The sequence below is a fragment of the Pelagibius sp. genome (assembly GCF_965227505.1).
Classification (GTDB): Bacteria; Pseudomonadota; Alphaproteobacteria; order Kiloniellales; family Kiloniellaceae; genus Pelagibius.
Genome location: NZ_OZ245757.1, coordinates 1232923 through 1687635, shown reverse-complemented (window position 1 = coordinate 1687635; position 454713 = coordinate 1232923). Strand labels below are relative to the sequence as shown.

Sequence of the window (454713 nt, the reverse complement as noted above, 5' to 3'; positions counted from 1 at the left end):
GCGCCGCTTTCTGGCCATCGCTGCGACCTGCCTCGCTGCCGGGCCGGTCCGGGCGAAGACCGCGACGCGCTGGCGCGGCCTGGCGCTCGGTGCCGAAGCGGAGATCACACTGCACGGGCCCGAGGACGCAGCCGGCCGCGCCCTTCGGGCTGCCAGGGATGAGTTGCAGCGCATCGAACGGCTGTTCAGTCTCTACGATCCGGACTCGGACCTCTCGCGCCTCAACCGCGACGGCCGGCTCGACGATCTCTTGCCCGACTTCTACGCCTTGCTGGACATCTGCAGCTTGGTCCATACGGCAACCGGCGGCCTTTTCGACCCGAGCGTCCAGCCGCTCTGGCGGGCCCTGGCCGCCCACCGCGGTGCGCCGCCGCCCGGCGTTCTGGAGCACGCGCAGGCGCGGGTCGGCTGGGACGGCGTGGCCTATGACCGCACCGCGGCGCGCCTGACCCGCCCTGGGATGGCGCTCACCTTCAACGGGATCGCCCAGGGCTTCGCGACGGACCGGGTCGCAGAGGCACTCGCCCGCTTCGGCTTCGAAGAAACCCTGGTGAACATCGGGGAGTTTCGCGCCGGGGCCGGGACCTGGCGGATCGGCATCGCCGACCCGGATCAGGGCCTTGTCGCGACCCGCACCCTGGAACGGGGCGCCATGGCCACGTCGAGCCCCTCGGCCCTGCTGTTCGGCGCCGGCGGTCGGGGACACATCCTCGATCCGGGCTTTCCCCTGCGCGACGCGCCCTGGTCGACGGTCAGTGTCGAGGCCAAAAGCGCCGCAGTGGCCGACGGGTTCTCCACTGCGCTCTGCTTGCTCGACGCCCCGGCTGTCCAAACTGTCCTGGCGGCGAACGCGGCGCTGAAGCGGATCGTGCTTGTGGATCGCAACGGCGACGTGGCGACGCTGGTGTAGGCAACCTCCGCGAGGCCGTCCGGCCTACCACTCCGCCGGTGTGTAGGAGAGGCCGTAGTCTTCGAAGACCGCCTGCAGGCGCCCGTCCTCGAAGGCCGCGCGCACGGCGTCGTCCACGGCATAGGCCAGTGGGCGGTAGCGGTGATTGACGGCGACCCCAAGCGTCCATTCGCTGGTCGAAAAGCCTAGGAGTGGCGGCATGTGGATGTCCAACTCCGGCGTCAGCCCGTGCTCCAGTTGCGACTTCGGTCCCATCACCGCCTTCACCTCGCCCTGCGCCAAGGCTGCCATGGCCTCTTCCGGTGTCGTATAGCGCCGCACGTTGGCCCGCAGTTGCCCACCGGCAAAGCTTGAGAGATAGAAGTCGGCAATGGTGTCGTTTTCCACGCCGACAAGGTCGAAGCGGAAGTAGGCCGGGACCGGCGGGTCCTCGGGATAGGCATCGCGGCGGAAGGCGATGGCGATCTTCTCGTTGAAGTACTGGCCGGTCAACACGACCTGCTCGGTGCGGCAGCCCATGTCGCTGTCGTAGGGTACATGGAGCATCACGTTGCTGACCCGCCCGCCAACGATCGGACCCTTCCAGACGTAGTTGCGCAGGTCGGCATCCACGTTTTCGCCTGCAGCGACGAAGTTGAAGCGTGGTTTCACCTCCAGCGTCTCGGCGATGATGCGCCCGAGTTCGATGTCGACGCCGCGGGGCCGGCCTTTCTCCTCCCACGAATAGGGCGGGAAGTCCTCATAGACCGCGAACTCGATGAAGCCGCGCTCCTGAATCTGATCGAGATCCTGGCCGACGATGTCCCGGCTGGCGTTCTGCGGCTTCGGCCCGGGCACGAAGCCTTCGCAACGGGCTTGGGCGGTTGCGCTCGCGGCCAGCAGGGCCAGCACCGCAGCGCAAAGGCCGGCGGCGGACTTGATCATTTACTGCGCAGCCGAGAGACCGATGGTGAGCGTCTCCGCGGCCGTTTTGAAGCTCTCCGACGAACCGTCGAGGATCCGGGCCGCGCGAAAGGCCACACTGTCGGCGACCGGGGCGCCCGAACCGGTCTCCACTTCCGAAGCGATCTCCGAGAGTTCCTGCCGCACGGCATCTATAGCGCCCGGATCGCTCTTTTCTTCCGCCGCCCAGGTCTGGAGCTGGTCTCGGATCTCCTTCAGCCGGCCGCTGAAGGCGTCGAGCGCCCCTTCGTCCGGCCGGGTCTCGATATAGGTGCGAATGGCCCAGGCCGCCTTCTGGCCGAGCAGGTCGCCGAAAGCCGGCATCTTGGTGATGCCGTTCTGGGTGTAGCCGTTACGGAACCGCTCCATGTACCACTCGTCGCCGTACTCCTCGGCCTCCAGATAGCGCAGGTCCGGGGCCAGGCCGCCTGAGACGGCGCCGAGGCCGTGGCAGCGCGCGCAGTTCTGGTTGTATCCGGAGGCGCCGATGTCGATCGCCGCCTGCCAGACCTCCTTCTCGACGTTGCGGTAAGGGTTCTCGATCAGCCACTCCTCGCCGACATCAGGCAGAGCGTCGGTGTTGACCGGTTGCGGCGCGACGTCGCCGTGCGCGTAAACCATGGTCGCCGCGGCCAGTGTCGAGAGGCCGAGAAGGGTTCCCTTGATCCAGCGTCGTGATGGCAAAGATGGCATGTCCATGCTCCCAGAGCTTTCCTGCTTTTGGTGAGTCGTAGCACAGCCTTTGAACCGCCCCATATTGGACTTTCGGTCTAAAGCGGCATGGGCATCGGGAATCTATGCGGCTCGTCCTACACAGTCCGGGCGTAAGACCATCGTCTTATTCGAGGCCCAGGGGTCTGCTGGTAACGTTTCGAAAAAAGGGAGGAAATCGATGCAGAGGCGTTTCCGTTCCGCACTGCTTGCGGTCACAGCCTTTGCAGTCCTGGCGACTGTGGCCCCGGCTTCGGGACAGAACAAGGTAGCGGTCAAGATCGCTTACCTGGAGCAGCAGGTCGATCTGCCGCCCACCTTGTCGAACCTCGATCCCCTGCCGGAGGACCTGGGCCTGGCCGGTGCCGAACTTGGTGTTAAAGACAACGCCACGACCGGAAGCTTTCTCGGTCACGACTACAGCCTGACCGTTGTCACCGTTCCGCCTGGGGAGGACTTTCTTGCTGCGGGCCGGGCCGCCCTTGCGGAAAGCAGCCTTTTGGTCGTGAAGGCACCGGCCGAGAGTCTCACCGCCCTGGCCGACCTGCCGGAGGCGGCTAGCGCCCTTGTGTTCAACGCCTCGGCCCAGGACGGTCGCCTGCGCGACGCGGACTGCCGGCCCAACCTGTTCCACACCATCGTCAGCTATGGCATGCGCGCCGATGCATTGGCGCAGCTCATGAGCAAGAAACGCTGGAGCGACTGGGCGCTGGTCGAAGGCAGCTACCCCGGCGACACCGCTTTTGCCGAAGCCCTGAGGACTTCGGCGCAGAAGTTCGGCCTTTCGATCAGCAGCGAGCGGCAATGGGTCTTCGATGCCGACATGCGCCGCAATGCTGCACAGGAAGTGCCGCTCTTCACGCAGACTCTGGGCGACCATGATGTGCTGGTGGTGGCCGACGAACTGGGCGACTTCGGCCGCTACATTCTCTACAACACCTGGGAGCCGCGGCCGGTCGCGGGGTCCGAAGGCGTTGCGCCGCGCGCATGGTCTTCTGTCGTCGAACAGTGGGGGGCCGCTCAGCTTCAGAACCGCTTCGAAGACCTGGCCGAACGCCGGATGTTCTCCGAGGACTACGCCGCCTGGGCGGCGGTGCGCAGCATCGGCGAGGCCGTGACCCGCACCGGCGTGGCGGAAGCAGACGCTCTGCGCGATTACATTCTGTCCGATGCCTTCGAGCTTGCCGGCTTCAAGGGCCGCCCGATGAGCTTTCGCGCCTGGAACGGCCAGCTGCGCCAGCCGGTGCCGCTGGTTCATCCCCGCGCCCTCGTCGCGCTGGCGCCGCTGGAAGGTTTTCTGCATCAACGCAGCGAGCTGGATACCCTCGGCCTCGACGCGCCGGAATCCGCCTGCCGTGCTTTTGGGGAGTGACCGCAATGATGAGAACGATCCTGGCAGCCACCTTTTTGACCCTCGCCGCGCCTGCCGGCGCCGCTGAAATCTGGGTCAGCAACGAAAAGGACGACACAATCAGCGTCATCGACGTGGAGACGCTGGAAGTCGTGCGTACCATTCCCACCGGGGAGCGCCCGCGCGGCATCACTTTTTCCAAGGACTACAGCCGGCTCTACATCTGCGCTTCCGACAGCGACACGGTGCAGGTGATGGATCCGGAGACCGGCGAGATCCTGCATGAACTGCCGTCTGGTGAGGACCCGGAGCAGTTCGTCCTCCATCCCAACGACCGGCATCTCTACATCGCCAATGAAGACGATGCGGTGACCACTGTGGTCGACACCGAAACGCGCAAGGTGATCGCGCAGATCAACGTCGGCATCGAACCGGAAGGCATGGCCGTCTCGCCGGACGGCAAGATCGTCATCACCACCTCCGAGACCACCAACATGGCGCATTGGATCGATACCGAAAGCAAGTCGATCTTCGCCAACACGCTGGTGGACTCGCGCCCGCGCCATGCCGAATTCATCAAGGAGGGGGGCGAGCTCTGGGTGAGCGCGGAAATCGGCGGTACGATCTCGGTCTTCAATGTTGCCGATCAGTCGGAAGTCACGAAGATCCGCTTCGAGGTGCAGGGCGTCCATGAGGACCGCGTGCAGCCGGTCGGCTTCGAGTTCACCGCGGACGAGAAGCGCGCCTTCGTCGCCCTCGGTCCCTCGAACCATGTGGCGGTGGTCAACGCCGAGACCTACGAGGTAGAGAAGTACATTCTGGTCGGCCGGCGTGTCTGGCACATGGACTTCTCGCCCGACCGGTCACTGCTGTTCACGACCAACGGTGTCTCCGGCGATGTCACGGTCATCGACGTTGCCGCCCTGGAGCCCATCAAGACCATAAAAGTCGGCCGCTTCCCCTGGGGCGCGGCGGCAAGACCCTGAGGGAGGAAAACACGATGAGGGGAATTCTAGTCGCACTGGGCATGGCCGTTGCACTGCCATCGGCCGCTCTTGCGGATCAGCACGGCAGCGAGGAGAACAGGTTCGGTCTGGCGGGGCTGTTGTCCGGCTCCAACAAGGAGGATCTGCCGAGCCTGACCCTGGCGGCGGGCGAACCCATCGCCGAAGCGCCGCTGATGCTGAAGTCCGGCACCTATTATGAGATCGAGATCGAAGCCGACGGCTCGGCCGAACTGGCCCTGGCCGGGGCCGGGTTCTTCCGCGCGATCTGGATCGACGAGATCGTCATCGAAGGGCTGGAAATCCGTCCGCTCGGGCTCGACAGCGTGGAGTTCGACGAGGCCGGCACCATGGAGATCGGCTTCGTCGCCATCAAGCCCGGCCGCTACGAGTTGAAGATCCCCGGATCGACCGGCGAGAACCAACGGGTCGACATCATCATCCAGTGACGCCGGATGGCGGCAGCGGGCTGACGGTTTCCCATGTCAGCTATGCCTACGGCAGCAAGGAGGCGCTGAAGGACGTCAGCTTCTCCGTTGCCCGGCGCCGCTTCTGTGCCCTGCTGGGGCCGAACGGCGCCGGCAAGTCGACGCTCTTCGCCCTGCTGACCCGGCTCTTCGTCAGCCCCGACGGACGTATCGAAGTTGCCGGAATCGATCTGGCCAGGACTCCGCGGGCGGCGCTGGCGCGGATCGGCATCGTCTTTCAGCAACCGACCCTCGATCTCGAACTGACCGTGCGGCGGAACCTGACCTACTTCGCCGCCCTGCATGGTCTTTCCGGGCGCGCCGCGGCCCAGCGGATCGAGGCTGCCCTGGATCGCCTCGACATGCGCGAACGCGCCGATGAGCGCGCGCGGGAACTGAACGGCGGCCACCGGCGGCGCACGGAGATCGCGCGCTGCCTGGTTCATAACCCGGAAGTCATTCTGCTGGATGAGCCGACGGTGGGCCTGGATGCGGCCAGCCGCCGGGCGATCACCGACTATGTGCACCGGCTCTGCGCAGAAGACGGCCTGACGGTGCTCTGGGCGACCCATCTCGTCGACGAGGTGAAGCCAGAGGACCAGCTTCTCGTTCTGCATCGCGGGCGCATTCTGGCGGAGGGCCTTGCCGCCGAGGTCGCAGGGGACAGGCCCCTGGCCGATGCCTTTCTCTCGATGACCGCGGCGGAAGCCTCGTGAGCGCCTACCTCATCTGCCTCTATGCCATCCTGGAGCGCGAGTCGCTGCGCTTCGTCGGCCAGCGTGGCCGCTTCATCGCGGCCCTGGTGCGCCCGCTGGTCTGGCTGCTGGTCTTCGCTGCCGGCTTTCGCGCCGCCCTGGGGCTCTCGATCACGCCGCCCTACGAGACCTACATCACCTACGAGGTCTACATCGTGCCGGGGCTCTGCGGCATGATCCAGCTCTTCAACGGCATGCAGAGCTCCCTCAGCCTGGTCTACGACCGCGAGATGGGATCGATGCGGCTGCTGCTGACCAGCCCCATGCCGCGCTGGTGGCTGCTGCTCTGCAAGCTGCTGGCGGGCGTGACCATCTCCATCTTCCAGGTCTATGCTTTTCTCGCCATTGCCGCGGCTTTCGGCATCGTTCTGCCCTGGGCCGGCTACCTGCTGGCGCTGCCGGCGTTGGTTATCAGCGGGCTCACACTGGGGGCGCTGGGCCTAGCGCTTTCCTCCATCATCCGCCAGCTGGAGAACTTCGCCGGGGTGATGAACTTCGTCATCTTTCCCATGTTCTTTCTGTCTTCGGCGCTCTATCCGCTCTGGCGCATGGCGGAGAGCTCCGTGCTGCTTCGCGACATCTGCGCCGTGAATCCCTTTACGCATGCGGTCGAATTGATTCGCTTTGCCCTCTACGCTGAGGTGAACGGCCCGGCCCTGGGCTGGACGCTGCTCGCGCTCACCATCTTCATGGCCCTTGCGCTCTGGGGCTACGACCCGGCGCGGGGACTTATCCGACGAAAGGGCTAGGGTAGCGCGGTCGCTCTCTCCGTCGGTTCGCGCTATACTGCCTGGCAGCGAGAGGAGCAGGCGCTATGAGAAAGCTGCTGCTGATAGGGTGTCTCTGTCTGCTGCCGGGCCTGGCGCAGGCCGAGGACGAGACCCTCGAACACGGGACCCTGAACCCGGAAGAAATGTCCCTCAACACCGTGATGCAAAAAGCGCTGCGGGGTGAGGTCGACATGGTGACCTGCGCCCAGGGTTACTTCATCACCAAGTCCGGGCGCCACGCCATGGCGCGACAGCTCTTCGAGCGCTGCGCCGAAGCGGGCTACACGGGCGCCATGACCTGGATGGCGCAGCTTGACGACAACGGCCTCGGCGCGCCGGAAAACCCGGAGGCTGCGGCCGCCTGGGACCGGCGCGCGGCCGAGGCGGGGGACCCGGTGGGACAGTTCAACTACGGCCTGGATCTGATGCGCGGGCGCGGCGTCGCCCAGGACATGGCCCTCGGCCGCAGCTACGTCGATCAGGCGGCAGCAGCCGGCCTGCAGGTGGCAAAGCGCCTTCAGGATGCGGGCTATGACCTCGACGAGGTCACGCCGGATGCCGACAACTGGAAGTATCAGGTTCTGTTCTGATCCCTGACCCGGCTCTGATCCCTGACCCGGCGACGGGGCCCGTTCGGGGCATCCTCCACGATCCTGGCGGGCGTACCTTCCAGTCGGACGACCCGGCTGGCGAGGTGCGCGGCCTCCATGTGGGAATGGGTGACGAAGATCGTGGCGGTCCGCCGCGTTGCCAGCAGACGTTTGGTCAACTCCAGCATTTCGCCGGTCAGAGCCGGGTCCAGCGAGACGAAGGGCTCGTCCATCAGCAGCAGATCCGGCTCCGCCGCGAAGGCGCGGGCCAAAGCCAGACGCCGTTGCTGGCCGAGCGAGAGCTGGGTGGGAAAACGGTCGCCCATCCCCGCCAGGCCCACTTCGGCAAGCAGGGCGTCCGCCTTTTCGGGCCCGGCGCCGGTGGTCAGGCAGATGTTGTCGCGCGCCGAGCGCCAGGGCAGCAGCGTCGGTTCCTGAAAGACCATGGCCAGCTGTTCGGGCCTGCGGACCCGGCCCTCGAAATCCTCGTCGAGGCCGGCGACGATCCGCAACAGGGTGGTTTTGCCGATGCCGGAGGGTCCGGTCACGGCCAGGGTTTCCTGCGCCTCCAGATCGAAGGCGATCGGCCCCAGCACGGCGGTGCCGGGATAGCGCTTCTCGGTGATCGCGACAGAGATCATGTTCCGGTCATACCCGCCGCCAGCGGGCCGCTCGGGCTTCCCAGGGGCGCAGCACGAAGGTTTCGATCGCCAGCATGACGGCGATGAAGCTGAGCGCATAGACCAGAATCATCCCGACGTCGAAAAGCTGAAAGTAGAGGTGGATCTGGAAGCCGATGCCGTTGCTGCGTCCCAGAAACTCCACCACCAGAACGATCTTCCAGATGAGCGATATGCCGGATCGGCCGGCAGAGGCGAAGAAAGGCGCAAGCTGCGGGACGATGACGTGCCTGAGCCGGGCCCCGCGATCCATGCGGAACACCCGCGCCATGTCCTCCAGCGCCGGGTCGAGCGCCCGCGCGCCCTCGCGGATCGTCACGACCACCGTCGGAATCTTGTTCAGCGCCACCGCCAGGATCGCGGCGGCCTCGTTGAGCCCGATCCAAAGGTAGCAGAGCACGATCGTGACCAGGGCCGGCAGGTTCAGAAAGAAGATGAGCCAGGGGTCCAGCCAGCGGTCGGCGCGGCGGCTGCGGCCCATGATCATGCCGATGGCGCTGCCGATGGACATGGCGACGACGAAGGCCAAGACCACGCGCGCCAGGGTCGCGCTCAGGTGCCGCAGCAGTTCGCCGGAGGCCAGCTCCTGAACCGCCAGCGGCGCGATCTGCCAGGGTGCCGGCAGCAGTTCAGGGTCGCCGCCGGCCAGGGCCAGGACCGACCAGCCCGTCAGCAGCCCGGCCAGCGAGAGCAGGGGAACCCAGGGTTGCCGGGCGTCAGCTCCCGGCTTCGACAAAGAGCCCATCGGGAAGATCGCTGGCCAGCCCCACGAGGTCGCTGCCGCCCAGACGCGCCATCAGCGCCAGCAGGGCGGCCGCCGAGTCCTCGTCGACCGGGCCCGGTGCCGGGATGCCGGCGCGGAAGCCGGCCTTCAGAGCCGCGAACTCGGCGTCGGAGGCCGCTTTCATGCGGGGGCGCAGGCGCTCCCACTCTGCATCGTCTTCGGCGAGCAGGGCCTTGGCGCTGCGCGATGCCGCCGCGAGACCGGACACCAGCTGCGGCTTGTCACGCAGCATCTCACCCTTCACCACGTAGCCGAGCAGCGGCGTTTCCGGGTCGAGCCCCAGGTCTTCCGCGGCCTCGGCCACCGAAATCAGGCGCCGCATGCCGGCCGCCTCCATCTTGGCCATGAAGTGCCAGTAGTTGATGGCCCCGCCCAGCTCGCCGCCGAGCGCGGATTTGAAGATCAGCGGCGGCGCGCCGAAGACCTGCTCCGTCTCCTTTGCCAGGTCGATGCCGTGGGCCTGCTCTGCCAGGGCGCGCAGGATGATCCAGCTCTTGTCCAGGGGGCCGCCGGCCACCCCGATCTTCTGTCCTTTGAGATCGGCGAGAGTCCGGGCCGTGCTGTCGGCGGACACCACGATGCCGCCCACGGCCTTGGAATAGGGGATGAAGACATAGTCCTTGCCGGCGGCGCGCTGGCGGGCGACCCAGATCCAGTCCGAGACGATGACATCGGCTTCGCCGCCCTGGAACGCCACCTTGGCGGCCGCCCCGCCGGCCATGCCCTGCACCTGCAGTTCGAAGCCGTTGGCCCGGTCCAGGCCGTGATGCGCGATGGTGTCCAATTCCCAGTTGACCGTTCCGAACTTCAGAACGGAGACCCGCAGGACCGGCGTCTCGGCCAGCGCAGCGGCAGCGGCCAGGAACACCGCCAGCGCCCCGATCAACGCCCCGGCCAGCGCAATCGCCAACTGCCGGCTTCGACGTCCTCCGGTGAGCCTCATGGCGCAGCCTCCCTAGTTTACTGCCTTTTTTGCCTGTTATGGCTTCAGACTACAGCTTCCGCGGAAACTTGGAATACGACCAAGGCAGCACATCGTTTTGTTCCGGGTTTTGTTCCGGGTTTTGTTCCGGGTTTTGCTCCGGGTTTTGTTCCGGCCGTTTCGGCTACGACCATGGTGCAATTTTCAAGCCGCCGCCGGCCAAGGGATACTCCAGACTGCACGGAAGGCCGGCCGCAGCCGGCGACTTCGGAATCGGCCGTGGCGAACGCGGCGAGGGAGGAAAGACATGCATCGGTTCTTGCTTGTAGCGACCGCCGGCGTCCTTGCGTCCGGCGTGGCGCAGGCGCAGGTGACGGAAGACGACCTGCAAAACGACCAGTCCGTTACGACCCAGATCGTCACCAACGGCATGGGGCGCCACCTTCAGCGCTACAGCCCGCTGGACATCATCAACACCTCCAACGTCAAGAACCTGGTGCCTGCCTGGGCCTTTTCCTTTGGTGGGGAGAAGCAGCGCGGCCAGGAAAGCCAGCCGCTGATCTACGACGGTGTCATGTATGTGACCGGTTCGTATTCCCGGCTCTACGCCATCGACGTCAAGACCGGAGAGGAGATCTGGCAGTACGACGCCCGCCTGCCGGAAGGCATCCTGCCCTGCTGCGACGTGGTCAACCGCGGCGCCGCGATCTATGGCGACAAGGTTTACTTCGGAACGCTGGACGCCCGCATCGTCGCCCTCGACCGCAAGACCGGCGACGTCGTCTGGCGCAAGAAGATCGCCGACTACAAGGCGGGATACTCCTACACCGCCGCACCGCTGATCGTGAACGGCCTGATCATCACCGGCAATTCCGGCGGCGAGTTCGGGGTCGTCGGCGAGGTGCAGGCGCGCGATGCCGAGACCGGCGACATGGTCTGGACGCGCCCGGTCATCGAAGGGCACATGGGCACCTTCAAGGGCGAAGAGTCGACCATGACCGGCACCCTCAACGCGACCTGGCCGGGCGACATGTGGAAGACCGGCGGCGGGGCCACCTGGCTCGGCGGCAGCTACGATGCCGAAACCGACACCCTGGTTTTCGGCACCGGCAACCCGGCGCCCTGGAACAGCCACCTGCGCAACGCGGGCGAGCCCAGGCCCGACAATTCCGGCGACAACCTCTATGCCGCTTCGCGCCTGGGGATCGACCCTGCCAACGGCGAGATCAAGTGGCACTTTCAGACCACGCCGCGCGAAGGCTGGGACTTCGACGGCGTCAACGAGGTGATTCCCTTCGAAGACGCCAACGGCAACAAGCGCTACGCAACCGCGGACCGCAACGGCTTCTTCTATGTGCTGAACCGCGAGGACGGCGCCTTCGTCGACGCTTTCCCCTTTGTGAAAGACATCACCTGGGCAGAGGGCATCGACGAGAACGGCCGTCCTGTCTTCGTGGAAGACAACCGCCCCGGCGATCCGGCGGCTGCGGCCGACGGCGCGAAAGGCGAGAACGTCTTCTCGATTCCCTCCTTCCTCGGCGGCAAGAACTGGATGCCCATGGCCTACAGCCAGAAGACCGGGCTGTTCTATATTCCTTCGAACGAGTGGGGCATGGACATCTGGAACGAGCCGATCTCCTACAAGAAGGGCGCGGCCTATCTCGGCGCCGGCTTTACCATCAAGCCGCTATTCGAGGATTACATCGGCTCGTTGAAGGCCTTCGATCCCCTCACCGGCGAGGTGAAGTGGGAGTACAAGAACAACGCGCCGCTGTGGAGCGGGGTGATGACGACCGCGGGCGGCCTGGTCTTCGCCGGCACGCCGGAAGGCCATCTGAAGGCCTTCAACGACGAGACCGGCGAGGAGCTCTGGTCCTTCCAGACCGGCTCCGGCGTTGTCGGCCAGCCCATCACCTGGGAGATGGACGGCGAGCAGTACGTTGCCGTGCTTTCCGGCTGGGGCGGCGCGGTCCCGCTGTGGGGCGGCGAGGTGGCCAAAAAGGTGAACTATCTCAACCAGGGCGGCCTCGTCTGGGTCTTCAAGGTGCCGAAGCAGCTGGCTTCGTCCGACTAAGGAACGCTAGGTTTCCGCGGGAGGCGCAGCCGTCAGGCTGCGCCTCTTCGTTTTGCAGCAGGGAGCGGTCTAGGTCTTTAGTCGGGTATCGCGCCCCGGCGCCATGCGCTACCCTGAAAAACAAGACAAGGTGAGGGCGGACAGCGGGAGCCAGAGACAGGATGCCGGCCATGTCAACCACGCGCGCAGAGCAGCCAGAGGTCATCAGCCTCACGACGGCGCTGGTTGTCGACGATCATCCGCTGTTTTGCGAGGCGCTCTCCATGACCTTGAAGTCGGCCATCAAGGTCGGCAAGGTTGTCACCGCGGAACGTCTGGAAGAGGCCATCGCTCTCATCCGCAACGGGCTCGTGCCCGATGTGGTGCTGCTCGACCTGAACCTTCCCGACGTCAACGGGCTGGACGGACTGGTGCGCGTGAAGACCGCCGCTGCCGAAGTGCCCATCATCGTTGTCTCCTCGCTGGCGGAAAACCGCATCGTGAATTCGGCCATTCAGGCCGGCGCGTCGGGTTTCGTTCCCAAGCACAGCCAGCGCGACGTCTTTCTGCGTGCCTTTTCGGAGATCTGGTCTGGCGGGGTCTATCTGCCGGAGGGCTTCGTGCCCGTGGAGCGCGATGCGGCGGCGCCGCTTTCGGCCGAGGAAGACGCGATCCGGCGCCTGACCCAGTTGACGCCGCAGCAAGCCCGCATCCTTCAATGCGTCTGTGAGGGAAAGCTAAACAAGCAAATTGCCTTCGATCTTTCGATCGCCGAGACGACGGTGAAGGCGCATGTGACCGCCATCCTACGCAAGCTGGGCGTCCAAAGCCGGACGCAGGCGGTTCTGTTGGCACAGAACGCCCATTTCGCAAAAATCTTGCAGGACAGCGACAAGGTCCCCTAACTTACCCCAAAAGAAACGAAGAACGCGTGTTGGGGAGGTCATATGGACGCACCGGTCTTGTCGCCGGCGGCCGCGACGCTTGCGCCAAGCGTCGTCAAGACCGCCCATGCGCCGGCCCAGGATCCTCGCGAAGGACTGGAAAGCCTTGCCCGCGCATTCGGCGGCGAAGAGATGAGTCTGGTGGTCCTCTTCGTCTCGCCCAGCGGCGATCTGTCGGCCATCGCCGCGCAGGCGGCGTCGGTTTTCGGTGATACGCCGGTCATCGGCTGCTCCACCGCCGGCGAGATCTCGCCACGTGGCTATACCGAGGACGAAATCGTCGCCGTCGGCTTCTCCAAGGATCACTTCGTCGCGCTCATCCAGTTCATCGCCGACCTCAAGGGCATGGTGCGCAACGATGTCGTGCGGTCCACGGTAAAGCTGCGGGGCGAACTTGCCCGCCTGGCGCCGCAGTGGACGTCCGAGTTTGCCTTTCTCATGGTCGACGGCCTTTCCCTGCTGGAGGATCAACTGGTTTCCGCGCTCAGCACTGCGCTGGGCCCGACCCCCCTGTTCGGCGGTTCCGCCGGCGACGGCCTGGATTTCAAGCAGACCTTCGTCATTCACGAGGGCCGGGTGCATCGCGATGCGGCGGTCTTGGCGCTGATCAGAACCGACTGCGCCATCAAGGTCTTCAACTTCGATCATCTGACGCCGACCGAGCGCAAGATGGTCGTGACCGAGGCGGACCCGGATCGCCGCGTCGTTCGGGAAATCAACGGTGAACCGGCGGCGCGCGAGTATGCCCGACTGGTCGGCATGGACCCCGAACAACTCTCGCCCTTCATCTTCGCAGCCCATCCCGTGGTCGTGAAGGTGGGCGGGAAGCACCACGTGCGCGCAATCCAGAAGGTCGAGCCCAATGGTGATCTGACGTTCTTTTCCGCCATCGACGAAGGCCTGGTGCTGACCCTAGCCGAGCCGCGGGATATCGCGGGCGACCTGGATTCCGCGCTCGGCAATCTCGCCCTGCGCAGCCGACCCGAAGCCATCATCGCCTGCGACTGCATTCTGCGGCGCGTCGAAGCGGCGCAGAAACAGTCCATCCGCGCACTGTCGGCCATCCTCTCGGCCAACAGAGTGGTCGGCTTCAGCACCTACGGCGAGCAGCTCAACTCCGTGCATGTCAATCAGACCATGACGGGCATCGCCATCTACCCGCCGCCTGCGGGATGATGCCGTGACCGCGCCATTCATCGACCCTGCCGACAGCCTGGAACGGCAAAACAGAAAGCTGCTGAAGATCACCTCGGTCCTGATGCGGCGGGTCGAGCAGGCGATGGACGACAGCGGCGCGGCCTACGCCCATTTCCAGCGCGCGCTGATGCTGGAAGAAGAGGTCCAGGCGCGGACCTGGGACCTGGAGCAGACCCTGGGGCTGCTCAATCAGTCGAATGCGGAACTCTCCCGCGCCAACAGGGCGGCGGAGCGCGCCCGTGCCGATCTGTCGAATGCGCTTGAGGCCGTGCAGGAGGGCTTTGCCCTCTTCAACGCGGACGACGTGATGGTCATGTGCAACAGCCGCTTCGGTATGCATATGCCCGATATCCGCGCCCAGCTTGCGCCGGGCCTTACCTTTCAGCGCTATGTCCAGCTTGTCAGCCAGAGCGCTCACCTGGCCCTGCCGGAAGGTGAGACGGCCGAAAGCTGGGCCGAGAAGCGCAAGCAGAAGCACAAAGAAAACCACGTGAACTTCAACGTGCGGATCACCGGTGACCGCTGGGTGCAGGTGAGCGAGCACCGCACCCCGGATCAGGGTACGGCGATCCTGCAGACCGACGTGACGGACATGATCCGGCTGGAGCGGCAGGAACGCGAAAAGCTGCTGGACGACCAGGCCCGTCTGATTCGCGCGACGCTGGAACACATCAACCAGGGCATCTGCATTTTCGACGACCAGCACCGACTCGTCGGCTGGAACCGGCGTCTTGCCGCGCTGTTGAACCCGCCGATGCATCTGCTGCGCGTGGGCACCAGCTTCGACCGCCTGCTCGAGCATTTCGGCCGCGACCTGACCTTCGCCAAGGGACAGTCCCTGCGTGGGGTTCGGGACTGGGTGCACCAGGAGAGCAGCCGACAGCCGCTGTCGCTGGAGGTGACGCGGCAAGGCAAAACGCATCTGGATGTCTTCGGCCAGGAGATGCCCGACAAAGGCTTCGTCATCAGCTTTACCGACGTGACCGGGGAGCGCGAGGCGATCGCAGCCCTCTCCGCGGTGAACGAGACCCTGGAGCAGCGCGTTCTTGACCGGACCCTGGCTCTGAAAGATGCGTTGGAAGTGGCCGAGCGGGCCAATGCCTCCAAGTCCCGCTTCGTCGCAGCCGCCAGCCACGACCTGCTGCAGCCGCTGTCCGCGGCCAAGCTGTTCCTCTCCTCGCTCGCCAGCATGGATCTCAGCGAGGAGCCGCTGGTCGTGACCCAACGAATCGAGAGCGCGCTCAACAGCGTCGAGTCGATCCTGGCCGCCTTGCTGGACATTTCCAAACTGGACTCCGGACGGGCCTCGGTCGAGCTTTCGACCTTTCCGATGAACCAGGTTCTGGCACCACTGCGCGACGAGTTTCAGCCGCTTGCCCGCAAAAAAGGCCTGGACCTGCGGGTGGTCGGCTGCGATGCCGTTGTGAAGAGCGACCCTTCCTATCTGCGCAGGATCCTGCAGAACCTGATTGCCAACGCAATCCGCTACACAGGCTCCGGGAAGGTTGTCGTCGGCGCGCGCCATCGGGACGACACCCTCAGCGTCGAGGTCTGGGACACGGGCCCCGGTATCCCGGAGGACAAGCGGGAGACGATTTTCAAGGAGTTCCAGCGCCTCGAAACCGCAGGTCCGTCCGGCGAGGGCGTAGGATTGGGGCTCGCCATTGTCGAGCGTGCCTGCGCACTGCTGAACCACCCCTTGCGCCTTCATTCGCAGGTCGGCGCCGGTACCGGGTTCATGGTGTCGCTGCCCAGGAGCCGAGGACCGGTCCGACCGGAAGCTGCGCATGTCCCCGAGGCGGCAGGCGATAAGGCCGGGGCCCATGTGATCGCCCTGGTGATCGAGAACGACAAGGACGTGCGCTGGGCAATGGCGACCCTGTTGGAGACCTGGGGCGTCAGCGTCTTCGACGTTCGTGACCAGGCTGAGGCGCTGGCGCTGTTGCGGGAGGTCGGCGTGGCGCCGGACATTCTGCTTGTCGACTACCAACTGGATCGTGGGGAGAACGGGCTCGACGCAATTGACGCCCTGCGCGCCGAGTACGGCCGGCTGCCGGCGGCGCTCATCACCGCGAACCGCTCCCAGGACCTCCGCAAGAGCTGTGACACAAAGGGGATCGGCTATCTCAACAAGCCGATCAAGCCGGCGGAACTGCGCCAGCTTCTCCAGGCCCTGGGGCCGCATCCGGTTCCGGCCTTGCGGGGCGACCCCGGTCAGAACGCAGCGGAATAGGCGGCAAGCGCCAATTTGATCTCGCTCATTCCCTGCGACGCCGGGCCATGCGATGAAACGGGTGCAGCCTGCCAAACCGCTGAGAGGAGTGACGGCTTTGGACCGCGCCGCCCCCGAACCTGCCGATCGATCCATCGTGATCCCCGCCGAGAGTCTCGGCGATCTGATCGCTGCTCTGAAGAGCGAGGGCTATCAGGTCTGGGGGGCGCAGGAACGCGACGGGGCGCTGGGCCTCGCGCCGCTCGCCGGGGCCGCGGACTTGCCGCGTGGCCGGGTCGAGGCCGCCCAGCCCGGCACGGTGACGCTGGTGGACGGGCCGCGCGCGGCCTTTTTCGACCATACCCTGCCCATGCAGGGGCTGAAGCGCGTGGTCTATCCGGCGCAGGAACGCCTCTGCGCCGCGACGGACGCCATGACGCTGGAAGAAGACCCGGTCGAAGCGCCACCCCTTGCGGTGATTGGCGTCCGCCCCTGCGATCTGGCCGCTCTCAACACCCTGACCGCCGTCTTTGAGGCGGGCCCTTTCGTCGACGGCCGTTTCCGGCAGCGGCGCGAGGCCCTGTTTCTGGTGGCTGTCAACTGCATGCGGCCGGCGACTACCTGCTTCTGCGCCTCGATGAACACCGGCCCGCGGGCGGAAGCGGGATTCGATCTCGTCCTTGACGAAATCATCGATGCGGACCGCCATGACTTCATCGTCACTGCCGGCAGTCCGCGGGGGCACGCCGTTCTTGACGCATTGTCCGGCGAAAACGCGGCAGAGGCGGACCTCGAAACCGCTCGTGCGGGCTCGCGGGCCTGCGCCGAAGCGCAGTCGCGGGGTATGCCGGAGAGAATCGAGGTCCTGCTGAAGGAAAGCTACGAGCATCCGCATTGGTCCGAAGTGGCGGAGCGCTGCCTGAGTTGCGCCAACTGCACGCTGGTCTGCCCGACCTGCTTCTGCTCGACCGTGGAAGATCGTTCCTCGCTTGATGGTGCGCAGGCGGAGCGATGGCGGCGCTGGGACAGCTGCTTCGGGCTCGACTTCAGCTATCTGCACGGCGGCGCCGTGCGCACGGAAACCGCCTCGCGCTACCGCCAGTGGATGACCCACAAGCTCTCGCACTGGCATGACCAGTTCGGCATGTCCGGCTGTGTGGGCTGCGGGCGCTGCATCGGCTGGTGCCCCGTGGGGATCGACATCACGGCGGAGGCGCGGGTCCTCGAGGCATCGGAGCAGGCCGCCTGAGCTTAGTGGAGAGTTACCCATGGCCGACAGCAATATCCACTCCATAGCCGAAATCCTGGCTGCCCACCCCTGTTTCGCCGGCCTCGATCCGGCGATCACCGATCTCCTGGGCGGCTGCGCAGGGAATGTCCACTTCGCCGACGGCCGTTATCTCTTCAAGGCCGAGGAGCCGGCGGACACCTTTTATCTGCTGCGCGGTGGCGATGTGGCGTTGGAGTTGCGCATGCCGGGGCGTGGGCGGCTGACGGTGCAGACGCTTCATCCCGGCCAGGTCGTAGGCGCTTCCTGGATCCTGCCCCCCTATCGCTGGCGCTTCGATGCGCGGGCGGTGGGCGATGTCCGCGCCACCGGCATCGATGCCGCCTGCCTGCGCGGGAAATGCGACGACGACCCCTCGATGGGCTATCAGGTTATGCAACGCTTCCTGCCGATTGTGGCCGAGCGGCTGCAGACGACACGGCTGCGGCTGATCGATCTCTACGCGCCTCCGGCGGAGGTGGGGAACGCTCTATGAACGATGTCCAGATCCTGGACCGCCCGCAGGCGGTGCAAGGCAGCGGCATGCTGCCCAGCATCTACGAGGTGCGCACGCGCCGCCGCGAGCTTGCCGACTGTGTCACCCTGGAGATGGCGCCGCTGGAAGGCCCAGCGTTGTCCTTCGCCCCTGGCCAGTTCACCATGCTCTACGTGCACGGGGTCGGCGAGATTGCCGTCAGCATCTCCGGCAACCCGGCCAACGGTGAGGCGCTGGTCCAGACAGTGCGCGCCGTGGGCGCGGTGTCCAAGGCTGTCTGCGGTCTGAAGGAAGGGCAGAGACTTGGCGTGCGCGGGCCTTTGGGTGTTCCCTGGCCCGTCGAGCAGGCCTTTGGCAAGCACCTTGTGGTGGTCGCCGGCGGACTGGGCCTGGCGCCGACGCGCCCCATCATCTATTGGGCGCTCGCCAACCGCGAACGCCTGAAGAGCATCGCCGTCGTCTACGGTACCCGCACGCCCGACCAGATCCTCTACGCACCGCAGCTCTTGGGGTGGTCGAACACGGAGGGGCTGCAGGTCGGCATCACCGTCGACCGCGCCGGCGAAGATTGGGCCGGGCGTGTCGGCGTCGTCACCGAGCTGATTGCGCCGATGCTGCATGACCCCGAAGAGACCGTGGCCATGCTCTGCGGGCCCGAGATCATGATGCGTTTTGCTGCCGACGCGCTGGCCGACGCCGGCGTCGCGCAGGATGACGTCTATCTGTCGCTCGAGCGCAATATGAAGTGCGGCATCGGCTGGTGCGGTCACTGCCAAATGGGCCCGCACCTGCTGTGCCGCGACGGTCCCGTCTTCGCCTATCCCGCGGTGCGCGATCTGATGACGGTGTGGGAGCTCTGACGATGAAGCCCAGACTGGCGGTTTGGAAGTTCTCGAGCTGCGACGGCTGCCAGCTCACGCTGCTCGACTGCGAGGACGAGTTGCTCGAGATCGCCGAAGCCGTGGAGATCGCCTACTTCCTTGAGGCGACGCGCACGATGCGCGCCGGGCCTTACGATGTGTCGCTGGTCGAAGGGTCGATTTCGACGGCGCACGAGGTCGAGCGCATCCAGCAGATCCGCCGCGACAGCCGCATCCTCATCACCATCGGTGCCTGCGCCACGGCCGGCGGCATCCAGGCGCTGCGTAATACCCGCGATCACGACGCTCTGAGCGCTTCGGTCTATCCCAGCCCGCAGTTCATCGAAGCCCTGGCGACGTCGACCCCCATCGCCGATCACGTCGCGGTCGACTACGAACTGCGCGGCTGCCCCATCGACAAGGGTCAGCTTCTTGAGGCTATCACCGCTCTCCTTAAGGGCCGCAAGCCCGTGATTCCCGACTACAGCCAATGCACCGAGTGCAAGCTGGCGGGAACGGCCTGTGTCATGGTCACCAAGGGCATTCCCTGCCTCGGTCCTGTGACACAGGGCGGCTGCGGCAATCTCTGCCCTCAGGTGGGGCGGGGCTGCTACGGCTGCTTCGGCCCCAAGGAGAATGCCAACACTCAGGCGCTGGTCGCGGAGATGCAGGCCTTGGGGGCCGAGCCGCGTACCATCCGCGATCTTTTTGGCGGCTTCACCGCCGGCGCCCCGGCTTTTGCGGCGGAGAGGGAACGCCATGACCGATAAGGCGACGGAAGGCACCAGGACCATCCAGGTCGAGGCCCTGGCCCGCGTGGAGGGGGAGGGGCGTTTCAAGGTCCGCATCGAAGGCGGCAAGGTGGTGCAGTCGGAGTTCAGCATCTTCGAGCCGCCACGGTACTTCGAGGGGCTGTTGCGCGGGCGTTCCTTCCAGGATGCCCCGGACGTCACCTCGCGGATCTGCGGTATCTGCCCCATTGCCTATATCATGGGGGCCAGCAAGGCCATGGAGGATGCGCTCGGCTGGGAAGTCACGCAGCCGGTCGCCGACCTGCGCCGGCTGATCTACTGCGGCGAGTGGATTCAGAGCCACGTGCTGCACACCCATCTGCTGCATGCCCCGGACTTCCTGGGTCTGCAGGATTCTCTGGAGCTTGCACAGTCCAACCGCAGTCTGGTCGAGAACGGTCTCCAGGCGAAGAAGGTCGGTAACCGCCTTATGGAGGTGATCGGCGGGCGCAGTGTCCACCCGGTCAACACCCGGGTCGGCGGCTTCTACAGCGCCCCCGCGACGGAAGCGATCCAGGGGCTGGTGCCGGAGCTTGAAGCCGCCGAGGCAATGTCGGTGGCTGCCCTCGATGCCTTTTCCGGTTTTGACTTTCCGGACCTGGAGGTGGACTACCTCTTCGTCGCCCTCCGGCACGCCAGCGACTACCCCATCACCGAAGGGCGTATCGTCTCCTCCGAGGGTCTCGACATCGACGTTGCCGACTTTCCGAACCACTTCGAAGAGCATCAGGTCGCCCACTCCAACGCCCTGCAGGGTGCGACCATCGACGGACGGCCCTATCTCGTCGGCCCGCTTGCCCGCTTCAACCTCAACGCCGACCGCCTGCCGCCCGACATCCTGGCGCTGGCCGAGCGCGCCGGGCTGAGGCCGGGCTGCCGCAACCCCTTCAAGAGCCTGCTCGCCCGCCAGGTGGAGACGATCTACGCTTTCCGCGAGGCCGCACGCCTGGCCAGGGCCTATCAGCCGCCGCAGCCGAGCTTCGTCGAGGCGCCACTGCGGGCCGGGACCGGCCACGGGATTACCGAGGCGCCGCGCGGCATCTGTTACCACCGCTACGAGGTTGCCGAGGATGGCGCCATCGTATCGGCCACCATCGTGCCGCCGACCTCGCAGAACCAGCGCCAGATCGAGCTTGACCTGATCGGTACGGTGGAGCGCTTTCACACTCTGGACGACGACGATCTGCAGTGGCGCTGCGAGCAGACCATCCGCAACTACGATCCCTGCATTTCCTGCGCAACCCACTTCCTGAAGCTGGATGTCGAGCGCGGCTGATCGCAGTTCCTTCGAGGGGCTGCTCATCGGCCTGGGCCACGCCGAGCGGCAGGACGACGGGGTCGGCCCTTTCGTTGCAGAGGCCCTCCGGCGCCGCGGCTTTCCCGCTGTCGTCCATGGTGGTGACGGCACCGCGCTTCTGGATGCCTGGGACAACCAGCCGGTCTGCGTGGTGGTCGACGCCATGGCCGCGCCCGATAGCGAGCCCGGCACCCTTCGGGTCTTCACGGAGTTCCAGGATCCCGAGTTTCAACGGGCGGGCTTCGTGCACTCGACCCACCGCCTCGGCCTGCCCGAAGCGGTTGCGCTGGGCCGTGCGCTGGGGCGGCTTCCGGGCCGTCTTGTCGTGATCGGCATTGCCGGGGCCGCCTTTGACTTCGGACCCTGTCTCTCCCCGGCGGTCGCGGCAACCGCCGCGCAGCTGGTCGAGCGGCTCGCTGACCGCGGTTTCTCTTTCGATCCTGACGCGCTTTAGGCGCTCGACTTGCGCCGGGCCTCTGTCGCCTTCAGCTTGCGCACGATGTCACGGACCGCCATGGTGCTGCTGCGCGGCGCGACCAGGACAGCGTCCTGAGTGGAGATCACCACCATGTCCGCAAGGCCGATGGCGGCCACCAGGCGGCCGTCTTCGCTGCGCAGATAGCTGCCCTGCACGTCCTGGGTCAGGCAATTGCCGAGCACGGCGTTCGCATCCTCATCCTTCTCGGCAATCTCCCAGAGGGCGTTCCAGGCGCCGACGTCGCTCCAACCGATGTCGGCGGGAACGACGACGACCTGACCGGCCTTCTCCATGACCGCATAGTCGATGGACTCGGAGGGGCAGGTCTCGAAGGCCGAGGCCTCCAGGCGGATGAAGTCCTGATCGCGCGTTCCGTCCTCGAGCGCCTTGCGGCAGGCGGCCAGAATGTCCGGCCGTTGGCGCCCGAGTTCCTCCAGATAGCGCCCAGCCGAAAAGACGAAGATCCCGCTGTTCCAAAGGTACCGACCTGTGGCCAGATAAGCCTCGGCGGTGGCCAGGTCAGGCTTTTCGACAAAGGCCTCGACCTGGAAGGTCCCCGCGGCCCCTGGCAGCGGCGCGCCCTGCCGGATGTAACCGTAACCGGTTTCCGGCCGCGTAGGACGGACGCCGAAGGTCACGAAGCCATGCGCGGCGGCGTCCCGCGCCACGTCCAGTGCGTCCTCGAAGGCCGCCCGGTCCCGCACAGCGTGGTCGGCGGGCATCAGGACCATGACGGCATCGGGGTCGTCCGCGGCAAGGATGAGGGCGGCGACGGCGGCGGCGGGGGCGGTGTTTCGCCCGCAGGGTTCCAGCACGATCTTTTTGGAGGTGAGGCCGAGCTGTTGCAGTTGCTCGGCGACGAGAAAGCGGTGATCGGCGCTGGCAACCACCAGCGGGGCCGCGCAATCGCCGACCCCTGCAATGCGCTCGGCGGTTTCCTGCAGCATGCTGCGTTCCGAGATCAGCGACAGCAGCTGCTTGGGATGCTGCGGGCGGGACAGAGGCCACAGGCGCTCGCCTGATCCGCCGGAGAGGATGACCGGGTGAAGCGTGCTAGCGATGACCGGAACCCCCGTGTGCGCCAGGTAGACCCTTCGGGTCAGGAGACTTCCCGGCGCGTGCTGAACGGCCCGGATAAGCCCAGAGCCTCTCAAACTTCACACACGGGATGCATGTCATTCCTATGTCAAGGCGCCCGGATGTGGGGGCCATCTGCGGGGCCATGTGCGGGGTCGCTGCGGCCTTGGGCGGGGCGCCGGCTTACTGATCGCTGGCCTACTGGTCGCCGGACTACTGGTCGCCGGACTATTGGGCGCTGCTGACGGTTTGGGTGCCGGGCCGATCCGTTGGCCTGGCCTCTGAGGCGGCCTCGAACCGATAGCCGAAGCGATCGATGTCCCGTTTGTAGAGTTCGGCCACCAGGTCCCGCGTTGTGGCGTCGTAGTAGTCCTGATAGCGGCTGAAAGTCGGATAGTCCTCGGTGTTCCGTCCACGCCAGATTTTCCTGAGTTCCCCGCGGACGGACTTCTTCGGTTGATCCTGCGACGCCTTGGCCTTGGGCACGGACAGATTGACATGGGGAACGTCGATCGGGGGCAGACCGATGTGGCCGCAGACCCGTTTGAAGTCGCCGCTCAGGTTCTCGAAGCGGCCGAGAAAATCAACCTTGAGTTTTCCGTCTTCGTCGCAGACGAAATCGACCTGCGGGCCGACAAACCACTGCTTCTCGCGCCACATCCAGTCACCGAGGTTCTTTTCGACGAACTCTCCGTAGCTGCACTTCTTGTGGAACTTGTAGTACTTGTAGATCGACACCGCGCGGTCCCAGGGGTTTCGCACAAAGGCAAACTTGAAGTAGGCGTCGAACTGCTCCTGGGGCATGTACTTGCAGCCCACGTACTCGTGCCACTTGAGGTGGGCAAGGCGCGGCGGGCCGAGCTCCGGTTTATCGTTGGGCATCATCAACAGCGGCGCCCTTGTCTCGTAGGTCAAGCCCAGGAGATCGAAGAAGACGTGCTCGATGCTCTGGCCCGCGTTCTTGGGAATATGGATGAAGACGCATTTGTGATGATGAGAGATCATGCCTCTATCCGTGTATGACCTGCACAATGGGGTGCCGGGTGCGGCGGCGTCTGGTGGGGCGACTTCCTCTCAGCATCAGGTCCGCCCCTGCTGAGGCTTGCCGCGGCCGAACGCCGCTTTGCTGCTGCGTAGTTCCGGCCGTTCATAGGCGGCGGCGGTCAGCGCCCCCATCCGGGGCCAGGTCCGCTTTTCGGCCTCGGTGAGGTTGAAGTCGGCCATTGCCGCCAGATCGGCGTGCCGCGCGGCCTCCAATGCCCCCGCCAGTCCGCCCTCGGCGAAATACAGGGCGCCGCGGTCACCCGGGAAGTCGTAAACCCGTGCCGCATCGGGCAGGATCAGCGGCTTGCCGAAGGACATGGCCAGCAGCGCCGAACCCGACGTCAGGGTTTGAGCGAAGGGCAGCACGACGACGGAGGCCAGTTCCAGGTAGACCGGAAGCGCCTCGTCGGGCACGTATCCGACCCGCAGGGCGATCCGGTCGTCGCCGGCTACCTTGGCGCGCAGCCAGTCCTCCATCCGGGGGTCGAGAACCGATCCGACGATGGCAAGCCGGGCGTTCCGCGCCGGCAGGGCGCTGAAGGCCTCGATCAGCCTGTCGATCCCCTTGTAGCGGCGAATTGCGCCGAGGAAGAGGTAAACGAAATCGCCTTCATCGAGACCCAATTCATGGCGCACCAATGTCACAGCCTCGGGCTCTGCCGAAGGGTATTGTCCGACATAGCTCGCGTGCGGAACCACTCTCGTCTTGGCGGCTAACGGAACACCATAACTTTGTTCGAGTACCCCCACTGCGCTCCGGCTGTGTACGAGGCAGACATCCACTTGCCGCGCGATGGCGCGGCGCAGGCGCAGCTCCCAGGCACTGTCCTCGCTCTCATGGGAGACGAGGTTATGGATCGTCCAGACGGTCCTTACACCCAGCAGACGGCAGAGCCTGAGATCGAGACTCAGAAGGAACAGCTTGGCAAGGCGCTTGAGCGGGTTGGTGGTCCAGAAGTGCGGCTTTATCCAGGGGGTTATCCAGTGCAGGTGCAGAACGCCGGTATCAGGGTGCTGTCTCAGCAGGCGCAGCAGCGGAAGGCGCGCCTTGGGATAGTCGCAGAGCGTCGCCGCGTAGCCTTGCCGTGCAAGCGCAGCGGCAAGAAGCGTCTGATAGGGGTTGGCTTTCCCCCAGTTGGGCAAAAAGAGAACTCTGCGTTTGTCACGAGCCATACGCGTCGGAACCGGAGCCTGTGGAAACTGGAAAACCGGCGATTGCACGCGGTTTTCAGGTCTCTACACCAAGAGCGCCGGACCGGCGAAGTGACATTCTTGGGCAGCCTATGACCGAAGGCATGAAATCAGCGCGCCTGACGCGCGGTAGAAGCGGCTGAGATCGGCGGCCTTGTCGATCCGCAGATCTATCGGCTGGACCTTCAGCGAACAGACCTTTCAGTTCGGTCTGCAGTTTGCCGCGTCGGTCATCATTGCCCGCCTTCTGACGCCCGACGAGATGGGGATCTTCGTCCTGGCCATGTCGGCGTCTGCGGTTCTGACTTCGCTGCGCACCTTCGGCGTGGGCAACTACCTCATCCGCGAAGCTGAACTGAACCTGGTCAAGATCCGTTCGGCCTTCGGCGTCATGCTGGTGATCTCCTGGTCTTTGGGCCTGCTGCTGTTCCTTGGCCGGCATGGGATTGCGGGCCTCTACGAGCGGGGCGGCATCGCCGAGGTCATGGTGGTCCTGGCGGTGAGCTTCGTCGTCGCGCCCTTCGGCGCCCCCGCCACTGCTTTGCTGACGCGGGAGATGCGCTTCCGCACGCTCCACAACATCGGGCTGGTCGCGACGCTTTGCGGGTCGTCGCTCAGTGTCGCCCTTGCCTTTGCCGGCCACAGTTTCATGGCTCTTGCCTGGGGAACGCTCCTGACCGCGTTCCTCTCGTCCTTGCTGCCGATGCTGGTGATGCCGCGCTACGCTTTGCTGCTGCCGTCTTTCGTCCATTGGCGCGCCATCACCCGCTTCGGCGGCCTCCTCTCGCTGGCGCATCTGATCGGCACGCTGAACACTCAGGGTACGCGGTTCATCCTCGGCGGCTTCACCTCGCCTGCCATGGTCGCGCAGTTCACCCGTGCAGCCCAGTTGCCGAACCTCTATCGGCAGGGGGTCTTCGGCCCGGTGGCCAGAGTCCTCACACCGGCCTGGATGCGGAGCATCCGTGACGGGCAGTCCATTGCCAGGGGCCTCGAAAAGCTGATCGCGCTGAACACGGTTCTCATGTGGCCCGTGTTTCTGGCGCTGGGGCTTATCGCCGTTCCCTTCATCACGCTTGTCTTCGGTGAGAACTGGCGCCCGGCCGGCGAGATCTTCGCCTGGATCCTTCTCGGCCAGGCCATTATCGCAGTCCTGCCGCAGCCCGAGCAGGTGCTGGTGCCCCACGGCGAGGTTGCGCGCCTGTTGCGCATGCGCTGCCTGACTGCCGCGTTCTCCTTGGCAACAGCCACTTTCGGCGCCTCCCTCGGTCTTGAAGCCTTCGCCATTTCCCGGGTCGTAGCGGCGGTTTTCTTCATCAGCGTCACCTTCATCGGGATCCGCGAGTTCATCGACTTCCGGCCGGGGAAGTATGCCGCGATTTACCTGCGGTCCGCGGGGGTGGCGGCCGTCGCGGCGCTGCCGGCCGCGGCCATTCGCTTTGGCGGAGAGGAGAGGATGAACCTGATCGAGCTCCTGATCGTGATCGCTGGATGTGCTTTGCTCTGGGTCGCCGGCACGGCTGCGGCCAGGCATCTGGTCTGGTTTGAGGGTATCGCGGTCCTGCGCCGGTTTCGGGCGCAAAAGGGGATCTCAGGATGAAGTCGATCGGGCGCGCACTGCTCGGCCCGCGCCGCAGCCGGGCAACGTCGCGCGACGCGCGGGATCATGCGGCAAGACTCGATCGGCAACTTGAGGCCTTCGACAGCCGGTTTCAGGCCGGCCTGGCCCCGGAGGCACCCAGGGGGCCGCTTTGCGAAGAGCCTGTCTTCATCCTCTCCGCCGGCTGGCGTTCGGGGTCCACCTTGCTGCAGCGTATGGTCATGGCCAACAACCCCTCGATCATCGTCTGGGGGGAGCCCTATGACATCGCTTCGCCGATCCAGACGCTGGCGGACCAGCTGCGGCCCTTCTCGGCGGAATGGCCGCGCAGCGGGTACTTCGTCGAGCCGAGAGGATCCAATCTCTCGAACGAATGGGTGGCCAATCTCTATCCCCCGGCGCAGGCGTTTCGCACCGCCCACCTGGCCTACCTCGAAACCCTCTTCGCCGCACCCGCAGAGGCCCTGGGCCGCAGCCATTGGGGGCTGAAGGAGGTCCGCCTGGGATCCGACCATGTGCGCTATCTGCGTTGGCTCTATCCCAGGGCGAAGTTCGTTTTCCTGATCCGCAACCCCTTGAACGCCTACAGGTCCTACCGGAACAGGCTGACGTGGTTTGCCGATTGGCCCAACAAAATGGTGGCGACGCCCTACAGCTTCGGCCGCCACTGGCGCCGCCTCTGCGGCGAGTTCCTGGAGATGCGGGCGCAAGGCGTCGGCGTGCTGCTGCATTACGAGTCTCTGGGCGACGATGCCGCGGTGTCCGGCCTGGGCGACTATCTCGGGTGGGCTGTGCCCCGGCTTCAGGAAATGGCAAAGCTGAAGGGCTGGAACGGCGACGCGAAGAGTCCTTTGGGTGCGATAGAAAAAGTCATGCTGCGCCGGGCCGTCGGCAGCATGGCAGGCGATCTCGGCTACTGATCAGAACGGCCTCTCCAGTCAGCAGGATGTCGATGGATGGTTAACCGCTCCGTGAAAAACCTGGCAAAGGCGGTCCTGCCGAAAAGGGTCGTCAGGCGTTTGTCTCAGAATGGCGCCGACCGGCAGGAGGGCCTGCCGCGTTTCTCAGCGCCGATGAACGGATCAGCGGAGACGCTGGCCTGTTGCATTGCCTACACCGACAGCGGCGGCTTCTGCGTCCCGCTGTCGTCCCGTCACCGGCCGGCAGCGCGGCGCATACTCGAAGGTTCTGTCTACGAACCCGATACCATCGCCTTCCTGGCAGAGCACTGCGGGCAGGGGGATATCGTTCATGCCGGCACCTACTTCGGCGATTTTCTGCCTGCGCTGTCGCGCGCCTGCGCCGGCCACGCGACGATCTGGGCGTTTGAACCGAACCCTGAAAACTTCCGCTGCGCAAGCGTGACCTGCGCGATCAACGCCCTGGGCAATGTCCGGCTCGCAAACTGCGGCCTGGGCGCGGGCGGGGGCAGTGCGATGATGCAGGTCAGGTCGCCGGACGGCAGGGCCCTGGGCGGCGGCAGCCAACTGCAGGCAGGCGCCGAGGTTTTGCCCGGCAACCTGACGGTCGAAGTCGATGTTGTCGCCCTGGACGATGTGATCCCGCCGGACCGGGCGGTTTCCATCGTCCAGCTCGATGTCGAGGGGTTTGAGCAGCAAGCCCTGGCGGGAGCGATCGGGACCGTGTCTCGCTGTCGGCCGATCCTGGTTCTGGAGACCCTTCCGGAAGAGTCCTGGTTTGCCGAGAACATCCTCGGTCTGGGATACAGGATCGATAGGGAGATCCACGGCAACAAGGTTCTCTTGCCGTCCCCGTAGCGCCCCGCCTTCAAGAGGCCTGGAAAGAGGACGCGCGGTCTGCTGGTGTGTTCCGCTGTGTCTCAGAGTCTGTAACGCAGCAGTCTCCGAAGCCGCCAGGGCAGCCGCCCGCGGGCATCATGCAGGCGCTGGCGTGCCGCGGAGAATCTGGCTCCGCTCCGGTCACTGGGCAGGTCGTATCCAAGCCTGGCCGAGAGCCCGTGGCTCAGATGGTCGAAGCGTCTGATGGCATGGGCCGGCCAGTGCGCAGCGCGGTCCAGCGGGTTGAAGTCGGCTTCCTTGGTGGCCGGCTGCCAGTTGACGTTTTCCTGCTGCGAGCTTCCGTAGACCGGGAAGGCCTTGAGGCGACCGCGGTCAAAGCCGGAGCGGTCGAGCCCGACCTGAAGGGCGACATGTTCCAGGACGGTCGCGCTGTCGCCGGCGAGATCCTCGTAGCGCACAAGCGTGAAAGGGCGCAGTCCCTTTTCCTTACGCCGTTCCGCCGCAGCAAGGACCGTGTTCACGGCCCGTGCCCAACGCCTGCAGGCGGATTCGAAATCCCAGCCGAAGGAACGCATCCCCGATTCGATCGTCGCAGGCCCCTGACGCAGGACGATGACCACATCGGCCTGGGGCAGGTAGTGCTCTATGCGATCTATTCCCCTGACCGAGGGAGTCTTGAACACCGGCCGTTTGCCCGGGGTTCTGACGTCGTCCTCGAGAAATGTCATCAGTGCCCCGCCCAACCTACCGCGAAGTTCGTCGAGGCGGCCATGGCACGGCCAGTGCTTCCGCCAACTCATGGCGATGCTTTCGACGTAGTCGTCCAGGTCCGGCAGACTGTGGAGAAGGAAGTCTTCGTAAAGCGTCTTCGCGGTCGTGCAGTCGCGATGAGTTCTCAGCATGCGGCCGAGATAGTTCGTGCCGGTTCTCGGCATCAAGCCCAGCACAAAGATGGGTCGGTCCGCAGCGGAAGCGTCGCCTTCTTCAGGCGTCTCGGGCGTATGAGGCTCCGCAGGTCGATCCAAGGCTGTCACGTGTCGGCGCCCCTTGTCACTCGTCGAAGAACGACCGCCACGGCGTCGCGGCGAAGGCCGACTTCAGGCTGTCGTAGTTTGTCACCAGGGCCCTCAGGCTCTCGGGATTCTGCCGGCGCAGATTGGTTTCGAGAGGAAGGGCCGGTAGTCCGAGGAAGGTGAGAACCCGCTCGAAGCTGGCGTCGCGGTTGGCGACCAGGTCCTCGTAGTGAACGGAGATCAGGGGGTGCCGCTCAAAGGCGCGGTCTGCCGCTTCCTCCCACGCCCGCGTCTGCTGAAAGCCCTCTTCCAACTCGTCAGCGCTGAAGCTGACCGACTTGCGGGTGCCTTTGTCCACGGCCTTGGTGCGATCGACGGCCCAAAGGCCCTGCAGGCCCGCGATCTTTCTGGAGATCAATGTGCGCAGGATGTTGCGGCGTTTCAGATGAATGACGCAGAGATCTTCCTGACTGCGCAGATGGCCCAGAACCTCGTCCGGTTGCCCGTCGAGAGGATGGTAGTAGAAGATCTTGAATCCCTTGGCCTTCACGAAGATCGGTTGCCTGGCGTAGACCTCGGCAAGGACCTGCCTGTAATCCCGTCCGTTGAGTTTGCTGAAGACTTCGCCGTCGGCGCGGGCATTGGGGTGGGAGTTGAGGAAAGACATGAGCATGTTGGAGCCGGTGCGCGAGCGCGTCAAAACCATGAAACGCTTGAAGCTGCGGTGCTTGAACCGCTTCAGCACTCTGCGCCGCAGAGAGCCCGGGGCGCCGTAGGACTGTTCGAGGTGCTTTGAGAGAAAACTCATAGCGCGCGCTGAGGTGTCTGCTTTCCATGCAATCTGGGTGCGCCGGTCCCTGGGTGAGACCCAGGGCCTGCACTGTCGGAGGCATGGTCGGGCATGACAAGAGACAACGGTTGGGCACGAAGCGGTGCCGGTTGCGGCATTTTTGGGGCTCAGCGCGTCCGCGCCAGGCCGGTCGGCGGCCTTAGCGGCCCGCGGCGTAGCCCTGCATGAAGCGCGGGTTGGCTGCGGCTTTCAACATCCCGCTGTCCCTGGACGCGGCGGTGACCCGACCCAGACTCCAGGGTTCGGCGACATCCAGGTCGTGGCCGCGCCGCCGCAGTTCATTCAGCGTGGCCTCCGGAAAGCGGCTCTCGACTCTCAGCCTGCCGGGTTCGCATTCGCGTGGATGAAAAGAGCTGGGGAAATGCAGGCTGTTGAACTCCGGCGCGTCGATCGCCTCCTGCAGGTTGAGCCCGAAGTGGGCGTGGCGCAGAAAGACGTGCAGCGACCACTGGTCCTGCTGGTCCCCGCCGGGGGTGCCGAAAGCCATGTAGGGTTTGCCGTCGCGCAGGGCGAAGGACGGCGAGAGCGTGGTGCGCGGACGCTTGCCGGGCGCCAGGCTCGCGGGCAGCCCTTCCTGCAGCCAGAACATCTGCGCCCGCGTGCCCAGACAGAAGCCCAGCTCCGGGATCGCCGGCGAACTCTGCAGCCATCCGCCGCTGGGCGTGGCCGAAACCATGTTGCCCCAGCGATCGATGACGTCGAGGTGGCAGGTGTCACCGAGGCTGGTATCCGCCAGCCGGTCGTCGTCCCACCTGAGGTTCGCCGTCGTCGGCTCACCGCTTCCGGCGGACCCGCCGGCCTTGTCGCCGGTCGCGACGCGCACCACCGGTTCGGCGCCGAAACCGGGGATGCTGCCGGGGTGCAGCTCGAAGGAGGCCTGCTCGCCGATCAGCGCCCGCCGCTCTGCGGCGTAGCCCTCGGAAAGCAGGACGTCGGTGGGCACAGCGACGAAGTCCGGGTCGCCGTAAAAGGCCTCGCGGTCGGCGAAGGCCAGCTTCTGGCTTTCGACAATCAGGTGAACGAAGTCCGGGCTTTCGGACTCCAGGCTGTCGAGATCGAAGCCGTCGAGCAGGGCCAGGGACTGGAGCATGACCGGGCCTTGCCCCCAGGGCCCTGTCTTGCAGAGGGTGTAGCCCCGATAGTCATACGTCAGGGGCGCTTCGGAGGTTGCCGACCATGCGGCCAGATCGTCGCCGGTGAGCAACCCTTTGTGCGCCCGCCCGCTGGAGTCCATGACCGCGTTCTCAGCGCAGAAGCGGTCGATGGCCTCGGCCACGAAACCGCGATACCAGGCATCGCGGGCCGCCTCGATGCGCGCCTCGCGGGTCTTCGCCCCGGCGCTTTCCTGCACGACGCGGCGGTATGTCTGGGCCATTGCGGGATTGCGGAACAGACTGCCCGGCTTGGGTACGCCGTTTGCCAGATAGAGCGCGGCCGAGCTTGGCCAGTCGTTCTCGAAAACCTCCTGGACGTTCTCGATGGCCGCGCAGATGTTCGCGATCAGAGGGTATCCGTTTTCCGCATAGGAGATGGCAGGCGCCAGAACATCCGCCAGTTCCATGGTGCCGTGGTCGCGCAGCATCACCATCCAGGCATCGAAGGCACCGGGCACGACCGCGGCCAGCAGGCCGGTGCCGGGAACGAGATCGAGGCCGAGGTCTTGGAAAGCCGCAATGGAGGCGCCAGCAGGGGCGACGCCCTGGCCGCAGATCACTTCCACAGTATCGCGCCGGCCGCTGTAGAGGATGATCGGCATATCCCCGGCAGGGCCATTGAGGTGCGGCTCGACCACCTGCAGCGTGAAGCCGGCAGCCGCGGCGGCATCGAAGGCGTTGCCGCCGCGTTCCAGGATCGACATGCCGACGGCTGTCGCGATCCAGTGGGTAGAGGTGACGACACCGAAGGTGCCTGCGATCTCGGGGCGGGTGGTAAAGGCGGTCACAAGGTCATCCTTATCGTCAATCCCCGGGCGGTGACGGGCAGGGTTGAAGGTTGGCGGTTTCGGCAAAGGGCGGAGGGATCCGCACCTTGGTAGCCTGTTCGAAGGCGAAGGCAAAGCGGATCAGCGCCGCCTCCTCATAGGCCCTGGCGATGAAGGAAAGACCGATCGGCAGTCCGAAGAGATAACCCGCCGGCACCGTAATGCTCGGGTAGCCGGAAACCGCCGCAAGATAGGCGCTGCTGCCGGAACGGTTGTCGCCGTTCACCCAGTCGATGAGCCAGGGCGCACAGGTGGTGGGAACCACCAGCGCGTCGAGTTCTCGCTCGGCCATGACCCGGTCGATCCCCTCCTCGCGGATCAGCCGCAGGCAGTCGCGCCGCGCGTTGCAGTAGATGGAGTCGTCCAGGCCCGCTGTTGCCTCTGCCTTCTCCAAGAGGTCCTGCGGGAAGTAGGGCATGACCTGCTCACGACGGGCTTCGTTGAAGGCGATCAGCGCCGTCAGGTCCTTCGGTGCCACATCAGCGGCAAACTCGGCCAGATAGGCATTCAGGCCGGCTTTGAACTCCGTGATCATGACCTGGAACTCCAAGGGCCGCACCGCTTCTGCTTCGGGCAGTGCGATGCCTTCAACAACTTCCGCCCCAGCCTCGCGGATGGCCCGCAGGTTGCCGTCCAGGATGGCGGCGGCGCCTGCATGGATTGCCGCAAGGCCGGGTAGACAGCCGATCCTCGCGCCCTTGAGGCCGCCGGGGTCGAGGCTGGCCGTGTAATCCCGCTTTCCGCGCCGGTCCGCCTCTGCCGTTGCGGGGTCGCCCGCGTCGCTGCCGGCCAGCACGCCCAGCACCAGCGCCGCGTCGGCCACGCTGCGCGCCATCGGGCCGGCCGTGTCCTGGCTGTGGGTGACCGGGATGATGCCGCGGCGGCTGATCAGCCCGACGGTGGGCTTGATGCCGACGATCCCGTTCATCGCAGCGGGGCTGACGATGGAGCCGTCGGTTTCGGTGCCGATTGCCGCGGCGCAGTATCCGGCGGCGACCGCGACGCCGGAGCCGGAGCTGGAGCCGCCCGGTGTGCGGTCCAGGGCGTAGGGGTTGCGCGTCTGGCCGCCGCGGCTGCTCCAGCCGCTGGACGAGCGTGCGGAGCGGAAGTTGGCCCATTCGCTGAGGTTCGTCTTGCCGAGGATGACCGCACCGGCGGCGCGTAGCCGGGCCACGACGGTGGCGTCCTCCTTGACGGTGAGCCCCTCCAGTGCCAGCGAGCCGGCGGTGGTGGTCATCGGCGCCGCGGTATTGAGGTTGTCTTTCACCATCACCGGGATGCCGTGCAGCGGGCCCTTGACGGCGCCATGGCTCAGGTCCGCGTCCAGTGCTTCGGCATCGTCCAGTGCCCGCGGGTTGAGTTCGATAACGGCCTTGGTTTTGTGATCGAGATCCTCGATGCGGGCGATGTAGCTCTCCGCCAGCGCGCGGGCGGTCAGGGCGCCGCTGTCGAGGGCGCGGCGCAAGCCGGCGAGACTTCTGTCGCTTTCGCTGAGCATTGCCGGTGCGCGTCAGTGATCGCGGCTTTCGCGCACGTCGAGGAAATCGCGCAGCGCGTCACCGAGGAAATTGATCGAGAGCACCGTCAGCATGATGGCCAAGCCCGGAAAGATGCCGAGCCACCAGGCCCGCGAGATGAAGCTGCGGGACTCGGAGAGGATCAGGCCCCAGGTCGGTGTCGAGGCCTCGACGCCCAGGCCGAGGAACGACAGACTGGCCTCGCCGAGAATGGCGTAAGACACGCTGACAGTGGCCTGGACGATGATGGGCGCCGTCGCGTTGGGCAGGATGTGGCGCCACATGATACGGAAATCGGAGGCCCCCACCGTGCGGGCGGCGGCGACGTACTGCTCCTCCTTGATGGAGAGCACCATCCCGCGGGCGATGCGGGCGAAGTCGTCGACGAAGGCAAGGGAGATGGCGACGATCACGTTGACCAGCCCCGTGCCCAGCACCGCGACCAGGTAGACGGCGATGATGAAATTCGGGAAGGCCCACTGCAGGTCGATGTAGCGCATCACCACATGGTCGACCCAGCCGCCGAAATAGCCGGCCAGCACCCCCAGGGTGACGCCGATCACCAGGGCGAGGGCCACCGTCGAGATGCCGACGAAGAGCGACACCTGGGTTCCGACGATGAGCCGGCTCAAGAGGTCGCGCCCCAGATCGTCGGTGCCCAGCGGGTGGGCGAGGGAGGGCCCCAGGATCATGTCGAAGGCCATGTCATTGGGGTCGTAGGGGGAGATCAAGGGGCCGAAGACCGCGGCGAATACAAAGATCGACAGCAGGACCAGGCCGACCAGCGCCTTCTTGTCGGCCATCACCAGCCGCCCAAAGCGCCCCCAGCCGGTGATGCGGCGCGGCATGAACTCCTCTGCCGGAATGCTGGCGTGCTGGGTCATGTGTCGTACCGGATGCGCGGGTCGATGACGGAATAGAGCATGTCGACCAGAAGGTTGCTGAACACGAAGATGGCCGAGACCACCAGGATCGCGCCCTGGACCACCGGATAGTCGCGGTTGAGGATGCCTTGGATCAGCAGACGGCCGAGCCCCTTGATGGAGAAGACGTTCTCCACCACCACGGCCCCGGACATGAGCAGAGCAAAGGCGATGCCGATCACCGTCACCACCGGGATCAGGGCGTTGGGCAGCGCGTGGCGCAGGATCAGCGCCGACTGCCGCAGGCCCTTGGCCTGCGCCACCCGCATGTAGTCGGTCTTCAGGACCTCCAGCATCGACGAGCGGATCATGCGGGCGATGATGGCGGAAAAGCCGGTGCCGACGGCGATCGCCGGCAGGATCAGGTGGGAAAGCCAGGGCCAGAAGCCGGCAGAGAGCGGCTCGTATCCGATCGCCGGCAGCCAGGAGATGTTCACCGCGAGGAAGACGATGAGCAGAATCGCGAGCCAGAAGTCCGGCATGCTGAGACCGAGAAAAGCGAAGACCGTCACGCCGTGGTCCCAGGCCGTGTTGCGCCGCGTCGCGGCGATCAGGCCGGCAGGCACCGCGATCACCAGAGCGATGATGAAGGAAAGGCTGGCGAGGGAGAGGGTGCGCGGCAGGGCTTCCAGCAGCAGTTGCTGCACCGGCACCCGGGCGCCGTAGATCGAAGTGCCGAAGTCGCCCTGCAGGGCGTTGGCGAACCACTTCACGTACTGCACGTACATCGGCTGATCGAGGCCGAACTTGCGGCGCAAGGCCTCCACCGCCTCCATGTCGCCGGCATCGGCCAGCATGGCGGCGAAAGGATCACCGGGCACGATCCGCAGCATGAAAAACACCAGCGTCGCCACCGCCCACATGACGATGACGGCGCCGAGGCTGCGTCTCAGGAGATAGCCGTACATTCCTTACGTTCCGCGACGGCGGGCGACGGGTGGCGACTGGCGGCCACCCGTCGCAGCCCGCCGGTTAAGACAGGGTTACGCGATCCAGGTCCACAAGGCCGGGGATCCGGCTGATCGCCGGATAGCTCACCGACTTGTGGTGGACCAGGATGTTGGCCGGATGGAACAGGAAAGCGCAGGCCACCTTGTCGGAGGTGATCTTGTTGGCCTTCTGCACCAGCTCGCGGCGCTTCTCGATGTCGGCCGTGGCGCTCTGCTCGTCGATCAGGGCATCGGCTTCCTTCTCGGAGAAGTATCCGAAGGGATACTTGCTCTCGTCGCGCTTGCGTCCGTTGAATTTGGAGCCGGACTGCATCCAGTCCACCAGACCGTCGTCGGGGTCGTAGTCGCCGCCGCTGCCGGCCCGGCGCAGGTCCCAGTTCATGGTGTCGAAGTCCTCGATCCCGACCGAGAACTCCTTGGTCAGCAGCTCGACGTCGATGTTGAGATTGCGCTTGAGGATCGAGGCGACGACCTGAGACTCGCGCCGGTTCGACGGTGTGGTGATCAGCTTCAGGGTCGGGAAGCCATCCCCATCTGGATAACCGGCATCGGCCATCAGGCGTCGTGCCTCTTCGAGATCGAAGCGCTGGGCGCTGGTCTCCGCGAGCGCCTCGTCGAAGTAGTAGCCCATGGCCGGGTTGATGGTGCCGTAGGCTGCAGTCCCGCGCCCGAACTGCGCCTGCTTCAGGTAGCGGTCGCGGTCCAGCGCCTTGGCGATGGCGAGGCGGACCTTGAAGCCCTTTTCCTTCATCAGCTCTTCCAGGGGCTTGTTGAAGTCCGTCACCTTCATGTGCTCGTGCCACGGGTTCATCCACAGCGATTGGAAGCCGGGTGCGGGCTTTTCGTCGACCACCAGGTCTGGATTTTCGAGGAAGCGGTCGATCAGCTCCGGCGCGATGGGGTTGCCGCCGATGAGCTGGATGTCGCCGGCCTCCATGGCCGCCGCCAGGGGCTCCGCCGCCGAGATCGGCTTGATGATGACCTTGTCGAGTTTCGGCCGCTCCGGGTCGTAGTAGTTGTCGAAGCGTTCCAGAACGACGCCCTGGCCAAGCTCGTGGAAGGTCACGCGGAAGGGGCCGGTGCCGACCGGCATGAGGCCGTACTGAGACGGCGACATGCTCTCCAGCGCGCCGCGGCTGACGATGGTCATGGCGCGGCCGCTGGAACGCTCCAGCGCCTTGGTCAGGAAGGAGGCCTGGGCCTGCTTCAGCTTGAAGCGCACGGTGTAGGCATCGACCTTCTCCAGTGCCGCCACATTGTTCAGCACGCGGGCGTGGATCGACTGGTTCGGGTCCTTGGAGCGCTGGTAGGTGAAAAGCACGTCGTCGGCATCGAAGCTGTCGCCGTTGTGGAAAGTGATGCCTTCGCGCAGCTTCATCGTGTACTCGGTGCCGTCGTCCGAGACCGACCAGCTTTCCGCCAGATCGCCCTCGGCCACCAGGTCGGCGTTGATGTGCATGAGGCCGCCGAGAACGTTGGAGGAGATCTGGAACTGCAGCACCTGGTTGATCTGCGCCGGATCGAGCGTCTGGATCTCGGCAACGCCGGACCAGCCGCAGGTGAGGGTGCCGCCGCCGTGACCTGCGGCGGCTGCCGGCTTGACAGCACCCATGCCGGGCAGCAGCTGGGCTGCCGTCAGAGTGCCGGAGGCCGCCATCAGCCGCAGCACCGTGCGGCGGTTGAGACGCGGGCCCGACATCTGTTCGCGGCTGAGGCCGAACAGCGGGTCACGGGGGTCGAAGTCGTAAGCCGCAGCAAGGTCGGCGTCGATCTGCGCTCTTTGCCGATCGGTCAAGGGTGTCGTTTTTTTCTTCATTGTCACCTTCTCCTGTCTGTATTCCCTGTTCTCTCTGGGTAACCGCGCCCTTCTGGCTTTTTGCCTTCTAGGGAGGGGCGGCAGGCGGATCGCCGGCCTTCAGGCAGGCCGCCTTGTGGTCATCCCCGAGGTCACGCAGCTCCGGTACTGTTTCGGTGCAGGCCTGGTCCGCCAACGGGCAGCGCGGATGAAAGACGCAGCCGCTGGGGGGATTGCTGGGGCTCGGGACTTCGCCCTTCAGGACCTGGTGATCGCGGTGCTCCTCGATCTCCGGGTCCGGTACCGGCACCGCCGACAGCAGCGCCTGGGTATAGGGGTGCTGGGGATCGGCAAAGAGACGTTCGCTCTCGCTGATCTCGACCAGCTTGCCCAGATACATGACGGCGACCCGGTGGCAGATATGGCGCACCACGCTGAGATCGTGGCCGATGAAGAGATAGGTGAGGTCGAATTCCTCGCGCAGGTCCTCCAGCAGCCTGATGATCTGCGCCTGAATGGACACGTCCAGCGCGGACACGGCTTCATCGCAGACGATCAGATCCGGGCGCAGCGCAAGCGCCCGGGCGATACCGACGCGCTGGCGCTGGCCGCCGCTCATCTCGTGCGGATAACGGTCGGCGAGACGCGGGGAGAGGCCACAGACATCCAGCAGCGCGCGGACCCGCGCGTCCAGCGCGTTGCGGTCCGGCTCCATCTTGTGAACGATCAAGGGTTCACCGACGATCTCGGCCACCTTCATCCGCGGGTTCAGGGAGGAGAAGGGGTCCTGAAAAATCGCCTGGACGCGGCGCCGGAAGCCCGCGGTCTGCGGGCCGTCGAAAGCGGCGATGTCAGCCCCGTCAAAGTGAACGGAGCCCGCCGTCGGCGTCTCCAGCTTCAGAATGCAGCGGCCGATGGTTGACTTGCCGCAGCCGGACTCCCCGACCAGGCCCAGGGTCTCGCCGCGCCTGATGGTCAGGCTGACGTTGTCGACGGCTTTGACCGCGCCGACGGTGCGCGGGATCAACGCACCGCGGCGGATGGGAAAGTGCTTGCTGAGGCCGCGCAGCTCGAGCAGCGGGCCGTCCGCCTGCGGTTTCGCTTCGGGTCCCTTGGCGGTGGGCCTGTCCATGTCTGCCGCGATGGTCATCGCACCAGTTCTCCGGCAACGCGCTGGGACTCGAAGCAGGCGCTCCAATGCTCCGCGGCAACGGGCGAGAGGGCAGGCGGTTCCGCCCGGCAGCGCGCCGTTGCCATATGGCAGCGGGGCTGGAAGGCGCAGCCCGCCGGCAGGCTGGCCAAGTCGGGCGGACTGCCTGGGATCGGCTCCAAGGGGGCGCCGCGCGGCCGGTCGAGGCGTGGGACCGAGTTCATCAGGCCGACGGTGTAGGGATGGCTCGGCCGGCGGTAGATCTCGCGGGCCTGGCCGCGCTCGACGACCGAACCCGCGTACATGACGTTCACCCGGTCGGCATAGCGCGCCACCACTGCCAGATTGTGGGTGATGATGACCAGGGCGACGCCGAGGCGCCGGCAGAGATCGCGCATCAACTCCAGGATCTGGGCCTGGATGGTGACGTCGAGGGCGGTGGTCGGCTCGTCGGCGATGATCAGTGGCGGATTGCAGCTCAGCGCCATGGCGATCATCACCCGCTGGCGCATGCCGCCACTCAGGTGATGGGGATAGGCCTTCAGGCGGCTTTCCGGATCGGCGATGCCGACCATCGTCAAGAGCTCGGCAGCGCGGTCCCGCGCTGCTGCAGCGCTCAGGCCCAGATGCAGGCGCATGGCTTCAGTCATCTGACGGCCAATCGACAGGACCGGATTGAGGGAGGTCATCGGTTCCTGGAACACCATGCCGATCTGTCCGCCGCGCACCCGGCGGATCGCCTCGTCGTCAAGCGCGAGCAGATCGTTTCCCTTAAACAGGATCTTGCCGCTGACAATGCGTCCGGGCGGCTGGGGGACAAGGCGCAGCACGGAGAGGGCGGTGACCGACTTGCCGCTGCCGGACTCGCCGACCACCGCGACGATCTCGCCGGGCTCCACATCGTAGGAAACGGCGTTGACAGCGCGCAGCACGCCGCCGCCGGTCGAGAACTCGACGACCAGATCTCTGATCTCGAGCAGTGCGGTCATGACCGCACCCAGGCTCCGGCAGCCTCCGGCCCTGCAGTGAGGTGTCGCGGCGCGATGCCTCCACGGTATCCGCATGCCCTGGCGCCAAAGGCCAAGGGACTGCCTTGCTGCATCAAGAAACGTCCGCCTCTCCACCCCCTGCTGCGTGCGGGAGGTGCTTGTGCCCTGAGTTCATAGGTATTATCATTATTGATATTGATAATCTTAGACAGCCACGGGCGCCTGTCAACCAATGACGGAAATTGCTCAGATCCTGTACGACAATGCCGGGCCGTTTGGCCGCGCACGCAAGGCCGATGCGGTCTATCACGCGGTCAAACGGGCCATCCTGCTGCGCTCCCTGAAGGCCGGCGACGCCCTGATCGAGCAACAGATCGCAGCGGCGGCCGGCTGTAGCCAGGGCCCGGTGCGCGAAGCCCTGCTGCGCCTGGAGCAGGACGGCCTGGTGGCGCGGCGCGGTTATCAGGGCACGCTCGTTTCCGCCACCACGGCCGCCGAGGCGGCGAAGATGGCGCAGATCCGCATCGAGATCGAGACGACCGGTGTGCGGATGGCGACGCCGTCCATCACAAAGGCCAAGCTGGACGAACTGGCACGGCTGCTCGACGATCTGGAGGACGCTGAGGATCGCCTGGATGCCTACGCCAAGAGCGACCTCGACCGCGCCTTTCATCTGGGAATCTTTCGCGCCTCCGGCATGCAGGCCCTGGAGCCGATTCTTGTGCGCTGCTGCCTGCACATGCACCGCTTTACCTTCGGCAACGAAAGCCGCGAAAGCGGACCCGCGGCAAACGACGACCTGCGCGGGCCCAGCCGCGACCAGCACCGCGAGATCTTCGAGGCGATCGCCGCCGGCCGGGCCGAAGAGGCGGCGGAAACGCTCAGGCAGCACATCGAGGCGGTGATCGCATACTGGGCGCCGGACCTTCAGTCCGCCATGCTGGCCAGCCCGAAGTAGCGGCCGCACTTGGCGTCCTTCCACCCTCAATAGGCGCGCTTTGATTGCATGGCGCCCCGGGCGCCTGATGGTGCGCGGCCGCAGCGACGCTCCCAGGCCGACCTGCAGGACCCCAGAAAACCTAAATGTTCTTGTTTTGTTCCAACTATCGCGCGATACTGCCCGTGCTATGCAACTCGCCCTTCAACTGGATGGGCGGCAGGAGCGTTTCGCAGAGGTCGACCGGCGGTTGCGGCTGCACTACGGACCCCAGGGTCCGTGGCTCAGGCTGGATCCCGTCAGCCAACTGGTGTTGGGCATGGTGGGCGGGCGCACCTACGAAGCGGACTCGCGGCGCGCTTTCTTGGCCCTGCGGGCGCGCTATCGAACATGGGAATGCTTGCGCGATGCCCCTTTGGCCGATCTGCAGGAGACAATCCAGGGTGTGACCTATGCCGAGGTCAAGGCCGGCCGCCTGAAGGCCGCGCTGGCTGCAGTGACGCAGAGGCGGGGTGCGCTGACGCTCGACTTCCTGGCGGCATGGGGCGTCGGGGCCGCGCTCGCCTGGCTGGAAAGCCTGCCCGGGGTTGGCCGCAAGACCGCGGCGGCGACGTTGAACTTCAGCACCCTCGAGATGCCTGCCCTGGTGATCGATACCCACCATCTGCGGGTCCTGCGCAGGCTCCGACTTGTCGGTCAGCGTACGACACTGCCGGAAGCCTATGACCGTACCGTGCCCTATCTGCCGGTGCATTGGTGCGCCAACGACCTCGATGCACACCACCAGCGCATCAAGACCCTGGGGCAGGATGTATGCCGCCATGCAGAGCCCGCCTGCGGACTCTGCGTCCTCCATGATCTCTGTCCCTCCGCTGCCTTGATCGGGAAAACTGATTGAAGGCATTCCGGAATCGGAATTCACCTCCTTCGCTCCGCTTCTTATTTCCTCTTAATCACGCTCGTGAATTCGACGGGGTGCGGTTTTGTGACCATTCCAAGACATTGACCTGCATCAGCGCTGCGGGGCGATGGTCATGGCATGGTCCATGTCAAGCAACGGAACCTGCATGAATGAAACGGAGCGGCAGCCGATGGCGGCTGTGCGGCCGAGAGGGAGGAAGATAGCAATGCCGGCAAAGTCCTACGTGTCCTGGTTCGCCGACCTCAGTCTCGATGATGTTCCTTTGGTTGGCGGTAAGAATGCGTCGTTGGGGGAGCTCTACAGGGAGCTGACGCCGCTCGGCGTGCGGGTGCCGAACGGCTTTGCCATAACGGCGGAGGCCTTTCGCGATGCCCTGAGCGCCGCCGGCGCCTGGGATGAACTCCACTCCCTGCTCGACGATCTCGACAAGACCGACGTCAAGGCGCTTGCCGCCGCCGGCCATAGAGCGCGGGAGATCGTTTACGCCGCCGGCCTGACACCGGAAATGCGCGAACAGATTGTCGCCGCTTACCGGCAGCTCGAGGAGGAGTACGGGCCGGACCTCAGCGTTGCCGTGCGCAGCTCGGCGACCGCCGAAGACCTGCCGACGGCCAGCTTTGCCGGCCAGCACGACACCTATCTGAACATCCGCGGGGAAGAGCTGCTGATCGACGCCGTCAAGCGCTGCAACGCCTCGCTCTTTACCGACCGCGCCATCTCCTATCGCATCGACCAGGGCTTCGACCACTTCAAGGTGGCACTCTCGGCCTGCGTCATGAAGATGGTGCGCTCGGACCTGGAGTCCAGCGGCGTGATGTTTTCCATCGACACCGAGACCGGGTTTCGTGACGCCGTTTTCATCACCGGTGCTTACGGCCTCGGCGAGAACGTGGTGCAGGGCGCCGTCGATCCGGACGAGTTCTACGTCCACAAGCCGACCTTCCGGCTGGGCCATCGCGCCGTGCTGCGCCGGGTGCTCGGCGACAAACAGGTGATGATGGTCTACGCTCCCGGGCGCACCCGCGAACCGGTGGTGAACAAGCCGACGCCCAAGCCGGCGCGCGAGCGCTTCTGCCTCAGCGACGACGAGGTGCTGGTGCTGACCGACTATGCCATCAAGATCGAGGACCACTACAGCGAGCGCGCCGGCGAACCGCGGCCGATGGATATCGAATGGGCGAAGGACGGCGTCGATGGTGCGCTCTACATCGTGCAGGCCCGGCCTGAAACCGTGGCCTCCCAGCAGGCTGCGACCAACCTGGAGTCCTATGTGCTGCAGGAGACCGGACCCGTGCTGGCAACGGGCCGGGCTGTGGGCACCAGGATCGGCAGCGGCCCGGTCCGCGTCGTGGTCGACTCCCATCACCTGCCGGACTTCAAGCCGGGCGAAGTGCTGGTGGCCGATACCACCACGCCGGACTGGGAGCCGGTTATGAAGACGGCCGCTGCGATCGTCACCAACCGCGGCGGGCGCACCTGCCACGCCGCCATCGTAGCGCGAGAGCTTGGCATTCCTGCCGTCGTGGGCGCCGAGCACGCCAGCGAGATTCTGAAGAACGGCCGGGAGGTCACGATCTCCTGTGCCGAAGGCGACGTCGGACGCATTTACGACGGCAAGCTGCCCTACGAGGTGGAGAAGACCGATCTCAGCACCTTTGAGCGACCGGCCACCCACATGATGCTGAACCTCGGCAACCCGGAGCTGGCCTTCAAGACCAGCTTCCTGCCCAACGATGGCGTCGGTCTGGCCCGCATGGAGTTCATCATCAACGAGTACATCAAGGCCCACCCCATGGCCTTGCTGCATCCCGAGCGCATCGCGGATGAGCGCGAGCGCGAACAGATCGAAGCCATGGTGAAGCACTATCCGTCGCCGGCCGAGTTCTTCGTTCAGAAGCTGTCCGAGGGCGTTGGCATGATCGCCGCGGCCTTCTATCCCAAGCCGGTGATCGTGCGCCTGTCCGACTTCAAGACCAACGAGTATGCGGCGCTCATCGGCGGGGCGGCCTTCGAGCCGGAGGAAGCCAACCCGATGCTCGGCTTCCGTGGCGCCTCGCGCTATGTCCATCCGGCTTACGAGGAAGGCTTCGCCCTGGAATGCGCCGCCATGAAGCGGGTGCGCGACGATATGGGTCTGACCAACCTGAAGCTCATGGTGCCCTTCTGCCGCCGGATCGAGGAAGCGCGGAAGGTGATCGATGTGATGGCCAAGAACGGGCTGACACGCGGGGAGAACGGGCTCGAGGTCTATGTCATGTGCGAGATCCCGAACAATGTCATCCTGATCGATGCCTTCGCCGAGCTCTTCGACGGCTTCTCCATCGGCTCCAACGACCTTACGCAGCTCTGCCTCGGTGTCGACCGCGACTCCGAAAAGGTCGCCTTCGAGTTCGACGAGCGCGACCCTGGCATGTTCGAGATGCTGCGTCTCGCCGTGGAGGGCGCCAAGCGCAACAACCGCCACTCGGGAATCTGCGGGCAGGCGCCCTCGGACTATCCCGAGGTTGCCCAGTACCTGGTGCGAATGGGGATCGACTCGGTCAGCCTGACCCCCGACAGCCTGCTGCGCACCATGATCGCGGTGCGGGAGATCGAGCGCGAGCTCGGCCGGGAACCGCGGGCCGAAGCGGCGGAATAGGGCTGCTGCCGGAGCGCACGGCAATCCTGGAGCAGTGGAAGCGTTTGTCTGTACGCGAAGTGGGCGATCCGGCGCCGGGTGCGGGCGGATGCGGAGAGGATGATCACGATGCTTGGTTGGCCCAGCCAGGACCGTCCCGAGGGCCGCCCATCGCGAGAGCCGCGACGCCCGTGACGGTTACGACGCCGGGTTTGATCTGACAGAAGCTTTTTTTTGGAGTGCTGCTGGCTGCAACGGGAAGGCGTTGTTCGCAGACCGCTGCGTTGCGCCAGGCTTTCGCTCATTTATGCCTTTGCGCCGTGAGAAGCCCGGCTATCGGTTGTAGCGGCGATCGAAAATGTCCACTGCCATCTTCGCGGCAAAGAGCGTCGGCAGTGCGATCACCGCAAAAGTGGGGATGCCGGCCGTGTTCCAGCCGGTTACTTGACTGCCGAGGTACATCAGCACAACGGTAATCGGCCACGCGATCGCCGTCCATATCAGCGTGCGTTTGATCCTGTCTCGCATCGATCTCCCTTCCGGTTTCCGATTGTGCCCGGGGCAGGTTGTGTGCGGGGCAGGGCGCTCAGCGTCCGGTGGACGCGCCAGCCTTCGTCGGCGCTGCTAAAACGGACTACGCCCTGGAGGTCTTCGTCATGGGGCTTGACCGCCGCGTTCCCCGTTCCGTCATCAGAAACAGTCGATGACGGAGGGCGCCATGCACGGTCAACAGGGTCTTCACAGGACCGGATCCTACCGATCGCGCGTTTCCCTGGTAACGATCATTTTTCTGTCAAGGCTGTGAGGCGCGGTCTCGTCGTGGCCTGCCGAGGCAGGGACACCATGATCCCCAATGCCTTATCTCTTATGTAAGTGCTGACGTTGGGCATTCATTTCTTCGGATTCAGAGCCCGCTGCCGCGGGGTGCGCTCAGAGAATGTCGTCGCGGATGCAGGCTGTGCGGTGGCCCGGTGCCACTTCGCGCAGCGGCGGCGGCGTCTCGGCGCAGGCCGGCAGAGCATAGGGGCAGCGGGTGCGGAACACACAGCCCGAGGGCGGGTCCATCGGGCTCGGCAGATCGCCTTCCAGGATGATCCGCTTACGCTCCACGTCCGGCTCCGGCACAGGCGCGGCGGAAAGCAGTGCCTCGGTATAGGGATGGCGCGGCGCCGTGTAGAGCGCGCGGGCCGGGGCCACCTCCATAATCCGCCCGAGGTACATCACCATGACCCGGTCGGAGATGTACTCGACAACGCTGAGGTCGTGGGAGATGAACAGCAGCGCCAGGTTGAGGTCGCGCTGCAGTTCGGCCATCAGGTTGATGATCTGGGCCTGGACGGAAACGTCGAGGGCCGAGACCGGCTCGTCGGCGACGATAAAGCGCGGCTCCACCGCCAGCGCGCGGGCGATGCCCAGGCGCTGCCGCTGCCCGCCGGAGAACTCGTGCGGGAAGCGGTTCAGGTGGTCCGCCGAGAGGCCGACCCGCTCCAGCAGGGCGACGGTGCGCTCGCGCCGCTCCCGGCGGCTATAGAGCCTGTGGATGGCAAAGGCCTCGCCGATCAGCGCGGCCACTGACTTGCGCGGATCGAGGCTGCTGTAGGGGTCCTGAAAGATGATCTGCATGCGCCGGCGCAGGGGGCGCAGCCGGCCCTGGCTCCAGCGGGTGATGTCCTCGCCATCGAAGCTGATGTGGCCCCGGGTCGGCTCGATGAGACGCAGGATCAGCCGGCCGAGGGTGCTCTTGCCGGAGCCGGACTCACCCACCAGGCCCACCACCTCGCCGGGCGCCAGGGTGAGATCCACCTGCTCCACCGCCTGCACCTGGGCGCGCCGGCCCCAGCCGCCGCCGCGCACGCGGAAGTGTTTGGTAAGGGCGCGGGCCTCGATGAGAGCCTTCATGATCCCGCCTCCCGGCCCAGCGAGCGATCCGGCTCCGGTGACGGCGCCGGGGCAAACGCGTCGCCCGGTTTACCCTCCAGTTCATTCCACCGAAGGCAGCGGGTGCTGCGGCCCGGTGCGAAGGCGATGTCCGCGGGGTCCTCGGCGGTGCAGCGCGGCTGGGCGTAACCGCAGCGCGGCGCGAAGGCGCAGCCGCGGCTGCGCTCGCCCGGCCCTGGCACGGTGCCCGGAATTGCCGTCAGCGGCATCCTTTCGCCGGTCGCCGGGTTGACCCGCGGGATGGAAGACAGCAGGCCGCGGGTGTAGGGATGGCGCGGGTCGCGGAAGACTTCGCGGACCGGCCCCTGTTCGACAATGCGCCCGCAGTACATCACCAGCACCCGGTCGGCGATCTCCGCGACCACGCCGAGGTTGTGCGTGATGAACATCAGTCCGAGGTCGCTGTCGCCTTCGTCGCGCAGGTGCTGGAAGAGGTCGAGGATCTGGGCCTGCACGGTGACGTCCAGGGCCGTGGTCGGCTCGTCCGCCACCACCAATGCCGGCGTGCAGCTCAGCGCGATGGCGATCATGACCCGCTGGCGCATGCCGCCGGACATCTGGTGCGGATAGTCCCGCGCCCTCTGTGCCGCGTCGGGAATGCCAACCCGTTCCAGGAGTTCGACCGCCTTGGCCATGGCCTCGCGGCGGCTCAGGTCCTTGTGGTGTCGCAGGGCCTCTGCGATCTGCTCGCCGACCGGATAGACCGGGTTGAGGCTGGTCATGGGTTCCTGGAACACCATGGCGACCTCGCGCCCGCGCACCGCCTCCAACTCCGCCTCGTCAAGCTGCTCCATCGGCAGGACATCGCCTCCCTTGGTGCGCAGGGCGATGCCGCCGCCGGCGATGGCGCCGTGCGGGCCGGGAACGAGCCGCAGGATGGAAAGGCCGATCATGGTCTTGCCGGAGCCGGACTCGCCCACCACCGCCACGGTCTCGCCTTTGCCGACGGTCAGCGACACACCGTCCACCGCGGCGAAGGGGCCCTGCTGGGTGGCAAACTCGATACGCAGGTCGGAGACTGCGACCTGTGCATCCTCCTTCTCGCCCGGGGCCGGCTGGGCCTGCGCCGCCCTGCCGGTGCCGGCGACGGGGAAACGCACCAGCGAGCGGGCGGCCTGCAGCAGTCCGCCTTCGCGCGCTGCCTTGGGGTCGTAGACGTCGCGCAGCGCATCGCAGAGCGCGTTGACCGCCAGGACGGTCACGGTCAACGCCAGACAGGGCCAGAGCAGCGGCAGCGGGCTGTAGACCATGTAGCCGCGCGCGGCGCGGATCATCAGGCCCCAGCTCGGGTCCGGCGGCACCACGCCGAGGCCGAGAAAGCTGAGGCCCGACTCGATGAGGATGGCCGAGGCGACCGTCAGCGAGAACTGCACGATGATGGGGCCGGAGATGTTGGGCAGGATGGTGCGGAACAGGATGCGTCCGACCGGCGCGCCCAGCGCGCGCGACGCCTCGACATACTCCACCGAGCGTGCCGACAGCACTTCGCCATAGGTCACTCTGGCAAAGCCCGGGACAAAGAGGATGGTAAGCACCAGGGTGAGGGTCTCCGCCCCCGGACCCAGAACCGTGACGATCAGCAGCGCCAGCAGCATCGGCGGGAAAGACAGCACGATGTCGGTGAGACGCACAGTGAAGAGCTCGGCAATGCCGCCGAAGTAGCCGCCGACGAGGCCGATGGTGACACCGATGACGGCGGCTGCGGCGGCCGCGATCAGAGCGACGGCAAGCGAGACCCGCGCGCCGTAGAGCAGCCGCGCGAGAATGTCGCGGCCGTATTCGTCCTGACCGAGATAGTGATCGGCCGAGGGCGGCTGCAGGCGCTCGGCGATGTTCATCTGCACCGGATCCTGGCTGGTGAGCAGTGGCGCAAAGAGCGCCAGGCCGAGAATCAGTCCGACGAAAAGCAGCCGAGGCAGGATGCGGCGCAGCTTCGGGCTCATGACCGGCTCCGCCCGTTCATTCCAGACGGATCCGCGGGTCGAGCACCGAATAGAGCAGGTCGACCACGAGGTTCAGCAGGATGAAAAGAAAGGAGATCACCAGCACGATGCCCTGCACCTCCGGATAGTCGCGGGTTTCCACCGCCACCACCAGAAAGCCGCTGAGCCCCGGCCAGTTGAAGACGTACTCCACCAGCACGGTGCCGCCGAGAAGAGTGCCCATGTGCAGGCCAAGCACCGTCAGCACCGGCCCCAGCGCGTTGCGCACCACGTGGCGCAGCAGCACGGTGCGTCCGGAGAGCCCCTTGGCCCGCGCCGTGCGCACCCACTCCTGCTGCAGGGTTTCCAGCACCGTTGTGCGCATCATGCGGAAGATCACGGCCGAGAGGCCGAGGGCAATGGTCACCGCCGGCATCAGCAGGTGGATGAGATGGCGCAGCGGGTCACGTGACCATTCGACGAAGCCGCCGGCCGGTACCCACTGCAGCTTCTGTGCGAAGACCAGCACCATCAGGGTGCCCACCACGAAGACCGGCACCGACAGCATCAGTCCGGCAAGCAGGGAGAGCGCGCGGTCGGTGACACCGCCGCGACGCAGGGCGGCCAGGGTTCCCAGCGGCAGCCCGGTCAGCACCGAAAGGAAGGCGGCAGCCAGGATCAGCTCGATGGTGCGCGGCAGGCGCTTGGCGATCTCCGCGGCGACGGGGTGGTCGTCCTGGAAGGAATTGCCGAGGTCGCCTTGCAGCAGGCCGCCGATGTAACTGAGGTACTGGGTGAAGATCGGCTGATCGAGGCCGAGCTTGCGCCTGAGTTCGGCCACCGCCTCCGCCGAGGGGTCGACCCCGCCGCCGCTCAGAAGCAGCATCGCGGGGTCGCCCGGAATGAGGTGCAGCACCATAAAGACAATGGTGGTGACGATGAACACGAGGCCCAGCGCGATCAACACACGCCGGGCCACGTAGGTCGTCAGGCCGCTGCCGCCCATGTCTGTCCGCTCTCCGATCCTCCTATTCGACGGCCGTGTTCTCGATGGTGTAGCCGGAATAGAAGGTCAGGAAGCCGGGCATGTTCTTGAAGCCGGAGACATGGGCCTGGGTGGCATAGCCCTGGGCGCGCCAGTTGATGGGAACGATGGGCGCCAGCTCCAGCGCCCGGGTGTGGACCCTGTCGTAGATCGCCTTGCGCTTGGCCGGGTCGAGTTCCTGGCGCCCCTCGGCCAGAAGGGCGTTGATTTCCTGATCGGCAAAGCCCAGCGAACGGACATAGGAGTTACCGCGGCTGCCGTCGAGGAAATTGGTGAGCGCGTCGGGATCGTTGAAGTCGCCGGCCGAGCCCATCACCGCGAAGTCGTATTGGCCGCGGTTGCCCAGGGAGACGCGGGTCGCCCAGTCCGGCAGGTTCAGCTTCACCTGGATACCGGCATCGGCAAGGTTCTGCTGCACCACCTCGGCCGTGTCCTTGTGCATGCCGTACTGTGCCGTGGACAGCAGCGTTGCCTGAAAGCCGTTCGGATAACCGGCCTCCGCCATAAGGGCCTTGGCCTTTTCGAGGTCGCGCTTCCAGTGCCCTTCGAACTTCGGCTCATAGAACTCGGAGCCCTTGGGGATCGGCATCGCGCCCAGCAGGTTGCCGCGGCCGAAAAAGGCGGCGGCGATGACATCCTGGCGCTGCACCGCATAGGCCACCGCTTGGCGCAGGCGGGGGTCGGTGAAGGGTCCGGCCTCGGTGTTGAACAGCAGATACATGAAGGGCCCGTCGACCACGTCCAGGTTCAGCTTCTCATTCGCGCCGATGGCATCCATGCTTTGCCAGGGCACGTACTCGATGACGTCGACGTCGCCCGCCTCCAATGCTGCAACGCGCAGGTTTTCGTCCTTGTAGGCATCGAAGCGCAGGTTCTTGGTCTTCGGCAGGCCTTCTTTGTAGTACCTGTCGAAGGCTTCCAGTTCCATGCGGGTGCCGCGCTCGACCTCGACCATGCGATAGGGGCCGGCGCCGACGAAGTTGTCGGGGTCCTTGGCCAGTTCCTTGGCCGAGACGATGTGTGAATGGACGCTGGCAAGCAGATAGATGAAGGTGACCTGGGGCTCCTTCAGGGTGATCTTGACCGTCTTGGGGTCGAAGACCTCGATGGACTCGACGATGCCGAAACGCGACCGCAGGTGGGCCGTGGAGTCCTCTGCTGCGATGGCTTCCAGAGAGACCTTCACGTCCTCGGCGGTCACCGGATCGCCGTTGTGGAAGTAGGCGTTGTCGCGGAGCTTGATGATGTAAGTTCGGGCGTCCGGGATTTCCCAGGACTCGGCCAGCTCCGGCTGTAGACGCCCGTCAGGGCCGTAGCCCAGCAGGCCGCGGAAGACCTGCAGCTTGACCGTGTTGCTGGCGGTGCCCTTGTTCTCCCAGGGCTTGATGCCCGGAGGATAGGACGACAAGCCGAACACCAGGGTGCCCGGCGTCTTGGCCCGGGCGCGTCCGATCAAGGCCGGCCCCGCCAATTCCGCGCCGGCGAGGGCCGCGCCGCCGAGGGCGGCCATGCCACCGAGCAGATGGCGGCGGCTGAGGTTATCGAAGATCTTTTTTTGCTTATCGCTCATTTTCCCTAACCTCCCGTTCGTGTTGTTGTGACTCAGCGGCCAGCCTTGGCGACCGCTTCGCTATCCTCCCTCCAAACAAGGCCGTAGGCCTGGCGCGCGGTCTCCGGAGAGATCCGGTCTTCTGCCAGGTCACGGCGCACCAACTCCGGCTCCCGCCGTTCCGGGGGGCCGTAGCCGCCCGCCCCCGGCGTCACCACTGCGATCGACTGGCCGGGTGCCAACTCGCCGACGCCGCTCACCAGCGGCGCCACGCCCTCGCCGCGCTCGACCCGGTAGCGCCCGCCCTCGAGCCCGCCGAAGAGCCCCCAGGGCGCGGAGATCTCCCGGGTTCCGTAGATGAACATGCGGCAGCGGTGGTCGACGGCGCGGATCTGGCGGCGGATACCCATGCCTCCGCGCCACTGCCCCGGGCCGCCGGAATCGCGCACCAACTCGTAGCGCTCGACGATCAGGGGATACTCCGGTTCCAGGCCTTCCACCGGCAGGTTGCTGGTGTTGGTGACGTGAACCTGAACGCCGTCCAGCCCGTCCTTGGTGGCGCGCGCACCGAAGCCGCCACCCAGGGTCTCCAGGTAGACGTAGAAAGCACCGCTGCGCGGATCTGTACCGGTGAAGGTGGCCGAGGTAACAGCGCCGTTGCAGGCCGCCACCAGCCGCTCGGGCACCGCCTGGGCGAGGGCGCCGTGCACCAGATCCACCACCCGCTGACAGGTGTTGGTGCGTCCGTTCACCGCTCCCGGAGGGGCGGCGTTGAGAATCGAGCCGTAGGGCGCCGACACGGTGATGGGCCTGAAGAGGCCGGCATTGGGCGGCGCGTGTGGGTCGACCACGGTCTTCACGGCGTAGTAGGCCGTGGCCAGCAGGGCGGTCTCCACCAGGTTCAGGCCGGCGCGTACCTGCGGTGGGGCCTCCTGGAAATCGAGGTCCATTTCCTCGCCGCGGACCGTGAGGCGCAGGCGGAAGCTGAGCGCCTCTTCCAGTTCGTCGCTGTCGAAGCTGTCCGCAAACTCGTAGACGCCGTCGGGGATTTCGGCGATGCCGGCACGCATGCGCCGCTCGGCATAGTCCAGCAGCTCGTCGAAGACCTGGTTCAGGAAATCGCTGCCATAGCGCGCGCAGAGCGCCTGAAAACGGTCGATGCCGAAGCGGTTGGCGGCCAGCTGCGCGCGCAGGTCGTTCAGGCGCTCCCGCGGCACCTGGCAGTTCAGCAGGATCAGGTCGATCACGTCCTGCTGCAGTTCGCCGGCCCGCTGCAGGCGGATCGGCGGGATGCGCAGGCCCTCCTGATAGATGTGGGCATGGCCGCGGTCGACGAAGTCGGCGTGATGCGCCAGGTTGGTGGCCCAGCCCACCAGCGCGCCCTCGTGATAGATGGGCGAGGCCAGCACGATGTCCGGCAGGTGGGTGCCGCCGCCGGTGTAGGCGTCGTTGCCGATGAAGACGTCGCCCTCGCAGATCTGGTCGGCGGGATAGCGCTCCAGAATCGCTTCCACGACGCCCATCAGCGAACCCAGGTGGATGGGGATGTGCTCGGCCTGGTAGAGGGTGCGTCCGCGTGCGTCGAACAGGACGGTGGAGCAGTCCCGCCGCTCCTTGATGTTGGTGGAATAGGAGGCGCGAATGAGGGTTTCGCCCATCTCCTCGGCGATCGAGGAGATGGCGTTGCCGATGACCTCGACGGTGACGGGGTCGACTGCCCAATTCCCGGCCCTGCTCCCGGTCCTATTTCCGGCCCCGACTTCGGCCCCGTTGACGGATTTGCGCTGCTCGCTCATGCCGCAGTCCGGGATTCGAGGATCAGGTTGAGATGCGGGTCGACCGTCGCGTCCTGCTCCGGCAGCACCAGGGTGGTGGAGTCCATCTGCTCGATGACCGCCGGCCCGGCGATGCGGTTGCCCGGCGCCAGCCGCTCCCGGTCGTAGACTGGGCAGGCGACGAAGCCTTCGCATTCGGGCAGATAGACCTCGCGCTCCCCGATGCGTGCAGCCGCCGCGTCCGGTCCGGCCTGCGGCGCCGCGCCGAGCTTCGGCTTGTCCACCAGGCCATAGGCCTCGATGCGGAAGGTCATGACCTCGATGGGTTCTTCCGGCGCGGTGTAGCCGTAGAGCCTCTGGTGGGCCGCCTCGAAGCCGGCGCGCAGGACGTCGGTCAGCGGTACCTCTCCGTCGGTCTTCTGCAGCGGCACGTTGAGTTCATAGTTCTGGCCGGCGTAGCGCATGTCGGCGGAGGCCACCAAGCGGCGCCGCTCAGCCGGGACGCCTTCGCGCGCAAACCACGCCGCAGCGTCCTGGCTCAGGCCCGCGAAAGCGTCGCTCACCGCGTCCTGCGCGTCGTCGTCCAGGCGCAGGCGGCGGGTCACCGAGAGATCGTGGCGCAGGTCGGTGAGCAGCAGGCCCAGTGCGCAGAGGATGCCGGGATTGCGCGGCACAAGAACCCTGGGGATCTCCAATTCGCGGGCCAGGCGGCTGGCATGCAGGGGACCGGCGCCGCCGAAGGCGACGAGGCAGTAGTCGCGCGGGTCGTGGCCGCGTTGCACCGATATCACCCGGATCGCCCGTGCCATGCTGGCGGTCACCACCCGCACGATGCCGGCGGCGGTCTCCAGGGCGTCGAGACCGAGCCGCGCGGCGAGGCGCTCGATGGCCGCCACCGCCTTGTCGCGGTCGATGATCATACGGCCGCCCAGCAGTTCGCGCGGGTTGAGAACCTGCATGACGACGTTGGCGTCGGTCACCGTCGGCTCCTCGTTGCCGAGGCCGTAGCAGACCGGGCCGGGCGCCGCCCCGGCGCTGCGCGGGCCGACCTTCAGCAGCCCCCCGGCGTCGACATCGGCGATGGAGCCGCCGCCGGCCCCGACGGTGTGGATGTCGATCATCGGCACCTTCAGCGGATAGCCGTGCACCTCCGCTTCGGTGGTGGTGCGCGGCCGGCCGGCCTCGACCAGCGAAACATCGGTCGAGGTGCCGCCCATGTCGAAGGTGATGATGTTCTCGATCGCCGCAGCGCGGGCGGTCTCGAGGGCGCCGATGACTCCGGTGCTGGGGCCGGACAGCACCGTGCGCACCGGCAACTCGGCCGCCGTTTCGAAGGAGATCGTGCCGCCGTTCGACTGGGTGATGTGGGGTTCAACCTGGATTCCGGCGTCGGCGAGGCGCGGGGCCAGCTGCGAGAGGTAGCTTTTGATCACCGGGCCAAGGAAGGCGTTGACCACGGTGGTGCTGAGACGCTCGAACTCACGGAACTCCGGACAGACGGCGGAGGAGCAGGTGACGAAGGCATCACCCAGCTGCCGCTCCGCGATCTCCGCCACCAGCCGTTCGTGGGTGGGGTCGCGGAAGCTGTAGAGGAAACAGATCGCCAAGGCGTCGATACCCATGGCGGCGAGACGGCGGGCGGCCTCTTCGATCACCTCCGGGCTCGGGCGCGAAAGCACCGCGCCGTCATGCAGGATGCGCTCGGGCACCTCCAGCCGGCGGTCCCGCGGCACCAGCAATTCCGGCTTGTCGGCCTGCAGGTCGTAGAGGTCCGGCCGGCGCTGGCGGCCGATCTCCAGAAGGTCGCGGAACCCCTCGCTGGTGATCAGGCCGATGCGCGCGCCGCGGCGCTGGATCAGGGCGTTGGTCGCCACAGTGGTGCCATGGCCGAAGAAAACCACCAGGGCCGAGTCACCGGCGAAGCGGTCCAGCGCCTCGCGCGCGCCGCCGGAGATCGCAACCGAGGGGTCTTCGGGCGTGCTCGGCACTTTCCACACCGCCAGCCGCCCGCTCTCCTCCTCCAGCAGGCAGACATCGGTGAAGGTGCCGCCGGAATCGACGCCGACCCGCCAGCTGCCCATGGCTAGCCTCCCACCGCCTGCGCGTCGGCGGCACCGGCGGCAACAGCACCGCGCGCGGCCTCGCGCAGAAGGGTCACGTCGTTGGCGTTGGTGACGAAGTGGTAGCCGCGCTCGAACTGCTTGGCCGGGCTGTCGCCGGGCAGGGTCACGGCGCCCAGCCACTTGCCGCCTTCAAGGATGCGGCGCTCCGCTTCCGCCATGAGTTCCTTGAACTCCGGCGCGTCGAAGTCGCGCGCCCGGCCGATGCTGCCGCTGAGGTCGGTCGGCCCGATGAACAGCATGTCGACCTCCGGCAGTTCGCACATCTCGGGAATCGCGGCGACACCCTTGTCGGACTCGATCAGCAGTGCCAGCAGGAAGTTCTGCTCCCAGGTCCGGTAGTATTCGGATGGCGGCAGGAAGCCCCAGTCGGAAGCGCGCGAAGCCCCCGTCTGGTGGCCGCGTATGCCCTGGGGCGGATAGCGGCAGGCGGCGACGGCGGCCTCCGCCGCTTCGCCGCTTTCGACGTTGGCGACCAAGAGACCTTCGGCTCCTGCGTCCAGGTTCTGCTTGAAGTACATCGGCTGGTTGTCGGCAACGCGCACCAGCGCGGTGGTGGGCGTCGTCTGGATCGCGCGCATCTGGTGGATGCCGGTTTCGAGGCCGCCGGGGGCGTGTTCGTGATCGACGATCAGCGCATCGAAGCCGGCGTGGGCGAGCAGTTCGCTGACCACCGGGCTGCCCATGAACAGCCAGCAGCCAAGCGTCGGTTCCCCCGATCGCAGTCGCGCCTTCAGTCGGCTTTCGCGATACACGTGGCTCCCCTCCGTCAGAACCACGGCGCACGGCGCGATGGCAGGGACGAAACGTCCCCGCACGGCGGATAGACCGCGGCATCGCACCGGCCGCGCCAGGGTTTGATGTTCCGCCGGCCAACGGCATAATGCAAATTACAAAAGTTCCGAAAATCATTCCGAAATGGAATAGCCATGATTTCCAGCCGGCATCTGCAGGTTCTTGCGGCGGTGATCCGCCAAGGCTCCGCAACCGGGGCGGCCGCGGAGCTGAACCTTTCCCAACCGACGGTCAGCAAGGCGGTGAAGCGCCTCGAGGACGTTGCCGGCATGCGTCTCTTCGAACGCATCGAAGGGCGGCTGCGCCCGACCGCCGAAGCGGTGATCCTGGCCCGCGAGGCGGAACGCCTGAGCGAGGAGATGACCGCCTTTCAGAGCCTGGTGACCGACATCCGCAATCGCGGCGGCGGCCCCTTTCGCCTGGCAACCGCGCCGGCCTTTTCCGCGACCATCGTGCCGCGGGCCGTTGTCGCGATGGCGGCGGCCAATCCGGATCTGAGGATTCTCGTGAACGTCGAGGCGCCGCCTCTGATCCTGGAGAATGCCGCGTCCGGGCGCATCGACCTGGGCGTCGTGCACTACACGGAGGAGGAGCCGCTGGCGGCAACGGTGCCGCTGAGCAGCGGGCGCATCATCGCCATCATGCGGCCCGATCACGAACTGGCGGCGAAGGCGGTTCTGCAGCGCGAGGACCTGAAGGGCCGCGCACTGATCGCTTACCGCGGCAACCTGCCTTTCGCCCGCAGCATTCGTGAGCGTCTGATCCCGGATGACCCGGCGCCGACGATTTCCATCGAGGCGGAACCGACAACCCTGCTGCGCGACCTCGTGCGGCTTGGCTCCGGCATCGCTCTGGTGGACGAGTTCAGTCTTTGGTTCGAACAATGGTCGGACCTCGCCGTCCGGCCCATCAAGCCGGCGGTGGAGGTGATGATGGCGGTGGTGCATGTGCGCGGACGTCCGCTGACGACGGCGGCCAGTACCTTCATCACTCATCTGGAAGAGGTCATTGCGCGCGGCCGTAAATCCGGCCTGTCGATGCGGCGTTGACGAACCGTTTTCCCGCAGCCTCCTGACCCCTTGTTTGGCATGACGCTTGGCAGCCGGCTTTTCTCCGCGCTAGGTTCGAAGGGTGTCGGCTCGAAAACCGAGCGCAGGATTCCGCTTTCGAAAGAGGCCCAGAGTGACCCTCGACTTCGCGCATACCGCCGAACGCCCGCTGCCCAAACGCGCCGGCGTGGTGGTCATCGGCGGCGGCGTCGCCGGCGTGACGGCAGCACTGACGCTGGCGGACTGGGGCGTCCCGGTGGTGCTCTGCGAGAAGGGACGCATTGCCGGCGAGCAGTCCTCGCGCAACTGGGGTTGGATCCGAAAACAGGGCCGCGATCTGCGCGAACTGCCTCTGATGATCGAGAGCCAGAAGCTCTGGCGGCAGATCGATGCACGGCTGGAAACCGACATCGGTCTGCGCGAAGGCGGCTCCACCTACCTGGCCGAAAGCGAGGCGGAACTCGCCCGGCACGCGGCCTGGCTGGAGCAGGCGAAGGACTTCCAGATCGACACCCGGCTGATGACCGGCGCCGAGGTCGATGCCATGCTGGGGCGGAATGGCGGGCCTTTCGTCGGCGCCCTGCACACGCCCAGCGACATCTACGCCGAGCCATCCCGCGCCGTGCCGGCGGTGGCGCAGCTCGCCGCGGCGGCGGGGGCGGAGATCTTTGAGGGCACGGCGGTCCGCAGCATCGAAACCGCCGGCGGCAGGGTCGCCCAGGTGGTCACCGAACATGGCGCGATCGCCTGCGATGCCGTGGTGCTGGCCGGCGGTGTCTGGTCGCGTCCATTCCTGGAGAATCTCGGCCTGCCGCTGCCGCAGCTTGCGGTCCAGTCCTCGGCCCAGCGCACCTCGGCGGCGCCGCTGATCTCCAACAGCACCCTCGGCGCCAACGGAGCCTCTGTCCGCCGGCGTGTCGACGGCGGCTACACCGTCGCCCGCTCCGGGGCCGCCCGCTTCGATATCATTCCGGCGGCCTTCAGGCACTTCCTAGCCTTTACGCCGATCCTGAAGGACCGCTGGCACATCATGAAGCTGCGCCTGGGCAGCGCCTTCTTCGGCCCCCTGGGGAGTCACCGCTGGCAGGCGGACGAGGTGACGCCCTTTGAGGCGCTGCGGGTCTTCGATCCGGCGCCCGACCATCAGCTTCTCGACAGGGTGATGCGGTCTGCAAGGACCATCTTTCCGCAGCTTGCCGAGGCGCAGCCGGTGGAACGCTGGGGCGGCATGATCGACGTCATGCCGGACGAGATCCCGGTCATCGGCGAGGTCGGGAAGCTGCCGGGCCTGGTCCTGGCGACCGGCCTTTCGGGGCACGGATTTGGCCTCGGCCCCGGGGTCGGTCAGCTGGCCGCACAGCTCGCCTCGGGACGCGATCCGGTGGTCGATCCCCATGCCTTTCGCTATGAGCGATTCGCCCAATGAGAATAGTCCCGTGACACTGCCCGACGTCGCCATCGTGGGCGCCGGAATCACCGGCTGCAGTGCCGCTTATCGCCTTGCCAAGGCGGGCGCCAAGGTCACCGTTGTGGACAGCTTCGGCCCGGCGGCGATGGCTTCCGGCTGGACGCTGGCCGGCGTGCGGCAGTCCGGGCGGCACCCGGCGGAGCTTCCCCTGGCGCGGCGGGCCGTGGCGCTTTGGGCGGATCTCGATGCGGAACTCGACGCAGCGACGCAGTATCGCCAGGACGGAAACCTGCGCCTGGCGCGCAATCCGTCGGAAGTGGAGACCATCCGCACGCTCGTCGCAGAGCAAAGCGCGCTTGGCCTCGATCTCGCGTTCCTTGAGGACGGTCCGCCGCTGCGCGCCATCGCGCCGGCAGTGTCCGAGGACGTTCTCGCCGCCTCCTTCTGTCCAACCGACGGCCATGCCGATCCCGTGGCGAGTGTCGGCGCCTTCGTTGCGGCGGCGCGGCGCCACGGCGCGGACTTCCGTTTCGGTGAGAGGGTCGAGGCGATCGAGGTCGCAGCGGGGCGCTTCTGCGCTCTGCGCACCTCCGCCGGGTTGCTCGCTGCGGGCCGTTGCATCCTTGCCGGCGGGATCGGCGCTAATGCCCTTCTAGAGCCGCTCGGGCTCGCCATTCCCCTGCGCATTCCGATGGTGACGGTGATCCAGACTGCGCCCCTGCCGTCATTGCTGGCGCCGGTGTTGGGTGTCGCCAATGCCGACTGCGCCGCGCGGCAGCAGACGGACGGCTGCCTGCGGGTCACCAGCGGCGTGCAGGACTGGCACGGCGAGATGACGGAAAGCGGGGATGGCTGGCCGAAAGTCGAACCCACGGCCGCCAGCGTCAGGCGCACCATCGATCTCGTCGGCGCCGTGCTGCCGCGCTTTCGGGAAGCGCGGGTGCGCAGGATCTGGGCCGGTCTGCTCGACCTCACGCCCGATGCCCTGCCGGTGATCGACTTGGCGCCAGGCGTCGACGGCCTGATCCTCGCCGCCGGGTTTTCGGGGCATGGTTTCGGCATCGGCCCGGCCACCGGCGAAATCCTGCGCGACCTCGCTCTTGGCCATGAGCCGGAGCTTCCGATCCCGGCCTTTGCCTATGACCGGACGGCCTTGCGGGGGAGCGCCGGCGAGCCCGCCGCGCTCACGCTGCATGGGTGAAGGCACCATGGCGCAGACCCGAGCGGAAACGCATGAGATCGCCATCGTCGGCGGCGGGCTTGTCGGTTCGGCGCTGGCCTACGGCCTGGCGCGGGCCGGGGCCGAGGTGCTGCTGCTCGATGCCGGCGACGACAGCTTCCATGCCTCCGCCGGCAACTTCGGCCTGGTCTGGGTGCAGGGCAAGGGGCTGGGTCTGGCCGAATACGCCGCGCTCAGCCGCCGATCCGCCGACCTCTGGAGCGGTCTTGCCGCGGGGTTGGCAGAGGACAGCGGCATTGACTGCGGCTACCGCCGGACCGGCGGCACAAAGCTCGCACTCAGTGAGGAGGAACTGGCGCGCTTCGAGACGGCGCTGAAGCGTATGCACAATCAGGCGGCGCCCGGCGACAACGATACCCGCATCGTCGACCGCGGGGAACTGATGGACCTCGCTCCGGCGATCGGCCCGGCGGTGGTGGGCGGCACCTACTGTCCCCATGACGGCTTTGCCGATCCGCTGGCGACGCTTGCGGCGCTGCGCCGCGCCCTGCTGCGCCGGCCGAAAGTCCGGATCGTGACGGGCAAGGTGACCGGGTTGAGCGGCGAGCGCGGCGGCGGCTTCACGCTGTCGACCGCTTCGCAGCGCTTCCGCGCCGGAACGGTGGTGCTGGCGGCCGGCCTGGGCAACGCCGCTTTGGCGCCGGCGCTGGGCCTGGCCGCGCCGCTGCGCCCGCAACGTGGGCAGATCCTGGTAACCGAACGCCTGCCGCGCTTTCTCGATCTTGCCTGCCATACCGTCCGACAGACAGGGGAAGGGACGGTGCTGCTGGGTGACAGCCATGAAGATGTGGGCTTTGACCGTGGCACCAGCCAGGCGGTTGCCCGCGCCGTCGTCGACCGCGCGGTGAAAACCTTTCCGTGTCTGGCGGACGCGCGGCTGGTACGTCAGTGGGGCGCCCTCCGCGTGCTCTCGCCCGACGGCTTTCCCATCTACCAGGAATCCGAACGCTTCCCCGGCGCCTTTCTCATGACCTGTCACAGCGGCGTCACCCTGGCCGCGGTGCATGCGCTGGAGCTGGCCGATGATCTTCTCGCAGGCCGGCTTGCGGAGCGCTACCCGGCCTTCTCCGCGGCGCGCTTCGATGAGGCTGTGGCATGAGAGCCTTCCTTCGCAGTGGCGAGGGCGGGGACCGCCTCCGTCTTATCGTTGACGGCAAGGCGGTCGAAGCGCGCCCCGGGGAAAGCGTCGCCACGGCCATGCTGGCGGCCGGTTACCGCAGCTTTGCGCGCAACCCGGCGACGGGGTCGGCCAACGCCCCCTATTGCCTTATCGGCCAGTGTTTCGGCTGTCTCTGCACCATCGACGGCCGCCCCCAGAGCCAGGCCTGTCTGACGCCGGTGGCCGAGGGCATGGTTGTCGAAACAGCCACCGAGACTGCCACCGAGACTGCCACCGAGACTGCCGATGACGGTCCATGAGCGGCCCATGAACGACAGCGCCGATCTTGCCGTCATTGGTGCCGGTCCCGCTGGTCTCGCCGCCGGGGCCACCGCGGCCGGGCTGGGCTTGAAGGTCCTGCTGCTGGACGAACAGGCCGAGCCCGGCGGCCAGGTCTGGCGTCAGGCCGAGCGCATCCTGGCCGGCCCGGACACAGGCAACCTCGCGGCGAGCTATGGCGGCGCGGAGGACGCGGTCACCGCGCTCCGCCGCTCCGACCTCGATTACCGCCCCGGCGCGGCGGTTTTCGATGTCTCCCCGGAGCTGCACGTGAGTTGGCTGGAGCGGGAGGCGGAGGCGAGGCCGCCGCGCTATCGCATTCGGGAGGGGCGGGCGAAGACGCTGATCCTCGCGACCGGCGCCATGGAGCGGCCCCTGCCGTTCCCCGGCTGGACTCTGCCCGGCGTGATGGGTGTCGGCGCCCTGCAGACGGCTCTCAAGGTGGGCGGCCTGCGGCCGGCCCCGGACTCCTTGGTGTTGGCGGGGCAGGGGCCGTTGATGCTGCTCTATCTGGCGCAGGTTTTGGCGCTGGGTGTGCGACCGGCGGCGATCCTGGATCTCGCTCCGCCGGGGCGTCTTGCGGACGCGCTGTCTTCCCTGCCAGGGGCGCTCCTGGGCGATCCGCGGCTGATGGCCCGCGGCATCGGCCTGCTGCTGCGCCGGGCTCTGTCGCGTATTCCGGTTTACCGCAGAGTCACCCATTTGCAGGCCGTTGGCGGTGCGGATCTGCAGTCCGTGCGTTTCGAGAGCCGTGGTCGTTCGCAGGAGATTCCCTGCAGCCTGCTGGGCGTCCACGACGGCGTCATCCCGGCGACCCAGCTGTCGCGCCTGCTGCGCCTCGAGCACCGCTGGCGCGACGGCCAGGGATGCTTCGAGCCCGTCACCGATGACGACGGCGGGAGTTCCGACGAACGAATCTGGATCGCCGGTGACGGCGGCGGGATCGAAGGCGTCGCGCTGGCCGGCCTGCGCGGCCGGCTGGCGGCACTGAAGGCGGCCGAGCGTCTGGGCCGCCTTTCCACGGCGGATTGCGAACGGCATGCAGCGCCGCTGCGCGCGCGCCGCGCGCGCCAGGCCCGCGCCCGGCGATTCCTGGACCGGTTCTACGCGCCGGTGCCGCTGGAGAGTCACATAGACGAGATGACGCCGGTCTGCCGCTGTGAGGGCGTGACCCTGGGGACGATCCGCGCGGCGGTCGCCCAGGGTGCGGACGGCCCCAACCGGGTGAAGACCTTCACGCGCTGCGGCATGGGGCCCTGCCAGGGCCGCTTCTGCGGGCCGAGCCTGGTGCGGGTCATCGCTGCCGAGACCGGCCGGGCGCCGGCGGAGATCGGCGCCTTGCGTATCCGCCCGCCCCTGAAGCCCATTCTGCTGGGCGACTACCTGGACGAGGAGGCCGGTGCGTGAAGGCGTCGCAGGCGGACATTGTGGTGATCGGCGGCGGTCTGATCGGCTTGTCGTCGGCGCTGGCCGCCGCCCGTGCCGGGCTCTCGGTCACGCTGCTGGAGGCGGCGGTCTGCGGGCGTTTCGCCTCCAGCGCTTCGGCCGGCGGCGTGCGGAGTCTGAACCGCCACCCGGCCGAGATCCCTCTGGCCCGCGCGGCGCTGGACCTCTGGCGCCGGCTGCCGGAACTCGTGGGCGATGACGGCGGGTTTTCCGCGGCCGGTCAGATCCGCATCGCCGAGGACGCGGACAGCCTGGCCGCCCTGGAACGCCGTCACGCCATGGTGAAGGCGCTGGGCTACGATCACGAACGCCTCATCGGGCCGCAGGAGTTGAAACGCCGCCTGCCGGATCTCGCTGCCGACTGCAAAGGCGCGCTTGTGGTGGACGATGACGGCTTCGCCGATCCGCTGCGTTGTATACACGCATTCCGCCGCGCCGCCGCAGACGCGGGCGTCATGCTCCGCGAAAACTGCCCCGTGACGGCAATTGAGCGCGGCGGGGACAGGCTGCACGTTGTCACCGCAGAGGGCGTGGTGGCTGCCGGCCAGGTGGTCAACGCCGCCGGTGCCTGGGGCGGCAAGCTGGCAGCGGCGGTCGGCGAGCCGGTGCCGCTGCGCCCGGCGGCCCTGCAGATGCTGGTGACCGAGCGTCTGCCGCCTTTCGCCGAGGCGGTGATCGGCAGCGAAGGGCACAAGCTGTCGCTGAAGCAGTCCAGCGAGGGGACGGTTATCATCGGCGGCGGCTATGAAGGAATGGTCGATCCGGACAGTGGCACGACAGGTCTCTGCCAGTCCAAGGTGCGCGCCAGTCTCGCCACCGCCGTGCGGCTCTTTCCCGGTCTGCGCGGTGCCGCGCTGGTGCGAAGCTGGGCGGGGATCGAAGGCATGGTGGAGGACGGTCTGCCGGTGCTTGGCGCCAGCGCCACGACGCCGGGCCTTGTTCACGCCTTCGGTTTCAGCGCCCACGGCTTTGCGTTGGCGCCGCTGGTGGGCCGCCTGGTGCGGGACCTTTGCCTCGGGCAATCGAACAACGTCGCGCTGTCGCCCTTTGCGGTCGGCCGTTTCGCGGAGACGGCAGAGCAGCCCGGCATCAACTAGGGAGAAAGAGATGCTGGATCCCAAGGGAAGGGTGATCATGATCTCCGGCGCCAGCCGCGGCATCGGCCGGGCTATCGCCGAAAACCTTTACGACAAGGGTTATGCCCTGAGCCTGGGCGCGCGTGACCCCGGCGAGCTGCGGCGGGCCCTGTCCGGCTGGGCGGAGGATCGCCTGCTCTGCTGCCGCTACGTCGCCGAAGAGCGCGCGTCGCACGAGGCCTGGCTGGCTGAGACCCTGGAGCGCTATGGGCGGCTCGACGGTCTGATCAACAACGCCGGCACCACGCTGCCTTTCAGCATTGAAGAAGGAGAGGAAGGGGAGCTTGACCGGCTCTGGGCGATCAACGTGAAGGCACCGCTCTTCATGACGCGGCTCTGCCTGCCGCAGTTGAAAGCTTCGGGCAGCGGGCGCATTGTCAACGTCTCCTCGCTCTCCGGCAAGCGCGTGCGTAACGAGAATGTGGCTTACAACATGACCAAGTACGCGCTGATGGCGTTGACCCACGGCAGCCGCCGTCTGGGCTGGGACGCGGGTGTGCGGGTCACGGCGCTCTGCCCCAGCTTCGTGCGCACCGATCTGACGGCGGACGCCACCAAGATCGGACGCACCGAAATGATCGACCCCGATGATCTGGCGGAGCTGGCCGCCACGGTGATCGCCCTGCCCAACACCGCCGCCGTCGCCGAACTGCTGGTGAACTGCCGCCTGGAAGACACGCTCTAGCTGCGGAGCCTTTGCGCAGCCGCTGCACCAACAACCGTTTTCTTGCTTGGTTGTAGACAGCGATTTCGGCAGGTGCGACAGTCGGCTCCGAAAAACACAGGGGACAAAAAAACCAAGAGCAAGAACGGAAGCCAGAAAAGAAGGAAGAGGAGGAGGACATGAGAACAAGCATTCTGACGTCGGTGACAAGCGCCTTGCTGCTGACGTCATCGCTGGCCTACGCGGACGGCACCACCTTGAACATCGGCATGGCGTCGGCGGACGCCGGCAAGCTGGATCCGCACGTCGCCACCACCACGCCGGACAAGGGCTTGCTGCACTGGATGTTCAACGGCCTGGTGCGGATCAAGCCGGGACAGGCGAGCCCGGCCTTCATCGAGGCCGATCTGGCCGAGAGCTGGACAGCCTCCGAAGACGGCTTGGTCTGGACCTTCCAGCTGCGCCAGGGCGTGGACTGCCACGGCGAGTTCGGCGAGTTGGACGCCAACGACGTCGTGTTCTCGCTGAACCGCGCAGCGAACAAGGAAACCTCTGGATTTGCCAACGATTTCAAGGCCGTATCCTCGATCGAGGCGACCGGTGAATACGAGGTGAAGATCACCCTTTCCGAGCCGGTGCCCAGCCTGCTCGGTCTTCTGGTGCCCTATCACGGCGGCAACATCGTTTGCCAGGACGCGGTCGAGGCCTTGGGCGATCAGTTCCAGCGCCGACCCATCGGCACCGGCCCCTTCATGTTCGCGGAGTACCAGCCGCAGCAGTACGTCAAGCTGGTCGCCAATGAGGACTATTTCCGCGGCGCCCCGAAGATCAAGGAGATCTACTACCGCTACATTCCCTCCGACGCCAGCCGCGACCTCGCCTTTCAGTCGGGCGAGATCGACATGATCTACGGCAAGCAGGACCAGACCTGGGTGGAGCGCATCCGGCAGGTCCCGGACACCACGGTGACGGTGATGGAACCGGGCGAGATGTCGGTCATCCACCTGAACATGACCATGCCGCCCCTCGACAACAAGCTGGTGCGCCAGGCCGTCGCCCATGCCATCGACCGCAGCGCGATGGTGCAGTTCAAAGGCGAAGCGGTCACCCGCGGCGCCGTCTCCCCGGTGCCGGAGGGCTACCTCGGCTTCACCGACGACGTGATGGTCTATGATCATGACGTCGAGAAATCAAAGGCCCTGCTGGCTGAAGCGGGCTTTCCCGACGGCGTGACGCTGAAGACGATCCACACGACGTTGCCGGGTATGCTCACCACAATCGAGGCGGTGCAGGCGCTGCTGAAGCAGGCCAACATCAACCTTGAGATCGAGCCGGTGGAGCACGCTACCTTCCATCAGCGCATTCGCGAAGATGCATCCCAGGTGGTGCACTACTCGGCGGCCCGCTTTCCGATCGCCGACGTGTACCTGACCCAGTTCTATCACTCCGGGTCGATCGTCTCGACGCCAACGGCGATCACCAACTTCTCCCACTGTGCGGTCGCCGACAAGGAGATCGAGGCCGCGCGGGTCGAGCAGAACCCGGACGAGCAGATGCTGCTCTGGGCACAGGCTCAGCAGAAGATCACGGAGGAGGTCTGCTCTGTGCCGATCTACCAGAACCTTCAGCTCTGGGCCTGGAAAGACAGCCTCGACCTCGGTGTCGAAGTGAAAGGCTCGCTCAATCTGAGCCCGCCGATCACGGAGCTTGCCAGCTTCACGAACTAGCTGTCTGCGGCGCGTCGGCCTGGGCCGGCGCGCCGCTCCACCTTTCCCCGCCCCGCAGCCTTCGCAAGCGAGCGCGCGTCAATGAGCAGCTTCATCCTCAAGCGTCTCGGCTTTGCCGTGGTGACCCTGTTCTCGGTTCTGACCATCGTCTTTTTCATCGTCCGCATCCTGCCGGGCGATCCGGCGCTGGTTATTCTGGGAGATCAGGCAAGCATGGAGGCCATCGAGGCCCTGCGCGCACGCCTCGGCCTCGACCGCCCCCTGATCGTTCAGTACTTCGGCTTCCTCTCCGGCGTCGTCTTCGGCGACTGGGGCGTCTCCATGGTTTCGGGCCGCCCGGTTATCGAGGAGATCCTGAAGGTCCTGCCGGCGACCGTTGAGCTCACCGTCGTCTCTCTGATCCTGGGCGCTGCCCTCGGCATTCCGCTCGGCATCTGGTCGGCGATCCGCCGCAACAGCCTGCCCGATTACGTGACGCGCCTCGCCTCTCTGCTGGGGCTGTCCTTTCCGGCCTTCGTCTCCGCCATCCTGCTGCTCCTGGTCTTCGCCATTCAACTGCGCTGGTTTCCGGTGATCAGCTCCAGCCAGGGCGAGACTTTCGGCGACCGCCTGCGGGACCTCGCGCTGCCGGCGATCAATCTGGGCATCATCATGGCCGCCTACATCACCCGCGTCGCCCGTTCGGCCATGCTGGAGGTCCTGAACCAGGACTACGTGCGCACCGCCCACGCCAAGGGCATAGACTTCGCCAGCGTGATCCTGCGGCACTGCCTGCGCAACACGATGATCCCGGTGGTCACGGTGGTCGGGCTCTACCTGGGCATCCTCATCGGAAACTCGGTGCTGACCGAGATCGTCTTCAACCGACCGGGCCTCGGCAAACTCATCGTCGGCGCGCTGAACCAGCGCGACTACACCATGCTGCAGGGCATGATGGTGATCTACACCCTGATCGTGGTGGCGGTGAACCTGATCACCGACCTCACCTACGGGTTCATCGACCCGAGGATCAAGTACCGATGAGCGTGGCGGCGAACGGCCGGCGCGCCTCCTACCTGCGCCTCACCCTGGCCGCGGCAGCCCGCGGCCTCGTTAAGGCCTTCAACACCAACAAGACCTCCTGGGTGGGGCTGGTGGTGTTTCTCATCGTCTGTCTTCTGGCGATCCTGGCGCCGCTGATCGCGCCGCACGATCCGCTGGAGCAGAACATCCTTTATCGACTGAAGGCGCCCTCCGGCGAGCACTGGATGGGCACCGACTACTACGGCCGCGATATCTTCTCGCGCCTGCTCTACGGTGCGCAGATCTCCCTTGTGATCGGCCTGCTTGCCATCGGGGTGGCGATGGTCATCGGCTCGCTGATCGGCCTCTACGCCGGCTACCGCGGCGGGCGCACCGACATCATCCTGATGCAGACCATGGATGTGCTGCTGGCCTTTCCCTCGCTGATCCTCGGCCTCATCGTCGTCGCCATGCTGGGCCCCAGCATCACCAACCTGGTGATCGCCATCGCCTTGACCGCCATTCCACCCTTCGCCCGCATTGCCCGTGCCCCGACCATCGCGGTGAAGGAACGCGAGTTCGTGGAAGCGGGGCGGGCGCTCGGTTACTCCGATACGCGGCTGATGCTGGGGCACATCCTGCCCAACATCCTGCCGGAAATCCTGGTGATGGGGTCGCTCTGGCTGGCCACGGCGATTCGTGTCGAAGCCTCGCTCGCCTTCATCGGCCTCGGCGTCGCGCCGCCGACGGCCACCTGGGGCGGCATGATCCGCGAGGGCTTCGAGAACATTCTCGACAGCTTCTGGCTCGCGCTCTTCCCCTCTTTCGCCATTCTCATCGTCGTCTTCGCCCTGAACCTTCTGGGCGACGGTCTGCGCGACGCCATCGACCCCAAGCTCAGGGGCGAGCAGTGAACGACGCCGCGACGCCGGTTCTGAGCATCCGCAGCCTCACCACCTCCTTTCGCGTCGAGGGTGAGTGGAAGGCGGTGGTGCGCGACGTCAGCTTCGACATCAAGGCGCGCGAAACCGTGGCGGTGGTCGGCGAGTCCGGTTCCGGCAAGAGCGTTACGGCGCTCTCCATCATGCGCCTCATCCCGACCGCAAACGGCCGCATCGCCGGCGAGATCGCGCTCGAGGGCCGCACGCTGACCGACCTTCCTGAAGAGGCCATGCGCGATGTCCGCGGCGGCGATATCGGCATGATCTTTCAGGAGCCCATGACCTCCCTCAACCCGGTGCTGACGGTGGGGTTTCAGGTCTCTGAGGCCCTGCGGCGGCATCGCGGATTGGGCAGCGCGGAGGCGGACCGCGAGGCTCTGCGCCTTTTCGACCTCGTGCGGATCCCCGATGCCAAGCACCGCTTCACCGAATATCCGCATACCTTCTCCGGCGGCATGCGCCAGCGCGTGATGATTGCCATGGCACTGGCCTGCCGCCCCAAGCTCCTGATCGCCGACGAGCCGACGACCGCGCTCGACGTCACCATCCAGGCCCAGATCCTGGAACTGATCCGCGAGTTGCAGGTTGAGATCGGCATGTCGGTGATGTTCATAACCCACGACATGGGCGTTGTCGCAGAGATCGCCGATCGGGTCGTGGTCATGCTGGAGGGCGAGAAGGTGGAGGAGGACAGCGTGGCGCCGCTTTTCGCGGCGCCGCGGCACGCCTACACCCAGCGTCTGCTGGCGGCCGTCCCGAAGCTGGGCTCGCTGACGGGCAGCACCCTGCCGAAGCGGTTTCCGACCGGCCGGCAGGAGGCTGTCTCCGAGGAGCCCGACCGGCGTGGCGAGCCGATCCTGCAGGTCATGGACCTTACGACACGCTTTCCGGTGCGTGGCGGGTTCCTGGGCCGTGTCACCGGCAATGTGCACGCCGTCGAAGGCGTTTCCTTCAGCCTGCGTGGCGGCGAGACCCTTTCCCTGGTGGGAGAAAGCGGCTGCGGCAAGTCCACCACCGGACGCTCGATCCTGCGGCTGGTCGAGCCCGTCGCCGGCAGTATCCGCTTCGAGGGCAAGGATGTCATGCAGGCCGACAAGGCCGGACTGCGCGACATCCGCAAGCGCCTGCAGATGATTTTCCAGGACCCCTACGGCTCCCTCAATCCGCGCAAGACCGTCGGGTCGGCGATCCGCGAACCCATGCTGGTCCACGGCCTCTGCAGCCGCGAGGAGGCGGACGAGCGGGTCGAAAAGCTGCTGCTGCAGGTCGGCCTGGAGCCGGCCCACGCGCTGCGCTTCCCGCACGAGTTCTCGGGCGGCCAGCGCCAGCGTCTCTGCATCGCCCGCTCGCTGGGCCTGGAGCCGCGGGTGATCGTCGCCGACGAGTCGGTCTCCGCGCTCGACGTCTCCATAAAGGCGCAGGTCATCAACCTGATGCTCGATCTGCAGGCCGATCTCGGCCTTGCCTACCTGTTCATCAGCCACGACATCGCCATCGTCGAACGGGTCAGCCACCGCATCGCGGTCATGCTGCTGGGCGAGGTGGTGGAGATCGGTCCGCGCGCGGCCGTGTTGGACGATCCGCGCCATCCCTACACCCAAAAACTCATTCGGGCGGTGCCGCGGCCGGACCCGGCGCTGCGCCGCGGCCGCGCCGGGCTCGACACGGAAGAGATCATGAGCCCGGTCCGGCCGGTCAGCTATGAGGTCGCCCAACGCCCGATGATCGAGGTCGGGCCCGACCACTTCGTGCGTGCCTTTGACTAAAGCGGGCAAGCGGGCGGCCCAGCAAGCCGCCAACCCGCAGGCCGCGCTGCCGGCCTGACGGGCAGGGACTCTCCTGACCCAAACACACGCCCGGGCAGGGATCGCAGACCTGGCGACGGATATCGCCGTGCGGACCGAGGCCTCCTGACGGTGGGACCGAAGGCGGGCCTGACAGGGCTTGACTTGGCCCGCGAACAGATATTACCTACTAGTTGGTAACAAAGAGCGGATTCTAACTGCTCACAACCGGGAGGAAAGAATGACCCTTAAGCATCTTGCCGGGGCGGCGCTTTTCGCCGCGATCTCTTTGCCGGGCACCGCGGCGCTCGCAGACTGGCAGCCGGAGAAGCCGATCAACATCATCGTTCCCTGGTCGGCGGGCGGATCCACCGATCAGGTGACGCGCGTCGTCGCGCCGCTTCTGGAGGAGGCCCTCGGCACGAAGATCGTCGTCGTCAACCAGCCGGGCGCGTCGGGCTCCATCGGCACCAAGGCGGCGCTGGATGCGCCGCGTGACGGCTATACCTGGACCGCCAATGCAATCGCCAACAATGCGACCTATGCCGTGACGGGATTGATCGAGAACACTTCGATCGACGACTATGAAATCTATCTCCACGTGGCCAACGTACCGGTCGTCAGTGTGAATGCGGATTCGCCCTATGCGGACTTCGGCGCCCTTCTGGAGGCGATGAAGGGCGACAAGGTGACAGTCGGCACTGCCGGTGTGAATTCCTCCGGCGGCATGGCGCTGGCGGCGATCAAGGAAGAGGTCAAGGAGGGCTTCAACGCCCGCATGGTGACCTATGACGGCGGCAATCCGGCGGTTCTGGCGGCGGCCAGCGGTGAAGTGGTGGCCACCACGCAGCTGGCGGTCGAGCAGACAGAGATGATCCGGGCCGGGCGCCTGCGCGGTCTTGCCGTTCTCTCCGACCAGCCGCTGGTGGTCGAGGGGATACCTCCGATTCCGCCGATCACGCAGTGGCTGCCCGAGATGCCCATTGCGGCCGACTACTTCGGCGTCTTCATTCCCACGGGCGCACCGCAGGAGGTCTACGACACGGTGGCGAAGGTCTGGCAGGAAAAAGTCATGACCTCGCCGGAACTGCAGGCCTATGCCTCGGAACGCGGCGCTGTTTTCGCTCCGAGCTACGGTGACAAGGCACGCGAGGTCGCGATGCCGGTGGTGATCGCCGAGGCCTGCGCCCGGGTGACCCGCGGCGAAGCCGTTGTCGATCCATCGGAAATCGGCATCGAGTGCAAGACCGAATAGCGGCACAGCGGCCGGAGGCGCCGTCGCCCGAAAGACGGTCGTCTCCGGCCGCAGGTCGCTTTGACCGCAACCGTTTTCGCTGAACGGGTACCGCGATATGGGTTTCGACACTGCCCTGGCAGATCGGATCACAGCCGTCGTGCTGTTTGCGCTGGGCATCGCCATGCTCGTCGGGGGCTACACGATGGACCGGCTGGAAATCCGCGCCATACATCCGGCGAGCATTCCGGGCCTCGTGCCGATGATCCTGGGCGGGGTGCTGGCGTTTTGTGCAGCCCTGCTGTTTTTCAGGTCCGCTTCCCCTGCGCAGACCGCGCCGCGACAAAGCGCAGAAGAGCCCTCCGGGGAAGCTGCCTTGCCGGCGGAACTGCCGCCGCAATCCTGGCAGAATCTGCTGGCAACTGCAGCCTGGAGCATCGTCTACGCCGTTCTTCTTGTCGGCTGGCTGCCGTTCTTTGCCGCCACGGCGATCTATGTCGCCGGTTTCATCGTGATCTTTGGCCGATCGCGCGAGCGGGCTCCGGGCGCAAGGCTGAAGCGCCTGCTCTTCACGGCGGTCTTCGCCTTGCTGGCCTCTGCGGCCATCGCCGTGCTCTTCCGCGACGCCTTTCTGGTGAGGCTTCCGTGAGCGCGGGTCAGCCGTAGTGGAGGGACTCTGGGCACTGAACGACGCTTTCGTGCGGATGACCTCGCTCGAATCGTTGCTCCATGTCGCCTGGGCGACCCTTCTGGGAATCTTCGTTGGCAGCCTTCCGGGGCTGACCGCCACCATGGGCGTCGCGTTGTTGACGACTCTGACCTATTCGCTCGACCGTGACACGGCGATCCTGGTGTTGATCTGTATGTACGTCGGCGCAATCTACGGCGGATCGCGCAGTGCGATTCTGCTGAACATTCCGGGCACGCCGGCCAGTGCCGCGACGGCGCTCGACGGATTTCCCCTGGCGCAGAGCGGCAATGCCAGCTACGCGATGGGCCTGGCGACCGCCGGCTCCGCCCTCGGCACCCTGGTCGGCATCGGCCTGCTTGTCGTCTTCGCCCCGCCTTTGGCCGAGGCCGCCCTCAAGTTCGGCTCCTTCGAGTTTTTCTGGCTGGCGCTCTTCGGCATCGTCATCTCAGGCCAGATCACCGGCAACAGCGACCCGCTCAAGGGCTACATCGCCGGCATTCTTGGGCTGATGGTGGCGATGATCGGCAGCGATGGCCTGCACGCGCATATCCGCTTCAACCTCGGCGTCGACGCCTTGAACGGGGGGATCGGGCTGATCCCGGCGATGGTCGGGGCCTTCGGCTTCGCCGAGGTGCTGACCGTGATGTGGCAGCGCAAGGCAAAGCTGGCGGCCCGGCACGGCGAGGGCGGCCGCGTGCTGCCGCGCCTGCTGGATCTGTGGCGCTACAAGTTCACCATCGGCCGCTCCGGCGTGATCGGCACGATGGTCGGGATCATCCCCGGCGTCGGAGAGGACATCGGTGCCTGGGCCTCCTACGCGGTGGCGCGACGCAGCAGCCGCGAACGGGCGCGGTTCGGCAAGGGGTCGACCGAGGGGCTGACGGCCGCAGAGACGGGCAACAGCGCCGTGGTCCCCGGCGCCCTGATCCCCGCGCTGACCCTTGCCGTACCCGGCTCCGCGCCGGCGGCCGTGCTGATCGCCGCGCTTTTCATCCACGGCATCCGGCCCGGCCCGATGATCATGATCGAGCAGCCCGACTTCATCTACTCCGTTGCCGTGATGCTGGTCTTCGCCACCACCGCCATCGCCGTCTTCGGTCTGTCGCTGACGCGGCTTTTCGTTCTGGTCCTCAGGATCCCGCGCGAGTACCTGATGCCCATCGTCTTCGTCCTCTGTGTGATCGGCCCCTATGCCCTGACCCAGAGGATCTTCGACATCTGGGTCATGGTGGCTTTCGGCCTCATTGGCTTCGTGCTGCGGCAGATGAACTATCCGATTGCTCCGCTGGTTCTGGGGATCATTCTGGGTGATCTTCTGGACAAGAGCCTGCGCCGCGGGCTGACGTTGAGCGACGGCGAACTTGCGCCCTTTTTCACCCGGCCGATCTCGGCTGCCTTTGCAATGATCATTGCGATCAGCATCCTGGTGAGTTTTCCTGCCGTGCGGCGTGCGCTCGGGCGTTTCAATCCTTTTGGGCGGGGCGCTGCGCCCGCAAACCCGGAAGGAGACAATTCATGACCCGCGCCGCCCCGGCCAAGGCCAAGCCGGCCCGTAAAAGAGACGCCGAAAGGTCCAAGCGCGCGATTCTGCAGGCCGCGCTGGTCGAGTTCTCCGAACAGGGCTACGCAGGCGCACGCATCGACACCATCGCCGAGCGCTCGGGCATCAGCAAACCGATGATCTACAGCTACTTCGGCGACAAGGACGACCTCTACGCCGCGGCGTTGCGCGAGGCCTATGTGCAGATCCGCGAGGGCGAACGCGATCTGCATCTCGATGACCTGGCGCCCGAGGAGGCAATCCGTGCCCTGGTCAGTTTCACGCTGAGTCACTTCCGTTCGAAGCCCTGGTTCATCTCGATGCTGAACACGGAAAACCTCAGAGGCGGGACCACGGTGCGGCGGATCAGCGACGTGACCGCCATTCAGTCACGGCTGCTTGAACAGCTTCGCGAAGTGCTGGAGCGTGGGGCCAGAGAGAAGGTCTTTCGCTCCGGCATCGACCCGGTGGACTTTTACATCACCATTGCATCGATCTGTTACTTCCCGATCTCCAACGCCCACACGCTGCAGGTCGTCTTTAAGTGCCCGATGGACGAAGCCTGGATGGAGCAGCGCCGCCGCGATGCCGAAGAAATCGCCATCCGCTTCCTGCGGCCCGGTCCTGAGGACGGCGATGCTTAAAGTCGCGCTCTGCAATGAACTTCTGGCAGCAGAGGGAAAGTCCTTTGCTGAGCAGTGCCGGATCGCCGCCGCGCTGGGGTACATGGGCCTCGAGCTGGCGCCGGGAACCCTGGGCGACAGGCCTCACGCGCTCGGCGATGCGGCGATCTCCGAAATCCGGGGGACTGCGGAAAGCCATGGGCTGGCCGTAACGGGACTGCACTGGCTGCTGGCGCCCTATCCAGACCTTTCCATCACCGATCCCGCTGCCGCGGCAGAGACGCAGGATGTGCTGTGCAGCCTGATCGATCTCTGCGCCCGCCTTGGCGGGACGGTGCTGGTGCACGGGTCTCCGGCCCAGCGCGAACCTCTTCCCGGCGACAGCGCGGCGGAGACCCGGGACCGCGTGATCGCGCTTTTCCAACCCATCGCCGCGGCTGCCGAGGCTGCGGGCGTAACCTACTGCCTGGAACCGCTGTCGCCGGCAGAGACCCCCTTCATCAACACGGTGGAAGAGGCCGTGGCGGTGGTCGAGGCTGTCGGCTCGCCGAACTTCCGGACGATGATCGACACCAGCGCTGCCGGTCAGGCCGAGGCGATCCCGGTGGCCGCGTTGATCCGCAGGTGGGTGCCCAGCGGTCTGATCGGTCATATTCAGGTGAACGATACCAACCGCGGCGCGCCCGGGACCGGTAGCGACCCTTTCGGTGAGATCCTGAAGGCACTGCGCGACAGCGGATGGGACCGGCCCGTCGCGGTCGAACCTTTCGTGGTTCAGGGCGATGCCACCCGAACCTTCGCCATCGGCCTTGAAACCGTGACCGAGGCCTGGGAGGCGGCGGCATGATGCCGGTCTACCGCATAAAGGCCTTTGAACTGGCCGAGCGCCCGGTGCGCCTGCGCCTGCCGTTCCGTTTCGGCGATACCGTCGTGACCGAAACCGCGGAGGCCTATCTGCGGGTCACGGTCGAGGGGGCAAGCGGCGTCGTTCAAGGGGTCTCGGCCCAGTTGATGGTGCCGCGCTGGTTCGACAAGCGTCCCGAACTGACCAACGACGACACGGTGAACGGTCTGCGTCTTTCGCTGCAGAGCGCACGGAAGGCGGCTATGGGTGACCGGGGCAGCGTGGCCCGCCTGGCGGCGGAAGTCCGACGGAGGGTCGTTTCCGAGCTTTCGGAGATCCCGCGGCTGGCCGCGGGCTTCGGCCCGGCCCTGCTTGAAATGGCGCTGATCGATGCCGCCTGCCGGGACCAGGCGCTGACCTTTCCCGAGGCTGCGCGCCGCGATCTCTTCGGGCTGGCCGACCTTGCTCCGCCGGACCTGCCGGCCCGAGCCCTGCAGCGCCGCCTGGCCGCCATCGCCCCCAACTGGTCGATCGGCGTTCGCCACACCGTGGGCTACGATGCGCCGCTGACCGATACAGAAGCCGGCGCGGCAGTGCAGGACGGATTGCCGGTGTCTTTGGAAGCAGTGATTGCTGCAAGCGGCATCAGCTGTTTCAAAATCAAGCTGAAGGGCGATCCGGCGGCAGACCTCGGCCGGCTGAGAGAGATCGGGTCAATTCTCGATCGTCTGCCGGCCTACCGCGTGACGCTGGACGCCAACGAGCAGTATGAGGCAGAGCCCTTTGAGGCCTTTCTCGTGCAGCTCTTGAGCGACCGGGTTCTATCCCGGCTGGCGGCGGCTACCGCCTTTGTCGAGCAGCCGTTTTCCCGCGAGACCGCCCTGGCCGAGGACGGCCCGGTGCCGCCGGCGGCTATGCCGATCGTCATCGACGAAAGCGACGACAGCGACGATGCCTTCCCGTGTGCACTGGCGCGCGGCTGGTCCGGCGTGTCGGTCAAGAGCTGCAAAGGCGTGCTGCGGGCATTGCTCAACGCAGCGCGAGTGGCGGAGGCGCGGGCGGCCGGGCGGCGCGCCGTCCTGACGGCGGAGGACCTGACCTGCCAGCCCGGGCTCTGCTGGCAGCAGGACACGCTGATGGCCGCGACGCTCGGCGTCAGCGATATCGAACGCAACGGTCATCACTTTGCCGGCGGGATGCAGGGGGCCGACGCGAAGGAAAAGGCTGCCTTCCTGGAGGCGCACCCCGATCTCTACCGGGCCGGTCCGCAGGGTCCGACGCTGCGCATCGAAGAGGGACAGGTTCGCATCGCCTCCCTCAACACTCCGGGGTTCGGGTCACGGCCAGAGCCGGCCTTTACGGACAATACGCTTTTGGAAGAAGGGGAAGACGCTCGATGAAGCAACACCGCCTCGGGATCATCATGCACGGCGTCACCGGCCGTATGGGCATGAACCAGCACCTCATCCGCTCGGTTCTGGCGATCCGCGCCGAGGGCGGCGTCGCTCTGAGCGACGGCAGCCGATTGCTGCCCGACCCGATCATCGTCGGGCGCAACCCCGACAAGATCGAGGCGCTGGCCAAGGCCCAGGGCGTCGAGCGCTGGACGACGGATCTGGATGCCGCGCTCGCCAATGAGGAGGACACGCTGTTCTTCGATGCCGCATCCACCAAGCTGCGCCCGGAGCTTTTGAAAAAAGCCATCGACGCCGGCAAGCATATCTACTGCGAGAAGCCGGTTTCCGAGAGTCTTGAAGCGGCCAGGGAGATTGCCTTTTATGCGCGCGACAAGGGTGTCAAGAACGGCATCGTCCACGACAAGCTGGATCTGCCGGGGCTGATAAAGCTGAAACGTCTGCGCGACAGCGGGTTTTTCGGCCGCATCCTCTCGGTCCGCGGGGAGTTCGGCTACTGGGTCTTCGAAGGCGATTGGATGCCGGCCCAGCGCCCCAGCTGGAACTACCGGCGCAAGGACGGCGGCGGCATCATCTCGGACATGCTCTGTCATTGGCGCTACGTGCTGGACAACGTGGTGGCGCCGGTGAAGGCGGTGTCCTGCACCGCTGCGGTTCACCTGCCGGAACGCTGGGACGAAAACGGCGAGCGCTACGATGCCGATGCGGACGATGCCGCCTACGCGACCTTCGAACTGGAAGGCGGGATCATCGCGCACATCAATTCCAGCTGGTGCGTCAGGGTCCGGCGCGACGATCTGGTCACCTTTCAGGTCGACGGGACATTGGGTTCTGCCGTGGCCGGGCTGCACCGCTGCTACAGCCAGCACCGCGTCAACACGCCCAAGCCGGTCTGGAACCCCGATCAGCCGCAGACGATGAACTTCTTCGACGACTGGAAGGAGGTGCCCGACAACACCGTCTTCGACAACGGCTTCAAGGTCCAGTGGGAGCAGTTTCTGCGCCACCTGGCAGAGGACGCCCCCTGGCACTACACGCTGATGGAGGGCGCCAAGGGGGTGCAGCTGGCCGAACTGGGTTACCAGAGCTGGCGTGAGCGACGCTGGATCGACGTACCGGCGCTGGAGGGCTAGGAGGTGGCCGTCACGCTCACTCTTCCTGCCGCTGGCGGCGGGCTGACCCCGCTGACCCTTGCTGCCGGACCTGCGCCGACGCCGGCAGCCGGCGGTTGGAATCGGGTTGCCTATGCCGCCGCCCATGTCGTCGCCGACCCGCTGACGGACAACGACCCCTGGCTGGATGCCGCGATCGACTGGGAGCGGACCCTGGCCTACCGGGATTACCTCTGGAGCCTCGGCCTCGGCGTGGCGGAGGCGATGGATACGGCCCAGCGCGGTATGGGCCTCGACTGGGACAGCTCCCTGGCGCTCATTCGCCACAGCGTCGCCCAGGCCAGGGCAGGCGGGCACCTGATCGCCTGTGGGGCCGGGACCGACCACCTGGCGTCCGGTCCGGCGGTGAGCATCGACGATGTCATCGCCGCCTACGAGATGCAGTGCGAGGCGGTGGAAGCGACCGGCGGCCGGGTGATCCTCATGGCCTCCCGCGCTCTGGCTGTGGCGGCGAGGGGGCCGGAGGACTATGCAAGGGTCTATGCCCGCGTTCTGGGCGGTCTGTCGCAGCCGGCGATTCTGCACTGGCTGGGGGAGATGTTCGACCCGGCACTTGCCGGATACTGGGGTGCTGCGGACCACGGAGCGGCGATGGAAACCTGCCTTGCGATCCTGGCCGACAACGCGGACAAGGTAGAGGGCATCAAGATCTCGTTGCTGTCGGCGGAAAAGGAGATCGCCATGCGGCGGCGCCTTCCCGAAGGAATCAAGATGTACACCGGCGACGACTTCAACTACCCGGCGCTCATCGAGGGCGACGAGGAGGGTTACTCTCACGCGCTGTTGGGCATTTTCGATCCTATCGCCGGTGCCGCGGCGCGGGCACTTTCCGCTCTTGGTGAAAATGATCGCGGCGGCTACCACGATGCCTTCGATCCGACGGTGCCGTTGTCACGCCATATCTTCAAGGCGCCGACGCGGTTCTACAAAACCGGTGTCGTCTTCATGGCCTACCTGAACGGTCATCAGGATCACTTCACCATGGTCGGCGGGCAGGAGAGTACAAGGTCGACGCTGCATCTGGCGGAACTGATACGCCTGGCCAACGATGCCGGGCTGTTCACCGACCCAGAAGCCGCCGCCGCCCGGGCTCGCCCGGTTTTCGCCGCGCGCGGGGTGGAGGTCTGAGCATGCTCACTCCTGAGAGACTGTCGCTGAACACCGCGACCGTGAGCAAGCAGTGGAACCTGCGCCAGTGCGTGGAAGGCTGTCAGCGTCACGGCTTCGGCGGTATCGCGCCGTGGCGCGACAAGCTGCAGGAGGCCGGCGTCGACGAAGGCGCCCGCATGATAAGGGATGCGGGCCTGACGGTCACCGGGCTCTGCCGCGGCGGCTGGTACACGGCGGAAGGGTCGCTGACCCCGGCGGTGCTGGACGACAACAAACGGGCGGTGGACGAAGCCGTTGCCATCGGCGCCGCCTGTCTGGTCATGGTCGTGGGCGGGCTGCCGCCGGGCTCGCGTGACCTCGCCGCAGCGCGGGGTCTGGTTGCGGAAGGATTGGCGCGAACGCTGGACTATGCGCGCGCTCAGGCCATGCCGATTGCCATCGAACCGCTGCACCCCATGTATGCAGCCGACCGGGCCTGTGTGAACAGCCTGTCGCAGGCGCTCGATCTCTGTGACCAGCTGGGCGCGGGAATCGGAGTCGCCGTGGACGTCTACCATGTCTGGTGGGATCCGGACCTGGCAGGCCAGATCGCCCGTGCCGGCAGCGACCGCTTGCTGGCATTTCACATCTGTGACTGGTTGGTGCCTACGCGCGATCTGCTGACCGACCGGGGCATGATGGGCGATGGCGTGATCGATCTGCCCGCCATCCGCGCGATGCTCGAGGCGGGCGGCTTCAATGGCCTGAACGAGGTCGAGATCTTCTCCGCCGAGAACTGGTGGAAGCGCGATGCAGATGAAGTCCTGGCCGAAATCGTCGCGCGGGGACGGACCAGCTGCTGACACGCCGGTTTGCCCGCTTGCCGCCACATTGTGCAATTCCGGAAAGCCGGGCTGGAACGCAGAATCCAGCCAGCGCCCGCCTGCTGTAGTCTGATCCTGTATTGGAGCATCATCAACAGACTACGTGTGTCCGTTCGCGGCGCGCGCCCAAACAGACCAGGAGAAGAAGTGACGTGAAACCGGCAGGAGTCCTGGGTGCATTGGCTTTTCTGGTCTCTGCGAGCGCCGCCGGAGGCGAAGCGCTGCCGCCTTTGCCCGATCCGGAGTTCGAGGTGGTTGCAACCCTGGAACAAGGCCCGGGCAACATCGCAGTGACGCCGCAGGGAAGGATCTTCATCAGCCAGCACCAGTTCTACAATCCCGAGTACCGGGTCCTGGAACTTCTCCCCGATGGCTCGACGGTGCCCTGGCCGTCTGAAGCCTGGAGCCGTGCGCCGGGCCCGGACGGCCTTGGCCTGAACGCCGTACTGGGCCTGCGTTCAGATCCCCGCGGTGTGGTCTGGCTTCTGGACAACGGCGGCGATGTCCCGAGAGTCGTGGCCTGGGATTCCGTGGCTGACCGGTTGGAGCGCGTGATCCATGTTCCAGCGCCGGCAACCCGGCCCGGCTCGTTGCACAACGACCTGGCCGTCGATGTCATCAACGATGCGCTCTATCTTGCCGATGTCGGCGGAGACAACGGTCCGGCCATCGTCGTCGTTGACCTGAAGACCGGGCTGTCGCGGCGGGTTCTCGAAGGGCACCCGAGCGTTCAAGCCGAGGATATCGCGATGATCGTCGAGGGCCGCGAGGTTCGGTTGGGCGAAGGTGCGGAGGCCGCGCCGGCGCGCATTGGGCTGAATCCGATTACGATCGATCCGAGCTATACGTGGGTCTACTTCGGCGCCATGCACGGCGACGATATATGGAGGGTCAGAGCGCGCGATCTCGCCAATCCGGATCTCTCTGCCGACGAATTGGGCCGCCGCGTCGAACGCTATGGAGAGAAACCGGTCAGTGACGGTATCTCGATGGACGCCGGAGGTCATGTCTACATTACCGACGTTTCCAACACAGCGATCGGCGTGACCGGTCCGAGCGGTCAGTACCGCGTTTACATCCAAGACGCCGAAAGGCTTGTCTGGGCGGACGGTATCAGCGGCGGGCCTGGGGGCTGGATGTATGCTACCGTGAACAAGCTGAACCGCTCGGCCGTTTTGAACGGCGGTGAAGATGTTTCCGAGGCGCCGTACTATGTCGTTCGCTTTCGCGCTATATCAGAGGCGGTGCCCGGGCGCTAGAGGGGCTTTCTGTCAGCCAGATGCGCCGCTTGACGGCTGGATGACACAGTTGCCGCGCTTGCGGTTCGCTCCAGTGGACTGCGGTGGCTGCCTTCACCCCTCCGCAGCCGTTGGAGTCCTATAGTCAAGATCCGTTTCGGAGACGGAATGAGTGAGCAGCCATACCGGTCCTTTGCCGAGTTTCATGCCCGCACCGACCTGTCGAAGTTTCCCAGAATCCACCGCTCTTGCGGCTCAGAGCAAATCCAACTGATCAAAACCGAACGATCGGCGGGTGAAGTTCGCTTCCCGGCGGTTCCAGAGCTTGTGGTCGGGGTGGTCCTGGAAGGAGAGCTGCCGTTCCGCTTCGATCTTGGCGATGGCTGGTCGGCGGAGCACAGGCTGCGGAAAGGCGACATTCGCCTTTGTCTGCCGAATACGGAAGCCCGATACGAGTGCGGCGACCGCTACAGTCTGTTGCTGATCTGCCTTCCTGCGCCAATGACTGAGGATCTTCTTCAGCGGGAACCGCAGACAGACTTCAATGCCTTCGAACCGCTTCATGCGCAATCCGCCTTTCGCGATGATCTCGTTCAGGCGCTCGCACAACGGATCTGGGCTGAGAGCGGGAAGGAAGCGACTGCCTCTGATCTGATGGTCGATGGCCTTGCGCTGTCGCTGGTCGCTCAACTGCTGAGACGCGCCGACACCACGTTCGGGGATATGCGGAATGCGGCACACGACTGGCCGCTGTCGCTTGACCGTTCGGCGCGGTTGGTCGGGCAGGTCAAGCGCGCCCGCGACTATATCGAATCGAACCTTGCCCAGTCTTTGTCGATTGCCGATCTGGCAGCTGTTTGTGCAATGAGCCCAAGCCACTTCTCCCGGTCCTTTAAGGCCGTCACAGGCGAGCCCGCTTGGGCCTACGTCCAGCGCAGACGTTGTGAGCGGGCGCGCGACATGCTGCAGTTCACCGGTGATCCGATCGCGTCTGTCGCGCTCAGGTGCGGCTTTGCCAGCCAGGCCCATCTCACTTCGAGCTTCAAACGTGCCTATGGTCTGACACCAGCGGTTTTCAGGGAGCGGCAGGGCCGCGCCTCGTCCGTCCAGTTGGTCGGATTCTGAAAAAGCTTGGGCCGATCACGAAATAACGGCTCTCGCATCCTCACAATCTCTTCACCCGTAGGGTGCCTCCCGCCGGCGGGTCAGCTGTCCTGACAGCTGCGCCAGGGCGCCCTCGTGTGTCGGGGAAAAGAGGGTGCTTGAAATGACTGGCAGCATGAATGGGAAGGTTGCACTTGTCACCGGGGCGAGTTCCGGTATCGGACAGGCGATAGCGGCAGCACTCGCCAAGGAAGGTGTGAAGACCGTCATCAGCGGGCGAAGTGTCCAAGGGCTCTCGGAAACCGCTTCCCGGGTGAAAGCCGCCGGTGGGGAGGTTCACGCCATTGAAGCTGATCTGATGGACCCTGCCTCCGTCGAACTCCTCGTAACCGATGGCGCCGCCGCCTTTGATCGACTCGATTATGTCGTCAACAACGCCGGCACTCAGGGTGAGGTCAATGTAGTCGCGGACCAGCGCCTGGAAAGCTATGAAGAAGTTTTCGCGACCAACGTCCGCGCACCGTTCCTCATCATGAAGTACGCCATTCCGCATCTTCTGAGACAAGGCGGCGGCGCCATCGTCAACCTCGCGTCCGGCGGCGGTCTTGTTGGCGTTCCCGGTGCGTCGGTCTATTGCGCCTCCAAACACGCCGTCATGGGGCTGACCAAGGTTGCGGCGATCGACTACGCCAAGCAGGGAATCCGCGTAAACGCCGTCAATCCCGGCGGTGTCGACACCCCTATGCTGCGCAAGTTCTTCGAGTCCATTCCGGGTGACGACGCCCGCGCCGCCGCCCGCGCTGCCTTCGAAGCAACGCATCCGATCGGAAGGCTCGCCACTGCGGAAGAGATCGCCGATGCCGTGGTCTTCCTCTGCTCGCCCAAGGCTTCCAACATTGTCGGTATCGCTCTGTCGGTGGACGGAGGCTACGTCGCCAACTGACGCAGGCTGCTGGCTGATTGAAGGAGACAGGGCAATGACCGTCACTGAACTGATTATCACGGACCTTCTGGAAGCTGTGCCGGGCAAGGAAGAGGAGGTGCGCAAGAAGCTCCTCGCTGTCACCGATGGAGAGCGCAGGGCCGGCCCCGACTTCGGGATGACCCGCTTCGACCTGCACCGCAACAAGGCCAAGCCCTCACAGTTTCTGCTCTACGAAACCTGGACGACGCAAGACGGGTTCGAGGAATATCATCGCGCACATCGTCCCCCGGAGCTGTCTGATTTCCTGGCGGAGGCAAGTGACCTCCTGATCGAGGCGCCCGAAGACGTATCGCAGCAATGGGAACTGGTGAGCGCACCCGCGGGCAATCATGCGGCCCTCGCCGCCAACGCCTTTCTCGACGCCCTGGCCGTGTCGGATGCCGACGCCATCGCGGATATGTGGACCGAGGACGCGGTTCTGGAGTTTCCCTTCGCTCCCGACGGGTTTCCTGAGAGCGTCGAAGGCCAGCCGGCTATCGAAGAGTATTTTCGCAGTGCTTTGGCGGTGGTGACGCCAATCGCCTACCCGGGTCGCGTCATCACGCCGCTGGCTGACCCGAGCGCCTGCGTCATCGAATTCGGTAGCGAACTGACGGTCGGCGACGATCCGACGGTCCGGGACAATAAATACATCACCATCGTCCGGGTTCGCGGGGGGAGGATCGCACACTTCAAGGAGCACTATGACTCTGTGAAGCGGGTCGAGGGCTTTCCGTCTGCATCGGAGGTCGCCGGAGACGCCAGGCCGCCCCACGCGGTAACCGTGAGCCTGCGCGCCCGCGACGAGACCGCCGAGGAACTTGCCGCGCTGATGCGCGATGTCAGCGAGCGCGCGGCCCGCGATCCGGGCTGTCGCTTGTACCAGGTGTTGCGATCACACGATGATCCCGCTGTCTTCACCGTTTTCGAAGCCTGGGACGCCGAAGCGGACTTCAACCGGCACTTGGCCAATGCCTGGGTCGCTGACGTCAACGCGAAGATCACCCCTCTGCTGCACGGCCCGATCGTCTCCCAGTCCCACGCGCAGCTTTAGAGTCGTCCGTCACGACGGCCGCGTCCGGGGCGTTCCACTCCGTTCGTGCCATCCACGTTTGGCACTCTCAGGTCTTACAATCAAGGAGATAGCCCATGTCCGAAGGCTTCAGCGGCAAGACCGCGCTCATAACCGGTGCCACGACGGGAATGGGCCGCGCCGTCGCCATCGCGCTCGCCCGGAAGGGGGCAGATGTTGTCGTCGCGGCGCGGCGGGAGAAGGAGGGCGCGGAGGCCGTGAAGGACATCGATGCGGCCGGCGGGCGCGGCCTCTTCGTGCGTACGGACGTCACCAAGGAAGCGGAAGCGAACGCCATGGTCGAGCAAACCCTGGAGCGCTTCGGACGTCTCGACTTCGTCTTCAACAACGCCGGATCCGGTGTAAACGCGCCGATCACCGAGATGACGACGGCAGAGTGGAACCAGGACATCGCCGTCAACCTTACGGGCACCTTCTACGGCCTGAAGGCCCAGATGAAGGTGATGGAAGCCCAAGGCGGCTCGATCGTCAACATGAGCTCTCAGACTGCGAGCTTCGCGTCCCCCGGCTACGGCGCCTATGCGGCGGCGAAGGCGGGGGTCGAAGCGTTGACGCGGGTCGCCGCCATCGAAGGAGCGGCCAAGAACATCCGGGTCAACACCGTCGCACCGGGCGTGATCAATACGGACATTCTGAGAACCGTGCCGCCGCACCTGCTCGATACGTTGAAGTCGCGTATTCCGATGAAGCGCCCGGGCGAGATCGACGAGGTCGCGAACCTGGTGATCTTCCTGATGTCGCCCGCGTCCAGTTTCATCACGGGCCAGAACATCCTCATCGATGGCGGTTTCACCAAGGGGTTGAGCTTCTAGGCGGCGAGCGGATGCGGCCTTGCTTCACTTGAAAGGACGGAGATTCCAGTGACCACAGCGGACCTCGCGCAGCGCTTCCTCGACGCCCTGACGACGCGCGATATCGAACAGGTCATGCCCCTCTGGCATGACGACGGCGTAATGGAGTTTCCCTACGTGCCCGAAGGCTCGCCCAGCACATTTGAAGGTGCCGATGCAATCCGCACCACGCTTGCGAGCGCTTTTGTCCAGCGCAAGACAATGGAGTTCCTCGACGTCAGGGCCTATCAGGCTGCCGATCCCGATCTCGCTTTCGTCGAGTTCAACGGCAAAATGACGCTCCAAAGCGGCGCCCCCTACAACAACACCTATATCGCCAAGGTGGTGGCCAGGGGCGGTAAGCTTCTGCATTTCAAGGAGTTCTTCAATCCGCTCGTCGACCTCGCCGCCGGCAATCCGCGTGAGGCGGAAAACCGCTGACCGGAAACGCAGCCGCGCGCGGGACAGTCAATCAACTGTGGTCGGGCGAAGGGTAGCTTGCCGAAACGCTGAACCCGGCATCGCCAAGGCCCGTCCAACAGGCGAGGTGAGCGTTTAACGGATCGGCCAGCTTTCAGTCCTGCTCGGCCGCCGGCCTGGGCGCCGGCTGAGAGCGCGAGCTTCGGCACCAGAGGCCTCCATCATCCCGCCTCTTTCCCGGCTGCGCCCTTATCAACGGTTGTCTTCAGGTGGTCTGCCGGTTAATTGGAAATGGCCCTTAATCATGCCACGCGATGCGGAGAGACTGGAGGCTGTGGGGTGGAACTGAATTCTGTGAACTGCGGTGTCCGACGTCTTTACCTCTGACTGCAAACTGACCCCTTACTGGTGGGAACGCAGTCCAAGGCCCGAGCTGTCTGAGGCTCCGCTTCCGCCAAGCGTGGACGTGGCCATCGTTGGCTCGGGCTATACGGGCCTCTGCGCGGCCCTGGCCGTTGCCCGCGCCGGGCGATCCACCCTCGTCCTCGATGCCGGAGATGCCGGCTGGGGCTGCAGCACCCGCAACGGCGGCCAGATCAGCACCTCGATAAAGCCGGACTACGAAACCCTGGCCCGCCGCCATGGTGAGGAAGCCGCCTTCGCGATCCTTCGCGAAGGGCAGAAGGCCCTGGCCTGGATCGGTGACTTCATCGCGCAGGAGGGGATTGACTGCGATTTCAGGGTCCCCGGCCGCTTTCATGCGGCGCATTCTCCGCGGCATTATGAGCGGCTCGCGCGGGCCATCGCCAGCCAGCCGAAGGGGCTGGCGGTGCCGGCGCATGCCGTGCCCCGCGGCGACCAGCGGCGGGAAATCGGCAGCGATGCCTACTTCGGCGGCGTCGTCTTCGAGAAGCACGCCTGCCTGGACCCGGGCCGCTTTCACCAGGGCCTGCTTGAACGCGTCCTCGGCGCCGGGGCGGTGGTTGTCCCGCACTGTGCGGTCACAGCCATCCAAAGCGATGGCGATGGCCACCGCCTTGTCACCGGGCGCGGCACAGTGCTGGCCCGTGAAGTGATCGTCGCGACCAACGGTTACACAGGCAGGCTGACGCCCTGGCAGCGCCGCCGCGTTATCCCGATCGGCAGCTACATGATCGCGACCGAGCCGCTGACAAGAGAGGTCGTGGACCGCGTCATGCCGACGGACCGCATCGTCAGCGACAGCCGGCGCGTGGTCTATTACTACCGGCCGTCCCCGGACCGGACCCGCATTCTCTTCGGTGGCCGGGTCACCAGCGGCGAGACGGACCCTCTGCGCAGTGGCGCCTTGCTGCACCGGGACCTGGTGCGGCTGTTTCCCGAACTCTCAAAGACCAAGGTCAGCCACTCCTGGATGGGCTTCGTCGCCTACACCTTCGATACCCTGGCGCATCTCGGGCGTCACCAGGGCATCCACTACGCCATGGGGTATTGCGGCTCCGGTGTTTCCATGGCCGCCTACCTCGGGACCCGGGTGGGGCAGAAGGTGCTCGGCCTGGCCGAGGGGCGCACGGCGCTGGACGACGTAGCGTTCCAGACCCGTCCGCTTTACAACGGCAGACCCTGGTTTCTGGCGGCGCCGGTCGCGTTCTACCGCTGGTGCGACAGGCTTGGCCTTTGATCCGGATTGGTCGCCGCTAACTGCTGCCCCGCAGGATCAGGTCGCTGGCTTTTTCGCCGGTCATGATGGCCGGTGCGTTGATGTTGCCCGACGTCAAAGTCGGGAAGATCGAGGCGTCGGCGATGCGCAGACCCTCGGCCCCGTGCACCCGCAATGCAGGGTCGACAACCGAGGTCGCGCTGTCCGGACCCATGCGGCAGGTGCCGGCGGGATGGAAAACGGTGACGCCCTGCTCGCGGGCATAGGCGAGCAGGCTGGCGTCACTGTCGTCCCGGGGGTTCGGCGGCACTTCCGCCGTGATCAAACGCTGCATGGCTGAGGTCCTGGCCAGCCCCAGCAGGAAGCGGAGACCCTCCACGACTTCCTGCTGGTCGTGTTCGGTCGCAAGGTAGTTGGGCTGGATCTCCAGTGTCTCGGCCGGGTCGGGCGACCTGAGGCGCAGGAAGCCGCGGCTGGTCGGCCGGCAGGGCGAAACGCTGATGTGAAAGGCGGCATAGGGGTCCGGGTTCATCAGCGGGCGCGTGCCCGGTGGCGCCTTCAGATAGCTGAGGGGCGAGAAGTAGAGCTGCAGGTTGGGGCGGTCGAGTTCGGGCCGGCTGCGGATGAAGGCGCCGGCGTGGTTCAGGCTGAGGGCGAGGGGGCCGCGTCGCCTAGTCACGTACTTCATACCCGCCCAAAGTTTGCCCCACCAGGGATGGAGCTGATTGTTCAGGGTCGGCACCCGGCAGCGATAGATGAGCCCGACGTCCAGGTGGTCCTGGAGGTGCTGGCCGACAGCGGGACTGTCCAGCACCGGGTTAATGCCAAGGGCTTTCAGATCTTCCGCCGGTCCGACGCCGGAGAGTTGAAGCAGCTTCGGCGTGTTCACGGCGCCGGCGGAGAGGATAACCTCGGCGGTGGCTCGGGCGGTACGGCGGCGACCCTTGCGCAGGTACTCGATGCCGACGGCGCGCCGCCCCTCGAAGAGGACGCGCCGGGCTTCCGCCTCGGTCTCGATGCGCAGGTTTGCGCGCCGGCGGGCCGGCCAGAGATAGGCCCGCGCCGCCGACATGCGTATCCCGTTCTTGACGGTGATGTGGTAGGTGCCGACGCCTTCCTGCCGGGCACCGTTGAAGTCGGCGTTGCGCGGCACGCCAGCCTCCTCGCAGGCGCTCAGGAAGTCCTCGCAGGTCGGATGCAGATCGCGCGACGGCGACATGACGTGCAAGGGGCCGGCGCCGCCGTGCTGATCGCTCTCGCCCCCGGCGTGGCACTCCATGCGCTTGTACAGCGGCAGGACATCCTGCCATCCCCAACCGGGATTTCCGGCGGCCCGCCAGTCCTCGTAGTCTTCGGCCTGGCCGCGGATGAAGACCATGGCATTGATCGAACTGGAACCGCCGAGCACTTTGCCGCGGGGCCAGTAGCTCGCACGGTCCCCAAGGCCGGGAACCGGCTCGGTCGTATACATCCAGTTGACCTGCGGATCGTAGAAAGACCGGCCGTATCCGATCGGCACCTGGACCCAGAACCGGCGGTCGTCGGGTCCTGCTTCCAGCAGCAGGACCCTGTGCCGGCCGCTTTCGCTCAGACGGGCTGCAAGCGCGCAGCCCGCCGACCCCGCGCCGACAACGATGTAGTCGTAGCTCTCCGTTTCCCGGCTTGTCATCTGCGTACGTTATCCGCCCGGCTTGTCCCGCTGAACCAGGATCGAGAGTAGGGCGAGCAGCCCCGAGCCGACCATCAGAAAGAACGAAACGGCGTTCAGCACCGGGGTCGAGCCGACCTTCGCCATGCGGTCGAACATGGTGATCGTCAGGGGCGCTTCCGAGCCGACCAGGAACAGGGTCGTGTTGAAGTTCTCGAAGGAAACGAGAAAAGCCACGATCCCGCCGGCGATCATCGCCGGGCGCAGGAACGGCAGGGTGATCGTCATCAGAACCCGCGCCCGGCTGGCGCCCAGGTTGAGCGCGGCTTCTTCCATGGCCGCATCGAACTTCTTCAGCCGGGCGATGATGACAAGGGAGGCAATGGTGGTGATGAAGGAGAACTGGCCCAGAACCACGAGCAGAATGCCCGGGCGCAGGAACTCCAGCTCCAGGCCGTAGCGGTCCTCCAGCCCGTTGGCGACGGAGCTTGCAAGCACGAGGATCGAGATGCCGAGGATGACACCCGGAATGACCAGGGGGACAATCATGACGATGTAGAGGAAATTCTTTGCGGGGAACTCCCGGCGCACGAAAAGAAACGCGTTGCAGGTGCCGGCAAAGACCGAGAGGGCGGCGACCGCGATGGCGATGATGAAGGAGTAATAGAGGCCCCGCAGGAGGCGCCTGTCGTGGAACATCCCGAGCTTCGGTTCGGTGTCGTTGAAGAACCAGTCCAGGGTGAAACCCTGCCAGGGCAGCGCCGGGAAGAGCGAGTCGTTGAACGCGAAGGTGCCGGCGGAAACCAGGGGAGCGGCCAGAAAGAGGAAGAAGGCCAGGACGTAGGCCCGGTAGCCGAGCAGGAAGGCCCAGTTATTTCCGTTTCTCGCCATAGCGCCGCTCCCTCAGCTCCGTGCAATCGTGCCGGCGAGAGTCTGACGCGAGAGCTTGAGGCCAAGCCAGACGACGAACGACGTGAAGGCGAGCAGCAGGAAGCCGAAGGCCGCACCGGACTCCCAGTTGTAACGCGTGATGAACTGCTCGTAGATGGTCTCCGTGAACCAGCTGGAGTTCTTGCCGCCCAGCAGGATGGGGGTGAGGTAACTCCCGGCGGTCAGCATGAAGACGATGATGCAGCCGGAGACGATGCCGGGCATTGCGTAGGGAACGATGATGCGACGCAGCACCGTCCAGCCGTTGCCGCCGAGGTTATAGCCCGCCTCGATCATCGCATCGTCCATGCCGTCGAGGGTCGAGACCAGCGGTACGATCATGAAGAGGATGACCGTGTAGACGAGCCCGATGATGACGGTTACGTCGTTGTAGAGCAGCTCAATCGGCGCGTCGAGGATCCCGATGCCTTGTAGGAAAGACGAAATCACGCCGGTCTCCCTCAGCAGCAGGATCCAGCCGAAGGCACGGATCAGGTCGCTGACCCAGAGCGGGACGAGACAAAGCAGGAAGAGGGCGCCGCGTGTGCGCCAGCCGGCGATCTTGGCGATGTAGTAGGCGATGGGGAAGCCGGCCAGCAGGGCCAGGGCGGTCACCAGCAGCGACATGGAGCCGGTGCGCAGGAGAGTGTTCCAGTAAATCGGCTCCTGCAGGAACTCGATGAAGTTGCCGAGGCCGAACTCGTAGACCCGAGGGGCCACCTTCTCCCGCAGCGCCAGCACGCCCATGCCGATATGCGGCAGGACGATGAGCAGTGTGATCCAGAGCACAAAGGGCATGAACAGCAGAATCAGCGAGAGCCGCTTGATGTCGCTCTGCTTCATGACGGGTCCGCTTGGGAGGCAAAGCAGAGGGTTTGATCCGCCGACCAGCTCATCACCACCGTCTCGCCGGGTTTCACATCGTCGCTGCCGCCGGTCAGGGTGACGTCGGCCTCGATCAACTCGCCCTTGCCTGTCCGGACCAGGACCCGGCTGTTGGCACCGTTGAAGAGCAGGCTGTCGACAACGCCCTCGAGGTGATTGTGACCCGCGGTGGGCGCCGCCTCGCGCCGGCCCGTACGGATGAACTCCGGGCGCACGAAGACCTCGACAAAGTCGCCGTTCTGAAGCTTCTGCCCACTGCCCGCGGTGCACCCCAGGCCGAGGCCGGCGGCGGTCTCGACCCTGATGCCGCCGTTTGCGGCTTCCAGCACCCGGCCGTTCCAGCGGTTGGCGTCACCGACGAAGCCGGCGACGAAAGCGCTGGCCGGGCTGTGATAGAGTTGCTGGGGCGAACCGATCTGCTCGAACCTGCCTTGGTTCATCACGGCCACGTTGTCGGACATCACCAGCGCCTCCGACTGGTCGTGGGTGATGTAGACGAAGGTGGTGTTGAACTGGTGCTGGAGCAGTTTCAGTTCGATCTTCATGGCTTCGCGCAACTTCAGGTCGAGGGCGCCCAGCGGCTCGTCCAGAAGCAGCACGTCGGGATCGAGTACCATGCAGCGGGCGATGGCGATCCGCTGTTTCTGGCCGCCGGAGAGCTGGTGGATCTCGCGTTCTCCCACGTCCGGCAGGGCGATACGCTCGAGCACCCGCTTGACCTTCTGCTCGATTTCGGCCTTTCCGGCACCGTTGCAGCGCAGGCCATAGGCGATGTTCTCGTAAACGTTCATCATCGGGAACAGCGCCAGATGCTGGAAGACCATCTTCACGTTGCGCTTGTTCGGCGGCGTGTTGAGGACAGAGGCCCCCTTGATCTTCACATCACCGGCCGTCGGGTCTTCGAAGCCGGCAATCATGCGCATCAAGGTCGTTTTGCCGCAGCCCGAGGGACCCAGGATCGAGAAAAAGGAACCGCTGGGGATCTTGAAGGAAACTTCATCGACGGCGCGCAGACGCCCGAAGGTCTTGGAGACGTCGGTGCATTCAAGATCGTAGTCGAAGGAGGAATTCATGCGATCGCCCTGCGGGGGATAAGGGGCCCCGGGAACAAGAGACGCTGCCCCTGGTTTATGCCGCAGGGGTTTCTAACCAGGAGGCAGCGTCTCTGCAAACGGGACTGCCGGATCAGCCGCCGGTGGCGGCCTTGATCTTCTCGAGAGCCTTGCCTTCCATGTCCTCCACACCCGGCGGGATGTTGGCGAAGAACTGCAGGTTCGCGATGTCCTCGTCGGAGAAGGCGGCAGCAAAGGCTGCCTTCTTGTCGTCCGGCAGCAGATCGCTGCCGCCCTTGATCGCGGCGGCACTGCCGGTGCTGGCCGACATCAGCTTGACGATTTCAGGCTGCAGGACGAAGTTGATCCACTTGTAGGCCGCATCGTCAGCCTTGCCCTTGCGGGGCAGGGTGAAGGTGTCGATCCAGGCCAGAGCGCCGGTCTCGGGCGGCACGAAGACGATGTTGGGGTTCTGGTTGTAGATCCGGTACGCCGTCGAGTCCCAGGTCTCGGACGCAATCACTTCGCCGGAGAGCATCAGGGCGGAGAGGTCGTCTCCGCCTTTCCAGTAGGCCTTGATGTTGTCCTTGCAGGCGATCAGCTTGTCGACGGCCTTGTCGAGAATGGCCTGGTACTTGTCCAGATCGGCGTAGGCAGCGAACGGATCCTCGCCCATCGCAAAGGCAGTGCCCAGCAGAATGGTGCGCTTCAGGCGCATCGAGGTCTTGCCCTTGTACTGTGGGTCGCAGAGGTCGGCCCAGCTCTTGATATCAGGCGCTTTCGTCTTGTCGGCCATCAGGCCGGAGGTGCCCCACTGATGGGGTACGGAGTAGACCTCGCCGTCGATCGTGGTATTGGCCTTCACGCCATCCAGCAGCTTGGGCTGCATGACCGAGGTGTCGATCTTCGAAAGGTCCATGGGCTTGTAGATGTTGTATTCGAGCTGCGCTGCGTAGATGCGGTCGTGACTTGGCTGTGCCAGGTCAAAGCCGGCGCCGCCGGTCGCCCGCAGCTTGGCGATCATCTCCTCGTTGTTGGAAAAGGTGACCTCGACATCGATGTCCGGGTACTTTTCCTCGAACAGCCTGACCACTTCCTCCGGCGCGTAGGACCCCCAGGTCAGGAGCCGAAGCGTCTCCGCCTGAGCCGTCGTCGCCGTCGTGAGGGCCCCGGTGAGAATGGTGGCAGCCATCAAGGCGGCGGACAGTTTTCTGCTTGTCATTCAAGCCTCCCTTATTGGCCGATCGCCCAAGCAGACGAACCGGCAAATCAAATGCCAAAGCCTAGTGCGATAATGGACTGCAAAATATATCCATTACCGATTTGAGATCAGACCAATTATGGCGCCAGCTCCGGCAGAGAACGCAGTCTGTCGACGCCGCGGCGGATTTCTTCCGGCGTGACCCCGCCGAAACCCAGGACGAGGCCCTTGCGGTCGATGGGCGCAGCGCTGTAGCGCGACAGGGCTGCCACCACGATCCCCTGCTGTCTGGCGCCGGCGACGATGCCGTCCTCATCTGCATCATCGGGCAAGAGGCCGACGGTATGGAACCCGCTGGAGGTGGGGCGGACATCAATTCTCTCGGAAAGGCCCGCCGTTGCCTCGATCAGGGCGTCGTGCCGGGCCTTGTAGGCCTGTCGCATGAGCCGGATGTGGGTCGAGAAGAGCCCCTCGTTCATGAAGTCCGCCACGATGGCCTGGGTTGCCGTCGGAACGCCGCTGAGCCAGGCCGCGCTGATCTCGGCAAAGGCCTCCTCCAGGCCGCGCGGCGCCAGAACGAAGCCAAGCCGAAGGGACGGAAAGAGCGACTTGGAGAAGGTGCCGACATAGATCACCCGCTCCTGGGTATCGATGCTCTTCAGCGGCGGCTGCGGCTGGTCTCCGTAGTAGAACTCTCCGTCGTAGTCATCCTCGACGATCAGGGCATCCGCATCCTCGGCCGCACCCAGAAGGGCGAGCCGCCGGGAAAGGCTCATGACCTGGCCCAAGGGCTGCTGGTGTGACGGCGTCACGAAGGCGAGGCGGAAGTGCGGTGCCTTGCGCAGCCCGTCGGCAATGCTCAGCCCTTCGTCATCGACCTCTACGGCGACGATGTCGGCGCCGCCGGCGACGAAGGCGTTGCGCGCCCCGATAGCTCCGGGGTTTTCGAACCAGACATGGTCGCCGGGGTTCAGCAGAAGCGAGGCGATCAGAAAGAAGGCCTGCTGAGCGCCGGACACGATAAAGATCTGCTGCGGATCGCACTTGATGCCGCGGGCGGCGTTCAGGTGGGTTGAGATTGCTTCCCTCAGGGGCTGGTAGCCGGAGGGATGGCCGTAGCCCATCACGTCCTCCCTGCCCGCCCGCCAGTGCCGCGCCGACAGGCGCGCCCAGTGCGCCATGGGAAAGAGATCGAGGGCCGGCAGCGCGGTGATGAAGGCCTGCGACTTGTGGGGCAGCCAGGCCCTCGGGGCGAGGAAGCGCTGGGCGTGGCGCGCCGCGCGAGAGAGATGGTGGTCGGCGGGCTTGCTGGCCACCGGGCGCGCCGCTGCGACAGCCGCCCGCTGGCCGGCAAGCGCTTCGCTGACGAAGGTGCCGGCCCCCACCCTTGCTTCCAGGAGGCCTTCAGCGGTGAGCCTGTCCACGGCATCGATGACGGTTGTCCGCGAGACGCCGATCTCCTTTGCCAGGGTACGCGTCGCCGGCAGCCGTTCGCCTGGATTAACGCCGCCGCTCAGCAGGATCTCCTTCAGGCCCATATAGAGCTGGACGCTGATCTTTCGCCGCGCGTTCCGGTCGATCCGGATCGATGACAGCAGCGCCCCGGCGTTTGTCTTCATGCCTGTTCCCTCGAAGATTGGCCTATAGAACGAACGAAAATGGACCTTAAATCAAGGCCAATTCAGTTTATCGTGGCGAACCGACGATGCCTTTTGGGAGCCAACCGGACAGTTATGGAAATTGCGAGCGTCGAAACCTTCACGGACGAGTTCGTCTGCTTCGTGCGGGTCCGGACCGGGAACGGCGAAGAGGGCTGGGGCCAGGTCGCTCCCTACAATGCGGACATCACGGCGCAGGTCGTGCATCGCCAGGTAGCCCCCTACGCCCTTGGCCAGAGCGCGCTCAACATCGATTACCTCGTCGACATCATTCCGGAGCGCGAGCACAAGTTCCCTGGGGCCTACCTGCGGCGCGCCATCGGCGGACTGGACACCGCACTCTGGGACCTGCGCGGTAAGCTGGAAGGCAAGGCCGTCTGCGAGTTGATCGGTGGAACGCCCGGGTCGCTGCGCGCCTATGGCTCCTCGATGAAACGGGACATCACGCCGCAGCGGGAGGCAGAGCGCCTGAAGGACCTGCGCGACCGTCTCGGGTTCGATGCCTTCAAGTTCCGCATCGGTGCCGAATGCGGCCGGGACGTTGACGAGTGGCCCGGCCGCACGGAAGAGATCGTGCCGACCATGCGGCGGGAAATGGGTGACGGCGTTGCCCTGCTGGTCGATGCCAATTCCGGTTTCTCGCCGGCAAGGGCCATCGAGGTCGGTCACCTGCTGCAGGACAACGGCATCTCGCACTATGAAGAGCCCTGTCCCTACTGGGAATACGAGCAGACCAAACAGGTGACAGAGGCTTTGGACATCGATGTCACAGGGGGCGAGCAGGACTGCTCTATGGTGGATTGGCGGCGCATGATCAACGGCCATGTGGTCGATATCGTCCAGCCCGACGTCTGCTATCTGGGGGGGCTTACGCGCACGCTGCGGGTCGCGAAGATGGCTGAAAAGGCGGGGCTCCCGGTCACGCCCCACAGCGCCAACCTGTCGATGGTGACGCTTTTCACCATGCATCTGCTGCGCGCCATCCCCAATGCCGGCAAGTACCTGGAACTCTCGATCGAGGGTGCGGACTACTATCCCTGGCAGCAGAACCTTTTCGTCGAAACCCCCTATGATATCCAGGACGGCAAGGTCACGGTGAGCGATCGGCCGGGTTGGGGCGTGACGGTGAATCCGGACTGGCTCGCCAGGTCCGTCTACTGCATCAGCGCGTTGGAAAGGTGATCCGATGAAGACCCAAAAGCAGTTCATCGATGACGCGCTGTCCAGCGGAACGATTCCCGGCCTGCCGCAAGGCCACTTCATCGACGGAGCGTATTCGGTGGCGGCCTCCGGCCGCGTGATGCAGAGCCTGGACCCGGGCCGTGCCGAGGCCTTTGCCGAGTTCGCCCGCGGGGATGCCGCCGATGTGGATGCCGCCGTGGCCTCTGCGCGGCGGGCCTTTGAGACCGTCTGGCGGGATACGCCCGCCGCCGAACGCGGACGCATACTCTATCGTGCCGCCGAGCTGATCCGTGAGAATGCGGCGGGTCTGGCGGTGATCGAGTGCCTCGACAGCGGCAAGCCCATCGGCGAGGCGCAGGGCGACGTGCAGGGCGCCGCCCGCGCCTTCGAATACTATGGCGGCGCCTGCGACAAACTGCAGGGCGATACCTTTCCCCTCGGCCCTGCATACCTCGGCTACAGCCTGCACGAGCCGGTCGGCGTGGCGGCGCAGATCATTCCCTGGAACTTCCCGATCTCCACGGCGGCCAGGGGCATCGCCCCGGCGCTGGCCGCCGGCTGCGCAGTGGTTGCCAAGCCCGCCGAGCAGACCCCCTTCACCGCGTTGAGGCTGGCGGAGATCCTGACGCAGGCCGGCCTGCCCGCCGGTGTTTGCAACGTGGTGACCGGAACCGGCGCCGAGGCCGGGGCGCCGCTGGCGGCCCACGGAGGGGTCGATCACATCACCTTCACCGGCTCGGTCGCAAGCGGCACGGCCGTCATGAAGGCGGCGGCGGACAACGTGACCCGTGTCGTGCTGGAACTCGGCGGCAAGTCCCCGGTGGTCGTCCTGGGCGACTGCGACCGTGAAGCCGCGCTCGGCGGCGTGATGGGGGCGATCTTCGAAAACGCCGGACAGATCTGCTCTGCCGGTTCCCGCCTCATTGTCGAGCGCAGTCTGCACGACAGCTTCGTCGAGGAGCTTTGCCGGCGCGCCGAGAAGCTGACGCTCGGGCACGGCCTCAGAAACCCCCAGCTCGGTCCGGTAAACTCGGCCGAACAGCTCGCCCGCATTTCGGGCTTTGTCGGGCGCGCCCGGGAGCGGGGGGTTGAAGTGGCCACCGGCGGCGCCGAGACGGTGGACCCGGAGACCGGCAAAGGATGGTTCTTTCAGCCGACCATCGTCGGCGCCCGCGACCCGGACGACGAGCTGGTGCAGGAGGAGATCTTCGGCCCTGTCCTGACGGTGCAGATTGCCGAGGACGCGGACCACGCCCTCGATCTCGCCAACAACAGCCAGTACGCGCTGGTGGCCGGTGTCTACACCGCCAACTTCGCGCTCGCGCACCGCATGGCTCGGCGCCTGGATGCGGGGCAGGTCTACATCAACGAGTACTTCGCGGGAGGCATCGAGGTGCCCTTCGGCGGAAACAAGAAGTCCGGGTTCGGCCGGGAAAAGGGCCTCGAGGGTCTGCTGAGCTATTGCCGGACCAAGGGCGTCGCCGCACGCATTTAGGGCGGCCGTTGTCGGACGGCGAGGTGCCGGTGCTGTTCAGATCAGCTCGGCTCCTCTGGCCGGCCCGTGGCGCGCTCTCATGTCAGCGTCAGCTTCATGCCCTCGTGACTGGCCTGGAAGCCGAGGCCTTCGTAGAAACGCAGCGCCTCCGGGCGGGTCTTGTCGGTGGTGAGCTGGACGAGGCCGCAACCGCGTCGGCGGCATTCGTCGATGGCCCATTCGAACATCCGCCGGCCGATGCCCCCGCCGCGCTGCGCAGCGGCTATGCGCACGCTTTCGATCTGGCCGCGCCACATGCCGAGGCGGGACAGGCCGGGGATGAAGCTGAGCTGCAGGCAGCCGATGATGGTCTCGCCCGCCGCAGCCACGGCGAGGTACTGGTTCGGGTCGTCGTCGATGGCCTCGAAGGCTTCGAGATAACGCGGGTTGGGCGGCTGGGCCGGGTCTTCGCGGCCGCTGCCCAGCGCGTCGTCGCTCAAAAGTGCGATGATTGCCGGCAGATCCGCGCGGACGGCGCGGCGGAACGATAACTCTGTCATGGGGGCATTCCTGGGAGATCTTGCGTGGCGGTGCTGTTGGACCTGTCGAACGGGCAACAGGGGACCAGACAACAGTCATGCAAACCCAAGACGCCGTCAACGTGGAGTGATCGGGCCTGGCTGATCGAAATGGCCGAGGGCAGGGGATACCGGGCGATACCCTTTCGGGGCGCCATGCGCGCCGGGGCGCTGCACTGGAACATGACGGATGCGGCCTGCCCGCGGATGGTGTCTGCACCATGACCCCTGTGCCGTGCACACTGTCGTGCCCGCACAAGGGCTAGAGGCTGTGATCACGCCAACTTCGGAGAGCATTGCCAGACCAGAATCCGGTCCTTCTCGATGGTGAGCTTGGTCCCGAGAGCAGCAGATCGCTCCAGGATTTCGTTTACCGCCTTGGGCTCCTCAGCGGGCTCACGGAGAACAGTCTCGTTTTTCTCCGTGCGTCGAACCAATTGAATGGAGACCTCATAGGGTGTTCTTTCCCTCAAGTGAACCTTTACAAAATAGCCAATCCAATTGGTGAGCTGTGTGTGGTGTCCAACGTCGAAAGAAAAGCAACCAGTGCCGTACACAACCGGTCGGTCCTTGTAGATTTCAATTCCAAGTGGCTGATGAGGGCCGTGCCCGAGCACAATATCCGCTCCTGAATCTATAGCAGCGTGTGCTATTTCGATCTGATAGTCCAGGACGGTCCTGCCAACACCCCAGTGGTGGGAAGCAATCAAGAAGTCAACCTCGCGCGATAACGCGGCCAATTCCATTCTATAGGCGGCTAGTTGCGCCGAATCAGTCCATGTGACTACTTTGGGCGGATATCCGGGCCGGTTTGCGGCGTAGTCGTCAACCTGATAGGCGGTGTGTCCCTTGATGACGGCAACGCCCGGTGCGTTCGACGACGCTTCGTGGTTTCGGGGCCAATAGATGGATGTTCGCTGTAAGAAGCCGTACTTGGTTCCTGCCCTGCTGACGATGGCCGGGCGAGAGGCTTCAATACGATTGCACCCGGCGCCTGTGTGGGCGATCCCCAACTCGTCCAGTTTTGTCAAGGACGCGACGATCGCCTTTTCCCCATAGGTCACGTTATTCGCCGTACCGACAACGTCAAAGCCAGCGAGCACGAGAGCTTTGGCGACATCGGGGTGGGCATAGAAGCCCTCGCGTTCGGACGGGTTATGGGCAGAAGCCTCGTAGAAGCAACACTCAAGGTTTCCAAAGAGTAGGTCAGCCGATCGCGTGAGGTCAGATATTCGGGCGAAGACCACGTTTGGGTCCGTAACGCCCTGCAGATTGACGTCGCCGGTCAAGATGAGCGTTTGATCCATCCGTGCGCCTCCAACGTCGCCTGACTCAGAAGGGCTATTCGATTTGCAGGCTCTCGTGAAGCTGGCCAGGCACGATTCTGTGGCCGGGCGTCAATCGGGGTTCTGGCGATGGAGAGACCTGGACTGGTGTCAGAAAATGCGTCTTCCTGCTTGTCAATGGCACCGACACGGAAACAGAATTATAGAAAACCGGGGGAGACACCAAAGAATAAAAGGCGATATTCGGTACCATATATTCTCCAGATACTGAGTATAGATTGCGCTGCTTTCTCCCGAAGCAGAAGTGCACAGGCAGGTTGCCACCATCAAATGATCAGCAAGTTCTGCAGTGAGATCCGAAGTCCGGAAAGCTCAGACCAGGGTCTTTGTGAAGGAGCGGGCTCTTCAGGTCGCTTCTGGACATGGAGGGCGAGGTGACAGCATCAGAGATAGTAGGAGATCTCTCAATTCCATCCGGCTATGTCGAACAGCTGCTTCGATCGATCGGAATGTTTGAGCAGGTCGCGCACAAGCCAAAGCTTAGCGACCGCTCGATGGACCTGTTTTCCAGTCGTGAGCTTGAATTCGATTGGGTGCATATGGGTAACTCCGAGGTCCGGATAGGCTCCCTAGTCGATACTCTACGCCAATGCCCGTTTCTGTATCCTCCGCGAACCGGTCACATCGGCAATTGGGCCAATATGGTTCACGGGCGTGCAGGTGCGCGTGATTACAATCATATTGCCTTTGGTCCCAAGCGTCTGGGTTACCCACTTGTTTTCGACTTCAATCAGACCGAAGCAGAGGCCTGCGGGTACGGTGACTGGAGCTATTTGCCCGGCTCCTTGGTAGATCGTGCAGAGCGAGAGATCTTACCGTTGTTCACCTGGGATGGAACCGGCTTTTGTCCGAGGGACCGAGGTCGCCCGCTGTTCACGCCATTCACGCTAACTTCCAGGGACGGTCAGCTCCTGCCCCTCACTCGGTTGCATCGAGACGCTCTTCGTAAGCTTGCCGAGTTTCACTTTGAATCGACCCTTTTTGCCAGCCACGACCGTCTCGTGCGGAGAATCCTTCGCGTGTTGCTCGAGGATGCCCGAGTTCAGGGTCGGCCGGAAAGCATGCTCGGGCGCATCCTTGATCGCTGTGTGACTCTGGATGGCGATGTTACGCGGTGTGCGCTCAGAGTCAGCGGCAGAGGTTTTGAAATGAACTCTGTCCACTATTCCGGTGTCGAGGAAGTCATAGATCACGCCTGGCTGCCGATCTCAATGGCTGCACAGCCTGAGCGCCTGTTGGAACAAATCGGAGATCTTCCGGCGCAGATGCCGCTTCTCGCCAACTCACTTGTCCAACTGCTCAAGTCAGTCCTGTACAGCCACTATCCCACGATTGGCGAAGTGCCACGCGAGCTGTCCCGACCCTGCAATCCTCATCTGCATTGGGGCGGGATTCCCATGGCGGGCTATCCGCCCCGTGCACGTGGGTACTTCAGCAGCCTCACCAAGTACCTCCGCAAGCTCTTTCGCCCCGTGATTCGAGAGCTGCCGGAAGTAGCACCGGTGTTCAACGTGCTGCTGCCGGCGGCTGTCTTCAACCTTTGCCCGCAACGGTCCTTACCGGGCGACGTCGACTGCCTGGCCCGTCTTATGAGCCGGGTTCGCGATGAGACCACCACTCTGATCGGTAGACCCGAGATAATGAGGCAGCGCATTGAGCAGATTGTTGAAGACTGGAGACCGAAGGCTGAGAAGACCCTGTCGGACTACATGATCGATCATTTCGCTCCGCGACCTGGTGTCGCGAGTTCTCTGCCGGAGCCGGTCGAGGGTGAGCCGGTCATGCTGGAGAGCTTCTGCGACCTGACTGTTCAACAGGCATCGATGCTCATGGGTGCATTGAGTGCGGCGCAGTGGCCGAGGAACAGCCAAAGGGGTGTCGTATTGAGCGCAAGCTCTTTATCTTGCCTTTAACAGACCCGCCCTTGGTGCCGGCTTTCCTATCAGGCTTGCCTAGATCCCTGAGACTTTGCGAACCGCTCAGATAGAGCCCGGATTGCCCTGGGTCCCGTGTCCACTGGCGTTTATGGATAGCCTGCGTTCAATGCGCCATGTCATTAGCCCGCTTTGGCCTCACTTGGGTGGACGTTCCCCCGCCGCTATCTACGTGTGAGAACTGAGCGTCAGGCGTTTTCGCCTTGTTGAGCCGATAGCGCCACAGCACCAAAGCGACGGCCGACACAGCGAGAAATCCGGCGAAGACCATGTAGGCCAAGCGAACAGAGTGACCTTCATAGAGACTTGGCAACAGATAGACCAAGATACCCATGGTGCCGATTGCGGCCTGGATGTTGTTGCGAACACGACCCACCATCCCGCTCTCGACTGTTTTGAGAATGTAGGTGTCATACACGATGCGGTTCGCTGCGAAGGCCATGCCCATAAGACCATGCAGCACCAACGCTGACCAAAGCTCACCGGCAGCCGAGAAACAGGCCGTTGCGCCCGCGAGGAATAGCAAGCCGAAGCGTCGCAGATATCGTTCTGGAAGATGGTGCGATAGCCTTACCATAAGAAAACCGGCAATGATCGCTCCAACGCCCCACATAGCGTCGATCCAGCCATACGCGTCGGCCCCCAGGCCAAGTTCAAATCGCGTGAAGGCAGCCAGCAGAACCGTAGACATCTGTGCGGCAGACCAAAGCAATGCAATCGCAAGGCAAGCGATCAGAAGCTGCTGGTCGCGGAAGACAAGGCGGACCCCATCCATGACAGCGGTGGAATAGGACGGTGCCTCATCACTTGAAAGGAGATCTCCGTCGCGGTGTAGCGGTGCAGCGAATGCCATAGCGGCAAGGCAGCAAGTGGCGACAATTGACAAGGCGGCTTCAAAGCCAAGAAGAGCCACGGTGAGCCCCCCCAACGCGGCGCCGGAGATGCTCCCGAATTGGTGAACGGACGCTCCGAGTGCAACGATGCGCGTCAATGATTCTCTTCCGACTGCCTGGAGCAGTCCCTGGGTCGCCGGCAGCGAGAAGAGAGACCCAAGTGATACCATGCAGGCGGTCAGGTGGAGCGCAACCATTGAGATCCCTTCGTCGGCCTCACTTGGCGGACCAAAGGAACTGGCAAGGAGGAGTCCGACAATCGCACCAAGTCTCAACCCCTCGCCAAGAATGAAGAGATTGCAGCGATTGAAGCGATCGATGACGGCGCCCATGAGCGGGCCAAGTGTCAGGCTGAGAAGTGGCCACCAGACGAGCACAAGACCGACAGAGGCGACGTCGCCGGTAATGTGCAACGCGAGCCACGATACGATGACGAAGTACATACTGCGGCCACACTTTGTGGCAAGAATCATCAGACAGATGAGAAGTACCCGCCAGCCGCTGCCATGGATGATCTGTTTTGATTTCATCGCCTCCTCGCCGGCTTTGTGACCGGCGCGCCGCGCCGGCCGGTTTCTTCAAGGAAGCTGCCGAAGTCAGCACCGTATCCGATAGCGCCCTGCCAGGGTCCGCGCGTCCCCATGGCAGGTCCGGGGTTACAGAGGACGCTATGACAGGCGCTGCCGGGTCTTGAACTGCTGTGTATGTCTCCCTTGTCTCAGGCAGTAGGCGCAGCCACAGTTTCAGCCAAAGGGCGCTTCTGCTTATGATCGCCCAGCGGTATCCGTATCAGGTTGCAAGCCTTTTGCAGTGCCATTGCAGTTCGCTCCGGGCTGGGCGAGGCTGCGACCACATAGCCAAGGTGGTCGCGCGTATCGCCCTGCCGGGCTACGTAGTCTCCTTCACTCGCGGAAACAACTATCTCCACAATGTCAGGCACCTTCAGTGCCTTCTCGATTCCTTCAATCCGACCCAGAACACCTTCCCTGTCTGCCATTAGGTAGCGGACTGCTGCGGTATGTGACCTGATTCTGCGAAGAACCGCGGCACGGCCGGTGGCGATCTTGATTGCCTCAGCGACGATGTCCAGTCCGCTGGCGAGCTTGATGAGATCAGGGACTACGGAACCTGACATGCGCGGATTGACTTCGATGATGACAGGCCCGTCTTTCGATATACGAAGTTCTGTGTTGACCGGCCCCCAGCCAAGGTTCAGGGCTTGCAGTGCCCGCTCAACCACTGCGACGGCGGATTTCTCGTCTTTGCTGGGAAGCTCGGCTGGGAAGTTGAAGGCGCTGTATGTAAAGTAGGGAAGCTCGCAAAAGTCGCCGCCTGTAACGCCGACTGACTGGCCGTTGAGGGTCTCTACATCGCAAAAGGGTCCGATCACAAACTCTTCAATCAATACCTTTGGCGGAGAGGGCCGGTATTGATTGCCGGCGAGCAGGAAGTTGGTCTGCTCAATCACCTCATCAGTGTCACGACAAAGCCGCACACCGGAACTACCGCGCCCGGTAACCGGCTTGACTATGACCGGTAGTCCGATTTCCCTGGCGAACTTGGCAGCAAGCTTCACGTCGGTCGCCAGGCGGTACGCCGGCGTTGCAATGCCCGCCTGTGCCAGCCGCTCACGCTGAATGAACTTGTCTGTGCAACGTGTAACGGCGCTGTGGTCTGGGCCCGGAAGACCGAGATGGTGGCAGACTGCTGCGACCGTGGCAACGTGAGGCTCGGAGGTTGTCGTAACGCCCGCAATTGTGTCGCTGGAAGTCAGCTGTGTGCAGGCATGAAGAACCGCTTGAGTGTCGCCGGTATCAACGACGACCGCGTCGACTTCACCGGCTGTAACGTAATTCAGTCGACTCGGATTGCGCGCCAGCAAAACGGGATGAAGGCCGAGGCGTCGGGCTTCGCGAACGAACCTGGGCCCTGACCGTATGCCGGTCTCAATCAGAACGAGCAGGTCTCTTGACATCTATCCATCTCCTTGCCGAAGAGCGCAACGCGGTCGGGCGGTGGCAGGAAGGTCCGCCGGTTCCATGCGGCGCACTTGCCACATGCCCTGGCTTCTTCGTTTTGACCGGACCGAGGTTGCCTGCGACTGCATCTGAAGCCGGTTTGCCGACGGCCAACAACGCTGACGGGCAAAGCAACGGAGACTTGGAGGGAGTGTTTGTCGCTGGAAACGTTCCCCACCGCCTTGCATCGTAAGATGGCCAGCGATAGTTAAGTGCGCAGCCTACCTATTTCATAGTCAATAGTCGGGCATATTGCGCGGCGTATTTTGATGTGTCGCTCTGGCCGCGTTGGACCGCGAAGGTATCAATGTGCAAGGTAATCCCTTCATTCGGGCAAGACGCCGGTTCTGTCGAGAGGCAAGCCCGCCAGCGGTCGGTCGAAAACAATAAGGCTTGGCCCTCAAGGCGACGTACGCAGTGCCAGGTTTCTCATGTCCTATCACGCACGGTTGCAGCCTTGAAGCTGTGGCAAGGGCGCCTGCTGTAAGGCAAGCCTTCGCTGATTGGATTAATCTGCGTGCGGGTTTCGTATCCGGTCCTTGGTGGCGACCCGAGCACCGCGGAGGTCCCTGGCAGCAGCCTCAGTAGGTTGAGCCGTTTGCGTTGTTGAGGTCATGTCGCTCGTTGCCGACCAGCGCTGGGCGAAACACGCAGATGAGCCGGAGGTCCGTTGTTGCTCTCAGGTAGTGTTTTTCGTTTCCATCGAGAGCGTACATGCAGCCGGGTGTGATCTTGTAAACATCATCGTTGATCTGGACCTCGCCTTCACCCTCGATGCAGTAACAGGCCTCAAGATGGTTTGAGTACTCCAGTAGAGATTCGGTACCAGCCCAAACAATGGTGTCTGTCAATGAGTAGCCGAGATTGTCGGATTGGATGAGGAACCGTCGGCTCTGCCCGTTGCCCCAGGGCACGTCACGTCCACTGCCCATGAGCTCATCCAACTTCCTATAGATCATCAAAGCCTCCTTTTCATAGCTTGCTGGTCTTTGTCGCTGGCTGATCGGTGAGCGGCCATTTCCGAAAGGCCGATCATTCAAGCAAACGGGTTTGCACTCTTTGCTGCGTTGGGTGGAGCGTTTGAGTGGTTTCCACAGGTGCGCGGAACTGGTGTGCGCCTGTCCAGATGCCGCGCCAGCTCGGCAACGGACGTTCTTTTGCCCTCGTAGGTATTAATCTTTCAAAGTCCATCGCTCGCCGCATCTACAGGAAGTAATAACCACTCTTCGGACGATTGGCTTTCTTAACTACACGATGTAATAGAAAATGTTTTGTATTAACATCAATATTGATGAGAAAATAATTTGGATTATATCGATCTGTACCAAGTGTACTGGCGGAACGTAGTCCGGCGCTTTGTGGGCGAAGGAAGGCTCTCCAACACTCGCCTCTTTCCTCGCTGCTGAAGCCTACGCTTCTGAGGACCCTAACGCCGGGAAACGACCAAAGATCCGCTTTTCCAACCCGCAAACGTGCTACAGATTTTGAGCCTTGATTTCCTCAGTGGTACGGACGATTGCAGCAGCATTTTTGGGTTCCCTGAAGCTGTGACCGGCGAGGGCGAACGACAGCTTCACGGTACCCAAGCGTTGTGCGAGATCGTAGGCATTGTCCGGGGTACAGACCAGGTCGCAGCTGCCATGGGAGAGGAAAGCCGGTAGATGTGCGAGTGTTCCGAGACTCGCAAGAAACCAGTCGACCTCCAGGAAGTGGCCATTGATCAGGTAGTGTGCCCCAATCCGCGCCATCCCCAGGATCTGCTCATCCGACTTCCCGCTTGCCTTGCTCAGCTTCATCGGGCTCAGGCTTGACGTTCCGGCCTCGTAGGTGATCCAGGATACGGCTGCGGGCATGTGCACTGCTGGAGCGTCATGCATGAGGCGCTCATAGTAGGCTCTCAGCAAGTCGCCCCGCTCTGCCTCGGGGATGAACTCTGCGAATGCCTGCCATTGCTCTGGAGCGAAGCGGCGCAGACCGCGGGTCCACCATTCGATTTTGTCTTTGCGCGGCAGGGAGATGCCATGGAGCGCAAGTCCCAGGCATGCTTCCGGATGCGTTATGGCATAGGTCAGACCGAGCGTTGACCCCCAGGATGTCCCGAACACCCACCACTTCTCAATTCCCAGATGTCTCCGCAAAGACTCGATGTCACCTACCAGGTGCTTGGTGGTATTGTCCTCCAACCTGCCAATGGGCTTGGAGCGGCCGGCGCCCCGCTGGTCAAAGACGAAAATGCGGTAGTAGAGAGGGTCGAAGAATCGGGGATGAATGGCTGTCGCGCCCGTTCCAGGGCCGCCGTGGAGCACGATAACTGGCTGCCCTCGGGTGTTGCCGTACTCCTCATAGTAAAGACTATATCCGTCGGATACAGGCATGAATCCAGAGCGATGCGGCGTTGTAGCGGGAAACAGGACCGCTTCACGCTCGCGTTCGATCGCTTCCATCTGCGCCAGAACCTTGTCGCGCGGTGTGTTGCTTGGCAAGCGAACGGGCTCCGTTGCATGAACCATGGCTAACGGTTCCTCTCCGTGATCTTGGGCTCTCCATCGGGCGCCCAGGTCATACGCAATCTCTTGGTACAGCGTGATCCCAGTTATCGGTGTGAACACGCTGGTCGCTTTCGAAGCAGTCCAATGCCGCGTGAAGCCGGAAGCTGTTGCGCTCGGCCTTCATGGTTGCTGTGGACTCGATGCGCACACTCCAGTCGCCGCGGCCGAAGGTTATGATCTGTCTGACAAGCACCTGGGCAGAGAGCGGATCGTCGGGTACGACACTGTATTCTAGTTTGAGCTTCTTGCCGAACTCCCAGCCGTGATCCAGTCGGGTCAGGCCGGAGTCGGTTACCCGCCGATGAACCAACCGTCCGCTTTCCAGTTCACGCGTCACGGTCCAGTCGGAACTTGGCTTGGAAACAACCTCGGCGGTGCTTGGTGGACCGACCTCAGGAGCAGGAAGAGGAGTGAGATCCTCATCGCAGGGTTTTGGGTCACGTACCGGCAACGACAGATGGGATGTGTTCGGTCTCAGTCGCAGCACCACAGGCGTTGGTGACGGCCATACGGTCGGCCAAAAACTGGTGGATATGGCGAGGCGAATGCGGTTGCCTGCTGCGAAGCGGTGCGCAATCTCGTTCAGCCTCAAGTCGACACTGTAGTGTTTGCCAGGCTCCAACTCCTTGGGCGCTTCATCGCTGTCATGGTGTGTGAGATTGAAGACGCCGTAGGTGATCAGAGTTGCGGAGCCGTCCGGGAATACTTCTGACAGGACACCAGCCACCAGCGCATTCCGGCTGTCTGAGGCGATGTCGAGGCGGGCGATCGACGCGCCAAGGATTTCAACCGGCTCGCCCAGAACATCGCTGTCGAATGCTGTGACATGACCGAGTTCATAGCGCTGATCGCCCGGCAGATCCGGATCGATGCCATGGGGGCACCACGCTCCCATCGTATGGCCGGCCGTTTGCGGTGAGGATATCTCGATTTCGGGTTCAAGCGGGTCATTTTCCGTTGTCAGCCGGCCTGGCCGGAAAAACCACTGGCTGCTTGCTGAATCTGCCGCCGGCCACTTCGTTTCCGCGACCCAGCGTCCGCGCCACTTGTCGAGACGCCGTCGGGGGCGCTCGGCGTCCCGCATCCATACGCGAAGCATCGGCTCTTCCATGATGCCGGTATCGCGTCCCTTCAGCCAATGGTCCCACCAGCGGATTGCTTCCTGGAGAAAACCAATCTGCGGCCCAGGCTTTGCGCGGTATGGATACTTGTGCGGCCAGGGACCAATCAGGGCTTTCCGGGGGCACCGCAAGCGCTCTGCCATTCTGAAGATCGTGTTTGAGTAGGCATCCAGCCATCCGCCGACCAGATAAGTCGGACATTCGATGGCGCTGTAATCCTCGCTGATTGACCCATGTTTGTAGAATCCGTCGCGCCGTTGGTGCTCGTGCCACTCCGCGACCCAGAGGCCGTTGTTCCTAAGACGCTCGAGCCACATGTCACGCCACTTGTCACCAACGACTGCCGGGTCTGGCGGTGACATGTAGCGTGCTAGCATAGAGGCGCCCCAGGTCAGTTTGTCTGTCAACAAACATCCCCCCATCATGTGAACGTCGTCGGCGTAGCGGTCGTCGGACGAGCAGGCAGAGATGATTGCCTTCAGTGCGGGAGGGCGGCGGGCTGCGACTTGCAGGGAGTTAAAGCCGGACCAGGAAAGCCCGTACATGCCGACCTGTCCGCTGCACCAGGGTTGGCGGGCCAGCCAAGCAATAACTTCGACAGCGTCATCCAACTCATGATCCAGATACTCGCCGCGCAGGACGCCTTCCGAATCTCCTGAACCGCGCATGTCCACGCGAACGCCTGCATAGCCATGCCCCGCAAGATAGGTCTGAGACAGCGCATCGGCTGCCGTCGTGAAGTCTCTCTTGCGATAAGGCTTGTAGTTCAAGAGCGCCGGAACCGGATTGCGATCCGCGTCGTCCGGCAGCCAGATTCTCGCGGCAAGATGCACGCCATCAGGCATGGGAATGAAGACGTCACGGGGTGCGGCGAGTCTTCTCGGAAACTCAGTCCTTACCTTCACGCAGAATTCCCTTTTTTCATCAACCTGCTCCTATTGCCCTTTCCTGAGTTTCAAACCGGACTCGGGTGTTTGCGCATGGCCTTGGACTCTGTGGAGCGGCCTTCATTCGACGAGGGGGAAGTGACAGCGCACGCGGCGGCCGGCGGAAATCGGTCGCAGTGGCGGCGCCTCAGTTCGGCAACGGCTTTGTACGTACGGGCAGCGAGAGTGAAACTCGCACCCGGAAGGGCGGTTTGCGAGGCTGGGAACCTCGCCTTCGATCGATACAAGCCGGCGGCGCTTTGAAGGATCGGGCTGTGGTACGCCATTGATCAATGCCGCCGTATAGGGATGAGCCGGCTGTGTGAAGATGGCTTCGTTCCCGCCCTGCTCGACTATGCGGCCGAAATACATGATGGCAAGATGGTCGCTGATGTGGCGGACCACTGGAAGGTTGTGCGTAATGATGATGAAGGCGAGACCGTGATCGCGCTGGAGCCTAGTCATCAGATTGAGCACATCGCCCTGGACGGAGACGTCAAGCCCCGCCGTTGGTTCATCGGCGATGATGAGGCGCGGCTCCAAGGCGAGGGCCCTGGCTACGCCGACACGACGCGCTTGTCCGCCTGAGAGCTCATGGGGATAGCGGCCCAGCAGATCCAGTGGAAGGCCGACCATTCGGCAGAGCCGTTCGGCCTCTGCTTGTCGGTTCCTGCCATCGAAACCGTGTATGTCGAAGGGCTCAACGATCAGGCTTCGCACGGTCTTGCGCGGGCTCAGCGAACCCACCGGGTCCTGAAACATCATCGCCATGTCGCTGCGCAGGGACATAAGTTCCGACTTCGATATCTCGGCGAGCGAGCGCCCATCGAAGGTCACCGAACCCGAATGAGCTTCGATCAACCCAAGGATCGCACGGCCAAGCGTTGTCTTTCCCGAGCCGCTTTCACCGACAATACCAAGTGTCTCGCCTGGACGGAGCGCAAGAGAGACGTCAAGCACCGCTTCGACGTAAGGGAAGGTCTCGCCGGAGAGAAAAGCGCCTATGGTGCCCATTGTGCGGAACCGCACACCCAGGGCCTCCACCTCAAGAAGACTGTCAGTTGGCGGCGTTAAGGACGGTGGCGCAGGGGTTTCGGTCGTGAGAGGCGGTTCATTCACCTTTGCCGCTGCGTTCGCATTCGCGAAGGAGCTGAGTCCGTTGTGATCCGGCCGCAGAAGATGGCAGCGTGCGCCCTGACCTGTCTCAGTTTCGATGTATTGCGGACTTTCCTTGCTACACAACGCGAACGCCTTCGGGCATCGGGGCGCAAACATACAGGCTTTGGGGGCTTCAGAAAGGTCGGGCACCTCGCCGGGGATGGCGGGTAGGGTGCGCGTGCGCCTCGCCACGCGTGCCGGGTCGCACTCTAGGAGCGCACGTGTATAGGGGTGTTGCGGATCGCCGAATATCTGATGTACGTCGCCATGTTCGACCACTTCACCTGCATACATGACCACGACCTCATCGCACAGCTCGGCAATCAGGCCCAGGTTGTGGGAGACAACGATCAAGGTAGACCCGGTCTCTTCCTTGAGCATGTGCATCAGATGAATGATCTGTGCCTCCATGGTCACGTCAAGCGCCGTTGTCGGCTCATCGGCGATGAGTAAGGAGGGGTTCATCAGGAGCGCCATGGCGATGCTCGCACGTTGGCGCATTCCGCCGCTGAACTGGTGCGGGTACTGGTCGACCCGCCTTTCCGGATCGGGAATTCCGACCCGTCGCATCATGTTGATGGCGAGTTGTCTCTTTTCAGCTGCGCTGAAGGCCTTGCGCCGGTACTGAATATCGCTCATCTGGCGACCGTAGGTCATGACCGGGATCTGCGAGGTCATTGGATCCTGGAACACAACCGAGACCTGCTCCCCCCTGTAAAGCTCCAGCTCTCGCTGGCTGAAGGCGAGTATGTCTTCGCCCTTGAAGCGGACCTCGCCGCTTTTGACGACGGCATTGCCGGCCAGCAGGCGCAGAGCTGCCCAGATGACGGTGCTCTTGCCGGAGCCACTTTCGCCGACGACACCAAGAGCCTTTTTCTCGGGCACATCGATACTGACAGACCGGAGCGCCCGAACACTCTTTTGAGCCGTATGAAACTCGACACTGAGGTCCCGGATTTCCATCAGGTTCGCCACGTTACCGTCTCTTACCCAGCTTTGGGTCGAAGACGTCGCGCAACGCCTCCCCCAGGAACGTGAAGCCGAGGGTCGTGAGGATCAGTGGAACGCTGCCACCGATCACCAGCCAAGGTGTCTCGCGGATGAGCAGATAGCCTTCCCTGAGGGTTGCCCCCCAACTCGCTGTCGGAGGCAAGACGCCAAGGCCAAGAAAGCTGAGGCCAGCTTCGATGGTAATCACCACGGGCACCTCCATGGCGGCCAGAATAAGAAGAGGACCAACCACATTCGGCATGATGTGATGCCAGAGGATACGGGCGGTCCCTGCCCCCAGCGAGCGTTCTGCGATAATGAACTCGGTGTTCTTCAGGGCGAGCGTGCTGGTACGCGTCAAGCGGGCGAAGCTGGGTGTCACGAGGACCACCACGATCACCGTCACCATGGTTAGGCTCGGACCGGTGAGTGCCACCATCGTCAATGCGAGGATCTTGGACGGAAACGCGCGCAACGTGTCGAATAGCATGACCAGGGCACTGTCGAGCCAACGGGGACCGTACCCGGCCAGCATGCCAAGGAGGATACCGAGGGTCAGAGATAGGAAGATGCCGTAAGCTGCAATCTTGAGTGCGACGCGCCCGCCGAAAAGAACGCGCGAGAAGGTGTCGCGGCCCAACTCGTCCGTTCCCAGCAAGTGTTCGGGGGAGGGGCCAAGAAGGCGCTCCTGAACGTTGATCTGGTTTGGATCGTAGGGCGCCAATAAAGGAGCAAAGATCGCTCCGGCAAAGAATACAACGACGACAATGAGGCCAAGCACGCCCATGGGATTTGCAAGAAAGGTCGCTAGCTTCCCGTTTGACAGACGGCGCTGAGTCCTCCTTTCGAGGCCCTGCTGCCTGTTTGCCTGGGACCTAGGCAGCCTTTCACTGCCTGTGCCGAATCGGGAGTTGATGTTTACCATCTCATAGAGACTCCCGTACGCGGGGGTCCAGCCATGCGATGACAAGATCGGTCGTCAGCATCGTTAAGACATAAAGCCCCGCTACCACCAGCAGCGTTCCTTGAACAACCGGGAAGTTGCGGGCCAGAACGGCTTCATAGGCAAGAGTGCCTAACCCTGGCCGAGTAAAGATGATCTCGGCGAAGACTGCTCCGTTCAGCATGCCTCCGAATCCTAGGCCGATCAGTGTGATGATCGGGAGGATGGCGACCTTGAGAGCATAGCGGTAGATCACCGTGCGTGTTGGCAGGCCGAAGGCGCGCGCTGCTTTGATGTAGTTTTCGCCCAGTACCTCCAGCATCGAGGCCCGGACCATGCGTGCGAGATACCCGACCCATCCGAGTCCGACGGCGAAGGCCGGAAGTATGAGGTGCCTCAGTTGATCGGTCAGATTGCCCGGCTCGCCTGCGCCGATCACAGGCAGCCACTTCAACGCGATTGCAAAAATAAGGAGTGACCAGATGGCAACGAGAAAGGATGGAATCGTGCTCGTTCCAACTGCCAGGACGCCAGTTATCCTGTCAGCCCAGCTGTTCGGCCACACCGCCGAGAGACAGCCTAGCGGCACGCCCACAGCGACAGCCCAGCCAAGTCCCGCCAGGGCCAACGCTAGGGTGTAGGGAAACTCTTCGAGAACCATCAAGGTCACATCGCGTCCGGACAGGATGTCCTGTCCCAGGTCGCCTTGCAGGGCATTGCCGATGAAGATCAGAAACTGGACGACCACCGGGTCGTCCAGTCCCATTTTTTCGGTGTAGCGGGCCACCGCTTCGGGTGATGCCTTCGGCCCCAGGGCGAGCGTTACCGCATCTCCCGGGATGAACTGTACTCCAACAAAAAGAAGGAACAGAGCCGAGAGAACGATCAAAACCGCCAAGCCGACACGCTTAAGAGCATATACGCCCACTCGCTACAAACTCCTGCCAGCAAAGCAGCCAATCCGGCCAGTCAACCTAGTCACCTTCCCGACCTCAGGAACTGTCACGTCCGCTCAAAGTGCTTGAATCTCATTTTCCCGGCGACTGATAGGTATGGTTCGACCCAATCGCGAAGTACAAATGCATCCTCCTCGTGAGCGAGCCACACATAGGCACCGGTTTCCTCCATGATCTCCTGCATCCGAACATAGATCCTGTCGCGTTCGTCCAGGTCAGCTTCGGCGAGGCCTCTTTCGTAGAGTTGTTCGAACTCGTCGCTAGACCAGCGCTCCCAATTCCAAACGCCTATCTGATCGCGGCGGAACCACTGGGCTGCGTTGAAAGGATCAGGGTCCGCCCTGAAGCGTTGTATCCAGAGCTGCGAGTCCTTGTAGTCATCGCCCTTGGACTCTTGACCCAGATTGCTGAACTGGCCGCGGTCCATCGGGATCACCTTGACCGTGATCCCCACTGCGGCCAGGTTAGCCTGGACAATCTGGGCTGCCAGGACCCGTGCATGTTCGTTCCGGGTCCTGAGTTCGAGTTGGAGCCCCGAAACGCCCGCCTCGGCAAGCAGGGCCCTGGATTTCTCAGGGTCGTAGTTGATCTTTGTGACGTTTCGCTTGCCGACGAGCCCGGCCGGAACAATGCCGTAGGCGCGTTGGGCGCCGGGATAGGCTCCTCCATTGACGGCATCCACGTCCACCGCGTGCTGAATGGCCTTGCGCACGCGTATATCCTTGAGTTTCGGGTGCTCGGTGTTCATTCCCAACCATGCGTATCGCATAGCGCCCGCTACGTGGATCTTCGAGTTCGGTAGCGGGGACTCCCGCAGGCGTGCCAGGGTAGAGCCGGTGATCTTGGAGATGTCCGTCTCCCCTGCTTCAAAGGCGAGGTCAGCCGCTTTGCTCTCCTTGATCAGAAGATAGTTTATCCGATCGAAGTACGGCCTCGGCCCCGCCCAGGTTGGATTGGGGGTAAAGGAAACTCGGCGGCCCCGCTCCCACTGAAAGAGGTACGGACCACAAGTTGCGGGTATCTCGGTAGTGTACTTGCCGCCAACCGACTCGGTCGCCTTCATGGAAACCAGAGTGGCCGTATCGTCCGTCAGCGTGATCGACCAGAAAGGCTTGAAGGGATGCTTCAGAACGAGGGTGCCGCTATACTTGTCCTTGATGTCCACGCGGTCCAGCACATCCCATGCGCCCTTGTTGTCGCTGATCTTCATGCGCTCGTAAGAGTACTTTACATCCTCTGCCGTCAGCTCGCCGAAGCCGTTCGTCCACTGAAATCCCGGCTTGAGAGTGAAGCCGATGTGAGTTGGGTCTGCTTCGGCGATTTGGCTTACATAGTTCGTCGGCTTCCAAATCAGTCGGCCGTTTTCAAAGCCGAAGTCGACAAGCCGGGGCATAACGGCGTTCAAGGTCTCGCTTTCCGGACCCAGCATGTAGCCTGGATCCAGGATGGCGATGTCGGCACGCGCGCGAGCATTCAAGACGCGGCCTTCCTGTGCGCGTGCCGCCGTTCCGAGAGGCCCGCCCAGGCCATATGCGCCAAGGGCGGCGGATGCCGCAAGGAACCGGCGCCTGTTCAAACCATAAGCTGTCATGTCGCTCTCCCCGCTGTTTGCAGGCAACGCATTCGTTGCGTCTTGTTGGACCTTGTTCGAGTTCCCGAGTTTTGCCTTTCGGCCAAGAACTGCGCGCAAGCAACTCTGCCTCTGCCGAGGTCGGCAACGCAGCATTGTGCCGGCTGAACCGTAAATGCCCGCACCGATCGTTTCACGGTGTGGCATCCGGCAGTTCGATTTCTCTCTGCAAGCTCAACCCCCGACCTGTCGCTTCTCTCTGCGATCTTTCAATTCGGTATACTGTATACGACAATTTTCCGGAGTGTCCAACTAAAAGCCGAAGAGGGAGTGGTCTTCCCTGGAAAGCGCAACCGCTGGCATCCGGTCTCGCCGCTTAAGTCGTTCAAACCGCTTGATTCTCAGTGCCCGCCCAGCTGCTCCGGACCGCAGTGCGGTGATCCTTCTGCGGGGGCAGCCTGCCCAAGGCGATGCCGCCCTGGACAGTTCGGCGATAGAGGGCAGGCCTTGGGCCTTTGCAGGCAGGAGAGTTCAGGCTCGGCCTTTGAGGAACAGTCAACAACATCAAAGGCAAAGCAAAAAGCAGCTCGGTTGTGCCGATAAAGGCGCAGCCTCGCCAGGAGCCCGTTAGGACAGTGGGGAGTCTTGGTGGTGTGAAAAGGCTAGGGGCGCCGCCCAGTCTATCCTCGTTGTCGGCTGCCCGACCGAAGCGAACCCGCTCTATGGTGTTCCCGCTGGCACTGGGCGAGCCTACGGCGACTCTTCGGGCAGGTCTTGAAGTATCTGCCTCAGCTTTCCAGCTCCATGTGTTGAGCTGTGCTCAGAAGGTGACTCTGCATCAGGCTGGCAGCTTTCTCCCCGTCGTTGGTCGACAATGCTGCGATGATCGCCCGATGCTCTTCTTGTTTGGTCATCAGGCGCTCGACATAGTCAGGCTCCCGACTGCTGTCCGACTTGACTCGATTGAGCAAGGCTGTTCGATAGAACAAAGTCAGCTTACGGATCGTCTCGCACAGGCCGACGAGATGAGTATTGCCGCTTTGCTCCACGAGATCCTGATGAAACTGGCTGTTGAGCTCCAGCACTCGGTCCAGATCCTTGGCGTCAATTGCCTTGTCGGTGGCGCGCACCAGGGCACCGAAGCGCTTTGCATGCTTTGGCAGGAAACTCTCTGCTGCTTCTCGAACCGCCTGAACCTCTAGCGCACAGCGGCATCGATAGAGGCCATGAAGGTCCGTCATGGATGCGGGCCGCACTTCGTAGCCACCCATGCTGAGAGGAATCAGAATCCCCTCCTGATGCATCTTCCGCATCGCTTCGCGTACCGGAGTGCGACTCACGCCGAGTTTCCTCGCCCACTCGGCGTCCTTCAGACGCTGTGTGGGCTCGATCTCTCCACTGAGGATCTTGCTCCAAAGGATGTCGTGAATCTGTTCAAACAGATGAGAGGAACGGGCAGGGGCATCCATTGTGCTTGGCTCGGTCTAGAGTCGGAGAGGCTTCGGGCGCGTACTATCTGATATGCTTGTCAAAAAAGTCGATACTTCATCTCTGACGCACCATACCGACGCCTCCTGATCAGAAAATGCAAGGCCCAATCGGCTTCGAGAGGTCGGAACAGGCATGGTTTTGAGACAACAGGCGCGATTACCAGCAGGCATAACTGAATAGTATTTTGCGCGACCCTCTGTCGGCCTCGAGGAGACAACAAGCCAGAATGGAAACCAAACAGTACCTTCACCTGATCACGAATACAGTATTCCGCAGACGCAAGAAACTCCTAAATTCGGCTACATTCATGGTTCGGATAACGTCATGGCAAGCAGGTCGGGCCCCAGGCTCCTGTGCCGGTTATGGATCTTGATCTTAGAACTTGATCTTAGAAGACGTCTTCAGGGGGCGCCCCGGCGATTCCCTGAGTAATCGCGGATACTGGCCGAAGAGCGAAAGGAGTTTCGGTTCCAAGAGTGCGGCTGCCTCAAGATCGCCTCTCGGTCTAAGGCCCTGCCTCAAGAGTAGCAGAGCAAGGCCCGGTTTCGTTTCAGGGGTTTGTCTTGGCGACAAAGCGCGATCTGCGCAGGCGTCCTACATCGGTAGCATTCAACGGCCCACACGCGCTCTACGCTGGCAAGCTGCTTGACCTTGCTGGTTTGAAAAACGGTTTCTCTGATCGTTAACTGGGCCGTGGCGCAGCCGGGGTGAGAGCAGGGTGGTCGGGTTACCTCTCCTCTACAGGCAAAAAAGACCTGTCCTGTTCGCCGACATAGAGCAGCAGCGGCCTTATCAGGATGTTGTTCTCTTTCTGCTCCAGGATCTGCGCCGCCCAGCCCGGCATGCGGCTGACGGCGAAGACGGCGCCGAAGAAGTCATCCGGGATGCCGAGCAGCGCATAGGAAACCGCCGCGTAGAAGTCGACGTTCACGTTCACCCCGTGGCGCATGTAGGGTTTCATCTCTTCGGCCACGCGATCCAGAATCTCCAGCCAGGTCTCGTTACCCTGCATGCGGCTCAGGGTCTCTGCGTGCCCGCGCAGGTACTTGGCCCTCGGGTCGGCGGTGCGATAGACTCGGTGGCCGAACCCCATGACGGGATCGCGGCGGCGGTGGCGGTCTGCAATGTAGGTTTTGGTCCGCTCGGGGTCGCCGATCTCCCGGACCATCTGCATCACGCCCTCGACCGCGCCGCCATGGGATGCCCCGGCGAAGCAGCCGATGGCCGCGGTGATGCTGGCGTGGAAGTCGGCGCCGGCGCTGGCCACGACCCTGGCGGTAAAGGCGGAGGCGTTGGAACCGTGCTCGGCATGGACGATCATGTCCTGATCGAAGAGCAGGCCCAGATCCGGGTCCGGAGCCTCGCCACGGAGCATGGACAGGAAACTGGCCGCGTGGTTCAGGTGTCTGTTCGATACCGGCGCGTTGCGGCCTTGCCTGAACGCAAGGTGAGTGGCAACCGCGGTGGCGCTCTGCGCGATGAGCCGCACGGTCTTGCGCTTGATCGCCTCGGCGGATTCGTCCTCGCGATCCGGATCCGATGCCGCCAAAGCCGAGACCGTGCTGCGGAGGACATCCATCGGATGGGAGGACCGCATCGAAGAGATAAGATCGATAATGCCCTCCGGCAGGGTTCTCGCCGAGACCAGGTCCTTCTTGAACCGTTCCAACTCCGGCTGGGAGGGGAGCCAACCGTTGACGAGTAGAAAGGAGGTTTCGTCGAAGGAGGTGTTCTCGACCAGGTCCTCAATCGAGTAGCCCCGATAGCTCAGGACACCGTTCTTGCCGTCGATCATGGAAACCTGTGAGCGGTCAATGTAGACGCCTGCCAGGCCGCGGTGAATTTTCGGGGCCTGCACTTGTTTCTGTGCTGTCATCTCATCCTCCTCCCCGGGGCGGTTATCTGGTCGATCTGTCTCTGTCGCACCGCCGTTGAGCGTCAATATCCTGGAAACCGTATGACCTCAGGTGCCGACCGCCTGCATCCGTCTTTGCTCCGTCATCTGCGCGAGGGTTTCGATGCGGGCTACATTGATGGCTGCCGCAATGCGCTGTGGGTCGTTGCCGAACTGCTGGGCCAGCGCGTGCATCCAGCGCTCGATGCCGAAAGCGACGCAACCGGTGCTGGCGGGCCGGCCATCTATGGAGATGTCGCAGCGTTTGCCGAAGAAGCGGCGATGATAGTTGATCGAGCCGATTGCCAGGTTGCCGTCATAGACGAGTTCTTCCTTCGTCGGAAAGATCCGCTCGGCTCGCGCTGCGGCACTGCTCTTGTCGAAGAACGGGTCCGTTGCGTGTTCGAATGCCACCGGGAGTCCCAGGTTGTCCATGAAGATCCCGAGCAGCTCGCGATAGTCACCGAGATGAGTCTTCACATCCTCGGCCGTGCCCACGCACACGATCTCGCGCATGGAAAACCCGCGCAGCCGCTCAAGCCCCCGGAAGTGAGACTCGCTGCGGAAGCAGTTCGCTGTTGTGGTGAAGTACTGCGTCCTGTTCAGGGTGCTACCCTGCAGATCAAGGTAGATGCTGTAGCAGGCGGCTGGCGGCAGGCAGTACTCGGGATCACGCAGGTCCGCTGAGGGAATTGCCTCCACAGCGTTTCCATCGTGCCCTTGGCTGTAGCGGTCGTGAACGCCGCCATGGAGCGTGCAGGCGCACATCACGAGCTGCGGGAAGTTCTGAAAGTAGTTGAGCCGATCGAGATCTTGAACCCGGATGAGGGACGGATAGCGAACCTCCTGCGCATTACAGCGGGTCGCCCAAATGAGAAAGAGGTCTTCCAGGCTGTTGAAGACCGCGACGCCGGTAGGCGTGATGGTCGCCATGCCTTGGGTGCTGGAGAAGAACTCTGTGCTCATCGATCACTCCTGACGAGAAAGGTTGCAGGGAACACTCGTAACTGAGAGCTACGCCGACTGCGGGAGCGGTGCGTCAACGCGCTGATCGCTCCCGCACTTGCCCTCCAGCGCCGTCAGCATGAGTGGAAGCAGACCGCCGGCCCGGAAGATCTCGAGCTCTCCCGCCGTGTCGATCCGGCATCGGAGCGGAACCTGCTCGATGGCCGTCGTGTCCCGTCTGATCGAGAGCTTGACAATGGCTTGTGGAGAGAACCCGCCCTCTGCAGTGATCGACAGGAGTTCCGGGCCCTCGAGCGCCAGGGATCGCCGCGACATACCGTCATCGAATTGGAGGGGCAGGATGCCGAGCGCAATCAGGTTCGACCGATGGATGCGCTCAAAGCTTTCCGCGATAACTGCTTTCACGCCCAGCAGGGCGGTCCCCTTTGCCGCCCAGTCCCGGCTGGAACCTCCGCCGTAGTCCTTTCCGGCAACAATGACGAGGGGCGTCTTGGTCCGGCGGTAGCGCTTGGCCGCGTCGAAGACGCTCATCTCATGGTCTTCCGGAAAGACACGGGTGAACCCCCCCAGCCTCTCCGGCAGCATCTCGTTGCGCAGCCGTGGATTTGCAAAGGCGCCGCGAATCATCACTTCATGATTTCCCCGCCGTGCGCCGAAGGCGTTGAAATCGTCCGTGCCCACCCCCCGGTTCGTGAGATACTCAGCAGCGGGCCCTTCGCCGGATATGGGGCCGGCCGGCGAGATGTGGTCCGTCGTCACGCCGTCACCGAGCAACAAAAGAATGCGGGCGGCGTCGATGCGCTCCGGTACATCGGCGCGGGCGCCCGCGAGGTTCAGAAAAGGTGGGCAACGGACGTAGGTCGAATCGTCGTCCCAGTCATAGGTTGCGCCGGCAGGAACGGGCAGGGCTTTCCAATCGGGCGGCCCTTCGAACAGCCGCTTGTAGCGGGCCCGAAACATCGTCGGCCGGATTGCATCGGTCATCGCGGCGTCGATGGTCGTCCGGCTCGGCCAGATGTCCCGCAGGAACACCGGTTCCGCGTTTTCATCCATGTCGATCGGATCCCGCAGGAGATCGAGCCGGAGGCTGCCGGCCAGCGCATAAGCGACGACCAGCGCGGGGGAGGCAAGGTAGTTCGCCTTGATCAAGGGATTGATCCGGGCTTCGAAGTTTCGGTTTCCCGACAGCACGGCGGCGACCGCCAGGTCGTTGTCGGCAACAGTCTTCGCAAGATCCGCGGCCAGCGGAGCCGTGTTGCCCACACAGGCGGCGCAGCCGTAGGCGGCCACGTCAAACCCAAGCCTGTTCAGGCTGTCCTGAAGTCCGAGGCGCTGCAGGTAGTCGCTGACGACCGTGCTGCCAGGGGCGAAGGACGTCATCACCCAGGGCTTGGTCTTGAGGCCCCGCCTGACCGCCTTCTGGGCCAACAGGCCGGCGGCAATCATCGAGGCTGGGTTGGAGGTGTTCGTGCAGCTCGTTATGGCCGCAAGCACAATGCTGCCGTCGCCGACCGCATAGGGCTCTTGCGCGACCGCGAAGCGGCGTACCCCAAGGTCTGCGATCCCGAAAGCGCTTTCGAACGAGTCTTCAAGATCGCTGACCGCGGTCCGGTCCTGCGGGCGTCTCGGACCGGCGAGGCAGGGCTCGACCTCGCCCAGGTCGAGGTCGACCACCCGCGAATAACTCGGTTCCGGAGTGTTTCCATCGCGCCACAGCCGCTGAGCCCTGGCATAGGCTTCTACCATGGCGACCTGTGTCTCTTCCCGGCCGGTTGAGGCAAGGTATCGCAGGGTCTCCCCGTCGATCGGAAAGTAGGCGCAGGTTGCTCCGTACTCGGGCGCCATGTTGGCCAGGGTTGCGCGGTCCGGGAGGGAGAGGAGATCCAGGCCGTGTCCAAGGAACTCGACGAAGCTGCCGACCACGCCTTCCTTGCGCAGTCTCTGGGTCAGCATGAGAACAAGATCCGTTGCGCTGGTGCCCTCTGCGGGTCGGCCGTGCAGCCGTACGCCGACCACGTCAGGAAGCTGCACCTCCAACGCACGGCCAAGCATCGCCGCTTCGGCTTCCAATCCGCCCACCCCCCAACCGAGGACGCCGAGGGCGTTGACCATCGTGGTGTGACTGTCGGTGCCCACCAGGCTGTCGGGATAGAGCAAGGGTATTGCAGCTGAGCCCATGGCCGGGCCGTCGTTCGAGACGACAGTTGCAAGGTGCTCCAGGTTGACCTGGTGGCAGATGCCACTGCCGGGTGGCACGATCCGAAGATTCTCGAAAGCACCTTGGGCCCAGCGCAGAAAGCGATAACGTTCCCCGTTCCGTTCGAACTCCCTGGCCATATTGCGCCGAAGCGCGTCGGGAACGCCGACATGTTCGATAATGACGGAGTGGTCGATCACCAGGTCGACGGGAACTTGCGGTTCAACCCGGGAGGCGTCTTCTCCCCTGGCGGCAACGGCATCGCGCAGCGCGGCGAGATCGACGAGCGCAGGGACGCCGGTGAAGTCCTGCATGAGAATCCGCGTCGGGCGGAAACGGACCGCCTGCCGCCGCTGCTGTCTCGGTCGCCATCCGGCCAGGGCATGAACATCGTCGAAGTCGGCCTGACCGAGGGCATGGGCGCGCAGGGCGTTTTCGACCAGCACCCTGATGGCATAGGGGAGCCGCTCAAGCTGGGTATAGCCAAGGGCGCCGAGCGTATGCAACGCATAGTAGGCGTAGGGGCGGCTTTTGGCTTGAAGAACCCGGAGAGAGTCGAAGGCGGTGCAAGGGGAGGGCATATGACGTGGCTTCCGCTCGAACAGGCAGGGCGACAGTAAAGAGCGCGAAGCAGCTATTTGATAATCAATAGTAAGGCTTATAACCGGAGATATTTTCTGGTCGGCATACGATGAGGGGCCCCGAGGCGGCGGCGGGAGCAGGGGGCGATGTCCGTTCCCATCGGCGGCCTGTGCATTCTGAATCCGGCATTACGCGGAGTGAATACCGTATGTTGAAAAATGACATTCTGTGACCGAGGGTTGTGTTCCATTGCGTTCGTCGGTTGCGGCAGGTTGAATACTCTTTCACGGCCACTCTTGGAACTGGCGCTGCGTTTTCTCCGCGTGAGCCCGTGGGGAACGGCGGTGCGAAGAACCTGCCGAAAGGAACGCTCCGACATGCAACACAGTCATACAGAGCCGGATGATCGATCGGTCTACGAGCAGATTAAGGAGTTGCTGGTCACCTATGCCTTCCTGCCGGGTGACAGACTTCATGTGCCCGAGCTGGCGGATCAGCTCCGGGTGAGTGCCACGCCAGTGCGCGAGGCTCTCAACCGCTTCTGTGCCGAAAGCCTGCTGACGGCCGTGCCCCATCGCGGCTTCTTCGTGAAGAGGCTCGATCAAGCCGAGATCGCCGATCTGTTCGGCATGAAGTACATGATGCTTGACTACGCCGCCAGCGGCACCATCGCGGGCCTCCGGCTGGATGACGGCGAACGTCGCGCCTTGGCGACCATTGCCGGGCTTGATAAAGAGGACGAGGATTTGCCGGAGCGGCTCAGGGTTTACGAGCGATACGCGGTTCCCATGACTCTGCTCATCGCGTCGCTGTCACAGAACGCCGCACTGCTGGAGTGTCTGAGAAACGTCCTGGACAGGCTCCACTTTGTCAGGCTGACGGAGATTGCGATGGAAGATCGCGCGGAGACGATCCTGAAAGAGGCGGCCGCGATTTCGCAGGGCCTGCTTGCAGGAAGTGAAGCTGCGGTCAAGCGGGGGCTCGAGGAGCAGCATCTGCGCGAGCAAAGGATGCTGCCGGAGCTTATGAAGGAATGCGTGAACCGGCTCTACCTGCGTTGCAGACCGGCCCCGCAATCGAGCGAACGCTCCGCCCGGCTTGTCATGGTGACGGCCTGACCGGTGGGTCTTGCGCTGACCGGAAGTAAAGGCCGCAGCGCAACTAGGGTGCGTCGGGTGCCCGCTTGTCGAGCATTGTGCAGACCAGCGCGCCGGTCTGGTGTACATGCTGATGGATCAGCCGGCCGGCTTCTCCCGCATCGCGGTCTTCGATCGCCGTCATGATCCCCTTGTGCTCGTCGACGGATTCATCCCAGCGTGCGGCGTGATGAAGTGCGGCGAAGCGGGCGCGGGTTGCGCCGACAATCAGCTTGGCGTGGAAGGTAATCAGCCTTGTGTTGCCGCTCAGCTTTACGATGGCGCGGTGGATGCGGTCATTGAGCTCGAAGTAGCGCTCCCGGTCTTTCTCAGCGTGGAAGGCATACATCTCATCGTGAAGCGCCTGCAGTTTGCGGAGCTCGACGGCCCCGAGGCGACGAACGGCAAGTTCTCCGCAGATGCGCTCGATCCCGGCCAGGGCCTCGAACAGCTCCGCCGTTTCTTCGACGGTGATCTCGGAGACGTAGGTGCCCCTGTGGAGTTCCGTGAGAATCAGGCCTTCGCCCTGCAGGGTCTTTAGGGCTTCGCGCAGGGGCGTTCGGGAAACGTCCATTGAATGCGCAAGGGCATTCTCATTGATGCGTTCGCCAGGCTTCAGGCGACCGTCCATGATCATCGCGCGCAGCCGGGCGGTCACCGCCGCGTGCAGGGGCTTACGCAAGACGGATACTGCATCTGATGACGTCATCGCTTTCCTAGACCTCCTGTTCTCGCATCTCCGCGTTCAGCTGTCCCGACAGCGCACCATTGACTGGAATTCTGTATACCGTATTATGTCTTTTTACGATTATGTAAGGGCAATAAAAAACAGTTATAGTTGCATATCCCGCCACATGCCATAGACTTTCGCGCTTCATACGCGGTGCTTTGCGAAACCTGGTCTAAGCGGTTTAGGGGCCCCGCGGCGCAGAGGGGCGGTCGACGGATGGAACGTGAAGCGGGGAGAAACAGCGGCGCACGTCTCAGTCTGAGCAAGCCTGTTCTCGCGGGTCCTTCCCGCAGCCATTCAGAAGCCCTGGAGAAGCAGCAAGTCGGTCGTAACGTCCTTTGTGGCCGCGCTGTCGCCCCTGGTTCCCCTGGTCGTCGAAGGAGAAGCGTGCAGCGATGTCCGGGGCCGGGAAGCTTTGAGCACGCGTTTTGGGAGGAACCGGTTTCCGAACGGCGCTGCCATCTGGGCAGCCGGTAACGAAGCCGCCTGATAAGAAGGAAAACTGACATGAGGTTTAGACTGATCCGAGTTCTTGGCATGGCCGTCCTGGCGGCTCCGCTGCTCTTCGCGGGGGCCGGGCCCTCGGTCGCCGAGACGGTCCGCATCGCCGGCAACTTTGCCGTCGACCATTCCAGCAGCAAGGCCATGGAGGTTTTCAAGCAGGAACTGGCGGAACACAGCGGCGGTGCATTGACGGCCGATATTTTCCCGGCCATGCAGCTTGGCGGCGCCCAGGAGAACGTCGACCAGGTCCGCTCGGGCACGGTCTTCGCCACCTGGATCGGCATCGCCTATCTGTCTCGCACTGTGCCCGAACTCGAAGCCGTCAGCCTGCCCTTCGCATTTTCTGACCGCGACGCCGCCTTTCGAGTAATCGACGGCAAGGTGGGCGATCTGCTGGACGAGAAGTTGGCGGAGAAGGGATTTCTTTCCCTTGGCTACATGGAACTGGGCTCGCGCAACGTCACCAACAACGTCCGCCCCTTGAGGACCATGGCCGACTTTGCGGACTTGAAGATCCGCCTGCAGCCGAACGAGACCCATCTCGCCAGCTTCAAGGCCATCGGCGCGAACCCCGTGGCCATGGGCATCAAGGAGGTCTACTCCGCCCTGCAACAGAATGTGCTCGACGGTCAGGAAAACCCCTATAGCATTATCGCGACCCGGCGCTTCGACGAGGTTCAGAAGTATGTCTCCGACAGCGGTCACTTCTTCGACTTCATCATTCTCGTCGCCAACAAGGACCGTTTCGACGCGCTTCCGGCAGAACAGCAGCAGGCCCTGCGCGATGCGGCGGCTGGCGCGGTGGCCTGGCAGCGGGCCAAGGCCGCCGAGGAAGATGCGGCCGCGCGGGTCGAACTGGTGAAGCGCGGCATGCGGTTCGACCCCCTGCCGCCGGAAACCCGCGCCGCCTTGCAGGACGCGACCGCCGGCGTCGTCGATGAACTGAAGGCCAAGATCGGCAGCGAGATCATCGACGCGGTTCTCGCCGAGGCCGAGGGGTGAGTTCAGGGAACGGGGCGCCGGCGCCTTCCGGCGCCCTGTTCCTCTCCGCCCGCACGGCTCTTGCCTGGGCTGACCGCTTTTCCTATGGCGCCATCGTCGCCGTCATGGCCTTGATGGCGCTGATCGTCGCGGTTCAGGTCTTCTTCCGCTACGTCCTGGCGTCCTCGATCGACTCGGCCGATGAGCTGGCGCGGCTGTTCTTTGTCTGGGCCATGTTCCTGGCCATTCCCCATGGGGTGCGCCGTGGCGTCCATGTCGGCGTCGAAGCCTTCGTCGCCTTGATGCCCGCCGGCAGGCGAGCGGCGCTGTTCCGTCTGAACAGTGCCCTTGCAGCAGCACTGATGGCCCTGATCTTCGCCACTGCTTTGCCGGTCATCACCGGCAAGTGGGAAGAGCGCATGCCGACGCTGGAGATCACCGCCGCGGTCTACTACATCGCCGTGCTGATCGCCGCCGGCCACGCCTGCCTGCATCTTCTGCTGCTGGCCTGGGGCGGGCCGCGGTGCTGGGAGGGCTTCGGCGTGCAGGTGGCCCGCCCCCTGGGCGGGGACGAGCCAAGCGGAGACGAGCCAAGCGGAGACCGGCCGGCATGAGCCTCGCCGTCGTCCTCGTTTTCCTGGCGCTGGCGCTTATCGGTATGCCGCTCGCCTTCGCGCTGGGCATCGCTTCCCTGGGCGGCCTGCACCTGGCCGGGGTGGATTTCACCATCCTGCCGCAGCGCATGCTGCACGCGGTCGACAACTTCCCGCTGATGGCGATCCCGCTGTTCATGCTGGCCGGCGAACTGATGGTGAAGGCCGGCATCGTGCGCCGCCTCGTTGACTTTGCCGACAGCTTGGTGGGCCACGTCCATGGCGGCCTCGCCCACATCACCATCGTCTCCGGTACGCTGTTCGGCGCGGTCAGCGGGGCTGCGGTCGCCAGCGCCAGCGCCCTCGGCAGTACCCTTGTGCCGGCGTTGCGCAAGTCCTATCCGGTGGACTACAGCTCTGCCGTGGTGGCCGCCGCCGCCAACCTCGGCCCGATCATTCCGCCCAGCAACGCGATGATCGTCTATGCGCTGATGGCCGGGGCCAGCGTCTCCGTCGGCGATCTTTTTATGGCGGGGGTGGTGCCGGGCCTGATCCTTGCCGCCGGTTTCATGGTGCTGGCTAGCGTGCAGGCGCGGCGCCGCGGCTATCCGCTGTCCGGGCGGGCCTTCAGCCTGCGCCGTCTGGCCAGGGAGACGCGCCGCGCCCTGGTCATCCTGCTGATGCCCGTGGTGGTGGTCGGCGGCATCGTCGGCGGTGTCTTCACCGCCACCGAGGGGGCGGCCATCGCCGTGGTCTACGCCCTCTTCATCGGCTTCGCAGTGACCCGCAGCCTGACCCTGGCCGACCTGCCGGACGCGCTCTTTCGCGCCGCCGTCACATCGGCCATGGTGGCCGCGCTGATCGCCTTTGCCGCCACGGTCACCTTCGTCTTCACCATCGACCTGCTGCCGCTGCGCCTCTCCGGTTCTCTGCAGGCTCTCACCGCCGATCCTGCGGTCTTCATCCTCATCGTCATGGTGCTGCTGATCGTCGTCGGCATGTTCATCGAGTCCAATGCCGCCTACATCATGCTGGTGCCGCTGCTGGCGCCGATCGCGCTCTCATACGGTATCGATCCCCTGGTCTTCGGGTTCCTCTTCGTCCTCAACCTCGTGGCCGGCATGATGACGCCGCCGGTGGGGGTGCTGCTTTTCGTCATGTGCGGGGTCTCGAAGATCTCCCTGGGCGCCCTGGTGCGCCACGCCTGGCCCTTCGTCGTGCTGCAGTACGCCGTATTGCTGCTCTGCCTCGCCGTCCCGGCGCTGATCACCTGGCTGCCGAACGCGCTGCGGTAAGGGAAGCGAGAAGTCAGACGGGGTCAGCGTGGAAGGCGAGCGCCGGTCCTGCGCATCCGGGAAAGTGCAACGCGTGTGCCTTCCTTCTGATACCTACTGACAAGGCCGGGATACGGCGGGTGGTGCACGCGCCGTCATCACCACGCCGGTCGAGGCGGAGCGCTGACGGCGCCGGCGCCATCCGTTCACCGGCCCGAACTTCACCGTAAACGGCTGCGGGTAGAGACTCTCCGCCCTTCGCGGGCCAGCAGGTTGCGGCAGAAAAAGTCTCCTGTTTCGCGCACGTGGTGCTCGATCAGCGCGCCGGCCCGGTCGGCATCGCGCGCGGCGATGGCTGCCAGGATCTCCGCGTGCTCTGTCACAGAGGCGTCCCAACGCTCCTGAGCCTGCAGCGCCTGGAAGCGCACGCGCCGGGCGGCGACGAGCCATTGCTCGTGCGCCTGGATCAGGTGCCTGTTGCCGGTCAGCTGAACGAAGCGGCGATGGATCTCGTCGTTCACCGCGGAATAGTCTTCACGCGCGCGCTCCCGGTGGAGTGCGTAAAGGCGTTCGTGGAGGCCGGTGAGATCGCGGAGTTCCTGATCGGTGATCCAGCGCGCGGCGATCCTGCCGGCACTGCTTTCGACCACGGCAATCGCCTGGAAGGTCTCCGCCGTGTCGTCCGCAGTGATGAAGGTGACGTAGGTTCCGCAGCGCGGCCGGCTCTGCACCAGTCCTTCCCGCTTTAGGACGGCCAGGGCCTCACGCAGTGGTGTGCGTGAAACGCCAAGTTTTTCGGCCAGCGCAACCTCGCTGATCCGTTCGCCCTCCTGCAGATGGTTGAGGACGATGCGCTCGCGCAGATTTTCCGCCACCCACCGCCACAAAAGCGAAGAGGGTGCGACCCTTGTCCCTCCTTTCACGCGTCCTGCCGTTGGGCCCGGTGCAGAGCCGGGGGCGGATCCCATTTCGGAGTCTTGCAGGTCGCGCCGCCTCGCAGGTGCGTTCCCAGCGGCGGCATCTTCGATATGGTCCGCCGCGACATCGTCTGCGGGCGGCGGGGACCTGCGGTCCGGCTTGCGTCCAGTCATGGCGTGCGGTTCCTCATGGCGGTGGATCATCCTCGTGCGCCTGCTTGGTTGGAGCCACGCCATCCGCCCAACGTTTCCTTCCGGCGCGCTGATCTGGACCGGCGGCGACGACCCTGCAGCCACTGGCCAGCGCGGGAAGGTCGATCAACGTTCCGCGTAAAAGAGACTAACGGAACTCGGGTGATTTGGGTCCCGAATACGGTATACCTAGAGCTGCAAAAAAGGATTGCAAGCGCGCCTCGTTCGGGCGGTGGCGGTCCGGCACACTTTCTGCGCGAGCCTTCTGGGGAAACCCATGCATGACTGAATCGGCCGGTCGTATGCCAGGCCGTGCCTGTGGAACGACCGCCTTGCGGACTGCGCTCACGCCGGAGACGCCCGCCCGCTGCATCAGGCTCGGAGGTCTGGACGGTCGTGCACGGGCGCGACGGCAGGTTGAAGCGCTTGCGCCGGGGGACCGGGCTGCGTGATGAACCTGATGCCGGGTTTCCTGGCGTCTATGGCGCCGTGGGCGTGCAGCGGCGTGCCGTGGCAGGTCCGGGCGCCAGTGGAAGACCCGGTGGGGAAAGGGCACCGCGCTCCGACGCCCCAACTCTCTTTCACGCCGGTGCCGCTTGGCGACTGGCTTTTCGGTCTGCCGCTGTACGGAACGGCTGTTCCGGCCTTACCGGATCAACAGCGATGGACCTGCGGCCTTGCCTGCGGAGGCTGCCGGTCAGCCAGCGAAGCCGGGCCGCCGATCATAGACGCGGCTTCGGCGCGGGCGCGGGCCCTTTGTCTCCGACTCACGCAGGTGGGCGCAAACGAAAGCCGCGGTCCGGCGGACATGCTGCTCGATCAGCTGGCCGACCCTTTCCGCCTCGCGCGCTTCCATCGCAACCAAGATCTCCCGATGCTCGGCCACCGACTCTTCCCAGCGTTCGCTGGCGCGGATCGCGGCGACACGCACGCGTCTGGCGGCAACGATCAGGTTCTCATGGGTTGCGGCTAACATCTTGTTTCCACTAAGAGAAACGAAGGAGCGATGAATCCGGTCATTCAGTTCGGAATACTCCGACTGCTTCCCCTCGTCGTGAAAGGCGAACATCTGTCGATGCAACTCGGCGAACCAGCGCAGCTGATCGTCGGTGATCTTTCGGGTGGTCAGTTCGCCGCCGACTCGTTCGATGAGGGCCATTGCCTCGAACCTGTCTTCCGTCTCTGCGACCGTGATCTGCGACACGAAAGTCCCCTTGTGCGGTTCTATACGGATGAGGCCTTCGGACTGCAAAACCTTGAGAGCGTCGCGCAGCGGCGTGCGCGAGCAGCCGAGGTACTCCGCCAGGTCGTTTTCATTGATACGCTCGCCCTCGTGCAACTTGCCGTCGATGATGAGACTGCGCACCTGTTCGGCGACGGCGACGTGCATCGGTGCCCGCGATACGCTGCGCATCTTCTTGGTCGAAGGGACATTGGAGAAATCGGATGGGAACGGCTGGAGGCCGCCCGGAGCCTGCCAATCATTCATGGGGCCAGTTCCTTCTGTGAAACGCCTCGATCACACAACTTTTAAGTGATTTATTGATCGTATAACAAGTAGAATATCGGCCCAAGCAGTCTTCCAGTCTAGGGGAAAAAAAGTGGCAGCTAGTCGCTGGCAACTCCGGCCTTGCAAAAAGAAGATGTGGATACAGTATCCATATATGTGTCAGGTTACGAGAATGAGAGGCTTGTAAGGTAAATTTTTGATTGTGTTAAGAATTAAACCATAGCGAGTGTTTGCTGTTTCGTCGCGATATATAGATGGATCGATTAGGGGTGTGACGCCGCGCATACAGTCGCATCTGGAGATACGATGACGATGACGGATCCAGGGCCGGTTTTGCCGGACCACGAAGGTGTAAAGACAACGCGCCGGGTGCTTTTGGGGATGCTGACGCCATCGTCGAACACGGTGGTGGAACCGGTGACCACGGCGATGGTGGCGGACCTGCCGGAGGTCTCGGTCCACTTCAGCCGCTTTCCGGTTACCGAGATCACCCTGAGCGACGAGGCTCTGGCCCAGTTCGAACCGGGCCGCATTCTCGCAGCCGCCAAGCTGCTCGCCCAGGCCAGGGTCGCGGTTATCACCTGGAACGGCACCTCGGCGGCCTGGAAAGGTTTTGCCAGCGATGACGACCTCTGCCGGCAGATCACCGCGGAAACAGGAATCCCAGCCGCCTCTTCGGTGCTGGCGATGAACGAGATCTTCGCCGCGACCGGCGTGCGGCGCATCGGGCTGGTGACGCCCTACTTGGAGGCGGTGCAGGAGCGCATCATCGCGAGTTACACGGCCGCGGGCTATCACTGCGTTGCCGAGCGTCACGAGAACGACCCCGGCAATTTCTCCTATTCCGAAATCGGGGAGGACCTGATCGCCCAACGCATCCGAGAGGTTGCGACCGCGCAGCCTGATGCCATCGCCGTGGTCTGCACCAACCTTTTTGGAGCCCGCGTGGCGGCTGTGATGGAGGCGGAAACCGGCATACCGGTCTATGACACCGTCGCCACCGGCCTCTGGAAATCCCTCGTTCTCGCCGGTATCGATACAGCGCGTGTCACAGGCTGGGGAACGCTGTTCAAAACACGGCTGAACAACCTGCCTTCCGCATAGCAGGCCGGACCGACCGACATGCCAAGCCGACCAACCCGCGAAGTGTGGGGCGGTAGCAAGGCAGTCTTACTGGATCCGTGAACCGTGGCTGTTGTCCGGAACCCGGGCGATACCGTCTCGGGACCTGGCTGTTGGCTCCCAACCGGATGCCGGATACCACGTGCCGGAGCGCGGGGCCGGGCGCCCGTTGCCCGCCCTGTCCGCCTCGACCCTTGATAGCGGAGAACAAAATGGAATACGGTATACTGTTTAGGAAAGGCCCTGTAAGTGGGCCGGTGCGGTGATCGTTGGAGGGAGGGACGCAGTCGTGCCCATGCAGAACGGACTCTACAAGCTGCAGTTTCACACGGCTATCGGGGCGGGCTCCGGTGTCGTCATGCTGCAGGACGGGCAGCTTTGGGGCGGCGATTCCGGCCTTTACTACGTCGGCTCCTACGAGGTGCGCGGCAACGCGCTTTCGGCCCGATTGAGGACCGACAGACATTCCAATCTCGGCCAGGTCCAGTCCGTCCTGGGGATCGACCAGGCCACGATCGCACTCGAAGGCGACGCCCGGGACAATGCCGCCGCCATGACGGGGACCGCCAGAGAGGTCCCGGGCGTCACGCTGCAAGCCCATCTCTCCAGAATCTGCAGCTAGCCGTCGCTTCGTGACGGTTTCGGTCCCGCCAGAAAAGCCTCGATCACCGCCCGGAGGTTGGGGCCCAGCGCGTCGCTGACATAGCCGCCTTCCTGCACGACCACACAGGGCAGCCGCAGTTCTGCAATGCGCATGGCGATCCGGCTGAAGCCCTTTGTCGTGATGGCAAGACCCTGCACCGGGTCGTCCTCGTGGGCGTCCAGACCCAGGGCGATCACCAGCGCGCCCGGTGCGAAGTCGGTGATCTGGCTCAGCGCCCGCTCCAGCGCGGCAAGGTAACCATCGTCTCCGGTGCCCCGGGCAAGGGGGATGTTCAGGTTGCAGCTTTCGCCGGCGCCGGTGCCCGTCTCGTCGGCATAGCCCCAAAAGAAGGGATAGAAACGCAGGGGGTCGGCGTGGAGGGAGACGGTCAGCACGTCAGCGCGCTGGTAGAAGATCTGCTGGGTGCCATTGCCATGGTGGACGTCGACATCGAGGACGGCGACTCTGGGATACCGGCTGCGCAGCCGTTCTGCCGCGATCGCTGCGTTGTTGAGGAAGCAGAACCCGCCTGCCAGGTCGCGCGCGGCATGATGTCCCGGCGGCCGGCAGAGGGCATAGACGAGCGCCTCGCCACTGAGAACAAGATCTGCGGCATGAACGGCGCTTTGCGCGCTGGCGTAGGCGCTGCGCCAGGTCTCTGCGTTGATGGGGGCGGCGCCGTCCATGATGTGGTAGCCGACCTGACCCACGGCAGAGGCCGGATAGCCGCCTGGGGCCTCGCCGGCCCGTGAAACGGGATGGAGGTTGGGTATTACTTCTTCCGGCGCGCCGGCAATCCGCCGCCAGCGCGGCAGAATGGTCTGCAGGAAGGTGAGGTAGCGGTCGTCGTGCACCGCTGCAAGGGCGGACGATCCACTGTCCGGCGGCAGCACCGGGACGATGCCGAGGTCCCCGAGGGCACCGAGAAAGGTCTGCGCGCGCTCCGGGGTTTCCAGGGCTGGGGCGAAAGTGCCGTTGGCCATGATACGCCCGGGACGGTAGGCGCTCTGCGCCGGATCGAAGATGGCTTTCATACGCTGCACCGCGTTGGTGCCCTCACGCCCGGTGGCGCGCCGTGCTGGAGGAACCGGCAGTGCCGCCCAGCCAGCCCTCCCTGATGAGTTCGTCTGTACAGTCGGCCAGGGTCCGGCGCAGCGCCGCCGAGACTTCGTCGATCACGGCCCTGCTGCTGTTGAGCGGCGGCGAGATCATCACCCACTCGCCATACTTGCCGTGGCTGGTTCGGCGGGCGTAGACGATGAGGCCGTTCTGCATCGCCAGGCGGGAGACCCGCCGGGTGATCTCCACCTCCAGGGGGAAGGGCTGCTTTGTCGCCTTGTCCATGACCAGCTCGATTGCCATCAGCAGCCCTTTGCCGCGCACGTCGCCCAGAATCGGCGAGTCGTGCAGCAGGGCGCGCAGCTTGCGATCAAGATAGGGGCCAAGTTCCGCCGCTTTCTCGGTCAAGCCCTGACGTTCCACTTCATCCAGGACCGCGAGACCGGCAGCGCAGGTCAGCGGATTTGCGACATAGGTGTGACCGTGGAGAAACCCGCCGCCCTCGGCGAGCAGGTCCACAAGGCTGCGCGGCGCCATCATAGCGCCCAGCGGCGTGTAGCCGGCGCCCAGGCCCTTGGCGAGCACGACCAGATCCGGCCGTCCCTGCGGCCAGTGGTGGGCGGAGAGGAAACGGCCGGTCCGCCCGGCGCCGCTCATCACCTCGTCGTAGATGAGCAGTAAACCGTGCCGCGAGCATATCTCGCGCACGGCCGCGTAGTAGCTGTCCGCCGCCACCAGGGCACCGGTTGCAAGCCCGCCGACCGGCTCCATGACGAAGGCCAGGCAGGTCTCCGCGCCCTCACGCAGAATGGTCTCTTCCAGCGCCGCGGCTGCGGCGGCCTGCCAGCTTTCCGGGCTGTGCCCCGCGGGAATGCGGTAGGTGAAGGGTGCGGGGATCTTTGGCATTCTGACCATCATCGGGCCGAAAACCTCGTCCGCTTCCTCGTCGCCGGTGATGGAAAGCGCCCCCAGGGTGGAGCCGTGATAGGAGGGGTCGCGGGCGATCACCTTCCAGCGCTTGCCTTCGCCGCGCAGCCAGGCAATCTGGCGGGCGAACTTCAGGGCGGCTTCGATGGCCTCCGATCCACCCGATGTAAAAAAGGCGCGGTCGAACCCCTCGCCGCAGAGGTCGGCCAGGCGTTCGCCCAGGGCCTCGTTGGCCTCGTTCACGAAGGCGGTCCGCGAGGCGAAAGCACAGTTGGCGGCCTGACGGGCAATGGCTTCGACGACGTGAGGGTTGCCGTGGCCGATGTTGGTGACCACCGGCCCGCTGGCCGCGTCGACGTAGCGCCGGCCCTCCTGATCCCAGAGGTAGGGGCCCTCGGCCCGTGCAAGGCGTGGCAGCCCGCGGCTGGAAGCGGCGGCGTAGAACGCTTGAATGGCTAACTCCCCACTCACCGCCTGTCCTCCGCCAGTTGGTGAAAGGCTTCGTCGGCGGCCTGACAGATGGTTTCGTCGCGGCGCGGCTCGAGGCCGACGGCCTCATAGAAGGTGAGCGCCGCTTCGTTGCCAGGGTCGACAGAGAGTCGCAGATGGGTGCAGCCATCGGCGCGGCCACGGCGTGCCGCGTCTGCCAGGAGCCTGCGGCCGAGTCCCTGCCCGCGGAAACGCTCGACGACATGCAGGTCCTGCACGTAAACCCCGAGGCAGCCGCGCCAGGTCGAATAAGTATAGAAGTAAAGCACCAATCCCGCCGGCGTGCCTTCGGCCTCGGCGATCAGGGCCTCAAACTGACGTTTGTCGCCAAAACCATGATGCCGAATGGTTTCGACGGTGCTGCCGCAGGGTGGCGCGTTTCTTAAGGTGCGCACCAGGTCGTCCAGCAGATCGCAGACGATCTGAGCGTCACCTTTGGCCGCCTGGCGGATACTCACGGCTGTCTTTGCCACGGTCAGGTCAGAAGCCAACTTGGTCTCCTCCCTTAAGAACCAGTGTTGAGCGTGCTTCGTCGGGGCTCGCGACTTCGAAGCCGAGTTCCTCGACGATCCGGCGGATCTTCGCAACCTGGTCCGCATTGCTCTCGGCAAGCTGACCGCGGCCGATGGTCAGGCTGTCTTCCAGGCCGACGCGCACGTTGCCGCCGAGAATTGCTCCCATGGTGGCCAGAGGCATCTGATGACGACCTGCTGCAAGGACGGAAAACCGGTAATCGGTGCCAAGCAGCCGGTCCGCAGTCTGCTTCAGGTGCATGAGCTGCTCTGGATGAGCGTCGATGCCGCCTAGGACCCCGAGAACGAACTGGACGAAAACGGGCGGCTTGATGGTGCCCTTGTTCAGGTAGAAGGCGAGGGTCTGCAGATGTCCGGTGTCGTAGCACTCGAACTCGAAGCGGGTGCCGGCGCCTTCACCCAACTGCTCGAGAACCGCCTCGATATCAGCGAAGGTGTTCTTGAAAACGAAGTCGCGGGTCGCCTCCAGAAAGCCCTGCTCCCAGTCGTGCTGCCACTGATCGTAGCGGCGGGCGAGAGGAAAGATGCCGAAGTTCATGGACCCCATGTTCAGCGAACACATCTCAGGGCGGGCCCGCAGCGGCGCGGCCAGACGGTCTTCCAGGGTCATGTTGGCGCCGCCGCCGGTGGTGATGTTCAAGACCGCGTCGGTGGCCTGCTTGATACGCGGCAGGAAATCCATGAAGACGTCCGGGTCGGCCGTCGGCAGTCCGCTGTCCGGGGTGCGGGCGTGCAGATGCAGGATTGCCGCGCCGGCCTCCGCCGCAGCGACTGCCTGCTCGGCGATCTCCGACGGCGTGACCGGCAGATGCGGTGACATGGTGGGTGTGTGGATCGAGCCCGTCACGGCGCAGGTGATGATAACCTTGTTGTCGGCCACAACGGGCCCTCCTTGGTTGGTGGTCCGGGCGCCCCTCCGCCGCCCGGTGGCGCCGGAGGGCCCGCCTCAGGGTGCACCTATTTCAGGAGTCTGGTCCAGACCTGGTCCTGAAGTTTGATCGATCTCTCCGAGCAGGCCGGTACGAAGATGAACTTTCGGTCGGCAGGAGCGACGATTTCCGGTGCCGTTTTCAGCTCGTCGGCCATGAAGGCATCGCTGCCCGCTACCGCGTTGGAGTAGCGCGCGAAGTTCGACTGGATGGCGACGTTCTCCGGTTGCAGCATGAAGGACAGGAACTTCAGCGCGTTGTCCTTGTTCTTGGCCCCGGTGGGCACGACCATCACATCCATCCAGGTCAGCACGCCCTCCCTGGGGTAGGAGTAGGCAAACTTCGCGTCCTTGCTGCGCAGCTTCAGCGAACTGCCGTTCCAGTTGGAGTGGGCCTTGACCTCACCGGCCAGCATGCGCTCGCGCAGGCCCTCGGACTGATACATCTTCACGTGCTGCTTCTGCGCTTGAAGGACGTCGAAGGCCGCCTGGAAGTGCGCCGGGTCCTCGGTGCAGAGGTCGTTGCCCAGATAGGCGTGGACCATCTTTACGACCTCGTCCGCGGAATTGAACATGCCGATCTCGCCCTGCAGTTCCGGCGGGGGGTTGAACAGCACTTCGTAGGTGTGAATGTCGCCGCCGTAAGCCGAGGTGTCGACGGTGAAGCCCGTGGTCCCCCAAAGCCAGGGGATGGAGTACTCGTTTGTCGGGTCCCAGGGGGGCGACTGCCAGCGGCTCTCCAGGTTCTCGAAGCCGGGCAGGGACTTGACGTCAACGTTCTGGATCAGGCCTTCGGAGATCATGCCGGCGACGAAGTTGTTGCCGGGAACCGCGACATCGTAATCGGCGCCGCCGGTCTGAAGCTTGGCAAGAAGGGTTTCGCTGGAATCGTAGGTGTCCAGCACCACCTTGATGCCGGTTTCGTCTTCGAACTTCTCGAGCAACTCAGGCGAGGTGTATTCGGCCCAGTTGGCAAAGTTCAGCACGCCTTCGGCGCCGGCGCCCGTGGCGATCAGGGTGAGGGGGACGGCCACTGCGGCCAACCTTAAAGTCTTGTGCATTGTGCGTCTCCACTGTTCGGTTTTTTTGGTTTCTGTTGCAGGGACAATCACGGCGAAGCCTCCGAACGCCGTGCGATCAGCCAGGCAAGGCTGACGAAGATGAAGGAGATCAGCAGCACCAGGGTCGAGATCGCGTTGATCTGCGGCGTGATGCCGATGCGGATCAGGCTGTAGATGTAGATCGGCAGGGTCGTTGTGCCGGCGCTGCCGACCATCAGGCTGATGATGAAGTCATCGACCGAGGTGATGAAGGCGAGCATCAGCCCGGCCAGAATGCCGGGCGCCAGCAAGGGGAAAGTCACGTGCCAGAAGGTGCGCCAGTTGTCGGCGTAGAGATCCTGCGCGGCCTCCTCGTAGACCGGGCTCAGGCTGTCCAGGCGGGCGCGGATCGGCAGGTAGGCGAAGGGAATGCAGAACACCGTGTGGGCGATGATGAGGTTGCCCAGGCCCAGGCTGAGACCGATGCCGGTGAAGAAGATCACCATGGCGATGGCGATCACGATCTCCGGCACGATCAGCGGCAGCAGCAGCGTGCTGAGCGCAAGCTGCTGGCCCCGGAAGGGGCTGCCGCGCACCATCGCCAGGGCGGCGAAGGTGGCGAGCGCGGTCGCCAGGATGGAGGCGACGCCGGCAACGATGAGGGAATTCAGGGCCGCCCGCTGGATATCGCTGTTGGCCGCGACCTTGACGTACCAGTCGAGGCTGAAGTGCGACCAGATGGTCGCAGAGTTGCTGCCGTTGAAGGAAAAGACGACGAGCAGGACGATCGGCGCATAGAGAAACAGAAAGAAAGCCCAGGTCGCCGCCCCGAAGCCCGGAATGCGGCCGACCGTAAAGCGCCGGGCTCCACGGTTCGCTGCGGCTCCCTGCGCGGGGCTCATGCGGACGGTCTCGCTCATGGCTGCCAGGCCCCGCTGCGCCGCCGCTGCGCCTGCCAGAGCAGGACGGCCAGAACGGCGGCCAGAAGAATCAGCGACATCGCCGAGCCGAAGGGCCAGTTGCGGGAAGCGCCGAACTGTGCCTGGATCAGGTTGCCGATCATCAGATGTTTACCGCCGCCGAGCAGCGCCGGGGCAATGAACGAGCCCAATGCCGGAACGAAGACCAGGATCGCACCGGCGGCGATGCCCGGCCGGGCCAGCGGCAGGACGACATGGCGCAGCATGGCGCGGCGATTGGCGTAGAGGTCGTGCGCTGCCTCGATAAGGCGGCGGTCGATGCGCTCGATCGCCGCATAGATCGGCAGCACCATGAACGGCAGGAAAGTGTAGACGAGGCCGATTGCGATGGCGCCGTTGGTATAAAGCAGACGCAAAGGTTCCTCGATCACCCCGGCTGCTTCCAGTCCGTTGTTGATGAGGCCCTCGTCGCGCAGGATCATGATCCAGGAGTAGGTGCGGATCAGCAGATTAGTCCAGAACGGTACGGTGACCAGCAGCAGCAGGATCCCCTGACGCGACTTGGGCTGAAGGGCGATCACGTAAGCCACCGGAAAGCCGGCCAGCAGGCAGAGCGCTGTGGTCAGCGCGGCCAGCGCCAGCGAACGCAGGACGATGCGCGGATAGGCGTCGTTGAAGATCAGTTCGCCGGTAAAGTCCTCTTCGAAGAAAACCTGGATGTAGGCCTCCACGGAGAAGGCCGGGCGCACGCCGCCCCAGGGGTTGGCTTCCATGAAGGACGCGATCGGTACCAGCAGCAGCGGTACAACGAGAAAGAGGCCAACAACGACGAGCGCGGGCCCGAGAGCGAGTGCGATCCCACCGCGGGAGAGGCGGGCGGGGCCGGTCATGGCTCCAGCACCCAGAGTGCCGCAGCGGGCAGGCTGACCCGCACCGTCTCGCCCTCGCGCGGAGGCACTGCACCGCCCTCTGTGTTGCGCAGCCGCACGGTGATGCTTGCGCCGAGAGCCTCGACATCGACCAGCACACAGGTGTCGGCGCCGAGATACTCGATCTCCCGCACCCGGCCGTCGAACACGTTCGCAAGGTCGTCGTAGGCTGCGCCGTTGACGAGGCGGCAGCTTTCGGGGCGGATGGCCACCGAGAGCGCATGGTCCCGTCCGTCGGTCGGCAGGACCGCCGCGGCGAAACGCAGTTCTGCCGCGCCGCCAAGAACCAGTCTCTCGGCGTCCTTCGGGTGTCCGAGAATGATGTTGGTGTCGCCGATGAAATCGGCGACGAAGCGGCTGCGGGGGCGTCGGTAGATCTCTTCCGGGGGGCCGAGCTGCAAGACCCGGCCTTCGGACAGGACGGCGACACGGTCCGACATGATCAGGGCTTCCTCCTGATCGTGCGTCACGAAGATAAAGGTGATGCCCGTCGCCTTTTGCAGGCGTTTCAGCTCCAGGCGCATCTGCTTGCGAAGCTTGAGGTCGAGCGCAGAGAGCGGTTCGTCGAGCAACAGGATCTTGGGCTCGTTGGCGAGCGCCCGCGCCAGGGCGACGCGCTGCTGCTGACCGCCGGAGAGCTGTGCGGGCCGCCGCTCCGCCAGACCCTCGAGCCGCACCAGAGCCAGAACCTCGTCGACCTTGCGCGCGATGATGGCACTGTCCAAGCCGCGCATCTTGAGGCCGAAGGCGATGTTCTCACCCACCGACATGTGGGGGAAGAGCGCATAGCTCTGGAACACGGTGTTGATGGGACGGCGGTAGGGCGGCAGGTCCTGGAGCGGTTCGCCGTCCAGCAGAACCTCGCCGGCGGTAGGCTGCTCCAGACCGGCGATCATGCGCAGCAGTGTGGTCTTGCCGCAGCCCGAGGGTCCCAGCAACGTGAAGAACTCGTTCTGCCCGATCTCCAGGCTGAGGTCGTCGACGGCCCGCACGTCAGTGCTGCCGGCAGCGTCGAAGACCTTGGTCACCCGGCGTATGGCAAGCCCCGTCCCGGAGACAGTCCCGGTGGGACCTGCACGCTCTCCCGTCATCGTCCTCCCAACTCCCATCCCCAAGGAAGTGCCGAGAAATGATCTTAGGGAGCGCCCCTGCTTTGATCTAATCTATTCGAAGAATGCACAACATTGATGAAATCTATGTCTCGGCGATCTCCTTTAGACGGTCCAGAGGGATGGCGTGAGAGGTGCGGCCCTCTCGCCCGGTAATGGTTTCCGCAGCGCAGAGGGCGTTCCAGATGCTTTCCTCGGTCGCTTCGATAACCGCCTGGAACAGTCCGGCAAGCGCCATGTCCGGCAGGAAGCGCGCGCTGTGGAGTTGCTTGTCGTCGGCTGCGGAGTGAACGTTTCCGGTGGAAAAGGCGAGGAAGATGTCGCCGCTGGCCGGCGCGGCGATGCCGCCGGTGCGGGCCACGCCCATACCGGCGCGTTGCGCCAACCGCCGGCATTGGTGCGGCAGGAGCGGGGCATCGGTGGCGACGACGGCGATGATGGAGCCTTCATCGCGGGCCACGGGCCAGGGGCTTGGAACATCACTGGTCGGGATCGCCGCGCCGATTGCCCCGCCGTCCAGGCGAAGCTGATGCCGCCGGCCGTAGTTCGCCTGGACAAGTACGCCAAGGGTCCAGCCTTCGCTGGCGACTTCGACCAGCCGCGACGCAGTACCGATGCCGGCCTTGAACTCATGCGTGTTCATGCCGGTCCCGCCGCCGACGTTCCCTTCGGCCACCGGCCCGCCTTTGGCCGCCTTGAGGGCGGCGTGCACGTGTTCGGGCCGCACCGCAAGGGCCGAAGGGTCGCTGAGCCAGCCATCGAAGGTCTCCGCCACCAGGGGCAGGCAGAAATCGAAGGCAAAGCCGCCGGCCAGCTCGTAGCTCACCAGGCCCTCGTGGACCGCGCCGATCGAGTGGGTGCCGGTGATGGCCAGGGGGCCGCACATCAGGCCGAACTCCTGCAGGAACGAGAGACCTGTCATCTCTCCGTTGCCGTTCAGGACATGGGCATCGGCAAAAAGATGCCGCTGCCAGATCTCACCCTCCTCGGGGACGATCACCGTGACGCCGGACCGTACGGTCGTCGGCGAGTCCCTGACGATCGTTTCATGTCCGACCCGCAGGCCGGCGACATCGGTTATGGCGTTGAGCGGACCCGGCGGCAGGCTGCCGACGGAAAGCCCGAGGTCCCGCAGTCGCGCTCTGTTCATGATCAGCCTCTCCCCTTGTTGCGGACGCGCTGGACATTGATACCATCTGTGTGAAAGCATCGTGGCATTCAAATGGTCAATGCTGGGGATTGACGCATGACCGATTACCGGGCGCGCGATGGCCTGGCCGATCTTGACTGGAACCTGCTGCGCACCTTCGTCGTCATTGTCGAAGAGGGCAGCATAACCCGTGGGGCCAGCCGGCTGATGCGCACCCAGCCGACGATCAGCAGTGCTCTCAGGCGCCTGGAAGAACAGGTCGGCCGCCGCCTCGTCGACCGTGGCGGCGGTCGCTTTGCCCTGACCCAGCACGGCGAGGTCCTTTACCGCGAGAGCCGGAAGGTGCTCGACGCGCTCGGTCAACTGGGCGGCCTGCTCAGCGATGCGGACCAGGAGGTGACCGGTGCGATCCGCATCGCCATGGCAAGCTACGTCGTGTTTCCGCCGTTCGACCAGCTTCTGGGCCGCTTTCACAGGCGTTACCCGGCGGTGACCTTCACCCTCGATGTAATGCCCAGCGTGGACGTGCTTCGCACCGTAAGAGACGGCCTCTGTTCCTTCGGAATCTGCCTGCTCTCCCATCAGCGCCGCCGGCTCACGACGGAGATGCTGTTCCGCGAGCAGTTCGGATTCTTCTGCGGGGCGGGCCACCCCTTGTTTGGGCGCGAGGACGTTTCGGCGGAGGAGATGCGCGACAGCACCTATGTGTCCTTCAAGACCGACCAGCTCACCGACGCCTTGCATCCCGTGGCCGAACTCCGTCGCAGCCTGCAGCTGGGCGAGGAGCCGACCGGCACCTCCTCACACCTGGAAGAGGTACGCCGGATGATCATGGCGGGCATGGGCATCGGTTCGCTGCCGGTCCACGCCATGGCGCGCGACGTTCGCGATGGCCGTCTCTGGCAACTGCCGCCTTACGAGGACCTGCCGGCAGTCGACGTTCATATGGTGACCAACGAACGCACACGCCTAGACCGCGGCGAACAGATCCTCATCACGATGCTCCGGGAGTACATCGCATCCACCGATCCGGCGGAGCGCTCCTACCCCCTGGTGACCTGAATCCGCACTTCAACGGCAGACTGCGGACGGCACCGGCGGGGTGCGGAAGGCGAAGGCGCAAGCTCGTGTTCGAAGAAGGCACTCTGCCGCTCTGCAGCAAGTCGCGCTTGATTGGGATTGCGACGGATCAAAACCCTGCATTCCAACGGAGGCGAGAAGCAGTGGGTTCCGATTTCATGCCAAGGCAACACGCTCCTGACGACGGTCAGGCCATGCGTGTGTCGTGGTTTCCAATTCTTGCTGGGTCAGGGTGACAGGATTGCGCCTTAGTCATCAGTGTCTCCCGGAAAGGGCGGCGCCAGCCCGCAGTCGGCGGCCAGCGTGTTCAGGTCGCGGCGAAGGGCCGGGTTGAGCGCCAACCCGTCGCGGCGGCGTGTTTCGGCAGCGGCTGTTTTGCCGTCGCCCGGCAAGCGCACCGGATCGTGACCGGGCAGGGGGGGCGAAGCGCGCATCTCGGCAAAGGCCCGAGCCGCGGCCTCGGCAAAGTCGTCGCCCATGCCAAAAGCGGCCGGATCGAGCGCCATGACGAACTGCCCGGTATTGGTGGGCGAAGTCGTGTCGGAGGTGAAATCGACCACGTCAGACCCGAAGGCCGCGCCGTTCAGAACCCCGGCCACAAGGCCGATGGCGACCGACAGGCCGAACCCCTTTGGTCCGCCGATGGGCAGAAGAAATCCTTCGGATTTGCGGGCCGGGTCGGTCAGCGGCTGGCCGTCGCGCCCGACCATCCAACCCTCGGGCATCGGCTGCCCCTGCTGCAGGAGGGTCTTGATCTTCCCCATCGCGGCCACGGTCGTAGCCATGTCGAAAACGAAGGGGTCGGGTCCGGCGGCAGGGGCGGAGAAGGCGATCGGATTGGTGCCGAGCAGCAGGTCCGTGCCGCCGTATGGCGGCACATGGTTGGCGCTGCCCACGGCGGCGGCTATGCCCAGCATCCCGGCCTCGGCCTGCGGTCGGACATAGAGCGCGAGCGGCCCCGCATGGTTGCCCCGCCGCACGCCGACCCAGCCGATCCCGGCCGCGCGCGCCTTCTCGATAGCCAGGTCGCGGGCGGCGGCCATGGCGAGGTGGCCGAGGCCGTTGTCGCCGTCGATCAGCGCGGTGGCGACGGTCTCGTGGGCCACTGTGATGGCCGGTCCGGGGTTGCAGCCGCCCCCGGCAAGGCGCGCCAGGTATTGACGCAGGCGAAAGACGCCATGCGTGCCGTGGCCGTAGATGTCGGCCTCGACCATAAGCGACGCGACCTTGGCCGCGTCGGTCTCCGGCACTCCACGCGATTGCAGTGCATGCGCCACGAAATCGCGCAGGGTATCGACGGCAATGGCGGCCCCGTCAGCCATCGTAGGCGCCCACGCGCTCCTTGTGCCAGAACACCACCTTGCGCTGGGTCCAGGTCACCAGCACGTAGAGCGCCAGCCCCACGAGGCTGAGATAGAGGATCAGCGAAAAGACGCGCGGCGTGTTGAGTTGCGAGGCGGCGACCCGGATCAGTTCGCCGAAGCCCTTGCCGCCGCCCAGAAATTCGCCCGTGATCGCACCCGCCATGACGCCGACGGCTCCGATCTTGAGTCCGGTGAAGACCTGCGGCAGGCCGCTGGGCAGCTTCATCTTGATCAGCGTCTGCATTCGGCTCGCGCCCATCGTCTTGAACAGCATCCGGGCGTTTTCATCGGCCGAATGGAGCCCGGCGGCGGTGCCCACCACGATGGGGAAGGTCGCGATGAAGGCCGCGAGAGCCACTTTCGACTCGATCCCGAAGCCCAGCCACGCGACGAACAGCGGCGCGAAGGCGACCTTCGGCATGGTATCGATGGCGACGAGATAGGGCATCACGGCCTTCTCGCCGAAGGCCGTTTCGCCCACGAGCACGCCCAGCGAGAACCCGATCGCGATGGCCAGCGCAAAGCCGTAGATCACCTCCTTTATGGTAATCCAGAGCGACCCGAGCATGTAGCCGCCGGTCAGAAGGTTCTGGCCGACGAAGATCATGTCGTTGAGCGTTTCCAAAGGGGTAGGCAGGATGATCGGCGAGACAAGGCCGAGGCTTGTCACCAATTGCCACGAGCCGATGAAAACCAGGAACACGAAGCTCATGGCGATCCAGCGCGGAACGGCGTCGATAAAAGCAACTTCCTGAACCCAGACGGTGTCCTGCGTTTCTTTGGCTGAAGAGGGATGTACCTGAGCGTCGCTCACATGTCTTCTCCCTTGTCCAGAAGGCCACGGATATGGTCGACAATTGCGCCGAACTTCGGCGTGGTCATCATGTGGAGCGTCCGCGGCCGCGGCAGATCGACCTCCACGATCTCGGCCAGCCGGCCGGGGCGCGGCTTCATCACGACGATCTCGTCGGACAGAATCACGGCTTCCTGAATTGAGTGCGTGACGAGGAAAGCCGTCGCATGCTGTTCACGGCAGATCCGCTGCAGTTCCATGTTCATCATGTCACGCGACAGCTCGTCGAGCGCGCTGAAGGGCTCATCCAACAGCAGCACGGCCGGTTCCGTGATCAGCATCCGGCAGATCGAGGCACGCTGCGCCATGCCGCCTGAGAGCTCGTTTGGATAGACGTTCTCAAATCCCTTCAGGCCCACGATCTCCAGAAGCTCGTGCGCCTTGTCCCTGGCTTTCTTGGCGGCCGCCTTGCCGTCTCGGATCTCGATCGGCAGAACGATGTTTTCCACTGCCGTCTTCCATGGAAAGAGCGTCGCCTGCTGAAACATCATTCCGATGTCCCGGCGAGGGCCGGTGACAGGATTGCCTTGCAGCACCACCCGCCCTTTGCTGGGCGGGATCAGGCCTGCCATGATCTTGAGCAGCGTCGATTTTCCGCATCCGCTCGATCCGATGACAGAGGTGAAGCTTCCCTTCCGCAGGGTAAGACTGACGTCCTCCAGCGCCACCACTTTGTTGCGGGCGTAGGTCTTGCTGACATTGGTCAACTCGTAGACCGGCGCGCCAAGGGGCGCGCCGGAATAGTCCTGCGCCACGGCTACAATCATCCGTCGATGGCCTTGTTCCCGATGGCGGCGAACTCGTTGGTCCAGGCCGCCCCCAGATCGTCGAGCGGTCCCGAGATCTCGCCCCCGGCGACAAGTGCGTCCTGCCATTCCTGCCAAACCGCCGCCGGGTACCAGCCCAGGCCGTTGCTCATGTCGGTCGGAATGGTCTTGGAGCGCACCGCGTCGAACAGCGCGGACTGGAACTCCTTGTCTTCGCCCTCCTGCGGGTTGCCAGCGGCCAGATGCGCGAGCACGGCGTCGCGGTTGGCATCGTCCAGCGCGAACGCGTGGCCGCGGGCGAAGGCGCGGCTCCAGCCTTCGACGAGCTCGCGATCTTCGCGGATGGTGTCGGCCATTGTCGCAATTCCGTTGCCGAAGAAGCGCGCGAAGTCGGCGGGCGTGATGTCTCGCACCGCCATGCCGCGCTGGTTCAAGATCGCCGCATCCGCGGTCGACGAGGAGTAGGCGTCGATTTCACCATTGAGGAAGGCCGCGGTCGCCGGGCCGCCGTCGCCGACGGTCAGGAACTCGTAGTCTTCGCCTTCTCTCATTCCGGCGCCGGTCATCACGTTGCGGGCAAAACCCACTTCTGCGCCATCGGCAGTGCCTGTGCCGATCACCTTGCCGCGCAGCCCTTCGATGTCCTGAACATCGGAGTCTTCCTGCACCACGATGCCAAAGTTGCTGCGGGCGGCAACGTTATAGATGTGGACCGCGTCCACGCCGCGCGAGCGCGCGGCAATCAGGGGGCCGGGGCCGGGGCGGCCGAAGTGCGCCTGTCCCGCCGAAAGCGCCTGAAGCACCGCGCCCGATCCGTTGATCGCCTCGACCCGTACGTTCAGGCCTTCTTCCTTGAAAAAGCCTTCGCCGATGGCGACGAAGACGGGGAAGGAGTTGATGGCTGAGGGGCTCGGCTGCACAAAAGTGATGTCGCGCATGCTCTGCGCAAAGCCCTTTGTTCCCAGCAGGCCTGCGGCCGGAATCGCTGATAGCAATGTGGCGGTGAATGTTCTTCTGTTCATCATGATTGTTTCTCCTCCCTTTTGTGTTTTGCCTCTGCGCCACACTGTTCTGCGGTGGAGGCCTTTCAGACGGCGCGCACGGGGTTCCTGAGCGTGCCGATCTCGGAAACTTCGCAAACCACCGTGTCGCCGTGCTTCAGGAAGCGCGGCGGTTCCATCGCGTAGCCGACGCCCGATGGGGTGCCGGTCGCGATCAGGTCACCGGGTTCCAGGGTCAGGCCTTCGGACACGGAAGCGATCAGGGTCGGAATGTCGAAAATCATGTCCGAGGTGTTGCCGTTCTGGCGCTGCTCGCCATTGACCGAAAGGCCAATCGACAGGGCGTGCGGATCGCTGATCGCGTCGGCGGTCACGATACTCGGGCCGAGTGGGCACGACCCATCCAAACCCTTGCCTTTGAAATACTGCCCGCCGTGGCGCCGCTGGATGTCCCGGGCTGTGATGTCATTCAGGATGGTGTAGCCGAAGACGTGATCGTAGGCATCGGCTTTGGCGATGTTGCGCCCTGACTTGCCGATCACAACCGCCAGTTCGACCTCGTAGTCGACGGCCTCGGAGACCGAGGGAAAAATCAGCACGTCGCCATCGGGCGGTACGATCGAGGTGGGTGGCTTGGTGAAGAACACCGGGTACTCGGTCACGCCGACGTTCTGCTTCTGCGCCCGGTCGCCCTCTGCGATATGCGCTGCATAGTTGCGTCCCACACAGAACACGTTCTTGCGCGGGACGGGTATCGGTGCCAGCAGCGGTGCGTTCGCGGGGGCCATTGCGTCTGCATGTTTGCCTGCCTCGGCCTCCGCCACGAGGCCGCGCAGCGCTTCCAATGAGCGCGCGCCGCCCTCAATCAGATGCTGCATCGAACCGGCGCGCAGCGCGTCACCCTCGGGGCCGCGCAGATCCTGTGCGGCCCGCGCGATGTTCAGCATCATGCCGTCGTTCAGGATTGCGACGCAAACGGCGCGACCGTCCACGGAAATGGTTGCCAGTTGCACCCGGCGCTCCTCCCTTTGTGCTTTGCGGCGGTCGTAGCGTTCCAACCCGTGGGCTCGCTGCGACCTCGCCCTTTTCATTGATTTTTTGCCGACTTATTGCTTCGATCAATCAACCAATCACCAAATTGGGTGAACCTATGGACGAAACGAGCGACCTCGCGCAAAGACTGCGCGATCTGATCGACAACGCCGGATACCGGCACAATGACCGTGTGCCGCCCGAACGCGAACTGTGCAAAGTGCTTGGCACCACGCGCAACCATCTGCGCGGGGCCTTGGCCGAACTCGAGGCGCAGGGGCGTATCTGGCGGCACGTGGGGCGCGGCACGTTTGTCGGGTCGCGTCCGGTGCTTAATCTGAAGGACGTCACCTACCTGCGCGACCAGATCAAACCCGCCCAAGTGGTGGCGGTCCGCTTCACCATCGAACCGGAACTGGGTCGTCTGGCTGCGCGCCACGCGACCCGCTCGGACCGCGAGCAGATGAAGCTCTGCGCCAACCGCTGCCGGTCTGCCGAAGACTGGCGTACCTACGAGGCATGGGACAACAACCTGCATCACGCCATCGCGCGCGCCACGCGCAATCAGCTTTTCCTGTATTTTTTCGAGACGCTGAACTCGGTCCGGCGATCCATCGTCTGGGGACAGCCGCGCGAGACCCGCAAGCCGGCGCGTGATCACTCCAGTTTCAGCGAACACGATGCCATCGTGGCGGCTATCGCCGCGGGAGACGGCGATCTCGCCGCGCGCGCGATGATCGGTCACTTGAAATCGGTCTATTCGCGTCTCTTGCCGGAGAGCATTCCGGCCGACGTCTGACGTCGCGCCGCACCTCGACCAATTCCGGAAATGGTTGGGGTCGAATGAGACCGAATCTCTTGCAAATCAAGAGAAAAGATCGCGATTACTCTCACGGCAGCTGTGTCCGGCCATGAGGGGCGCGGCAGGGGGCGCAATGAGACCGACCGCTCCAAAACCAGACCCTTGGCAGTCAAGCGCTCAGGAGGAGAGCAATGTCCGATCATGTCATCCCGGCACCGCAGGTGCATGTCATCCCCACTGGCGGGGGCGGCACATTCCCTGTACGTCGGGTTTATTGCATCGGCCGCAACTTCGCGGCGCACGCCGTGGAAATGGGCCACGACCCCAACCGCGAGCCGCCGTTTTTCTTTCAGAAGAATCCCGATAACCTTGATGCCTCGGGCGAATTTCCCTACCCGCCGCATTCCACGGACGTGCACCACGAAGTGGAACTGCTCGTTGGCCTGAAATCCGGCGGCACGAACATTCCGTTGGACAAGGCGCTCGACCATGTCTGGGGCTATGGCGTTTCGCTCGACATGACCCGCCGCGACCTGCAAGGCGAGGCGAAGAAGATGGGCCGTCCCTGGGAGATCGGCAAGGCATTCGAGCGCTCGGGTCCGGTCGGGCGGCTGCTGCCTGTCTCCGAAGTCGGTCACCCCGACCATGGGCGCATCGCGCTGGTTGTGAACGGCGATCTGCGCCAAGAGGGCGACCTGAACCAGATGATCTGGAAGGTCCCCGAGATGATATCTTACCTTTCGGAGTATTTTGAGCTTCGTGCCGGCGACGTGATAATGGCCGGCACTCCGTCGGGCGTGAATGCCGTGCAGCGGGGTGACACCATGGAGGCGACCATTGAGGGGGTCGGGGCGCTGACTGTCAAAGTCGTCTGATCCAAACGGGAGATCGGACCGGGTCGATGCTGCAAGCACCGCTCCGGCCACGTCATTCGAATTGATGTTGCGGTTGGGCTCAGCGGGCGCATCTGACTCGCGCTGAAGGCATGGGATTTGTCTCTTGTGTGCGGTCGTGTCGGCCGGCTCTCCCGCACTCCCAGGTGTGCGGGGGTAGGTTCGCCTGCCCAGGTGCCGCGAAGGTTGCTTGGGTCATACTGGCGAATTGAAGCTGGCAAGATCCAAGCACCAGGAATATCTTCGCCAGGTGACTCTCACGAAAGAACGACTGTCCCGAGGCGGCGGACTACTCTCTGTGGCGCCCATGATGGACTGGACGGACCGCCACGAGCGGGCCTTCCTGCGTACCATCAGCCGGCGCACGCTGCTCTATACGGAGATGGTGACCACCGGCGCCATCCTGCACGGCGACCGCGACCGCCTTCTGGCCTTCGGCGACAGTGAGCATCCGGTGGCGCTTCAGCTCGGCGGGTCGGAGCCCGCCGACCTTGCCGCCTGTGCCCGGGAAGGTGCGGCGCGGGGCTACGACGAAATCAACCTCAACCTTGGTTGCCCCAGCGACCGTGTGCAGCGCGGGCGCTTCGGCGCCTGCCTGATGACGGAGCCGGCGCTGGTGGCCGACTGTGTTGCCGCCATGATCGATGCGGTCGACGTGCCGGTGACCGTCAAGACCCGCATCGGCGTCGACGAACAGGATTCCTACGCCGCGCTCACGGCCTTCGTGGCCCGGGTGGCGGCGGCCGGCTGCCGCAGCTTCACGATCCATGCCCGCAAGGCCTGGCTGAGCGGGCTCAGCCCCAAGCAGAACCGGGAGGTGCCGCCGCTGCGCTATGAGGTGGTCTACGCCCTGAAGCGGGACTTGCCGGAACTGGAGATCGTCCTCAACGGCGGTGTGATGACCCTGGACGAGGCAGAGGCGCATCTGGCCGAGGTCGACGGCGTGATGATCGGCCGTGCCGCCTATCAGTCTCCCTACATACTCGCGGAGGCCGACCGGCGTTTCTTCGGCGAAGCGGGCGGGCCCTTGAGTCGCGAGGAGATCGTCGAAGCCTACCTTCCCTATGTGGAGGCGCGCCTTTGCGAGGGGGTGCCGCTGAAATCGATTGCCCGTCATATGCTGGGCCTGTTCAACGGCCTGCCCGGCGCGCGCGCCTGGCGGCGCCACCTCTCGGAGGCCGCGCATCAGCCTGACGCAGGCCCCGAGGTTCTGCTGGCGGCCCTGGACCGTCGTCGCGGCTCCGCCGAGGGGCGGCGCGCGGCCTAGCCCGGGGTGATCAAGGGCCCGGCCAGATGCTTCCTTTCAAACGGCGCCCCGCCTCAGTCGGTCAGGGTCCTCTTGCGGTCCTGCCAGAGTTCCAAGAGGGCCAGAGCGGCCACAGCACCGCCAAGCACAATATGCACGGTGCGAAGCGCGCCGCCGTAGTCGAGCACGAAGGGGGCCGCAACAATCCAGAGGCCGCAGACAAGCTCAACGGCCTCTTCCCATCGCTGCAACGACATGACTTCCAGCAGGGCCACCATAGTGATGAGCACGCCGACGAGGCCGGTGCTGATTGCGACGGCCGTGTTGGCTTCGGTTCCGACAAGAATGGGCGAGAGGACGATCAACAGGCCCAGGCCGGCCGAGCAGAAATCCTCCCAGCCGCGATGCTCGGTGATCCATCGTCTCTTGACCGAGGTGTTCATGACAACTCCTCCTTCCAAGCTGCTAGGGAGCAGCCTGGGCGCCCATGAGGAGTCTGCGTTTACAGTGCCGCAAGACCCCCCGATCGGGCGCCCGGGCACCTGTTTCCAGAGAGTCTAGCTGGGCCGAAGCCCGCCAACAAGCCTGACATCAGCGCGCAGCTCGGCTTGATGGTGCGCTGCAGCGCCCGAGTCGGCCGGCTGTCTGTACCTTGGTCCAGCGACGCAGGGGTCCTGCATCAGAAGAACCAGGAGAGCCTGATTTCGAGGAAGCTGTCCTTCTCGAAGCCGCTCAAGAGGCCGTTTTCGTCGATGTTGTCGAAGAGCTGACCTTCGATCTCGAGATTCAGACTGTCGCTGAGGCGCCGTTCGAACTCGACGCTGAAGATTCGCTCTTCCTGATCGGCATCCAGGATCACCCCGGCCAGCAGTTCGGTGTCCTCGACGTCGTTCAATGCCAGGCGGGCGCCGAGAAAGAGATCGTCTTCGAAAGGCGTTGCTGGGGTTTCGTCGTCGCGGCCGTCGTGCAGGTATTCGGCCAGCAGGCCGAGATCTGCGGCGCTTTCAAAGATACCGAAGAGGGTGTACTCGAACCCTCCGACGGCGGCGAAGAAGCGGTCGCCGTCATGGCCGTCGCGGGTGAGCGCCTCCAGCTTCAGCAGCCAGGGGCCGGTCGTGTACTGGGCATCCAGACTGGTCTGGTGGATCAGGTCGTAGCGCTGTCGGAAGGAGAGGTTGCCGTCGCCATCGGCCCGCGGGATCAGCCGTGGCTCGCGGCTGGTGCCGTAGAAGTGTGCGAGGCCGATGTCCCAACCCCCGAAGGTCTGGGAGTAGCGCAGGGCGAAGTCGACGTTCCATTCCTCCAGGCCGGATTCGTAGGAGACATCGTCGTCGTCGATCGGCAGGGGGCCACGCAGGCGCGCGTCGTCGTCGGGGAAAGTGCGCTCACGAAAACCTGGCAGGACGAAGAAGCTGAGCGTGCCCCAGTCCCGCAGCAGGTTCAGGTTAAGCATCGGCTGGCCCAGCTTGTCTTCCTGATCGGGGCTTTCCACCAGGTCTGTCTGGTTGACGATGTCGACCAGGTGGCGGGATTCGACGACGCCCCAGAAGACCTTGCTGATACCGACCACCGTGTCCCAGTCATCCTCGGCGTGATACCAGCTCAGCTCGCGGATGTCGGCGTGGGTGCGGTTGTCGTCGTCGGCGTCGATCCGCAGGAAGGGGATGAAGGTGATGCGGTCGTCCCGGCGGTTCCAGCGATAGCGCAGCTCCGGCTGCAGGACCAGAGAGGGGGAGATGTGGCTGTCGTCCTGGTCCGGAAACTTGGCACCCTCCGGAAAGGCGCGAACTTCCCCGGCCACGAAGCCGGAGAAGTCGAAGTCCTGGCCTGAAGCGGACTGCGGAAGTGCAAACCCAAGCACGAAAGAGGCGGCGAGAAGGCTCACCGCCCCCGGTCTTCCCAGACGCGGCATGCTCAGCGCAGCCGCTTCAGGCGGTTGGGGTTGAAGTCGCGCTCATTCACGCCGACCCGGAACTCCCACTCATCGAAGGTCAGCCGCGTCGTTTTTCCGGTCTGGTGGTTCACCATGTGCTGGTCGTCCGCCCGCCAGTACTGGTCGAGATACTGGTTGTACTGGCTGAGGCTGAGGGTCTTCAGCAAGGAGTCCTTGCGGTCGTAGAAGTCGATCCTGATCGGCCGGTATTCCTGCTGATCGATCCAGGTCACCTGGCGCGTATAGCCGGAGTTCTCATAGCGTGGAAAGCGCTCGATGACGAAGCAGTCCAGGCCTTGCGCCGCTTCGCCACAGGGCTCGTCGCGCAGCCAGCGGTAGCTGTACTTGTCGACCTCTTGCGACAGCAGGTCTTCGTAGGCGAACTCGCTGCCGACGAAGGGTCCGGACTTGTTGGCCGAGGAGATGCGCTTTACCCGCTTCAGAGCCGGCAGGTAGAGCCATTGGTCGTCGGGATCGAGGATCTTGGTGAAGCTGAGGAAAGCCGTGCCTTCGATATCGCGGGGATGGTCGAAGACGACCAGCGATTTGTCACCCTCAGAGCGCTCGGGGACCTCCAGGGTCTGGATGCGCAGCTCGCGGGTGCTGCTCTGGCCCTGCTTGTTGGTCAGCACCATCTTCAGGGTGGAAGCGGAGTCGCCGAAACCGAGGTCGCGGCGGTCCACCTCCTCGGCGATGGCGAGGCCCTTTTCCTCGGGCGTCTCGGCGAGAGCGGCCGCTGCGCCCAACGGGAGGACGGCCAGCGCTGCAGCCAGCGCCCGGCTATTCACCGACTTGAGGAAGGGCTTTGGGGTGTTGGGCATGCTTCTTCTCCTTGTCGATCGCAAGCAAGAGAGGGGGCAGGAGCAGGAAGTCGGCGACCAGCGCGGCAAAGATCGCCAGCGCCGTCAGCAGGCCGAGGCTCTGGTTCAGCTGGAAGGCTGAAAGCGCGAGCACGGCAAAGCCGGCAACCAGGACCGCGGAGGTCACCACGAGGGCGCGCCCGACTGTGGCGAAAGCGTAGCGCACGGCATCCTCCGGGCTGGCGCCCTTCTCCCGCCGGGCGCGCAGGTACTTGCTGAGGAAATGGACGCAGTCGTCGACGATGATGCCCAGGCTGGTTGCCGCGACCACCGAGGACGCAAGGCCGATCTCGCCCACCAGAAGCCCCCAGATCCCGAAGGCCATGACCGCCGGGATGACGTTGGGCACGATACTGAGCGTGCCGATCCTGAGACTGCGCAGAGCGACGATCAGCGACAGCGAGATCAGGACCAGCGCCAGGCCGGTGCCGAAGAGCATGGACTGGATGTTGCGCTCGGAGATATAGGCGAACATCACGAAGGGACTGGTCGCCTCGGTCGCCGAGGCCGGAATGTTGTCGGCGATCCAGGCTTCCGAGTTCTGCTTCAGGACCCGCGCTTCGCGGGTGGTGATGTTCTCCAGCGTGGCCAGGAACCGCATGGAGGACTTGTCGACGTTGATCTGGTTGTTGAGATCAAGGCCGTAGGGCAGCGACATTTCGAAGAGCAGCAGGTACTGCGCCGCGAGGTCCCGCTCGTCGGGCAGACGGTACCAGTCCGGATCGTCGGCGTGCATGTTCTTGTTCAGTCGCCGGAAGATGTCGGTGATGGTCTGGACGTGCACCACGCCCGGCTGTTCGCGCAACCACTGTGAGAACGCATCGACCTTCGCCAGATACTCCGGCTCGCTGATGCCGCCTTCCGCGGCGGCCGGCAGCGAAAACTCGATCTGGTAGATGCCGGAAAGATTCTCCATCGCGAAGTCGGTGTCGGCGCGGAACTGGATGCTGGGATCGAAGTAGTTCACGAACTGATCGTTCAGCTCGATCCGCGGGATCCAGACCGCCAGGGCGATCACCAGGGCCGACATGCCGTAGAGCAGCACCTGCCGGCGGCGCAGCACGAACTCGGCCAGCTTCTGCATCAGATCGCTGCGTGCTTCCGTCTGCTGCTTGACGCGCAGTGGCACCACCGCAAGGAAGGCGGGCAAAAAGGTGACGGAGTAGATCCAGGCCGCCATAACGCCGATGGCGGTGATATTGCCGAGATCGCGGAAGGGGGGCGCATCGCTGAAGTTCAGCGAGAGGAATCCGATGGCGGTGGTCAGCGAGGTCAGGAAGACCGGATGGAAGTTCACCCGCAGGGACTCGACGATGGCCTCCTGCTTGCTGGCGCCATGACGCATGGCGTGAAGCAGGGTCACCAGAACGTGGATGCTGTCCGCCACCGCGAGGGTGAGGATTATGGTCGGCGCCGTGGAGGAGGGGGGCGTCAGGTTGATTCCCAGCCAGCCGGTCAGGCCCATCGCGGTCCCGGCGGAAAGGCCGATGACCAGAACCGTCACCACCGTACCGGCCACCGAGCGCAGGAAGATCAGGAGGCCGGCGACGATAATGCCGTACATGATGGGAATCAGGGTCGAGAGGTCGACGAAGCTTGCCTCGCTGAAGGCGTTGTTCAGCGCCACCAGTCCGGTGGTGGCCACGATGATCTCCGGGTTCGCCGCCTCGAAAGCGGCAATCATCTCGCGCGCCGCCGCCATTGCGGTCGGTACTTCGGCCTCGCTTTCGCCCGGCAAGGTGAGCGTGACGTTGACGCCCGTCGTGCGCGCGTCCGGGGAGATCAGACGGTTCACCAGAAGCGGCTCGCTCAGGGCCACGGAGCGGATTGCCGCAATGCGCTCCGGGGTCAGCGCCTCGCGGCGGGGCACCAGATCCTCCACGGTCAGATCGTCGCCCTCGGCGTAGCTGTGCTGGAAGTTCGTGATCGAATCGACACGGCGCGAGTAGGGCAGTTGCCAGGACTGCTCCGTCAGGTCCTGGATCGCCCGCAGGGTCTTCTCGGTGAAGACCTCCCCCTCCTTGGGCTGCAGGACGAAGAGGATGTTGTCGTCCTTCGTGTAGACCTGCTGCATCGCCTCAAAGGCGGTGAGTTGGGGGTTTTCCTTGCTGAAAAAGACCCGGTAGTCGGTGGAGAAGCCTAGAAACTGGCCGCCGCTGGCGAAGCCGGCTGCGGCGGCAAGGCACAGCAGAATGACCAGCCAGCGGTAGCGGATCATCAGCCAGGCATAGGGGACGATCCAACCGGCCCGCGCGCTTTCTGGACCGTTGGGCCCCCCGGGCGATGCGGGTCCGGAGCCCGACGGGTCGCCGCTCTCGGCCTTGGTTTTCCTGGAATCTGCCATGATTGCCGTCCTGTGGTCGCCCGCCTGCCTGCGATTGTGCTAGCGTCGGGGAGATGCTATAGAGGTAAACTACACCGTGCAGTTTACCTCGACAGTTTACAGAGGAATCTGAACCCAAAGTCAAGCCGCCGGTTATGTCGCAATCGATTACTGATGACAGCCTCCTGACGGAACACCCGGGAGAGGCCCCCCGAAAAAAGGCCGAAGAACCGCTATCGCCCAAACAGCAGGCGATTGTCTTGGCGGCGGCCGAGCTGTTCCTGCATCAGGGTTATGGCGCGGTCTCGATGGACGCCATCGCCGCCAAGGCGGAGGTCTCGAAACGGACGGTCTACAGTCATTTTCCGGGCAAGGACGCGCTCTTTGCCGCGGTCATGATGGGTCACTGCGACAGTGTTGCCGGCATCGGCCACCTGCACCTGGACCCGGATCTTGAGCCCGAAGAGGTGCTCTCAGATCTGGGCCGCCGCTTCCTGCCGCTGGTGACCTCTCCGGAAGCCGTTTCCCTCTTTCGCATCGTGGTTGCCGAGGCGGGGCGCTTCCCGGAGCTGGGTCAGACCTTCTTCGACTGCGGGCCGCTCCGCTGGGTCGCCACGGTGGCGCCTTACTTTGAGGAGCAGCACCGCTGCGGCCGGCTCCACCTGCCGGATCCCGAAGGCGCCGCCGTCCAGTTCATGACCATGCTGAAAGACCCGCTGCACATGCGGGCCATCCTGGGCGTGCAGCAGCAAGTGACCGAAGCGGAAATCGAGGCGCATGTGAAGCGCTCGGTGGAGAGCTTCCTGAAGCTCCACCAACCGGTGTGAGCCCGCTACTTGACGATCTCGGACTCCGGCCGGAAAGCGTGAAAGACGAAGGCGAAGGTAACGTCATAGGCGACGTCGATCATCCCCTCCGCCGCTGAGCGCTGCACGGTCACGTTGCCGACGTCCCGGCCCTCGTCGATGGCGCGGGTGTCGAGGGCTGAGGCTTGCCCAGGCTCCCAATTCAGGACCAGGTCGCCGTCTTCGATTGTGCCCTTCTCGCGCAGCAAGGCCAGACTCCAGGCCTTGTCGCCGACAGCGACGACCCGCTGCATCGGCGCGATTCCCTCCGGCATTTCGCCGTCATAAAGGAAAGGCTCGAAGGCGCTGTCATAGCCGACATAGGGGTTGGCGCCATAGGGGCGCAGGCCGGGATTGTTGGGGATCAGCACCTGGCCTTCGGGGAAGCGCGCGGCAAAGCGTTCCCAGGATTCCAGGCGCGCCGGAATGATCGTCAGGCGGGTGCCCGTGCGCGCCCCGACGATGGCTTCGCCGAGGAACTGTTGCCACCAGCTCTCGGTCGCGCGGTCGTACATGACGAGGTCGGAATTGCGCAGCTTGCCGGTGGTGCCGAACTCGGTTACTTCGCCCGCCACGGTGCGCTCGAAGACGACAGCCGAGTTGCAGAGCGGGCAGTAGGTCACGGAAACCGGTACGCCGCCGACGGTATCGTTGACGATTTCGTGCCAGGTGAGGATGCGCAGGGGATAGGCCCGTGCATCGCCGTTGATCGAAAGGCCGATAACCGGTTCGGTGGCGCTGAGGTCCGTGACCTCGGCGACAGCCTTGAAGACCGGTTTGTCGATGGAGGGAATGCCGTCTTTCGGCGGCCCGCCGCTGCGGATTTCGTCAAAGCCGACGGAGGCTGTGGCGAAGTCGGTTTGCGGCCACTCCCGTGACCAGCGGTCCGGGTTGGCCGAAGCGCCGCCGCCGTCAAACGCGGGGGTGCTGGCGAAAAGCACCGCGGCGAGGCCCAGGACAGTCAGGCGGCGCCGGGTCGGTGAGGCGGCTGGCGTGGACATAGCCTCGATCATGGCGGCGTGAGCGCCATGGGGGCCAATCAATTTTCTTTGATGAACCGAGGCGGGAAGCCGTTAGCGTGGGGCGGCCGCCCGATCCAAAGCCGGGGCCAGAGCCGCGACCACGCGGTCGAGGACACCGGCCTGAGCGTCGGCGTAGGCCGTAGCGGCGGCCGCCAGGGCCCGCCGTGCCGCCGGGTCTGTCAGCAGGGCGTCCACGGCCGCCTCCAGCTCCGCCTTGTCCGCGACCCGGCGCAGCGCGCCGGCGGCCAGCATTTCTTCGGCCAGTTGGCTGAAGTTGGCGGTGTGGGGGCCGGTTAGAACGGCACAGCCAAGTCTGGCCGGCTCCAGAAGATTGTGTCCGCCGGTTGGCACCAGCGAACCGCCCAGAAACACCACCGCGCTCAGCTGGAGCCAGAGGCCCATCTCGCCCATCGTGTCGGCCAGATAGACGTCCGTTGCCGCCGTGACGGCTTCGCCGCGGCTGCGCTGCGCCACACTCAGACCCTGGGCCTGCAGGACGCTGCGCACGGCGGCGGCGCGGTTGGGGTGGCGCGGCACCAGCAGGGTCAGAAGACCCCTATGCCGGTCGCTCAAGGCCTTGTGTACCGCACCAGCGATTTCGTCCTCGCCTGCGTGAGTGGAGCCGGCGAGCCAGACCGGCCGCTCGCCGATGGCGGTGCGCATAGCCGCCAGCGATGCGGGCTCGGCGGACAGCGGCGGAGCGGCGGCCTTCAGGTCTCCGGGACAAGAGGCGTTGATGGCGCCCAGGTCCTGCAGATGGGCCAGGTCGCGCGGCGAGCGTGCCATAACGATGCTGAAATGGCGCAGGAGCTCGGCAATCAAAGGGCGGACACGCCGCCAGGAGCGGTGGGAGGCTGGCGAGACCCTGCCGTTCAGCAGCACCAGTTCGGTGCCGGCAGCGGCTGACATGTGGATCAGGTTGGGCCAGAACTCGGACTCCACCATCAGGCCGAGGGCCGGTCGCCAGTGATCGAGGAAACGGTGGACGGCGGCGGGCAGGTCGACCGGCACGAACTGGTGGATCACCCCCGTCGGCAAGCGATCCCGCATCAGCCTGGCCGAGGTGACCGTGCCGCTGGTCATCAGGAGGTTGAGGTCCGGCCGGTCCGTCCGCAGCCGCTCGATCAAGGGCAGCAGCGAGACCGCCTCACCGACGCTCGCGGCATGCAGCCAGACCACTCGGCCTTCCGGCCGCGCAAGCCCCGCCCGACCGAGGCGTTCGCCGATACGCAGCGGATCTTCCCGCCCCCGCGCCACCCGGCGCCGCAGGAGCGCCTGCACCAGCGGCGTGGCCAGGGTACCCAGGAGCGCGTAGCCACCGTAGGCTGCACGGGCGCCAAGCGATCCCAGGCCGCCGCCGGTCTCTTTCCTCCCGTTCGGCCCGGGGCCGTTCTCCACGTCCTGTGTCCCCACAACGATGTCCGTACCTTCCGCTTCTAGCGTTCAGGCTCTTGCGGCGTCGCTGCCAGGCTTGCCGCCAGGGCTTCATCTACACCGAAGGGGGGTGTCCAACCAAGGGCCTCGCAGGTGGGCCGGTTATCGATGGCGAGGGATTCGGTGAGGGCGGCAACGGCTGTGCGGCGATTCAGCAGGGCCCCGGCGAAGCGAAGCAGGACGGGCGGGCAGGGCCAAAGACGCACGCGCTGCCCCATGGCCCGGCCCATGGCGCGCAGCAGAGCGGGGGTGGAGAAATCGGCGCCGTCGCAGAGCGCCAAGGGCGCGGCGGGCGGGTGCTCGGCGGTGAGTGCAGCCTCAATGGCGCTCGTCAGGTTGCCGAGGTAGATCAGGCTGCGCCGGTTGTCGATCCCGGCCAACGGCAGGGGGAAGCCCCTTGCCAGCAGCTTTGCGAGGCGGGGGAAGTTTCCCGGTGCCCCGGGTCCGTAAACCAGCGGTGGGCGCAGGATGACCAGGGTCATGGGGCTGTCGGCGGTGATTTCCTGAAGGGCGGCCTCGGCGTCCAGCTTGCTTTGCTGGTAGGACGTTGCCGCGGCGGGGTCAACGGCGGCCTGTGCCGCCCCGATCGAACTCAGGAAGATCAGCCGCTCCACGCCCGATCCCAGGGCCTGACGGGCCAGGGCGGCGCTCCCCTCCACATTGACGCGGTGAAAGGCCGCGCTGGGGTCTGCCGCGCCTTCGCGGAACACGTGCACGCGCGCGGCGCAGTGAACCACGGCCTGGCTTCCCGCCAGTGCCCTGGTCCAGTCAGTCCGGCTGTCCAGATCACCGACCACGGCCGGCTCCACGCCGGCCGGCAGTTTAGCCTGCGGCCGTCGGATAGCGCCCCGGACCTCCCAGCCCGCGGCCAGCAGATGCCGGCTGAGCGCCGCGCCGATAAAGCCGTTGGCTCCGGTGACGAGAACCCGCGGCACCGCTTAAAAGACCAAGCGCTTCAGCACCGCCCGGGTGCCGTAGTGGAGCATGCACCAGCTCGCGTAGAGAACCCCGAGCTTCTCGACGTTGCGGTAGACAGACCAGGTCCAGGCGGCAGAGCGCTTCGGTTTGCTGGAAAGAGAACCGCGCACGACGCGGTATCTGGCCAGATCCTCCTGCAGGCCGTAGGCCACGAAGCCGCGTTTCAGGATCGACAGCCAGAGGATCAAGTCGTCACGGCGCGCCTCGGTCATGCGGATCGGGCCGGTACGGTCCGTGTCGACCATGCCGGTCAGGGTGGCGATCGCTGTGTTCTTCAGAAGCTGCGTATAGGTCAGGCGCTCCGGCACGGTCATCAGGCGGCCCAGCTGCTGCCCGTCCTCGTTCACGCGCCGAAAAGCGGTGTAGGAGACGGCACAGTCCCTTTGGCGCATGAAGGCAATCTGCCGTTCGAGTTTCTTTGGCAGCCAGAGATCGTCGCTGTCGAGAAAGGCGATGAAGCGGCCCCTTGCCCTGTCGAGCGCAGCGTTGCGGGCTGCCGCAACGCCCCCGTTCTGCGCCAGGGCGATTGGTTTGATGCGGGCGTCGCTGGCAGCACAGTCCCGCACGATGGCCGCCGTGCTGTCGCTGGATGCGTCATCGGCCACCAGCATCTCCCAATCCTCCAGTGTCTGGTGCTGGACTGAGGCGATGGTTTCGCCGATGAAGTCTTCTGCGTTGAAGGCCGCAGTAATGACCGAGACCAGCGGCCTGGCGGTTGACGCCGACGTTTCCCGGTCTTCTGTCACTGCAGCCCTTCCTGCAGGCGTGTTCTCTGCTCGGACTGGGGCCCGTTCTGCCCCAGACCTTTCGGTTTTGCGGTTCTGGCGATCGCCTGCCAGATCGCCAGCCGCTCTTGCGTGACGGTGTCGACGTTGAAGGTATGACACACGTGTTCCTGGGCGGCTTTCACGATGGCTTCGGCTTCCTGCCGCTTGGAAAACACTTCGGTGATTCGTGCAGCAGCGGCAGAGACATCGCCCTGCGGGACTATGAAGCCGCTGACCCCATCGGTGATCAGCTCCTCAATGCCGTGTGTCTCGGTGGAAACGCAAACGCAGCGCCGGATCATCGCTTCTTTAATCGTGTTTGGAAGATGGTCCGTATCCGACATGGACAGGAACACCGCGCTTTCCGAGAGATGTTGGAACACTTCATCGTGGCTGACATGCCCCTTGAAACGAACGTGTTTGTCGACGTCAAGCTCGCGTGCCCGGGCCTCCAGGTCGGTGCGCAGCGGCCCGTCGCCGAGGACTGTCAGAGAAACCTCGGGGTGAACCTCCCGCACGGCGGCAAGAACCTGCAGGCAGCGGTCCATTCTCTTCAGCGGGATCAGCCTTCCGATGGTGATGAGCGCAAAGGGATTCTTGCTTGGTTTCGGCAGCGGATCCGGAACCTCAATGCCGCGATAGGAAAGATGGACCTGCTCGGGATCGACGCCGAGGCGCAGAATATGGGGACGATTCGCATGGACATGGGTCAGTATCGCCTTTGCATAGGGCGCGAGGGCGCCACTCAGCGGCGAAGCCAGCCGCAGATCATAGGCCCCGAGGAATGCCGTGACAGGCGGAGCGTCGGGTGTCCTTCCCAGAAGGATTCCGAGCAAGCTCGGGTAGTGGCCCCAGAAGAGATGAACAAGATCCGGCTTGAACGCCGCTATCGATTCGCAGAGGCTCAGCGTTCGCGGTATGAGAGCGAGAGCAACCAACAACTCTCTCGGTCGCGCCCAACATGACCTGATGACGGTGGCCGCAAGCCGGAGAGGTCTGAGTGGGGACCGAAGAGCCAGCCGACACCCGCGGAGCGTTGCGGCGGCAGACCCGTGGTCAACGTGCATTCCGGAGAGCCCGTGCTGCTTCAACAGTTCATCGGCGCCCTCTCGGCGTGCCTTGTAGGCGAATACGGCCACCTCGACATCTGCGCGCCTCAGGGCCCGAAGCTCGACCGCGGCAAAGGCCTCTGAAGGGACCGGGAACTGCATCGTGACGTAGGCGATCTTCAGGCCAGCCGGGTCTCCGGACTCCGCATTCGAGGTCGCCGGTGACACCCGCGCGGCTGACTCTTGATACAGTTCTGGCATGAATAGCTGGCTTCCGCGGATTTGGAGGCAAGACAGGCCGCAAGTCAGACCATGAATTCCCACAATAACAAGACTTCCACGCCGGCTGCTTGTCAATCTTCCGGTGGCCGAAGAAAGGACCAGTCCGAGGCAAATCTCCGAAAGGCGGGATCGCCATCGCTCACGGTCGCGACCGCCGCCTTCTCAGGCGGCCTCTCCGGGTGCTTTCGCCAAGCGGGCCTTGCGGAGTCGCGGCGAAAGCCGGTCAGTCGGCCGGATTCGCTCTAGAGAGCGACGTTCGGTGTCAGGACCTGACGGGCCACAGAAAACGCCTCCGCCGCGTCAACGCCAACACTGGCACCGCGAAAACCGGCCAGGTGCGCGACGCTCTCCATTGAGCGCGCATGTGGAAAGGCCCGCATCTCCTGCCGGTAGCAGGTTAGGGCCTGTTGCTTCCTGGCCATCTGTGCGCTGATATCGATGAAGTGGTTCGGCACGAAGGGAGCGCCGATTTCAGGGGTCCCCCACTCGCTGCTCGACAAGGTCTCGAAGCAGTATACGGCCCTGACCGGGCTGCCGGGGAGCGGCCGGCATGCCGTCAACACGGCCTGATGGGTGATGCGGTGATCGAGGTTCAGGTCGCCGCCATGATGCGTATAGACAATGGACGGCGAGATCCGCCGCACCGCCTCTTCCACCACCTTGATCACATCGAGCAGGTCGATCTGATCCATACGATTATCCGGGAGGCCTGCGAATTCCGGCGGTTCCGACCCCAGATACTCGGCTGCTGCCCCTGCGGCTGCTCTCAGAGCATCGATCGAGTCGCTGTGCTCGGCGACATTCCTGTGGTCGCCTCTCGATGTAGAGCCTTCCGCCAGGATCAGGCTATGAACACGGTCTCCCTGGTCGACGTGCCGCGCCACGGTGCCGCCTGCCCCCAGCACCTCGTCATCGGGATGGGCCGCCACCACGAGTACTGCAGCGTTGGTGATCACGACACTGACCTCTCAGCGGCGGCCGCCGCAGTCTCCGCGGCCTTTCGCTCCGGCTTCACGAGACTGTGCGGGCTGCGCAGGATTTGCAGGGATCCTGTGCCATGATTGAACAGAAGATCGAGCGTTGACATGTAGGGTTCGAAACCGTCGAAGCTCTGATTGTACTGCGGATGATCGTAGTCGTGAATCAGCAGTTCGACACCGGCCGCTTCGAAATCGACCGGATTGAGATAGTCCCGCCCGAAGGGCCCCGAGAGATAGGTCGTCGCCCCGACCTTCCGGCAGAGCTCCAGGATCAGCTTGTCCTTGGTCTCCCGGCAATCCATCTCCGAACTCGAAAGGACGGTCTTGTTCAAGGTCAAGGCCTCCATGAAGATCTTGAGCCCGGCCGCGTTGAGGTCAGCGAGATGGGTCCAGCGGGTCTCGAGCAGCGTCCGGAAGGGGGCCGCGTAGTCCGCGAAGTAGGGCGCGCGCCGGTAGTTGAGTTCGATCGCGCGCCAGTGCTTGCCCGGCCAGTTCGTCTCGTTGTTCACTTCGATTTCGTTGAGCCGCAGTTCCCCGTGCTTGCCCTTGCTGCGGATCGGCACGGTCAGCCAGCTCCACCCCTGCGCCGTGCGGACGCGGTTGCGGTTGGCGAACTTCGTCTTGCTGTTGCGGTCGATTTCGACATGGTCCAGCAGGATGAAGATATCGCTGGCGGCGATCCGGTCGAAGAACCCGAGCCACGGCAGGTAGGCGGGCTGCATGATCGAGACGATCATGAGATCTGCGCCTCCTTACGCAGGTAGACCGTGAAGTCGCCGGGGTGGTAGTCGTGGCGCAGCGCGACCCGGGGTGAAACACTGCGGCAGAACTCCAGGCATCTGGCAGGGGCTTCGCGGTATTCATCGCTGGCATCGCCCGCCTTGTCTCCCCAAAGGCTCAGGCAGTTGAAGGCGATCCCTTTGCTGCAGAGTTCGAACATTCGCCGGACGGAGGCCTGCAGATGCTCGAAAGGCCGCTCGCGGCGCAGATAGAAGATCCCGCTCGCCACGACATAGTCGACCCTCTGCAGGGGCGGGTCGAGTGTGCCCAGCAGGCTGCCTTGCCTGAACTCTGCGGCGGGAAAGCGCTGCCGTGCCTCCGCCACCATGTCCGGCGTGATGTCCAGACCGGTGTAGCTCACCGCGATGCCGCGCCTCTTCAGGTAGTCGTAGAGGTCGCCGAGACCGCAGCCGACGTCGAGGATACTGTCGCCCGCGCTGAGGCCGATCTCGCTGAGCACGCGAAAGCGGTTCTCCTGCCCGGCCTTGCTGCCCCAGTTGAGTGCTCGAAAGTCCCGCCCGTGCTGACGCAGGCTGTCCGAGAAAACCGCGACGGTATGGCGATCATCGCGCTGCGCCGTCATGGCGTCTTCTCGGCGATGACGCGCCATTCGGCATGGACACCGCCCTCCGGAGCCAGCATGTCCGTCAGTTCCAGACGCTGGAGCTGATGCAGGGCCCAGCCCTCGGCGAGGATGTCGCAGAGCTGCTGGCGGCCGACGAAGAGAATCTGGCCGACCCCTGTCAGAGTGCCGGCGGCAATGTCGCAGGTCAGCCCGTCGCCGGCGGGTCTGCCGGCACGGGCGCTGCTATGGCTGTCGGCATAGGGATTGAAGAAAAAGCTTCCCCCGGGCCGAAGAACCCGGTGTACCTCCTTTACCGCCTTGCGCAGGGCAGTGAAGCCGCAGCAGGTGAGGGCGCCGCGATCGATGACGCAGTCAAAGCTGCCGTCCGCGAAATCCAGCGCGGTGAAGTCTCCTACCCTGAGGTCCCCCTCCAGCCCGTCCTCGGCGAAGCGCTGCTTGGCGTAGTCGACAGCACTTGCGCTGCCGTCGATCCCGGCGACGGCAAAGCCTTCCCGGGCGGCGAACCAGAGGTTGCTGGCGGTGCCGCAGCCGACCTCCAGAATGCGCACGTCCCGGCGCGGCCGGTCGCGCGGCGCATGGCGGAAGACAAAGCTGACCACGACATCCCAGGGGTAGCGTTGGGCATGGCCGGCGGCGTACTTTTCTTCCCAGATTCGGTCAAAGGTAGCGGGTTCGGTCATAGCAGGTCTTCCGGCGTCAGAACATGGCCCTTCGGCAGGGCCCCTTTGATGCTGCGGCCGACAAGCCAGTCCGCGCCTTTCGGCGGCAGGCCGGTACCCGGCCGGTTGAAGGCGATGTCGCTGCGTGCCAGCTGGTGCCGGGCGTCCAGATCCCGGGCTGCGACGCAGGAAAGGCGCCATCCCTGGCGCGCGTCTTCCTCGCTTTCGGTCGGACCGAGTTGCGCCGACCCAAGCGCCAGTTCAGCGATGCGGACACCTTCGGCCATGGTCCTGAACTCCTCCGGATCGGCGGAGAAACGGTGATCGGGGCCCGGCAGGGTCTTGTCGAGCGTGAAGTGCTTTTCGATCCAGCAGGCATCAAGGCCGACCGCCAGGGCGGCGGCAAAGGCCCCTTCGCTGTGATCGCTCAGGCCGACCGGGCAGTTGAAGCAGTCTCTCAGCGTCGCGATGCGCCGCAGGTTCAGGTCCTTGGGGTCGCAGGGGTAGTTCGACACGCAATGCAGGAGAATCAGGCTGTCGTTACCGGTCTGACGGAAGGCCCGGACGGCATCGTCGATTTCGCCGAGAGTCGCCATGCCGGTGGAGAGCACGGTCGGCAGGCCGGCCTCGCCCATGGCACGGACCAGATCGAGATTGGTCAGGTAGTCGGACCCGTTCTTGAGCACCCCGACACCGAGGTCGGCGAGAAGACGCACGCCCTGTGGATTGGTGGGCGTGGAATGGAAGCCGATTCCGTTCTCTGCGCAATAGGCGGCGAGCGCGGCCACATCATCGTCGCTCAGCTCGCAGGCCTTGAACATGTCGTATTGTGATGCCACGACAGTCTTGCCGTTCTCGATGTATTCGTGGGTCAGGTTGCGGTCGGAGATGAAGTCTTCCGTGACATAGTTCTGGAACTTGACCGCATCGGCACCGCTTTTCTTGGCGGCATCAATCGTCGTCCGCGCCAGGTCAAGGTTACCATTGAAATTCAGGCCGATTTCGGCGACCAGATAGCAGGGTTGCCGAGGTCCGATCTGCTGCTTGTCGATCGTGATCGTCATGCTGTCCTTGCGCGCAGGTGTCCGGGTCATGGCTAGGCGGCCGTGCTGTGCAGCAGATTGCCCTTCAGTGCGCGGTATCCGGCCGTGCGAAACAGGGCTATCGAAGGGTCGTTGTTTGGCAGCGTCTCGGCCCGAAACTCGGCGGTGGGCATCCACGCGCGGATCTGCCGGAGCGCGGCAAGGCCGACGCCGGCGCCGCGGTGTTCTTCATCGACGACGATGGAGACCTCGAAGACTTCGTTTTGGTCCCCCACATGCAGCCGGTCCAGCCGCAGCATGCCGGCAACCTTGCGGCCGTGTTCGATCATGGTGATGAAGCTGCTTTCGGAACGCATACGGCCCGCGAACCAAATGCGATGTTCCGCTTCGGTCGGGATCGCCGGGTTTCTTGCCAGGGCACGTATGGACGGTTGCCGCTGCCAATGCAGCAGTATTGCCTCGTCGCGCGCCTCGGCGAGCCGCAAATGCATGCCGAGGCCGTCCTTGGTCGCCTGGTCCGGCAGCAGTGCAAGCCTGGCCCTCAGGGACCCCTGACCGTCACAGATCGCGGCGGCCCGCTTCGACATTTCATGAAGCCGGTCGCGATCGCCATGAAGGTCGCGCAGAACCGCGGCAATGGCGTCAGCCATGTCGTTGCCGTCCCCTTCAACCACTGCGGCCGCGCCGGAAATCGACAACTGTCGCGCGTTTTCCAATTGGTTGTCCGCCAGAACCAGCATGACAGTCGGCAACCCAAGGCAGCAGCGCTCCCAGGACGTTGTTCCGGCAGCGCCGATTGCCAGGTCGGCCGCGGACATCAGCGCGCCTATGTTGTCCGGGGCAACGTGAAGCTGAAAGCCGGAGAGACCTTCGAGGCGGCCGCGCAGTCTTGTCAGAGCCGCAAACCCGTAACCTGCGATCACGTCCACCTGCATCTGGGCGCCACAGCGTTGGACTGCGTCGATGCAGATTTCGGTCATGTTTTCGGGATCGGTCCCGCCGAGCGTTATCAGCAGTCGGAACGGTGCCTGCCTTGTCTGCGCCGCCGCCGTATCGCGCTGCCGCATCGCACGGAACTCCGGGCGCAGCAGGGCGTAGCGGGTGCCCAGCAGCAGCCGGCAGTCCGACGGCACAAGGGCCGTATAGTCTTCGGCTCCACGGCCCAGCGTCTGATCCAGAAGCAGATCGCAATCATGCGGGCGGTCGGCGAGATCGTCGAGAACCATGATGTTCCGCGCCCAAGGGCGGCAGGCGGCCTCGAAGCGGCGGTCCCGACGATAGTGGTCGACCACCAGCCACTCGACGCCGGCTTGCCAGTGACTGCTCATCGCCGCCGCCTCGTCACCGTTACCCCCCTCGAGGGTGAGCAACTCATGGCCCGACTGGTCGAGCGCCGGCACGACCTCCCGGCTTTCGGAACGCAGTGCGAAGGCGCAGTCCCAACCGATCGTAGACAGCGCATCGGCAAGCGTCAGACAGCGCATGACATGCCCGCTTCCGATTTCGCGTGAGGCGTCGGCTCTGAAGACCGCGCGCATTCAGGTCTCCGCGCCTTGGGCAAGGCTTGTCTGCTCGTGCAGCAGAAAGGCCGCCTCTCTCAGGTCTGAGTCGGTGTCGATGTCGATTGAGCGGTCACGCGGCATAACATAGCCGACCAGCGGGTCCGCGAAGTAGTTTTGCGCTGCCCGAAACCGCCGGACGTCAAGCACATGGACCGCGCCGTTGGGCCGGAAAGCCTTCGGCATGGTCTGCGAGCGGCGGTCGAGGTATTCGGGAAAGACGGGCTCGAGGCCGCTTTCTTCGGTCATTCGCAAGGCGGCAAAGGGCGTGTGCGTGTATTCGGCGACGCTCATCAAAAAGGGGCGATCACGCTCGACGAAGAGGTCATAGGCGCCACGGATGTCCGCCCCGGTCCGGAAGGGACAGGTCGGCAGCATGATGATCAGTGTGTCATAGCTCCGGCCGGCGTCTTCCAGCACGTCGAGCGCATGCAGCGCGACTTCGACGACACCAGCCGGATCGCGCGCCAGCTCCGGCGGTCTCATGAAAGGCACCTCGATGCCCAGGTCACGCGCCGTGGCGGCAACCGTGCTGTCCTCAGTGGAAAGGATCAGATGGTCGATAACACCGCTTGCGCGCGCAGCCTCGGCAGCCCAGGCGATCAGGGGCTTGCCGCCCAGAAGCCGGACGTTCTTCATCGCCAGGCGTGTGGAGCCGCCCTTTGCAGGAATCAGCCCGAGTGTCGCATTTGCCGTCATGCCAAGCCGCCTCCACCGGCCGCCCTCGTCCCGACCTAGGGTTCCTTGGAGAACAGCCACCAGTTGGAATTGTCGCTGTTGTCCAAGGGCTTCCAGAAAAAGCCGTAGTCACGGACCTGCAACTGCGGGTGCCGCTCGAGGTAGTAGCTGCCGAAGTCGCGCTTGAAGAGAAAGCCCTCCATGCCGCGGTAGGGGATTTCCACGGGCGCCGGGGAGAAGTACTCGACGCAAACGACATAACGCCTGGAGACCCGCACGATCTCGTCGACCACCTTTGCAAGGTTGTCCGGTGCCACGTGAATCAGGACGCCGGCGGTGAACACCAGGTCGATGCTGTCGTCATCAAAGGGCAGGTCGCCGCCGTGACCGCAGCGGATATCGGCCTGGCGGAGCCGCGGTTGGCTGCGGGCGAGCTCGCAGACCCGACCGTTCGGCTCGATGCCGTGCAACTCGCTGACAAGGTTGCTCAGCGCAACCAGATTCTGGCCGATATTGCAGCCGACCTCGAGCACGCTTTGCGGCGCCGGGGAGATCGCGGTCTGCAGGATACGCGCCCAGTTCCGCACTGTTGCGCGGAGGCTTTCTTCGGAAATCCGATTGCTGTCGCGCTGGGCATAGTCGAAGCCAAAATCAGAGGCCCAGAGATCAACCTGCATGTTCGCCATCAATTTGTTCCTTACGGTCCGTCTTTCGCTTCCGTTCCAGAGGCTGCCGCCGCGCGCCTTGGCTCTAAGCCGCCGTGTCGGACCAGCTTAGCGCCTTGCCGGCGGTCACGGGGTGGGCCAGGGACTTTCCGATAAGGCGTTCCGCCTCACTGGGCGGCAATCCGAAGCCGGGCCGCCGATAATCGACGTCCTCCGGCTGCAACACATGGCCTGCCGGAAGATCGCGGCGCACGTGTACGCTGCGGCGCAGGGCCATGCGCTTTTCCGCCTCGACAGGCGTCATCATGCGCCGGTTCGCGCCCATGGCGGTCTCCAGATCGCGGATGGATTGCATGAAGGCCTGCATCTCCGCCGGCTCAATGGACATAATGTGTTCGACGCTGCGGGTTGTACGGTCCTCGGTGATGGTCTTCTCAACCAGGTTGGCGCCCAAAGCAATGGCGGCGATGTCCATTTCCCATCCCGGCGAATGGTCGGAGTAGGCGATCGGGTAGGGGAACATCTGTTTCAGCGTGGGGATCACCCTCAGATTGATGCTTTCAAGCCGCGCCGGATAACCCGAGGGGCAGTGATGGATGATGATGTTCTCGTTGCCCTCGCTTCGGATCAGATCGACGGCGACTTCGATCTCGCCGATTGTCGCATTGCCGGTGTCGAGCTGCAGGCAAAGCCCGCTCTTTGCCGCCCGCTTGATCAAGGGAAAATGATTCACGTCCGCCGAGGCGATCTTGATGGAGTGGCAGCCGAGGTCTTCCAGAAAGTCCACCTCATCGTCGAAGGCAACTGTGGCGAAGAAAGCCAGGCCCAGGGAATCCGAGTAGGTCTTCAACGCGCGCCACTCTTCTTCCGTCAGGCAGCGCCGACAAAGAATGTCGTAAAGCGGCTCGGTGACCGTCTCCCTCCTGTCGCTGTCTCGGTCGATCAGGACCTCGTAGGTGAAGGGCTGCTTGCGGTCCGCGACAAGGCGGTCGGGATCGAAGATCTGGAACTTGACGGCGTCGGCCTTGGCCTTGGCGGCGTGGGCGACCAGACGTTTTGCAGAGTCCAGACTGTCGTGCGTCGGGCCAGCTTCGAATGTGATGAAGCAGGGCTGGTCATCGCCAAGCTTGCGTGATCCGAATGTGACCATACCTCTGATCTCTCCTTCCGGAGCCCTTCCGCACAACCGCGGAGGCGGGCTCTATCCTTTCAAATGACGCTTCAGCGCCGCTACGACACGGTCGACGTCCTCGTCGGCCATAGCTGCGAAGAGAGGCAGGCTGAGGGTTCTGGCGTAGTAGCGCTCGCTGCCGGGCAGCTCTGTCTCTCCGTAGCGCCTCTGATAGTAAGGCTGCCGGTGGACGGGATTGTAGTGAACCTGGGTGCCGATGCCGTCTTCCCTCAGCCGGTTCACAAGGTCGGCGCGGGTTAGGCCCGCAGCCTCGAAGTCAATCAGGACAGCATAGAGATGCCAGGCCGCCTGGCAGTGCTGCGACTGCGTCAAGGGCCGCAGGACCGGAGTCAGGTCCTCCAGCAACCTGTCGTAGCGCGCCGCCAGGGCGCGCCGCCGTGCCACAAAGCGGTCGAGCTTGCGGAGCTGGCTGTGGCCGAGGGCGCACTGGATGTCTGTGACCCTGTAGTTCAGGCCGATCTCCGGCATTTCATAGTACCAGGGGTTCGGCCGGCCCGCGCCGTCGTAGGCCATGTCGTGCCGATGCACCTCGGCGAAGTCTCGGGTCATTCCGTGAGACCGGAGCTGGCGCAGCCGCTGCGCCAGCGCGTCGTCGCTGGTGGTTACGGCGCCGCCTTCGCCCATCGCGATCGTCTTCACCGGATGAAAGGAGAAAGTGGTCATCCGGGAAAGGCGGCCATCGCCGATGGTACCAGTCTCGCCGCTGCGCAGGCGGTAGCGGCTGCCGATGGCATGGGCGGCATCGTCAATCACCGCGACATCGTGGCGGTGCGCCAGATCGCGGATCGCCGCGAGGTCGCCGCATTGCCCGGCCAGATGCACGGGAAACGCCGCCTTGACGGGGCCGCCGGCCCGTGCCAGGGCCTCCGCAAGGTGCTCTGCCTCCATCAGCCCGCTGTCAGGATCGCAGTCGGCAAAGACGACCTCGGCGCCGGCCAGGCGCACCGCATTGGCGGTGGCGAGAAAGGTGATACTGGGCACGATCGCGATGTCACCGGGCCCCAGACCCAGGGCCAGGGCGGCAATGTGGAGCGCTGCCGTGCCGTTGGCGCAGGCCACGGCATGGCGGGCGCCGGTGGCCTCACAGAGGGCCGTCTCGAAGGCTGCGATGGCGGGTCCTGTGGTCAGGAAGTCGCTGCGCAGAACCTCGACGACCGCGGCAATGTCGTCTTCCTCGATCAGTTGACGGCCATAGGGCAGCGGTGCTGGCGATGACAATGCTACTTCTCGCATTCCGCAATCATCTTTGAGAGCCGCTTGGCGCAGAGCCAGTCGTCGTTGATGTTGCTGGCAAAGCGGAAGCCCGACGAAACCGGCCGTGCACCTGAGTTCGGAAACTTCCTCTGCATGCGCTCCCAGAACTCGGGAAGGATCATGTAGCGGTCCGAGAGTTCGTAGGTGCTGCGGGCATCGTCTTCGGTGATGAGGACTTCGTGTATCTTCTCGCCCGGCCGGATGCCGACGATACGGTGCGGAAGGTCGGGTGCCAGAAACTCTGCCAGCTCCGTGATTCTCATGCTGGGGATCTTGGGAACGAAGATCTCACCGCCCTTCATGAGCGAAAGGGACGACAGGACGAAATCGACGCCCTGCTGCAGGGTGATCCAGAACCGGGTCATCTCCGCATCTGTGATCGGAAGGCTCTCCGCGCCTTCGTCGATCAGCTTGCGAAAGAAGGGAACGACGCTGCCGCGCGAACCCAGGACGTTGCCGTAACGCACCACGGAGAAGCGGGTTCCGATGGAGCCGCTCAGATTGTTGGCCGCCACGAAGATCTTGTCGGAGGCAAGCTTGCTTGCCCCATAGAGATTAACCGGGCTGGCCGCCTTGTCCGTCGAGAGCGCGATGACGCGCTTGACGCCGCACTTCAGCGATGAGCGGACAACATTCTCCGCCCCGATAACGTTGGTCTGGATACACTCGAAGGGATTGTATTCGGCGGCCGGAACCTGTTTCAGGGCGGCGGCGTGGACCACCACATCGACCTCGCGCAGGGCCATCTCCAAGCGGTTCGGGTCGCGCACATCGCCGATGAAGTAACGCAGCTGCGGGTGCCGGTCGACGGGCAGTTGCAGGCCCATCTCGTACTGCTTGAGTTCATCGCGCGAGAAGACGATCACCCGGCGCGGGCTGTACCTCTCAAGCACGGTGTGGACGAACTTCTTCCCGAACGAGCCTGTTCCGCCGGTCACCAGAACCGATTTCCCGTTCAAGTCGAAGCAATCGCCGTTTGCAAACTTGTTTTCTTCCGACGTCATGATGTCGTCGGTTATGCCCGGGGAATCGTTAACAATTAGTATGAATCGAGGATTAATGCCGCAGCGGGACCCTTGCTATTCTGCGGATCTCCGTCTCTTGATGGTCCCCAGATGGCGCACGGTGAGACGCCCGGTCCGCTTGCTGATCCACCGACGGTGGCGGCCACCGGGCGGGCCAGGCTTCGCATGGGCGGCATGCGATCGCTGCTTGCCCGCGACCTTTGTTCAGGCTCCTGCGGCGACGACGTTCAGAGGGGCCTGGACGCGGACCTGGCGACCGAGGAGACTGAGCAACAGAATCACCCGGTTCTTGTCTGCCATCCGCTCAAAGAGCCCGCGGCAGTTCGAGAGGGATCCAGAGACGATTTGCAGCGCCTCGCCCTGGTGGAAGGGGCGGGGTTCCAGAGCGATGAGCCCGCTTTCGTCCATGCGGGCTACGATCTCCTCCACCACACCCTCGGGGACCGCTGCCGGCCGGTCGCCATAGCAGATCAGATGGTTGACGCCGAAGGTTCCGTTGATCGAACGCCAGCGGGCCGTATCAAGGTCGAAACGGACAAACACATAGCCGGGAAAAAGGGGGGCCTTGACCAACTCGCGGCGGCGGGCATGGCGCCGCTCGCGCTGGTACCGCGGCAGATAGGTCTCGAAACCCTGACGTTCCAGATTGATTTGGGCTCTGTCTTCCGCGCGCACCTGCGTCTGTGCGACATACCAGCGCTTCATCGTGTTGCGGTTCCCTTACCGGTCAGGTTGCCGCTTGCGCGTTGTGCCGCGGACTGGCGCCTGGAGAGCCGCAGCAGGCTCGGAAACAAGACCTTTTCGGCACCGAAGCGAGCGACCATGCGCTCGTAGGCGGCCTGGGGGTCGCGCATGTCCGTGATGATCACGGCATCGATCCCGGCAAGATCCGCCAGATCGCGCACCACCGGCGTACCGGCCACGACCCGGCGGTTCGTCGATTCGTCAAAGATGGCGGAGACCTTGAGCTCTCCGTCAAGCGCAGCGAGAATCGCGATCTCACAGAGATCCCCGGCGCCGATTAGTGCAACCGATTGATATCCCTTGGCTTTGCAGCTTGAGAAGAGGTCCAGGCAGTCTTCGCGTGCATGCCGGAAGAAGCTCAGAGAGCGGGTGAGAAACTTCGCGGTCAAGCGGGCCTTTTCGCTGAACCCTTTCGTGGTGAGATAGTAAGCATAGCGCCGGGCGGGCGCTTTGCGCACCTTGATCAGTCCCTTGCTGATGCAGCGCTTCAGGTAGATGTTGGTGAGGCCCAGGGCGATCCCCAACTCCGCGGCGAGCCCGCGTTGGGTCACCCGGTCACTGGAGTCGATCGCATCCAGCATCAGCCGGGTCGAATCGGCCTCCTGGTCGCTTTCCACAGGTGCGCGGGCTTGTGGCGGCAAGATCGGCTCCAAAGCATGGTGCAGGGCAGACGGCGGCCCGGACTGTTGAGCCTGTCTAGCCCCGGGGCAAAGGCGGTGTCAAGTGTTCATGCCATGAACAACTTTGCCAATGTTTCAGTAATTTCATTGATTTGATTGATTAACTCTGTCTTAATCCGCCGCCATCGGTTTGTGTGGGAACTTGGGGGTGGCGTCCGGACCGGCGCCAGAGTTGATGTGATGGATCCGCGCTGCCTCGTCTTCGATCCCGAGGCTGCCTCTTGGCCGCGGGGTCGCGAACGGGCGCCTTCTATCGCTGGGCGGCTGCGCAAGGGGGCTTTACTCTCGCCGCCTCGGGCGACTATGACGGCAAGCAGCTTGGGCGCGATTGCCGCAAGCGCGGGATCGACAATCCGTTCGAGGCCGTTTGCTACGTGAACGTCAAGAAGCAGATTGCCAGATACCTGGGGTTTCCCCGGGGCATTGGGCTTGGCGGGGCGTTGAAGAGGCTCGGCCTGCAACCCGAAGGCACCCCTCATCGTGCCTTGGACGCTGGGCGGTCGGTGGCTCGGATGCTGCGGGCCGGGGTTTTGGAGGTGCTGCGAGATGACCGCAGGCAGACTTGTGGCCGGGTTGACCGACGACGATACCATTTCGGGTTGCGGGTCCTCCCGCGCCCTGTGAGGACCGCCAAACCGTGACTTTTCCTGAATCGCCCTCAATTGCCGTGGTCGGCCTCGGCTACGTCGGCTTGCCTCTCGCGGTCGCCCTGGCCGAATGCTTCAAGGTCGTCGGCTTCGATGTCGACAGGCAACGTGTGGAGGAACTGCGCGGCGGCTGGGACCGGACCCGTGAGGTGACCGAAGAGGACCTGCGTGCGGTACCGCTGTCGCTGACGGCCGAACCCGCCGAAATGGCCGGCTGCGATGTCTTCATCGTCACCGTGCCCACCCCGGTCGACCATGAGAACCGACCCGACCTGAAGGCCGTGATCGCCGCCAGCCGAACGGTTGGGGCTGCCATGACCAAAGGTGCCGTCGTTGTTTATGAATCGACCGTCTATCCCGGCGTTACGGAGGATCTTTGCGGCAGCATCCTTTCCGAGGTGTCCGGCCTCGAGCCGGGGGCCGACTTCTTTCTCGGCTATTCGCCGGAGCGCATAAACCCTGGCGACACCCGGCACGGCCTCGCCAAGATCGTCAAGGTGGTTGCGGGCGAGACGCCGGAGGTGACGGACTATCTGGCACGGATCTACGGTCGAGTGATCGAAGCGGGAGTCTTTCGGGCGGCCAGCATCAAAACCGCAGAGGCCGCCAAGGTCATCGAGAATGCCCAGCGCGATATCAATATCGCCTTCGTCAACGAAGTGACGAAGATCTTCAATCGTTTGGATCTCTCCATTCACGATGTCCTGGACGCGGCGCGGACCAAATGGAACTTCCTCGATTTTCGCCCGGGTATGGTGGGGGGCCATTGCATCGGCGTCGACCCCTATTATCTGGCTCACTGCAGCGAGGCGCTGGGCCTCCACCCCCAGGTTATCCTCGCCGGGCGGCGCACGAACGATTCCATGGGAACCTATTTCGCCGGCATGGTGGCAGAAGCCCTGCGCGACCGCGCCGGCAGGCGCGTGCTCGTGCTGGGCCTCACCTTCAAGGAGAACGTGCCTGACCTGCGCAACAGCAAGGTCGTGGACCTGATCTCGGCCCTTGGCCAGCGGGGTTTCCAGGTTGCTGTCCACGACCCTCTTGCCGACCCGCAGGAGGCCCTCGATGACTACGGTCTGGAAATCATCGGCGATCCGCGGGCGCAGGCGCCCTTCGACTGTGTGGTCGGCGCCGTGGCGCATCAGCCTTATCGTGAGTTCGCCAGGCAGGACTTCGAGGCATTGCTGGTTTCGGATGGATTGGTGTTTGATCTGAAGAACATCTGGGCGGATATCGAACTGCCTGGGGGGCGGCAACGCCGGACCATCTAATGCTGGGCCCTCCGCGCCGGACTTGCGCCGGTTGCGGGTTCGGCCGGAAGAGGACGAGATGTCAGTGATCGTGACCGGCGTGGCCGGGTTTATCGGGTCCTACGTGGCCGAGCAGTTGATCAAACAGGGCCGAACGGTCGTTGGGATCGACAACCTCAACGACTACTATGATCCGGCTTTGAAGCGGGCGCGGCTGGACCGCCTGACCGGTCACAACGGCTTTACCTTTCGGCAGCTGGACATTTCGGATCGGGAGCCGATCCTGGCTTTGGCGGGGGAGTTTCCGGAGACCACGGAGATCGTGCATCTGGCCGCACAGGCCGGCGTGCGCTACTCCCTGGAGAACCCCTTCGCCTACGTCCAGACCAACCTGATGGGCCATCTCTGCATGATGGAGCTGGGGCGCAGCCTGGGCAGGCTCCGCCATTTCGTCTACGCCTCGTCTTCCTCGGTCTACGGCGGTAACAAGGAGCTGCCGTTTTCTGTCGAGCAGCGGGTCGACAAGCCGGTCTCGCTTTACGCGGCGACCAAGCGCGCCGATGAATTGATGACCCATTGCTACGCCCATCTCTTCGATCTGCCGAGCACGGGCTTGCGGTTCTTTACGGTCTACGGGCCGTGGGGGCGGCCCGACATGTCAGCTTTTATCTTTACCAAGGCCATTCTTGAGGGGCGGCCGATCCGCATCTTCAATCACGGCGACATGCGCCGTGATTTCACCTACATCGACGATATCGTCGCCGGGGTGCTGGCGGTCATCGACCGGCCGCCGCAGCGTGCCCTTTCGGACGCGCAAGGCGAGGCGCCCAACCGGGTCTACAATCTGGGCAACCATCGCTCCGAGCCGCTGTTGCGCTTCGTCGAACTGATCGAGCAGGCTTGCGGCCGCGAAGCCATTCGCGAGTTCGCGGAGATGCAGCCGGGCGATGTGAAGGAGACCTATGCCGATATCGCTCCGGCGCAGCGTGACCTGGGATTCGAGCCGCGCGTCTCGATCGACGAAGGCATTCCCCGCTTCGTTCAATGGTATCGCGACCATTACTCGATCTAATATATTGATTTATCTAAATAAATAGAGCCCAAGAGTTCTTTGCGGGCGCTTTTTGTGACAAGGGTAGGGCTTGCCGGAATCCCAGGGATGCTCCTTGATTCGCTTCCCTAAAGTCGCTAAGTCCTTTCGCACCTGCAGCATTTTTTCATGAGGATTGGTGCCACCATGGACCGCCTGGACGCATTGGAAGCGCAATCCGTCTACATCCTGCGTGAGGCCTACAACCGGATCGAGCCCCTGGCGATGCTCTGGTCGCTTGGCAAGGATTCCAACGTCATGCTCTGGCTGGCGCGAAAGGCCTTCCTCGGGCATGTCCCCTTTCCCGTCGTGCATGTCGATACGGGTAAGAAATTCAAAGAGATGTACGAGTTCCGCGACCGCTACGCGAAGGAGTGGGGCCTGGACTTCGTACGCGAGGAATGTCCGCCCATCGACGCGGTCGACCAGAGCCTGCCGCCGGCCGCCCGCTCGGCCGCGCGCAAGACCGAAGGGCTGCGCCGCGCCATCGATCGCTACGGCTTCAAGGGCCTGATCGCCGGCATCCGCCGCGATGAGCAGGCGACCCGCGCCAAGGAGCGTGTCTTCAGCCCGCGCGGCGAGAGCGGTGAGTGGGATTTCCGCGACCAGCCACCGGAGTTCTGGGACCAGTACAAGACCGACTTTCCGCCGGGTGCGCATCTGCGCATCCATCCTCTGCTGCATTGGACCGAACTCGACATCTGGCTGTACACTCAGCGCGAGGGGATCCCGATCATCCCGCTGTATCTGTCCAAGAACGGCAAGCGCTATCGCTCGCTCGGCGATCAGGACATTACACATCCGGTGGAATCCGATGCCGCCACGATTGAGGAGATCATTGCCGAGTTGCAGACCACCCGGACGGCCGAGCGGGCCGGACGGGCCATGGACCACGAGCGCGAGGACGCCTTCGAGCGCCTGCGTGCCAGCGGCTACATGTGATCGGGAGCGGAACGGCCATGACCTCGGACACGACACCTATTGCAGCCCAGGACCGTACCACCTTGCCTGAAGACGCCACGCAGAGCGGCGCGTACCCCGACGATGCCGAGCACGCAGGCGAACGCTCCCTGCACCGTATCGTCATCGTCGGCCACGTCGATCACGGCAAATCCTCGCTGATCGGCCGCCTGCTGCACGACACCGGCTCTTTGCCGCCGGGCAAGGTAGAGGAACTGGAGAAAATCTCCGCACGTCGCGGCATGGAGATCGAATGGTCTTTCGTGCTCGACGCCTTTCAGGCCGAGCGCGATCAGGCGGTGACCATCGACACGACGCAGATCTGGTTCAAGACCGGCCTGCGTGACTACGTGATCATCGATGCCCCTGGCCACCGCGAGTTCCTGAAGAACATGGTCAGCGGCGCTGCCAGCGCCGATGCGGCCATCATGGTGGTCGACGCCGAAGAAGGGGTGCGCGAGCAGTCGCGCCGCCACGCCTATCTGCTGCATCTCCTGGGGGTTCGCCAGGTCGCGGTGGTGATCAACAAGATGGACCTCGTCGATTTCAGCCAGACGCGCTTCGACGAGGTTTCCAGGGAGATCACCGACTATCTCCGCTCGATCGGCGCCGCGCCGATGATGGTGGTACCGATTTCAGCGCGCGGCGGCGACAACATTGCCACCCGTTCGGCGCGGACCCCCTGGTATGACGGACCGACGGTCATCTCCGCCCTGGACGGCTTTCACGGCCACCCCGGCGTCGGTGCTCAGCCCCTGCGGCTGCCGGTGCAGGACGTCTACAAGTTCGATGCCCGGCGCATCGTCGCCGGACGGATTGAATCCGGCGCGGTTACGGTCGGCGATACGGTGCTCTTCTCGCCGTCAAACAAGACAGCGCGCGTGCGTTCGATCGAGGCCTGGCCCGCCGAGCAGGGCCCGGAGACCGCTGCAGCCGGCGAGTCGGTCGGGATCACACTGGACGAACAGCTCTTCGTCGAGCGCGGCGAGATCGTCAGCCATGCTGAGAATCCGCCGAAGCTGAGCACGGTCTTTCACGCCCGCCTGTTCTGGCTTGGCCACAATCCTCTCAAGGTGGGATCGCGCTACAAGTTGAAGCTGCTGACCCAGGAGGCCGAGGTCACCGTGCGCTCGATCGAGCGCATCGTCGACACACAGACCCTGGAAAACGCCGCCGGCGACATTGTGGAGCGCAACGCCGTGGCCGAGGTGACGCTGTTCAGCCGCCAGGTCCTGGGAATCGACGACTACGGCGATCTGCCCAAGACCGGCCGCTTCGTGCTGATCGAGGACTACGACACCGTCGGCGGTGGGGTGATCTCCATGGAGGGCCTGCCGGATCAGCGCCAGGCCATCACGGTCAAGTCCACCAACGTGATCTCCGTCGAGCACCGGCTCACCGCCGACTCCCGCGCCGCCCGCAATGGCCACCGCGGCGGCGTGCTCTGGTTCACCGGCCTTTCGGGCGCCGGCAAGTCGACGCTGGCCATGGAGGTCGAGCAGCGGCTCTTCGCCAAGGGCTATCAGGTCTATGTGCTCGATGGCGACAACGTCCGCCGCGGTCTCAACGCCAATCTCGGGTTCTCGCCGGAAGACCGGACGGAGAACATCCGCCGCGTCGGCGAGGCGGCGTCACTCTTTGCCGACTCCGGCATCATCTGCATCACCGCCTTCATCTCACCCTATCGGGTTGACCGGGACCGCGCGCGCGCCTCGGCGCCGGGCCGTTTCCACGAAATCTACATCAAGGCGGATGTGGAGACCTGCGAACGGCGTGACCCCAAGGGGCTCTACAAGAAAGCGCGCGCAGGGGAAATCGCCCAGTTCACCGGCGTTTCCGCGCCTTACGAGCCGCCGGAGGCAGCCGACCTGGTAGTCGACACAGGGGCCGAGAGCGTTTCTGAATCGGTCGAGCGGATCATCCGCTACATTGAGACGGAGTTCACGCTCAGCCGCGACTAGGATCTGTCTGGCCGGCCCGCCGGTCGGCGGGCTTCCTTCCCGGCGCGCGCTATCTGTCCGGACCGCCACCGCCGTTGAGGCCGGTGCCGTCGGTTGGGGCGCGTAGTGCGGCGGGCTTGGTTGCCGAGCTTTGTTCGTTCTTTGTTCCGGCTGCCGAATCCGCCGGCGACGTATACCTTCTCGACGATGCGCATCGCTTATCTGTCGGCCTCACGGGTTCCGTCGCGAACCGCAAACGGCGTACACGTCATGAGAATGTGCGAGGCCTTCCGAACCCTTGGGCACGACGTCACGCTGATGGCTATTCCCGGCGATGAGCCGGCCGATGGGGTCATGGAGTTTTACGGCGTCGAGAAGCCGTTCGCGGTCAGCTTCCCGAAACACTTCGATGCGCCTCGGTTTCCCGGCAACCTGCCGCTGCGCCTGCTGGTCCGGTCGTGGGACCTGATCGCGGGCTATCTCCTGGCGGACCCTGGACGGTTCGATCTGCTCTACGGCCGCAACCTTCTCTGGCTTGGCGGTGCGTCTTTCAGGGGACTGCCGTTCTTCGTGGAATTGCACTCCGCGCCCAAGTCGGCCCTGCGCCGCTGGTATCTAGGCTTTCTCACCCGCCGCCCAGGCTTCTGCGGCTTGATCGTCATTTCAGCTGCACTGCGCGATTTATGCCGGAAACTGCTTCCGGCCCTTCCGCGGGACGCAGTCTTTGTCGCGCATGACGGTGCCAGTCTGCCACCGCGGGGCGCACCGAGGGAGTCTGCGGCCCCGGTCCCCGGGATGGCGCCATTGAAGTCGCCTTCGGCGGTGACGGTCGGGTATGTGGGTCATCTTTACCGGGGGCGCGGCATCGAGATCATCATCGCCTTGGCGGAGCGCTTCAAGGAACTCCGCTTCCTCGTTGTCGGGGGTCAGGAGGAGGATCTCGCGCGGTATCGTTCGGCCAACAGGTTGCCCAACCTTGAATTCTGCGGGTTTGTCCCCCCTGGCAGGTTGGCGGCCTATTACGAGGCCATGGACATTGTTCTGGCGCCCTACCAGCGCGACCTGCGGACGCATGGCGGCGACAACACCGTCGATTACATGTCTCCCTTGAAGATCTTCGAGTACATGGCCTGGGGTAAGGCCATCCTCGCTTCCGATTTTCCGGTGATCCGCGAGGTCCTGGAAGACGGGGTGAATGCCCTGTTGGTCCAGCCGGAGGATGTCGATGCCTGGGCGGAGCGACTGGCCTTGCTTGTCGACAACCCCGAGCAGCGGCGTGCGCTTTCGGAACGCGCCTCCCGCAGCCTGGTAGAACGCTACACATGGTCAGCGAGGGCGGAGACGATCATGGCCTTTGTTGCAGAAGCCGCCGGCCGAAAGGGCCTGCACTTTGCCGGGATGCCCGACGCGGGGGCTGCGCGAGAGGTCTGACGGTCATGCTGGAGGGACCGGGACGGAAGACCTTCGGGCACTTGGAACCTAGCCTCGTTCCGCTGAAAAGCGGCCGCGAGATGCCCCGGCGGAAGGGCGGGCGGCGGGCCCAGACGGGCGTGCAGGACAACCGGCGCCGTGGACCCTCTTCAGACTTGGCAAGCCTGGCCCGATCGGATAAGAAGTGCGAATCGCAGCGTATCGAATAATCGGTTCTGCTGTGCATTCGTCGGGTCTCAGGCTTCCTGAGGGCAGGCGTCCACGAAAAGCAGGCTGGGTGGCAAGCGATTCACCCGGTCTGCAGTAGCATGAGTTAATGCCGGAAATCCGCGATCTGAACTGCCTGTCTGGTTGTGGGCGAAGGGACTGAGCGGCGTGGGCTGCTCATCTCGTCGATATGGGTTCTTCGGCTCTCGCGCTGTCTTGACACTTTTGTGTGCCGTTTGATGCTGGCGAAAGCAGCCTGCCCTCGTCGCCGCCAGGGGGCTCGGTCGCCGGTAGGGCGCTGGGCAAGGGCGCAAAGCCGTGTTTGGGATCCGGCAGTAGTTGGCAGTTTGTGCCTGGATTGTGAGTCGCCGACTCGCTCCGCAACGTTTTGCCGGAGCGTCCTGGGAACGAGTGGACCGGTCGGCGGTTGGCTCGCGACTAAGTCTTGACCCCAATGCAGGGCAAAAGCGCAAAGCAAGAAGCTGCTCCGTCGATGGAAAACGCTCAACTCTCAGATCGCCATACCCAGATCAGCCAATCCGCTGCCCTTCGAATACTCTGGCGACACCTATCGCCGCTTCGCAGAAGACAGCTTCTCGCTTTGTTTGTCTTGATGCTCACGTCCGCGTCGCTTGAAGCTGTTAGCCTCGGCGCTGTCTTGCCGTTCCTCAGTGTGCTCGCTATCCCTGAGCAGGTCCTGAGCTATCCCATGGTAGGTCAGATTGCACAGTCCCTGGGAACGGCCAGCCCTGACGAACTCGTTCTTCCGTTGACGATTGCCTTTTGCGTGGCTGCGATTGCGGCGGGGTCGTCTCGGCTTCTCCTTCTATGGGCAAATGCTCGACTGTCGCATGCGATCGGTCATGACGTCACAGTCGAGATCTATAGGCGGACGCTCTTCCAGCCCTATCGTGTTCACGCCTTGCGTAACAGCAGCGAGATCATAAGCGTTGTCGCAAAGACCAAAGCGGCCATCGCGACGTTGAACGCAATCCTGAACATGGCGAGTTTCGGGTTGATCGGCCTTTTCGTGATGACTGCGCTCTTCTTGATCGACCCGGGGCTCATTCTGGTTTGCCTTCTTGGGCTCGGTTCGATCTATCTGATCGCAAGCGCAATCGTTCGCAACCGCTTGCGCCGTTACGGAGGACAAGAGGCCGTCCAGCAGACGGTTCGCATGAAGGCCCTCCAGGAAGGCTTGGGTGGCATTCGTGATGTCCTTCTGGATGGATCTCAGGCCGTCTTCACTGCAGTGTTCCGCCGCGCAAACCTCACACTGAATCGAGCGCAAAGCCGCATCCTGTTCCTTTCCCAAAGCCCGCTCTACATCGTAGAGACCATCGGTATGGTCCTGATTGCTGGCCTTGCTTATGTCCTCAGCGAGCAGACAACGGGGTTCGTTGGATCGATTCCGATGCTTGGGGCCCTTGCAATGGCTGCCCAGCGATTGTTGCCGGCGCTTCAGCAGATTTATCGCGGTTGGGCGACAGTCAGGTCGCGCCATGCTTCGCTGGTCGACGTCATCCTGCATCTGGAGCAGCCCATCGGCGAAGAACACGCAGTGGCCAAGCCCCAGGGCCTCAATTTCGAGGAGTCGATTGAGTTCCGCAAGGTAGCCTTCAGCTACCATCACGATGGTCCGATGATACTCCGCGACGTGGACTTTAGAATTCCAAAGGGCGCCAGTGTCGGGATCGTCGGGGTGACGGGCAGTGGCAAGAGCACAGTGCTCGATCTCATGATGGGGCTCCTAGAGCCCTCGGAGGGGGATATTCTGATTGATGATCAGCGCCTTGTTGCGGGCAATCGCCGCGCTTGGCAAAACCTGATCGGGCACGTGCCGCAGTCCGTCTATCTGGCCGATGCCACACTTGCGGAGAATATCGCATTCGGCGTGCCACCGGGCGCTATCGACATTGAACGGGTTCGCGAAGCCGCGCTCTTGGCCCAGATTGCCGAACTCGCAGACTCTAGCCCGGACGGCTACCAGCTGATCATTGGAGAACGAGGGACTCGCCTGTCCGGCGGGCAGAGACAGAGGATCGGGATTGCGCGTGCTTTGTACAAGCAGTCCAAGGTGCTGATATTCGATGAGGCAACCAGCGCGCTTGATACGGTCACGGAGCAGATGGTGATGGACTCAGTTCGGAGCCTCGACCGAACGAAAACCAGCATCCTCATTACGCATCGCCTGGGTACGGTGCGAAACTGCGACCCCATTTTCCTGCTGGAGGGGGGCCGGATCGCTGCCTCCGGCAGTTATGACGAGCTCCTGAAAACAAGCCCAAGATTTCGTTTGATGGCTATGGAGAGCGTCGGGTCAAGAGACCCGAGTAGAGTGGCCGACGGAGGACAGAGCTAGTCTTTTGCGCTGAAAAGGTCTAGCGCCGCTGCGGGATGTATCTAGTCGAAACTATAACCGAACTCCTTGATCTCTTTTTCGTAGAGCCGACCAATCTGCGCGGCTGACTCTGAGTCGTAAAAGTCTTGGTGCCTCTTTTTGGAAACGCCTTCTCTGGTTTGTCTGGACTTCGCATTTGGAAGCCACCCATCCCAGGGAATGGAGAGAGAATCACACAACTGGGCGAACTCGCTCTTCAGTTCTTCGTATCTGATCACGCAATCCACCGCCAGCCTGTTGTCAATTGTGTACATCTCCCAGTTGGAGTGTTGCTTCGGTACGATGCCTGACAGGGACCCTCCTTGAGATAGCGCTTGCACGTACTGGAGGAAGCTCGGTGGGTCACTGATACCTCTCGTTCTCCAGAAATAGTCCGACACAGTCTTCTCCCAAGGGTTTCTCACAACACAGAACTTTGCATAACTGCGCCATTCCGTCGGAAATGCTCTTGAGATCGACAAGGCGGTTGGATGCTGCGGTTTTTCGCCGAGCTTTCGCGAATAGGCCTTCTTGATGGAGCGAGCGACCAACTTTGCATGAAGTTGCCCGCTCAGAAACCTTGACAGAGGAAGGATCAACCCAGATTCCGCCTGCGCTTCAGCATAAATCCGCGCCGTCAGTGGAATTCCATGTGCGACAGTCTCCTGAATCGCGCTGAGTTGAAGGTCGTTGGGGCCAAGGTATTTTGCCAGCGCGACGGCTACGGAACTCCCGCCCGTCTTTCGGCAATGAATGAAGATGAACTTTCTCTTGTTGCTTACGATCATGCCAGTCCTTCGCGCCGTCGCTGATAGCTTCGCAAAGGTTTGCCGGAATGCCCCGGCGGAACCGAGTTGCACATCATCATCGGCTATTACCTCAGCCCGCTCAAGATCGTCGAGGCGGTTTGCCCCGCTGTCCTCTTGGCCGGACCGCCTTTCTGTTCGACTATGACGACGAGTGGGTCCGGGGTGCTACCAAGCGTGCTGATTCCCGGCGCGCAGAAGTGTGGCTCGACGGCATTGGCGCACTATCTTGCGCAGCACCCCGGCTGCACGATTTCCAAACCAAAGGAGCCGAGTTTCTTCTCGAGACTTGGGAACCTCGACGACATGGAAGCCTATTCCGCTTGCTTTCGCGACGCGCAACCTGGAACGGTGTCGTTTGAGGCAAGTACAGGTTACCTCTTTGAACCCTATGTGCCTCCGCGGATTGCGCGTGGTCTCCTGCCGCTCCAACCCAATCTGAAGATTGTTGTTGTGTTGCGTCGTCCCGTCGATCGGGCAATTTCCGCATTTCTCCATCTTCGCAAGCGAATGGATGATCGGCGAGGCATGACGGAGGCACTGGGCGGGTTTCCCAGCCAGCCGGACGATGTGTTTGCCGAGGAGAGCAGACGTCTCGCCGATGCTCTGGCCGTCGGTCTGATTGACGTCGAACGCTATCGACCACGCTATGACGACTATCTCTGGCAGTTTCGCTATGTCGGCAACAGCTGGTATGTCGAGTTCCTACGCCGATACATCGAACTCTTTGGTCGTGAGCGCCTTCACGTTGTCTTTCAGGAAGACCTGCGGGCGGATACAACAACTGCCATGCAGACCGTCGCCGCTTTCCTCGGACTGCCCCCTTACGAGGGCGGTGTTTTACAGGCAGAACAGATCAATCCGACTTTGCTGCTGCCCGGCACCAACGTTTTCAGAAGGTCACCTCGCGGTCCGGTTGGAGCCATTGTGAGGCGTTTTCCCTCTCACATTCTTCCTCGATTCGGACGGCAGGACGGTGGTGGCCTCGCCGACAACGCGGCGGCCCTGCGCGACATTAGGTCGTCCTTGGACGCGGCGCTGTCGCAGCAGTATGAGCAACTATCGGGAGTTATTGGCAGAGACGTGGCTGAGATCTGGAGCTAGCACATGGACAGGGCAGAGCGAACCGGACAATTGAGGAGTTGCCGATGGAGGAAAGCAACAAGCAAAGACGGGTTGGCAAAGAGGTCTGAAGGCTAATGACCGATACCGTCCGCTGAGAAACTCTGGTGTACTAGATCGACGCATGTGGGATCTTGCATCAGCTGCTGCCGTACAGCGCTTCGGCTTGGTTGTCGTCTACCATGGCGTCTTTGAGGAGCCGCCTGAAGAGCTTCGCGGCAATCTCCACAATGTCCCGCCTGAAGCCTTTGCCGCGCAGATAAGCTGGATCGATAAGCATTTTGAGATCGTGACACTCGACGATTTCATGGCGGCCGATTGGGTAGCAGGCAAGGCCGTAATCACATTCGATGATGCATATATCTGTGTGTTTGAGAACGCTGTGCCTCTTCTGAGGGCACGCGGCCTTCCGTTCACGGTCTTCATCAACGGGCGTACTCTCGAGGGACGCCCGTTCTGGCGCGACAAGATTCGCTGTCTCATCAACCACGGTCTTGTCAAGGACTTCATCGCTTTCCGTGAGCACTACAACGGTCTTTCTGATTCCGTTCAGGCATCGGGCTTCTACCGCAGCTCTAAGGCTCCGGGAGTGAACAGCCGCAGGCTCGATGAGGAATTAGATGCCTTTGTTGAGAGCAGAAAGGGCAGCCTCACCTTCGATGCCCTGTCGCACCATATTGCGCGGCCCAGCGACTTGATCGCTGAAGAGGGCGTCACCTATGGCAATCATGGCTACAGCCACTACGTCATGTCCTCCTTGGATCGAGCCGAGCAGAAAGAAGAGATTGAGCGTAACCAGGCTCTCCTAGCCTCTCTCAACCTGCCCTTGACACGAACTTTCGCCTTTCCCTTTGGAGGCGCGCGTGATTTCACCACGACGACGATTGAGCTGTTGCGCGCAACAGGCTATTCAGGGGGTCTTTACAGCCGTAACCGGTTGAACCAGGCGAGTCGGGAAGGCCAGTTCCTCGCCGAGCGGTTCATGCCATCGGCCGACATGGGGCAGTTTCACAAACGGCTGCTGATGGCTTTTTATAGGACACTAAGACCAAGTTCCATCGATGGATAGCACTGGATCAGCGCAGATGATCAAGATCGGCTCGCGGGCGGTCGGCGGCGGTGAAGGCCGCTTCGTTATCGCGGAGGTCGCACAAAGCCACGACGGTTCTCTTGGCTTTGCACATGCGTTCATCGATGCCGTTGCCGACGCAGGTGCGGACGCCGTTAAGTTCCAGACGCATATCGCGGCAGCGGCGTCAACCCAAGAAGATCCCTTCCGCGTCCGGTTTGCGGAGCAAGATGCCACCCGATTTGACTACTGGTGGCGTATGGAGTCACAGCGGAGAAGTGGAGGGGCCTGCGCAACCATACCGACGAGTGAGGTATGATATTCCCGTCCTCCGCCTTTTCGATTTAGGCTGTGGAGTTGGTTTTGACCATTGGCATGCCTACCTAGAAAGTCGGTTTGGGAGAGTTTCGCTCGACCGACTTGATCGCGGTAATGCTCGATACAGGCATCCCTATTCTGGTCAGTGCCGGCGTGGCGACCTGGCAGGAGATTGACGCAGCTTTTACGCCTTCGGAGCAAAGCCGCGGCGCACGCTCTCTTCCAGAGTACTAGCCGCTATCCAACCTAGCTGGAACGGGTCGGCCTCAACATCATCGACGACTTGAGTACCCGTTACAGTTGACAGGTAGGCCTGCCCGATCACAGTGGGCAGCCGCACCTGCGGCTGGCGGCGGTTGCGCGCGGCGCCGACCGGTTGGAGATTCATGTAACCTTCGATCGCCAGCCAACAAAAACGCGTAAGCCGAAGCGCTGACGGAGGTACACAGCGTTTTTCACACTCGATCGGCTCAGGGTGTCAAAGAAGTTCTCCTAGACTCTAGTGGTTGAAGCGGTTGTAGATCGCCGTGCAGGGGGCGCAGCCCGCTGGACAGTCACGCTAACGCGTCCCTATCTTAAGCATATCAGTGCCTCCAGGAAACCTTCAACTGTCGTCAACACGATGCACGCCACGTTGCCCGTGCGGCAAGTATCGTTCGATCCATCAGCAATCCTCATCTCTAAGCCAAACCAGCTACCTTGCAACCTAAGTCCCGGAAAGCTTGAAGCGCAACTCGGCCTTAAGCGAAATCCCCTAGTAGAGTACTGACACTAGACCACGAGTTGGACAAGGCAGGAATGATCCACGCGGTGATCTTCGTGCTGGCCATTGTCAACGACACCAACTCCGCCGAAGTGCCGATCTGCTGCGACTAGTGCGATCTGGCGCAACGCGGCGGATCATAGTCATGTCCGCGAACGCGCATTCAAGAGACGCGACGTGAGAGCTGGGCCAATGCGTAGGCCCAACAAACACCAATGCGTTCTGCAGCTCAGGATCCCCGCTCTGGCGGCGCAGCTTTCGATAGAAGGACGCTTGCTTACGACCATTGTGTAGGCGCTGGAACGCGAGCAGCGCCTCGCGCCCCGCACCTCAGCTGTACGATCTTGCAGAGCTCTGGAGCCTCTGGTCCGGTGCCAGCACGAGGCCGCCCATTCTCGGAGCAATCTCGGGCTACGGCAGGCGTGGGTCGGTCCAGAACAGCCTCAACTGTCTCTGGGGGCTCCGGCATCCTGTGAAGGATCTGGTGGCGTTGTGGCGGCAGTCTGCGGTCTGCCCGCCGCGCTGCGGGGCAGCACCACCACCGATGCCACAGCCGCGCCGCCGATCACGGCAAGCCAATGGCTCTGCCAGAGACCGTAGGCCGTCGCGGCGATGCAGAGGATCGTTATGCACATTCCCTGGCTGCAGACCCGCGCGGCGGTCGGCAGGTGGTCGATGCGGCGTCCGATCAGGTAAAGGATGGCGATCGTCAGCACGGCACCGACGGCGCCCAGTTCCAGCAGGATCTGCAGGGGGCCGTTGTGGGGATGCGATGGTATGACCTTGCGGCTGATGCCGGCCGACTCCGCACCCTCGGTCGGGATCGAGCCGGAAGAGTCGAATCCCCAGCCAATCAGCGGCCGTTCCACGATCCGGTCGGAGACAAAGCTCCAGATGTGCACACGGTAGCGCGCCGTGTTGCTGAGGTACTCGGCCTCATGGAGTCGGGCCTCCTTCATCAGCTTTGCCACCCCCGGGCTGGCCACCAGCGCCAGGACCACCGCTGCAGCCAGGACCAGACGCCCGACCGATCGCCCAAGCCCGGCCAGCGCCGCCGCTACGAGGCCGGCGAAGAGACCGAGAACCGCGGCCGAAGACTGAGAGGAAAGGGCCAACGCCAGTGCCGCCGGGGGCAAGGCGAAGGCAACCGTCCTGTGGCCGAACTGCCAGAAGAGGACGGCCAGCGGCCAGACGAGGATGGCGATGGTGGTGATGCCGCGGTTGAGGCGGGAGTAGGCGATGTAATCGCTCGTCGCCGGACCCTTGAGGACAGTGAAAAGCGGAAACCCGAAAGCGAATTCGATCAGCACAAGTCCGACGGCCAGCCCCAGACCCACCGCCAGGGCCAGGCCGGCTTTGCGGCTTTGCTCGGCACCCATCAGGCCCGCCGCGCCGCAGAGACCGATCATGATCAGAAGCAGAATCCCGACCCGTAGGGCGAGCCCTGCCGCTTCGCCCGGCAGCGGCGTCCAGAAGGAAGCCAGAAGGCACCAGCCGATGAAGAGGCAGACCGCAAGGGTGAGGGGACGGTCCACAAGCTGCCAGGGTCGCTTCTGCGGCCAGACCAGGGCGGCTGTGACGATGCCTGCAATCAGGCTCAGCGGCACCACGGCTTTGGGGGCCAGCAGTCCGAGCACGGGCAGCAGCAGGCAGAACGCCGCCAGAACGAGGCTCAGGCGGTTCAAACGCTGCTGTTCGCGGGGGCTGTCTTGCTTCGGCGTCGTCACAGGGGCCTTTTAGAGCAAAGGCGGCGCCATGAAAACTCCAGGCTTGCCCACAGTCTGCCGGTGCGGCCCGCCGCCTTCTCAGGGAGCAGCCTGGGCCGCCCGCTCCTCCATCTCCCGGCGCAGTTCCTGGCGCCGGGTGACCAGGGAGGCCGCCAGCACCCCGGTGGCGACCAGCCCCACCAGGATCGTGCAAACCGCGTTGATCTCCGGCGTTACGCCCAGGCGGACCTGGCTGTAGATCTTCATCGGCAGGGTGGTGGCGCCGGGACCTGTGGTGAAGCTGGCGATCACCAGATCGTCCAGCGAGAGGGTGAACGACAGCAGCCAGCCGGCGACCACCGCCGGGGCGATGACCGGCAGCGTGATCTGCAGGAAGGTGCGCCCCGGCGGGCAACCCAGGTCCATGGCCGCCTCTTCGATGGAGCGGTCGAAGCTCACCAGGCGCGACTGCACCACCACGGCGACGTAGCACATGGAAAAGGTGATATGGGCGATGGTGACGGTGACGAAGCCGCGGTCCAGCGAAATCGCCACGAACATCAGCAGCAAGGACAGGCCGGTGATGACCTCGGGCATGACCAGGGGGGCGTAGATCATGCCGGAAAAGAGGGTGCGGCCGCGGAATCCGCCGAAGCGCGCCATGATCAGCCCGGCAAGGGTGCCGAGAAAGGTGGCGAAAGTCGAAGCGACCACCGCGACCTTCAGGGTCACCCAGGCAGCGTTCATGAGGCCGTCGTTGCGCAGCATCTCGCCATACCACTTCGTCGAGAAGCCGGCCCAGACCGTGACCAGGCGCGACTCGTTGAAGCTGTAGATCACCAGCAGCGCGATCGGCAGGTAGAGAAAAAGAAAGCCGACCACCAGGGAGGCGATGTTGAACCAGCTCGCGCCCTGCTTCATCGCCTCAGCCCTCCGGCTTCGCCGTCTTTTCCTGCATGCGCTGGAACAGGACGATGGGAACCACCAGCACCAGCAGCAGGATGACGGCCACTGCCGAGGAAAGCGGCCAGTCGCGGTTGTTGAAGAACTCCGACCACAGGGTTTTGCCGATCATCAGCGTCTGCGAACCGCCCAGCAGGTCGGGAATGACGAACTCGCCCATGGCCGGGATGAACACCAGAAAGCTGCCGGCGATGATCCCGGGCAGGGACAGCGGGATAGTGATGACCCAGAAGGCCTTGATCGGCCGGCACCCCAGGTCTGCCGCCGCCTCCAGCAGGCTGAGATCCATCTTCTCAAGATTGGCGTAGAGCGGCAGCACCATAAAGGGCAGGTAGGAGTAGACGATGCCGATGTAGACGGCGATGTCCGTGTTGAGGATCGTCAGGGGTTCCGAAATCAGACCCAGTTGGATCAGGGCGAGGTTGAGAAGCCCTTCCTTCTTCAGGATGCCGATCCAGGCATAGACGCGGATCAGGAAGGACGTCCAGAACGGCAGGATCACCATCATGAGAAGCGCGAAGCGCCAGCGTTTGGGCGCGCGCACCATGCCGTAGGCGATGGGGTAGCCGACCAGCAGCGTCAGCAAGGTCGAGATCAGGGCGATGCGCAGGGACGAGACGTAGGACTTCCAGTAAAGGCTGTCCTCGAGCAGGAAGAGATAGTTTTCCAGGCTGGCCTGAATGGCGATGAAGCCGTCCTCGACGAAGACGAGGAGCGGGGTGTAAGGCGGCTGGGCGACCACAACCTCGGCGAGGCTGATCTTCAAAACGATCAGAAAGGGCGCCATGAAGAAAGCAAGCAGCCAGAGGTAAGGGATCGCGATGACGAGGTTGCGCCCGGAAAAGCCAAGCCGGCTCAGGACGGTCACCAGAATGCGGTAGGGCGGCAGCAGCAGCAGCCTTGCGTGCAGCCCGGAAAAGAAGCCGGTTGTGGCGCCGTCGCCGGGAAGATAGGCGACCTCCCGCCGGGGATCGGGCTTTTTCGCGGACCGCGCCATACCGGGCGGCTCAGCTCAGCAGGACCACGGCCGCGTCGGGAGACCAGGTGAGATAGACCCGGTCCTCCCAGGTGATCGGCCGTTCGATCAGGCGCGTCCGGTTGGCCTGGGTGGCGGTGACCATCTTTCCGCTGTCCAGCTTCACGTGATAGATCGAGAGATTGCCCAGATAGCCGATGTCCCAGACCTCGCCGGCCAGACAGTTGGTCGTCGTATCGGGCGGCGGGTCCGGCGCGATCTGAACCTTTTCCGGCCTGAGCGCAATCCAGACCTGCCGACCGGCCGGCTCGTCGGCGCTGGGGCCCGTCTTGATCATGCAGCCCGCCTCCTGGCTTTGCACCAGAAGGTGGTCGCCCTCGCGCGCACTCACCCGTCCTTCGAGAATGTTCACCTCGCCGATGAAGTCCGCCACATAGCGGGAATTCGGAAACTCGTAGAGCTCGGCCGGCGTTGAGACCTGGACGATCTTGCCGTGGTCCATGACGGCGATGCGGCTGGAAACGGTCATCGCCTCTTCCTGATCGTGGGTGACGATCACGAAGGTGATGCCGGTTTCCTCCTGGATGTTCATCAACTCGAACTGGGTCTGGGTTCTCAGGTTCTTGTCGAGCGCGCCCAGGGGCTCGTCGAGCAACAGCATCTTGGGCTTTTTCACCAGCGAGCGGGCCAGGGCCACGCGCTGACGCTGGCCGCCGGAGAGCTGGTGCGGCTTGCGCCGGGCAAAGGCGTTGAGCTGGACCATCTCGATGACTTCGGCCACCCGGCGCTCGATCTCCGGCTTGGGCACGCCGTCCTGACGCAGACCGAAGGCGATGTTCTTCTCGACATTCATATGGGGGAAGAGGGCGTAGGACTGGAACATCATGTTGACCGGCCGCTGGTAGGGCGGCACGCCGGACATATCCTCGCCCTCCAGCAGGATCTGACCCTCGCTGGGCAATTCGAAACCCGCCAGCATCCGCAGCAGGGTCGTCTTGCCGCAGCCGGAAGGGCCGAGCAGTGAGAAGAACTCCCGCTGATAGATGTTGAGGGAGATATCGTCGACGGCGACGAAGTCGCCGAAACGCTTGGTGACCTGAGAAATCTCGACGTGGGGGCGCTGGTTCGGGTCGTTCCAGGGTTCCCAGCGCTGGCGCGTGTGCGTCGCGCCCGTGCTCTTCGCCGCGCTCTTCGCCGTGCTCTTCACTGCACTTCCGGGTGATCCGGCATCACTCATATCAGAGCCCCCGCCCGCCGATGATCATAGGAAACCCGAGAAAAAGCGGTCCCGCCTCCCCTATGGCGGGACCGCCGGAAGCGTGTTACTGGCCGCTCTTGACCTTGGTCCAGAGCCGCGTCACCACGCGCTGCACCTTCGGTGCATAGGGGGTCGTCGTATAGAGGGTCGCGAGCGCATCGGGCGTCGGATAAATCGCCGGATCGTCGATCACGTCCTCCTCGAGGAACTGCTGCGATGCCTCGTTGCCGTTGGCGTAGTAGACGTAGTTCGACGCCTTGGCCATGACCTCCGGACTCATGATGTAGTTCAGGAAGGTGTGAGCCTCTTCCACGTTGCGGGCGTCAGAGGGGATCGCCATCTGGTCGAACCACATCAGCGCGCCCTCGTTCGGCGCCACGTAGTTGATGGTCACGCCGTTGTCGGCCTCGTCGGCGCGGTCGCGGGCCTGCAGCACGTCGCCGGACCAGCCGACCGCCATGCAGATGTCGCCGTTGGCCAGCGCGTTGATGTACTCGGAGTTATGGAACTTCTGGATGTAAGGCCGCACCGCCGCCAGCACTGCCTCGGCCTTGCGGATCACGTCTGGGTCCTGGCTGTCCGGATCCTCGCCGATGTAGTTCAGGGCGGCGGGGATCATCTCCGTCGGGGCGTCCAGCACGTGGATGCCGCAGTCGGCGAACTTGGAGGACACCTCCGGATCGAACAGCATGCGCCAGGAGTCCACCGGCGCGTCGGGCATCCGCTCCAGGATCTTCTCCTCGTTGTAGCCGATTCCGGTGGTGCCCCACATGTAGTTGATGGAGTAGGCATTGCCCGGGTCGTACTTTGCGGTGCGGTCGGTGACCACGCCCCACATGTTGGTCAGGTTCGGCAGCTTGTCGGTGTCAAGTTGCTGGAACACGCCGGCCTGAATCTGTCGCGCCAGGAAGGTTCCGCTCGGGACCACCACGTCGTAGCCGGTGCCGCCGGCCAGAAGCCTGGTCTCGAGAACCTCGTTGGAGTCGAACACGTCATAAACGACCTTGATCCCGGTTTCCTTCTCGAAATCCTCCAGGATCGACTCGTCGATGTAGTCCGACCAGTTAAAGACGTTGACGACTTTCTCCTGTGCCGCGAGCGGGCCCAGCGGCAGCGCCAGCGCGGCCACGGCGACCGCGGAAGCGAGAAAAGACTTTCTGTTCATGATGGGTTCCCTGTTTCTTGACTTCATGTCAGCACCTTCGGTGCCGTTTTGGGTCCGTTTCGACCAACCTCCCCGTGATATCAAGCCGCACGATAGCGCTTGTCAATGCTTCATCGCGGCGCTGCGCTACGGCCGGGCGCGGCTTCGGCATTCCGGTGGCGGGCGCCCGATCCGACAGGCGGCTGCGGCCAAAAAGAGGCTACAACCCGGAGATGTCATCCGGCTGCCTGACCTTTGCCCTAACTTCGCCGCCTTTCGCGGTCAAAGAACGGTGTTGAGGGTTGAAGTCCAAAGGCGATACGTTAACGCAATCAGATTTGGAAAGGGGTGGCGGCGCCCTGCAAGGACGCTCCTGTGATCCGTTGCGGGCCGAAATCGGACTTTATCGCGGCACCGCACAAATTTGTCACACTGCGAAGGATGCGTTTTAAATTAAGGGCTTGGCTGCCGATTTGGATAAATCTCGCTGCGCACGCGGCGGCGCTGCCCGCGAACGCCATCGCCTTAGGGTTTCGTTAAGATTTTGCGGTTCACGATTAACAGGGTTCCGGTACGGCCGGACGGAACGACGATCAGGAAAACGATAATGAGGCTCCGATACGGGGTCCTGGGGATGGCATTGCTGGGTCTTTCTGCGTGTGCCCAACTGGGGATTCAATTCCCGGCGGCGCAGGGACCGGCACAGGGCTCCGTGCGCCCTGTCTCCTCGGACAAAGCACTGAGCGATCAGGGCCGTTTTCCGACGCGTGCCGAACAGGAAAAGGTGGTCGAACTGAAACCCCCACCGCCCATCCCCAAGCGCAAGCCGGAGGTCACCCAGGCAATGCTGGAGACCATCCGGGAGCCGCAGGCCGACCCGGACGCCCTCGTCGGGCTCGACTTCGAGCGGACCTCGGCCTTGCTGGGCGATCCGGCCCTGTTGATCGAAGAACCGCCGGCGAAGATCTGGGCCTACAATGGCACCAACTGCGTTCTGCATATATTCTTCTATCCGAAGGTTGGCGGCAGCGACTTTCGAGTGCTGACGTACAAGGTCAAAGGCGGAACAGAGGGCGACACCGGCGGCGACGAGGCGCCGGACGAATTTGCCCGCCTTTGTTTGAGCGAGCTGCTGGCTCAGGCCGAGGCTGTACGCGGTGCGCAGGATGGCGCATCCGCGGTGCAGCCGGCGAATGGGACGGCCGGAGGCAGCTAGCGTTGCAAGGAGTGAAGAGCAGGCAACAGTAAGGGGGCGCCAAGAGCGCGAGAGAAATGATGGCTGTGCAGCCGGTCGTGACAGAGACAACTTTCAATCGTGTGTTCATCGTCGATGACGACGATCTTTTCCGGGAATCCCTCGGGCTGAATTTGGCCGAGGAAGGCTACGAGGTCGTGGACTTTGCCAATGGCGAAAGCGCCTTGGAGTTCATGATGTCGGGCGAGGAGGCGGAGGCGGTCCTTCTGGACTGGCGTATGCCCGGTCTGGACGGCCTTGCCGTCCTGCGCCGCATGCGCGAGTGCCGCATCCAGACGCCGGTGATTTTTCTCACCGTGCTCAGCGACGAAATCTATGAGGAAGCGGCGCTGAAGTGGGGGGCGGTCGACTTCATCGACAAATCACGCCGTCTGCCGATCATCCTGCAGCGGCTGAAACTGATCACCGAGGGTGTGAAGCCCTCGGCGGAGGGCGGCGGCCAGACGCCGGCTGTCATCCGCAACGGCCCCCTGGAGCTCAAGACGGATATCTCGCGGGCCTTTTGGGACAGCAAGCAGGTCGATCTGACGCTCACCGAGTTCGCCATCGTCCTCTTCCTGGTGACCCAGCAGGGCGGCGATGTGTCCTATCGGCAGATCTACGACATCGTCCGCGGCAAGGATTTCGTGGCCGGCTACGGGCCCGATGGCTACCGCGCCAATGTGCGGTCCTTCATCAAGCGGATTCGCAAGAAGTTCCGTGACGTCGATGATTCCTTCGACGGCATCGAGAACTACCCCGGTTTCGGTTACCGCTGGCGCGACCAGGCGGGCAAGGGCGGAGCCGCCTAAGGCCATGGTTGCGCGGGTGGAGGGGCCAATGCCGGCAGCGGCCGGCCGGGGTTTTGATCTCGGTCTGCCCTTCCGCTCTCTGGTCAGCAAGCTGGTTCTGCTGCTGATCATCTTCTGTGCCGTGCCGGTCATCCTCTACACCCAGTTCCGCGAGGCCGACGCGGAGAAGCGTTTTCTGCTGATGGAAAGCGTGCGCGAACAGGGCCGTGTGGTCGCCGAAAGCCTGCGGCCGCTCCTGGAACAGCAAGAGGTGTCTTCGCTGCCCCTGTTGAATGACGAGGTCGCGCGCTTCGCCAATCAGCAGACCGGCGTGAAGATCCTGTTCCGGCCGACCGGCGAGTACGGGGCCGAGAGCTTCTTCTTCGTGGCGTCCCAGCCCACCATCGCGCCGACCGAACTGGCCGAGGAGCGGGACCGGCTGGTCGAGCGGGGCGTCTTCGACAATCTTGCCCAGAGTTGCTGGGGCGAGTTGTCGATGGCTCTGCGCCACCGCCGGCCCTCGGGCGAAGAGGAACTGCTGACCTCGATCACGCCGATCAACACCGGCGCCGGCTGCTGGGCGGTGATCACCACCCACTCCACGGCGGAATTCCTCGGTACCTCGATCGATCAGCCGTACTGGAAGACCATCGAGGTGCGCATTGCCGCGGCGATCTACTTCGCCATGGCGATCTTCACCATCGGCCTCTTCGTGTCGATCTGGCGCGGCCTGATGCGGTTTCGCTACCTGGCGCGGAGCATCCGGACCGGCAAGTCGGGTCACGTCAGTTTCGGCAAGCAGAACAGGGTGCCGGAATTGGCCCCGGTCGCCGAGGAGTTCGACCGCATGACCCTGGCTCTGCAGGACTCGGCGGAGAGTATCCGGCTGGCGGCCGAGGACAACGCCCACGCCTTCAAGACGCCGATCGCGATCATGAGGCAGTCTCTGGAACCGTTGCGCCGTCTGGTCGCGCCGGAGGAAGTCCGCGGCCAGCGGGCCCTGGACGTCCTCGAGGTGTCGATCGACCGCCTCGACCATCTTGTGGCCTACGCAAGGCGCCTGGAGGAAACCACCGCCGAGCTTCTCGACCCGCCGCGCCAGCGCATCGTGCTCACCGAGATGGTCGAGCGGATGCTGGCTGCCTACGCGGACACCTTCGCCAGCCGCCGGCTCATCCTCGACGCGCGCCTGCAGGAGGGCGTGGCAGTGCTGGCCGGTGAGGACCTTCTGGAAACCGTGCTGGAAAACGTCATCGACAATGCGGTCGAGGTGTCGCCGCACGGCTCCAAGATCATCGTCGAGCTTCGCAAGGTAAACGACCGTGCCGAACTTTCCCTTCTCGACCGCGGACCCGGGGTGCCGCACGGCGAACTGACGCGGATTTTCGAGCGCTACGTGTCCTTGCGCTCAAAGCCGGCGGGCGATCCCGAGCAGGATGGCGGCGAAGGCAACCCGCATATGGGGATCGGGCTGTGGATCGTGCGTCGCAACTTACAGGCGATAGGCGGCAGTGTGCGCGCGGAAAATCGTCCTGACGGCGGTCTTGCGATGGTGATGCGCTTCCCTTTGGCGGGCTAACCGCACTGCGGTAAATGCCTCTAAAGATTGCGGAAATCTTGCAGTTTCGTCACCTTTTGGCCCGTTCCACGCCACAACTTTGACGCACCGTCTGGTTGTAAGAGCGGCTACTTTGTCCGTGATGCGGAGCAAACAAGGTTCTCATGGATCTGAAAGCGGTCCGGCGCCTTCCACTGTGGCGGCGCAATTGACCGGCCGCGGGAAGGACTATGAGCAGCCAAACAGGGGAAGCGTTCTGACGGCCCCTCCCTTCGGGTTCTCCCCCGAGCTTCCCCTGCGCCGGCCGGGTGGCCCGACAGCCCGGCCGGCACTCTCCGTGCCCGCGAGCATTCTCGACAGCCTGCGCCGCCTGCGCGGTCTTCACGTGCGGCTGTCGCTTTGCTGCGTAAGGTTGCGGCAGGGCTGCGACGGTCGCTTGGCGGTGATCGACGATCCCTATCTGATCGCCGGGCCGAGCCGCGACGGCGCGCTCCTCGTGGTGTTTATCCACCCGCCTGGCGTCAACGACGATGCCCTGGCCGAGCAGGTTCTCTCCCAGCGCCTGCTGGATGCTCTCAGCCGTCAGAAGCTGCCCCTTTGGGCCCTGCGCTACAGCTGCTGGCATTGCGACGCTGCTGCGGTCGACGAGGGAACCGGCAGTTTCGACCTTCTCCTCAGCCAGCCTCTTCAGCCGCTGCGGCCGGCAAAACTGGGCCGCACCGCCTAACCGTTTGGACGCGAACTCTCCCCAGGGCTTCCCGCACTGCGCTCCAGAGCCGGGTACCAGAGGGCAAGGGTGATGGCGCGCGCGGCCATATAGAGCGTGAAGCTCAGCCACAGCCCGTGGTTTCCGAGCCAGGGTACCAGGGCCCAGGACAGTGCCAGAAAGCAGCCGAGAGACAGGAATGCGGCATTGCGCATGGCCGCGGTCCGGGTGGCGCCGATGAAGATGCCGTCCAGCAGGAAACTCCAGACCGACACGAGCGGTGAAAGCACGATCCACCAAAGATAGGTTTCGGCGCTTTCCCGCACGCTGGCGATGTCGGTGAAAACGGCGACGATGGGCGTCCCGGCGGCGGCGAAGACAAGGCTCAGCAACAGCGCCGCGCCCAGGGCCCAGAGGCTGCAGACGACAATCACCTGACGGAAGGTGCGCCGGTTGCGGGCGCCATAGGCACTGCCGGCCAGGACTTCCAGGGCATGGGCCAGGCCGTCGAGCCCGTACGCGACAACGGTCTGCAGCTTCAGGAGGATCGCGTTGCCCGCCAATGTCACGTCGCCGAAGCCCGCGCTCTGGGCCGTGAAGGCGCCCGAGGCCAGCAGCAGGCACAGGGTCCTGAGGAAGATGTCGATGTTGACCCGGAACAGGGCGAGCATGCGGCTGCGCTCCAGCAGGCGCTCGAGATCCCCCCGCTCCAGGCGCCTGCCGAGATGCCGCCAGACCACCGCGAGCCCCAGGGCCGCCGCGCCGACCTCGGCGGCCAGGGTTGCCCAGGCAACGCCGGCCACGCCCCAACCAAACCCCAGCACGAAGACCAGATCGAGCACGATGTTGATCCCGTTCAGAACGATCTGCAGGACCAGCGCGGTCCGGGCGCGCTGCACCCCCAGCAGCCAACCGAAGAGCGTAAAGTTCACCAGGGCCGCCGGCGCGCTCCAGATGCGGATGTCGAAGTAGGTCGCCGCTTCGCCGCTCACCGCCGCGCTGGCGTCGATCGCCCAGAGTGCGAGGCCGCGCACGGGAACTTGCGTGGCGATGATCACCAGGCCGAAGACCAGCGCCAGCGCCAGGGGGCGTAGCAGTGCGGCGCGCAGTTCATCCCGGTCGCCGGCACCGTAGGCCTGGGCGGTGAAGCCGGTCGTCCCCATGCGCAGGAAACCGAAGCTCCAGAACAGGAAGCTGAAGATCAGGCTGCCGACCGCCACGCCGCCGATGAAGCGTGGATCGGGAAGATGGCCGACCACGGCGGTGTCGACGATGCCGAGCAGCGGCGTCGTCAGGTTGGCCAGCATGATGGGCGCCGCCAGCCGCCAGATCCGGCGGCTCCAGTCTCCCGAGTCATCGCCGGGTCTCGGCCCGGGGGCTTCGGTGTTTTGAGAGTGCCGAGGGTCCCTGGGGGCAGCCGGCTTGGGATCGGAGGGCTCGTCCATAGGGTTCCGCGGCTGCAAGGGGAAGGGCGGGGGAAGGCGCGACGCCGATGATAGGGCAGGGCCCGGCTGAACAAAACTCCGCCGGCCCCTTCCTCTTGCTGATGGCCGGCGGCCGGCACCGAGGGCATGGGACCGGGGTACCCGGCCGGTGGATTGAGCCGGGGGCATAGGACCCGAGGCTTCCGGGGTCGGGGGCGTCTGACGGGCGATTCCCCAGGCGCCCGGCTTGGCGCGCTGATCAGTTGTCCCTAAGATGCTGCGCCGCCGTATGGCGGTGTGCAATCAGCAAGAGGTCCAGGGGCAGATGGCGATTGAGCATCCGTATCTATTGTTTCTCGGCGACGCGCCGGATCAACTGGCGGCCAAGACCGCCCAGGGCATCGCCCACTGGCGCCCTGACTGGTGTGTCGGGCAGTTCCGCCTGGAGGGCTGTCAGGCGGATCTCGGACTGCCGGACCTCAGTTTGGAGGCTGCCAGGGAAGCAGGCGCGAAGACCCTGGTCATCGGCGTTGCCAATCGCGGCGGGGTGTTCTCCGAGGCCTGGGTATCGGTCCTCGAGCAGGCGTTGCTGCTGGGCTTCGACCTCGCGGCCGGGCTGCACAACCGCCTCGTCGACGTTCCGGTCCTGAAGGCAGCGGCAGAGCAGCACGGCCGCCGCCTGTTCGACGTGCGCCATCCCGACCGCGAGTTCGCGGTGGCCAGTGGCAGCAGGCGGCCGGGCAAGCGCCTGCTCGCCGTGGGTACGGATTGTTCGGTCGGGAAGATGTACACCACGCTTGCCATCGAAAAGGACATGAAGGCGCGGGGCTTGAAGGCTGATTTCCGCGCCACCGGCCAGACCGGCATCCTGATCGCCGGCGAGGGGGTCTCGATCGACGCCGTGGTCGCCGACTTCATCTCCGGAGCCGTGGAGTACCTTTCGCCGGCCAACGACGACGATCATTGGGATATCGTCGAAGGCCAGGGATCGCTGTTTCATGCCTCCTTCGCCGGCGTGTCCATGGGCCTGCTGCACGGCAGCCAGCCCGATGCCCTGGTGCTCTGTCACGAGCCAACCCGCCAGCACATGCGCGGCCTGCCGGACTTTGCCCTGCCCGGCCTGCAGGCCTGCATCGACGCCAACCTCGCCGCCGCCCGGCTGACCAATCCCGAGGTGCGCTTCATCGGCATTGCCGTCAACACCTCGCAGATGCCCAGCGAGTCAGTTGACGCCTACCTGCGGGATCTTGAGACGGAGTTCGGGTTGCCCGCTGTCGATCCGTTCCGTGACGGGGTGAAGCCCTTGGTCGACAGGCTTTAGCAGCTCGCGTTCGGGTGGCCCTCATGATCGATCTCAAGGTTTCCGCAGAGGCCTGGCCCATCCGCGGCAGCTTCACGATCTCGCGCGGCACCAAGACCTCGGCGGACGTGGTGCTGGTGGAACTCAGCGCAGGCGGCAAAACCGGGCGCGGCGAGGCGGTGCCCTATACCCGTTATGGCGAGACCATGGCGGACGTGATCGCTGACATAGAAGGACTGCGCCCGCGGCTGGCCCGGGGTCTCGACAGACTTGGCTTGCAGAAGATCCTGCCGCCGGGTGCGGCGCGCAATGCCGTCGACTGCGCCTTCTGGGACCTCGAGGCCAAGCAGGCCGGTCATCGCTACTGGGAACTGATCGGTGCCGCCGAGCCCGGCCCGGTGACCACGGCCTATACGCTCTCCCTCGATACGGTCGAGAACATGGCCAAGGCAGCGGCGGCCAACGCCGCGCGTCCGCTTCTGAAGCTGAAGCTGGCCGGCCCGGAGGACATGGCGCGGGTGGTGGCGGTCCGCGAGCAGGCGCCCGAAGCGCGCATCGTCGTTGACGCCAACGAAGGCTGGTCGGCGGCGGACTACGTCCAGCTGGCGCCGCAGCTGGCGGTGCTCGGCGTTGAGATGATCGAACAGCCGCTGCCGGCTGGCGAAGACCAGGCGCTTGGCGGCATGAAGCGCCCCGTGCCGGTCTGTGCCGACGAATCCTGCCACGACACCGCGACCCTGGCGCAGCTCCAGGGGCGCTACGACATGGTCAACATCAAGCTCGACAAGACCGGCGGCCTGACCGAGGCGCTGAAGCTGAAGGCCACCGCCGAGGCGGCGGGTTTCGGCATTATGGTGGGCTGCATGGTGGCAACCTCCCTGGCCATGGCGCCGGCGGTGATCCTGGCTCAGGGCGTGCCGGTGGTCGATCTCGACGGGCCGCTGCTGCTCGCCAAGGATCGCGATCCGGCGCTCAGGATTGTCGACAGCCAGGTCTTCCCGCCAGAGCCGTCTCTTTGGGGATGAACGCCGCCAGCAGCCAGGGTGCCGGCAATCTCCCTGGTGTGTTCTCGTTGCAGGCTGCCTCTGCCGGCCTTCTGGCTGCGGTGGTGGGCTTTGTCAGTTCTTTCGCGGTTGTCTTGCAGGGCCTCGACGGGATCGGCGCCAGCCCGGCCCAGGCGGCCTCCGGCCTGATGGCGCTTTCCCTCGCGATGGGGCTCTGCAGCATCCTGCTGAGCCTGAAGACAAGGTTGCCGGTCAGTGTCGCCTGGTCGACCCCGGGGGCGGCCCTGTTGGCGACCACGGGTCCGCAGGACGGCGGCTTCGCCACGGCGGTCGGTGCCTTCATGGTCTGCGGCGGCTTGATTGTTGCCGCCGGGCTTTGGAAGCCGCTGGCCCGCTGGATTTCAGCCATCCCGTCGCCGCTGGCGAACGCGATGCTGGCCGGTGTCCTCCTGACCTTCTGCCTGGCTCCGGTGCAGGCTGTCGTCGAGGGCCCGGCTCTTGCGCTGCCGGTGGTCCTGGCCTGGGCCCTGGTCTGGCGTCTCAACCGGCTCCTGGCCGTTCCTGTCGCTTTTCTGGTGGCGGTTGTCGTCATCCTCCTGACCAGCGATCTTCCGGATCTGCGGGCCGCGCAGTTCCTGCCGCAGCCTGTGCTGGTCGTTCCCGAATTCTCGCTGCCGGCCCTCATCGGCGTCGCCCTGCCGCTGTTCATCGTCACCATGGCGTCGCAGAACATCACCGGTGTTGCGGTGCTCAATGCCAATGGCTACCGGCCCGCGCCCGGTCCTCTGTTCGCGACGACCGGTTTCTTCAGCGTCTTGGCAGCTCCCTTTGGCGGGCACGCGGTGAACCTGGCAGCCATCACGGCCGCCCTCTGTGCCGGCCCCGACGCTCACGCTGATCCGCGAAGACGCTACTGGGCGGGTCTGGTGTCCGGCATGTTCTACGTGATCTTCGGGTGCCTGGCTGCTGCTATTGCGGCCTTCGTGTTGAGCCTGCCAACCTATCTGATCATGGCAGTCGCGGGCTTGGCGCTTCTCGGACCCTTCGCCGGAGCGTTGAGCGAGGCCCTTAAAGAGACTGAAGATCGCCTGGCCGCCATCGTGACCTTTGTGGTCACGGCTTCCGGGATTTCGGTCTTCGGCGTCGGCAGTGCATTCTGGGGCCTTCTCGCAGGCCTGGCGTTCTTCGGCCTGACCCGCTGGCGCGCCGGACCGGACGCGCGATAATCAGGCCGTCGGGCCGACGAAGGGCCAGGTCGGGCGCAGTGCAGCAAGATCTGGCGAGGCCGGATGGAAGATCCATATTGTAACGACCGTACTGTAGGATTGATTGTGGCTTTCTTTCAAAACTCTGTCTGATAGTGCATGCACCGTCATATCGACATCTACTGCGAACGGGTGGGAACGGCGTTTTGGGCGGAACCGCTCAATGCCGTCAGCAACCTGGCTTTTATCATTGCCGGGCTGCTGCTGGTTCAGGTGCTCAGGCGCGAGGATCCGGCGGTCCGGCGCGATCCCGCCGTTATCGCGCTCGTAGCCCTCGTTTTCGCTATCGGCATCGGCAGCGGCCTGTTTCACACCTTCGCCGTCGTCTGGGCGGCCCTGACCGATGTCATTCCCATCGCGCTCTTCATCCTTCTTTACATGTATGTGGCTCTGCGCCGCATGATTGCCCTGCCGTTTTGGACCTGCATCTTGAGCCTCCTCGGCGTTCTGGCGCTCGTCTCCGCCATGCCGATCCTCTTCGGCTTCAGCCTGCCCACCTATGGCGTGGCGCTCACGGCCATGGTCGTGGTGGGCGGATTCCTGCACTTCGTCCGCAGCAATCCGGCGGGCATGCCGATTCTCCTTACGGCCGGCATCTTCGCCGTTTCACTGACACTGCGCACCATCGACCTGCCGCTCTGCGACGTGCTGCCCATCGGCACTCACTACTTCTGGCACATCCTGAACGCTGTGGTCCTCTATCGCCTCGCCCGCATTGCGATGCGTCATGGCCGGGTCGGCTCCGCCGTGGTACCCGCAGGCCAGACGCCTTGAGTGCTTTGGCGCCCTAACCTGAGTGCTTGGGCGCCTAAACCGCCGAAGTGCTTTGCGGGGATTGCGGGAGACACAGTGTGAGCAGGCCGGAACTCATTACAGTAACGCCGGAGACCGTGGAGAAGACCGGCTTCTTCTGCAAGATGAGCGCCCGCAAGGAGGCTGGCTATCAGCGCAAGCTGGCCTGGCTGAAGGCGCGCTTTGACGAAGGCCTGCAGATGCGCCTGCTCGGCGACGGGGAGCGCGGCTTCATCGAGTTCATTCCCGGCGATTTCGCCTGGCGGGCCATCCGCAAGGCCGGCGACTACCTGGTGATTCACTGCCTCTGGGTGGTCGGCCGCAGCAAAGGCAAAGGCCACTCAACGGCGCTGATCGAAGAGGCGCTGGCGGTGGCGAAGGCTGGCGGCTTCAAAGGTGTCGCCGCCGTCACCAGCAGCGGCAACTGGCTGATCGACGCCGGCATTCTCGCCCGCCACGGTTTCGAGTCCGTTGCCAGCACAGCGCCCGGCTTCGACATCATGGTCCATAAGCTGGACCCCGAGGCGCCGGATCCGGTGTTTTGCGGCGGCTGGCGGAAGAAGCTGGAAGCACTGCCCGGCGGCGGCAGGGGCCTCACCGTGTTCCGCAGCGACCAGTGCCCCTATCTCGACAACGCCGTCCGGATTGTCGCGGACTATGCGGCGGACAATGGGCTGGCGTTGCGCGAGATCGAGATGACCAGCGCCAAGGAGGTCCGCCGGCTCTCGCCGACCCCTTACGGAGTCTTCGCCATCGTCAAGGACGGCGAACTCCTGGCCTATCACTACCTCTCGCCCAAGGAACTGGCGAAGCGCTGCGGGCAGTGACGGCGCTCAGCCGGCGGTCCGCAGGTATCTGTTATCGAAAGCGACCTGTTCTGCGCCGGTGAAGCGGCGCTGGCGTTCCAGTTCGGCCTCCAGCCGGTCCTGCCGGGCGCGCGACAGCTTGATCTTCGGTTCAAGCCAAAGCCCCTTGACCCGCAGGGTCGCGCTCTCGCGCTCGTGCTTCATGTCGATCCGCCCGATCAGCCGGTCGCCCTCCAGCAGCGGAAAGACGTAATAGCCGTAGCGCCGCTTGGCCGCGGGCACAAAGACCTCGATCCGGTAGTGAAAGCCGAACAGCCGCTCGCAGCGCTTGCGGTCGCGGATCAGCGGGTCGAAGGGGCTCAGGACCCGCAGGCGCTTCGGCGGTTCCGCCAGGTCCTGCAGCGGGTCCGCGGCGGCGCTGCAGTAGGCGGCGCGAGGGCGCCCGCCTTTGGCGTCCGCAATCAGAACCTCCTCCAGGTCGTTTCCGCTTAGCGCCCGGCACCAGGCCTTGGCCTCCTCGGCGCTCACCAGATCCCAGAAAGCGGCGATCTCGCCGGAGGTGGCGAGGCCCAGGCGCTCCAGCGCGCTGCGGCAGGCCCAGTCGATGATCTCCGCTTCAGAAGGCTCCGTGCTGCGGTGGGGTTCCGGGATCACCCGTTCCGTCAGGTCGTAGACCTTCTGAAAGCCGCTGCGGGCCGATACCGCCAGGCGGCCACTGTGCCACAGATACTCCAAGGCGGTCTTCGAGGGATGCCAGTCCCACCATCCGTTGCTGCCCTTCGGCCTCTTCACGTCCTCGCCCCCCAGGTCGCGGGCCATGGCCGGGCCGTGGTCCTCGATATGCCCGAGGACGGCCTCGAGTTCATCCTCGAAGTTACCGCGGCGGTTCTTGCCCCAGCGCGCGCGTAGTTGCTCGCTCCGCTGGGCGAAGCGCCGCCTCCAGTAGGGAAAATAGCGGCTGGGGATGAGGGAGGCGTCATGAGTCCAGTTTTCGAAGAGCGCGGCGTCCTTTTCCACCAGGCGGCTGAGCTGGCGGTGCCGGTAGGTCTGATTGCGTGCGAAGAGGATCATGTGGTGGGCGCGCTCGACGGTCTGGATGGAATCGACCTGTACAAAGCCAAGACGGTCGATCAGCGCCAAGAGATCCCCATGGTCGATCTTGCGATAGGGGGATTCGCAGAGGCCCTGACGCTGCAGCAAAAGCCGCCGGGCGGAACGGGTATCGATCAGTCGCGGAGCCATAGAGTGTCCGGTGTCACTTGCCTCTGTTGCGCCGCCAGCCGCCGCGCCGCGCCGGTTTGCAGAGGTGACGGGCCATGCGGTCGCCGGGGTAGAGCGCCGTTTCCTTCAGCATCTCGATCAGGCGTCCGCAGGCGCCGCCCGGCAAGGGCTCTTCTTCGAGCCGGTAGTCCGAGATCAGGCGCCGGGCGGCGCCGGCCGGGTCGCGGCCCTCGCCCAGGCGCAGCACCCAGGCCAGCATCAGATCCTCCGCCGGGCCGGGGAAGCTCTCCCCCATCTCCAGAACCTCGCGGATCATGCCGCCGGGGTCGTCCGGGGAATCATGTTTGGAGATATAGCGAATGGGCATCGGTTAGACCCGCTTGAGGAGGTTGAGACGGCTGGGTATTTCGAACCAGAAGGCACCGTCACGCTGTTCGCCCGCCGCCATAAAGCTCTGCCGCAGCGACTCCTCCCGGGCCTCGACCAGCGGGCGGCGTGCCGGGTCGACGGCGATCATGCCGTCGCGGAAGGCTTCGAAGCTCGCCTGGCGGTGGGGTGCCCGGTAGATGTACTGCTCCTCCTCGGTCAAGGTTTTGCCGTCCGCGGCCCGCTTCAGCGCCTCGAAGGCTCGGGCGCGTACTTCGGTCTCGTCCTCGATGGGTCGCACCATCTCGAAGAAGACACCTTCGGCCAGAGGTTCCTGGATGTAGAGGCACCCGCCCGGGCGCAGCACCCGCGCGGCCTCGGCCAGGGCGGCTTCTTGGTGCGCCACCGGGACATGGTGCAGGGCGTTGAAATAGACCACCACGTCCAGGCTGGCATCGCCCAGCGGCAGGGCCTGGCCTTGGGCCGCGCAGTAGCGCTCCGTTGCCGCCGCCGGGGCCGCCCGGGCGCGGTCCAGTTGATGGGGCTGCGGATCGATGCCGATGACCTCTGCGCCGGCGCGGGCCAGCGCCCGCACCAGACCGCCGTCGCCGCAGCCGATGTCGGCGACCCGGGCCCCGGCCAGAGAAAGGCGGTCGCGCAGGACGGCGGTGTGTTTTTCCAGTGGACCTTGAGTCATCGGCTTTCAAGTCGCTATGAGGACCGGCATTTTAGGCTGCGGGCACCGGGATTCGCCAGCACCTGCCCATAAGGCTGGTGCCAGCCCCCTGACAGCAGTCTGCCCGCCGGTGGCCGCTGGATGAGCGCCGCGGCCGGGCCCGGTCAGATCCGTCACCGGACGGCCATCTGGCTGTCATTTTCGACCGATAGCTTGAGAGTCCAACAGAACGGGAAAGAGAGGCCATGTTCTCCCTGAAAGGCAAGAAAGCGCTGGTGGTTGGCATTGCCAACGAATCGTCGATCGCCCATGGCTGTGCCAAGGCTTTCCGTGATCAGGGGGCCAGCCTCGCGATCACCTATCTGAACGAAAAGGCTAAGCCGCATGTGCAGCCACTTGCCGAGGCGCTGGGTGCGGAAATCTTCCTGCCGCTCGATGTCCGTGAGGACGGGCAGGTCTCCGCCCTGTTCGATGCGATCGGCAAGGTCTGGGGCAGCATCGATATCTGCCTGCACTCCATCGCTTACTGTCCGCGCGAGGATCTGCACAGCCGGGTTGTCGACTGCTCCCGCGATGGCTTCGTCACGGCGATGGACGTCTCGGTCCACTCCTTCATGCGCATGGTCCATCATGCCGAGCGGCTCATGCCGTCGGGGGGCACCTGTATGACCGTGTCCTTCTATGGCTCCGAAAAGGTGGTCGATTACTACAACGTCATGGGCCCGGTGAAGGCGGCCCTGGAGGCGGTCACGCGTTACATGGCGGCTGAGCTTGGACCCAAGAAGATCTCGGTCCATGCGCTCTCCCCCGGGCCGCTGAAGACCCGCGCGGCTTCGGGGCTCGACCGCTTCGACGAACTCCTTGAGCGCGCCGCCAAGCAGGCGCCGACCCGCGAACTGGTGAGCATCGAGGACGTTGGCGCCTATGCCGCCTTTCTGGCCAGCCCGGAGGCCGCCAACATCACCGGCTGCGTGCATTACATCGACGGCGGCTATCACATTCGCGGGTAACGGTCCTTCGCAGCCGGCATGACGCTGCCGCGCACGCGGCCTTGCGGCCTCCGCGCGATGCGCTAGGCTGGCGTCCGCAATGACCGAACCCGCAAAGACTGATGGCGAGAACTTTCCGGAGATCCGCGCCGGCCTGCGCGCCCTCTGTGCCGGCTTTCCCGGGTCCTACTGGCGGGACCTGGACGCCCGGCGCACCTATCCGGAGGACTTTGTCCGGGCCCTCACCGAAGCCGGCTATCTCGCCGCCCTGATCCCGGAGGCCTATGGCGGCAGCGGCCTTCCGCTCGCTGCCGGTGCCGCGATCCTGGAAGAGATCCACAAGGCCGGTTGCAACGGAGCGGCCTGCCACGCCCAGATGTACACCATGGGCACTCTGTTGAAGCACGGCAGCGAGGCACAGAAGCAGCGCTGGTTGCCGGGCATCGCTGAAGGCTCGCTCAGGCTCCAGGCTTTCGGCGTGACCGAGCCGACCAGCGGCAGCGACACCTTGAGCCTCGCCACCACGGCCAGGCGCGAGGGCGGTCGCGAGGGCGGTCGCTACGTCGTCAACGGCCAGAAAGTCTGGACCAGCCGCGCCGAACACAGCGATCTCATGCTGCTGCTGGCGCGCACGACGCCGAGGGACGAGGTCGCGAAGAAGGGCGAGGGGCTTTCGGTGTTTGTGGTCGACCTGCGCGCCGCGCTCGGGAAGGGCGTCACCGTCAAGCCGATCCGGGCGATGATGAACCACGCCACGACGGAGGTCTTCTTCGACAACCTAGAGGTGCCGGCGGAGAACCTGATCGGCACCGAGGGCCAGGGCTTCCGCTACATCCTCGACGGCATGAACGCCGAACGCATTCTCATCGCCGCCGAGTGCATCGGCGACGCCCGCTGGTTCATCGACAAGGCCAGCGCCTACGCCGGGGAGCGCAAGGTCTTCGACAGGCCTATCGGGCAGAACCAGGGCATCCAGTTTCCCATCGCCCGCGCCTACGCCCAGAGCGAGGCGGCGTCGCTGATGGTGGCCCGCGCTGCCGCCCTCTTCGATGCGGGGGAGCGCTGCGGCAAGGAAGCCAACATGGCCAAACTGCTCGCCTCCGAAGCGTCCTGGGCGGCGGCGGAGGCCTGCCTGCAGACCCACGGCGGCTTCGGCTTTGCCGAGGAGTACGATGTCGAGCGCAAGTATCGCGAAACCCGGCTCTATCAGGTAGCGCCGGTGTCCACCAACCTCATCCTCGCCTATCTGGCCGAGCACGTCCTCGGCCTTCCCCGCAGCTACTAGTTCCAGAATTCTAGAGGCCGTCGCATGAAACCCGTCCTTATGGGCCCGAGCTACAGCGTTTACGTCCGCATCGCCCGCCTTGCGCTGATCGAAAAGGGTGTCGACTATGACCATACCGAGTTCGACGTCTTCGACCGCAGCGACTGGCCGGCGGACTGGCTGGAGCGTCAGCCCTTCGGTCTGGTGCCGGCCTTCGAGCATGACGGCTTCCGCCTTTACGAGGCCCGCGCCATCACCCGTTACGTCGAGGAAGCCTTCGAGGGGCCACCGCTCGAGCCGAGCCGCGCGACGGAGCTCGCGCGCATGGAACAGGTGATCTCCGTGCTCGACGGTCAGGCTTACCGCCCCATGGTGCGCGCCGTCTTCGTTCAGACGCTGGAGCGTGCCCGCAAGCTGGACTACGACGCGGAGGCCATCGCTGAAGCCCTGCCCAGGACGGCACGCTGCCTGGCGGCGCTGGCCGAACTGCTCGGCGATCAGACCTACTTCGCAGGGGCCGCCTTCAGCCGTGCCGACGCGCAGGCCGTGCCGATGTTTCAGTACTTCCTCTTTGCCGAAGAGGGGCAGCAACAACTGCAGGCCCATCCGAACCTGGAGCGATGGTGGACACAGGTTTCGGCACGCTCCTCCGTCCAGTCCACCTACACCCCTCCGGCTGTTCCATGACCAGGCCCCTAGATGGCATTCTTGTGGTCAGCCTGGAACAGGCGGTGGCGGCGCCCTACTGTAGCTGCCGCCTGGCCGACGCCGGCGCCCGCGTCATCAAGCTGGAACGGCCGGAGGGCGATTTCGCCCGCGTCTACGACCGTGTCGCCAGGGGGGAAAGCGCCTACTTCGTCTGGCTGAACCGCGGCAAGGAATCCATCGCCGTCGACCTGAAGGCGCCCGGCGATCTGGCCCTGGTAAGGCGCATGATCGCGCAGGCCGACATCTTCATCCAGAACCTGGCCCCCGGGGCGGCCGGGCGTCTCGGCCTTGGGTCTGAGGACCTTCGGGCCGCCGATCCGCGGCTGATCACCTGCGACATCTCCGGCTACGGCGAAACCGGGCCCTACGCGCACATGAAGGCCTATGACCTGCTGGTGCAGGCGGAAAGCGGACTGGCCGCCATCACCGGGCGGCCGGAAGGGCCGGGTCGGGTGGGCGTATCGGTCTGCGACATCGCCTGCGGCATGTATGCCTACCAGGCTGTTCTGGAGGCGCTGCTGCGCCGCGGGCGGACCGGTGAGGGCGCGGCCCTCGCGACATCGCTGTTCAGCGCCATGGCCGACTGGATGACCGTGCCGCTGCTGCATCAGGACTATGGCCCCGGTGCGCCCCCGCGTGTCGGCCTCAACCATCCGAGCATCGCGCCTTACGGCGTCTATGCCTGCGCCGGCGGAGCCGAGATCGTGATCTGTATTCAGAACGAGCGGGAGTGGCAGCGCTTTGCCGCGCAGGTCCTGACGCTGCCCGGCCTCGCGGAGGATCCGCGTTTCTGCGACAACACTGCGCGGGTCGAAAACCGCCCGGCTCTCGACCGGGAGATCGAAACCTGCTTCGGCGCGCTCGACCGTGCCGACGTCGTTGTCCGACTGGAGGCGGCGCAGATCGCCTTCGGCGCGGTCAACAGCCCGGCCGATCTCGGCGCCCACCCGCAGCTCCGCCGTGTCTCCGTGGGGACGCCGGGCGGCCGCATCGACCTCGTGGCCCCGCCGGCCTGGGATCGCGGGCAGGATCTTCGGCTCGGACCCGTTCCCGCCCTTGACCAGCACGGCGCGGCCCTGCGTGCGGAGTTCGCGGCATGAGCGAGGCATTGCAGGACTGGACCGACTGGGTGGGGCGCCGCGAAGAGGCCGTGGACAGCCTCGACCTCAACCGGGCGCGGGCGCTGCAGGCGACCCTCGACGACCCGCAGGCTGCGCTGACCGCCGGCGATCCCCTGCCGCCGCTCTGGCATTGGGCCTACTTCTGGACCACGGCACCGACGGCGGCCCTCGGGCCCGACGGCCACGCGGCCCGCGGCGAATTCCTACCGCCCATCGATCTGCCGCGGCGCATGTGGGCCGGCAGCCGCGTGTCCTTTGCCAGGCTTCCGGCCATCGGCAGCGCGGTCACCCGCCGTTCCACCATCACATCGGTCGAGCACAAGACCGGGCGCAGCGGCGCGCTGGCCTTCGTTACAGTCGAGCACGTCATGGCTGATGCCGCCGGCGACTGCATCGTCGAGGAACACGACATCGTCTACCGCGCGGCGGCGGCGAAAGGTGCGGGCCTGCCGCCGGGGGAGCCGGCGCCGGCGGAGGCTGCTTGGGTCCATCGGGTGACGCCGGACCCGGTGCTGCTGTTCCGCTATTCGGCGCTCACCTTCAACGGCCACCGCATCCACTACGATCAGCCCTACACGACGGCGGAGGAGGGCTATCCCGGCCTCGTTGTTCATGGACCCCTGTTGGCCACGCTGATGGTCGGTCTTCTACGGCGTGAGCAGCCGGCGGCCGTGGCTACCGCCTTCCGCTTCCGCGCCCTGCGCCCCATCTTCGATACCAGGCCCTTCACGGTCTGCGGTGCGCCGGAGGGTTCGCACGCCGACCTCTGGGTGACTGACCCTGACGGCTTCCTCGCGATGTGCGGCGCCGTGGAGTGGCGTTGACCGATGCCCAGAAGAATGATCCCCCGTAACATCGAGCTCTATCGGGACCACAGCGAGTCCTACGAAACCGTCGATGTCGAAGGCCGGCCGCACGTGATCTGCCCGCAATGCCTGACGCCGGTACTGCTGTGTCAGTCGTTGTCGGACCGGCAGCGCCGGAAGGCTGCCAGGCTCAGGGAAACGGACTCAGTCGCGGCCATGAACTACCTCAAGAAAGCCGTGCCCTGCGGCGAGCGGGCGGCCAAGGCCGTTGTGCTGCACCTGCGCAAGAAGGACGAGGGCTGCCACTACTGCGGTCATCCCATGCCGCGCGGCGCGCTGCTCTGCGCGAACTGCATGTCGGTGAACCTGGACTGGAATTGACGCTTTGACCGTGGCTGCCTGGCGGCCACCCTTTCACAAACCACAGCAATCAAGAGGACGGATATGCTTTTGGACGTGCGCACGTACCGCGTGAAACCCAATACTATGAAGGCCCACTTCGATCTCTATGAGCAATATGGCAAGCCGGCGCAGACCCGTCACCTGGGCCAACCCCTGGCTTATCTGCGCACCGAGACCGGCGACCCCAACGAATACGTCCACATCTGGGTCTATAAGGACGCCGGCGACCGCGAGACCAAGCGCGCCGCCATGCAGGCCGACCCGGACTGGCAGGACTACCTGCGCCGTTCCGCCGAGCTGGGGGCGCTGATCTCCCAGTCCAACAAGCTGATGGCGCCCGTCGACTTCTTCGCCGAGCCGAAGCGGTAAGAGGCTGCTGGGATGCAGGCCACCGTGCTGGCACCCTTCGAGACGGCCTTTCAGGCCTCCTCAGGGTGAGGTGATGGAACGATTGACCTCATGCTGAGGAGGCCGCGCAGCGGCCGTCTCGAAGCATGGGGAGTCCCGCAAGGGCGTCTCGAAGCACGGGGTCAATCCGTCGCCGCCTGATTACCTGGTCTCAGCTTGCAGCGATGGCCTTCACCGCCGCTGCGAAGCGGTCGAGTTCTTCGTCGCTGTTGTAGTAGTGCACCGAGGCGCGCACGAGGTCGGGCAGGGCGCGCTTGGTGGCGTCCAGCAGGGTCGAGTTCGGGTCGGTCACGGAGGTATTGATAGCCTGCCGGCGCAGGCTTGATTTCACGTGTTCCGCCGTCTGGCCGGCGACCTCGAAAACGCAGAGGCCGCAGCGCCGCCGGCCGATATCCTGAACGGTGACACCGGGGATCTTGGCCAGCCGTTCGCGCAGGTCCGCGGCCAGCTCCGCCACCCGCGCCTCGATCGCCGGCAGGCCGATATCGCGCGCGTAGTCCACCGCGGTGCCCAGCCCCAGGACGGCCGCGTAGTTGTATTCCCAGTTCTCGAAGCGCTTGGCATCGGGCCGCAGCTCGTAGCGGTCCGCGGCCACCCACTTGGCGGCGCGGAGGTCGAGGGCCGGCGGCTCGACCCGGTCGAGGAAGCCACGCCGCACATAGAGGAAGCCGCTGCCGCGGGGGCCGCGGAGATACTTGCGCCCGGTGGCGGAGAGCAGGTCGCAGCCCAGTTTCTCGACATCCAGGTCGATCTGCCCGGCCGATTGGCAGGCATCCAGCAGAAAGGGGATGCCGTGGGCCCGCGCGACTCGGCCGATCTCCTCCGCTGGGTTCACCAGTCCGCCGTTGGTCGGCACATGGGTGACCGCGATCAGCTTTGCGCCGGGCTTGGCGCAGGCCGCTTCCAGATCGGGAATCGAGAGTTCGCCCTCGGGGGTGGAGGGGATCGCTTCGACCACCAGCCCTTTCGTGCGGGCGAGCTTAAGATAGTTGAGGTAGTTGCTGGCGTACTCCGCCTCGCCGGTCAGCAGGCGGTCGCCCGGCTGGAAGTCGAAGGAGAAGAACGCGGCGTTCCAGGCCAGGGTCGCGTTTTCCATCAGCGCGATCTCGCCCGGCGCGGCGTTCAGCAGTCCCGCGACGCTGCGGTAGACGCCGTCGATCTCTTCGGCTGCCCCCGCCGCTGCTTCGTAGCCGCCGATCTCGCCTTCGCGCCGGATATGCGCGACTTGGCGGGCGACCACGGCGTCCGGCATCAGCGCCGCCCCGGCATTGTTGAAATGCAGAACTCTTTCGCAGGCGCTGGTGTCGCGCCTTACCTTCGCCAGATCGATCACGTCTCCCCCCAACCCTTCCTGTCGCTTTTGCAGGCGCTAGTTAGCGGCGGGGCAGGTCCGAAGGCAAGGGCCGGTTAGGATTTTTTGCGTGCGGCTTCGCGCTCGGCCTGCAGGCGGGCGCGGCGTTCCCGGTTGGCGCGGTGGCGCTCCGCCCGCCAGGCCTTGAAGACCTTTGCCCGATAGGCGTTGGCCCTGAGAATGGTGCGGGAGTGATAGTGCCCGACGGCGCGGGTCCAGGAGCGCGCTTCGCTGCGCAGCTCCGCCAGGAAGCCGGCGGCATAGGCAGCGTTGCGCTGCGGATCGAAAGCGGCTTCCAGATCCTCGAAGGCATCGCTGTGATGATAGAGGTTCACCTGCATGCAGCCGACGTCGATGTTCTGCACGCCGCGCGCGCGCAATGCCTTCACCATATCAATCGCTGCCTGCTTGCTCGGCAGAAAACGCCCCTTGCCCTCGGCCATCACGGTCCAGGGCCAGGCAAGTCTTGCCGCCCGGTCCTCGTGCCAGCGCCCCGATTCGGTCTTGGCGATGGCCCCAAGCAGGAGCGGCGGAAGCTGGTGATCCCGCTCGGCAGCCGCGATGCCCTGACGGCAGAGATCCCAGGGATCCTCGGGCTTCTGGCCTGAGTCTCCAAGCGCGACGGCCGGTGCCGCCGCAACCCAGGTCAGGGCCAGCAGCAGCCCCGCAAGCCTGTTCCGGGCCCATCCCCGGTGCGATACGAACGCCTGTCTCATACCCGGGACGAAGCAACCTGCGTGCCAATGGCTGCAAGGGGGCCTAGGCTCTGCACGTAGATGGTGCGACGCAATATGATTAGCTAAACAGAGGTGGAACGGAAATGATGGTGGTGTGAAATTTATATGCAAATCAATGAATTGGTGAATTCTCTGTTGAAATCGTCCAGGCAGGGGCGCATATTGTGCACTGCGATATGCGGTCGCCTTCCGGCGGTCGGTATCGCAGTTCCATAGGGCATTTCCTCCCTAAACTTGGGCCGCGCGGTTGCGCGGCCCTTTTTTCTTGTTTCTGCGCCGAAGGCGCGCCGGGATCGACGGATTCTGAAGGGGGAGGCGGCGGTCTCGTCTCAGCCGTCGGGCGGGCTGTCGCCGCCCTTGCCGAGGGCGCGCTGCATCAGCACGGAATCGAGCCAGCGCCCATGCTTGAAGCCAATGGCCCGGAGAACACCGGCTTCACGAAAGCCATGGCGTTTGTGGAGGCCGATGGAAGCCAGGTTTTCGCTGTCGCCGATGACCGCCACGAGTTGACGAAAGCCCAAGGCTTCGCTGCGTTCGATCAGGGCCGGGAGCAGCAGGCTGCCGATTCCCCGGCCTTCCAGCCCGCGGCGGATGTAGACGGTGGTCTCCAGGGTGTAGCGGTAGGCCGGGCGCGTGCGATAGGGGCCGACCGCGGCGAATCCGAGGATGTCTCCGCCGGCCGGCGATGCCTCCGCCACCAGATAGGGCAGGGCGGCGCTCTGCACGGCCGCGACCCTGCGCTGGATTTCCGCAAGATCGGGCGGAGTCTCCTCGAAAGAGGCGACTCCGTGTAGCACATGGTCGGCATAGATCGCCTGAATTGCCGGGCAGTCGTCCTGCCGGGCGTCGCGCAGCTCTGCGGTCTGATGCAATGTGATGGCCTGGCTCACCGGCCGTTGGGTCGCAGCCGCCCCTGCTGGAGGCTGCCGAGGGCGGCGACGACATCGCGCATGTCCTGTGCCAGCGCACGCAGTGCCGGGCGGCGTTCCATCCGCGTCTCGTCCATGTAGATCTGACGGTTGATTTCGATCTGCAGGCTATGGATTCCGGTTTCCGGCTTGCCGTAATGGCGGGTCACGAAGCCGCCGGCATAGGGGCTGTTGCGCGCGACCTGATAGCCCTTGCGATGAAGGATTCGCTCCACCGTGTCAGTGACAACGGCCGCGCAGCTGCTGCCGTGGCAATCGCCCAGGACAAAGGCCGTGCGATTGACCGCCCCCCGGCCCTGTCCCAGTTTGCTGGCCGACGGCATGGAGTGGCAGTCGATCAGGATGCAGCAACCGAACTGTTCCTTGGTCTGCTGCACGAGCATCCGCAGCGACTCGTGATAGGGCCAATAGCAGGAGCGGATACGCTCCAGCCCCTCGGCGAGAGTGAGCTTGTCCTTATATATGTTGGCGCCGCTGGCAACGACGCGGGCAATGGTTCCCAGGCCCGCGGCCACGCGCGGCGAGCGCGTGTTGGCGTAGGGCGGCAGCTTGTCCTTGAAAACCGCTGGATCGAGCTCGTAGGGCTCGCGGTTCGGGTCGACGAAGGCCCGCGGAAAGAGCGCGTGGATCAGCGGTGCGCCCATCTCAGGCGCGCACCCGAAAATCTCGTTCACGAAGCTGTCTTCCGATTGGCGCAGGCTGAGCGGGTCGAGGCAGGAGGCCGCCAGGAACTCCGGAGAGTAGTCGCTGCCGCTGTGCGGCGAAGCGAAAACCAGCGGCAGGGTCTGCCGGGCCGGCCAGACAATCTCGTGGGGCCTGCCTGTCTGGGCGCTTGGGGCTAGGGCGTCCATATCTCCAAAGAGCCTGTTTCCTTTTAGTGTTCTAGGCCAAAGCGCCCGCGCTGTCATGCCCGATACGCACCCTCTGAGAGATTGGTCGCCCAATGGTGGCTTTCCACCCTGCCCGCGGCGCATTAAGCTCTCATTCGGCGCCGGCATGGTAGCCTGAGATATGATTGGCCGTTCCGCCTGCGGGCCCGCGGCCGGGTTAACCATCGCTTGGATGTGACGGCCAAACAGGATAATGGCGCAAATCCTCCTTGCAGAAGACGATGCCTCGATGCGGGAGTTTCTCGCAAAGGCCCTGCGCAAGGCCGGCCATCATGTCATGGCGGTCGGCGACGGCCTTGACGCGATTGCCGCCCTGGACGGCTTTCAGGCGGACCTGCTGCTGGCCGATGTGGTGATGCCGGGCCTCGACGGGATCGAACTGGCGCGCCGGGCCGCCAAGCTGCAGCCGGGTCTGCGGGTCATGTTCATCACCGGCTTTGCCGCCGTGGCGCTCAAGAACAGGGATCAGACCCCACGCGGGGCGCGCATTCTCTCCAAGCCCTTCCATCTCCGCCACTTGGTGGAGGAGGTGGAGTCCATGCTCACGGCCTGAAAACCGGGCTCGAAGCTCCTGAAGCCGGGGCTCTTGAAAAAGCCCGGCGATGATGCTACTCCGCGTCCTCCCAACGACACAGTCGGCCAGCGTCACGGCCGGTCGTGCCGGGCCTTCGCGGAACGGGGTTCCGCGGCCAGGCTGCCCCGGCGGCACAGGGGGGCGTATAGCTCAGCGGGAGAGCGCCTCGTTGACATCGAGGAGGTCCCTGGTTCAATCCCAGGTACGCCCACCATTCTTTTCAAGCACTTAGATGAGATTGCTCTCGCCGGCCCGCGGGGTTGGAGAGCGTGACTGCTCCCGGGCTTGACGAGCGCGACGGCGGTTCCATGGAGGCCTTGCCGCCACGAATGGGCCAGGATTCCTGACTGCCCTCAATCGGGGATCACTGGCTCCCCAAGCGCGCATGCCGATCCATGGGGATCTGAACGCTGCCATGCTTTCGGCGCGCGCGGATCGCGGTGCGACCTTGGTCGAATTGACCCGCTCTTGGGCGGTATCTACCTTTTCTGCTAAGCGAGCGGAAGTGTTGTCGGCATTCAGAACCTGCCGGCGTAGTTGCCAATACGATGGCAAGGTCGCGATAGGACCGGTTTTCCCGCGGCCGGAGAAGGGATACGGCGGATCCCGAGATGAAAGCGACGACGCAACAAGAGACGCGGCTCATAGATCCGGACGACCTGCCGATCTGGGTGCCGGGTCGGGTCCTCTGCGAAAGCAAGGGGCTCGGCTGGAACGGCGTGGCTCAGCGCACCTATCGCTATCATGGTCAGGACGTCGAAATCCCGCCCATGAATACCTTCATGATCGTGCAGTACCGCAAAGGCGATACGCCGATGGACCGGCAGTTCGACGGTCGCTGGACGCGCACGCGATGCGGCCCGGGCCATTTCTCCCTGCTCTCCCGCTCGATGCAATCGCACTGGAACTGGACCGAGGGGCTGGTGGTATCGCACCTGTACCTGACTGACGCGCTCATGACCCGTGTCGCGCGTGATGTTCAGGACAAGGATGTCGGGCAGGTCTGCCTGCACGACGTCCTGCAGGGCAGCGATCCGGTCGTCAGCCACATCGCCGATCAACTGACGATGGAGGCTGCCGACGACGGACCGGCCGGTAAACTCTATGCCGAGGCGCTTTCCGTGCAACTGGCCGTCCATCTTCTGCGCAACTACGCCTCGTTCGAAAGCCGGAAAGCGCCGGGTCCTTCCGGCCTGTCGCAGCGACAGCTCAATTTGCTGGAAGCCTACATCGACGCCCATCTCCACGAATCGCTCTCGCTCGATGAACTGGCGGGTGTGCTGGGAATGGGGGTCTGGACGTTCAACCGGCATCTGCGCGAGAGCGTCGGCCTGCCCGCCTATTCCTTTGTGCAGCACAAGCGGCTGGAACGCGCCCGCACGATGCTGCGCGAGCCCGGCCGCGCGCTCAAGGACGTTGCCGCCGCCTGCGGTTATTCCGACCAGGCGCACATGACCCGCAGCTTCCGCAAGGCCTTGGGTGTAACCCCTGGACAGTACCGCGCCGGGCTCTGACCGCTCCCCATCCACCCCCGGGCCTTGCCCGGATCGTTCAAAACTTCCCCACCGATCCTTCAAGACCGCCTGTCGGTGGCTTGGCAGGCTTCCCGCGTGACCCAGGAGACCGGGCCGAGAGGCCCCGCATCCGGGCATGTCAAGCGGCCGGCAGCAAATGGCCGCGACCAAACGGGAGGAAGTCATGTTGGACGCTACGCAAACCGCCGTTCCGGCGGATCGGAAGCCCGTGCCCGCGCAACTCGACGCACTGGTGATCGGAACGGGTGTGGCCGGGCTCTACTAATTGCACCAGTTGAGAGAGCTGGGCCTGAAGGCTCACGCCTGCGACACGGCGAGCGATGTCGGCGGCACCTGGTACTGGAACCGCTATCCAGGAGCCAAGTTCGACAGCGAGGCCTATATCTATCAGTACCTTTTCGATGAAGAGCTCTATAAGGGCTGGACTTGGAGCGAACGCTTCCCCGGCCAGCCGGAGATCGAGCGCTGGCTGCATTACATTGCCGATTCGCTGAACCTGCGCCGGGATATCTCGTTCTCGACCACCGTCACCAAAGCGACTTTCAACGAGGAAAGCGGCCGTTGGAAGGTCGAGACCGGCCAGGGCGATGTCATCGACACCCAGTTCGTGATCGGCTGCACCGGCATGCTCTCAGCGCCGCTCGAGGATCGTTTTCCGGGCCAATCCAGCTTCAAGGGCGCGATCGTGCATACCGGGCGTTATCCGAAGGCCGGGCTCGACCTGGAGGGCAAGCGTGTCGGCGTGATCGGCATCGGTGCGACCGGCATCCAGGTCATTCAGACCATCGCGTCGGAGGTCGATCACCTGACGGTCTTCGCGCGCACCCCCCAGTATGTACTGCCGATGAAGAACCCGAAGTACGGGCCTGACGAGGCGCGCTGGTACAAGGGGCGCTTCGAGGAGCTGAAGGAAAACCTGCCGCACACCTTCACCGGCTTCGAGTACGACTTCGAGAACAAGTGGGCCGACCTTACGCCCGAACAGCGCCGCGCGGTGCTGGAGGAGATCCACGCCGATGGCTCGCTGAAGCTGTGGCTCGCCTCCTTCGCCGAGATGTTCTTCGACGAGGAGGTAAGCGAGGAGATTTCGGAGTTCGTGCGCGAGAAGATGCGCGCGCGCCTCAAGGACCCTCGCCTGATCGACATCCTCGTGCCCAAACCCGGTGAATATGGCTTTGGCACCCATCGCGTGCCCCTCGAGACCAACTACCTGGAAGCTTTCCTGCGCGACAATGTCGAGGCGGTCAGCGTCCGCGATAACCCGATCGCCGAGATCGTCGCCGAAGGCTTGAAACTGGCGGACGGCACCGTTTACGAACTCGACGTCATCATCATGGCGGTGGGTTTTGATGCGGGCTCGGGCGCACTGTCCCGGATCGATATCGCCGGCCGTGACGGGCTGAAGCTCGCCGAGGAGTGGCGCAAGGATATCCGCACGACGCTGGGTATTCAGAAGTACGGCTTTCCGAACCTGTTCATGACCGGTGCGCCGCTTGCACCCTCGGCGGCGCTCTGCAACATGACCACCTGCCTGCAACAGCAGACCGAGTGGATTTCGGACTGCATCCGCCATATGCGCGAAACCGGCAACGACGTGATCGAGCCCACGCGCGAGGGCGAGGACTCCTGGGTCCGGCATCACGACGAGACCGCGAACGCCACGCTGATCGCCAAGACCAGTTCCTGGTACACCGGCTCGAACGTGCCGGGTAAGCCGCGGCGCGTTCTCTCCTACACCGGTGGCGTCGGCACCTATCGCGACAAGTGCGATGCGATAGCGAGGGAGGGCTATCCGCTCTTCTCACTCAGCAAGGCGGCCGCTCCGCAAGACGCCTGAGCCCGACCCTCTGACCCCCGCCCGGAAACGACTGCCTGTTCCGTCAAGAACCGGGGCAGGTGCGGAACCGGCTTCAGAAAATGGGAGGATTCCATGAGCCATGAATTCAATGCGGACGCCATCCTGAACGGTGTTGTCACCTCCGATCCACGTGTTCCCGGCGTCGTTGCAATGGTCACAGATCGCCAAAGGAACATCTACGAGGGTGCGGCGGGCCTGCGCCGCATCGACGGGGAAACGGCGATGACCACCGACGACGTCTTCGCCATCTTCTCGACCACCAAGGCAATCACCGGCACGGCAGTGCTGCAGCTGGTCGAAGAGGGTAAACTCGACCTCGATGCGCCGGCAAAGACCTACGCACCTGATATCGGAAAGCTTCAGGTGATCGAGGGCTTTGAGGCAAATGGTGAGCCAAGGCTGCGTGCGCCCAAGCGCGACATCACAACGCGGATGCTGATGCTGCACACCGCGGGTTTCGGTTACGATTTCTTCAGTGAGACCTATAACCGCCTGGCCCAGGAGCAGGGCCAACCCAGCGTTATCACCGCATCGAAGGCGGCGCTGATGACGCCGCTCCTCTTCGATCCCGACGAGAGCTGGGAGTATGGCACGAACATCGACTGGTGCGGGCAGGTCGTTGAGGGAATCACCAATCGGCGTCTCGGCGAAGTCTTCCAGTCGCGGATTTTCGAACCGCTTGGGATGACGAACACGACATTCGAACTGAATGATAGGCTTCGGCAAAACCTCGCCGGAATGCACGCGCGCGGAGAAGACGGCAGCCTGACGCCGATGGACTTCGAACTGCCGGACAAGCCCGAAGTCCACATGGGCGGCCACGGTCTTTATGGCACTGTCGGCGATTACATGCGCTTTATCCGCATGTGGTTGAACGACGGCGCTGGTGAAAACGGCCGTGTGCTTAAAGCGGACACGGTCCAAATGGCCGTGCAGAACCACCTGGGTGATCGCAAGATCACACCCTTCAAGGGCGTGATCCCGTCGTTGTCGAACGATGCGGAATTCTTCCCCGGTCTTTCAAAGTCATGGTCATTTAGTTTCATGGTGAATGATGAGCAGGCGCCGACGGGCCGGCCCGCCGGAGCAATCGGTTGGGCCGGTCTTGCCAATCTGTTCTATTGGATCGACCGCCGGAATGGCTTCGGCGGCTTCTGGGCAACGCAGATCCTGCCGTTCGGAGACCCGGTCTCCTTCACGGGCTATCTGGAACTCGAAACCGCCTTCTACGCTTCGCTGAGTGCGGCCGAGGCTGCCTGACCACTTGGTTCGACCGCCGACCATCGGCGATCGGAAGCGGTTCTTCGCAAGGCTCGAAGGCCGCCGGAGGCTGGCTCTCCAGGATCGGTGCGAAACCCCACCGCATCGAGCCTGGGAGCCCCCCGGGATCTCCGTGAGAACCGCCACAACGAGGTCTGCACGGGGAGGCGTGGCAGCGCTTGCCCGGCGGCGGTTTTTCTCAGGCCGTGGTTCGCGCTGTCGTGGGCTTCGCCGCGCCCTTTGCTTCTCCGTCACCGGGCCACCGCATCAAAGGAGTTGTGGCTGCCAGGTGCGCGTTTGGGGCTTTGCAGCCTTGCCGTCTCCCGGTGCTTGTGGCAAGGGCAGAGGGCAGGGGCGCTCCGCGCCCGATCCGCGATCCTCCGGAGACCAGACATGTCGGCGCGCCACGGTGGCCAGATCCTCGTAGACCAGCTTCGTATCCAGGGCGTGGAACGCGTCTTCTGCATTCCCGGCGAAAGCTTTCTTGCGGCATTGGACGGGCTGCATCAAAGCCAGATCCAGACCGTGGTCTGCCGCCAGGAAGGCGGCGCGGCAATGATGGCGGAGGCCCACGGCAAGCTGACCGGCAAGCCCGGCGTTGCCTTCGTGACCCGCGGGCCCGGGGCGACCAATGCCTCCGCCGGCATCCACATCGCCTTTCAGGACTCCACGCCGATGGTGCTCTTCGTGGGGCAGGTGGCCCGCGACCAGCGCGACCGCGAGGCCTTTCAGGAGGTGGACTACCGCCGCATGTTCGCCCCCCTTGCCAAGTGGGTGGCGGAGATCGAGGTCACCGAGCGCATTCCCGAATACGTCAGCCAGGCCTTCCACGTTGCCGCCTCCGGACGGCCAGGGCCGGTCGTCCTCGCCCTGCCGGAGGACATGCTTTCTGCGCAGGCTGTCACAGCGGACGCGCTTCCGGCGAGCCTGCCCGGCGGTGGCGCTTCCCAGGCCGATGTCGAAGCAGTTCTCGAGGCCCTGCAGGGCGCGCAGCGTCCGCTGGCAGTGGTTGGCGGCCCCGGCTGGTCGGCGACCGCGGCCGAGGCGCTGGGACGCTTTGCCGAGACTGCGGCACTGCCCATCGGTGCCGCCTTCCGTTGTCAGGACTACCTCGACAACCGGCATCCCTGCTACGTCGGCGATGTGGGCATCGGCATCAACCCCAAGCTGGCGGAACGGGTCAAGGCGGCGGACCTGCTGCTGGTTCTCGGCGCCCGGCTCGGCGAGATGACCACCAGCGGATACACCCTGGTGGATATCCCCAATCCGCGCCAGCGGCTGATCCACGTGTATCCCGACCCAAGCGAGCTCGGCCGCGTCTACCGGCCGGAGCGGGCGGTGGCGGCCGCTGCGGGTGTCTTCGTTCGGCAGTTAGCCGAGGCCGTGGAAGGGACTCGCGCGGAGGCGGGAGACTGGCTTGCGCAGGCTCGCGCAGACTACGAGGACTGGCAAGAGCCCCGGCAGACGCCTGGGGCTTTGAAGATGGAGCAGGTGATTGCCCATCTGGGCCGCGTTCTCCCCGACGATGCGATTCTCACCAACGGGGCCGGCAACTATTCTGCCTGGCTGCATCGCTACCATCGCTACAAGGTCTGGCGCAGCCAGCTCGCGCCGACCTCCGGATCGATGGGCTATGGCCTGCCGGCCGCAGTGGCGGCCAAGCTGCAGTACCCGGAGCGGGACGTGATCTGCCTTGCCGGCGATGGCTGCTTCCAGATGACCATGCAGGAACTGGGGACCGCCGCCCAATACGGGGCCGGAGTCCTGGTCTTGGTCTCCAACAACGGCCTCTACGGGACGATCCGGATGCACCAGGAGCGCAGCTATCCGGGCCGCCCATCGGCCACGGATATCGTCAACCCGGACTTTGCCGCCCTCGCGGCGGCCTACGGCGGCCACGGTGAGGTGGTGAGCCGCGATGACGAGTTCCCCGAGGCGCTGGCGCGCGCGCGGGAGGCGGCGCGGACGTCGCAGCGCCCGGCGCTGCTGGAACTCCGGGTCTCGCCGGCTGCGCTGACCCCGCGCTCAAGCGGCTGATCCTTTGCCCCGGTCCGCCGCGGCGGACCTCTTGCTCCGCTGGCGCTGGCCGGGGTCTTCGCCCCGTGCCAGTAAATGCGCGCCATGGTTGGGTGTCTTCTATGACTCGCCTGTTAAGACTCGGGACCCTGCGAAGCCTTGGGCTTAAGGGTGGATAAAGGATTTGTCGTTATTGCTTGTTAAGCATGGCAGCCATCCAGCCGAAGTCGTCGCGTCGAACCAACCGGATGGCTACCGCAAAAGTAGAGGAATCCCATGGTCGGCAGCGCCAAAGCGGCACCGCAGACGCCCAATAAGGTCCGCATTCCGTTTTGGATGCGGCTGAAGGCGTGGTGGGAAGGCTACGACCTTTCGATTCGCGAAAAGCAGGCGATTCCCTTCGAGACCGGCGACCTTTCCCAGGACGCCGTGCGCTACGAATCGCCGGAATGGCTGTCCAAGCGCCTGGAGATCATGCAGGAGATCTGGGGAAAGGGCATGGCCGGGCCGGGCGATGCCGCCTATATCCTGAAGCTTGTGAAGCCCCTGGCCCTCGATCCCGCTTACACGGTGATTGAGGTCGGCGCCGGGCTCGGCGGGGCGACCCGTGTGATCTCGGAGCACTTCGATATCTGGATGACCGGCCTGGAGGCCGACCGCGAGGTGGCCGATGCGGGCATGGAGCTCTCGACCATGGCCGGCATGGCGAAGAAGGCGCCGGTCCACTACTTCGACGTCGACCGCTACGAGTTCCGGGAATCGTCGATCGACTGCGTTTTTTCCAAGGAAGCCCTCTATCTCGTGGAGGACAAGAAGCGCTTGCTGGCGGAAATCATCAACATGATCAAGCCGCGCGGCCAGATTCTCTTCACCGACTATGTGGTCGCCGAGGACGCGGCCAAGAAGGACGTCCAGGCCTGGGTCAGCGGTGAGCCGGTCACCCCCCACCCCTGGACCCAGCGCCAGTATGAGCAGACACTGACCGAGGCAAGGCTCGATATCCGGATCAAGGAGGACATCACAGACGAGGTCTACCGGATCATCACCTCCGCCTGGGCCGATTTCCTGGCCAGCCTCAGGGGGCGCGAACTCGACCGCTCGACCTCCGATGCCATCAACGAGGCGGTCGATCTCTGGACCCGCCGGACCAAGGCGATCGAAAGCGGCGCCCTGCGCCTCTGCCGATTCCATGCCTTGAAGAAGGAGGGGGAGAAGATGCTCTCCGACTGGTAGGACGGGCGCCTGGGGCCCTGCGGCGCGCCAGGGCGGCTGCGCTTGACAGCCCCAGTTCCGGTGCCTATGGTCCCGGCGATTTTCGCCCCGGGACTGGACCCGGCGGCAGACGAGGGTAGAGAAATGAAGGTCGTTAACTCTTTGAAGACCGCCAAGCTGCGGGAGAAGGGCTGCCGCGTCGTCCGGCGCCGTGGCCGCGTTTATGTGATCAACAAGAAGAACCCGCGGTTCAAGGCCCGCCAGGGCTGAACACCGCCGCGGCCGCGTCCGGGTAGCCCGGGCGCCGGCGCGGAAGACAGCGATGACAGCAAGGCCGCGCCCTCTTGGGGCGCGGCCTTGCTTTTGGCCGCCGGCCGCGGCCACTCAGCGGTCTGAAAACCAGCCCGCTCGGGCGGATTCCGGGTGCTTTTTTGCCGTTTCGGCGGCCTCGGCCATTGACCCGCCATCGGCCCCACGCCATAGTCAAAGAAATTGGTAATACCAATTTTGCAGTCTCTGGCCCGTTAGCGGCCTGTGGAACGACCCAGGGCCGGTCCCGGTGCAAACCGTGACTGTCCGGACGGCGCAGCATCGAAGGGCAAGAAAGACCCGCGCCACCGCAGCACCCTGGGGACGCAATATCCCGCTCCAGTACGGCGGGATCCGGGGAGAGCGATGCCATGCAGATGCCCGAGCCAGATCAGGCAGTCATCGACGCCAAGCGCGACATCGTCGCCGCCCTTCAGGCCATCGTGCCGGGCGAGGGGGTGATCGTCGACGAGGATCAACTGAGGGCCTACGAGACCGACGGGCTGACCGCCTACAAGCAGCTTCCGCTCATCGTCGTACTGCCGGAGACGACGGAGCAGGTGAGCCGGGTGCTCAAGTGTTGCCGGGATCGCGGCGTGAAGGTGGTGCCGCGCGGCGCGGGCACCTCGCTCTCCGGCGGTGCGCTGCCCCTGGCCGACGGGATCATCCTGGGCCTGGGCAAATTCAACCGCGTGCTGGAGATCGACCTGGAGAACCGCTGCGCCGTGGTGCAGCCCGGCGTCACCAACCTTGGCGTCACCAAGGCTGTCGAGGCCGACGGTTTCTATTACGCGCCCGATCCCTCCAGCCAGATCGCCTGCACCATCGGCGGTAACGTGGCCGAGAATTCCGGCGGCGTGCACTGCCTGAAGTACGGTCTCACCACCAACAACCTTCTGGGCCTGGAGATGGTGCTGATGGACGGCACCATCCTGCGCGTCGGCGGCAAGCACCTGGATGCCGAGGGCTATGACCTGCTGGGCCTGATGACCGGATCGGAAGGCCTGCTGGGTGTGGTGACGGAGGTGACAGTGCGCCTCCTGCGCAAGCCCGAGACGGCACGGGCTGTCCTGCTGGGCTTCGAAACCGCCGAGCAGGCCGGCGATACGGTGGCCGCCATCATTGCCGCCGGCATCATTCCCGGCGGCATGGAGATGATGGACAAGCCCGCCATCCATGCCGCCGAGGACTTCGTCCAGGCCGGCTATCCCCTGGACGTAGAGGCCCTGCTCATCGTCGAACTGGACGGCCCGCAGGCCGAGGTCGACCATCTGCTGGCCGAAGTCTCGCGCATTGCCCAGGAGCACGGCGCCGTCACCAGTCGTGTCAGCGAAAGCGAAGAGGAGCGCCTGTCCTTCTGGGCCGGACGCAAGGCCGCTTTTCCGGCCGTGGGGCGCATCTCACCCGATTACTACTGCATGGACGGCACCATTCCCCGCGCGCGGCTGCCACTGGTTTTGCGGCGTATGCGGGAGATGAGCGAGAAGTACGGCCTGCGCGTAGCAAATGTCTTTCATGCTGGCGACGGCAACCTGCATCCGCTCATTCTCTACGATGCCAACAAGCCCGGCGAACTCGAAGCGGCGGAGGATTTCGGCTCGGACATTCTGAAGCTCTGCGTCGAGGTGGGCGGCGTGCTCACCGGCGAACACGGCGTCGGCGTCGAGAAGCGCGACCTGATGGGCGAGATGTTCAGCGAGACCGACCTTAAGCAGCAGCAGCGCGTGAAGTGCGCCTTCGATCCCGAGGCGCTGCTCAACCCCGGCAAGGTCTTCCCGCAGCTCCACCGCTGCGCGGAACTCGGGCGCATGCACATTAGCGGTGGCAAGCTGCCGTTCCCCGATCTGCCCCGCTTCTAGAAAAGGCCGGGTGCGATGCGATCGACTTTCTCCGTGGAGAACCGCGACCAGGTCGTCGAGGCCGTGGCCTGGGCCGCCGCCAAAGAGGAGCCGTTGGAGATCCTCGGCCGCGGCAGCAAGCGGGGTCTGGGCCGCCCGGTGCAGGCCGCCCACAGTCTGGACCTGTCAAAGCTGAGCGGCATCACGCTCTACGAGCCGGAGGAACTCGTCCTCTCCGCCCGCGCCGGCACACCACTCGCCGAGATCGAGGCTGCGCTGGACGCGGAGAACCAGATGATGGCGTTCGAGCCGGCGGACCTTGCGCCGCTGCTCGGTACCGAGACCGGCAATGGCTCCATCGGCGGCGTGCTCGCCTGCAACCTTTCCGGCCCGCGGCGTATCAAGTCCGGCGCGGCGCGCGATCACTTCCTGGGTGTCGAGTCGGCCTCGGGCCGCGGCGAGATCTTCAAGTCCGGCGGCCGGGTGGTGAAGAACGTCACCGGTTATGATCTCTGCAAGCTGCTCTGCGGGTCCTACGGCACCTTGGCGGTGATGACGGACGTGACGCTGAAGGTGCTGCCGCGGCCGCAGAAGACCTACACCGTGCTGATCCTCGGCCTCGACGATGCAACCGCGGTGAAGGCCATGAGCCGCGCGCTCGGATCGCCGCACGAGGTCGCCGGTGCTGCCCATCTGCCCGCGGCTCTGGCGGCGGGCTCGCAGGTATCCTATGTGGCCGGGGCAGGGGGCGCGGTCACCGCGCTGCGGCTTGAGGGGCCTGGCCCATCGGTCGAGTACCGCTGCGCCGCTCTGCGCCGGGAACTGGCCGACCTTGGCGAAACCGAGGAACTGCACAGCCAGAACTCGCTCACGCTCTGGCGCGAACTGCGCGATGTACGGCCGTTTTGGACAGACAACGACAGAGCCGTGTGGCGCCTTTCGGTGGCCCCCAGCCTGGGGCCGGAGGTGGTCGCCGGTATCGCCGAAGACGAGGCCTTTTACGATTGGGGCGGCGGGCTGGTGTGGCTGGCGCTCTCGGCTGATGGCGATGCTGGCGCGGCGCGCGTCCGCGACGTGCTTCAGCCGCTCGGTGGCCATGCGACGCTGATCCGCGCTCCGGCGGAGGTGCGCGCCGCAGAGGCCGTCTTCCACCCACAGGACCCGGCGATGGCGGCCCTGCAGGCGCGTGTGAAGGAAGGCTTCGATCCGCGCCGCATCCTGAACCCCGGCCGCATGTATGCAGGGCTCTAGGGCGAAAAGGGACCCCGATGCAGACGAATTTCTCTCTCGCCCAGCTGGCCGACCCGGACACGGCCGAATCCGAAAAGATCCTGCGCAACTGTGTGCACTGCGGCTTCTGCACCGCGACCTGTCCGACCTATACCCTGCTCGGCGACGAACTGGACAGTCCGCGCGGGCGCATTTACCTGCTTAAGGACATGCTGGAGAAGGGGAAGCCGGCCTCGGCGAAGGTGGTAAAGCACATCGACCGCTGCCTCTCCTGCCTTTCCTGCATGACGACCTGTCCCTCCGGCGTGCACTACATGCACCTGGTCGATCACGGCCGGAAATACATCGAGGAGACCTTTCGCCGACCCTTGCCGGAGCGCGCATTGCGCTGGCTGCTGGCCTTTGTGCTGCCAAGCCCTTTTCGCTTTCGCCTTGCGCTGCTCGGCGCCTTTTTTGCCAAGCCGCTGGCCCCGCTGATGCCCGGGCGTCTGAAGGGCCTTCTGGCCATGGCCCCGGCCGAGGTGCGCCCGCCCAGCACGGTGGACCGGCCGCAGGTCTTCCCCGCCGAAGGCAAACGCCGGGCGCGGGTCGCACTGATGACCGGCTGTGCGCAGAAGGTGCTGGCGCCGGAGATCAACGAGGCGACGGTGCGGCTGCTGACGCGCCTGGGGGTCGAGGTGGTGGTGGCGAAGGGTGCCGGCTGTTGCGGCGCGCTGGTGCATCACATGGGCAAGGAGGAGCCGGCCCTGGAAAGCGCCCGGGCCAACGTCGGCGCCTGGATGCGGGAGCTGGAGGGCGAAGGCCTGGACGCGGTCATCATCAACGCCTCGGGCTGTGGCACCACGGTAAAGGACTACGGCTTCATGCTGCGCGAAGACGCGGATTGGAAGGACAAGGCCGCCACCATCGCAGGGCTGACCAAGGACGTGACCGAATTCCTGGACAGCCTCGAGGTGATCGCGCCGCGGGAGGCGGCGGACCTCACCGTCGCCTATCATTCCGCCTGCTCCATGCAGCACGGCCAGCAGATCCGGCGTCAGCCGAAGGACCTCCTGACCAAGGCGGGCTTCGCTGTAAAAGACGTGCCGGAGGGGCATCTCTGCTGCGGCTCCGCCGGCACCTACAATCTGCTGCAGCCGGAGATCGCCACGCAGCTCAAGGAGCGAAAGGTGCGGAACATCGAGTCCACCCGGCCGGATATTATCGCGACCGGCAACATCGGCTGCATGACCCAGATCGGCGGGGGTACCGCGATCCCGGTCGTGCACACGGTTGAACTGCTGGACTGGGCCACCGGCGGCCCGAAACCGCCGGCGCTCGACCGTGCCGGGGTTGAACGGGCCAACTGACAGCCTTTATCCGACCGCTTCAGACTGCTTGCTGGTGAGCCCGGCGAGGGCGAGCCGCTGGGTTTCCACCGCGCGGTCCCAGACCATCTGCTTCCAGTCGTCGGCGTCCTGATAGAAGGCCTCGCGGATCTGGGCTTTGATGGCGCGGCCCTTGGCGGAGTCGACCTCGCCATGGAGGTGGAGCCAGTTGTCGGCCCTGAGCGCAAGCTTGACCTCCTCGGTCGGAAGGGTCCCGTACTCAAGCGCGATGGCCGTCACCTCGGCATGGGGTGCGGCGGCTTCCATGCCGATGACGTTATGGCCGCTGATCTCCGTCGAAGATGACGTGCCGAGCGCGGGGCAGGTGTGGTCGTCGCCGTACCAGGCCTCCACCCGGGCCAGGCCCGGGGACTGCGGCTCGGCCGCGCAGATGCGCTCGCCGTGCCCGCGCGGTCCCAGGCCGGTGTGATAGTCGATCACCGCGATCTGGCGGGCCTTGGCGAGGTCCTTGGAAAACAGCGCCTTGAGGGTCTCATGCGACCAGGTCGGCCTCTGGCCGCCGAAAAAGATGCCGTCGGGATGGCTGTACTGGCCGCCGGAGACGGCAGCCTGCAGGGCGGCGCGTCCGTGAGCCTCGACATAGGCCACCAGCACATCGCGGGTGGCGGTGATCGTGGCATCGTCCCAGGTCGGCGGGCAGAGCGCCTCGGCGAGCTCCTCGTAGCCGCTGTTGCGCGGCAGGGGCACCGAGAAATCGGCGAAGTTGCGGTTGAGATCGATGTTGTCCTCGGTCACGCGCCTCAGCCAGGCGAAGCCGTGCGGATTGATGGCGTGGATCGCCATGTAGGCCAGCCCTTCGGGCAGTTCCCCGGCCAGGCCGCTTTCGAACCAGCCGATCTGCACGCCGGAGCCGCAGAAGCCTTCCGCGCCATGGGTGCCGGAGATGCTCACAAGCACGCGTTCCGCGTCGCGCGGGCCCAGCCAGGCGACATCGGTCGAAAGCGTCTCGCCGCCGGGGCCGGTGCCGGGGTGACGGTGGCTCGCAAGCACGGCGCCGGCGCGCTCGCCCGCCTCGGCGAACCGGCGCCTGGCCTCGAAGTAGTCCTGCGAAAAATAGCTCGCCACGGTCATCACGCGGGTCCCTTCATGGATTTGTGATGGTTGCCGGCCAACCAAGTCCTTTGGCAGGCCGCCTCTTTCGGCCATACTCTATTCTATGAGAACGCTGGGTCTGAAGACGATTATTGTGTTGTTTAGCCTGCTGGCGGGGGGAGCCGTTTCGGCGGATCAGAAGGATGCCCGCCTGCATGATCTCTTTTCCCGGCTTCTCATCGCCCCGGGCCCTGCCGAGGCGCAGGTTATCGAGGGGGCCATCTGGCATATCTGGGTGCAGTCTGACGACGGCGCCGTTCGGGCTCTGATGGAAGACGGCGTGGCAGCCATGTCGCGGCGCGACTATCGCCGGGCGCTGTCCAGGTTCGATCAGATGGTGGCCATTGCGCCCGACTTCGCCGAAGGCTGGAACAAGCGCGCCACGGTGCACTACCTCATGGGCAACTACAGCGCTTCTCTGGGCGACATCGTTCGTACCCTGGAACTGGAACCCCGCCACTTCGGCGCCCTCTCGGGCCGCGGCCTTGTCTACGTCGCGCTGGAAGACGAGCAGCGCGCCCTGGAGGCCTTTGAGCAGGCGCTGGCCATTCATCCCAATCTGGTTTCGGCGGCGGTCAACGCCGAAGCGCTGCGCAAGAGCCTGCGCGAGAAACAGATCTAGGTACCGTCCAGCGGCTTGTGCTCGGTGCCGGCGCCGGCGGTCATGAACAGCATGCGCCCCGGTTCCACGACCTTGATCCGGTGCCAGCGTCCGCGCGGCACGATGGCGGTGCCGCCCTCCGCGACCTCGATTTCGCGCTCGCCCTCCGGCTCCTCGAGCACGACGATGGCCCGCCCGCTCATCAGCATCAGGATCTCGTCGCCTGCCGGGTGCATCTCCCAGTGTTGCATGTCGGCGAACATCCGGGTGGCCATGACCATGCGCCCGTCGATGCGGATGGCGCCGGATGCCAGGTCCTGCCAGAAGCTCTCGGTGACCTGGACTTCGGCCACCGTTCCATCGGGCCGCAGGTCCAGATAGGTCTCGGTCAGATCGAGGGATTCTTGCGACACCATGGCACGCGCGCTCCTTCCCGGCGGGAGACGTTTACTGCTCGATCTTGGCGATACGCAGCATGTTGGTCGTTCCCGGCGTTCTGAAGGGAACGCCGGCGGTGATCGCCAGGTTGTCGCCCAGGTTTGCGAAACCCTCCCGAACGGCGATGCGGCTGGCCTTTTCCACCATCTCCTGGGTGTTGGACACATCTTCGGTATGCACGCAGTGGGCGCCCCAGAGGACTGCCAGGCGGCGGGCCGTGCGGATTTCGTTCGTCAGCACCAGGATCGGCACATTGGGCCGCTGACGTGCCGCGCGCAGCGCAGTCGATCCGGACATCGTGTAATTGACGATGGCGGCGGTGGAGATGGTCGCGGAGACCTGGGCCGCCGCGGTGGAAATAGCGTCAGCGCCGGTTGCCTCCGTCTCGCCGTCGCGGGCATGGATGATGCCGCGGTAGGAAGGATCGATCTCCGTGCTCTGGATGATGCGGTCCATGATCGCCACCGCCTCGTTGGGGTACTGACCGGCAGCGGTTTCTGCCGAGAGCATAACGGCATCGGCGCCGTCGTAGACCGCGGTGGCGACGTCGGAGGCCTCGGCGCGGGTCGGCGCCGGCGCGGCGATCATCGACTCCAGCATCTGCGTGGCGACGACCACCGGCACTCCCGAGAGACGGCAGGCGTGGATGATCTGTTTCTGGCGGGCAGGAATGCTCTCCGGCGGCATTTCCACGCCCAGGTCGCCGCGCGCCACCATGACGGCATCCGACAACGCCACCAGCTGTGGCAGGCAGTCAAGCGCCGCCGGCTTTTCGATCTTGGTCATGATGGTGGCGCGCTCACCGATCAGCCGCCGGGCCTCGGTCAGGTCCTCGGGCCGCTGCACGAAGGAAAGGGCGACCCAGTCGGCGCCGAGGTCGAGGGCGAAGTCCAGATCCTTGCGGTCTTTGTCCGTCAGCGGCGAGATGGGCAGAATGACCCCGGGCAGGTTCACGCCCTTGCGGTCGCGCAGCGGCCCGCCGGTGACCACCTTGGTGATCGCGTAGTCCGGCGTGCTTTCCGCAACCTCCAGCCGCAGCTTGCCGTCGTCGATCAGCAGCACCGTGCCGGCCGAAATCGCCGCGAAGATTTCCGGATGCGGCAGCGGCGCGCGGCTTTCGTCCCCAATCTCCGGATCGAGGTCGAGCCGGTAGGTCTGACCCGCTTTCAGCTCAATGCTACCGTCCCTTACAGTGCCGATGCGCAGCTTGGGGCCCTGCATGTCGGCAAGAACGCCGATCGGCCGCTCGACCTCCCGCTCCACCTGCCGGATCGTATCGTAGCGGGCCTTGTGGTCGTCGTGACTGCCGTGGCTGAAGTTGAGCCGAAAGACGTCGGCTCCCGCAATGAAGAGATCGCGGATGGCTTCTTTCGTCGACGTCGCTGGACCCAGGGTCGCGACGATTTTTGCTTTTCGGCTACGGCGCATGGCAGGAAGGTTACCTTAAGTGAAGCTTTGTTTCGGCAGCGTGACGGCGGTCTGACGGTCTTTTGAAGAGCAGTTCCCCTAAAGAGCAGTCCCCCTGAAGACGGGCCCTGTGAAGAGCAGCCCCGCCGGCGCGGAAGCCCCCCGGTTATCAGCACGTCCTGTTATGAGGAGCCCAGCGTATAGACGCCTAGTCTATACGTTGGATCAGGATTGCGCGAAAGTCATTCACGTTGGTCCGTGTCGGGCCGGTTTTGACCAGCGCGCCGAGCTTGGAGAAGAACCCGTAGCCGTCGTTGTTGGCCAGCATGGCCTTGGCGTCCAGGCCCGCGGCGGCGGCGCGCGCGAGGGTTTCGGGCGTAAGGATGGCGCCGGCATTGTCTTCGCTGCCGTCAATCCCGTCGGTGTCGCAGGCAAGTGCGTAGACCCCGGGGAGCCCGTCAAGCGCGACCGTCAAGGCGAGCAGGAACTCGGCATTCCGTCCGCCGCGGCCGTCGCCGCGCACCGTCACCGTCGTTTCGCCGCCGGAGAGCAGCACGCAGGGAGCGGGCACCGGCTGTCCGTAACGGACCACCTGGCGTGCGATTCCGGCCATCACCTGGGCGACGTCGCGCGCCTCGCCCTCGATGGCATCGCCCAGGATGACCGGCGCGATGCCCGCATCGCGGGCAACCGCCGCGGCGGCCTCCAGGCAGGCTTGCGGCTTGGCGATGACATAGGTTTCCGCCCCGCTCAGGCGCTGGTCTCCGGGCTTCGGGGTCTCCTCCGCCTCCGCCCACAGCAGCTTGGCTACGCCCTCGGGCGCGGCGATGCCGTACTTCTCCAGGATCGCACGGGCGTCAGCGAAGGTCGTCGGATCGGCAACCGTGGGGCCGGAGGCGATGACGGAGGGATCGTCCCCTGGCACGTCGGAGATCAGCAGGCTGACCACCTTGGCCGGCGCGGCGGCTGCGGCAAGCCGCCCCCCCTTGATGGCCGACAGGTGCTTGCGCACGCAATTCATCTCGTCGATGGCCGCACCCGACTTCAGAAGAGCGCGATTGACCGCCTGCTTCTCTTCGAGCGTGATCCCCTCCGCCGGCAGGGCCAGGAGGGCGGAACCGCCGCCGGAAATCAGACAGAGGACGAGATCGTCGGGTTCCAGGCCCTCGACCATGGCGAGGATGCGCCCGGCGGCCTCGCGGCCCTTGCTGTCCGGCACCGGATGGGCTGCCTCGACAACCTCGATACGCCGGCAGTCGGCGCCATGGTCGTAGCGGGTAACCACGAGGCCCTCCAGCGGAGCGTCCCAGTGGTCCTCCACCGCCTTGGCCATGGCCGCCGCCGCCTTGCCGGCGCCGATCACGACGGTTCTGCCCTTCGGGCGGGCAGGCAGGAAATCCGGCACCGCCTTGGCCGGATCGGCAGCGGCCAGGGCGGCATCGAAGAGCCGGCGCACGAAGTCGGCGGGGTCTGCGTCTGATATCGCTGTCATCCTGCGCTGAGCCTCAGATGGAGGGGTTGGACGAGATCCGGCGGGGCGAGAGGCGGGCCTCAGCCCCCGGCGCTACCCTTGACCTCGTTCTGCGGACCGGCTTCCTCGGGTGGGATACTGCTCTCTTCATAACGCGAGAGGACAGTGCTCAGATGGTCCTGCATGGCGGCCGCGGCTGCATCGCCGTCGCGCGCCTTGATGGCCGACCAGATGGCACGGTGCTGCTGGGTGAAGCGCTGGTCGTCCGCCGGGGTGGCGTAGAGGCTGTAGCGGTGAAAGGTCAGCATCTGCTCCAGAATGTCGCCCAGGACCGACATCAGATGGAGATAGACCGCAGAGCCTGAAGCCTTGGCGATCGCCAGATGGAAGTTGAGATCGTCTTCCGCCTTGAAGCGCGACGGGCGACCTGCGGCGGTCATGGTGACAAAGGCGCGGTCGATTTCGGTGCGCTGTTCCGGCGTTGCCCGTTCCGCCGCGCGCCGTGCGGCCCAGACCTCCAGCTTGGAGCGGATCTCTGCCAGGTCGTGCAGGTTGTCGCGGTTGGAACGCACCAGGCGGGCGAGCGCGGAGTCGAGCTGGTCGGCCGCCGCCGTGATGCGCGTACCGCCGCCCTGGACGGCGGTGACGAAGCCCTGCGCCTTGAGCTGCTGCAGGGCGGCACGGATCGAAACCCGGCTCACGCCCATCATATCCGCAAGCTGACGTTCCCCCGGCAGCCGTTCTCCCGGCGCCAGCTCGCCGCTGGTGATCAGGCGCAGCAGCTCGTTGGCGATACGGTCGGCAACGCGCTCGCGCGGAATCTCTTGGAACCTCGGGTCCATGGTCTCTGACCGTGGGCTTGTCGCCACCGGCCCCCTTGGGTGCTCGCGCCGGCCCCGACCACCGCGGCTGGTCGGGGGTCGCACCCGGCCCGGTGGTCTGACTGGCATTTTGGTATCACCAATTTGAATGCCCCTTTATGCGGCGCACGAGCGGGCGCGTCAAGGCGATCCCGTCCGGGCGCCCTGACGGGATCGCCCTGTTAAGGCACCCCCGGCACGCGCCTCCACCGCACCGGCTGTCGGGGATCAGGCCAGGAGCGCGGCGCGGGCCACCCGCTCCACATCCGCGCAAAGCGGTTCCGGCAGATGATCCGGGCGCGCCCAGCAGAGCTCCAGGGCGTCGTCCGCCGCCGCGGCACGACCACCGACCCAGTCGAGCCTGAGGGCCAGCATCAGGTGGTGGACCGCGGCCGCCGGGCCGGACCGGCTATCGGCCGCTTCGGGTTCGATGAGGTCCACGGCGGCCAGGGCGCGCGGGTTTCCGCCGTCGAGCCCGGTCTCTTCGCGCAGTTCGCGAAGCGCGGCAGCGGCGGCCGTCTCGCCCAGTTCCACCTTGCCGCCGGGAAAGCCCCATGTCCCGGCCTGGGGCGGATTGGCGCGGCGGACCAGCAGGACCGCCCCGTCGTGCACCACGACGGCCAGCACCGACAGCAGGGGCGCGCCGGCGAAGGGCCGCTGCGGGCGTCGTGCGGTTGACTGCCTGTCGTTTGGCAACGTGCTCTCCATGAGGCCCGGCTCCCGTGAGGCCGGCTGGCGGCTACAGTCCGGCGCCGGCGGGCGACGAGACCTGCCCGGGGCCGATGACAGCGCCCAATGGCCATGCTAAGCCGAAAGGGCGGATCACTTCCAGGATGCGATCCACTTCAGCAGGCGACAGGGCAGGAGGTGTTGCGATGACCGTTGAATGGCAAGGCGTGTTTCCCGCCGTGACCACCCAGTTCACCACGGGCGAGGCCGTGGACATGGACGCGACCCGAGCGCATATCGACATGCTGATCCGTGCCGGTGTGCACGGTCTGGTCATGCTTGGGACGGTGGGCGAAAACTGCTCGCTCAGCGCCGATGAGAAGCGCGCAGTCATGCAGACGGCGGTGGAAATTACGGCCGGCCGGGTGCCTGTTCTGGCCGGCGTGGCGGAGACCACCACGGCCCAGGCCTGTCGCTTCGCCGCGGATGTCGAGTCGATCGGCGCCCAGGGGCTGATGGTGCTCCCGGCCATGGTTTACAAGTCCGATGCGCGGGAGACCATGGCCCATTACCGCGCCGTCGCCCAGGCTAGCGCGCTTCCCATCATGTGCTACAACAACCCGGTCACCTACGGCATCGACATCACGCCGGCGATGTTCGCGGAGTTGGGGGACGAGCCGACCCTCGTCGCGATCAAGGAATCCTCCGACGATCCGCGCCGGCTGACCGATCTGGTGAACGCCTGCGGCGAGCGCTACATCCTCTTCGGCGGCGTCGACGACCTGGTCATGGAGTCGGTGATGCTGGGCGCCCGGGGCACCGTCGCCGGCCTCGTCAACGCCTTTCCGGAAGAGACGCTGAGGCTCTGGTCCATGGCTGTGCAGGGCCGCTATGCGGAGGCGCTGGATCTCTACAGGTGGTTCATGCCGGTGCTTCACCTCGACTGCCATCCCAAGCTGGTGCAGTACATCAAGCTGGCGCAGGCCATGTGCGGCTACGGCAGCGAGACCTGCCGCGCGCCGCGCCTGTCCCTGGAGGGGGAGGAGCGCGCCCGGATTACCGCGGTAATCCAACAGGCCATCGACACCCGGCCCGGCGCCAAGGCGGCTTAGCCGCCGTTTCAGAAACACTGACCGGTTCAGGAGTCAAACCATGCTCGCCGTCCAACTGCAGCGCCATGCGCGCCCGGATCTCGCCTGTGCGTCGGTTGAGGTACCCGATCCCGGTGCGCCCGGGCCCGGCGAGGCGGTGGTCGCCATCCGTGCGGCGGCGATCAACCCGGCTGACCTGCTGATCTTCGAAGGGCGCTATCCCGGCCCCGAAGAACTGCCGGCCTTCGTCGGTATCGAGGGGGCGGGGGAAGTGCTGGCGGTGGGTGAGGGCGTCGATCTGGCGCCCGGCGATCATGTGCTCAGCCTGGGGCGGGCAAACTGGGCGGAGAGAGTGAAGGCCGAGGCGGGCCAGTTCATCCGCATCCCCAAGTCCCTGGCGTGGCGCGACGCGGCTCAGTTGAAGGCCAATCCGCCTTCCGCCCATCTGATGCTCAGCCAGTACGTCGACCTGCAGCCCGGGGATTGGGTTGTCCAGAACGCCGCCAACTCTGCCGTTGGCCGCCACATCATCCGCTTTGCCCGGGCCCGCGGGTTGAAGACCGCCAACATCGTGCGGCGCACGCCGCTGATCGAGGAACTCACGGCCCTGGGCGCCGACGTGGTGGTGATCGACGAGGGCGATATCGCAGCGAAAATCCGCGATGCCGCCGGCGCCGAGGCGCCGATCCGGCTCGGCATCGATGCTATCGGAGGCGCCGCCACATCGATCCTGGCGGACTGTCTGAGCGACGGCGGCACCGTGGTGAACTACGGCTTCATTTCCGGCGAGGCCTGCCGCATGACGCCCTATCATACCGTGATCCACGGCCTCACGCTCACCGGCTTCTGGCTGGTCGGCTACATGCGCTCCACCCCGCGCTTCGAGATCGAGGCAATGTATGCCGAAATGGCCCGCGCCTTCGAAGAGGGCGTGCTGGTCTCGCCGGTGGAGGCGGAGTACACGCTGGACAGGGCGACCGAGGCGCTGGCCCATGCCCATGCGGAGAGCCGCGGCGGCAAGATCCTGCTGACGCCGCATGGTGCGCTTTAGCGCGTCAGCCTGAAGCCCGGGCGCCGGCCGCCGGCTGTTTGCTGGCGGCAAAGGCATCCTTGTAGCGGTCCCGCAACAGGTTCTTCTGGACCTTGCCCATAGCGTTGCGGGGCAGTTCCGTTTCGAAATAGATGCGCTTGGGCTGCTTGAAGCGCGCCAGGTCATCCTTCAATGCCGCGGCGACCTGGTCTTCCGTCAAGCGCCCTTCGCCCTCGGGCACGATGACCGCGGCGACCCCTTCGCCGAAGTCGGGGTGGGGCAGGCCGATCACAGCCGACTCCCGCACCCCCGCCAGATCGTCGATGAGGGCTTCGATCTCCTTCGGATAAATGTTGTAGCCACCGGAGATGATGAGGTCCTTCGAGCGTCCGACAATGGCGATGTAGCCTTCGCCGTCGATGACACCGAGATCGCCGGTGATGAAGAAGCCGTCCTCGCGCATTTCTTCCGCCGTCTTTTCCGGCATGCGCCAGTAGCCTTTGAAGACGTTGGGGCCGCGCACCTCGATACCGCCGACCTTGCCCGGCGGCAGCACGGCGCCGTTTTCCGGGTCGGTGATCCGGATCTCGATGCCGGGCAGCGGGAACCCCACCGTGCCGGCACGCCGCTCCCCATCATAGGGGTTGGAGGTGTTCATGCCCGTCTCGGTCATGCCGTAGCGCTCCAGGATCGCGTGGCCGGTGCGCTCGGTCCACTGCCGGTGAGTCTCGGCGAGAAGCGGTGCTGAGCCGGAGATGAAGACCCGCATGCCCAGGGTAGCTTCGCGCCCGAGCCCCGGGCAGTCCAGCAGGCGGGTGTAGAAGGTCGGCACCCCCATCAGCGCGGTGGCGTTGGCCATATCGCCCAACACGGCCTCGGCGTCGAAACGGCTGCGGAAAATGAGCTTGGCGCCGCTCAGCAGAGTCACGTTGGTGGCGACGAACAGACCATGGGTGTGAAAGATCGGCAGGGCGTGGATCAGCACGTCCTCGGCGGTGAAGCGCCAGCTCTCCGTCAGAACTTCGGCATTGGAGGCGAGGTTGGCATGGGTCAGCATGGCACCCTTGGAGCGGCCGGTGGTCCCGGAGGTGTAGAGGATGGCCACCAGGTCCTCCGCATCGCGCGGCACCGACTCGAAGCCGGCGCCCTGGGCGGCAACGGCTTCGGTCAGGCTGCCGCTGCCGTCGGCGGCGAGCGTCAGAACGGCGCCGACCCCGGCCTGCGCCGCAATGGCGCTCAAGGCGTCCAGCTTCGTTGGATCGCAGACGAAGACGCGCGGCTCGGCATCGCCGAGGAAGTAGCTGACCTCCGCGGCCGTATAGGCGGTGTTGAGCGGCAGGAAGACGCCGCCGGCCAGAACGGTGCCGAGATAAAGCTCGATCGCCTCGATCGACTTCTCCACCTGCGCTGCCACCCGGTCCCCCGGCTGCAGGCCGGCGGCGACGAGGGCTTTCGCACAACGCTCCGCCGCCTCGAAAAGCGCGCCATAGGTGACGACAGGCCGGCCCGGCTGCTCTGCAAGCTCCGCAAAGACCGCGGCTTCGCGGCCCAGCGACGCGGAGCGCAGGTGGCTGGCAAGGTGGTTCCGGTCATACATGAGCACTGCTCCGCTTTCTGCTCTTGGCCAGGCGTTGGACCGCCGTCGACGCGGCGATGCTGCCGTCGTTGGCATAGGCCTCGTGATTCTTTTCGATGCTCTTCAGGTCGTAGAGGTAGTTCACCATCATGCCCCAGGCGTTGGCGCGCCCGCGCCCGCTGAGGTCGGCGGCGACGTTGATGCGTTCCAGCCGGGCGCCGTTGCCCAGATGAAAGCGCGCCACCGGGTCGAGGGCGCCGCCGCGCCGGCCCTTTGCGTGGAGCAGGTAAACGGCGGCCAGCGACAGCACCTCGTCGTCGGCGATCTCCGGATCGTCTCCGTTCAGCTTGGCCACCAGATCGCGCTGCTCGTTGGCCAGCAGGCCGTCTTCGGTCTCTGTTTCCTGCTCCGCCCAGCGCCGCAGGCCCGGCACCGGCGAGAGGGTGGCAAAAGTGGTCAGGCCGTCGAACTCCCGCCGCAGTTCCTCCACCACCTGCTTGATCAGGAAGTTGCCGAAGGAGATGTTGCGCAGCCCCTTCTGGCAGTTGGAGATGGAGTAGAAGGTCGCCGTGGTCGCTTTGTTGGGTTCCAGCGGTTCACGGTCTTCGGTCAGGATCGGCTGGATGGCGTCGGGAACCGCCGCCGTCAGGGCCACCTCGACGAAGATCAGGGGGTCGTCGACAAGGGCCGGATGGAAAAACCCGTAGAGGCGCCGGTCCGGCGCGGCGACCCGGCGTCGCAGATCCTCCCAGCCGGCGATTTCGTGCACGGCTTCGTAAGCGATGATCTTTTCCAGGATTGCGGCCGGCGTCGACCAGTCGATGCGCCGCAGTTCCAGGAAGCCCCGGTTGAACCAGGAGGCCAGCAGATGCTGGAAGTCGATGTCGAGCGGCTGCAGGGTCTCATCCTCCCTCACTGCATCGAGCAGGTCGGCGCGCATTCCCACCAGCGCCTTGGTGCCGCCGGGCGCGCGGTTCAGGCGGCGGATCAGCTCCTGGCTGCGCGGCTCGGACGCGAAGTGCAGGGCCCGGGCGGCACTGCTGCCTTCCGCGCGCCAGACCTCGACCGCCTTTTCGAGGGCCGCGTCGTCGACGCTGAACCGCTCTGAGATCTGACGGAAGAAGGTGCGCCGGCCCTCCGGGTCCAGCCCGCCGTAGGCATCGAAGACCTGCTCTGCAATGGCCAGCCCCGTCGCCTCACCCTTGCCGCTCAGCAGGTTCTCGCAGAGCGCCAGGGGGTCCCCGGCGGTGGCCTGCGTTCCCAGGGCCAGGCTCCGTCCCGCCTCGGCAATCCGCGCTACAAGGTCGTTGAAAATGCTGCTGCTGATCATTTCACCACCGGTCCCATCACGATATCCGGCAACCAGGTTACCAGACCCGGGAAGACCGAGAGGATGACAATGGCGAGAACCATGCAGGCAACAAAGGGTAAGGAGCCCTTGAGGATGGTTTTCAGCGAGATATCCGGCGCTATGCCGTTGATGACATAGAGGTTGAGGCCGACCGGCGGGGTAATCAGGCCGATTTCCATGTTGATGGTCAGAATCACCGCGAACCAGTAGGGGTCGAACCCGGCGGAGACGACGATGGGCAGCAGGATCGGCGCCGACATCAGAATGACCGCCACCGGCGGCAGGAAGAAGCCTGCCACCAGGAGGAAGATGTTGATGGCGATCATCAGGGTCCAGCGGTTGACGTCGAGGCCGGCAATCCACTCGGCGATGGCCTGGGTGACGAAGAGGCTGGAGAGCATATAGGAGAACACGCCCGCCGCGCCGATGATGAAGAGAATCATCACGCTCTCGCGGGTCGAGTCCCTGAGAACCGCCCAGAGCGAGCGCGGCGCGAAGAGCTTATAGATGATGACCGCGACGATGACGCAGAGCAGGGCGCCGACGGCGGCCGTTTCCGACGGGGTGGCGACGCCGCCATAGAGTGCGTAGAGCACGCCCAGGATAATGGCGATGAAGGGCAGGACCCGCGGCAGGATCTCCAGCTTCTCGACCCAGCTGTAGCGCAGACGGCCAAGGGCAACCTCGCCGCCGCCCTGGCGCCAGGTGTCGAAGATCGACCAGGCCATGAACAGCAGCACCAGCAGCAGGCCCGGGATCACCCCGGCGAGAAACAGCCGCCCGATGGAGGTCTCGGTGGAAATGCCGTAGACGATCATGGTGACCGAGGGCGGGATCAGAATGCCCAGCGTGCCGCCGGCGGCGATGGATCCCGCGGCGACGCCGTCGGGATAGCCGCGCTTGCGCATCTCCGGGATGCCCATCTTGCCGATGGCCGCACAGGTCGCGGGCGAGGAGCCGGACATGGCGGCGAAGAGGGCGCAGGCCCCCAGGTTGGAGACCACCAGTCCGCCGGGCACGCGGGTCAGCCAGCGCTCCAGCGCCTCGTAGAGGTCGGCCCCGGCCCGGGTGGAGGAAATCGCCGCGCCCATGATGATGAACATGGGGATCGACAGGAGGGCGAAGTTGTCCAGCTTGCCGAAGAAGATCTCCGGCAGCAGCTCCATGGAGCCGAAGCCGTCGAAGACGATGAGGAAACCGGCCGAGACGATCAGCAGGCCCGCGGCGACGGAGACGCCGGAGAACAGCACCAGGATCGTGAAGACGGCGACCAGGGCACCGAGAACGAGGGGGTCGTCCATCAGTCCTTGTCCCCCGGTGAGAGGTTCCCCGGTGCGACGTTCCCCGGTGCGGGCGGCGCGCCGGCATCCCCCCGGCCGGTGATCAACGCAATGAGATCGGCGCTCAGCTGCAACACGAACAGGCCGAAGCCGAGCGGGATGGCGATGTAGGGGATCCAGAGCGAGACGCCCCAGACGGTGTCGGACTTCCAGTTGCGCTCGAAGGCCAGATGGAAGAGTTCGAAGCCATAGAAGGCGACGACGCCGGCCACCGCGATGGTCAGACAGAGCGTGGCTGCGGTCAGCGCGCGGCGGGCCGGCGGCGGGAGGAGCATCGGCAAAAGGTCGACGTTCACATGCCCTCGCAGGCGCTGCACATAGGGCAGGCCGATCATGGTGGCGGCGATCATCAGATAGACCACCATCTCCGTCTGCCAGATGGTCGAGGCGTTCATGACGAAGCGCATCCAGATCATCTGGCAGGTGATGAGGACCGAGGCAAAGATCATGCTGGCGGCGGCGATGCCGCAGAGGGTGGAGAGCAGCCCCACCGTGCCGAAGAAAGACCGGGCAAAGGCGCTTTCGCGCGCTGCGGCGCGCTCCCTTGCGTGCTCTGTCATGGCATCGCTCCGGCGGGGCTTTGCGGCATTGGGGTCACGGGAGGGGAAGCCGGCGGCGCTCAGCCGCGGCGCCGGCTTCCCGAGAGTCCGTCTACTCGACCGAGAGGGCCAGGTCCAAGAGCTCCTGACCGCCGGGCGTCTGCTCGACGAAGGCCTTGTAGGAAGACGTCTTGGCGATTTCGCGCCAGGCCGTGAAGTCCTCGTTGCTCATGGAGGCGATCTCGACACCGGCCTTCTTGAAGGCCTCGACCGAGGCCGCGTCGGCCTTCTTGGCTTCATCCAGATAGTAGGCCTGGGCCTTCTCAGCGCCCGCCTTCAGGGCGGCCTGCTGCTCGGGGCTGAGGCTCTCGAAGGTGGTCTTGTTCATCAGCAGCGGCTGGTACATGAACCACAGCGCAACGTCGCCGGCCGGCGTGTAGCACTTGAGCTGCTCATAGAGCCGGAAGGAGACGAAACTGGAAGACGAGGTGTTGGCGGCCTCCAGAACGCCGGTCTGCATGGCGGAGTAGATCTCCGAGGACGGCATCGAAGTGATCGAGGCCCCGGCGGCGGCCAGCATCTGCTCGAAGGCCTTGCCCGCGGCACGGGTCTGCAGGCCTTTCACGTCGTCGGGTCCGGTGATGCAGCGGTCCTTGCCGCCGAAGCCGCCGGCCAGATAGCCGTGGACCAGCACCATCACGTCGTCGCCGGCCATGATCTCTTCGAGCTTGTTCATGAAGGGCGATTCGACAAGGCGCGCCCAGTGATCGTGGTTCTTCACCAAGCCCGGCATCAGGGTCAGGTTGTAGGCCGGCTGCTGGCCGCCGGCATAGGACAGCGGCAGCACCACCATGTCGAGCCGGCCGCGGGTCAGCGGGTTGTACTGTTCGCGCGGTTTGAACAGCGACTTGGAGGGATAGATCTTGATCTCCAGGTCGACGTTGGCGGCGGCGACTTCGTTGGCGACGATCTCCGCCACCTTGTGGCGCACGTCGCTGGTCGACCACTGATGGCTGAGCTTCAGTTCGGCCGCCTGCACGGCGCCGAAGGAAACAGCCGTGACGATCGCCGCCGCGGCGGCGAGGGACGTGGATTTCAGCATGGGGTTCCTCCCGGGTTTCTTGTTTCGAGCCCTTGGCCCGCTTGGTTCGGCGTTGAAGGACCGGAGCGGTCTTCATCGGACACTGGGATATCACCACATGAGTGCACGGTCAATCGTTATGTATACATGATGGCAATTGCGGTATTTATTGAATTGCATTATTGTATCCATGTCCGAATCGGAAGGGTTTGCGATGGAAAAGCGGGCCGAACGGCTGCGGGATGTTCTTGAGGAAGAAATCCTGACCGGCGTGCTGAGGCCGGGAGACCGGTTGGAGGAACTGTTGCTGGCCGAGCGCTTCGGTGTTTCCCGCACGCCGATCCGCGAAGCCCTGTTCCAGCTGTCGGCTGCCGGGCTGATCGAGCAGCGCCCGCGGCGCGGCACCTTCGTGGCCGAACTCGGCCCGCGGCGGCTCATGGAGATGTTCGACGTGATGGCGGAACTGGAGGCGATGTGCGCGCGTCTGGCCGCCCGCCGCGCGACGCCGGAGGATCTGGCGGGCCTGCGTCGTGCCCACGCCGGCTGCGAGGCGGCGGCGGAGCGCGGCGACTGCGACGGCTACTACTATGAAAACGAGGTCTTTCACGAAGCGGTCCGCGACGCGAGCCGCAACGAATTCCTGGTCGAACAGGCCAGCGCCCTGCAGAAGCGCCTGAAGGCCTATCGCCGCCTGCAGCTTCGCGCGCGCGACCGTGTGCGCGCCTCCTTTGCCGAGCACGAGGCCATCATCGCGGCCATCGAGGCCGGCGATGCCGAGGCCGCGGCGGAGGCCATGCGCGCCCACGTGACCGTGCAGGGCGAGCGTTTCGCCGATCTGCTGGCCTCCCTGGAGCGTCGGGAGGCGCAAAGCGCCTGACTTTGTCCGTCTGGCCGAAGAAAACAACGGAAATGGACGGGCGCAGGCGGAGCCCCGCTGCAGCGCTTTTGCGGCGGAAACGGTCAGGCAAGAGGGCACTGTCGCGGCAGCCTGATTGCCTGATTGCCTGGCTGTTTGATGCCGGTTCTGCGGGTTCTTCCTACCGGCTCCAGGAGACCGCGACCTTCCGGGCCAGTTCCTGATTGAACAGCCGTTCCATGGAGGTGCCGAGCGCCGGCGTGCGCTCGATCGCCTTGCGCAGGGTCTCGCGCGGCCAGGCGATGTATTCGGTTCCTGCCGCCGCCCGCACGGAGGCTGTCGCAGCGCCGCCGAGCAGGAAGGAGATTTCGCCGATGAAAACGCCGGGGCCGGAGGCAAAGCTAGCGCCGTCCTTTTCGATTTCGACCTGGCCGCTGGTCACGAAGTAGAGGCTGGGGACGGCTTCGCCTTCGCGGGTGAGTTCTACGGTCTGCTCGGCCGTGTGCCACTCCGCCATCTGCATCAGGCGCCGGAACTCGCCGGGAGTCAGCACCTTGCGGATGTTGAGAAACGATTCGCCGGTCCGGTCGCCGGGGCGCTGATGGCGGTCGTGAAGCAGGCGCAGGATGCCGATCAGGCCGGCCAGCGCGAGCACGGAAGACCAGAAGATCGCACCCAACAACGGGTCTTCCGGATGAAAGTAGTAGTAGGGAATGTAGAGCAGGTTCCCTGCCAGAACGAGACATCGCAGCGTCAACTGCCCACGGTTCAGAAAACCGAGCACTTGAAGCAGCGCCGCCGCATGGACCAGCAGCCCCGCATTCAGAGCAAGATCAAATTCCTGCATTCCCCACCCCTTCTTAAACCCCTTTGCCGCGCCATCCCGGCAGCCGAAAGGCTCTCCCAAGCCCTGCGACGAAGCGCTGCAGAACACTCCATCCGCCATGTCTAGACGATATGATTATATCTATCGGCTGCGGGCAGCCCTGTGGGGATTCTCACGCGCGAGGAGATCGGCGCCGGAATTGGCGTGCTGCCGTTTGAGGCGGGAGACGGCGACCTTGGGCGCCAATTCCTGATTGAACAGCTGCTCCAGGGAGGCGCCCAGGTTGGGAGGGCGCTTGCCGGAGGATGGACCGGCGGTGCTTTAGACCACTTGGAAGCCGTGGGCGTAGGGGTCACGGTCGTCGATGGTGATGGTGTTGAGGCCGGTCATGCGGGCCCAGCCCTCGATCGACGGGACGATGGCGGCATGGTTGCCGACCTTGGTTTCCCCTTCGATGCGCCCGGTGAAGAGGCTGCCGATGATGCTCTCGTGGACGAAGCGCTGGCCGGTTTTCAGGCGACCCTTGGCGTGCAGCTGGGCCATGCGGGCCGAGGTGCCGGTGCCGCAGGGGCTGCGGTCGATGGCCTTGTCGCCATAGAAGACCGCGTTGCGCGCATCAGCCTCCGTCTTGGTCGAGGCGCCGGTCCAGAGAATGTGGCTGACGCCGCGGATCGTCGGGTCCTCGGGGTGAACCAGTTCGACGGCGTCGTTGAGCGCGGTCCTCAGCAGCGGCGAGAGGCGCAGGATCTCGCCCGCGCCGAACTGCGCGAGATCCTCGTAGCCGGGCTGGGGCTCGACGATGGCATAGAAGTTGCCGCCGTAGGCGATGTCGACGGTGAGCGGCCCCAGGCCGGGGCAGTCCACCGTGACCGCCTCGGCGGCCAGGTAGGCGCCGACGTTAGTGAGGCGGACGGACTCGACATAGCCGTCCTGCAGGCTGTAGCGCGCTTCCACCGGGCCGGCCGGCGTATCGAGCAGCAGGCGGCCCGGCTCGCGCGGCTGAACCAGTCCGCGCTCGACCGCGAAGGTCACCGTGCCGATGGTGCCATGGCCGCACATCGGCAAGCAGCCGCTGGTCTCGATGTAGAGCACGCCGACGTCGCAGTCTTCGCGGGTCGGGGGATAGAGGATGGCGCCGGACATCATGTCGTGGCCGCGCGGCTCGAACATCAGGCCGGTGCGGATCCAGTCATAGCGGGCGAGAAAGTCCTGCCGCCGCGCGCTCATGCTGGCGCCCTCCAGGGCCGGGCCGCCGCCGGCGACCAACCGCACCGGGTTGCCGCAGGTGTGTCCGTCGATGCAGAAAAAGGTGTTTGGCCGGACCGGCCCGGTCTGCCCGCTCATAGGGCCGGAGTATCGGGCCCGATCCGGGCTTTGGCAATGCTCCCGCGGGCCGCGGCCCAGCGCCGCTAAGGGGCCGTGAGAGGGGGCTTTTTTTCGCCCCCTCCCGGCGGCTATAGTCGGCCTCTTATGTCGATCGCTGCCACGGACAGTCCCGAAATCGCCGCCGACCGCAAAGACCTGGATGAGGCTGGCGGCCAGCTTCTGGCCGAGGATGAGCCGCGCCCTTTTGAGCTTTTCAACCTTTCCGGCCGCACGCCGGTTCTGCTGATCTGCGATCACGCCACCCGCTTCATTCCCCGTTCGCTGAACGCCCTCGGGCTGGACGAGGCCTGCCTTTCCCGCCACATCGCCTGGGATATCGGCATCGCCGAGGTGACCCGTCGCCTTGCCGAGCGGTTGGAGGCGCCTGCTGTCCTTAGCCACTTTTCCCGCCTGATCGTCGACCCCAACCGGCAGGTGAACAACCCCACCTCGATCCCCGAGATCAGCGACGGCGTCATCGTTCCCGGCAACCGCGATCTCGACGCGCCGGCGGTCGCAGCCCGCCTGGAGGCCTTCTTCTATCCCTATCATGAGGCGATCGAGCGCCAGCTGGACCGCATGATGACGGCCGGCACCGCGCCGGCGCTGATTTCCATGCACAGTTTCACCCCGGTCATGAAGGGCCAGGAGCGGCCCTGGGAGATCGGCATCCTGTGGAACAAGGACCCGCGTCTGCCCAAGCCGCTGATGGACCGGCTGCGGGCTGACGGTCTCACCGTCGGGGACAACCTGCCGTACTCCGGCGCCGACGAGCACGGCTACAGCCAGCATGTCCACGGCGACCGCCGGGGCCTGGCCAATGCGCTGATCGAGGTCCGCCAGGACCTGATCGACACCCACCACGGTGCCGCCGACTGGGCGGAGCGCCTGGGCGACGTGCTGGAGGAGGTGCTCCGCGATCCGGAGCTCTACAGGGTGGAGCACTACGGCTGATGCGACGCGAGCCTTCCTTTACCGTCGGCATCGAAGAGGAATACCTGCTGGTCGACCGCGAGACACGGGACCTGGTGGTGGATCCGCCGGATGCCCTGATGAGCCGCTGCGAGGCGGAACTGGCTGAACGGGTCAGCCCGGAGTTCCTGCAATCACAGATCGAGGTTGGCACCTCGAAGCGGGAGACCGTGCGCGAGGCCGCCGAAGAGCTGGCAGAGCTGCGCCGCTGCATCGCCCGTGTCGCGGCAGACTACAACCTCGCCCCAATCGCCGCCTCGACGCATCCTTTCGCACAGTGGGATGAGCAGAAGCACACCCGCAAGGAACGCTACGACGAACTGGCCCGCGATATGCAGGCCGTCGTGCGCCGCCTCCTGATCTGCGGCATGCATGTCCATGTCGGGTTGGACGACGACGAACTGCGCATCGACCTCATGCAGCAGATCAGCTACTTCCTGCCGCATCTGCTGGCGCTGTCCACGTCGTCGCCGTTCTGGCGCGGTGAGACCACGGGTCTGAAGTGTTACCGCCTGTCCGTCTTCGAGGAACTGCCGCGCACCGGCCTGCCGGAGTCCTTCGACAGCTTCGGCGAGTATCAGCGCCATGTCGATGCCATGGTCAGCGCCGGGCTGATCGAGGATGCCACCAAGATCTGGTGGGATGTGCGGCCCTCGGCGCGCTTTCCGACCCTGGAGATGCGGGTTGCTGATGTCTGCACCCGGATCGAGGATGGGGTCACCGTGGCGGCGCTCTACGTCAGCCTGATGCGCATGCTCTATGCCCTGAAGCGGGACAACCAGCGCTGGCGCAAGTACAGCAACATGCTGATCCAGGAGAACCGCTGGCGGGCGCAGCGCTACGGCTTCGACGAGGGCCTCGTCGACTTCGGCAAGGGTGAAGTGGTCTCCTACGGGACGCTTCTGGAGGAGATTATCGGGCTGGTGACCGAACACGCCGGGGCCTTGAGCTGCCTGGAAGAGGTGGCGCACGCCCGCGACATCCTGAACCGCGGCACCTCGGCCCACCGCCAGATTGCCACCTACGACGCCGCAATCGCCGCCGGGGCCGACAAACGCGAGGCTCTGGCGCAGGTCGTCGACTTCCTGATCGAGGAGACCGTGCCCCGAGAGTCCGTTTGAAGGCCTGGACATCGGCGCAGAAGTTCCCAGATTCTATGAGAACATCCTAGAAAGAAGGCCCGGGAGAGGCAGAATGGACGACAAGACCCGCACCGAACTGGAGGCCGCGGCCTTTCGCACCCTGGTTTCCCATCTGCGCGAGCGTACCGATGTGCAGAACATCGATCTGATGAACCTGGCAGGGTTCTGCCGCAACTGCCTGTCCAAGTGGTACCGGGCCGCCGCCGAGGACAAGGGCATCGAGATGGACTACGATTCGGCGCGGGAGCTGATCTACGGCATGCCCTACGCGGAGTGGAAGGCCAAGTACCAGACCGAGGCGACGCCGGAGCAGAAGGCCGCCTTCGAGGCCAGCCACAAACACGGCTGACTGCTCACAAGCGCCTCCGAGCGGTTTCGTCGCGCAGTTGCCCCTGCCGGTATCGAGGGATTTCCCCCGTTATCCACAGGTTTCCCGCGTTGTCAGTCTTCCGGCCGCGGTCTAGTCTCGGCGCCCTTCACCAAGCCTGACCCAGGCGCATCTAAGGGAGTGTTCAAGTCTATGGCTGATGTCGGCGGCATCGGGGCGGATCGGCTGCGGTCTTTCGTTGAGCGGATCGAGCGCCTGGAGGAAGAAAAGGCGGCGCTGACCGCGGATATCCGCGAGGTCTATGCCGAGGCGAAGGGCGACGGCTTCGATACCAAGGTGATGCGCCAGGTGGTGCGCCTGCGCAAGATGGACTCCGGCGACCGCCAGGAACAGGAGGCCATCCTCGATCTCTACAAACAGGCCCTCGGCATGGTGGGTTAGGAGGGGTCAGGGTCTTCCCTGGCCGAATCTGCCTCGGGTCCGCCGTTCCGGAGGCAGGTCTTTTCTGTTGGCGCAGCCCGCGATGGCAACCACGGAGATGGCCAGCGGGCCGAGAAGGCAGGTCCGAAGCAGACGTCTACGGTCCTTCAGCGCAGGGCGGTCTTGCGACGAACAATCGGCTTTCTTGCCGGCGACGAGGTTGCGGTTCACGGCCATGGTCCGAAGCCTTGCGCTGCCAATGTGATGTCTCTGGTCGAGATATGAGTTGGGTCGCTGGCAAGGTCAACTGCACGGCCCTGCGCGTCATCAAGTTTCGGTGACCGGTGCAACGCGGACCCTCTGAAACGGCCTCCGCCATTGACCCCCGCCGTCCGGCTGCCCGATACTTTCCACCAGAGCAATCAAAGAAGACGGTGAGGCGATGCTGCGCAGACACCACGATATGGGCGGGCTGAAGGCCGGGCCCGTCGACCCTTTCGGTCCGGGGGCCGAGCACGACTACGCACCCTGGGAGAAGAAAGTCGACGCCATCCTGCGCCTGGTCAGCGACCAGAAGCGCCAGATCATGACGGTGGACGAACTGCGGCGCGGCATCGAAGAGTTGGGGCCCGGCGTTTACGACGAGCTCAGCTACTACGAGCGCTGGATCGCCTCGGTCACCAACATCCTCATCGAGAAGGGCGTCATCGAGATCGACGAACTGGGCCGGCGCATGGCGGAAATCACCGAGGCCTGGCCCGCCGGCGGTGTTGCCGAGGCGGAACCGAGAACATCCGGCGATCCGTCATGACTGCACGCTTCGACATCGGCGCCCGCGTTGCAGTCCGCGCCGCCTATCCGCCGGGCCATGTGCGCACGCCCTTTTTCATACGCGGCAAAACCGGCGTGGTGACCGAGATCCTTGGGCCCTACCGCAACCCGGAGGCCCTGGCCTACGGGCGCAGCGGCGATCCGGCGTTGCCGCTCTACCGCGTGCTGTTCCGGACCTCTGAGATCTGGGACGAATACGACGGCCCCACTGCCGACACCACGGTGGTGGACATCTACGAGAACTGGCTGGACCCGGCGGAGACCTGAAGGCATGGCGCACGAGCATTCCCATCCCCACCCGCATCAGCCCGACCTGGAAGAGACGCCGCTCACCCACTATCAGGCGATGACCGAGGCGGTAGGCCAGCTCCTGATCGAAAAGGGTATCATCTCGGGCGAAGAACTGCGCGCCGTGCTGGAGCAGATCGATTCCAAGAGCCCGGTCGCCGGCGCGCGCATGGTCGCCCGCGCCTGGCTGGATGACGACTTCAAGGCGCGCATGCTGGCGGACGTGAACAAGGCCGCGGAGGAGATGGGGATCGACGCCGGCACCATTCCCATCCGCGCGGTCGAGAACACCGTGGGCGTCCACAACGTCATCGTCTGCACGCTCTGCTCCTGCTATCCGCGCAACCTCATCGGTCTGCCGCCGGACTGGTACAAGGCGCGCAGCTACCGCAGCCGCACGGTGCGCGAGCCGCGCACCGTGCTGACGGAGTTCGGCACGGCCATCCCGGACGACGTGGAGGTCCGCGTGCACGACTCCACCGCCGACCTGCGCTACATGGTGCTGCCGGCCCGCCCGGCCGGCAGCGAGGGCCTGGACGAAGCGGCCCTGGCGGACCTCGTCACCCGCGACTGCATGATCGGCGTCACCCTGCCCAAGAGCCCGGGCGCCTGACCGCCGGCAGCAGGGCCGGGAGGCGGGAGCGCAAGGGATGACCGTCCGCGGCCTGCTGCTCGACCTCGAAGGGGTGCTTTACCAGGGCGATACGCCGATCCCCGGCGCTGTTGCCGCGCTGGAGGATTTGCGCGCACAGGGCCTCGCGGTCCGCTATCTCACCAACACCACCACGCGGCCGCGCCGGGCCATCGCGCAGCGGCTTGGGGAGATGGGGTTCGCGGTGGAAGCCGACGAACTCTTTACGCCACCCGCCGCCGCGGCGCGGCTGCTCTCCGCGATGTCCGTCACGCGCCTGCATCTCGCCGCCGAAACGGCGCTCGCCGAAGACTTCGCGGGTTTCGATTTCGTCGCTGTCGGGGACGCCGATGCCCTGGTGTTGGGGGACCTTTACAAGGACTTCACCTGGGACCGTCTGAACGCCCTCTTTCAGCGCATGGCCGCAGGCGTGCCGCTGATCGCACTCCACAAGAACCGTGTCTGCCGGCGGGAGGAGGGCATCGCCCTCGATCTCGGGCCCTTCGTCGCGGCGCTTGAATACGCTGCCGCGGCGGAGGCCCGGGTGGTCGGCAAGCCGTCGCCCGCGTTCTTCGACCTGGCACTCGACAGCCTCGGCCTGGCGCCGTCTGAGGTGCTCATGGTCGGTGACGACATCGAGGCCGACATCGGCGGCGCCCTGGCTGCGGGCCTCGCCGCGGTGCAGGTGAAGACCGGCAAGTACCGCCCGCGCGACGCGGATCATCCGAGCATCCTGCCGACGGGCAGGATCGGGTCCATTGCCGACCTGGCGGGCTGGCTCGCCGATCCGGGCTGATGCAGGCTTAAGCGCGCTCCCATCGGTAGCGGACGTCGGGCGTTTTTTCCTCGTTCCTCTGGCCGTCGGTGAAGGCGATCGCCTTGAAGCCATGGGCTTCATAGAAGCGCCGCCCCCCAATGTTTGCCTGGAAACACCAGAGCTCCAGGGCCTCGACGTCCTCCTGCTTGGCCGCTTCCAGCAGGCGCCCGCCGGCGCCGCGCCCAATGAAGTCCGGGTGCGTGTGGAGCAGGCGGACCTCCTGGCCGTCGCGGGCGAGGAACGAGACGATCCGGCCCTCAAGCTCCGCGACGCTCACTTCACAGTCCTTCAGGATGACGTCGGTGATGAAGCGGCGGTCTTCCTCGACGGTATGAAGGCGCGGCAGGAAAGTGAGAAGCCGGACGGAGGGGGAGAAGACGGCAGCGACGGCCGCCGCGTCGGCCGGTCCCGCGTGCCGCAGCGCAATCGCGCCGTGCCCCGACGCCGAGCTCACGTCACGGGTCCGTTATGGGGCCCGCTATGGGGCCTGTCATTGGGCTTCTGCCGGCATCGCGGCGTCGTCGAGGGCTGCCGCGCGTTTGAAGGCTTCCCGTGCGGTCAGCCTGGCCACGTAGTCGGCGAAGCCGGGCCGCTCTTCCATGGTGCCGAACTGTAGACCCCAGTTGATCTGGGACCCCAGAAAGACATCGGCGGCGGTGAAGCTGTCCCCGGCGACGTAGCTGCCGTTGGAAAGCGCCTGCTCCAGCACGTCCATCACCAGGGTGAAGGTGCCGTAGCCGACCATGCCTTCTTTTTCCGGTTCCGGCTGGAAGCCCATGGCCTTGTCCATCACGGCGGCCTCCAGGGGGCCGGCGGCGAAGAAAAGCCAGCGGTAGTAGCTGCCCCGCTCCCCCGGCGGCGGCGCCAGGCCGGCTTCGGGAAAGGCATCGGCCAGATGGGCGCAGATCGCGGCGCATTCGGTGATCACCGCTGCGCCGTGGCGGATCGCCGGCACCTTGCCCATGGGGTTGATGGCGCGGTAGCCGGGGCCTTTCATCTGTTCGCCGTAGGCGATGATCTCGGTCTGGTAGGGCGCGCCCACTTCCTCCAGCATCCAGCGGGCGATGCGGCCGCGCGAGCGGGGGTTTGTATAGAAGACAAGCTCTTTCGCCATGGCGCAGACCTCTGTTGACCGGATTGCGAAGATAGCCGGAAAGCGAAGCACGGTCATCCGCCAAGCCCGATTGCCGCACAGAAGCCACTGCTGTCGCGGCTCTCCGACCTATCCCTTCGCGTCCTGCCCATGAGCAACAAAGACTGCTAGGCTCGCGCTGCGTTGGAGAGCGCGCAGACGACCAAATCCAGGGGAAGACCAAGACATGGCGGTGACGATCTACTTTGCGACCAACCGCAAGGTCGTTAAGGGCGGCGAGGATGCGGAGATCGGGGAGGCGTTCCATCCCGACAACATCGACGAGCTGCGCTTCGGAAAGGTGGCCTTCTCCGGTGAGGACCTTTTCAAAAAAGATCTCGGCGCCTTTGTGGACAAGGCGAAGATCACCCTGGCGGCGGAGCGGCTGGATCGGGACGATGCCGGCAAGTCCAAGCTCGGCAGCGCGGCGATCTTCGATGCCGTGCGGCAGGACATGCTGAAGAAGGGCGATGCCCTGATCTTCGTGCATGGCTACGACCACACCTTTCGCGAGGCGGCGGGCCGCGCGGCGCAGCTCCAGCAGTGGCTGGCAGCCGGTGGCAAGGATATGACGCTGCTGCTGTTTTCCTGGCCCTCTGCCGGGGCGGGGGTGGGGCGGCGCACCTACGCCGACGACCGCAGGCGGGCCGAAGCCTCCGGCAGCGCGCTGGGCCGGGCCATCCTCAAGGCCACCGATTTCATCCGGAACACGCCGCGCGCCGAGCGCTGCGACGGGCGCATCCACCTGCTCTGCCACTCCATGGGCAACTGGGCGATCCGCGGCGCGGTCCAGGCCATGCGCACCTTCGTCGGCGACAACATTCCGCCGCTGCTGGATGAGGTCATCCTGACCGCCGCCGACGAGGACGACGACACGGTGCAGGCGCGCCACAAGATCGCCCCGTTGCTGCGCGGCTGCCGGCGCCTGACGGTCTACTACAATCACCAGGACCTGGCCTTGAAGGCGAGCGACTACGCCATGGGCAACCCGGACCGCCTGGGCCGCAGCGGGCCGCGCCGGAAAGCCGAACTCTCGGACAAGGTGGCCGTTGTGAACGTCGCGCCGAAGGTCATCTGGGAGTCGCGCGGCGCCAACGCCTGGGCCGCCGATCCCACCGGCCATCAGTACTTCCGCAACAACGCGCGGGTGCGCCAGGACATGGTCGAGGTGCTGAACGGCAAGCTCGACGAGGACTTCCTGGAAGACGAGGAGCGCCGCGAAAACGACATCGGCGGCTACTGGCGCCTAACGTAGAGCTCTTCGTGTCATCCTTCGAGACGGGCTTTCAGCCCTCCTCAGGATGAGGCCTTAGATCACGCCTCATGCTGAGCAGGCCCGCGAGGGCCGTCTCGAAGCATGCGGTAGGTCCCGCGTCTACTCCGCGGCGGTCTGGCGCTGGGCCGGATCGCGGAAGGCGGTCAGCAGGTCGGCTTCGCAGGCCTTGGCGGTCTTCACGTGGGCTTCCTTCACGTGGCCGTAGCCGCGGATCTTCTCCGGGATCGAAGCCAGCTCCACCGCCAGCGCGTGGTTGTCCGGCGTCAGTTTGCCCGCGATCTCCTCCATCAGCGTCTCATAGTCGCGGATCAGGCCGCGCTCCATCCTGCGCTCGTCGGAGTAGCCGAAGATATCGAGCGCCGTGCCGCGCAGACCCTTCAGCTTCGCCATTGTGCGCAGGACAGGCAGCATCCAGGCGCCGAACTCCTGTTTCTGCAGCTCTCCGGTGTCGGGATCGCGCTTGGCGAAGAGCGGCGGCGCCAGATGGAAGGAGAGCTTGAAGTCGCCTTCGAACTGTTCGTTCAGTTTCTGGGCGAACTCCGGGCCGGCATAGAGCCGTGCCACCTCGTACTCGTCCTTCACCGCCAGGAGCTTGAAGTAGTAGCGCGCCACCGCCTCGGCGAGGCCGGAGAAGCCCGGTGCCTTCTCGCCCTCCGCCTTTTTCAGGCGCTCGACCAGTGTCGTGTAGCGCTTTGCATAGGCGGCGTTCTGATAGCCGGTGAGGAAGTCGACGCGCCGCCGGATGATCTCTTCCAGGCTCTGGGAGAGATGGTGGCTCTGCGGCTCCTCGGCCGGGGTCACCGTGCGCTCCACCGCAGCCAGGTCGTGAGCCGCGCGCCGGCCCCAGCGGAAGGCCCGCTTGTTGGCTTCCACGGCCACTGCGTTCAGCTCGATCGCCTGATTGATCGCCTCGGCGCTCAAGGGCACCAGGCCCTTCTGCCAAGCGTAGCCCAGCATAAAGAGGTTGGTGGCGATGGAATCGCCCAAGAGGGCGGTGGCGATGCGCGTTGCGTCGATAAAGTCCGCCTGGCCGGGGCCGCTGGCCTCGGCAATCAGCCGTTCAAGCTCGCCGCCGGGGAAGGCGAGGTCCGGATTGCGGGTGAAGTCGCCGGTCATCACCTGGTGGCTGTTGATGACGGCGCGGGTTTCGCCCTGCTTGATCTTTGACAGCGCTTCGAAGCCGCTGGCGACCACCAGATCGCAACCGAGGATCAGCCCGGCGCCGCCGGCGGAGATGCGCACGGCGTGGATGTCTTCCGGCTGCGGGGCGAGCCGGATGTGGCTCACCACCGCGCCGCCTTTTTGCGCGAGACCCGCCATGTCGAGGACGGAGCAGCCGCGCCCTTCCAGGTGGGCGGCCATGCCGAGCAGCGCGCCGATGGTCACCACGCCGGTCCCGCCGACGCCGGTGACGACGATGCCGAAGGGGCTATCCAGGGCCGGGACCTGGGGGTCCGGCAGGTGCTCCCAGATGTCGGCGTCGCTCTTGGGTCCTTGCGACAGCGGCTTCATCTTGCGGATCTTGCCGCCGTGCACGGAGACGAAGCTGGGGCAGAAACCCTTCACGCAGGAGAAGTCTTTATTGCAGGACGACTGGTCGATGGCGCGCTTGCGGCCGAACTCGGTTTCCACCGGCACCACCGAGACGCAGTTGGACTTCACCGAGCAGTCGCCGCAGCCCTCGCAGACCAGATCGTTGATGAAGGCACGCTTGGGAGGGTCGGGAAAGAGGCCGCGCTTGCGGCGCCGACGCTTCTCCGCCGCACAGGTCTGATCGTAGAGCAGGATGGTGACGCCCTCGACCTCGCGCAGCTCCTTCTGGATCGCGTCCAGGCGGTCGCGGTGCTCCACCGTGACGCCGGGCGCCCAGTTGGTGCCGATGGGGTACTTGTCCGGCTCGTCGGTCACCACGACGATGCGCTGCACGCCCTCGGCGGCGACCTGCCGGGTGATCATGGCCGGATCGAGCGGGCCGTCGACCGCCTGGCCGCCGGTCATGGCCACCGCGTCGTTGTAGAGGATCTTGTAAGTGATGTTCACCCCGGCGCCGATGGCCGCGCGGATCGCCAGAATGCCGGAGTGGAAGTAGGTGCCGTCGCCCAGGTTCACGAAGACATGCCTGGTCTTGGAGAAGGGGGCCTGGCCGACCCAGGCCACGCCCTCGCCGCCCATCTGGGAGAAGGTGTCAGTGTTGCGGTCCATCCACTGGACCATGTAGTGGCAGCCGATCCCGGCGAGCGCGCGGCTGCCCTCGGGCACCTGGGTCGAGGTGTTGTGCGGGCAGCCGGAGCAGAAGTAGGGCACCCGGGTCATGGGCGTCTGCTCGCCCTTGAGGGACTCTTCCTTGTCCGCCAGGAAGCGCAGGCGCTGGTCGATGTCCTCGCTGGAATGGAAACGGGCGATGCGTTTGGCGATGGCCCGGGCGATGCGCGCCGGGGTCAGCTCGCCGATGGACGGCAGGATCCAGTCGCCGTTCTCGTCGAACTTGCCGACGACCCGCGGGCGCACGTCGGCGCGCCAGTTGTAGAGCTGCTCCTTCACCTGGTTTTCGATGATGGCGCGCTTCTCCTCCACCACCAGGATCTCTTCCAGCCCCTCGGCGAAGCGGCGGATGCCCTCGCGTTCCAGCGGCCAGGACATGCCGACCTTGTAGACGGCCAGACCGATCTCGGCGGCACGGGCCTCGTCGATGCCAAGGTCGTCGAGCGCCTGGCGCACGTCGAGGTAGGCCTTGCCGGCGGTGACGATGCCGAAGCGCGGCTTCTCGGCCCCGAGCACCGTCCGGTCCAGCTTGTTGGCGCGGGCGAAGGCCAGGGCGGCGTAAATCTTGTCGCGGTGCAGGCGTTCTTCCTGCTGCAGCGGCGTATCCGGCCAGCGGACCTGCAGGCCGCCCGCCGGAACCTCGAAATCCTCCGGCAGGAGGATCGGGTTGCGCGCCGGGTCGATGGAAACGCTGGCGGAGGAGTCCACCGTCTCGCCGATGGTCTTGAACCCCACCCAGCAGCCGGAGAAGCGGCTCATCGCCCAGCCGTAGAGGCCGAGGTCGAGGAATTCCTGCACACCAGCCGGGTTCAGCACCGGGATCATGAGATCCATGAAGGTGTATTCGCACTGGTGCGCGGTGGTGGAAGACTTGGCCGTATGGTCGTCGCCGGCCAGCAGCAGCACGCCGCCGTGACGCCCGGCGCCGGCCATGTTGCCGTGGCGCAGCACATCGCCGGAGCGGTCGACACCCGGGCCCTTGGCGTACCACATGGCGAAGACGCCGTCGTAGTTGCTGTCGCCGAAGAGTTCGCCCTGCTGGCTGCCCCAGACCGCCGTGGCGGCCAGGTCCTCGTTGACGCCTGCCTGGAAGTGGATGTGATGCCGTTTCAGGAACGGCGCCGCGCGGCCCATCTGCTGGTCGACGCCACCCAGCGGCGATCCGCGGTAACCGGTGACGAAGCCCGCCGTGTTCAGCCCGGCGGCGAGGTCGCGTTGCCGCTGCATCATCGGCAGGCGCACCAGCGCTTGCGTACCGGTTAGGAAAACCTGCCCGCGCTCAAGGGCGTATTTGTCGTCGAGGGATACCGCCTGCAAAGCCATGCCACAGATCCTGCTTGCTGTTACGGCGCCGTGAACCCGGAGGGCACTCCAAAAAAGGTAATATATACTGACCTAAATAACAATTTCAGGCGGCGGCCGCGGCGAAAGAAAGCAAGGAAAAACCGAATCTGAAAACCGCAGTGATCATATCGCAATGCGCCCTCCGCGACAGACGAAAGAAATGCCAAGACCGGAGTCTGCCGCTGCACATAATGCTGCTGTGCAGCATGAGCGCGACGCGCTTCGCTGCACGCGCAACCCATTCAATGCGCCCTCGGGCGCGCCTATATTGAGGGTATATTGATGGTTACATCCTGCCGGTCTAGTGGTGCCGGCAAAGAGTTGTCGCGCGCCGGATGATGATTGATCGCCGCTTGCGCTGCGACCGGGGAGCACAAAGAGAGAGACGAAAGGACCTGCCATGGCGGACCATTGGGAAAATCCGATGCAGACCGATGGCTTCGAGTTCATCGAGTTCACCTCGCCGGACCCGCCGGCCCTGGGCCAGCTGTTCGAGACCATGGGCTTCACCGCCATCGCCAAGCATCGATCCAAAGAGGTGACGCTCTATCGCCAGGGCGATGTGAACTTCATCCTGAATGCGGAGGGCGAGGGGTTTCCTCAGGCCTTCACCCTGCTGCACGGCCCCTCGGTCTGCGCGATCGCCTTCAGAGTCAGGGATGCGGCGGCGGCCTGTAAGCGCGCGGAGGACCTGGGCGCCTGGGTGGTCGAGTCGAGCGCCGGGCCGATGGAATTGAACATCCCCGCCATCAAGGGCATCGGCGACTCGCTGATCTACCTCGTCGACCGCTACGGCGACAACGGCTCCATCTACGATGTGGATTTCAAGCCACTGCCGGGCGTCGATCAGCATCCGCCGGGTGCGGGCCTCACCTACATCGACCACCTGACCCACAACGTCTATCGCGGCCGCATGAAGGAATGGGCGGAGTTCTACGAGCGCCTCTTTAACTTCCGCGAGATCCGCTACTTCGACATCGAAGGCAAGCTGACGGGCCTGAAGTCCAAGGCGATGACCAGCCCCTGCGGCAAGATCCGCATTCCCATCAACGAAAGCGCCGACGACAAGTCGCAGATTGCCGAGTACTTGGAAGAGTACAAGGGCGAGGGCATCCAGCACATCGCGCTGGGTACGGATGACATCTACGACTCGGTGGAGCGGCTGAGCGCCCAGGGTGTCGAGTTTCAGTCCGGCGTGCCGGACACCTACTACGAAAAGGTGGATGCCCGCCTGCCGGGCCATGGTGAGGATCTGGCCCGCCTCGCGGCCAACAAGATCCTCATCGACGGCGCGCCGACGGAAGACGGTGGTCGGCTGCTGCAGATCTTCACCCGCAACGTCATCGGCCCGGTGTTCTTCGAACTGATCCAGCGCAAGGGCGACGAAGGTTTCGGCGAGGGCAACTTTCAGGCGCTGTTCGATTCCATCGAGGAAGACCAGATCCGCCGCGGCGTCTTGAAGGCGGAGGCGTGAGGGGCGCGGGATCCGCTGGATTAACCTTTGGGTAACGACGCTGCTGTCAAGCTCATACATCAGGCAAGCTTCAGCGTCAGGTCGGTGCCCGCTTCGTTTGAACGACGCTTCCCGGGAACGGGAAGGAGGAAGGACCATGGCGAAATCGACCAGCTACGAATCCAAAATCCCGGACGAGAATGGGATCATCGCTTACAGCGCGGAGGAGAACACGGTCTGGCGCGATCTCTACGCGCGCCAGGAGGCGCTGCTGCCGGGCCGGGTCTGCAATGCATACCTGAAGGGACTGGAGGCGCTGGACCTGCCGCGCGACCGGGTGCCGCAGCTGAAGGACGTCAACGCCCGCCTGCAGGAGATCAGCGGCTTCGGCGTCGAGGCAGTGCCGGCGCTGATCTCGCCCAGGCGCTTCTTCACCCTGCTCGCCGAGCGCAAGTTTCCGGCGGCGACCTTCATCCGCCGGCGCGAGGAGTTCGACTACCTGCAGGAACCGGACGTCTTTCACGAGATCTTTGGCCACTGCCCGATGCTGACCCTGCCGACCTACGCCGACTTCCTGCAGAAGTACGGCGAGAAGGCGCTGGAGCTCGACAAGTCCTACATCTGGATGATGCAGCGGCTGTTCTGGTTCACGGTGGAGTTCGGTCTCATCCGCACGGAGGAGGGGGTGCGCATCTATGGCGCGGGGATCGCTTCCTCGGCCGGGGAGACGCCCTATGCAGTCGAAAGCCCGAAGCCGGAACGCCGGCCCTTCGATGCGCTGACCGTGTTCCGCACGCCCTACCGTATCGATATCTTCCAGAGCGTCTACTACGTGATCGAGTCTGCCCAGCAGCTCTACGACCTGGTGACCAGCGATCTCGTGCCGATCATGGACGAGGCCAAGCGCCTGAAGTCCCTGCCGCCGACCTTCCCGCCAAAGGAAGAAGCGGGCGCGGCGTAAAGGAAACCGCTTTGCCTGTGCGGATGCGACCTAGAAAATCGCGTCCAGTGGCAGGTGGTAGTAGAGGCTGAGGATCTCCGTGCCGGGGTTGTCGTCCTCGACGCTGGCGTTGGAGATGTGGCTGAAGCCCAGAGAGACCCGTGAGAGGTTCTCGAACTGGTAGCCCAGCTCGATCTGGCTGCGGATTTCGAAGGCGCTGCCGAGATCCTTGCCGTCGCCTTCCTCATAGAAGCCCGGCGCGATGCTGCCGGTTACGATGAAATCCTCAAAGAAGATGACATCCATCAGGACGCCGATGCCGGCCCAGACCGAGCCGTCGGTGGTGACTTCCACGCCGCCCCAGGGTTTCAGGAAGAAGAAATCCTCTCCATGGCGATACTCGAGGCGGAAGTCCACAGCCTGATCGTCGTCCTGGACGAGGTCGAACCAGCCGACGGCGGCGCTGATTACTGCCGGGGTTTCGTTAAGGGCGACCTGCGCGTTTGCACGTTGGTTGAAGCTGAAAGCGGCCAAACAGAACAGCGCGGCCACGAGCGCCAAGCGTCTCATCACCTTTGGAATCCCCCAATTCACAACGGTTCCCGACAGAGCCAAACCGTCCAACCTGCCGGAAGGGCGATTCGCCAAGTTCCCTTATGTCACAGCTTGTTCCCGCGATCCAGTATCCAAAAATCGCGCCGGCCGGCGGCGCGGAGACTGGCTTGTCATCTGGGGCCTGTCCTCTGGGGCCTGTCACCTGGCGGGCGTTGGTTCTCGGATGCGTGGACCCCGGTGGGGGTTTCACCCACCGCCTCTGCCGGCCACCCTACACCCGTTTCTCGTAGAGCCCCTCGAGCACCGGGCCGTAGGCTTCGCGGATCTTGTGGCGACGGATCTTCAGGGTCGGGGTCATCATGTGGTTCTCGACGGTGAAGGCCTCCGGCAGGATGGCGAAGCGGCGGATCTTCTCCAAGGGGGAAAGCTCGCCGTTGACCTTGTCGATCACCGCCCCGACTGCGGCGCGAAAGTCCGGGTCTTCGGCCAGGACTGCCTGGTCGGCCGTTTTCCCATGCTGTTTGGCCCAGCCGACCAGAAACTCCTCGTCGGGCACCAGCACGGCCACCAGGTTGGGGCGCTTGTCGCCATAGACCATGGCCTGGGTGATCTCCGTCTGCAGGGTCAGGATGCCCTCGACGCGCGCCGGCGAGACATTGTCGCCGCCGGAGAGGACGATGATGTCCTTCTTGCGGTCGGTGATGATGAGATAGCCATCGTCATCGATCTTGCCGATGTCGCCGGTGTGCAGCCAGCCGTCCTTCATGGCCAGCGCCGTTGCTTCTTCGTCGCGCCAATAGCCGTTCATCACCAGCTCGCCGCGGATCAGGATTTCGCCGTCTTCCGCGATCTTGGCTTCGACCCCCGTGAAAGGCGGCCCGACGGTGTGGAGCTTGACCTTCCACGGCGGGTTGGCCGAGACGACGGGGGCGGTCTCGGTCTGTCCGTAACCCTGCAGGATCGGCAGGCCCAGGGCCGTGAAGAACAGCCCGATGTCGAAGTTGAGGGCCGCACCGCCGGAAACGATGGCCTTGATCCGCCCGCCGAAACGCTCGCGGATCTTCTGGCGCACCAGCCGTTCCAGGAAAAAGTCCTGGATGCGGTCCAGCAGGGTCAACTTCTCCGGCGCGAGATAGCGCCGCCGCCCGAGTTCCTCGGCCTTGGCGAAGAGTTTGGCCTTGAAGCCGCCCTGCTTTTCGATGCCGCGGCGAATCCTCAGGTGCATGGACTCGTAGAGCCGGGGCACGGCAGTGAGGATTGTGGGCTTTGCCTCGCCCAGATTGCGCAGCAGGTGTTCGACCCCTTCCGAGTAATAAATCTCCGCGCCGATGGTCATGGGAAAGAACTGACCGGCGGTATGCTCGTAGGCGTGCGACAGCGGCAGAAAGCACAGGAAAACCTCGTGGCCGAGGCCGACCTTCACCAGCAGATCATAGGCGCCCATGCAGTTGCACAGCATGGCGCCGTGGCTGAGCATGACGCCGCGCGGCACGCCGCCGGTGCCGGAGGTATAGATGATGCAGGCGGTCTCTCCACGCTGGGCGACGGCGGCATAGTCTTCAACATCGTCCGGCTGGGCGCGCCCGCGCTCCGTGACCGCGTCCCAGTGATGCACCGCCTTGGGGCCCGCCTGGCCCTGGTGCAGGTCCTCCATGGCCACCACCCAGCGGCAGTCGGGCGCATCCAGGACGGCGGGCATCAGCTTCTTGGCCAGTGCCCGCGTGGAGACGATGGCGCCGACCGCGCCGCTGTTGCTGAGGATGTGCAGATGGTCGCCGGGCAGGTTGGTGGTGTAGGCGGGCACCGTGATGCCGCCGGCGGCCATAACGGCGACATCGGCGACCAGCCATTCCGGCCGGTTCTCCGCGACCAGAACCACCCGGTCGCCACGCTCCAGGCCCAGATCGCGCAGCCCCCGGCTCAGGTCCTTGACCTGGGCGCAGACCTCGCCCCAGGTCTGGGGACGGTAGGTGCCGTCAACCTTCGACCACAGAAAGTTCTTGTCGCCCCGCGCGGCCGCCTGCTCGAAGAACATCGCGGTCAGCGACGGCCAAGCCGTAAAATCCATGGTGTCTCCTTTGGGAAGCCTCGCCGCCCCTGCGCTGCGCCCTCGTCCTTGTGTTCGCGCCACCGTTCCGCCCTAATTCCAGCGCGGCGCCTTTATCCTTGGTTCCCCAGTATTTGCGATCTATATCGCAAGGGGTCAAGCTGTTGTGTCGGCCGGATTTAGTGGTGGGAACCCTCATGGTCAAGCGCTGGGGTGGTGACGTGGACGCAAAACCTGTAGTTGATGAGGCCCTGGGAGAGCTTCCCGCCTGGGATCTGAGCGATCTCTACGGCGGGCCGGAGTCCGACGAACTGGGCCGGGACCTGATGCGCAGCGAGGAGCGCGCCCAGGCCTTCAGGAAGCGCTACGCCGGCGGTCTGGCCGCGCTCGACGGGGAGGCCCTGGGCGCGGCGATCGCGGCCTATGAGGAGATCCAGGAGAGCCTCGGCCGCATTATGAGCTACGCGCAGCTGGTCTATTCCGGCGACATGACCGATCCGGAGGTTGCGCGCTTCTTTCAGAGTATGCAGGAGCGCTCCACGGCCATCTCCAGCGAACTCCTGTTTTTCAGCCTGGAACTCAACCGGCTGGACGAATCGGCGCTGGCGGAGAAGCTGAAGGCGCCGGGCCTGGCCCGCTACGCGCCCTGGCTGCGCGATCTGCGCGCCATGCGCCCGCACCAGCTTTCGGACGAGGCCGAGCGATTGCTGCACGAAAAGCATGTCGCCGGACGAGCCGCCTGGACGCGGCTCTTCGACGAGACCATGGCGGCCCTGAGGTTTCCCTTTCGCGACCAGACCCTGACCTCGGCGGAGGTGCTGAACCGCCTGACCGACCGCGAACCCGAGGCGCGCCGCGAGGCGGCCAAGTCCTTTGGCCGGGTGCTGGGCGAGAACATGCGCGTCTTCTCGCTGATCACCAACACCCTGGCCAAGGACAAGGAGATCGAGGACGGCTGGCGCAGCTTCGCGCGCCCGGTGTCGCCTCGCAACCTGGCGAACTTCGTCGAGGACGAGGTGGTCGATGCCCTGGTCGGGGCCGTTCACCGCGCCTATCCGCGCCTGTCGCACCGCTATTACGCGTTGAAGGCCAAGTGGTTCGGCGTCGAGGCCCTGCCGTACTGGGACCGCAACGCGCCGCTGCCGCAGGACGACGACCGGCTGATTCCCTGGCAGGACGCGCGGCAGCTTGTGCTCGACGCCTATGCCGAGTTCTCGCCGGCGCTGGCGGCCATCGGCAAGCGCTTCTTCGATCAGTCCTGGATCGATGCCCCGGTCCGTCCGGGCAAGGCGCCCGGGGCCTTCGCCCATCCCACGGTTCCCTCGGCCCACCCCTATCTGCTGCTGAACTATCAGGGCCGGGCCCGCGACGTGATGACCCTGGCGCACGAATTGGGGCACGGCGTGCATCAGGTCCTTGCTGCGCCGCAGGGCCATCTGATGGCGGATACTCCGCTGACCCTGGCCGAAACCGCCTCGGTCTTCGGCGAAATGCTGACCTTCCAGGCGATGCTGAAGGCCGAAAGCAGGCCCGAGCGCCGCAAGATCATGCTGGCCTCGAAGGTCGAGGACATGCTGAACACGGTGGTGCGGCAGATCGCCATGCACGAGTTCGAGACCCGCGTGCATGACGAACGACGCGCCGGCGAGCTGCTGCCCGACCGGCTGGGCGAAATCTGGCTGGAAACCCAGCGCACCAGCCTGGGCCCGGCCATCGCCTTCGATGACGACTACAGGCACTTCTGGGCCTACATCCCACACTTCATCCATGTGCCGTTCTACGTCTATGCCTATGCCTTCGGCGACTGTCTGGTGAACTCGCTCTATGCGGTCTATCAGGACGCCGAACAGGGCTTTGCCGAGAAGTACCTGGAGATGCTGGGCGCCGGCGGCAGCAAGCGTCATCGCGAGTTGCTGGCGCCTTTCGGGCTCGATGCCTCCGATCCGGCGTTCTGGGACCGCGGGCTGTCCCTCGTCGAAAGCTTCATCGATCAGCTGGAAGACATGGACTAGGCCTCTGCGCATCCCGGAGCCCCGGCTTCTGTCCGGCGGTCCGGGCTGATGTGGCTCAAAGCGTCTTCGTCGGGTTTGCGGTTAAATCGGGTCCGTAAGGTCGCGCCGCTCTCCGCCCTGCCGCTGGAGCGGTCCGCGACCGCAGCTCTGGCCGCTTGGAGGCTCCGGTGACTGCGACCCCTGATACGCCCGGCTCCGAAATACCCCGACTCGTCACCAAGGACGGCAAGGCCCTGTCGGCGCCCGATACGGCGACCGAAGCGCCGGACCCGGACCGCCTGCCGGACGTCGCCGGCCATCCGGTCGGCATCGCTTCCGCGGAGGACTTGGTTTCGCCAGCCGTACCGCTGGCGGGCCTCTTCGGCGGCGAGGCCATAGACCGCATGCTGCATGCCGGCCTGGCGCGCATGACCGCAGGGATTTCCCCCGCGGCACTGGGCTTGGCGTTCACCGACTGGTGGGCGCATCTCGCCCTGGCGCCCGGCAAACGGATCGAGCTTGCCGAAGCCGCCTGGTCCGCCACCCTGCGGTTTGCCGTGGCGGCGTCGCGCAGTCTGGCCGGTGCGTCCGGTCCGGCTCCCATTACCCCGGCGCGCGGCGACAAGCGGTTTCGTGATCCGGCCTGGAACCGGCTGCCATTTTCCCTCTACTGCCAGAGTTTCCTGCTGGCCCAGGAGTGGTGGCGGCAGGCGGCCAGTGGCGTGCGCGGCGTTTCCCGGCACCACGAAGCCGTGGTCTCCTTCACCCTGCGCCAGTTGCTGGACGTGCACGCGCCCTCCAACTACCTGGTGACCAATCCGCTGCTGCTGCAGGAAACCCTGGCCCAGGGCGGCGCCAACCTCTATCGGGGCTGGTTGAATGCGCTGGAGGATTGGGAGCGGCGCATCAGCGGCCACGGCCCGGCGGGGACGGAGGCTTTCAAACCGGGGCGCAATCTGGCGATCACGCCGGGCAAGGTCGTCTACCGCAACGACCTGATAGAATTGATTCAGTACAGCCCGGCGACAAAGGAGGTCCGTCCGGAGCCGGTTCTGATCCTGCCGGCCTGGATCATGAAGTACTACATTCTTGATCTCTCGCCGCAGAACTCGCTGATCCGCTACCTCGTGGGGGCCGGCCACACGGTCTTCGCCGTCTCCTGGAGAAACCCCGGCGCCGAAGACCGCGACCTGGATATGGAGGATTACCGCCGTCTCGGCGTCATGGCGGCGCTGGATGCGGTGACTGCCATCGTTCCCGACAGCAAGGTCCACGCGGTCGGCTACTGCCTGGGCGGAACCCTGCTGGCCATTGCGGCTGCGGCCATGGCGCGCGATGGCGATGATCGCCTGCAGTCGATGACCCTGCTGGCGGCCCAGACCGACTTCACCGAGGCCGGTGAGCTGATGCTCTTTATCGACGAGAGCCAGCTCACGTTCCTGGAGGACATCATGTGGTCGCAGGGCTATCTGGATACCAGCCAGATGGCCGGCGCCTTTCAACTGCTGCGCTCCAACGACCTCATCTGGTCGCGGATGGTGCACGACTACTACTTCGGCCAGCGCCGCGATCAGACCGACCTGATGGCCTGGAACGCGGATGCCACCCGCATGCCCTACCGCATGCACACCCAGTATCTGCGCCGCCTCTTCCTCAACAACGATCTGGCCCAGAACCGCTATCCGGTGGACGGCCACCCTGTGACCCTCGGCGACATCAAGGTGCCCGTCTTCGCCCTCGGCACCGCCAAGGACCATGTGGCGCCCTGGCGCTCGGTCTACAAGATCGTGCTGCTGACCGACAGCGAGGTCACCTTCCTGCTGACCAGCGGCGGCCACAACGCCGGCATCGTGACCCCGCCCGGCCATCCGCGGCGGATTTATCAGATCACCCGGATGCACGACCACGAGGGCTATATCGACCCCGAGCGCTGGCGCGCCTCGGCGCCTGTCCACAAGGGCTCTTGGTGGCCGGCCTGGCAGTCCTGGCTGGCCGAGCCCTCCGGGCCGCCCGGTCCGCCGCCGCCGCTGGGCCGGCCGGAGGCCGGCCTCCCGGCTCTGGAAGACGCACCGGGCCGCTACGTGCACGAGCGGTAAACAACGGCGGAAACCCTGGCTTCCGGCGCGGCGACGGGAGACTGTCACTGGACTTCTGGGCCCCTTGGGCCCAAGTTCATGGGCATGTCCGAGATTGACAACGAAAACCAAGAGCTTAACGAGGATGACCGGTCCCGCTTCTCAGGCCGCATGCGGCGCTACGCGCGGGTCGGCACCTCCGTCGGCGGCTTGGCGGCACAGGTGGTGGGCGCCCGCTACCTGGGCCTGGGCCTGGACCGGGGCAAGCACTCCTCGGAACTGAAAGCCGCGCTGGGCGGGCTCAAGGGCCCTCTGATGAAGGCGGCTCAGATCCTCGCCACCATCCCCGACGCCCTGCCGCGGGAGTACGCGGAGGAACTGCGCCAGCTTCAGTCCAACGCGCCGTCGATGGGATGGCACTTCGTCAAGCGCCGCATGCGCGCCGAGTTGGGCGCCGACTGGCAGAAGAAGTTCAAGTCCTTCGAGCACGAGGCGGCGGCAGCCGCTTCGCTTGGACAGGTGCACCGCGCGGTCAGCCCGGACGGCCGCAGCCTTGCCTGCAAGTTGCAGTATCCGGACATGCTCTCCGCCGTGGAGGCCGATCTGCAGCAGCTGAAGATTCTCTTCGGCATCTACAGGCGCTACGACCGCGCCATCGACCCCTCGGACATCTACCACGAACTGGCGGACCGCCTGCGCGAGGAACTCGATTACGAGCGCGAGGGACGCCACATGGAACTCTACCAGGCCATGCTGGCGGAGGAGGACGGCGTCCATGTGGCCGACCTGCTGCCGGAGCTCTCCACCCAGCGCCTTCTCACCATGACCTGGCTGGAAGGCAAGCCGCTGATGGACTTCATCGCCGGCACCGACTGCGTCGAGCAGCGCAACGCCGTGGCGCTCAACATGTTCCGCGCCTGGTACGTTCCCTTCTATTACTACGGCATCATCCACGGCGACCCGCACCTGGGTAACTACACCATCCGCGAGGACGGTACGGTGAACCTGCTGGACTTCGGCTGCATCCGGGTCTTCCCGCCGAAGTTCGTGAAAGGCGTCATCGATCTCTACTTCGCCCTGGAGCGCGACGACCCGGAACTGGCGGTGGAGGCCTACCGCACCTGGGGATTCACCGAGATCAGCAAGGAACTGCTGGCAGCCCTGAACCTTTGGGCCACCTTCCTCTATGCGCCCCTGCTCGAGGACAAGCCTCAGAAGATCATGGGCGACAAGAGCAGCCTCTACGGTGCCGAGGTGGCCGGCGAGGTGCACAAGGAACTGCGCCGCCTGGGCGGTGTGAAGCCGCCGCGCGAATTCGTGCTGATGGACCGCGCCGCCGTGGGCCTGGGCTCGGTCTTCATGCATCTGGATGCCGAGATCAACTGGCACCAGCTTTTCCACGACCTGATCAGCGGCTTCAACGTCGACGCCCTGGAAGACCGGCAGACCCAGGCCCTCAAGAAGCTCGACCTGCCCCTGCCGAGCTGAAACCGAACTCAGGCGGCAGCTTCCTGCTCGGCGCAGATCAGCCCGCCGTCTTCCTCGGTCAGAGGCACCTCCAAAAGCCGGCAGCGGTGGGGAGAGCCGGCGGGATCTTCGGCGCTGAAGTGCCGGCAGGTCCGGCAGAGGCCGAAGGGCTGGCCGCCGCGCCGGCGCAGGGTCTCGGCGAGCAGGCGTTGAAGCCCCTCTGTAAGCGTCTCCCTTTGCTCGGCGGAAAGGCCTGCGGTCCCACGCAGCAGCGCTTCGATCGGATCGCGGGCCAGCAGGCGGCTGCCCTTGGCCGTGAGCCTGAGGGCGACCTGCCGCCGGTCTTGAGGATCGATCCGCTTTCCGATCAGGCCCTTGCGCTCCAGCGCATTCAGTGTCTGGGACACCGTTCCCTTGGTCATGCCCAGATAGGCCGTGACGCCCGAAGGTGTGCGCGAGAAGCGGTTTGCCCGCCCCAGATAGCGCAGGGCCTCCCACTGTGTCGGCTTGAGGCCTTCGCTGTGGGCCTCGTTCTGCAGGACACGCGCGAGGCGTTCCAGCAATAGGCCGAGGTCATCGATCGATTCCATGATTTATAGTATCGACTAAAAACTTTCCTTGCAAGTTCGTGATTCAGGCGCTATCTCGATAATATCGACTCGATACTAAAGGAGATTCCGATGCCCAGAATCACACCCTATCCCCACAGCGAAGCAAGCGGCGACCGCAAGGAACTGATGGATGCCGTAAAGCAGCAGTTCGGCGGCGTCATCAATATGTTCGGGACCGTGGCCCATTCGCCGGCCGCGCTTGAGAGCATGCTTGGATCCTTCGGCGCCCTTGGAAAAGGCCGGCTTGGCCCCGCCCTTGGCGAGCAGATCGCCGTTGCCGTCGCAAACGCCAATGGCTGTGAATACTGTCTTTCCGCCCACACCGTCCTCGGCAAGAAGGCCGGCGTATCGGCTGAGGCGATGGAGGAGGCGCGTCAGGGCCGTTCGGCCGACCCGCGCAGCCAGGCGGCCATTGCTTTCGCGCTGAAGGTGGTGGAGACCCGCGCCCACATCGAGACCCATGATCTCGAAGAGCTGCGCGCGGCAGGCTTTGATGACGAAGAGATGGTCGAGATTGTCGCCCATGTGGCGCTCAACCTCTTTACCAATTACGTCAACGTGGCCTTTGACGTCGATGTCGACTTTCCTTCGGTGAAGCCGCGGCAGGCGGCGGCCTGACTGGCCACCGTTTCACTCGTTTCACCGGCTCCGGCCGAGCCGCGGGCCGGCGCCGGTGAGCCAAGGATCACGCAGGGAGTGGAGTTTGCTTGTGAGCGCTTTTTTTCTTTTCGACAACCTGGAGGTCACCGACCCGGCGGCTCTGGAGAGATATAAGGACAGCGTCGGCCCGGTGGTGGCCAGGTACGGTGGCCGCTACCGGGTCCTCGGCGGCGCGACGACGGTCGTTGAAGGGTCCTGGCAGCTGCGGTATCCCGTCATCATCGAGTTCGACGACGCGGACAAGGCACGGGCCTGGTACAACTCCGACGACTACAGCGCCCTCAAGGCCCTGCGTCAGTCCGCAGTGGTCTGCAATGCGGTGTTGATCGAAGGTCTTTGATGCTCCGATTCTGGGTCCCCTGGGAAAGACCTGCGACAAAAGGTGACAGAGCGGGCCCCTTTTGCTCTTGGTGAAGGTGGCCTATCTCTTCGGCTGAGCCCGGCGGGCCGCAACGGCGCGTCTCCACCAGGTCTCAGTCGCCGCACCATCGCTTCGATCGGAGGATCGGAAATGGATTTGGCGACCCCTCTCACTCAGGCCCGCAAGGCCGTCCGGCAAGCCGTCTTGTCAGGCGCGGCCCCCCTCGGTCTGCCCGCCGCGCAGATCTTCGAACACGGCAGCCTGAAGCTCTTCTTCTACGAGCCGCGCGGCGTCGACAATCAGCCCGTCCATGATCAGGACGAGGTCTATGTGATCGTCAGCGGCTTCGGTACCTTTGCCGTGGGGGACAGCGAGACAACGCTGGAGCGCAAGGCCTTCGGCCCGGGCGATGCGATCTTTGTCGCCGCCGGCCGGCTGCACCGCTTTGAAGACTTCACCGACGACTTCGAGACCTGGGTGATGATGTATGGGCCGGAAGGCGGTGAGCGGCCGGACGACACCATATCGCTGGTCTAGCCATCGCGTCTCTCGGCAAGCCGCCACGAACGCCGGGTCGGTCCTGCCGTCGTCCCGGGGCCGGGCCCGGTCGTCCTGGCGGGTGCCGGTTCAGGCGTCCAGGTCTTCACCGAAAAACAGCAAACAGCCGTCCGGATCTTTCACGTGAAATTCGCGCATGCCGTAGGGTTGATTGAAGGGCGGGCGCAGCCGCCCTTCCGGTAGCGCCTCCAGACTGGCCTTCAGGTCCTGATAGAGCGCGTCCAGGCCGCGAACGTGAAAGTAGATCGCGATGTTGTTGGCGGTGGCCTCCAGGGCCTTCGGGTCATCGCAGTGCAACAGCTGCACACCGACGGCGGGTTCGCGCATGACGATGGCGATGCTGGCGTCCTCCGCCAGAAAGCGTGTCTCGAACCCGAGTGTTTCCGTATAGAAGGCGACGCTGCGGCGTACATCGCTGACCGGAACGATGGTCATGGCGCTTTCGATGGTCGGCCGCGTTTCGGTTTCCAGCATCTTCTGCCCCTTTATCGAAGCCTTAACCCCGACTCTATCAAATAGGCGCAGGTCGATGTCATCAACAACCATTTGCTTCAAATGCCCGATAATGCCGCCATTCAAGGGCAGGACCTGGACACGCTGCCGCGCTTCTGCGTCGTGCTGCGCGGAGAGTATCTCTCCGTGACCAGCGATGCGGGCGACGAGGAGCAGCTGGGATTCTACGTCGTGCGCACAGTGGCTGCGGACGACCAGAACACGGCCGAGAAGCTCGCTCTGTTCGACCTGGAAGCGGAAATCCGCATGAAGGGCCTTGGGCCGGTGCCCGACTCCATGGAGATCGACAAGAGCCAGCGTCTTGACGAAGATCAGGACGATGTGAACAGCGGTTTCATCCTCTATCCCGCGCCTTAGCCGGGCGCCAGAAGCCGCAGGATCGCCGGCACCAAGGAAGAAACGGGCCGCAGCAACGAGAAGACGCCTGCGGCCTCGCTCTGGTTTTCCGTGCCGCAGATGACCGCATCGGCTGACGGCCAGTAGAGCATGAAGCCTTTCAGGAAGCTGGTGTGGCCCCAGAGTTCGCCGAAGCCCGGCGCGCCCAGTTCTTCGAGATTGAAGTGACGCATGCCGAGGCCGTAGGAGACCCCGCGCTCTCCGGTCGGCCGCCAGGCCATCATGCTCTGACGGCTTCTGTGGTCGCGGAACACGCGGTCTTCGACAAAGGCTTGCAGGAAGCGCGCCAGATCGGCCGCCGTGGTCACCAGGCCGCCGCTGGCCCAGTCGGCCGAGATACTGCGCAGGCCGCCATAGTGGAGGTCGCCGACGTAAGGTTGCGAGACCACAGCTGCAGCGAAGCTCGTCGGGGCTTCGCGAAACAGCATGTAGGTTTCGTGCATCCCCAGCGGCCTGAAGATCTTCGCGCGGTAAAGCTGATGCAGCGGCATGGTGGTCACCGCCTCGATCACCAGCCCGGCCAGAACGAAGCCGGTGTCGCTGTAGTGCCATCCGGCCGCCGGCGCGAAGTGCGCGGTCAGATGGTCCCTGGTCCAGTCGATCATCGCCTCCGGCTGCCAGAGTCGTTCCGGGTCGTTCGTGAGCTCGGCCATAAAGGCGCTGCGGCCGTCATCGAGAGGCCTGCCGTCGCTGAAGTGGTCCGCAAGGCCGCTCGTGTGCCCCAGCAGCTGGCGCAGGGTGATGAAGCGCCCGCGATCCAGGCCGCGCACCACATGCAGGTCGTCCAGCACGCTGTTCGGCAGGTAGGCGCCGATACCGCGGTCGAGGTCGAGTTCGCCGTCCTCGGCCAGCTGCAGGCAGAGCGTGGCCGTGAACATCTTGGTGATGCTGGCTGCGTGGAAGCCATCCCCCGGCCGGAGCGGCGCGCCCGAGACGCGGTCGCGCAGACCGGCGGCGCCGGCCCAGTTGAAGCCGGGGGCCTCAACGCGCAGCATGGCCCCGGGAACTGTCTTTTGAAGGGTTACGCTTCTGTAGAGCAGGCGCTGAAACGCCTCTTCACGCTCGATAGCTTGCAGGGGTATCGCCATGTTTCTCCTAGGCGTCTTGTGCCTCTCCTGACTGTTGGCGTTGACGCGGCTGGACCCAGGAGGGAAAGAGTTCCTGGGGGTTCAAAGCGGGATCCGTCTCGAAGGCGACCCGGGCCTCGCCCAAGAGGCTCTCAAGACTGCCGTTTTCGTAGGCTTCGAAGAGTTCCGTGCAGCCGCCGACGAAGTGCCCGGCGATGAAGATCTGCGGAATGGTGATGCAGCCGCTGCGGGCGTTGAGCGCCCGGCGGACCCGGCCGCCGAGGTCATCGGCCTGCAGCGCGACCGAATCCAGGTCGACCGAGCGATAGGGGATGCGCAGCCGCGCAAAGAAGCGCCGCACGGACCAGCAGAACTCGCACCACTCGAGGGCGAACATGACCACCGGCGCGGTGGGGTCGCCGAGAGCGTCCTCCAGATAGGCCGCGGCCTCCGGATCGCTTTCTTCGGCCGCCGCTGCGCCGGCGCCGTTTGCGCTTTGCTTGGCGGCTGCGGGAGGGGCGCTGGGTGCGACGCTGTCGAAGCGCGCGGAGGGCGTGGTGCGGGAGAGGGCGATCTCCTCCCCGGTCATGTCCTCCGGAATGTCCTCGAACAGCATCGTGCTGAGATAGCGCTCGCCTGTATCCGGCAGCATGCAGAGCACCGTGCTGCCCTCGGGCGCCATGCGGCAGACCTCCAGGGCGCCGGCCAGGGTCGCGCCACCGCTGATCCCGGTGAAGATACCCTCCTCTTGCGCCAGGGCGCGCGACAGACGCAGGGACTCGTTGCCGTCCACCGGAATGATCCGGTCGACAAGCTTGGCATCCAGGGCCTCTTCGGTGAGGCGGGGGATGAAGTCCGGGCTCCAGCCCTGCATCAGGTGCGGGCGGAAGTGCGGATGGCTGGCACTGGGGCTGCCGTCGGCGGCGCGCTGCTGGCCGATGCCGCTGCCCAGGACCTGGGCGTTGTCCGGTTCACAGACGATGACCTTGGTGCTCGGGCTCTGTGCCGCCAGGACGCGGGCCACGCCCTTCAGCGTTCCTCCGGTGCCCGAGCCGGTCACCCAGTAGTCAAGGCCGGTGTCGGCAAAGTCGGCGAGGATCTCCCGCGCCGTCGTGCGCGAGTGCATCTCGGCATTGGCCTCGTTCTCGAACTGGCGGCAGAGGAACCAGCCGTGCGCTTCCGCCAGTTCTTCCGCCTTGGTCAGCATGCCGCTGCCCTTCTCCGCGGCGGGGGTCAGCACCACCTTGGCGCCGAAGAAGCGCAGCAGCTTGCGACGTTCGACGCTGAAGTTTTCCGCCATCGTGACCACCAGCGGATAGCCTTTGCTGGCGCAGACCATGGCCAGGCCGATGCCGGTATTGCCGCTGGTCGCCTCGATGACCGTCTGGCCCGGTTTCAGAAGGCCGCGCCGCTCGGCGTCCTCGATCACGCCCAGGGCGAGGCGGTCCTTGACCGAGGCCATGGGATTGAAGGATTCCAGCTTGGCGTAGAGCTTCACGCCCGCTGGTGCCAGCTTCCCGATGCGAACCGCCGGGGTGCGCCCGATGGTTTCCAGAATGCTCTCGTATCGACGGCTCATAAGTCTTCCCCAAGATTGCGTGCCGGAGCGGGGCCGCGGCTTCCTGCCGGCGGCCCGCTCTCGGCGTTGTCGATGCTCGCTGTTGCGCCTAGGCGGCCATGAGTGGGCTCAGCGCCTGGTTGACGCGCTGCGCTTGCGCCTCGGTGATGAGGTCGCCGAGAATGCGCTGGAACGGGCGGTGCTGCGCACCGGAGAGGATGTACTGCCAGCGGTAGGCCTTGAGCACGCCCGCGCCGACCGCCTCCTGCTCGGCTTTGCCGAGGCTGCGTCCGCAGATCTCCAGAAAATAGCGGGTGTCCTCGGCGGCCTGCAGCTGCAGCAGCCCGTCGACGGCGCCGACCAGGGCGATGAAATCGTCGACGGCCTTGTCGCGCTCCGCATCGCTCAGGCTGGCATCGAGGCGCCGCAGCTCGAGTTCGTCCATGATCGCGTGCTGGCTCTCTTCCTTCCAATGGAACAGGAAGACGTCCTTGAAGAGGGGAGAGAGGCTCTCGTCCGGCTCCAGGCTCTCGCGGTAATGCAACTGGGTGAACAGCTCGATGTGGAGGGTCAGCATCAGGACCGCCCAGGTCTCCATGCTGAGAACGGCCAGGGCGATGGCGTCCGGATCGCCGGCCTGTTTGTAGCCCGGGGGCATCTGCTCCTCGGCCAGCGCTTCGATGCGGCGGAAGAGCTCCTGGTGCTTCAGCTCCTCCTCGCTGAAGCGCACCAGCGCTTCCAGGGCGGTCTGGTCCCCCAGGGCGTGGTCGCGGCTGAGGTCCAGGACCTTGGCGTTGATGAAGCGTTCCACCAACCCGAAGATGTAGGCATAGGTGCGCCCTTGGATCTGGCTTAAGAGGCGCTGCTCGGCGGCGTCGAGGAAACTCAGTTCCGCGACCTTGCTGAGGCCCTGGGGCAGGAAGGTTTGTTCCATGTCGAAGGTCCGGCCGCGTATGACGTCGCGGTCGATGTCCCAGTTCACGCGCTTCGATGCCTCAATGCAGCGCGCAAAGCGCGCGCGGTCGCTATCGGCAAGTTGGACTCCGGTCTGGTTATGCATGATTGTCTCCTGAGTGTTGGGTCAGTTTTCCGAGAGCGCCGCCGCCGCGCCGCCGGCGGTCAGCGGGCTCAGGGTTTTCTGGTTGGCCTGAAGGAAGCGCAGGATGCTGCGGCAGACCTCCTCACCATGGGTGATGGGTCCCATGTGACCGGCGCCCGCGATCGTTTCGACGGTGCAGCGGGGCAGCGCGCTTTCCAGAAGCCGCGCCACCGCCGCGGTTGGGGGTGGCGCCAGCGAGCCGCGCAGAAGCAGCACCGGGAATTCGAGACGGCGGTAAGACGCCAGCGCCGCCGGCTCTTCGAACAGCGCATGGAAATCGAGGGGGGCCTTGGGCAGCCAGCGGGTCAGCGCCTCCTGCAAGGAGGGCCGCAAAGCCTCCCAGGCCCCTTCGCCGCTCCAGTAGTCGACGAAGCGGGTTGCTGCGGCACGGTAGTCGCCGCTGGCCACGCCTTCTACGGTGGCTTCGGCGACCGCCCGGATTTCCGCAAAGCTCGCCGCTTCAGCCGCCCCGGCATGCTTCAGCAGATGAAAGGCCGAGGGCTCGTAAAGCGTCATGCTTGTCACGGCATGCGGGCGCTGCAGGGCGATGTGCAGGGCGACGCCGCCGCCGTAGGAATGGCCGATCAGGTGAAAGGGCGCGTTCAGGGCGTCGATCATCTCCAGGAGCGGCGCCGCCTCATCCTCCAGGGTGAAGGCGTGATCGCCGCGCCATGCCAACCGTCCGTCCGCGCCCAGGAAACTCGGGGCGATCAGATGAAACGGCAGGTTCAGGCCGGCGGCCAGGTGGCGCCACTGCCGGGCATCGGAGCCCGAGCAGTGCAAGGCGACCACCGGCACCGGATGATCGGAATCCAGGCGTGCGAAAGTCATCGCTTTGCGTAGAATGGTCATGGGAGTGGCTGGCCTTCGGAGCCGCGGCGCGGTCAGGTATCGCCGAAGGCAGATTTCAGGGAAATCGGGCAGCTGTCCTGATTCGCCTGGTTTTCCTGCTGGCGACCGGGACAGCTGTCCCGGCCTGGGGCGCGAAAGACGGATTCAGGCGTTTTTCGGGCGCCGGATCACAGGTTTCAGGTGTCGGAAAAGTTGAAACAGCGCATCAGGTTCGCCCACTCCAAAGACGGGACTTCGCTGGCATGGGCCTCTGCCGGCGAGGGTCAGCCGCTGGTCAAGGCGGCCAACTGGCTGACTCACCTGGAACACGACCTGGAAAGTCCGGTCTGGTCGCACTGGGTGCGTTTCTTTGCCGCGCACTTCCAGTTTGTGCGCTACGACGAGCGCGGCTGCGGCCTGACCCAACGCGACGTCGAGGATCTTTCTTTCGAGCGTTGGGTCGAGGATCTCGAGGCCGTCATCGAGGCGGCGGGGCTCGAGGGCCCGGTCGCCTTGCTCGGCGTTTCCCAAGGGGCCGCAACGGCACTCGCCTATGCTGCGCGTCATCCGGAACGGGTATCGCGGGTTCTTGTCTACGGCGGCTATTCACAAGGCTGGCGGGCGCGCGGCGATGCCCAGGGCGCCAAGCTTTACCGGTCCATCGTCGATGTCATTGCCTTGGGGTGGGATCTCGAAAACCCGGTTTTTCGCGAGCTCTTCACCAAGCGTTTTATCCCGGCGGGAACGCCGGAGCAGATCTCCTGGTTCAACGATCTGTGCTGCAAGACCGTTGAGGCCGAGACCGCTGCGCGCCTCTTGAGCGCCCGTGCCGATGTCGACATAAGCCAACTGCTTTCCCGGGTTCAGGCCCCCGTTCAGGTGCTGCACGCAGCTGGCGACGAGGTGGTCCCCCTCGCTCAAGGGCGTGGCCTCGCCGCCGATTTGCCCAATGCCGAGTTCGTCAGCCTGGACTCACGCAACCACATTCTGTTGAAGCCCGAGCCGGCCTGGGCGCACTTGAAGGAGGCAGTCCTCGAGTTCATGGAGGGGACGCCGCGGCGCGGGCACGCGAGGAGCGCCGAACTGGCCGGGCTGTCGCCGCGTGAGCAGGAGATCCTGGCATTGATCTGCGAGGCCAAGTCGAACCCCGAGATTGCGGCGGCACTGGGGCTTTCGGAGCGCACCGTGCGGAACCACGCGTCCAACCTGTTCCGCAAGCTGGGTGTAAAGTCCCGGGCCGAGGCAATCCTGCTCTGCCATGGCGCAGGCGGGCGCTAGGAAGGCTGCGGCCACGCGCACCACCCCTCGGCGTTACCTCGAAAGGATAGTCGGAAGAACTAATATGTTGCTGCTTTGTTTCACCATCTTGCGGCAGCGCACATTTGCGATAAATATGCGATCTGCTGTCGCCGCAGCATGGGGAGCCGAGTGAGGGCTTAGAGGCTTGAAGCAGCGTATACGCTACGCGCGCTCAGCGGACGGCACAGCCATTGGATGGGCGAGTCTGGGCGAAGGCCCACCTCTCGTGAAGACATCCAACTGCCCGACCCACCTGGAGTACGACCTCCAGAGTCCGGTCTGGTCGCACTGGGTGCGCTTCTTTGCCGATCATTTCCAGTTCGTGCGCTACGACGAGCGCGGCTGCGGTCTTTCGGACCGCGAGGTCGAGGACCTGACCTTCGATCGATGGGTCGACGATCTGGAGGCGGTGATCGATGCTGCCGGGATCGATGGGCCCGTAAGTCTCCTGGGCGTGTCCAAAGGCGCGGCGACAGCCATTGCCTATGCCGCTCAGTATCCGGACCGGGTATCGCGCATCATCATTTACGGCGGCTATGCGCAGGGCTGGGGCGCGCGGGGCGATCCGCGCGGTGCCAAGCTGGCCAAGTCCATCGCCGATCTCGTGGCCCTGGGATGGGAAATGGAGAACCCGGTGTTCCGGGAACTCATCACCCGGCGCTACATTCCCGGCGGCAGCGAGGAGCAGGTCGACTGGTACAACGACCTCTGTCTGCGGACCATGACCGCGGAGATGGCCGGACGCCTGCTGGAGTCGCGTGCCGATGTCGATGTCTGCCACCTCTTGAGCCGCGTTGCCGTGCCGGTGCTGGTGATCCATCCCAACCGGGACGAGGTGATTCCCTTCAAGGAAGGCCGGATGCTGGCGAGCGAACTGCCCAATGCGGAGTTCGTGGAACTGGAGACCAACAATCACATCGTGCTCAAGCACGAGGCCGCCTGGGTGCGCTTCAAGGAGGCGGTCCTCGATTTCATGGAGCGCAGCCCGATGACGAGCCGCGGACACGTCCACGGGCTCGGTGGCCTTTCCCGGCGCGAGAACGAGATCCTGTCGCTGATCTGCGAGGCCAAGTCCAACCCGGAGATCGCCGCCGTGCTCAGTCTGTCGGAGCGCACGGTGCGCAACCATGCCTCCAACCTGTTCCGCAAGCTGGGGGTGCGCTCGCGCACCGAAGCCATTCTTTATCTGCACAGCACCATGCGGCGGTGACGCCTTAGCGTTCGGCCGCTGCCTTGATTTGAAGCAGGGGCTTCAACGGGTTCGCGCAACCGCGGGCATTGTCGATCGAGATGTGGTTGTGCGGCACAGGGCCGAGGCATGACAGCGGACAGGCCCCGGCGAAGGAGGTGGCGAAGATCGCCTGGCACCAGATGTTCCACGACATGATCGTCGGGTGCGATGTCGACGCCCTTGAGAAGCGCCGGACCAAGGTGCTGAAAGCCCAGGACCTGCGGCTGCCGCTTTAATCCGACCCTGCGCTGGTGGCTTCCGTCGCATCGCCACCGGCTGCGGGCTTTTTCTTGCCGAACCCTTCGCCCAGACGCTGCATCACCACGTAGAAAACCGGGGTGAAGAGCAACGACATGAGGGTGGCTGCGGCCATGCCGCCGACCACGGCGGTACCGATGGCCTGTCGGCTGGCGGCGCCGGCGCCGGAGGCGATGACCAAAGGCATGAAGCCGGCGATGGAGGAAATCGCTGTCATCAGGATCGGGCGGAAACGCAACCTGGCCGCCGAGGCTGCGGACTCGATGATCGACTTGCCCTCGGCATGCTCGGCCCGGGCGAATTCCACGATCAGAATGGCGTTCTTACTGGCCAGGCCGATCAGCAGCACGATGCCGATCTGAGTGTAGACGTTGTTGTCGAACTGCCGGGCCAAGAGCGCGGCGATGGTGCCGAGCAGGGCCAGCGGCACCACCAGGATGACGGCGGCAGGGCTGGTCCAGCTTTCGTACTGCGCGGCCAGCACCAGAAAGACCAGCAGGATCGCGAGCGCGAAGACCACAATGGACTCCGCGCCGACCTGCTTCTCTTGAAAGGATATGCCGGTCCACTCAAAGCCCATGGCTGCCGGTAACTTGGCGTCGGCAAGCTGCTCCATCAGGCTCAAGGCCTGGCCCGAGGAAAAGCCGGCGGCCGCCTGTCCTGTAATGGTCGCGCTGGGATAGAGGTTGTAGCGCACCACGGTCTGGGGCCCGAGAATCTCCTCAACCTTCACCAGGGTGCCCAGCGGCACCATGCCGCCTTCCGCGTTGCGCACGTCGAGGCGGCGAATGTCTTCGGCCTCGATGCGGTATTGATGATCGGCCTGCACCTTCACCTGCCATGTCCGGCCAAAGCGGTTGAAGTCGTTCACGTAGGCCGAGCCGAGATAGGTCTGCAAGGTGCCGAAGACCTCGTTCAAGGAAACCTCCAGCGACTTCGCTTTCACCCGGTCAACCTCGGCAAAGAGTTGCGGCACGTCGGCGCGAAAGGTCGTGTTGAGGTTGGTGAGTCCGGTCTGCGCGGTGCCATCGATTACGATTTCCTGGGCCAACTGCTGGAGCTGGACCAGGCCCAGGTCGCCACGGTCCTGCAACTGCATCTGGAAGCCGCCGGAAACCCCGAGGCCCGGAATGGCCGGTGGTGGAAAGGCAAAGGCGATGGCCTCTTGAATCTGGGAAAGCCCGCCCTGCAGTTTGCCGAGGATCGCGGCCTGTGAAAGGTCTGGGGTCTGGCGTTCCTCCCAGGGGGTCATGGTGACGAAGATGGTCGCGGCGTTGGAGGCATTGGTGCCGTCGATGAGGGAAAACCCGCCAAGCGAGACCCAGTTCTCGACGCCGGGAATGTCACCGATGATCTGATCGATCTTGTCGAGCACCGCATTGGTGCGCTCCAGAGAGGCGGCGTTGGGCAGTTGGACGGAGGCGATGAGGTAGCCCTGGTCCTCAATCGGCAGGAACGCGGTCGGAAGCTTGCCGAACTGCCAGCCGGTTAGGGCGCCGAGGCCGACGAAAAGGAGCATGACGATGGCGGTCATGCGCACCATCTTGTTGGTCAGCCAGGCGTAACCGTTCTCGGCCTTCAGAAAGGCCTTGTCGAAGCCGCGGAAGAAGACGCCTTTGTTCTTCTTTGGTGGTCGCAGCAGCAGTGCCGCCAGGGCCGGGCTCATCGTCAGGGCATTGACCGAACTGAAAACCGTGGCCACAGCAATGGTGATGGCGAACTGGCGGTACATCTGTCCGGTGATGCCGGGCAGGAAGGCGGCGGGGATGAAGACCGCCAGCAGCACCAGGGTGGTGGCGACGACGGCGCCGGAGACCTCCCGCATTGCCTGCATGGCCGCATCCCGTGCCTTCATGCCGCGCTCGATATGGGCGGCTGTGGCCTCGACCACGACGATGGAATCGTCGACCACGATGCCGATGGCCAGCACCAGTCCGAAGAGCGTCAGCATGTTCAGCGAGAAGCCCAGCACGCCCATGACGGCGAAGGTGCCGATCAGCGACACCGGAATGGCAACGGCTGGAATGACGGTGGCCCGCCAGTCCTGCAGGAACAGGAAGAGCACCAGAAAAACCAGGCCTGCCGCCTGGAACAGGGTGATGTAGACTTCCTGGATCGACTTCTCGACGAAGATTGTCGTGTCGTAGGGGACGCTGTAGACCATCGCCTCGGGAAAGCGGCTGCTGAGTTCGTCCATGGCCGCGCGCACGTCTTTGGAGACCGCCAGTGCATTGGCGCCGGGCAGCTGGTAGACCGCGATGGAGGCCGAGGGAGAGCCGCCGATGCGTGAGGTGATATTGTAGCTCTTGCCACCCAGCTCGATGCGGGCGATGTCCCTCAGATAAGTGATGCCGCCGTCATCGCCATGCTTGACGATGATTTCCTCGAACTGTTCGATGTCGCTGAGGCGCCCCAGCACATTGACCGCATACTGGAAAGACTGGCCGGTCGGGGCCGGCGGCTGTCCGATCTGTCCGGCAGCGACCTGGACATTCTGCTCGCGAATGGCGTCCACCACCTCTGTGGTGGTCAGGCCGCGCGACTTCAGGGCGCTGGGGTCAAGCCAGATCCGCATGGAGTAGTCGCTTGCCGGAAAGACGAAAACCTCGCCGACGCCGTTGATGCGGCTGAGGGTGTCGACGGCCTGCAAGGTTGCGTAGTTGCTCAGGAAGAGCTCGTCGTAGCGGTTGTCCTCGGAGTAGAGCGAGGCGATGAGGATAATGTTGCTGGATTTCTTCTTGGTGCTGACCCCTTGACGCACCACCTCCTCCGGCAGGTTTGCCTCAGCCAGGGCGACCCGGTTCTGCACCAGGATCTGGGCCAGGTCGAGATCGGCGCCGACCTCGAAGGTAACGGTCAGGCTATAGGAACCGTCGCTGGCGCTGGTCGAGGACATGTAGATCATGCCTTCGACCCCGTTGACCTGCTGTTCGATGGGGGAGGCAACGGTCTCGGCGACCACCTGGGCGTTGGCCCCGGGATAGGCGGCGGAAACCTGAACCGTCGGTGGCGTGATTTCCGGATACTGCTCGATCGGCAGGCCGAAGACGGTGACAAGCCCGGCGATCACGATGACGATGGAAATCACCGAGGCGAAAATCGGCCGCTGGATGAAGAACTGGGAGAACATGGCTCCGGTTCTCCGCTATTGAGTGGCGCTTTGGGGTGTTCCGGCGGCCCCGCCGCCCAGGGCCGTTGCGGTGAAGGCCGTCATTTCAGCCTCCTGCGGATCGACGATGGAGCCGGCCCGTATCCGCTGAATACCGTTCACCACTACCTTTTCTCCGGCGGTGAGGCCGCTTTCGATCACCCGCAGGCCGTCAACCAGCTGGCCGATCGTAACACCGCGCTTCTCTATTTCGTTTTCCGCGCCCAGCACATAGACGAAGCGGCCGGACTGGTCGGAACTGATCGCCCGCTCGGTCACCAGGGGCAGGCCCTGGCGTTCGGTGACCGGCACTCTTACCCGCGCGAAGAGGCCCGAAATCAGGGCAGCGAAGGGCCCTGGATTCTCGAAGCGCGCACGCAGCTGTAAGGTACCGGTCTCCGGGTTCAATGCGGACTCGGCAAAGTCGAGAACACCAACGAAAGGGTAATCCTCGCGGTCGTCGGTTGCCATCTCGACCCGCAGGTTGCCCTGTGCCTCCGGCGCTGTGCCGGCCGCCTTTTCCGCCTCGGCCCGGTACTCCTCCATCCCGGCCAGCAGATCCCGTTCGTTGATGTTGAAATAGACGAACATCGGATCGTTGGCCGTGATCGTGGTCAGCAAAGTCGCTTCGCCTTCGCCGACCAGATTGCCGACGTCGACCAGGTTGCGCCCTACGCGCCCGGCGATGGGCGCGCGGATGTCGGTGTATTCCAGGTCCAGTTCGGCCTGGCGCAGGGCGGCCTGCTTCACGGCAACCTCCGCCGCCGTGGTGCGAGCCGCGGCCTCGGCCTCGTCCAGCTTTGCCTGTGAAATGTTGCCGCGCTGGATCAGGGTCTGTGCCCGTTCCAGCGCGCGGTCGGCTTCGACCTTCCTGGCTTGGGCGCTGCTGACTTCCGCTTTCGCAATCTCCAGATCGGCCTGGTATTCGCGCTGGTCGATCACGAACAGGGGGTCGCCTTCGCCGACCTGACGGCCGGGTGTAAAAGACATGCTTCGCAACTCGCCGGTCACGCGAGCCCGCACATCGACGACGGCGGCCGCCTGGGTCGTGCCGGTGAAATAAAGATAGTCGGTGATGTCCCGGATCGCCGGCGTGGCCACTGTCACTTTCGGCGGCGGCGGTTCAACGTAGGTGTTGCTTTCTTCGCAAGCTGTAAGGGCAAGAAGGGTCAGGACCAGCGGCAGACGTCGCATCATGGTATTCAGGCCCCTGCATGCAGTCGGCGGTGGCGGGCAGCATAGCCCAGGCTTTGGGCGGCTGGCTATCCGTCATCACGGAAGAAAACCGATCGCGCGGAAGAGGAGACACGCTCGACGACAATTGCGTGGCCGGCGGTGCGGCGATCCACGCGGCCGAAGCTGTCCCTGCAGCGCCGGTGCCGAAGGTGACGAACAACAGCGCGGAGCCTGGCGGCACTGGCGATGACCCGACCCAAGGTGACACGCTTGGGCGAACAGTCGTGTCACGCCCCCGGTGCGCTCATGGCCAGCAGCCTGCGCAGCAGGTTCGCGGTGCCGCGGGCGTCGTCGATCGAGATGTGGTTGTGCGGCACATGGCCAAGCCATTCGGCCGGAAAGGCCTCGGCCGAGCATTCATGCAAGGCCCGGCCCGTCCGCCCGGCGGCGAAGGCCTGGATGCAAAGACCTGCGGTGAAAAACAGCCGCTCGCCGATCCAGGGGCCCTTGAGCATACGGATATCGGCGAAGCGCCTGAGGTAGTAGTCGATCCAGGCCCCGTCGAAGGCCAGCGGCTGGGCTGCGAAGATCGGTTGGCCCGGCAGGCTGCGCACCCAGGCGGCGTAACTCTGCATGACCTCCGCCGGCGGTTTTGGGTCTCGCGTCGCCGCCGCCCAGGCTTCCGGGAAGCCCTTGAACCATTCCATGGTGACCGGGTCTTCGCCGGCTTCCGGCAGGCTTGCCAGCACGGCCTGGAAGAAGTCGATCTCCTCGCCCTCGGCGTCTATGGCGACCGAGGCGAAGGCCAGCATTGAGTGCTGGCCCGGGGTCGGTCCGTTCACCTCGATGTCGGTGACCACATAGACGGGATTCATCACAGCTCGTATCCGGCTGCAGACAGGGCTTCGCCTGCATGTGCACAGTAGAGGGCGTTGCACTCGTCGTCGAAGTGGTTCTTCCAGTCGCCGGAGATCCCCTTGCGCAGGAAGCTCTGGGCATCGGCCTCGCCGGGTTGGCGCCCGCCGGAGAGGACGCTGAAGGCATTGCGCGCAACCACCGCTTCGACGGTTGCCGGGGTGGAATCGCAGTCCAGCCAGGTAAAGAGCCGCGTCATCTCCGCCGCCGTATCCTCAAGCATCGCTTCGTAGCGCAGGGAAAAGTGGCGTCCCGGAAAGCTTGCCGAGTCCTTCTGGAACCTGGCCATGGTGTCGCGCCAGGTGACCGCGTGCCCCTCGATCCGGCCAAGGAAGTCGGCGCGGTTTTCGCCTGAAAGGGGCTCGCGATCCGGATAGAGGTGGAACCACAAGGAGACGAAGCAGTCTCTGCCGTCCCGTGTCGTCGAGATGACCCGCGCCTCCGGCAGAATGGCCCGCCAGGTACCGAGCCGGCGCTTGTAGTCAGGGTCTTTGTCGCCGATCCAGCGCAGGCCGGCGGATTTACCGGCGGCTGCCGCCGCGCGCTCCACGGCGCACAGCCGGTCGAGGAAAAAGTACTGCATGGCGGTCAGCAACTGCGCTTCGCCCAGTTCCCGGTAGATCGCCGCTTCCTTGTAGATCTTCGCGTTGGTCTTGGAGAGGGCGGTATTGTACTCGCGGATGGCTGGAGCAAGGTGAGTAAGCAAAACGTTCAGTTTGCTCTCACCGCCACAGGCCACCTCGGGATGACTGTCGAGCAGCCGCTGCAGCCAGGTGGTGCCGGACTTGGTGACCCCGGTCACGACGAACAGACCCAAGCTTTCGAGCAGAGCGCGAAGCTGTCCGGTGTCCGCCATCAACGTCATCCCGCGAATCTCCTGCCTGCAAAAGCTGCGCGCGCCCCCGTGAATATCCGGCGGGCCTGGGCTTGTCCACCGGTCCGGCACCGCAACCGGCGGTTCCGTTGAGAAATAATTCCGCTGACGCCGTGACCCCGGCAGCCCCAGGGGCTGCCTCGGGATTGTCCCGTGCGTACTGCGGGCGCCCGGCAGGTGTTGCGCGGCAAAAGGGCTTGAAACCAGAGAGCGTGGCAGTCATTAAAGGAGATGCCGCCCGATGCCGCATCACCGAATGCTGATACGCGCTTTGGCGGCGGCTTTGTGAAGCGGGGGCGTCATACAACCTGGGGGTCACCCCGACGACGCCTCACTTTGCGGTAGGTGGTTTTGCGCGGCCGGCCACGGCTGCGGGGCAGACAGGGGAACTCCATCAGATGAAGATCGCGATACCCAGGGAGCAGCGCCCGGACGAGGCGCGCGTCGCAGCCTCGCCGGAAACGGTCAAGAAGCTGATCAACCTGGGTTTCGAGGTTTCGGTCGAGACCGGCGCCGGTCTGGGCGCGGCCATCACGGATGAGGCTTATGAGAAGGCGGGCGCCACCATTGCGCCGGACGCGACTGTAGCCTTTGGCGATGCCGATGTGGTGGCCAAGGTGCGCCGCCCGCTGCCCGACGAACTGAAGGGCGTGAAGTCCGGCGCCCTGCTGGTTTCCATCGTCGATCCGTTTCGCGCCGGGGACGAACTGGGACCGCTTCAGAAGGCCGGCGTGACCGCGTTTGCCATGGATCTGATCCCGCGCATCACCCGTGCCCAATCGATGGACGTGTTGTCCTCCCAGTCCAACCTGGCGGGCTACAAGGCGGTGCTGGACGGTGCGGCGGTCTATGGCCGCGCCTTTCCGATGATGATGACGGCGGCCGGCACGGTGCCGCCGGCCAAGGTGCTGGTCATGGGTGCCGGCGTCGCCGGCCTGCAGGCGATTGCGACGGCGCGGCGTCTGGGCGCGATCGTCTCCGCGACTGACGTGCGCCCTGCCGCCAAGGAGCAGGTCGAAAGCCTCGGCGCCAGCTTCGTGGCGGTCGAGGACGAAGAGTTCAAGCAGGCCGAAACGGCCGGCGGCTACGCCAAGGAGATGAGCCCCGAGTACCAGAAAAAGCAGGCCGAACTGATCGCCGAGACCATCAAGAAGATGGACATGGTGATCACCACGGCGCTGATCCCCGGGCGCCCGGCACCGAAGCTGGTGTCGGCCGAGATGGTCGCGTCGATGAAGCCGGGTTCCGTGGTCGTCGATCTTGCTGTGGAGACCGGCGGCAACTGCGAACTGTCCAAGCCCGGCGAAGTCGTCGAGACCGGCGGCGTCCAGATCGTCGGTTACGTGAACGTGCCCGGCCGCCTCGCCGCTGATGCTTCGGCGCTCTATGCCCGCAACATTCTCAATTTCATCGAGCTTCTGGTCGATAAGGAGACCAAGGCCCTTGCCATAGACTGGGAAGACCAGATCGTCGCCGAGACCTGCATCATCCGCGACGGACAGGTGGTTCACCCCGCCCTGGCGCCCAAGGATGCGGCTCCGCCGCCGGCCGCGGACTCCCCAGCGCCCGAGCCGGCGCCCGGGCCATCGGCGGAGGAAGCTGCGCCCGAAAACGGCGCTGCGGCGGAACCCGAACCTGAATCCGAACCAGGGCCCAAGCCCGACGGCGACAAGCAAGGAGGCTGACGGTCATGGCAAACGAGACTTTCTCCGAACGGGCCGCAGAGATCGCCAACGAGGCACAGGCCTTGGCCAATGACGTCGCCTCCCTGGCGGTCGAGGCCAGCCGGCTCTCGGTGGAGAGCGGCGCGGCGGGCGGCGTTTCTCCTCTGGTCATCGGCCTCACCGTTTTCGTTCTTGCCGTTTTCGTCGGCTATCACGTGGTCTGGCGTGTGACGCCGGCGCTGCATTCCCCTTTGATGGCGGTGACCAACGCGATCTCCTCCGTGATCATCGTCGGTGCCCTGATCGCCGCCGGGCCGGCGGACTTCGGCTTCAGCGAAGTCATGGGATTCCTCGCGGTCGTTCTGGCATCGGTCAATATCTTCGGCGGCTTCATCGTCACCCAGCGCATGCTGTCCATGTTCAAGAAGAAGAAATAAGGGGGCCGGACAACCATGAACGCTGATCTCGCCGCGCTGCTCTACCTCGTCGCATCGGTCTGTTTCGTCATGGCCCTGCGCGGGCTGTCGCACCCGACGACCAGCCGCACCGGCAACATTTACGGTATGGCCGGCATGGCCATCGCCATTGTCACCACCCTGGCGATGCCCGGCGTCGTCAGCTACGCGCTCATCATCGTCGGCATGCTGATCGGCGGCGCCATCGGCACGGTCATCGCCCTGCGTATTCAGATGACCGCCCTGCCGCAGCTGGTCGCCGCCTTCCACTCGCTGGTGGGTCTGGCGGCGGTCTTCGTCGCTGCCGCGGCCTTCTACAAGCCGCAGGCCTATGGCCTCGGGGTACCCGGCGATATCCAGATCACCAGCCTCGTCGAGATGTCACTCGGTGTCGCCATCGGCGCCATCACCTTTACCGGCTCGGTGGTTGCCTTTGCCAAACTGCAGGGCCTCGTCAGCGGCAAGCCGCTGGTCTTCCCCATGCAGCACCCGCTGAACGCCGCCCTCGGCATTCTGCTGGTGGTGCTGATCGTGGCCCTCTGCCTCGGCCAGTCGGGTCTGGTGTTCTGGCTCATCGTGCTGATCGCCCTGGTGCTCGGCTTTCTGCTGATCCTGCCGATCGGCGGCGCCGACATGCCGGTCGTGGTTTCCATGCTGAACTCCTATTCCGGCTGGGCGGCCTGCGGCATCGGCTTCACGCTTCAGAACAACCTGCTGATCATCACCGGTGCGCTGGTGGGTTCCTCCGGTGCCATCCTCAGCTACATCATGTGCAAGGGGATGAACCGCTCCATCATCAACGTCATCCTTGGCGGCTTCGGCGGCGAGACCGCGGGTGCCGCAGGGGGGGATGACGAGGACCGCACGGTGAAGGCCGGCTCGGCCGACGACGCCGCCTTCCTGATGAAGAACGCCAGCAAGGTCATCATCGTCCCCGGCTACGGCATGGCCGTCGCCCAGGCCCAGCATGCCTTGCGCGAGATGGCGGACTTCCTGAAGAAAGAAGGCGTCGACGTGCGCTACGCCATCCACCCGGTGGCCGGCCGCATGCCCGGCCATATGAATGTGCTCCTCGCCGAGGCCAACGTCCCCTACGACGAGGTCTTCGAAATGGACGAGATCAACCGGGACTTCAACGGCACCGACGTGGCCTTCGTCATCGGGGCCAACGACATCACCAATCCGGCGGCCAAGACCGACCCGGCTTCGCCGATTTACGGCATGCCGATCCTCGATGTCGAGAACGCCGGGACGGTGCTTTTCGTCAAGCGGTCCATGGCCAGCGGCTATGCCGGCGTGCAGAACGAGCTGTTCTTCCGCGACAACACCATGATGCTGTTCGACGATGCCAAAAAGATGTGCGAGCACATCGTCAAGGCGATGGAAGCGGACTGAGGCCGAGAGAGGCCCCGCGGCCTGGCAGGGTTCGCGGCGAGGCCGCGATCTGGGCCGATAGAGGTCGCAGCCGGGACAGTTTCGGCACCCGCTCTGGGTCCTAATGAGGCTTGGCCGAACCGCCAGCAGGCGGCGCCTTGGCAGCCGTCCCATCAGCAGGAAGCAGGAGAGACGATGCAAGAACAGAGGAAGATTCCCGCAACCGTCATCACCGGATTTCTGGGTGCCGGCAAGACCTCGGCGATCCGTCACCTCCTGCAGAACGCCAAGGGGCGGCGCATCGCCCTGGTGATCAACGAGTTCGGTGACCTGGGCGTCGACGGCGAGATCCTGAAAGGCTGCGGCATCGAAGACTGCGGCGAAGACGACGTGGTGGAACTGGCCAACGGCTGCATCTGCTGCACCGTGGCCGACGATTTTCTGCCCACCATTCAGGCACTGCTGGACCGTGCCGACCCGCCCGACCACATCGTCATCGAGACCTCCGGCCTGGCACTGCCCAAGCCGCTGGTGAAGGCCTTCGCCTGGCCGGAGGTGCGCACCCGCACCACGGTCGACGGTGTCATTACCTTGATCGACGGCCCGGCCGTTGCCGAGGGACTCTTTGCCGGCGACCCCGAGGCCCTGGCCGCCCAGCGCGCCGCCGACGAGTCTCTCGACCACGATACGCCGCTGGAAGAGCTCTTCGAGGAGCAGCTTGCCTGCGCCGATATGGTCGTGATCAACAAGACCGACATGCTGGCGGAGGCAGATTTGCGCGGGGTCGAGGAAAGCATCGCCCGTCATCTGCGCCCGGCGGTGAAGACTGTGCGCTCGGTGCACGGCGCGGTCGATGCGGCTGTGCTGCTGGGGCTCGACGCCGCGGCGGAGGACGATCTCGATTCGCGTCCCTCCCACATCGATGCCGCCGGGGAACACGACCACGACGACTTCACGTCGTTCTCGCTGGAGTTGGACGAGACCGACGCCCCTGAGACGCTGGTGCACCGGCTGCTCCCGGTCATCGCCGAGCACGGGATCCTGCGCGTCAAGGGTTTCGCGGCGGTCACCGGCAAGGCCATGCGCCTGGTGGTGCAGGGCGTCGGCGACCGGCTGCAGCACCATTACGACCGCGACTGGCGGCCGGACGAAACGCGTCGCACGCGCTTGGTGATCATCGGCGAAACCGGCCTGGACGAGGCAGCGATCCGGGCCGCGCTGGCGGCCTGAGCCCATGCACCTGCTGCAGGCGACGCCGGGGGCCATTGCCGACGGATCGGAGGCGGTGGACCTCGGCCAGACGCCGGGCGACATCGTCTTTCTCTCCGCGGCTGATACGGAGTTGGCCGCGCTTGCCGCCGCACAGGCGGCTTTGGGGGATGACGCGCCAAGCCTGCGCCTCGCCAATCTCATGCAGCTCGGCCACAACCTCTCGGTCGATCTCTATGTCGAGCAGGTGATTTCCGGCGCCCGGCTGGTGATCGTCCGTTTGCTGGGCGGGGAGAGCTACTGGCCCTATGGCGTCGAGCAGATTCACGCGGCCTGCCGCGAGCAGGGCATTGCCCTGGCCATGCTGCCGGGCGACGAACAGCCGGACCCCGGCCTCTCGGCTTACGGAACCCTGGCGGACGACGCGGCGCTGCGCCTGTGGCGCTACTGCATCGAGGGCGGCCCGGAGAATGCACTCAACCTGCTGCGCTACGCCGCCAGCCTGTTGGGCAAGGAAAGCAACTGGCTGGAACCGCGCCCGTTGTTGCGCGCCGGCCTCTACTGGCCGGGTGCCGGCCAGCCCGCATTGCAGGATCTGCAGCGACAGTGGCGCGCCGCCGCCCCGGTGGCCGCCATTGTCTTCTACCGCGCGCTCCTCCAGGCGGGAAACCTTGCTGCTGTGGACGCGCTCATCACCGGACTGCGGGCGCAAGGGGTCAACCCGCTGCCGCTCTACTGCAGCAGCCTGAAGGATCCGCAGGCGGGCGAGGTGGTGGCGGCCCTGCTCGCCGAGGCCAAGACGGAGATCGTTCTCAACGCCACGGGCTTTGCCCTGACCGCGCCTGGCGCCGAACGCGGCAGGACGCCCTTCGACGCCTGTGACGGGCCGGTCCTGCAGGTTGTCTTCTCCGGCGGCAATCATGCCGTCTGGGCGGAGGGGATGACGGGCCTTTCGGCCCGCGATATCGCCATGAACGTCGCGCTTCCGGAAGTCGACGGCCGGGTGCTGACCCGCGCCGTCTCCTTCAAGGGGGAGGCGCGCTACGATCCTGCGACACAGACCTCCGTGGTTGCCTACGAACCCGTCGCGGATCGCATCGACTTTGTGGCGGCCTTGACCGCCAACTGGCTGCGGCTGCGCCGCATGCCGGCAGGCAAGCGATCGGTCGCGCTGATCCTCGCCAACTATCCCAACCAGGACGGGCGCCTCGGCAACGGCGTCGGGCTCGATACCCCGGCGGGAACCCTGAACGTCCTCCGCGCTTTGAAGGCCGAAGGCTATGACACCGGCGAGCTGCCGCCCGACGGCCAGGCGCTGATCGAACGGCTGGCGGCGGGCCCCACCAATGATCTGACGGCGCGCTCCGGGCGGCCCGGTGGCGAGCCTTATCCCTTGGCTTCCTACCGGCGCTTCTTCGCCCAACTGCCGCGGGCAGTGCAGGAGGCCGTTGCGGAGCGCTGGGGCGATGCCGCCGACGATCCCTTCGTCGAGGGTGACGCATTCCGCCTGTCGGCTTTTCGTCTCGGCAGGATCGTCGTCGGCCTGCAGCCGGCGCGCGGGTACAACATCGATCCCGTCGCCAGCTATCACGACCCGGACCTGGTGCCGCCGCATGGCTACCTCGCTTTCTACGCCTGGCTGCGCGAGACAATGGGCGTGCATGCGGTCGTCCACATGGGCAAGCACGGCAACATGGAATGGCTGCCCGGTAAGGCGCTTGCGCTTTCGGAAGCCTGCTTCCCGGAGGCCGTTTTCGGGCCGCTGCCGCATCTCTATCCCTTTATCGTCAACGACCCGGGCGAGGGTACCCAGGCCAAGCGCCGCGCCCAGGCGGTCATCGTCGACCACCTGACCCCGCCGCTGACACGCGCCGAGACCTATGGCCCGCTGGCGGAGCTGGAGCGCCTGGTGGACGAGTACTACGACGCAGCCGGCCTCGATCCCCGGCGCCTCAAGGTGTTGGGCGAGGAGATCCTGCAGCTCTCGGCGGCGAGCGGCCTCGATAAGGACTGCGGCATTGCCACGGAAGACGATGCAGAGACCGCGCTCGGCAAGCTCGACAATCACCTCTGCGAGCTGAAGGAGATGCAGATCCGCGACGGCCTGCATATCTTCGGCGAGTCGCCTGACGGCGGGCAGGAAACCGATCTGCTGGTGGCGCTCACCCGTCTGCCGCGCAGCCGGGGGGAGGGAGGCGATGCCTCGCTGATCCGCGCCTTGGCGCGAGACCTGGGCCTCGAAGATTTCGACCCGCTGGACTGCGTTCTGGGCAATCCCTGGCGCGGGCCGAAGCCGTCCGCACTCGGGCCCGAAGCCGGCTGGCGCAGCCAGGGCGACACGGTGGAACGCCTGGAACTGCTGGCGCAGGCCCTGGTGGCGGGGACGCGAACTGCCGATCCGGACTGGACAGAAGCCGGGAGTGTTCTGAGCACCATCGAAGCCCAGGTTCGGCCTGCCGTGGCGGCTTCCGGCGCGGCGGAGGTGGCCGGTCTCCTGCGCGGCCTCGACGGCCGCTTCGTCGCGCCCGGGCCTTCCGGCGCGCCGACCCGCGGCCGCCTCGACGTGCTGCCGACGGGGCGGAACTTCTACTCCGTCGACACCCGCACGGTGCCGACCCCGGCGGCCTGGCAGCTCGGCTGGGCCTCCGCCGAACGGCTGCTGTTGCGCCACCGGCAGGAGGAAGGGGGCTGGCCGCGGCGCTTGGCGCTTTCCGCCTGGGGCACCGCCAACATGCGCACCGGCGGCGACGACATTGCCCAGGCCCTGGCGCTGATGGGCGTAAAGCCGACCTGGGAGACGGCCTCGCGCCGTATCACGGGCTTCGAAGTTCTGCCCCTGTCGGTGCTGGACCGGCCGCGCGTCGATGTGACCCTGCGGGTTTCCGGCTTCTTCCGCGATGCCTTCCCGGCGCAGATCGATCTGGTGGACTCCGCCGCTCGCGCGGTGGCAGCGCTCGACGAACCGCCGGAGCGGAATCCTCTCGCTGCCCAGGTGGCCGACGACACGGCCCGACTGATGGCCGAGGGGGCGCCAGAGGAGGAGGCGCAGCGCCGTGCCGGCTTCCGGGTTTTCGGCTCCAAGCCGGGGGCCTACGGCGCCGGGCTGCAGGCACTGATCGACGAGCGCGGCTGGCGCGAGACGGCGGACCTGGCCCGGGCCTATCTGGCCTGGGGCGGCTACGCCTATGGCGCCGGCGCCGGTGGGCAGGCCGCGCAGGATCTCTTCGAGGCGCGCCTCAGTGGTGTGGAGGCGGTGGTCCACAATCAGGACAACCGGGAGCACGACCTGCTCGACTCCGACGACTACTATCAGTTCGAGGGCGGGATGACGGCGGCGGTGGAGCATCTCTCCGGCGCCCGGCCGCGGGTCTACCACAACGATCACTCGCGCCCCGAGAGCCCGAAGATCCGTACTCTTGAAGAGGAAATCGCCCGCGTGGTGCGCGCCCGGGTGGTCAATCCGAAGTGGATCGCCGGGGTCATGCGCCACGGCTACAAGGGCGCCTTCGAGATGGCGGCGACGGTGGACTATCTTTTCGCCTTCGCCGCAACGACCGGTGCCGTCGCCGATCATCACTTCGATGCCGTCTATGAGGCTTACCTGGAAGACCCGGCCGTGCGATCCTTCCTGGAAGACAAGAACCCGGCGGCCCTGGCGGAGATGGCGGCGCGTCTGGCCGAGGCGCAGGAGCGCGGCCTCTGGCGCGCCCGCTCCAATTCCGCCGCCGGAGAACTCGCCGCGCTCACCAAGCTGGAGGTTGCCTGAACATGGCGGAGATGAGCGAAGAGGACATCAATGCGCGGGCCAACGAGAAGGCACGCAAGCGCAAGGCCGCCCGCGACAAAATGCTTGCCGACAAAACCAAGGAAAAGGGCCTGCTGATCGTCCACACCGGCAAGGGCAAGGGCAAGTCGACGGCGGCCTTCGGCCTCGTCTTCCGGGCGCTGGGCAACGGCATGCGCGTCGGTATCGTGCAGTATGTGAAGGGCAAGTGGGAGACCGGCGAGCGGACTGCGCTGGACAGGTTCTCCGACCAGGTGACCATCAAGGCAATGGGTGAGGGCTTCACCTGGGACACCCAGGACCGCGCCCGCGACATCGCCGCGGCCAAGGCAGCCTGGGAGAAGTCGAAAGCGATGATCGAGGCCTGCCGAGGCGCGGATCGCCCTTACGACATGATCGTCCTGGACGAGCTGAACATCGTGCTGCGCTACGACTATCTGTCGCTGGAGGAGGTGGTGGCGGTGCTCGACAACCGTCCGGAGATGCTCCACATCGTCGTCACCGGGCGCAATGCGAAGCCGGAGCTCATCGACGCGGCCGATCTGGTGACCGAGATGACCCAGGTGAAGCACCCCTTCCGCGAGCAGGGTGTTAAAGCCCAGCTCGGCATTGAGTTTTGATTTTGGGAATCGCGTTTTGACGTCGACCCCGGCCATCATGATCCAGGGCACCGGCTCCGATGTCGGCAAGTCCCTGGTCGTGGCCGGGCTCTGCCGTGCCTTCGCCCGGCGCGGCCTGACGGTGCGGCCTTTCAAGCCGCAGAACATGTCCAATAACGCAGCGGTCACGGTCGACGGCGGCGAGATCGGCCGCGCCCAGGCGCTGCAGGCCCGCGCCTGCGGCGTGGCGCCGGTCACCGACATGAACCCGGTCCTGCTGAAACCGCAAAGCGAGATCGGCGCCCAGGTTGTGGTGCAGGGGCGGATTTGGGGCAACGCCAAGGCCCGCGCCTATCAGGCGCTGAAGGGCGAGCTGCTGCCGAAAGTGCTGGAGAGCTTCCGGCGTCTCTCGGCGCAAGCCGATCTGGTGATCGTCGAGGGGGCGGGCAGCCCCGCGGAGGTGAACCTGCGCGCCGGCGACATCGCCAATATGGGCTTCGCCGAGGCGGCCGACCTGCCGGTGGTGCTGGTGGCCGACATCGACCGCGGCGGGGTCATCGCCACTCTGGTGGGCAGCCACGCCGTCATTGCCGCCGCGGAGGCGCGCCGCGTTGCCGGCTACGTCATCAACAAGTTCCGCGGCGACGTCAGCCTCTTCGACGACGGGCTCAGGATCATCGCCGAGCATACCGGCTGGTCCTCTTTGGGTGTCGTACCCTTCTTTCCGGCAGCGGCGCGTCTGCCGGCGGAGGATGCGGTGGCGCTTTCGCACAGCCGCGTGGCCGAGGACCGGGCAATCAAGGTCGCGGTGCCGCAGTTGGCGCGCATCGCCAACTTCGACGACTTCGATCCGCTGATCGCCGAGCCCGATGTGGCGCTGGACTTCGTCGAGCCGGGCCGGGCGCTGCCCGGGGACGCCGATCTGGTGGTCCTGCCCGGTTCCAAGGCGACGCTCGCCGACCTTGCTTTCCTGCGCGACCAGGGCTGGGATCTCGATCTGCACGCCCATCTGCGCCGCGGCGGCCGCGTGCTGGGCATCTGCGGCGGCTATCAGATGCTGGGGCGGCGCGTCAGCGACCCCCAGGGAATCGAAGGCCCGGCCGGAGAGACGGCCGAGGGCCTGGGGCTGCTGGCGGTCGAGACGCGCCTGACAGATGAGAAGACCCTTCAAGAGGTGCAGGGGCGGCACCTGGAAAGCGGCGCTGGGGTCAGGGGCTACGAGATCCACGTCGGCGTCACCGAAGGGCCGGACTGCGCGCGGCCCTATCTTGAGCTGGCCGGGCGCCCGGAAGGTGCGGTTTCCGACGATGGCAAGGCGGCAGGCTGCTACCTGCACGGCCTCTTTACGTCCGACGCCTTCCGCCAGGGGCTGCTGGCAACGCTCGGCACGCGGGGCCACGCGGGTCTGGCTTACGAATCGATGGTGGAGGCGACGCTGGACGCCCTGGCAGGGCATCTGGAAGACCACCTGGAGATGGACAGGATCCTGGAGATCGCCCAGGGCGGAGAGGTGGCACGTTTCCCTTTGCCCCAACCCCGCCAGGCCCCCTAAAGTCCCCGCTCGAAGCAGAACAAAGGGGCGTATAAGGAGAGACGGATGAGCAAGATCGGTGTGATGGTTTGCGGTCACGGCAGCCGCGACGAGGGCGCGGTGCGGGAGTTCGAGGCCGTGGCCCGCGGTATCCGCGAGCGCCTGCCCCACTTTGATGTGGAGAGCGGCTTCCTGGAGTTCGCCCGGCCGATCATCCGCGACGGTCTGGACAAGCTGCGTGGACGTGGTGTGACCCAGTGCCTGGCGATTCCCGGCATGCTCTTTGCCGCCGGCCATGCCAAGAACGACATTCCTTCGGTGCTCAACACCTACCAGGCACAGCATCCGGAGATGTCCATCGACTACGGGCGCGAACTGGCCATCGACCCGAAGATGCTGAAGGCCGCCAGCGACCGCATCGAGGAAGCGATGAGCGGGCTGAGTGACGACGTGCCGCGCCATGAGACGCTGCTGATGGTGGTCGGCCGCGGCGCCTCCGACCCCGACGCCAACTCCAACGTCGCCAAGGTCATGCGCATGCTTTGGGAGGGGCTCGGCTTCGGCTGGGGCGAGACCTGCTATTCGGGCGTCACCTTTCCTCTGGTGGAGCCGGGCCTGGAGCATGCGGCCCGTCTCGGTTATCGCCGCATCATCGTGTTCCCGTACTTTCTCTTCACCGGCATCCTGGTGAAGCGCATCTATGACTACACTGACCAGGTCGCGGCGCGGCATCCTGAGATCGAGTTCGTCAAGGCGCCCTACCTGAACGATCATCCGGCTGTGCTGGATGCCTTTGCCGAGCGCGTGCAGGAAATCCTCGACGGCGAAAACCTGATGAACTGCAAGCTCTGCAAGTACCGCGAGCAGGTTCTGGGCTTCGAGGCCGAGGTCGGTCTGGCGCAGGAAAGCCATCACCATCACGTGGAAGGCATCGGCACCGGCGGCCATTCCCACGACCATGATCACGACCATACCCATGGGCACGGGCACCATCACCACAGCCACGGTCATGGCCACGGGCATGATCATGGACACGGCCACGGGCATGACCACCACCATCATCCTTATCCCCATGCCGACCATCCGCTGGGCCCGGTCAGCATGAAAAAGAAGTCGGCGTGACAGCCGTGGCTCGTCTTCGGCCATGACTGCTGCGCTCGACGACTACATCCGCGATCCCGCGGAGATCACCCGCCGGTCTTTCGAGATCGTGCGGGCGGAGACCGATCTCTCGGCGCTGCCGCCCGACGTGGCGGAGGTTGCGCTTCGGGTGGTCCATGCCTGCGGCATGCCGGAGATTGCCGGTGACCTGGCCTGCGCCGGCGCTCTTGTCGCCGACGGGCGCGGTGCCCTGCAGGCGGGCCGGCCGGTCCTGGCGGACTGCCGCATGGTCGCCGACGGTGTCACACGCAGCCGTCTGCCGTCCGACAACGCAGTGATCTGCACTTTGGGCGATGCGCGCACGCCCGCGCTGGCGAAGACTTTGGGCACGACCCGTTCCGCCGCTGCAGTGGACTTTTGGGAAAAGGACCTCGAGGGCGCTGTCGTTGCCATCGGCAACGCGCCGACTGCGCTTTATCGTCTGATCGAAGTTATCCGGGGCGGGGCGCCCCGGCCGGCGGTGGTCCTCGCTTTTCCGGTCGGTTTTGTCGGCGCCGCGGAATCGAAAGAGGCGCTGATCGCCGCAGACCTTGGCATTCCCTATCTTACCTTGCGCGGACGGCGCGGCGGCAGCGCCATGGCGGCGGCCGCCGTGAACGCCCTGGCCCGCGCCGGCCTGTGATGACCGTGGCGGGGAAGACGGAGGTAAGCCCCTGGCTGTCGCTGATCGGGATCGGCGAGGACGGGCTTGATGGGCTGACGCCGGCTGCACGCCGACTGGTCGACGATGCCGAGGTGTTGGTCGGTGGGGAACGCCACCTGGCCATGGTGCCGCCGGACGGGCAGGAGCGTCTGGCCTGGCCCAGCCCGCTTACCGCCCTGCTCGATGAGATCGAAGGGCGCCGCGGGCAGCGCGTTTGCGTGCTCGCCACCGGCGACCCGCTCTGGTACGGCATTGGCGTTTCCCTGCTGAAGCGCATCCCGCGCGCGGAGATGACGCTGCTTCCCGGGCTTTCAGCCTTCGCACTGGCCGCCGCCCGCCTGGGCTGGCCGCTGGCGGAGGTGCAGACCCTGACTCTGCACGGACGCCCCGTGGCGCTGCTTCAATCCACAATTCAACCGGGCGCCAGGCTCCTGATCCTAAGCGAGGGGGCGGAGACGCCCGCGGCGGTCGCTGCGCTGCTCTGCGAGCGCGGCTACGGCGAAAGCCGCATGGTGGTCCTGGAACATATGGAGGGAACGGACGAACGCCGCCTTGAAGGGACCGCGGAAAGCTGGCGGGTCAACGACGTGGCGGCGCTCAACACCCTGGCCGTCGACTGCATCGCCGGGCCGGCGGCGACCTTGCTGCCGACGACGCCGGGCCTGCCGGACGAAGCCTTCCGTCACGACGGCCAGATGACCAAGCGGGAGATGCGGGCGGTAACCCTGGCCTCTCTGGCCCCGGTTGCCGGCCAGCTGCTGTGGGACGTTGGGGCGGGCTGCGGCTCCGTGGCGATCGAGTGGATGCGCGCGGTGCCGCGCAGCCGCGCCATCGCCATCGAGCGCAAGGCGGAGCGCCGGGCGATGATCGCCGAGAACGCCGAGGCTCTCGGCACGCCCATGCTGGAGATCGTCGCCGGGGAGGCGCCGGCAGCCCTGGCGGGTCTGGAAGCGCCGGATGCGGTTTTCATCGGCGGCGGCGTGTCGTCGCGCGACGTCATCGAGGCCTGTTGGGCAGCGCTGAAGCCCGGCGGCCGCATGGTGGCCAACGCGGTCACCCTGGAAGGGGAGCAGGCGCTGCTCGCCTGGCAGCAGCGTGAGGGCGGCGCGCTCAGCCGGCTGTCGGTGTCGCGGGCCGAGGCGGTCGGGCCCTTTCAGGGCTGGCGGCCCATGATGCCGGTGACACACTACGCCAAGACGAAAGCGCGGGCCGCCCAGCGGCCGGCAGACACGCCGTGACAGGCAGGCTCTCGTGACCGGCAAACTCTATGGCCTCGGCATCGGCCCCGGCGATCCGGAACTGCTCACGCTCAAAGCCCTGCGTCTGCTGCAGGCCGCGCCGGTGATCGCCTATCCGGCCCCGGAGGAAGGCGACAGCCTGGCCCGTGCCATCGTCGCACCCCACCTGCCCGGCAATCAGACCGAGATTGCCATCCGCATGCCCATGGTGGCGGCGCGTTTTCCCGCGCAGGAGGTTTACGACTGGGCGGCGGGCGAGATCGGCGCCCATCTGGAAGCGGGACGCGACGTGGCGGCGCTCTGCGAGGGCGACCCGTTTTTCTACGGCTCCTTCATGTACCTCTTCGGCCGGGTGGCGGAGACCCATCCGGTGGAGGTGGTGCCCGGCGTGTCGTCGCTCACCGCCTGCGCCGCCGTGCTCGGGGCGCCGCTGGCGGCCCGCAACGACGTGCTGACGGTGGTGCCCGCCCCCTTGGATGAGGACGCCCTTGCCGAACGGCTGCGCGATGTGGAAGCCGCGGCGGTCATCAAGGTCGGGCGGCATCTGGAGAAGGTGCGCCGCGTACTCGAGCGCCTTGGCCTCTCGGACCGCGCGCGCTACGTCGAGCGGGCCACCATGACGCAGCAGCGCATCCTGCCGCTGGACAGCCTGGAGGAAGAGGGGGCACCCTACTTCTCCATGATCCTGATCCACCGCCGTGGGGAGGCCTGGACATGACCGCCCCGAATTCGAACTCTCGGCAATCGAACCCTCGGCAACTGGCCCCTGCGGTTGTGGTGCTGACCGCCGGCGGACGCGCCCTCGCCGAACGTCTTCGCGACCTGCTGCCCCAGGCGCTGATTCATGGCCGGCGCGGGCGGGCCGAAGAGGCCGATGTCGTCTTCGACGACTTCACCGCGACTCTTCAGGGCGCCTTTCTCGAGGGCCGGCCCCTGGTCGTCATCGCGGCCAGCGGAACGGTGATCCGCGCCCTGGCGCCGGTGCTGGCCGACAAGCGGGCGGAGCCGCCGGTCGTCGCCGTGGCCGAGGACGGCGGGGCGGTGGTGCCGCTGCTGGGCGGTCACCGTGGGGCCAATGACCTGGCCCGGCGGATCGCCGAGATGCTTGGCATCGAAGCGGCGATCACCACCGCCGGCGACCGGCGCTTCGGGGTGGCCCTGGACGCGCCGCCCGAGGGGTGGCGCTTGGGAAATCCCCAGCACTACAAGGGCTTCGCCGCCGCTCTTCTCTCCGGCGCGGAAGTTAAGATCGAGGGTGAAGCCGCCTGGCTTTCGGACAGCGATTTGCCCTTTGTCACAGATGGCAGCTTGACCCTGCAAATCACTGAAAAGAATGGAAATTCGAGCGAAGCTCAACTGGTGTACCACCCGGCGCTGCTCGCCCTTGGCGTCGGCTGCGAACGCGGCTGCGCCCCGGCGGAACTGGCCACGCTGGTTGAACAGACCCTGGCGCAGGCGGGGCTGTCGCCGCTGGCCGTTGCCGGCGTTTTTTCCATCGACGTGAAGGCGGACGAAGTGGCGGTGCACGACCTTGCCGCAGGTCTGGGCGTGCCGGTGCGCTTCTTCGATGCAGCCACGCTCGAGGCCGAGACATCACGCCTCGCCAACCCCTCCGACCTCGTCTTTCGGGAGGTCGGCTGCCACGGCGTTTCCGAAGGCGCAGCCCTGGCCGCGGCGGGGCCGGAGGCAAAGTTGCTCGTCGCCAAAACGAAATCCAAGCGCGCCACCTGCGCGGTCGCCCTGGCGCCCGACATCATCGACGCCAAGCTGCTGGGCCGGGGGCGCGGCAGCCTTGCCGTCGTCGGCACCGGGCCCGGCGACCCCGTCTGGCGCACGCCGGAGGTGGAGGCGGCCGTGCTGCGCGCCAGCGACCTTGTCGGCTATGGCCTCTACCTCGATCTGCTCGGGCCGCTGGCCGCCGGCAAGGCGCGCCACGGCTATGACCTGGGCGAGGAGGAGACCCGGGTGCGCGTCGCCCTCGACCTTGCGGCGGAGGGCCGGGATGTGGCGCTGGTCTGCTCCGGCGATCCCGGGATCTACGCCATGGCGGCCCTGGTGTTCGAGCTTCTGGAGCGCGACGGGAACGCTGAATGGATGCGAGTCGACATCAGGGTCATGCCCGGGGTCTCGGCGCTGCAGGCCGCCGCCGCGCGCGCCGGCGCGCCGCTGGGCCACGACTTCTGCACCATTTCGCTGTCGGACCTTTTGACGCCCTGGCCGGTGATCGAACGGCGCATCGAGGCCGCGGCGGCGGGCGACTTCGTCATCGCCTTCTACAATCCCGTCTCCCGCCGGCGCCGCCAGCAGCTCTCGACAGCCGTCGAGATCCTCCGCCGGCACCGCCCCGCGGAAACGCCGGTGGTGCTGGCGCGCAACCTGGGCCGTCCTGGCGAGAGCCTCTCGGTGATGGACCTTGGGGCGCTCTCGCCGGACAAGGTGGACATGCTGACCGTCGTGCTTGTGGGCTCCGGCGAGACACGCCGGGTCGGCCGCGGCGACGGCGGGGATTGGGTCTACACCCCGCGCGGCTATGCGGCCAAAGCGAAGAGTTCTTCGGAGGATGCGGCGTGACGGTCTATTTCATCGGCGCCGGGCCGGGGGCGCCCGATCTGATCACCCTGCGGGGCCGCGACCTGATCGCGCGCTGCCCGGTGGTGCTCTATGCCGGCTCGCTGGTGCCGGCGGAGGTGGTGGGCTTCGCCGGGCCCGACGCCCTGGTGATGGACACGGCCTCCATGACCCTCGACGAGATCATTCATCAGATCGTCGAAGCCGACGCCGTGGGTCAGGACGTGGCGCGGGTGCATTCCGGCGATCCTTCGCTCTATGGGGCCATCGCCGAGCAGATCCGCCGTCTGCGCGCCGCTGAAATTTCTTTCGAGATCGTGCCCGGCGTGCCGGCTTACGCGGCCGCCGCGGCGGCGCTGGAGAGCGAACTCACCCTGCCGGGCATCAGCCAGACCCTTATCCTCACCCGCACGGCGATGAAGGCCTCGGCCATGCCGGAGGGGGAGGACCTGGCGACCCTGGCGCAGAGCGGCGCCACCCTCGCCATCCACCTGTCGATCCGCAACCTGAAGCACATCGAGGCGGAACTGACGCCTGTCTACGGTTCCGACTGCCCGGTTGCCGTGGTCTACCGCGCCTCCTGGCCCGACCAGCAGATCATCCGCGGCACCCTTGCCGACATCCGCCAGAAAGTACGGGCCGCCAAGATCACCCGCACCGCGCTGATCCTGGTCGGGCGGGTGCTGGCGACCAGCGACTTCAGCGACAGCCGCCTCTACGACCCCGACCACGTCCACGTGCTGCGCCCGAAGCGGCGCGCGTGAAACGCACCATCGCTTAATCTCTAAAGAGAACTCTAATGCGACTGCGATCGCAGTAGGTCGGCAATCTCCTGCATCTCAGCCACCAGGGTCTTTCCTCGGGGTGCATATCCGGCACCAAGACGAAACCAGCCGTTGCGGAGCGCTCTTGCACTGCGATGTTCTTCCAGAAAGGCGCTGAACTCACTGGCCAGCACGGATTGCCGTTCAGGCGGCAGGTCGCTCACATACATGTGCGCGCCGGCCACCATGTCCGCGGCCATGAGTGAGATGTCCTGATGGAAGAACAGCGCAAACTGCTCCAGTTCGGACATCAAGCCTGTATTGATGCGCGTTGTCTTCATCGATTCGATTGTAGCGTCGCACGAGGCGTGCTGACACAATGAGAAACGACGAAAGCGAGACTTGTCGACCGTAGGTAGGCATGTGATCGTGTGCGAGGTCGATGCGTATCGCTGCCGTTAAACGCTTTCAGGAGGAAGGTCGTGACCATGCTCCGTTTCAGCGCGACAGCTTTACTTTCCATAGTCTTCTTGGTTTTTCTCATGCCCGCCCCGGCTGAGGCGAGCAAGTGCGTCGCCTATGTCGACAACGGGGCTCAGCTGGTGCCGGTCGCCTATGCCCCGGCGCAGGCGGCAGACACGGTGGAGGTCACTTTTGTGGGCCATGCGACCTTCCGCCTGACGACGCCCGCGGGGGTAATCATCGCCACCGATTACGCCGGCTATGCCGGGCCCGGGCCGGTGCCGACGGTGGTCACCATGAACCACGCCCATGAAACCCACTACACGCCGTTTCCCGACCCGGCGATCCAGCACGTGCTGCGCGGCTGGAACCCGGAAGGCGGCCCTGCGGAACACGATCTCACCGTGGCCGACGTCTATATCCGCAACGTGCCCACCGACATCCGACGCTGGGGCGGCGGGCTGGAGCGCCACGGCAACTCGATTTTCATCTTCGAGGTGGCGGACCTCTGCATCGGCCACCTGGGCCATCTGCACCACAAGCCGACCCAGGAGCAGCTGGCGCTGATCGGGCGCCTTGACGTGGTTCTCGCACCGGTCGACGGCACCTATACTCTCAACCTCCTGGACATGATCGAGGTGCTGCAGGATCTGCGCGCCAGCCTGGTCATTCCCATGCACTACTTCGGCGGCGAGTCGCTGCGGCTCTTCCTTGCCGGCATGGTGGAGGCTTTCGACATCGAGGTCTCTCAGGAGGCCACCGTGGAGGTTTCCCTGCGGACCTTGCCGCGCGAGCCGACGGTGATGGTTTTGGGGGGACCCTAGAGCGGATCCGCTCTGGGAGGGGAGGGCGGTGCGAGCGCGGCGGTGTCCGCTCGCACACCTTTAGATCAAACGCTCATTTAGTTCTGCGTCGGCGTTGCGGCAGCACGCAAGGGCGCATCGACGAAGGAGATGGTGGTGTGACCGCCGCCGCCGTTCTTGGTCTCGACGCCGTTGCGGATGGAGCCGACCAGCTTCTTCATACCCGGGTCGATCTGCACGTTGACCAGGCCGCCTTCAGCCGTGGTGATCTTGCCGGCATGGACCGCGGCCAGGCAGACGATGGAGTTGAAGGCGTAGGAGTCGGTGCCGACGACGCGGCGCATGCGCAGGTCGCCGGGCGCGGCCGGGCAGTTGAAGGTCATCACCTGGCCTTTGAGGTCCTTGTTGGCCAGCCCGGTGCCGGTGAACTTGGCATCCCACTTCAGGCGCGGGATGTAGTCCTGGCGCGCCTCGTCGGCCGCCGCCGCGCTCTCGGCATCGACGAAGACCATGGAGCGCTGGGTGCCCGGCAGGCTGGCGCTGTCGACGCCGTTGCGGCTGCTGCCGGTGTAGGCCTCCAGGCCGGGGTTAAGCTGCACCATGACCTGGCCGCCGTCTTCGGTGGTGATCTTGCCGGCATGCAGGGCGGCGACGCAGATCGCGTTGTCGCTGGGATAGGCGTCGGTGCCGTAGACCTGCTCCATGGTGTCGCGCACCGAATGGGGCGGGCAGGCAACCGAGAAGCGCTGGCCGATGAACTTGTCGCTGTCGACCTGGAACTTCTTCAGGGCCGTGTCCCACTCGATCTCGGGGACCACCACTTCCTTATCCTGGGCATGGACCTGGGGAACCCCCAGTGCTCCGAGCGAAGCCCCGACGATGGCGGCGGCGGCCAGCAACGGCAGTGTAGGTTTTTTCATCAAGCGATCTCCTTTGCGTTGGCGTTCGGGCACGCACCGACGCGGCATGGACCGCAGGCCGGCGCACCCCAGTGGTCGGCAACCGGCGGAACCTGCCGGGCCGTATCGAATTGGTCGTGACGCTCGGCTCTTCGGTTCAAGGAGGGGATCGAAAAGCGTGCCGGCTGCTTCGATCGGGCCGCCGGGGACACCGACAGCCTTACCGGTCCTCAGGCAATCCGGCCCTCAGGCTATTCGGCGGAGTGCGGCGACCGCCTCGCGCAGGGCCTTGGTGAGGACCTTGTCGCGGCGCATGACCAGGGCCAGGGTGCGGTCGAGCTTGGGTGACAGCGCCCGGTGATCGAGTTGCTTGCGCGCCGTCTTTCCCCGCACCGCAATCGCCGGCAGCACCGCACAGCCGAGCCCGGCGCCCACCAATTCCTTGATGGCCTCGACACTGCCCAGATCCATCACCGGCGCCGGGGCGATGCCGGCCTTGGCAAACCACTCGTCGACCACGCGGCGGGTGTTGCCGCCGGCCTCGTAGAGCACAAGGGGGCGCTTTGCGAGGACCGCCGGCGTGACCACCTTGGGCAAGGGCTCGCCATCGGCCGCGGTTACGGCGACGAAGGCGTCCTTCATCAGCGGCGTTACTTCGAACATGCGTCCGGGCGCGGGCAGAGTGACCAGGCCGATGTCGAGCGTGTTTTCCTCCAGGCTTTTCAGGACGTCACTGGTATTGCCGGTCCTAATGGTGATTTCCAGCGTCGGGAAACGGCGCCGCAGCTCGCGCAGGGCCGGCGGCAGCAGATAGATGCAGGCGGTCGCGCCGGTCCCGATCCGCACGCGGCCCAGGGCGCCGCTGGCGTGCACCGCCATGGAGTCGACGGCGGTGGACACGGTCTCCTCGATCAGGCGGGCGTGGGTCAGAAGCTCTTGTCCCGCCGCCGTCGGCGTCGCGCGCTTGCCGAGCCGCTCCACAAGCCGGACGCCCAGCCGCTTCTCAAGTTCCCGGATCTGCAGGCTGACGGCGGGCTGGCTGAGTTGCAGGCGCTCGGCGGCGGCAGAGAAGCTGCCGCGCGCGATCACCTCGGTGAAGGTTTGCAACTGGTCGAGTTTGAGAGTTCTCATGTCAAAGTTCTGCTTATTCATTTAATAAGAAATCAAATATTTACTTATTCACGAGCAGAGCGCTTATAGAGGAAGCATGCCCTGCCGGTCAAGCATCCGGCCATCGAACTCAGACCCAAGGATCAAGATGAAAAGGATTCGAACACGCGACGACGGTCTGTCCCTGGTTGTGGAAGCCCGCGACAGCGCCAACGCCCGGATCGGGCAGGCGGCCCTGCATCTCTGTCACCGTTTCGCCTCGCGTCTCCGTGCCGCGGTCCGTCTTTGTGGTCCGCACGGCGTCTCCTTGACCGCACCACGCCACCGATGACCGCGACCGTTCCAATGACTGTCGTCCGATCCGGGCCGCCCTGCAGCGCCTGCAGCAAAAGCGTGATCGTCCGCGATGCGCGACCGTCCGACATGCCCGCGGTCGAGCGAATCTATGCCCGCGAGGTGCTGCAGGGTCTGGCCAGTTTCGAGGAGGTTCCGCCAACGGCGAACGACCTTCTGGCGCGGCGCGAACGCGTGCTTGCCCTCGGCCTTCCCTATCTGACGGCGGCGATCGGCGGTCGCGTTGTCGGCTACAGTTACGCGACGGCGTATCGCGCGCGCCCCGCCTACCGGCACACGGTGGAGAACTCCGTCTATGTGGCGGAGGGATTTCAGGGATGCGGCATCGGCCGCGCTCTTCTGTCGGCGTTGATCGCACGCTGTGCGGCCGCGTCTTGGCGGCAGATGGTCGCGGTGATCGGCAACAGCGCCAACGCCGGGTCCATCGCGCTGCACGCATCCCTGGGCTTCCGCGAGGTCGGCACCTTGCGGGGCGTCGGCTTCAAACACGGGCACTGGGTCGACACGGTCATCATGCAGCGCAGCCTGGGTGACGGCGGGGAAAGACCGCCGGGGAACGGTGCTGCACCCGGGCGCTGATCTTGGTTCCGCGCTCCACTGTCGTTTCTCTGGCCGTCTCGCAGCTTATCTGCTGGGGGGTGTCTTTCTATCTCATCGGCGTTTTCGGCGACAGGATCGGCGCCGAGATGGGATGGAGTCCCACCGCGGTCCACAGCGGCCTGTCCGTCGCCCTTGTCGTCATGGGCCTGGTCTCATTTCCCATCGGCTGGCTGATCGACCGCTTCGGCGGCGGCCCGGTCATGGCGGCGGGGTCTCTGCTTTGTGCTGCCGGCTGTCTCGGTCTCGCGACCGTCGGGAGCCTTGCCGGCTATTATGCGGCCTGGATCTGCCTCGGTCTTGCCATGCGGGCAACGCTCTATGAGGCCGCCTTCGCGACCCTGGCGCGGATCGGCGGAGTCCTGGCGCGGCGCCCCATAGCCCAGGTGACTCTGTTGGGCGGGCTGGCCTCCTCCTGCTTCTGGCCCGCCGGGCATGTCCTCGCCGAAACCCTGGGCTGGCGCGGCGCCTTGGTCTGCTACGCCGCCCTGGCGCTCGTCACTCTTCCGCTTCATCTGTCGCTGTCCCGCGTCCGGCACGGCGGGCCGACGCGGCAGGACGCGTGCCGCCCCGGGCCGGCGATCGCCGTCCGGCAACGGCACCTGGCCCTGCTCTATGGGCTGGTCGTGACGCTTGCGGCGTTTCTCAGCGCGGCGATGACGGCTCACATGATCGGTCTGCTGATGGACTTCGGTCTTGCCGCCGGTCTTGCGGTGGCGGTGTCGTCACTGCGCGGCATCGGCCAGTCCCTGGGCCGCCTTGCGGAGGTGCTCTTCGGGCGCCGTATCGATCCTATCAACCTCAACCTGATCGCCGCGCTGGTGCTGCCGCTCTGCTTCGCCGTCGGTCTTGCCAGCGGTGTCTCCCTGGCCGCAGCGGCCGCCTTCGCTCTTTTTTACGGCGCCGCCAACGGGGTCATCACCATCACCGGCGGCACCATGCCGCTCAGGCTCTTCGACGTGGAGGTCTATGGCACCTCGGTCGGCATCCTCCGCACACCGGGTTTCCTGGCGGCGTCGATCGCGCCTGCGGCCTGCGCTGCCGTCCTGGAGCGCTCGGGCGCTGAAGCGCTCCTGGCGATGTGTTCCGGGCTTTCCGTCGTGGTTCTTGTTTCCGCCTGTGCATTGAAGGTGCTGGCGGGCCGGGCGGCGGGGCAGGGGGTGGGACCGGGGGGCCGGCGCTGCCGGTTCGCCACCCAGGGGGTCTCCTTAGAACCGCGACAGTACCAGACCGGCGCTGACAAGGGCGACGGCGCCGACTCTCTGCACCGTGATCTCCTTGACCGGAAGGCCGAAAGCGCCGGCCGAATCCAGGATCAGCGCAGCCGTGAGCTGACCCAGGATGAGGACCGCAAAGGTGGTCACAACGCCCAGGCGCGGGACACTCCACAGAACCGCCCAGACGTAGAAGGCACCCAGGGCGCCGCCGGTCCAGCACCACCAGGGCACGGCCTTTAAGGCGGCCAGACCGGGCAGGCTGCCGCGCAGGCTCACGACAGCCAACAGCAAGAGGAAGCCGATACCGAAGGAGATCATGGCAGCGGCGACGCCGTCGTCGACGCTGCGCCCCAGGGCGGCGTTGATCGGCGCCTGCACCGCCAGGGCGATACCGCCGAGAGCGACAATGATGAGAGCTATCCAAAACGTTGTGGCCACCGCTTTCTCCTTCTGCGCGCTATGGGCAGGGTCTAGGTCCCGGTTTCTTTCTGGTGCGCTCTTGCCAGCTCGGCGAGTGAATTGAAGCGGAAGTCGTACCGCGGCATTTCGCCGGGATGCATGGTCGCACCAAAGCCTTCCTGCTCGTGGCGCCGGAAGATCCAGCAGGACTTCAGGCCGGAGCGATTCGCCGGTCCGTGGTCGTGGAACATGCTCTCCGCGGTGTGCAGAATCTCATGCTTCGCGATGCCGCGCGCGGCCATCTTGGTGAGCATGTAATCGAAGTTGCGCTTCGCCGGTTTGTAGGAGCCGATGTCCTCGGCGGTGTAGACGGCATCGAAGGCCACCCCCAGCTTGGCGTTGCTGGCGGCAAAGCTCTCGTTGTCGACATTGGAAAGGATGACCAGCTTGAAGTGCTGTTTCAGGTAGCCGAGCGCCTGCGCGGAGTCAGCGAATGCGGGCCAGGCTTTCACCGACTGGCCATAGGCCCGGCACTCGTCCCAGGAAACCGCAAGGCCCCATTCCTCTGCGAGGCGGCGATAGACGACCGGCAGCAGGCTGCTGTAGGGCTTTGCCGGCGTGTAGGCCTGTTGTTCGGACTCATGTCGTGCGTGCGCCTCCAGCACCGCATCGCGCGATGGCGCCGGGTCCAGACGGTCGGTAAGCGGCTTCAGGCCATCGATCATGCCGCTTTCCCAGTCTATCAGGGTGCCGTAGCAGTCGAACGTCAGGGCTTTGAAGTCACCGAGCTTCATGGGCCGGGCCCCTTTCTCCCAGGTGGAACATCTTCGCAATCCGGTTCAGGGCATCTTCGACGCAATCGACCGTTTCGCCCGGAGGGGCGAAGGGGCGGTCGATCATGACCACGGGCAGGCCGCAGTCCCGCGCCACCGCGACCTTGGCGTAGGTGGCCGCGCCGCCGCTGTTCTTCGTCACCAGCGCCTCGATGCCGTGCTCCTGGACGAGGGCGCGCTCGCCGCACTCCTCAAATGGGCCGCGCCCGAGCACGACGTGACACTGGACCAGTGGCAGGGGCTGGCGCGGCGGATCGATCATGCGCACCAGGAACCAGATGTCCCGGAGCGCTTCGAAGGCTGAAAGCTCCTGCCGGCCGACGGTGACGAACACCCTTTTGGCCAATCCGTGCAGTGCCTGTGCGGCCGCCTCTGCGCTGGGGACTCTGATCCAACGGTCGCCTTCGACCGCTTGCCAGGCTTGACGCTGCACCACCAGGCGCGGCGTCCTGCTGCGGCGGCAGGCTACCTCTGCGTTTTCGGAGATGCGGGCTGCGAAGGGGTGGGTCGCGTCGACCAGCAGGTCGATGTGTTCCTCATCCAGGTAGCGGGCCAACGCCTCCACCCCGCCGAAGCCGCCGATGCGCAAGCTGCCCGGCAGAGCCAGCGGCTGTTCCGTGCGCCCGGCAAGGGAGGAAACCACCTCGACGCCCGCGAACTTGGACAGCCCTTCCGCCAGAGCGCGGGAGTCTTCGGTGCCGCCCAGCAGCAGAATGCGCCGCAGTTCGCTCATGGCCGCTTGATCACGACGGCCAACCGCGCGCCCGCCCGGCCTCTTGTCCCTGGCGGTCGAAGATCAGCACCTCCACGGCGGTCTCCGCGGTGTCCAGCGTTGCCAGAGCGGTGGCCCGTGCTTTTGCCGCGACGGCGTCGGCCAGCGGCAGTCCGGCGGCGCCCGCGATCTCCAGCACCTGCTTTGCGGTGTTGGCCTCCCGCGTTTGCCCGATGATCTCCGGCGGTGCGCCCAGGTCTTCGAGGAGTCCTGCCAGGAGGTCGAAGTCAACCTGGCTGCGCCCGGAGTGCAGATCCAGGTGTCCCGCCGCCAGCTTGCAGAGCTTGCCGAAGCCGCCGGCGATGGTGAGCCGTGGCAAAGGGTGCCTGCGCAGGTACTTCAGCAGGCCGCCGGCAAAGTCGCCCATGTCCAGAAGGGCGATTTCCGGCAGACCGTAGAGCTTCTGCACGGCGGCCTCCGATGTCGAACCGGTGCAGGCCGCGGCATGGGGCAGGCCGTTGGCGCGGGCGACGTCGATACCGCGGTGGATGGAGTGGATCCAGGCGGAGCAGGAGAACGGGACCACCACGCCGGTGGTGCCGAGGATGGAGAGGCCGCCGAGGATGCCGAGGCGCGGGTTCCAGGTCTTCGCTGCCAGCGCCACGCCGTTGTCGACCGAGATTTCGATCTCGACGTCACCGGCGTCGCCGTGCGCTGCCGCGACCTCCCGGACCACGGCGGTCATCATCTGGCGCGGCACGGGGTTGATTGCTGGCTCGCCCACCGCGAGCGGCAGGCCGGGTTTGGTTACGGTGCCGACCCCCGGCCCGGCTTTGAAGACGATTCCCTGGCCGGCCGGCGAACGCCGGAGGGTGGCGCCGACAAGCGCCAGGTGCGTGACGTCCGGGTCGTCGCCGGCGTCCTTGACGATGGCCGCGCTGGCCCGGTCACCCTCCAGACTTTCCCGGGCCAGGGCGAAGGCGGGCCGCTCGCCCTTCGGCAGGGTGATGCTGACCGGATCGGGGAACTGCCCGGTGAGCAACGCGGTATAGGCGGCCTTGGTTGCCGCCGTGGCGCAGGCGCCGGTGGTCCAGCCGCGGCGCAGCTCTCCCTCGGGTTTTCGGGTCATGTCGCTATTCTACAAATCGGCGCATCTTGTTGGCTAGGCTGGCAAGGTGTCGCGGTCTACACTCCAGCCGATGAAACGCGACTCCCTCAACCTTCCGGTCTTTCAGCCCGGCAGTGTCTGGCTTGTGGGGGCCGGCCCCGGCGATCCCGGCCTTCTGACCCTGCATGCCGTCAACGCGCTGGAGCAGGCCGACGTCCTGGTCTACGACGCGCTGGTGGGGGAGGCCGTGCTGGATATGGCGCGGCCGGACTGCGAGCGCATCTATGCGGGCAAGCGCGGCGGACGCCCCTCGCCGGTGCAGGCCGATATCTCCCAGCGCCTGGTCCGCCTGGCCCAGGAGGGGCGGCGGGTCCTCAGGCTGAAAGGCGGCGACCCCTTCGTCTTCGGGCGGGGCGGGGAGGAGGCTTTGGCCCTGGTGGCCGCCGGCATTCCCTTCCGGATCGTTCCGGGCATTTCGGCGGGAATCGGCGGCCTGGCCTATGCGGGCATTCCCGTCACCCACAGGGACACAAACTCGGCCGTGACCTTTCTGACCGGTCATGGGGTGGGCGGCAGCGTGCCCGACGGTATCGACTGGGCGGCGGTCGCCAAGGGCTCGCCGGTGATCGTGCTCTACATGGCCATCAAGCATATCGCGGCCATCGCCGGCGCCCTGATGGCCGAGGGCAGAGCGGCCGGGGAACCCGTGGCGGTTGTCAGCCAGGCGACCCTGCCGGCGGAACGCATCGTCGAGACCACCTTGGGGCGCTGCGCCCAGGACATCGTGGAGTCGGGAATCGAGCCACCCTGCATCGTGGTGATCGGCGAGGTGGTGCGCCTCAGGGCCGGACTCGACTGGCAGGGCGCGGCCGCGGGCCGTGTTTTGGACGCAGACCCCCTCGACTTTCGTACACACCGCGAGACCGGCTGATGGCCGGCCCGGCTGGATCTCTGCCCGCCGGATCTCTGCCTGCCGGGTTTCTGGTCGCCGCACCGGCCTCGGGCAGCGGCAAGACCACGGTCACCCTGGCGCTGCTGCGCCACCTGCGCAACGCGGGCCGCCGGGTTTCCTCGATCAAGGTGGGGCCGGATTACATCGACCCGGCATTTCACGCCGCAGCGTCCGGGCGGGCCTGCTTCAACCTCGATGCCTGGGCCATGCGGAGCGAGACGCTGGAGGCGACCCTGGCGCTGGCGGGGCGGGACGCCGACCTCATCGTCGGCGAAGGGGTGATGGGGCTTTTCGATGGCGCCGCCGCGACCGATGCGCGCGGATTGGCTGCCGGCTCCACGGCCTCCCTGGCCGCGCTCCTGGGCTGGCCGGTCGTCCTTGTGGTGGACTGCAGGGGCATGGGGGCGTCGCTGGCGGCGCTCCTGCGCGGCTTCGCGGAGCACCGGGCCGAGGTGGTGCTGGGCGCTGTGGTTCTGAACGCCGTCGCCTCGGCGAGACACGAAGCCCTGCTCCGCGCCGCCTGCCGCGAAGCCGGCCTGCCCGTGCTCGCCGTTCTGAAGCGCGATGAGCGTCTGGTCCGGCCGTCGCGCCACCTGGGGCTGGTGCAGGCCGGCGAAGACCCGGCCCTGGACAGCTTTCTGGACCATGCCGCCCGGTCGCTGGGCGGGACCCTGGACGCAGGCGTCCTCCAGGCCCTGCCGCGGCCAGCGCGCCGAACGGCGGCCGACGCCGCGGCCCGGGAACCCGAGGGGCATCGCCGGTCCGCGCCGCCGCTGGCACCGCTGGGCCAGCACATCGCCGTCGCCAGGGATCTGGCCTTCTCCTTTACCTATCCCCTTGTGCTCGAAGGCTGGCGTGCCGCAGGCGCCGAGATCTCGTTCTTCTCGCCCCTCGCAGGAGAGGGGCCTTCGCCTCAGGCCGACGCCGCCTATCTGCCCGGCGGCTATCCGGAACTGCATGGCGCCGCACTGGCGGCGAGCCGAGGCTTTGCGGCCGAGATGCAAGCGCTGGTTGCGCGAGGCGGCATCGTTTACGGCGAATGCGGTGGTTACATGGTGCTCGGCCGGGTCCTCGAGGACAAGGACGGCATCCGCCATCCCATGCTTGGGCTCCTGCCGCTCGAAAGCTCGTTTCGTGAACCCCGGCGCCGCCTTGGGTATCGCCGCGCGGAACTGCTCGCGGATGGACCGCTGGGACCGGCCGGCAGCGGATACAGAGCGCACGAGTTCCATTATGCGAGCGCACAGGGGGCTGGGGCACAGGGCGCGGCCGCAGAGGCGCTGTTCCGTTTCACCGATGCGGCAGGCGACGAGCAAGGTCATACCGGGCTGCGCGTTGGCCGGGTGATGGGCTCCTTCCTTCATCTGATCGATCGTGAACCGGAGCCGGCGGCGGCCGTCAGCGGCTGACGGTGGCAAACCCTAAGGTTGTAATCGTCACAGAATTGTTTTTGGATTGGTCCTGCGAAAGGCGTTCTAGTCCGGACAGGCTTTGCGGCTTGGCCGATGGAGCTCATTGAATCAAGCTCTACGCGAGCCATTCAGATTTACTTTGCTAATTGATTAGATTACCTAGAAGGCGAATGTCAGCGGCGAACCGGCGGATAGCAAGGGTCTGAAGGACTGTGCTGGGAACGCGGTCCGTATTCTTCGAGGCCTGAAGCCGGTATCGCGGGATCGCCGCAAAGCAAAGCAGAAGCCAAGACAAGTGCGGCCATGGCGAAGTCCGCCATGGATCGCGCAAGCACAGTGGGGGACGGATAGATGGAAGAATCTGTATCCAACGTTTGGGGTATGGTGGTCGGTCTGGTGACCAGCTACGGGCTGAGCGTGGTCGGCGCCATCATTATTCTCATTATCGGCTTCATGGTGGCCGGCTGGGTCAAGTCGGGCGTCAACAGGGCGCTCAGCAAGATCGAAAAGGTCGACGAGACGCTGCGGGCTTTTTTCGCCAGCCTCGCCTACTACGCCGTCGTCATTTTCACTGTCATTGCCGTTCTCGCCCAGTTCGGCATTGAAACGACCAGCTTCATTGCCGTTCTCGGCGCAGCCGGCCTAGCCATCGGCCTGGCGCTGCAAGGAACCCTCAGCAACGTCGCCGCCGGCGTCATGCTGCTGTTGTTCCGGCCGTTCAAGATCGGCGACTATATCGAAGGCGGCGGTCTCGCCGGGACCGTGAAGAGCATCACCCTCTTCGTCACCGAACTGGCGACTCCCGACAATGTTCAGATCATCGCTCCGAACTCCCAGCTTTGGGGATCGGCCATCAAGAACTACAGCTTCCACGCGACCCGCAGGGTCGACCTGGTCCTCGGCATCGCCTACGAGGACGACATCGACCGGGCGCTCAACGCCTGCCTGGATGAAGCGAAAAAGGACTCGCGGGTACTTGCCGATCCCGCGCCGATGGCCGCGGTCACCGACCTGGGGGACAGTTCCGTCAATTTCACCGTAAGACTCTGGTGCAACGCGGCGGATTACTGGGGGCTTAAGTTCGATATGACCAAGAATCTGAAGAACCGGATGGATGCCGAAAAGATCTCAATTCCCTATCCGCAGCGGATGGTTCACACCGCCGTTGCAGCCGCAGCCGAATAAGAAGCCTCTCGGCCCCTGGAGCCGGTGGTCTTCCGGTATGAGAGCGTTGGCCGCGACGGCGCTCTGCGCCGCTGTGGCTGCCGCCATGGTGCTGCCTGCCGGCCCGGTGCTGGCTCAGGGCAGCCTCTTCGATAAGGCAAAAGATCTACTCGGCAGCGAAGACGGCGCAGCGGCATCTGGTCTGAGCACCGCCGAGATCAGCGACGGCCTGCGCGAGGCCCTGCGTGTCGGTACGGAACGAGTCGTCGGTCAGTTGGGGCAGACCGACGGCTTCAACGCCGATCCCGATATTCATATCCCTTTGCCGGAGTCGCTGCAGGGGGTGCAGAAAGCGCTGCAGACTGTGGGCATGTCGGACCTAGCCGACGATCTGGAACTGCGGCTCAACCGCGCGGCGGAGCAGGCGACACCGCAGGCCAAGCAGATCTTCTGGGATGCCATTTCCGCGATGACGCTGGAGGACGCCGAGGCGATTCTCAACGGCCCCGATGATGCGGCAACCCGCTATTTCCAGGACAAGATGACCACGCCGCTGGGCGATGCGATGCGCCCGGTCATCGACCAGTCGTTGGCCGATGTCGGCGCCGTTGCGGCCTATGATACGATGATGGGCGAATACAAGACGCTGCCCTTCATGCCGGATGCGAAGGCGAACCTGACGGACTATGCGCTGGAGCAGGCGCTGGAGGGTCTCTTCACCTACGTCGCACGCGAGGAGGCGGCCATCCGCAGCGATCCGGCAAAGCGCACGACAGAGATTTTGCAGAAGGTTTTCGGGGGTTAATGCGCCGCGGCATCGGCCCGGCGCCTGGTTAGGAGGTCTTGAGCGACATGAAGAAGCTATTGATCGGCCTGGGTGTGATACTCGTGCTGCTGATCGCGGTCGTGGTCATCGTTCCGATGGTGGTGCCCCTGGAGAGCTACAAGGCGGAAATCCAGGCCCAGGCCAAGCAGGCGACAGGGCGCGATCTGCGGATTGACGGTCCGATCTCTCTGTCGCTGTTTCCCGCCATCGCGATCTCGGTGGAGGATGTCGGCTTCTCGAACGCTCCGGGTGCGAGCACCCCGGAGATGGCGACCATCGAGAGACTGGATGTCGCGCTTCAGATCCTGCCCCTGATCGGCGGTGAGGTTGCGGTCGACCGCTTTATTCTGGAGCGTCCCGTCATCAACCTGGAGGTCGACGCCGAGGGCAAGGCGAACTGGGACCTTGCGACCGGCGCGGCGGCTCCGCCCCCGGAACCCTCGGCTTCCGGCGGCGAGGCTGCCGGAGGCGGCGGTGGCAGTGCGGTCAGTGACGTCCGCCTGGGCGAGGTGCGTTTGGTCGACGGCACGCTGAATTACAGCGATCAGCAGAGCGGCCGGCAGGAAACGGTCAGCGAGATGAACATGGAACTCTCACTGCCCAGTCTGGCCTCGCCCTTCGCGGCAGAGGGCTCTGCCGTCTGGAACGGCGAGACGGTTGCCCTTACGGTCGGTGCCGAGAGTCCGCGCGACCTGATGGCCGGCGAAGCGAGCAATCTGGCCATGACGATCGAGGCGGCACCGGTGACGTTCTCCTTCGACGGTGCGGCGCGCAATGCCGAGGAACTGGGACTGCAGGGTCAACTGAACCTTGCGGTGCCGTCGATCCGCAATCTGGCGGCCTGGGCCGGCAATCCACTGGACTTCCCGGGCGAAGGGCTCGGCCCCTTCAACCTTGAGGGCATGCTGGAAATGACCGGCGCCAAGGTCGCCCTCACCGAGGCCAAGCTCTCCATTGACGAGATCGCCGGCGACGGGCTGTTCTCCGTCGATGCGCGCGGCGCAAAGCCGGTGATCAAGGCGGAGCTCAACGTCGAGCAGCTGAACGTCAACCCCTATCTGCCGCCGGAGGCGCCGGCAGGCGAGGGTGGTGATGCGGGTGCGACGGCCGGCGCGTCCGGCGGTGGCACGCAGGATGCCGGCGACTGGAGCGACGAGCCGATCGACGTTTCGGCCCTCGGCCTTCTCGACGCCGATCTGGCCTTCAATGCCGGCGGTATCCAGTTCCGCGAAGTGAAGATCGGCCAGAGCAGCCTGACCGTGCTGCTGCAGGACGGCAAGCTGACGGCCGAGCTGGCGGAGATGCAGCTCTATGAGGGCAGCGGCAAGGGCACGATCGTGGTCGACGGCTCGAGCGGCCAGCCCGCAGTCGCCGCGGACTTCGACCTGGCGAACTTCCAGGCCGGCCCGTTCCTGAACGATCTGGCCGATTTCGACCGCATCCTCGGCACCACGGAAACCAAGCTTTCGGTCACCGCGGCCGGTGCTTCGCAGCGCGAACTGGTGTCGAGCCTGCAGGGGGACGGCGCCGTGGTGTTCCGCGATGGGGCTGTGAAGGGCATTAATCTGGCTGCGATGATGCGCAACATCTCGGTGGCGGCCATCGATCAGTCCTTTGACGCCGCGGAGCAGACCGACTTCGCCGAGCTTTCCGGCACCTTCCAGATCGACAAGGGGATCGTCTCGAATCAGGACCTCTCCCTGGTCGCGCCCCTGGTGCGGATGACCGGCGCCGGCACCATTCCGCTGCCGCCGCGCACGGTCGATTACGAGGTGAAGCCGAAGCTGGTGGGATCGCTCGAAGGGCAGGGTGGCCAGTCGGATCTTGCCGGCATTGCGGTGCCGATCAAGGTGACCGGTCCCTGGCACGACATTTCCTATCAGCCGGATCTCGCCGGTGCGCTCACGGATCAGATCACGGACCCGGGCGCGCTGCTCGAGAATGTGCCGGAGGCGGGTGACCTGAAGGACGCCACGGAGGGTGGCGCCCGGGGGCTGCTCGACAAGCTGGCCCCGGGCAGCGGTGGGGAGGGCGAGTCGGACTCGCCGCTCGATCTCAAACGGGGCCTCTTCGGCAACTGATCTGCGGAGCCATGACAAAGCCGAGAGTCCAGGCAAGGTGGTGGTCAAGGGTGGCGCGTTTCGTCGCGCCCCCTTTGCTGCTGTTGATGTCTGCGGCCTGTACCTCGACGCAACCGATCCCGCCGCAGGTTTTCATCAGTGATCTGCGGCTGCTCGACAGTTCGGTTTTCGAGCAGCGCTTTCAGATCGACCTGAGGATCGGCAATCCCAACGACTTCGCCCTGCCGCTGGACGGCATCACCTTCGATCTCGACGTTAACGGGGCGGACTTCGCGAGCGGCTTTTCCAACGAGGCCGTGACCGTGCCGCGCCTGGGCGAGGCGGTTCTCTCCGTGACCGCTTCGACCACGCTTGTCGATCTCGTGCAGCAGATGATGCTTCTGGCCGAGCGCGGCGATCTGACCTACCGGGTGCAGGGCGTCGCCTATCTGGACAGCCTCGCCCGGCGACGCGCGCCTTATGAGTCGATGGGCACTTTCCGGCTGCTGCGGGAGCAGCAGATCAAGGCCGGGTGGCCCCCGCAGTAGGCGGGGGAACGCCGTTCGGCGCCTGCCGGTCGCGCAAGCGACAGCCCCTTCCGCCCCGCCGCCCTTGCGGCTATTCTTCCCAGCAAGCGTTCCTCACGCCTTCGTCGGCGCTGGGGGCGGATAACAGCAGAAGCAGAAAAGACGGAATCTGACAGGCAGTTGGGAGGACACAGCATGACGGTAACCCACAGCCCGCCCGCCAGCGGTTTCCCGCCAATCCGCCGGCTGGAGCTGGAGCGCCCCTGGTCCTGGCTTTCCGCCGGCTGGCAGGATATGTGGCAGGCGCCGGGCGTCAGTCTGGCTTACGGCGCAATCTTCACACTGGTGTCCTTTGCAATCACCGCCGGTGTTCTGCTGGCCGATCTGGCCTATCTGCTGTTTCCGCTGGTGGCCGGCTTCATGCTGGTGGGGCCGATGCTGGCGGTCGGCCTTTACGAGACCAGCCGGCGGCTGGAGACAGGCGCGCCGATCTCTCTCGGCGCTGCGCTCTTCGTCGCCACCCGCTCGCCCATGCGCCTGGCCTTCCTGGGCGTCACCCTGATGATCGTGCTGCTGGTCTGGATCCGCCTGGCCACGCTGCTCTTCGCGCTCTTTCTCGGCACCACCGAGGTGCCGCCGATGGCGGAAATCGTGCCGACCCTGCTGTTCACGCCCAATGGTCTCTCCTTGCTGATCGTCGGCTCGGCGGCGGGCGCCCTGCTGGCCACCCTGGTCTTTGCCATCAGCGTGGTCTCCGTACCGCTGCTGATGGAGCGGGACATCGACTTCATGACCGCGGTCATCACCTCGATCCAGTCGGTGCTGCGCAATCCCAAGCCGATGCTGCTCTGGGCCTGGCTGGTCGCTCTTCTGACCGCCGGGGGGCTGGTGACGCTCTACCTCGGTCTGATCATCACCTTCCCGCTCGTCGGCCACGCCACCTGGCACGCCTACCGCGACACCATCGGCCGCTGAGCGGACGGCAGCCTTGGAGAAGTCGCTTTCCCGCTCACCCCGGCCCTCTCCCCGCTGGGGAGAGGGAGGGTCCGGGTTAGCAAGAGCATAGGGGGGCTGTAGGACCGCCGTGTCTTAGCGGCGGTCGCGCCGCTCCGCTTCGCCGGGTTCGGCGTCATCCTCCTCGTCGTCGAGCAGGACGCGGTGCGCGGCGCCGTCCAGATCCTCGAACTGGCCGCTCTTCAATGCCCAGAGGAAGGCCACCAGGCCCAGCAGGCCCAGCAGCAGCGCCGCGGGGATCAGATAGATCAGCGCGCTCATGCGTCGGCGTTCCGGTTCTTCAGGTTCAGGCGCATGGCGTTCGCGGTGACGATGATCGACGAGCCCGACATGGCCGCCGCGGCGATCAACGGAGTCACGAATCCGGCCACCGCAATGGGTACGGCGATCAGGTTGTAAAGCATGGCCAGGCCAAAGTTCTGGAACACCAGCCGGCGGGCGCGGCGGGAGGTGCCGATGGCCTCCACCACCGGCGCCAGGCGCTCGCCCTGAAAAACGATGTCGGCGGCGATCTGGCTGACATCGGCAGCCTCAGCCGGGGAGAGGGAGGCAAAGGCCGTGGCGAGGGCCGGGGCGTCGTTCAGGCCGTCGCCGATCATCGCCGTGCGGCGGCCTTCCGCTTTCAGGTTCTCGAGCCGCGCGATTTTTTCGGCGGGGCGGCAATCGCCGCGCCAGACATCGATTCCCAGATCTTCGGCAAGCTGGGCCACTACGCCGCTGCGGTCGCCTGACAGCAGTTCCACGGCAATCCCTCGTGCCTTCAGGGCAGCGATCACCTCGGCCGCGTCGGCCCTGGGGGCGTCATTGAAGGTGAACCGCTGAGGGGCGAAATCGCCGCCGCTCAACCAAAGCTCCATGGCCGCGTCGGCCGAACCGTCGTCGGCCCCACACCAGCCGCGCCGACCGAGTCGGATCGTCTTGCCGTCGACCTCGGTCGAGAGCCCGTCGCCGGCATGTTCCTGGACGGTCAGGTCCCTTCCGCTGCCCGCCGCCGCCCGGCTCAAGGCGCGGGCCAGCGGGTGGCGGCTGTGGCGGGCGATGTCGGCAGCCAGGCCCAGCAGGGTCGGATCGATGTCGGCGGCGTTCTGCAGCGAAGGGCAGCCCCGGGTCAGTGTGCCGGTCTTGTCGAAGACAACGGTGTCCACCTGGGCCAGACGCTCCAGCGCGTCGGCGGATTTCACCAGGATACCCTGCTTCATCAGGCGCCCGACGGCGGCGACCTGCACCGCCGGCACTGCCAGCCCCAGGGCGCAGGGGCAGGTGATGATCAGCACGGCGATGGCGATCATGAGGCTGTCCTGCCAGGGCAGGCTGGAGAGCGCGAGCCAGCCGCCGAAGGTTGCGGCGGCCAGCAGGTGGACGACGGGGGCGTAGAGACGGGCCACCCGGTCTGCGAGGCGCACGTAGCGGTCGCGGCCCTGCTCGGCGGACTCCATCAGCCGCACGATCTCCGACAGCAGGCTTTCGTCGGGCAGGGCGGTCACCGCGATGCGCAGCGCGCCGCCACCGTTCACGGTGCCGGCATAGACCGCGGCGCCCTCGCGCACAGGCTGCGGCAGGCTTTCGCCGGTCAGGAGAGAAGCATCGACCTCCGAGCGGCCTGAGAGCACCTCGCCGTCCATGGGAATGCGCTCCCCGGCCGCCACGGCGACGGTCATGCCGGGTTTCAGCCGGTTGATGGGGAGGCTCTGCAGGCTGCCGTCGGCGGCAACCACGGTTGCCGCCGTTGCCTTCAGCGCCGTCAGGTTCTCGGCTGCCGAGCGGGCCCGGCCGCGAAGCCGCAGGTCGAGGAAACGCCCGATCAACAGGAAAAACAGCAGCATGACGGACGCATCGAAGTAAACCAGGTCGCCGCCGCGCAGGGTCTCCGACAGGCTCATGCCCGCCGCGAGGATGACCGCGAGGGAGATCGGCACGTCCATGTTGGTGTGGCCGCTGCGCAGGACCGTCAGGGCCGAACGGAAAAAGGGCCGTCCGGCATAGGCAACGGCGGGCAGGGCGATCATCGCCGAAACCCAGTGCATCAGGGTTCTGGTCGCCGGCCCCATGTCGGTCACCAGGCCCGACCAGACGGAAACCGACAGCAGCATGACGTTGCTGGCGGCGAAGCCTGCCACCGCCATGGCCCAGAGCAGTTCCTTTTCTTCCGCCGCCGAGGCGCTCTGCAGCTGCTCGGGGTCCAGCGGCACCAGGCGGTAGCCCCGCGCCGCGACCGCCGCCAACAGGGGTTCGGCCCCGGTCTCCTCGGGGTCCCACTGCAGTTCGAGGCGCCGGGTGCTGAGGTTGACCCTTGCCCGGATCAGGCCGGGCCGGCCGTCCACCGCCGACTCGATGCTGCGGATGCAGCTCGGGCAGTGCAGGTTCTGCACCACCAGGGTCAGCGCCTCGCTGCCGTCGTCGTTGCGGCGCAGCTGGCCGGCGAAGTCGGCGGAGGTAAGAGCATGCTCATCCGTCTGCGCCAGTTCGACCACGGCGCCGCCGGGGCAGCAGCCGGCGGCAACCGCCGCGGCCCCCGCCGCTTCGCTTGCGGCCTTCGCGCGCGGAAGATCAGGGGCTATTTCAACCATAGGCGCGTTTTCATCTCAAAGGCGGTGCCTTCGTCCGTTGCCCGGCCCCCTTCGGCGAGCAGGGTGAGGTCCCAATTGCCGCGCAGGGGAAGAGCAAGATCGGTGACGTATTCTCCCGGCGCCGCCTCGGCGAGGGTCACCGGCTGGTCGTATCCGTCATGGGTCGGGCGTTTCAGGACTCCGGTCACCGTAAGTCCGGTCACTGCGGTCCCATCGCGGTCGCGGAGGGTCACGGTCAACTCCTCGCCGTCGACCCCGCGGTCGGTCAACGCGACGGCGGCCTGCCAGCCCAAACTGCGTTGCGTGTCGCGGTCGGCCAGGGTCTCGTTGTAGTTCAGGCCGTCCCGATAGGCGCTGTCGGTCGTGACGCCGGTAAAGGTATCCAGAGCCAGATAAACGAAGACCATGTTGACGGCGATGATCACCCCGAAGAAACCGAGCATTCCCGCCAAGACGTGTTTGCCGCGTATCTGCATGGTTTCGCTCTCCATGCCCGTGCTGTTGCTCATCGGCTGCTCCTAGTCGTCGGGTCCACGGAAGACGCTGTCGTTTACGGCCGCCCCGCCGCCGCTTCGCTCGACAATGCGGAAGCTGACGTCGACGGCGCCACCGGCGACGCTGTCGCGCGGGGCGGTGGCGAAGACCCGGAAGCTGGCCAGGCTGTCCGGTCCGACCGCCAGGGCCTCGGGGTCGGCGCCGGCGCCGACGACCGTCAACTCGGCCCCGGGCAGGCCTGTCAGCTCCAGGCTGAAAACCCGCTCCTGATGCTGCTTGTTGATGATCTTAACCGTATAGCCGTTGCGGATCGACCCATCGGAAAGCGCGACGAAGAGGGGGTTGCGGTCGCGCAGGATGTTGAGGTCCAGGTCGGCGCGCGTCACCAGGCTGACCAGCATGATCGCCCCCACCACGGCGATCAGGCCGGAGTAGACGACGGTGCGCGGCCGGATCAGCCTAAGGCGCGGCTTCTCGCCGGCCCGGACCCGCTCGACATTGGCCAGCGTGCTGTACTCGATCAGGTTGCGCGGCAGGCCCACCTTGTCCATGACCGAATTGCAAGCGTCGATGCAGAGCCCGCAGGTGATGCATTCCAGCTGCTGGCCGTCGCGGATATCGATGCCCATGGGACAGACCGCGACACACTGGTTGCAGGCGACACAGTCGCCCAGCGCCGAAGGGTGGTCGCCTTTCTTGCGGGCGCCGCGCGGCTCGCCGCGATCCTCGTTGTAGGTGATGACCAGCGACTCTTCATCCAGCAGACCGCCCTGGATGCGCGGCCAGGGGCACATGTAGGTGCAGACCTGCTCGCGCGCGAAGCCGCCCAGAAGGTAGGTGGTGAAGGTGAGGACACCGATGGTGATGTAGGCCACCGGCGCGGCCTGGAAGGCGAGGAGATCGGCGGCCAGCGTCGGCGCATCGGCGAAGTAGAACACCCAGGCGCCGCCGGTACAGACGGCGATGACCACCCAGGCCACCTGGGTGCCCACCTTGCGCAGCACCTTTTCGACGCCCCAGGGCGCCTTGTCGAGGCGGATGCGTGCCGCCCGGTCGCCCTGGATCGCGTGTTCCACGGCGATGAAGAGATCTGTCCAGACCGTCTGCGGACAGGTGTAACCGCACCACACGCGCCCGGCCAGGCTGGTGATCAGGAACAGACCGATGGCCGCCAGGATCAGCAGGCCGGTGATGTAGTAGACCTCTTGCGGCCAGATCTCGATGAAGAAGAAGTAGAACCGCCGGGCCGGGAAGTCGATCAGAACCGCCTGGTCAGGCGCGTTGGGGCCGCGGTCCCAGCGGATCCAGGGTGTCAGATAGTAGATCCCGAGGGTCACCGCCATGATGACCCATTTCCACCGCCGGAAGGCACCCTTTGCCAGCTTCGGATAGATCTTTATCCGTTTCTGGTAAAGGGAGCGCTTCTCCTTTTTGTTGACCGGTTCAGCGTCGGAGCGTTCTACGCCCCCCTGTCGGTCTGCCGTCACTCCCGCGGTGGTGTGCTCCACGACCGCCTGTTCGACCATGATCTCTCCTCATACCAAGGCTTTCCTTGGTCACCACGTCACTCGCCGCCCCCGAGGGAGTGAACGTAGACTGCCAGTTGTTTGATGGTCGCCTCGTCGAGACGACCGGTCCAGGCCGGCATCATGCCGGCACGGCTGTAATAGATGGATTCCACCACAGCGCTCTTGCCGCCGCCGTAGAGCCAGATGGCATCAGACAGGTTCGGCGCCCCCAGTTCATAGTTGCCTTCGCCGTTTTCCATGTGGCAGGCACTGCACTGCTCGGCGAAGGTGACTTCGCCCCTTGCCGCCGCCTCGGCGTCTTCCTCGGTTCCGGAGAGGGAGAGGACATACTCGGCGACATCGTTGATCTCTTCACGGCTGAGAAGCTCGTCCCGTCCGTAGGCCGGCATCTCGTTGAAGCGGGTCTCTTCATGATCCGACCGGATGCCGAAGTGGATGGCATGGCTGATTGCCTCCAGGCTGCCGCCCCAGATCCAGTCGTCGTCATTGAGATTCGGATAGCCGACGAAGCCGGCCGCACCGCGCCCGTGGCACTGCGAGCAGTTGACGGCAAAGGCCGACCCGCCGCCGGCCAGGGCGAACTCGAGAAGCTCGCTGTCGGCGACGATCTCCTCCAGGGAGGCGGTCTCGATGCGGTTCAGGTAGACGCTCTGCGCTTCGCGTGCCGAGGCCACGGTCTTGGCCAGCTGCTCGCGCGACGAATAGCCCAGTACGCCGGTGGTGTGGCTGCTGATCAGCGGCCAGGCCGGCATCACGATCCAATAGGCAAAGGCCCAGAGGCATGTCGCGTAAAAGGTCCAGAGCCACCAGCGGGGCAGGGGATTGTTCAGTTCCTTGATCCCGTCCCACTCGTGTCCGGTGGTCTCGACCCCGGAAATCTGATCGACTTCTTTGTTGTCGGCCACGATCAGTCCTCCTCAAGCGGGCGGCGCGCCGCTTCATCGAATTTCTTCTTGTTCTTGGGCCAGAAGGCGTAAACCAGCACGCCCGCGAACAGCACCATGAGATAGAGCAGGCCGTAGGTGGCGGCGAACTCCGCGACTTTTTCGTAGGTTGAGTCCGGTGTCATCGCTCAGCCTCCTAGCGGTAGTTCGCTTCGGGCTCGTAGGCCTCGAAGTCGACCAGCGTGCCCAGCATCTGCAGATAGGCGATCATCGCATCCAGCTCGGTGAGTTCGGGATTGCCGTCGAAGTTGGCCACCTTGGCGCCGGGATAGCGCGCCAGCAGTGCGTCGGCTGCGTCCGTGTCCGGGGTGACCTGGGCCAGCAGGTCTGCTTCCGCCGCCTCGATCATCTCGTCGCTGTAAGGCACCCCGACGCCGCGGTTGGCGCGCAGGTGATCGGCGATGAACCTCACGTCCAGCGTGGTCTCCGCCAGGAAGGGATAGCCGGGCATGATCGATTCCGGCACCACGGAGCGCGGATCGTTCATATGCGCGACATGCCAGTCGTCGGAGTAGCGCCCGCCGACCCGCGCCAGGTCGGGCCCGGTGCGCTTGGAGCCCCACTGAAAGGGGTGGTCGTACATACTCTCGGCCGCCAGGGAATAGTGGCCGTAGCGCTCCTGCTCGTCGCGCAGCGGACGTATCATCTGGCTGTGGCAGTTGTAGCAGCCTTCGCGGATGTAGATGTTGCGGCCGACCAGCTCGAGCGGGCTGTAGGGCCGCATGCCCTTCACCTTCTCGATGGTGCTTTCGAGATAGAACAGCGGCGCGATCTCGACCAGGCCGCCGACGGAAACCACCAGCAGGGTCAGCACCAGCAGGAGGATCGAGTTCTTTTCGATGACGGCGTGTTTGAATGCCATGACTGCCTCCTTACTGCGCGGCTGCGGCCGGCTGCGGCGCTGCGGCGGGAAGGCCGGCGACCTTCTCCTCCTTCAGATCGCCGCGGATGGTCCGCCAGCAGTTGTAGACCATGATCAGAGCACCCAGCAGGTAGAGGGCGCCGCCCAAGGCGCGGATCACATAGAAGGGATGCATCGCTTCCACTGTCTCGACGAAGGAGAACTCCAGGAAGCCGAGGCTGTCGTAAGCCCGCCACATCAGGCCCTGCAGAATGCCGGAGACCCACATCGCTGTGATGTAGAGTACGATGCCGATGGTCGCGACCCAGAAGTGGAGGCTTACCAGGTTGACCGAATAGAGCCGTGTGCGATGCCAGAGCTTGGGCACGAGGTAGTAGATCGCGCCGAAGCTGACGAAGCCGACCCAGCCGAGCGCACCGGAGTGCACGTGGCCGACGGTCCAGTCGGTGTAGTGGCTGAGCGAGTTCACCGCCTTGATGGACATCACCGGGCCCTCGAAGGTGCTCATGCCGTAGAAGGCGACCGAAACCGCGAGCATCCGCAGCACCGGGTCGGTGCGCAACTTGTCCCAGGCGCCCGACAGCGTCATCAGGCCGTTGATCATGCCGCCCCAGGAGGGCATCCACAGCATGATCGAGAAGGTCATGCCCAGGGTCTGCGCCCAGTCCGGCAGAGCGGTGTAGTGCAGATGGTGCGGGCCGGCCCAGATGTAGAGGAAGATCAGTGACCAGAAGTGCACGATCGACAGGCGGTAGGAATAGACCGGCCGGTTCGCCTGCTTGGGCACGAAGTAGTACATGATGCCCAGGAAGCCGGCGGTCAGGAAGAAGCCCACGGCGTTGTGGCCGTACCACCACTGGGTCAGCGCGTCCTGCACCCCGGCGAAAAGCTGATAGCTCTTGGCGCCGGTCAGGGAGACCGGCAGTGCCAGGTTGTTGACGATGTGCAGCATCGCGATGGTGACGATGAAGGCGAGATAGAACCAGTTGGCGACATAGATGTGGGGCTCGCGCCGCTTCATCAGGGTGCCGAGGAAGACCAGAAGGTAGACCACCCAGACGATGGTCAGCCAGAGATCGACGTACCACTCGGGCTCCGCGTACTCCTTGGACTGGGTGACACCCAGCACGTAGCCGCTGGCCGCCATCACGATGAAGAGCTGATAGCCCCAGAACACGAACCAGGGCGCCCATTCCCCGGCCAGCCGCGCCTTGCAGGTGCGCTGGACGACGTGGAAGGAGGTGGCGATCAGCACGTTGCCGCCGAAGGCGAAGATCACGGCGGAGGTGTGTACGGGGCGCAGCCGCCCGAAGTTCGTCCAGGGCAGATCGAGGTTGAGCGCGGGATAGGCCAACTGCAGGGCGATCACCAGCCCGGCGAGGAACCCGACGATACCCCAGAACAGGGAGGCGATGCAGCCGGCCCGCACGACGCCGTCGTTGTAGAGGACGCCGCCCTCTTCGCGCGCGATCGGATCGGCGCCGTCATAGTGGCGCTTGATCATCCAGAAGACGCCAAGCGTGCAGAAGGCGATGAAGAGATAGCCGTGCAGAGCGATCGCCGCGTCTCTGGCGTTGGCGACGAGGAATAGCCCCATCAGGCCGCCGGCGGCCAGGACGACGCCCAGGCCGTAGGTGAAAGGTGAGGTAGCCTTGACCTCGCTCGCGCTGTTCATGGAGTGCCCCAGTAGTGACGTGTTCCGGTCTGGCGACGACCGTTGCTGAAGGTAATCAGAAACTCTTGGCGCAGCCGCCTGAGCGACGTCGCAATCCCCCCTCCAGCGCCGGCGCGCACCGACCCTTTCAGGTTTTTCATGACAGCCTCTCCCGAGCTTGCCATTGATCCAGGTCAAAGCCACATTTGCTGCAGTCGGCTTCGGAGAAGCCCGCGACCTCAGTGAATGCTAATCTTGCATCGGGTCTTTGCGCCATGCGTCACAAGGCCGCGCGGCAGGTTGGACAAAAGCCAGTGAAGACAAGAGGTTGGCAGAGCAGGTTGAACGTGGGCGGGCCCGTCCGCCTGCCGGTGAGGCAGAACAGCGCAGGTTAACGAAGAGCAACGGAGTGAACGGCAAGGTGCCCCCAGAAGACAGTCAAGCCCCCAAAGACAAGCAAGGACGGCCAGTTGACGCTCGGGTCGACGCGCCGGTCGCCCCCAGGCATCCCAAGCAGATCACCCTCCACGGCGTGGTCCGCGACGACCCCTACGCCTGGCTGCGGGCGGATAACTGGCGCGAGGTCATGACCGATCCAGCCGTCCTGGGACCGGAAATCCGCGCCTACCTGGAGGCAGAGAACGCCTTCACCGAACAGGGGATGGCCTCGACCGAAGCGCTGCAGAAGACGCTGTTCGACGAGATGAAGGCACGGCTGAAGGAAGACGACAGCTCTGTGCCGAGCCCGGACGGCGCCTTTGCCTACTATCATCGCTTTGAAATCGGCGGTCAGCATCCTCTGTTCTGCCGCAAGGCTGCCGATGGCGATCTGGAAGAGGTTCTGCTGGACGGCAACCGGGAGGCGGAGGGCGAGTCCTTCTTTCGCGTCGCGTCCTGCGAGCACAGCCCGGATCACCGTTTTCTCGCCTTTGCGACGGACCGGAACGGTTCGGAACAGTATGTGATCAACTTCAAGGACCTTGAAACCGGTGCCCAGCTGACGGAGAGCGTCAGCGGCGCCCAGGGGTCCATTGCCTGGGCGAATGACGGCCGGACGCTGTTCTACGTAACCCTGGATGCGGAGCACCGGCCGTCGAAGGTCTTTCGCCACCGCCTGGGGAGCGACCCGGCCGAGGACGTGCTCGTCTATGCCGAACCCGACCCGGGGTTCTTCATCGGCCTGGGCGTCAGCGAAAGCCGGCGCTTCATCATCATCTCCGCCCACGACCACACCACTTCGGAAGTGCGCGTCGTGCCGGCGGACCGGCCGGAGGAGGACGCGCGGCTGCTGGCCCCGCGGGATACCGGGGTGGAGTATTCGGTGAGCGATCAGGACGGCCGTTTCCTGATTCTCACCAACGCCGACGGAGCCATCGATTTCAAGATCGTGGAGGCGCCGCTCGACGAGCCGGGACGCGAGACCTGGCAGGACGTGGTGCCGCACCGCCCCGGACACCTCGTGCTCAGTCTCCTGAGCTTCAAGGACTACTTCGTGCGCCTCGAGCGGGTGAACGGCGTGCCGCAGGCCATCGTCACCGCCATGGCCGACGGCGCCGAACACACCATTGCCTTCGACGAGGAGGCCTATTCCCTGGGCCTGCTGCCCGGCTATCTCCACGACACGGCGACGCTGCGCTTTGTCTACAGCTCGCTGACCACGCCGGCACGCACCTACGATTACGACATGGAGGACCGCAGCCGCCTGCTCCTGAAGGAACAGGAAGTGCCCAGCGGACACGACCCCTCCGACTACGTGAGCGAGCGCTTTCTGGCAGAGAGCCACGACGGCGCGCAGGTGCCGGTCTCTCTCGTCCGGCACAGGTCCACTCCGCTCGACGGCTCGGCCCCTTTGCTGCTTTACGGCTACGGGTCCTACGGCCATGCCATTCCCGCGGGCTTTTCCACCAACCGCTTTAGCCTCATTGACCGCGGCTTCATCTATGCGATCGCCCATGTGCGCGGCGGCACCGACAAGGGGTACGGCTGGTATCTCGACGGCAAGCTGGAAAAGAAGACGAACACCTTCTTGGACTTCATCGCCGCGGGCGAGGCGCTGATCGGGCGGGGACTGACCCGCAGGGGCCGCGTTGTCGCCCACGGCGGCTCGGCCGGCGGGCTGCTGGTGGGCGCGGCGGTCAACATGGCGCCGGATCTCTTCGGTGGCGTTATCGCCGAGGTGCCCTTCGTCGACGTGCTCACCACGATGTGCGACAAGGACCTGCCCCTGACGCCGCCCGAGTGGCCGGAGTGGGGCAACCCCATCGAGGATGCGGAGGCCTATGCAACCATCGCCGCCTATTCGCCCTATGACAACGTGGAGGCGCAGGCCTACCCGCCGATCCTGGTGACGGCCGGGCTGACCGATCCCCGGGTGACCTATTGGGAGCCGGCCAAGTGGGTCGCCAGGCTGCGGGCCCTGAAGACCGACAGCAACCCGCTGTTCCTGAAGACCAACATGACGGCTGGTCATGCCGGCGCGGCCGGGCGCTTCGACAAGCTCAACGAGGTTGCGCTGGCCTACGCCTTTGCCCTGATGGTCTGCGGCTCCGGCAGCGGACGGATCACCGAGACCGCCGCCGCCGCGGGTGGGTGAGGCGACTCCGGCGGCTGCGCCGGGCACGGCGTCCGAAGAACCCCTATCCGGCCCTTGACCCTCACGTTACGTGAGGGCCTATCTGACCTTCTCGCGGAGGTGCAGACGATGCGGAAGTACACGGTGAAAGAGGTGGCAAGGCTGGCGGGCGTGTCCGTCAGGACACTGCACCACTACCACGACATCGGTCTTCTGACGCCCGCGCTGATCGGCGAGAACCGATACCGCTATTACGGTGAGGCGGAGTTGCTGCGGCTGCAGCAGATCCTCTTCTACAAGGAATTCGGCCTGCCGCTTGCAGAGATTGCCGAACTTCTCGACCGGCCGGGCTTCGACCACCTGATCGCCCTTGAGGAGCACAGGAAGAAGCTGGTTCTGGCAGCGGAGCGCTATCGCCAACTCATCACGACGGTCGACCGCACGATCGCCAAGTTGAAAGGAGATAGAGCCATGAAAGCAGAAGAGCTCTACCTGGGCTTTCCGCCGGAAAGGCAACGGGCCTATGAGAAGTGGTTGGCTGAGCACTACGGCGACGAGATGGCCGAGACCATTGCGGTCAGCAGGAAGCGCTTCCAGGCAAAGCCGGAACCGGAAAAGGCTGCCGCCATGGCGGAACTGGCTGGCGTCGAAGCGGACCTCGTGAAGAGGCTGGAACACGGAATTTCGCCCGAGTCCCAGGTCCTCGATCCGCTGCTGGCCCGCCATCGCGACTGGATCGCCGCGATGTGGGGCCGTCCCTGCACGCCGGAAGCCTATGCCAGTCTGGCGGAGCTCTACCAGTCGCATCCGGACTTCATGAAGCGCTACGAAGCGCTGGCCGAAGGCTTCACGGCTTACCTGAGCGCGGCCATGAAGGCCTATGCGGCCCGCCAGGAGGCGGAAGGCTGAAGGAGGGCCGGACCATGCAGCCCGATACAAGGGGGCGGGGCCATGCCCCGTCCCCTTTTTCTCTCCGCCTCCAGCTGCGACACTGCGGCCCGTCTTCACGTCAGCGGAGGAGAGGGCTGTGAGCCTGAAGATGTACGACCTGGCCGGCAATGACCCCGAGGTGCGGTTCAGCCCTTACTGCTGGCGCATCAAGATGGCATTGGCGCACAAGGGCCTGACGGTCGAGACCATTCCCTGGCGTTTCACCGAAAAGCACGTCATCGCCTTTTCCGGACAGGAGCGGGTGCCCGTGCTGATCGACGGTGACCGGCACGTGACGGATTCCTGGGAGATCGCCCTCTACCTTGACGAGGCCTATGGAGACAGGCCGGCGCTCTTTGCCGGCGAGCAGGCCCGTGCGGCCGGGTTCTTCGTCAAACGCTGGTGCGAGACCCAGTTGCATCCGGCCCTGGTGCGCCTGGCTTTGGCGGACATCGTTCAGGTTCTGACGCCGGCCGATGCGGCCTACTTCCGGCAGAGCCGGGAACAGGCCCTGGGCCGGCCGCTGGAGGACTACTGCGAGCCGCGCGAAGCGCACAGAAAGGCCCTGGACGCCTGCCTGGCGCCGCTGCGGTCCAGCCTCAAGGTGACCGGCTTCCTGGGCGGCGGAGCGCCCAACTTCGCCGACTACATCGTGTTCGGTGCCTTCCAGTGGGTGCGTTGCTCGTCACGGGAACCGGTCCTGCAGCCGCACGATCCGCTCGCCGGGTGGTTCGAGCGGATGCTCGGCCTCCATGACGGCCTCGGCGCCAAGGCGCCCCGCGCCTTCGCACAATTGCCACTCAAGGATGGGCCGCCCAGGGATGGGCCGCCCAGGGAGGCCGGCTGAGGAGCTGTCTGCAGAATCCCGGGCGGTTAGCGGGCCATGTAGTCGGGGTCCAGTTCCTGATAGACCTCGTCCACCATCCAGTCGCGGATGACTTCCGGGATGTCGTCTTCGCTGAACTGGCTTTGCACCTCGGGATTTGAGGCGAAGGCCGCGATGTGCGCCAGCTCGTCGCCTGCCAGCTCGATCTGGTAGCCCATCTCCATCTCCTGCAGCACGATCATGGTGGGGGCGCCCCGCCACATGCGCGCGGTGAAGTCGAGCATGTCCAGGTAGGGCGCTTCCGGGTCCGCATCCAGTGCCGGCGCTGCCTTGCCGCCAACGCCGTTCACAGCATGGCAGACCACGCAGCCTTTGCCGACGAAGAGGCGCAGCCCTTCCTGCGCGTCGGCAAGCGGGATGACCAGTTTTTGGCTTTCCTGGTCTTGGGCGCCCCGGGCTGCACTGGGCAGGGCCCAAAGGGCCAAAGCGGCGAGAAGGGTCAGAAGAAGTCCGGCGGTCCAGCGCGCGGCAGGAGTCATGCAAGCATCCTTTCACGGTCGAGTGGTCGGGATAGCCCAGTCATCCCTCCTACAAAACGAATCGGATGCTAGCATCTATGTCCGCGGCTGGCGACCGCAGGGGCGGCGGGTGGCAGAGACCAGCGGCCTCAGGTGTCCTTGGGAACGCTGTCGCCCTCGGGCAGGGGGGTCGGCAGGGGGGGCAGGGGCATCAGCTCGGGCTTTGCCGGCAGCGGCTCCGCAGGGGGCTCAAGCACCGGGCCGGTTTCCGCCGTCCCGGCCGGCCGTGGCGCCACCCCTGGTATCACGGTCGCACCTTCGGCGCCGCCGGCGCCCTCGACCGGCGAGAGGGTGGCGGAAACGGCGTCGCTCTGGCCGGATGGCGCGGCGCCGGCCTCAGCCTCCGTCACCTCACGTTGCAGTTCTTCGCTGATCACCTCGGCAATTTCCAGCAGCCGCTTCTGTTCCATCATGCCGATCAGGCTGTAAGCGAAGCTTCCGCTCCGCCAGAAGAACTGGGAGGCCTCGCCCTCCCGGGCGAAGGTAAAGCTGGTATTGGCGTTGGACCGGCCGGCCCGCATGAAAAGCGAGATCCGATGGCCGTCCTCATCCTGATAGAGCAGCTGCGCGGCGCGCTGGCCGCTGGCGGTCGGCGTCACCCGCTCGGCGATAAGCTGGAAGCCCAGGCTCTCCAGATCCGGCACCCGCAGGGGCGCCCCTTCGGGCTGTTCCGACAGCCAAGTAACGACCTGCCGGCCGCTGGTTTCCGATGCGGCCATTCCGGCGAGCTGGCGCTCGGCCAGGCGCGCATGGGCCTCCGCCGCCTGACGGGTAAAGGCCACCAGGGGATCGCTCGGCCTGAAAAACTGATCGTAGGTCAGCCAGCCGGCGCCGCCGGCAGTGATCATCACGGCGAGCGCTGCGGCCAGGCTGCGGAACTGTTTGGCATAGCTGCGCCGGGGCGCGGCGACCTGCAGCCTGTCGTCGAGCTGCTGCGCCAGCATCGCCATCTGCGGCGGCAGATCGCCAAAGTCTTCGCCACGGCCCGAATCGGAGCTCCCCGAGTCGGAGCCTCCCGAATCGAACAGTCCGTGCAGGCCGATGTTCTGTTTGCGATAGGCGGCCAGGCGCTCGCTTTCGTCCGGCCGCCGGGCCAGGTAGGCCTCGACCCGCGCGCGATCGGCCGCCGGCAACAGGCCGTCCACATAGGCCTGCAGATCCTCCTCGGAAACGCTGTTGTCGCTTCCGGGCGGCGGCTTCTGCCACTGCGGCGGTTCCCGGCCACTTCGGGTCATGGTCCCTACTGAACCTTTCTCAGGTTGGCCATAGGCGCCCCGTTGGTCAGCCGCCTCAGAGCCTCGCGGCCACGCGACAGGCGGGACATGATGGTGCCGATGGGCACGTCCATCACCGCGGCAGCGGCCTTGTAGCTCATGCCTTCGTAGCCGACCAGCAGGACCGCCTGCCGCTGCTCCTCGGGCAACCTTTCCAGCGCTTCGGCAAGGTCGCGCAGGGCCAGCCGGTCGGTCTGCGATGCGGGTCTCGACAGGCGGCTTTCAAGGAACTCGTCGGTCAGGTTGTAGCTCCAGCGCTGCCTCTCGTTCAAGCGGTCGACATGGGCATTGTGCAGGATGGCGAAGAGATAGGCCCTGAGATTGCGGATTTCAGAGCCCTTCTGGCGCCGCGCGAGGGCCCGGCTGAGACACTCCTGAACGAGGTCGTCGGCCTCGGCCGGATCGCCCGTCAGGGCGCGTGCGTACCGTCTGAGACCGGGGATATGCTCCAAGACCGAGGTTTCTGCTTCAGCCACGCCTGGTACCTCCCTGGATATGGTGCTCTCTCGGGAAGGGCTCTCCCCAACCCGATCGATTTGAAGGTAGGCGTCGCGGCTTTGACTGTCCTGGAACCTTAACGGGACCGATTTATGGCGAATTGTGGCGCAAGGACGGGCAAACCCGGCGGCTTGCTGCCGCCGGAGTCCGCCTGAACTGCGGGCGATGGCCATGGCCTGGCCGCAACCTCCCGCCACAACCATGGAACTACTGCGTATCGCTGGACGGTGCGTCACCGGACGGAGCCATCATATCGTCCTGCTGCGACTCGGTGGCCCCGGCCTCCGGCACGGTCGTTTCCGGCGTGGTCGTCGGAGCCAGGGTCGTGCTGCTGGCGCCGGACGAGGAATCCGCCGGCACCGCACCCTGTTGCAGGGGCTGGCTGCTGCCTTCGCCACTGTTTTCAGACTGCTGCTGCTGGTCGCAGGCGCCCAGCGAGAGGGCGAGGGCCGCCGCCACGATACTGGTGGAAAGAAGCGTCTTCTTCATAATCGAATCCTCCGGGTGCAAATTCCGCTGCTGTTACGATCGGTTCTGTCGGCAGGCCGCCCAGCCGCCTTCCCGGTTATCAGCCCCGGTCTCAGCTTCGGTGAGACCGCCGCCGAGGGAGGGGTGCGGCCGGCGCCATGGGGAGAGAGCTGCGCCGGCCGCCAGTACGGGCCGTGAGGGAAGGGCACCGCCCGTAGTTCTCAACTTCACGAAAATCGTCGGGCAAGACGTTGCCTGTTTCGGTCACTCCGATTTCACCTGACACCTTCACCCGCGACCCTATGCTCTGCTTTAATCGTGCCGCCGTCCGAAGACCGGCTGCCCGATCCCCGGCTTGCCGGTGGCAACAGGAAGGGAATCACAGGCTCCGTGCTTTCATACTTAGAGACCGCCCGGTCTGGCGGTTTATTCCCCGTGATCACGCACTGTTTCAACCCGCCGCCCGGGCGTGGCGTTAACGCTCCGCTAAGCCCCGTTCAGGCATTTAGAAGGGTGGCAGGGCCCGCCGTGCGTGTTGGTCAGGGGGCGGCCCTTTTTCGCAGAGATTGCTGACGGCCATGCGATGGATTGACGGACTCTCAGCTCTTGCGATCGGCGCCCTCGCAACCTTGCTGGTGGCGCAACCCGCCGTCCGTGCGCTGGAAGGCCCGGCTCTGGATGGCCTATTCGCGCTGCGCCACGCGCTCTATGGTCAGCGTTACCTCCGTCAGGCATCGCCGACCGTCGTCATCGGCATCGATCGCGAAACGCAACTGCGGCCGCCCTTTGACCGGGTGCCTGTCGAGTTGTGGACGCCGCAGGTTGCGGAGGTCATGGCCGCCGTGCGCGATGGCGGCGCCGCGGTCATCGCCCAATATCACGGCTTTACGGCTTCGGGCGAAGCGGCGGCGCCGGGTTACGATGCGGCCTACGCCGCCTTCCTCAGCGAGGCCGGGCAGGCAGGCCAGTTGGTTCTCGGCCGCCGGGCGCCCGGGCCGGACCGTCTCTCACCGCTGCCCGATCACGTTGCCGCAGTCGGTGGATACCGGAACGTGCGGCTTGCCGAGTTGCGTCCCGACGCCGATGGGGTGGTCCGGCGGATCGCCCTTTATCACGCGTTGACCACGCCCAGCGGCGTCGCGCGGCTGGAGCCTTCGCTGCCGCTGGAACTGGCGGCCCGCGCCCTTAACGAGCGGCCGGAACTGGTGTCGGGACGGGACATCAGTCTTGCCGGCCGTCCGGTGCCGGGCTCTGCCGCCAATGCCTTGATCCTCAATCCCGACAGTGGCAACGGCGGTATTCCGGTCTATTCCTTTGCCGACCTGCACGCCTGTGCCGCGCAGGGAGAGAGCAGCTTCTTTGAGCAGCGGTTTCGGGGCAAGGTCGTCTTGCTGGGGCGGCTGGAGGCGCCTGCTCCCCGTCATCTCACCTCCGCCCGCTTCCTTGAAGACCGCAGCCGCGCTCTGCATTCGGGCCGTTGTCTGCTGCCGGTGATGCGCAGCCTGGCGTCGCTGGGCGGGCCGACCGGCACGGCCGATGTGGTGGTGGCCGCTACGGCCGTGAACAACCTGCTGCGGGGGGAGGCGATCAACAGCCTTGTCGCACCTCTCGGCCTCGTCGTCGCCGGCCTTCTGGCCCTCGCCGCGGCGATCGCTGCGCTTCGGATACGGGTCTGGCTGGTGTTGCCGGGCATCCTCGTCTTTGCGGTTGCCTGGGTTTATGCGGCTGCGACGGTGCTGGACCTTGAGGCCCGGCTGATGCCGCTCGTGCAACCGCTCGTGGCGGTATTCACCAGTCTCCTGCTCGCCCTTGTCTACCGCTACGTGCCGCGGCGGCGGCGTCTCGCCCACGGCTGATGGGCGGCTGAAGAAACACCGCGCGTCTCTGCGCCTGAAGCCTGCGGTCTGCCGTCTTCTGTTTGAGCCAAATCAAGGCTTTGCTTCCGGAAGGCGGAGAAACTTGGAAGATCAGTCGCATCGCTCGAGGAGTAATTGCAATGTCTGGGAGCCGGACCCGCCCGCTTGCCTTCATGTCAGTCCTGTCGGCCGCCGTCCTTGCCGTGACGCCGGTCCTCGGCCAGTCGTCCGAAGAGGAGTGGGGACCGGTTCTGCGGGACCAGATGCTGGTCAGTTACGACTGTGAGGTTGCATTCTTTTCGCAGGTTGCCGAGCGCAACGTGAACGGGGAGGTGATCGTCATCGCCAAGGTGCACTGCCTCGACAAGCGCACCTTCGACGCCTTTCGCCCCGGCTCGTTCGACGTCTTCGAGGTTAATCCCTGCGAAAACCCGGAAAACCGGGTTTGCTAGCCGCCAGGAGTCACCGCAGCTAGGCGGCCTTCTCTCTCTCGAAAACGGCTGGCAGGGCCGGCATCAGCAGGCGGAAAGGCACCAGCATAAGGGCCGTCATGGCAAGCTTCACGGCGAAGTCGCCAAGCGCCCAGGTCTGCCACGGCAGACCGGTGCCGGCAAAGGCGATCGACCAGAACAGGGCCGTGTCCACCGCCGAGCCGAGAACGGACGAGACCAGCGGCGCCCGCCACCAGAGGCCGGCGCGCAGCCGGTTGAAGACGGCGACGTCGAGCAGCTGGGCGACGAGAAAGGCCGAGCCGGAGGCAACAGCGATCCGCGGGTCGGCCAGCCAGAGCGAAAGGACCACCGCCAGAGCGAAGCCCGCGTAGATCACGCGCCGGGCCGCGCGCGGCCCAAGGGTGCGGTTCGTCAGGTCGGTGACCAGAAAGGCTACCGGATAGGAAAACGCACCCCAGGTCAGCCAGTCGTTGATCGGGAACTGGACCAGGTAGTTCGACAGCGCAACGATGCCGGCCATCGCCGCAACGCCGGCGGCGATGCCCCTGGCGGAAACACTGAGGGGCGCTTGGCTCATGGGTTCGGTCCTGGCCTGGGGGTGTCTGCGCGGGCCCCGCCCGCAATCGGCGGATGTCCTATCAGATCGCACAGACGGCGGCCAGCAGGAATCCGCGCCTTCGCCCCCGTCTCATGGGATGGCGGGGTCAGGCGATGACAGGCAGCGGCTGGTGCCGGCCGAAGGTGTTCACGGCCGGCGGCAGGTCGAGCCAGCCTTGCGCCAGGGTCGCATAGAGCTGGCGGAAATCCAGGTTGTGGATCAGGTCGCCTCCCTGCAGATCGCCGACCGGGGGCTGGCGCCCGTAAAGCCCGCCGCGCAGCTTGCCGCCGAGCAGGAAGTGGGGGGCCGCGGTGCCGTGGTCGGTCCCGCCGCTGCCGTTTTGGGCCACCCGGCGGCCGAACTCCGCGTAGGTCACCACCAGGCAGCGGTCCCAGGCGCCGGCTCTTTTCAGGGCCTTGGCAAAGGCGTTGAGGCTGGCGGCGAGATCGGTCAGCAGGCGCGGATGGCGCGCCGCCTGATTGGCGTGGGTGTCGTAGCCGTTGTGCTGAACCTTGATGACCGCCGCTGGCGCCTGCGCGGCGATCACGGCGGCCGCGAGGCGAAGCTGCCGGCCCAGGGGTGTCTTGGGGAAATCGGCCTTGATCTCCTTTGCCTGATCGAGGGCCGTCGTGAGCCGTCCCGCCGCGTCGCGGGCCTGGCGGCGGACCGCCAGGATGTGATCCAGCGCCGGGTTTGCGCTCGCTGCGTCGCGACCGTCCAGCAGACGCGCCGCCGTCTTCAGTTGCCTGCTGTCCTTAAGGACGACCGGCGGCAGGGCCTCGCCGGCCAGCGGGCCGATGGGGCCGCCCAGGACAACCCCCAAGGTTCCCAGGCCCGGCGGCAGGCCGCCGGCTTCGGTGATTGCACGGTGCAACCACCCGTCCTGCAAGGTCTGCTCGCTCGCCGAGGCGGTGTTCCAGATCTCGATGGAGCGGAAGTGGGAGCGGTTGGGCCGCGGATATCCCAGACCCAGCACCACGGCAAGCTCGCCGGCCTGCCAGTGGGGCATCAGGGGCTTGAGGTTGGGGTGCAGCCCGAGGGTTTCGTCGAGCTGCAGAACGCGGTCGCGTGCGATGGCCAGCTTCGGACGCGACCGGTAGTAGGCCGGGTCGGCATAGGGCACCACCGTGTTCAGTCCGTCGTTGCCGCCGCTCAGTTCGACCAGGACAAGGGTCTTTGCTAGCCCGCGACCCTTCGCCGCCACAGCACCCGGTACCGATGGCAGCGCCAGGCTCAGAGGAAGGGCGGCGGCGCCCTTCAGCAGGCTTCGGCGCGGAATGGCGGCCATCTTTCGCCTCCTTCTCTCGGGGCTTTTCATTTCAGCTGATACGCCGGATCGCCGAGCAACTGGCGCACCTGGGCGCCGCTGGCATAGCGATCGAGGATCTCGGAATCGACCGGCGCAATTGGCAGCAAGAGCATCGTCACCGCGTCGGCGCGGCGCCAGGCCTCCGGCAGGTCCGCAACCCAGGTATCGAACATCCGGGCCCGCCGCGTCTCGCCACGGTTTGCCGAGCTTTGCATGCCGGCCGGCGTGGCCGTGGCCTTGCCGCCGCCGGTGATGCGCTCCAGCAGACTTTGACGGTCGACCAGGCTGCTCGCCGTGATCCAGGCCGTACCACCCGGCCAGCCTTTGACGTTCGGCGGGTCGAAAAGGTTCTGGCCGAGCCGGCCGGAAAGGCGCACCAGATCCTCGTAGCGTTCGACAGGCAGGTCGAAGAGGCGGACCGTGCCAACGAGGAACTCGACAGGCGACTTTATCAGGCGGCCACGGTTTTCCGGCGCCCAGAACGGGTCACTGGCAAACAGCGCCGCAAGCAGCGGCTTGATCTCATAGTCGGCTTCGCGAAAGACAGCGGCAAGCCGTTCGACCTCCTGCGGATCGGGGTCTTCGGATATGAACTGGCGCCAGAGCTTCTCGACGATAAAGACGGCGGTGCGCGGATGGTCAAGCAGGACCGTGATGACGTCGTCTCCGTTCAGCCGCCCTTGCGCGCCAAGAACCGATTTCATGCCGTCGTCGTGCCAGCGCTGGCGAAAGGTGAAGCTGGCGTCCTTGCGGTCGACGCTCCATCCGGTAAAGGCGCGCGCGGCGTCTTTGATGTCCGCTTCCTGATAGTGACCCTCGCCGAGGGTGAAGAGTTCGAAAAGCTCGCGCGCGAAGTTCTCGTTCGGCGCTTGCTTGCGGTTGCGGGCCCCGTCCAGATAGACAAGCATCGCCGGGTCGCGGGCGACCGCGCGCAGCAGACGCCCGAAGTTGCCGAGCGCCTCTTGCCGCAGCAGGCGGTTCTGACGGTACATCAGAACCGGCGCCTTCACCTTCCTCAGGCCGGAGGTGAAGTGGTTGTGCCAGAACAGCGTCATCACCTCGGTGAGAGGGCTGGCGGTGACCGCCATCTCCTCGAACCACCAGGCCTTCAACTCGAGCGCCTGTTTGCGCAGGTGCCTGCGCAGCGCCTGCTTTTCTTCACGCGTCAGGTCCTTCATGCGCGGCGGCGTCCAGTCCGCTGTCCAGCCGGGCGCCGGGGTCGCAGCTTCCGGGACCGTGGCGCCGAGAATGCGGTCGATTGCCGTTTCGCGCGAAAGAGGTAGCAGTGCGTCAATGGTTTCCGGTTCGGCGGCGAACCCGCTGCGCACCAGAAGATGTCGGGCCTCGTCCCGGCTCAAGGCGGACGCAGAGGCTGGCAGGAGCGCAGCCAGCACAATCACTGCGGCGAAAACGAAGCGGACCTGGTCGCGCATAGTCGTCATTCCGGTGTTCGAAAAGCCTCCGTCACTGGTGGGCGGGTGCAAAAAAGAGCCCGGACATGCGAGTTATCCTCATTATACGCCCTTTGCGAGGCTTTCGTCCCCCATTGCTGTTGGGCTAGCTTCTTTGGGCCGTGGCCGCAGGTTTGTTTTCGGGGGAGTAGTTTTTGCCGTCCGCCAGTGGTTGGGGATCGAAGGGCCGGGCCCGATGTGTCCGGACAAGCCTTTCGACCCTGCTCTTCTTGTTGTTCGCAGGTTTTGTTTCTCCGGTTCCTGCTCAAGACCTTGCGCTTCCTCCAGCGCCTTTCAAGGTGCTGCCCGAGGGCACGCTCATGGTTTGGGAAAACATGGACACCGGAAAGCGGGTGGAGGGCGTGGTTGGCCGAACGGTCGGCAAGATCGTCAGCTGGATCTGGGAAGGCAAAACCTTTGCGAGCTGGGGGCACGTCTGTATCGACTGTGTCGCCGCCGGCGTTTCACCCGACGGTGGAGTGCTCGGTCTTCTCTATCCTCTGGAGGTGGGAAAGACCGTGTCCTTCACCCGCAACTGGGGGGGGCAGAGCTGGAACGACCGCATCACGGTCACGGGCACGGAGCGCATCGAGGTTCCGGCCGGAACCTTCGATACCTATGTCCTGCTGCGCCAGTCAGAGCAGGTGGGCAGTGACTGGCGGGCGGAGCAGCGCAATTGGTTTGCGCCGGATCTGGGCTGGGTTGTCCGCTTTGAGGGATTCAACAACCGGGGCTCGGGGGAGCGATGGCAGGCGGTCCGCTTTGACTGAGCCGCCGCACCGTCGATTCCGGCCTTAACCCACAGGAATCCGCAGTTTTCCACATATCTGGTCCTAGACAGCCATAATATCCCCCTATATTGTGCTGAAATTCTGTCGCCGTACGACATATAGTATTTTGTACCAAATGTAGCATTAGACGTAGAGGCAAACGCATGACTTGGACCGAAGAACGTGTTGCCGAACTCATGCGGCTCTGGGAAGCCGGTCGCAGCGCTTCGGAAATCGGTCGCCTGCTGGGAGTGTCAAAGAACTCGGTCGTCGGCAAGGCCCACCGCATGAAGCTCGCGGCGCGGCCCTCGCCGATCAAGCGGGGCGGCAGCGCGACGAGCCGCAGGGCAGCAGTGCCCGCCGCGCCGAAGCCGGCGGTGCGCGTGGCGACCCAGCCCAAGATCGAACGGCCTGTTTCAGCGCCGGCACCGGCGCCTGCCGAAGTGCGCCGGCAGGCGCCGATCGCCCGTCGAACCGGTGGCAAGGGCCCCAACTGCCTTTGGCCGATCGGCGATCCGGGCGATGCGGATTTCCATTTCTGCGGCGCCCCGGCGGTGCCGGGTAAGCCGTACTGCGCCGAACACTGCGCCAGGGCCTATATCGTGCGCAGCAACCGCTCGGATTCGGAAGCGGCCTGACGCAGCCGGGACGGCTTAGGAGTTTTGGTGATCTATCGTGCCCGGCGCTTCGCGTCGGGCACGATTGCTTTCAGCCGTGGACGACCCGGGCTGCGCCGCCGCGGCGGGGGTCGCCCGCGGCGCTGAAGGTTCCTCCGGCGCGCCGCGCGACGCCGTGAACGCCGCCGAAAAACAGGTTGTGCTTCGGCCAGTCGATCACCTGGTATCCCCGGGCCGACAACAGCTTGCCGCCGCCGGCCGCCAGCCCGCCTTCCAGGTTCGCAAGCTTACCTTCCAGGTGAAGGCGCGGGGCCTCGGTGGCGGCCTGCAGTTCCATGCCGTGATCCAGCAGGTTGGTCAGCACCTGCAGCACGGCACTGCGGATCCGGTTCGACCCGCCGGAGCCGATGGCGAAGAGGGAGCCCTTCGCGGTCCTGGCGAGGCTGGGCGCCATCATCGAGGACAGGCGGCTGTCGGTCGGCCAGTGGTGGAAACCGCCGCGGTTCAGATCCTCTTCGCCCAGCATGTTGTTCAGTGTGATACCGCTGCCCGGCAATTGCCGCCCGCATCCCTCTCCGTTGGACAGGCTCATGGCGGCAAGATTGCCGGCGGCATCGACGACGGAGATGTGCGTGGTGCCGCGGGTGAAGCTGGCATGGCCGGCAACCTCGCCGGCATAGCGGTCGAGCAAGGCGGAGTCGAAGAGCCGCTCGGCGGCTTCCGATTCCTCCGCTTCGCCGCTCGCCTGCTCCAGGCGCGCCTCCACCCGCGCCTTGTTGGTCAGGTCCATGACCCGCGCCATGAGCAGCAGGTGCTCTTCGCTGATCGGCTCCAGCCGTCCGGGCTCCTCTGCCCCCAGAAGATGCAGTGCAAAACCGATGAGAATGCCGCCGCAGGAGGGCGGCGGGTTCGTCAGGACCTCCGCATCGCGGTAGCGGCAAAGGAAGGGCCGCCGCTTGATCACCTGATAGCCGGCCAGATCGTCCGCCGTGAGCTGACCCCCGCCGTCGCGGCAGAGAGACACCAGCCGCTCCGCCATGTCGCCTTCGTAGAACAGCGCCTCTCCTTCGTGGGCCAGCGCGTCCAGGCTGTCGCCCAAGTCGGTCTGGCGAAGGATCTCGCCGGCGCCCAGCAACCCGCCCGAAGCTCCGGTAAAGAGGCTGCGCGAACCGGCCTCCGCCATGAGAATCGGCGCGACGACGCTGAACAGGTAGGCGTCGATGGGCCGCACCTCGACCCCCTCGCGCGCCAGGCGGATGGCAGGCGCCACAAGGCGCGGCAGCGGCATGCTGGCGAGGTCGCGATGGATGGCGAAGACGCCGCGCACCGCGCCGGGTGTAGCCATGGCGCCAAGGCCGATGTGGAATTCCTGGGTCGCGGTTCCGAAGTCCGCATGGATCGGATAGAAGTCGAGCGCTTCCGCCGGGGTGCGTTGCTTGGGCGTCTGGACGAAGAAATCGTAAAGAACCGGGTCGGCACCGTCCGCCTGGGCCAGCAGGAAGCCGCCGCCGCCCAGCGAGCAGAGCACCGGCTCGGCAACGCAGGAGGCAAAGAAAGCGGCCAGCACCGCGTCGAAGGCGTTGCCGCCCTCGCGCAGAACCTCTTCCGCCGCCGCAGCTGTCGCCGGGTGGCCGCAGGCCACGGCCCCCAGCGGCCGACCCGCGGCGGTTGCCTTGCCAGACGTCATAGACGGTGCCCTGTCCCCTGTTCCCTATGCTTCTCGCGGGGCGCCGGTTCGAACGTCGCGCGGCGGCCCTTTGTTGTCCGACAGGGTGGGCACTTTCGGCTGCCTTGGCAATGCTTTCGCGGCCGGCGCTCAGAGCAGATCCCCGGCCTCCCGCTGGAAGGCGAGGTAGCGTTCGTAGCGCGCGAGCAACAGCTCGCGCATCTGCGTATCCGGCGCGATGGTGGCCTCGCTGGCCGGCTTGGCGGACAGGCAGGCCGCGGCCTCCGCATCGCCTGCCGCCACCCGGCCGAGGCGGGCCGCGCCGAGGGAGGCGGCAACGTCGCGGCCACTGGGCAGGTCGACCGGACGGTCCAGCAGGCTGGCGATCATCTGGCACCACAGCCGGTTCTGCGCGCCGCCGCCGACGATCTGCAGGTTCTCCGGCTTCAGGCCGACTTCGGCTTGTGCCTCCAGACACTCGATGAACTGGAAGCTGACACCCTCCATCACGGCCCAGCCGAGCATGCCGAGATCGGTCGAGAGCGAGAGCCCGGCCAGGAGGCCGCGGGTCGCCGGGCGGTTGTGCGGCGTGCGGATGCCGTTGAGGAAGGGCAGCATGACCGGCGCCTCGCCGGCGCGGCCCTCGGCCCAGAGGCGGTCGGCTGCGCCGGCTATCTCGGCCAGGCTCTTGCCAGTGATGCCGAGGACCCAGTCGACGCTGGCGGTCGCCGCCATCACGCAACCCATGGAGAGAAAGGCTTCGGGGGCGGCATGGGCGTGGGTCAGCACCGCCTTGTCGGGCAGCGGGCGGTACTGGGAATCGACGATGCAGACCACGCCGGAGGTGCCGATGGTGATGATGGCATCGCCAGGCCGGGCGACGCCGACACCGACGCTGGCGGCCATGTTGTCGCCGGCGCCGGCGGCCACCGGCGTTCCCGCCGGGATCTTCCAGTGCGCCGCCAGGTCCGGCAGCAGATCGCCGCCGGAAGCCCAGGAGTCGATGATCGGCGGCAGCCGGTCGGCGCTCCAGCCGGCTGCCTTGCAGAGTTCGTCGCTCCAGCGCCGGCTTTCGGTTTCCATCACCAGCATGCCGCAACCGTCGGAGGGTTCGGTGGCGCGTTTGCCGGTGAGGCGCAGGCGCACGAAATCCTTCGGCAGCATGACGCAGTCGGTCTTCGCGAAGACTTCCGGTTCGTGCTTGGCCAGCCACAGCAGCTTGGGCGCGGTGAAGCCGGGGTCCGGCGTGCAGCCGCTGCGGTGGCCGATGTCGGGCGCGCGCCGCAGCAGTTCATCGCATTCCTCGAGCGCGCGACCGTCGTTCCAGAGGATGCCGCTGCGCAGGGCGCGGTCCTGATCGTCGACAACGACGGCGCCCAGCATCTGCCCCGAGAGGCCGATGCCGCGTACCTGGTTCATGAGGTCCGGGTGCTGCAGCGCCAGCTCGTCGAAACAGCTCCGGGTCGCCGTCCACCAGTCGTCGGGGTGCTGCTCGCTCCAGCCCGGGTGCGGCCGCGAGACCTCCAGGCGATAGGACGCAGAGGCATGGATGTGGTCGTCGCCATCGGCGACCACGACCTTGACGCCGGAGGTGCCGATGTCGATGCCCAGATACATGGCGTTCTCCCTCAGGTGATCTGTTCTTCTTTAGTGTTTATGCGCGCGCCTTGCCCTGGGGGCGTTCGCCGGCGGCGGCGAGAACGGCCTGGGCCGTATCTTCGTCGGAGATGAAAACGTCCACTGCCCCGGTGCCCAGTGCCGCCGTCAGGATCGGCACCTTGTTCGCGCCCCCGGCAGCGAGGATGACCGAGTTCATCTCGAAGAGGTCGCCGAGCCCCACGCCGATCACCCGGTCGTTGATGGGATGGTCGACCAGCCGGCCCTCGGCATCGAGGAACTGGCCCAGGATGTCCCCGACAGCGCCGGCTTCGATCAGTTCCTCCACCGTGATGTCGCTGGGCAGGCCGTCCTTCACCAGGATCGATTGCTTGCTGGTGTCGCCGGCCGCCATGGTGACGGCGTCGACTCGGCGGATCTTGTCCAGCACCGCGCGGAAGACGTCGAGGCCCATCAGCGTGTCGCGGCTCTCCTTCGAACCGGCATAGAGCGGCGCCGTGAAGTAGCTGTGCTGTGCGGCACAGAGGTCGGCGAGGCGCGTGGTGACTTCAAAAGTATTGATGTCGGAGCCCTTGGTCATGCCGCCCATCATGGAGACGATCTCCAGATCCGGGCGGTGCACCGGCTCCATGAAGCGGGTCGCCAGGTTCAGGGTGTTGCCCCAGGACATGCCGAAGAGCGTGATCGCCGGATCGGCCAGGAGGCGCGTCAGGTGATGGCCGAGCGCGGTGCCGACGATGGTCTGCACGTTGCCGGGGTCTGCGGGACTGGGGACGATGTAGGCCTCGGCGAGGCCGAAGCGCTCGCGCAGGCGGGCGTCCAGGTCGACACTGCTGGCGAAGGCCGAGTTGATGGAGATCCGCACGATGCCCAGGCGGCGGGCGTCGGCCAGGGCCTTGTTCACGCGCAGGCGGGTGACGCCCAGGCGTTCGGCCACCGCCCCCTGGGTCAGGCCCTCGACGTGGTAGAACCAGGCGACGCGGGTGAGGAAGCGTTCCTCCTCGTCGATCTGCAGCGTCTTCGATGCTCGTGCCACGGCCATCGTTCCCTCTATCCGCGCGCGTCCAGGATCGCGTCCGCCAGCTCCTGGAAGCCGGCGGCGCTGCGGCCCTGGGTAACCCATCGCGGCGGCGCTTCCAAGGCGAAGTCGCGCACGTTGGCGACCCCCACGGAATGCTCGAAGACGGCGAACATGGGCTGGTCGTTGGGGGAGTCCCCGGCGAAGACGATCTCCGCGTTGGCCGCGTCAAGGTCGAGATCGAAGCGCTCGGACAGGCAGCGCCGCGTCATGGTCAGCTTGTCGTACTGCCCGAACCAGCCGTTTACATGGATGGAGCTGACTTTGGCGGTGGCCCCTGCCTCCTCGAAAAGACGCACGATCTGTGCCACCGCGTGGTCCGGAAGGGGCGCGACGTCTTCGCAGAAGTCGATGGCCAGATCGGCGAGGCGGTAGTCCTGGTCGGAGGCGATGCCGCTGCCTGGCACCGTCTCCAAAATCCGCTGACGCAGCTCTTCCAGCCGGCGGCGGTCGGCGGCGCGTTCCTCGGCGGACTTGGCAAAGCCTTGGTGCATGCGCCGTTCGCTGCGGTCGTAGGAGAAGTAGAGGGCCCCGTTCTCCCCGACCACGGCATCCACCGGCCACATGCGGGCGATGTGGTCGCACCAGCCGGCCGGGCGGCCGGTCACCGGGATGACCTTGAGACCGGCGGCGGAGAGCCGTTCCATCGCGGCAAGGCTCGCCGCCGGCAGGCGCCCCTCGTCGGTCACCGTATCGTCGATGTCGGTGAGCAAGAAGCGCAGGGCGCGGCGCGCTTCCGCCGGGAACTCCGCCAGGGGACGCATGGCCGCTACTTCACTGCGCCCATGGTCAGCCCGCGCACGAGCTGCTTGGAGGCGATCAGTGCGAAGATGATGACCGGGATCACGATCAGCGTGCTGGTCGCCATGATCTTGCCGTAGGGCAGGTTGTAACCCTCCATGAAGCCGACGGCGATCGCGGGCGCCGTCTTGGCTGCGGTGCGGGTGAGCACGAGCGCGAACATCAGCTCGTTCCAGGAGAAGATGAAGGAGAAGATCGCCGAGACCGCGACGCCGGGCGCCGCCAGGGGCAGGCAGATGGAGCGGAAGATGCGGAACTGGCTGGCGCCCTCGAGAACCGCGGCTTCGTCCAGCTCGCGCGGGATGGAGCGGAACTGGTCGGTGCAGATCCAGATCACGATGGGCAGGTTGAAGGTCAGGTAGATCAGGATCAGCACGATGTGGGTATCGAGCAGTCCGAAGAATTTGACGATCAGGAAGAACGGCAGCGCGAGGACGATGGGGCTGACCATGCGGTTGGTGATGAACCAGAACCAGAGGTCGCGCTTGCCGCGGAACTCGAAGCGGGCGAGCGCATAGGCTGCCGGTGCGCCGAGCACAAGCGCGAGCACGGTGGTGCAGACCGCGACGATGAGGGAGTTGATGAGGCTCGCCCCCACCTTGTCCTCGAACAGCACCTCGACGTAGTTGGCGAGGGTGGGGGTAAAGGTCCAGACCGGTGGCGAGGCGAGGGCGACCACCTGATCCTTCAGGCTGGTGGTGACCATCCAGTAGAAGGGAAAAAGGCAGCAGAGGACGATGGCGATGAGCAGCAGCGCCTGGGCGATGAGGCTGCGGGTGGTCATTGCTGCACCTCGCGGTAGATCAGGCGGATGTAGAGCTGGCTGAGGACGATGGTGATGATCAGCAGGATGATCGCCTGGGCCGAGGCAAGACCCTGGTCGAAGACCCGGAAGCCGACGCGCTGGATCAGCAGGCTGATCAGCTCGGTGGAGGAGCCGGGTCCGCCGCGGGTCATGGTGAAGACCATGTCGAAGAGTTTCAGAGTGTCGGCGGTGCGCAGGATCAGGATCGCCGTGAGGCCGGGAATGAGGAAGGGCAGCTGGACATGGCGCAGCACGACCCACCACTTCTTGGTTTCCAGGCGCGCGGCTTCCTCGATCTCTCCCGGCACCGTGGTGAGGCCGGCCAGCAGCACCAGCGCGCAGAACGGCGTCCACTGCCAGACGTCCCAGAAGGCGATGGCGATGAAGGCGTTGGTTGGATTGCCGAGCCAGTTCACCGGGTCGAAGCCGAGGAAGCCGATCAGCTGGTTCACCACACCGTACTTGAGATTGAACATGATCTGGCCGAGCAGGCCGACCACGGCGTAGGTGGTTGCCATGGGCACCACCAGCGAAAGCCGGGTGAGCGTTTTCAGAAAGCCAAGGCCGGGGCGGTGCAGGAGCAGTGCGATGCCCATCCCGAGGATCAACTGCAGCGGCAGCACGATCACCAGCAAGGTCATGGTGCGCTGCATGGCGTCCCAGAACACAGGGTCGCTGAGAACGGTCTGGTAGTTCTCCAGCCCGAGGAAGGGCGTGCGCCGCAGGTTGGTGAGCTGGTACTTGTGCAGCGAGGTGTAGATCGCAAAGGCCAGCGGGACGATGCCGATCAACACCAGGCTCAGCACGGCGGGGCCGAGAAAGCCGAAGATCGTCAGTCGGCTGACACCGCCCGTTTTCACGGTTCCCCTCTCATAACGCTGCGCCGGCTGTCGTTCCCGGCCATGCAACTGCCCGTCCCCGACCCCGCCGGGACTCGGGACTGTGGGAGGAACTGTAGCAGAAGCTTTGTCTTCAGCGCTCACGGGAAGAAAAGGAAAGGGGGACGCAGGTATCGGGCGTCCCCCTTTCCCCCAGGGAGGTTGAGCTTGGAGGTTGCGCTTATTGGGCCAGCGGTTTCTCGCCGCTGTAGTAGCCGGCGTCCTCGAGCACGGCTTCCATGCGCTTGCCGAGTTCTTCGGCCCCTTCCTCGATGCTGACTTCACCCAGCATGATCCTGGTCCCCCATTCCTGGACGATCTCGGTGATCTCCGGCCATTCGGCGAAGCGCGGGCGGAACTCCGGCACGCCGTCCTGCCAGGACTCCACCAGGGCATCGACGTACTGGTACTGCTCGGCAACGCCCGGCAGCTTGTAGACGCTCTGGCGCGCCGGCACGCCGCCCAGCTCCAGGTAGCGCTTGGCGTTGGCCTTGGAGGTCACCCACTGGATGAAGAGATAGGCCGCGGCCTGCTCGTTCTCGTCGGCCTGGCTCGCCACCGCCAGGGAGAAGCCGCCCAGCGCCGGCTTGCGCCCGGCCGGGCCCTTGGGCTCCGGCGCCACGCCGAAGCAGTCGCCCAGCTTGGAGGTTTCCGGGCTGGTCAGCGTGGAGTAAAAGGCCGACCACTCGGTGATCATGGCGACGTCGCCCTGAGCCAGGGCATTGACGGTTTCGGCATGGTCGTAAGCGACGATGCCTTCGGGCATGTACTGCATCAGATCCTGACGGAACTTGAGACCCGTCTGACTCTCTGCGCTCAGCAGGTTGGACTTGAACTCGTCATCCAGGAAAGAGCCTCCGAAGGGCCAGAGCATGCGGGCAAAGCTGTCCGCCGACTGGGTTTCGTTGCGCTTGGACTGCAGGGCGAAGGCGTACTTGCCGTCCTTGGTGAGGGCGGGCCCGTAAACGTTCTTCAACTCGTCCCAGGTTTGCGGCGGCCCGTCGAAGCCGGCTTCCTTCAGCATGCAGGCGTTGTAGAACAGCAGGCCGGAATAGTTGTCGAAGGGCAGACCGTAGACCGTGCCGTTCCAGGCGCCGAAAGCGTTCAGCACCAGCGGGAAGAAGTCCTCCATGTCGAGCTCGGGATCGGCGAGGTCCGGGTTCGAAGTGAACTTCTCCAGCGGCACGATCCACTCGTTCTCGGCGAAGTTGCCGATCCACACCAGATCGATCAGGGCGATGTCGAGATCGCCGCCAGCCACGAAGTCGCGGACCTGCTCGCCGAGGGCGTTCTCATAGGGATGCTTGATGATGTTGACCTTGATGCCGGTCGCTTCCTCGAACTCCGGCAGCATCTCTTCGGCGGCTTCGTAGCCGGGCCGCAACAGGAAGACGACGTCGACCGTCGTCCCGGCGTAGGGCTTCGCGGCTTCCTCGAGCGACCATCCGAAAGCCGGGCCGGTTCCCAGCGTCAGGCCGGCACCCAGCGCCACGCTCGTTGCAGCGCCGAACGCCAAGCCACGCAGTGTCGATTTCAGCATGACCTCTTCCTCCCTTGATGTTTTCAGGCCTTGTTGTCTTTCAGGACACCATACAAATGTCTTAGATCATTTACAATTGTTTTTGTGCGTGCTAGCCATAGACTGTCTGCGCGCTTTACTTCAGAGGCTCGCAGCGCGAAGGCCGCACGCAAGAAGGCCGCGAAATGAAGCTCGGGCTTTAAGCCAGGGGAGGAGCAGGTGGCGCGCGTCGCCTTTGCCAACGTCGATAAGTTCTATGGTCCGGTTCAGGCGCTCTCCGACGTTTCGCTGGAGATCGAAGATGGCGAGTTCGTCGTCTTCGTGGGGCCCTCCGGCTGTGGCAAGTCGACGCTTCTGCGCTCCGTTGCCGGTCTCGAGTCGATTTCCTCCGGGGTCATCGCCATCGGCGACCGGGAGGTTACCCACGTGGCCCCCTCGGACCGCGGCGTGGCCATGGTCTTCCAGTCCTATGCGCTCTACCCGCACATGACGGTGCGCGCCAACATGGAATTTGGCATGAAGATCAACGGCGTCGCGGCTGCCGAGCGCAGCGCGCGGGTCGCCGAGGCTGCCCGCGTTCTGCAGTTGGAAGACCTGCTAGAGCGCCGGCCCGCGCAGTTGTCCGGCGGCCAGCGCCAGCGCGTCGCCATCGGGCGCGCCATCGTCAAGGAACCCCAGGTCTTTCTCTTCGACGAACCGCTCTCGAACCTGGACGCCAAGCTCCGGGTGCAGATGCGTGTCGAACTGGAAGCGCTACACGAGCAGCTCGGCGCCACCATGATCTACGTGACCCACGACCAGGTGGAAGCCATGACCATGGCCGACAAGATCGTGGTGCTGAACGAGGGGCGGGTCGAGCAGGTGGGCCCGCCCATGGACCTCTACAACGCGCCGGCCAGCGAGTTTGTCGCCGGCTTCATCGGCGCCCCGAGCATGAACTTTCTTTCGGTGGCATTGGTGCCCGGCGGAGACGGCGACCATGTGACCTACGGCGCGGTCCGGATCCCGCTCGGGCGGACGCTGGGTCTGGCGCTGGGCCACGACGGTCCCCTGCGCCTGGGCATTCGCCCGGAACATCTGCGCCTGACCGAGGCCGGTGCGGGCACGCTGGATGTCGATGTCGAGGTGACGGAGGCCCTGGGTGGCGAAACCTACCTTTACAGCCGCACCGGGGAAGGCGACCGATTGGTGATCAAGGCCGACGGCGATACCGCGCTGTCGCCGGGGCATAAGATCGGACTGGCTTTGGACCCCAAACGTCTGCACCTTTTCGGCGCGGACGGGCGCAGCCTGCTGACGTGAGTGCGGCTCCTGGGACGCCGGCTGCGAAGGCGCGAGTGAAGGAAGCGCATGTCTGAGTGGAAACGTCAGCTAGAAGACCTGGTGGCGCCGGCAGTGGCGCGGTCGCGCTACATCGACCGCATTGTCGTCGACCGCGGTGCCCTTGCGCAGGCCGGCGCGGTCTTCAAGGAGAGCTTCGCGGCGCAGCGGGCTTTTCTCGTCGGCGACGAAAACACCTTCGCTGCGGCGGGTGCAGGGCTCGCGGGCGCTCTCGAAGCAGCGGGCATCGCCGTCGAGCGTCTGGTGCTTCCGGCCTCGCCGCGCCCGAAGCCTACGCTTGCGCTGGCCCGCGAAATCCAGGCGCACTGGCAGGCGGCAGCTGCGGAGGCGGTGCCCGTGTCCCTGGGTTCGGGTGTGATCACCGATCTCGTCAAGCATGCGGCCTTCATGGAAGGCCGTCCCTTCTTCTGCGTTGCCACCGCCGCCTCCATGGACGGCTATGCCAGTGCCGGCGCGCCGTTGGTCGAGGACGGCTTCAAGCACACCATTCCCTGTGCGCCGCCGCGGGCGATCCTGGCGGACCTCGACGTGATCGCCGCCGCTCCGTCCGAGATGACGGGCTGGGGCTATGGCGATCTTGCCGGCAAGGTGCCGGCCGGCGGGGACTGGATTCTGGCGGACGCGCTGGAGGTTGAGCCCCTGGATGCGGTCGCCTGGCCCCTGGTGCAGGACCGGCTGCGCGACTGGCTGGCCGACCCGGCGGCTCTGGCGGCCGGCGACGCGGCGGCGACGGCGGGCCTCTTTGCTGGGCTGACCGTGACCGGGCTGGCCATGGAGTTTCACGGTTCTTCGCGACCGGCCTCCGGCGCCGATCACCAGATCGCCCACCTCTGGGAGATGGAAAACCTCAGTCACCAGGGGCAGCCGGTCTCCCATGGAGCCTGCGTGGCCATCGGGTCCCTTGCGACGCTGGGACTTTTCGACTGGCTGCTGGAACAGGATCTGACGCTTCTGGACCGGGATCGGGTCCTTGCAGCGAGGCCCGGCCCGGAGGCGATTGAACAAGCCATTCGCGACGCCTTTCCCGAGCCGGCGGTGGCCGCGCGCGCGCTGACCGAGACCATGGCCAAGCTGCCGTCCCGTGCGGCCCACGCTGAGCGGCTGGACCACATCGCTGCGGTCTGGCCGTCGTTGCGCGCCAAGCTGAAGGCGCAGTTACTGAGCGCCGCGGAGATGCGCCGCCTGCTGGCCACAGCAGGCGCGCCCAGCAGCGCCGACGCGATCGGCCTCGATCCGGCGCGCACCAAGGCAACGGTGCTGCGGGCGCGCTTCATGCGGCGGCGCTATACGGTGCTGGACTTCCTGGCCGAGACCGACCTGCTGGCGGCGGCGAGCGAAGCGGTCTTTGCGGCCGCGCCGGCACCCTAGGGTCCCCTGAGGACGCAGCGACGAGAGGGAGAAGTTGCCCATGGCGCAATGGCAAAGCCTGGCCGAACAAGGCGTTGCAGAGCTTCGCGGGGCGGTGCTGGCGGTGGACGAAGATGCGGCCGAATCCGTTGTCGATGCCATCGCCTCGGCGCAGAGGATCGCACTGCATGGCGTCGGGCGCGAAGGCCTGATGATGAGGGCGCTCGCGATGCGCCTTTTCCATCTTGGCCTTCAGGCGCATGTGGTGGGCGATATGACGACGCCGCCGTTGGGCGCCGGCGATCTTCTGCTCGTCTCGGCCGGGCCCGGCCACTTCGGGACGGTCGCCGCCCTTGTCGCGACCGCCGCCGCCGCTGGTGCCCGCACCGCCTGTTTCACCGCGCAGCCTGACGGCGCCGTACCGCAAGCCTGCGATCTGGTTGTGGTTCTGCCGGCGCAGACCATGGCCGATGATCGGCGTCCGGCGGCAACGTCGGTGCTGCCGATGGGATCGCTCTACGAAGGCGTTCAGTTCATCGCCTTTGAACTGCTGGTCCTGCGTCTGCGCGACCGCCTCGGCGAAACCGCCGAGACCATGCGCGCCCGGCACACGAACCTGGAATAGGGAGCGCGCCATGCCCGATACCTCCGATCACGAGCGCCGGAAGACCTGGGTCGACCGCTTCTCGCTCGACGGCAAAAAGGCAGTGGTGACCGGCGCCACCAAAGGCATCGGCTATGAAATCTGCACGGTCTTCGCGGAAGCCGGCGCCGACATTGTTGCCGTGGGCCGCGACCAGGCGGGACTTGCGGCGGTCTGCGAAGCGGTCGAGGCCAAAGGCCGGCGCTGCCTCGGCGTCAGGGCCGACCTCGCCAGTGTCGACGGGGTCGGCGAGGCCGCATCCTTGGCGCTCGATTACTTCGGTTCCGTCGATGTCCTTGTCAACAATGCCGGGGTCGCCCTGGTCGCCCCGATCCTGGACGCCAGCGTCGAAGACTGGGACCGCACCATGGCGATCAACCTGCGTGCACCGTTTCTGCTGGGCAAGGCCTTCGCACCCGGCATGATCGCGCAGGGCGGCGGCAAGATCATCAACATCTCCTCCCAGACCGGCGTCATCGCGCTTCCGGACCATGCGGCCTATGCCACCTCCAAGGGCGGCCTCAACGCCCTCACGAAGTCGATGATGGTGGAGTGGGCCCCGCACAACATTCAGGTGAACGCGATCTGTCCCACGATCATCCTGACCCCCATGGGCCGCGAGGTCTGGGGCGATCCCGCCAAGGGGCAGCCGATGCTCGACAAGACGCCGCTGGGGCGCTTCGGCGAACCGGTGGAGGTCGCCGACCTCGCCCTCTACATGGCCTCCCCAGCCTCCGACCTGATGAACGGCGCGATCGTGATGCTGGAAGGCGGCTTTACGGCTACGTAGAAGAAAGGCCGGAAAAGCCACTGAAAAACATAGAAAAAATTCTAAGCGCCACAAGGGCGCCCGGGTGCCTTCCTTAACCACGACAATAAGAAAAGCCTTAACCCCTCGTCTCCACGATGATCGCTTCTCGGGGGAGACCGCCGGGATTCTGCCACCCCATGACGGGGCCGGCGCGGGCCGGTCTGGGCAGGGCCCCGGCAGAGAGGAGCCGTCATGGCAGACTACAGAGAAGAGGGGGAAGGGATCGTTTCCACCGGCCTGCTGGGCCATACCCTGCGGCTGGCCGCTGCTGTCATGGTCACCGGTTTGGTGGTCGTGCTGCTGGTCGACCGCAACGATGGGATGGCCGGGCTTGGCGATGCCGGGCAGGCTGCGCCCCAGGTCGCAGCAGCGCCCGATCCGGTTGCCCAGGCCGGTAGCGAGATCGTGCTCAAGGCCGGCGCCCATGGTCATTTTATGGTCGATGCGACGGTGGACGGAGAGGTGCTGCGCTTTCTCGTGGACACCGGCGCCAGCTCGATTTTCCTGACGCCGCAGGATGCGGAGAGGATCGGCTGGTCCAAAGAGCGTCTGACCTTCAGCCAGCGCTATGACACGGCCAATGGAGAGATCCGCGCCGCTCCGGTAGAGTTGCGTTCGGTGCGCATCGGCCAGTTGGAATTCTACGACCTGCCCGCGTCGGTCGGTGAAGCCCCGGGCTCGATCTCCCTGCTCGGGATGAGCTTCCTGAAGCGCTTCGAAAGCTACGAGTTCCGCGGCGACACGATGATCCTGACTTGGTAGCGCCTCACGCTGTAAGCGTCTGACCGAGGTCTGGGAAGCGCCAGGGATGGGCCGCCTCGAAGGCGCGCGAAGCCCGCAACACCAAGGCATCCGCATAACGCGGCCCGACAATCTGCAGGGCCACCGGCAGGCCCTGGGTGGTGAGACCGCAGGGCAGGGCGGCGGCCGGTTGTTGCGTCAGGTTGAAGGGATAGCTGAAAGGCGTCCAGTCCGGCCAGCGGGTCATGCCGCTGTCCGCCGGCACCTCCAGGCCCGCTTCGAAGGCCGGCAGCGGCAGCGCCGGCGTCAGCAGCAGGTCGTAGTCGCCGTGGAAACGGTTGGCGGCGACAATGAAGGCTTCGCGGCGGGCGACGGCCTCCAGGTAATCGAGCAGGCTGTAGCGGGCGCCTTCTTCGGCGATCTCCCGGAAACCCGGATCCATCTGCGCCTGCGCCGTGGCATCGAAGCGGCGCATCAGGTTTGCCGCACCGGCATACCAGAGGCAGCGGAACACGGCATCGGCGCCTGAAAAGTCCGGTTCGGCAAGTTCCACTTCGGCCCCCAGTTCGGCAAAGCTCCAGGCGGCCTTGGCCACCAGGGCCGCCACCTCCGCATCCACGGCATGACCGCCGAGGCTCGGCGCGTAGGCGACCTTCAGCCCCTCGATGCCGTCGTTGAGACCGTTCATGTAATCGGTGGCGTCGTAGGGCAGGCTGTAGGCGTCGCGCGGGTCGGGCTCGGCCAGCACCGACAGCAGCAGCGCTGCGTCGTCGACACTCCGGGTCATCGGCCCGACGTGGGAGACCGTGCCGAAGGGGCTGAGCGGATAGGCCGGCACCCGTCCGAAGGAAGGCTTGATGCCGTAGGTGCCGGTGAAGGCGGCCGGGATGCGGATGGAGCCGCCGCCGTCGGTGCCCAGTGCCAGGGGGCCCATACCGGCCGCCAGGGCCGCCGCGGCGCCGCCGCTGGAGCCGCCCGGGGTCTTGTCGGGGTTCCAGGGATTGCGGGTGATGCCGGTGACCGGCGAGTCGGTGACGCCCTTCCAGCCGAATTCCGGCGTCGTCGTCTTGCCCAAGATGACGGCGCCGTGTTCCCGCAGCCGGGCGACCGCGGGCGCATCCTCACTCCAATCCTGCGCGGGGTCGGTCGCCTTGGACCCCCGCAAGGTCGGCCAGCCCTGGGTCAGCAGAATGTCCTTCACTGAGGCTGGGCAGCCGTCCAGGCGGCCGCGCGGCGCACCGAGACGCCAGCGCTCCTCCGACTCGCGGGCTGCCGTCAGGGCGCCCTCGGCGTCGATCAGGTTGAAGGCATTGAGCGCGGGATTGGCGGTTTCGATCCGCTCGAGAACCGCTTCGGTGACCTCCACCGGCGACAGCTCCGCGGAGCGGTAGGCCGCCAGAAGCGCGTTTGCCGTCATCATTGCGATCTCGGTGCCCATAGACCGGTCGGCCCCCTTCCTGCCCGCGCATAACTGCCGTCTTCGGCATGCAATTCCTCGCATGCCGGGCCAGAGTCTGTCGAGAACGCGGGCTTTTCGTGTACTGAGGTCGCTTTTCCCGCCGCGAAACCGGGCTTTGCCCGAAACTGGCCACTTTCTGCCTGTAGGCTAAGATGGAGGTGGAATAGGGGCCCGCCTTCAAGCGTTGTGAAGCCGATCCCCCTGAAGCGGAGAACGATCATGCGCGCGTCACGAAAAGCCTTCATTCCCGCCGCTTTCGCAGCGGCCCTGCTGTTTGGAGCGGGTGTTGTTCTGGCGCCCTGCTGCACCGCCTTCGCCGCTGACTCGCAGCTCAACGAGAGCGAGCGTGAAGAGCCGGGCGAACTGGCGCGGGAAGGCCTGGAGCAGATGATGCGCGCGCTTCGGCTTCTGGTAGACAGCATACCTCAGTATGAACTGCCGGAGATGCTCGACAACGGTGACATCATCATCCGGCGCAAGGACCCGGAGCGTCCCCGCAAGCCCGAGGACCCCGAGATCGACGAGACGGCAACCTAGGCAGCCACCCGCCTGGCGTCATCAGGCGGTGGAGCGTCGCGCGGCGCAGATGCTCGCGCAGACGTTTGCAAGGGAGGGCTCGGCTTACCCCGGCGCGTCGGCTAATCTGGGGTATCGAGTCGGTGGCCGCGCGGGAGCATCCGCCGCTGCGAGCCGGAGCCGCCGGTCATCGCCGGTCATGAGGGGGAAACGCATGGACAATCAGGATCCTTTTGCCGGCCTTGACGAGGGCCGCCCCGCCTGGGACGCCCTGGGGGCCTTCGTTCCGGCGCCGCAGCCCGAAATCGACGGAGCGACGTCCGGCCCGTTGGCGGGACTCAGTTTTGCGGCCAAGGATATCTTCGATGTCGAAGGCTATGTGACCGGCTGCGGTAACCCTGACTGGGCGCGCACCCACGGGGCCGCGACTGCGCATGCCCCGAGCGTGACCGCGCTCCTGGATGCCGGCGCCCGGCTGGTCGGCAAGACGGTGACAGACGAACTGGCCTTCAGTCTGAACGGCCAGAACCATCACTACGGTACGCCGACCAACGTGAATGCGCCCGGGCGCATCCCCGGCGGCTCTTCCTGCGGTTCGGCCTCCGCCGTTGCCGGAGGTCTGACAGACACGGCCCTGGGCAGCGACACCGGCGGTTCGGTGCGCATTCCCGCCAGCTACTGTGGGATCTTCGGCATGCGGCCCAGCCATGATCGCATCGCCCTGACCGGTGTCATGCCCCTGGCGCCCAGTTTCGACACGGTGGGATGGTTTGCCCGCGATGCCGAACTGCTGCGGCGGGTCGGTCTGGTGCTGCTGGGGACCTCCGGTGGCCGCGTGGATCGTTGGCAGCGCCTGCTGGTCGCCGAAGACGCCCTGGCGCTGGCGACCTCGGCCGTTCAGGCGGCGCTGGTGCCGCTGATCGAGCGCCTGAACCAGCGCATCGGATCGCGCAGCGTGGTGCTCGCGGCGGGTGAAGAGCTCAGTTTGGAGGACTGGATGTGGCACTTCCGCCACCTCCAGGCGCGTGAGATCGTCGCTACCCATGGGGACTGGATTGCGGAGACGAAACCCGCTTTCGGGCCTGAAATCCAGGAGCGCTTCGACTGGGCGCACAGCATCACCGAAGAGCAGGCGGAGGTGGCGCGGCCGTTGCGGGACGCCTTCACCGCGCGCCTGAGCGAGCTTCTGGGTGATGATGCCCTGCTGGTGCTGCCGACGGCTCCGGGCATTGCCCCGCGCGATGACGGCGATGCCGAGGCCTTGCGTGCCCACCGCAGCGCCGTTCTATGCCTGACCAGCATCTCCGGCCTGTCGCGCCTGCCGCAGGTCACCCTGCCGCTGGCCCGTGTCGAGGGCTGCCCGGTGGGGCTCTCGCTGATTGCCCCCTATGGCGCCGACGAGGACCTGCTGGCCTTTGCCGAGGCCCTCTGCCGCAGCGGCGAGGAAGAGCCGGCGCTCTGAGCGCCGCGGCGTCCTCACGCGGCGTTGACGGTCTTGCTGCTGACCCGCTCGGCCGGTAGCCGGGCCGCGATCCGGGTTCCTTTGCCCAGTTCGCTTTCCAGCGTGAGGTGGCCGCCGTGCACGTCCATCAGCGCATGGCACAGCGGCAGCCCCAGGCCGGTCCCCTCGTGCTTGCGATTGAGGCTTGATTCGACCTGGGTGAAGGGCTCCATGACCCGGACCTGATCGGCCGGCGCGATACCGATGCCGTCGTCGACGACTTCGAAACCGGCGCCCTCGTCCGGTGTGGCCCAGGCGCGCACGATCACGCGACCGCCCTCGGGCGTGAACTTCACGGCGTTGGACAGAAGGTTGATGAGAACCTGCTTCAGCCGGCGCTGATCGGCCGTGACAAGGGCCAGGGGCGCGCTGAACTCGGATTCGAGGGCGACCCCGTTGTCGCGTGCGCGGGGCCCGATCAATCTGAGCCCGGAAGCGATCACGTCGCGCAGGTCCACTTCCTCCTCGTGCAGCTCGATCATTCCCGCCTCGGCCTTGGAGACGTCCAGGATGTCGTTGATGATGGCCAGGAGGTGGCTGCCGCTTTCGTGGATGTTGTGGATGTAGTCGCGGTAGTTCTCGTGACCCACCGGCCCGAAAACCTGTTTGTCGATGAGTTCGGAGAACCCGATGATGGCGTTCAGGGGCGTGCGCAGCTCGTGGCTCATGGTCGCCAGGAACTCGCCCTTGGTCCGGTTCGCCAGCTCGGCGGCCTCCTTGGCGCTCATCAGTTCCTGCTCTGCGGACTTGCGCTGGGTCACGTCGCTGAGAGAGCCGGCCATGCGGTAGACGCGCCCGTCCGTATCGCGCAGCCCGAGGCCCCGGGCCCGCATCCATCGGTACCGGCCGTCATCGCCGCGCATGCGGTACTCGTGATCGTAGTACGCGCTTTCGCCGCGCAGGTGTTCGCGGATCAGCCGGCGCACGGTCTGCAGGTCTTCGGGATGCACCCGCTCGAACCACTCCGCAGAGGGGATCGTGGGACCGAAACCGGAGATGCCGGTGATTTCGCGCAGGCGGCGGGAAACGTAGATGCCGTTGATTTCGTCGCCCCATTCCCAGATGCCTTCATTCGCGCCCTGCAGCGCCAGTGCATAGCGCTGCTCGCTCTTGCGCAGCGCCTCTTCGATTCTCTTGGTTTCCGTGATGTCGGTGTAGACCATCACGTAGGCCCCGTTGGCCAGCCGCCGCGTGCGCATCTCCAGCACGCAACCGTCCGGGCGCAGGCGCTCCATGCGCGACTGCTGGTTTTCGAGAAGGGTCGCGGTCCGCCGTCGGATCTCTTCTTCGACGTCGACGCTGCCGTACTCGCCCCGCGCCGCGTTGAAGCGCACGAGATCCTGGAAGGTGGTGCCGCTGCGCATCAGCTCATAGGGAATGCCCAGCAGCTTGCTGAGTTCCCGGTTGAAGACGACCAGCCGGAGGTCGGCATCGAAGATGCAGACACCCACGGGAAGGCTCTCGATGATCGCATGAACCAGCTTCGTTTTGTTGTCGGCGGTCTGCTCGGCCGAGGTCTTCGCGCTCTGCAGGGCTTCCTGGGCGGCGGCGATGAGGCAGATGATACAGAGCAGCGTCAGGCCGGTGTGCAGAATGACGCGCCACTCGCTGTCAATCTGAACGGCGTCCCAGGAAGGGGCGGTGAAGAGCTGCGTCAACTCGGTCAGCAGGTAGGTTGCGAAGACCATCAGCGGTCCGGCGCAGAAGATCGAGGCCAGCCGGTGCTCCCTGCGGTAGCGGCGCCAGAAGAGCAATCCGGCCGCGCCCACCGCGGCAACGGCGCCGAGGCGAAGCGCCAGGATGACCGGCAGGGGCACGACGGGATGAGCAAGGCAGATCGCGGTGCCGATCAGAACGACCGCGATGGCCACCAAAAGCGGGGTCAGATAGATGCGGTGACCCAGGAAGCTGAGGGATCCGCCCAGCAGCAGCAAGGCGGTTACCGCCTGGCTGCCCTCGTGAATGGCAACCGCGCAGTCGGGCCAGTACAAGGCTGAGGCCGCAAGGGCGGCGAGGCCCAGCGCCTCGACGCCGAGGGCGGCGGACCACCAGCTGAGGGCGGGGGCGAAATCGCCGCGGCGGGCAAGGGTGAGCGTCATGACGGCCAGCATGGCCGGCGCCATGGCGGTGACCAGGATCACCGTTGCGAAGGAAAACTGCATTCCGCCAAAAGGCATTAAGGCACCAACCCCGACAGCAAGGCTCCCCCATCGGCGTCGCGCCGCCGCGGGCAGGCAGAGGCCGCGCAGTCGGCGCGCCGGCAAGAGGGCGCGAGGTTGAACTGATACCTCAGTGTGATTAAGCGATCCTAAAGGCTGAGGCGAAAATCAACCTAAGGTATGTATGCCTCTGACGCCGCCGCCTAGCTGTCGTAGGCCAGCAGGGTGTCGATCGGGATGTCCAGATTGTCCCGGCCCTTGAGGAAGGTGAGCTCGATGATGCAGGCGGCCCCGGTGACGACCGCGCCCGCCGAACGCAGAAGCTGTGCGGCGGCATTCATGGTGCCGCCGGTCGCCAGAAGATCGTCCAGCAGGAACACCCGCTGCCCGGGCTCGACGGCATCAGACTGAATCTCGATGGTGTCGCTGCCATACTCGAGATCGTAGGTGTAGGGGATGGTCGCGCCCGGCAGCTTGCCCTTTTTGCGGACCATGACGAACCCCAGGTTCAACCTAAGCGCCAGCGGAGCGGCTACCAGGAAGCCTCGGGACTCGATTCCGGCCAGAACATCGGGCTGGTGCGTCTCAACGATCTCCGCAAGGCGCTCCACCGTGGCCTGCCAGGCGGCCGGGTGCGCCAGCAGCGGAGAGATATCGTAGAAGAGAATGCCGGGGGTCGGAAAGTCCGGAATCGGGCGAATGTGCTCTCTCAGATTCATGATGCTGCCTGCGGCCCCCTCTTGCTTCTTGCGCGACCTGTCAAAGTGGTCGATTGCCCCCGCGTGCCCGCGAACGCGGGCGCGCGCATCCTAATGTGCCAGCCGCGCCGAGACAACGCGCAGGACGCAATCCCAAGGCTTGGCGTTCCGGGCCCCAAGGCCTGGCGTGCCAGGCGGTGCTTGGCGCTCCGGGCAGCCCTGCGCCTGGCGCAATCCTTGGAGGCTTGCCCGCAACCGATCAGCGGTGTCAACTGTCGGCGCCGCATTTGCTTCGTTCCGCAGGTGAGTCCCGGACCATGAGCTACGTTTTCCCGCGCCACACCCAGGCGTCCTATCCGGTCGCCGTCTCCGGCGAAGGCCCTTATCTGATCGATGAAACGGGCCGCCGCTACCTCGATGCATCCGGGGGGGCCGCGGTTTCATGCCTGGGCCACGGCCACCCGGCGGTGGTGGAGGCTATCAAGGCGCAGGTCGACCGTCTCGCCTACGCCCACAGTGCCTTCTTCACCACCGAAGCCTCGGAAGCGCTGGCCGAGCATCTGATCTTGCGGGCGCCGGAAGGGCTGGGTCGGGTCTACTTCGTTTCCGGCGGATCGGAAGCCAACGAGACGGCGCTGAAGCTGGCGCGCCAGTTCCACGTGGAAAACGGCCAGCTCGGGCGGCACCGCTTCATTGCACGGCGCCAGAGCTATCACGGCAACACCCTGGGCGCCCTGGCGGTAGGAGGCAACGCCGCCCGCCGCGCCGCCTTTGACCCGCTGCTGATGCCTGCCAGTCACATCGCGCCCTGCTATGCCTATCGCCATCAGCGCCCGGAGGAGACGGCGGAGGCCTACGGAGAGCGGGCCGCCGGGGAACTGGAGGCCGAGATCCAACGGCTCGGTCCGGAGAGCGTCGCCGCCTTCATCGCCGAGCCGGTGGTCGGCGCGACGGCCGGCGTCGTGCCGCCGGTGCCCGGTTACTTCGCGCGCATCCGCGAGATCTGCGATCGCCACGGTGTGTTGCTGATCCTCGACGAGGTGATGTGCGGGATGGGGCGCACCGGCAGTCTCTACGCCTGCGAGCAGGACGGCATTGCCCCGGACATCCTGACCTGCGCAAAGGGCCTGGGCGGCGGCTACCAGCCGATCGGTGCGGTCCTTGCCGCGCAGCGCGTCTACGACACCATTGCCGCCGGCTCCGGCGCCTTCGAACATGGTTTCACCTACATCGGCCACGCCACGGCCTGCGCCGCTGCCCTGGCCGTTCAGCAGACCATAGAGGCTGAGGATCTCCTGGACAACGTGCGCCGCCAGGGCGCGGCCCTGCGCACGGCGCTGGAGGACCGCTTTGGAAACCACCACCATGTGGGCGACATCCGCGGCCGCGGCCTCTTCATCGGCCTGGAACTGGTCGCCGACCGCGCCAGCAAGGAGCCCTTCGACCCGACGCTCAAGCTGAGCGCCAGGATCAAGAAGCGGGCCATGGCCGAGGGGCTGGTCTGCTACCCCGGCGGCGGGACGGCGGACGGGCGTCGTGGCGACCACATACTGCTGGCGCCGCCGTTTATCGTCACGGCCGAACACCTGGAAGAACTGGTCGACAAGCTGGGCCGCGCCGTTGATGGCGCCCTCGACGAGACGCCGGCCGCGCAGACCGTGGGGCAGGCGTGAGCGTTTCCGCGGTTGCCGACTGGGCGCCGCTGATTCTGACCGTGGCGCCGAACGGCGCACGCAAGACCCGCAAGGATCACCCGGCGCTTCCCATTCGGCCCATGGAGATCGCCGAGACCGCGGCGGCGGCGCTCGAGGCCGGGGCGGCGATGATTCATCTGCACGTCCGCGATGCGGAGGAAAAGCACAGCCTGGACCCCGCGGCTTACCGCGATGCCATCGCCGCGGTGCGGGAGGCGGTCGGCGAGGCCCTGGTCATTCAGGTCACCAGCGAGGCTGTCGGGATCTACACCCCTGAACAGCAGATGGCCATGGTGCGCGCCCTGCAGCCGGAGGCGGTCAGCCTGGCGGTGCGCGAAATCGTTCCCGATGCGGCCGGCGAGGCTGAAGCAAGACCTTTTCTGGCCTGGCTGGCAGAGGCCGGTATCCTGCCGCAGTACATCCTCTACGACGCGGCGGACGTCACGCGCTTTGCCGCGCTGAGGGCTGCGGGCGTGATACCCGGCAGCCCGGCCTTCCTGCTTTTCGTTCTCGGTCGCTACACGCCGGGCCAGCGTTCGCAGCCGGCCGACCTGCTGCCTTTCATGGCCGCCAGGCAGGCGGCGCCTGAGATCGCCGACCTGCCCTGGGCGGTCTGTGCTTTCGGCCCCAAGGAGAATGCCTGTGTGACGACCGCCGCCGCTTTGGGCGGCCATGCGAGGGTTGGTTTTGAGAACAACCTCTACCGACCCGACGGCGCGCTGGCCGCAGACAACGCTGACCTGGTGGCCGCCGCGGCCGCGGCGGCGCGGATCATCGGTCGGCCATTGGCCGATGCCGACGCCGCGCGCCGCCTGATGCGGGGAGAGACTGTAGGCGGCTAGTTGGTCTTTGCGCCCTCGCCGTGCTTCATGCCGCCATGGTCCATGGATCCGTGGTCCATCTTCTCCATGCCGCCCATGCTGCCGACGCTCTGCACGTCCACGGTAACGGTGACGTCGCCAGCCTGTTCGAAGGTAAGCGTCAGGGGGAAGCTGTCGCCTTCCTTCAGCGGTGCGCTCAGGCCCATGAACATGACGTGAAAGCTGCCCGGCTTGAGCTCGGTCATGCCGGAGGTCGGAACCTCGATGGCTTCGACTTCGCGCATCTGCATCACACCGTCCGTGTTGATGTGATTATGCAGCTCGACGCGTTGGGACACCTCGGCGCTGGCGGAGACAAGGCGGTCGCCGGCAGCGCCGCTGTTGTGGATGGTCATATAGGCGGCGCCGTTCCTGGCCTGGCCGGGCGTGGCGCGGGCCCAGGGCTGGTCAACCATAAGATCGCCGACCTTGAAGTCCTTTGCATGGGCGGGCAGGGGGCCGCCGAGCAGGACGCTTGCGGCGATGATGGCGGCACAGATGGCATGGGCAGGCATCGAGAAGGCTGCGGTTTTCATGGGTCAGGTGTCTCCTGAAACAAGGGGGCCGGCATTCCGCCGGCAGCCCGGGCAGCGATGTCGCGGCCGGGCAGTGAGAACGAACTGTGCTGTAAGCCTGGAGAGGCGCGCTCAGGCGCGAATCGGCGGCGCTCTCGCCTGACAGTCGAACGCGATTGCCTGCCGGGGAGACACGAATCGCCCGGCCCCACCAAGCGCTGTTTCCGCGGGCGCATCGGGGGTCGAGGCCAGGCTGGCCGGGGCGACCAGCGACTGCTGCAGGAAGACGGTGCAGATCGGACAGTCGTGCCAGGTGCCGCTGCCGCTGCCATGCCCGCCTGGGGTGTCTTCGGCGCCGGGAGCAGTGCTGTGGTCCGCCTGCGTCCCTTGCGGCAGCTGGACGAGGACCACGCCTTCAGCTGTGCAAAGCTCGATGGTCAGCGGCGTTTCGTGGGGTCTGGCCTCTGCGGCGGACAGCAGGGCATCTGCCAGAAGCATCGCCAGGCCGTGGCCGCAGAGAGCAACGATGGCGAGAACGGCGGCGACACGGCGGAAAACCTGCGGTTTCCTCCGCTTAGCTGTGCCTTTCCGCCGCAGGTTGCCCTCCATAACCCGCGGAAGATAGGGCAGTTTTCCGGGCGAAGCCAGCGCCTGCCTTGCGACAGAGCGCCGCAAGTTGAATTCTACATCTGTTCTCTCGTAAATCGGATTGTACGCCCACAACAACGGGGTGGACATTGAGCAGCGGAACTGTGTTGAATAGGCCCATAAGAACGGTGAGCCAATCACCGGCCCATGGCACAGGGAACAGCGATTCTGCGACGCGCAGCGTTAAATCTTACGCCGCCGGGAGACTGCCGGCCGGACCGCGAAAGGTCCGGACGCGCGGCTCTGCGTCGTTTCTCAGAATTCGTTCCGAGCGTGCACCTGATTATCATATCGGGGGGAGAGCGGCCGGTCCGCCAAGGCGGGCCTGTCAGGCACTACTATCAACTCAGACCGAAAAGGTCGGGAGCGAAGAACTGATGAAGCATCTTACTCTGAAGTCCACCGTTCTGGGCGTGTCGGTGGCCGCCCTCCTGGCGGCGGCTCCGGCGGCTGTACAGGCGAACGAGAAGTTCGTCACCATCGGCACCGGCGGGCAGACCGGCGTCTACTATGTCGTCGGGCAGTCGATCTGCAAACTGGTCAACCGGGGCCAGAAGGACCACGGCATCAAATGCACGGCGCCTTCGACGGGTGGATCGGTTGCCAACCTGAACGCCATCGCCAACGGCGAACAGGACATGGGCGTCGCCCAGTCCGACTGGCAGTACCACGCCTACAACGGATCGGCGCCGGACAAGTTTCCGAACGGCGCGAACAAGGATCTGCGCGCTGTCTTCTCCGTGCATCCTGAGCCCTTCACCGTGGTGGCCAGGGCCGATTCCGGAATCAAGACCTTTGCCGATCTGAAGGGCAAGCGCGTCAATGTCGGCAATCCGGGTTCCGGCGCCCGCGGCACCATGGAAGTGGTGATGGACAAGCTCGGCTGGCAGATGAGCGACTTCAGGCTTGCGGCCGAGTTGAAGTCCGCGGAACAGGCGGCGGCGCTTTGCGACAACAAGATCGACGCCATCGTGTTCACGGTCGGCCACCCCAGCGGCACCATCAAGGAAGCCACCACCTCCTGTGAGTCGGTGATCGTGCCCGTGACGGGTCCGGAAATCGACTCTCTGGCCAACGACAACCCCTACTACGCCAAGGCCACGGTCGTCGGCGGGACCTACGACGGTACCGCCGATGACGTGCAGACCTTCGGCGTCGGCGCGACCTTCGTGTCTTCGACCAATGCGGACGAGGACACGATCTACCAGGTGGTCAAGGCGGTCTTCGATAACTTCGACCGCTTCAAGAGGCTGCACCCGGCCTTCGCCAACCTCAAAGAAGAGGACATGATCACCAACAACCTCTCGGCCCCGCTGCATCCGGGCGCGGAGCGGTACTACAAAGAACGCGGCTGGATGTAATCCGGCCTCGGGATGGGCGGCTTCGGCCGCCCATCCAGATTCCTGATACTTCAGGCAGAAAACTGCCCAAAAAGACCTGCGAAACTGCAGGCGCACCATTAGGGGACGAAAGCGGCACGGCCATCGGTGCGGCTTTGAAGAGCGGGGGACAGTTATGGCAGACCAACCGAGCAGTGGGCAGGTAACGGCTGCGCAGAGCGGCGCCGAGGGCACGCCGATGTCCGACGAGGACCTGCAGGACCTCGTTGCTTCTGCGGATACCGGCGGGCGGGCGCCCACGGGCTTTCCTCTGCATGTGATCCTCTGGACGGCCGCGATCTGGTCGCTGTTTCAGGTCTGGATCGCTTCGCCCTTGCCCTTTGTCGTGACCGAGTTGACCGGCCTTCCGGTGGTTCTGAACAACACCGAATCCCGCTCGATCCACCTGGGCTTTGCGATCTTCCTGGCGTTTCTCGCCTATCCGGCCATGAAGCGCTCGCCGCGCGCCTACATTCCCGTACAGGACTGGGTTCTGGCCCTGGTGGGGGCTTTCTGCGGCAGCTACCTGTTCTGGTTCTACGACGCGATTTCGCTGCGCCCGGCCAACCCCAATACGATGGACATCGTGGTGGCCTGCGTGGGCATGGTCATGCTGCTGGAGGCGACCCGCCGCGCGCTCGGTCCGCCGCTGACGGTGATCGCCTCGATTTTCCTGATCTACACGTTTTTTGGCCAGTACATGCCGGATCTCATCGCCCACAAGGGCGTCTCCCTGGCCGGTGTGGTCAATCATCAGTGGATCACCACGGAAGGCGTCTTCGGTGTCGCCCTTGGCGTGTCGACCGACTTCGTTTTCCTCTTCGTGCTGTTCGGTGCGCTGCTCGACAAGGCGGGGGCAGGCAACTACTTCATCAAGGTCGCCTTCTCATTGCTGGGGCACTATCGCGGCGGGCCCGCCAAGGCTGCCGTCGTCGCGTCCGCCATGACCGGTCTGATCTCCGGTTCTTCCATCGCCAACGTGGTGACCACGGGCACCTTCACCATCCCCATGATGAAGCGCGTCGGCTTCTCGCCGGAGAAGGCGGGGGCCGTCGAGGTCGCCTCTTCCGTGAACGGCCAGATCATGCCGCCGGTCATGGGCGCAGCCGCCTTCCTGATGGTCGAATACGTCGGCATTTCCTACTTCGAGGTGGTCAAGCACGCCTTCGTTCCGGCGCTGATCTCCTACATCGCGCTGGTCTACATCGTCCATCTGGAGGCGATGAAGGCGAACATGCAGGGCCTGCCCAGGGCTTCGGAGCCAACACCGCTGATGAAGTTCCTGATCATGACGGCCTTCGGTATCGCCCTGGTCTGCGGTCTTTCCTTCGCCGTTTACTACGGACTTGGCTGGATCAAGGGGGTGGCCGGCGATGCCTCCGGCTGGGTGATCGCAATTCTGCTGTCGGCGGTCTATGTCGCCATCGTCAGGTTCTGTTCGACCTACCCGGACCTGGAGCTTGACGATCCGAACTCGCCCATCGTGTCCCTGCCCAAGCCCGGACCGACGATCAAATCCGGCCTGCACTTCCTGCTGCCGGTGATCGTGCTGATCTGGTGCCTGATGGTCGAGCGTCTCTCGCCCGCCTTGTCGGCGTTCTGGGCGACGGCGTTCATGATGTTCATCGTCATCACACAGCGTCCGATCTTCGCCTTTTTCCGCAACGACTCCGCACTGGGGACATGGTTCGCACAGGGCGTTGCCGAGCTGACCGACGGCCTGGTGGCCGGCGCCCGCAACATGATCGGCATCGGCATCGCGACGGCGACCGCCGGTGTCATCGTCGGCTCGGTCTCGCAGACCGGCGTCGGGCTGGTGCTGGCTGACCTGGTGGAGATCCTGTCATTCGGCAACATCCTGCTGATTCTGCTCTGGACCGCCGTGCTCAGCCTGATCCTCGGCATGGGCCTGCCGACGACGGCCAACTACATCGTCGTGTCCGCGCTGCTGGCCCCGGTGATCGTGCAACTGGGCCAGGACGCCGGCCTGATCGTGCCGCTGATCGCGGTGCACCTCTTCGTCTTCTACTTCGGCATCATGGCCGACGTGACGCCGCCTGTGGGGCTGGCTTCCTTCGCCGCGGCGGCGGTTTCCGGGGGCGACCCGATCAAGACCGGCTTCGTCGCCTTTTTCTATTCCCTGCGCACGGCCCTGCTGCCGTTCCTCTTCATCTTCAATACCGACCTGCTGCTCATCAACGTCGGCTGGGCCGGCGGCATCGTCGTTTTCATCGTGGCGACAGCGGCGATGCTGATCTTCGCGGCGGCGACGCAGGGATTCTTCCTGGCCCGCAACCGGGCCTACGAGACCGTGCTGCTGCTGCTCATCGCCTTTACCCTCTTCCGGCCCGGCTTCTGGATGGACATGATCTCACCGCCGACGCAGGAGGTCGCGCCGGTCGAGATCATCGAGGTTGCCGACCGCATGCAGGCCGGTGACGTTCTGCGGCTCCGGGTCGATGGCCTCGATGCCGTGGGCAACCCGCGCAGCTTCGTGGCGCTGCTGCCGCTGGGCGAGGGCGAGACCGGAGAAGAACGTCTGCTGGCGGCGGGGCTGGAACTCTTCATCGACGGCGACGAGGTCGTGATCGACAATGCGGGCTTTGACACGGCTGCCGAGGCGGCGGGGCTGGAGTTCGATCAGAAGATCGTTGTCGTCGACAAGCCGCTCGACCAGCTGCCAAAGGAGCTGATGTATCTGCCGGCGCTGCTGCTGCTGGGTCTGATCATCGCCATGCAGCGCGGGCGTCGGCGCAAGCAGCTCGCAGAGGCCACCGCCTAGTCACCGTCAAAAGGGAACACGGGATTATGTTCAAGGACATTCTGCTGCCGGTCGATCTGGGCAATCGGGAAACCCAGCAAAAGGCCGTGACGGCGGCGGTCGAGATGGCCAAGGCGTTTCACGGCCGTCTTCACGTCATGACCATCGTGCCGGATTTCGGCATGAGCATCGTCAGCGGGTTCTTTCCGGCCAACTTCGAGGAACAGGCCCTGGAGGAGGCCAACAGCCAGCTCCATGCCTTCGTTCAAGAGGCCATTCCCGGCGACGTCGAGGTGCAGCATGTGGTCGCCCATGGCACCATCTACGAGGAGATCCTGCGCTTCGCCCGGGAGCATCCGGTGGACATGATCGTCATGGCCTCTCACCGGCCCGAGCTTCAGGACTATCTCCTGGGCCCCAACGCGGCCCGGGTGGTGCGTCACGCCAACTGCTCGGTCACCGTGGTGCGGGATTGACGCAAGGGAGACGCGGGCGCAGCCACGACGCTTTGGCTGGGGCTCTCATGCCCAAATCGTGATAAACCGTCAGTGGATCGGGCGGAGCGGACTTGGCTAAGCTCGTACCATGGCTGGCGGTCTTCCGATCCTCACCTCGAGACGGGTCCTGCTCGGCGGGATGACTGCGCTGGCGGCTCTTCCAGCGGCGGCCTTGGCAGGCACCGGTGGTTGGCGCGTGCCGGAGGTGATTGCGGTCCCCGCCGGGTCCTTTATCGCAGGGTCCGACCGGGCCGAACGGGAGGCCGCTTATCTGCTGGATGAGGCCGCCTATGGCCATCGCCGCACCCGGGAGGGCCGCTGGTACGAGGGGGAGCGCGACCGCGGAGCCGTCACCGTGCCGGGCTTTGCCATCACCCGCACGCCGATCACCAATCGTCTCTACGCCGCCTTTGTGGCCGCCAGCGGCCACCCGGCCCCCGATGTCGACCCCCGGACCTGGGCCGGCTACGGCCTGATCCACCCCTATGAGCGCACCCGGCGCCATGCCTGGCGCGGTGACCGGCCGCCGCCGGGGCGGGAGGACCACCCCGTGGTCCTGGTCTCTCACGGCGATGCCGAGGCCTTTGCCGCCTGGCTGAGCGCCGAGACCGGCCGTTCGTGGCGCCTGCCCGGCGTCCTCGAGTGGGAGAAGGCGGCCCGCGGCGACGATGGGCGGCGCTTTCCCTGGGGCGATGCCTGGGACCCGGCGCGCCTCAACAGCCACGACCAGGGGCCCTTCGATACGCTGCCGGTCGGCCGTTTTCCGGCAGGCGCCAGCCCCTACGGCCTGCTGGACGCGGCAGGCCAGGTCTTCGAGTGGACCGCCAGCCCGCAGGGCGAGGGGCGGTTTCTGGTCAAGGGCGGCTCCTGGGACGACAGCGGCTGCGGGGTCTGCCGCCCGGCAGCCCAGCACAGCCGGCCCCGGACGCTGAAGCACATACTCATCGGCTTTCGCCTGATCGTAGATTAAGGTTATCCTATTATGCAGGGTCCCCCTGGGCATCCCGGGCTTCACGGCGAAGTGATGCGCAGAGGTCTCGTATTGGCAGGCCGGGGTCAGTAGGTATCAGGAACGATGAGAAGCGAAGCACAGATCAAGGACAGCGCCCTCGACCACGACATCGCGCTGGAGCAGCTCTCCACCGAGGCCCTGGAGGTTATGGCCGAGGCCGGACGCGAAGTCGCGGAGGTCCATCGCATCCTTGCCAAGACCGGCGACAACATCGTCGGCGAACTGCTGAAGAACAACGGCACCTTCTACGAGTGGGACCACTATCCGCCGGGCGATGTCTACGACCACGAGACCCACGGCCAGTTCTACTATCACGCTCACGCGCCGGAGCAGCGCTTCGAGGGCGAGCATGGCCACTTCCACACCTTTGTACGGCCCAAGGGCATGCCGCCGGGGATCAAGCCCGCCCAGGTGCCCGGTTATGTCGCCCCGAAAGACCCCAATGACGCGCTCAGCCACCTGATCGCGATCTCCATGACGCCTGCGGGGCTGCCGTTCCGCATCTTTACGGTGAACCGCTGGGTGACGGGGGAGGTCTGGTACAGCGCGCCCGACGTTGCCGTTCTGCTGGATTACTTCAAGATCGACCACGCCCAGCCCTCCTGGCCGGTGAACCGCTGGGTCACCGCCATGGTCCAACTCTACAAACCGCAGATCATCGACCTTGTAGAGGCCCGCGACCGCAAGATCGCGCAGTGGCAGCAGCTCTATGCCGACCGCGACGTCTTTGAGGATCGGGATCTGGAGGTGACCTCCTACCTCGACATCGACCTGGACCGGCAGATCCAGTCCATCGCGAAGGTCCTGCTCGGCCGACAGTGACAGGCCCAGGGGCGGGCCCAGTGGCGAGCCCAGTGATGGGGCCAGGAACGCGGCAAGATAAACTCAATTATAGATTGAAATTCAAGGCATTTTGCCCAGGGGCGGTGCCGCCCGCCCCCTGCGCGCTCCGGCCGGCCGAGCTGCGCCAATGTTGGGAAATTTTAAGCATGAATTAACGCCAGCCACCCATACTGCTTAGGTGGGACTGCCGCCTATGGTCGAGTGGAGACCGCAGAGGAAGCTGCAGACCCGAGGCGAGTGAAGAAGCGGGCTGATCGAGAGACACATGACAGGACATCTTTCTCAGAGCGACGTTGCACGTCTGATGGCGGATCCTTCGCCGTCGGTGCGGGCGGAGACCACCTCCAAGATTGCGGCCCAGTACGACCGCAAGCACCCGCGCATGACCGACGCGGAGCGCAAGATCGCGGAAGAGATCTTCCGCAAGCTGGCCCAGGACGCGGAGACCCGCGTGCGCGAGGCCCTTGCCGCCAACCTGAAGACCACCGCCGATCTGCCCCATGACATCGCCTTGAGCCTGGCCCAGGATGTCGACAGCGTGGCGCTGCCGGTTCTGAAGTTCTCCGACGTTCTGACCGACGACGACCTGATCGCCATCGTGCGCGGCGAGGATGCAGAGGCCAAGCAGGTCGCCATCGCCCAGCGGCAGAACGTTTCCGGCGCCGTCGCCGACGCCCTGATCGACACCGGCAACGAGACTGCGGTGGCGCGGCTCGTGGCGAACGAAGGCGCGGAGCTCAGCGAAGACGCTCTGGGCCGTGTCATCAGCGACTACGACGAAAGCGCAGCGGTTTCGGACTCCCTGGCCAGGCGCTCCCAGCTGCCGGCCAGCATCTCCGAGCAGCTGGTTGCCGCCATGGCGGATAAGCTGCAGGACTATCTCGTCAGCAAACACAACCTCTCCAGCGATGCCGCCAGCAACCTGATCCTCCAGACGCGCGAGCGTGCGACGGTCAGTCTGTTGAGCCGCGGGTCCTCCGACGAAGAGCTGGAGGAGCTGGTCTTCCAGCTGCATGTGAACGGCCGTCTGACGGCCTCCTTGATCATGCGGGCACTCTGCGTGGGCGATCTCTCGTTCTTCGAGGCGGCCATGGCCCGCCTCGCAAACGTGCCGCTGAAGAACGCGCGGATGCTGATCCATGACGAGGGCGACCTCGGCCTGAGGTCCATCTACCAGAAAGCCAAGATGCCGCCGCGGCTGCTGGCCGCGGTCAACACCGCCGTCAACATTCTCGAAGAGGAGGACTACGACGGTGGTCGCAATGACCGCGAGCGCTTCGTCAGCCGGGTGATCGAGCGCCTGCTGACCCAGTTCGAAGACCCGTCCTCGACCATGACCCAGGACGATATCGATTACCTGATGTCCAAGCTGCACCAGCTGGCTGCCTGACCGGTAGCGACCTTTACCTCTGGCGTGACCAAGAAGAACGGCGCCGACCCGGCAGGGGTCGGCGCCGTTCGCCTGTTTGGAAGCGGCCGATCCCCTCCGGTCAATCGAGCAGGACGCGCGGCAGCCAGAGGGCAATGTCCGGGAACGCGATCACCAGGCCCAGCCCTGTCAGCTGCAGCAGCACGAAGGGAATGATGCCCTTGTAGATCTGCTGGATCTTCACCTCCGGCGGCGCCACGCCCTTCATGTAGAACAGGGCGAAGCCGAAGGGCGGCGTGAGGAAGGAGGTCTGCAGGTTCACTGCCAGAAGGATGGCGAACCAATAGATGACCTCGACGCCCTGCACGTGTTCGCCGAAGTCCAGCTCGGCGATGATCGGTGCGAAGACCGGCAGCACGATCAGCGTGATCTCGATCCAGTCAAAGAAAAAGCCGAGGAAGAAGACGATCCCCATCAGGATGAAGAGCAGTCCCCAGGAGCCGAAGCCGAGGCTCTCCACGAGTTCGATGACGATCTCGTCGCCGCCCAGCGCCCTGAACACATAGGAGAAGCAGGTAGCGCCGATAAAGATGCCGAACAGCATGCCTCCGGTGAGCGCCGAGCGTTCGATGACCTCCTTCAGGACGGCAAAACTCAGCCGTCGGTTCAGCATCGCCAGCAGGATTGCGCCGGCGCCGCCGACGCCCGCGGCCTCCGTCGGTGTCGCCCAGCCGAAGACGATGGACCCAAGCACGAGAAACACCAGGAAGAGCGGCGGAATGAACGACCGCAGCACGAGCAACAGCAGTCCTGCCATCGACGCCGGGCCTTCATCCGCAGACAGCGGCGGTGCGAGCTGCGGCTTAAAGCGGCAGAGCACCAGGATGTAGAGCATGTAGAAGCTGGCCAGCATGAAGCCCGGAATGATGGCGGCGACGAAGAGGTTGCCGACCGAGCGCGCCAGCAGATCGGCCATGATGACCAGCATGATCGAGGGCGGAATGAGAATGCCCAGAGTTCCCGATGCGGCGATGGTGCCGGTGGCGAGCGGGCTGTTGTAGCTCTGCTTCATCATGACCGGCAGGGCCAGCAGGGTCATCATCACCACCGAGGCGCCGATAATGCCCGTGGTTGCCGCCATGATGGTGCCCATCAGGGTGACCGACAGGGCCAGACCGCCTGGCACCCGGCGCAGCAGGACCTGCAGGCAGTGCAGCAGGTCGCTGGCCACGCCGCTGCGTTCCAGCATGGTGCCCATGAAGATGAACATGGGAATGGCCGTGAGGACCAGGTTCTCGGCGATGCCGCCCCAGATGCGCGGGGCGACGTTGAAGAACTGGATGAAGGAAAAAACCTCGAAGTACATGCCGATGAAGCCGAAGGCGAGGCCGATTCCGCCAAGCACGAAGGCCACGGGATAACCGCTGAACAGCAGGGCCGCCAGGGCGGCGAACATGAACAGCGGCAGGTAGTCCTCGATATAGAATTCCATCAGCGCCGCTCCCCGTCCCGCCGGTCGGCGTCATCTTGCTTGTCAAAATCGGGAAGGGTGATGTCTTCGATGTGCTCGGCCTCCGCCTCTTCGATGTCGTGGACCTGCTGGCGCAGCCGTTCCGGGCCGAAAAGCTCGACGATCTTGCGCAGAACCACGGCCACGCCGCTGAGGGCGAGGAAGATGAAGCCCAGCGGGATTGCCGACTTGATGATCCAGCGGTGCGTCAGCCCGGTGGCAGAGGCGGAAACCTCGTTGGTCGCGAAGGACTTGTAGGTGTAGTCGATGGAGAAGTAGATCACGAGCGCGCAGTAAGGGAGGAGAAACAGCAGACAGCCGGCGAGTTCGATCCACCACTGGGTGCGCTCGCTGAGGTTCTCGCGCACGAGGTCGATGCGCACGTGGGCGTCCTTCAGGTAGGCAAAGCCCAGGCAGAAGGCGAAGAGGATGGTGTGGAAGTGCCACTCGAGTTCCTGCAGCTTCGTCGAGCCGAGAACGAAGAAGCGTCGGGTCACGACGTCGAACACGGTAACGAGGATCAGGAGCAGTCCCGCCCAGGCGGCGATCTTGCCGACCTTGACGACGATGCGGTCCAAGCCCTCGCTGACGCGCATCAGCAGTTCCATGATGTCACTCCACCCTCTGCTGCTAAGGGTTTCCTGCGGCCGGCCAGCCTTGCTTAAAAAACAACGCCGGAGTTCTTTTTCCAGAACTCCGGCGCCGTTTAAACCAGGCCCGACCCTGCGGACCGGGAGATGCCTGGGCGTCCGGAACTGCTGTCCGGATTAAAGGTAGCCCAACTCGTCCCAGATCTTGTACTGCTCGCGGAAGGCGCTGTAGGAGTCCCAAACCTTTTTGAAGTTCGGGTTTTCCGCAGCCAGCTCGCTCGCGATCTCGGTCCAGGCGTTGTTGAGGCTGTCCAAGACTTCCGGCGGCCAGCGATGGATGGTCACGCCCTTGCTCTGCAGCTCGGCCAGCGCCGCACCCTGGATCGCTTCGCCCTCGGCCAGGCCCTCGCGCACATTGTCGCCGCAGGCCATCTCAAGCTGAGCCTTCTGGGTCTCGGAAAGCGCGTCGTACTTGTCCTTGTTCATCATCAGCTCGAACAGGGTCGCCTGCTGATGCCAGCCGGGGAAGTAGTAGTGCTTGGCCACCTGATAGAAACCGAGGTTCAGGTCGATGGCCGGCATCGAGAACTCGGTCGCATCGATGGAGCCGCGCTCCAGAGCCGGGAAAATGTCACCGCCGGCCAGAAGCTGGGTGGAAACGCCCATCTTCTCCATCACCTTGGCGCCGAGGCCGAAGAACCGCATCTTCAGGCCTCTCATGTCCTCCACCGAGTTGATCTCTTTGCGGAACCAGCCGGAGGCCTCCGGTGCGATAACGCCGCAGGTGATCGACTTGATGTTGAACTGGCCGTAGAGCTCGTCCATCAGCTCCTTGCCGCCGCCGTAGTACATCCAGCCGAGGTACTCGCCGGCGCGCGGGCCGAAGGGCACGGCGGAGAACATGGCGAAGGTCTCGTCCTTGCCGACCCAGTAGCCCGGAGTCGACCAGGCCGCATCCAGCGAGCCGGCCGAGATCGCATCGAACATTTCCAGCGGGGGCACCAGGGCCCCCGGCTCAGCAAATCTCAGAACGATGTTGCCGCCGGTCGAACGTTCCACCTTCTCGGAAAGGCTCACGCCCAGCGTGCCGAGTTGGGTGAGTTTGCTGCCGAAGGCGCTGCCCATGTTCCAGCGGACACGCGCACCTGCGGCCGCAGGAGGCTCGGTGGGCGCCGAAGCCTCGCTCTGTGGCGCCGGAGCCGGTGATGGCGCCATTGCCGTTTCTTCCTGGCCAAGGTACTGCGTGCCTACGACCCCACCCACGACGAGGCCGATGATCAAGCCCACGACCAGCAGCAAGAAGCCTTTAGAGCCACCCATTCGCCTTTGTCCTCCCTTTCGCATTGCGCGCGCTCGGATATTGGGCGCGCAGCTTGTTCTTCAAAACCGCGATCTCAGGCGTGTTTGAACACAGTGTTTTTAATCCCCCAAAGTGCTGTGAAGCTAGCTTAAGGCACTCCGGCGAACAAGCCCAAAGCCGAGGCAATAGGATTAACTTGTCTGCTTACAAGCAGTCGCTGCAAAGCCCGGGGAGATATGGGAAAATGCGCAGGCTTGGCTTGCGACAGCCAGGGCGGCGCGCCCGGGCTGATCTGCTGCTCAGTTGGTGGTTCTGACGCGCTCCGACCGGCGCTGAAGCACTCCGACATCGCGGTAAAAGCGCAGCGCGCCGGCGTGCAGCGGGATGCCGACACCCTCCAGTGCGGTTTCCAGGCGGATCACCCGTCCCTGGGCATGGCCGCGGTCGAGGAGGCGGCGGGCATCGCTGCGCCACAAGGCTTCGAGGATGCCGTAGATGGTCTCGTCGCTGACATCGTCACGGGTCACCCACTGCGCGGCCACCGTCAGGGTCGGCACCTGGCTGATACCATCGTAGGTGGCCGCAGGGATGACGTCGGTCTGTAGGAAGGGGTTGACCCTGACCAACTCCTCGGTTTCCGGTCCGTCAATCGGAACCAGCCGGATCGCCGTCTGTTCGCTGGCCCACTCGATCACCTTGGCCGGATAGCCGGCGATCAGGAAAAAGGCATCGAGATCGCCGTTCACCAGCTTCTCGATGGCGTCATCCGACTTCAGATAGGAAACAGAGACCGCATCGCCGCCCAGGCCGAAGGCCTCGAGCACCAACTGTGCGCCGACCAGCGTGCCGGAGCCGGCCTCGTCGATGGCGACCCGGTGCCCCGAGAGGTCGCGCACGGTTTCGATGCCGCTGTCCCTGCGCACGACGATGTGAAAGGATTCCGGGTAGAGGTTGGCGATGGCGCGCAGGGAGGTCTGGCGGCCTTCCTCGGCGAAGGCGCCGACGCCGCTGTAGGCCCAGAAGGCCACATCCGACTGCACGAAACCGGACTCGATGCGCCCGCCGACGATGTCGCGGACGTTTGCGACGGAACCGCTGGACGACTGGGCCACGGCCACCAGCCCGGGGACGCCGCAGATCTCGTCCGGCTCGCAGTGCCCCGCCGGATTGCTGATCGCCTGGGCAACGAGGCCTGCAATCGGATAATAGGTCGCCCCGATCCCGCCGGTGCCGATCCGAAAGAGGGACAGTTGGTCTGCTGCCAGCGGCGTGGCCAACAACGCGAGTGCCCACACTGCGGCAGCCTTGCAAAACAGCTTCATCAGTCATCCATTCCTAAAGACCAAGCCCTTCAACGCCGCGGGGCGCCTCTCCATCGGCTTCTCAGTACAGGCCGGCAGCCACATCCCCGAACCCACCGGAAACCGCTTTGCTTGCGGTTGCCGTCCCAGGATCTGCCGTCGTCATTCCACCGCGGGCCTGCCCTTTTTCTCTGCCGCGTGTGCCAATGGCTGGGCCCCGACGGCGGGCCCGCCAGCCGACCCGCACTGGACCCAACCCCAGATTGTCCGTCAACCCTGTTTTTTTCGTTACTTATCTCAGAGTCTCCTCCGATTCGTTAAGCCCGGGTTAAGCGGCATTTCGGCGCTTCTGGCGCATCCACGGCGGGCCCGAGCCGGGGCGAAGCCGCGGCAAGTCCCGGATTGCATTGGGCCCGGGGACTCGCTATAACGCGCCGCGCCGGGGAGTAGCTCAGCCTGGTAGAGCACTACGTTCGGGACGTAGGGGCCGGAGGTTCGAATCCTCTCTCCCCGACCAATCGCCAGGGCGCAAGCCGGCCGGCGGCTTGCGAGGCAGATTGGTCCGGCAAAGGGCGCGGCGGCGGAGACCGCCCCGCGTTGCCCTTGAAATCATCACGAGAAACGCACCGACGGCCTTGCGCGCGCAGATGTCTGTGGCGCAGTGGCCGTCAGGCCGGAGGCTGCGGCCGCGCGCCGCTGTCCGCGCCTGCAGGCCGATCGGGAACAGGCGCCGGGGCGTCGTTCCCGGAGGCATCGGCCGCCGAGGCGTCTGCGGCGCTGTCCGGGCGCTTACTGCCCCGGCGGATGGGGAACAGGCCGCGGAGCCGCGCGACAACGCGCCCCAGACGGCTGCCGGCGGGCTCCTCCGCATTGCCCGCCGCGCCGCCGGCGTGAAAGGGGTCCGCATGGATCTGGTCGCGCCGGATCCCGAAGTCGGTAACCACTTTCGAGACCGCACTGACCATCGGCGGCGGGCCGGCCATGTAGAACTGCGCCATGGTGTGGGTCACCAGGTCCTGCGCCACGACGTCGGCCAGCGTCCCGGTGCGGCGGCTGGTGCGTCCCTCGGGTTCGGACAGCACGGTGTCGATCTTGAGGTTCTGGTAACGCGACACCAGGACCTGCAGTTCGCTCTCGTCATAGACGTGGCTTTCGCTGCGCACCCCGAAGTAGAGGTGAACACGGCGGTCGGGCTGTTGGCGCAGGGCGGTCCGCATAATCGACTTCGCCGGCGCCAGGCCGGAACTGCCGGCGACGAGCACAAGCGGACTGCTGTCCTCCGGGCGCAGATGTGCGTTGCCGAAGGGCCCTTCGATCTGCACGCGGTCGCCGACCTTCAGGACTTTGTCGATGTGCTCGCTGACGGCGCCGCCGGGGATCACGCGGACATGAAACTCCAGCGCCTCATCTCCCGGTGTGTTGGCCATCGAGTAGGCCCGCGCGGGAAGGCCCGCAAAGCGCAGGCGGACGAACTGCCCGGCTGCGAATTCCAGGGGTTCCTCGGGCCAGACGTAGAGGCGGCACACCGTTGGGCTCACGCGTTCGATGTTGGTCACCTGGGCGCTCATGCGCCGGATCGGCAGCTGGACCTCCGCCGATCCGCCCATCCAGGAGATGTGAACATCGCTCTGCGGTCTGGCCCGGCAGGCCAGGATGAAGCCGGCATTCCTCTCGGCATCGGTCAGGATCTCGCGATCGTAGTGGGCCATCGTAACCTCGCCGCTGAGCAACAGGCTCTTGCAGGCCCCGCACTCGCCCGTGCGGCAGCCGTGCGGGAAGGGCGCCCCGGACGACAGCGCGGCATCCAGGAGCGTCGCGCGGCCGGTCTCCACCGGCAGCGGCCACTGTCTGATGGTCAGTCTGGGCATGGCGACGATCCCCCCGCTGTTCACTGATGGACCGTTAGCGCAGATCGATCCGCAACGGTCTTAGATGAAAACTGTGCCTGGTCTGTGTGTGGTCGAAGACCGACACCCAGAGGTACGTGTCCTTGCCGATCGTGACGTCATAGTCGGAGGTTGCCGCCAGCTTCCGGCGCACCTCCATGCGCCACCAGCCGTCCTGCCAGCGGGCGACGGCCGCCACGTCGCCGCGATCCCCCTGAAAGGGCTCCTCCACGATGACGCTGGGCATCACCGTGCCGACCGGGAACTGCGCGTCGGCTTCGGGCGTTGCGGGAACCATCAGGCTGCGCGGCAGCCACCAGAGCCCTTCGTCGCCGGTTTCCGGGTCGAGGGAGACGGCGCCCAGACGTTCCGCCAGCACCTCGGGCGAGCGCGGCAGCCAGCGCGGCTGCACTATGCCGGTGTCGAAGGCCTCCCAGTTCATCGTGAAGCCGCCGCCGGTCTTGGGGTCCTGGGTGTAGCCGCCGGTGTAGCGCGCACCGGGATTGTCCGGCGCCCTGCGGGGCGGGCCGAAGTAGTTGTCGTCGATCTGGCCGAGCGGGCCGACGCGCACAGACTTCCAGTGCCAGACATCGACGATCGACCCGTCGGTGGTGTAGTGCAGGCCCCGTTCGCCTTTCGCGCCGGGAAGCCCATCGAGGGGACGGGCGCCGAGATGGGAGGTTCTCAGGGCCGCCAGCCGGGACTCCCGTGACAGCATCACGGCGAACTTGTCCTCATAGAAGGTGTTCTCGTCGGCTTTGTCGAAAGCGGTTTGCAGAACCCGCCATCCCGCCGCCGTTTTCTCAAGCGGCAGATGCTTTTGACTGCGGGTCGCATCGGGCCACTCGAAGAGCAGGTAGGCACTCTCGCCGTCGTGCACGCCGCGCACGCGCACGGGGATGGTGCCGTCCGGCAGGTTCGCGCCCTTGTGGGTTTCGACCGTGACCGGCACTGCCTCTTGCCAGGCGGCATCGGCGACCTCCCCGTCCAGGCGCGGCGGCTCCGCCGCCTCGGCGATCACCAGGCTCTCCAGGGTCATCCGGTCGAGCGCAAAAACCCCGGCCGCCAGCGCCCCGGCGCCGCCCAGGGCCACCAAAGCGGCAGCCGCATAGGCCAGCCGCGGCGTCAGGATCTTCAACAGCCCGCGCCAGCCGGCCATGGCCCACTGCGCCAGGACATGCAGCAGGACGTAGGCGAGCAGCGTCCAGGCGGCAATGCGGTGAAGGGTGGTGACCAGGGCCTGTGTGTCGGTCAGCAGATTGAAGTACATCAGGCTGCCCGTGCCGGTCGCGATCGCGACCAGTGCAAAGGCCAGCCAGTAGATCAGCACATTGATCGACTGCCAGCGCGTACGGCGGTCATGAGACCCGAGAGCCCGGATACGGCTGGCATCGAGGGCAACCCGCGGGACCAGCCGGGCGGCAATCAGGAACAGCACGTAGGCGCCGCAGGCGGCCATCAGGGCCCAGGCGGACCAGATATGCAGAACGTAGACATCGCCCTGGGGCAGGATCGCGGCGATGGCGGAGGTCCAGGAGGCGTCCAGCGCGTCGCTGGCTATTCTCAGGCCGGTCGCCAGACTGACCAGGAACAGGGCGACGATGACCCAATGAAGGATGGCTGTGGCGAAGTCGCTTCTCAGCCTGTGTTGCCATGCATTGGGTCTTGCCGGGGGCGTTGCCGGCCCCGGCGCCTCGACTTTTTTCACGGTCGCCCTCCCCCTGCTGCGGCGCCCCGGCCTTACCGTCCGAAACGGCTGAACTGCATCACTTCCCGTTCCTGCGGAGCCGACGGCCCCTGATCGTCTCCGGCCGTCGTCCCGGCAGGAGATGCCGGAAGGACTACCGTCGCTGTCGTGCCGACCCCGCGTTCGCTTTTCAACCTTAGCTCACCATCGTGGAGTTCGACCAGAGCCTTTGTCAGCGGCAGGCCGAGCCCCGTGCCCTCGAAGCGACGCGACATGGCATGGTCGATCTGCGTGAAAGGCTGCATGGCCAACGCGATCTCTTTGACGCTCATGCCGATCCCGCTGTCGACGACCTCGATCTGCCTGGAACCATCCGCCGGAGCGCTCGATTTTAGCGTTACGGTTCCGCCACTTGGCGTGAACTTGATGGCATTGGAGACAAGGTTGAGAAGGATCTGCCTGAGACGTGTCTTGTCGGCGACCACCTTTATCGAGGGTGCTTCGGTTTCGACCCGCAAGGCCACGCCGGCACTGGTGGCGCGCTGAGACATCAGGCGGGTGCAGGCGGCGAGCAGGTCGTCGACGTCGATTGTCTCTTGCCGCAGCTCGAGTTTTCCCGACTCAACCTTAGCGATATCGAGTATGTCGTTGATGATTTCCAGCAGGTGCCGGCCGGAATGATGAATGTCCTGGACATATTCGTTGTAGCGCGGATTGCCGAGTGTCCCGTGCAGTTCGCGCTGCATCATTTCTGAAAAGCCGATGATGGCGTTCAGCGGCGTGCGCAGTTCATGGCTCATGTTGGCCAGGAACTCCGACTTTGCCCTGTTGGCGGCCTGGGCATCGTCGCGCGCCAAGGCCAGTTCGGCATTGCGCTTGGCTTCTTCTTCGTGAAGGCGCTGGTTTTCGATGGACTTGGCCTTGAAGACCTGAACCGCTCGCGCCATGTCGCCCACTTCGTTGGCGCGGTTCAGGTTGGGAACTTCGGTCGAGATCTCACCGGTCGCGATACGCCGCATCGCGGTCACCAGGTTGGTGACCGGACGGGCGATGCGGAAGACCAGAAGGTACCAGGTCAGCGCAAGAGCGATCAGGCCGCTGGCGAAGGCGGCCGCAGACCAGGCAGACAGCTTCGACTGGATGCGTTGCAGTTCCTGGAAGTTCTCCGCGGAATGCTCGGCGACCCGCCTGCGCACCGTATCGGTGAAGACGTTGAGCGCGCTGCGGTAGTCGAGCCACTCATCGTGATTGCGCTCCAGCCTGCCCAGTTCCTCGGCTGTCGGAAGGGGGCCGGTCTCTTCAAAGAGCCGGCGCGTCTTTTCAAGAAATGCCGGCAGCCCCTTGATGGCGACGGCGGCGCGGCGCTTGGTCTGCTCGTCGGAGAAGTCCGAGAGGCGCTCGTCGACGAGGCCCCAGCCCTCGATAATCCGGTTGCCGAGACCCGGCAATTCGTAGGCGATGCTCTGGGCCGCGTAGATGCCGCCGCTGACCCCGATAATGCGGTAGCTGAGCAGGGCGAGGTTGTCGGCCAGCGAGTCGATGGCTTTGCGCGAGGACTCGTTCTCTTCGACGATGTCCTGCATCAGGGCGTGGTCGCGCTGGAGAGCGTAGGAGAGGGCCGCGAACTGTGCGAACAGCACAAGCAGAAAGAACGCCATGGCCACTTGGGCCTGGGTCCTTATCTTACCGAACCACCCGATCCACTGAGCCCGGCGGATCAAACGCGAGCCCTCTCATCTTGCCGCAGACGCAATCCTCTCCCCCCGCGTCAGCAGGACGTGGAGTCAGCGAGCGACGGGAAACCCGTTGGCTGCCCACTCGGCAAACCCACCTCTCATCCACATCACGTTTTCATATCCCGCTTCGACGGCCCGCTTCGCCGCCCAGTAGCTCTTCCAGCCCGTCGTGCCATGGCTGTAAAAGAGGATCCGGTCGGACTTGTTCGAGCCCAGGAAGCTGGTGTCCAGGGATGTGCTGGCCGCGTCATAGAATGCGGCTGCCGACTGTGCGCTCGGCACATGACCATCGACGTAAGACGCCTTTTTGCGCAGGTCGTAAACGAAAATGCCCTGATCGAGCATCGGCTGAAGCTGCTCTGCGGTCACCACGGTGACGCCGCGCAGCTGCAACGGTGTTTCCTCGGCGGCAAGAGCCTGAGCGGAGATGCCCAGTCCCAGAAGCACGGCAATAAACGCCCTCACCATCGCAAGTCACTCCCATAGGACAGCGCCATACTAGCTCACAATTTAGTTACTGGAAACTGATGTGAGATTAAAACCTAAGGTTAAAGAACCTTATGGTTGATGAATCGGTCCGGATAGCAGCGCCATCCGGTAGCCAGGAACCTATTCTGTCTATTAGGTTTTCCTGGTTCACGACCGCAGTGCACCTGTGAGGGGATTTGATGCAGCTATTGTCTTCTAAGTTGCATCATCGCCCGGTCAAGCAGCCGGGTGTCTATGTTGGTCGGCAGCCCGGTATGGGGGCTTTCGCCAAGCTCGGCCCGGCCCAGGCGCGCTCCCGAGAGGGTGGCATCGGCCAGGTCGGCGCCGCGCAGATCGGCGTTCTCGAAGTCCGAGCGGGAGAGGTCGGCCCCGGCGAGATTGGCCGCGTCCAGCCGGCTGTTCTCAAAGCAACACCCCGCAAGGGTGGCGTTCTGAAGCTGCGCCCCGGAGAGATCGGCGTCGCTGAAGTCACACTCCAGAATGTCCGCTCCGCTCAGATCAACCCCCTTCAGATCCAGACCTGAAAGATCGCAGCGCAGCAGGACCGCCCGGCGGCCGTCTCGGGCGCCGGCCCGATAGAGCGCATGCCTGCGCAACAGCCGGCTCAGCTGGCGTTCCGAAACCCGCCGGCGGATCAATACCGACTGCGGCGGGCGATCGCGGGTAATGAATTCCGGAAAGATACTCATCTGCCTGGTCTCCTGACTTCTGCATTGCCTTCTGGCGTTTCTCTCTCGGCGGTCCCGCTGCGGACCGGCATCCGGTTCCTGTGAACAAAAAAAGGGGGTCGATGAAAATCGACCCCCAAATAATGAATATGCGACTGCGGTCACTTTCACGCGAGACACTAAAGATGCGATGCGGGTGTTTCAGATCAGGAATGAAACAATATGTGTCTCAATGCTTAGTGTTCTGAGAAGATATTCTATTCTTCCCTTGGTGTCAACGAAAAACACGTCGGTCAAGAGAAAATATTTGCGATATGGAAGGTATTGTTAAAATTAATAGGGCAATATAACCTATAAAGCTCAGAAAATCGAGAATTTGGTCGATTTAGATAGGGCTATTTGTCATATCAAAGGAATTAATAGGGCTATTTGTCCATTTCCGGTTTGCGATTCTGGACGAATAGCCCTATAATCATCCTTCAGTCGCTACAACTGACGAGCTGTGGAGGGCCTGCTGATGGAACGCGCTACAGAAGGCAGCATGACGGCCGCAGAGCTGGACCGCATCTGCAGTCGGCTCTATGGCACTGCGCGCTGGCAGACCGCGCTGTCCCGCGAATTGCGCGTCAATGACCGCACCGTGCGGCGCTGGGCTTCGGGTAGCACTCAGATACCGCATCCGGTTGCCCTCTGCGTGCGCCTTATGGCGTTTCTCGATGAACTGAGTTGGCTGGGCGAGTGGCGCCAGCTCATGGAAGAGGAAGCCTGAACCGCTGATCAGGCGGTCCCTGGAGCGTCGCTGTCCCCGGCAAGCCATGCCGCCGAGACGACTCAGGGTCGAAGACACGGCTCAGGGTCCAGGAATGGAGAAAGCGGGGGAGGGGAAGCGCGCCGGGGCGATCAGCAGGGGCGATCAGCAGGGCCCGATTGGCGGCCCCGTCAGAAGGCCCCGTCAGAAGGCCCCGTCAGAAGGCCCGGTCAGTGGGCCCCGTCAGTAAGCCCGGTCGACGCAGAACCCGGCGATGTCCTGCAGGGCGGTTTTGGTCGCGCTCTTGGGGAAGCGGTCCAGGGCGGCGCTGGCCGAGTCCGCATAACGGCGCGCCTGCGCCATGGCGTCTTCCAGCGTTCCGTGGCGTTGCATGAGGGCGATGGCGTGTTCCAGGTCGCCGTCCTGATGGTCCTGGTCTTCCAGGCAGCGGCGCCAGAACGCCCGCTCTTCGTCGTTGCCGCGTTGGATGGCGAGGACCACCGGCAGCGTGATCTTGCCGTCGCGGAAGTCGTCGCCGACGGACTTGCCCAACTCGGCCTGCAAGGCGGAATAGTCGAGCACATCGTCGACCAGTTGAAAGGCGATACCCAGATCCCGGCCGAAGCGCTCCAGCGCCAGTTCCTCGGCCTCCGGCTGTTCTGCAACCACGGCGCCGACCCGGCAGGCCGCGGCGAAGAGCGCCGCCGTCTTGGCCTCTACGACCTCCATATAGGTGCTTTGGTCGGAGCTGATGTCGTTTGCGGTCATCAACTGCAGCACCTCGCCCTCGGCGATCACCGCAGAGGCGTTGGAGAGAATGCGCAAGACATCGAGGCTGCCGTCCGTGACCATCAGTTGGAAGGCGCGGCTGAACAGGAAATCGCCGACCAGAACGCTCGGCTTGTTGCCCCACACGGCGTTTGCGGTTGCCAGTCCGCGGCGCAGATCGCTGGCGTCTACCACGTCGTCGTGCAGCAGCGTCGCGGTGTGGATGAACTCGACGCAGGCCGCCAAACCCAGGTGGCGCTCCCCACGGTATCCGCAGAGCTTGGCGGAGGCCAGGGTCAGCATCGGTCGCAGGCGCTTGCCGCCGGCGGCAACGATGTGGCCCGCCAACTGGGGAATGAGGGCGACGGGCGAGTCCATGTGGGTCACAATCAGGCGGTTGACCGCCTGCAGGTCCTCGGCAACAAGCGCGATCAGAGGCTCAAGCCCGTTCCGGTCCTGACCCTTCTGCTCTTTGCCGACTTCGGCGACTAGCGCCACAACCGTCCTCTCACCTTCGACCGTCCCCTCCTCAATAGCCCGTCTCTAAAGCCCGGCAACCAGCGCTTCTGCGCCGCCACACTGCCCGGGCCCATGGCCCAAATCGGTCCCTTGACGGGTGTAACGCTTGATTTGGGGCACTTAAGGCAGCATAGGATTAACCGCCGGGCGGTCAAGCACGATACCTCCAGGTGCGACGAAAGGCGCGCGGCCGCGGGGCTGGCCGAAGCGGGTGAGGGAGCGCCCCTGCCTCTGTCTCCGGCGTCCCTATATACATACCCGGATCGGAACCAAGACCAGACAACGGCCCATGTCAGACACCGGACCCGCAAACACCCTGAACAGGAAGATTGACCGGCAATGAAAGAACTGCTGCGTACCAACGACATGGTCAAGCTTTCCTGGCTGGAAGCGCTGCTCGCCGACGCCGGGATCGATATCCTGGTGCTGGATCACCACACCTCGGTGATGGAGGGGTCCATCGGTATTCTGCCACGGCGGTTGATGGTGGGGGACCAGGACTACGAAAGAGCGCTACAGGTGATGGCCGATGCGGGGGAGGAAACCAGTTCTTGAACGAGCCGCTCGCCCTGACCGAAGACAGCCTGCTCGACGGCAGGGTGCGCCTGCGCCAGCCCGCGGGCGGCTATCGGGCGGCGATCGACCCGGTGCTGCTGGCCGCCGCTGTGCCGGCCTTGCCGGGCGAGACGGTGGCCGATCTGGGGTGTGGCGTCGCTTCGGCGGGCCTCTGCCTGCTGCGCCGGCTGCCCAAGGTCCGGGTGGTAGGGCTGGAGGTTCAACCGCGGCTTGTAACGCTCGCGCGGCAGAACGGAGAGCTGAACGATGTCGGTCCCGACCTGGCCGCCCACCAGGGCGACGTGCGCGATCCGCCGGCCTGCTTCGGCTCCGGGCGCTTCGACCATGTGATGATGAACCCGCCCTACCTGGATCCGGCGGCGGCCCGTGTTTCGCACGATAAGGCCCGGCGCATTGCGACGGTGGAGGGGGCGGCCTCCCTCGACGACTGGATGCGCTGTGGGATGCTGCTGCTGCGGCCCAAGGGCAGCCTGACCCTGATCCACCGTGCCGAGCGGCTGGAGGAGATTCTCACGCTTTGCGCGGCCGGCTGCGGCAGCTTGACCGTCTTGCCGCTGTGGCCGCACCGGGGCGAGCCGGCCAAGCGCGTGATCGTGCAGGCGCGCAAGGGAACAGCGGCCCCGCTGCGGCTGCTGCCGGGCCTGGTGCTGCATCGGGACGACGGCTCCTACTCAAAGGCCGCGGAAGCGGTGCTGCGGGCGGCAAAGCCTTTGACGCTCCAGGTCTGAAAGTCGCCGGTCATGTCGCCGGAGGTTTGGAAAGAGCGCTCTTAAGCCTTATGTTCATGCCATGGCGTTACGAAGCATTATCGATATCCTGACATTCCGTTGGCTGCGCCCCAGCCGCCCCGAAGTGGCGGTCCTGCGCATGTCCGGCGTGATCGGTGGTTTTGGCCCTCTGCGCAGCGGCATGAGCCTTGCCAGCATGGAGCCGCTGATAGAGCGGGCCTTCGCCCTGCCGCGGCTGAGCGCGGTGGCCCTGATCATCAATTCGCCGGGCGGGTCGCCCGCTCAGTCCGCCCTGATCGCCAAGCGGGTCCGCGATCTGGCGCGGGAGAAGGAGAAGCCGGTTCTGGCGTTCTGCGAGGACGTCGCCGCCTCCGGCGGCTACTGGCTGGCCTGTGCTGCCGACGAGATCTTTGTGCAGCCGACATCCATCGTGGGATCGATCGGGGTTATCACCTCCGGCTTCGGGTTTACCGAACTGATGGAGAAGGTCGGCGTCGAGCGCCGCGTCTACACCGCCGGCGAGCATAAGTCGACGCTCGACCCCTTCCGGCCGGAAAACGCCGAGGACGTGGCCCGTCTGAAGGCCCTTCAGGAGGATCTGCACGACGTCTTCAAGAAGACCGTGCGCGACCGCCGCGGGCATCGCCTGAAAGCCTCGGAGGAGGAGCTGTTCAGCGGCGAGTTCTGGGCCGGCGGCCGGGCCGTGGAACTCGGTCTTGCCGATTCCGAGGGCGAACTGCGCCAGGTGCTGCGCGACCGCTTCGGCAAGCGGGTGCGGCTGCGCCGCGTCCAGGGCCCCCGGCGTCTGTTGAAGCGCCTGGGTGTGGGGCGCGGCCGTGCCGGCGACGACGGGCCGCTGTTCCAGGCCGCCTTGCCGGGGCCGGAGGATTGGGCCGCAGGGCTGATTGCCGCCGTCGAAGAACGGGCCCTGTGGTCGCGCTTCGGCCTCTAGGGCGGCCTCCCTTCACCCGGTCCGGTTGCTTGCCCCTCTCGCTTGCCCCTCTCTTGTCCGTCGTTGCTTGACCCTGGGGCGGCGCCGTCGCTAAATGCCGCCATGTTCGGATTGCCTTCGATTCAGAAGCTCATCGTCCTGGGGCTGGTCATCGCCGCGGTCTGGTATGGCTTCAAGTTTCTCGGCCGCCTGCAGCAGGCGCGCAAGGCCGAAGCCAAACTGCGTGCCGCCGAGGCAAAGAAGCCGCAGAAGACCAGTACGGCGCGTAAAGCCGAGGATGGCAGCGGCGCGGAAGTCGCGGACCTCGTGCAGTGCCCCGCCTGCGGCGCCTACGTACAGGCCGGCAGCAAGTGCGCTGCGGGTACCGAAGCCAGATCCAGCGGCAACTGCGCGCTTCGGTAGCGCCCTGCGACGCCTTGGCTTGATTCGGCTTTGGGCCCCCGCTAAGGTTCGGCCCGCATTTACCGCGGTGCAGCATCCTGGACCGCTCAAGCAACGGTCTGAGTAAAGGTTGCCGGGGGTGCCAACCCGGGCAAACAGTCCCAACGCCATGCCTGACGCCAATCCGGACACCTGTTTCCAGCGGCTGATCCTGCGTCTTCAGGATTTCTGGGCCCGCCAGGGCTGTGTCATCCTCCAGCCTTATGACCTGGAGGTAGGGGCAGGGACTTTCCATCCGGCTACCACCCTGCGGGCGCTGGGTCCGGGAAGCTGGAAGGCGGCCTACGTGCAGCCCTCGCGCCGGCCCACCGACGGGCGCTACGGCGAGAACCCCAACCGCCTGCAGCACTACTACCAGTTCCAGGTGATCCTGAAGCCCTCGCCGGCCGACAGCCAGGATCTCTACCTGGACTCGCTCCGCGCCATCGGCATCGATCCGCTGAACCATGACATTCGCTTTGTTGAGGACGACTGGGAAAGCCCGACCCTGGGCGCCTGGGGCCTGGGCTGGGAGGTCTGGTGCGACGGCATGGAGGTCAGCCAGTTCACCTACTTCCAGCAGGTCGGCGGCATCGACTGCAATCCGGTCTCCACCGAGCTCACCTATGGGCTGGAGCGCCTGATCATGTACGTCCAGGGCGTCGAGAACGTCTACGACCTGGACTGGGACGGCGTGCCCAAGGATCAGGGCGGCAAGACCTACGGCGATGTCTTCCTGCAGGCCGAACAGGAGTTTTCCGCGTTCAACTTCGAGGCCGCGACCACCGAAATCCTGTTTCAGCACTTCAAGGACGCGGAGGCCGAGTGTCAGTCGATCCTCACCTTCGGCGAGCGCAACGGCCGGCCCATGCCGCTGCCCGCCTATGACCAGTGCATGAAGGCCAGCCACGTTTTCAATCTTCTGGACGCGCGCGGGGTCATCTCCGTGACTGAGCGCCAGGCCTACATCGGCCGCGTGCGCAATCTGGCCAAGGCCTGCTGCGAGGCCTGGGTTTCCACCCAGGACCCGGCGCAGGACGGCGGGGCAGGCTGATGGCCGAGTTGCTGGTCGAGCTGTTTTCCGAGGAGATCCCCGCGCGCATGCAGGGCCGCGCCGCGGAGGATCTGAAGCGTCTGGTCGCCGAGGGGCTGAAGGCGGCCAATCTCACCTTTGGGTCTGCCCAAGCCTACGCCACGCCGCGCCGCCTGGCGCTGGTCGTCGACGGTATCCCGGCGCAGCAGCCCGATCTCTCGGAAGAGAAGAAAGGCCCCAAGGTGGGCGCCCCCGAGCAGGCGGTCCAAGGCTTTTTGAAGGCCAACGGCCTGGCGTCCGTGGACGAGGCGGAGCTCAGGGAAACCCCCAAGGGCAGCTTTTACTTCGCCGTGCGCGAGGTTGCCGGGCGGCCGAGCGTGGCGGTGCTGCCGGAGGTCCTGGCCAAGGCCATTGCCGAGCTGCCCTGGCCGAAGTCCATGCGCTGGGCCGACGACAGCCAGCGCTGGGTGCGTCCTCTGCACCACATCGTGGCGGTTTTCGACGGCAAGGCGCTGGAGGGCGGCTTCGAGATGGGGGAGGAGCGCCGGCTTTCGTTCGCCGACACCACCCGCGGCCATCGCTTCCTGGTGCCGGACTCCTTTGCCGTGGCCGGCTTTGCCGACTACCGTGACAAGCTGCACAAGGCCAAGGTGATCCTGGACCCTGCGGAGCGGCGAGCGATCATTGCGGCGCAGTGCCATGAACTGGCCGGCGCCGAAGGCGTCGCCGTGAAGGAGGATCCCGGTCTGCTGGACGAGGTCACCGGGCTCGTGGAATGGCCGCAGGTGCTGATGGGGCGTATCGATCAAGACTTTATGCATCTGCCGGCGGAGGTGCTTTCCACCTCCATGCGCAGCCATCAGAAGTACTTCTCGACCGAGACCGCCGAGGGCGCCCTGGCCGACCGTTTTCTGGTGGTCGCCAACATGGATGCGCCGGCGGGCAGCGACCGCGCCGAGACCATCGTTGCCGGCAACGAACGGGTGCTGCGCGCCCGCCTGGCCGATGCCCGTTTCTTCTGGGACCAGGACCGCAAACAGTCGCTTTCGGCGCGGGTGCCGGCGCTGGAGGAGATCGTGTTCCATGCGAGGCTGGGCACGCTCGCCGAAAAGGTCTCCCGCCTGCAGAGCCTCGCGGTGGCGATCAGCGATCATGTGCCGGGCGCCGACCGCGATCAGGTCCGCTCTGCGGCGCGCCTCGCCAAGGCCGACCTCATCACCGGCATGGTGGGCGAGTTCCCGGAACTGCAGGGAATCATGGGGCGCTACTACGCGCTCAACGACGGCGAAAGCCCGGCGGTGGCGGAGGCCATCGCCGAACACTACGCGCCGCTCGGCCCCAACGACGCCTGTCCCTCGGCGCCGGTCAGTGTCTGTGTCGCCCTGGCCGACAAGATCGACACCCTGGTGGGCTTCTGGGCTATCGACGAGAAGCCGACCGGCTCCAAGGACCCCTACGCACTGCGCCGCGCCGCCCTGGGCGTGATCCGCCTGATCGTCGAAAACAAGCTGCGCCTGCCGCTGAACGATGTCTTCGCGACAGCGCAAGCCGAGTATACCGGCCTTTCGGCGGCGGATGTTTCCGGCGACCTGCTGGATTTCTTCGGGGAGCGCCTGAAGGTCGTGCTCCGCGATCAGGGCGTGCGCCACGACCTCATCAGCGCGGTCATGGCGCGCGGCGGCGAGGACGACCTCGTGCGCCTGCTCGCCCGGGTCGAGGCCCTGCGCTCCTTCCTCGACAGCGACGACGGCGCCAATCTTCTGGTCGCCTATCGCCGCGCCGCCAACATCGTGCGGATCGAGGCCAAGAAGGACAAACGCGCCTACCAGGGCGCGGTGGAGTCAGCCGCTTTGGCGCAGGACGAGGAGAAGGCCCTTTTTTCTCACCTCGGCGATGCAGCCAAAGGTGCCCAGACTGCGATAGTCTGTGAAGACTTCACCGGCGCCATGGCGGCCATGGCGCGACTGCGCCAACCGGTCGACGCCTTTTTTGACGAAGTCACGGTGAATGCCGAGGAGACGGCCCTGCGGGAGAACCGCCTGAATCTCCTGAGCGCCATCGGCGCGACGCTCTCGGAGGTGGCCGACTTCTCCAAGATCGAGGGCTGACGAGAACAGAGGCGGCGGATCAGCCGCCCGCAGCATGCAAGTTGAGATGGCGTGCAAGTTGAGTTGGACAGCAACCGGCAGGAAACGGATCGCAAATCATGACGACTTGGGTCTACAGCTTCGGCGGCGGCGCGGCCGACGGCCGGGCCGAGATGAAGGAACTCCTTGGGGGCAAGGGCGCAAACCTTGCGGAGATGTCGGCCATCGGTCTGCCGGTGCCCCCCGGCTTCACCATCACCACCGAGGTCTGCACCTATTTCTACGAGCACGACCGCAAGTACCCTGATGACCTGAGGGACCAGATGAATGCCGCGCTGACGAGGATCGAAGACCTGGTCGGCGCCAAGTTCGGCGACCCGAAGAACCCTCTGCTGCTCTCCGTGCGCTCCGGCGCGCGGGCCTCCATGCCCGGCATGATGGACACCGTGCTCAACCTCGGCCTCAACGACGAAACGGTGGAGGGTCTGGCCCGCAACGCCGGCGACCGGCGTTTCGCCTATGACAGCTATCGCCGTTTCATCCAGATGTTCGGCGACGTCGTGCTGGGGGTCGACCACCACCACTTCGAAGAAATCCTGGAGCTCGCCAAGGAAGACCACGGCTACATGCTGGATACGGAGCTGACCGCCGAGGACTGGGCCAAGGTGATCGAGGATTACAAGGCCAAGGTTCTGGCCGAGACCGGCGAGCCCTTTCCCCAGTCGCCGGGCGACCAGGCCTGGGCCGCGGTGGGCGCCGTCTTCGGGTCCTGGATGAACCAGCGCGCCATCACCTACCGCCGCCTGCACGACATTCCGGCGGACTGGGGCACGGCGGTGAACCTGCAGGCCATGGTCTTCGGCAACATGGGCGATGACTGCGCCACCGGCGTCGCCTTCACCCGCGACCCCGCCACCGGCGACAACTCGTTCTATGGCGAGTATCTGGTGAATGCCCAGGGCGAGGACGTGGTCGCCGGCATCCGCACGCCGCAGAATCTCACCCTGCACGGCAAGAAGATGAACGGCTCCAAGCTGCCTGCCATGGAAGAGGTGATGCCGGAGGTCTTCGGACAGCTGAACGACGTGCGCCTGACCTTGGAGCAGCACTACAAGGACATGCAGGACATCGAGTTCACGGTGCAGCGCGGCACCCTCTACATGCTGCAGACCCGCACCGGCAAGCGCACCGCCGCCGCCGCCCTGAAGATCGCGGCCGAGATGGTGGCCGAAGGGCTGATCGACGAGAAGGAGGCGCTGCTGCGGATCGATCCGGCAAGCCTCGACCAGTTGCTGCATCCGACACTCGACCCCGAGGCCGAACGCAAGGTGATCGCCCGCGGCCTGCCGGCTTCGCCGGGGGCGGCTTCCGGCAAGATCGTGTTCACCGCCGACGAGGCGGAGGCTCAGGCAGGGGCCGGGGAAACCGTCATCCTCTGCCGCACCGAAACCTCGCCGGAGGACATCCACGGCATGCACGCCGCCGTCGGCATTCTCACCACCCGCGGCGGCATGACCAGCCATGCCGCGGTGGTCGCGCGCGGCATGGGCCGGGCCTGCGTCGCCGGGGCCGGCGAGCTGCGCATCGACCACAAGAGCGGTGTCATGCGGGTGCGCGACCTGGAGCTGCGCGAGGGCGATCTCATCACCCTGGACGGCTCCACCGGCGAGGTCATGCAGGGTGCGGTGCCCACCGTGCAGCCGGAACTCTCCGGCGACTTCGCCACCGTCATGAGCTGGGCCGACCGGCATCGCAGCATGGGCGTGCGGGTCAACTGTGACACCCCGCAGGAGGCCAAGGTGGCCGTGGCCTTCGGCTGCGAAGGCATCGGGCTCTGCCGGACCGAGCATATGTTCTTCGATGCGCAGCGCATCGTCGCCATGCGCGAAATGATCCTGGCGGATTCCGGCGAGAAGCGCCGTCAGGCTCTGGACAAGCTGCTGCCCTACCAGCGCGACGACTTCGTCGCCCTGTTCAAGGAGATGGGCGACCGGCCCGTCACCATCCGCCTGCTGGATCCGCCGCTGCACGAGTTCCTCCCGCACGAGGATGCGGCGGTGGCCGAGGTGGCGAAGGCCTCCGGGCTCTCCGAGGAGCAGGTGCGGGCGCGCTCCCTGAAGCTGGTCGAGACCAACCCCATGCTGGGGCATCGCGGCTGCAGGCTCGGCATCACCTATCCGGAGATCTACGAGATGCAGGCCCGCGCCATCTTCGAGGCGGTGGCCGCGGTCGCGAAGGAGACCGGCAAGACGGTGGTGCCCGAGGTGATGATCCCGCTGGTCTCCATCGAGCAGGAGTTCACTGTGCTGCGCAAGCTGGTGGACAAGGTGGCAGAGGCGGTGCGGAATGCCGAGGAGGTGGAGATCGGCTACCTCGTCGGCACCATGATCGAACTGCCGCGTGCCTGCCTGCGCGCCGGCCAGATCGCCGAGGGGGCGGAGTTCTTCTCCTTCGGCACCAACGACCTGACCCAGACCGCCTACGGCCTGTCGCGCGACGACGCCGGCAACTTCCTCGGCGCCTACGAGCAGCGCGAACTGATCGAGCAGGACCCCTTCATCTCGCTGGACCCCGAAGGTGTCGGCGAGCTCATGCTGATCGCCGCCGAGCGCGGCCGCGGGACCCGGCCGGACATCAAGCTCGGCATCTGCGGCGAGCATGGCGGCGATCCTGCCTCCATCGCCTTCTGCCAGACGGTGCCGCTGGACTATGTCTCCTGCTCGCCCTACCGCGTGCCCATCGCCCGCTTGGCCGCTGCCCAGGCCGCACTTACGGGCCACGCCATCGGCGCGGTCGGGCGTTAGGGGCTTTGCATCGGGCGCAGGTGCGCTTGGTTCATGGGTTGAGGAAGCTCTTCAGCGCCTGACGCAGTGCAGCCTTGAAGTGTTGAACCGCCGTGCTTCGGCTCTCACATACAGTCTTTGTGCAAAGGAGGCTGTCATGACTGCGCAACGGCGCTCGGACCTCTCAGCCCGCGCCGCCGTCGCGGCCGATGTACCCTTTCTGGCGCGGACGGAGTTCGAAGCGTCGCTGCCGCCCTTTGGCCGCTCGTTCTGGGACGATCTACTGCAGGACAGCGGCTCAGACACCATGCTGTTCCTCGAGGCGGTGCTGCGCGAAGGGGCGTCCAGTTGGGGCGCGGTGGAGGATTTCATCGTTTTTGAAGTGGAGACCACGCCAGCCGCCGCTTGCGCCGTCTTTGCACCGGATGAACGGGCAGCGCAGGGGCCGCTGAACTTGGACAGGCTGGATCGGGTCGCCGGCGCTCTTTCCTGGACGTCGGAGACAACCGCCGCGTTCCGTGCGGCCTATCAGGGGATCTGGAGCCGCGGGGTGGATTTCCTGAAGCCGCAGGCAGAGCTGATCGTCGAATCCGTCGCTGTCGCACCCGGATTCCGCGGCCAGGGCCTCGGGGACGCGCTGATGCGCGCAGCCTTCGACAAGGCGCGGGAGAAAGGTGCCGCCAGTCTCGGGATAATGGTCATTCATGGCAACAACGCGGCGAAGGCGCTCTACGAGAAGCACTTCGAGCCCTACACCACCTTTCACCCTGCCTATTTCGATCACGCGTTCCCCGGGCTGACCAAGTTCAAGGCGAGTCTCGCTGATTGACGGCGCCGGCCGATGGGTACAGCGATCACGGCACACCATCGGACCGGCAGGTCCTGAGCTCAGCGCCCGCGCAGGTCGGTCAGGTAGGTGTTGGCGGCCCGGCTTTCCGCAAAGGCGTCCGGGTCGGTGTCGGCGAAGATCACGCCGTCCTCATTCGGGCCGGCGGCGGCGAGGGCGGAACCGTCGGGCCCGACGATGCGCGACAGACCGGCATAGGTGAAGGCGTCGTCCTGCCCGGCGTGGTTGGCGTAGGCAATGAACAGCTGGTTCTCGAAGGCCCGCACCGGCACGACGGAGGTCGCGATGAAGCCCGCGAAGGGGCCTTCGGGCAGGGCCGTGGGCACCAGCACGGCCTCGGCGCCGGCCCGCGCCAGCGCCCGCACCGCCTCCGGGAACTCCACGTCGTAGCAGATCAGAAAGCCGAAGGTCAGCTCGCCGATGGTGCAAAGCGTGGTCTGAAGCGGTCCCGGGGAGAAGAGCGCCCGTTCGTAGTCCCCGTAGAGCTGCATCTTGCGGTAGGCGATGGGCGCCGCAGCGCCGTCGACCAAGGCCAGACTGTTGAAGACCTGGGACCCGTCGCGCTCGGCAAAGCCGGCGACGATCGCAAGGCCGTGCGCTTCGGAGATCGCGGCCAGGTGTTTCACCTGCGGCCCGCCCAGCGGCTCCGCCAGGTCGCCGATGACCGCGCCGGCGCCGTAGCCGGTGGTGGCCAGTTCCGGCGTAATCAGAATCCGCGCACCGCCTGCGGCCGCCTCTCGGGCGGCGGCCTCGATGCGTGTTAGGTTCGCTGCGACGTCGCCCGCGGCCGCCTTCATCTGCAGGGCGGCGATGCGCATCACCGCTCCTCGCCGGTCCAGGCGCCCAGCAACCTCGGCAGGTCGCCGTAGCGTGCGATCAGCCCGACCACCAGGGCGGCGATGGCGACGAAGAAGATGGAGACCGAGGCCATCGTCGGCGTGTAGCCATAGCGCAGGGCGTTGAAGATCTTGATGGGCAGGGTTTCCATCGTGAAGCCGACAGTCATGTAGGCGACGATGTATTCGTTCAGCGACAGCACGAAGGCGAAGGCGAAGCCGGAGATCATGTAGGGCGTGATCAGCGGTACGACGACGGTGCGGAAGACCCTGCGGTCGTCGGCGCCCATGGTGGCCGCCGCCTCGACAAGGGAGCGGTCAATGGAGGCAAAGCCGAGCGAGAGCGTGACCAGCGGCAAGGTCACGAAGAAGATGGCGTGGCTGATGACCGCCGTCCAGGGCGCCCCGTAGAAGCCGCCGGTCGCCCAGAAAGAGAGGAAGCCGAGCGCGGTGATCACCGGCGGCAGCATGAAAGGGGCGACGCCCAGGAACTGGAAGATCCGGGCCCAGGGCGCGACGCGGCGCCAGAAGAACCAGCTGAGCGGCAGGGCGATAAGCACCGCCAGAGCGGCGGAGAGGGCGGCGAGGCCGAGGGAGGCGAGGAGGGCGCTGCGCCATTCCGGCTCGACGAAGATGTCGGCGTACCAGGCGAGGGAAAAGCCCTCGGGCGGGAACAGCAGCGTCCGCTTCTCGTTCACCGAGACCCCGGCGACCACGGCGAGGGGCGCCGCCAGGAAGAGCGCGATGAGGGCCATGTAGCCGCGGCGCAGCCAGCTTGCGGTCATGGCCTGCGCTCCGGCATCACGCGGTCTCCCGCCGGCCGCCGACCAGTAGGGTCAGGCCCACCAGCGCCAGCGAAATCAGCACCAGGAAGACCGCCATGGCCGCGGCGAAAGGCATGTTGGACTGGTAGATCGCCTGGTCGGTGATCAGCACCGAAAGCGTCCAGTGCTGCGGCCGCCCGAGGATCTGCGGCAGCAGGTAGGAGCCGAGCGCGAAGACGAAGACCATGATCAGGGTGGCGACGATGGTGTTGCGCAGCGCCGGAACGACCACGGTGACGAAGCCGCGCAGGGGGGAGGCGCCGAGGGTGCGGGCAGCCTCCAGCAACGTCGGGTCGAGGCGCATGAAGGAGGGATAGAGCAGCAGGATCGTGTAGGGCAGGGCCTGGTAGACCATCCCCGTCAGCACAGCGCCAAAGCCCGGCAACAGAGCCTTGGGCTCCGCCATCAGGCCGAGGGCGACCAGCAGGTTGCTGACCCCGGCGGTGCGCGAGAACAGAGTCGACCAGGCAAAGCCGATGATCACTTCCGAGAGGGAGAGAATGGCGAGCAGCCCGACCAGCCAATAGACCTGGACCCGGCGGCTGCGCCCGGCCAGGAAGCTGGTGAAGGGAAAGGACAGGGCCACGCAGCAGACGGCCACCGCCGCGGCCAGGAACAGCGAGAAGCCGAGCACGCTGCCGAAGAAGGGCGTCAGAAACCGCTCGTAGTTGGCGAGCACGAAGTCGACGGTGTAAAAGCCGCCTTGCTGGCGCCGAAAGAAGCTGACGGCGATCATGATGCCGAAGGGCACGACGAAGAAGACCACCAGCATGGCCGCCGGAAAGGCCAGCGGCAGGTGGTCGGAGAGAGTTCTGGCCCGCTCCCGCCTCATTGCGGCAGCACCACGCAGGCCTCGGGCGGAAGCTGGATACCGATGGCGTCGCCGGCAGCGACCTGGGGGCGCTCGCGCGGCGTGGAGACGGCGATGACGGTGGTGCCCGCCACAGCGACGAAGGTCTCCACGGTGCCGCCGAGGTCGCGCAGAAAGGTCACCCGCCCGGTCAGCGGTGCCTCCGCCGGGGCGGTCAGGCGCACGTCCTCCGGCCTGATGGAAAGGCGCGCCCGCTTCAGGCCCGCCGGCAGGGCGACGCCGGGCAGGGGGATGCCGTCGACCAGCGCGTGGCCGCTGCCGTTCGCGGCGACGTCGAGCAGGTTGGTGGAGCCGATGAAGTCGGCGACGAAAGCATCGGCCGGCCTCCGGTAGATCTCGACCGGCGCCGCCGCCTGGCGGATGCGCCCCTCGCCCATGACCACCACCAGATCGGCCATTGTCATGGCCTCGCGCTGGTCGTGGGTGACGACGATGGTGGTGATGCCCAGTTTCTGCTGCAGCTGGCGCAGTTCGACCTGCATGGCTTCGCGCAGCTTGGCATCCAGGGCGGAGAGCGGTTCGTCGAGCAGGAACAGCCGCGGCGAGACCGCGAGCGCCCGGGCGATCGCCACCCGCTGCTTCTGTCCGCCGGAAAGCTTGCCGACCGGCCGGTTGCCGAAGTCCGGCAGGTGGACGAGATCGAGTAGCTCGGCGACGCGCGCCTCCTGCTCGGCCTTGGGAACGCCGCGGATGCGCAGGGCATAGGCGATGTTGTCCCGGACGTTCAGGTGCGGAAACAGCGCCAGCGACTGGAAGACCATGCCGAAGTCGCGCCTGTGGGTCGGCAGGTCGGTGATCTCCGCACCGTCCAGCACGATGCGTCCGGCGCTGGGCGATTCCAGACCGGCGATCATGCGCAGCAGGGTCGTCTTGCCACAGCCCGATGGGCCCAGCAGGCAGACGAAGGTGCCGTGGGGAACGGTCAACGACAGATCGTCGACCGCCGTCAGCGCGCCAAAGCGCTTTGCGATGCCCTCAAGGGCCAGTCCCGACATGGCGTCCCCGCGTTGCGTGTCGACAGCGCTGATGGGCGACAGGGCAGGGCGCCGCCGCCGGAAGTGGCGGCGCCCTCAGGCCCCCTCGGTTTCGTTCGGCGTGGTCTTCAGCCGACGATCAGCTCTGTCCACTTCTGATTAAGCCAGTCGGACTTGGTCTGGTAAAGGTCGTAGCGCGGTATGATCGGATCGATCTCTGAGGAAACGGAGGCGAACTCGTCGCCCGTCAGATCGAGCAGATCGCGCTTCACCGTCGGTGCCGTGCCGACCTTGCGGGACATGGTGGCCTGGATCGACGGCTGGCTCATGTAGTCGATGAAGATGTGCGCTTCGTCGGACTTCTTCGAGGCGCGCGACAGCGCCCAGCAGCCGCTGTCGAGGATGCCGCCCTCCTTGGGGAAGGTCGAGCGCACCGGGTGGCCGTCGGCCGCCGCCAGGCCGGTGACGTCGTGATAGTACTGGCCCATGGGAATCTCGCCGGACTTGAGAGCCTGTTCGAACTGGGCCTCGTCGCGGTACCAGAGCCGCACGTTGGACTTCACCTCGGCCAGCTTGTCGAAGGCCTTCAGCAGCCCCTCCTCGCTGTCGAGGGCATCGGTGCCGCCCATGTAGGTCTTGGCCGTCACCTCCAGGAGGAAGGAGTTGGAGACGAGGGCGAGCAGGCCGAGCTTGTCCTGGTTGGCGCCGTCCCACAGAGCCGCCCAGGAGGTCGGTGCCTCGGGATAGGCCTCGGTATTCGACACCAGGGTGATGTACCAGGCCACGGCGCCGATGCCGGCCACCCGGCCGTCGGGATAGCTGTTCACGAACTCGCCGATCAGGTTCTCGCTGTTCGGCATACGGTTCCGGTCGAGCGCGGTCCAGAGATTGATCGCCTGGCCCTTGAGCATGGCGACCTGGGACATCATGGAGACGTCGGCGGGCGCGCGGCCGGCCTTGGCGGCCTGCTCCAGCTGGACCAGCCAGGCCTCACCCGTCGGTTCCGCCACTGACTCCACGGCGATGCCGGTGGCTTTGGTGAACTCAGGGAAAATGTGTTTGTCGAAGGAATCCTTGAAGTAGCCGCCGTAGACGCCGACCTTCAGCGAGCGGTCCTGCGCGCGCAGCACCGTCGGCATGGCGAGGGCGCCGGCCGCGGCGACCCCCGCCCCTGCGAGTCCCGCGGCCATCAGGCTCCGGCGGCTGATGCCGCTCTTGGCAATTCGCTTGTTCATCTCTCACCTACCTCCACTGTCATTTCTGGCATTGTCGTTGCTGAGGCCACTTGGCGTGGCCTGATTGACTGGACCTTCCCCCTGTTTCGGTTGGGTTTGCCCCAACACCAGCCTTCACGCGAACCGTGGGCTGTAAACCATCAGACTGAGAATCTCGAACAGAACCTGCGCACCCACATGGGCGGTGTTGGTGGTGGTGTCGTACTGCGGCGCCACCTCCACCACGTCTCCGCCGACAACGTTGATGCCCTTCAGGCCGTGCAGGATCGCCAGTACTTCCCGGGTCGTCAGGCCGCCGACCTCCGGCGTGCCGGTGCCCGGCGCAAAGGCGGGATCGATGCCGTCGATGTCGAAGGAGATGTAGGTCGGACCTTCGCTGACGACCGACAGGGCCTTTTCCACCACGGCGGCGATTCCCAGCTTCGGCACTTCCTCGGCATGAACCACCGTCATGCCGCTGTCGAAGGAGAACTCCCAGAGATACTCCGCCGAACCGCGGATGCCGATCTGGATCGTCCGGGTGGGGTCGAGCACGCCGTCCAGCACCGCGTTGCGGAACGGCCCGCCATGGTGGAACTTGCTGTGGTCGAAGGACCCGCCGGTGTCGCAATGGGCATCGATGTGAACCATGCCGACGGGCTGGTCGCGGCCGATGGCCTTCATGATCGGATAGGTGACGGAGTGGTCGCCGCCGACGGAGAGCGGCACCACGCCGGCGGCGTGCACCTTCTCGAAGTAGCGTTCGATGTCGTCGAGGCTGCCCTCCAGCCGGTAGCGGCTGGCGAAGGGAACGTCGCCCACATCGGCGACGCGCAGATCGTAGGTCGGCGCGCAGGCCATGACGTGATTGTAGGGCCCGATGCGCTCGATGGTGCGCAGCGCCCGCGGCCCGAAGCGCGCGCCGGGGCGGTTGGTCACACCAAGGTCCATGGGCACGCCGATCAGCGCGACTTGAAGGTCGCCGAAGTCGGGGTCCTGCGGATCAATCTCGCGCTGTGGTGCGTCGAGCAGCGTCGAGATCCCCGCATAGGGCGCCATGCGGGTGCCGCTCGCATCGAAGATCTGGTCGGCCACCTTGCGGTACGCCGGATCGAAGACATCGCCCCCGTGGCCCTGCGCGTACTTCTCCCGCAAGGCCGCCAGCTTGTCCGCATCCCATGCCATGATCGCCGCCTGCCCCCGCGCAAACCCTTCGTTTTCCTTGGGTCACAGTATCGCGGAAGGCCTGTTGCGAGAGCAATTGACATTGTTATACGGTCTTATGTGAGAAAAAATCACATAGAAGTGTCGCCATGTCCGCCCGCCTGCCACCCCTCAATCCCCTGCGCGCCTTCGAGGCCGCGGCCCGGCACGGCTCGGTTTCCCGCGCCGCCAAGGAACTCAACGTCACCCATGGTGCGGTGAGCCATCAGATCCGCAGCCTGGAGGCGGCGCTGAACGTGGCGCTACTGGAACGCGGCGCGCGCCGGGTCAAGCTGACGCCCCACGGCGCGGCCCTGCTGCCCACGCTTTCGAACGCCTTCCAGGACATTGCGACGGCGACGGCGCGGATGACCCGGCCCTCCACCGGCGGCGATCTGGTGGTGAGCTGCGTGCCCGCGCTGCTGTCGCTCTGGCTGATCCCGCGTCTCAGCCGCTTTTCCGAGCAGTTCCCGGGGGTGCGCCTGCGCCTGACCGGCGGCAACGATCCCGAGGCGGTCTTCGACCCCGACGTCGATGTCTGCATCCGCTACGGGCAGGGCACCTGGGGCGACTGCTGGGTGCGGCACTGGTCCGACATCGAGCTGTTTCCGGTTGCAAGCCCGACCCTGCTGAACAGCCGCCCCCTGCGGTCTGTGAAGGACCTTGCCCACCATGTGCTGCTGCACGCCGATGAAGGGCGGGAATGGCAGACCTGGCTGACCGTCGCGCGGGCACTGGAACTCAGCAAGGGCCGCCATCACTTCATGAGCGACGCCCGTCTTGCCGTCGAGGCGGCGCTGCAGGGCAACGGCGTGGCCATCGGCGACAGCCGGACCGCCAGCACCCTGATGGCCCGCGGCAGCCTGGTCGCGCCCTTCGACCTGGCGGTGCCGGCCATCGACAGCTTCTACGTGGTCTGCCGCAACGAGGTGAAGGCAGCGCCCATCGCCAGTGTCTTCATCGACTGGCTCTTCGCCGTCCGCGACGAGGAGGACGCCAGTACCGAGGTCCAGACCGTCGGCCGCCGCGTCCTCAGACGGGGTCGCAAGGGCGGGTAGGGAACTGGCGCCCTTTGTTCGGCCGGCGGCAGTTCCCCCTCACCCAGCTCCGGCCCATCAGTACTGCAAGGGGTTCGCTGCGCTCGCCAAGCCTGCGCAACCCTCTGCCACCAGGGGAGAGGGGGTAACTCTGAGGCGGCGTTAAAGGCCCTCTCCCCTCGTGGGAGACGGAGGGGCCCGCGTCAGCGGGAGGGTGAGGGGGCCTTCTGTTGAGCGGAAGGGTTCGCCGGTGCTCAGCCCGGCTTGTCGAAGACGCCCTGGACCACGGTGACCCGGTTCTCGGCAAGGCTGCGGCTCAGGTTGGCGAACATCTCGGCGAAGGCCGGGCCCAGGATGATTGCGGGCCCCACGGGGTTCTGGGGATTTGTGCCTTTTGCGGCTTGCTGGGCGGCGATGACCTTCTCGCTCCAGGCCCTGGCCTCCGCGGTGAGGTCGCGCCAGTGGCGTTCCTTCAGGCCGGCGGCGAGCAGCGCCTCGCGCACCGCTGCCGGTGCCGTCAGGTGGCTCCACTCCGGTGTGTTGGACCAGGGCGCGGGGAAATGGGGGTCGCCGGCGGCGCCGGCCATGATGTCGTAGAGCCCGAAGCGCCCGCCGGGCTTCAGCACCCGCGCCACCTCCCGGTAGAGCCGCGCCTTGTCGGCGATGTTCATGGCGGCGTGCTGGGTCCAGATCTGGTCGAAGCTGGCGTCGGCGAAGGGCAGGGCGAGGCCGTCGCCGCAGACGAAACCGGCGCGTTCGGCGAGCCCCACCTGGGCGCTCAGTTCCTGCGCCGCCAGGCAGTAGTCCGGGGTGAGGTCTATGCCGATAACGCGGCAGCCGCGCTGGTCGGCCAGCCAGCGCGCCGGGCCGCCGATGCCGCAGCCCAGGTCCAGCACCACGGCGTCGGCCTGGGGTGAGAGGAGTTGAGCCAATTCCTCCGTCGCCTCGTGGCCGCGGAGGTGAAACTGATCGTAGGGGATGAGGTCCGCCGGGCTGAGGCGGGAGAGGTCCTTACCGGCGGCCGTAAGCGCGGAGAGGATGCGCCCGCTCGGCGCGCCTTCCCGGGCGTAGTGCGAGGCGACGTTGGGTGACCGGCTCATAAGGATCGCGAGCATGGCACCGGCGGGCATAGGCCCGCAAGGCTTTCCGCGGATCGGCCCGCGGGTCGGTTCTGCGCTGCACGGGCCGGGTCCTAGAGGTCTTCGGCCAGGGTCTGGGAGTTGACCTCCGCCAGATGGATGGCATCGGTCAGAAGCTGGGCGATCTCCAGGTTGTTCTCCAGCACAGTCTTGGCCTCCGGGCGCGGGTCCTCGGCATAGGCGGCCATGCGGCCCAGGATCTCGGCGCGGATCTCCGCCAGCAGTTCCTCGCTGCGCTGGCCGTTCGGATTGTCGGCCGATACCAGATGCTTGCTCATCGGGGCTCTTCCCTTGTCTGCCGTCAACGGGCCACGCCAGTATCCCCGCAAGATGCTTAACAAGGGTTAACGGGAGCAGGGAGATTCGCCCAATCGTTACGGCCCGCTTCAACCCGTGGTATAGAGGCGATCGGAGTCCTTTGGAGGTTGCCCTCTTGGCCGAGGTGCCGACAAAAAGCAGTATTCTCCGGCGGCTTGCGCGTCTGCACCCGGCATGGATGTGGCTGCTGGTGATTGGACTCATTCTCGCTCCCGGCTTCGGGGTCAACTACCTCTTTGGTAATGCGCTGCTCGCCAACGCCGCGGGTTTGGACCCCATTGATCGGGCTTTCGCGATTTCATTTGGCATCGTGCCTATGGGCTATGCGCTGCTTGTCATCTTGGTGACGAGCGGCGGCTTCAGATCACAGCGCTCACGGGCCATCCGCCGCCCAATTGCGGCCTTCGCTCTCGCGGTTGTCATAATCACATCCCTCTATGTCTTCCTGCCCGGTACTGAATCGGCGATTGAGGCGCTCAACAACGCTCTCGGCACTTTCGGAGTGGTTGCTTTCGCAGTTGGTCTGTTGGCAGGCGCTGCAGGATATCTCTACGTCTTCATTCGGGCTGCCGTCGATCTGGTGGAAGCGGAACGCGGTGCGGCCACGCGGCTCGGCCTGAAGGTCGGAACGGCGATCCTGCTGCTTTACTGGCTTGTCAGCATCCCTTTCATCCAGATGCGGCTGCGGCGCCTGCTGCGGGAGGACGAAGGCGGCAAGATGTGGGACTTCCCGATGGAGAGGCTTACCCTCCAGCCTCAGGCTTCAGGCCACTTGTCGCTGCTGCTAACGGAGAGAGCCGGATGGGACGACTTCGAGGCCTATGCCGCTGAGTTGCTGCACCGCCTCGATGGAACGCTGATAAAGAAGGTGAGTGGGCCCGACGGCCATATCTGGGACGTGGAGATCGAGACCACACCGCTGCAGCTTGTTTTCGATGACTTCCCGCTGGGCGTGACCCTGGAATCGCGCAGCTATCCCGGTGATATCTTCTTGAGGAAGCTGCAGTCCAGGCTCGCTCGTTCAGCTTGAAGCGCTCAAAACGAACCCGGGCCGTTGGAGGGCGGCCCGGGTCAGGACGGATCGGAAAAGCCTGGCGGCTTACTTGCCGCGGGAAATGGTGATCTTCTTCGCCTTCTTCTGGGCGGTCTTGGTCTTCGGCAGATCGACGGTCATCACACCGTCCTTGAAGGTGGCGGCGATCTTCGCTTCGTCGATGTCGGCCGGAAGGGTAAAGGAGCGGCGGAAGCTGCCGAAGGAGCGCTCACGTCGGTGGTAGTTCTCCTCCTTGACTTCCTTTTCCTCCTTCTTCTCGCCGGAGATCGTCAGCCTGTTGTCGGTGAAGGTGACCTCGACATCCTTTTCGGTCATGCCGGGCAGCTCGGCGACAACGTGATAGGCCTTGTCGTCCTCGCTAGTGTCGACACGGATATCGAAGCTCATGGCCTCGCCGTTGCCGGCAAAGAGTGAGGGACGGCCGAAGCCGCGCCAGAAGTCGTCGAACACGCGGTCGACTTCGCGGTGCAGGTCGGAGATGGAGGGCGCCGCGCCGGCCTTGCCGTGCGGCCAGGGGGTCAGATCTTTGAGGGCCATTACAACCTCCTAAGTAGAACCGGTCCTTTCTTTCGGGATGGGTGCGCCGGGTGGCGACCTTTTGCCGGAAGGGTACGGGAGCACGGCGCTTTCTGCCTTGAGGCAGATCAAGCAAATCCCGGTGAAGAAGGCTCTTAAAACCCCTCTTCGCCCTTGACCGGATCGCCGCAACACGGCCAACTAACCGTCATGACCATCGGGCATGCCATGACCCTGAAGGACCTCGTCGCCGGCGGCAAAGCCGCCATGGCGGAGGCCCTGGCGGTGCTCGAATCGGCACCGGAGGCGCCGGACACCGTCGCGCTGCTGGATGCCGCCTTTGCGGCCCCCAAGGGGCACGTTATCGGGGTCACCGGGCCGCCGGGGGTGGGCAAATCGACCCTGCTGGGCGCGCTGCTGCCGGAACTGCGCGGCGCCGGGCGGACCGTGGGGGTGATCGCCGTCGATCCCTCGTCGCGGCGCAGCGGCGGGGCGCTGCTCGGCGACCGCCTCAGGCTCATGACCGACCCGGAGGATGGCGGGGTCTTCGTGCGCTCCATGGCGGCGCGCGACCGCCTGGGCGGTCTGGCGGAACTCACCGTCGCCGGCATGCTGCTGATGCGCGCGGTCTACGACGTGGTGCTGATCGAGACCGTCGGTGTCGGCCAGTCTGAAACCGACGTGGCCTGGGTCGCCGACACCGTGGTCTTCTGCGTGCAGCCCGGATCCGGCGATTCCCTGCAGTTCATGAAGGCCGGGATCATGGAAATCCCGGACCTCGCGGTCGTCACCAAGGCGGATATGGAGGCGGCGCAGCGCAGCCAGGCGGACCTGCGCGCCGCGTTGACCCACCAGCGCCGGCCCAACGGCTGGAAGGTGCCGATCCTGCCGGTGGCCGCCCAGCGCGGTGACGGCATCGCGCCGCTGGTCGCCGCCATCGACCGCCACGCCGCCTGGCTGGCCGATGCCGGACGGCTGGAGAAGCGCCGCCACACCAACGCGCGGATCTGGTTCGCCGAGGCGTTGCGCACCCGCTTCGGGCGGGAAGGGGTGAAGCGGGCCGAGATCATCGGCTGCCGCCTCAACCTCGACCGCGGCGATTCCCCCTACGAGCGCCTCGCCGACCTCTCGGCAGCGATCGCGGATTAGGCCGCCCGCATTGCTTTGTCATGCTCGGGTCAAGCCCACTGGTGTCCGGTTTAGATTCAAACCCATAGCAAGGCCATTTGATTTGGGTTTTCGCGTGGATCGGGTTGGGCGGTTATCAGCCGATCTATACGGCGTCGGTGCATGAGGTTTGCGCGGACGAGACGGGCGAACTTGAGCGGGCTTTGGATGGTTTTCTGGTCGCCCTGAGCCATGCGCAGGATCAGGAAAGCGATGAGGGCGACGGCAATCTGGATGCGTAGGGCGTTCTCGCTGGCTCCGAGGCAGTGGCGGATTTTGAGGGTTTGCTTGACCCATCGGAAGAACAGCTCGATGGCCCAGCGGCGCTTGTAGAGATCGGCGATTTCCCTGGCTGGGGCCTTGAGATCGTTCGAGAGAATGCGCAAGATCTTGCCGGTGTGGGTCTTGACGCGCACCTCGCGAACCGGGCTGCTGAAGGGGTTCTTGCGGCTGTTAGCCTGACGCTGCGGCAACAGCCCGATGCGGTCGGAGAGGATGCTGGTGCCTTCCACTACGTCGAGTTCAACGGCTCCAGCCAGGGGCGTATTGGACTTGAAGCGGGTGACGATGCGGCAACCGGCGGCATCCATCCTGGCCCACCAGCCGTAATCGTAGTAGGCGAGATCGAAGACGTAGGTAGCTCCTGCCTCTATCGGCATCGTCTGGGCGACGGTGATGTCGTTGACCTTGGCCGCGGTGACCGCCGCATAGATCGGCCGGTCAGCGGCGGGATCATAGATGACGTGCGCCTTGGCGCCGCAGGCTTTGGCTGAAAAGTGCGCCCACTCGCAGCCAATCCCGCTGAGGCGGATACTGGTGGAATCAATCAGATAGACCGCCTCACCGACTTTGCGGCGCAGGCCCCGCTGGGCTTGACCAACCATCGCCGCAAAGAGATCGCTGAATACCGCGCTCGGGCGCAGGGCATTGGCGTCCGACAAAGTCGAGCGTGACACTGGTCGCCCACCCAGGTGGTAGAGCCGCCTGGCATGGCTCTCCAGGCCGCCAACGATCTCCCGCAGGCTCGTCGACCCGGAAAGCTGCCCGTAAAGCAAGGCTATAAACTGGCTCTTGGTTGGCAGACGGCGAACCCGATGGTCCGCTCCGTGCTCAGCCACCAGGCGCTCGAACTCTCCCCAGGGAACCCGCTTTAGAAGATCGTGAAAAACGCTATTCTGGTGTCGCACGGTGTTGTTCCTTTCTCGTGTCCCAGGACGTCGCCAAACGCTTGGACACAAGTAGAATCAACACCGTGCGCTCAGTCCACCAAATCTAAACCGGACACCAGTGGGCTTGACCCGAGCATCCACCCTTCGAGACGGCCGCTTCGCGTCCTCCTCAGGGTGAGGCGGCTTGGCAATCCTCATGCTGAGGAGCGGCGAAGCCGCGTCTCGAAGCATGAACCTCAAGATCGAATGCCGACAAGTACGGCCTAGAACTCCGCCCAGTCGGGCTTCTGGGCGGTGACCTTGGCGTCGCCGGCCATGAGCGGCGCGTCGTAGCGCTCGCCCAGGGAGTCCAGGCGCAGGAGGGCGAGGCCGAGGGCGGTGTCGCCTTCCCCCGCCACGACGGAGCGCAGCACGCCGGCATTCTTCCCGTCGCGGGTGACGGCGCTGCCGGCCTCCGGCAGGGGGCCTTCGATCTCCACCGGCAGCAGGCGCTTTTTGATGAGGGCGCGGTACTTGGTGCGCGCGGTCAGTTCCTGGCCCATGAAACAGCCCTTATCCCAGTCGACGCCGTGCAGTTCGTCGAAGCCGTTTTCCAGCAGGATCGACTTCTCGATCTCCATGTCGCGGCTGCCGTCGGGCGCGCCGGCGGCGATGCGCAGGCGGTCGTAGTCCTCGAGGCTCGCGTCGGCGAAACCGGCGTCCGCCAAGGCCGCGGCGGCGCCGGATTTCGGCAGAATGGCGCGGGCGCCGAGCCGGGCCAGACGCGGGTCGACGAAGGCAAGACCGCCGCCGAAGGGCGCGGTCGCGCCGGGCTCCTCGGGCAGTCCGAGCTTTGCCAGCGCGTCGTTGCCGATCAGCACGGCGACCGCAAGGTCCTCGCTCGCATCTTCGACTGTGACCTGGGAGCGCAGCTTGTAGAGCTTCAGCCGCCGGCCGAGATCGGCGCGGCGCTCCACCTCGCAGTCCAGCAGAAAAGTCCCGTCCTCCGCAGCCAGGAAGAACTCGTGCAGGAATTTGCCCTGCGGTGTGAGGAAGGCGGCCCAGACGCTGCGCTCGGGCGAAACCCGCGCCACATCGTTGGAGACGATACCCTGCAGGAAGTCGACCCGGTCGGCGCCGCCGATGCGCAGCAGCCCGCGATGGTCGAGGATGACCGCCTTGGCGTCGCTCATGAGGGTTCCGATCCTTGCTTGGGGTGGCCGATCCCCTAGAGGTGGCATCCCCCGCTGTCCTGCGCAAGGCCCTTTGCCAAGCTGAGACGGCGCCTCTATAAGCGGCGCTATGCGCCTGCTTTTCATAACCGCCACCCGCATCGGCGATGCGGTGCTGTCCACCGGCCTTTTGGATCATCTGCTCAAGCGGCATCCGGGGATTCGGGTGACCGTGGCGGTGGGCCGCCTGTCGGCACCGCTGTTTCAGGCGGTGCCGGGGCTGGAGCGGATCATCGCCATCGAAAAGCAAAGCTACAGCCGCCACTGGCTGAAGCTCTGGGGCCAGGCGGTGCTGAGCCGCTGGGACATCGTCGTCGACCTGCGCGGCTCGGCCACCGCCTACCTGCTGTGGACCGGTCAACGCATCGTCATCGGCAAGCGCCGGCGCGGGCGCCACCGGGTGGAGGAACTGGGCGATCTGCTCGACCTGTCTCCGCCGCCGAGCCCCACCGTCTGGCTGTCGCCGGAGGCCGAAGCGCAAGCGGCCGCTCTGCTGCCGGCGGGCGGGCCGGTGCTGGCGGTCGCCCCGGCGGCCAACTGGATGGGCAAGCAGTGGCCGGCGGATCGCTTTGCCGAACTGGCCATGCGCCTGACGGCGCCGCAAGGGCCTTTGCCCGGCGGGCGGGTGGCGGTCTTCGCGGCCCCGCACGAGCGCGCCCAGGCGGCGCCGGTGCTGGCGGCTGCCGGGGACCGCGGCGTCGATCTGATCGACTGCGGCGACCTGCTGCAGGTGGCCGCCTGCCTGCGGCGTGCCGATCTCTTTGTCGGCAACGATTCCGGTCTCATGCATCTGGCCGCGGCGGCGGGGGCTCCCACGCTGGGGCTGTTCGGGCCCAGTCCGGAGGCGCGCTACCGTCCCTGGGGGCCGAAGGCGGCTTTCGTGCGCACGCCCGAGAGCTTCGAGGAACTGACCGCTGTGCCCGGCTTCGATTTCGCCGCCAGGGCCTGTTTCATGGAGAGTCTCACCGTCGATGCCGCTGAGAGGGCGGCCCGGGACCTTTGGTCCAGGACCGGCGCCGCCGCTAGCGCGCCGGCGGCAGGGCCGCCAGAACCTCTTCAAGGCTGAGATCTTCCAGCGACGGGCGCCTGAGGGTCGCGACGCTGGGCCCGCGCGGCGCAATCTTCGCCGGATCGGAGTCGTGGGAATAGAGCACCAGCGAGGGCGCCCCGGCCGCGGCGATCAGGTGCATGGGCCCGGTGTCGTTGCCGACGGCGAGGCTGGCGCCCCGCCCGAGGGCGGCCAACGCCATCAGCGGCGTCCGACCGCAGAGGTCGCGGGCGCCCGGCACCGCTTCGGCGATGCTGGCGATTTCCGCCCGCTCGGGCTCGGCCCCCAGCAGCAGTGGGGTGAGGCCCCGCTCCAACAGGTGACGGGCCAGCGCCGCGTAGCGGTCCTCCGGCCAGCGCTTGGCAGGCCTGTGCGCCGCGCCGCCCGGCACCAGCAGTGCATAGCGCTGTGGCAGGTCCAGTTCGGTCAGGTCGGCGGTCATGAAGGAAAGGTCGGGCAGGCCCGGATGCGGCAGGCCGGCCAGTGCAAGCTGGTCGGCCTCCCGCTCGCAGATGTGGGTCGCGGGCCCGCCAGGCATCACATAGCGGTGGGAAGCGCCGGGGACGATGCCGACCCACTCGGGCTTGGGGGCCTTCAGCAGCCGGAAGTAGGCCCCGCTGCGGTCGGAGCGCTGCAGGTCGTAGACTCGGGAGAAGCCGGCCGCGTTTAGGCGCCGGCGCAGGGCCAGCCAGGCCCCGGCCTGCCACCACTTCGGGCGCCGGTCGATCCAGATGCGGTCGAAGCAGCCGCTGGCCTCCGCCATCGCGCGGAAGGGCGCGGTCGTCATCAGGGTGATTCGCGCGTTGCGGTGGTGCGCGCGGATTGCCTGAAAACCGGCGATAGAGAGCACGAAGTCGCCGAAAGCGGACAGCTTGATGACGAGGATCTGCTCTGGGATCTGGTCTGACGGCTCGGCGGGCATGGTATTCATGGAACGGCTCGCCGCGCATCTAGCCCGCTGCGCCCGCAGCACGCAACAAAAGCTTGGCCACCGCGGTTCCACCGTTAGCGTTGTCGGGGCCGGGAGAGTCGTGAAACTCTTCCCCTGTGCACTTCTCAAAGGCCGCGTTCCCCCCTTGCCCGGACTCATGGCTCAAACGGTCGCCCATCTCAGCACCACCAGGCTGCCGCGCTTTCTCGGCGAGGCTCATCCCGACGAGGAGTCGCTCTTTGCCGAAGACGGGCAATTTCCGGGTTCAGGTCATGTATGGCGCGACCCGGACCTTCTGTTCAGAAATGCACGCTGTGATCGCTATGGAGGCGGCTGAGGGGAGCCTATCTGCGCCGGAGGTCGTGATTCCGGTCGCGACCTGCTATTGAATCGCAGCCGCGTCCATGACATATCCAAGGCACTTTTGCTCCAAGGCTTCGTGAGGCAGAGGGCAGGCCGTCCGAGGCGGCCTGCCTGCGCAGTTGGCGGGATCCGTGGTTCAGGAAAGCAGTCACTTCAGCACCGCCGAAAACCTGGCGGGAGAAAAAAAGCTGCAACAGGCCGAGCGCCTGCCGCAATGGCTGTACCTCTGGCTGCCGCTGGCCGTTGCCGTGATCCTGATCGCCGCCGGCCATGCCGACCCGCAGTTCTACGAAGCCCACATCGGCAGCGAGGTCGGCATCCTGGAAGCCAGCCACGTGATCATTCCGTTGATCAGCGTGGTCTACTGTCTGCGCATCCTTGCGCTGCCGGAGGCGCGGCGTGACCGGCTGATTTTCATCTGGATCCTCCTCGGCCTGCTCGGCAGCATCTACCTGGCCGGCGAAGAAGCAAGCTGGGGTCAGCACTACCTGGGCTGGGCGACGCCGGAGGGCTGGGAAGCGCTGAATGACCAGGGCGAAACCAATCTCCACAACATCAGTTCCTGGTTCGACCAGAAACCCCGCAGCTTGCTGGAGATCGGCGTCATCGTCGGCGGCATCGTGATCCCGCTGCTGGCGCTGAAACGCCCGCAGATTCGACAGGGGCGCTTTGCTGTCTTCCTGCCGCCGCTCGTCTGCCTGCCCGTGGCCGTCATCGCCGAGTTCGCGAAGACCTGGGACCGGCTGCGGAGCGAGGGGCTCTGGGACATCATCATCTTCCGACGCCCCAGCGAGATCCAGGAGCTTTACTTCGTTCTTTTCATCCTTTTCTATCTCGTCGTGTTCCGCAAACGCCTGCTCGCCAGCCGCCCGGCCATGCAGGGCTGAGGCGTCTCACCGCAATCGCTGCGCCAAGGCTGACGCAATGCGGCCTCGGCGGGCTCGACCAAACAGGGGGTGACCGCAGTCCATGCCGCGCTTGCTGCAGGCCCTGGCCGGTGCGCCGCAAGGCGGCGCCGAAATGCATTTCCTGCGGCTTTGCCTGGCCTTAAAGCGCGCCGGCGTGGACCAACGGGTGGTGATCCGCCCGCATCCGGAAAGCCTTGAGATCTTGAGAGCGGGCGGTATCGAGCCAGTGACGGTGCCCTTCGGCGGCCTGTTCGACCGCAGGACCGGCCGTATCCTGAAAAGGGAAATCGCCGCTTTCCGTCCGCAGCTTGCGCTGACCTATATGAGCCGGGCTTCCGCCGCCATGCCCAAGGGCGACTTCCTGCATCTGGCCCGCCTCGGCGGCTATTACGACCTGAAATACTACCGGCGCTGCGATCATCTGATCTGCATCACCCCGGACATCAAGGCTCACTGCGCGGGCGGTGGCTTTCCCGAAGACAGGATCCATGTGATCCCCAACTTCGTCGAGGACCGCAGCGCCGATCCGCAGGACCGGGCAGCGCTCGACACGCCGGACGATGCAGCGCTCGTCTTTGCCCTTGGCCGCCTGCACGAGAACAAGGCTTTCGACACCCTGCTGCAGGCCATCGCCCAGCTTCCAGGCGTCTATCTCTGGCTGGCGGGTGACGGGCCTCTGCGGCAGACGCTGGAGCGTCAGGCGGTCGCCCTCGGCATTGCGGAGCGGGTGCGGTTCCTCGGCTGGCAGCAGGATCCGGCGCCTTACTTCGCGGCTGCCGATGTCTACATCGTGCCGTCGCGCCACGAACCGCTGGGCTCGGTGGTGCTGGAAGGCTGGATGTACCGCCTGCCCATGGTGGCCGCAGCCAGCCAAGGGCCCTCCTGGCTGATTCAGGATCAGGAGGATGGTCTGCTGGTGCCCATCGACGACGCGCCGGCCATGGCGGCGGCGATCGGCCGTCTGATCGCCGAGCCGCAGACGGCGGAACGGCTGGTTCAGGCAGGGCGCCGCCGGTTCGAAGAAGGATTCACGGAAGAGGTGGCTGTCGCGCGCTACCTCGATCTCTTTGCCGGTCTGCTGGATGGCAGCGCCGCGCCGGTTCGATCGGCAGGCTAGGCAGGCAAGGGCGACACAAGCGCGATTGGGAGCGGGCTCAACAAGGGACGGTACAGATGGCTGAAAATTGGGATCTCCTCATCACCGGCGGCGAGGTCTTTACGCCGGCCGGTCTGGCACCGGCGGCAGTGGCGGTCAAAGACGGCCGCATCGCCGACATCGGTGACCTCAACCCCGGAGGGGCCGCGGAGGTTTTCGACGCCTCGGGCCTGACGGTTCTGCCGGGAGTGATCGACACACAGGTGCACTTCCGCGAACCCGGGCTCGATCACAAGGAAAACCTGGAGAGCGGCACCCGGGCGGCGGTTCTCGGTGGCGTCACCGCGGTTTTCGAGATGCCCAACACCAGCCCGGCCACCATCGATGCGGCGGCGCTGAACGACAAGCTGTCCCGTGCCCGGGGGCGGGCCTGGTGTGACCATGCATTCTTTATCGGGGCAGCGGCGGAGAACGCCGACAAGCTGGGCGAACTCGAACGCCTGCCGGGCTGCTGCGGGGTCAAGATCTTCATGGGGTCGTCCACCGGCTCGCTGCTCGTGGCCGACGACGACACCCTGCTGGCGGCACTCAGCAGCGGCACGCGCCGGGTCGCCATACATTCCGAAGACGAGGAGCGCCTGCGCGAGCGTTTCGAGCTGGTGCGCGACGGCGCGAACGTCGACCAGCACCCGGTCTGGCGTGACGAGGAAACCGCTCTGCGTTCCACCCGGCGCATCCTGAAGCTGGCGCGCAAGGCGGGGCGCCGCCTTCATGTGCTGCACATCACAACCGCCGACGAGATGCCGATTCTCGCCGCCAACAAGGATGTCGCCACCGTGGAGGTGACGCCGCAGCATCTGACACTGGCAGCCCCGGACTGCTACGAGCGGCTCGGCAGTCTGGCGCAGATGAACCCGCCGATCCGCGACGAGCGACACCGGGCCGGCCTGTGGGAGGGTATCCGCCGCGGCATCGTCGATGTCGTCGGCTCCGACCACGCACCCCACAGCCGCGAGGAGAAGGCCGCCGACTATCCGCGCACGCCCTCAGGGATGCCGGGCGTCCAGACTTTGCTGCCGTTGCTGCTGGACCACCTGAACGCCGGGCGCCTTACCCTGCCGCGGCTGGTTGACCTGACCTCTGCCGGCGCACAGCGGATTTACAACATTGCCCGCAAGGGCCGCATCGCCGTGGGCTATGACGCCGACTTCACGGTGGTGGACCTGAAGGCGCGGCGCGAGATCACCGGCGACTGGCTGGCCTCGCAATGCGGCTGGTCGCCCTTCGAAGGTATGACCGTCACCGGCTGGCCGATGGCAACGATCATCCGTGGCCAGATCGTCATGCGCGAGGACGAACTGCCCGGCGAGCCGGCGGGCGTTCCGGTGCAGTTCATGGAGACGCTGCCGCGCGGCACAGCGGGCTAGAAGCTGTCTTTGCGCGCGCGGTTGCGGCGCGCAATGCCCTGAACCGGCCTGCAGTGTCTTGCCTCCGGCCGCGGTGGCAGCTCATTGCATAGAGGACAGGCGTGTCGGGACGTGCTTTCGGTGTTTGCCGCCTCGCCATGCAGTTTCAGCGCCAAGCAGCCTCAGCGTTGCTTCCAATCAGGCTGATTTTTTCTCGGCGACAAGAACGGTATGCGGGGAGGGACCGGCCCGTCAGAGCTGCCGGCGCCGTAGCGGTCCAGGGTCACAACACGGCTGCCGTCCGTGGTTCTGCGGGGGCCGGGCTCGGCATGGAGCGCGCCGTTATAGCGCGAGAACGCAACCTCGGCCGCGGCGTGCCCGCCGTCTGACCGTTCGCGCCGTTCCATGCCGGGCAAGTCTTCAGCCGCTTGGGTGCTGGCCCAGTCGACCCGCTCGCCGCCACCGTCGAGGCCGGGAATGATTGGCGATGCGCAGTCTTCGGCCGGGAGCAGCGCTGCGTTGACAAGGGTCTTTCTCCGGAAGGTCTCCAGGCCCTGTTGCGGTGCCTCGAAATCCCGGATCGTGAGAACGTCGACGGGATTCTGACCGACGATGACAATGCGGTCATTGTCGAGCACGGCAATGTCGAACTCCGGGGTAGCGATGTCCCAGGCAGCGGCAAACAGGAATGTGACTTCTTCGCCGAGCGGACGACCGAGCGAGTCGAATTGCCGGGCCCTGAGCGTGCGTCCGGGACGGCGGGCACGCCTGGTCGCATCGATGACAACGGAGTTGCCGTTGGACAGCGTGACGCTTTTCAGCCTGGTTACAAAGTCTGCAGTGTCTGCAGTGTCTGCAGTGTCGGCGACGAAGGCGGCGGTGCGAAGCTGCGGCGCGGCGGTCATACGTTCAATCCTCTCCGTATCTTGCCTTTAACCCACCGCGCGCCCGGGCCGCCCCTCCGGTTGCGCGATCGGTTATTCCGAGATGCTGTTGCCGGTCCGCTCGCTTGGTGCATCTCGCCAACGGACCATCCGGTTGTCGGTTGAGCTTTCACTGACCTACGAGAACTGTCCGGCGCCAGGCTTCAGAAAAATGAGCCGTGCCCCACTGGTGCAAGGCTGCTCTGCGGGTAAAGGTGTGCCCGATGTCCGCGTATGGAACGCGATGGAGGCCTGCCGGGGAGGAGAGGCCGTCACGACGCCGGTCCCGGGATCGTTTCGATGGCCCTCGTCGATGACCCTTGTCGATGGCCCCTGCTGTTGCGATGCTTCCCGATGGATCAGGCTGCCCGACTCATCCTCACAAGAACGACGTTGCGGTCGGTGCCGCGAACCGCGTCTGGAACCAGCGATCAGTCCGTTAGTCAGTTGGTGCCTCTTCATAGGCGGGCCCAATACAACGGCTGTGGCACCTTACGGGACCGGCATGTCGAAGGCTGCCCAGGCAGCGACGATGTCCGGGGCATCCTTGCAGCGTACCCGGGTGGGGGCGTGGTGTATGTCGACCCAGGGCATCTGGCTTTCCATACCCAGGTGCCACCTCGGGGCGTTGGGCTCCGGATTGTCCAGGCTCGCTGTGTGGACCACGATCCAGCCGGCCCACTGTGGCGCTACCGCGGGTGCCAGCGGTTTGTATGTCAAACTGGAACCGCAGGTGACACAGAACCCGCGTTCGACAAACGGCGATGACCTGTAGTACTTCGGCTCACCCTTCGTGAACCGCAGGGCGTCTTCGGGGTATGTCGACATGGCGACCACGGGTGCACCGGAAAACTTCTGACACATGCGGCAGTGGCAGAAATTGTTTTCGATCACCGGCTTGGTGATTTCGTAGCGCACCTCGCCACACAGGCATCCGCCGGTGACGGGCACCTTCTTGCTGCCCTGCATGTCGAACAGGGGCCGTTGCTGGGTAATTGACGAACAGTCCGGCAGGCTGGCGCGATACACGCGGACCAGCTTGGCGATGTTCTTGACCTTCTGATTGCCCCGATCAACGAAGTCCAGACCAACCTTGCCGTCCACTTGCTCGAAAACCGGGCCCGAGATGTATACCCCGCCGGGGTCGGCGAGTTCCTGAAGACGTGCGGCGATGTTTACGCTCTCACCGAAGATGTCGTCCCCCTCCAGGATCACATCCCCAAGATTGATGCCAATCCGAAAGGCAATCTGGGGATCATCTGGGGCGTCTGCGTTGCGCATAGCCATGCCTTGCTGAATCTGGACAGCGCATTCCACGGCATCGATAGCGCTGGCGAAGTCGACGAGCACGCCGTCGCCCATCAACCTCACGACACGCCCGTGGTACTCGGTAATTGCCGGGTCGATCAGTTCTCCAAGATGAGCCCGCAACACAGTGAGCGTTCTCGCCTCGTCCATACCCATGAGCCGGCTGTAGTCGGCAACATCCGCGCTCAGTATCGCGGCAATTCTGCGTCGTGTGCGCCCACTTGCCGGAGCTGGCAGCACCAGGGCGTTGGGGCGTGGCTCCGCTACGAGCGTGCGGATTTTCGGAACGTAACCTCCCTTGGGTATCTCCAGGCGAATCAGGTCGGACTGACCTTCGGATTCGTAGTATTGCTTCAATTTGGACCGCAGCCTGCTCGCCTCAACGCGAACGATTGAGCTGATCTTCGGGTCAAAGGTTTCGTCCTTCTGGAAGACTTCCTGGGCGACGGTGTGTTCTTTGACCCGCTCGCCGCGGCCGGCGAGCGCTTCCTCAATGACAAAGCGCAGGAAGTCCTTCATGCGGACGGACTGTTGGAATCCCGGGCTTGCTACAATCCTCTCGACCTGCACCCTGACCGCCTCAGCCGCGGGTGCAGGCAGATGATGGTGCAAGCCCTCATCTGAGTGGTTTTGGAAATCTGTCATGCCTTCTTGCCAGACACTGCTTCGGACCGCCGAGCGCATCAACGCTGGAGGAACCGTGGTCGCACATTGCGGCATTCCTCGTGCAGGGCCGTTCTTAATCCACATTGCGCCCCGCCATCCTCGTTTTACTTCTTGAACTTCGGGATTTCCTCCAAACAGACGGATTTAACCGGGTGATTGAGGCGCGAACCGAGAACTCTTGGGAACTCGACCACGCCGTTAAGTGCTCCAGGCATTGGTACCAAGGAGTCGTTGTTTCCGAGCTCTAGGGTTTTCGGGTTTCAGGTCGCATGACTGCTGCGCCTTGAGTGCTAGCGGATCGATCCATGTCTACCCGCTCTCAACCTGGATGCCCGCGCGCTTGCGCGGAAGGAGTGCGGTTGGGGGCCTGTGGTAATTACGCCCGGTTCTTTTTGTCGACCCCATGTCCTGCTCTCCAAAATCAACCTCGGGGGTGATGACTTGGCGGCGGGTCGTCATCCGATGGATATCAAGGCCAATGGATATCAAGGCCTGTGCATCTGCTATGCTACTGGTGTGGTCATGACACCGGCCGACCCACCAGGTGTTTTGGTGCCCTGGCAGGTCGGCTGGCCTCAGAGGTCAGGGGTTTAGCAAAGGTTCCCGCGGTCTCGTGACCGATCGCGAAGTGTTGTTGTCGTTGTGAGGCTTGACGGCCGCGGGGCGAATCCCGCCAGGTACCGAAATCACACCCGGACTCGACTCGATCACTGCGCGGCTCTGCTCTGTGCGCCGGATGCTTTGCGGTAGCCCCTCGGCATCTATGGCGACAAAGGTGAACTGGCCCTCGGAGGCTTTAACGGCCTGGGGGCGCTCCTGGCTTGATATCCAGACTTCGACATAAAGGCAAAGCGACGTTCTGCCGATTCTCTCAAGATCGGTGTAGCAGCAAACAACGTCGCCTACCTTCACTTGCCGCAGCAGAGTCATGCGGTCAACGGCCAGCGTGACGACCGGGCCCTGGGCAACCTCTTCAGCTGAGATTGCGCCAGCGGCGTCCATCTGCGACATGATCCAACCACCGAAAATGCTGCCGCGTGGATTGGCGTTGTTGGGGAACGCCCAGGTGCGAGTGGTCAACTCTCCCCTGGGCTGCGGTTTGTCGCGGCGCGCATCGGCTTCCTCGGGGGCTTCCTCGGGCTTGCTTGCATCGTTCGCTCGTTGATGTTTGGCGGCAAGTCTTTCAGCTACGAAAGTCATCGCTTTCTCCTCTGAATTCTCCAAGTGTGCCTAAACGGCAGAGGCCTCAATTTCTCGGGCAGTCGTCACCGGCGTCACCGGGGCTCAGATCGGAGCGCACCAACGAATGCTCGATTTTGATCAGCGTTATTTAAATCAGGGGTGGATGTGAGGGGGAGTTTGAAGGGGTTTGAAGACGTTAGATCGTGGCTTAATCACTTGATACTCAATAAAACCCGACTGTCTGGGGACCGTCTCCGTAGCGCCTTGGGGTAGTATCGCGTTCGACCCCTGGCCGCTGGGGGCGAGAGATCTTCGCGTGCCACCACCGCTAGCCCAGGCTCGTTCACGCGAAAGTAGATACGGTTGTTGGCGTTGTCGGCGTCATCCCGATCCCGGATCTGCAAACCGCTTTCAGTCGTCATGCTGTGGGAGCCAGGCTCGGCATGGAGCGCGCCATGATAGCGCGAGAACGCAACCTCGGCCGCGGCGTGCCCGTCGGCTGTCTTCTCGCGCCGTTCCGTTTCGGGCCATTCCTCGTCCGTCTGCGTGTCGACCCAGTCGGCCCGGTCGCCGCCATCGTCGAGGCCGGCGATCTTTGGCCACAGGTAGTCTTCGGTTGAGAACCGCGCTGCGTTGACATCGGTCTTTCTCCGGAAGGTCTCCAGACCGTGTTCCGGCGCTTCGAAATCCCGGATCGTGAGGATGTCGACGGGGTCCTGGCTGAGGATGACGACCCGGTCGTTGCCGAGCACGACAATCTCGAACTCCGGGGTTGCGATGTCCCAGGCGGTGGCAAACAGGAACGTGATTTCTTCGCCGAGCGGATTCCCGAGCGGGTCGAACAGCCGGGCCCTGAGTGTGAATCCGACAGCGGTGGCATGCCTGGTTGCATCGACGGCGACGGAGTTGCCGTTGGACAGCGTGACACGCTGCAGTTCGGCTGCCGTGTCGGCAATGCCGGCAACGAAGGGGGTGGCGGGAGGCTGCGGCGCGGTCGCTCGACTCGATGAGCTTGCGATAAACGAGTCGATGGTCGGAGGCGTTTCGGTCACCTGACTGATTCCTTGCACCTGTTTTGCGGCTCGCTTGCGCTCCTTCGCGGCAAAAGCCCGAGGAACGCGTTACGACGGCTGGCAGCGATGCGGACGTTGGGGGGAGACTTCGTCGCCGGACGTGATTGTTTCGGCGTGCATTCAGCCGCCGCGGCGACCTTGTCGGCCGAACGTTGTGGTCAGCGTTGTGCCGAGGGTTGAATCGGCGTTGGCGAACGCCATGCTCAGAATTCACCTCCGCTCCTCTACGGCAGCAGCCCCGGAGATGCCTAGAGATGGTTCTCCGCCAGAAAACCCTGCACCGCGTCCATGCAGGTCCGCCACGCGGGCTCATAGTCAACGAGAACGTGGTTGCGGCTCTCGAGCGGCACGAAACGTGCGCCGGGGATTCCGGAGGCCATGGCCCGCCCCTGTTCAAGCGGAATACGCTGATCGTCTTTCGAATGGAGTACGATCGTTGGTGTGCTGACAAGGCTGAGCCGGTCGCGCACGTCGATGTCGCCAAAGGCATCCTGGAAGCGCGCGGCATTGCCGGGCGAGGTGGTCAGGCGTTGGAACTCGTCGAACCAGGCAAGCTCCGCGGCTCCGGCATCGGGCATGAAGGTCTGCGAGAAGATGTGCCGATAGGCGGGGTTGTCCGTTCCCCAGCCGAGCTCGGTAAGGGTTCGCACGGCCTCTCGCCGGGCCTGTTCCTCTGGGCTTGCGAGATGACGCCAGCCGGCCGCATAACCTCCGATCAGGATCAGCCCCGAAACGCGTTCCGGGTGCCGCACAGCGTATTCGATGGATACGGCGGCACCCTGGGAGATGCCGAGCAGCGGGAAGCGCTCCAGGGTCAGCTTGTCGGCCACCACCTCAAGGTCTTCGACGAAGGCGTGGAAGCTCAAGTCCTTCACCTCCCAGTCCGACAGCCCGCAGCCGCGCTCGTCGTAGCGGATGAGAGTCCGCGTGCGCGCGATCTCTGAAAAGCACTCGCCCCAGATCGGGCTCGTCCAGTCAAACTCGAGATGCGTGAGCCAGTTGGCGGCCTTCACAAGAGGGGGCCCCGACCCGAGTGTCGCGTAGGCGATCTTGGTTCCGTCCGGCACCTCACAGAAGCCTATGCGTTGTGCGCGAAGCGCCCGCGCGCGTCCTCGCAGCGGCGGGAGACCAGGGTCGTTTGCGGCAAGTGGCGGAGGGGGCGGCGCCCCGCGTGGGGTGGAAGCCCCGGTTTGTGACCGGGCAAATGGCGCGATGCTGCCACGGCCGGCCCCGGAGCGCTCGAAAGCCGCCGCGCCCTCCGGATCCGAGGCCCGCCACAGGCGCAGCCATTTCGGCACGGAGACCGAGGGGATGTCGGGATGTGTCGCCAGCAGGCGGAGAACCCTGACCCGCGCCGCCCGGGCATCCTCTCGCTCCGCCGCCAGCCAGGAGTCGAACGCGTCGTCACCCGCGCCGTCGAGACCGTCGAGCAACACCGCGTCCAACTGGCCCGCCAAGTCTTCGAGCTCGACGACCGAGAGTTCTTCGGCGTCCTGGCGCAGCCGCGCATGGGCGTCGCGAATGTCGATGCGGGCCCCCGTCGCATCCAAGGTAACGCGCTCGCGGTCCGCGATGATCCGAATCCGCTCGGGACCGTCGACCACTTTACGCAGCTTGGAAAGCGACCAGCGCAGAGCCGCTTTGGGGTCGTCGGGCAGGTCCCAGAAGAGCTCGCAAAGACGCTCCCGTCGGTGAGGCCGACCCGTGGCGACAAGATAGGCCAAGAGACCCCGCGCCTTGCGTGACGCTGGAAGCTGGACCTCGGTACCCTGCCGGACCACGCGCAACTCGCCCAAGAGCAATATCTCGAGGTCCATGGTCGACACTCCCTCCGAGCAAAATGCAGGCGGTTTTGTTTGCATAAATACAGTTTGTCCCTGGAAATGACTAAATCAACGACGAGCCCGCCAAAGAAGAACCGCGCGTTAGCGGAAGATAATCATCGTAAGATACCTGCGCCGCGAGAACGGCGGCTTGCCCCCCATAACCGACTTACGTGAATTGCCGCCAGTGCGGCGTCGGTCTTCATGAAAAAAACAACGCCGCGCCGTGGCAATTACCACAGCCCTTGCAACGCTCACGACAACGCTTGGCGATGAATGAATGCTTTTCAGCCGCATAACACCAGCCGCCGCCGACTCGCCGTCCTCCCCCCTTGTATCGGGGAAGCGGCAGCCTGGTGCCTTCGACCGCTGTAATCACAGACCCGAGCAGGATCATGGACGAACATGCTCTGAGTATCGCGGCCCATCCTCGCCTCATCGACCCGGCCAGTTTGAACGATGCGCCGCACGCCCGTCTCGCCGAACTGCGCGAAGAGGCGCCGCTGGTGCAACTCGGCCCCAATCATTATCTCGTGCTGCGCGCCGAACACGTCGTGCCGCTCTTCACCGACCCGAGGACGCGCCAGATCGAAGGGCCGGAATTCGTGGCGCTGCACCAGATTCCCGATGGGACCCTGGCGCGGTTTCTTTCGGACCTGTTCCTGTTCTCGAACGGTGCGGCGCACCGGGCGAAGCGCAACCTCTTCGCCCGCAGCTTTGCCCACCGGATCATGCGGGAGGCGCGGGGTCAGATCCGAGCGGTCGCCGACGGCATTGTCGCCAGCCTGCCGCGCGGCGTGAGCTTCGATTTCGTGGACTCCATGGCTGCCCGCGTCCCTGCCGAGATGATCGCCGTGATCCTGGGTTTGCCGGCCTGCGATGCGAAGTGTTTTGCAGAGCGTGTCTACAGCCTCGCCCGTGCCTTTGCGCCGATCTACCCGCACGAACACCACCAGGAGATCGAGAACGCCGCCGGAGAGCTGTACGACTATGTCGAGGAGCAGCTCTGTCTGCGGGTGGCCGCCCCAAAGGACGACCTGCTCACAGCGCTGGTTTCGGACTGGCATTCAGACAGGAGCATCCCGTTTGAAAGCCTCGTCTTTCAGGTCATCGGCGTTATCATCGGCGGCAGCGACACCACCCGGGCGGCTTTCGCCATGCTGGTCGCCCTGCTTCTCCAGCGTCCCGATGACTGGGCCGCGCTGCGGTCCGATCCCACGTTGATTCCCGGCGCGGTGAACGAGGGGATGCGCTATGACCCCTCGGTCGGGTCGATCCCACGGGTGACGACGGCGCCGATCAGGTTCGACGGCATCGACCTGCCTCCCGGCGCGGTTCTGCGCCTCAGTACCATGTCAGCGATGCGGGACCCTGCGCTCTTTGACGAGCCGGACCGCTTCGATATCCGCCGCAACGATCATCCGCGCCTCCACATGGTTTTCGGCATTGGGCCGCACCGCTGCGTCGGCGATATGCTGGCCCGGATCGAAATGGAGGAGAGCCTTGCGGCGATCCTGGAAGCGGCGCCGGAGATCGCGCTCGAAACGCTTCCGGAGATGCTCGGCTTCGGCGGTCTCCGTCAGATCACGCCGATGCAGGTCCGCATTCCGCAATCGCAGCCTTGAGACGCAGGAAGCCCGGCGACCGCTAGAGCAGATCCGCTCTAGAAGCGCACCGACAAGCTCAGCGTGCCGAACTGGTTGCCGGTGTCCTGGCCGCGAAACTCCTTGCTGCGCCAGAGGTGGGTATAGGCGACGCGGATGCTCTGGCCGAGCGTGACCGCGAGGCCCGCCTGGACGTCGAGGACCAGCGGGCGCTTGTCGACGCTGTGGCTGTCGCGAAAGGTGTTGCCGTCCAGAAAGATGTTCTGCAGGACGAGCCGCCCCTCGGCGCCGGCAAAGAGATACCAGCCGAAGGCGTCGTCGGGGCGGAAGTAGTCCGAGCCGGGCAGGGCCGGGCGCAGGCGCGGCGGCCCATAGTCGTTGGGCAGATCCTCGCCGAGGCGCAGGGTCATGCCACCCGCGCCGTAGGTGTAGACATTGCCGAGCGCGCCGCCGAGGTGGGGCGTGACGTCGACCGCAAGCTCGTCGAGGATGACGAGATCGCTGACCCGGGTCTCCCAGAGGTTCCGCCACTTGCGTTCGTAATAGAGGACGATCCCGGGTTCGTTCTCCAGCTGGTTTTCCCAGCCTTCCGGAATCTGCACGTCGATGAGCTTGTGGTATTCGATCTGCGTCTTGTCGGCCAGAGAGGCGGGCCCGACCACCCCGATGTTCAGTTCGAGGTTGTCGAGACGCTCGCCGTTCTCCGAGACCAGGCCGATGCCGCCGAAAAGCCAGCCTGCATAGGGACGGTCGTCTTCCTGCAGCGCACGCTCCTCGATGCGTTCCGGCGTGAAGATGTCCTGGCCCAGGCTGTAGGTGACGCGCAGCCGCCCGTCGTCGGGAAACAGCGGCAGCGCCTTGGCGGCGGTCTCGACCGCCTCCGGCACTTGGCCGTCGGGGGAAAGGGCGGCCAGGCGGCTGCCGTGGGTGAAGTGCCGGTCCGAGCCGCCGAAGATATCGTTGCTGAACTGCAGCGTGACGATCCAGGCAGGGTCGGGGTCCAGAGGGGCCGATCGCTCCTGCTCCGCCGCTGCCGGGATGGGCCAGCCCAGGCAGATCAGCCCCGTCATGGCCGCAACGCAACGCTTCATCACCTGGCCCGGGGCCCCCATCCTGAATGCGACCGGCTCTCCGCGCCGGTATCTCGCCGGTATCTCAGTGTGAGACCGGCTGCGCCGCGGATTGTTCCACCTGCCACCGTTCATAGGGCAATCCCGCTCGGAAAACCACGGATTCCCGCCACCGGGCGGCGGCTCTGCGTCTGTACGGGGCAGAGCGGCTCTGCTATTGTGCACCGCGCAATTCCTTGGGAGACCTGCCATGACCGCCTGCATCGTCGGCTGGAGCCACACCCCCTTCGCCAAGCACGAAGGCGAGGACGTCGAATCGCTGATCGGCAAGGTGGCGACCCAGGCGCTGGAAGACGCCGGAATCGGCCCGGACGAGGTGGACGAGATCGTCGTCGGTCACTTCAACGAGGGCTTCTCGGCCCAGGCCTTTCCCTCTTCGCTCGTGCTGCAGTTCGACGACCGCTTTCGCTTCAAGCCGGCAACCCGGGTCGAGAATGCCTGTGCCACCGGCTCTGCGGCGATCCACCAGGGGCTGAAGTCCATCGCCGCGCGTTCGGCGCGCTTTGTGCTGGTGGTGGGGGTCGAGAAGATGACCGGCATCTCCGGCAAGGAGATCGGCGATGTTCTGTTGAAGGCCTCCTACCTGAAGGAGGACGGCGAAATCGAGGGCGGCTTTGCCGGCGTTTTCGGCCTTATCGCCCAGCAGTACTTCCAGAAGCACGGCGATCAGTCGGACGCGCTGGCGCGCATTGCAGCCAAGAACCACAGGAACGGCGTTGCCAACCCGCTGGCGCAGATGCGCAAGGATCTGGGCTACGACTTCTGCCGCGAGGTTTCGGAGAAGAACCCGCTGGTCGCCGGGCCGCTGAAGCGCACGGACTGCTCGCTGGTTTCCGACGGCGCGGCGGCCCTGGTGCTGACCGATGTCGACACGGCATTGGCAATGAACAAGGCGGTGGTGTTCCGCGCCGCCCAGCAGGTGAACGATTTCCTGCCGATGAGCAAGCGCGACATTACGCTCTTCGAGGGCTGCGAGCAGGCCTGGAACCAGGCCCTGGAGGCCGGTGCGGTGACGCTGGATGATCTCAGCTTCGTCGAAACCCACGACTGCTTCACCATCGCCGAGCTTCTTGAGTACGAGGCCATGGGCCTGACCAAGCGCGGCCAGGGTGCGCGGGCGATCGCCGAGGGCTGGACCGAGAAAGACGGCAAGCTGCCGATCAATCCCTCCGGCGGCCTGAAGTCCAAGGGCCATCCCATCGGCGCGACCGGGGTTTCCATGCATGTCATGACCTCCATGCAGCTGACCGGCACCGCGGGCGACATGCAGGTGAAGGACGCCAGGCTGGGCGGCATCTTCAACATGGGCGGGGCGGCCGTCGCCAACTACGTCTCGATCCTCGAGCCTCTGCGCTAAGGCTACCGCGTATCTTCGAGGGCCGGCTGCTGTGGGCAACGTGATGAATCTGGGCGGGCTGCTGTCGCAGGCCGCCCGCCGCGACCCGGGTGGGACGGCGCTGGTCTGGGGGGACCGCTCCTGGACCTGGGCCGAGACCAACGGCCGGGTGAATGCGCTGGTGGCGGCCCTGCGGCGCCGTGGGCTCGGCAAGGGCGACCCCATCCTGGTGCAGGCCCGGAACTCTCATCAGATGTTCGAGAGTCTCTGGGCCGCCTTCAAGCTGGGCGGCATCTGGGTTCCGACCAACTTCCGCCTGACGCCGCCGGAGGTCGCCTATATCGCCACGTCCTCAGGCGCCCGTGCGCTGATCTGCGACGACGTCTTCACCGAGCATGCCGCCGCGGTGAAGGCGGCTTCTTCAGTCCTCTCTCTGACGGTGGCAATCGGGACGGCCGGCGAGGGCGAGGTGGCCTATGAGGACCTTGTGGCGGGGGGCGAGGCGGCGGGCGATGAAGAGGCCGAGGTCGACTACCATGACCCCTGCTGGTTCTTCTTCACCTCCGGCACCACGGGGCGCCCGAAAGCCGCGGTGCTGACCCATGGCCAGCTCGCCTTCGTGGTGAACAACCACCTGGCCGACCTCATGCCCGGTACCGGTCCCGGCGATGCTTCCCTGGTGGTGGCGCCGCTCAGTCACGGGGCCGGCGCCCATGCGCTGTCCCAGGTGGCGCGCGGGGTAAAGTCGGTCCTGCTGGCGGGCGAGCGCTTCGACGAGGCGGAGGTCTGGAAGCTCGTCGAGGACCACCGCATCACCAACATGTTCACTGTGCCGACCATCCTCACCCGCATGGTGCGCCATCCGGCCGTCGACCAGGTCGACCATTCTTCGCTGCGCTATGTCATCTACGCCGGCGCGCCGATGTACCGTGCCGACCAGAAGCAGGCCCTGGAGAAGCTCGGCAAGGTGATCGTGCAGTACTACGGCCTGGGCGAGGTGACGGGCAACATCACCGTCCTTCCTGCCGAGCTGCACAGCCTGGACGACGCGGCCATGCCCGTCGGCTCCTGCGGCTATGCGCGCACCGGCATGGAGATCGCCATCAAGGATCCGGAAGGCAAGCGCCTGGCGGAAGGGGAGCAGGGCGAGATCTGCGTGCGCGGTCCCGCCGTCTTTGCCGGCTATCACGACAATCCCGAAGCCAACGCGAAGGCGCTGAAGGATGGCTGGTTTCACACCGGAGACCTGGGCTGCCTGGACGCTCGGGGCTTCCTCACCATCACCGGGCGCGCTTCCGACATGTACATCTCCGGCGGCTCCAACGTCTATCCTCGGGAGGCCGAAGAGGTTCTACTCACCCACCCGGCGGTGGCGGAAGTTGCTGTTCTCGGCGTGCCCGATCCGGACTGGGGCGAGAGCGGCGTCGCGGTGGTCGTGTCCGCCGACGGAGCGGCTGCTGACGAAGATACGCTGCTGGCCTTCCTGAAGGACAAGCTGGCCCGCTACAAGCAGCCGCGCCGCGTCTTCTTCTGGGACGAACTGCCGAAGTCCGGCTACGGCAAGGTGCCCAAGCACCTGATCCGCGACCAGCTTTATGACCGCGGCGATCTGACGCGGGATGCGGCGCAATGAAGGCGAGAACGTGAGAACTCTGGTTCAGCCCGGAACGCCGCTACAGCCGCGCCGCATTCTGGAATGGGCTGAGGCGGGGCACGACCTGCGGATCGTCCTCGGCGGCGATCAGGATCTGCTGCTTGGGCTGACGCAGGCGCTGGAGGCCCGGGGCGTGCGCCACGCCGCGGTCCAGGTTCTTGCCGCCGACATCGCCCGCATGGCTTACCTGACCGGGCAGGCGGATGCCACCGGGCAGCGGGCGGCCACTTACGGCGCGCCGACCTGGCTCGAGGGGCCGGTCACCCTGCTGGGCGCCAACGGGATTCTCGGACCGGGGCCGGGGGGCGAAACCCTGCTGCATTGCCACGCCGTGGTGGTCGATGCCGCCGGACGGCTGCACGGCGGCCACCTGCCGCCCGGCGATTGCCGGCTTGGACCGGACGGCGCGACCGCCATCGCCGCACCGCTGAAGGGCGCGGCCTTCGCGGCGGCCTATGACAGCGAAACCAACTATCCGCTGTTCCAGCCGACAAGGCTTACGGCATGAAGGAGCGAGCCATGAGCGGCGCGGCGGAGATCGAGAACGGCAGTCTGGGCCGCATCGCTGTTATCCGCCTGCGCCCCAACGAAGACCTGGTGACGGGGATCGAGACGGCCTGTCGGGAGCACGCCCTGCGCCATGCAGTGGTGCGCTCGGCTGTCGGAAGCCTGGTGGACGCCAGTCTGGATGCCGGCGGCAAGGTCGTCACGGTGACGGGCCCCGGGATCGAGATCCTCACCCTTGGCGGCGAACTGCGCACAAGCGCCGACGGTACGCTGTCCAGCGATCTGCGCGGAACGCTGTCCGACAGCGACGCCCGGGTCTACGGAGGGCGTTTCCGCCGCGGTGAGAACCCCATCTGCATCACCCTGGAGCTGGTGCTGCAGGAATGGGTGCCCAACGATGAAGAGTGCCCAACGACGATGAGTGAATGAGAGGAACGAGGCGTGTTCAAGGCGATACTCCTGGAGGAAAGCGACGGCAAGGTGGCGGCCAAACTGACCGAACTGGACGAAGACAGCCTGCCGGACGGTGACGTAACGGTAGCCGTCGACTACTCCACCTTGAATTACAAGGACGGCATGGTGTTGAACGGCATCGGACGCCTGGTGCGGACCTATCCTCACGTGCCGGGCATCGACTTCGCCGGCACCGTGGCCGAAAGCAGCCATCCCGACTACAAAGCCGGCGACCCGGTCGTCCTGACCGGCTGGCGGGTCGGCGAGATGCATTGGGGGGGCCATGCCGAAAAGGCCAGGGTGAAGGGCGACTGGCTGGTCCCCCTGCCGGAGGGACTGACGGCCAAGCGCGCCATGGCCATCGGCACAGCCGGCTTCACGGCCATGCTGGCGGTGATGGCGCTGGAGGACCATGGCCTGGACCCAGCCAAGGGCGAGGTCCTGGTGACCGGGGCGGCCGGCGGCGTCGGTTCCGTCGCCGTCGCCATCCTCCACAAGCTGGGCTATGAGGTGGCCGCCTCCACGGGACGGCCGGAGACCCATGATTACCTCACCGGCCTGGGGGCGGCGAGCCTGATCGAGCGGTCGGAGATCGCCGAGCCGTCGGGGCGGCCTCTGGACAAGGAGCGCTGGCAGGCCTGCATCGACTCCGTCGGCGGCAAAACCCTGGCCTGCGTTCTGCCGCAGATCGCCTATGGCGGTTCGGTGGCCGCCGTCGGGCTGGCCGGCGGCAATGCGCTGGAGACGACGGTGCTGCCGTTCCTGCTGCGCGGTGTGAACCTGCTGGGCATCGATTCCGTGATGTGCCCCCTGGATCGCCGCAGGGCGGCTTGGGCGCGGCTGGTGCGCGACCTGCCGATGGACAAGCTGGACGGCATGATCAACGAGGCAAAGCTGTCGGACCTGCTCACGCTTGGCGGCGAGATCCTGAAGGGCCAGGTGCGCGGCCGCGTGGTGGTGGACACACATGCGTAGAGAGACAGATGACCGCATCTCCGCAGCCTGACATCGATCTGCCGGTCACCTCCGTCGAAGAGGCTCTGCCGGGCCAGGCGGCCTACACAAAGGTCAGCCTGCGCATCTACGATTTGATGGTCCTGGGGTTTTCCAACCGCTTTCTCTGGGGCTGCCCTACGGACGAGTTATTGAAGCTCTACGACCGCAATGTCAGTGCCAGCCATCTGGATGTCGGGGTTGCAACCGGCTTCTTCCTTGACCGTTGTCGCTTTCCGGTCGAGCGGCCGCGCCTCGCCCTGCTGGACCTCAATCAGACCTGCCTGGATACGGCGGCGCGGCGGGTGGCCCGCTTCAGCCCAGAGATCTACCGTGCCAACGTCCTGCAGCCGATCGCCATCGAGGCGCCGCCCTTTCAGTCCATCGCCATGACCTACCTGCTCCATTGCCTGCCGGGACCGATGTCCCGCAAGGCCGCGGCCTTCGGTTACCTGAAGGCTCATCTGGCGCCGGGCGGCCGTTTCTTCGGGGCGACGATCCTGGGCCGTGGCGTGACCCACAACGCGCTGGGGCGTCGGGTGATGGCGCTCTATAACGCCAAGGGCATCTTCGGCAATGCGGAGGACGATGCCGAGAGCCTGCGCCAGGCGCTGGCGCAGCACTTCGTCGAGGTGGAACTGCGCATGCAGGGCCGGGTCGCCGTCTTTACGGCACGCAACGGATAACCGCCGGCGGGATTCAGATCGTTTCCGCGCAACGGCTGCGGCATTGTCATCGATGCCGGAAAAGGAGAGCGCTATCCCTTCGGTTCTGTTGGTTGCCAACAAGAAGAGCGGCTCCGGTCAGGCGGGTCACGATCGCGCGCGGGAGGTCCTGGAGGCCGGCGGACAGCGGGTTGCCGTCGCGGTCCCGCCGTCGATCGAAGCCCTGCGGGAGCGGGTGCAGACCAGCGAAGAGGACGTGATTGTTCTGGCCGGCGGCGACGGAACCCTGAACGCCGCCTTGCCGGCGCTTCTCGAAGCGGGGAAGCCTTTTGGCGTGATTCCCATGGGCACGGCCAACGATTTAGCCCGGACTCTGGGCATTCCGCCGGACCCCGGCGAAGCAGCCGAGGTCGTCCTCGGCGGTGCGCTTCGGGCGATCGACGTGGGCCGCGTCAATGGTCGGCCTTTCTTCAACGTCGCCAGTCTGGGCTTGAGCGTCGATGTCGCGCGCCAGCACCGCGGCGAGATGAAGCGCCGTTTCGGCGTTCTCAACTACCCTTTCAGTCTGTGGCGTGCCTATCGCGACCATCGCCCCTTCAGCGTCGAGATCGTCGCCGACCGGGAGTCCCTGCGATGCCGCTGTACCCAGGTTGCTGTGGGCAATGGCCGTCATTATGGCGGCGGGCTCACGGTTGCCGAGCGCGCCGAGATCGACGACGGCTGGCTGCGCGTTTACTATCTGCGGGCGGCAGGTTTATTCGGCCTGGTCAGGCTGTTGCCGGCCATACGGTTCGGCCGGCTTCACCGCGCCGAGCATGCGGCCATTCGGCGTGCCAGGTCGGTGGAACTGCGCACCCGGCGTGCCATGACGATCAATGTCGATGGCGAACTCCTGGCGGAGACGCCGGCACGCTTTGACATCTTGCCGGGAGCGTTGCGGGTTTTCGTTCCGGCATCCTCGGCCGCGCTCGAAAACGACGGAGATGACGAAGAAGGCGATGAACGGATGAAGTTGTTGCGCAGCGACCGCCTGGTCGTTTTGAAGGACCTGGTCGAGGTCTGCACTGCGGCGGCGCGGAGCTACGAGGCGGCAGCCGAGATGCTTGAGGGCGATCCTCTGGCCGAGTTCCTCAGCGGTCTGGCTCGCGCTCGCGCAGAACGGGCCGACTATTTCGCGGCGCGCATGCGCGAAGCCGGCGACCTGCCCGCGGCCGCGCCAGAAGAAAGGACGTTCCTGGAAACCGTCGTCACGAGAGCCAAGGCGGCGCTGAGTGAGGACGAAGTCGCCGTGATCCGTTCAGACTGCGCCAAGCGGGAAACCGGCGTTCTGGACCAGGCGGTCAGTGCACAGGAAGCAGAACTGGCGGATGAGGAAAGGGCTGCAGCGGCAGACCTCGCCGCCGAAGCCAAGGATGCGATCGCGAAATTGATAGGCGAGCGGCGCGAAGCCTAGCTCTCAACGACGCGGAAATCGGTGGAAGGGGCCTCTTCCGGCGGTTCGAGTTGGTCGTCGACGGCAAGGCCCCGGCGGATGAGCTCGCGGATGGCCGCTGCGCGCGAAGGCAGCCTGTTTTCGAAACGCCAGTCGTCGATCGTCTTCAGCTCCTGATCGTCGAGCATCAGCTGAAGCTTCTCGGTGCGCTTGGGCGTTGGTTTGTCGCTCATCTTGGCCTCCCGCGGGCAGATCGCAGTCTGCACGCAACATACATTACTTACTCCACTTACGCTAACCATGGCACTGCTGGATCACCTGCCAAGGACGGAAGGGCTGGAAGAATCAGCCGTTCCGTCAGGTCGGACAGTTCTGGAACGCACCTACCATCGGTGGGTTCACGTGGCGCCGTAAGGTGCATCAGCGACTGAAGAGACACAGTTTAAGTATATGTTTTTATTTGAAAATATCTTTGGAGACCCCATCTCATGATCAGGCTGGGACGCAGCCCCAACGGTCCTTGCCCGCCAAGGGCAGGTAACCTGGGGCGTCGGCGGTGCAGCATTAGACAGTGCCGCACAGACCTGTCGCACCGCTCCAGCCGCAGTGACTGAAAGGAGGATCGCAATGCAGGAACGCTATGCAAAAGACGACGTCCGACAAGCAACGGAGGTCAAGCCCATGCGCTATGTGCTCGGCGCTTCCATCCTGCTGGCCGGCGCCCTGATGGTCGCCGTCCTCGTGAGTTTTGCGAGCGCCTGACGCGGCCGCTGGACGACCTGATAGAGCAGTAACGAAGAGAAAAGGAGAATTGCCAATGACGAACAGTGTCTTGCACATGAAGGCGGATGTCGAACACCCGCAAACCGGTATCGAGGATCGCAAGCGCCTGGCGGGCAACCTGTCAGCGCTGCTCGCAGACACCTACCTCTTGCTGGTGAAGACGCAAGGCTATCACTGGAACGTCGTCGGCCCACTCTTCATCAGCCTGCACCGGCTCACTGAGGAGCAGTACGAAAACCTGTTTGAGGCAGCCGACGACCTTGCCGAGCGCATTCGGGCCCTCGGCCATCCGGCGCCGACCAGTATCACGGAGATGATTCCGCTGACGGTCATTTCGGAAGACACCGGCAGCGCCTCTGCGGAGGAGATGGTTTCGAACCTGATTCGCGATCACGAGGCGATTGTGCGGCGACTCCGAGAGGGAGTGGAGATTGCCGAGAGCCTGCGCGACGCCGTGAGCGCCGACATGCTGACCGAGCGGATGCGGTTCCACGAACAGGCCATCTGGATGCTGCGTGCGGTGCTTTCGCAATAATCTGAAGAAGTAGGGAGGAGAGCTGACTGCTCGCCGGAGGCGCAGCGGGCAGGAGGGGCGGTAGCGCCTTTCCTGCCCGCCGCTGCCGTGTCATAACGCCGCGATACCAATCACCCTCCGGAGAGCGACTGCTGTGGGAATTGAAGTAGGTGGTTTTTTTGGTCTGCTGCTGCTGATCGCCAATGTCTGGGCGATCGTCAAGACCGTGCAAAGCGGCGCCTCGACCGGCGCCAAGGTGTTCTGGATCGTTCTGATCCTGATTTTGCCGTTTATCGGCTTCATCATCTGGCTGTTTGCGGGCCCGCGCGGATAGACCGGGAGCAGCCGCCACGCTATGTTGTAATTCAGTGGGGCGTTTCCATCGCTCATTGCTGATCCGGGCTATCAACCGAGGGGGAATTGCGTGGTTAGGAAAATCGCCGTTTCTGTCGTGGCCAGCGTCGCTCTTGCCGGCGTTATTGTGGGCTCGGCGCTGCCGGTCCAGGCCCAGCTCAACCCTTTTCAGCGTTCCGGCTTTGAGTTGACGCCCGAGGACATCCAAATGCTGCAGACCGCTGCCGCCCGTCTTTACCAAGGCGAAACGGCTGAGGTCGGAACGGTGGAGACCTGGTCGAACGCGGCCAGCGGAAACACCGGCGCCGTTCAACTGGTCCAGATCTTCGAGCATCAGGGCCTTACCTGCCGGCGCCTGCAGCACGACATCAAGATCAACGATGTTGAGGATACCTTTCGCTACATCTTCGACCGCTGCAAGACGGCTTCAGGGGAGTGGAAGCTGCTCTGAGGGCGTGGCGGGGTCGACCGACCAGCCTTTCAGCGAGAAGCCTCCCATGTGACTCCCCCTTCCGCGCCGGTCCCAGACTCCGGCTGCGCATCTACGAATCCTCTACAGCCCGTCCTCGCGCGTGCTACGGCTGCTGGCCGAGCAGGCCGCGCGCTTCGACGAGGTCGGCGCCCTCGAAGCCCTCCGTGAACCGATCGTAGACCGACGTCAGGAGCACGGCGGCTTCGTCGTGGCGGTCTTGCCGCTGCCATAGTCGCGCCAGACTGCAGGCTGCGCGCAGTTCAAGCGCCAGCGCCCCTTGTTCCCGGGCGATGCGGCGCGCCTGCTTGAAGTGATGCTCCGCAACACGCTCCTGGTCGGCCCTTGCGCCGAGGAGGATCTCCCCCAGCATTCTGTGGGCTTCGCTCTTGGCCCAGTGGTTCTGGCGCTTCTCGCTGATCTCTTCGAAGACTTCGTTGATCACGCAGCGCGCCTCGTTGAACTGCCCCGCCTCGGCCAGGCAGTCCGCGAAGAGCGCGTAGTGATAGGGTTCGCGGGCGTTGCCCCCACCGCGCCTGGCCCGGTCGAGCACCTGCCGCATGTCGTTCAGTGCCTGAGGGTCCCGATGGTCCTTGAAGCGGCACCATGCGAGCGCGAAGTTGCCGATGTTGACGTGCATGGCAAAGCCGAGGTCTTCTCCCAGCCGCCGCAGCCGGCCGGCAGCATTGGCCAGAGAGGCGCAGTCCCGCCCCGCGAGATAAAGGTCGGTGGCATTGAGGAATGCGCCGGCGATGGTCGGGCGGTGGCCGATGCTTTCGGCCAAGGCGATTGCGGCGTCGATTTCACGTCTCGCCGAATCCGGCTTGCCCTGCAGTCCCAAGGCTATGGCCCGCGTACCGCGCGCGCAGCAAATGGGGTCGTGGCCGCCGAAGGCGTAGTGGGGGGCGGTGCGAAAGCGCGGATCGTCCAGCGCCAGGCCGGCCTCGGCATGCTCGATCGCCTGGGTCAGCGAACCGGTAAAGCGCGCGGTCGTCCAGATCGCGTGGTGTGCCTGCAGATCCAACTCCCCATCCGGTTCCCGCGCCGAGAGGTCCAGCAGTTCCCCTGCCAGGTTTTCCGATGTCTCGAAGCGCGCGTTCATCACGGTATGGCGCCACAGGCCCCAGAGCGCGACGAAGCCGTTGCGCGACTGGGCGACGCGCGACTGGGCGATACGGCGGCTGAGGGCGCAGGCCTGGCGGTAGACCTCGCCGGCTTCTGCGGCACCTGCACCTTTGAGAGCTTGAAGAACGACGCCGAGATCGACCAGCACCGCGAGCTTGATCTCCGCGAGGGCATCCTCGGGGGGCTCGCGATCGATCAGGCTGAGCGCCGTTTCGTAGTGCGCCACCGCCTCGATGCCCGTGGCGCGCGCCGCCGCCTGACGGCCGGCGGAACGCCAGTGGGCGATAGCCGCGCGCGCGCGTCCGGCTTCCGTCAGATGCCGGGCCAGGATTTCCGGGCGCTGATCGACAAGCTCGGAGAAATCCCGTGCCAGAACGTCGGCGATGTCCTGATGGATTCTGCGCCGGGTCTTGGCGACCAGTCCGAGATAGGCGACATCCTGTGTCAGTGCGTGCTTGAAGGCAAAAACAGGCTCCGGTGCGCCGTGCCGCTCGTAAATCAGCTCGGTCTCCTGCAGATACATCAGGCTCTCCCGCCGCGCCGCGGCCTCGAGCCCGTCGATCTTTTCCAGCAGGTTCAGCGGGATCCGCGCGCCGATCACCGAAGCGATCTGCAGCAGCCGCTTCTCGCGCGGCGGCAGGCGGTCGACGCGGGCCGCGATCACCGCCTGGACCGTGTCCGGAATGGCCGTGACATGGCGCCCGTCGCCGGGGTAGGTGAAGGCCAGCTCCTCCAGAAAGAAAGGATTGCCTTGAGCGCGCTCGACGACGTGGTCCATGGCGTCCGGGGTGAGGGCGGCTTTGCGGGGCACCGAGCGGATTAGGGCGCCGCTGTCGTCGGCCCCCAGGGCCGGCAGGGCGATTTGCGTGGCAGACGATTGACTCTGCCAGGGTGCGCGGTAGCCGGGCCGGTGTGTGACGAGCAGAAGCACGGCGACGCCGGTCAGGCGCATCACCTGTTGCGCAAGCCAGGCCTCGGAGGTTGCATCGATCCAATGCAGATCCTCGATCAGGACGACCAGCGGCGCCTTGCGTGCGGCCTGGGCAACCAGACCGTTAAGGGCTTCGAAAATGCGCTGCCTTCTCTGGTCCGCGCTCAGCGGCTGCAGAATGGCGCTGTCGAAAGGCAGGCCAAGCAGTTGTTCGAGAAGCGCGGCGGTCTCGCCTTGATCCAGCCCGGCCTCGGAAAGCCGCTCCGCCAGAGCCCCTGCGAGGTCGGCGTCTTTGGGGTCGCGGCCCAGGCGGCAGAGCTCCTGCAGCAGGCGGGCGAGCGGCAGGTAGGGGCTGCTGCGGCCATGCGGGAGGCAGTGAGCGCGCAGGACCCGCACTTCGGTTGCGGCAAGCCGTGTCTCCAGTTCGGCGGCCAGACGCGATTTGCCGATTCCGGGATCGCCGGTCACGGTGATGACCTGCCCCCCCGCGGTCGACAGCGAGTCGATGCGATCAAGCATCATGTCCAATTCGCGATGACGGCCAACGAACCTGCTGAGAAAGGACTGCCCGCTGCGGGGTACGCCGGATCGCCGGTTGGCGAAGGCATGCACCTGAAAGACACCGGGCTTGTTCTCGTCGCTCGCGCCGCCGGCGGTCTCGAAAACGGAGGTAACGAGTTCGGAGCCGACGATCCTGCAGGTGTCCGCACTGGCCAGCAGCATGCCGGCCGGTGCCGTGAGCCGAAGCTGCTTGGCGGTTTCGGTGGTCACGCCGATCGCGGTGAAGATTTCCCGTGACCCCGGTCCCCGAAAGCCGACGACCGCGGGGCCGGTGTGAACCCCGACGCTCAGCATCAGCACTTTGCTCTCGTCGCCGAGGTGCAGGCACTCCCCGGCGAAGCGGCGCATTAGCTCCCGGGCGGCGCCGATGGCGCGGCGCGGGTGGTCCTCCAGAGCCTTCGGAGCGCCGAAGAGCGCGACCAGGCCGTCTCCCTGCCATTGCGCGATAGTGCCGTCGTAGCGGGTCACCACGTCCTGGGCGATCTGATGGAGGAAGTCGATGGTATCGGCGATGGTTTCGGCGTCGATCCTGGCGGCGAGCGCCGCCGCATCGTTGAGGGCGCAATCCAGTACCGTGACCTGTTTGTGCTCGCGGCCGAGAACGAAGATCGCCGGTTCTTCGGGAGGGCTGTCATCGGCCGGGGGCGTCGCAGTGGTGTGGGCCGCAGTGGTTTCGGTCGTGGTGGTTTCGCGCGCTGCGCCGGCAGCGCCGAGCGATGGTGTGCGCACCTCCGCCAGCAGGCGGTAGCCGGCCTTCGGCACGGTCTCGATGTAACGTGGTGCCCGGGCGCTGTCGCGAAAGGCACGGCGGAGTTCCGCAATGGCCTGGGTCAGCACCTCTTCGCCGACCGTCACCTCGGGCCAGACCCTGTCGAGCAGGTCTTCGCGCGACACCACCTCGCCTTCCGCCTCGGCCAGAACCGTCAGAACCAGGGCCGATTTCGGGGAGATCCGCCGTGTCTTCTCGCCCTGGGTTATCCGCCGGGAGGCCGGGTCGACCTTCCAGTCACCAATCTGAAACGCGGCCGCCGATGCCCTGACTTTGGGCAGACTCGGTCTCTCTCCCACACATACTCCCACTGAACTCTCCCAAGTCCCTCAATGGGGCAGGGATCATGGTGGGCCTTTGTTTCAGTTGAATTTCCCCTGAAAGCCGATCCCGATCCAGGGATCACAAGTTCGTGAACCTCGGCGGCGCTGGCCTCAGGCCTGCGATGCCGTGGCCGGCCAGGCGGACACCTGCATGCATCTTTCACATATTCCTTTTCTTTTCTTCAGGTCTTTGCCCCGCCTGGAACGCTACCTCCGCAGCCATAGGAGGCATCGGTACCCCGGTGGCTGCGGCCGACCGCGGCTCTCAGCCGGGCCTCACAAAGCCATTTCGATAACCTGAACGATGCAGGAGAGAGGTAGAACCATGGCGCTGCAATTGAACGAAACGGCCCCGGACTTCACGGCCCGGACGACCGAGGGAGCCATCAGCTTTCACGACTGGATCGGCGATGGCTGGGCGGTTCTGTTTTCCCACCCAAAGGATTTCACGCCGGTCTGCACCACCGAGCTGGGCTACATGGCCAAGATGAAGCCCGAGTTCGACAGGCGCAATGTCAAGGTGGTGGGCCTCAGCGTCGACCCCATCGAGGACCATGAGCGCTGGGCCGCCGACATCGAAGAGACGCAAGGCCACGCCCCGAATTTTCCCATCATCGGCGATTCCGATCTGAAGGTCGCCAAGCTTTACGGCATGCTTCCCGCCACCGCCGGGGATACGGCCAACGGCCGCACGGCGATGGACAACGCCACCGTGCGCACGGTGTATGTCATCGGCCCGGACAAGAAGATCAAGCTGATGGTGGTCTATCCGATGAGCACCGGGCGGAACTTCGACGAAATCCTGCGGGTGATCGATTCGCTGCAACTCACCGCCAACCATTCGGTGGCGACTCCGGTGAACTGGAAGCAGGGAGAGGACGTGATCATCGTTCCCGCCCTGGCCGATGAGGAAGCACGCAAGAAGTTCCCTGACGGATGGCGCGCGCCCCGTCCCTACCTGCGCATCGTCGCCCAACCCGACTGAAGCTTTTCCGGCTGAAGCAGGGGTGTCGCGCGGGTAGACGCAGAACACCAATCTCGCCGCGTTGGCTCCGGGCCGGGCTTCTCCCGTCCCGGCCCGGAGCCGCAAACGAAGAAAGCGCTGCTATGCAGAACGACTTGGAAGCGGCCAAGGCGAAGGCCGAGGCTACCTATAACTCGGCCGCCGATCTCTTCGACGCAGGTTCGAACGCCTTCTGGTCCCGACACGGTCAGGGAACCGTCGAACGGCTGGATCTCGTGCCCGGCGCCACGGTGTTGGACGTCGGTTGCGGGACCGGTGCCTCGGCTGTTCCGGCTGCCGAGCGCGTGGGGCCACGCGGCACCGTCGTCGCCGTCGATCTGGCCGAAAACATGCTGGGCCAGGGCCGGGCCCGGGCGGCGAGCCGCGGGCTGACCAACATCGACTTTCGCCGCGGCGATATGACCGACCTCGGCTTTCCGGATATGCACTTCGACGCCGTCGTCTGTGTCTTCGCGGTCTTCTTCGTCCCGGACATGGAGCGTCTCACGGCGGAGCTCTGGCGCATGGTGCGGCCCGGCGGTCAGCTGGCCATCACCTCCTGGGGACCGGATTTCCTGAAGCCCTGTGTGGAGTCTTTCTGGGACGAGGTGAAAGCCCTGCGCCCGGACCTGCACCGCGCCTTCAATCCCTGGGAGCGTATCGACAGCCGGGAGAGTCTTTTGCGGATGCTCCAGGCCGCCGGTCTTTCCAACATCGAAGTCGAAGAGCATTCGGACCACCAACACTTAACCAATCCCGAAGACTGGTGGACCGCGGTGCTGGGCTCCGGACTGTGCTGGACCGTCGACCAGATGGCGCCGGACGAAGCGCAGACCCTTTACCAGGCAAATGTGAAGTGGGTGCGCGACAACGCCGTCGCCTCCTTTGATACCAGCGTTCTCTACGCCCGGGCCCGCAAACCCCAGGCGTGACACGCGCTGGCCGGAATCTCGGAAGCAGGGGCGCACGTCAGGCAGCGGCCAGGAGGGCCAATCAGCAAACCAACCGGCGGCATGGGGGCCGCCGATCCAAAGCGAGGAGAAGGAACGAAAGATGTTAGGACTCAGTCAAGGGATCAGCCGCTTTCTGGCGCCGCTTGCGCTGATCGGGCTCACCGCCTGCGCCAGCCATGCCGCCGATGAAGGCTATGCCAACAAGCAGCTTCTGACCGATACCGAAACCCTTCATGTGATGATCGAAACCGGGCCGGTGAACATTGTCGACGTGCGCCCGAAAGAGGCCTACGACAAGGGCCACATCCCGGGCGCCGTTCACCTGGGGGCTGACGATGTGATCGATCCCAATGCTCACGTCGATGGCGATCTGCTGCCGCATGCGACCCTGGTGCGCATGCTCGGTGAGCGTGGGATCGACAAGGATACGCCGGTCGTCTTCTACGACGACAAAGGCGGCTTCCATGCGGCGCGGCTGTTCTGGATGGTGGAATACTTCGGCCATCGTCAGGCCAGCGTGCTGAACGGGGGTTTTCCCAAGTGGGTGGCCGAGGACCGCAAGGTCAGCACCCGGGCTCCGAAGGTAAAGCAGACCTCCTTCGCCTATACGCCGACGCCCCGCCGCCATGCCACCGCGGACTGGCTGCTGGACCGCCAGGGTGACGACTCGGTTGTGGTTATCGACGTGCGTCCATCGAAGCTCTACGACGCCGGCCACATCCCCTGGGCGCAGTCCATCCCCTGGAAGCAGAACCTGACCGAGGGCGGCACCATGAAGTCGGCTTCGGTCCTGCTGCAGCACTTCGCCGGCTATGGCGTGACCCCGGACAAGAACGTTGCAGTGCACTGCCAGAACGGTAAGGCGGCTGCGCACACGTACTTCACCTTGCGCCTGTTGGGCTACCCGCGGGTGCGCAGCTACGACCGCTCCTGGGCGGAGTGGGGTATGGCCGACGATCTGCCGAAGTCTGCCGCCGAGTTGGGCGGCTGACCGCGCGGAGGCCGGGCGGCTTCTCCCGATGTCACGGTGTCCCCAAGTCCTGCTCTGGGGAGGCCGCCTGGTTTCCAGCGTCGAGCGTACAGGAGCGACTCATGATTTTCCGCCAGCTCTTCGATCCGAAGTCCTGCAGCTTCACCTATCTGGTCGCCAGTCGGCGCGGCGGCGAGGCGATCCTGATCGATCCCGTGAACGATCTGGTGCCCCGCTATCTGCGGCTGCTGACCAGCCTGGACCTGAAGCTGGTACAGGCGGTCGACACCCACCTCCATGCCGACCATGTCACGGGGCTCGGGGCGCTGAAGCGCACGACGGGCTGCCTGACGGCGATGAGCTCGGAGACCCGCTGCAAAATGGTCGACATCCGGCTGCGCGACGGCGACCTGCTGCGCGCCGACGGGCTGGTGCTGCGGGCCATCCACACGCCGGGTCATACGCGGGATTCCCTTTGCATCGTCATGACCGACCGGGTCTTCACCGGCGATACCCTGCTGATTGGCGGTACCGGTCGCACCGACTTCCAGGGTGGCGATGCCGGCGCCCAGTACGACGCGCTCTTCGGGCGAATCCTGACCATGCCGGAAGAAACACTCGTCTATCCAGGCCATGATTACAGGGGCCGCTGGGTCAGCAGTCTCGGCGAGGAAAAAGCCTTGAACCCGCGGCTGCAGGCGCCCACGCGCGAAGACTATGTGGACCTGATGGGCAGGCTGAACCTGGCGCCGCCGAAGATGATGGATGTGGCGCTTCCGGCCAATCTGAGGCTCGGACTGCCGGAGCTCTCCGTCGCCGACCAAGGCAGAAACGGGAGCGGGGGCGGCAGCTTGATCGCGGCACTGGCGCCCTTTACCGGGTTCTAGGCGCGGCTGCTAGGACTTGGTGAGCGTATCCATGTCGGTGCCGAAGCAGAGCACGTTGCCGTCCGGGTCGGTCACCTCGAACTCGCGCATGCCGTAGGTCGTATCCTCCGGCTGCCGCGTGATCCTGGCGCCGGCTCCGGCGAGTTCGCGGCAGAGGGCGTCGACGTCTTCGCAGTGCAGATAGGCATCCCAGCCCCCGGGGCTCGCCGGCGGGGCGCCGTGCCAGGCGTCGACGAAGACCACGGCGCGGTCGCGCTCGAAGATGCCGAAGCGGGCCGGGCTGCCCCCTTCTTCGAGGATTCGAAAACCCAGGGTCTGGTGATAGAACGTCCGGGCACGCGGATAGTCGCCGGTCTTCAGCACGGGTGTCGAGCGCGTCAGCGCCGTGGCGTTCTGGTCTGTCATGATCGTCAGCCGTGTTGCGGTGGCGGTGCGGTCGGCGCGGAGATGTCGACCATGAGGCCGTCCGGGTCGACGGTGATGAACCGACGCTGGCCGTAGAAGGTGTCCTGCGGTTCCTGCACGATGCGGCAGCCCTGCGCGCGGGCGCGCTCAAAGGCGGCATCGGCGTCCGCCACCACGAAGGTCAGGTAAAGCCCCGAGGGGCGGCCCCGGAGGTCGGCGGGGATCAGCTCGTTGCTCTCCTCGATCAGTCCCAGCTCAAAGCGTTCTGCCGCCGGGTCCGTCAGGATCACGTACCAGTCGCTGTCGAAATGGACCTTCAGGTCCAGAAGGCCGACATAGAAGTCTCTGCTAGCCTTCAGATTCTGCACCATGATGTTGGTTAACAGGCGATCGACCATGGCTGCCCGTCCTTTGCGGCTTTGTGAGGGGGAGGGGACAGGGCTATGCTCGAAGAGCCCTGTGGAAGAACTGGGGCGACCAGATGGAGGTAACAAGGGAGACAAACGGATGCAACGGCGATTTCTGGGTGCTTGCGGCTGCCTCCTCGGCTTCGCACTGCCGCTGGTGCTGGCGGCCTGCGCGGCCGACCCTTTGCCGCGGCTGACCTATGCGGAGCGACCCTGTTACCGCACCTTGGCGGAGGTCGACTGTCACGCCGCGCCGCTGCCCGGCGAGGAGAACCGGCGCGTCGCGTTCTATGACCCGCCGGTCAAGGTTGAGCAGAGGAAGGCATGGCCGCTGAGTCTGTTCCAGTAACCGCCCCTTCCTCCAACGGTGTTCGCGCCGTCGAGATGCACACCATCGAGATGCACACCGGCGGCGAACCGGTTCGTATCGTCATAGCGGGCTACCCCGCGCTTTCCGGCACCACGCTGCTGGCCAAGCGGCGCGACGCGCGGGAGCGTCACGACGCCCTGCGCCGCCTGCTGATGTTCGAGCCGCGCGGCCATGCGGAGATGTACGGCGCCGTTCTGGTGGAGCCGGACCATCCGGAGGCGGACCTGGCCGTGCTTTTCCTGCACAACGAAGGTTATTCCACCATGTGCGGCCACGCGGTGATCGCGCTCGGCCGCTGGGCGGTGGACAGCGGCCGGGTGGCGGCGCGCGAACCCGAAACGCCGGTCGCCATCCAATGCCCCTGCGGCCTCGTGCGCACGGTGGTCGAGGTCCGCGACGGCCGGGCCGGGGTGGTGCGCTTCCGCTCCGTTCCGGCCTTCGCCTTTGCCCGCCGGGCGATAGTCGAAACGCGGGACTGGGGGCCGCTGGAACTGGACATTGCCTATGGCGGGGCGTTCTATGCGGTCTTGCCGGCAGCCTCCATCGGGCTCGATCTTTTGCCGGCCTCCGTAAGGGTGCTGACCGATGCAGGCGAGGCGATCACCGCCGCTGCCGCCGAACAGATCCCCTTGCAGCATCCGGACGATCCGGATCTGGGCTTTCTCTACGGCACGGTCTTCACCGACGGCGGCGACCGCTTCGAAGACGCGCCGACGCGCAACCTCTGCATCTTCGCCGGCCGACAGGTGGACCGCAGCCCCACCGGCTCCGGCGTTACCGCGCGCGTTGCCCTGCAGTGGACCCGCGGCGAGATCGCCCTCGGTCAGACCCGGCGTTTCGAAAGCGTCACTGGTGCCGTCTTCACCGGGACAGCGGTCGAGGAGACCGCCGCCGGCCGTCACCGTGCCGTCATCGTCGAGGTTTCCGGCAAGGCCCACTACATCGGCGAAGCCCGCTTCACCCTGGAGCCCGACGACCCGCTGGGGGAGGGGTTTCTGTTGCGATAGCTGCACCAAAAGAAAACCCCCGGCGCGGAACGCCGGGGGAGTTTGAAACAGGGAGTGTCAGGCAAAAATCGGACGCGCCGAAGGGGGAGTTCGATGGCTGCATCGATGTTCGGCGCGAGGCAGAGATTGCCCGCAGGACGCAGCGGCCACAAGGCGTACAGAGGGGGTAGCCCCTTTTGACTGAGGCAGCGAAAAAGAGCGTGCCCGAAGTTCTCTAGAGAACCCCGGACGATTCCCAAAAACTCTAGGAAATGTCGACGTTCACCTTGATGTCCAGCAGGTCGGCGAAGGAGTCGACGCCGCTGCCGTCGATACCCTCCAGCGTCACGTTGCCGCCCTGCGCAAAGGTGATGACGACCGAATCCGCACTGCCGGCCACTGTGTGGCCGCCGGCGTCGAGATCGGCGAAGTCGATGCTGTTGTCGCCGTTCTCATCCAGCAGGTCGGCGAGCTCGAGGCGGTCGCCACCGTTGCCGGTCTTGAAGTCGAGGATCACGTCGTCGCCCTGGTCCGTGGCCAGGGAGAAGCTGAAGACGTCGCGCCCGTTGCCGCCGGTCATGACGTCATCGCCGAGGCCGCCGTCCAGCGTGTCACGGCCGGAGCCGCCCGTGAGCGTGTCGTCGCCGATCCCGCCCAGCAGCAGATCGTTGCTGCCGCCGCCGTTCAGCAGATCGTTGCCGAGGCCGCCGTCCAACGTGTCGCGGCCGTTTTCGCCAAACAGTTGGTCATTGTCGCCGCCGCCCAGCAGGCTGTCGTTGCCGCTGCCGCCGATCAGAAGGTCCAGGCCGTCGCCGCCCTCCAGGGTGTCGCGGCCACCGGCGCCGGTCAGGCTGTCATCGCCCTCGCCGCCGATCAGCAGGTCCCTGCCGCTGCCGCCGTTCAACAGGTCGTTGTCGGCGCCGCCGTCCAGGCTGTCGTTGCCCTGGGCGCCGAACAGGCTGTCGTCGCCGGCACCGCCCAGCAGGGTGTCGTTGCCCTGGGCCCCGTCCACCAGATCGGCAAGGCTGCCGCCGGTCACCTGGTCGTTGCCCTTGCCGGCGTTGAAGGCGCTGCCCTCCGTAAAGCCGGCTTCCAGCGCCTCGCGCGCGGTCCCCGGCAGGATCACCACGTCGTTGCCCTTGCCGGCATCGTATTGCGTACCGTCGCTGTAACCGCCGACGTCGATGGCGTTCAGATCGATGCTGTCGGCTTTCTTGGCGAACAGTGCCTGATTGGCGCCGGGACCGACCGGGTTTTCCGGCGGCACAAAGATCGCCGCCTGGGCTTGCGCCGGCTGTGTCGAGACGGTCTGAACCGGCAGTTCGGGCAGGTCTTCGTCATCGCCGAGAGCCAGTGGTCCGAAGCCGGGCGTGGAGACGCCCGCATCACCGATCCCTTCGGGGCCTCCGCCGACGCCGCCTTCGGCCGCGGCGCTGCGCAGGCCGTCAATCAGGCTGCCGAGATTGCTCTGATAGACGGAAGTGCCGCCGCCTCCTGACTGCGGTGAGCCGGACTGCTGCGGGCCGGCGGTGGTCTCCAGCGGTGGCGGGAGGAGCGGTGCGAGCTGGTTCAAGAGGGCTTCGCCGGAAACCGCGCTGCCATCGGGCAGCAGCAGTTGCGGCGCTTCGCCGTCGTCTTCGTCAAAGTCCTTGAGGGCGAGTTGGCCGCCGTTGGGAAACTCGAAAACGAGGTCGCCGTCGCGCGCGGCCACCTGAACGACTTTCGGATCGAACTGCAGTTCAAGCTGCTTGGCGGTGCCGACCGGGAGCGTCACCGTTTCTCCAGCAGGCGGCGCATCGAGAGTCATGCTCTCGTCCGCCTGACTGCCGTCGCTCTGCGCGGCAGCGCTATCCTGACCGCTATTCTGGCCGATCGTCTCCGCCATCTTGCCTGCTCCTCAAAGACCAAACGGCCGCGCTCTGCGGGGAGAGCGCGGCTCAAGTTTCGGGCATCAGTCTGGCGGAGAGCCCTTAACAGGCCCTTAGGATTTAGCGTAAACGCAGGTCAGGCGGGCGGGAGGAGGGAAGCGTTTGAATTTCCTGCTAAAGAAGGGTGGCGAGGCGGCCGCTGGAACGGCCCGCCCCACGCAGAGAGGAAAGCGTCAGCTTTGGAATTCGCGGCGGGCGCGCATGGCCTCGATCTGGGCCAGAACACCGCCCCATCCCAGGCTGTGGCAATAGCGGATGGCGCCTTCGACGCCGACGCGGTCGACCAGTTCCAGCGCTAGGTCGGCGAGGTCGCGCTGAATGGTCACGGCATTGCGGGGATCGACGGTGGTTGCGGTCATGGTACTCAGGCCTCCGTATCTGTCCTGGCCCTGTCTTCCGGGGCGTCGGCGCTGCTGTTCTAGTCTAAGAACGCTCCGGGGCGCCGCTTATTCCCGGTCTTCTTCGGGATACACAGCTCTGTCGCGCCTGCAGACTTCAGGGTTCAAAAAAAAACGTCAGGGATTCAGGCAGCCTGCGTCCAATCATGGCGAAACCGCCCCAAAGTGATGCGCGATTTATCACAGGGTTGCTTAACAAGCGGCAAAGCGCTGGGCCGACGAGGGGAGTTCGCCTACCCGGTGAGGCCAAGGGCCTTGCGCGCGCCGGCGGCAATGGCCTCCAGCGGGGCTTCCGCGTCGATGGCCTGCCAATCGAGCGCCCCGATGTCGTAGGAAAGCTGCTGGCTGACCACGGCCGCGGTCGCGTCCGAGGCGTCGCCGCGGCGCTGGTCGACGCGCGCGATCAGAGTCTCCGGGCGTGCCTGCAGCCAAAGGCCCGTGAACTCCGTACCACAGGCCGTGGCGACCGCCTGGGCGGCCGCCCGCTCCTCCGGCCTTGCGAAGACGGCGTCGATGATGACGGCATGACCCGTTTTCAGGACGTGCTCGGCGTTCTCCAGCAGGCGGCGGTAAACCGCTTCGCTGGCGGTCCTGTCATAGGCCTCCGGCGGCAGGCGCACATGTTCCTCCACCCCGGACAGGGTTTTGCGCAGCACGTCGCTGCGCAGGTGAACCGCCCCCGGCGAGGCGCCCAGGTCGACCGCCAGCAGGCGGGCCAGGCTGGTCTTGCCGCTGCCGGAAAGCCCGCCCACGGCCACCAGGCGCGGCGGCGGCGGCTCCAGAAAGCGCAGCGCTTGAGCGAAATAGCCCAGGGCTTCGTCGCGGCGCCGGGTCTTTGCCTCCGGCGATGACTCGACGGCCTCCAGGCTCGCGGCGACCTTTGCCCTGACCGAGGCGCGGGCGGAGAGAAACAACGGCAGCAGCGCCAGGGCTTCGAGATCGTCACGCTGCTGGAGATAGCGGTTCAGCACCAGGTTGGCGAAGCGTTTGAAGCCGCGCTCCTCCAGATCCATGAGCAGAAAGGCGAGGTCGTAGAAGACGTCGATGCAGGCAATGGCGTCATTGAACTCGATGGCGTCGAAAAGGACCGGCCGTTCGTTCAGCAACACCACGTTGCGCAGATGAAGGTCGCCGTGACAGAGACGCTGCCGGCCCTGCCGGCTTCGCCGGTCCAGAAGGCTGCGGTGACTCTCCAGCGCTGCCAGGGAGCCTTCGGCCAGACGCGCCGCCTGCGCGGGAACGAAGAGGTCCCGTCGCTGCAGGATCTCTTCGTTGTTCTCTTCGACGACCCACTCCATGGCCCGCGCCCCATGCAGGAGCTGCGGGCCGCTGAGCGCGTCGATGGAGGGGGCGGCGTCGTGGAAGACGGCGACCGCATCGGCCAAGGCCGTCATCGTGGCATCGCTCAACTGGCCGGCCTCGGCGAGGCGGTCGAACAACTGGCTCTGCGGGAAGCGCTTCATCACCAGGACCCACTCGACCGCCGTGCCCGGACCGTCGAACGCGAAACCGCCATCGGCCTCCTGCGTCAGCGGCAAAACCTGAAGATAGAGACAGGGGGCGGTGCGGATGTTCAGAGAGAGCTCACGCTCCAGCGCGCGGCGGCGCTTTTCCAGCGTCGAGAAGTCCATATAGGGATAGCGCACCGCCCGCTTGATCTTGTAGGCGAAGTCGCCGGCCAGGAAGACCATCGCGCCGTGGGTGTCGATGCGCTCCACCTCTGTGACATCCGGCCCGAAGCTGGACGCATTACCAAGGAAAGCCTGCGCGGCTTCCTGGGTGTCGGCTGCCGGGCCCTGAGGCCGTGCGGCATCCGCTGTTCCTGCGGCAGTCATTGCGGGGAACGCTCGCTCCTGACCCGGCCAAGACTGTGGCGATACTAGCGTGTCCCGGGTTCTGCGCATTGAGGTGCCTCAACCCGCCGGATTCAGATCGCGGGGTCGCCGCGCCGGGGTCAGATCAATGCCCGGGACGTTGCACTCGGCCACAATGAAGGCTTTCCGAAAGGGAGACGTCTTCATGAGTGACCGCTTGCAGCCCGTCTTTGACCGTTTCCCCGGGCGTGAGACGGAGGTGCGGGATCTCTGTGCCGCGAACACCGCCTTCAGCGCGCTCTGCCGGGCCTATTGCGAGCTTGAAGAGCGTCTCGGCCATCTGGAGGAGGTGACGGCTATGAGCGATCCCGGCGCCGGGCAGGCGCTGCGCAGACGCCGGGCCGCCATGCTGCAGGAGATACTGGCCCTGATGCAGCAGAACCAGCGTGTCTGATCGATACCGAACCGGGGCTAGGCGCTGGCCCTTCTTGCCGCCGCTTCGCTAAGGTAGCTCAGCATCGTCACGGCGTCGCTCACCGCAAAGGGGTCGCCGGGTGTGGTGCGGTCTTCGACAAAGAGCTTCTCGATGACAGCGTCGTCAACGACCATGGCATAGCGCCAGGAACGCTCCCCGAAGCCCAGGTCGTCCTTGTCCACAAGCATCCCCATCTGCCGCGTGAAGTGCCCGCTGCCGTCCGGCAGCATGGTGACTTCTTCGTCGACCCCCTGATCCTTTGCCCAGGCGTTCATGACAAAGGCGTCGTTCACGGAAAGGCAGAAGATCTCATCAACCCCCATGGTCTTGAGGCTCTTCGAGAGGGTCATATAGCCGGGGAGGTGGGTTGAGGAGCAGGTCGGCGTGAAGGCGCCCGGCAGCGCAAAGACGATCACACGACGGCCTTTGAAAAAATCGCTGCTGGTCTTCTTCTGCCATTCCCCGGCGGTGCGAAGCTTGAACGTGATCTCAGGAACCGAGTCGCCGATGCTGCGCATCGTTCTTCTCCTTCTCGTCATTTCGGTTGGAAGCGTGGCTTCAATGCAAGGTGGGAGAGATCGCCTGATCGACGCCGTTGCCGGCGTAGCCGCCCTCCAGAAGATCGATGCTGGGGGCGTCGCTGTGTTGGCGCCTCGGGCTTTGACCCGCGTGCCCCGCAGTCCTGGCCTCGAGCGCGGCATAGTCCCAGTCCCGCAAGGGAAGGAGATAACCTTCCCGCGCCAAAGAGCCGGCGAGCCCGCGCGCGGCGTCGAGCGAAAGGCGCAGGGCCGCCCGTGGCAGCCAGCTGCCGAGCGCCAGTTCGGCGGGCTCCACCTGTTCGCGCTGCAGCCAGGCGATCGCCCCCAAGAGCCGGGCCTCGTCGGGCGAGAGGCCGGGGCAGCGCAGGCATCTGACGTCGATGGAGCGTGTCGCTGCCAGGGTCGTGTTGCGCAGGACCGCGTGCAGGCTGAGGCCCGGATCGGATGCGGTCCGGCTGGCGAAGTGCATCCGCACTGCGGCAAGCGGGTCCTGGTCCTGCCGAAAGGCCTGGACCCACAGCCTGACGCCGCCTGCGAGGTGGCGTTCGGGCAGCGACAGGCTCTGCCAGTCCGGCGCGGAGGACAGCAGGGTCTTGTTCTGCAGAATGGCCTCGTCACCCACAGCGGCCAGATGCAGCCTTGGCCGATGACGCTGGGAATCCAGCGGGATCGTCTGCCCGGCTTCCTTCATGATGCGGGCAAGACAGGCGGCGGCTTCGGCAAAGCTCTGCTGTGTGTTGCGGAATACGAGCCACTCGACAAGGCGCTTCGACAGGCTCCCGTCATTGCGCTGGCAGGCGCCGAGCAAGGCCAGGACCGCTTCTTCGCGGGCAGACACGCGGTCATCGTCCAACTGTGGCATTGCCTGTGGCAGACGGCTGGCGCCGGCAAGGGCGTCGACCATGGTCGAAAGCGCCGCCATAGCCTCCTCGAGTCGGGCCAGACCCAGGGCGCGGGCAAACTCCTTGGCGATCCGCCCGGAGGCGTCGTCCCCGCCTTGAGCTTCTGCAGAGGCATGGCGCAGCGACCAGATCACAATGATCTCTGGAAAGGCCAGGCTGGCGACGATGCGCGGCAGGCGAGGAGGCCGGTGCTGCGGGTCAGGAAGAGGGTGCATGGGAAGATCCACTGAGGTTGTGGCCAGGGGCGTGGGACGAGTCGCGATGCGAATGAGAATGACTCTCAATGTCAGGTCAGTCAAGAACGGCCACAGTCTTTGTGCGTGTTTTTTTAGGGAGGTCGGCGGCGTCTCCGGGTTGCGGTCCGGCGGGACCGCCGTGCGGGTGGCTCAGGTTCCGGAAAACGTCGGGCGGCGCTTCTCCAGGAAGGCGCGGATGCCTTCCTGGCCGTCGGCGCTGGCGCCGGCCCGGGCGATGAAGCGGGTCTCCCGCTCCATCTGGCTTTCCAGGCTGTCGGTGGCCGCGGTCTGGAGCAGTTTCTTGACGCCGCCGTAGGCCTCGGTCGGTCCCTGGGCGAGGGTTGCGGCCAGGGCCCCCGCCTCCGTCAGCACCTGGTCGGCGGGAACCACCTTGTTCACGAGCCCCCAGTCCAGTGCCTCCTGGGCGCTGAGGACACGGTTGGTGAGATAGAGCTCCATCGCGCGGCGCGGGCCCAGGATGCGGCTGAGGAAAAAGGTCGAGCTGCCGTCCGGCGTCAGGCCGATCTGGGTGTAGGCCGAGGTGAAGGTCGCGGTCTCCGCCGCGATCACGAGATCGCAGAAGGCGACGGCGCTGAGGCCGGCGCCGGCGGCCACCCCGTTCACGGCACCGATCAGCGGCGCGCGCATCCAGGCGAAGCGCGAGACGGCGGCATGGAGATGGGTCGTCATCTCCTTGACCAGAAGGTCGATGTCGTCGAGGCGCTTGGCGAACTCCGAGACATCGCCCCCGGCGCAGAAGGCCTGGTCGCCGGCGCCGGTGAGGACGGCGGCGCGCACGGTCTTGTCGCTGGAACACCGGGTGGCGACATCGCAGAGCTCGCGCACCAGGACCGGGTTCATGGCATTGAAGCGCACCGGCCTGTTGAAGGTGATCCAGGCGACGGCGTCGCGGATCTCGTAGTCGAGGGTTTCATAGGCCATGGACTGCTCCTCCGCTTCGGCAGGGAGCCCGATTGAGCCTGAAGACCGTTCCGGGCGCAACCGGGCCTCAGCGTACGACGGTCCGTGTCTCGTGACGGATCGAGGCGTAGTTGCCGGAAAAGATGATGGCCGCGCCGAGGAGGGTCATGGCCTCGAAGGCCTCCTGGTAGAGCAGGAAACCGACGACGGCGACGATGGGCAGCCGCAGGAACTCCATCGGCATGATGAAAGTGGCATCGGCGGCGGCCAGCGCCCGGGTGAGGCTGTAGTGGGCGGTCAGGCCGGTGACGGCCAGCAGGATCAGCCAGGGCGCCTGGTGCCAGGCCAGGGGCGCCCAGACGAAGCTGGAGGCGACGGCCCCGAAGACGGTCTGCATCACCACCATCATGAAAACGATGGCGAGCGCGCTTTCGCGGCGGGTCAGCCACTTGGTGGCGACGCCGGTTGCACCGAAGAAGAAGGCGCAGGCCAGCATGATGAGGATGCCTTCGCTGACCTCGATGAAGCCCGGCCGCACGATGACCAGGACGCCGAGGAAGCCGAGCCCGAAGGCGGTCCAGCGTCCGCGGTTCATCTTCTCGCCGAGGAAGAGGACGGCCAGCAGCCCGCCCCAGAGCGGCGAGGTGAACTCGAGGGCCGAGACCGTGGCCAGCGGCAGCAGCCCGATGCCGAAGATCCACAAGACCTGGCCGGTGAAATGGATGACGTTTCGCAGCCCATGGCCGGCCAGATAGGTCAGGCGGATCTGCCCCCAGCCGCCGCGCTGCAGAAACGGCAGCAGGATCAGGATGCCGATGGCGCTGCGGATGAAGAGCATCTGAAAGGCATGCATCTCCCCGGTCAGTTCGCGCACCGAGACCGTCATCACCGCAAAGGAGGTGAGGGCGCCCATCATCCAGGCGATGGCTTTGGTCGTGGGGGAGGCAGAGATCATCGAAAGGTCCAGGGGGGCGCGAAGACGGCGCGGCGGCGCAAGCTGACACGCGCTGACCGCAGCGGCAAGGCTGGGGTGGCGGGCCCGTGGTCACGGCGCCGCCGGATTGACCATGTTGGAGGGACTGCCGGTCGTGCCTTCAAGTTCGGTCACCGCCGTTGGCGGCGCGGCGCAGGCGGGCGAGGATCATCGATGTGCGCGGCAGGTACTGGTAGGGCTCGCGCGGCTCGGCGCTCTGGCGCCGGGTCATGCGGAAGAGGGCGAAGGCGACCAGCGCCAGGTGCACCACCGCCATGAACAGAAACATGGCATTGGCGCCGGCCTGCGCGATCAGCCAGGCTGAGATCAGCGGGCTGGCGATGGCGCCCAGCGAGAAAAAGAAGATCAGCGCCGCGCTCAGCTCGACGATGAAATCCGGATCGGCGAAGTCGTTGGCGTAGGCGGCGGAGACGGAGTAGATCGGAAAGGCGGTGACGCCGAAAACGAAGGCCGCCAGATAAATGGCCGCTGCGTTGCCCGGGGTGATGAGGTAGGCGATCCCCAGGCAGCTTGCCGCGGCGATGACGGAAAGGCCGAGCAGCACCATGCGCCGGTCGGTCTTGTCGGCGATCCAGCCGACAGGATACTGCGCGGCGACGCCGCCGAGCATGCCGGAGGCGAGGAAGATGGCGATCTGCCCTTGGGTGAGCGCGTTCTCCACGCCATAGACCGGCCCCACCATGCGGAAGCCGGCACTGGTGACGCCGGCGACCAGGATGCCGGTGATGGCTGTCGGCGAGAGCCGGAAGGCCTTCAGCGGCTGCAGCCGCGGCGCCTCCGGCGTTGGCGGTGCGGCGCGCTGCGTCAACGCCAGGGGCAGCAGGCAGATACAGCAGAACATGGCGACGATGTTGTAGGCGACGTAGCTGCCCGGCTCGAGAACGGCGATCAGCCCCTGGGCGGTGATGGCGCCGATCAGATCGACCACCCGGAAGACGCCGTAGACCCGGCCGCGATACTGGTTTTCGGTCTTGGCCTGCAGCCAGCTTTCCACCACCGTATAGGCGGCGGCGATGGCGAAGCCGGTCAGCACCCGCAGCATGGCCCAGTAAAGCGGGTCTTGCAGCACCGGATGCAGCAGCGCGCCGATGGCTCCGATGGCCGCGGCTGCCGCAAAGGTGCGGGAGTGGCCGATATCGCCGATCAGCCGCGGTGTGACATAGCAGCCGAAGAAGAACCCCAGGAAGTGCGCCGAGCCCAGCAGGCCGATTTCCTCGGTGCTGAAACCGATCGCCGCGCCGGAAAGCGCATCCAGCGGCCCGAGCGAGCCGGAGCCCATCTGGACGAGGAAGATCGACAGGAACAGCGCGGTGAAGGACAGCAGGCTTGCCATGGCGGTCGCGGTCGGCCCGGGCGGTCAGCAGGAGGAAAGGGAAGCGACGGACATGGGACTCTGACATAGCACCCTCGCGCGGGCGGAGGGATGCTCAATCGTCTGGGCTGCCCTGCTTGTGGCGGCGGGCTGGCGTCGCGTGGGGGTGCCTTGCCCGGCAAATGCCCCTGGCGTTTCCCAGGCTATGGAGGCTCACTCCCCGGCGTGCGAAACGCCAGGGGCATTGCCCCGAAGCAGGATGCTCCATCCGCGATGCCGCCTTCCTTGCGCCTGCCCCCATTACGCCCAATCCCGCTGCGCCTTCATCGGCGGCAGTTTCTTCTGGCCCCGCGGCAGGTCGCCGTTGCCGAGGGCTGGACGGGCGAACGTCTCGGCCCGGGGCTCCATCTCCACTGCTGCCCGGAACTGCGCGTCGAACGGACGGAGGACGCGGAGGGGCGGGCCTGGGTCCTGTTGGGCCGTGCCGTCGAGACGGACCCGGAGCGCAGCGCGCCGACACGCTCCATCGCCGCGGCCCGCAGCGCCGCCGTTCCGGCCCTGCGCTATGACTGGGCGGGGCGCTGGCTGCTGATCGGACCGGTTACGGCGCAGGATGTGGCCCGGGACGGCCGGATCTATCCGGACGCTTCGGCCCTGCTGGGGTGTCTCTATTGCCGGGACCCTGAGGGCGGCCTTTGGGTGTCGAGCAGCCCGGCTCTCCTCGCCGAGCACGCGCCGGGCGCGGCGGCTGTGCTGAGCGACCCGCGCGCGCTGGTCTACAACAGCGGCGTCGCCTGGTATCCGCCGCCCCGGGCGCGCTTCGCCGCCATGCGCCGTCTGCTGCCGAGTCAGGCCCTGCGGCTCGCCGGGGGAGCGGTCGGGGCGCGCCCCATGATGCCACCGATCGATCCCGCCAGGCCGGCGGAAGAGGGCAGGGCCGAGATCGTGCGGCGCCTCGTGACCGTGCTGCAGCGCCTGGCGGCGGAGACGGACGAACCGCTCTGGCTCGGTCTCACCGGCGGCTACGACTCTCGCCTGATACTGGCCCTCGCATCGAAGGCCGCTCTGCCGCTGCAGCCTTTTACCCGCGTCACCCCCCGCATGACCGTGGCCGACCGTATGCTGCCGGCGGCGCTGGCGCGGATCGCCGGTTACGGGCATCGCCTCACCTACCCGGCGGCAGCGCGGGAGGACCGGCGCCCCCTGCTGCGGCGCCATGCCCTCGACCACGTGTCCGAGGGCGATGCCCGCCCCCTCCTCAGCGGAGAACGCGACGACCTCAGCGGCATCAGCATCGGCGGCCATGGCTTCGCCATCGCCGGCGGGTTCGCCGACTGGCGTGCGTTGCCGGCGGAACCTGCCCCCGTGCCGGCAGCCGTGGACGCGTTTCTGCAGTGTGTGGGCGAGCCCGCGGGATCGCCGGCCAGGGCCGGCCTGACCGCCTGGCTGGATTGGATCCGCGAAACGCCGCAGCCCCACCTGGACTGGCGCGACCGCCTGTACCTGGAACAGCGCCAGGCCGGCTGGCTGGCCGCCAAGGAGCAGGTCTCGGACCTGAACGCCGTCGAACGTTTTCCGGTCCTCAACTGCGCCAGGCTTTACGCGCTCATTCTCAGCATCGACGCGTCTGCGCGCCGTGGTTCCGACCTGCAGCGGGATCTCATCGCCGCGACGCTGCCGGGGTTGCTGAGCCTGCCCTTCAATCCGCCGGACCGGGCCTTTCTGATCCGGCGTCCGGATCTGGTTCTGCGCCGCCGCGCCCGGCGCACCCTGGGCCTCTGGTGGTCACGCTTGTCCGCCTGACGGCCCGCCTCGGCAGGTGACGGGATGCCGGATGGTGACGGGATGCCGGATTCTGTCGTCGTGTTTCCGGGATGCTGCTCCTGTCTGAATTCATGGACTGTACAGTTTTACTGCCGCTCGCCAGCGCGCTGCGACAACAGAGCGGCTCTTCATCCGCTTCAAGGTAGAGGTCCGTTGCTCAATCGATAGGGGAAATCCCGGAAGCGGGTCGGTAAGGCGTGGCCGGCGCAGCCGTGTCCTTTTTTGTCCCTTGCAGACTGCTGTCCTAGGCACATAATGAACCCCTGGCTGAGTGAAAGAGTTCCTATAATCATTTGAAATATTTCAATTAACTTGCCCAGTCAGGAGGCGAAGGAGTTGCCCGGCATAGCGAAAACGAGAAACGCCGGAACGCTCGCTGATCCAGTAGTCCAGGCCCGAGAGGGCAGATCTCTCGCCAGTTCGACGAAATCTGTCTTCTCGATATGGTTGCAAGGCGGACCTCGGCCGGAAGGTCGGCCGTCAGGTGCCAATTGCCCTGGGTTTGCTGGCGATTTCTCGAACTTGGGCGGCGACTGTCCGGGAAGGGACGTTCGCTTCTCGCAATTGGCGGCCGGGCGCCGTGGTCGGTGACAGCAATGGCCGGAGCCCTGCCGAGAACCGGAGACACAAGGGAGTATCAGGCCATGAGAGGAACGTTGCGCATTGCCATATCGTCGTTGGGGCTGATGGTGCTGGCGGCCTGCGCGGGTACCCAACTGGACCAGGCCGAGCGGACAACACCAGGGGGCACGGCTTATGACCGTGATCTATACGCCGGTTACGTCGACCTTTCGAAGAACGAATACGACGAGGGCGACTACAGGGATTCCGACACCTTTGCCATGCGGGCAATGCAGGCTGCCCAGGGTGACGGCGTTGAGCCGGAGCCGATCAGCGCCCGCAACCTGCCCGGCGACACGGTGCCGGAACTGTCCGCGGCCCGTGACCGCCTGGTTGCGGCCCAGGCGACCGGAGCCGCGGCGCGCAAGCCGCAGGACGCGGTCGAGGCGCAGATTGCCTTTGATTGCTGGATGCAGGAGCAGGAGGAGAACCGCCAGCCGGGCGACATCGCCGGCTGCCGCGATCGTTTCATGATCGCGATGGCTGCGCTTGAGGAGCAGCCGCCGGTGGCGGCGGCACCGCCGCCGCCCGCGCCGGAGCCGGTACCGGGCCCGGTCACCGTGCTCTTCGACTTCGACAAGGCCGACCTCTCGGTCGATGCGCGCACGGTGCTGGCGGACATGATCGAAGCCGCCAACAAGTCGGACTTTGACATGATCAACGTCAGTGGATTCACCGATCTGGTCGGCGGTGACGCCTACAACGAGGTTCTGTCCGAACAGCGAGCGAATGCCGTGATCGATTTCCTGGTCGAAAGCGGCGTCGAGCGGCAGAAGATCTTCGGCCAGGGCTTCGGCAAGGCCGACCCGGTGGTGCCGGTCGAGACGCCGGAGATCCGCAATCGCCGCGTGGAGATCGTGTTCGAGCGCTGAGGATGCTGGTGGATTGCCGAGCCGGGTTGATGGGCCGCGGGACGCGGCGCATCGGCCCGGCGGCCCGCCGGCTCGGGGCCGGATCAGCGTTCTGTTTTGGGAGAAGTCCCGTCTTTGAGAGGAATGGTGCCGCCGGGGTGAATTGAACACCCGACCCCACCCTTACCAAGGGTGTGCTCTACCCCTGAGCTACGGCGGCACAGAAAGGCCTCTGTCTGATGGGGGCGGACCATGCCACCGGTAATCGGCAATGGCAAGTCCGTTCCACGGCGTATCCGCAGTCGGGCGAGGGCTTGCGACACCCCTGCAAACGCCCACGATCCCTGCGGGACAACCCTGTCCCGGCGCACGGCGGGCCCCAGGCGGTCTTGACCTCGCCACATTCGCCCGGCAGTGTCCGGGAATGGCGGAAAACAGCGGAAACGGCGCGCCCAGGGGCTCCGGCCGGAGTCGCGCACCCGGGCCGGGTGCCGACCGTCAGGAACGTCTGTCCCAGGCCCTGCGGGAAAACCTGAGAAAGCGCAAGGCGCAGCAGCGCGGCCGCCGTGACAGCACGCCCGCCGATGAGGCGCCTGGCGAAACCGCCCGCGGGACCGCCGAAGAGGGGGAGCCGGACGGCCGGTGACCGCGAGAGGCTTTGCACGCCGTGCCGGTCCCGGCCAGACCAATCCTCCCCGGCCCGACCAATCCTCCCCGGCCCGACCAATCCGCCCCGACCAATCCGCCCCGGCCAATCCGGCCCGCTTGTGGCGCGCCCGGGTTTCCAGTAGAAACGCGCCATCCTCAGCCATCGCGGGACGGCCGGCCCAGGCGGCGTCCGGCTTCCGCCCGGGGCCTCTCGCAGGACCCGCCGATTTCAATCAAGGGGGACAGTGACGGCCATGGCCATCATGCCGGACAGCTGGATTCGTGAAATGGCCGAAAGCGAGGGCATGATCGAGCCCTTCGTCGAGGCCCAGCGCCGCGAAGGCGTGATCTCCTTCGGTGTCAGTTCCTACGGCTACGACGCGCGGGTCGCCAGCGAGTTCAAGATCTTCACCAACGTGGACAATGCTCTGGTGGACCCGAAGGACTTCTCGGACCAGAGTTTTGTCGAGCGCGACGCCGAGGTCTGCATCATCCCGCCGAACTCCTTCGTCTTGGCGCGGACCGTCGAATACTTCCGCATCCCGCGCGACGTGCTGGTGATCTGCCTGGGCAAGTCCACCTATGCGCGCTGCGGTATCATCGTGAACGTGACACCCCTGGAGCCGGAGTGGGAGGGCCACGTGACGCTGGAGTTCTCCAACACCACCCCCTTGCCGGCCAAAGTCTACGCCAACGAGGGCGCCTGTCAGTTCCTGTTTCTGAAGGGGGCCACCGCGCCCGAGGTCTCCTACGCCGACCGGGCCGGCAAGTACATGGGCCAGCGCGGCGTAACCCTGCCGCGGCTCTAGCGCGGTACTCGAGAGTTAAAGTGAAAGCCGCAAGGTGAAGTGAAGATGGACCAGATCGTTATCGAGGGTGGCAGGCCGCTGAGGGGCGAAATCAGGATCAGCGGCGCCAAGAACGCGGCGCTGCCGCTGATGGCCGCCAGCCTCCTGACCGAGGAGACTCTCTCGCTCTCCAACGTGCCGCATCTGGCTGATATCTCCACCATGGCGCGGCTGCTGGGCCAGCACGGTGTCGCTCTGCACATGAA

General features: G+C 65.3%; 412 protein-coding genes, 3 tRNA genes and 1 pseudogene (2 of these 416 cut by a window edge). 212 read left to right on the top strand and 204 right to left on the bottom strand.

Annotated features, from left to right (window positions below; genetic code table 11):
- Positions 1-910: the 3' portion of an FAD:protein FMN transferase gene (locus tag ACO06P_RS08010; RefSeq protein WP_420349479.1), read on the top strand. The gene continues 23 nt to the left of window position 1, outside the view; the window shows 910 of its 933 coding nt (coding positions 24-933); its start codon lies off the left edge, out of view; its stop codon occupies positions 908-910.
- A gap of 24 nt (positions 911-934) precedes the next feature.
- On the opposite strand, the gene ACO06P_RS08005 is transcribed toward ACO06P_RS08010, so the two are convergent.
- On the bottom strand, positions 935-1834 hold the full coding sequence (locus tag ACO06P_RS08005) for a substrate-binding periplasmic protein (RefSeq protein ID WP_420349478.1): 900 nt from the start codon (positions 1832-1834) through the stop codon (positions 935-937).
- A complete protein-coding gene (pedF, locus tag ACO06P_RS08000; protein WP_420349477.1) occupies positions 1835-2545 on the bottom strand; it encodes a cytochrome c-550 PedF in 711 nt (236 codons plus the stop codon).
- A 199-nt stretch (positions 2546-2744) separates the two neighbouring features.
- Here pedF and ACO06P_RS07995 point away from each other — a divergent pair, with 199 nt between their 5' ends.
- The 6 genes from ACO06P_RS07995 to ACO06P_RS07970 all read left to right on the top strand — a co-directional run bounded on the left by ACO06P_RS07995 (position 2745) and on the right by ACO06P_RS07970 (position 7500).
- Positions 2745-3935 carry an ABC transporter substrate-binding protein gene (locus ACO06P_RS07995; protein ID WP_420349476.1) on the top strand — a complete coding sequence of 397 codons (1191 nt, stop codon included), beginning with the start codon at positions 2745-2747 and terminating at the stop codon, positions 3933-3935.
- Positions 3936-3940: 5 nt separating this feature from the next.
- On the top strand, positions 3941-4900 hold the full coding sequence (locus ACO06P_RS07990) for a YVTN family beta-propeller repeat protein (protein ID WP_420349475.1): 960 nt from the start codon (positions 3941-3943) through the stop codon (positions 4898-4900).
- Positions 4901-4914: 14 nt separating this feature from the next.
- Complete coding sequence (locus ACO06P_RS07985; protein WP_420349474.1) at positions 4915-5367, top strand: hypothetical protein; 453 nt, start codon at positions 4915-4917, stop codon at positions 5365-5367.
- Positions 5364-6101 carry an ABC transporter ATP-binding protein gene (locus ACO06P_RS07980; protein WP_420349473.1) on the top strand — a complete coding sequence of 246 codons (738 nt, stop codon included), beginning with the start codon at positions 5364-5366 and terminating at the stop codon, positions 6099-6101. The genes ACO06P_RS07985 and ACO06P_RS07980 overlap by 4 nt, the downstream gene beginning before the upstream one ends.
- Positions 6098-6889, top strand: coding sequence for an ABC transporter permease (locus tag ACO06P_RS07975; RefSeq protein ID WP_420349472.1), 792 nt, complete (start codon positions 6098-6100; stop codon positions 6887-6889). The genes ACO06P_RS07980 and ACO06P_RS07975 overlap by 4 nt, the downstream gene beginning before the upstream one ends.
- Positions 6890-6954: 65 nt before the next feature.
- Entirely contained in the window at positions 6955-7500 is a 546-nt protein-coding gene (locus ACO06P_RS07970; RefSeq protein WP_420349471.1) for a hypothetical protein, read from the top strand.
- On the opposite strand, the gene ACO06P_RS07965 is transcribed toward ACO06P_RS07970, so the two are convergent.
- From ACO06P_RS07965 to ACO06P_RS07955, 3 genes are read right to left on the bottom strand one after another with little or no spacing between them, the layout of a single operon-like run.
- Complete coding sequence (locus tag ACO06P_RS07965; protein WP_420349470.1) at positions 7485-8141, bottom strand: ATP-binding cassette domain-containing protein; 657 nt, start codon at positions 8139-8141, stop codon at positions 7485-7487. The genes ACO06P_RS07970 and ACO06P_RS07965 overlap by 16 nt on opposite strands.
- A 7-nt stretch (positions 8142-8148) precedes the next feature.
- Entirely contained in the window at positions 8149-8925 is a 777-nt protein-coding gene (locus tag ACO06P_RS07960; RefSeq protein ID WP_420349469.1) for an ABC transporter permease, read from the bottom strand.
- Complete coding sequence (locus ACO06P_RS07955; RefSeq protein WP_420349468.1) at positions 8897-9907, bottom strand: ABC transporter substrate-binding protein; 1011 nt, start codon at positions 9905-9907, stop codon at positions 8897-8899. Before ACO06P_RS07955 ends, ACO06P_RS07960 begins: the two co-directional genes overlap by 29 nt.
- A gap of 286 nt (positions 9908-10193) precedes the next feature.
- Here ACO06P_RS07955 and ACO06P_RS07950 point away from each other — a divergent pair, with 286 nt between their 5' ends.
- The 10 genes from ACO06P_RS07950 to ACO06P_RS07905 all read left to right on the top strand — a co-directional run bounded on the left by ACO06P_RS07950 (position 10194) and on the right by ACO06P_RS07905 (position 21457).
- Complete coding sequence (locus tag ACO06P_RS07950; protein ID WP_420349467.1) at positions 10194-11960, top strand: PQQ-dependent methanol/ethanol family dehydrogenase; 1767 nt, start codon at positions 10194-10196, stop codon at positions 11958-11960.
- Positions 11961-12130: 170 nt separating this feature from the next.
- Positions 12131-12844 (top strand): response regulator, encoded by a 714-nt coding sequence (locus ACO06P_RS07945; RefSeq protein WP_420349466.1) that lies wholly within the window; start codon positions 12131-12133, stop codon positions 12842-12844.
- A 42-nt stretch (positions 12845-12886) separates the two neighbouring features.
- Positions 12887-14059: an FIST N-terminal domain-containing protein gene (locus tag ACO06P_RS07940; protein WP_420349465.1), complete on the top strand. Its 1173-nt coding sequence runs from the start codon at positions 12887-12889 to the stop codon at positions 14057-14059.
- Positions 14060-14063: 4 nt separating this feature from the next.
- Positions 14064-16313 (top strand): PAS-domain containing protein, encoded by a 2250-nt coding sequence (locus ACO06P_RS07935; RefSeq protein ID WP_421935168.1) that lies wholly within the window; start codon positions 14064-14066, stop codon positions 16311-16313.
- A 97-nt stretch (positions 16314-16410) separates the two neighbouring features.
- Entirely contained in the window at positions 16411-17541 is a 1131-nt protein-coding gene (locus ACO06P_RS07930) for a 4Fe-4S dicluster domain-containing protein (RefSeq protein ID WP_420349463.1), read from the top strand.
- Between the two features lie 19 nt (positions 17542-17560).
- Entirely contained in the window at positions 17561-18055 is a 495-nt protein-coding gene (locus ACO06P_RS07925) for a Crp/Fnr family transcriptional regulator (RefSeq protein ID WP_420349462.1), read from the top strand.
- A complete protein-coding gene (locus ACO06P_RS07920; RefSeq protein ID WP_420349461.1) occupies positions 18052-18915 on the top strand; it encodes an FAD/NAD(P)-binding protein in 864 nt (287 codons plus the stop codon). The genes ACO06P_RS07925 and ACO06P_RS07920 overlap by 4 nt, the downstream gene beginning before the upstream one ends.
- A gap of 2 nt (positions 18916-18917) precedes the next feature.
- Positions 18918-19685: an oxidoreductase gene (locus ACO06P_RS07915; RefSeq protein WP_420349460.1), complete on the top strand. Its 768-nt coding sequence runs from the start codon at positions 18918-18920 to the stop codon at positions 19683-19685.
- On the top strand, positions 19675-20982 hold the full coding sequence (locus ACO06P_RS07910; protein WP_420349459.1) for a Ni/Fe hydrogenase subunit alpha: 1308 nt from the start codon (positions 19675-19677) through the stop codon (positions 20980-20982). The genes ACO06P_RS07915 and ACO06P_RS07910 overlap by 11 nt, the downstream gene beginning before the upstream one ends.
- Entirely contained in the window at positions 20966-21457 is a 492-nt protein-coding gene (locus ACO06P_RS07905; RefSeq protein ID WP_420349458.1) for a hydrogenase maturation protease, read from the top strand. The genes ACO06P_RS07910 and ACO06P_RS07905 overlap by 17 nt, the downstream gene beginning before the upstream one ends.
- Here ACO06P_RS07905 and ACO06P_RS07900 read toward each other — a convergent pair.
- The 3 genes from ACO06P_RS07900 to ACO06P_RS07890 all read right to left on the bottom strand — a co-directional run bounded on the left by ACO06P_RS07900 (position 21454) and on the right by ACO06P_RS07890 (position 24745).
- Positions 21454-22635 (bottom strand): mannose-1-phosphate guanylyltransferase/mannose-6-phosphate isomerase, encoded by a 1182-nt coding sequence (locus tag ACO06P_RS07900; RefSeq protein WP_420349457.1) that lies wholly within the window; start codon positions 22633-22635, stop codon positions 21454-21456. The two genes, ACO06P_RS07905 and ACO06P_RS07900, sit on opposite strands and share 4 nt — an antisense overlap.
- A 151-nt stretch (positions 22636-22786) precedes the next feature.
- A complete protein-coding gene (locus ACO06P_RS07895; RefSeq protein WP_420349456.1) occupies positions 22787-23563 on the bottom strand; it encodes a sulfotransferase family 2 domain-containing protein in 777 nt (258 codons plus the stop codon).
- Positions 23564-23638: 75 nt separating this feature from the next.
- Complete coding sequence (locus ACO06P_RS07890; protein WP_420349455.1) at positions 23639-24745, bottom strand: glycosyltransferase family 4 protein; 1107 nt, start codon at positions 24743-24745, stop codon at positions 23639-23641.
- Positions 24746-24947: 202 nt separating this feature from the next.
- Here ACO06P_RS07890 and ACO06P_RS07885 point away from each other — a divergent pair, with 202 nt between their 5' ends.
- Genes ACO06P_RS07885 through ACO06P_RS07875 form a run of 3 tightly spaced genes read left to right on the top strand, consistent with a single transcriptional unit; the run spans position 24948 to position 28171 of the window.
- Positions 24948-26393 carry an oligosaccharide flippase family protein gene (locus ACO06P_RS07885; protein WP_420349454.1) on the top strand — a complete coding sequence of 482 codons (1446 nt, stop codon included), beginning with the start codon at positions 24948-24950 and terminating at the stop codon, positions 26391-26393.
- Positions 26390-27313 (top strand): sulfotransferase, encoded by a 924-nt coding sequence (locus tag ACO06P_RS07880; RefSeq protein WP_420349453.1) that lies wholly within the window; start codon positions 26390-26392, stop codon positions 27311-27313. The genes ACO06P_RS07885 and ACO06P_RS07880 overlap by 4 nt, the downstream gene beginning before the upstream one ends.
- A gap of 36 nt (positions 27314-27349) precedes the next feature.
- Positions 27350-28171, top strand: a complete 822-nt coding sequence (locus ACO06P_RS07875) for an FkbM family methyltransferase (protein ID WP_420349452.1) — start codon at positions 27350-27352, stop codon at positions 28169-28171.
- Positions 28172-28233: 62 nt separating this feature from the next.
- Here the strand turns inward: ACO06P_RS07875 and ACO06P_RS07870 are convergent, their stop codons facing one another.
- The 9 genes from ACO06P_RS07870 to ACO06P_RS07830 all read right to left on the bottom strand — a co-directional run bounded on the left by ACO06P_RS07870 (position 28234) and on the right by ACO06P_RS07830 (position 39321).
- Positions 28234-29055, bottom strand: a complete 822-nt coding sequence (locus tag ACO06P_RS07870; protein WP_421938191.1) for a sulfotransferase — start codon at positions 29053-29055, stop codon at positions 28234-28236.
- 148 nt (positions 29056-29203) lie between these two features.
- A complete protein-coding gene (locus ACO06P_RS07865) occupies positions 29204-29974 on the bottom strand; it encodes a sulfotransferase (RefSeq protein ID WP_420349451.1) in 771 nt (256 codons plus the stop codon).
- 181 nt (positions 29975-30155) lie between these two features.
- Positions 30156-31958 carry a gamma-glutamyltransferase family protein gene (locus tag ACO06P_RS07860; RefSeq protein WP_420349450.1) on the bottom strand — a complete coding sequence of 601 codons (1803 nt, stop codon included), beginning with the start codon at positions 31956-31958 and terminating at the stop codon, positions 30156-30158.
- Positions 31959-31974: 16 nt separating this feature from the next.
- Positions 31975-33495, bottom strand: a complete 1521-nt coding sequence (locus ACO06P_RS07855) for an amidase (protein ID WP_420349449.1) — start codon at positions 33493-33495, stop codon at positions 31975-31977.
- Between the two features lie 12 nt (positions 33496-33507).
- Positions 33508-34398, bottom strand: a complete 891-nt coding sequence (locus ACO06P_RS07850) for an ABC transporter permease (RefSeq protein ID WP_420349448.1) — start codon at positions 34396-34398, stop codon at positions 33508-33510.
- Positions 34395-35345 (bottom strand): ABC transporter permease, encoded by a 951-nt coding sequence (locus ACO06P_RS07845; RefSeq protein WP_420349447.1) that lies wholly within the window; start codon positions 35343-35345, stop codon positions 34395-34397. The genes ACO06P_RS07850 and ACO06P_RS07845 overlap by 4 nt, the downstream gene beginning before the upstream one ends.
- A 64-nt stretch (positions 35346-35409) precedes the next feature.
- Positions 35410-37203, bottom strand: coding sequence for an ABC transporter substrate-binding protein (locus ACO06P_RS07840; protein ID WP_420349446.1), 1794 nt, complete (start codon positions 37201-37203; stop codon positions 35410-35412).
- Between the two features lie 67 nt (positions 37204-37270).
- Positions 37271-38332, bottom strand: a complete 1062-nt coding sequence (locus ACO06P_RS07835) for an ABC transporter ATP-binding protein (protein WP_420349445.1) — start codon at positions 38330-38332, stop codon at positions 37271-37273.
- Entirely contained in the window at positions 38329-39321 is a 993-nt protein-coding gene (locus ACO06P_RS07830) for an ABC transporter ATP-binding protein (protein ID WP_420349444.1), read from the bottom strand. Before ACO06P_RS07830 ends, ACO06P_RS07835 begins: the two co-directional genes overlap by 4 nt.
- A gap of 232 nt (positions 39322-39553) precedes the next feature.
- On the opposite strand from ACO06P_RS07830, the gene ACO06P_RS07825 reads away from it, so the two are divergent.
- From ACO06P_RS07825 to ppsA, 3 genes are all read left to right on the top strand, one after another.
- Positions 39554-40279: a GntR family transcriptional regulator gene (locus ACO06P_RS07825; protein ID WP_420349443.1), complete on the top strand. Its 726-nt coding sequence runs from the start codon at positions 39554-39556 to the stop codon at positions 40277-40279.
- Between the two features lie 169 nt (positions 40280-40448).
- Positions 40449-41156: an endonuclease III domain-containing protein gene (locus ACO06P_RS07820; protein ID WP_420349442.1), complete on the top strand. Its 708-nt coding sequence runs from the start codon at positions 40449-40451 to the stop codon at positions 41154-41156.
- A 229-nt stretch (positions 41157-41385) separates the two neighbouring features.
- Positions 41386-43818 carry a phosphoenolpyruvate synthase gene (gene ppsA / locus ACO06P_RS07815; protein WP_420349441.1) on the top strand — a complete coding sequence of 811 codons (2433 nt, stop codon included), beginning with the start codon at positions 41386-41388 and terminating at the stop codon, positions 43816-43818.
- 312 nt (positions 43819-44130) lie between these two features.
- Here the strand turns inward: ppsA and ACO06P_RS07810 are convergent, their stop codons facing one another.
- From ACO06P_RS07810 to ACO06P_RS07775, 8 genes are all read right to left on the bottom strand, one after another.
- Complete coding sequence (locus tag ACO06P_RS07810; RefSeq protein WP_420349440.1) at positions 44131-44325, bottom strand: hypothetical protein; 195 nt, start codon at positions 44323-44325, stop codon at positions 44131-44133.
- Positions 44326-44727: 402 nt separating this feature from the next.
- Positions 44728-45696: an ABC transporter ATP-binding protein gene (locus ACO06P_RS07805; RefSeq protein ID WP_420349439.1), complete on the bottom strand. Its 969-nt coding sequence runs from the start codon at positions 45694-45696 to the stop codon at positions 44728-44730.
- On the bottom strand, positions 45693-47678 hold the full coding sequence (locus tag ACO06P_RS07800; RefSeq protein WP_420349438.1) for a dipeptide/oligopeptide/nickel ABC transporter permease/ATP-binding protein: 1986 nt from the start codon (positions 47676-47678) through the stop codon (positions 45693-45695). Before ACO06P_RS07800 ends, ACO06P_RS07805 begins: the two co-directional genes overlap by 4 nt.
- A 16-nt stretch (positions 47679-47694) precedes the next feature.
- Positions 47695-48663, bottom strand: a complete 969-nt coding sequence (locus ACO06P_RS07795) for an ABC transporter permease (RefSeq protein WP_420349437.1) — start codon at positions 48661-48663, stop codon at positions 47695-47697.
- 22 nt (positions 48664-48685) lie between these two features.
- Entirely contained in the window at positions 48686-50272 is a 1587-nt protein-coding gene (locus tag ACO06P_RS07790) for an ABC transporter substrate-binding protein (RefSeq protein WP_420349436.1), read from the bottom strand.
- A 32-nt stretch (positions 50273-50304) separates the two neighbouring features.
- Positions 50305-52047 carry a hydantoinase B/oxoprolinase family protein gene (locus ACO06P_RS07785; RefSeq protein ID WP_421935166.1) on the bottom strand — a complete coding sequence of 581 codons (1743 nt, stop codon included), beginning with the start codon at positions 52045-52047 and terminating at the stop codon, positions 50305-50307.
- Complete coding sequence (locus tag ACO06P_RS07780) at positions 52044-54107, bottom strand: hydantoinase/oxoprolinase family protein (RefSeq protein WP_420349434.1); 2064 nt, start codon at positions 54105-54107, stop codon at positions 52044-52046. Before ACO06P_RS07780 ends, ACO06P_RS07785 begins: the two co-directional genes overlap by 4 nt.
- A 2-nt stretch (positions 54108-54109) precedes the next feature.
- A complete protein-coding gene (locus ACO06P_RS07775) occupies positions 54110-54901 on the bottom strand; it encodes an HpcH/HpaI aldolase family protein (RefSeq protein ID WP_420349433.1) in 792 nt (263 codons plus the stop codon).
- Between the two features lie 174 nt (positions 54902-55075).
- Here ACO06P_RS07775 and ACO06P_RS07770 point away from each other — a divergent pair, with 174 nt between their 5' ends.
- From ACO06P_RS07770 to ACO06P_RS07635, 28 genes are all read left to right on the top strand, one after another.
- On the top strand, positions 55076-55990 hold the full coding sequence (locus ACO06P_RS07770; protein WP_420349432.1) for a LysR family transcriptional regulator: 915 nt from the start codon (positions 55076-55078) through the stop codon (positions 55988-55990).
- A 133-nt stretch (positions 55991-56123) separates the two neighbouring features.
- Positions 56124-57416, top strand: a complete 1293-nt coding sequence (locus tag ACO06P_RS07765) for an NAD(P)/FAD-dependent oxidoreductase (RefSeq protein ID WP_420349431.1) — start codon at positions 56124-56126, stop codon at positions 57414-57416.
- Between the two features lie 10 nt (positions 57417-57426).
- Entirely contained in the window at positions 57427-58599 is a 1173-nt protein-coding gene (locus ACO06P_RS07760) for an NAD(P)/FAD-dependent oxidoreductase (RefSeq protein WP_420349430.1), read from the top strand.
- A gap of 7 nt (positions 58600-58606) precedes the next feature.
- A complete protein-coding gene (locus ACO06P_RS07755) occupies positions 58607-59737 on the top strand; it encodes an NAD(P)/FAD-dependent oxidoreductase (RefSeq protein ID WP_420349429.1) in 1131 nt (376 codons plus the stop codon).
- Entirely contained in the window at positions 59734-60057 is a 324-nt protein-coding gene (locus ACO06P_RS07750; protein ID WP_420349428.1) for a (2Fe-2S)-binding protein, read from the top strand. The genes ACO06P_RS07755 and ACO06P_RS07750 overlap by 4 nt, the downstream gene beginning before the upstream one ends.
- Positions 60058-60064: 7 nt before the next feature.
- Positions 60065-61483, top strand: coding sequence for an FAD-dependent oxidoreductase (locus tag ACO06P_RS07745; RefSeq protein ID WP_420349427.1), 1419 nt, complete (start codon positions 60065-60067; stop codon positions 61481-61483).
- Complete coding sequence (locus ACO06P_RS07740; protein ID WP_420349426.1) at positions 61480-62619, top strand: NAD(P)/FAD-dependent oxidoreductase; 1140 nt, start codon at positions 61480-61482, stop codon at positions 62617-62619. Before ACO06P_RS07745 ends, ACO06P_RS07740 begins: the two co-directional genes overlap by 4 nt.
- A 10-nt stretch (positions 62620-62629) precedes the next feature.
- On the top strand, positions 62630-63343 hold the full coding sequence (locus ACO06P_RS07735) for an SDR family NAD(P)-dependent oxidoreductase (RefSeq protein ID WP_420349425.1): 714 nt from the start codon (positions 62630-62632) through the stop codon (positions 63341-63343).
- 158 nt (positions 63344-63501) lie between these two features.
- Complete coding sequence (locus tag ACO06P_RS07730) at positions 63502-65049, top strand: ABC transporter substrate-binding protein (RefSeq protein WP_420349424.1); 1548 nt, start codon at positions 63502-63504, stop codon at positions 65047-65049.
- A gap of 81 nt (positions 65050-65130) precedes the next feature.
- On the top strand, positions 65131-66072 hold the full coding sequence (locus ACO06P_RS07725) for an ABC transporter permease (protein ID WP_420349423.1): 942 nt from the start codon (positions 65131-65133) through the stop codon (positions 66070-66072).
- The gene (locus ACO06P_RS07720; protein ID WP_420349422.1) at positions 66069-66965 is read left to right on the top strand and encodes an ABC transporter permease; all 897 of its coding nucleotides are present in this window, start codon (positions 66069-66071) and stop codon (positions 66963-66965) included. Before ACO06P_RS07725 ends, ACO06P_RS07720 begins: the two co-directional genes overlap by 4 nt.
- A complete protein-coding gene (locus tag ACO06P_RS07715; protein ID WP_420349421.1) occupies positions 66962-68758 on the top strand; it encodes an ABC transporter ATP-binding protein in 1797 nt (598 codons plus the stop codon). The genes ACO06P_RS07720 and ACO06P_RS07715 overlap by 4 nt, the downstream gene beginning before the upstream one ends.
- A gap of 259 nt (positions 68759-69017) precedes the next feature.
- The gene (locus tag ACO06P_RS07710; protein WP_420349420.1) at positions 69018-70031 is read left to right on the top strand and encodes a Bug family tripartite tricarboxylate transporter substrate binding protein; all 1014 of its coding nucleotides are present in this window, start codon (positions 69018-69020) and stop codon (positions 70029-70031) included.
- Between the two features lie 97 nt (positions 70032-70128).
- Positions 70129-70659, top strand: coding sequence for a tripartite tricarboxylate transporter TctB family protein (locus ACO06P_RS07705; RefSeq protein ID WP_420349419.1), 531 nt, complete (start codon positions 70129-70131; stop codon positions 70657-70659).
- 55 nt (positions 70660-70714) lie between these two features.
- On the top strand, positions 70715-72220 hold the full coding sequence (locus ACO06P_RS07700) for a tripartite tricarboxylate transporter permease (protein ID WP_421938190.1): 1506 nt from the start codon (positions 70715-70717) through the stop codon (positions 72218-72220).
- The gene (locus ACO06P_RS07695; protein ID WP_420349417.1) at positions 72217-72885 is read left to right on the top strand and encodes a TetR/AcrR family transcriptional regulator; all 669 of its coding nucleotides are present in this window, start codon (positions 72217-72219) and stop codon (positions 72883-72885) included. Before ACO06P_RS07700 ends, ACO06P_RS07695 begins: the two co-directional genes overlap by 4 nt.
- The gene (locus ACO06P_RS07690; protein WP_420349416.1) at positions 72878-73711 is read left to right on the top strand and encodes a sugar phosphate isomerase/epimerase family protein; all 834 of its coding nucleotides are present in this window, start codon (positions 72878-72880) and stop codon (positions 73709-73711) included. The genes ACO06P_RS07695 and ACO06P_RS07690 overlap by 8 nt, the downstream gene beginning before the upstream one ends.
- Positions 73708-75108 carry a hypothetical protein gene (locus ACO06P_RS07685; protein WP_420349415.1) on the top strand — a complete coding sequence of 467 codons (1401 nt, stop codon included), beginning with the start codon at positions 73708-73710 and terminating at the stop codon, positions 75106-75108. The genes ACO06P_RS07690 and ACO06P_RS07685 overlap by 4 nt, the downstream gene beginning before the upstream one ends.
- Entirely contained in the window at positions 75105-76256 is a 1152-nt protein-coding gene (locus ACO06P_RS07680) for a Gfo/Idh/MocA family protein (RefSeq protein ID WP_420349414.1), read from the top strand. The genes ACO06P_RS07685 and ACO06P_RS07680 overlap by 4 nt, the downstream gene beginning before the upstream one ends.
- A 3-nt stretch (positions 76257-76259) precedes the next feature.
- A complete protein-coding gene (locus ACO06P_RS07675) occupies positions 76260-77423 on the top strand; it encodes a dihydrodipicolinate synthase family protein (protein ID WP_420349413.1) in 1164 nt (387 codons plus the stop codon).
- Between the two features lie 2 nt (positions 77424-77425).
- Positions 77426-78247 (top strand): sugar phosphate isomerase/epimerase family protein, encoded by an 822-nt coding sequence (locus ACO06P_RS07670; RefSeq protein ID WP_420349412.1) that lies wholly within the window; start codon positions 77426-77428, stop codon positions 78245-78247.
- Positions 78248-78447: 200 nt separating this feature from the next.
- Positions 78448-79527 (top strand): L-dopachrome tautomerase-related protein, encoded by a 1080-nt coding sequence (locus tag ACO06P_RS07665; protein ID WP_421935165.1) that lies wholly within the window; start codon positions 78448-78450, stop codon positions 79525-79527.
- A gap of 147 nt (positions 79528-79674) precedes the next feature.
- On the top strand, positions 79675-80631 hold the full coding sequence (locus ACO06P_RS07660) for a helix-turn-helix domain-containing protein (RefSeq protein ID WP_420349410.1): 957 nt from the start codon (positions 79675-79677) through the stop codon (positions 80629-80631).
- Positions 80632-80773: 142 nt separating this feature from the next.
- A complete protein-coding gene (locus ACO06P_RS07655; protein WP_420349409.1) occupies positions 80774-81553 on the top strand; it encodes an SDR family NAD(P)-dependent oxidoreductase in 780 nt (259 codons plus the stop codon).
- 34 nt (positions 81554-81587) lie between these two features.
- Entirely contained in the window at positions 81588-82628 is a 1041-nt protein-coding gene (locus ACO06P_RS07650) for an antibiotic biosynthesis monooxygenase (RefSeq protein WP_420349408.1), read from the top strand.
- A gap of 95 nt (positions 82629-82723) precedes the next feature.
- Positions 82724-83479, top strand: coding sequence for an SDR family NAD(P)-dependent oxidoreductase (locus ACO06P_RS07645; protein WP_420349407.1), 756 nt, complete (start codon positions 82724-82726; stop codon positions 83477-83479).
- A 48-nt stretch (positions 83480-83527) separates the two neighbouring features.
- Positions 83528-83938 (top strand): nuclear transport factor 2 family protein, encoded by a 411-nt coding sequence (locus ACO06P_RS07640; protein ID WP_420349406.1) that lies wholly within the window; start codon positions 83528-83530, stop codon positions 83936-83938.
- Positions 83939-84383: 445 nt separating this feature from the next.
- Entirely contained in the window at positions 84384-85577 is a 1194-nt protein-coding gene (locus tag ACO06P_RS07635) for an NAD(P)/FAD-dependent oxidoreductase (protein WP_420349405.1), read from the top strand.
- Positions 85578-85593: 16 nt separating this feature from the next.
- Here ACO06P_RS07635 and ACO06P_RS07630 read toward each other — a convergent pair whose 3' ends face one another.
- The 6 genes from ACO06P_RS07630 to ACO06P_RS07605 form a co-directional block, all read right to left on the bottom strand.
- Complete coding sequence (locus ACO06P_RS07630; RefSeq protein ID WP_420349404.1) at positions 85594-87225, bottom strand: GMC family oxidoreductase; 1632 nt, start codon at positions 87223-87225, stop codon at positions 85594-85596.
- A gap of 9 nt (positions 87226-87234) precedes the next feature.
- A complete protein-coding gene (locus ACO06P_RS07625; protein ID WP_420349403.1) occupies positions 87235-88095 on the bottom strand; it encodes an ABC transporter permease in 861 nt (286 codons plus the stop codon).
- Positions 88096-88107: 12 nt separating this feature from the next.
- Positions 88108-88977, bottom strand: coding sequence for an ABC transporter permease (locus ACO06P_RS07620; protein WP_420349402.1), 870 nt, complete (start codon positions 88975-88977; stop codon positions 88108-88110).
- Positions 88974-90092 (bottom strand): ABC transporter ATP-binding protein, encoded by a 1119-nt coding sequence (locus ACO06P_RS07615; RefSeq protein ID WP_420349401.1) that lies wholly within the window; start codon positions 90090-90092, stop codon positions 88974-88976. The genes ACO06P_RS07620 and ACO06P_RS07615 overlap by 4 nt, the downstream gene beginning before the upstream one ends.
- Before the next feature lie 112 nt (positions 90093-90204).
- Entirely contained in the window at positions 90205-91293 is a 1089-nt protein-coding gene (locus ACO06P_RS07610) for an extracellular solute-binding protein (protein ID WP_420349400.1), read from the bottom strand.
- A 116-nt stretch (positions 91294-91409) separates the two neighbouring features.
- Complete coding sequence (locus ACO06P_RS07605) at positions 91410-92891, bottom strand: PLP-dependent aminotransferase family protein (RefSeq protein WP_421935164.1); 1482 nt, start codon at positions 92889-92891, stop codon at positions 91410-91412.
- Positions 92892-93005: 114 nt separating this feature from the next.
- Here ACO06P_RS07605 and ACO06P_RS07600 point away from each other — a divergent pair, with 114 nt between their 5' ends.
- A complete protein-coding gene (locus ACO06P_RS07600; protein ID WP_420349398.1) occupies positions 93006-94112 on the top strand; it encodes a mandelate racemase/muconate lactonizing enzyme family protein in 1107 nt (368 codons plus the stop codon).
- 4 nt (positions 94113-94116) lie between these two features.
- Entirely contained in the window at positions 94117-95607 is a 1491-nt protein-coding gene (locus ACO06P_RS07595; RefSeq protein WP_420349397.1) for an aldehyde dehydrogenase family protein, read from the top strand.
- Between the two features lie 77 nt (positions 95608-95684).
- Here ACO06P_RS07595 and ACO06P_RS07590 read toward each other — a convergent pair whose 3' ends face one another.
- Entirely contained in the window at positions 95685-96146 is a 462-nt protein-coding gene (locus tag ACO06P_RS07590; protein ID WP_420349396.1) for a GNAT family N-acetyltransferase, read from the bottom strand.
- A gap of 293 nt (positions 96147-96439) precedes the next feature.
- A complete protein-coding gene (locus ACO06P_RS07585; RefSeq protein WP_420349395.1) occupies positions 96440-97471 on the bottom strand; it encodes a CapA family protein in 1032 nt (343 codons plus the stop codon).
- Between the two features lie 413 nt (positions 97472-97884).
- Here ACO06P_RS07585 and ACO06P_RS07580 point away from each other — a divergent pair, with 413 nt between their 5' ends.
- Positions 97885-99423, top strand: coding sequence for a DUF6025 family protein (locus ACO06P_RS07580; protein WP_420349394.1), 1539 nt, complete (start codon positions 97885-97887; stop codon positions 99421-99423).
- A gap of 127 nt (positions 99424-99550) precedes the next feature.
- Here the strand turns inward: ACO06P_RS07580 and ACO06P_RS07575 are convergent, their stop codons facing one another.
- The 13 genes from ACO06P_RS07575 to acnA all read right to left on the bottom strand — a co-directional run bounded on the left by ACO06P_RS07575 (position 99551) and on the right by acnA (position 119697).
- Positions 99551-100867, bottom strand: a complete 1317-nt coding sequence (locus ACO06P_RS07575; protein ID WP_420349393.1) for an MFS transporter — start codon at positions 100865-100867, stop codon at positions 99551-99553.
- Positions 100868-101055: 188 nt separating this feature from the next.
- A complete protein-coding gene (locus ACO06P_RS07570; RefSeq protein WP_420349392.1) occupies positions 101056-102312 on the bottom strand; it encodes an ATP-grasp domain-containing protein in 1257 nt (418 codons plus the stop codon).
- 624 nt (positions 102313-102936) lie between these two features.
- Positions 102937-103314, bottom strand: a complete 378-nt coding sequence (locus ACO06P_RS07565) for an ectoine synthase (protein ID WP_420349391.1) — start codon at positions 103312-103314, stop codon at positions 102937-102939.
- A 516-nt stretch (positions 103315-103830) separates the two neighbouring features.
- Entirely contained in the window at positions 103831-104865 is a 1035-nt protein-coding gene (pip, locus tag ACO06P_RS07560; protein WP_420349390.1) for a prolyl aminopeptidase, read from the bottom strand.
- 49 nt (positions 104866-104914) lie between these two features.
- Positions 104915-106870 carry a CocE/NonD family hydrolase gene (locus ACO06P_RS07555; protein ID WP_421938189.1) on the bottom strand — a complete coding sequence of 652 codons (1956 nt, stop codon included), beginning with the start codon at positions 106868-106870 and terminating at the stop codon, positions 104915-104917.
- 162 nt (positions 106871-107032) lie between these two features.
- Complete coding sequence (locus ACO06P_RS07550; RefSeq protein WP_420349388.1) at positions 107033-109084, bottom strand: dipeptide ABC transporter ATP-binding protein; 2052 nt, start codon at positions 109082-109084, stop codon at positions 107033-107035.
- Between the two features lies 1 nt (position 109085).
- On the bottom strand, positions 109086-109886 hold the full coding sequence (locus tag ACO06P_RS07545) for an ABC transporter permease (protein ID WP_421938188.1): 801 nt from the start codon (positions 109884-109886) through the stop codon (positions 109086-109088).
- Between the two features lie 139 nt (positions 109887-110025).
- Complete coding sequence (locus ACO06P_RS07540) at positions 110026-110940, bottom strand: ABC transporter permease (protein WP_421938187.1); 915 nt, start codon at positions 110938-110940, stop codon at positions 110026-110028.
- Positions 110941-111044: 104 nt separating this feature from the next.
- Positions 111045-112589, bottom strand: a complete 1545-nt coding sequence (locus ACO06P_RS07535; RefSeq protein ID WP_420349386.1) for an ABC transporter substrate-binding protein — start codon at positions 112587-112589, stop codon at positions 111045-111047.
- Between the two features lie 767 nt (positions 112590-113356).
- The gene (locus tag ACO06P_RS07530) at positions 113357-114037 is read right to left on the bottom strand and encodes a GntR family transcriptional regulator (protein ID WP_420349385.1); all 681 of its coding nucleotides are present in this window, start codon (positions 114035-114037) and stop codon (positions 113357-113359) included.
- Positions 114038-114786: 749 nt separating this feature from the next.
- Positions 114787-115935 carry a citrate/2-methylcitrate synthase gene (locus tag ACO06P_RS07525; protein ID WP_420349384.1) on the bottom strand — a complete coding sequence of 383 codons (1149 nt, stop codon included), beginning with the start codon at positions 115933-115935 and terminating at the stop codon, positions 114787-114789.
- A gap of 87 nt (positions 115936-116022) precedes the next feature.
- A complete protein-coding gene (locus tag ACO06P_RS07520) occupies positions 116023-116919 on the bottom strand; it encodes an aminoacyl--tRNA ligase-related protein (protein WP_420349383.1) in 897 nt (298 codons plus the stop codon).
- 48 nt (positions 116920-116967) lie between these two features.
- Positions 116968-119697, bottom strand: a complete 2730-nt coding sequence (acnA, locus tag ACO06P_RS07515; protein WP_420349382.1) for an aconitate hydratase AcnA — start codon at positions 119695-119697, stop codon at positions 116968-116970.
- Between the two features lie 297 nt (positions 119698-119994).
- On the opposite strand from acnA, the gene ACO06P_RS07510 reads away from it, so the two are divergent.
- Positions 119995-120816, top strand: coding sequence for a GntR family transcriptional regulator (locus tag ACO06P_RS07510; RefSeq protein ID WP_420349381.1), 822 nt, complete (start codon positions 119995-119997; stop codon positions 120814-120816).
- Between the two features lie 43 nt (positions 120817-120859).
- Here the strand turns inward: ACO06P_RS07510 and ACO06P_RS07505 are convergent, their stop codons facing one another.
- Positions 120860-121492 (bottom strand): GntR family transcriptional regulator, encoded by a 633-nt coding sequence (locus tag ACO06P_RS07505; RefSeq protein ID WP_421935162.1) that lies wholly within the window; start codon positions 121490-121492, stop codon positions 120860-120862.
- Between the two features lie 579 nt (positions 121493-122071).
- On the opposite strand from ACO06P_RS07505, the gene ACO06P_RS07500 reads away from it, so the two are divergent.
- The 3 genes from ACO06P_RS07500 to ACO06P_RS07490 are packed head-to-tail and all read left to right on the top strand — an operon-like array spanning position 122072 to position 124937.
- Positions 122072-123070, top strand: coding sequence for a TRAP transporter substrate-binding protein (locus tag ACO06P_RS07500; RefSeq protein ID WP_420349379.1), 999 nt, complete (start codon positions 122072-122074; stop codon positions 123068-123070).
- The gene (locus ACO06P_RS07495) at positions 123067-123663 is read left to right on the top strand and encodes a TRAP transporter small permease (protein ID WP_420349378.1); all 597 of its coding nucleotides are present in this window, start codon (positions 123067-123069) and stop codon (positions 123661-123663) included. The genes ACO06P_RS07500 and ACO06P_RS07495 overlap by 4 nt, the downstream gene beginning before the upstream one ends.
- Entirely contained in the window at positions 123660-124937 is a 1278-nt protein-coding gene (locus ACO06P_RS07490) for a TRAP transporter large permease (RefSeq protein ID WP_420349377.1), read from the top strand. The genes ACO06P_RS07495 and ACO06P_RS07490 overlap by 4 nt, the downstream gene beginning before the upstream one ends.
- A 200-nt stretch (positions 124938-125137) precedes the next feature.
- Here ACO06P_RS07490 and ACO06P_RS07485 read toward each other — a convergent pair whose 3' ends face one another.
- Positions 125138-125791, bottom strand: coding sequence for a GntR family transcriptional regulator (locus ACO06P_RS07485; protein ID WP_420349376.1), 654 nt, complete (start codon positions 125789-125791; stop codon positions 125138-125140).
- Between the two features lie 931 nt (positions 125792-126722).
- A complete protein-coding gene (locus ACO06P_RS07480; RefSeq protein WP_420349375.1) occupies positions 126723-127514 on the bottom strand; it encodes a GntR family transcriptional regulator in 792 nt (263 codons plus the stop codon).
- Positions 127515-127841: 327 nt separating this feature from the next.
- On the opposite strand from ACO06P_RS07480, the gene ACO06P_RS07475 reads away from it, so the two are divergent.
- Positions 127842-128639 carry a maleate cis-trans isomerase family protein gene (locus ACO06P_RS07475; protein ID WP_421938186.1) on the top strand — a complete coding sequence of 266 codons (798 nt, stop codon included), beginning with the start codon at positions 127842-127844 and terminating at the stop codon, positions 128637-128639.
- Between the two features lie 307 nt (positions 128640-128946).
- The gene (locus tag ACO06P_RS07470) at positions 128947-129279 is read left to right on the top strand and encodes a hypothetical protein (protein WP_420349373.1); all 333 of its coding nucleotides are present in this window, start codon (positions 128947-128949) and stop codon (positions 129277-129279) included.
- Here the strand turns inward: ACO06P_RS07470 and ACO06P_RS07465 are convergent.
- The 9 genes from ACO06P_RS07465 to ACO06P_RS07425 all read right to left on the bottom strand — a co-directional run bounded on the left by ACO06P_RS07465 (position 129276) and on the right by ACO06P_RS07425 (position 138384).
- On the bottom strand, positions 129276-130334 hold the full coding sequence (locus tag ACO06P_RS07465; protein ID WP_420349714.1) for a histone deacetylase family protein: 1059 nt from the start codon (positions 130332-130334) through the stop codon (positions 129276-129278). The genes ACO06P_RS07470 and ACO06P_RS07465 overlap by 4 nt on opposite strands.
- 22 nt (positions 130335-130356) lie before the next feature.
- On the bottom strand, positions 130357-131757 hold the full coding sequence (locus tag ACO06P_RS07460; RefSeq protein ID WP_420349372.1) for an aspartate aminotransferase family protein: 1401 nt from the start codon (positions 131755-131757) through the stop codon (positions 130357-130359).
- Complete coding sequence (locus ACO06P_RS07455) at positions 131754-132266, bottom strand: GNAT family N-acetyltransferase (protein ID WP_420349371.1); 513 nt, start codon at positions 132264-132266, stop codon at positions 131754-131756. The genes ACO06P_RS07460 and ACO06P_RS07455 overlap by 4 nt, the downstream gene beginning before the upstream one ends.
- On the bottom strand, positions 132256-133128 hold the full coding sequence (locus ACO06P_RS07450) for a 3-keto-5-aminohexanoate cleavage protein (RefSeq protein WP_420349713.1): 873 nt from the start codon (positions 133126-133128) through the stop codon (positions 132256-132258). The genes ACO06P_RS07455 and ACO06P_RS07450 overlap by 11 nt, the downstream gene beginning before the upstream one ends.
- A gap of 137 nt (positions 133129-133265) precedes the next feature.
- A complete protein-coding gene (locus ACO06P_RS07445) occupies positions 133266-134297 on the bottom strand; it encodes an extracellular solute-binding protein (protein ID WP_420349370.1) in 1032 nt (343 codons plus the stop codon).
- 47 nt (positions 134298-134344) lie between these two features.
- Positions 134345-135196, bottom strand: a complete 852-nt coding sequence (locus ACO06P_RS07440; protein ID WP_420349369.1) for an ABC transporter permease — start codon at positions 135194-135196, stop codon at positions 134345-134347.
- Positions 135193-136086, bottom strand: coding sequence for an ABC transporter permease (locus ACO06P_RS07435; RefSeq protein WP_420349368.1), 894 nt, complete (start codon positions 136084-136086; stop codon positions 135193-135195). Before ACO06P_RS07435 ends, ACO06P_RS07440 begins: the two co-directional genes overlap by 4 nt.
- Positions 136083-137216 carry an ABC transporter ATP-binding protein gene (locus ACO06P_RS07430; protein ID WP_420349367.1) on the bottom strand — a complete coding sequence of 378 codons (1134 nt, stop codon included), beginning with the start codon at positions 137214-137216 and terminating at the stop codon, positions 136083-136085. Before ACO06P_RS07430 ends, ACO06P_RS07435 begins: the two co-directional genes overlap by 4 nt.
- Before the next feature lie 103 nt (positions 137217-137319).
- The gene (locus tag ACO06P_RS07425) at positions 137320-138384 is read right to left on the bottom strand and encodes a P1 family peptidase (protein ID WP_420349366.1); all 1065 of its coding nucleotides are present in this window, start codon (positions 138382-138384) and stop codon (positions 137320-137322) included.
- Between the two features lie 96 nt (positions 138385-138480).
- Here ACO06P_RS07425 and ACO06P_RS07420 point away from each other — a divergent pair, with 96 nt between their 5' ends.
- A complete protein-coding gene (locus ACO06P_RS07420; RefSeq protein WP_420349365.1) occupies positions 138481-139446 on the top strand; it encodes a LysR family transcriptional regulator in 966 nt (321 codons plus the stop codon).
- Between the two features lie 266 nt (positions 139447-139712).
- Here ACO06P_RS07420 and ACO06P_RS07415 read toward each other — a convergent pair whose 3' ends face one another.
- The 5 genes from ACO06P_RS07415 to ACO06P_RS07395 all read right to left on the bottom strand — a co-directional run bounded on the left by ACO06P_RS07415 (position 139713) and on the right by ACO06P_RS07395 (position 144507).
- Complete coding sequence (locus ACO06P_RS07415) at positions 139713-140786, bottom strand: Ldh family oxidoreductase (protein WP_420349364.1); 1074 nt, start codon at positions 140784-140786, stop codon at positions 139713-139715.
- Complete coding sequence (locus tag ACO06P_RS07410) at positions 140779-141642, bottom strand: ABC transporter permease (protein WP_420349363.1); 864 nt, start codon at positions 141640-141642, stop codon at positions 140779-140781. Before ACO06P_RS07410 ends, ACO06P_RS07415 begins: the two co-directional genes overlap by 8 nt.
- Positions 141639-142436, bottom strand: a complete 798-nt coding sequence (locus ACO06P_RS07405) for an ABC transporter ATP-binding protein (RefSeq protein ID WP_420349362.1) — start codon at positions 142434-142436, stop codon at positions 141639-141641. The genes ACO06P_RS07410 and ACO06P_RS07405 overlap by 4 nt, the downstream gene beginning before the upstream one ends.
- A gap of 8 nt (positions 142437-142444) precedes the next feature.
- Positions 142445-143386 (bottom strand): ABC transporter substrate-binding protein, encoded by a 942-nt coding sequence (locus ACO06P_RS07400; RefSeq protein ID WP_420349361.1) that lies wholly within the window; start codon positions 143384-143386, stop codon positions 142445-142447.
- A 149-nt stretch (positions 143387-143535) separates the two neighbouring features.
- Positions 143536-144507, bottom strand: coding sequence for a fumarylacetoacetate hydrolase family protein (locus tag ACO06P_RS07395; protein ID WP_420349360.1), 972 nt, complete (start codon positions 144505-144507; stop codon positions 143536-143538).
- 92 nt (positions 144508-144599) lie between these two features.
- Between ACO06P_RS07395 and ACO06P_RS07390 the strand changes: the two genes are divergently transcribed.
- The 3 genes from ACO06P_RS07390 to dusA all read left to right on the top strand — a co-directional run bounded on the left by ACO06P_RS07390 (position 144600) and on the right by dusA (position 147443).
- Positions 144600-145280 carry a FadR/GntR family transcriptional regulator gene (locus tag ACO06P_RS07390; RefSeq protein WP_420349359.1) on the top strand — a complete coding sequence of 227 codons (681 nt, stop codon included), beginning with the start codon at positions 144600-144602 and terminating at the stop codon, positions 145278-145280.
- 194 nt (positions 145281-145474) lie between these two features.
- Positions 145475-146158: a fumarylacetoacetate hydrolase family protein gene (locus ACO06P_RS07385; RefSeq protein WP_420349358.1), complete on the top strand. Its 684-nt coding sequence runs from the start codon at positions 145475-145477 to the stop codon at positions 146156-146158.
- Between the two features lie 325 nt (positions 146159-146483).
- On the top strand, positions 146484-147443 hold the full coding sequence (gene dusA, locus ACO06P_RS07380; protein WP_421938185.1) for a tRNA dihydrouridine(20/20a) synthase DusA: 960 nt from the start codon (positions 146484-146486) through the stop codon (positions 147441-147443).
- Between the two features lie 53 nt (positions 147444-147496).
- On the opposite strand, the gene ACO06P_RS07375 is transcribed toward dusA, so the two are convergent.
- The 4 genes from ACO06P_RS07375 to ACO06P_RS07360 form a co-directional block, all read right to left on the bottom strand.
- Positions 147497-147865, bottom strand: coding sequence for an SPW repeat domain-containing protein (locus tag ACO06P_RS07375; RefSeq protein ID WP_420349357.1), 369 nt, complete (start codon positions 147863-147865; stop codon positions 147497-147499).
- Between the two features lie 236 nt (positions 147866-148101).
- On the bottom strand, positions 148102-149307 hold the full coding sequence (locus ACO06P_RS07370; protein WP_420349356.1) for a hypothetical protein: 1206 nt from the start codon (positions 149305-149307) through the stop codon (positions 148102-148104).
- A gap of 29 nt (positions 149308-149336) precedes the next feature.
- Positions 149337-150176, bottom strand: a complete 840-nt coding sequence (locus tag ACO06P_RS07365) for an outer membrane lipoprotein-sorting protein (RefSeq protein ID WP_420349355.1) — start codon at positions 150174-150176, stop codon at positions 149337-149339.
- Entirely contained in the window at positions 150136-152559 is a 2424-nt protein-coding gene (locus ACO06P_RS07360; protein ID WP_420349354.1) for an efflux RND transporter permease subunit, read from the bottom strand. Before ACO06P_RS07360 ends, ACO06P_RS07365 begins: the two co-directional genes overlap by 41 nt.
- 239 nt (positions 152560-152798) lie before the next feature.
- Between ACO06P_RS07360 and ACO06P_RS07355 the strand changes: the two genes are divergently transcribed.
- A complete protein-coding gene (locus ACO06P_RS07355) occupies positions 152799-153365 on the top strand; it encodes a TetR/AcrR family transcriptional regulator (protein WP_420349353.1) in 567 nt (188 codons plus the stop codon).
- Between the two features lie 5 nt (positions 153366-153370).
- Here the strand turns inward: ACO06P_RS07355 and ACO06P_RS07350 are convergent, their stop codons facing one another.
- The 18 genes from ACO06P_RS07350 to ACO06P_RS07265 form a co-directional block, all read right to left on the bottom strand.
- A complete protein-coding gene (locus ACO06P_RS07350) occupies positions 153371-154384 on the bottom strand; it encodes a DUF3179 domain-containing protein (protein ID WP_420349352.1) in 1014 nt (337 codons plus the stop codon).
- A 72-nt stretch (positions 154385-154456) separates the two neighbouring features.
- The gene (locus tag ACO06P_RS07345) at positions 154457-155818 is read right to left on the bottom strand and encodes a 3-deoxy-D-manno-octulosonic acid transferase (protein WP_420349351.1); all 1362 of its coding nucleotides are present in this window, start codon (positions 155816-155818) and stop codon (positions 154457-154459) included.
- 23 nt (positions 155819-155841) lie between these two features.
- The gene (locus tag ACO06P_RS07340) at positions 155842-156774 is read right to left on the bottom strand and encodes an NAD-dependent epimerase/dehydratase family protein (protein ID WP_420349350.1); all 933 of its coding nucleotides are present in this window, start codon (positions 156772-156774) and stop codon (positions 155842-155844) included.
- A 3-nt stretch (positions 156775-156777) separates the two neighbouring features.
- On the bottom strand, positions 156778-157563 hold the full coding sequence (locus ACO06P_RS07335; protein ID WP_420349349.1) for a glycosyltransferase family 2 protein: 786 nt from the start codon (positions 157561-157563) through the stop codon (positions 156778-156780).
- Complete coding sequence (locus ACO06P_RS07330; RefSeq protein WP_420349348.1) at positions 157560-158522, bottom strand: glycosyltransferase; 963 nt, start codon at positions 158520-158522, stop codon at positions 157560-157562. Before ACO06P_RS07330 ends, ACO06P_RS07335 begins: the two co-directional genes overlap by 4 nt.
- A 635-nt stretch (positions 158523-159157) precedes the next feature.
- A complete protein-coding gene (locus ACO06P_RS07325) occupies positions 159158-159871 on the bottom strand; it encodes a PIG-L deacetylase family protein (RefSeq protein WP_420349347.1) in 714 nt (237 codons plus the stop codon).
- Complete coding sequence (locus tag ACO06P_RS07320; RefSeq protein WP_420349346.1) at positions 159868-160632, bottom strand: WbqC family protein; 765 nt, start codon at positions 160630-160632, stop codon at positions 159868-159870. Before ACO06P_RS07320 ends, ACO06P_RS07325 begins: the two co-directional genes overlap by 4 nt.
- Positions 160629-161258: a class I SAM-dependent methyltransferase gene (locus ACO06P_RS07315; protein WP_420349345.1), complete on the bottom strand. Its 630-nt coding sequence runs from the start codon at positions 161256-161258 to the stop codon at positions 160629-160631. Before ACO06P_RS07315 ends, ACO06P_RS07320 begins: the two co-directional genes overlap by 4 nt.
- On the bottom strand, positions 161255-161941 hold the full coding sequence (locus ACO06P_RS07310) for a class I SAM-dependent methyltransferase (RefSeq protein WP_420349344.1): 687 nt from the start codon (positions 161939-161941) through the stop codon (positions 161255-161257). The genes ACO06P_RS07315 and ACO06P_RS07310 overlap by 4 nt, the downstream gene beginning before the upstream one ends.
- Complete coding sequence (locus tag ACO06P_RS07305; protein ID WP_420349343.1) at positions 161938-162984, bottom strand: N-acetylneuraminate synthase family protein; 1047 nt, start codon at positions 162982-162984, stop codon at positions 161938-161940. The genes ACO06P_RS07310 and ACO06P_RS07305 overlap by 4 nt, the downstream gene beginning before the upstream one ends.
- Before the next feature lie 32 nt (positions 162985-163016).
- Positions 163017-164447, bottom strand: a complete 1431-nt coding sequence (gene pseG / locus ACO06P_RS07300; protein WP_421938184.1) for a UDP-2,4-diacetamido-2,4,6-trideoxy-beta-L-altropyranose hydrolase — start codon at positions 164445-164447, stop codon at positions 163017-163019.
- 54 nt (positions 164448-164501) lie between these two features.
- The gene (locus ACO06P_RS07295) at positions 164502-165221 is read right to left on the bottom strand and encodes a cytidylyltransferase domain-containing protein (RefSeq protein ID WP_420349341.1); all 720 of its coding nucleotides are present in this window, start codon (positions 165219-165221) and stop codon (positions 164502-164504) included.
- Between the two features lie 35 nt (positions 165222-165256).
- Positions 165257-165886 carry a pseudaminic acid biosynthesis-associated methylase gene (locus ACO06P_RS07290; RefSeq protein ID WP_420349340.1) on the bottom strand — a complete coding sequence of 210 codons (630 nt, stop codon included), beginning with the start codon at positions 165884-165886 and terminating at the stop codon, positions 165257-165259.
- 64 nt (positions 165887-165950) lie between these two features.
- Positions 165951-167015, bottom strand: coding sequence for an N-acetylneuraminate synthase family protein (locus tag ACO06P_RS07285; protein ID WP_420349339.1), 1065 nt, complete (start codon positions 167013-167015; stop codon positions 165951-165953).
- Between the two features lie 51 nt (positions 167016-167066).
- Complete coding sequence (pseC, locus tag ACO06P_RS07280; RefSeq protein WP_420349338.1) at positions 167067-168290, bottom strand: UDP-4-amino-4,6-dideoxy-N-acetyl-beta-L-altrosamine transaminase; 1224 nt, start codon at positions 168288-168290, stop codon at positions 167067-167069.
- Positions 168278-169249, bottom strand: a complete 972-nt coding sequence (gene pseB, locus ACO06P_RS07275) for a UDP-N-acetylglucosamine 4,6-dehydratase (inverting) (protein ID WP_421938183.1) — start codon at positions 169247-169249, stop codon at positions 168278-168280. The genes pseC and pseB overlap by 13 nt, the downstream gene beginning before the upstream one ends.
- Before the next feature lie 291 nt (positions 169250-169540).
- Positions 169541-170011, bottom strand: coding sequence for a transcription termination/antitermination protein NusG (nusG, locus tag ACO06P_RS07270; RefSeq protein ID WP_421938182.1), 471 nt, complete (start codon positions 170009-170011; stop codon positions 169541-169543).
- Between the two features lie 26 nt (positions 170012-170037).
- Positions 170038-170721, bottom strand: a complete 684-nt coding sequence (locus tag ACO06P_RS07265) for a winged helix-turn-helix transcriptional regulator (protein ID WP_420349335.1) — start codon at positions 170719-170721, stop codon at positions 170038-170040.
- 676 nt (positions 170722-171397) lie between these two features.
- On the opposite strand from ACO06P_RS07265, the gene ACO06P_RS07260 reads away from it, so the two are divergent.
- From ACO06P_RS07260 to ACO06P_RS07235, 6 genes are all read left to right on the top strand, one after another.
- Positions 171398-172678 (top strand): nucleotide sugar dehydrogenase, encoded by a 1281-nt coding sequence (locus tag ACO06P_RS07260; protein WP_420349334.1) that lies wholly within the window; start codon positions 171398-171400, stop codon positions 172676-172678.
- A 58-nt stretch (positions 172679-172736) separates the two neighbouring features.
- On the top strand, positions 172737-173729 hold the full coding sequence (locus ACO06P_RS07255) for a GDP-mannose 4,6-dehydratase (RefSeq protein WP_420349333.1): 993 nt from the start codon (positions 172737-172739) through the stop codon (positions 173727-173729).
- Positions 173730-173894: 165 nt separating this feature from the next.
- Positions 173895-174689 carry a sulfate adenylyltransferase subunit CysD gene (cysD, locus tag ACO06P_RS07250; RefSeq protein ID WP_420349711.1) on the top strand — a complete coding sequence of 265 codons (795 nt, stop codon included), beginning with the start codon at positions 173895-173897 and terminating at the stop codon, positions 174687-174689.
- A 17-nt stretch (positions 174690-174706) separates the two neighbouring features.
- Positions 174707-176668 (top strand): adenylyl-sulfate kinase, encoded by a 1962-nt coding sequence (cysC, locus tag ACO06P_RS07245; protein ID WP_420349332.1) that lies wholly within the window; start codon positions 174707-174709, stop codon positions 176666-176668.
- Between the two features lie 93 nt (positions 176669-176761).
- Complete coding sequence (locus tag ACO06P_RS07240) at positions 176762-178078, top strand: glycosyltransferase family 4 protein (RefSeq protein WP_421938181.1); 1317 nt, start codon at positions 176762-176764, stop codon at positions 178076-178078.
- Between the two features lie 700 nt (positions 178079-178778).
- Positions 178779-180647, top strand: a complete 1869-nt coding sequence (locus ACO06P_RS07235) for an ABC transporter ATP-binding protein (protein WP_420349330.1) — start codon at positions 178779-178781, stop codon at positions 180645-180647.
- A 41-nt stretch (positions 180648-180688) separates the two neighbouring features.
- Here ACO06P_RS07235 and ACO06P_RS07230 read toward each other — a convergent pair whose 3' ends face one another.
- Positions 180689-181453: a hypothetical protein gene (locus tag ACO06P_RS07230; RefSeq protein ID WP_420349329.1), complete on the bottom strand. Its 765-nt coding sequence runs from the start codon at positions 181451-181453 to the stop codon at positions 180689-180691.
- Positions 181454-181519: 66 nt separating this feature from the next.
- On the opposite strand from ACO06P_RS07230, the gene ACO06P_RS07225 reads away from it, so the two are divergent.
- The 3 genes from ACO06P_RS07225 to ACO06P_RS07215 all read left to right on the top strand — a co-directional run bounded on the left by ACO06P_RS07225 (position 181520) and on the right by ACO06P_RS07215 (position 183981).
- Positions 181520-182575 (top strand): sulfotransferase domain-containing protein, encoded by a 1056-nt coding sequence (locus ACO06P_RS07225; RefSeq protein WP_420349328.1) that lies wholly within the window; start codon positions 181520-181522, stop codon positions 182573-182575.
- Positions 182576-182717: 142 nt separating this feature from the next.
- On the top strand, positions 182718-183662 hold the full coding sequence (locus ACO06P_RS07220) for a polysaccharide deacetylase family protein (protein ID WP_420349327.1): 945 nt from the start codon (positions 182718-182720) through the stop codon (positions 183660-183662).
- A gap of 16 nt (positions 183663-183678) precedes the next feature.
- Complete coding sequence (locus ACO06P_RS07215; protein WP_420349326.1) at positions 183679-183981, top strand: hypothetical protein; 303 nt, start codon at positions 183679-183681, stop codon at positions 183979-183981.
- A gap of 183 nt (positions 183982-184164) precedes the next feature.
- On the opposite strand, the gene ACO06P_RS07210 is transcribed toward ACO06P_RS07215, so the two are convergent.
- Entirely contained in the window at positions 184165-184368 is a 204-nt protein-coding gene (locus tag ACO06P_RS07210; RefSeq protein ID WP_421938180.1) for a hypothetical protein, read from the bottom strand.
- On the opposite strand from ACO06P_RS07210, the gene ACO06P_RS07205 reads away from it, so the two are divergent.
- A complete protein-coding gene (locus tag ACO06P_RS07205) occupies positions 184327-184416 on the top strand; it encodes a hypothetical protein (RefSeq protein WP_421938199.1) in 90 nt (29 codons plus the stop codon). The two genes, ACO06P_RS07210 and ACO06P_RS07205, sit on opposite strands and share 42 nt — an antisense overlap.
- A gap of 770 nt (positions 184417-185186) precedes the next feature.
- Here the strand turns inward: ACO06P_RS07205 and ACO06P_RS07200 are convergent.
- The 5 genes from ACO06P_RS07200 to ACO06P_RS07180 all read right to left on the bottom strand — a co-directional run bounded on the left by ACO06P_RS07200 (position 185187) and on the right by ACO06P_RS07180 (position 190811).
- Positions 185187-186470 carry an O-antigen ligase family protein gene (locus tag ACO06P_RS07200; protein WP_420349325.1) on the bottom strand — a complete coding sequence of 428 codons (1284 nt, stop codon included), beginning with the start codon at positions 186468-186470 and terminating at the stop codon, positions 185187-185189.
- Positions 186471-186548: 78 nt separating this feature from the next.
- The gene (locus ACO06P_RS07195; protein WP_420349324.1) at positions 186549-187370 is read right to left on the bottom strand and encodes an ABC transporter permease; all 822 of its coding nucleotides are present in this window, start codon (positions 187368-187370) and stop codon (positions 186549-186551) included.
- 4 nt (positions 187371-187374) lie between these two features.
- Positions 187375-188409 carry an ABC transporter permease subunit gene (locus ACO06P_RS07190; protein WP_420349323.1) on the bottom strand — a complete coding sequence of 345 codons (1035 nt, stop codon included), beginning with the start codon at positions 188407-188409 and terminating at the stop codon, positions 187375-187377.
- 10 nt (positions 188410-188419) lie between these two features.
- Entirely contained in the window at positions 188420-189595 is a 1176-nt protein-coding gene (locus ACO06P_RS07185) for an ABC transporter ATP-binding protein (RefSeq protein ID WP_420349322.1), read from the bottom strand.
- Positions 189596-189710: 115 nt separating this feature from the next.
- Positions 189711-190811, bottom strand: coding sequence for a polyamine ABC transporter substrate-binding protein (locus tag ACO06P_RS07180; protein WP_420349321.1), 1101 nt, complete (start codon positions 190809-190811; stop codon positions 189711-189713).
- 613 nt (positions 190812-191424) lie between these two features.
- On the opposite strand from ACO06P_RS07180, the gene ACO06P_RS07175 reads away from it, so the two are divergent.
- From ACO06P_RS07175 to ACO06P_RS07160, 4 genes are all read left to right on the top strand, one after another.
- Positions 191425-192006 (top strand): hypothetical protein, encoded by a 582-nt coding sequence (locus ACO06P_RS07175; protein ID WP_420349320.1) that lies wholly within the window; start codon positions 191425-191427, stop codon positions 192004-192006.
- Positions 192007-192083: 77 nt separating this feature from the next.
- The gene (locus tag ACO06P_RS07170; protein ID WP_420349319.1) at positions 192084-192836 is read left to right on the top strand and encodes a response regulator transcription factor; all 753 of its coding nucleotides are present in this window, start codon (positions 192084-192086) and stop codon (positions 192834-192836) included.
- A gap of 28 nt (positions 192837-192864) precedes the next feature.
- On the top strand, positions 192865-194394 hold the full coding sequence (locus ACO06P_RS07165) for a sensor histidine kinase (RefSeq protein WP_420349318.1): 1530 nt from the start codon (positions 192865-192867) through the stop codon (positions 194392-194394).
- A gap of 316 nt (positions 194395-194710) precedes the next feature.
- Positions 194711-195100 carry a hypothetical protein gene (locus ACO06P_RS07160; protein WP_420349317.1) on the top strand — a complete coding sequence of 130 codons (390 nt, stop codon included), beginning with the start codon at positions 194711-194713 and terminating at the stop codon, positions 195098-195100.
- Here the strand turns inward: ACO06P_RS07160 and ACO06P_RS07155 are convergent.
- Positions 195097-196386, bottom strand: coding sequence for an MATE family efflux transporter (locus tag ACO06P_RS07155; protein WP_420349316.1), 1290 nt, complete (start codon positions 196384-196386; stop codon positions 195097-195099). The genes ACO06P_RS07160 and ACO06P_RS07155 overlap by 4 nt on opposite strands.
- Before the next feature lie 442 nt (positions 196387-196828).
- Between ACO06P_RS07155 and dgcN the strand changes: the two genes are divergently transcribed.
- The 5 genes from dgcN to ACO06P_RS07130 all read left to right on the top strand — a co-directional run bounded on the left by dgcN (position 196829) and on the right by ACO06P_RS07130 (position 201691).
- Complete coding sequence (gene dgcN / locus ACO06P_RS07150) at positions 196829-197824, top strand: N-acetyltransferase DgcN (protein ID WP_420349315.1); 996 nt, start codon at positions 196829-196831, stop codon at positions 197822-197824.
- Positions 197825-197847: 23 nt separating this feature from the next.
- Complete coding sequence (dgcA, locus tag ACO06P_RS07145; RefSeq protein WP_420349314.1) at positions 197848-198828, top strand: N-acetyl-D-Glu racemase DgcA; 981 nt, start codon at positions 197848-197850, stop codon at positions 198826-198828.
- Complete coding sequence (locus tag ACO06P_RS07140) at positions 198825-200033, top strand: benzoate/H(+) symporter BenE family transporter (RefSeq protein ID WP_420349313.1); 1209 nt, start codon at positions 198825-198827, stop codon at positions 200031-200033. Before dgcA ends, ACO06P_RS07140 begins: the two co-directional genes overlap by 4 nt.
- Before the next feature lie 138 nt (positions 200034-200171).
- Positions 200172-200846: a ceramidase domain-containing protein gene (locus ACO06P_RS07135; protein WP_420349312.1), complete on the top strand. Its 675-nt coding sequence runs from the start codon at positions 200172-200174 to the stop codon at positions 200844-200846.
- Positions 200847-200923: 77 nt separating this feature from the next.
- Positions 200924-201691, top strand: a complete 768-nt coding sequence (locus ACO06P_RS07130; RefSeq protein ID WP_420349311.1) for a hypothetical protein — start codon at positions 200924-200926, stop codon at positions 201689-201691.
- Between the two features lie 6 nt (positions 201692-201697).
- Here the strand turns inward: ACO06P_RS07130 and ACO06P_RS07125 are convergent, their stop codons facing one another.
- The 3 genes from ACO06P_RS07125 to ACO06P_RS07115 are packed head-to-tail and all read right to left on the bottom strand — an operon-like array spanning position 201698 to position 203954.
- Positions 201698-202912, bottom strand: a complete 1215-nt coding sequence (locus tag ACO06P_RS07125; protein ID WP_420349310.1) for a winged helix-turn-helix domain-containing protein — start codon at positions 202910-202912, stop codon at positions 201698-201700.
- Between the two features lie 13 nt (positions 202913-202925).
- Positions 202926-203258: a hypothetical protein gene (locus ACO06P_RS07120; protein WP_420349309.1), complete on the bottom strand. Its 333-nt coding sequence runs from the start codon at positions 203256-203258 to the stop codon at positions 202926-202928.
- A gap of 3 nt (positions 203259-203261) precedes the next feature.
- Positions 203262-203954, bottom strand: coding sequence for a methyltransferase domain-containing protein (locus ACO06P_RS07115; protein ID WP_420349308.1), 693 nt, complete (start codon positions 203952-203954; stop codon positions 203262-203264).
- A gap of 224 nt (positions 203955-204178) precedes the next feature.
- On the opposite strand from ACO06P_RS07115, the gene fabI reads away from it, so the two are divergent.
- The 7 genes from fabI to ACO06P_RS07080 all read left to right on the top strand — a co-directional run bounded on the left by fabI (position 204179) and on the right by ACO06P_RS07080 (position 209592).
- Complete coding sequence (fabI, locus tag ACO06P_RS07110) at positions 204179-204943, top strand: enoyl-ACP reductase FabI (protein ID WP_420349307.1); 765 nt, start codon at positions 204179-204181, stop codon at positions 204941-204943.
- A gap of 79 nt (positions 204944-205022) precedes the next feature.
- On the top strand, positions 205023-206207 hold the full coding sequence (locus ACO06P_RS07105) for an acyl-CoA dehydrogenase family protein (RefSeq protein WP_420349306.1): 1185 nt from the start codon (positions 205023-205025) through the stop codon (positions 206205-206207).
- Between the two features lie 24 nt (positions 206208-206231).
- Positions 206232-206873: a glutathione S-transferase family protein gene (locus ACO06P_RS07100; RefSeq protein ID WP_420349305.1), complete on the top strand. Its 642-nt coding sequence runs from the start codon at positions 206232-206234 to the stop codon at positions 206871-206873.
- The gene (locus ACO06P_RS07095) at positions 206870-207994 is read left to right on the top strand and encodes a CaiB/BaiF CoA transferase family protein (protein ID WP_420349304.1); all 1125 of its coding nucleotides are present in this window, start codon (positions 206870-206872) and stop codon (positions 207992-207994) included. The genes ACO06P_RS07100 and ACO06P_RS07095 overlap by 4 nt, the downstream gene beginning before the upstream one ends.
- Positions 207991-208839, top strand: a complete 849-nt coding sequence (locus ACO06P_RS07090) for an FAS1-like dehydratase domain-containing protein (protein WP_420349303.1) — start codon at positions 207991-207993, stop codon at positions 208837-208839. The genes ACO06P_RS07095 and ACO06P_RS07090 overlap by 4 nt, the downstream gene beginning before the upstream one ends.
- A 3-nt stretch (positions 208840-208842) precedes the next feature.
- Entirely contained in the window at positions 208843-209202 is a 360-nt protein-coding gene (locus tag ACO06P_RS07085; RefSeq protein WP_421935161.1) for a hypothetical protein, read from the top strand.
- Positions 209203-209265: 63 nt separating this feature from the next.
- The gene (locus ACO06P_RS07080) at positions 209266-209592 is read left to right on the top strand and encodes an NIPSNAP family protein (RefSeq protein ID WP_420349301.1); all 327 of its coding nucleotides are present in this window, start codon (positions 209266-209268) and stop codon (positions 209590-209592) included.
- A 190-nt stretch (positions 209593-209782) separates the two neighbouring features.
- Here ACO06P_RS07080 and ACO06P_RS07075 read toward each other — a convergent pair whose 3' ends face one another.
- The 4 genes from ACO06P_RS07075 to ACO06P_RS07060 all read right to left on the bottom strand — a co-directional run bounded on the left by ACO06P_RS07075 (position 209783) and on the right by ACO06P_RS07060 (position 213499).
- Positions 209783-210964 carry an aminotransferase class V-fold PLP-dependent enzyme gene (locus ACO06P_RS07075; RefSeq protein WP_420349300.1) on the bottom strand — a complete coding sequence of 394 codons (1182 nt, stop codon included), beginning with the start codon at positions 210962-210964 and terminating at the stop codon, positions 209783-209785.
- A gap of 74 nt (positions 210965-211038) precedes the next feature.
- Entirely contained in the window at positions 211039-211698 is a 660-nt protein-coding gene (locus tag ACO06P_RS07070) for a transglycosylase SLT domain-containing protein (protein WP_420349299.1), read from the bottom strand.
- 350 nt (positions 211699-212048) lie between these two features.
- Entirely contained in the window at positions 212049-212609 is a 561-nt protein-coding gene (locus tag ACO06P_RS07065) for a GNAT family N-acetyltransferase (protein ID WP_420349298.1), read from the bottom strand.
- Positions 212606-213499 carry an N-formylglutamate amidohydrolase gene (locus ACO06P_RS07060; RefSeq protein ID WP_420349297.1) on the bottom strand — a complete coding sequence of 298 codons (894 nt, stop codon included), beginning with the start codon at positions 213497-213499 and terminating at the stop codon, positions 212606-212608. The genes ACO06P_RS07065 and ACO06P_RS07060 overlap by 4 nt, the downstream gene beginning before the upstream one ends.
- Positions 213500-213731: 232 nt before the next feature.
- Here ACO06P_RS07060 and ACO06P_RS07055 point away from each other — a divergent pair, with 232 nt between their 5' ends.
- The 11 genes from ACO06P_RS07055 (at position 213732) to glcF (ending at position 226719) form a co-directional block, all read left to right on the top strand.
- On the top strand, positions 213732-214091 hold the full coding sequence (locus tag ACO06P_RS07055) for a response regulator (protein ID WP_420349296.1): 360 nt from the start codon (positions 213732-213734) through the stop codon (positions 214089-214091).
- 160 nt (positions 214092-214251) lie between these two features.
- Positions 214252-214326 (top strand) — tRNA-Val (locus ACO06P_RS07050).
- 397 nt (positions 214327-214723) lie between these two features.
- Positions 214724-215626: a helix-turn-helix domain-containing protein gene (locus tag ACO06P_RS07045; RefSeq protein ID WP_420349295.1), complete on the top strand. Its 903-nt coding sequence runs from the start codon at positions 214724-214726 to the stop codon at positions 215624-215626.
- A gap of 286 nt (positions 215627-215912) precedes the next feature.
- Entirely contained in the window at positions 215913-217484 is a 1572-nt protein-coding gene (locus tag ACO06P_RS07040; RefSeq protein WP_421938179.1) for a flavin-containing monooxygenase, read from the top strand.
- Between the two features lie 93 nt (positions 217485-217577).
- Complete coding sequence (locus tag ACO06P_RS07035) at positions 217578-218765, top strand: serine hydrolase domain-containing protein (protein ID WP_420349293.1); 1188 nt, start codon at positions 217578-217580, stop codon at positions 218763-218765.
- Between the two features lie 393 nt (positions 218766-219158).
- On the top strand, positions 219159-220802 hold the full coding sequence (locus tag ACO06P_RS07030) for a thiamine pyrophosphate-binding protein (protein ID WP_420349292.1): 1644 nt from the start codon (positions 219159-219161) through the stop codon (positions 220800-220802).
- 255 nt (positions 220803-221057) lie between these two features.
- A complete protein-coding gene (locus ACO06P_RS07025) occupies positions 221058-222014 on the top strand; it encodes a methyltransferase domain-containing protein (RefSeq protein WP_420349291.1) in 957 nt (318 codons plus the stop codon).
- A 123-nt stretch (positions 222015-222137) separates the two neighbouring features.
- The gene (gene ykgO, locus ACO06P_RS07020) at positions 222138-222263 is read left to right on the top strand and encodes a type B 50S ribosomal protein L36 (RefSeq protein ID WP_142895287.1); all 126 of its coding nucleotides are present in this window, start codon (positions 222138-222140) and stop codon (positions 222261-222263) included.
- A gap of 410 nt (positions 222264-222673) precedes the next feature.
- Entirely contained in the window at positions 222674-224161 is a 1488-nt protein-coding gene (locus ACO06P_RS07015; protein WP_420349290.1) for an FAD-linked oxidase C-terminal domain-containing protein, read from the top strand.
- A 15-nt stretch (positions 224162-224176) separates the two neighbouring features.
- Positions 224177-225391 carry a glycolate oxidase subunit GlcE gene (glcE, locus tag ACO06P_RS07010; RefSeq protein ID WP_420349289.1) on the top strand — a complete coding sequence of 405 codons (1215 nt, stop codon included), beginning with the start codon at positions 224177-224179 and terminating at the stop codon, positions 225389-225391.
- A gap of 17 nt (positions 225392-225408) precedes the next feature.
- Complete coding sequence (gene glcF / locus ACO06P_RS07005; protein WP_420349288.1) at positions 225409-226719, top strand: glycolate oxidase subunit GlcF; 1311 nt, start codon at positions 225409-225411, stop codon at positions 226717-226719.
- Positions 226720-226725: 6 nt separating this feature from the next.
- Here glcF and ACO06P_RS07000 read toward each other — a convergent pair whose 3' ends face one another.
- Positions 226726-227829 (bottom strand): M14 family metallopeptidase, encoded by a 1104-nt coding sequence (locus tag ACO06P_RS07000; protein WP_420349287.1) that lies wholly within the window; start codon positions 227827-227829, stop codon positions 226726-226728.
- A gap of 115 nt (positions 227830-227944) precedes the next feature.
- Between ACO06P_RS07000 and ACO06P_RS06995 the strand changes: the two genes are divergently transcribed.
- Positions 227945-228472, top strand: coding sequence for a tetratricopeptide repeat protein (locus ACO06P_RS06995; protein ID WP_420349286.1), 528 nt, complete (start codon positions 227945-227947; stop codon positions 228470-228472).
- On the opposite strand, the gene ACO06P_RS06990 is transcribed toward ACO06P_RS06995, so the two are convergent.
- The 5 genes from ACO06P_RS06990 to ACO06P_RS06970 form a co-directional block, all read right to left on the bottom strand.
- On the bottom strand, positions 228469-228867 hold the full coding sequence (locus ACO06P_RS06990) for a cupin domain-containing protein (protein ID WP_420349285.1): 399 nt from the start codon (positions 228865-228867) through the stop codon (positions 228469-228471). The two genes, ACO06P_RS06995 and ACO06P_RS06990, sit on opposite strands and share 4 nt — an antisense overlap.
- Positions 228868-228898: 31 nt before the next feature.
- On the bottom strand, positions 228899-230317 hold the full coding sequence (gene pyk / locus ACO06P_RS06985; protein ID WP_420349284.1) for a pyruvate kinase: 1419 nt from the start codon (positions 230315-230317) through the stop codon (positions 228899-228901).
- A gap of 187 nt (positions 230318-230504) precedes the next feature.
- On the bottom strand, positions 230505-231788 hold the full coding sequence (locus ACO06P_RS06980) for a glycerate kinase type-2 family protein (RefSeq protein WP_420349283.1): 1284 nt from the start codon (positions 231786-231788) through the stop codon (positions 230505-230507).
- Between the two features lie 59 nt (positions 231789-231847).
- Complete coding sequence (locus ACO06P_RS06975) at positions 231848-232609, bottom strand: FadR/GntR family transcriptional regulator (RefSeq protein ID WP_420349282.1); 762 nt, start codon at positions 232607-232609, stop codon at positions 231848-231850.
- Between the two features lie 246 nt (positions 232610-232855).
- Positions 232856-233335: an NUDIX domain-containing protein gene (locus tag ACO06P_RS06970; protein ID WP_420349281.1), complete on the bottom strand. Its 480-nt coding sequence runs from the start codon at positions 233333-233335 to the stop codon at positions 232856-232858.
- 167 nt (positions 233336-233502) lie between these two features.
- Here ACO06P_RS06970 and ACO06P_RS06965 point away from each other — a divergent pair, with 167 nt between their 5' ends.
- Positions 233503-234408, top strand: a complete 906-nt coding sequence (locus tag ACO06P_RS06965) for a dihydrodipicolinate synthase family protein (RefSeq protein ID WP_420349280.1) — start codon at positions 233503-233505, stop codon at positions 234406-234408.
- A 40-nt stretch (positions 234409-234448) separates the two neighbouring features.
- Positions 234449-235438 carry a zinc-dependent alcohol dehydrogenase family protein gene (locus tag ACO06P_RS06960; RefSeq protein WP_420349279.1) on the top strand — a complete coding sequence of 330 codons (990 nt, stop codon included), beginning with the start codon at positions 234449-234451 and terminating at the stop codon, positions 235436-235438.
- A gap of 4 nt (positions 235439-235442) precedes the next feature.
- On the opposite strand, the gene ACO06P_RS06955 is transcribed toward ACO06P_RS06960, so the two are convergent.
- The 5 genes from ACO06P_RS06955 to dctP form a co-directional block, all read right to left on the bottom strand.
- Positions 235443-237014: a malonate--CoA ligase gene (locus tag ACO06P_RS06955; protein WP_420349278.1), complete on the bottom strand. Its 1572-nt coding sequence runs from the start codon at positions 237012-237014 to the stop codon at positions 235443-235445.
- Positions 237007-238323 (bottom strand): malonyl-CoA decarboxylase, encoded by a 1317-nt coding sequence (locus tag ACO06P_RS06950; protein WP_420349277.1) that lies wholly within the window; start codon positions 238321-238323, stop codon positions 237007-237009. Before ACO06P_RS06950 ends, ACO06P_RS06955 begins: the two co-directional genes overlap by 8 nt.
- The gene (locus ACO06P_RS06945; protein WP_420349276.1) at positions 238320-239645 is read right to left on the bottom strand and encodes a TRAP transporter large permease; all 1326 of its coding nucleotides are present in this window, start codon (positions 239643-239645) and stop codon (positions 238320-238322) included. Before ACO06P_RS06945 ends, ACO06P_RS06950 begins: the two co-directional genes overlap by 4 nt.
- Positions 239645-240244, bottom strand: a complete 600-nt coding sequence (locus ACO06P_RS06940; RefSeq protein ID WP_420349275.1) for a TRAP transporter small permease — start codon at positions 240242-240244, stop codon at positions 239645-239647. The genes ACO06P_RS06945 and ACO06P_RS06940 overlap by 1 nt, the downstream gene beginning before the upstream one ends.
- Positions 240245-240335: 91 nt before the next feature.
- Entirely contained in the window at positions 240336-241325 is a 990-nt protein-coding gene (gene dctP, locus ACO06P_RS06935; protein WP_420349274.1) for a TRAP transporter substrate-binding protein DctP, read from the bottom strand.
- Positions 241326-241518: 193 nt separating this feature from the next.
- On the opposite strand from dctP, the gene ACO06P_RS06930 reads away from it, so the two are divergent.
- Complete coding sequence (locus ACO06P_RS06930; protein ID WP_420349273.1) at positions 241519-242181, top strand: GntR family transcriptional regulator; 663 nt, start codon at positions 241519-241521, stop codon at positions 242179-242181.
- A 160-nt stretch (positions 242182-242341) separates the two neighbouring features.
- Here the strand turns inward: ACO06P_RS06930 and ACO06P_RS06925 are convergent, their stop codons facing one another.
- Positions 242342-243007: a cyclic nucleotide-binding domain-containing protein gene (locus tag ACO06P_RS06925; protein WP_420349272.1), complete on the bottom strand. Its 666-nt coding sequence runs from the start codon at positions 243005-243007 to the stop codon at positions 242342-242344.
- A 300-nt stretch (positions 243008-243307) separates the two neighbouring features.
- The gene (locus tag ACO06P_RS06920; RefSeq protein ID WP_420349271.1) at positions 243308-244330 is read right to left on the bottom strand and encodes a 4-hydroxyproline epimerase; all 1023 of its coding nucleotides are present in this window, start codon (positions 244328-244330) and stop codon (positions 243308-243310) included.
- A gap of 126 nt (positions 244331-244456) precedes the next feature.
- On the opposite strand from ACO06P_RS06920, the gene ACO06P_RS06915 reads away from it, so the two are divergent.
- From ACO06P_RS06915 to ACO06P_RS06880, 8 genes are all read left to right on the top strand, one after another.
- Positions 244457-245305 (top strand): N-formylglutamate amidohydrolase, encoded by an 849-nt coding sequence (locus ACO06P_RS06915; protein WP_420349270.1) that lies wholly within the window; start codon positions 244457-244459, stop codon positions 245303-245305.
- Positions 245305-246444 carry a carboxylate-amine ligase gene (locus tag ACO06P_RS06910; protein WP_420349269.1) on the top strand — a complete coding sequence of 380 codons (1140 nt, stop codon included), beginning with the start codon at positions 245305-245307 and terminating at the stop codon, positions 246442-246444. The genes ACO06P_RS06915 and ACO06P_RS06910 overlap by 1 nt, the downstream gene beginning before the upstream one ends.
- 73 nt (positions 246445-246517) lie before the next feature.
- On the top strand, positions 246518-246814 hold the full coding sequence (locus ACO06P_RS06905; RefSeq protein WP_420349268.1) for a DUF1244 domain-containing protein: 297 nt from the start codon (positions 246518-246520) through the stop codon (positions 246812-246814).
- Between the two features lie 171 nt (positions 246815-246985).
- On the top strand, positions 246986-247234 hold the full coding sequence (locus ACO06P_RS06900) for a DUF2312 domain-containing protein (RefSeq protein WP_299395216.1): 249 nt from the start codon (positions 246986-246988) through the stop codon (positions 247232-247234).
- Positions 247235-247655: 421 nt separating this feature from the next.
- On the top strand, positions 247656-248024 hold the full coding sequence (locus ACO06P_RS06895) for a hypothetical protein (protein WP_420349267.1): 369 nt from the start codon (positions 247656-247658) through the stop codon (positions 248022-248024).
- Positions 248021-248311 (top strand): SH3-like domain-containing protein, encoded by a 291-nt coding sequence (locus ACO06P_RS06890; protein ID WP_420349266.1) that lies wholly within the window; start codon positions 248021-248023, stop codon positions 248309-248311. Before ACO06P_RS06895 ends, ACO06P_RS06890 begins: the two co-directional genes overlap by 4 nt.
- A 4-nt stretch (positions 248312-248315) precedes the next feature.
- Positions 248316-248945 carry a nitrile hydratase subunit alpha gene (locus ACO06P_RS06885; protein ID WP_420349265.1) on the top strand — a complete coding sequence of 210 codons (630 nt, stop codon included), beginning with the start codon at positions 248316-248318 and terminating at the stop codon, positions 248943-248945.
- A 37-nt stretch (positions 248946-248982) separates the two neighbouring features.
- Complete coding sequence (locus ACO06P_RS06880; protein ID WP_420349264.1) at positions 248983-249759, top strand: TIGR01458 family HAD-type hydrolase; 777 nt, start codon at positions 248983-248985, stop codon at positions 249757-249759.
- 7 nt (positions 249760-249766) lie between these two features.
- On the opposite strand, the gene ACO06P_RS06875 is transcribed toward ACO06P_RS06880, so the two are convergent.
- Together ACO06P_RS06875 and ACO06P_RS06870 are read right to left on the bottom strand one after the other, a co-directional pair.
- Complete coding sequence (locus ACO06P_RS06875; RefSeq protein ID WP_420349263.1) at positions 249767-250234, bottom strand: GNAT family N-acetyltransferase; 468 nt, start codon at positions 250232-250234, stop codon at positions 249767-249769.
- A 36-nt stretch (positions 250235-250270) separates the two neighbouring features.
- Positions 250271-250894 carry a glutathione S-transferase family protein gene (locus ACO06P_RS06870; RefSeq protein WP_420349262.1) on the bottom strand — a complete coding sequence of 208 codons (624 nt, stop codon included), beginning with the start codon at positions 250892-250894 and terminating at the stop codon, positions 250271-250273.
- Positions 250895-251099: 205 nt separating this feature from the next.
- On the opposite strand from ACO06P_RS06870, the gene ACO06P_RS06865 reads away from it, so the two are divergent.
- A complete protein-coding gene (locus ACO06P_RS06865) occupies positions 251100-252167 on the top strand; it encodes an alpha/beta hydrolase (RefSeq protein WP_420349261.1) in 1068 nt (355 codons plus the stop codon).
- Between the two features lie 120 nt (positions 252168-252287).
- Here ACO06P_RS06865 and ACO06P_RS06860 read toward each other — a convergent pair whose 3' ends face one another.
- The gene (locus ACO06P_RS06860; protein WP_420349260.1) at positions 252288-255773 is read right to left on the bottom strand and encodes an indolepyruvate ferredoxin oxidoreductase family protein; all 3486 of its coding nucleotides are present in this window, start codon (positions 255771-255773) and stop codon (positions 252288-252290) included.
- Between the two features lie 421 nt (positions 255774-256194).
- Here ACO06P_RS06860 and hppD point away from each other — a divergent pair, with 421 nt between their 5' ends.
- Positions 256195-257268 (top strand): 4-hydroxyphenylpyruvate dioxygenase, encoded by a 1074-nt coding sequence (gene hppD, locus ACO06P_RS06855; RefSeq protein ID WP_420349259.1) that lies wholly within the window; start codon positions 256195-256197, stop codon positions 257266-257268.
- 136 nt (positions 257269-257404) lie between these two features.
- A complete protein-coding gene (phhA, locus tag ACO06P_RS06850; RefSeq protein ID WP_420349258.1) occupies positions 257405-258208 on the top strand; it encodes a phenylalanine 4-monooxygenase in 804 nt (267 codons plus the stop codon).
- 30 nt (positions 258209-258238) lie between these two features.
- Here the strand turns inward: phhA and ACO06P_RS06845 are convergent, their stop codons facing one another.
- Both ACO06P_RS06845 and ACO06P_RS06840 read right to left on the bottom strand, forming a co-directional pair.
- Positions 258239-258757: an acyloxyacyl hydrolase gene (locus ACO06P_RS06845; protein ID WP_420349257.1), complete on the bottom strand. Its 519-nt coding sequence runs from the start codon at positions 258755-258757 to the stop codon at positions 258239-258241.
- 256 nt (positions 258758-259013) lie between these two features.
- Positions 259014-260810 carry an AMP-dependent synthetase/ligase gene (locus ACO06P_RS06840; protein WP_420349256.1) on the bottom strand — a complete coding sequence of 599 codons (1797 nt, stop codon included), beginning with the start codon at positions 260808-260810 and terminating at the stop codon, positions 259014-259016.
- 176 nt (positions 260811-260986) lie between these two features.
- Between ACO06P_RS06840 and ACO06P_RS06835 the strand changes: the two genes are divergently transcribed.
- The 3 genes from ACO06P_RS06835 to ACO06P_RS06825 all read left to right on the top strand — a co-directional run bounded on the left by ACO06P_RS06835 (position 260987) and on the right by ACO06P_RS06825 (position 266343).
- Positions 260987-262801, top strand: coding sequence for a M3 family oligoendopeptidase (locus ACO06P_RS06835; protein WP_420349255.1), 1815 nt, complete (start codon positions 260987-260989; stop codon positions 262799-262801).
- Positions 262802-262968: 167 nt separating this feature from the next.
- Positions 262969-264876 (top strand): PHA/PHB synthase family protein, encoded by a 1908-nt coding sequence (locus ACO06P_RS06830; RefSeq protein ID WP_420349254.1) that lies wholly within the window; start codon positions 262969-262971, stop codon positions 264874-264876.
- Between the two features lie 84 nt (positions 264877-264960).
- Positions 264961-266343, top strand: coding sequence for an ABC1 kinase family protein (locus ACO06P_RS06825; protein WP_420349253.1), 1383 nt, complete (start codon positions 264961-264963; stop codon positions 266341-266343).
- Positions 266344-266351: 8 nt separating this feature from the next.
- Here ACO06P_RS06825 and ACO06P_RS06820 read toward each other — a convergent pair whose 3' ends face one another.
- Positions 266352-266912, bottom strand: a complete 561-nt coding sequence (locus tag ACO06P_RS06820; RefSeq protein WP_420349252.1) for a MarR family winged helix-turn-helix transcriptional regulator — start codon at positions 266910-266912, stop codon at positions 266352-266354.
- Between the two features lie 90 nt (positions 266913-267002).
- On the opposite strand from ACO06P_RS06820, the gene ACO06P_RS06815 reads away from it, so the two are divergent.
- From ACO06P_RS06815 to ACO06P_RS06805, 3 genes are all read left to right on the top strand, one after another.
- The gene (locus ACO06P_RS06815) at positions 267003-267551 is read left to right on the top strand and encodes a carboxymuconolactone decarboxylase family protein (protein WP_420349251.1); all 549 of its coding nucleotides are present in this window, start codon (positions 267003-267005) and stop codon (positions 267549-267551) included.
- Between the two features lie 91 nt (positions 267552-267642).
- Positions 267643-267933 carry a DUF1330 domain-containing protein gene (locus ACO06P_RS06810; RefSeq protein ID WP_420349250.1) on the top strand — a complete coding sequence of 97 codons (291 nt, stop codon included), beginning with the start codon at positions 267643-267645 and terminating at the stop codon, positions 267931-267933.
- Positions 267934-268104: 171 nt separating this feature from the next.
- Positions 268105-268491 carry a cupin domain-containing protein gene (locus ACO06P_RS06805; protein ID WP_420349249.1) on the top strand — a complete coding sequence of 129 codons (387 nt, stop codon included), beginning with the start codon at positions 268105-268107 and terminating at the stop codon, positions 268489-268491.
- 90 nt (positions 268492-268581) lie between these two features.
- Here the strand turns inward: ACO06P_RS06805 and ACO06P_RS06800 are convergent, their stop codons facing one another.
- Complete coding sequence (locus tag ACO06P_RS06800; protein ID WP_420349248.1) at positions 268582-268986, bottom strand: bleomycin resistance protein; 405 nt, start codon at positions 268984-268986, stop codon at positions 268582-268584.
- Positions 268987-269067: 81 nt separating this feature from the next.
- Here ACO06P_RS06800 and ACO06P_RS06795 point away from each other — a divergent pair, with 81 nt between their 5' ends.
- Entirely contained in the window at positions 269068-269382 is a 315-nt protein-coding gene (locus ACO06P_RS06795; protein ID WP_420349247.1) for a hypothetical protein, read from the top strand.
- Here the strand turns inward: ACO06P_RS06795 and ACO06P_RS06790 are convergent.
- The 4 genes from ACO06P_RS06790 to ACO06P_RS06775 all read right to left on the bottom strand — a co-directional run bounded on the left by ACO06P_RS06790 (position 269379) and on the right by ACO06P_RS06775 (position 273997).
- On the bottom strand, positions 269379-270509 hold the full coding sequence (locus ACO06P_RS06790; RefSeq protein ID WP_420349246.1) for a serine hydrolase domain-containing protein: 1131 nt from the start codon (positions 270507-270509) through the stop codon (positions 269379-269381). The genes ACO06P_RS06795 and ACO06P_RS06790 overlap by 4 nt on opposite strands.
- 7 nt (positions 270510-270516) lie before the next feature.
- Positions 270517-272067, bottom strand: coding sequence for a pyridoxal-phosphate dependent enzyme (locus ACO06P_RS06785; protein ID WP_420349245.1), 1551 nt, complete (start codon positions 272065-272067; stop codon positions 270517-270519).
- 88 nt (positions 272068-272155) lie between these two features.
- A complete protein-coding gene (locus ACO06P_RS06780; RefSeq protein ID WP_420349244.1) occupies positions 272156-273106 on the bottom strand; it encodes a hypothetical protein in 951 nt (316 codons plus the stop codon).
- 21 nt (positions 273107-273127) lie between these two features.
- Entirely contained in the window at positions 273128-273997 is an 870-nt protein-coding gene (locus ACO06P_RS06775; RefSeq protein ID WP_420349243.1) for an alpha/beta fold hydrolase, read from the bottom strand.
- Between the two features lie 192 nt (positions 273998-274189).
- Here ACO06P_RS06775 and ACO06P_RS06770 point away from each other — a divergent pair, with 192 nt between their 5' ends.
- Together ACO06P_RS06770 and ACO06P_RS06765 are read left to right on the top strand one after the other, a co-directional pair.
- Positions 274190-275254 (top strand): alpha/beta fold hydrolase, encoded by a 1065-nt coding sequence (locus ACO06P_RS06770; protein WP_420349242.1) that lies wholly within the window; start codon positions 274190-274192, stop codon positions 275252-275254.
- 247 nt (positions 275255-275501) lie between these two features.
- Positions 275502-276485, top strand: a complete 984-nt coding sequence (locus ACO06P_RS06765; RefSeq protein ID WP_420349241.1) for an alpha/beta fold hydrolase — start codon at positions 275502-275504, stop codon at positions 276483-276485.
- 253 nt (positions 276486-276738) lie between these two features.
- Here ACO06P_RS06765 and ACO06P_RS06760 read toward each other — a convergent pair whose 3' ends face one another.
- From ACO06P_RS06760 to ACO06P_RS06745, 4 genes are all read right to left on the bottom strand, one after another.
- Positions 276739-279894, bottom strand: a complete 3156-nt coding sequence (locus ACO06P_RS06760) for an efflux RND transporter permease subunit (RefSeq protein ID WP_420349240.1) — start codon at positions 279892-279894, stop codon at positions 276739-276741.
- Between the two features lie 15 nt (positions 279895-279909).
- Positions 279910-281109: an efflux RND transporter periplasmic adaptor subunit gene (locus ACO06P_RS06755; protein WP_420349239.1), complete on the bottom strand. Its 1200-nt coding sequence runs from the start codon at positions 281107-281109 to the stop codon at positions 279910-279912.
- 266 nt (positions 281110-281375) lie between these two features.
- Positions 281376-281963 carry a hypothetical protein gene (locus tag ACO06P_RS06750; RefSeq protein WP_420349238.1) on the bottom strand — a complete coding sequence of 196 codons (588 nt, stop codon included), beginning with the start codon at positions 281961-281963 and terminating at the stop codon, positions 281376-281378.
- On the bottom strand, positions 281963-282868 hold the full coding sequence (locus tag ACO06P_RS06745) for a sulfotransferase family protein (RefSeq protein WP_420349237.1): 906 nt from the start codon (positions 282866-282868) through the stop codon (positions 281963-281965). The genes ACO06P_RS06750 and ACO06P_RS06745 overlap by 1 nt, the downstream gene beginning before the upstream one ends.
- A gap of 407 nt (positions 282869-283275) precedes the next feature.
- Between ACO06P_RS06745 and ACO06P_RS06740 the strand changes: the two genes are divergently transcribed.
- The 13 genes from ACO06P_RS06740 (at position 283276) to cobM (ending at position 299867) form a co-directional block, all read left to right on the top strand.
- A complete protein-coding gene (locus tag ACO06P_RS06740; RefSeq protein ID WP_420349236.1) occupies positions 283276-284562 on the top strand; it encodes a Re/Si-specific NAD(P)(+) transhydrogenase subunit alpha in 1287 nt (428 codons plus the stop codon).
- A 5-nt stretch (positions 284563-284567) separates the two neighbouring features.
- Complete coding sequence (locus ACO06P_RS06735; protein ID WP_420349235.1) at positions 284568-284978, top strand: NAD(P) transhydrogenase subunit alpha; 411 nt, start codon at positions 284568-284570, stop codon at positions 284976-284978.
- A 15-nt stretch (positions 284979-284993) separates the two neighbouring features.
- Positions 284994-286391 (top strand): NAD(P)(+) transhydrogenase (Re/Si-specific) subunit beta, encoded by a 1398-nt coding sequence (locus ACO06P_RS06730; RefSeq protein ID WP_420349234.1) that lies wholly within the window; start codon positions 284994-284996, stop codon positions 286389-286391.
- A gap of 174 nt (positions 286392-286565) precedes the next feature.
- On the top strand, positions 286566-287600 hold the full coding sequence (gene cobW, locus ACO06P_RS06725; protein ID WP_420349233.1) for a cobalamin biosynthesis protein CobW: 1035 nt from the start codon (positions 286566-286568) through the stop codon (positions 287598-287600).
- A gap of 4 nt (positions 287601-287604) precedes the next feature.
- The gene (cobN, locus tag ACO06P_RS06720; protein ID WP_420349232.1) at positions 287605-291345 is read left to right on the top strand and encodes a cobaltochelatase subunit CobN; all 3741 of its coding nucleotides are present in this window, start codon (positions 287605-287607) and stop codon (positions 291343-291345) included.
- Positions 291346-291347: 2 nt separating this feature from the next.
- The gene (cobO, locus tag ACO06P_RS06715; RefSeq protein ID WP_420349231.1) at positions 291348-291983 is read left to right on the top strand and encodes a cob(I)yrinic acid a,c-diamide adenosyltransferase; all 636 of its coding nucleotides are present in this window, start codon (positions 291348-291350) and stop codon (positions 291981-291983) included.
- A gap of 37 nt (positions 291984-292020) precedes the next feature.
- Positions 292021-293514 (top strand): cobyric acid synthase, encoded by a 1494-nt coding sequence (locus ACO06P_RS06710; protein ID WP_420349709.1) that lies wholly within the window; start codon positions 292021-292023, stop codon positions 293512-293514.
- Positions 293515-293559: 45 nt separating this feature from the next.
- A complete protein-coding gene (locus ACO06P_RS06705; protein WP_420349230.1) occupies positions 293560-294615 on the top strand; it encodes a sirohydrochlorin chelatase in 1056 nt (351 codons plus the stop codon).
- 22 nt (positions 294616-294637) lie between these two features.
- Positions 294638-295276 carry a precorrin-8X methylmutase gene (locus ACO06P_RS06700; protein WP_420349229.1) on the top strand — a complete coding sequence of 213 codons (639 nt, stop codon included), beginning with the start codon at positions 294638-294640 and terminating at the stop codon, positions 295274-295276.
- 5 nt (positions 295277-295281) lie between these two features.
- Positions 295282-296535 (top strand): precorrin-6y C5,15-methyltransferase (decarboxylating) subunit CbiE, encoded by a 1254-nt coding sequence (cbiE, locus tag ACO06P_RS06695; protein WP_421938178.1) that lies wholly within the window; start codon positions 295282-295284, stop codon positions 296533-296535.
- A 13-nt stretch (positions 296536-296548) separates the two neighbouring features.
- A complete protein-coding gene (locus ACO06P_RS06690) occupies positions 296549-297253 on the top strand; it encodes a precorrin-2 C(20)-methyltransferase (RefSeq protein ID WP_420349227.1) in 705 nt (234 codons plus the stop codon).
- Positions 297250-299106 (top strand): precorrin-3B C(17)-methyltransferase, encoded by a 1857-nt coding sequence (cobJ, locus tag ACO06P_RS06685; protein ID WP_420349226.1) that lies wholly within the window; start codon positions 297250-297252, stop codon positions 299104-299106. Before ACO06P_RS06690 ends, cobJ begins: the two co-directional genes overlap by 4 nt.
- Positions 299103-299867, top strand: coding sequence for a precorrin-4 C(11)-methyltransferase (cobM, locus tag ACO06P_RS06680; protein ID WP_420349225.1), 765 nt, complete (start codon positions 299103-299105; stop codon positions 299865-299867). The genes cobJ and cobM overlap by 4 nt, the downstream gene beginning before the upstream one ends.
- Positions 299868-299899: 32 nt before the next feature.
- Here the strand turns inward: cobM and ACO06P_RS06675 are convergent, their stop codons facing one another.
- Positions 299900-300208, bottom strand: coding sequence for a hypothetical protein (locus ACO06P_RS06675; RefSeq protein ID WP_420349224.1), 309 nt, complete (start codon positions 300206-300208; stop codon positions 299900-299902).
- A 201-nt stretch (positions 300209-300409) separates the two neighbouring features.
- Here ACO06P_RS06675 and ACO06P_RS06670 point away from each other — a divergent pair, with 201 nt between their 5' ends.
- Positions 300410-301153, top strand: coding sequence for an MBL fold metallo-hydrolase (locus ACO06P_RS06670; RefSeq protein WP_420349223.1), 744 nt, complete (start codon positions 300410-300412; stop codon positions 301151-301153).
- 77 nt (positions 301154-301230) lie between these two features.
- Here ACO06P_RS06670 and ACO06P_RS06665 read toward each other — a convergent pair whose 3' ends face one another.
- On the bottom strand, positions 301231-302052 hold the full coding sequence (locus tag ACO06P_RS06665; protein WP_420349222.1) for an LCCL domain-containing protein: 822 nt from the start codon (positions 302050-302052) through the stop codon (positions 301231-301233).
- Positions 302053-302277: 225 nt separating this feature from the next.
- Positions 302278-303162, bottom strand: coding sequence for a LysR family transcriptional regulator (locus ACO06P_RS06660; RefSeq protein ID WP_420349221.1), 885 nt, complete (start codon positions 303160-303162; stop codon positions 302278-302280).
- Between the two features lie 372 nt (positions 303163-303534).
- Here ACO06P_RS06660 and ACO06P_RS06655 point away from each other — a divergent pair, with 372 nt between their 5' ends.
- Both ACO06P_RS06655 and ACO06P_RS06650 read left to right on the top strand, forming a co-directional pair.
- On the top strand, positions 303535-304074 hold the full coding sequence (locus ACO06P_RS06655; protein ID WP_420349220.1) for a GNAT family N-acetyltransferase: 540 nt from the start codon (positions 303535-303537) through the stop codon (positions 304072-304074).
- 59 nt (positions 304075-304133) lie between these two features.
- Positions 304134-305060, top strand: a pseudogene (locus ACO06P_RS06650) (MFS transporter); the annotation flags it as partial.
- Positions 305061-305300: 240 nt separating this feature from the next.
- Here ACO06P_RS06650 and ACO06P_RS06645 read toward each other — a convergent pair.
- The 4 genes from ACO06P_RS06645 to ACO06P_RS06630 all read right to left on the bottom strand — a co-directional run bounded on the left by ACO06P_RS06645 (position 305301) and on the right by ACO06P_RS06630 (position 308382).
- Positions 305301-305687 (bottom strand): DMT family transporter, encoded by a 387-nt coding sequence (locus ACO06P_RS06645; RefSeq protein ID WP_420349708.1) that lies wholly within the window; start codon positions 305685-305687, stop codon positions 305301-305303.
- A 92-nt stretch (positions 305688-305779) separates the two neighbouring features.
- Entirely contained in the window at positions 305780-306502 is a 723-nt protein-coding gene (locus ACO06P_RS06640; protein WP_420349219.1) for a haloacid dehalogenase type II, read from the bottom strand.
- Positions 306489-307274: a cobalt-precorrin-6A reductase gene (locus tag ACO06P_RS06635; RefSeq protein ID WP_420349218.1), complete on the bottom strand. Its 786-nt coding sequence runs from the start codon at positions 307272-307274 to the stop codon at positions 306489-306491. Before ACO06P_RS06635 ends, ACO06P_RS06640 begins: the two co-directional genes overlap by 14 nt.
- Before the next feature lie 10 nt (positions 307275-307284).
- Positions 307285-308382, bottom strand: coding sequence for a cobalt-precorrin-5B (C(1))-methyltransferase (locus ACO06P_RS06630; protein WP_420349217.1), 1098 nt, complete (start codon positions 308380-308382; stop codon positions 307285-307287).
- A gap of 70 nt (positions 308383-308452) precedes the next feature.
- Here ACO06P_RS06630 and cobA point away from each other — a divergent pair, with 70 nt between their 5' ends.
- The 7 genes from cobA (at position 308453) to ACO06P_RS06595 (ending at position 316277) form a co-directional block, all read left to right on the top strand.
- A complete protein-coding gene (gene cobA, locus ACO06P_RS06625) occupies positions 308453-309292 on the top strand; it encodes a uroporphyrinogen-III C-methyltransferase (RefSeq protein ID WP_420349707.1) in 840 nt (279 codons plus the stop codon).
- Positions 309292-310722 (top strand): cobyrinate a,c-diamide synthase, encoded by a 1431-nt coding sequence (locus ACO06P_RS06620; protein WP_420349216.1) that lies wholly within the window; start codon positions 309292-309294, stop codon positions 310720-310722. Before cobA ends, ACO06P_RS06620 begins: the two co-directional genes overlap by 1 nt.
- A gap of 354 nt (positions 310723-311076) precedes the next feature.
- Positions 311077-311910 (top strand): mechanosensitive ion channel family protein, encoded by an 834-nt coding sequence (locus ACO06P_RS06615; protein ID WP_420349215.1) that lies wholly within the window; start codon positions 311077-311079, stop codon positions 311908-311910.
- A 37-nt stretch (positions 311911-311947) separates the two neighbouring features.
- On the top strand, positions 311948-312694 hold the full coding sequence (locus ACO06P_RS06610) for a DUF4197 domain-containing protein (RefSeq protein WP_420349214.1): 747 nt from the start codon (positions 311948-311950) through the stop codon (positions 312692-312694).
- Between the two features lie 47 nt (positions 312695-312741).
- Positions 312742-314796, top strand: coding sequence for an AsmA family protein (locus tag ACO06P_RS06605; protein ID WP_420349213.1), 2055 nt, complete (start codon positions 312742-312744; stop codon positions 314794-314796).
- 50 nt (positions 314797-314846) lie between these two features.
- On the top strand, positions 314847-315323 hold the full coding sequence (locus tag ACO06P_RS06600) for an LEA type 2 family protein (RefSeq protein WP_420349212.1): 477 nt from the start codon (positions 314847-314849) through the stop codon (positions 315321-315323).
- A gap of 174 nt (positions 315324-315497) precedes the next feature.
- Positions 315498-316277 (top strand): DUF2189 domain-containing protein, encoded by a 780-nt coding sequence (locus tag ACO06P_RS06595; RefSeq protein ID WP_420349211.1) that lies wholly within the window; start codon positions 315498-315500, stop codon positions 316275-316277.
- 114 nt (positions 316278-316391) lie between these two features.
- Here the strand turns inward: ACO06P_RS06595 and ccoS are convergent, their stop codons facing one another.
- The 9 genes from ccoS to ACO06P_RS06550 form a co-directional block, all read right to left on the bottom strand.
- Positions 316392-316577 carry a cbb3-type cytochrome oxidase assembly protein CcoS gene (gene ccoS, locus ACO06P_RS06590; RefSeq protein WP_420349210.1) on the bottom strand — a complete coding sequence of 62 codons (186 nt, stop codon included), beginning with the start codon at positions 316575-316577 and terminating at the stop codon, positions 316392-316394.
- A complete protein-coding gene (locus ACO06P_RS06585) occupies positions 316574-318883 on the bottom strand; it encodes a heavy metal translocating P-type ATPase (protein ID WP_421935158.1) in 2310 nt (769 codons plus the stop codon). Before ACO06P_RS06585 ends, ccoS begins: the two co-directional genes overlap by 4 nt.
- A complete protein-coding gene (locus tag ACO06P_RS06580) occupies positions 318871-319392 on the bottom strand; it encodes a FixH family protein (RefSeq protein ID WP_420349208.1) in 522 nt (173 codons plus the stop codon). Before ACO06P_RS06580 ends, ACO06P_RS06585 begins: the two co-directional genes overlap by 13 nt.
- Before the next feature lie 9 nt (positions 319393-319401).
- A complete protein-coding gene (gene ccoG / locus ACO06P_RS06575; RefSeq protein WP_420349207.1) occupies positions 319402-320904 on the bottom strand; it encodes a cytochrome c oxidase accessory protein CcoG in 1503 nt (500 codons plus the stop codon).
- A 38-nt stretch (positions 320905-320942) separates the two neighbouring features.
- Complete coding sequence (gene ccoP / locus ACO06P_RS06570) at positions 320943-321812, bottom strand: cytochrome-c oxidase, cbb3-type subunit III (protein WP_420349206.1); 870 nt, start codon at positions 321810-321812, stop codon at positions 320943-320945.
- A gap of 2 nt (positions 321813-321814) precedes the next feature.
- Complete coding sequence (locus ACO06P_RS06565) at positions 321815-321976, bottom strand: cbb3-type cytochrome c oxidase subunit 3 (protein ID WP_420349205.1); 162 nt, start codon at positions 321974-321976, stop codon at positions 321815-321817.
- Positions 321977-321987: 11 nt separating this feature from the next.
- Complete coding sequence (ccoO, locus tag ACO06P_RS06560) at positions 321988-322713, bottom strand: cytochrome-c oxidase, cbb3-type subunit II (protein ID WP_420349204.1); 726 nt, start codon at positions 322711-322713, stop codon at positions 321988-321990.
- A 10-nt stretch (positions 322714-322723) separates the two neighbouring features.
- A complete protein-coding gene (gene ccoN, locus ACO06P_RS06555; protein ID WP_420349706.1) occupies positions 322724-324217 on the bottom strand; it encodes a cytochrome-c oxidase, cbb3-type subunit I in 1494 nt (497 codons plus the stop codon).
- Between the two features lie 167 nt (positions 324218-324384).
- Positions 324385-324528, bottom strand: coding sequence for a hypothetical protein (locus tag ACO06P_RS06550; protein ID WP_420349203.1), 144 nt, complete (start codon positions 324526-324528; stop codon positions 324385-324387).
- A gap of 248 nt (positions 324529-324776) precedes the next feature.
- On the opposite strand from ACO06P_RS06550, the gene ACO06P_RS06545 reads away from it, so the two are divergent.
- The 3 genes from ACO06P_RS06545 (at position 324777) to ACO06P_RS06535 (ending at position 328716) form a co-directional block, all read left to right on the top strand.
- Positions 324777-326960, top strand: a complete 2184-nt coding sequence (locus tag ACO06P_RS06545) for a S9 family peptidase (RefSeq protein ID WP_420349202.1) — start codon at positions 324777-324779, stop codon at positions 326958-326960.
- 108 nt (positions 326961-327068) lie between these two features.
- Positions 327069-327848 (top strand): MerR family transcriptional regulator, encoded by a 780-nt coding sequence (locus ACO06P_RS06540; protein WP_420349201.1) that lies wholly within the window; start codon positions 327069-327071, stop codon positions 327846-327848.
- 118 nt (positions 327849-327966) lie between these two features.
- Positions 327967-328716 carry a glutathione S-transferase family protein gene (locus ACO06P_RS06535; RefSeq protein WP_420349200.1) on the top strand — a complete coding sequence of 250 codons (750 nt, stop codon included), beginning with the start codon at positions 327967-327969 and terminating at the stop codon, positions 328714-328716.
- A 26-nt stretch (positions 328717-328742) separates the two neighbouring features.
- Here the strand turns inward: ACO06P_RS06535 and ACO06P_RS06530 are convergent, their stop codons facing one another.
- From ACO06P_RS06530 to ACO06P_RS06515, 4 genes are all read right to left on the bottom strand, one after another.
- On the bottom strand, positions 328743-329234 hold the full coding sequence (locus tag ACO06P_RS06530; protein ID WP_420349199.1) for a hypothetical protein: 492 nt from the start codon (positions 329232-329234) through the stop codon (positions 328743-328745).
- Positions 329235-329362: 128 nt separating this feature from the next.
- Positions 329363-330508: an anti-sigma factor family protein gene (locus tag ACO06P_RS06525; protein WP_420349198.1), complete on the bottom strand. Its 1146-nt coding sequence runs from the start codon at positions 330506-330508 to the stop codon at positions 329363-329365.
- A gap of 5 nt (positions 330509-330513) precedes the next feature.
- Entirely contained in the window at positions 330514-331023 is a 510-nt protein-coding gene (locus ACO06P_RS06520) for a sigma-70 family RNA polymerase sigma factor (protein ID WP_420349197.1), read from the bottom strand.
- Between the two features lie 229 nt (positions 331024-331252).
- Positions 331253-331534: a hypothetical protein gene (locus ACO06P_RS06515; protein ID WP_420349196.1), complete on the bottom strand. Its 282-nt coding sequence runs from the start codon at positions 331532-331534 to the stop codon at positions 331253-331255.
- 557 nt (positions 331535-332091) lie between these two features.
- Here ACO06P_RS06515 and ACO06P_RS06510 point away from each other — a divergent pair.
- The gene (locus tag ACO06P_RS06510; protein ID WP_420349195.1) at positions 332092-333369 is read left to right on the top strand and encodes a CHASE2 domain-containing protein; all 1278 of its coding nucleotides are present in this window, start codon (positions 332092-332094) and stop codon (positions 333367-333369) included.
- A 140-nt stretch (positions 333370-333509) separates the two neighbouring features.
- Entirely contained in the window at positions 333510-333821 is a 312-nt protein-coding gene (locus tag ACO06P_RS06505; RefSeq protein WP_420349194.1) for a hypothetical protein, read from the top strand.
- Positions 333822-333840: 19 nt separating this feature from the next.
- Here ACO06P_RS06505 and ACO06P_RS06500 read toward each other — a convergent pair whose 3' ends face one another.
- The 3 genes from ACO06P_RS06500 to ACO06P_RS06490 all read right to left on the bottom strand — a co-directional run bounded on the left by ACO06P_RS06500 (position 333841) and on the right by ACO06P_RS06490 (position 337161).
- A complete protein-coding gene (locus ACO06P_RS06500; protein WP_420349193.1) occupies positions 333841-334398 on the bottom strand; it encodes a queuosine precursor transporter in 558 nt (185 codons plus the stop codon).
- 127 nt (positions 334399-334525) lie between these two features.
- On the bottom strand, positions 334526-335707 hold the full coding sequence (locus tag ACO06P_RS06495; RefSeq protein WP_420349192.1) for a DUF1501 domain-containing protein: 1182 nt from the start codon (positions 335705-335707) through the stop codon (positions 334526-334528).
- 26 nt (positions 335708-335733) lie between these two features.
- Positions 335734-337161 (bottom strand): DUF1800 domain-containing protein, encoded by a 1428-nt coding sequence (locus tag ACO06P_RS06490; protein WP_420349191.1) that lies wholly within the window; start codon positions 337159-337161, stop codon positions 335734-335736.
- Between the two features lie 338 nt (positions 337162-337499).
- Here ACO06P_RS06490 and ACO06P_RS06485 point away from each other — a divergent pair, with 338 nt between their 5' ends.
- Together ACO06P_RS06485 and ACO06P_RS06480 are read left to right on the top strand one after the other, a co-directional pair.
- Positions 337500-337949 carry a hypothetical protein gene (locus tag ACO06P_RS06485; protein ID WP_420349190.1) on the top strand — a complete coding sequence of 150 codons (450 nt, stop codon included), beginning with the start codon at positions 337500-337502 and terminating at the stop codon, positions 337947-337949.
- Between the two features lie 164 nt (positions 337950-338113).
- Entirely contained in the window at positions 338114-338587 is a 474-nt protein-coding gene (locus ACO06P_RS06480; RefSeq protein ID WP_420349189.1) for a GcrA family cell cycle regulator, read from the top strand.
- A 70-nt stretch (positions 338588-338657) separates the two neighbouring features.
- Here ACO06P_RS06480 and ACO06P_RS06475 read toward each other — a convergent pair whose 3' ends face one another.
- The 7 genes from ACO06P_RS06475 to ACO06P_RS06445 all read right to left on the bottom strand — a co-directional run bounded on the left by ACO06P_RS06475 (position 338658) and on the right by ACO06P_RS06445 (position 346951).
- Positions 338658-340253 carry a gamma-glutamyltransferase family protein gene (locus tag ACO06P_RS06475; RefSeq protein WP_420349188.1) on the bottom strand — a complete coding sequence of 532 codons (1596 nt, stop codon included), beginning with the start codon at positions 340251-340253 and terminating at the stop codon, positions 338658-338660.
- 129 nt (positions 340254-340382) lie between these two features.
- Positions 340383-341849 carry a xylulokinase gene (gene xylB, locus ACO06P_RS06470; protein WP_420349187.1) on the bottom strand — a complete coding sequence of 489 codons (1467 nt, stop codon included), beginning with the start codon at positions 341847-341849 and terminating at the stop codon, positions 340383-340385.
- 37 nt (positions 341850-341886) lie between these two features.
- On the bottom strand, positions 341887-342885 hold the full coding sequence (locus ACO06P_RS06465; protein WP_420349186.1) for a sugar-binding transcriptional regulator: 999 nt from the start codon (positions 342883-342885) through the stop codon (positions 341887-341889).
- A 14-nt stretch (positions 342886-342899) separates the two neighbouring features.
- Positions 342900-343691, bottom strand: a complete 792-nt coding sequence (locus tag ACO06P_RS06460; protein ID WP_420349185.1) for an HAD family hydrolase — start codon at positions 343689-343691, stop codon at positions 342900-342902.
- A 5-nt stretch (positions 343692-343696) separates the two neighbouring features.
- Positions 343697-344512, bottom strand: a complete 816-nt coding sequence (locus ACO06P_RS06455) for a carbohydrate ABC transporter permease (protein WP_420349184.1) — start codon at positions 344510-344512, stop codon at positions 343697-343699.
- Entirely contained in the window at positions 344509-345393 is an 885-nt protein-coding gene (locus tag ACO06P_RS06450; RefSeq protein ID WP_420349183.1) for a carbohydrate ABC transporter permease, read from the bottom strand. Before ACO06P_RS06450 ends, ACO06P_RS06455 begins: the two co-directional genes overlap by 4 nt.
- Before the next feature lie 199 nt (positions 345394-345592).
- Positions 345593-346951: an ABC transporter substrate-binding protein gene (locus ACO06P_RS06445; protein ID WP_420349182.1), complete on the bottom strand. Its 1359-nt coding sequence runs from the start codon at positions 346949-346951 to the stop codon at positions 345593-345595.
- A gap of 198 nt (positions 346952-347149) precedes the next feature.
- Between ACO06P_RS06445 and ACO06P_RS06440 the strand changes: the two genes are divergently transcribed.
- The 5 genes from ACO06P_RS06440 to ACO06P_RS06420 all read left to right on the top strand — a co-directional run bounded on the left by ACO06P_RS06440 (position 347150) and on the right by ACO06P_RS06420 (position 351834).
- Positions 347150-348232: an ABC transporter ATP-binding protein gene (locus tag ACO06P_RS06440; protein ID WP_420349181.1), complete on the top strand. Its 1083-nt coding sequence runs from the start codon at positions 347150-347152 to the stop codon at positions 348230-348232.
- 48 nt (positions 348233-348280) lie between these two features.
- Positions 348281-349639, top strand: coding sequence for an iron-containing alcohol dehydrogenase (locus ACO06P_RS06435; RefSeq protein WP_420349180.1), 1359 nt, complete (start codon positions 348281-348283; stop codon positions 349637-349639).
- 40 nt (positions 349640-349679) lie between these two features.
- The gene (locus ACO06P_RS06430; RefSeq protein WP_420349179.1) at positions 349680-350243 is read left to right on the top strand and encodes a 6-phospho-3-hexuloisomerase; all 564 of its coding nucleotides are present in this window, start codon (positions 349680-349682) and stop codon (positions 350241-350243) included.
- A 10-nt stretch (positions 350244-350253) separates the two neighbouring features.
- Complete coding sequence (locus tag ACO06P_RS06425; RefSeq protein ID WP_420349178.1) at positions 350254-351051, top strand: SDR family NAD(P)-dependent oxidoreductase; 798 nt, start codon at positions 350254-350256, stop codon at positions 351049-351051.
- A gap of 213 nt (positions 351052-351264) precedes the next feature.
- Positions 351265-351834, top strand: a complete 570-nt coding sequence (locus ACO06P_RS06420) for a retropepsin-like aspartic protease family protein (protein ID WP_420349177.1) — start codon at positions 351265-351267, stop codon at positions 351832-351834.
- Between the two features lie 4 nt (positions 351835-351838).
- Here the strand turns inward: ACO06P_RS06420 and ACO06P_RS06415 are convergent, their stop codons facing one another.
- On the bottom strand, positions 351839-353251 hold the full coding sequence (locus ACO06P_RS06415; RefSeq protein ID WP_420349176.1) for an amidase: 1413 nt from the start codon (positions 353249-353251) through the stop codon (positions 351839-351841).
- Between the two features lie 240 nt (positions 353252-353491).
- Here ACO06P_RS06415 and ACO06P_RS06410 point away from each other — a divergent pair, with 240 nt between their 5' ends.
- Positions 353492-353809, top strand: coding sequence for a hypothetical protein (locus ACO06P_RS06410; protein ID WP_420349175.1), 318 nt, complete (start codon positions 353492-353494; stop codon positions 353807-353809).
- A gap of 193 nt (positions 353810-354002) precedes the next feature.
- The gene (locus ACO06P_RS06405) at positions 354003-355250 is read left to right on the top strand and encodes an amidase (protein WP_420349174.1); all 1248 of its coding nucleotides are present in this window, start codon (positions 354003-354005) and stop codon (positions 355248-355250) included.
- 14 nt (positions 355251-355264) lie between these two features.
- Here the strand turns inward: ACO06P_RS06405 and ACO06P_RS06400 are convergent, their stop codons facing one another.
- The gene (locus tag ACO06P_RS06400; RefSeq protein WP_420349173.1) at positions 355265-357451 is read right to left on the bottom strand and encodes a PAS-domain containing protein; all 2187 of its coding nucleotides are present in this window, start codon (positions 357449-357451) and stop codon (positions 355265-355267) included.
- Between the two features lie 200 nt (positions 357452-357651).
- A complete protein-coding gene (locus ACO06P_RS06395; protein WP_420349172.1) occupies positions 357652-358167 on the bottom strand; it encodes an adenine phosphoribosyltransferase in 516 nt (171 codons plus the stop codon).
- Between the two features lie 296 nt (positions 358168-358463).
- On the opposite strand from ACO06P_RS06395, the gene ACO06P_RS06390 reads away from it, so the two are divergent.
- Both ACO06P_RS06390 and ACO06P_RS06385 read left to right on the top strand, forming a co-directional pair.
- Entirely contained in the window at positions 358464-359819 is a 1356-nt protein-coding gene (locus tag ACO06P_RS06390; protein ID WP_420349171.1) for an aspartate aminotransferase family protein, read from the top strand.
- Positions 359816-360682 carry a 3-keto-5-aminohexanoate cleavage protein gene (locus ACO06P_RS06385; RefSeq protein ID WP_420349170.1) on the top strand — a complete coding sequence of 289 codons (867 nt, stop codon included), beginning with the start codon at positions 359816-359818 and terminating at the stop codon, positions 360680-360682. Before ACO06P_RS06390 ends, ACO06P_RS06385 begins: the two co-directional genes overlap by 4 nt.
- Here the strand turns inward: ACO06P_RS06385 and ACO06P_RS06380 are convergent.
- Both ACO06P_RS06380 and ACO06P_RS06375 read right to left on the bottom strand, forming a co-directional pair.
- A complete protein-coding gene (locus ACO06P_RS06380; protein ID WP_420349169.1) occupies positions 360679-361236 on the bottom strand; it encodes a copper chaperone PCu(A)C in 558 nt (185 codons plus the stop codon). The genes ACO06P_RS06385 and ACO06P_RS06380 overlap by 4 nt on opposite strands.
- 111 nt (positions 361237-361347) lie before the next feature.
- A complete protein-coding gene (locus tag ACO06P_RS06375; RefSeq protein WP_420349168.1) occupies positions 361348-361953 on the bottom strand; it encodes a DUF2946 family protein in 606 nt (201 codons plus the stop codon).
- Positions 361954-362240: 287 nt separating this feature from the next.
- On the opposite strand from ACO06P_RS06375, the gene ACO06P_RS06370 reads away from it, so the two are divergent.
- From ACO06P_RS06370 to ACO06P_RS06345, 6 genes are all read left to right on the top strand, one after another.
- Positions 362241-363224 carry a TAXI family TRAP transporter solute-binding subunit gene (locus ACO06P_RS06370; protein ID WP_420349167.1) on the top strand — a complete coding sequence of 328 codons (984 nt, stop codon included), beginning with the start codon at positions 362241-362243 and terminating at the stop codon, positions 363222-363224.
- Between the two features lie 154 nt (positions 363225-363378).
- Positions 363379-366024, top strand: a complete 2646-nt coding sequence (locus tag ACO06P_RS06365) for a TRAP transporter permease (RefSeq protein WP_420349166.1) — start codon at positions 363379-363381, stop codon at positions 366022-366024.
- A 26-nt stretch (positions 366025-366050) separates the two neighbouring features.
- Entirely contained in the window at positions 366051-366479 is a 429-nt protein-coding gene (locus ACO06P_RS06360; RefSeq protein ID WP_420349165.1) for a universal stress protein, read from the top strand.
- 109 nt (positions 366480-366588) lie between these two features.
- Entirely contained in the window at positions 366589-367470 is an 882-nt protein-coding gene (locus ACO06P_RS06355) for a formylglycine-generating enzyme family protein (RefSeq protein ID WP_420349164.1), read from the top strand.
- Between the two features lie 105 nt (positions 367471-367575).
- The gene (locus tag ACO06P_RS06350) at positions 367576-368334 is read left to right on the top strand and encodes a DUF6969 family protein (RefSeq protein WP_420349163.1); all 759 of its coding nucleotides are present in this window, start codon (positions 367576-367578) and stop codon (positions 368332-368334) included.
- A 286-nt stretch (positions 368335-368620) separates the two neighbouring features.
- A complete protein-coding gene (locus ACO06P_RS06345; RefSeq protein WP_420349162.1) occupies positions 368621-369745 on the top strand; it encodes a DUF2336 domain-containing protein in 1125 nt (374 codons plus the stop codon).
- Positions 369746-369845: 100 nt separating this feature from the next.
- On the opposite strand, the gene ACO06P_RS06340 is transcribed toward ACO06P_RS06345, so the two are convergent.
- From ACO06P_RS06340 to ACO06P_RS06325, 4 genes are all read right to left on the bottom strand, one after another.
- Positions 369846-371216, bottom strand: a complete 1371-nt coding sequence (locus ACO06P_RS06340) for a TRAP transporter large permease (protein ID WP_420349161.1) — start codon at positions 371214-371216, stop codon at positions 369846-369848.
- Complete coding sequence (locus ACO06P_RS06335) at positions 371216-371842, bottom strand: TRAP transporter small permease subunit (protein ID WP_420349160.1); 627 nt, start codon at positions 371840-371842, stop codon at positions 371216-371218. The genes ACO06P_RS06340 and ACO06P_RS06335 overlap by 1 nt, the downstream gene beginning before the upstream one ends.
- A gap of 159 nt (positions 371843-372001) precedes the next feature.
- Positions 372002-373144 (bottom strand): TRAP transporter substrate-binding protein, encoded by a 1143-nt coding sequence (locus tag ACO06P_RS06330; RefSeq protein WP_420349159.1) that lies wholly within the window; start codon positions 373142-373144, stop codon positions 372002-372004.
- 279 nt (positions 373145-373423) lie between these two features.
- Positions 373424-374446, bottom strand: coding sequence for a TAXI family TRAP transporter solute-binding subunit (locus ACO06P_RS06325; RefSeq protein WP_420349158.1), 1023 nt, complete (start codon positions 374444-374446; stop codon positions 373424-373426).
- Positions 374447-374865: 419 nt separating this feature from the next.
- On the opposite strand from ACO06P_RS06325, the gene ACO06P_RS06320 reads away from it, so the two are divergent.
- Positions 374866-374942: transfer RNA gene (locus ACO06P_RS06320), tRNA-Pro, on the top strand.
- A gap of 151 nt (positions 374943-375093) precedes the next feature.
- Here the strand turns inward: ACO06P_RS06320 and ACO06P_RS06315 are convergent.
- The 5 genes from ACO06P_RS06315 to ACO06P_RS06295 all read right to left on the bottom strand — a co-directional run bounded on the left by ACO06P_RS06315 (position 375094) and on the right by ACO06P_RS06295 (position 380912).
- Positions 375094-376293: a 2Fe-2S iron-sulfur cluster-binding protein gene (locus ACO06P_RS06315; RefSeq protein WP_420349157.1), complete on the bottom strand. Its 1200-nt coding sequence runs from the start codon at positions 376291-376293 to the stop codon at positions 375094-375096.
- Between the two features lie 34 nt (positions 376294-376327).
- The gene (locus tag ACO06P_RS06310) at positions 376328-378019 is read right to left on the bottom strand and encodes an ethylbenzene dehydrogenase-related protein (RefSeq protein WP_420349156.1); all 1692 of its coding nucleotides are present in this window, start codon (positions 378017-378019) and stop codon (positions 376328-376330) included.
- 32 nt (positions 378020-378051) lie between these two features.
- Positions 378052-379656, bottom strand: coding sequence for an ATP-binding protein (locus tag ACO06P_RS06305; protein ID WP_420349155.1), 1605 nt, complete (start codon positions 379654-379656; stop codon positions 378052-378054).
- A gap of 126 nt (positions 379657-379782) precedes the next feature.
- Positions 379783-380202, bottom strand: a complete 420-nt coding sequence (locus ACO06P_RS06300; RefSeq protein WP_420349154.1) for a rhodanese-like domain-containing protein — start codon at positions 380200-380202, stop codon at positions 379783-379785.
- Positions 380203-380408: 206 nt separating this feature from the next.
- Positions 380409-380912 (bottom strand): pentapeptide repeat-containing protein, encoded by a 504-nt coding sequence (locus tag ACO06P_RS06295; RefSeq protein WP_420349153.1) that lies wholly within the window; start codon positions 380910-380912, stop codon positions 380409-380411.
- 496 nt (positions 380913-381408) lie between these two features.
- On the opposite strand from ACO06P_RS06295, the gene ACO06P_RS06290 reads away from it, so the two are divergent.
- Positions 381409-381660, top strand: a complete 252-nt coding sequence (locus ACO06P_RS06290; RefSeq protein WP_420349152.1) for a hypothetical protein — start codon at positions 381409-381411, stop codon at positions 381658-381660.
- Between the two features lie 222 nt (positions 381661-381882).
- On the opposite strand, the gene ACO06P_RS06285 is transcribed toward ACO06P_RS06290, so the two are convergent.
- A complete protein-coding gene (locus tag ACO06P_RS06285; RefSeq protein ID WP_420349151.1) occupies positions 381883-382905 on the bottom strand; it encodes a polyprenyl synthetase family protein in 1023 nt (340 codons plus the stop codon).
- Between the two features lie 360 nt (positions 382906-383265).
- Here ACO06P_RS06285 and ACO06P_RS06280 point away from each other — a divergent pair, with 360 nt between their 5' ends.
- The 8 genes from ACO06P_RS06280 to ACO06P_RS06245 all read left to right on the top strand — a co-directional run bounded on the left by ACO06P_RS06280 (position 383266) and on the right by ACO06P_RS06245 (position 392334).
- Complete coding sequence (locus tag ACO06P_RS06280) at positions 383266-383481, top strand: DUF2007 domain-containing protein (RefSeq protein ID WP_420349150.1); 216 nt, start codon at positions 383266-383268, stop codon at positions 383479-383481.
- Entirely contained in the window at positions 383478-384230 is a 753-nt protein-coding gene (locus tag ACO06P_RS06275; RefSeq protein ID WP_420349149.1) for a tRNA1(Val) (adenine(37)-N6)-methyltransferase, read from the top strand. Before ACO06P_RS06280 ends, ACO06P_RS06275 begins: the two co-directional genes overlap by 4 nt.
- Before the next feature lie 61 nt (positions 384231-384291).
- Complete coding sequence (locus ACO06P_RS06270) at positions 384292-385182, top strand: S49 family peptidase (RefSeq protein WP_420349148.1); 891 nt, start codon at positions 384292-384294, stop codon at positions 385180-385182.
- 102 nt (positions 385183-385284) lie between these two features.
- Entirely contained in the window at positions 385285-385584 is a 300-nt protein-coding gene (locus tag ACO06P_RS06265; protein ID WP_420349147.1) for a hypothetical protein, read from the top strand.
- A 148-nt stretch (positions 385585-385732) separates the two neighbouring features.
- Positions 385733-386656 (top strand): glycine--tRNA ligase subunit alpha, encoded by a 924-nt coding sequence (locus ACO06P_RS06260; protein WP_420349146.1) that lies wholly within the window; start codon positions 385733-385735, stop codon positions 386654-386656.
- Complete coding sequence (gene glyS / locus ACO06P_RS06255; RefSeq protein ID WP_420349145.1) at positions 386656-388743, top strand: glycine--tRNA ligase subunit beta; 2088 nt, start codon at positions 386656-386658, stop codon at positions 388741-388743. The genes ACO06P_RS06260 and glyS overlap by 1 nt, the downstream gene beginning before the upstream one ends.
- A gap of 98 nt (positions 388744-388841) precedes the next feature.
- Positions 388842-391526: a pyruvate, phosphate dikinase gene (ppdK, locus tag ACO06P_RS06250; protein WP_420349144.1), complete on the top strand. Its 2685-nt coding sequence runs from the start codon at positions 388842-388844 to the stop codon at positions 391524-391526.
- A gap of 136 nt (positions 391527-391662) precedes the next feature.
- Entirely contained in the window at positions 391663-392334 is a 672-nt protein-coding gene (locus ACO06P_RS06245; RefSeq protein WP_420349143.1) for a GNAT family N-acetyltransferase, read from the top strand.
- 59 nt (positions 392335-392393) lie between these two features.
- On the opposite strand, the gene ACO06P_RS06240 is transcribed toward ACO06P_RS06245, so the two are convergent.
- From ACO06P_RS06240 to speB, 6 genes are all read right to left on the bottom strand, one after another.
- On the bottom strand, positions 392394-393170 hold the full coding sequence (locus ACO06P_RS06240) for a carbon-nitrogen hydrolase family protein (protein ID WP_420349142.1): 777 nt from the start codon (positions 393168-393170) through the stop codon (positions 392394-392396).
- Entirely contained in the window at positions 393170-393973 is an 804-nt protein-coding gene (locus tag ACO06P_RS06235) for an ABC transporter permease (RefSeq protein ID WP_420349141.1), read from the bottom strand. Before ACO06P_RS06235 ends, ACO06P_RS06240 begins: the two co-directional genes overlap by 1 nt.
- Positions 393974-393989: 16 nt before the next feature.
- On the bottom strand, positions 393990-394844 hold the full coding sequence (locus ACO06P_RS06230; protein ID WP_420349140.1) for an ABC transporter permease: 855 nt from the start codon (positions 394842-394844) through the stop codon (positions 393990-393992).
- Entirely contained in the window at positions 394841-395878 is a 1038-nt protein-coding gene (locus ACO06P_RS06225; protein ID WP_420349139.1) for an ABC transporter ATP-binding protein, read from the bottom strand. The genes ACO06P_RS06230 and ACO06P_RS06225 overlap by 4 nt, the downstream gene beginning before the upstream one ends.
- 107 nt (positions 395879-395985) lie before the next feature.
- Positions 395986-397092: an ABC transporter substrate-binding protein gene (locus tag ACO06P_RS06220; protein ID WP_420349138.1), complete on the bottom strand. Its 1107-nt coding sequence runs from the start codon at positions 397090-397092 to the stop codon at positions 395986-395988.
- 114 nt (positions 397093-397206) lie between these two features.
- The gene (gene speB / locus ACO06P_RS06215; RefSeq protein WP_420349137.1) at positions 397207-398256 is read right to left on the bottom strand and encodes an agmatinase; all 1050 of its coding nucleotides are present in this window, start codon (positions 398254-398256) and stop codon (positions 397207-397209) included.
- Between the two features lie 128 nt (positions 398257-398384).
- Here speB and gcvA point away from each other — a divergent pair, with 128 nt between their 5' ends.
- Positions 398385-399332, top strand: a complete 948-nt coding sequence (gcvA, locus tag ACO06P_RS06210; protein WP_420349136.1) for a transcriptional regulator GcvA — start codon at positions 398385-398387, stop codon at positions 399330-399332.
- 233 nt (positions 399333-399565) lie between these two features.
- Here the strand turns inward: gcvA and ACO06P_RS06205 are convergent, their stop codons facing one another.
- A complete protein-coding gene (locus ACO06P_RS06205; RefSeq protein WP_420349135.1) occupies positions 399566-400441 on the bottom strand; it encodes a methyltransferase domain-containing protein in 876 nt (291 codons plus the stop codon).
- A gap of 62 nt (positions 400442-400503) precedes the next feature.
- Positions 400504-400728, bottom strand: a complete 225-nt coding sequence (locus tag ACO06P_RS06200; RefSeq protein WP_420349134.1) for a hypothetical protein — start codon at positions 400726-400728, stop codon at positions 400504-400506.
- A gap of 164 nt (positions 400729-400892) precedes the next feature.
- Here ACO06P_RS06200 and ACO06P_RS06195 point away from each other — a divergent pair, with 164 nt between their 5' ends.
- A complete protein-coding gene (locus tag ACO06P_RS06195; protein WP_420349705.1) occupies positions 400893-401798 on the top strand; it encodes a DUF3630 family protein in 906 nt (301 codons plus the stop codon).
- 69 nt (positions 401799-401867) lie between these two features.
- Here the strand turns inward: ACO06P_RS06195 and ACO06P_RS06190 are convergent, their stop codons facing one another.
- Positions 401868-402359: an Hsp20/alpha crystallin family protein gene (locus tag ACO06P_RS06190; RefSeq protein WP_420349133.1), complete on the bottom strand. Its 492-nt coding sequence runs from the start codon at positions 402357-402359 to the stop codon at positions 401868-401870.
- Between the two features lie 189 nt (positions 402360-402548).
- On the opposite strand from ACO06P_RS06190, the gene meaB reads away from it, so the two are divergent.
- Entirely contained in the window at positions 402549-403487 is a 939-nt protein-coding gene (meaB, locus tag ACO06P_RS06185; protein ID WP_420349132.1) for a methylmalonyl Co-A mutase-associated GTPase MeaB, read from the top strand.
- Positions 403488-403543: 56 nt separating this feature from the next.
- On the opposite strand, the gene ACO06P_RS06180 is transcribed toward meaB, so the two are convergent.
- Positions 403544-404692 carry an IS4 family transposase gene (locus ACO06P_RS06180; RefSeq protein ID WP_420345314.1) on the bottom strand — a complete coding sequence of 383 codons (1149 nt, stop codon included), beginning with the start codon at positions 404690-404692 and terminating at the stop codon, positions 403544-403546.
- Positions 404693-404937: 245 nt separating this feature from the next.
- Positions 404938-405846, bottom strand: a complete 909-nt coding sequence (locus ACO06P_RS06175; protein ID WP_420349131.1) for a YgfZ/GcvT domain-containing protein — start codon at positions 405844-405846, stop codon at positions 404938-404940.
- Positions 405847-405955: 109 nt separating this feature from the next.
- On the opposite strand from ACO06P_RS06175, the gene ACO06P_RS06170 reads away from it, so the two are divergent.
- Complete coding sequence (locus ACO06P_RS06170; RefSeq protein WP_420349130.1) at positions 405956-406951, top strand: glycosyltransferase family 9 protein; 996 nt, start codon at positions 405956-405958, stop codon at positions 406949-406951.
- Here the strand turns inward: ACO06P_RS06170 and ACO06P_RS06165 are convergent.
- Positions 406908-407864, bottom strand: a complete 957-nt coding sequence (locus ACO06P_RS06165; RefSeq protein ID WP_420349129.1) for a glycosyltransferase family 9 protein — start codon at positions 407862-407864, stop codon at positions 406908-406910. The genes ACO06P_RS06170 and ACO06P_RS06165 overlap by 44 nt on opposite strands.
- Before the next feature lie 494 nt (positions 407865-408358).
- Between ACO06P_RS06165 and ACO06P_RS06160 the strand changes: the two genes are divergently transcribed.
- From ACO06P_RS06160 to ACO06P_RS06150, 3 genes are all read left to right on the top strand, one after another.
- Positions 408359-409114, top strand: a complete 756-nt coding sequence (locus tag ACO06P_RS06160) for a hypothetical protein (protein ID WP_420349128.1) — start codon at positions 408359-408361, stop codon at positions 409112-409114.
- 82 nt (positions 409115-409196) lie between these two features.
- The gene (locus ACO06P_RS06155) at positions 409197-410252 is read left to right on the top strand and encodes a glycosyltransferase (RefSeq protein WP_420349127.1); all 1056 of its coding nucleotides are present in this window, start codon (positions 409197-409199) and stop codon (positions 410250-410252) included.
- A gap of 56 nt (positions 410253-410308) precedes the next feature.
- Positions 410309-411658 carry a dihydroorotase gene (locus tag ACO06P_RS06150; protein ID WP_420349126.1) on the top strand — a complete coding sequence of 450 codons (1350 nt, stop codon included), beginning with the start codon at positions 410309-410311 and terminating at the stop codon, positions 411656-411658.
- Positions 411659-411819: 161 nt separating this feature from the next.
- On the opposite strand, the gene ACO06P_RS06145 is transcribed toward ACO06P_RS06150, so the two are convergent.
- The 5 genes from ACO06P_RS06145 to ACO06P_RS06125 form a co-directional block, all read right to left on the bottom strand.
- Positions 411820-412542 (bottom strand): hypothetical protein, encoded by a 723-nt coding sequence (locus ACO06P_RS06145; protein ID WP_420349125.1) that lies wholly within the window; start codon positions 412540-412542, stop codon positions 411820-411822.
- Between the two features lie 510 nt (positions 412543-413052).
- On the bottom strand, positions 413053-414387 hold the full coding sequence (locus ACO06P_RS06140) for a GFA family protein (RefSeq protein ID WP_420349124.1): 1335 nt from the start codon (positions 414385-414387) through the stop codon (positions 413053-413055).
- Between the two features lie 729 nt (positions 414388-415116).
- Positions 415117-415734, bottom strand: a complete 618-nt coding sequence (locus ACO06P_RS06135; RefSeq protein WP_420349123.1) for an acyl-CoA thioesterase — start codon at positions 415732-415734, stop codon at positions 415117-415119.
- Between the two features lie 194 nt (positions 415735-415928).
- Entirely contained in the window at positions 415929-416768 is an 840-nt protein-coding gene (locus ACO06P_RS06130) for a hypothetical protein (RefSeq protein ID WP_420349122.1), read from the bottom strand.
- Positions 416769-417037: 269 nt separating this feature from the next.
- Positions 417038-418606 carry an alpha/beta fold hydrolase gene (locus ACO06P_RS06125; RefSeq protein ID WP_420349121.1) on the bottom strand — a complete coding sequence of 523 codons (1569 nt, stop codon included), beginning with the start codon at positions 418604-418606 and terminating at the stop codon, positions 417038-417040.
- A gap of 401 nt (positions 418607-419007) precedes the next feature.
- Between ACO06P_RS06125 and ACO06P_RS06120 the strand changes: the two genes are divergently transcribed.
- Positions 419008-420237, top strand: a complete 1230-nt coding sequence (locus ACO06P_RS06120; RefSeq protein WP_420349120.1) for a cytochrome P450 — start codon at positions 419008-419010, stop codon at positions 420235-420237.
- Between the two features lie 38 nt (positions 420238-420275).
- Here the strand turns inward: ACO06P_RS06120 and ACO06P_RS06115 are convergent, their stop codons facing one another.
- Entirely contained in the window at positions 420276-421307 is a 1032-nt protein-coding gene (locus tag ACO06P_RS06115; protein WP_420349119.1) for a lipid A deacylase LpxR family protein, read from the bottom strand.
- Between the two features lie 229 nt (positions 421308-421536).
- On the opposite strand from ACO06P_RS06115, the gene ACO06P_RS06110 reads away from it, so the two are divergent.
- The 7 genes from ACO06P_RS06110 to ACO06P_RS06080 are packed head-to-tail and all read left to right on the top strand — an operon-like array spanning position 421537 to position 428407.
- On the top strand, positions 421537-422703 hold the full coding sequence (locus ACO06P_RS06110; protein WP_420349118.1) for an acetyl-CoA acetyltransferase: 1167 nt from the start codon (positions 421537-421539) through the stop codon (positions 422701-422703).
- Between the two features lie 43 nt (positions 422704-422746).
- Positions 422747-424315 carry an acyl-CoA synthetase gene (locus ACO06P_RS06105; RefSeq protein ID WP_420349117.1) on the top strand — a complete coding sequence of 523 codons (1569 nt, stop codon included), beginning with the start codon at positions 422747-422749 and terminating at the stop codon, positions 424313-424315.
- Between the two features lie 10 nt (positions 424316-424325).
- Positions 424326-424844 (top strand): PCC domain-containing protein, encoded by a 519-nt coding sequence (locus tag ACO06P_RS06100; protein WP_420349116.1) that lies wholly within the window; start codon positions 424326-424328, stop codon positions 424842-424844.
- Between the two features lie 11 nt (positions 424845-424855).
- Entirely contained in the window at positions 424856-425272 is a 417-nt protein-coding gene (locus tag ACO06P_RS06095) for a PPC domain-containing DNA-binding protein (RefSeq protein WP_420349115.1), read from the top strand.
- Positions 425273-425284: 12 nt separating this feature from the next.
- The gene (locus ACO06P_RS06090) at positions 425285-426271 is read left to right on the top strand and encodes an MDR family oxidoreductase (protein WP_420349114.1); all 987 of its coding nucleotides are present in this window, start codon (positions 425285-425287) and stop codon (positions 426269-426271) included.
- An 8-nt stretch (positions 426272-426279) separates the two neighbouring features.
- Complete coding sequence (locus ACO06P_RS06085; protein ID WP_420349113.1) at positions 426280-426975, top strand: class I SAM-dependent methyltransferase; 696 nt, start codon at positions 426280-426282, stop codon at positions 426973-426975.
- Positions 426866-428407: a lipid kinase gene (locus ACO06P_RS06080; protein WP_420349112.1), complete on the top strand. Its 1542-nt coding sequence runs from the start codon at positions 426866-426868 to the stop codon at positions 428405-428407. Before ACO06P_RS06085 ends, ACO06P_RS06080 begins: the two co-directional genes overlap by 110 nt.
- Here ACO06P_RS06080 and ACO06P_RS06075 read toward each other — a convergent pair.
- Positions 428404-428619: a hypothetical protein gene (locus ACO06P_RS06075; protein ID WP_420349111.1), complete on the bottom strand. Its 216-nt coding sequence runs from the start codon at positions 428617-428619 to the stop codon at positions 428404-428406. The two genes, ACO06P_RS06080 and ACO06P_RS06075, sit on opposite strands and share 4 nt — an antisense overlap.
- A gap of 394 nt (positions 428620-429013) precedes the next feature.
- Between ACO06P_RS06075 and ACO06P_RS06070 the strand changes: the two genes are divergently transcribed.
- The 4 genes from ACO06P_RS06070 (at position 429014) to ACO06P_RS06055 (ending at position 430488) form a co-directional block, all read left to right on the top strand.
- The gene (locus ACO06P_RS06070) at positions 429014-429148 is read left to right on the top strand and encodes a hypothetical protein (protein WP_420349110.1); all 135 of its coding nucleotides are present in this window, start codon (positions 429014-429016) and stop codon (positions 429146-429148) included.
- A gap of 55 nt (positions 429149-429203) precedes the next feature.
- Positions 429204-429704, top strand: coding sequence for a Dps family protein (locus ACO06P_RS06065; RefSeq protein WP_420349109.1), 501 nt, complete (start codon positions 429204-429206; stop codon positions 429702-429704).
- A 133-nt stretch (positions 429705-429837) separates the two neighbouring features.
- The gene (locus ACO06P_RS06060; RefSeq protein ID WP_420349108.1) at positions 429838-430017 is read left to right on the top strand and encodes a PLDc N-terminal domain-containing protein; all 180 of its coding nucleotides are present in this window, start codon (positions 429838-429840) and stop codon (positions 430015-430017) included.
- Positions 430018-430107: 90 nt separating this feature from the next.
- Positions 430108-430488: a hypothetical protein gene (locus ACO06P_RS06055; protein WP_420349107.1), complete on the top strand. Its 381-nt coding sequence runs from the start codon at positions 430108-430110 to the stop codon at positions 430486-430488.
- 124 nt (positions 430489-430612) lie between these two features.
- Here the strand turns inward: ACO06P_RS06055 and ACO06P_RS06050 are convergent, their stop codons facing one another.
- Positions 430613-434191, bottom strand: coding sequence for an AAA family ATPase (locus ACO06P_RS06050; protein WP_420349106.1), 3579 nt, complete (start codon positions 434189-434191; stop codon positions 430613-430615).
- Positions 434192-434540: 349 nt separating this feature from the next.
- Between ACO06P_RS06050 and ACO06P_RS06045 the strand changes: the two genes are divergently transcribed.
- The 4 genes from ACO06P_RS06045 (at position 434541) to ACO06P_RS06030 (ending at position 438028) form a co-directional block, all read left to right on the top strand.
- On the top strand, positions 434541-435200 hold the full coding sequence (locus ACO06P_RS06045) for a peroxiredoxin (RefSeq protein WP_420349105.1): 660 nt from the start codon (positions 434541-434543) through the stop codon (positions 435198-435200).
- A gap of 122 nt (positions 435201-435322) precedes the next feature.
- Positions 435323-436150, top strand: a complete 828-nt coding sequence (locus ACO06P_RS06040) for a class I SAM-dependent methyltransferase (RefSeq protein WP_420349104.1) — start codon at positions 435323-435325, stop codon at positions 436148-436150.
- Between the two features lie 121 nt (positions 436151-436271).
- Entirely contained in the window at positions 436272-437162 is an 891-nt protein-coding gene (locus ACO06P_RS06035; RefSeq protein ID WP_420349103.1) for a sulfurtransferase, read from the top strand.
- 101 nt (positions 437163-437263) lie between these two features.
- A complete protein-coding gene (locus ACO06P_RS06030; RefSeq protein ID WP_420349102.1) occupies positions 437264-438028 on the top strand; it encodes an MBL fold metallo-hydrolase in 765 nt (254 codons plus the stop codon).
- A gap of 9 nt (positions 438029-438037) precedes the next feature.
- Here ACO06P_RS06030 and ACO06P_RS06025 read toward each other — a convergent pair whose 3' ends face one another.
- Positions 438038-438433 (bottom strand): VOC family protein, encoded by a 396-nt coding sequence (locus tag ACO06P_RS06025; RefSeq protein WP_420349101.1) that lies wholly within the window; start codon positions 438431-438433, stop codon positions 438038-438040.
- 5 nt (positions 438434-438438) lie between these two features.
- On the bottom strand, positions 438439-438831 hold the full coding sequence (locus tag ACO06P_RS06020) for a VOC family protein (protein WP_420349100.1): 393 nt from the start codon (positions 438829-438831) through the stop codon (positions 438439-438441).
- A gap of 109 nt (positions 438832-438940) precedes the next feature.
- On the opposite strand from ACO06P_RS06020, the gene ACO06P_RS06015 reads away from it, so the two are divergent.
- On the top strand, positions 438941-439189 hold the full coding sequence (locus ACO06P_RS06015) for a hypothetical protein (RefSeq protein ID WP_420349099.1): 249 nt from the start codon (positions 438941-438943) through the stop codon (positions 439187-439189).
- Positions 439165-440217 (top strand): proline racemase family protein, encoded by a 1053-nt coding sequence (locus ACO06P_RS06010; protein WP_420349098.1) that lies wholly within the window; start codon positions 439165-439167, stop codon positions 440215-440217. Before ACO06P_RS06015 ends, ACO06P_RS06010 begins: the two co-directional genes overlap by 25 nt.
- Positions 440218-440461: 244 nt before the next feature.
- Here ACO06P_RS06010 and ACO06P_RS06005 read toward each other — a convergent pair whose 3' ends face one another.
- The 3 genes from ACO06P_RS06005 to ACO06P_RS05995 all read right to left on the bottom strand — a co-directional run bounded on the left by ACO06P_RS06005 (position 440462) and on the right by ACO06P_RS05995 (position 444357).
- Complete coding sequence (locus tag ACO06P_RS06005; protein WP_420349097.1) at positions 440462-442081, bottom strand: calcium-binding protein; 1620 nt, start codon at positions 442079-442081, stop codon at positions 440462-440464.
- A gap of 216 nt (positions 442082-442297) precedes the next feature.
- Positions 442298-442483 carry a hypothetical protein gene (locus ACO06P_RS06000; protein ID WP_420349096.1) on the bottom strand — a complete coding sequence of 62 codons (186 nt, stop codon included), beginning with the start codon at positions 442481-442483 and terminating at the stop codon, positions 442298-442300.
- 272 nt (positions 442484-442755) lie between these two features.
- Positions 442756-444357: an AAA family ATPase gene (locus ACO06P_RS05995; RefSeq protein ID WP_420349095.1), complete on the bottom strand. Its 1602-nt coding sequence runs from the start codon at positions 444355-444357 to the stop codon at positions 442756-442758.
- A 184-nt stretch (positions 444358-444541) separates the two neighbouring features.
- Here ACO06P_RS05995 and ACO06P_RS05990 point away from each other — a divergent pair, with 184 nt between their 5' ends.
- On the top strand, positions 444542-444790 hold the full coding sequence (locus tag ACO06P_RS05990) for a hypothetical protein (RefSeq protein ID WP_420349094.1): 249 nt from the start codon (positions 444542-444544) through the stop codon (positions 444788-444790).
- Between the two features lie 17 nt (positions 444791-444807).
- On the opposite strand, the gene ACO06P_RS05985 is transcribed toward ACO06P_RS05990, so the two are convergent.
- From ACO06P_RS05985 to ACO06P_RS05965, 5 genes are all read right to left on the bottom strand, one after another.
- Positions 444808-445329, bottom strand: coding sequence for a peroxiredoxin (locus ACO06P_RS05985; RefSeq protein WP_420349093.1), 522 nt, complete (start codon positions 445327-445329; stop codon positions 444808-444810).
- 40 nt (positions 445330-445369) lie between these two features.
- Positions 445370-446467 (bottom strand): hypothetical protein, encoded by a 1098-nt coding sequence (locus ACO06P_RS05980; protein ID WP_420349092.1) that lies wholly within the window; start codon positions 446465-446467, stop codon positions 445370-445372.
- A 171-nt stretch (positions 446468-446638) separates the two neighbouring features.
- A complete protein-coding gene (locus ACO06P_RS05975) occupies positions 446639-447430 on the bottom strand; it encodes an enoyl-CoA hydratase/isomerase family protein (protein WP_420349091.1) in 792 nt (263 codons plus the stop codon).
- A gap of 67 nt (positions 447431-447497) precedes the next feature.
- Complete coding sequence (locus ACO06P_RS05970) at positions 447498-448364, bottom strand: DMT family transporter (RefSeq protein ID WP_420349090.1); 867 nt, start codon at positions 448362-448364, stop codon at positions 447498-447500.
- Positions 448365-448503: 139 nt separating this feature from the next.
- Positions 448504-449736 carry an MFS transporter gene (locus ACO06P_RS05965; RefSeq protein WP_420349089.1) on the bottom strand — a complete coding sequence of 411 codons (1233 nt, stop codon included), beginning with the start codon at positions 449734-449736 and terminating at the stop codon, positions 448504-448506.
- Positions 449737-449988: 252 nt separating this feature from the next.
- Here ACO06P_RS05965 and ACO06P_RS05960 point away from each other — a divergent pair, with 252 nt between their 5' ends.
- Both ACO06P_RS05960 and ACO06P_RS05955 read left to right on the top strand, forming a co-directional pair.
- Positions 449989-451518, top strand: a complete 1530-nt coding sequence (locus ACO06P_RS05960; RefSeq protein WP_420349088.1) for a hypothetical protein — start codon at positions 449989-449991, stop codon at positions 451516-451518.
- Between the two features lie 665 nt (positions 451519-452183).
- Positions 452184-453032 carry an OmpA family protein gene (locus ACO06P_RS05955; RefSeq protein WP_420349087.1) on the top strand — a complete coding sequence of 283 codons (849 nt, stop codon included), beginning with the start codon at positions 452184-452186 and terminating at the stop codon, positions 453030-453032.
- Between the two features lie 124 nt (positions 453033-453156).
- On the opposite strand, the gene ACO06P_RS05950 is transcribed toward ACO06P_RS05955, so the two are convergent.
- Positions 453157-453231: transfer RNA gene (locus ACO06P_RS05950), tRNA-Thr, on the bottom strand.
- Positions 453232-453435: 204 nt separating this feature from the next.
- Between ACO06P_RS05950 and ACO06P_RS05945 the strand changes: the two genes are divergently transcribed.
- The 3 genes from ACO06P_RS05945 to murA all read left to right on the top strand — a co-directional run.
- Positions 453436-453657, top strand: coding sequence for a hypothetical protein (locus tag ACO06P_RS05945; protein WP_420349086.1), 222 nt, complete (start codon positions 453436-453438; stop codon positions 453655-453657).
- Positions 453658-453913: 256 nt separating this feature from the next.
- Positions 453914-454468: a dCTP deaminase gene (gene dcd, locus ACO06P_RS05940; RefSeq protein ID WP_420349085.1), complete on the top strand. Its 555-nt coding sequence runs from the start codon at positions 453914-453916 to the stop codon at positions 454466-454468.
- A 45-nt stretch (positions 454469-454513) separates the two neighbouring features.
- On the top strand, positions 454514-454713 hold the 5' portion of the coding sequence (murA, locus tag ACO06P_RS05935) for a UDP-N-acetylglucosamine 1-carboxyvinyltransferase (protein ID WP_420349084.1). It continues 1090 nt past the right edge of the window; only the first 200 of its 1290 coding nucleotides appear in the window; its start codon is at positions 454514-454516; its stop codon lies off the right edge, out of view.

Coding starts and splice junctions, on each gene's coding strand:
- gcvA (WP_420349136.1), top strand. CDS start 398,385: ATGTCCGCCCGCCTGCCACCCCTCAATCCCCTGCGCGCCTTCGAGGCC.
- ACO06P_RS07445 (WP_420349370.1), bottom strand. CDS start 134,297: ATGCACAAGACTTTAAGGTTGGCCGCAGTGGCCGTCCCCCTCACCCTG.
- ACO06P_RS06755 (WP_420349239.1), bottom strand. CDS start 281,109: ATGATGCGACGTCTGCCGCTGGTCCTGACCCTTCTTGCCCTTACAGCT.
- ACO06P_RS06020 (WP_420349100.1), bottom strand. CDS start 438,831: ATGGTCGATCGCCTGTTAACCAACATCATGGTGCAGAATCTGAAGGCT.
- ACO06P_RS06175 (WP_420349131.1), bottom strand. CDS start 405,846: ATGAGCGACGCCAAGGCGGTCATCCTCGACCATCGCGGGCTGCTGCGC.
- ACO06P_RS06080 (WP_420349112.1), top strand. CDS start 426,866: ATGCGGAGGACGATGCCGAGAGCCTGCGCCAGGCGCTGGCGCAGCACT.
- ACO06P_RS07085 (WP_421935161.1), top strand. CDS start 208,843: ATGCCCAGAAGAATGATCCCCCGTAACATCGAGCTCTATCGGGACCAC.
- glcF (WP_420349288.1), top strand. CDS start 225,409: ATGCAGACGAATTTCTCTCTCGCCCAGCTGGCCGACCCGGACACGGCC.
- ACO06P_RS06420 (WP_420349177.1), top strand. CDS start 351,265: ATGGCAGACTACAGAGAAGAGGGGGAAGGGATCGTTTCCACCGGCCTG.
- cysC (WP_420349332.1), top strand. CDS start 174,707: ATGACCTCGGACACGACACCTATTGCAGCCCAGGACCGTACCACCTTG.
- ACO06P_RS07755 (WP_420349429.1), top strand. CDS start 58,607: ATGGCGCAGACCCGAGCGGAAACGCATGAGATCGCCATCGTCGGCGGC.
- ACO06P_RS07425 (WP_420349366.1), bottom strand. CDS start 138,384: ATGAACAGAGCGCGACTGCGGGACCTCGGGCTTTCCGTCGGCAGCCTG.
- cobO (WP_420349231.1), top strand. CDS start 291,348: ATGGCGGAGATGAGCGAAGAGGACATCAATGCGCGGGCCAACGAGAAG.
- ACO06P_RS07390 (WP_420349359.1), top strand. CDS start 144,600: ATGGACGAAACGAGCGACCTCGCGCAAAGACTGCGCGATCTGATCGAC.
- ACO06P_RS06375 (WP_420349168.1), bottom strand. CDS start 361,953: ATGTCCACCCCGTTGTTGTGGGCGTACAATCCGATTTACGAGAGAACA.
- ACO06P_RS07870 (WP_421938191.1), bottom strand. CDS start 29,055: ATGCTGAGAACTCATCGCGACTGCACGACCGCGAAGACGCTTTACGAA.
- ccoG (WP_420349207.1), bottom strand. CDS start 320,904: ATGGTCGAACAGGCGGTCGTGGAGCACACCACCGCGGGAGTGACGGCA.
- ACO06P_RS06670 (WP_420349223.1), top strand. CDS start 300,410: ATGCCCGCCCCGGCTGAGGCGAGCAAGTGCGTCGCCTATGTCGACAAC.
- ACO06P_RS06245 (WP_420349143.1), top strand. CDS start 391,663: ATGACTGCGCAACGGCGCTCGGACCTCTCAGCCCGCGCCGCCGTCGCG.
- ACO06P_RS06380 (WP_420349169.1), bottom strand. CDS start 361,236: ATGAAAACCGCAGCCTTCTCGATGCCTGCCCATGCCATCTGTGCCGCC.
- ACO06P_RS06845 (WP_420349257.1), bottom strand. CDS start 258,757: ATGAGACGCTTGGCGCTCGTGGCCGCGCTGTTCTGTTTGGCCGCTTTC.
- ACO06P_RS07805 (WP_420349439.1), bottom strand. CDS start 45,696: ATGAAGGCTCTCATCGAGGCCCGCGCCCTTACCAAACACTTCCGCGTG.
- ACO06P_RS07305 (WP_420349343.1), bottom strand. CDS start 162,984: ATGACGATCACGATCGACAAGCAGCAGATCGGACCTCGGCAACCCTGC.
- ACO06P_RS06300 (WP_420349154.1), bottom strand. CDS start 380,202: ATGGTGAGGGCGTTTATTGCCGTGCTTCTGGGACTGGGCATCTCCGCT.
- fabI (WP_420349307.1), top strand. CDS start 204,179: ATGTTCTCCCTGAAAGGCAAGAAAGCGCTGGTGGTTGGCATTGCCAAC.
- ACO06P_RS06495 (WP_420349192.1), bottom strand. CDS start 335,707: ATGGCCGCCATTCCGCGCCGAAGCCTGCTGAAGGGCGCCGCCGCCCTT.
- ACO06P_RS06750 (WP_420349238.1), bottom strand. CDS start 281,963: ATGAATCCCGTCTATGTGGTCACCGACATCGAGGTGAACGGACCGACC.
- speB (WP_420349137.1), bottom strand. CDS start 398,256: ATGGCATGGGATGCGGACAAGCTGGCGGCCTTGCGGGAGAAGTACGCG.
- ACO06P_RS07630 (WP_420349404.1), bottom strand. CDS start 87,225: ATGACAAGCCGGGAAACGGAGAGCTACGACTACATCGTTGTCGGCGCG.
- hppD (WP_420349259.1), top strand. CDS start 256,195: ATGGCGGACCATTGGGAAAATCCGATGCAGACCGATGGCTTCGAGTTC.
- ACO06P_RS06430 (WP_420349179.1), top strand. CDS start 349,680: ATGGCGCAATGGCAAAGCCTGGCCGAACAAGGCGTTGCAGAGCTTCGC.
- ACO06P_RS07090 (WP_420349303.1), top strand. CDS start 207,991: ATGAGCGAGGCATTGCAGGACTGGACCGACTGGGTGGGGCGCCGCGAA.
- ACO06P_RS07655 (WP_420349409.1), top strand. CDS start 80,774: ATGACTGGCAGCATGAATGGGAAGGTTGCACTTGTCACCGGGGCGAGT.
- ACO06P_RS07035 (WP_420349293.1), top strand. CDS start 217,578: ATGAGCCATGAATTCAATGCGGACGCCATCCTGAACGGTGTTGTCACC.
- ACO06P_RS05945 (WP_420349086.1), top strand. CDS start 453,436: ATGGCGGAAAACAGCGGAAACGGCGCGCCCAGGGGCTCCGGCCGGAGT.
- ACO06P_RS07720 (WP_420349422.1), top strand. CDS start 66,069: ATGAGCGTGGCGGCGAACGGCCGGCGCGCCTCCTACCTGCGCCTCACC.
- ACO06P_RS06355 (WP_420349164.1), top strand. CDS start 366,589: ATGGCTGGCGGTCTTCCGATCCTCACCTCGAGACGGGTCCTGCTCGGC.
- ACO06P_RS07780 (WP_420349434.1), bottom strand. CDS start 54,107: ATGGGCAGCTGGCGGGTCGGCGTCGATTCCGGCGGCACCTTCACCGAT.
- ACO06P_RS07525 (WP_420349384.1), bottom strand. CDS start 115,935: ATGACAGCACAGAAACAAGTGCAGGCCCCGAAAATTCACCGCGGCCTG.
- ACO06P_RS06345 (WP_420349162.1), top strand. CDS start 368,621: ATGACAGGACATCTTTCTCAGAGCGACGTTGCACGTCTGATGGCGGAT.
- ACO06P_RS06335 (WP_420349160.1), bottom strand. CDS start 371,842: ATGGAACTGCTGATGCGCGTCAGCGAGGGCTTGGACCGCATCGTCGTC.
- ACO06P_RS07070 (WP_420349299.1), bottom strand. CDS start 211,698: ATGAGACAGGCGTTCGTATCGCACCGGGGATGGGCCCGGAACAGGCTT.
- ACO06P_RS07725 (WP_420349423.1), top strand. CDS start 65,131: ATGAGCAGCTTCATCCTCAAGCGTCTCGGCTTTGCCGTGGTGACCCTG.
- ACO06P_RS06860 (WP_420349260.1), bottom strand. CDS start 255,773: ATGGCTTTGCAGGCGGTATCCCTCGACGACAAATACGCCCTTGAGCGC.
- ACO06P_RS06475 (WP_420349188.1), bottom strand. CDS start 340,253: ATGACGTCTGGCAAGGCAACCGCCGCGGGTCGGCCGCTGGGGGCCGTG.
- ACO06P_RS07770 (WP_420349432.1), top strand. CDS start 55,076: ATGATTTCCAGCCGGCATCTGCAGGTTCTTGCGGCGGTGATCCGCCAA.
- ACO06P_RS07295 (WP_420349341.1), bottom strand. CDS start 165,221: ATGACGGCAAATGCGACACTCGGGCTGATTCCTGCAAAGGGCGGCTCC.
- ACO06P_RS07880 (WP_420349453.1), top strand. CDS start 26,390: ATGAAGTCGATCGGGCGCGCACTGCTCGGCCCGCGCCGCAGCCGGGCA.
- ACO06P_RS06455 (WP_420349184.1), bottom strand. CDS start 344,512: ATGACCACCCGCAGCCTCATCGCCCAGGCGCTGCTGCTCATCGCCATC.
- dcd (WP_420349085.1), top strand. CDS start 453,914: ATGGCCATCATGCCGGACAGCTGGATTCGTGAAATGGCCGAAAGCGAG.
- ACO06P_RS06390 (WP_420349171.1), top strand. CDS start 358,464: ATGAGCTACGTTTTCCCGCGCCACACCCAGGCGTCCTATCCGGTCGCC.
- ACO06P_RS06085 (WP_420349113.1), top strand. CDS start 426,280: ATGACCGCATCTCCGCAGCCTGACATCGATCTGCCGGTCACCTCCGTC.
- ACO06P_RS06825 (WP_420349253.1), top strand. CDS start 264,961: ATGTCCGAGATTGACAACGAAAACCAAGAGCTTAACGAGGATGACCGG.
- ACO06P_RS05985 (WP_420349093.1), bottom strand. CDS start 445,329: ATGCGCAGCATCGGCGACTCGGTTCCTGAGATCACGTTCAAGCTTCGC.
- ACO06P_RS07115 (WP_420349308.1), bottom strand. CDS start 203,954: ATGACTCAAGGTCCACTGGAAAAACACACCGCCGTCCTGCGCGACCGC.
- ACO06P_RS06140 (WP_420349124.1), bottom strand. CDS start 414,387: ATGAAGGACTTCCTGCGCTTTGTCATTGAGGAAGCGCTCGCCGGCCGC.
- ACO06P_RS06095 (WP_420349115.1), top strand. CDS start 424,856: ATGAGCGGCGCGGCGGAGATCGAGAACGGCAGTCTGGGCCGCATCGCT.
- ACO06P_RS07855 (WP_420349449.1), bottom strand. CDS start 33,495: ATGCTCAGCGAAAGCGACAGAAGTCTCGCCGGCTTGCGCCGCGCCCTC.
- ACO06P_RS07135 (WP_420349312.1), top strand. CDS start 200,172: ATGCACCGTCATATCGACATCTACTGCGAACGGGTGGGAACGGCGTTT.
- ACO06P_RS06990 (WP_420349285.1), bottom strand. CDS start 228,867: ATGGTGTCGCAAGAATCCCTCGATCTGACCGAGACCTATCTGGACCTG.
- ACO06P_RS07955 (WP_420349468.1), bottom strand. CDS start 9,907: ATGAGGCTCACCGGAGGACGTCGAAGCCGGCAGTTGGCGATTGCGCTG.
- ACO06P_RS06040 (WP_420349104.1), top strand. CDS start 435,323: ATGCAGAACGACTTGGAAGCGGCCAAGGCGAAGGCCGAGGCTACCTAT.
- ACO06P_RS07650 (WP_420349408.1), top strand. CDS start 81,588: ATGACCGTCACTGAACTGATTATCACGGACCTTCTGGAAGCTGTGCCG.
- ACO06P_RS06365 (WP_420349166.1), top strand. CDS start 363,379: ATGGCAGACCAACCGAGCAGTGGGCAGGTAACGGCTGCGCAGAGCGGC.
- ACO06P_RS06500 (WP_420349193.1), bottom strand. CDS start 334,398: ATGAGCCAAGCGCCCCTCAGTGTTTCCGCCAGGGGCATCGCCGCCGGC.
- cobA (WP_420349707.1), top strand. CDS start 308,453: ATGAAACGCGACTCCCTCAACCTTCCGGTCTTTCAGCCCGGCAGTGTC.
- ACO06P_RS06290 (WP_420349152.1), top strand. CDS start 381,409: ATGGAACGCGCTACAGAAGGCAGCATGACGGCCGCAGAGCTGGACCGC.
- ACO06P_RS07920 (WP_420349461.1), top strand. CDS start 18,052: ATGAACGATGTCCAGATCCTGGACCGCCCGCAGGCGGTGCAAGGCAGC.
- ACO06P_RS05955 (WP_420349087.1), top strand. CDS start 452,184: ATGAGAGGAACGTTGCGCATTGCCATATCGTCGTTGGGGCTGATGGTG.
- ACO06P_RS06660 (WP_420349221.1), bottom strand. CDS start 303,162: ATGAGAACTCTCAAACTCGACCAGTTGCAAACCTTCACCGAGGTGATC.
- ACO06P_RS07440 (WP_420349369.1), bottom strand. CDS start 135,196: ATGAGCGAGACCGTCCGCATGAGCCCCGCGCAGGGAGCCGCAGCGAAC.
- ACO06P_RS07695 (WP_420349417.1), top strand. CDS start 72,217: ATGACCCGCGCCGCCCCGGCCAAGGCCAAGCCGGCCCGTAAAAGAGAC.
- ACO06P_RS07965 (WP_420349470.1), bottom strand. CDS start 8,141: ATGATCTCTGTCGCGATCACCGAGAAGCGCTATCCCGGCACCGCCGTG.
- ACO06P_RS07700 (WP_421938190.1), top strand. CDS start 70,715: ATGACCTCGCTCGAATCGTTGCTCCATGTCGCCTGGGCGACCCTTCTG.
- ACO06P_RS07000 (WP_420349287.1), bottom strand. CDS start 227,829: ATGACCGTGGCGAGCTATTTTTCGCAGGACTACTTCGAGGCCAGGCGC.
- ACO06P_RS06485 (WP_420349190.1), top strand. CDS start 337,500: ATGGTTTGGGAAAACATGGACACCGGAAAGCGGGTGGAGGGCGTGGTT.
- ACO06P_RS07910 (WP_420349459.1), top strand. CDS start 19,675: ATGACCGATAAGGCGACGGAAGGCACCAGGACCATCCAGGTCGAGGCC.
- ACO06P_RS06405 (WP_420349174.1), top strand. CDS start 354,003: ATGGACAATCAGGATCCTTTTGCCGGCCTTGACGAGGGCCGCCCCGCC.
- ACO06P_RS06280 (WP_420349150.1), top strand. CDS start 383,266: ATGAAAGAACTGCTGCGTACCAACGACATGGTCAAGCTTTCCTGGCTG.
- ACO06P_RS07945 (WP_420349466.1), top strand. CDS start 12,131: ATGTCAACCACGCGCGCAGAGCAGCCAGAGGTCATCAGCCTCACGACG.
- ppdK (WP_420349144.1), top strand. CDS start 388,842: ATGACGACTTGGGTCTACAGCTTCGGCGGCGGCGCGGCCGACGGCCGG.
- ACO06P_RS06565 (WP_420349205.1), bottom strand. CDS start 321,976: ATGACACCGGACTCAACCTACGAAAAAGTCGCGGAGTTCGCCGCCACC.
- ACO06P_RS06515 (WP_420349196.1), bottom strand. CDS start 331,534: ATGAAGAAGACGCTTCTTTCCACCAGTATCGTGGCGGCGGCCCTCGCC.
- ACO06P_RS05975 (WP_420349091.1), bottom strand. CDS start 447,430: ATGGCCTATGAAACCCTCGACTACGAGATCCGCGACGCCGTCGCCTGG.
- ACO06P_RS06070 (WP_420349110.1), top strand. CDS start 429,014: ATGCAGGAACGCTATGCAAAAGACGACGTCCGACAAGCAACGGAGGTC.
- ACO06P_RS07825 (WP_420349443.1), top strand. CDS start 39,554: ATGACGGAAATTGCTCAGATCCTGTACGACAATGCCGGGCCGTTTGGC.
- ACO06P_RS05995 (WP_420349095.1), bottom strand. CDS start 444,357: ATGACTGCCGCAGGAACAGCGGATGCCGCACGGCCTCAGGGCCCGGCA.
- ACO06P_RS06775 (WP_420349243.1), bottom strand. CDS start 273,997: ATGACCATTCTACGCAAAGCGATGACTTTCGCACGCCTGGATTCCGAT.
- ACO06P_RS06435 (WP_420349180.1), top strand. CDS start 348,281: ATGTCTGAGTGGAAACGTCAGCTAGAAGACCTGGTGGCGCCGGCAGTG.
- ACO06P_RS06015 (WP_420349099.1), top strand. CDS start 438,941: ATGCAACGGCGATTTCTGGGTGCTTGCGGCTGCCTCCTCGGCTTCGCA.
- ACO06P_RS07230 (WP_420349329.1), bottom strand. CDS start 181,453: ATGATCGTAAGCAACAAGAGAAAGTTCATCTTCATTCATTGCCGAAAG.
- ACO06P_RS06305 (WP_420349155.1), bottom strand. CDS start 379,656: ATGGCGTTCTTTCTGCTTGTGCTGTTCGCACAGTTCGCGGCCCTCTCC.
- ACO06P_RS07320 (WP_420349346.1), bottom strand. CDS start 160,632: ATGATCGTCTCGATCATGCAGCCCGCCTACCTGCCGTGGCTCGGGTTC.
- ACO06P_RS07175 (WP_420349320.1), top strand. CDS start 191,425: ATGGCATTGCTGGGTCTTTCTGCGTGTGCCCAACTGGGGATTCAATTC.
- ACO06P_RS07790 (WP_420349436.1), bottom strand. CDS start 50,272: ATGAGCGATAAGCAAAAAAAGATCTTCGATAACCTCAGCCGCCGCCAT.
- pedF (WP_420349477.1), bottom strand. CDS start 2,545: ATGCCATCTTTGCCATCACGACGCTGGATCAAGGGAACCCTTCTCGGC.
- ACO06P_RS06815 (WP_420349251.1), top strand. CDS start 267,003: ATGCCCAGAATCACACCCTATCCCCACAGCGAAGCAAGCGGCGACCGC.
- ACO06P_RS06840 (WP_420349256.1), bottom strand. CDS start 260,810: ATGGATTTTACGGCTTGGCCGTCGCTGACCGCGATGTTCTTCGAGCAG.
- ACO06P_RS06820 (WP_420349252.1), bottom strand. CDS start 266,912: ATGGAATCGATCGATGACCTCGGCCTATTGCTGGAACGCCTCGCGCGT.
- ACO06P_RS07025 (WP_420349291.1), top strand. CDS start 221,058: ATGGTCGGCAGCGCCAAAGCGGCACCGCAGACGCCCAATAAGGTCCGC.
- ACO06P_RS07575 (WP_420349393.1), bottom strand. CDS start 100,867: ATGAAATCAAAACAGATCATCCATGGCAGCGGCTGGCGGGTACTTCTC.
- ACO06P_RS07810 (WP_420349440.1), bottom strand. CDS start 44,325: ATGCGAGACAGGATCAAACGCACGCTGATATGGACGGCGATCGCGTGG.
- ACO06P_RS07940 (WP_420349465.1), top strand. CDS start 12,887: ATGGACGCACCGGTCTTGTCGCCGGCGGCCGCGACGCTTGCGCCAAGC.
- ACO06P_RS06965 (WP_420349280.1), top strand. CDS start 233,503: ATGACCGTTGAATGGCAAGGCGTGTTTCCCGCCGTGACCACCCAGTTC.
- pyk (WP_420349284.1), bottom strand. CDS start 230,317: ATGCGCCGTAGCCGAAAAGCAAAAATCGTCGCGACCCTGGGTCCAGCG.
- ACO06P_RS07215 (WP_420349326.1), top strand. CDS start 183,679: ATGATCAAGATCGGCTCGCGGGCGGTCGGCGGCGGTGAAGGCCGCTTC.
- ACO06P_RS07585 (WP_420349395.1), bottom strand. CDS start 97,471: ATGGATCAAACGCTCATCTTGACCGGCGACGTCAATCTGCAGGGCGTT.
- ACO06P_RS06145 (WP_420349125.1), bottom strand. CDS start 412,542: ATGACCGCCGCGCCGCAGCTTCGCACCGCCGCCTTCGTCGCCGACACT.
- ACO06P_RS06135 (WP_420349123.1), bottom strand. CDS start 415,734: ATGACTTTCGTAGCTGAAAGACTTGCCGCCAAACATCAACGAGCGAAC.
- ACO06P_RS06800 (WP_420349248.1), bottom strand. CDS start 268,986: ATGCTGGAAACCGAAACGCGGCCGACCATCGAAAGCGCCATGACCATC.
- ACO06P_RS06630 (WP_420349217.1), bottom strand. CDS start 308,382: ATGACCCGAAAACCCGAGGGAGAGCTGCGCCGCGGCTGGACCACCGGC.
- ACO06P_RS07365 (WP_420349355.1), bottom strand. CDS start 150,176: ATGCCCAACACCCCAAAGCCCTTCCTCAAGTCGGTGAATAGCCGGGCG.
- ACO06P_RS06110 (WP_420349118.1), top strand. CDS start 421,537: ATGACCGCCTGCATCGTCGGCTGGAGCCACACCCCCTTCGCCAAGCAC.
- ACO06P_RS06045 (WP_420349105.1), top strand. CDS start 434,541: ATGGCGCTGCAATTGAACGAAACGGCCCCGGACTTCACGGCCCGGACG.
- ACO06P_RS07190 (WP_420349323.1), bottom strand. CDS start 188,409: ATGGCGCGGTCCGCGAAAAAGCCCGATCCCCGGCGGGAGGTCGCCTAT.
- ACO06P_RS07465 (WP_420349714.1), bottom strand. CDS start 130,334: ATGAAAGCCATCTTCGATCCGGCGCAGAGCGCCTACCGTCCCGGGCGT.
- ACO06P_RS07315 (WP_420349345.1), bottom strand. CDS start 161,258: ATGACGGCGCAGCGCGATGATCGCCATACCGTCGCGGTTTTCTCGGAC.
- ACO06P_RS06640 (WP_420349219.1), bottom strand. CDS start 306,502: ATGAAGCTCGGTGACTTCAAAGCCCTGACGTTCGACTGCTACGGCACC.
- ACO06P_RS07125 (WP_420349310.1), bottom strand. CDS start 202,912: ATGGCTCCGCGACTGATCGATACCCGTTCCGCCCGGCGGCTTTTGCTG.
- ACO06P_RS07960 (WP_420349469.1), bottom strand. CDS start 8,925: ATGGGCTCTTTGTCGAAGCCGGGAGCTGACGCCCGGCAACCCTGGGTT.
- ACO06P_RS07730 (WP_420349424.1), top strand. CDS start 63,502: ATGAGAACAAGCATTCTGACGTCGGTGACAAGCGCCTTGCTGCTGACG.
- ACO06P_RS06490 (WP_420349191.1), bottom strand. CDS start 337,161: ATGCGCGACCAGGTCCGCTTCGTTTTCGCCGCAGTGATTGTGCTGGCT.
- ACO06P_RS07520 (WP_420349383.1), bottom strand. CDS start 116,919: ATGAGCACAGAGTTCTTCTCCAGCACCCAAGGCATGGCGACCATCACG.
- ACO06P_RS07990 (WP_420349475.1), top strand. CDS start 3,941: ATGATGAGAACGATCCTGGCAGCCACCTTTTTGACCCTCGCCGCGCCT.
- ACO06P_RS06905 (WP_420349268.1), top strand. CDS start 246,518: ATGGACGACAAGACCCGCACCGAACTGGAGGCCGCGGCCTTTCGCACC.
- ACO06P_RS07645 (WP_420349407.1), top strand. CDS start 82,724: ATGTCCGAAGGCTTCAGCGGCAAGACCGCGCTCATAACCGGTGCCACG.
- ACO06P_RS07255 (WP_420349333.1), top strand. CDS start 172,737: ATGTCAGTGATCGTGACCGGCGTGGCCGGGTTTATCGGGTCCTACGTG.
- ACO06P_RS07950 (WP_420349467.1), top strand. CDS start 10,194: ATGCATCGGTTCTTGCTTGTAGCGACCGCCGGCGTCCTTGCGTCCGGC.
- ACO06P_RS07210 (WP_421938180.1), bottom strand. CDS start 184,368: ATGAATCTCCAACCGGTCGGCGCCGCGCGCAACCGCCGCCAGCCGCAG.
- ACO06P_RS07625 (WP_420349403.1), bottom strand. CDS start 88,095: ATGGCGAGAAACGGAAATAACTGGGCCTTCCTGCTCGGCTACCGGGCC.
- ACO06P_RS06205 (WP_420349135.1), bottom strand. CDS start 400,441: ATGCCCGCCGGTGCCATGCTCGCGATCCTTATGAGCCGGTCACCCAAC.
- ACO06P_RS07100 (WP_420349305.1), top strand. CDS start 206,232: ATGAAACCCGTCCTTATGGGCCCGAGCTACAGCGTTTACGTCCGCATC.
- ccoS (WP_420349210.1), bottom strand. CDS start 316,577: ATGAGCGCGCTGATCTATCTGATCCCCGCGGCGCTGCTGCTGGGCCTG.
- dgcA (WP_420349314.1), top strand. CDS start 197,848: ATGATCGATCTCAAGGTTTCCGCAGAGGCCTGGCCCATCCGCGGCAGC.
- ACO06P_RS06920 (WP_420349271.1), bottom strand. CDS start 244,330: ATGAGCGGGCAGACCGGGCCGGTCCGGCCAAACACCTTTTTCTGCATC.
- ACO06P_RS06780 (WP_420349244.1), bottom strand. CDS start 273,106: ATGCATAACCAGACCGGAGTCCAACTTGCCGATAGCGACCGCGCGCGC.
- ACO06P_RS07865 (WP_420349451.1), bottom strand. CDS start 29,974: ATGAGTTTTCTCTCAAAGCACCTCGAACAGTCCTACGGCGCCCCGGGC.
- ACO06P_RS06865 (WP_420349261.1), top strand. CDS start 251,100: ATGGCGGTGACGATCTACTTTGCGACCAACCGCAAGGTCGTTAAGGGC.
- ACO06P_RS07545 (WP_421938188.1), bottom strand. CDS start 109,886: ATGGGCGTGCTTGGCCTCATTGTCGTCGTTGTATTCTTTGCCGGAGCG.
- ACO06P_RS07680 (WP_420349414.1), top strand. CDS start 75,105: ATGAAGCAACACCGCCTCGGGATCATCATGCACGGCGTCACCGGCCGT.
- ACO06P_RS07995 (WP_420349476.1), top strand. CDS start 2,745: ATGCAGAGGCGTTTCCGTTCCGCACTGCTTGCGGTCACAGCCTTTGCA.
- ACO06P_RS07290 (WP_420349340.1), bottom strand. CDS start 165,886: ATGGCGAACATGCAGGTTGATCTCTGGGCCTCTGATTTTGGCTTCGAC.
- ACO06P_RS05990 (WP_420349094.1), top strand. CDS start 444,542: ATGAGTGACCGCTTGCAGCCCGTCTTTGACCGTTTCCCCGGGCGTGAG.
- ACO06P_RS07660 (WP_420349410.1), top strand. CDS start 79,675: ATGAGTGAGCAGCCATACCGGTCCTTTGCCGAGTTTCATGCCCGCACC.
- ACO06P_RS06200 (WP_420349134.1), bottom strand. CDS start 400,728: ATGAGCAAGCATCTGGTATCGGCCGACAATCCGAACGGCCAGCGCAGC.
- cobN (WP_420349232.1), top strand. CDS start 287,605: ATGCACCTGCTGCAGGCGACGCCGGGGGCCATTGCCGACGGATCGGAG.
- ACO06P_RS06370 (WP_420349167.1), top strand. CDS start 362,241: ATGAAGCATCTTACTCTGAAGTCCACCGTTCTGGGCGTGTCGGTGGCC.
- ACO06P_RS07385 (WP_420349358.1), top strand. CDS start 145,475: ATGTCCGATCATGTCATCCCGGCACCGCAGGTGCATGTCATCCCCACT.
- ACO06P_RS07420 (WP_420349365.1), top strand. CDS start 138,481: ATGACCGATTACCGGGCGCGCGATGGCCTGGCCGATCTTGACTGGAAC.
- ACO06P_RS06675 (WP_420349224.1), bottom strand. CDS start 300,208: ATGAAGACAACGCGCATCAATACAGGCTTGATGTCCGAACTGGAGCAG.
- ACO06P_RS07080 (WP_420349301.1), top strand. CDS start 209,266: ATGCTTTTGGACGTGCGCACGTACCGCGTGAAACCCAATACTATGAAG.
- ACO06P_RS06260 (WP_420349146.1), top strand. CDS start 385,733: ATGCCTGACGCCAATCCGGACACCTGTTTCCAGCGGCTGATCCTGCGT.
- ACO06P_RS06270 (WP_420349148.1), top strand. CDS start 384,292: ATGGCGTTACGAAGCATTATCGATATCCTGACATTCCGTTGGCTGCGC.
- ACO06P_RS06075 (WP_420349111.1), bottom strand. CDS start 428,619: ATGAGCGACAAACCAACGCCCAAGCGCACCGAGAAGCTTCAGCTGATG.
- ACO06P_RS06970 (WP_420349281.1), bottom strand. CDS start 233,335: ATGGAGAGCACGTTGCCAAACGACAGGCAGTCAACCGCACGACGCCCG.
- ACO06P_RS07670 (WP_420349412.1), top strand. CDS start 77,426: ATGCTCACTCCTGAGAGACTGTCGCTGAACACCGCGACCGTGAGCAAG.
- ACO06P_RS06240 (WP_420349142.1), bottom strand. CDS start 393,170: ATGCGCATCGCCGCCCTGCAGATGAAGGCGGCCGCGGGCGACGTCGCA.
- ACO06P_RS07045 (WP_420349295.1), top strand. CDS start 214,724: ATGAAAGCGACGACGCAACAAGAGACGCGGCTCATAGATCCGGACGAC.
- ACO06P_RS06585 (WP_421935158.1), bottom strand. CDS start 318,883: ATGGTTGAAATAGCCCCTGATCTTCCGCGCGCGAAGGCCGCAAGCGAA.
- ACO06P_RS06960 (WP_420349279.1), top strand. CDS start 234,449: ATGCTCGCCGTCCAACTGCAGCGCCATGCGCGCCCGGATCTCGCCTGT.
- ACO06P_RS07615 (WP_420349401.1), bottom strand. CDS start 90,092: ATGAATTCCTCCTTCGACTACGATCTTGAATGCACCGACGTCTCCAAG.
- ACO06P_RS06125 (WP_420349121.1), bottom strand. CDS start 418,606: ATGGACCTCGAGATATTGCTCTTGGGCGAGTTGCGCGTGGTCCGGCAG.
- ACO06P_RS06900 (WP_299395216.1), top strand. CDS start 246,986: ATGGCTGATGTCGGCGGCATCGGGGCGGATCGGCTGCGGTCTTTCGTT.
- ACO06P_RS07620 (WP_420349402.1), bottom strand. CDS start 88,977: ATGAAGCAGAGCGACATCAAGCGGCTCTCGCTGATTCTGCTGTTCATG.
- ACO06P_RS06360 (WP_420349165.1), top strand. CDS start 366,051: ATGTTCAAGGACATTCTGCTGCCGGTCGATCTGGGCAATCGGGAAACC.
- ACO06P_RS06505 (WP_420349194.1), top strand. CDS start 333,510: ATGTCTGGGAGCCGGACCCGCCCGCTTGCCTTCATGTCAGTCCTGTCG.
- ACO06P_RS06945 (WP_420349276.1), bottom strand. CDS start 239,645: ATGGACGACCCCCTCGTTCTCGGTGCCCTGGTCGCCGTCTTCACGATC.
- ACO06P_RS06760 (WP_420349240.1), bottom strand. CDS start 279,894: ATGTTCTCCCAGTTCTTCATCCAGCGGCCGATTTTCGCCTCGGTGATT.
- ACO06P_RS06980 (WP_420349283.1), bottom strand. CDS start 231,788: ATGACAGCGATATCAGACGCAGACCCCGCCGACTTCGTGCGCCGGCTC.
- ACO06P_RS06805 (WP_420349249.1), top strand. CDS start 268,105: ATGGATTTGGCGACCCCTCTCACTCAGGCCCGCAAGGCCGTCCGGCAA.
- ACO06P_RS07820 (WP_420349442.1), top strand. CDS start 40,449: ATGCAACTCGCCCTTCAACTGGATGGGCGGCAGGAGCGTTTCGCAGAG.
- ACO06P_RS07610 (WP_420349400.1), bottom strand. CDS start 91,293: ATGACAAGCAGAAAACTGTCCGCCGCCTTGATGGCTGCCACCATTCTC.
- ACO06P_RS05970 (WP_420349090.1), bottom strand. CDS start 448,364: ATGATCTCTGCCTCCCCCACGACCAAAGCCATCGCCTGGATGATGGGC.
- ACO06P_RS07360 (WP_420349354.1), bottom strand. CDS start 152,559: ATGGCAGATTCCAGGAAAACCAAGGCCGAGAGCGGCGACCCGTCGGGC.
- ACO06P_RS07285 (WP_420349339.1), bottom strand. CDS start 167,015: ATGGTCACATTCGGATCACGCAAGCTTGGCGATGACCAGCCCTGCTTC.
- ACO06P_RS05965 (WP_420349089.1), bottom strand. CDS start 449,736: ATGGCAAGCCTGCTGTCCTTCACCGCGCTGTTCCTGTCGATCTTCCTC.
- ACO06P_RS06295 (WP_420349153.1), bottom strand. CDS start 380,912: ATGAGTATCTTTCCGGAATTCATTACCCGCGATCGCCCGCCGCAGTCG.
- dusA (WP_421938185.1), top strand. CDS start 146,484: ATGATGGACTGGACGGACCGCCACGAGCGGGCCTTCCTGCGTACCATC.
- ACO06P_RS06635 (WP_420349218.1), bottom strand. CDS start 307,274: ATGAGCGAACTGCGGCGCATTCTGCTGCTGGGCGGCACCGAAGACTCC.
- ACO06P_RS07830 (WP_420349444.1), bottom strand. CDS start 39,321: ATGACCGCACTGCTCGAGATCAGAGATCTGGTCGTCGAGTTCTCGACC.
- ACO06P_RS07450 (WP_420349713.1), bottom strand. CDS start 133,128: ATGTCACCGCATCTGCCGGTCACGCCGTCGGAGATCGCCGAGCAGGCA.
- ACO06P_RS07120 (WP_420349309.1), bottom strand. CDS start 203,258: ATGCCCATTCGCTATATCTCCAAACATGATTCCCCGGACGACCCCGGC.
- ACO06P_RS07685 (WP_420349415.1), top strand. CDS start 73,708: ATGATGCCGGTCTACCGCATAAAGGCCTTTGAACTGGCCGAGCGCCCG.
- ACO06P_RS08005 (WP_420349478.1), bottom strand. CDS start 1,834: ATGATCAAGTCCGCCGCCGGCCTTTGCGCTGCGGTGCTGGCCCTGCTG.
- ACO06P_RS07155 (WP_420349316.1), bottom strand. CDS start 196,386: ATGCTGGCCAACCTGACGACGCCGCTGCTCGGCATCGTCGACACCGCC.
- ACO06P_RS06395 (WP_420349172.1), bottom strand. CDS start 358,167: ATGAATCTGAGAGAGCACATTCGCCCGATTCCGGACTTTCCGACCCCC.
- ACO06P_RS07915 (WP_420349460.1), top strand. CDS start 18,918: ATGAAGCCCAGACTGGCGGTTTGGAAGTTCTCGAGCTGCGACGGCTGC.
- ACO06P_RS07400 (WP_420349361.1), bottom strand. CDS start 143,386: ATGCGCGACATCACTTTTGTGCAGCCGAGCCCCTCAGCCATCAACTCC.
- ACO06P_RS06105 (WP_420349117.1), top strand. CDS start 422,747: ATGAATCTGGGCGGGCTGCTGTCGCAGGCCGCCCGCCGCGACCCGGGT.
- ACO06P_RS07570 (WP_420349392.1), bottom strand. CDS start 102,312: ATGTCAAGAGACCTGCTCGTTCTGATTGAGACCGGCATACGGTCAGGG.
- ACO06P_RS06230 (WP_420349140.1), bottom strand. CDS start 394,844: ATGAGGCGGGAGCGGGCCAGAACTCTCTCCGACCACCTGCCGCTGGCC.
- ACO06P_RS07180 (WP_420349321.1), bottom strand. CDS start 190,811: ATGAACAGAAAGTCTTTTCTCGCTTCCGCGGTCGCCGTGGCCGCGCTG.
- ACO06P_RS07840 (WP_420349446.1), bottom strand. CDS start 37,203: ATGAAGAAAAAAACGACACCCTTGACCGATCGGCAAAGAGCGCAGATC.
- cysD (WP_420349711.1), top strand. CDS start 173,895: ATGGACCGCCTGGACGCATTGGAAGCGCAATCCGTCTACATCCTGCGT.
- ACO06P_RS07105 (WP_420349306.1), top strand. CDS start 205,023: ATGACCGAACCCGCAAAGACTGATGGCGAGAACTTTCCGGAGATCCGC.
- ccoN (WP_420349706.1), bottom strand. CDS start 324,217: ATGATCAAGCGCCACTATGACGGCGCCGATCCGATCGCGCGCGAAGAG.
- ACO06P_RS06665 (WP_420349222.1), bottom strand. CDS start 302,052: ATGAAAAAACCTACACTGCCGTTGCTGGCCGCCGCCGCCATCGTCGGG.
- ACO06P_RS06925 (WP_420349272.1), bottom strand. CDS start 243,007: ATGCAGGAATTTGATCTTGCTCTGAATGCGGGGCTGCTGGTCCATGCG.
- meaB (WP_420349132.1), top strand. CDS start 402,549: ATGACCATCGGGCATGCCATGACCCTGAAGGACCTCGTCGCCGGCGGC.
- ACO06P_RS06170 (WP_420349130.1), top strand. CDS start 405,956: ATGCGCCTGCTTTTCATAACCGCCACCCGCATCGGCGATGCGGTGCTG.
- xylB (WP_420349187.1), bottom strand. CDS start 341,849: ATGTATCTGGGCATCGACATCGGCACCTCCGGCGTCAAGGTCGTGGTC.
- ACO06P_RS07795 (WP_420349437.1), bottom strand. CDS start 48,663: ATGGGCGGCAGCGGCCTGACGACCTACGTGGCCCGGCGTGTGTTGATC.
- ACO06P_RS06155 (WP_420349127.1), top strand. CDS start 409,197: ATGCCGCGCTTGCTGCAGGCCCTGGCCGGTGCGCCGCAAGGCGGCGCC.
- ACO06P_RS07970 (WP_420349471.1), top strand. CDS start 6,955: ATGAGAAAGCTGCTGCTGATAGGGTGTCTCTGTCTGCTGCCGGGCCTG.
- ACO06P_RS06540 (WP_420349201.1), top strand. CDS start 327,069: ATGCGGAAGTACACGGTGAAAGAGGTGGCAAGGCTGGCGGGCGTGTCC.
- ACO06P_RS06740 (WP_420349236.1), top strand. CDS start 283,276: ATGAAGATCGCGATACCCAGGGAGCAGCGCCCGGACGAGGCGCGCGTC.
- ACO06P_RS07875 (WP_420349452.1), top strand. CDS start 27,350: ATGGTTAACCGCTCCGTGAAAAACCTGGCAAAGGCGGTCCTGCCGAAA.
- ACO06P_RS06835 (WP_420349255.1), top strand. CDS start 260,987: ATGGTCAAGCGCTGGGGTGGTGACGTGGACGCAAAACCTGTAGTTGAT.
- ACO06P_RS06510 (WP_420349195.1), top strand. CDS start 332,092: ATGCGATGGATTGACGGACTCTCAGCTCTTGCGATCGGCGCCCTCGCA.
- ACO06P_RS06010 (WP_420349098.1), top strand. CDS start 439,165: ATGGCCGCTGAGTCTGTTCCAGTAACCGCCCCTTCCTCCAACGGTGTT.
- ACO06P_RS06235 (WP_420349141.1), bottom strand. CDS start 393,973: ATGACCGCAAGCTGGCTGCGCCGCGGCTACATGGCCCTCATCGCGCTC.
- ACO06P_RS06550 (WP_420349203.1), bottom strand. CDS start 324,528: ATGAAAAACCTGAAAGGGTCGGTGCGCGCCGGCGCTGGAGGGGGGATT.
- ACO06P_RS07500 (WP_420349379.1), top strand. CDS start 122,072: ATGAGGTTTAGACTGATCCGAGTTCTTGGCATGGCCGTCCTGGCGGCT.
- ACO06P_RS07735 (WP_420349425.1), top strand. CDS start 62,630: ATGCTGGATCCCAAGGGAAGGGTGATCATGATCTCCGGCGCCAGCCGC.
- ACO06P_RS06035 (WP_420349103.1), top strand. CDS start 436,272: ATGTTAGGACTCAGTCAAGGGATCAGCCGCTTTCTGGCGCCGCTTGCG.
- ACO06P_RS07595 (WP_420349397.1), top strand. CDS start 94,117: ATGAAGACCCAAAAGCAGTTCATCGATGACGCGCTGTCCAGCGGAACG.
- ACO06P_RS07535 (WP_420349386.1), bottom strand. CDS start 112,589: ATGACAGCTTATGGTTTGAACAGGCGCCGGTTCCTTGCGGCATCCGCC.
- ACO06P_RS06730 (WP_420349234.1), top strand. CDS start 284,994: ATGAACGCTGATCTCGCCGCGCTGCTCTACCTCGTCGCATCGGTCTGT.
- ACO06P_RS06225 (WP_420349139.1), bottom strand. CDS start 395,878: ATGTCGGGACTGGCCCTTGAGGGCATCGCAAAGCGCTTTGGCGCGCTG.
- ACO06P_RS07140 (WP_420349313.1), top strand. CDS start 198,825: ATGAACGCCGCCAGCAGCCAGGGTGCCGGCAATCTCCCTGGTGTGTTC.
- ACO06P_RS06325 (WP_420349158.1), bottom strand. CDS start 374,446: ATGAAGCTGTTTTGCAAGGCTGCCGCAGTGTGGGCACTCGCGTTGTTG.
- ACO06P_RS06790 (WP_420349246.1), bottom strand. CDS start 270,509: ATGGCGATACCCCTGCAAGCTATCGAGCGTGAAGAGGCGTTTCAGCGC.
- ACO06P_RS06120 (WP_420349120.1), top strand. CDS start 419,008: ATGGACGAACATGCTCTGAGTATCGCGGCCCATCCTCGCCTCATCGAC.
- ACO06P_RS06615 (WP_420349215.1), top strand. CDS start 311,077: ATGGAAGAATCTGTATCCAACGTTTGGGGTATGGTGGTCGGTCTGGTG.
- cobJ (WP_420349226.1), top strand. CDS start 297,250: ATGACCGCCCCGAATTCGAACTCTCGGCAATCGAACCCTCGGCAACTG.
- ACO06P_RS07785 (WP_421935166.1), bottom strand. CDS start 52,047: ATGAGCGAGCAGCGCAAATCCGTCAACGGGGCCGAAGTCGGGGCCGGA.
- ACO06P_RS06955 (WP_420349278.1), bottom strand. CDS start 237,014: ATGTATGACCGGAACCACCTTGCCAGCCACCTGCGCTCCGCGTCGCTG.
- ACO06P_RS07235 (WP_420349330.1), top strand. CDS start 178,779: ATGGAAAACGCTCAACTCTCAGATCGCCATACCCAGATCAGCCAATCC.
- ACO06P_RS06115 (WP_420349119.1), bottom strand. CDS start 421,307: ATGAAGCGTTGCGTTGCGGCCATGACGGGGCTGATCTGCCTGGGCTGG.
- ACO06P_RS06890 (WP_420349266.1), top strand. CDS start 248,021: ATGACTGCACGCTTCGACATCGGCGCCCGCGTTGCAGTCCGCGCCGCC.
- ACO06P_RS06000 (WP_420349096.1), bottom strand. CDS start 442,483: ATGACCGCAACCACCGTCGATCCCCGCAATGCCGTGACCATTCAGCGC.
- acnA (WP_420349382.1), bottom strand. CDS start 119,697: ATGCCCTCCCCTTGCACCGCCTTCGACTCTCTCCGGGTTCTTCAAGCC.
- ykgO (WP_142895287.1), top strand. CDS start 222,138: ATGAAGGTCGTTAACTCTTTGAAGACCGCCAAGCTGCGGGAGAAGGGC.
- ACO06P_RS07710 (WP_420349420.1), top strand. CDS start 69,018: ATGACCCTTAAGCATCTTGCCGGGGCGGCGCTTTTCGCCGCGATCTCT.
- ACO06P_RS06030 (WP_420349102.1), top strand. CDS start 437,264: ATGATTTTCCGCCAGCTCTTCGATCCGAAGTCCTGCAGCTTCACCTAT.
- ACO06P_RS07095 (WP_420349304.1), top strand. CDS start 206,870: ATGACCAGGCCCCTAGATGGCATTCTTGTGGTCAGCCTGGAACAGGCG.
- pseG (WP_421938184.1), bottom strand. CDS start 164,447: ATGCGCTGTCTGACGCTTGCCGATGCGCTGTCTACGATCGGTTGGGAC.
- ACO06P_RS07605 (WP_421935164.1), bottom strand. CDS start 92,891: ATGAAGACAAACGCCGGGGCGCTGCTGTCATCGATCCGGATCGACCGG.
- ACO06P_RS06340 (WP_420349161.1), bottom strand. CDS start 371,216: ATGGAATTCTATATCGAGGACTACCTGCCGCTGTTCATGTTCGCCGCC.
- ACO06P_RS06410 (WP_420349175.1), top strand. CDS start 353,492: ATGCGCGCGTCACGAAAAGCCTTCATTCCCGCCGCTTTCGCAGCGGCC.
- ACO06P_RS06265 (WP_420349147.1), top strand. CDS start 385,285: ATGTTCGGATTGCCTTCGATTCAGAAGCTCATCGTCCTGGGGCTGGTC.
- ACO06P_RS05960 (WP_420349088.1), top strand. CDS start 449,989: ATGCCGCCTTCCTTGCGCCTGCCCCCATTACGCCCAATCCCGCTGCGC.
- ACO06P_RS07195 (WP_420349324.1), bottom strand. CDS start 187,370: ATGAAGCAGGGCGCGAGCTGGTTCAACATCGCCTCCCTGGTGGTCGGC.
- ACO06P_RS06220 (WP_420349138.1), bottom strand. CDS start 397,092: ATGAACAAGCGAATTGCCAAGAGCGGCATCAGCCGCCGGAGCCTGATG.
- ACO06P_RS06910 (WP_420349269.1), top strand. CDS start 245,305: ATGCGACGCGAGCCTTCCTTTACCGTCGGCATCGAAGAGGAATACCTG.
- ACO06P_RS07845 (WP_420349447.1), bottom strand. CDS start 35,345: ATGTACGGCTATCTCCTGAGACGCAGCCTCGGCGCCGTCATCGTCATG.
- ACO06P_RS06025 (WP_420349101.1), bottom strand. CDS start 438,433: ATGACAGACCAGAACGCCACGGCGCTGACGCGCTCGACACCCGTGCTG.
- ACO06P_RS06480 (WP_420349189.1), top strand. CDS start 338,114: ATGACTTGGACCGAAGAACGTGTTGCCGAACTCATGCGGCTCTGGGAA.
- ACO06P_RS06580 (WP_420349208.1), bottom strand. CDS start 319,392: ATGAGCAACAGCACGGGCATGGAGAGCGAAACCATGCAGATACGCGGC.
- dgcN (WP_420349315.1), top strand. CDS start 196,829: ATGGCGATTGAGCATCCGTATCTATTGTTTCTCGGCGACGCGCCGGAT.
- ACO06P_RS06005 (WP_420349097.1), bottom strand. CDS start 442,081: ATGGCGGAGACGATCGGCCAGAATAGCGGTCAGGATAGCGCTGCCGCG.
- ccoO (WP_420349204.1), bottom strand. CDS start 322,713: ATGGCATTCAAACACGCCGTCATCGAAAAGAACTCGATCCTCCTGCTG.
- ACO06P_RS06620 (WP_420349216.1), top strand. CDS start 309,292: ATGGCCGGCCCGGCTGGATCTCTGCCCGCCGGATCTCTGCCTGCCGGG.
- ACO06P_RS06530 (WP_420349199.1), bottom strand. CDS start 329,234: ATGACTCCTGCCGCGCGCTGGACCGCCGGACTTCTTCTGACCCTTCTC.
- ACO06P_RS06950 (WP_420349277.1), bottom strand. CDS start 238,323: ATGATCAGCAGCAGCATTTTCAACGACCTTGTAGCGCGGATTGCCGAG.
- ACO06P_RS06350 (WP_420349163.1), top strand. CDS start 367,576: ATGAGAAGCGAAGCACAGATCAAGGACAGCGCCCTCGACCACGACATC.
- ACO06P_RS06745 (WP_420349237.1), bottom strand. CDS start 282,868: ATGACGTTGATGGCGGACACCGGACAGCTTCGCGCTCTGCTCGAAAGC.
- glyS (WP_420349145.1), top strand. CDS start 386,656: ATGGCCGAGTTGCTGGTCGAGCTGTTTTCCGAGGAGATCCCCGCGCGC.
- ACO06P_RS06705 (WP_420349230.1), top strand. CDS start 293,560: ATGAGCAAGATCGGTGTGATGGTTTGCGGTCACGGCAGCCGCGACGAG.
- ACO06P_RS07590 (WP_420349396.1), bottom strand. CDS start 96,146: ATGACAGAGTTATCGTTCCGCCGCGCCGTCCGCGCGGATCTGCCGGCA.
- ACO06P_RS07030 (WP_420349292.1), top strand. CDS start 219,159: ATGTCGGCGCGCCACGGTGGCCAGATCCTCGTAGACCAGCTTCGTATC.
- ACO06P_RS07055 (WP_420349296.1), top strand. CDS start 213,732: ATGGCGCAAATCCTCCTTGCAGAAGACGATGCCTCGATGCGGGAGTTT.
- ACO06P_RS07475 (WP_421938186.1), top strand. CDS start 127,842: ATGACGATGACGGATCCAGGGCCGGTTTTGCCGGACCACGAAGGTGTA.
- ACO06P_RS06885 (WP_420349265.1), top strand. CDS start 248,316: ATGGCGCACGAGCATTCCCATCCCCACCCGCATCAGCCCGACCTGGAA.
- ACO06P_RS07490 (WP_420349377.1), top strand. CDS start 123,660: ATGAGCCTCGCCGTCGTCCTCGTTTTCCTGGCGCTGGCGCTTATCGGT.
- ACO06P_RS07375 (WP_420349357.1), bottom strand. CDS start 147,865: ATGAACACCTCGGTCAAGAGACGATGGATCACCGAGCATCGCGGCTGG.
- ACO06P_RS06595 (WP_420349211.1), top strand. CDS start 315,498: ATGACGGTAACCCACAGCCCGCCCGCCAGCGGTTTCCCGCCAATCCGC.
- ppsA (WP_420349441.1), top strand. CDS start 41,386: ATGCCGGCAAAGTCCTACGTGTCCTGGTTCGCCGACCTCAGTCTCGAT.
- ACO06P_RS06415 (WP_420349176.1), bottom strand. CDS start 353,251: ATGGGCACCGAGATCGCAATGATGACGGCAAACGCGCTTCTGGCGGCC.
- dctP (WP_420349274.1), bottom strand. CDS start 241,325: ATGCTGAAATCCACGTCCCTCGCCGCCGCGGCGGCGATCGTCACGGCT.
- ACO06P_RS07480 (WP_420349375.1), bottom strand. CDS start 127,514: ATGAATGATTGGCAGGCTCCGGGCGGCCTCCAGCCGTTCCCATCCGAT.
- pip (WP_420349390.1), bottom strand. CDS start 104,865: ATGGTTCATGCAACGGAGCCCGTTCGCTTGCCAAGCAACACACCGCGC.
- ACO06P_RS07745 (WP_420349427.1), top strand. CDS start 60,065: ATGAACGACAGCGCCGATCTTGCCGTCATTGGTGCCGGTCCCGCTGGT.
- ACO06P_RS06190 (WP_420349133.1), bottom strand. CDS start 402,359: ATGGCCCTCAAAGATCTGACCCCCTGGCCGCACGGCAAGGCCGGCGCG.
- ACO06P_RS06400 (WP_420349173.1), bottom strand. CDS start 357,451: ATGCAGTTTTCCTTCGCAACGGTGATCCTGGTCACCGCCATGGCGCCG.
- ACO06P_RS06315 (WP_420349157.1), bottom strand. CDS start 376,293: ATGCCCAGACTGACCATCAGACAGTGGCCGCTGCCGGTGGAGACCGGC.
- ACO06P_RS07435 (WP_420349368.1), bottom strand. CDS start 136,086: ATGACCGGCCCCGCCCGCCTCTCCCGCGGTGGGATCGCACTCGCTCTC.
- ACO06P_RS07800 (WP_420349438.1), bottom strand. CDS start 47,678: ATGAGCCCGAAGCTGCGCCGCATCCTGCCTCGGCTGCTTTTCGTCGGA.
- ACO06P_RS07895 (WP_420349456.1), bottom strand. CDS start 23,563: ATGATCTCTCATCATCACAAATGCGTCTTCATCCATATTCCCAAGAAC.
- ACO06P_RS07015 (WP_420349290.1), top strand. CDS start 222,674: ATGCAGATGCCCGAGCCAGATCAGGCAGTCATCGACGCCAAGCGCGAC.
- ACO06P_RS06940 (WP_420349275.1), bottom strand. CDS start 240,244: ATGACAGAGCACGCAAGGGAGCGCGCCGCAGCGCGCGAAAGCGCCTTT.
- ACO06P_RS07850 (WP_420349448.1), bottom strand. CDS start 34,398: ATGACCCAGCACGCCAGCATTCCGGCAGAGGAGTTCATGCCGCGCCGC.
- ACO06P_RS07600 (WP_420349398.1), top strand. CDS start 93,006: ATGGAAATTGCGAGCGTCGAAACCTTCACGGACGAGTTCGTCTGCTTC.
- ACO06P_RS06895 (WP_420349267.1), top strand. CDS start 247,656: ATGCTGCGCAGACACCACGATATGGGCGGGCTGAAGGCCGGGCCCGTC.
- ACO06P_RS06445 (WP_420349182.1), bottom strand. CDS start 346,951: ATGCTGAAATCGACACTGCGTGGCTTGGCGTTCGGCGCTGCAACGAGC.
- ACO06P_RS06065 (WP_420349109.1), top strand. CDS start 429,204: ATGACGAACAGTGTCTTGCACATGAAGGCGGATGTCGAACACCCGCAA.
- ACO06P_RS06525 (WP_420349198.1), bottom strand. CDS start 330,508: ATGACCCGAAGTGGCCGGGAACCGCCGCAGTGGCAGAAGCCGCCGCCC.
- ACO06P_RS07430 (WP_420349367.1), bottom strand. CDS start 137,216: ATGACGGGAGAGCGTGCAGGTCCCACCGGGACTGTCTCCGGGACGGGG.
- ACO06P_RS06870 (WP_420349262.1), bottom strand. CDS start 250,894: ATGGCGAAAGAGCTTGTCTTCTATACAAACCCCCGCTCGCGCGGCCGC.
- ACO06P_RS06915 (WP_420349270.1), top strand. CDS start 244,457: ATGTCGATCGCTGCCACGGACAGTCCCGAAATCGCCGCCGACCGCAAA.
- ACO06P_RS07415 (WP_420349364.1), bottom strand. CDS start 140,786: ATGGCTGACGGGGCCGCCATTGCCGTCGATACCCTGCGCGATTTCGTG.
- ACO06P_RS06930 (WP_420349273.1), top strand. CDS start 241,519: ATGGAAAAGCGGGCCGAACGGCTGCGGGATGTTCTTGAGGAAGAAATC.
- ACO06P_RS06150 (WP_420349126.1), top strand. CDS start 410,309: ATGGCTGAAAATTGGGATCTCCTCATCACCGGCGGCGAGGTCTTTACG.
- ACO06P_RS07905 (WP_420349458.1), top strand. CDS start 20,966: ATGTCGAGCGCGGCTGATCGCAGTTCCTTCGAGGGGCTGCTCATCGGC.
- ACO06P_RS06795 (WP_420349247.1), top strand. CDS start 269,068: ATGCCCGATAATGCCGCCATTCAAGGGCAGGACCTGGACACGCTGCCG.
- ACO06P_RS06425 (WP_420349178.1), top strand. CDS start 350,254: ATGCCCGATACCTCCGATCACGAGCGCCGGAAGACCTGGGTCGACCGC.
- ACO06P_RS07925 (WP_420349462.1), top strand. CDS start 17,561: ATGGCCGACAGCAATATCCACTCCATAGCCGAAATCCTGGCTGCCCAC.
- ACO06P_RS06975 (WP_420349282.1), bottom strand. CDS start 232,609: ATGGACCCGAGGTTCCAAGAGATTCCGCGCGAGCGCGTTGCCGACCGT.
- ACO06P_RS05980 (WP_420349092.1), bottom strand. CDS start 446,467: ATGCACCCTCTTCCTGACCCGCAGCACCGGCCTCCTCGCCTGCCGCGC.
- ACO06P_RS07350 (WP_420349352.1), bottom strand. CDS start 154,384: ATGTCCACGCCAGCCGCCTCACCGACCCGGCGCCGCCTGACTGTCCTG.
- ACO06P_RS06735 (WP_420349235.1), top strand. CDS start 284,568: ATGGCAAACGAGACTTTCTCCGAACGGGCCGCAGAGATCGCCAACGAG.
- ACO06P_RS06710 (WP_420349709.1), top strand. CDS start 292,021: ATGATCCAGGGCACCGGCTCCGATGTCGGCAAGTCCCTGGTCGTGGCC.
- ACO06P_RS07220 (WP_420349327.1), top strand. CDS start 182,718: ATGTGGGATCTTGCATCAGCTGCTGCCGTACAGCGCTTCGGCTTGGTT.
- pseC (WP_420349338.1), bottom strand. CDS start 168,290: ATGCGAGAAGTAGCATTGTCATCGCCAGCACCGCTGCCCTATGGCCGT.
- ACO06P_RS07165 (WP_420349318.1), top strand. CDS start 192,865: ATGCCGGCAGCGGCCGGCCGGGGTTTTGATCTCGGTCTGCCCTTCCGC.
- ACO06P_RS07310 (WP_420349344.1), bottom strand. CDS start 161,941: ATGACCGAACCCGCTACCTTTGACCGAATCTGGGAAGAAAAGTACGCC.
- ACO06P_RS06330 (WP_420349159.1), bottom strand. CDS start 373,144: ATGGGTGGCTCTAAAGGCTTCTTGCTGCTGGTCGTGGGCTTGATCATC.
- ACO06P_RS07985 (WP_420349474.1), top strand. CDS start 4,915: ATGAGGGGAATTCTAGTCGCACTGGGCATGGCCGTTGCACTGCCATCG.
- ACO06P_RS07565 (WP_420349391.1), bottom strand. CDS start 103,314: ATGATCTATAGGAAGTTGGATGAGCTCATGGGCAGTGGACGTGACGTG.
- ACO06P_RS06165 (WP_420349129.1), bottom strand. CDS start 407,864: ATGAATACCATGCCCGCCGAGCCGTCAGACCAGATCCCAGAGCAGATC.
- phhA (WP_420349258.1), top strand. CDS start 257,405: ATGGCGAAATCGACCAGCTACGAATCCAAAATCCCGGACGAGAATGGG.
- ACO06P_RS07835 (WP_420349445.1), bottom strand. CDS start 38,332: ATGACCATCGCGGCAGACATGGACAGGCCCACCGCCAAGGGACCCGAA.
- ACO06P_RS07555 (WP_421938189.1), bottom strand. CDS start 106,870: ATGCCTGATGGCGTGCATCTTGCCGCGAGAATCTGGCTGCCGGACGAC.
- glcE (WP_420349289.1), top strand. CDS start 224,177: ATGCGATCGACTTTCTCCGTGGAGAACCGCGACCAGGTCGTCGAGGCC.
- ACO06P_RS06880 (WP_420349264.1), top strand. CDS start 248,983: ATGACCGTCCGCGGCCTGCTGCTCGACCTCGAAGGGGTGCTTTACCAG.
- ACO06P_RS07060 (WP_420349297.1), bottom strand. CDS start 213,499: ATGGACGCCCTAGCCCCAAGCGCCCAGACAGGCAGGCCCCACGAGATT.
- ACO06P_RS06785 (WP_420349245.1), bottom strand. CDS start 272,067: ATGAGCCGTCGATACGAGAGCATTCTGGAAACCATCGGGCGCACCCCG.
- ACO06P_RS06610 (WP_420349214.1), top strand. CDS start 311,948: ATGAGAGCGTTGGCCGCGACGGCGCTCTGCGCCGCTGTGGCTGCCGCC.
- ACO06P_RS06700 (WP_420349229.1), top strand. CDS start 294,638: ATGACTGCTGCGCTCGACGACTACATCCGCGATCCCGCGGAGATCACC.
- ACO06P_RS06460 (WP_420349185.1), bottom strand. CDS start 343,691: ATGCGTCCCCTGGCGGAGTTCCCGGCGGAAGCGCGCCGCGCCCTGCGC.
- ACO06P_RS07705 (WP_420349419.1), top strand. CDS start 70,129: ATGGGTTTCGACACTGCCCTGGCAGATCGGATCACAGCCGTCGTGCTG.
- ACO06P_RS07750 (WP_420349428.1), top strand. CDS start 59,734: ATGAGAGCCTTCCTTCGCAGTGGCGAGGGCGGGGACCGCCTCCGTCTT.
- cobW (WP_420349233.1), top strand. CDS start 286,566: ATGCAAGAACAGAGGAAGATTCCCGCAACCGTCATCACCGGATTTCTG.
- ACO06P_RS07530 (WP_420349385.1), bottom strand. CDS start 114,037: ATGGATGCCCCTGCCCGTTCCTCTCATCTGTTTGAACAGATTCACGAC.
- ACO06P_RS07690 (WP_420349416.1), top strand. CDS start 72,878: ATGCTTAAAGTCGCGCTCTGCAATGAACTTCTGGCAGCAGAGGGAAAG.
- ACO06P_RS06605 (WP_420349213.1), top strand. CDS start 312,742: ATGAAGAAGCTATTGATCGGCCTGGGTGTGATACTCGTGCTGCTGATC.